This is a genomic window from Nitrosomonas ureae, assembly GCF_001455205.1.
Taxonomy (GTDB): domain Bacteria; phylum Pseudomonadota; class Gammaproteobacteria; order Burkholderiales; family Nitrosomonadaceae; genus Nitrosomonas; species Nitrosomonas ureae.
The window spans coordinates 1,901,462-2,362,834 of the sequence record NZ_CP013341.1 but is presented as its reverse complement, the minus strand read 5'-3'; the positions used below and the strand labels follow the sequence as shown (position 1 = coordinate 2,362,834).

Annotated in this window: 405 protein-coding genes, 6 tRNA genes, 1 other RNA gene, 16 pseudogenes and 2 riboswitches (2 of these 430 only partly in view); of the genes and pseudogenes, 167 read left to right on the top strand and 261 right to left on the bottom strand. The window is 44.2% G+C overall.

Going from position 1 to position 461,373, the window contains the following annotated elements; genetic code table 11:
- Positions 1–771, bottom strand: partial view of a 3-deoxy-7-phosphoheptulonate synthase AroG gene (gene aroG / locus ATY38_RS10800; RefSeq protein ID WP_062559307.1) — the 5' portion only. The gene continues 288 nt to the left of window position 1, outside the view; 771 of the gene's 1,059 nt are visible here — the first part of the coding sequence; it begins with the start codon at positions 769–771; the stop codon falls past the left edge of the window.
- A gap of 391 nt (positions 772–1,162) precedes the next feature.
- Between aroG and ATY38_RS10795 the strand changes: the two genes are divergently transcribed.
- Positions 1,163–2,617, top strand: coding sequence for a mannose-1-phosphate guanylyltransferase/mannose-6-phosphate isomerase (locus ATY38_RS10795; RefSeq protein WP_062559306.1), 1,455 nt, complete (start codon positions 1,163–1,165; stop codon positions 2,615–2,617).
- Between the two features lie 33 nt (positions 2,618–2,650).
- Here ATY38_RS10795 and ATY38_RS10790 read toward each other — a convergent pair whose 3' ends face one another.
- Positions 2,651–4,084: a TM0106 family RecB-like putative nuclease gene (locus tag ATY38_RS10790; RefSeq protein ID WP_062559305.1), complete on the bottom strand. Its 1,434-nt coding sequence runs from the start codon at positions 4,082–4,084 to the stop codon at positions 2,651–2,653.
- Between the two features lie 298 nt (positions 4,085–4,382).
- Here ATY38_RS10790 and ffs point away from each other — a divergent pair.
- The 6 genes and pseudogenes from ffs (at position 4,383) to ATY38_RS10755 (ending at position 9,600) form a co-directional block, all read left to right on the top strand.
- Positions 4,383–4,481, top strand: an RNA gene (gene ffs, locus ATY38_RS10785) — signal recognition particle sRNA small type.
- Positions 4,482–4,557: 76 nt separating this feature from the next.
- Positions 4,558–6,174: a DNA polymerase III subunit gamma/tau gene (gene dnaX / locus ATY38_RS10780; protein WP_062559304.1), complete on the top strand. Its 1,617-nt coding sequence runs from the start codon at positions 4,558–4,560 to the stop codon at positions 6,172–6,174.
- Entirely contained in the window at positions 6,164–6,487 is a 324-nt protein-coding gene (locus ATY38_RS10775; RefSeq protein WP_201011928.1) for a YbaB/EbfC family nucleoid-associated protein, read from the top strand. The genes dnaX and ATY38_RS10775 overlap by 11 nt, the downstream gene beginning before the upstream one ends.
- Positions 6,488–7,066: 579 nt before the next feature.
- Positions 7,067–7,300 carry a hypothetical protein gene (locus ATY38_RS10770; protein ID WP_062559302.1) on the top strand — a complete coding sequence of 78 codons (234 nt, stop codon included), beginning with the start codon at positions 7,067–7,069 and terminating at the stop codon, positions 7,298–7,300.
- A 46-nt stretch (positions 7,301–7,346) separates the two neighbouring features.
- Positions 7,347–8,221: pseudogene (locus ATY38_RS15535) on the top strand (IS3 family transposase); the annotation flags it as partial.
- A 296-nt stretch (positions 8,222–8,517) separates the two neighbouring features.
- A complete protein-coding gene (locus tag ATY38_RS10755) occupies positions 8,518–9,600 on the top strand; it encodes an IS110 family RNA-guided transposase (protein ID WP_062557725.1) in 1,083 nt (360 codons plus the stop codon).
- Between the two features lie 562 nt (positions 9,601–10,162).
- Here the strand turns inward: ATY38_RS10755 and ATY38_RS10745 are convergent.
- Genes ATY38_RS10745 through ATY38_RS10735 form a run of 3 tightly spaced genes read right to left on the bottom strand, consistent with a single transcriptional unit; the run spans position 10,163 to position 14,611 of the window.
- Positions 10,163–13,582: a hypothetical protein gene (locus tag ATY38_RS10745; protein WP_144429459.1), complete on the bottom strand. Its 3,420-nt coding sequence runs from the start codon at positions 13,580–13,582 to the stop codon at positions 10,163–10,165.
- Positions 13,518–13,937, bottom strand: coding sequence for a hypothetical protein (locus ATY38_RS15865; protein ID WP_144429458.1), 420 nt, complete (start codon positions 13,935–13,937; stop codon positions 13,518–13,520). Before ATY38_RS15865 ends, ATY38_RS10745 begins: the two co-directional genes overlap by 65 nt.
- Entirely contained in the window at positions 13,934–14,611 is a 678-nt protein-coding gene (locus ATY38_RS10735) for a hypothetical protein (protein ID WP_062559031.1), read from the bottom strand. The genes ATY38_RS15865 and ATY38_RS10735 overlap by 4 nt, the downstream gene beginning before the upstream one ends.
- Before the next feature lie 332 nt (positions 14,612–14,943).
- On the opposite strand from ATY38_RS10735, the gene ATY38_RS10730 reads away from it, so the two are divergent.
- From ATY38_RS10730 to rluB, 7 genes are all read left to right on the top strand, one after another.
- Entirely contained in the window at positions 14,944–15,582 is a 639-nt protein-coding gene (locus ATY38_RS10730; protein WP_143023516.1) for a hypothetical protein, read from the top strand.
- An 11-nt stretch (positions 15,583–15,593) separates the two neighbouring features.
- Positions 15,594–17,096: a CRISPR-associated endonuclease Cas1 gene (gene cas1, locus ATY38_RS10725; protein ID WP_082633029.1), complete on the top strand. Its 1,503-nt coding sequence runs from the start codon at positions 15,594–15,596 to the stop codon at positions 17,094–17,096.
- Positions 17,097–17,436: 340 nt separating this feature from the next.
- Complete coding sequence (locus ATY38_RS10720) at positions 17,437–18,549, top strand: GmrSD restriction endonuclease domain-containing protein (protein WP_062559297.1); 1,113 nt, start codon at positions 17,437–17,439, stop codon at positions 18,547–18,549.
- Complete coding sequence (locus ATY38_RS10715) at positions 18,546–19,196, top strand: MAE_28990/MAE_18760 family HEPN-like nuclease (protein WP_062559296.1); 651 nt, start codon at positions 18,546–18,548, stop codon at positions 19,194–19,196. The genes ATY38_RS10720 and ATY38_RS10715 overlap by 4 nt, the downstream gene beginning before the upstream one ends.
- Before the next feature lie 287 nt (positions 19,197–19,483).
- The gene (locus tag ATY38_RS10710; protein WP_082632988.1) at positions 19,484–20,233 is read left to right on the top strand and encodes an IS5 family transposase; all 750 of its coding nucleotides are present in this window, start codon (positions 19,484–19,486) and stop codon (positions 20,231–20,233) included.
- A gap of 275 nt (positions 20,234–20,508) precedes the next feature.
- A complete protein-coding gene (locus tag ATY38_RS10705) occupies positions 20,509–20,724 on the top strand; it encodes a hypothetical protein (RefSeq protein ID WP_062559295.1) in 216 nt (71 codons plus the stop codon).
- 203 nt (positions 20,725–20,927) lie between these two features.
- The gene (gene rluB, locus ATY38_RS10700; protein ID WP_062559294.1) at positions 20,928–21,758 is read left to right on the top strand and encodes a 23S rRNA pseudouridine(2605) synthase RluB; all 831 of its coding nucleotides are present in this window, start codon (positions 20,928–20,930) and stop codon (positions 21,756–21,758) included.
- Between the two features lie 49 nt (positions 21,759–21,807).
- Here the strand turns inward: rluB and chrA are convergent, their stop codons facing one another.
- From chrA to metE, 7 genes are all read right to left on the bottom strand, one after another.
- Positions 21,808–23,166: a chromate efflux transporter gene (gene chrA, locus ATY38_RS10695; protein ID WP_062559293.1), complete on the bottom strand. Its 1,359-nt coding sequence runs from the start codon at positions 23,164–23,166 to the stop codon at positions 21,808–21,810.
- A gap of 40 nt (positions 23,167–23,206) precedes the next feature.
- Entirely contained in the window at positions 23,207–24,295 is a 1,089-nt protein-coding gene (locus tag ATY38_RS10690; RefSeq protein ID WP_062559292.1) for an aminopeptidase, read from the bottom strand.
- 364 nt (positions 24,296–24,659) lie between these two features.
- Positions 24,660–26,078, bottom strand: coding sequence for a threonine synthase (gene thrC / locus ATY38_RS10685; RefSeq protein WP_062559291.1), 1,419 nt, complete (start codon positions 26,076–26,078; stop codon positions 24,660–24,662).
- 88 nt (positions 26,079–26,166) lie between these two features.
- Positions 26,167–27,480, bottom strand: coding sequence for a homoserine dehydrogenase (locus ATY38_RS10680; RefSeq protein ID WP_062559290.1), 1,314 nt, complete (start codon positions 27,478–27,480; stop codon positions 26,167–26,169).
- A gap of 80 nt (positions 27,481–27,560) precedes the next feature.
- On the bottom strand, positions 27,561–28,790 hold the full coding sequence (locus tag ATY38_RS10675) for a pyridoxal phosphate-dependent aminotransferase (RefSeq protein WP_062559289.1): 1,230 nt from the start codon (positions 28,788–28,790) through the stop codon (positions 27,561–27,563).
- A gap of 367 nt (positions 28,791–29,157) precedes the next feature.
- Complete coding sequence (locus ATY38_RS10670) at positions 29,158–29,901, bottom strand: 4-aminobenzoate synthase (protein WP_062559288.1); 744 nt, start codon at positions 29,899–29,901, stop codon at positions 29,158–29,160.
- A 70-nt stretch (positions 29,902–29,971) separates the two neighbouring features.
- Entirely contained in the window at positions 29,972–32,272 is a 2,301-nt protein-coding gene (gene metE / locus ATY38_RS10665; RefSeq protein ID WP_062559287.1) for a 5-methyltetrahydropteroyltriglutamate--homocysteine S-methyltransferase, read from the bottom strand.
- Between the two features lie 101 nt (positions 32,273–32,373).
- On the opposite strand from metE, the gene ATY38_RS10660 reads away from it, so the two are divergent.
- The 3 genes from ATY38_RS10660 to ATY38_RS10650 all read left to right on the top strand — a co-directional run bounded on the left by ATY38_RS10660 (position 32,374) and on the right by ATY38_RS10650 (position 34,889).
- Complete coding sequence (locus ATY38_RS10660) at positions 32,374–33,273, top strand: LysR family transcriptional regulator (RefSeq protein ID WP_062559286.1); 900 nt, start codon at positions 32,374–32,376, stop codon at positions 33,271–33,273.
- 198 nt (positions 33,274–33,471) lie between these two features.
- On the top strand, positions 33,472–34,005 hold the full coding sequence (locus tag ATY38_RS10655) for a methylated-DNA--[protein]-cysteine S-methyltransferase (RefSeq protein WP_062559285.1): 534 nt from the start codon (positions 33,472–33,474) through the stop codon (positions 34,003–34,005).
- Positions 34,002–34,889, top strand: coding sequence for a DNA-3-methyladenine glycosylase family protein (locus tag ATY38_RS10650; RefSeq protein ID WP_062559284.1), 888 nt, complete (start codon positions 34,002–34,004; stop codon positions 34,887–34,889). The genes ATY38_RS10655 and ATY38_RS10650 overlap by 4 nt, the downstream gene beginning before the upstream one ends.
- A gap of 124 nt (positions 34,890–35,013) precedes the next feature.
- Here the strand turns inward: ATY38_RS10650 and ATY38_RS10645 are convergent, their stop codons facing one another.
- The 3 genes from ATY38_RS10645 to ATY38_RS15530 form a co-directional block, all read right to left on the bottom strand.
- On the bottom strand, positions 35,014–37,215 hold the full coding sequence (locus ATY38_RS10645; protein ID WP_235590258.1) for a hypothetical protein: 2,202 nt from the start codon (positions 37,213–37,215) through the stop codon (positions 35,014–35,016).
- 166 nt (positions 37,216–37,381) lie between these two features.
- Positions 37,382–39,628, bottom strand: a complete 2,247-nt coding sequence (locus tag ATY38_RS10640) for a TonB-dependent siderophore receptor (protein WP_235590256.1) — start codon at positions 39,626–39,628, stop codon at positions 37,382–37,384.
- A gap of 517 nt (positions 39,629–40,145) precedes the next feature.
- Positions 40,146–40,385 carry a (2Fe-2S)-binding protein gene (locus ATY38_RS15530; protein ID WP_074702162.1) on the bottom strand — a complete coding sequence of 80 codons (240 nt, stop codon included), beginning with the start codon at positions 40,383–40,385 and terminating at the stop codon, positions 40,146–40,148.
- Between the two features lie 309 nt (positions 40,386–40,694).
- Here ATY38_RS15530 and ATY38_RS10635 point away from each other — a divergent pair, with 309 nt between their 5' ends.
- On the top strand, positions 40,695–42,074 hold the full coding sequence (locus ATY38_RS10635) for an L-serine ammonia-lyase (RefSeq protein WP_062559281.1): 1,380 nt from the start codon (positions 40,695–40,697) through the stop codon (positions 42,072–42,074).
- A gap of 19 nt (positions 42,075–42,093) precedes the next feature.
- Here the strand turns inward: ATY38_RS10635 and ATY38_RS10630 are convergent, their stop codons facing one another.
- Entirely contained in the window at positions 42,094–43,434 is a 1,341-nt protein-coding gene (locus tag ATY38_RS10630) for a DUF3422 family protein (RefSeq protein WP_062559280.1), read from the bottom strand.
- A 416-nt stretch (positions 43,435–43,850) separates the two neighbouring features.
- Between ATY38_RS10630 and ATY38_RS10625 the strand changes: the two genes are divergently transcribed.
- The gene (locus tag ATY38_RS10625; RefSeq protein WP_062559279.1) at positions 43,851–44,279 is read left to right on the top strand and encodes a hypothetical protein; all 429 of its coding nucleotides are present in this window, start codon (positions 43,851–43,853) and stop codon (positions 44,277–44,279) included.
- A gap of 105 nt (positions 44,280–44,384) precedes the next feature.
- Here ATY38_RS10625 and ATY38_RS10620 read toward each other — a convergent pair whose 3' ends face one another.
- The 4 genes from ATY38_RS10620 to ATY38_RS16590 all read right to left on the bottom strand — a co-directional run bounded on the left by ATY38_RS10620 (position 44,385) and on the right by ATY38_RS16590 (position 49,162).
- Positions 44,385–44,867, bottom strand: coding sequence for a hotdog fold thioesterase (locus ATY38_RS10620; RefSeq protein ID WP_062559278.1), 483 nt, complete (start codon positions 44,865–44,867; stop codon positions 44,385–44,387).
- A gap of 243 nt (positions 44,868–45,110) precedes the next feature.
- On the bottom strand, positions 45,111–46,751 hold the full coding sequence (locus ATY38_RS10615; protein ID WP_062559277.1) for a putative bifunctional diguanylate cyclase/phosphodiesterase: 1,641 nt from the start codon (positions 46,749–46,751) through the stop codon (positions 45,111–45,113).
- Between the two features lie 530 nt (positions 46,752–47,281).
- A complete protein-coding gene (locus ATY38_RS10610) occupies positions 47,282–48,448 on the bottom strand; it encodes an IS4 family transposase (RefSeq protein ID WP_062558265.1) in 1,167 nt (388 codons plus the stop codon).
- A gap of 396 nt (positions 48,449–48,844) precedes the next feature.
- Positions 48,845–49,162, bottom strand: coding sequence for a hypothetical protein (locus ATY38_RS16590; protein ID WP_235590255.1), 318 nt, complete (start codon positions 49,160–49,162; stop codon positions 48,845–48,847).
- Positions 49,163–49,410: 248 nt separating this feature from the next.
- On the opposite strand from ATY38_RS16590, the gene ATY38_RS10600 reads away from it, so the two are divergent.
- Positions 49,411–50,487, top strand: coding sequence for an IS5 family transposase (locus ATY38_RS10600; protein ID WP_062559276.1), 1,077 nt, complete (start codon positions 49,411–49,413; stop codon positions 50,485–50,487).
- Positions 50,488–50,959: 472 nt separating this feature from the next.
- Here the strand turns inward: ATY38_RS10600 and ATY38_RS10590 are convergent, their stop codons facing one another.
- From ATY38_RS10590 to ATY38_RS10545, 10 genes are all read right to left on the bottom strand, one after another.
- Positions 50,960–51,895 carry a carbohydrate kinase family protein gene (locus ATY38_RS10590; RefSeq protein WP_062559274.1) on the bottom strand — a complete coding sequence of 312 codons (936 nt, stop codon included), beginning with the start codon at positions 51,893–51,895 and terminating at the stop codon, positions 50,960–50,962.
- Between the two features lie 42 nt (positions 51,896–51,937).
- Entirely contained in the window at positions 51,938–53,389 is a 1,452-nt protein-coding gene (gcvPB, locus tag ATY38_RS10585) for an aminomethyl-transferring glycine dehydrogenase subunit GcvPB (RefSeq protein ID WP_062559273.1), read from the bottom strand.
- Between the two features lie 22 nt (positions 53,390–53,411).
- A complete protein-coding gene (gene tpx, locus ATY38_RS10580; RefSeq protein ID WP_176767923.1) occupies positions 53,412–53,909 on the bottom strand; it encodes a thiol peroxidase in 498 nt (165 codons plus the stop codon).
- A gap of 55 nt (positions 53,910–53,964) precedes the next feature.
- Positions 53,965–55,317, bottom strand: coding sequence for an aminomethyl-transferring glycine dehydrogenase subunit GcvPA (gene gcvPA / locus ATY38_RS10575; protein ID WP_062559271.1), 1,353 nt, complete (start codon positions 55,315–55,317; stop codon positions 53,965–53,967).
- A gap of 74 nt (positions 55,318–55,391) precedes the next feature.
- The gene (gcvH, locus tag ATY38_RS10570) at positions 55,392–55,781 is read right to left on the bottom strand and encodes a glycine cleavage system protein GcvH (RefSeq protein WP_013647778.1); all 390 of its coding nucleotides are present in this window, start codon (positions 55,779–55,781) and stop codon (positions 55,392–55,394) included.
- A 46-nt stretch (positions 55,782–55,827) separates the two neighbouring features.
- On the bottom strand, positions 55,828–56,919 hold the full coding sequence (gene gcvT / locus ATY38_RS10565) for a glycine cleavage system aminomethyltransferase GcvT (RefSeq protein WP_062559270.1): 1,092 nt from the start codon (positions 56,917–56,919) through the stop codon (positions 55,828–55,830).
- Positions 56,920–56,960: 41 nt separating this feature from the next.
- Positions 56,961–57,062: riboswitch (glycine riboswitch) on the bottom strand.
- Positions 57,063–57,338: 276 nt separating this feature from the next.
- Positions 57,339–57,932 (bottom strand): hypothetical protein, encoded by a 594-nt coding sequence (locus ATY38_RS10560; protein ID WP_062559269.1) that lies wholly within the window; start codon positions 57,930–57,932, stop codon positions 57,339–57,341.
- A gap of 21 nt (positions 57,933–57,953) precedes the next feature.
- On the bottom strand, positions 57,954–59,975 hold the full coding sequence (locus ATY38_RS10555) for a CopD family protein (protein WP_062559268.1): 2,022 nt from the start codon (positions 59,973–59,975) through the stop codon (positions 57,954–57,956).
- 600 nt (positions 59,976–60,575) lie between these two features.
- Complete coding sequence (locus ATY38_RS10550) at positions 60,576–60,890, bottom strand: BON domain-containing protein (protein ID WP_062559267.1); 315 nt, start codon at positions 60,888–60,890, stop codon at positions 60,576–60,578.
- Positions 60,891–61,003: 113 nt separating this feature from the next.
- Positions 61,004–61,354 carry a four-helix bundle copper-binding protein gene (locus ATY38_RS10545; protein ID WP_062559266.1) on the bottom strand — a complete coding sequence of 117 codons (351 nt, stop codon included), beginning with the start codon at positions 61,352–61,354 and terminating at the stop codon, positions 61,004–61,006.
- A 534-nt stretch (positions 61,355–61,888) separates the two neighbouring features.
- On the opposite strand from ATY38_RS10545, the gene ATY38_RS10540 reads away from it, so the two are divergent.
- The 4 genes from ATY38_RS10540 (at position 61,889) to ATY38_RS10525 (ending at position 65,738) form a co-directional block, all read left to right on the top strand.
- The gene (locus ATY38_RS10540; protein WP_062559265.1) at positions 61,889–63,088 is read left to right on the top strand and encodes an ABC transporter permease; all 1,200 of its coding nucleotides are present in this window, start codon (positions 61,889–61,891) and stop codon (positions 63,086–63,088) included.
- 138 nt (positions 63,089–63,226) lie between these two features.
- The gene (locus ATY38_RS10535; protein ID WP_062559264.1) at positions 63,227–64,519 is read left to right on the top strand and encodes an OprO/OprP family phosphate-selective porin; all 1,293 of its coding nucleotides are present in this window, start codon (positions 63,227–63,229) and stop codon (positions 64,517–64,519) included.
- 66 nt (positions 64,520–64,585) lie between these two features.
- Positions 64,586–65,125, top strand: a complete 540-nt coding sequence (locus ATY38_RS10530) for a glutathione peroxidase (protein ID WP_062559263.1) — start codon at positions 64,586–64,588, stop codon at positions 65,123–65,125.
- A 4-nt stretch (positions 65,126–65,129) separates the two neighbouring features.
- A complete protein-coding gene (locus ATY38_RS10525) occupies positions 65,130–65,738 on the top strand; it encodes a hypothetical protein (RefSeq protein WP_062559262.1) in 609 nt (202 codons plus the stop codon).
- Positions 65,739–65,889: 151 nt separating this feature from the next.
- Here the strand turns inward: ATY38_RS10525 and ATY38_RS10520 are convergent, their stop codons facing one another.
- Positions 65,890–67,308 carry a C13 family peptidase gene (locus ATY38_RS10520; protein ID WP_062559261.1) on the bottom strand — a complete coding sequence of 473 codons (1,419 nt, stop codon included), beginning with the start codon at positions 67,306–67,308 and terminating at the stop codon, positions 65,890–65,892.
- A gap of 422 nt (positions 67,309–67,730) precedes the next feature.
- Here ATY38_RS10520 and ATY38_RS10510 point away from each other — a divergent pair, with 422 nt between their 5' ends.
- Complete coding sequence (locus tag ATY38_RS10510) at positions 67,731–68,681, top strand: chemotaxis protein (RefSeq protein WP_062559259.1); 951 nt, start codon at positions 67,731–67,733, stop codon at positions 68,679–68,681.
- 53 nt (positions 68,682–68,734) lie between these two features.
- Here the strand turns inward: ATY38_RS10510 and ATY38_RS10505 are convergent, their stop codons facing one another.
- From ATY38_RS10505 to ATY38_RS10480, 6 genes are all read right to left on the bottom strand, one after another.
- On the bottom strand, positions 68,735–69,166 hold the full coding sequence (locus ATY38_RS10505) for a glycine zipper family protein (protein ID WP_062559258.1): 432 nt from the start codon (positions 69,164–69,166) through the stop codon (positions 68,735–68,737).
- A 109-nt stretch (positions 69,167–69,275) separates the two neighbouring features.
- Positions 69,276–71,024 carry a tetratricopeptide repeat protein gene (locus ATY38_RS10500; RefSeq protein ID WP_062559257.1) on the bottom strand — a complete coding sequence of 583 codons (1,749 nt, stop codon included), beginning with the start codon at positions 71,022–71,024 and terminating at the stop codon, positions 69,276–69,278.
- 155 nt (positions 71,025–71,179) lie between these two features.
- On the bottom strand, positions 71,180–71,452 hold the full coding sequence (locus ATY38_RS10495; RefSeq protein WP_062559256.1) for a DUF4242 domain-containing protein: 273 nt from the start codon (positions 71,450–71,452) through the stop codon (positions 71,180–71,182).
- Positions 71,453–71,512: 60 nt separating this feature from the next.
- The gene (locus ATY38_RS10490; RefSeq protein WP_062559255.1) at positions 71,513–72,109 is read right to left on the bottom strand and encodes a TetR/AcrR family transcriptional regulator; all 597 of its coding nucleotides are present in this window, start codon (positions 72,107–72,109) and stop codon (positions 71,513–71,515) included.
- A 260-nt stretch (positions 72,110–72,369) separates the two neighbouring features.
- Complete coding sequence (locus ATY38_RS10485; RefSeq protein ID WP_235590253.1) at positions 72,370–72,657, bottom strand: hypothetical protein; 288 nt, start codon at positions 72,655–72,657, stop codon at positions 72,370–72,372.
- Positions 72,658–72,663: 6 nt separating this feature from the next.
- The gene (locus ATY38_RS10480; RefSeq protein WP_062559253.1) at positions 72,664–73,323 is read right to left on the bottom strand and encodes a hypothetical protein; all 660 of its coding nucleotides are present in this window, start codon (positions 73,321–73,323) and stop codon (positions 72,664–72,666) included.
- Positions 73,324–73,538: 215 nt separating this feature from the next.
- Here ATY38_RS10480 and ATY38_RS10475 point away from each other — a divergent pair, with 215 nt between their 5' ends.
- Positions 73,539–73,994, top strand: a complete 456-nt coding sequence (locus ATY38_RS10475) for a hypothetical protein (protein ID WP_062559252.1) — start codon at positions 73,539–73,541, stop codon at positions 73,992–73,994.
- Positions 73,995–74,155: 161 nt separating this feature from the next.
- The gene (locus tag ATY38_RS10470) at positions 74,156–75,382 is read left to right on the top strand and encodes an EAL domain-containing response regulator (RefSeq protein WP_062559251.1); all 1,227 of its coding nucleotides are present in this window, start codon (positions 74,156–74,158) and stop codon (positions 75,380–75,382) included.
- Positions 75,383–75,561: 179 nt separating this feature from the next.
- Here the strand turns inward: ATY38_RS10470 and ATY38_RS10465 are convergent, their stop codons facing one another.
- From ATY38_RS10465 to ATY38_RS10425, 8 genes are all read right to left on the bottom strand, one after another.
- Positions 75,562–76,746, bottom strand: coding sequence for a DUF3466 family protein (locus ATY38_RS10465; protein ID WP_062559250.1), 1,185 nt, complete (start codon positions 76,744–76,746; stop codon positions 75,562–75,564).
- A gap of 351 nt (positions 76,747–77,097) precedes the next feature.
- Positions 77,098–78,078, bottom strand: coding sequence for a Kelch repeat-containing protein (locus ATY38_RS10455; RefSeq protein ID WP_062559248.1), 981 nt, complete (start codon positions 78,076–78,078; stop codon positions 77,098–77,100).
- A gap of 53 nt (positions 78,079–78,131) precedes the next feature.
- The gene (locus tag ATY38_RS10450; protein ID WP_062559247.1) at positions 78,132–78,644 is read right to left on the bottom strand and encodes a GNAT family N-acetyltransferase; all 513 of its coding nucleotides are present in this window, start codon (positions 78,642–78,644) and stop codon (positions 78,132–78,134) included.
- A gap of 43 nt (positions 78,645–78,687) precedes the next feature.
- Positions 78,688–79,071 (bottom strand): SirB2 family protein, encoded by a 384-nt coding sequence (locus ATY38_RS10445; RefSeq protein ID WP_062559246.1) that lies wholly within the window; start codon positions 79,069–79,071, stop codon positions 78,688–78,690.
- Complete coding sequence (locus tag ATY38_RS10440; RefSeq protein WP_062559245.1) at positions 79,071–79,556, bottom strand: hypothetical protein; 486 nt, start codon at positions 79,554–79,556, stop codon at positions 79,071–79,073. Before ATY38_RS10440 ends, ATY38_RS10445 begins: the two co-directional genes overlap by 1 nt.
- 135 nt (positions 79,557–79,691) lie before the next feature.
- Positions 79,692–80,042, bottom strand: coding sequence for a SpoIIAA family protein (locus tag ATY38_RS10435; RefSeq protein ID WP_062559244.1), 351 nt, complete (start codon positions 80,040–80,042; stop codon positions 79,692–79,694).
- Between the two features lie 85 nt (positions 80,043–80,127).
- On the bottom strand, positions 80,128–80,988 hold the full coding sequence (locus ATY38_RS10430; RefSeq protein WP_062559243.1) for a DMT family transporter: 861 nt from the start codon (positions 80,986–80,988) through the stop codon (positions 80,128–80,130).
- A 43-nt stretch (positions 80,989–81,031) separates the two neighbouring features.
- On the bottom strand, positions 81,032–82,144 hold the full coding sequence (locus ATY38_RS10425; RefSeq protein ID WP_062559242.1) for an aromatic ring-hydroxylating oxygenase subunit alpha: 1,113 nt from the start codon (positions 82,142–82,144) through the stop codon (positions 81,032–81,034).
- 223 nt (positions 82,145–82,367) lie between these two features.
- Here ATY38_RS10425 and ATY38_RS10420 point away from each other — a divergent pair, with 223 nt between their 5' ends.
- The 6 genes from ATY38_RS10420 to ATY38_RS10395 all read left to right on the top strand — a co-directional run bounded on the left by ATY38_RS10420 (position 82,368) and on the right by ATY38_RS10395 (position 91,662).
- Entirely contained in the window at positions 82,368–83,783 is a 1,416-nt protein-coding gene (locus tag ATY38_RS10420) for a hypothetical protein (RefSeq protein WP_062559241.1), read from the top strand.
- An 88-nt stretch (positions 83,784–83,871) separates the two neighbouring features.
- Positions 83,872–86,055, top strand: coding sequence for a primosomal protein N' (locus ATY38_RS10415; RefSeq protein ID WP_062559240.1), 2,184 nt, complete (start codon positions 83,872–83,874; stop codon positions 86,053–86,055).
- A gap of 411 nt (positions 86,056–86,466) precedes the next feature.
- A complete protein-coding gene (locus ATY38_RS10410; RefSeq protein WP_062559239.1) occupies positions 86,467–88,908 on the top strand; it encodes a sensor histidine kinase in 2,442 nt (813 codons plus the stop codon).
- Position 88,909: 1 nt separating this feature from the next.
- Complete coding sequence (locus ATY38_RS10405) at positions 88,910–89,566, top strand: response regulator (protein ID WP_062559238.1); 657 nt, start codon at positions 88,910–88,912, stop codon at positions 89,564–89,566.
- A gap of 125 nt (positions 89,567–89,691) precedes the next feature.
- Positions 89,692–90,156: a hypothetical protein gene (locus tag ATY38_RS10400; protein WP_062559237.1), complete on the top strand. Its 465-nt coding sequence runs from the start codon at positions 89,692–89,694 to the stop codon at positions 90,154–90,156.
- A gap of 129 nt (positions 90,157–90,285) precedes the next feature.
- A complete protein-coding gene (locus ATY38_RS10395) occupies positions 90,286–91,662 on the top strand; it encodes a porin (protein ID WP_062559236.1) in 1,377 nt (458 codons plus the stop codon).
- A gap of 50 nt (positions 91,663–91,712) precedes the next feature.
- Here ATY38_RS10395 and ATY38_RS10390 read toward each other — a convergent pair whose 3' ends face one another.
- A complete protein-coding gene (locus ATY38_RS10390; RefSeq protein WP_062559235.1) occupies positions 91,713–92,114 on the bottom strand; it encodes a hypothetical protein in 402 nt (133 codons plus the stop codon).
- A gap of 191 nt (positions 92,115–92,305) precedes the next feature.
- Between ATY38_RS10390 and ATY38_RS10385 the strand changes: the two genes are divergently transcribed.
- The gene (locus ATY38_RS10385) at positions 92,306–93,649 is read left to right on the top strand and encodes a porin (RefSeq protein ID WP_235590252.1); all 1,344 of its coding nucleotides are present in this window, start codon (positions 92,306–92,308) and stop codon (positions 93,647–93,649) included.
- Positions 93,650–93,804: 155 nt separating this feature from the next.
- Here the strand turns inward: ATY38_RS10385 and ATY38_RS10380 are convergent, their stop codons facing one another.
- Together ATY38_RS10380 and ATY38_RS10375 are read right to left on the bottom strand one after the other, a co-directional pair.
- Complete coding sequence (locus ATY38_RS10380) at positions 93,805–94,494, bottom strand: hypothetical protein (protein WP_143023485.1); 690 nt, start codon at positions 94,492–94,494, stop codon at positions 93,805–93,807.
- 53 nt (positions 94,495–94,547) lie between these two features.
- On the bottom strand, positions 94,548–96,182 hold the full coding sequence (locus tag ATY38_RS10375; protein WP_062559232.1) for a MutS-related protein: 1,635 nt from the start codon (positions 96,180–96,182) through the stop codon (positions 94,548–94,550).
- 138 nt (positions 96,183–96,320) lie between these two features.
- On the opposite strand from ATY38_RS10375, the gene ATY38_RS10370 reads away from it, so the two are divergent.
- From ATY38_RS10370 to ATY38_RS10360, 3 genes are read left to right on the top strand one after another with little or no spacing between them, the layout of a single operon-like run.
- Positions 96,321–97,469 (top strand): efflux RND transporter periplasmic adaptor subunit, encoded by a 1,149-nt coding sequence (locus tag ATY38_RS10370; protein ID WP_062559231.1) that lies wholly within the window; start codon positions 96,321–96,323, stop codon positions 97,467–97,469.
- 2 nt (positions 97,470–97,471) lie between these two features.
- A complete protein-coding gene (locus ATY38_RS10365) occupies positions 97,472–98,155 on the top strand; it encodes an ABC transporter ATP-binding protein (protein WP_062559230.1) in 684 nt (227 codons plus the stop codon).
- On the top strand, positions 98,142–99,344 hold the full coding sequence (locus ATY38_RS10360; protein WP_062559229.1) for an ABC transporter permease: 1,203 nt from the start codon (positions 98,142–98,144) through the stop codon (positions 99,342–99,344). Before ATY38_RS10365 ends, ATY38_RS10360 begins: the two co-directional genes overlap by 14 nt.
- Before the next feature lie 145 nt (positions 99,345–99,489).
- Here the strand turns inward: ATY38_RS10360 and ATY38_RS10355 are convergent, their stop codons facing one another.
- Positions 99,490–99,684 carry a hypothetical protein gene (locus ATY38_RS10355; RefSeq protein WP_062559228.1) on the bottom strand — a complete coding sequence of 65 codons (195 nt, stop codon included), beginning with the start codon at positions 99,682–99,684 and terminating at the stop codon, positions 99,490–99,492.
- Positions 99,685–100,246: 562 nt separating this feature from the next.
- Here ATY38_RS10355 and ATY38_RS10350 point away from each other — a divergent pair.
- Entirely contained in the window at positions 100,247–101,035 is a 789-nt protein-coding gene (locus tag ATY38_RS10350) for an IS110 family transposase (RefSeq protein WP_082633027.1), read from the top strand.
- A gap of 55 nt (positions 101,036–101,090) precedes the next feature.
- Here ATY38_RS10350 and ATY38_RS10345 read toward each other — a convergent pair whose 3' ends face one another.
- From ATY38_RS10345 to ATY38_RS10310, 7 genes are all read right to left on the bottom strand, one after another.
- A complete protein-coding gene (locus tag ATY38_RS10345; RefSeq protein ID WP_418006909.1) occupies positions 101,091–101,849 on the bottom strand; it encodes an IS30 family transposase in 759 nt (252 codons plus the stop codon).
- A 64-nt stretch (positions 101,850–101,913) separates the two neighbouring features.
- The gene (locus ATY38_RS10340) at positions 101,914–102,990 is read right to left on the bottom strand and encodes an IS5 family transposase (RefSeq protein ID WP_062559225.1); all 1,077 of its coding nucleotides are present in this window, start codon (positions 102,988–102,990) and stop codon (positions 101,914–101,916) included.
- An 895-nt stretch (positions 102,991–103,885) separates the two neighbouring features.
- Positions 103,886–104,509 carry a DUF3465 domain-containing protein gene (locus tag ATY38_RS15525; RefSeq protein WP_082633026.1) on the bottom strand — a complete coding sequence of 208 codons (624 nt, stop codon included), beginning with the start codon at positions 104,507–104,509 and terminating at the stop codon, positions 103,886–103,888.
- A gap of 667 nt (positions 104,510–105,176) precedes the next feature.
- Complete coding sequence (locus ATY38_RS10325) at positions 105,177–106,343, bottom strand: IS4 family transposase (protein WP_062559223.1); 1,167 nt, start codon at positions 106,341–106,343, stop codon at positions 105,177–105,179.
- Positions 106,344–107,331: 988 nt separating this feature from the next.
- Positions 107,332–107,874: a YMGG-like glycine zipper-containing protein gene (locus ATY38_RS10320; protein ID WP_062559222.1), complete on the bottom strand. Its 543-nt coding sequence runs from the start codon at positions 107,872–107,874 to the stop codon at positions 107,332–107,334.
- Between the two features lie 196 nt (positions 107,875–108,070).
- Entirely contained in the window at positions 108,071–108,445 is a 375-nt protein-coding gene (locus ATY38_RS10315) for an ElaB/YgaM/YqjD family protein (protein WP_062559221.1), read from the bottom strand.
- A 45-nt stretch (positions 108,446–108,490) separates the two neighbouring features.
- The gene (locus ATY38_RS10310; protein WP_062559220.1) at positions 108,491–108,754 is read right to left on the bottom strand and encodes an ElaB/YgaM/YqjD family protein; all 264 of its coding nucleotides are present in this window, start codon (positions 108,752–108,754) and stop codon (positions 108,491–108,493) included.
- Positions 108,755–109,655: 901 nt separating this feature from the next.
- On the opposite strand from ATY38_RS10310, the gene ATY38_RS10305 reads away from it, so the two are divergent.
- Genes ATY38_RS10305 through ATY38_RS10295 form a run of 3 tightly spaced genes read left to right on the top strand, consistent with a single transcriptional unit; the run spans position 109,656 to position 111,123 of the window.
- Complete coding sequence (locus ATY38_RS10305) at positions 109,656–109,853, top strand: hypothetical protein (RefSeq protein ID WP_062559219.1); 198 nt, start codon at positions 109,656–109,658, stop codon at positions 109,851–109,853.
- On the top strand, positions 109,850–110,479 hold the full coding sequence (locus ATY38_RS10300; protein WP_062559218.1) for a DUF2971 domain-containing protein: 630 nt from the start codon (positions 109,850–109,852) through the stop codon (positions 110,477–110,479). The genes ATY38_RS10305 and ATY38_RS10300 overlap by 4 nt, the downstream gene beginning before the upstream one ends.
- Positions 110,480–110,529: 50 nt before the next feature.
- Complete coding sequence (locus ATY38_RS10295) at positions 110,530–111,123, top strand: potassium channel family protein (RefSeq protein ID WP_062559217.1); 594 nt, start codon at positions 110,530–110,532, stop codon at positions 111,121–111,123.
- A 548-nt stretch (positions 111,124–111,671) separates the two neighbouring features.
- On the opposite strand, the gene ypfJ is transcribed toward ATY38_RS10295, so the two are convergent.
- The 4 genes from ypfJ to tnpA all read right to left on the bottom strand — a co-directional run bounded on the left by ypfJ (position 111,672) and on the right by tnpA (position 114,946).
- Entirely contained in the window at positions 111,672–112,532 is an 861-nt protein-coding gene (gene ypfJ, locus ATY38_RS10285; RefSeq protein WP_062559215.1) for a KPN_02809 family neutral zinc metallopeptidase, read from the bottom strand.
- 283 nt (positions 112,533–112,815) lie between these two features.
- Positions 112,816–113,892 carry an IS5 family transposase gene (locus tag ATY38_RS10280; protein WP_062559214.1) on the bottom strand — a complete coding sequence of 359 codons (1,077 nt, stop codon included), beginning with the start codon at positions 113,890–113,892 and terminating at the stop codon, positions 112,816–112,818.
- Between the two features lie 105 nt (positions 113,893–113,997).
- On the bottom strand, positions 113,998–114,183 hold the full coding sequence (locus tag ATY38_RS10275; RefSeq protein ID WP_062559213.1) for a hypothetical protein: 186 nt from the start codon (positions 114,181–114,183) through the stop codon (positions 113,998–114,000).
- A 325-nt stretch (positions 114,184–114,508) separates the two neighbouring features.
- Positions 114,509–114,946: an IS200/IS605 family transposase gene (gene tnpA, locus ATY38_RS10270; RefSeq protein WP_062559212.1), complete on the bottom strand. Its 438-nt coding sequence runs from the start codon at positions 114,944–114,946 to the stop codon at positions 114,509–114,511.
- 563 nt (positions 114,947–115,509) lie between these two features.
- Here tnpA and ATY38_RS10260 point away from each other — a divergent pair.
- From ATY38_RS10260 to ATY38_RS10250, 5 genes and pseudogenes are all read left to right on the top strand, one after another.
- Positions 115,510–116,231: pseudogene (locus tag ATY38_RS10260) on the top strand (Crp/Fnr family transcriptional regulator).
- Between the two features lie 318 nt (positions 116,232–116,549).
- On the top strand, positions 116,550–116,828 hold the full coding sequence (locus ATY38_RS10255) for a hypothetical protein (protein ID WP_062559210.1): 279 nt from the start codon (positions 116,550–116,552) through the stop codon (positions 116,826–116,828).
- Positions 116,829–117,119: 291 nt separating this feature from the next.
- Positions 117,120–117,287, top strand: coding sequence for a DUF1328 domain-containing protein (locus ATY38_RS15520; RefSeq protein WP_074701960.1), 168 nt, complete (start codon positions 117,120–117,122; stop codon positions 117,285–117,287).
- Between the two features lie 293 nt (positions 117,288–117,580).
- Positions 117,581–117,688, top strand: coding sequence for an entericidin A/B family lipoprotein (locus ATY38_RS15515; protein ID WP_418006997.1), 108 nt, complete (start codon positions 117,581–117,583; stop codon positions 117,686–117,688).
- Between the two features lie 158 nt (positions 117,689–117,846).
- Positions 117,847–118,554 carry a Crp/Fnr family transcriptional regulator gene (locus tag ATY38_RS10250; protein ID WP_062559209.1) on the top strand — a complete coding sequence of 236 codons (708 nt, stop codon included), beginning with the start codon at positions 117,847–117,849 and terminating at the stop codon, positions 118,552–118,554.
- A 92-nt stretch (positions 118,555–118,646) separates the two neighbouring features.
- Here the strand turns inward: ATY38_RS10250 and ATY38_RS10245 are convergent, their stop codons facing one another.
- Complete coding sequence (locus ATY38_RS10245) at positions 118,647–119,825, bottom strand: DesA family fatty acid desaturase (protein ID WP_062560178.1); 1,179 nt, start codon at positions 119,823–119,825, stop codon at positions 118,647–118,649.
- A 433-nt stretch (positions 119,826–120,258) separates the two neighbouring features.
- A riboswitch (cyclic di-GMP riboswitch) is annotated at positions 120,259–120,338 on the top strand.
- 161 nt (positions 120,339–120,499) lie between these two features.
- Between ATY38_RS10245 and ATY38_RS10240 the strand changes: the two genes are divergently transcribed.
- Both ATY38_RS10240 and ATY38_RS10235 read left to right on the top strand, forming a co-directional pair.
- Positions 120,500–121,324: a PEP-CTERM sorting domain-containing protein gene (locus ATY38_RS10240; protein ID WP_062559208.1), complete on the top strand. Its 825-nt coding sequence runs from the start codon at positions 120,500–120,502 to the stop codon at positions 121,322–121,324.
- Positions 121,325–121,470: 146 nt separating this feature from the next.
- The gene (locus tag ATY38_RS10235) at positions 121,471–123,672 is read left to right on the top strand and encodes a cytochrome-c peroxidase (protein ID WP_062559207.1); all 2,202 of its coding nucleotides are present in this window, start codon (positions 121,471–121,473) and stop codon (positions 123,670–123,672) included.
- Positions 123,673–123,896: 224 nt separating this feature from the next.
- Here ATY38_RS10235 and ATY38_RS10230 read toward each other — a convergent pair whose 3' ends face one another.
- Positions 123,897–124,217, bottom strand: coding sequence for a winged helix-turn-helix transcriptional regulator (locus ATY38_RS10230; protein WP_062559206.1), 321 nt, complete (start codon positions 124,215–124,217; stop codon positions 123,897–123,899).
- 107 nt (positions 124,218–124,324) lie between these two features.
- Between ATY38_RS10230 and ATY38_RS10225 the strand changes: the two genes are divergently transcribed.
- The 8 genes from ATY38_RS10225 (at position 124,325) to ATY38_RS10190 (ending at position 132,268) form a co-directional block, all read left to right on the top strand.
- Positions 124,325–125,212 carry a pirin family protein gene (locus ATY38_RS10225; protein ID WP_201011889.1) on the top strand — a complete coding sequence of 296 codons (888 nt, stop codon included), beginning with the start codon at positions 124,325–124,327 and terminating at the stop codon, positions 125,210–125,212.
- Between the two features lie 62 nt (positions 125,213–125,274).
- Entirely contained in the window at positions 125,275–125,625 is a 351-nt protein-coding gene (locus ATY38_RS10220) for a SnoaL-like domain-containing protein (RefSeq protein ID WP_062559205.1), read from the top strand.
- 39 nt (positions 125,626–125,664) lie between these two features.
- Positions 125,665–126,294 carry an isochorismate family cysteine hydrolase YcaC gene (gene ycaC / locus ATY38_RS10215; protein ID WP_062559204.1) on the top strand — a complete coding sequence of 210 codons (630 nt, stop codon included), beginning with the start codon at positions 125,665–125,667 and terminating at the stop codon, positions 126,292–126,294.
- 32 nt (positions 126,295–126,326) lie between these two features.
- Positions 126,327–128,309, top strand: a complete 1,983-nt coding sequence (locus ATY38_RS10210; protein ID WP_201011888.1) for an amidohydrolase — start codon at positions 126,327–126,329, stop codon at positions 128,307–128,309.
- A gap of 182 nt (positions 128,310–128,491) precedes the next feature.
- The gene (locus ATY38_RS10205) at positions 128,492–130,123 is read left to right on the top strand and encodes a L,D-transpeptidase family protein (protein WP_062559203.1); all 1,632 of its coding nucleotides are present in this window, start codon (positions 128,492–128,494) and stop codon (positions 130,121–130,123) included.
- Between the two features lie 46 nt (positions 130,124–130,169).
- Complete coding sequence (gene mepK, locus ATY38_RS10200) at positions 130,170–130,763, top strand: peptidoglycan L,D-endopeptidase MepK (RefSeq protein ID WP_062559202.1); 594 nt, start codon at positions 130,170–130,172, stop codon at positions 130,761–130,763.
- A gap of 711 nt (positions 130,764–131,474) precedes the next feature.
- Positions 131,475–131,912: a host attachment protein gene (locus ATY38_RS10195; RefSeq protein ID WP_062559201.1), complete on the top strand. Its 438-nt coding sequence runs from the start codon at positions 131,475–131,477 to the stop codon at positions 131,910–131,912.
- 41 nt (positions 131,913–131,953) lie between these two features.
- The gene (locus tag ATY38_RS10190) at positions 131,954–132,268 is read left to right on the top strand and encodes an HPF/RaiA family ribosome-associated protein (protein ID WP_062559200.1); all 315 of its coding nucleotides are present in this window, start codon (positions 131,954–131,956) and stop codon (positions 132,266–132,268) included.
- A 233-nt stretch (positions 132,269–132,501) separates the two neighbouring features.
- Here the strand turns inward: ATY38_RS10190 and ATY38_RS10185 are convergent, their stop codons facing one another.
- Together ATY38_RS10185 and pyrE are read right to left on the bottom strand one after the other, a co-directional pair.
- Positions 132,502–134,136 carry a hypothetical protein gene (locus tag ATY38_RS10185; RefSeq protein WP_062559199.1) on the bottom strand — a complete coding sequence of 545 codons (1,635 nt, stop codon included), beginning with the start codon at positions 134,134–134,136 and terminating at the stop codon, positions 132,502–132,504.
- Between the two features lie 441 nt (positions 134,137–134,577).
- Complete coding sequence (gene pyrE, locus ATY38_RS10180; protein ID WP_062559198.1) at positions 134,578–135,222, bottom strand: orotate phosphoribosyltransferase; 645 nt, start codon at positions 135,220–135,222, stop codon at positions 134,578–134,580.
- Positions 135,223–135,248: 26 nt separating this feature from the next.
- Here pyrE and ATY38_RS10175 point away from each other — a divergent pair, with 26 nt between their 5' ends.
- Genes ATY38_RS10175 through zapE form a run of 3 tightly spaced genes read left to right on the top strand, consistent with a single transcriptional unit; the run spans position 135,249 to position 138,583 of the window.
- A complete protein-coding gene (locus ATY38_RS10175; protein ID WP_062559197.1) occupies positions 135,249–136,022 on the top strand; it encodes an exodeoxyribonuclease III in 774 nt (257 codons plus the stop codon).
- Positions 136,019–137,395, top strand: coding sequence for an AmpG family muropeptide MFS transporter (locus ATY38_RS10170; RefSeq protein WP_062559196.1), 1,377 nt, complete (start codon positions 136,019–136,021; stop codon positions 137,393–137,395). The genes ATY38_RS10175 and ATY38_RS10170 overlap by 4 nt, the downstream gene beginning before the upstream one ends.
- Positions 137,396–137,401: 6 nt before the next feature.
- Complete coding sequence (gene zapE / locus ATY38_RS10165; protein ID WP_062559195.1) at positions 137,402–138,583, top strand: cell division protein ZapE; 1,182 nt, start codon at positions 137,402–137,404, stop codon at positions 138,581–138,583.
- Between the two features lie 217 nt (positions 138,584–138,800).
- Here zapE and smbP read toward each other — a convergent pair whose 3' ends face one another.
- On the bottom strand, positions 138,801–139,187 hold the full coding sequence (smbP, locus tag ATY38_RS10160) for a small metal-binding protein SmbP (RefSeq protein WP_062559194.1): 387 nt from the start codon (positions 139,185–139,187) through the stop codon (positions 138,801–138,803).
- 397 nt (positions 139,188–139,584) lie between these two features.
- On the opposite strand from smbP, the gene ATY38_RS10155 reads away from it, so the two are divergent.
- Entirely contained in the window at positions 139,585–140,493 is a 909-nt protein-coding gene (locus ATY38_RS10155) for a TIGR01777 family oxidoreductase (protein ID WP_062559193.1), read from the top strand.
- Positions 140,494–140,520: 27 nt separating this feature from the next.
- Positions 140,521–141,825, top strand: a complete 1,305-nt coding sequence (locus ATY38_RS10150; RefSeq protein WP_062559192.1) for a cryptochrome/photolyase family protein — start codon at positions 140,521–140,523, stop codon at positions 141,823–141,825.
- 18 nt (positions 141,826–141,843) lie between these two features.
- On the opposite strand, the gene ATY38_RS10145 is transcribed toward ATY38_RS10150, so the two are convergent.
- Positions 141,844–142,527, bottom strand: a complete 684-nt coding sequence (locus ATY38_RS10145; RefSeq protein ID WP_062559191.1) for a hypothetical protein — start codon at positions 142,525–142,527, stop codon at positions 141,844–141,846.
- 866 nt (positions 142,528–143,393) lie between these two features.
- On the opposite strand from ATY38_RS10145, the gene ATY38_RS16830 reads away from it, so the two are divergent.
- From ATY38_RS16830 to ATY38_RS10125, 5 genes are all read left to right on the top strand, one after another.
- Positions 143,394–143,525, top strand: a complete 132-nt coding sequence (locus ATY38_RS16830) for a hypothetical protein (RefSeq protein WP_013647209.1) — start codon at positions 143,394–143,396, stop codon at positions 143,523–143,525.
- A 359-nt stretch (positions 143,526–143,884) separates the two neighbouring features.
- Positions 143,885–144,208, top strand: coding sequence for a hypothetical protein (locus ATY38_RS10140; protein WP_062559190.1), 324 nt, complete (start codon positions 143,885–143,887; stop codon positions 144,206–144,208).
- A gap of 80 nt (positions 144,209–144,288) precedes the next feature.
- Positions 144,289–144,588 carry a PepSY domain-containing protein gene (locus ATY38_RS10135; RefSeq protein WP_062560175.1) on the top strand — a complete coding sequence of 100 codons (300 nt, stop codon included), beginning with the start codon at positions 144,289–144,291 and terminating at the stop codon, positions 144,586–144,588.
- Between the two features lie 71 nt (positions 144,589–144,659).
- Complete coding sequence (locus tag ATY38_RS10130) at positions 144,660–145,346, top strand: response regulator transcription factor (RefSeq protein ID WP_062559189.1); 687 nt, start codon at positions 144,660–144,662, stop codon at positions 145,344–145,346.
- Positions 145,343–146,689, top strand: coding sequence for an ATP-binding protein (locus tag ATY38_RS10125; RefSeq protein ID WP_062559188.1), 1,347 nt, complete (start codon positions 145,343–145,345; stop codon positions 146,687–146,689). Before ATY38_RS10130 ends, ATY38_RS10125 begins: the two co-directional genes overlap by 4 nt.
- 55 nt (positions 146,690–146,744) lie before the next feature.
- On the opposite strand, the gene ATY38_RS10120 is transcribed toward ATY38_RS10125, so the two are convergent.
- On the bottom strand, positions 146,745–147,017 hold the full coding sequence (locus ATY38_RS10120; RefSeq protein WP_062559187.1) for a TMEM165/GDT1 family protein: 273 nt from the start codon (positions 147,015–147,017) through the stop codon (positions 146,745–146,747).
- Between the two features lie 189 nt (positions 147,018–147,206).
- Between ATY38_RS10120 and ahr the strand changes: the two genes are divergently transcribed.
- Positions 147,207–148,214, top strand: a complete 1,008-nt coding sequence (gene ahr / locus ATY38_RS10115) for an NADPH-dependent aldehyde reductase Ahr (RefSeq protein ID WP_062559186.1) — start codon at positions 147,207–147,209, stop codon at positions 148,212–148,214.
- A gap of 150 nt (positions 148,215–148,364) precedes the next feature.
- Positions 148,365–148,462 (top strand): annotated as a pseudogene (locus ATY38_RS17060) (IS5/IS1182 family transposase); the annotation flags it as partial.
- A 28-nt stretch (positions 148,463–148,490) separates the two neighbouring features.
- On the opposite strand, the gene ATY38_RS10110 reads toward ATY38_RS17060, so the two are convergent.
- The 20 genes from ATY38_RS10110 to ATY38_RS10015 all read right to left on the bottom strand — a co-directional run bounded on the left by ATY38_RS10110 (position 148,491) and on the right by ATY38_RS10015 (position 171,756).
- Positions 148,491–149,906 carry a DEAD/DEAH box helicase gene (locus ATY38_RS10110; protein ID WP_062559185.1) on the bottom strand — a complete coding sequence of 472 codons (1,416 nt, stop codon included), beginning with the start codon at positions 149,904–149,906 and terminating at the stop codon, positions 148,491–148,493.
- Between the two features lie 226 nt (positions 149,907–150,132).
- Complete coding sequence (locus tag ATY38_RS10105; RefSeq protein ID WP_062558620.1) at positions 150,133–150,816, bottom strand: NapC/NirT family cytochrome c; 684 nt, start codon at positions 150,814–150,816, stop codon at positions 150,133–150,135.
- Entirely contained in the window at positions 150,816–151,538 is a 723-nt protein-coding gene (gene cycA, locus ATY38_RS10100; protein WP_062557487.1) for a cytochrome c-550 CycA, read from the bottom strand. The genes ATY38_RS10105 and cycA overlap by 1 nt, the downstream gene beginning before the upstream one ends.
- A 129-nt stretch (positions 151,539–151,667) precedes the next feature.
- Positions 151,668–152,699 (bottom strand): hydroxylamine oxidation protein HaoB, encoded by a 1,032-nt coding sequence (gene haoB, locus ATY38_RS10095; protein ID WP_235590251.1) that lies wholly within the window; start codon positions 152,697–152,699, stop codon positions 151,668–151,670.
- On the bottom strand, positions 152,696–154,408 hold the full coding sequence (locus ATY38_RS10090; RefSeq protein ID WP_062557488.1) for a multiheme c-type cytochrome: 1,713 nt from the start codon (positions 154,406–154,408) through the stop codon (positions 152,696–152,698). The genes haoB and ATY38_RS10090 overlap by 4 nt, the downstream gene beginning before the upstream one ends.
- Positions 154,409–154,611: 203 nt before the next feature.
- Entirely contained in the window at positions 154,612–158,814 is a 4,203-nt protein-coding gene (gene rpoC, locus ATY38_RS10085; RefSeq protein WP_062559184.1) for a DNA-directed RNA polymerase subunit beta', read from the bottom strand.
- A gap of 102 nt (positions 158,815–158,916) precedes the next feature.
- Entirely contained in the window at positions 158,917–162,990 is a 4,074-nt protein-coding gene (gene rpoB, locus ATY38_RS10080; RefSeq protein ID WP_062559183.1) for a DNA-directed RNA polymerase subunit beta, read from the bottom strand.
- A 160-nt stretch (positions 162,991–163,150) separates the two neighbouring features.
- Entirely contained in the window at positions 163,151–163,531 is a 381-nt protein-coding gene (rplL, locus tag ATY38_RS10075; RefSeq protein WP_062559182.1) for a 50S ribosomal protein L7/L12, read from the bottom strand.
- 56 nt (positions 163,532–163,587) lie between these two features.
- Positions 163,588–164,103, bottom strand: coding sequence for a 50S ribosomal protein L10 (gene rplJ, locus ATY38_RS10070; protein ID WP_062559181.1), 516 nt, complete (start codon positions 164,101–164,103; stop codon positions 163,588–163,590).
- A 298-nt stretch (positions 164,104–164,401) separates the two neighbouring features.
- Positions 164,402–165,100 (bottom strand): 50S ribosomal protein L1, encoded by a 699-nt coding sequence (gene rplA / locus ATY38_RS10065; protein ID WP_062559180.1) that lies wholly within the window; start codon positions 165,098–165,100, stop codon positions 164,402–164,404.
- Position 165,101: 1 nt separating this feature from the next.
- Positions 165,102–165,533 (bottom strand): 50S ribosomal protein L11, encoded by a 432-nt coding sequence (gene rplK / locus ATY38_RS10060; protein WP_062559179.1) that lies wholly within the window; start codon positions 165,531–165,533, stop codon positions 165,102–165,104.
- Between the two features lie 115 nt (positions 165,534–165,648).
- Positions 165,649–166,182 carry a transcription termination/antitermination protein NusG gene (gene nusG / locus ATY38_RS10055; protein ID WP_062559178.1) on the bottom strand — a complete coding sequence of 178 codons (534 nt, stop codon included), beginning with the start codon at positions 166,180–166,182 and terminating at the stop codon, positions 165,649–165,651.
- Positions 166,183–166,199: 17 nt separating this feature from the next.
- Positions 166,200–166,544 carry a preprotein translocase subunit SecE gene (secE, locus tag ATY38_RS10050; protein WP_062559177.1) on the bottom strand — a complete coding sequence of 115 codons (345 nt, stop codon included), beginning with the start codon at positions 166,542–166,544 and terminating at the stop codon, positions 166,200–166,202.
- A 123-nt stretch (positions 166,545–166,667) separates the two neighbouring features.
- Positions 166,668–166,743, bottom strand: a tRNA-Trp gene (locus ATY38_RS10045).
- A gap of 74 nt (positions 166,744–166,817) precedes the next feature.
- Positions 166,818–168,008 carry an elongation factor Tu gene (gene tuf / locus ATY38_RS10040; protein ID WP_013647103.1) on the bottom strand — a complete coding sequence of 397 codons (1,191 nt, stop codon included), beginning with the start codon at positions 168,006–168,008 and terminating at the stop codon, positions 166,818–166,820.
- Between the two features lie 48 nt (positions 168,009–168,056).
- Positions 168,057–168,131, bottom strand: a tRNA-Thr gene (locus ATY38_RS10035).
- Between the two features lie 46 nt (positions 168,132–168,177).
- Positions 168,178–168,251 (bottom strand) — tRNA-Gly (locus ATY38_RS10030).
- 87 nt (positions 168,252–168,338) lie between these two features.
- Positions 168,339–168,423 (bottom strand) — tRNA-Tyr (locus tag ATY38_RS10025).
- Between the two features lie 147 nt (positions 168,424–168,570).
- Complete coding sequence (locus tag ATY38_RS10020; protein ID WP_062559176.1) at positions 168,571–169,548, bottom strand: ABC transporter permease; 978 nt, start codon at positions 169,546–169,548, stop codon at positions 168,571–168,573.
- Between the two features lie 21 nt (positions 169,549–169,569).
- Complete coding sequence (locus ATY38_RS10015; RefSeq protein ID WP_062560174.1) at positions 169,570–171,756, bottom strand: ABC transporter substrate-binding protein; 2,187 nt, start codon at positions 171,754–171,756, stop codon at positions 169,570–169,572.
- 137 nt (positions 171,757–171,893) lie between these two features.
- Here ATY38_RS10015 and ATY38_RS10010 point away from each other — a divergent pair, with 137 nt between their 5' ends.
- Positions 171,894–172,679, top strand: coding sequence for an enoyl-ACP reductase FabI (locus ATY38_RS10010; protein ID WP_062559175.1), 786 nt, complete (start codon positions 171,894–171,896; stop codon positions 172,677–172,679).
- Between the two features lie 6 nt (positions 172,680–172,685).
- On the opposite strand, the gene ATY38_RS10005 is transcribed toward ATY38_RS10010, so the two are convergent.
- The 13 genes from ATY38_RS10005 to ATY38_RS09945 form a co-directional block, all read right to left on the bottom strand.
- Positions 172,686–174,569, bottom strand: coding sequence for a SurA N-terminal domain-containing protein (locus tag ATY38_RS10005; protein ID WP_062559174.1), 1,884 nt, complete (start codon positions 174,567–174,569; stop codon positions 172,686–172,688).
- Positions 174,570–174,641: 72 nt separating this feature from the next.
- Positions 174,642–174,718, bottom strand: a tRNA-Asp gene (locus ATY38_RS10000).
- A gap of 16 nt (positions 174,719–174,734) precedes the next feature.
- Positions 174,735–174,810 (bottom strand) — tRNA-Val (locus ATY38_RS09995).
- 15 nt (positions 174,811–174,825) lie between these two features.
- Positions 174,826–175,098, bottom strand: a complete 273-nt coding sequence (locus tag ATY38_RS09990; protein WP_013648000.1) for an HU family DNA-binding protein — start codon at positions 175,096–175,098, stop codon at positions 174,826–174,828.
- Between the two features lie 235 nt (positions 175,099–175,333).
- Positions 175,334–176,326: an NAD(P)H-dependent glycerol-3-phosphate dehydrogenase gene (locus ATY38_RS09985; protein WP_062559173.1), complete on the bottom strand. Its 993-nt coding sequence runs from the start codon at positions 176,324–176,326 to the stop codon at positions 175,334–175,336.
- Positions 176,323–176,805, bottom strand: a complete 483-nt coding sequence (locus ATY38_RS09980) for an SH3 domain-containing protein (RefSeq protein WP_062559172.1) — start codon at positions 176,803–176,805, stop codon at positions 176,323–176,325. The genes ATY38_RS09985 and ATY38_RS09980 overlap by 4 nt, the downstream gene beginning before the upstream one ends.
- Positions 176,806–176,833: 28 nt before the next feature.
- On the bottom strand, positions 176,834–177,271 hold the full coding sequence (gene secB / locus ATY38_RS09975) for a protein-export chaperone SecB (protein WP_062559171.1): 438 nt from the start codon (positions 177,269–177,271) through the stop codon (positions 176,834–176,836).
- 66 nt (positions 177,272–177,337) lie between these two features.
- Positions 177,338–177,595 (bottom strand): glutaredoxin 3, encoded by a 258-nt coding sequence (gene grxC / locus ATY38_RS09970; protein WP_062560173.1) that lies wholly within the window; start codon positions 177,593–177,595, stop codon positions 177,338–177,340.
- An 8-nt stretch (positions 177,596–177,603) separates the two neighbouring features.
- Entirely contained in the window at positions 177,604–178,038 is a 435-nt protein-coding gene (locus tag ATY38_RS09965) for a rhodanese-like domain-containing protein (RefSeq protein WP_062559170.1), read from the bottom strand.
- A 204-nt stretch (positions 178,039–178,242) separates the two neighbouring features.
- Positions 178,243–179,493 (bottom strand): glycolate oxidase subunit GlcF, encoded by a 1,251-nt coding sequence (glcF, locus tag ATY38_RS09960; RefSeq protein ID WP_062559169.1) that lies wholly within the window; start codon positions 179,491–179,493, stop codon positions 178,243–178,245.
- A complete protein-coding gene (gene glcE / locus ATY38_RS09955) occupies positions 179,494–180,570 on the bottom strand; it encodes a glycolate oxidase subunit GlcE (protein ID WP_062559168.1) in 1,077 nt (358 codons plus the stop codon). It abuts the gene before it with no gap.
- 5 nt (positions 180,571–180,575) lie between these two features.
- Positions 180,576–182,030: an FAD-linked oxidase C-terminal domain-containing protein gene (locus ATY38_RS09950; protein WP_062559167.1), complete on the bottom strand. Its 1,455-nt coding sequence runs from the start codon at positions 182,028–182,030 to the stop codon at positions 180,576–180,578.
- A gap of 8 nt (positions 182,031–182,038) precedes the next feature.
- On the bottom strand, positions 182,039–182,944 hold the full coding sequence (locus tag ATY38_RS09945; protein ID WP_062559166.1) for a 2-hydroxy-3-oxopropionate reductase: 906 nt from the start codon (positions 182,942–182,944) through the stop codon (positions 182,039–182,041).
- 128 nt (positions 182,945–183,072) lie between these two features.
- Here ATY38_RS09945 and ATY38_RS16580 point away from each other — a divergent pair.
- From ATY38_RS16580 to ATY38_RS09930, 3 genes and pseudogenes are all read left to right on the top strand, one after another.
- Positions 183,073–183,311 (top strand): annotated as a pseudogene (locus ATY38_RS16580) (transposase); the annotation flags it as partial.
- A 505-nt stretch (positions 183,312–183,816) separates the two neighbouring features.
- Positions 183,817–184,194: a BAR domain-containing protein gene (locus ATY38_RS09935; protein ID WP_062559165.1), complete on the top strand. Its 378-nt coding sequence runs from the start codon at positions 183,817–183,819 to the stop codon at positions 184,192–184,194.
- A 171-nt stretch (positions 184,195–184,365) separates the two neighbouring features.
- A pseudogene (locus ATY38_RS09930) lies at positions 184,366–185,309 on the top strand (helix-turn-helix domain-containing protein).
- Between the two features lie 64 nt (positions 185,310–185,373).
- Here the strand turns inward: ATY38_RS09930 and ATY38_RS09925 are convergent.
- The 10 genes from ATY38_RS09925 to ATY38_RS09880 form a co-directional block, all read right to left on the bottom strand.
- Positions 185,374–185,841, bottom strand: coding sequence for a GNAT family N-acetyltransferase (locus ATY38_RS09925; protein ID WP_235590248.1), 468 nt, complete (start codon positions 185,839–185,841; stop codon positions 185,374–185,376).
- Complete coding sequence (locus ATY38_RS09920) at positions 185,825–187,129, bottom strand: adenylosuccinate synthase (RefSeq protein ID WP_062559164.1); 1,305 nt, start codon at positions 187,127–187,129, stop codon at positions 185,825–185,827. The genes ATY38_RS09925 and ATY38_RS09920 overlap by 17 nt, the downstream gene beginning before the upstream one ends.
- A 42-nt stretch (positions 187,130–187,171) precedes the next feature.
- The gene (locus ATY38_RS09915) at positions 187,172–188,323 is read right to left on the bottom strand and encodes an ATP phosphoribosyltransferase regulatory subunit (RefSeq protein WP_062559163.1); all 1,152 of its coding nucleotides are present in this window, start codon (positions 188,321–188,323) and stop codon (positions 187,172–187,174) included.
- 40 nt (positions 188,324–188,363) lie between these two features.
- Positions 188,364–188,549, bottom strand: coding sequence for a DUF2065 domain-containing protein (locus tag ATY38_RS09910; protein WP_062559162.1), 186 nt, complete (start codon positions 188,547–188,549; stop codon positions 188,364–188,366).
- Between the two features lie 231 nt (positions 188,550–188,780).
- On the bottom strand, positions 188,781–189,656 hold the full coding sequence (hflC, locus tag ATY38_RS09905) for a protease modulator HflC (protein ID WP_062559161.1): 876 nt from the start codon (positions 189,654–189,656) through the stop codon (positions 188,781–188,783).
- On the bottom strand, positions 189,657–190,838 hold the full coding sequence (hflK, locus tag ATY38_RS09900; protein ID WP_062560171.1) for an FtsH protease activity modulator HflK: 1,182 nt from the start codon (positions 190,836–190,838) through the stop codon (positions 189,657–189,659). It abuts the gene before it with no gap.
- Positions 190,839–190,858: 20 nt separating this feature from the next.
- Positions 190,859–192,031, bottom strand: a complete 1,173-nt coding sequence (gene hflX / locus ATY38_RS09895) for a GTPase HflX (RefSeq protein ID WP_062559160.1) — start codon at positions 192,029–192,031, stop codon at positions 190,859–190,861.
- Positions 192,032–192,045: 14 nt separating this feature from the next.
- On the bottom strand, positions 192,046–192,291 hold the full coding sequence (hfq, locus tag ATY38_RS09890) for an RNA chaperone Hfq (protein ID WP_062559159.1): 246 nt from the start codon (positions 192,289–192,291) through the stop codon (positions 192,046–192,048).
- 213 nt (positions 192,292–192,504) lie between these two features.
- Entirely contained in the window at positions 192,505–193,497 is a 993-nt protein-coding gene (locus tag ATY38_RS09885) for a cytochrome-c peroxidase (protein ID WP_062559158.1), read from the bottom strand.
- Between the two features lie 171 nt (positions 193,498–193,668).
- Positions 193,669–194,232 carry an RNA pyrophosphohydrolase gene (locus ATY38_RS09880; protein ID WP_062559157.1) on the bottom strand — a complete coding sequence of 188 codons (564 nt, stop codon included), beginning with the start codon at positions 194,230–194,232 and terminating at the stop codon, positions 193,669–193,671.
- A 208-nt stretch (positions 194,233–194,440) separates the two neighbouring features.
- On the opposite strand from ATY38_RS09880, the gene ATY38_RS09875 reads away from it, so the two are divergent.
- A complete protein-coding gene (locus ATY38_RS09875; protein ID WP_062559156.1) occupies positions 194,441–196,150 on the top strand; it encodes a proline--tRNA ligase in 1,710 nt (569 codons plus the stop codon).
- Positions 196,138–196,716 (top strand): lytic transglycosylase domain-containing protein, encoded by a 579-nt coding sequence (locus ATY38_RS09870; RefSeq protein WP_062559155.1) that lies wholly within the window; start codon positions 196,138–196,140, stop codon positions 196,714–196,716. Before ATY38_RS09875 ends, ATY38_RS09870 begins: the two co-directional genes overlap by 13 nt.
- A gap of 81 nt (positions 196,717–196,797) precedes the next feature.
- Here ATY38_RS09870 and ATY38_RS09865 read toward each other — a convergent pair whose 3' ends face one another.
- The 9 genes from ATY38_RS09865 to ATY38_RS09825 all read right to left on the bottom strand — a co-directional run bounded on the left by ATY38_RS09865 (position 196,798) and on the right by ATY38_RS09825 (position 206,502).
- A complete protein-coding gene (locus ATY38_RS09865; RefSeq protein ID WP_062559154.1) occupies positions 196,798–197,262 on the bottom strand; it encodes a TlpA family protein disulfide reductase in 465 nt (154 codons plus the stop codon).
- A gap of 45 nt (positions 197,263–197,307) precedes the next feature.
- Positions 197,308–198,840, bottom strand: a complete 1,533-nt coding sequence (locus ATY38_RS09860) for a 2-isopropylmalate synthase (RefSeq protein ID WP_062559153.1) — start codon at positions 198,838–198,840, stop codon at positions 197,308–197,310.
- A 230-nt stretch (positions 198,841–199,070) separates the two neighbouring features.
- Positions 199,071–199,844: a CDP-diacylglycerol--serine O-phosphatidyltransferase gene (gene pssA, locus ATY38_RS09855; RefSeq protein ID WP_062559152.1), complete on the bottom strand. Its 774-nt coding sequence runs from the start codon at positions 199,842–199,844 to the stop codon at positions 199,071–199,073.
- A gap of 153 nt (positions 199,845–199,997) precedes the next feature.
- Complete coding sequence (locus ATY38_RS09850; protein ID WP_062559151.1) at positions 199,998–200,648, bottom strand: phosphatidylserine decarboxylase; 651 nt, start codon at positions 200,646–200,648, stop codon at positions 199,998–200,000.
- 65 nt (positions 200,649–200,713) lie between these two features.
- On the bottom strand, positions 200,714–201,730 hold the full coding sequence (gene ilvC / locus ATY38_RS09845; RefSeq protein WP_062559150.1) for a ketol-acid reductoisomerase: 1,017 nt from the start codon (positions 201,728–201,730) through the stop codon (positions 200,714–200,716).
- A 118-nt stretch (positions 201,731–201,848) separates the two neighbouring features.
- Positions 201,849–202,340: an acetolactate synthase small subunit gene (ilvN, locus tag ATY38_RS09840; protein WP_062559149.1), complete on the bottom strand. Its 492-nt coding sequence runs from the start codon at positions 202,338–202,340 to the stop codon at positions 201,849–201,851.
- A 7-nt stretch (positions 202,341–202,347) separates the two neighbouring features.
- Complete coding sequence (locus ATY38_RS09835) at positions 202,348–204,051, bottom strand: acetolactate synthase 3 catalytic subunit (RefSeq protein WP_062559148.1); 1,704 nt, start codon at positions 204,049–204,051, stop codon at positions 202,348–202,350.
- A gap of 69 nt (positions 204,052–204,120) precedes the next feature.
- Entirely contained in the window at positions 204,121–205,596 is a 1,476-nt protein-coding gene (gene tldD, locus ATY38_RS09830; RefSeq protein ID WP_062559147.1) for a metalloprotease TldD, read from the bottom strand.
- 75 nt (positions 205,597–205,671) lie between these two features.
- The gene (locus tag ATY38_RS09825; protein WP_013648030.1) at positions 205,672–206,502 is read right to left on the bottom strand and encodes a carbon-nitrogen hydrolase family protein; all 831 of its coding nucleotides are present in this window, start codon (positions 206,500–206,502) and stop codon (positions 205,672–205,674) included.
- Between the two features lie 267 nt (positions 206,503–206,769).
- On the opposite strand from ATY38_RS09825, the gene glnE reads away from it, so the two are divergent.
- The 3 genes from glnE to ATY38_RS15850 all read left to right on the top strand — a co-directional run bounded on the left by glnE (position 206,770) and on the right by ATY38_RS15850 (position 210,667).
- Positions 206,770–209,562, top strand: a complete 2,793-nt coding sequence (glnE, locus tag ATY38_RS09820; protein WP_062559146.1) for a bifunctional [glutamate--ammonia ligase]-adenylyl-L-tyrosine phosphorylase/[glutamate--ammonia-ligase] adenylyltransferase — start codon at positions 206,770–206,772, stop codon at positions 209,560–209,562.
- A gap of 183 nt (positions 209,563–209,745) precedes the next feature.
- Positions 209,746–210,231 carry a pilin gene (locus tag ATY38_RS09815; protein WP_062559145.1) on the top strand — a complete coding sequence of 162 codons (486 nt, stop codon included), beginning with the start codon at positions 209,746–209,748 and terminating at the stop codon, positions 210,229–210,231.
- A gap of 259 nt (positions 210,232–210,490) precedes the next feature.
- The gene (locus ATY38_RS15850; protein WP_201011887.1) at positions 210,491–210,667 is read left to right on the top strand and encodes a DUF2442 domain-containing protein; all 177 of its coding nucleotides are present in this window, start codon (positions 210,491–210,493) and stop codon (positions 210,665–210,667) included.
- Between the two features lie 88 nt (positions 210,668–210,755).
- Here the strand turns inward: ATY38_RS15850 and ATY38_RS09810 are convergent, their stop codons facing one another.
- The 6 genes from ATY38_RS09810 to ATY38_RS09785 are packed head-to-tail and all read right to left on the bottom strand — an operon-like array spanning position 210,756 to position 216,591.
- Positions 210,756–213,137: a GspE/PulE family protein gene (locus tag ATY38_RS09810; protein ID WP_062559144.1), complete on the bottom strand. Its 2,382-nt coding sequence runs from the start codon at positions 213,135–213,137 to the stop codon at positions 210,756–210,758.
- Between the two features lie 11 nt (positions 213,138–213,148).
- Positions 213,149–213,913: a 3',5'-cyclic-nucleotide phosphodiesterase gene (locus ATY38_RS09805; protein WP_062559143.1), complete on the bottom strand. Its 765-nt coding sequence runs from the start codon at positions 213,911–213,913 to the stop codon at positions 213,149–213,151.
- 21 nt (positions 213,914–213,934) lie between these two features.
- Positions 213,935–214,360: a universal stress protein gene (locus tag ATY38_RS09800; RefSeq protein ID WP_062559142.1), complete on the bottom strand. Its 426-nt coding sequence runs from the start codon at positions 214,358–214,360 to the stop codon at positions 213,935–213,937.
- Positions 214,361–214,393: 33 nt separating this feature from the next.
- A complete protein-coding gene (locus tag ATY38_RS09795) occupies positions 214,394–215,113 on the bottom strand; it encodes a TerC family protein (protein ID WP_062559141.1) in 720 nt (239 codons plus the stop codon).
- 43 nt (positions 215,114–215,156) lie between these two features.
- Complete coding sequence (locus tag ATY38_RS09790) at positions 215,157–216,341, bottom strand: patatin-like phospholipase family protein (RefSeq protein ID WP_062559140.1); 1,185 nt, start codon at positions 216,339–216,341, stop codon at positions 215,157–215,159.
- Positions 216,334–216,591, bottom strand: a complete 258-nt coding sequence (locus ATY38_RS09785) for a hypothetical protein (protein ID WP_013648039.1) — start codon at positions 216,589–216,591, stop codon at positions 216,334–216,336. The genes ATY38_RS09790 and ATY38_RS09785 overlap by 8 nt, the downstream gene beginning before the upstream one ends.
- 161 nt (positions 216,592–216,752) lie before the next feature.
- On the opposite strand from ATY38_RS09785, the gene pip reads away from it, so the two are divergent.
- Entirely contained in the window at positions 216,753–217,715 is a 963-nt protein-coding gene (gene pip, locus ATY38_RS09780) for a prolyl aminopeptidase (protein ID WP_062559139.1), read from the top strand.
- 46 nt (positions 217,716–217,761) lie between these two features.
- Here pip and ATY38_RS09775 read toward each other — a convergent pair whose 3' ends face one another.
- Positions 217,762–218,478: a phosphoadenylyl-sulfate reductase gene (locus ATY38_RS09775; protein ID WP_062559138.1), complete on the bottom strand. Its 717-nt coding sequence runs from the start codon at positions 218,476–218,478 to the stop codon at positions 217,762–217,764.
- A gap of 412 nt (positions 218,479–218,890) precedes the next feature.
- Here ATY38_RS09775 and ATY38_RS09770 point away from each other — a divergent pair, with 412 nt between their 5' ends.
- The 3 genes from ATY38_RS09770 to greB all read left to right on the top strand — a co-directional run bounded on the left by ATY38_RS09770 (position 218,891) and on the right by greB (position 221,025).
- Positions 218,891–219,406, top strand: coding sequence for a hypothetical protein (locus tag ATY38_RS09770; RefSeq protein WP_062559137.1), 516 nt, complete (start codon positions 218,891–218,893; stop codon positions 219,404–219,406).
- Positions 219,407–219,746: 340 nt separating this feature from the next.
- Complete coding sequence (locus tag ATY38_RS09765) at positions 219,747–220,307, top strand: ATP-dependent zinc protease family protein (protein WP_062559136.1); 561 nt, start codon at positions 219,747–219,749, stop codon at positions 220,305–220,307.
- A gap of 169 nt (positions 220,308–220,476) precedes the next feature.
- Entirely contained in the window at positions 220,477–221,025 is a 549-nt protein-coding gene (gene greB, locus ATY38_RS09760) for a transcription elongation factor GreB (protein ID WP_062559135.1), read from the top strand.
- A 198-nt stretch (positions 221,026–221,223) separates the two neighbouring features.
- Here greB and pstB read toward each other — a convergent pair whose 3' ends face one another.
- The 9 genes from pstB to ATY38_RS09715 form a co-directional block, all read right to left on the bottom strand.
- Entirely contained in the window at positions 221,224–222,096 is an 873-nt protein-coding gene (pstB, locus tag ATY38_RS09755; protein ID WP_074701727.1) for a phosphate ABC transporter ATP-binding protein PstB, read from the bottom strand.
- A gap of 68 nt (positions 222,097–222,164) precedes the next feature.
- Complete coding sequence (gene pstA, locus ATY38_RS09750) at positions 222,165–223,010, bottom strand: phosphate ABC transporter permease PstA (protein WP_062559134.1); 846 nt, start codon at positions 223,008–223,010, stop codon at positions 222,165–222,167.
- An 8-nt stretch (positions 223,011–223,018) separates the two neighbouring features.
- Positions 223,019–223,981 carry a phosphate ABC transporter permease subunit PstC gene (gene pstC, locus ATY38_RS09745; protein ID WP_062559133.1) on the bottom strand — a complete coding sequence of 321 codons (963 nt, stop codon included), beginning with the start codon at positions 223,979–223,981 and terminating at the stop codon, positions 223,019–223,021.
- Between the two features lie 49 nt (positions 223,982–224,030).
- On the bottom strand, positions 224,031–225,080 hold the full coding sequence (gene pstS, locus ATY38_RS09740) for a phosphate ABC transporter substrate-binding protein PstS (protein WP_062559132.1): 1,050 nt from the start codon (positions 225,078–225,080) through the stop codon (positions 224,031–224,033).
- Between the two features lie 314 nt (positions 225,081–225,394).
- A complete protein-coding gene (locus ATY38_RS09735) occupies positions 225,395–225,658 on the bottom strand; it encodes a hypothetical protein (RefSeq protein WP_062559131.1) in 264 nt (87 codons plus the stop codon).
- 31 nt (positions 225,659–225,689) lie between these two features.
- Positions 225,690–227,015 carry an alkaline phosphatase PhoX gene (locus tag ATY38_RS09730; RefSeq protein ID WP_062559130.1) on the bottom strand — a complete coding sequence of 442 codons (1,326 nt, stop codon included), beginning with the start codon at positions 227,013–227,015 and terminating at the stop codon, positions 225,690–225,692.
- Positions 227,016–227,435: 420 nt separating this feature from the next.
- On the bottom strand, positions 227,436–229,034 hold the full coding sequence (locus ATY38_RS09725; RefSeq protein WP_062559129.1) for a hypothetical protein: 1,599 nt from the start codon (positions 229,032–229,034) through the stop codon (positions 227,436–227,438).
- 170 nt (positions 229,035–229,204) lie between these two features.
- Positions 229,205–230,182 (bottom strand): bile acid:sodium symporter family protein, encoded by a 978-nt coding sequence (locus ATY38_RS09720; RefSeq protein ID WP_235590247.1) that lies wholly within the window; start codon positions 230,180–230,182, stop codon positions 229,205–229,207.
- A gap of 314 nt (positions 230,183–230,496) precedes the next feature.
- A complete protein-coding gene (locus tag ATY38_RS09715) occupies positions 230,497–232,476 on the bottom strand; it encodes an integrin alpha (RefSeq protein WP_062559127.1) in 1,980 nt (659 codons plus the stop codon).
- 585 nt (positions 232,477–233,061) lie between these two features.
- On the opposite strand from ATY38_RS09715, the gene ATY38_RS09710 reads away from it, so the two are divergent.
- Entirely contained in the window at positions 233,062–233,442 is a 381-nt protein-coding gene (locus tag ATY38_RS09710) for a hypothetical protein (RefSeq protein WP_062559126.1), read from the top strand.
- 167 nt (positions 233,443–233,609) lie between these two features.
- Here ATY38_RS09710 and ATY38_RS09705 read toward each other — a convergent pair whose 3' ends face one another.
- From ATY38_RS09705 to ATY38_RS09660, 11 genes are all read right to left on the bottom strand, one after another.
- The gene (locus tag ATY38_RS09705) at positions 233,610–235,487 is read right to left on the bottom strand and encodes an FG-GAP repeat protein (RefSeq protein ID WP_062559125.1); all 1,878 of its coding nucleotides are present in this window, start codon (positions 235,485–235,487) and stop codon (positions 233,610–233,612) included.
- The gene (locus ATY38_RS16825; protein WP_255252037.1) at positions 235,487–235,612 is read right to left on the bottom strand and encodes a hypothetical protein; all 126 of its coding nucleotides are present in this window, start codon (positions 235,610–235,612) and stop codon (positions 235,487–235,489) included. Before ATY38_RS16825 ends, ATY38_RS09705 begins: the two co-directional genes overlap by 1 nt.
- Positions 235,613–235,879: 267 nt before the next feature.
- Positions 235,880–241,123, bottom strand: a complete 5,244-nt coding sequence (locus ATY38_RS09700; RefSeq protein ID WP_062559124.1) for a beta strand repeat-containing protein — start codon at positions 241,121–241,123, stop codon at positions 235,880–235,882.
- Positions 241,124–241,954: 831 nt separating this feature from the next.
- Positions 241,955–242,845, bottom strand: a complete 891-nt coding sequence (locus tag ATY38_RS16575; protein ID WP_062559123.1) for a PEP-CTERM sorting domain-containing protein — start codon at positions 242,843–242,845, stop codon at positions 241,955–241,957.
- Between the two features lie 217 nt (positions 242,846–243,062).
- A complete protein-coding gene (locus ATY38_RS09690; protein WP_062559122.1) occupies positions 243,063–246,245 on the bottom strand; it encodes a TonB-dependent receptor in 3,183 nt (1,060 codons plus the stop codon).
- A 122-nt stretch (positions 246,246–246,367) separates the two neighbouring features.
- Positions 246,368–247,543 carry a tetratricopeptide repeat protein gene (locus ATY38_RS09685; RefSeq protein ID WP_062559121.1) on the bottom strand — a complete coding sequence of 392 codons (1,176 nt, stop codon included), beginning with the start codon at positions 247,541–247,543 and terminating at the stop codon, positions 246,368–246,370.
- A gap of 8 nt (positions 247,544–247,551) precedes the next feature.
- Complete coding sequence (locus tag ATY38_RS09680) at positions 247,552–248,187, bottom strand: energy transducer TonB (RefSeq protein WP_235590246.1); 636 nt, start codon at positions 248,185–248,187, stop codon at positions 247,552–247,554.
- A gap of 5 nt (positions 248,188–248,192) precedes the next feature.
- Entirely contained in the window at positions 248,193–248,597 is a 405-nt protein-coding gene (locus ATY38_RS09675; protein ID WP_062559119.1) for an ExbD/TolR family protein, read from the bottom strand.
- On the bottom strand, positions 248,594–249,220 hold the full coding sequence (locus ATY38_RS09670) for a MotA/TolQ/ExbB proton channel family protein (protein WP_062559118.1): 627 nt from the start codon (positions 249,218–249,220) through the stop codon (positions 248,594–248,596). Before ATY38_RS09670 ends, ATY38_RS09675 begins: the two co-directional genes overlap by 4 nt.
- Before the next feature lies 1 nt (position 249,221).
- On the bottom strand, positions 249,222–250,715 hold the full coding sequence (locus ATY38_RS09665) for a MotA/TolQ/ExbB proton channel family protein (RefSeq protein ID WP_062559117.1): 1,494 nt from the start codon (positions 250,713–250,715) through the stop codon (positions 249,222–249,224).
- Positions 250,712–251,482: a DUF3450 domain-containing protein gene (locus ATY38_RS09660; protein ID WP_235590245.1), complete on the bottom strand. Its 771-nt coding sequence runs from the start codon at positions 251,480–251,482 to the stop codon at positions 250,712–250,714. The genes ATY38_RS09665 and ATY38_RS09660 overlap by 4 nt, the downstream gene beginning before the upstream one ends.
- Before the next feature lie 626 nt (positions 251,483–252,108).
- On the opposite strand from ATY38_RS09660, the gene ATY38_RS09655 reads away from it, so the two are divergent.
- Both ATY38_RS09655 and ATY38_RS09650 read left to right on the top strand, forming a co-directional pair.
- Positions 252,109–252,696: a hypothetical protein gene (locus ATY38_RS09655; protein WP_062559115.1), complete on the top strand. Its 588-nt coding sequence runs from the start codon at positions 252,109–252,111 to the stop codon at positions 252,694–252,696.
- 57 nt (positions 252,697–252,753) lie between these two features.
- Complete coding sequence (locus tag ATY38_RS09650) at positions 252,754–253,563, top strand: hypothetical protein (RefSeq protein ID WP_062559114.1); 810 nt, start codon at positions 252,754–252,756, stop codon at positions 253,561–253,563.
- A 179-nt stretch (positions 253,564–253,742) separates the two neighbouring features.
- Here ATY38_RS09650 and ATY38_RS09645 read toward each other — a convergent pair whose 3' ends face one another.
- Positions 253,743–255,257, bottom strand: coding sequence for a SulP family inorganic anion transporter (locus ATY38_RS09645; protein ID WP_062559113.1), 1,515 nt, complete (start codon positions 255,255–255,257; stop codon positions 253,743–253,745).
- A gap of 227 nt (positions 255,258–255,484) precedes the next feature.
- Between ATY38_RS09645 and ATY38_RS09640 the strand changes: the two genes are divergently transcribed.
- A complete protein-coding gene (locus ATY38_RS09640) occupies positions 255,485–256,822 on the top strand; it encodes a DUF2254 domain-containing protein (RefSeq protein ID WP_062559112.1) in 1,338 nt (445 codons plus the stop codon).
- A gap of 83 nt (positions 256,823–256,905) precedes the next feature.
- Here the strand turns inward: ATY38_RS09640 and ATY38_RS09635 are convergent, their stop codons facing one another.
- A complete protein-coding gene (locus tag ATY38_RS09635; RefSeq protein WP_062559111.1) occupies positions 256,906–257,379 on the bottom strand; it encodes a hypothetical protein in 474 nt (157 codons plus the stop codon).
- 329 nt (positions 257,380–257,708) lie between these two features.
- On the opposite strand from ATY38_RS09635, the gene ATY38_RS09630 reads away from it, so the two are divergent.
- Positions 257,709–258,500, top strand: a complete 792-nt coding sequence (locus tag ATY38_RS09630; RefSeq protein WP_235590244.1) for an SH3 domain-containing protein — start codon at positions 257,709–257,711, stop codon at positions 258,498–258,500.
- Positions 258,501–258,502: 2 nt separating this feature from the next.
- On the opposite strand, the gene ATY38_RS09625 is transcribed toward ATY38_RS09630, so the two are convergent.
- Both ATY38_RS09625 and ATY38_RS09620 read right to left on the bottom strand, forming a co-directional pair.
- Positions 258,503–260,179 (bottom strand): sensor domain-containing diguanylate cyclase, encoded by a 1,677-nt coding sequence (locus ATY38_RS09625; protein WP_062559109.1) that lies wholly within the window; start codon positions 260,177–260,179, stop codon positions 258,503–258,505.
- 27 nt (positions 260,180–260,206) lie between these two features.
- The gene (locus tag ATY38_RS09620; RefSeq protein WP_013648069.1) at positions 260,207–260,632 is read right to left on the bottom strand and encodes a group III truncated hemoglobin; all 426 of its coding nucleotides are present in this window, start codon (positions 260,630–260,632) and stop codon (positions 260,207–260,209) included.
- Positions 260,633–261,027: 395 nt separating this feature from the next.
- Between ATY38_RS09620 and ATY38_RS09615 the strand changes: the two genes are divergently transcribed.
- Positions 261,028–262,638, top strand: a complete 1,611-nt coding sequence (locus ATY38_RS09615; protein WP_062559108.1) for an NAD-dependent malic enzyme — start codon at positions 261,028–261,030, stop codon at positions 262,636–262,638.
- A 30-nt stretch (positions 262,639–262,668) separates the two neighbouring features.
- Here ATY38_RS09615 and serB read toward each other — a convergent pair whose 3' ends face one another.
- Complete coding sequence (serB, locus tag ATY38_RS09610; RefSeq protein ID WP_062559107.1) at positions 262,669–263,499, bottom strand: phosphoserine phosphatase SerB; 831 nt, start codon at positions 263,497–263,499, stop codon at positions 262,669–262,671.
- A 12-nt stretch (positions 263,500–263,511) separates the two neighbouring features.
- Entirely contained in the window at positions 263,512–264,975 is a 1,464-nt protein-coding gene (locus ATY38_RS09605; protein WP_062559106.1) for a sensor domain-containing diguanylate cyclase, read from the bottom strand.
- A 306-nt stretch (positions 264,976–265,281) separates the two neighbouring features.
- Between ATY38_RS09605 and ATY38_RS09600 the strand changes: the two genes are divergently transcribed.
- The 4 genes from ATY38_RS09600 to ATY38_RS09585 all read left to right on the top strand — a co-directional run bounded on the left by ATY38_RS09600 (position 265,282) and on the right by ATY38_RS09585 (position 270,547).
- A complete protein-coding gene (locus ATY38_RS09600; protein WP_062559105.1) occupies positions 265,282–266,778 on the top strand; it encodes a leucyl aminopeptidase in 1,497 nt (498 codons plus the stop codon).
- 35 nt (positions 266,779–266,813) lie between these two features.
- Complete coding sequence (locus tag ATY38_RS09595) at positions 266,814–267,254, top strand: DNA polymerase III subunit chi (RefSeq protein WP_062559104.1); 441 nt, start codon at positions 266,814–266,816, stop codon at positions 267,252–267,254.
- A gap of 17 nt (positions 267,255–267,271) precedes the next feature.
- Complete coding sequence (locus ATY38_RS09590; protein WP_062559103.1) at positions 267,272–267,634, top strand: hypothetical protein; 363 nt, start codon at positions 267,272–267,274, stop codon at positions 267,632–267,634.
- Between the two features lie 150 nt (positions 267,635–267,784).
- Positions 267,785–270,547 (top strand): valine--tRNA ligase, encoded by a 2,763-nt coding sequence (locus ATY38_RS09585; RefSeq protein WP_062559102.1) that lies wholly within the window; start codon positions 267,785–267,787, stop codon positions 270,545–270,547.
- A gap of 288 nt (positions 270,548–270,835) precedes the next feature.
- Here ATY38_RS09585 and ATY38_RS09580 read toward each other — a convergent pair whose 3' ends face one another.
- The gene (locus tag ATY38_RS09580; RefSeq protein ID WP_062559101.1) at positions 270,836–271,468 is read right to left on the bottom strand and encodes a response regulator; all 633 of its coding nucleotides are present in this window, start codon (positions 271,466–271,468) and stop codon (positions 270,836–270,838) included.
- A 63-nt stretch (positions 271,469–271,531) separates the two neighbouring features.
- Positions 271,532–273,103: a hybrid sensor histidine kinase/response regulator gene (locus ATY38_RS09575; protein WP_062559100.1), complete on the bottom strand. Its 1,572-nt coding sequence runs from the start codon at positions 273,101–273,103 to the stop codon at positions 271,532–271,534.
- Positions 273,104–273,455: 352 nt separating this feature from the next.
- On the opposite strand from ATY38_RS09575, the gene ATY38_RS16880 reads away from it, so the two are divergent.
- The 9 genes from ATY38_RS16880 (at position 273,456) to ATY38_RS09530 (ending at position 280,120) form a co-directional block, all read left to right on the top strand.
- The gene (locus ATY38_RS16880) at positions 273,456–275,165 is read left to right on the top strand and encodes a flagellin N-terminal helical domain-containing protein (protein WP_062559098.1); all 1,710 of its coding nucleotides are present in this window, start codon (positions 273,456–273,458) and stop codon (positions 275,163–275,165) included.
- 85 nt (positions 275,166–275,250) lie between these two features.
- Positions 275,251–275,619: a flagellar protein FlaG gene (locus tag ATY38_RS09560; protein ID WP_235590242.1), complete on the top strand. Its 369-nt coding sequence runs from the start codon at positions 275,251–275,253 to the stop codon at positions 275,617–275,619.
- Positions 275,620–275,656: 37 nt separating this feature from the next.
- Positions 275,657–276,571 (top strand): flagellar filament capping protein FliD, encoded by a 915-nt coding sequence (gene fliD, locus ATY38_RS16785; RefSeq protein WP_250635666.1) that lies wholly within the window; start codon positions 275,657–275,659, stop codon positions 276,569–276,571.
- Positions 276,537–277,088, top strand: coding sequence for a flagellar filament capping protein FliD (fliD, locus tag ATY38_RS16780; protein WP_250635665.1), 552 nt, complete (start codon positions 276,537–276,539; stop codon positions 277,086–277,088). Before fliD (ATY38_RS16785) ends, fliD (ATY38_RS16780) begins: the two co-directional genes overlap by 35 nt.
- Positions 277,089–277,121: 33 nt before the next feature.
- Complete coding sequence (fliS, locus tag ATY38_RS09550) at positions 277,122–277,547, top strand: flagellar export chaperone FliS (RefSeq protein ID WP_062559097.1); 426 nt, start codon at positions 277,122–277,124, stop codon at positions 277,545–277,547.
- 36 nt (positions 277,548–277,583) lie between these two features.
- Entirely contained in the window at positions 277,584–277,919 is a 336-nt protein-coding gene (locus ATY38_RS09545) for a flagellar protein FliT (RefSeq protein WP_062559096.1), read from the top strand.
- Between the two features lie 68 nt (positions 277,920–277,987).
- Complete coding sequence (gene fliK / locus ATY38_RS09540) at positions 277,988–279,016, top strand: flagellar hook-length control protein FliK (RefSeq protein ID WP_062559095.1); 1,029 nt, start codon at positions 277,988–277,990, stop codon at positions 279,014–279,016.
- Positions 279,003–279,332: an EscU/YscU/HrcU family type III secretion system export apparatus switch protein gene (locus tag ATY38_RS09535; RefSeq protein ID WP_062559094.1), complete on the top strand. Its 330-nt coding sequence runs from the start codon at positions 279,003–279,005 to the stop codon at positions 279,330–279,332. The genes fliK and ATY38_RS09535 overlap by 14 nt, the downstream gene beginning before the upstream one ends.
- A 2-nt stretch (positions 279,333–279,334) precedes the next feature.
- Positions 279,335–280,120: a flagellar brake protein gene (locus ATY38_RS09530; protein ID WP_013648086.1), complete on the top strand. Its 786-nt coding sequence runs from the start codon at positions 279,335–279,337 to the stop codon at positions 280,118–280,120.
- 573 nt (positions 280,121–280,693) lie between these two features.
- On the opposite strand, the gene ATY38_RS09520 is transcribed toward ATY38_RS09530, so the two are convergent.
- The 6 genes from ATY38_RS09520 to ATY38_RS09495 all read right to left on the bottom strand — a co-directional run bounded on the left by ATY38_RS09520 (position 280,694) and on the right by ATY38_RS09495 (position 284,591).
- On the bottom strand, positions 280,694–281,290 hold the full coding sequence (locus tag ATY38_RS09520) for a DUF1579 domain-containing protein (RefSeq protein ID WP_062559092.1): 597 nt from the start codon (positions 281,288–281,290) through the stop codon (positions 280,694–280,696).
- A 51-nt stretch (positions 281,291–281,341) separates the two neighbouring features.
- A complete protein-coding gene (locus tag ATY38_RS09515; RefSeq protein WP_062559091.1) occupies positions 281,342–281,704 on the bottom strand; it encodes a DUF1428 domain-containing protein in 363 nt (120 codons plus the stop codon).
- 212 nt (positions 281,705–281,916) lie between these two features.
- Complete coding sequence (locus ATY38_RS09510; protein WP_062559090.1) at positions 281,917–282,333, bottom strand: YciI family protein; 417 nt, start codon at positions 282,331–282,333, stop codon at positions 281,917–281,919.
- A 168-nt stretch (positions 282,334–282,501) separates the two neighbouring features.
- Entirely contained in the window at positions 282,502–282,837 is a 336-nt protein-coding gene (locus tag ATY38_RS09505; RefSeq protein WP_062559089.1) for a YciI family protein, read from the bottom strand.
- Between the two features lie 47 nt (positions 282,838–282,884).
- Complete coding sequence (locus ATY38_RS09500; RefSeq protein ID WP_062559088.1) at positions 282,885–283,259, bottom strand: YciI family protein; 375 nt, start codon at positions 283,257–283,259, stop codon at positions 282,885–282,887.
- Between the two features lie 78 nt (positions 283,260–283,337).
- Positions 283,338–284,591 (bottom strand): RNA polymerase sigma factor, encoded by a 1,254-nt coding sequence (locus ATY38_RS09495; RefSeq protein WP_062559087.1) that lies wholly within the window; start codon positions 284,589–284,591, stop codon positions 283,338–283,340.
- Between the two features lie 1,434 nt (positions 284,592–286,025).
- Between ATY38_RS09495 and ATY38_RS09490 the strand changes: the two genes are divergently transcribed.
- The 3 genes from ATY38_RS09490 (at position 286,026) to ATY38_RS09480 (ending at position 290,819) form a co-directional block, all read left to right on the top strand.
- Positions 286,026–287,180: an alpha-amylase family protein gene (locus tag ATY38_RS09490; RefSeq protein ID WP_062559086.1), complete on the top strand. Its 1,155-nt coding sequence runs from the start codon at positions 286,026–286,028 to the stop codon at positions 287,178–287,180.
- Positions 287,181–287,816: 636 nt separating this feature from the next.
- Positions 287,817–288,983 carry a hypothetical protein gene (locus tag ATY38_RS09485; RefSeq protein ID WP_062559085.1) on the top strand — a complete coding sequence of 389 codons (1,167 nt, stop codon included), beginning with the start codon at positions 287,817–287,819 and terminating at the stop codon, positions 288,981–288,983.
- Positions 288,984–289,655: 672 nt separating this feature from the next.
- Positions 289,656–290,819, top strand: a complete 1,164-nt coding sequence (locus ATY38_RS09480) for a hypothetical protein (RefSeq protein ID WP_062559084.1) — start codon at positions 289,656–289,658, stop codon at positions 290,817–290,819.
- A 194-nt stretch (positions 290,820–291,013) separates the two neighbouring features.
- Here ATY38_RS09480 and ATY38_RS09475 read toward each other — a convergent pair whose 3' ends face one another.
- On the bottom strand, positions 291,014–292,756 hold the full coding sequence (locus tag ATY38_RS09475) for a sensor domain-containing protein (RefSeq protein WP_062559083.1): 1,743 nt from the start codon (positions 292,754–292,756) through the stop codon (positions 291,014–291,016).
- 283 nt (positions 292,757–293,039) lie between these two features.
- On the bottom strand, positions 293,040–293,459 hold the full coding sequence (arfB, locus tag ATY38_RS09470; protein WP_062559082.1) for an alternative ribosome rescue aminoacyl-tRNA hydrolase ArfB: 420 nt from the start codon (positions 293,457–293,459) through the stop codon (positions 293,040–293,042).
- Positions 293,460–293,755: 296 nt separating this feature from the next.
- Here arfB and ATY38_RS09465 point away from each other — a divergent pair, with 296 nt between their 5' ends.
- From ATY38_RS09465 to ATY38_RS09435, 7 genes are all read left to right on the top strand, one after another.
- Positions 293,756–295,405: a type I restriction-modification system subunit M gene (locus tag ATY38_RS09465; protein WP_062559081.1), complete on the top strand. Its 1,650-nt coding sequence runs from the start codon at positions 293,756–293,758 to the stop codon at positions 295,403–295,405.
- A complete protein-coding gene (locus tag ATY38_RS09460) occupies positions 295,402–296,622 on the top strand; it encodes a restriction endonuclease subunit S (RefSeq protein WP_062559080.1) in 1,221 nt (406 codons plus the stop codon). Before ATY38_RS09465 ends, ATY38_RS09460 begins: the two co-directional genes overlap by 4 nt.
- Before the next feature lie 39 nt (positions 296,623–296,661).
- The gene (gene rhuM / locus ATY38_RS09455; protein ID WP_062559079.1) at positions 296,662–297,660 is read left to right on the top strand and encodes a virulence RhuM family protein/type II toxin-antitoxin system death-on-curing family toxin; all 999 of its coding nucleotides are present in this window, start codon (positions 296,662–296,664) and stop codon (positions 297,658–297,660) included.
- A 98-nt stretch (positions 297,661–297,758) separates the two neighbouring features.
- Positions 297,759–298,193 (top strand): transposase, encoded by a 435-nt coding sequence (locus ATY38_RS09450; protein WP_235590241.1) that lies wholly within the window; start codon positions 297,759–297,761, stop codon positions 298,191–298,193.
- A gap of 78 nt (positions 298,194–298,271) precedes the next feature.
- Positions 298,272–298,466, top strand: a complete 195-nt coding sequence (locus tag ATY38_RS09445; RefSeq protein ID WP_062559078.1) for a type II toxin-antitoxin system VapB family antitoxin — start codon at positions 298,272–298,274, stop codon at positions 298,464–298,466.
- Positions 298,467–298,474: 8 nt separating this feature from the next.
- Positions 298,475–298,849, top strand: a complete 375-nt coding sequence (locus ATY38_RS09440) for a type II toxin-antitoxin system VapC family toxin (protein WP_062559077.1) — start codon at positions 298,475–298,477, stop codon at positions 298,847–298,849.
- On the top strand, positions 298,842–302,102 hold the full coding sequence (locus tag ATY38_RS09435; RefSeq protein ID WP_062559076.1) for a type I restriction endonuclease subunit R: 3,261 nt from the start codon (positions 298,842–298,844) through the stop codon (positions 302,100–302,102). The genes ATY38_RS09440 and ATY38_RS09435 overlap by 8 nt, the downstream gene beginning before the upstream one ends.
- Before the next feature lie 15 nt (positions 302,103–302,117).
- On the opposite strand, the gene ATY38_RS09430 is transcribed toward ATY38_RS09435, so the two are convergent.
- Positions 302,118–302,927 carry an NYN domain-containing protein gene (locus ATY38_RS09430; protein WP_062559075.1) on the bottom strand — a complete coding sequence of 270 codons (810 nt, stop codon included), beginning with the start codon at positions 302,925–302,927 and terminating at the stop codon, positions 302,118–302,120.
- A gap of 231 nt (positions 302,928–303,158) precedes the next feature.
- Between ATY38_RS09430 and ATY38_RS09425 the strand changes: the two genes are divergently transcribed.
- The 5 genes from ATY38_RS09425 (at position 303,159) to ATY38_RS09405 (ending at position 307,631) form a co-directional block, all read left to right on the top strand.
- Positions 303,159–304,445 (top strand): flavin-containing monooxygenase, encoded by a 1,287-nt coding sequence (locus ATY38_RS09425; RefSeq protein ID WP_062559074.1) that lies wholly within the window; start codon positions 303,159–303,161, stop codon positions 304,443–304,445.
- 94 nt (positions 304,446–304,539) lie between these two features.
- Positions 304,540–306,021 (top strand): protein adenylyltransferase SelO, encoded by a 1,482-nt coding sequence (locus tag ATY38_RS09420; protein ID WP_062559073.1) that lies wholly within the window; start codon positions 304,540–304,542, stop codon positions 306,019–306,021.
- Positions 306,022–306,057: 36 nt separating this feature from the next.
- A complete protein-coding gene (locus tag ATY38_RS09415; RefSeq protein ID WP_062559072.1) occupies positions 306,058–306,441 on the top strand; it encodes a VOC family protein in 384 nt (127 codons plus the stop codon).
- Between the two features lie 46 nt (positions 306,442–306,487).
- Positions 306,488–307,126 carry a LolA family protein gene (locus tag ATY38_RS09410; protein WP_062559071.1) on the top strand — a complete coding sequence of 213 codons (639 nt, stop codon included), beginning with the start codon at positions 306,488–306,490 and terminating at the stop codon, positions 307,124–307,126.
- Positions 307,127–307,130: 4 nt separating this feature from the next.
- Positions 307,131–307,631, top strand: a complete 501-nt coding sequence (locus tag ATY38_RS09405; RefSeq protein WP_062559070.1) for an SRPBCC family protein — start codon at positions 307,131–307,133, stop codon at positions 307,629–307,631.
- 27 nt (positions 307,632–307,658) lie between these two features.
- Here ATY38_RS09405 and ATY38_RS09400 read toward each other — a convergent pair whose 3' ends face one another.
- The 5 genes from ATY38_RS09400 to ATY38_RS09380 all read right to left on the bottom strand — a co-directional run bounded on the left by ATY38_RS09400 (position 307,659) and on the right by ATY38_RS09380 (position 311,192).
- Positions 307,659–307,844: a DUF3330 domain-containing protein gene (locus ATY38_RS09400; RefSeq protein ID WP_062560168.1), complete on the bottom strand. Its 186-nt coding sequence runs from the start codon at positions 307,842–307,844 to the stop codon at positions 307,659–307,661.
- Between the two features lie 76 nt (positions 307,845–307,920).
- A complete protein-coding gene (locus ATY38_RS09395) occupies positions 307,921–308,466 on the bottom strand; it encodes a YMGG-like glycine zipper-containing protein (RefSeq protein ID WP_062559069.1) in 546 nt (181 codons plus the stop codon).
- Between the two features lie 15 nt (positions 308,467–308,481).
- Positions 308,482–308,928: a hypothetical protein gene (locus tag ATY38_RS09390; RefSeq protein WP_062559068.1), complete on the bottom strand. Its 447-nt coding sequence runs from the start codon at positions 308,926–308,928 to the stop codon at positions 308,482–308,484.
- A 153-nt stretch (positions 308,929–309,081) separates the two neighbouring features.
- Positions 309,082–309,693, bottom strand: coding sequence for a response regulator transcription factor (locus ATY38_RS09385; RefSeq protein WP_235590240.1), 612 nt, complete (start codon positions 309,691–309,693; stop codon positions 309,082–309,084).
- 2 nt (positions 309,694–309,695) lie between these two features.
- Positions 309,696–311,192: a PAS domain-containing sensor histidine kinase gene (locus ATY38_RS09380; protein ID WP_335337898.1), complete on the bottom strand. Its 1,497-nt coding sequence runs from the start codon at positions 311,190–311,192 to the stop codon at positions 309,696–309,698.
- Positions 311,193–311,511: 319 nt separating this feature from the next.
- On the opposite strand from ATY38_RS09380, the gene ATY38_RS09375 reads away from it, so the two are divergent.
- The 3 genes from ATY38_RS09375 to ATY38_RS09365 all read left to right on the top strand — a co-directional run bounded on the left by ATY38_RS09375 (position 311,512) and on the right by ATY38_RS09365 (position 313,309).
- On the top strand, positions 311,512–311,754 hold the full coding sequence (locus ATY38_RS09375) for a hypothetical protein (RefSeq protein ID WP_062559065.1): 243 nt from the start codon (positions 311,512–311,514) through the stop codon (positions 311,752–311,754).
- A gap of 2 nt (positions 311,755–311,756) precedes the next feature.
- Positions 311,757–312,749 (top strand): sodium-dependent bicarbonate transport family permease, encoded by a 993-nt coding sequence (locus ATY38_RS09370; protein WP_062559064.1) that lies wholly within the window; start codon positions 311,757–311,759, stop codon positions 312,747–312,749.
- Between the two features lie 242 nt (positions 312,750–312,991).
- Complete coding sequence (locus tag ATY38_RS09365) at positions 312,992–313,309, top strand: P-II family nitrogen regulator (RefSeq protein WP_062559063.1); 318 nt, start codon at positions 312,992–312,994, stop codon at positions 313,307–313,309.
- A gap of 95 nt (positions 313,310–313,404) precedes the next feature.
- Here the strand turns inward: ATY38_RS09365 and ATY38_RS16090 are convergent, their stop codons facing one another.
- The gene (locus tag ATY38_RS16090) at positions 313,405–313,548 is read right to left on the bottom strand and encodes a hypothetical protein (RefSeq protein WP_158441769.1); all 144 of its coding nucleotides are present in this window, start codon (positions 313,546–313,548) and stop codon (positions 313,405–313,407) included.
- A 77-nt stretch (positions 313,549–313,625) separates the two neighbouring features.
- Between ATY38_RS16090 and ATY38_RS16230 the strand changes: the two genes are divergently transcribed.
- Positions 313,626–313,799: a hypothetical protein gene (locus ATY38_RS16230; RefSeq protein ID WP_176492768.1), complete on the top strand. Its 174-nt coding sequence runs from the start codon at positions 313,626–313,628 to the stop codon at positions 313,797–313,799.
- A 6-nt stretch (positions 313,800–313,805) separates the two neighbouring features.
- Here the strand turns inward: ATY38_RS16230 and lspA are convergent, their stop codons facing one another.
- From lspA to ATY38_RS09350, 3 genes are read right to left on the bottom strand one after another with little or no spacing between them, the layout of a single operon-like run.
- Positions 313,806–314,294 (bottom strand): signal peptidase II, encoded by a 489-nt coding sequence (gene lspA / locus ATY38_RS09360; protein ID WP_062559062.1) that lies wholly within the window; start codon positions 314,292–314,294, stop codon positions 313,806–313,808.
- A gap of 33 nt (positions 314,295–314,327) precedes the next feature.
- On the bottom strand, positions 314,328–317,126 hold the full coding sequence (gene ileS, locus ATY38_RS09355; protein ID WP_062559061.1) for an isoleucine--tRNA ligase: 2,799 nt from the start codon (positions 317,124–317,126) through the stop codon (positions 314,328–314,330).
- Positions 317,127–317,145: 19 nt separating this feature from the next.
- The gene (locus ATY38_RS09350; protein WP_062559060.1) at positions 317,146–318,114 is read right to left on the bottom strand and encodes a bifunctional riboflavin kinase/FAD synthetase; all 969 of its coding nucleotides are present in this window, start codon (positions 318,112–318,114) and stop codon (positions 317,146–317,148) included.
- 403 nt (positions 318,115–318,517) lie between these two features.
- Here ATY38_RS09350 and ATY38_RS16865 point away from each other — a divergent pair, with 403 nt between their 5' ends.
- From ATY38_RS16865 to dapE, 4 genes are all read left to right on the top strand, one after another.
- Positions 318,518–319,465, top strand: coding sequence for a calcium-binding protein (locus ATY38_RS16865; RefSeq protein WP_062559059.1), 948 nt, complete (start codon positions 318,518–318,520; stop codon positions 319,463–319,465).
- Positions 319,466–319,763: 298 nt separating this feature from the next.
- On the top strand, positions 319,764–321,878 hold the full coding sequence (ovoA, locus tag ATY38_RS09340; protein WP_062559058.1) for a 5-histidylcysteine sulfoxide synthase: 2,115 nt from the start codon (positions 319,764–319,766) through the stop codon (positions 321,876–321,878).
- Entirely contained in the window at positions 321,875–323,056 is a 1,182-nt protein-coding gene (locus ATY38_RS09335; protein ID WP_062559057.1) for a MalY/PatB family protein, read from the top strand. The genes ovoA and ATY38_RS09335 overlap by 4 nt, the downstream gene beginning before the upstream one ends.
- A gap of 172 nt (positions 323,057–323,228) precedes the next feature.
- Positions 323,229–324,431 carry a succinyl-diaminopimelate desuccinylase gene (gene dapE / locus ATY38_RS09330; protein WP_062559056.1) on the top strand — a complete coding sequence of 401 codons (1,203 nt, stop codon included), beginning with the start codon at positions 323,229–323,231 and terminating at the stop codon, positions 324,429–324,431.
- Between the two features lie 82 nt (positions 324,432–324,513).
- Here dapE and hslU read toward each other — a convergent pair whose 3' ends face one another.
- From hslU to ATY38_RS09275, 11 genes are all read right to left on the bottom strand, one after another.
- On the bottom strand, positions 324,514–325,845 hold the full coding sequence (gene hslU, locus ATY38_RS09325) for an ATP-dependent protease ATPase subunit HslU (protein WP_062559055.1): 1,332 nt from the start codon (positions 325,843–325,845) through the stop codon (positions 324,514–324,516).
- A 112-nt stretch (positions 325,846–325,957) separates the two neighbouring features.
- A complete protein-coding gene (gene hslV / locus ATY38_RS09320) occupies positions 325,958–326,479 on the bottom strand; it encodes an ATP-dependent protease subunit HslV (RefSeq protein WP_062559054.1) in 522 nt (173 codons plus the stop codon).
- Between the two features lie 79 nt (positions 326,480–326,558).
- Positions 326,559–327,452 (bottom strand): tyrosine recombinase XerC, encoded by an 894-nt coding sequence (gene xerC / locus ATY38_RS09315; protein ID WP_062559053.1) that lies wholly within the window; start codon positions 327,450–327,452, stop codon positions 326,559–326,561.
- Positions 327,436–328,146, bottom strand: a complete 711-nt coding sequence (locus tag ATY38_RS09310) for a DUF484 family protein (RefSeq protein ID WP_335337897.1) — start codon at positions 328,144–328,146, stop codon at positions 327,436–327,438. Before ATY38_RS09310 ends, xerC begins: the two co-directional genes overlap by 17 nt.
- 14 nt (positions 328,147–328,160) lie before the next feature.
- Positions 328,161–328,988, bottom strand: coding sequence for a diaminopimelate epimerase (gene dapF / locus ATY38_RS09305; RefSeq protein WP_062559051.1), 828 nt, complete (start codon positions 328,986–328,988; stop codon positions 328,161–328,163).
- 3 nt (positions 328,989–328,991) lie between these two features.
- Positions 328,992–329,522, bottom strand: a complete 531-nt coding sequence (locus ATY38_RS09300; protein ID WP_235590239.1) for a GNAT family N-acetyltransferase — start codon at positions 329,520–329,522, stop codon at positions 328,992–328,994.
- Positions 329,523–329,701: 179 nt separating this feature from the next.
- Complete coding sequence (locus ATY38_RS09295) at positions 329,702–330,394, bottom strand: SCO family protein (protein WP_082633024.1); 693 nt, start codon at positions 330,392–330,394, stop codon at positions 329,702–329,704.
- A 21-nt stretch (positions 330,395–330,415) separates the two neighbouring features.
- Positions 330,416–332,257 carry a multicopper oxidase family protein gene (locus ATY38_RS09290; RefSeq protein ID WP_062559050.1) on the bottom strand — a complete coding sequence of 614 codons (1,842 nt, stop codon included), beginning with the start codon at positions 332,255–332,257 and terminating at the stop codon, positions 330,416–330,418.
- 140 nt (positions 332,258–332,397) lie between these two features.
- A complete protein-coding gene (locus ATY38_RS09285; RefSeq protein ID WP_062559049.1) occupies positions 332,398–337,227 on the bottom strand; it encodes a peroxidase family protein in 4,830 nt (1,609 codons plus the stop codon).
- 550 nt (positions 337,228–337,777) lie between these two features.
- Positions 337,778–338,230: a PGPGW domain-containing protein gene (locus ATY38_RS09280; protein ID WP_062559048.1), complete on the bottom strand. Its 453-nt coding sequence runs from the start codon at positions 338,228–338,230 to the stop codon at positions 337,778–337,780.
- Positions 338,231–338,370: 140 nt separating this feature from the next.
- Positions 338,371–339,180, bottom strand: a complete 810-nt coding sequence (locus tag ATY38_RS09275) for a methane monooxygenase/ammonia monooxygenase subunit C (RefSeq protein ID WP_062558566.1) — start codon at positions 339,178–339,180, stop codon at positions 338,371–338,373.
- Positions 339,181–339,540: 360 nt separating this feature from the next.
- On the opposite strand from ATY38_RS09275, the gene ATY38_RS09270 reads away from it, so the two are divergent.
- The 11 genes and pseudogenes from ATY38_RS09270 to ATY38_RS09225 all read left to right on the top strand — a co-directional run bounded on the left by ATY38_RS09270 (position 339,541) and on the right by ATY38_RS09225 (position 353,420).
- The gene (locus tag ATY38_RS09270; RefSeq protein WP_062559047.1) at positions 339,541–341,262 is read left to right on the top strand and encodes an OprO/OprP family phosphate-selective porin; all 1,722 of its coding nucleotides are present in this window, start codon (positions 339,541–339,543) and stop codon (positions 341,260–341,262) included.
- A gap of 193 nt (positions 341,263–341,455) precedes the next feature.
- Positions 341,456–342,472, top strand: a complete 1,017-nt coding sequence (locus ATY38_RS09265) for a PstS family phosphate ABC transporter substrate-binding protein (protein ID WP_062559046.1) — start codon at positions 341,456–341,458, stop codon at positions 342,470–342,472.
- Between the two features lie 291 nt (positions 342,473–342,763).
- Entirely contained in the window at positions 342,764–344,275 is a 1,512-nt protein-coding gene (locus ATY38_RS09260) for an ABC transporter permease (protein WP_062559045.1), read from the top strand.
- Positions 344,272–346,332, top strand: coding sequence for an ABC transporter ATP-binding protein (locus ATY38_RS09255; RefSeq protein ID WP_062559044.1), 2,061 nt, complete (start codon positions 344,272–344,274; stop codon positions 346,330–346,332). Before ATY38_RS09260 ends, ATY38_RS09255 begins: the two co-directional genes overlap by 4 nt.
- A 4-nt stretch (positions 346,333–346,336) precedes the next feature.
- Entirely contained in the window at positions 346,337–347,947 is a 1,611-nt protein-coding gene (locus tag ATY38_RS09250) for a peptide chain release factor 3 (RefSeq protein WP_062559043.1), read from the top strand.
- 125 nt (positions 347,948–348,072) lie between these two features.
- Positions 348,073–349,020 (top strand): metallophosphoesterase, encoded by a 948-nt coding sequence (locus ATY38_RS09245; RefSeq protein WP_235590238.1) that lies wholly within the window; start codon positions 348,073–348,075, stop codon positions 349,018–349,020.
- Positions 349,017–349,883, top strand: a complete 867-nt coding sequence (locus tag ATY38_RS09240; protein ID WP_062559041.1) for a YicC/YloC family endoribonuclease — start codon at positions 349,017–349,019, stop codon at positions 349,881–349,883. The genes ATY38_RS09245 and ATY38_RS09240 overlap by 4 nt, the downstream gene beginning before the upstream one ends.
- Before the next feature lie 218 nt (positions 349,884–350,101).
- A complete protein-coding gene (locus ATY38_RS16820; protein WP_074702192.1) occupies positions 350,102–350,329 on the top strand; it encodes a PP0621 family protein in 228 nt (75 codons plus the stop codon).
- A 10-nt stretch (positions 350,330–350,339) separates the two neighbouring features.
- Positions 350,340–350,612: pseudogene (locus tag ATY38_RS17175) on the top strand (ATP-binding protein); the annotation flags it as partial.
- A 94-nt stretch (positions 350,613–350,706) separates the two neighbouring features.
- Positions 350,707–351,993 carry a two-component system sensor histidine kinase NtrB gene (locus ATY38_RS09230; protein WP_235590237.1) on the top strand — a complete coding sequence of 429 codons (1,287 nt, stop codon included), beginning with the start codon at positions 350,707–350,709 and terminating at the stop codon, positions 351,991–351,993.
- Positions 351,984–353,420, top strand: a complete 1,437-nt coding sequence (locus ATY38_RS09225; RefSeq protein ID WP_062559039.1) for a sigma-54-dependent transcriptional regulator — start codon at positions 351,984–351,986, stop codon at positions 353,418–353,420. Before ATY38_RS09230 ends, ATY38_RS09225 begins: the two co-directional genes overlap by 10 nt.
- Before the next feature lie 126 nt (positions 353,421–353,546).
- Here the strand turns inward: ATY38_RS09225 and ATY38_RS09220 are convergent, their stop codons facing one another.
- Complete coding sequence (locus ATY38_RS09220; protein ID WP_062559038.1) at positions 353,547–354,125, bottom strand: DUF2780 domain-containing protein; 579 nt, start codon at positions 354,123–354,125, stop codon at positions 353,547–353,549.
- Between the two features lie 182 nt (positions 354,126–354,307).
- On the opposite strand from ATY38_RS09220, the gene ATY38_RS09215 reads away from it, so the two are divergent.
- Entirely contained in the window at positions 354,308–354,511 is a 204-nt protein-coding gene (locus tag ATY38_RS09215; protein ID WP_062559037.1) for a hypothetical protein, read from the top strand.
- 157 nt (positions 354,512–354,668) lie between these two features.
- Entirely contained in the window at positions 354,669–355,808 is a 1,140-nt protein-coding gene (corA, locus tag ATY38_RS09210) for a magnesium/cobalt transporter CorA (RefSeq protein WP_062559036.1), read from the top strand.
- Here corA and ATY38_RS09205 read toward each other — a convergent pair.
- A pseudogene (locus ATY38_RS09205) lies at positions 355,773–356,458 on the bottom strand (transposase); the annotation flags it as partial. The gene corA and the pseudogene ATY38_RS09205 overlap by 36 nt on opposite strands.
- Positions 356,459–356,540: 82 nt before the next feature.
- Here ATY38_RS09205 and ATY38_RS09200 point away from each other — a divergent pair.
- Positions 356,541–357,617, top strand: a complete 1,077-nt coding sequence (locus tag ATY38_RS09200; protein ID WP_062559453.1) for an IS5 family transposase — start codon at positions 356,541–356,543, stop codon at positions 357,615–357,617.
- Between the two features lie 89 nt (positions 357,618–357,706).
- Here the strand turns inward: ATY38_RS09200 and ATY38_RS16550 are convergent, their stop codons facing one another.
- The 5 genes from ATY38_RS16550 to ATY38_RS09180 form a co-directional block, all read right to left on the bottom strand.
- Positions 357,707–358,027, bottom strand: coding sequence for a hypothetical protein (locus ATY38_RS16550; RefSeq protein WP_235590236.1), 321 nt, complete (start codon positions 358,025–358,027; stop codon positions 357,707–357,709).
- A 189-nt stretch (positions 358,028–358,216) separates the two neighbouring features.
- Positions 358,217–359,974, bottom strand: coding sequence for a zinc ribbon domain-containing protein (locus ATY38_RS09195; protein ID WP_062559035.1), 1,758 nt, complete (start codon positions 359,972–359,974; stop codon positions 358,217–358,219).
- A 5-nt stretch (positions 359,975–359,979) separates the two neighbouring features.
- The gene (locus tag ATY38_RS09190) at positions 359,980–360,693 is read right to left on the bottom strand and encodes a hypothetical protein (RefSeq protein ID WP_062559034.1); all 714 of its coding nucleotides are present in this window, start codon (positions 360,691–360,693) and stop codon (positions 359,980–359,982) included.
- A gap of 217 nt (positions 360,694–360,910) precedes the next feature.
- A complete protein-coding gene (gene cas1, locus ATY38_RS09185; protein WP_082633023.1) occupies positions 360,911–362,413 on the bottom strand; it encodes a CRISPR-associated endonuclease Cas1 in 1,503 nt (500 codons plus the stop codon).
- Between the two features lie 11 nt (positions 362,414–362,424).
- The gene (locus ATY38_RS09180; protein ID WP_143023516.1) at positions 362,425–363,063 is read right to left on the bottom strand and encodes a hypothetical protein; all 639 of its coding nucleotides are present in this window, start codon (positions 363,061–363,063) and stop codon (positions 362,425–362,427) included.
- Positions 363,064–363,395: 332 nt separating this feature from the next.
- Here ATY38_RS09180 and ATY38_RS09175 point away from each other — a divergent pair, with 332 nt between their 5' ends.
- The 6 genes from ATY38_RS09175 (at position 363,396) to ATY38_RS09150 (ending at position 371,776) form a co-directional block, all read left to right on the top strand.
- The gene (locus ATY38_RS09175; RefSeq protein ID WP_062559031.1) at positions 363,396–364,073 is read left to right on the top strand and encodes a hypothetical protein; all 678 of its coding nucleotides are present in this window, start codon (positions 363,396–363,398) and stop codon (positions 364,071–364,073) included.
- Positions 364,070–364,489 carry a hypothetical protein gene (locus ATY38_RS16085; RefSeq protein WP_144429458.1) on the top strand — a complete coding sequence of 140 codons (420 nt, stop codon included), beginning with the start codon at positions 364,070–364,072 and terminating at the stop codon, positions 364,487–364,489. The genes ATY38_RS09175 and ATY38_RS16085 overlap by 4 nt, the downstream gene beginning before the upstream one ends.
- Entirely contained in the window at positions 364,425–367,877 is a 3,453-nt protein-coding gene (locus ATY38_RS09165; protein ID WP_158441768.1) for a hypothetical protein, read from the top strand. The genes ATY38_RS16085 and ATY38_RS09165 overlap by 65 nt, the downstream gene beginning before the upstream one ends.
- A 217-nt stretch (positions 367,878–368,094) precedes the next feature.
- Entirely contained in the window at positions 368,095–369,783 is a 1,689-nt protein-coding gene (locus ATY38_RS09160) for a nucleotidyltransferase family protein (RefSeq protein WP_062559028.1), read from the top strand.
- Positions 369,784–369,867: 84 nt separating this feature from the next.
- Entirely contained in the window at positions 369,868–370,740 is an 873-nt protein-coding gene (locus ATY38_RS09155) for a hypothetical protein (protein WP_062559027.1), read from the top strand.
- Positions 370,741–370,909: 169 nt separating this feature from the next.
- Positions 370,910–371,776 (top strand): NUDIX hydrolase, encoded by an 867-nt coding sequence (locus ATY38_RS09150; RefSeq protein ID WP_062559026.1) that lies wholly within the window; start codon positions 370,910–370,912, stop codon positions 371,774–371,776.
- Positions 371,777–372,000: 224 nt separating this feature from the next.
- Here ATY38_RS09150 and ATY38_RS09145 read toward each other — a convergent pair whose 3' ends face one another.
- The 5 genes from ATY38_RS09145 to ATY38_RS09120 all read right to left on the bottom strand — a co-directional run bounded on the left by ATY38_RS09145 (position 372,001) and on the right by ATY38_RS09120 (position 376,376).
- Entirely contained in the window at positions 372,001–372,774 is a 774-nt protein-coding gene (locus ATY38_RS09145; RefSeq protein WP_235590235.1) for a transposase, read from the bottom strand.
- 313 nt (positions 372,775–373,087) lie between these two features.
- Positions 373,088–373,711, bottom strand: a complete 624-nt coding sequence (locus tag ATY38_RS09140; RefSeq protein ID WP_062559025.1) for a PEP-CTERM sorting domain-containing protein — start codon at positions 373,709–373,711, stop codon at positions 373,088–373,090.
- 388 nt (positions 373,712–374,099) lie between these two features.
- Positions 374,100–375,173 carry an IS110 family RNA-guided transposase gene (locus tag ATY38_RS09130; protein WP_062558876.1) on the bottom strand — a complete coding sequence of 358 codons (1,074 nt, stop codon included), beginning with the start codon at positions 375,171–375,173 and terminating at the stop codon, positions 374,100–374,102.
- 268 nt (positions 375,174–375,441) lie between these two features.
- Positions 375,442–376,056, bottom strand: coding sequence for an IS3 family transposase (locus tag ATY38_RS09125; protein ID WP_062558875.1), 615 nt, complete (start codon positions 376,054–376,056; stop codon positions 375,442–375,444).
- Positions 376,056–376,376, bottom strand: a complete 321-nt coding sequence (locus ATY38_RS09120) for a transposase (RefSeq protein WP_062558874.1) — start codon at positions 376,374–376,376, stop codon at positions 376,056–376,058. Before ATY38_RS09120 ends, ATY38_RS09125 begins: the two co-directional genes overlap by 1 nt.
- Before the next feature lie 157 nt (positions 376,377–376,533).
- Here ATY38_RS09120 and ATY38_RS09115 point away from each other — a divergent pair.
- Together ATY38_RS09115 and ATY38_RS09110 are read left to right on the top strand one after the other, a co-directional pair.
- Positions 376,534–376,875 (top strand): annotated as a pseudogene (locus ATY38_RS09115) (IS3 family transposase); the annotation flags it as partial.
- Positions 376,876–376,970: 95 nt separating this feature from the next.
- Positions 376,971–377,513, top strand: a pseudogene (locus ATY38_RS09110) (IS110 family RNA-guided transposase); the annotation flags it as partial.
- Positions 377,514–377,525: 12 nt separating this feature from the next.
- On the opposite strand, the gene ATY38_RS09105 reads toward ATY38_RS09110, so the two are convergent.
- Both ATY38_RS09105 and ATY38_RS16545 read right to left on the bottom strand, forming a co-directional pair.
- The gene (locus ATY38_RS09105; RefSeq protein ID WP_062557725.1) at positions 377,526–378,608 is read right to left on the bottom strand and encodes an IS110 family RNA-guided transposase; all 1,083 of its coding nucleotides are present in this window, start codon (positions 378,606–378,608) and stop codon (positions 377,526–377,528) included.
- Between the two features lie 296 nt (positions 378,609–378,904).
- A pseudogene (locus ATY38_RS16545) lies at positions 378,905–379,790 on the bottom strand (IS3 family transposase); the annotation flags it as partial.
- Between the two features lie 73 nt (positions 379,791–379,863).
- Here ATY38_RS16545 and ATY38_RS09090 point away from each other — a divergent pair.
- Positions 379,864–380,385, top strand: a pseudogene (locus ATY38_RS09090) (IS3 family transposase); the annotation flags it as partial.
- Between the two features lie 149 nt (positions 380,386–380,534).
- Here the strand turns inward: ATY38_RS09090 and ATY38_RS09085 are convergent.
- The 4 genes and pseudogenes from ATY38_RS09085 to ATY38_RS17055 form a co-directional block, all read right to left on the bottom strand.
- Positions 380,535–381,710, bottom strand: coding sequence for a response regulator transcription factor (locus ATY38_RS09085; protein WP_062559023.1), 1,176 nt, complete (start codon positions 381,708–381,710; stop codon positions 380,535–380,537).
- Between the two features lie 625 nt (positions 381,711–382,335).
- Positions 382,336–383,097 (bottom strand): annotated as a pseudogene (locus ATY38_RS15500) (IS3 family transposase).
- Positions 383,098–383,325: 228 nt separating this feature from the next.
- Positions 383,326–383,986: pseudogene (locus ATY38_RS15495) on the bottom strand (IS110 family RNA-guided transposase); the annotation flags it as partial.
- Between the two features lie 128 nt (positions 383,987–384,114).
- Positions 384,115–385,417: pseudogene (locus ATY38_RS17055) on the bottom strand (IS5 family transposase).
- A 122-nt stretch (positions 385,418–385,539) separates the two neighbouring features.
- On the opposite strand from ATY38_RS17055, the pseudogene ATY38_RS15835 reads away from it, so the two are divergent.
- Positions 385,540–385,712: pseudogene (locus tag ATY38_RS15835) on the top strand (IS3 family transposase); the annotation flags it as partial.
- 205 nt (positions 385,713–385,917) lie between these two features.
- Here the strand turns inward: ATY38_RS15835 and der are convergent.
- From der to ATY38_RS09000, 12 genes are all read right to left on the bottom strand, one after another.
- On the bottom strand, positions 385,918–387,312 hold the full coding sequence (der, locus tag ATY38_RS09055; protein WP_062559022.1) for a ribosome biogenesis GTPase Der: 1,395 nt from the start codon (positions 387,310–387,312) through the stop codon (positions 385,918–385,920).
- An 85-nt stretch (positions 387,313–387,397) separates the two neighbouring features.
- Positions 387,398–388,654, bottom strand: coding sequence for an outer membrane protein assembly factor BamB (bamB, locus tag ATY38_RS09050; protein WP_062559021.1), 1,257 nt, complete (start codon positions 388,652–388,654; stop codon positions 387,398–387,400).
- Positions 388,632–389,270, bottom strand: coding sequence for a tetratricopeptide repeat protein (locus ATY38_RS09045; protein WP_062559020.1), 639 nt, complete (start codon positions 389,268–389,270; stop codon positions 388,632–388,634). The genes bamB and ATY38_RS09045 overlap by 23 nt, the downstream gene beginning before the upstream one ends.
- Positions 389,271–389,300: 30 nt before the next feature.
- Positions 389,301–390,575 (bottom strand): histidine--tRNA ligase, encoded by a 1,275-nt coding sequence (hisS, locus tag ATY38_RS09040; protein WP_062559019.1) that lies wholly within the window; start codon positions 390,573–390,575, stop codon positions 389,301–389,303.
- A complete protein-coding gene (gene ispG / locus ATY38_RS09035; protein WP_062559018.1) occupies positions 390,575–391,813 on the bottom strand; it encodes a flavodoxin-dependent (E)-4-hydroxy-3-methylbut-2-enyl-diphosphate synthase in 1,239 nt (412 codons plus the stop codon). The genes hisS and ispG overlap by 1 nt, the downstream gene beginning before the upstream one ends.
- A gap of 36 nt (positions 391,814–391,849) precedes the next feature.
- The gene (locus ATY38_RS09030) at positions 391,850–393,073 is read right to left on the bottom strand and encodes a RodZ domain-containing protein (protein WP_062559017.1); all 1,224 of its coding nucleotides are present in this window, start codon (positions 393,071–393,073) and stop codon (positions 391,850–391,852) included.
- A complete protein-coding gene (gene pilW / locus ATY38_RS09025; RefSeq protein WP_062559016.1) occupies positions 393,070–393,849 on the bottom strand; it encodes a type IV pilus biogenesis/stability protein PilW in 780 nt (259 codons plus the stop codon). The genes ATY38_RS09030 and pilW overlap by 4 nt, the downstream gene beginning before the upstream one ends.
- Positions 393,846–394,946: a dual-specificity RNA methyltransferase RlmN gene (gene rlmN, locus ATY38_RS09020; RefSeq protein WP_062559015.1), complete on the bottom strand. Its 1,101-nt coding sequence runs from the start codon at positions 394,944–394,946 to the stop codon at positions 393,846–393,848. The genes pilW and rlmN overlap by 4 nt, the downstream gene beginning before the upstream one ends.
- A 20-nt stretch (positions 394,947–394,966) precedes the next feature.
- Positions 394,967–395,392: a nucleoside-diphosphate kinase gene (gene ndk / locus ATY38_RS09015; RefSeq protein WP_062559014.1), complete on the bottom strand. Its 426-nt coding sequence runs from the start codon at positions 395,390–395,392 to the stop codon at positions 394,967–394,969.
- A gap of 143 nt (positions 395,393–395,535) precedes the next feature.
- Positions 395,536–395,958 carry a rhodanese-like domain-containing protein gene (locus ATY38_RS09010; RefSeq protein ID WP_062559013.1) on the bottom strand — a complete coding sequence of 141 codons (423 nt, stop codon included), beginning with the start codon at positions 395,956–395,958 and terminating at the stop codon, positions 395,536–395,538.
- Positions 395,959–396,002: 44 nt separating this feature from the next.
- Positions 396,003–396,827 (bottom strand): DUF3025 domain-containing protein, encoded by an 825-nt coding sequence (locus ATY38_RS09005; protein ID WP_235590230.1) that lies wholly within the window; start codon positions 396,825–396,827, stop codon positions 396,003–396,005.
- Between the two features lie 64 nt (positions 396,828–396,891).
- On the bottom strand, positions 396,892–397,632 hold the full coding sequence (locus tag ATY38_RS09000) for an EI24 domain-containing protein (RefSeq protein WP_062559012.1): 741 nt from the start codon (positions 397,630–397,632) through the stop codon (positions 396,892–396,894).
- Between the two features lie 249 nt (positions 397,633–397,881).
- On the opposite strand from ATY38_RS09000, the gene flgM reads away from it, so the two are divergent.
- Positions 397,882–398,187: a flagellar biosynthesis anti-sigma factor FlgM gene (gene flgM, locus ATY38_RS08995; RefSeq protein ID WP_062559011.1), complete on the top strand. Its 306-nt coding sequence runs from the start codon at positions 397,882–397,884 to the stop codon at positions 398,185–398,187.
- Positions 398,184–398,651 carry a flagella synthesis protein FlgN gene (locus ATY38_RS08990; protein WP_338086272.1) on the top strand — a complete coding sequence of 156 codons (468 nt, stop codon included), beginning with the start codon at positions 398,184–398,186 and terminating at the stop codon, positions 398,649–398,651. Before flgM ends, ATY38_RS08990 begins: the two co-directional genes overlap by 4 nt.
- An 81-nt stretch (positions 398,652–398,732) precedes the next feature.
- Here the strand turns inward: ATY38_RS08990 and motD are convergent, their stop codons facing one another.
- The 7 genes from motD to flhB form a co-directional block, all read right to left on the bottom strand.
- Complete coding sequence (gene motD / locus ATY38_RS08985; RefSeq protein WP_062559009.1) at positions 398,733–399,524, bottom strand: flagellar motor protein MotD; 792 nt, start codon at positions 399,522–399,524, stop codon at positions 398,733–398,735.
- A 38-nt stretch (positions 399,525–399,562) separates the two neighbouring features.
- Positions 399,563–400,303 carry a flagellar motor protein gene (locus tag ATY38_RS08980; RefSeq protein WP_062560164.1) on the bottom strand — a complete coding sequence of 247 codons (741 nt, stop codon included), beginning with the start codon at positions 400,301–400,303 and terminating at the stop codon, positions 399,563–399,565.
- A 63-nt stretch (positions 400,304–400,366) separates the two neighbouring features.
- Entirely contained in the window at positions 400,367–401,083 is a 717-nt protein-coding gene (locus ATY38_RS08975; RefSeq protein WP_062559008.1) for an RNA polymerase sigma factor FliA, read from the bottom strand.
- Positions 401,084–401,088: 5 nt separating this feature from the next.
- The gene (locus tag ATY38_RS08970) at positions 401,089–401,985 is read right to left on the bottom strand and encodes a MinD/ParA family ATP-binding protein (RefSeq protein ID WP_062559007.1); all 897 of its coding nucleotides are present in this window, start codon (positions 401,983–401,985) and stop codon (positions 401,089–401,091) included.
- Complete coding sequence (flhF, locus tag ATY38_RS08965; protein ID WP_062559006.1) at positions 401,978–403,279, bottom strand: flagellar biosynthesis protein FlhF; 1,302 nt, start codon at positions 403,277–403,279, stop codon at positions 401,978–401,980. Before flhF ends, ATY38_RS08970 begins: the two co-directional genes overlap by 8 nt.
- The gene (gene flhA, locus ATY38_RS08960; protein WP_062559005.1) at positions 403,276–405,357 is read right to left on the bottom strand and encodes a flagellar biosynthesis protein FlhA; all 2,082 of its coding nucleotides are present in this window, start codon (positions 405,355–405,357) and stop codon (positions 403,276–403,278) included. The genes flhF and flhA overlap by 4 nt, the downstream gene beginning before the upstream one ends.
- A gap of 52 nt (positions 405,358–405,409) precedes the next feature.
- Positions 405,410–406,549 (bottom strand): flagellar biosynthesis protein FlhB, encoded by a 1,140-nt coding sequence (gene flhB, locus ATY38_RS08955; protein ID WP_062559004.1) that lies wholly within the window; start codon positions 406,547–406,549, stop codon positions 405,410–405,412.
- Positions 406,550–406,764: 215 nt separating this feature from the next.
- Between flhB and ATY38_RS08950 the strand changes: the two genes are divergently transcribed.
- Positions 406,765–409,155: a penicillin acylase family protein gene (locus ATY38_RS08950; protein ID WP_062559003.1), complete on the top strand. Its 2,391-nt coding sequence runs from the start codon at positions 406,765–406,767 to the stop codon at positions 409,153–409,155.
- An 89-nt stretch (positions 409,156–409,244) separates the two neighbouring features.
- Here ATY38_RS08950 and ATY38_RS08945 read toward each other — a convergent pair whose 3' ends face one another.
- From ATY38_RS08945 to ATY38_RS08930, 4 genes and pseudogenes are all read right to left on the bottom strand, one after another.
- A complete protein-coding gene (locus ATY38_RS08945; protein WP_062559002.1) occupies positions 409,245–409,610 on the bottom strand; it encodes a hypothetical protein in 366 nt (121 codons plus the stop codon).
- Positions 409,607–410,914 (bottom strand): Xaa-Pro aminopeptidase, encoded by a 1,308-nt coding sequence (gene pepP / locus ATY38_RS08940; RefSeq protein WP_062559001.1) that lies wholly within the window; start codon positions 410,912–410,914, stop codon positions 409,607–409,609. The genes ATY38_RS08945 and pepP overlap by 4 nt, the downstream gene beginning before the upstream one ends.
- A gap of 31 nt (positions 410,915–410,945) precedes the next feature.
- Positions 410,946–411,589 (bottom strand): annotated as a pseudogene (murU, locus tag ATY38_RS08935) (N-acetylmuramate alpha-1-phosphate uridylyltransferase MurU); the annotation flags it as partial.
- A 76-nt stretch (positions 411,590–411,665) separates the two neighbouring features.
- Positions 411,666–412,670 carry an aminoglycoside phosphotransferase family protein gene (locus ATY38_RS08930; protein WP_062559000.1) on the bottom strand — a complete coding sequence of 335 codons (1,005 nt, stop codon included), beginning with the start codon at positions 412,668–412,670 and terminating at the stop codon, positions 411,666–411,668.
- A gap of 216 nt (positions 412,671–412,886) precedes the next feature.
- Here ATY38_RS08930 and ATY38_RS08925 point away from each other — a divergent pair, with 216 nt between their 5' ends.
- The 3 genes from ATY38_RS08925 to ATY38_RS08915 all read left to right on the top strand — a co-directional run bounded on the left by ATY38_RS08925 (position 412,887) and on the right by ATY38_RS08915 (position 415,662).
- On the top strand, positions 412,887–413,153 hold the full coding sequence (locus ATY38_RS08925) for an accessory factor UbiK family protein (protein ID WP_062558999.1): 267 nt from the start codon (positions 412,887–412,889) through the stop codon (positions 413,151–413,153).
- A gap of 79 nt (positions 413,154–413,232) precedes the next feature.
- On the top strand, positions 413,233–414,738 hold the full coding sequence (locus tag ATY38_RS08920) for a YifB family Mg chelatase-like AAA ATPase (RefSeq protein WP_062558998.1): 1,506 nt from the start codon (positions 413,233–413,235) through the stop codon (positions 414,736–414,738).
- Positions 414,739–415,131: 393 nt separating this feature from the next.
- Positions 415,132–415,662: a hypothetical protein gene (locus tag ATY38_RS08915; RefSeq protein WP_062558997.1), complete on the top strand. Its 531-nt coding sequence runs from the start codon at positions 415,132–415,134 to the stop codon at positions 415,660–415,662.
- A gap of 80 nt (positions 415,663–415,742) precedes the next feature.
- On the opposite strand, the gene ATY38_RS08910 is transcribed toward ATY38_RS08915, so the two are convergent.
- Positions 415,743–416,546: a sulfite exporter TauE/SafE family protein gene (locus tag ATY38_RS08910; protein WP_062558996.1), complete on the bottom strand. Its 804-nt coding sequence runs from the start codon at positions 416,544–416,546 to the stop codon at positions 415,743–415,745.
- Between the two features lie 10 nt (positions 416,547–416,556).
- Positions 416,557–417,201, bottom strand: coding sequence for a thiopurine S-methyltransferase (tmpT, locus tag ATY38_RS08905; protein ID WP_062558995.1), 645 nt, complete (start codon positions 417,199–417,201; stop codon positions 416,557–416,559).
- Between the two features lie 138 nt (positions 417,202–417,339).
- On the opposite strand from tmpT, the gene ATY38_RS08900 reads away from it, so the two are divergent.
- The 5 genes from ATY38_RS08900 to ATY38_RS08880 are packed head-to-tail and all read left to right on the top strand — an operon-like array spanning position 417,340 to position 420,757.
- Complete coding sequence (locus ATY38_RS08900) at positions 417,340–417,780, top strand: helix-turn-helix domain-containing protein (protein ID WP_062558994.1); 441 nt, start codon at positions 417,340–417,342, stop codon at positions 417,778–417,780.
- Between the two features lie 32 nt (positions 417,781–417,812).
- The gene (gene crcB, locus ATY38_RS08895; protein WP_062558993.1) at positions 417,813–418,196 is read left to right on the top strand and encodes a fluoride efflux transporter CrcB; all 384 of its coding nucleotides are present in this window, start codon (positions 417,813–417,815) and stop codon (positions 418,194–418,196) included.
- A gap of 16 nt (positions 418,197–418,212) precedes the next feature.
- Positions 418,213–418,530 carry a DUF190 domain-containing protein gene (locus ATY38_RS08890; protein ID WP_062558992.1) on the top strand — a complete coding sequence of 106 codons (318 nt, stop codon included), beginning with the start codon at positions 418,213–418,215 and terminating at the stop codon, positions 418,528–418,530.
- On the top strand, positions 418,530–419,768 hold the full coding sequence (locus ATY38_RS08885) for an MFS transporter (protein ID WP_062558991.1): 1,239 nt from the start codon (positions 418,530–418,532) through the stop codon (positions 419,766–419,768). The genes ATY38_RS08890 and ATY38_RS08885 overlap by 1 nt, the downstream gene beginning before the upstream one ends.
- Entirely contained in the window at positions 419,768–420,757 is a 990-nt protein-coding gene (locus ATY38_RS08880) for an arsenic resistance protein (protein ID WP_062558990.1), read from the top strand. Before ATY38_RS08885 ends, ATY38_RS08880 begins: the two co-directional genes overlap by 1 nt.
- 587 nt (positions 420,758–421,344) lie before the next feature.
- On the opposite strand, the gene ATY38_RS08875 is transcribed toward ATY38_RS08880, so the two are convergent.
- The 3 genes from ATY38_RS08875 to ATY38_RS08865 form a co-directional block, all read right to left on the bottom strand.
- Positions 421,345–423,690, bottom strand: coding sequence for an SLC13 family permease (locus ATY38_RS08875; RefSeq protein ID WP_062558989.1), 2,346 nt, complete (start codon positions 423,688–423,690; stop codon positions 421,345–421,347).
- Between the two features lie 36 nt (positions 423,691–423,726).
- A complete protein-coding gene (locus ATY38_RS08870) occupies positions 423,727–425,613 on the bottom strand; it encodes an SLC13 family permease (protein WP_062558988.1) in 1,887 nt (628 codons plus the stop codon).
- 732 nt (positions 425,614–426,345) lie between these two features.
- The gene (locus ATY38_RS08865) at positions 426,346–426,837 is read right to left on the bottom strand and encodes a hypothetical protein (RefSeq protein ID WP_062558987.1); all 492 of its coding nucleotides are present in this window, start codon (positions 426,835–426,837) and stop codon (positions 426,346–426,348) included.
- Positions 426,838–427,221: 384 nt separating this feature from the next.
- On the opposite strand from ATY38_RS08865, the gene ATY38_RS08860 reads away from it, so the two are divergent.
- The 3 genes from ATY38_RS08860 (at position 427,222) to ATY38_RS08855 (ending at position 429,086) form a co-directional block, all read left to right on the top strand.
- A complete protein-coding gene (locus ATY38_RS08860; protein ID WP_062558986.1) occupies positions 427,222–427,434 on the top strand; it encodes a hypothetical protein in 213 nt (70 codons plus the stop codon).
- 63 nt (positions 427,435–427,497) lie between these two features.
- A complete protein-coding gene (locus tag ATY38_RS16080; RefSeq protein ID WP_158441766.1) occupies positions 427,498–427,653 on the top strand; it encodes a hypothetical protein in 156 nt (51 codons plus the stop codon).
- 173 nt (positions 427,654–427,826) lie between these two features.
- Entirely contained in the window at positions 427,827–429,086 is a 1,260-nt protein-coding gene (locus ATY38_RS08855) for an NADH:flavin oxidoreductase/NADH oxidase (RefSeq protein ID WP_082633069.1), read from the top strand.
- An 81-nt stretch (positions 429,087–429,167) separates the two neighbouring features.
- Here the strand turns inward: ATY38_RS08855 and ATY38_RS08850 are convergent, their stop codons facing one another.
- The 4 genes from ATY38_RS08850 to ATY38_RS08835 all read right to left on the bottom strand — a co-directional run bounded on the left by ATY38_RS08850 (position 429,168) and on the right by ATY38_RS08835 (position 431,840).
- A complete protein-coding gene (locus ATY38_RS08850; RefSeq protein WP_062558985.1) occupies positions 429,168–429,374 on the bottom strand; it encodes a hypothetical protein in 207 nt (68 codons plus the stop codon).
- Between the two features lie 56 nt (positions 429,375–429,430).
- Complete coding sequence (locus ATY38_RS08845) at positions 429,431–429,802, bottom strand: thiol-disulfide oxidoreductase DCC family protein (protein ID WP_062558984.1); 372 nt, start codon at positions 429,800–429,802, stop codon at positions 429,431–429,433.
- Positions 429,803–430,097: 295 nt separating this feature from the next.
- Positions 430,098–430,646 (bottom strand): CHRD domain-containing protein, encoded by a 549-nt coding sequence (locus ATY38_RS08840; RefSeq protein WP_062558983.1) that lies wholly within the window; start codon positions 430,644–430,646, stop codon positions 430,098–430,100.
- Positions 430,647–430,997: 351 nt separating this feature from the next.
- Positions 430,998–431,840, bottom strand: coding sequence for a CPBP family intramembrane glutamic endopeptidase (locus ATY38_RS08835; RefSeq protein WP_235590440.1), 843 nt, complete (start codon positions 431,838–431,840; stop codon positions 430,998–431,000).
- Positions 431,841–432,149: 309 nt separating this feature from the next.
- On the opposite strand from ATY38_RS08835, the gene ATY38_RS08830 reads away from it, so the two are divergent.
- A complete protein-coding gene (locus ATY38_RS08830) occupies positions 432,150–433,400 on the top strand; it encodes an EAL and HDOD domain-containing protein (protein WP_062558981.1) in 1,251 nt (416 codons plus the stop codon).
- Positions 433,401–433,455: 55 nt separating this feature from the next.
- Here ATY38_RS08830 and ATY38_RS08825 read toward each other — a convergent pair whose 3' ends face one another.
- The 6 genes from ATY38_RS08825 to ATY38_RS08800 form a co-directional block, all read right to left on the bottom strand.
- Positions 433,456–433,839 carry a TM2 domain-containing protein gene (locus ATY38_RS08825; protein WP_062558980.1) on the bottom strand — a complete coding sequence of 128 codons (384 nt, stop codon included), beginning with the start codon at positions 433,837–433,839 and terminating at the stop codon, positions 433,456–433,458.
- 3 nt (positions 433,840–433,842) lie between these two features.
- Complete coding sequence (locus ATY38_RS08820; protein ID WP_176492769.1) at positions 433,843–434,058, bottom strand: DUF4177 domain-containing protein; 216 nt, start codon at positions 434,056–434,058, stop codon at positions 433,843–433,845.
- Between the two features lie 31 nt (positions 434,059–434,089).
- On the bottom strand, positions 434,090–435,049 hold the full coding sequence (locus ATY38_RS08815) for a hypothetical protein (protein ID WP_062558979.1): 960 nt from the start codon (positions 435,047–435,049) through the stop codon (positions 434,090–434,092).
- A 107-nt stretch (positions 435,050–435,156) separates the two neighbouring features.
- Positions 435,157–435,756, bottom strand: coding sequence for a hypothetical protein (locus ATY38_RS08810; RefSeq protein ID WP_062558978.1), 600 nt, complete (start codon positions 435,754–435,756; stop codon positions 435,157–435,159).
- A gap of 82 nt (positions 435,757–435,838) precedes the next feature.
- Positions 435,839–436,534, bottom strand: coding sequence for a type 1 glutamine amidotransferase domain-containing protein (locus ATY38_RS08805; protein ID WP_176767920.1), 696 nt, complete (start codon positions 436,532–436,534; stop codon positions 435,839–435,841).
- 23 nt (positions 436,535–436,557) lie between these two features.
- Positions 436,558–437,817: a glycosyltransferase gene (locus tag ATY38_RS08800; protein ID WP_062558977.1), complete on the bottom strand. Its 1,260-nt coding sequence runs from the start codon at positions 437,815–437,817 to the stop codon at positions 436,558–436,560.
- A gap of 191 nt (positions 437,818–438,008) precedes the next feature.
- Here ATY38_RS08800 and ATY38_RS08795 point away from each other — a divergent pair, with 191 nt between their 5' ends.
- Positions 438,009–438,764, top strand: coding sequence for a carbonic anhydrase (locus tag ATY38_RS08795; RefSeq protein WP_062558976.1), 756 nt, complete (start codon positions 438,009–438,011; stop codon positions 438,762–438,764).
- Positions 438,765–438,862: 98 nt separating this feature from the next.
- Here the strand turns inward: ATY38_RS08795 and ATY38_RS08790 are convergent, their stop codons facing one another.
- Genes ATY38_RS08790 through ATY38_RS08780 form a run of 3 tightly spaced genes read right to left on the bottom strand, consistent with a single transcriptional unit; the run spans position 438,863 to position 440,276 of the window.
- The gene (locus tag ATY38_RS08790) at positions 438,863–439,501 is read right to left on the bottom strand and encodes a hypothetical protein (RefSeq protein ID WP_062558975.1); all 639 of its coding nucleotides are present in this window, start codon (positions 439,499–439,501) and stop codon (positions 438,863–438,865) included.
- 58 nt (positions 439,502–439,559) lie between these two features.
- Positions 439,560–439,841, bottom strand: coding sequence for a DUF3175 domain-containing protein (locus tag ATY38_RS08785; RefSeq protein ID WP_062558974.1), 282 nt, complete (start codon positions 439,839–439,841; stop codon positions 439,560–439,562).
- Between the two features lie 24 nt (positions 439,842–439,865).
- Entirely contained in the window at positions 439,866–440,276 is a 411-nt protein-coding gene (locus ATY38_RS08780) for a hypothetical protein (protein WP_143023479.1), read from the bottom strand.
- A gap of 253 nt (positions 440,277–440,529) precedes the next feature.
- Here ATY38_RS08780 and ATY38_RS08775 point away from each other — a divergent pair, with 253 nt between their 5' ends.
- Positions 440,530–441,612: an IS110 family RNA-guided transposase gene (locus ATY38_RS08775; protein WP_062558972.1), complete on the top strand. Its 1,083-nt coding sequence runs from the start codon at positions 440,530–440,532 to the stop codon at positions 441,610–441,612.
- Here ATY38_RS08775 and ATY38_RS08770 read toward each other — a convergent pair.
- The 6 genes from ATY38_RS08770 to bioB all read right to left on the bottom strand — a co-directional run bounded on the left by ATY38_RS08770 (position 441,558) and on the right by bioB (position 446,522).
- Positions 441,558–441,968 (bottom strand): hypothetical protein, encoded by a 411-nt coding sequence (locus ATY38_RS08770; RefSeq protein ID WP_062558971.1) that lies wholly within the window; start codon positions 441,966–441,968, stop codon positions 441,558–441,560. The genes ATY38_RS08775 and ATY38_RS08770 overlap by 55 nt on opposite strands.
- 77 nt (positions 441,969–442,045) lie before the next feature.
- The gene (gene bioD, locus ATY38_RS08765) at positions 442,046–442,717 is read right to left on the bottom strand and encodes a dethiobiotin synthase (protein WP_062558970.1); all 672 of its coding nucleotides are present in this window, start codon (positions 442,715–442,717) and stop codon (positions 442,046–442,048) included.
- A 1-nt stretch (position 442,718) separates the two neighbouring features.
- Positions 442,719–443,600, bottom strand: coding sequence for a malonyl-ACP O-methyltransferase BioC (gene bioC / locus ATY38_RS08760; protein WP_062558969.1), 882 nt, complete (start codon positions 443,598–443,600; stop codon positions 442,719–442,721).
- Complete coding sequence (gene bioH / locus ATY38_RS08755) at positions 443,578–444,348, bottom strand: pimeloyl-ACP methyl ester esterase BioH (RefSeq protein WP_062558968.1); 771 nt, start codon at positions 444,346–444,348, stop codon at positions 443,578–443,580. The genes bioC and bioH overlap by 23 nt, the downstream gene beginning before the upstream one ends.
- Positions 444,345–445,511, bottom strand: coding sequence for an 8-amino-7-oxononanoate synthase (gene bioF / locus ATY38_RS08750; protein WP_062558967.1), 1,167 nt, complete (start codon positions 445,509–445,511; stop codon positions 444,345–444,347). The genes bioH and bioF overlap by 4 nt, the downstream gene beginning before the upstream one ends.
- Positions 445,512–446,522, bottom strand: a complete 1,011-nt coding sequence (gene bioB, locus ATY38_RS08745; protein ID WP_074702143.1) for a biotin synthase BioB — start codon at positions 446,520–446,522, stop codon at positions 445,512–445,514.
- A 132-nt stretch (positions 446,523–446,654) separates the two neighbouring features.
- Between bioB and ATY38_RS08740 the strand changes: the two genes are divergently transcribed.
- Both ATY38_RS08740 and trmL read left to right on the top strand, forming a co-directional pair.
- Entirely contained in the window at positions 446,655–447,341 is a 687-nt protein-coding gene (locus ATY38_RS08740) for a ComF family protein (RefSeq protein WP_062558966.1), read from the top strand.
- 21 nt (positions 447,342–447,362) lie between these two features.
- Positions 447,363–447,827: a tRNA (uridine(34)/cytosine(34)/5-carboxymethylaminomethyluridine(34)-2'-O)-methyltransferase TrmL gene (gene trmL, locus ATY38_RS08735; RefSeq protein ID WP_062558965.1), complete on the top strand. Its 465-nt coding sequence runs from the start codon at positions 447,363–447,365 to the stop codon at positions 447,825–447,827.
- Positions 447,828–447,833: 6 nt separating this feature from the next.
- Here the strand turns inward: trmL and pilQ are convergent, their stop codons facing one another.
- The 5 genes from pilQ to ATY38_RS08710 are packed head-to-tail and all read right to left on the bottom strand — an operon-like array spanning position 447,834 to position 452,800.
- Positions 447,834–449,930 (bottom strand): type IV pilus secretin PilQ, encoded by a 2,097-nt coding sequence (gene pilQ, locus ATY38_RS08730; protein ID WP_062558964.1) that lies wholly within the window; start codon positions 449,928–449,930, stop codon positions 447,834–447,836.
- 31 nt (positions 449,931–449,961) lie between these two features.
- Positions 449,962–450,432, bottom strand: a complete 471-nt coding sequence (locus tag ATY38_RS08725; protein WP_256325590.1) for a pilus assembly protein PilP — start codon at positions 450,430–450,432, stop codon at positions 449,962–449,964.
- Positions 450,433–450,483: 51 nt separating this feature from the next.
- Entirely contained in the window at positions 450,484–451,098 is a 615-nt protein-coding gene (locus tag ATY38_RS08720) for a type IV pilus inner membrane component PilO (RefSeq protein WP_062558962.1), read from the bottom strand.
- A gap of 17 nt (positions 451,099–451,115) precedes the next feature.
- On the bottom strand, positions 451,116–451,700 hold the full coding sequence (locus tag ATY38_RS08715; protein ID WP_062558961.1) for a PilN domain-containing protein: 585 nt from the start codon (positions 451,698–451,700) through the stop codon (positions 451,116–451,118).
- On the bottom strand, positions 451,697–452,800 hold the full coding sequence (locus tag ATY38_RS08710; RefSeq protein ID WP_062558960.1) for a pilus assembly protein PilM: 1,104 nt from the start codon (positions 452,798–452,800) through the stop codon (positions 451,697–451,699). The genes ATY38_RS08715 and ATY38_RS08710 overlap by 4 nt, the downstream gene beginning before the upstream one ends.
- 231 nt (positions 452,801–453,031) lie before the next feature.
- Here ATY38_RS08710 and ATY38_RS08705 point away from each other — a divergent pair, with 231 nt between their 5' ends.
- A complete protein-coding gene (locus tag ATY38_RS08705) occupies positions 453,032–455,350 on the top strand; it encodes a penicillin-binding protein 1A (protein WP_062558959.1) in 2,319 nt (772 codons plus the stop codon).
- Here the strand turns inward: ATY38_RS08705 and hemB are convergent.
- The 8 genes from hemB to rpsK all read right to left on the bottom strand — a co-directional run.
- A complete protein-coding gene (gene hemB / locus ATY38_RS08700) occupies positions 455,342–456,349 on the bottom strand; it encodes a porphobilinogen synthase (RefSeq protein ID WP_062558958.1) in 1,008 nt (335 codons plus the stop codon). The genes ATY38_RS08705 and hemB overlap by 9 nt on opposite strands.
- Before the next feature lie 206 nt (positions 456,350–456,555).
- On the bottom strand, positions 456,556–457,152 hold the full coding sequence (yihA, locus tag ATY38_RS08695; RefSeq protein ID WP_062558957.1) for a ribosome biogenesis GTP-binding protein YihA/YsxC: 597 nt from the start codon (positions 457,150–457,152) through the stop codon (positions 456,556–456,558).
- A 2-nt stretch (positions 457,153–457,154) separates the two neighbouring features.
- Positions 457,155–457,919 carry a type III pantothenate kinase gene (locus ATY38_RS08690; RefSeq protein WP_062558956.1) on the bottom strand — a complete coding sequence of 255 codons (765 nt, stop codon included), beginning with the start codon at positions 457,917–457,919 and terminating at the stop codon, positions 457,155–457,157.
- A 6-nt stretch (positions 457,920–457,925) separates the two neighbouring features.
- The gene (locus ATY38_RS08685; RefSeq protein WP_235590226.1) at positions 457,926–458,894 is read right to left on the bottom strand and encodes a biotin--[acetyl-CoA-carboxylase] ligase; all 969 of its coding nucleotides are present in this window, start codon (positions 458,892–458,894) and stop codon (positions 457,926–457,928) included.
- Positions 458,895–458,985: 91 nt separating this feature from the next.
- Positions 458,986–459,387: a 50S ribosomal protein L17 gene (gene rplQ, locus ATY38_RS08680; protein ID WP_062558954.1), complete on the bottom strand. Its 402-nt coding sequence runs from the start codon at positions 459,385–459,387 to the stop codon at positions 458,986–458,988.
- The gene (locus ATY38_RS08675; RefSeq protein ID WP_062558953.1) at positions 459,374–460,381 is read right to left on the bottom strand and encodes a DNA-directed RNA polymerase subunit alpha; all 1,008 of its coding nucleotides are present in this window, start codon (positions 460,379–460,381) and stop codon (positions 459,374–459,376) included. Before ATY38_RS08675 ends, rplQ begins: the two co-directional genes overlap by 14 nt.
- 46 nt (positions 460,382–460,427) lie before the next feature.
- Complete coding sequence (gene rpsD / locus ATY38_RS08670) at positions 460,428–461,054, bottom strand: 30S ribosomal protein S4 (protein WP_062558952.1); 627 nt, start codon at positions 461,052–461,054, stop codon at positions 460,428–460,430.
- Between the two features lie 12 nt (positions 461,055–461,066).
- Positions 461,067–461,373, bottom strand: the 3' portion of a protein-coding gene (gene rpsK, locus ATY38_RS08665) for a 30S ribosomal protein S11 (protein ID WP_062558951.1). Its footprint extends 83 nt past the window's final position; the window shows 307 of its 390 coding nt (coding positions 84–390); its start codon lies off the right edge, out of view; the stop codon is at positions 461,067–461,069.

Genomic DNA, 461,373 nt, shown 5'->3' with positions numbered 1-461,373 from the left:
CTTGGCTTTTTTTAACGCTTCAACTGCAGAAGCGAGGCTATCGGCATCATAGTTCGGCTTACTTCCGCCGCGCAAAATGATATGACAATCCTCATTGCCTTTGGTAGCAAAAATAGCGGTGTGCCCTTCTTTGGTAACCGAAAGAAAATGATGCGGACGCGAAGCTGCGCTGATCGCATCAATCGCAATATTTAAATTGCCGTATGTGCCATTTTTAAAGCCTATCGGACACGATACGCCGGAAGCCAATTCGCGATGACCCTGGCTTTCGGTGGTGCGTGCACCGATGGCCCCCCAGCTGATGAGATCCGATAAGTATTGCGGGCTAATCAGATCAAGATACTCGGTTGCAGAGGGCATGCCAATGGTGTTTAAATCCAGCAACAAACGACGCGCCATTCTGAGTCCTTTATTGATGTGAAAACTATTATCCAAATCAGGATCATTGATTAACCCTTTCCAACCGATGGTTGTGCGCGGTTTTTCGAAATACACACGCATCACGATATGCAACTGTTGCTTAAGCACCTCGCGCAAATGCTTCAAACGTGCTGCATACTCCAACGCTGCATCGACATCGTGAATGGAACAGGGTCCAACCACGACCAGCAATCGATCGTCTTCACCGTGCAAAATCTGATGAGTCGCTTGCCGCGCTGCGTAAACGGTTTCAGTTGCGATTTCCGTCATGGGATATTCGCGATGGAGATCTACTGGCGGAGTAAGCTCGTGAACACCGATAATGCGCAAATCATCGGTTTGGTATTTCATAGAAAAATCCTTTTTGAGTGATCTATACAAGTATTGAAAAGCAAAGATTCATGTTGTTACAAACAGCGCAACGCAAGAAAATAGCGCGTATTTTAACCTAAGCATGCACTATTTTATTTAAAGGATTTCAAGATATTTCAACTCGCTCGAAATAACACTTGTTAAGCACTTTCTTAGGTAAAAGCTTTTCTCCAGCAAATTCATCACAGATCATTAAAGTATGTCATGCTTGTTAGCATCGTTAAGATCCAAAGGTTGCTTGTCAAAAATGTCCTGCTTAGACGTAATCGTGTTACGCTTTTTATTTGTAACAGACTTGACAGGCCACTGAATAAGTTAGTGGCCTAGTTTGTATTGCATCATAAACTCCAACACTGAAAATTCCTGAAAAATGAACCTGAATATTCATCCCATCATCCTCTCCGGAGGTAGCGGCACCCGATTGTGGCCATTGTCCCGGGCCAATTATCCCAAACAGTTGCTCCCGCTTGTGGGTAAAGAAACCATGTTACAAGTCACCCTTGGTCGGGCTGCAGGATTGGAGAATGTGCAAGCGCCGATATTGGTGTGTAATTCCGAGCATCGATTTCTGATCCAGGAGCAATGTGAAGCAATCAATATTAAACCGGAAGCAATTTATCTCGAATCAATCGGACGCAACACTGCGCCGGCTATTGCACTTGCGGCTTTTCATTTGACCCAAATCGACGAAAATGCCCTGATGCTCATTCTCCCTGCCGATCATGTCATCGATGATCAGGATGCGTTTGCGCAAGCTGTAGAAACAGCGAAGATCGCCGCTCAGGAAGAATATCTGGTGACTTTCGGCATCACCCCCTCTTCGCCGGAGACCGGCTACGGTTATATTAAAACCGGTGATGCGATTAAATTTAAAGCACCACCCGTGCTCACCGCTTACCGCATTCAATCCTTTTTTGAGAAACCCAACCTGGAAACCGCAACCGCTTATCTACAGGAAGGGGGTTATATGTGGAATAGCGGGATGTTTGTTTTCACAGCCAAGAATTATTTGCAAGAACTGCAACGGCATCAACCGCACATTTTCACTGCCGTTCATCAAGCCTGGCTGGAAAGAACCACGGATCTTGGTTTTATTTTGCCGGATAAAGATGCATTTACTGCTTCCCCATCGGATTCGATTGACTACGCGATCATGCAGGTAACCAGTCGTGCCGCTGTGGTACCCGCACAGTTCGGCTGGAACGATGTCGGATCCTGGGATTCTCTGTGGAAAATTGCACCCAAGAATAGCGATGGCAATTTTATCAGCGGCGATACCCTGGTACTGAATACTCAAAAAAGTTATATTCGCGCAGAAAATCGCTTGGTTACTGTCATCGGACTGGATGACATCATTGTGATCGAAACAGCCGACGCCGTGCTGGTCATGCACAAGAGCAAAACGCAGCAATTGAAGGATGCAATACAACATCTTGAGCTCAATCAACGCAAGGAGCATCTCGAGCATCTACGAATCCATCGCCCGTGGGGCTGGTATGAAGGGATCGATAAAGGCGAGCGTTTTCAGGTTAAGCGTATCATGGTCAAGCCCGGCGAAAAACTATCCCTGCAAATGCATCACCATCGTGCCGAACACTGGGTTGTGGTCAGTGGCACCGCTAAAGTCATCGTGGAAAATAAAGAAACTTTATTTACCGAAAATCAATCGACGTATATTCCCTTGGGTAAAATGCACCGCTTGGAAAATCCCGGTAAGATTCCGCTGCATTTGATCGAAGTGCAATCCGGCAGTTATCTCGGGGAGGATGACATTTTAAGATTTGAAGACTCTTACGGTCGAATTATCTCGTCAGAACAAGAATAGAACTTAGGAGTGGGTTAATGATGCAATCCGCTTTCAATCAAAAAAGTTTCTCAACCATAATTCCAGATGGCGCGTCGCGACCACATCGTCACGATTATAGCCAAGAATTTCGGTTTTCAATTTTTGCCTTTCACGCGGATTGGTTTCTGAGAGAAAACGATTAAATTGCACCACTGACCACTGCGATCCGGATTCTTGATTCTCCCATTGAAAGTTAACCAAGTCCGGATGTTTACAAATATCCTTCAGACCATATCCCTGCAATGGCAAAACCAGACAATTCAGAACCGGATTCTGTATATCAAACAAAGGACTATCTTGACCCAGCAACCATGTAACTGTAGCATGACTTTCCATTGCATAGCGCTCGGCATACTTCCGGATAGTCGCTTTCTCGTGATTCGAATAATGTGCAAGCACTATTGACGGATATAAGGAACGATACGCTTCAACCTTCTGCAAGAAGCCTAACCAACCTTCATAGTCACTTGTTTCATCGTCAGTCCAGACATAATCAAAATTATCCTTGGCATATGCCGGCAACAGAAAACCCCATAGATACACATGACGCTCACGGGTTCTTGTTAACGGATTGTCTTCAATGTCAAAATGAATCCAGGTTCCCTCCGGCAAAGCTACCTTATCCAGCGGAAATACTTTACCGCTCAGAAAAGATTGGGCTTGCAGGATAGCACGGTATTTTCTTTTACTGCCCTTGAGATAAGGCACATCGGGTACAGTGTCGATTGTACTTGCGGCCAGCTTGGAGATGGTTGAAATACCAGCCTCCGTTAAAGCATCAGCGGCTTTGCCATGAACGCCATAGAGCAACGAGATATCTTCACGCGCCTCAAATTCCGGGCGGCAATGCGCTTCATAAGGACAAATACGGCATTTACTGTGGCTATAACGTACCGGCGGTTGCTGCTCCAGTTCAAGCAAGGCTCTCATGCTGGTAATAAATTCATCGACCAGTAATTCAACCTCATCGCCCAGCAATGCAGTACGGCCATCTCCAAGAAAAACCATGGCAGGCAATCCATTTCCCATTAATCGTCGATAAATTCCTAATTGAATCTGAATTGCTTTTTTGTTTTCACTCAGTGAAAGTTTCGCATCTGCAGATTGGTATTGACCATTTTCCTGTCGAATCAGGAAATCAGGATAACCCACCAATCCTTGATGCTCATCCACAAGCCGTCCTTGATATATAACTGGAACACCTTGTTGGATCAAAGCTTGCGTATGCTCGAAGGATGTTGCTTGCGCTACTGGGAATTGATTTTCCAGCTTAGCCAGCATGGCCGCTTCATGCGCCAAACCACGATCACTTAGCAGCTGATTAAACGCATCGGGTTCATACGCAGTAGGTTGATGCTTATCCAGCCATGCACGACGGGGACACGAGATCCACGCGGCGGCATCGCTCGGTTTGATTAGCATTCGAGTAGATTGGTGGATAGTCATGGCTTTATTCAAAAGCCCCGAAATAAAACCATCTATTCTATCGGGTTTAGCCGATGTGCATTGAGTTACTATCTAGGGCATTTGCATTTACAATGTTTTGAACCGGATGGATACGCCCGTCGCAACGATGCCATGGACTTCAAGGGAGTTTATATTATTCATCTTGTCAGCTGAGTAACCATTTTCATTCATCGCTTCATGATGAAATTCCACAATACGGGGCGAATACTTCGGCAATCAAATTGGAGTAATCCATCATCTGCTGGTATACTGCCCACACTGTTTTAATAAGTTTTATGGCGGGCCTCCCCGCATTGCAAAGTAGTGAATCGGGTCAGGTCCGGAAGGAAGCAGCCACAGCTATTCATTGCGAGTGCCGGGGGTCTGGCTCGCCACCCAGTGCAAACTGAGATTGTCATTTGCGCATTGCGGGTTGGTTTAATCGGATGTCATTCGCTTTTCAAATCTAAAAAGTGTCCCAAACACAAGTCCTTGCGCGAAAATGGCGCCCAAGAAATTTCACAGAACTGACTGGACAGGAACATGTAGTCAGAGCCTTGACTAATGCGCTTGAACAAAACAGACTGCATCACGCCTACTTACTGACCGGAACACGTGGTGTCGGCAAAACAACGATCGCCCGTATCCTGGCCAAATCGCTCAACTGTGAAATCGGTATAACCGCAGCACCGTGTGGCACTTGCCCGACATGCATGCAAATTGATTCCGGAAGTTTTATTGATTTGATTGAATTGGATGCAGCCTCAAATACCCAAGTCGATAACATGCGCGAACTGCTGGAAAATGCGCTGTATGCCCCTACCTGCGGACGTTACAAGATTTATATCATTGACGAGGTGCACATGCTCTCCAAGTCGGCGTTCAATGCCATGCTAAAAACGCTGGAAGAGCCACCGACGCATGTCAAATTCATACTCGCAACCACCGATCAGCAGAAAATTCCGATCACGGTCTTATCGCGTTGTTTGCAATTTAATCTGAAGCAAATTCCGCAACCCCAAATTACCGATCACCTGAAGAAAATATTGGCACAAGAAAAAATCCCGTGCGACATCCTATCACTGCAGCTTGTTGCCCGCGCGGCACAAGGCAGCATGCGGGACGCATTAAGCTTACTGGATCAAGCCATTGCTTTTGGGGCAGGTAAAATTGAAGAAGCCAGCGTACGGGATATGCTGGGTATCATTGACCATAGCTACCTGTTTGATTTATTGGATGCCTTGATCCGGAAGAATGGTGTGAAATTATTATCATTGGCCGATGAAATGGACGCACAATGCCTTTCATTCGATTGCGCATTGCAGGATATGGCAGTGATCCTGCATCGTATCGCACTGGCGCAAGCCGTCCCTCAAGCCATTGGCGAGGATATTCCTGAATATGTTCGCATTAATGCGCTGGCGAAAATACTGATGCCCGATGATATTCAATTATTTTATCAAATCGCACTGCACGGACGCGGTGATCTAAGTCTGGCACCCGATGAATATGCCGGTTTTACCATGACATTACTTCGCATGCTCACCTTCATGCCGGAGGGTTTTGCAGCCAATCAGCAACCGCCGCAAGTTCCACCCATAAACACTCAGCACTTGGTAAAAGCCGGGCACAAACCGCAGCCCATCCCGGAGCATACAACTCAGCACGTACTGGCTGACAATCCCGATCTTACCTGGCCGCAACTGACTCAGCGATTAAAGCTTGCAGGAATGGCTAAAATGCTGGCGCAACATAGTGAAGCCAAAATTCTTTCAGCTGATAAAATAGAACTCTGCGTGCCGGAGGCGCATAAGCACCTGCTGGAAAAGAAATATCAGGATAAAATCCAGTCTGCCCTGAATACTTTTTTTGGCAAGCCTATCGCACTTGATTTTTTCGTGGGCAGTATTACAGGATTGACACCTGCAGCAATACAACAGCGCGCAGAAGAAGAAAAACAGGCAGAAGCCATTGCAGCAATTGAAAAAGATCCGGTTGTGCAAGAGCTGATTGAACAATTTGATGCCAAATTAATTATTCCTTCAATTAAACCCATTCAAAACAAAGGAGACAGCAATGATGAAAGGTAATCTGGGAAATATGATGAAACAAGCTCAAATGGTGCAGGAAAACATGCGTCAAATGCAGGAAAAACTTGCCACTATTGAAGTGGAAGGGCAATCCGGAGCGGGCATGGTCAAGGTCATTATGACCTGTCGTCATGATGTCAAAAGAGTCAGCATTGATGACAGTCTTGTCGGGGACGATAAAGAAATGCTCGAAGATCTCGTTGCAGCAGCCTTTAATGATGCCGTGCGGCGCGTAGAAGCAACAACTCAGGAAAAAATGGCGGAACTGAGTAGCGGGTTAGGCTTACCACCTGGTATTAAATTGCCTTTCTAAAGCAACTTCTCTCATTCTGATAATATAAGGTAATTTTTTTACCTTATTAAAGAATTACTTTACCCATTTATTGAGTAGAATCTAATTATTATACTCAGCTCTCAAGTGCTGCCAGTAAAAATTTGAGGAAAGCCATGAGTGACAGGCAACTGGAAATCGTGCAAACAGTTGTAGCAATATTCAATGCAGCGCCGATGCACACTATTTAAACGAATTTGTTTCGTTTCTTGGCAACACTGGCAGTTCGGTAAAAGAACTGGCCAGCATCCTTGCATAGACCGATGTATTTAAACAATCACTCTATTCCGACAATTATCCCATTCCGAGTTTGCGCATCAATTTGTAAATAATACCGTTGGCTTACTGGTTAACAATAGGGATAAGCTATGGGCCGCATCAGAAATAGAGAAAATGCTGGAAGCAGGTGCAAGCCGAGAGGATGTTCTGCATTAAGCAGCGGCAGTACTTGCTTCGGTTGATTTCAACAATATCCATTGGGGTACAGCGGCTCAACGATTTAATCATAAAATCAAGGCCACCGCTTTTTACTCGATTGAGCAAGGTGGATCAGCCGCAAGCTTGTCAGCTTTACAGCGGGTAATCGAAGAAATCATCGGCGACGTAGCCAACTTGGACGCAACTAAAGCCCTGTTAGCTGCCGGAGCTCCAGGCAAAGTCATTGATGGTTATATCAAAGAAGCGTTCGTTTTTGTAGATCTTGATGACAATCGGTTGCATGATTCCAGAGAAAAAAATGCAATAACCGATGCACTGGTCAATTTTTCCATATCTCATACTGACGTGGTTTACTGAAACCGGACACTCCAGTTAAGAGAAAATAGCTTAAGTGGAGGAAGAAATGGTAACGAGAAAGCAATATACGAAAGAATTTAAATTAGATGCGATCAGCCTAGTATTGGATCAGGGCCACACGACGTCAGAAGTATCTCGAAACCTTGAGATCACGCCCAATATGTTGAGGAGGTGGATCAGGGAATACCAGGCAGATGATGCTGATCAGTCATTCCGGGGTAATGGGAAACTGACGCCAGAACAGGAAGAAATCCGGCAGTTGAAAACACAAATCAAGCAGCTCAAGCTGGAGAGGGAAATACTAAAGGAAGCGACGGTCTTTTTCGCGAAAGAAACGAAGTGAAGTATTCGTTCATTACCCAAAGGAAAAAGACCTATCCTGTTGGCTTGATGTGCCAACTTATGGGTGTAAGTCGTAGTGCCTACTATGGTTACGTTCGGTGCGTTGATAATTGTTCTGAAAGCCAGCTTCACGAGGAAATACTTGAAGCAGTTCGGAATATAGCAAAATCCAGCAATTATAGTTATGGTAGCCGCAGAATCGGAAAAGCGCTGAATGCGTTGGGTTATCCGGTTGGTCGCTGGAAAGCCCGAAGCCTGATGCGGGAAGCCGGTGTGCAAGTCAAGCATCGCAGGAAATACAAAGTGACAACCAATAGCGATCACAAACAGCCGGTATTCGAGAACAAGTTAAATCGGCAGTTTGATGTCGCAGCCCCCAATCAAGTCTACGTCGGCGACATAACCTACATTTGGACTCGGGAAGGCTGGCTGTATCTGGCTGTGGTCATTGATTTATTTTCCAGGAAAGTGGTTGGCTGGAGCATGAGTTCAAGAATGAAGGCGAGACTGGTTTGTGATGCATTAAGAATGGCTATCTGGCAGCGCCAACCACAAGCAGGACTGATAGTACACTCGGACAGTAAGAATACATGCACCAGATTTCAATAATGAGTTGACTCAATTATTGAATGAGTAATTATTGGAGCTCTGGTGCCGTAAGGGTTGCCAAGTTTCCTGACCCCCACTCTGATCGACCACAATTTGTGTCATTCCTCGGATCTGTCGGTTACTTGGCAACATCTGACGGTGAGGTTTCACCTCGCCTTTGTCTGTGACCCAAGAAGGGCCTGATCGCTTATCTCTTTACTGTCTTGTCCTGACAATCGGTTTCGGTGAATCCCTATCAATAACTGTATTCAAAATGGGGAACGAAAATGAATAATCAATCATTATCCAATCATCAAACCATTGTTGGGGGAGTCGATACACACAAAGATCTTCATTTCGTCGCTATAGTCGATGCCTATGATCGAGTACTTTCCAGTAATTCTTTCCCAACGACGCGACAGGGTTATAAATCAATGTTGGATTGGATGCAATCTTTTGGTGAGGTCAAGCGCATTGGAATAGAATGCACAGGGACTTATGGTGTAGGCTTGTTAAGATATTTACAACAATTTGATATCGAAATTTTAGAGGTTACTGCACCAGATAAAACAATTCGGCGCAAACGTGGTAAAGACGACACAATTGATGCGGAAAATGCGGCGCATGCAGCATTTGCTGGTATACGCACCGTCACACCTAAAACGCGTGATGGCATGGTCGAATCGCTACGGGTTCTCAAGATGTGTAGGAAGACCGCCATTGCAGCTCGCCGTATCGCACTACAAATGATCCAAATGAATATTATCTCTGCGCCAGAAGCGATTCGTGAATCACTACGCACAATGACTCGAATGCAATTAATCCGTACCCTTGCTGCCTGGCGACCAGATCTGAGTGGGTATCGTGATATATCAACTGCATACAAAATTGCATTGAAATCGCTTGCACGACGATATTTGGAGTTACATGACGAAATTGCAGATTTGGATGTGATGATTTCCGTCATTGTTGATGAATTAGCCCCCGAACTGATTACAGGCAAAGCCATTGGATATGAATCTGCGGCACAGCTACTCATTACCATAGGAGACAATCCGGAACGCTTAAAGTCTGAAGCTAGCTTTGCGGCGTTGTGTGGTGTCAATCCAATTCCTGCCTCATCAGGCAAGGTCAATAGGCACAGGTTAAATCGTGGGGGTGATAGAGCGGCTAACAGCGCGCTGCATATTATTGCTATAGGACGATTGCGGATAGACGCCAGAACTAAAGAGTATGTTGAAAAGCGTTTAACTCAGGGTCACACTAAACTTGAAGCACTTCGTTGCCTTAAACGTTATATCGCAAGAGAGGTATATTACACTTTGAGAAAGAGAAATAATTTAATCAATAGCGCACAAATTGCAGCTTGACATTTAGAAGGGCATCAGTTAAAAAAGTTTGAATGGACCCTTTGAAGTGAAGGATTAATACACATGGGTTTTCATACGGTTCATCCTCGTATCTTTCTAACCAGGTTGTAAATCCACTGTCATACCATAGTTCATGTTTCTTGGCCAAACCTTCAATAATATCTTTAAAACTTTTTATTTGACTTTTCAAAACATTGTCAGACAAATTTGATGTCATGATTATTTTTACTTGCCCAACCTGAAATTATAATAAGTCCTTTTTTCATATATATAGCATGAACTATTATCATTTGGTTACTTATGCCTATTAGGTTTGCTGACTATGACTAATCTTGATGAAACGATTCACATACCTGAACATCTTGAAAGCATTGAATATAGATTTTGATTTTGTCAGATTTTCCTAAGAATTATTGAATGTAATTTACAAACAATAATTAATTGGCCGAGCCAGCTTAAATGAAGTTCAACATTAAATTAATTTCATTTGCGAGTGCTACGTTTGGTTTATATAGTCAAAACCCAATGAAAGCTTTATATTATTTAATTTGGTTAGCACATATTATAATGTTGTCATTTCTATAATTTTCCACCGAATTGTCTGTTTGCACTTAGCTCCTTGCAGCCAACGATACACCTGCCTAACACTTTTCCCGAGTTCATGCGCAAGTTTAGGAGTCGTCCATCCTTGATCTAATAATACTTGCAATTCATCAGCAACGGAACCAGTTTGCATAATTGACGGCATAAAATTTTCTAAAGTAAGTTTTCTTTTCTTATAAACATTTTGAAACAATTGCTTATAACGCTCCACCACAGAAAAACTCACAGGCTGGCCTAATAAAATATTACTTAAAGTTTTATCGCTAATATTAAGCTCCCTGCATATTTCATTTCGAGCTACTCCTAGGGCTAATAGTGTTTTTAAAGGTCGATCTAACCAAGTTGTCAATCCATCTGGCGCTTCGATTTGAAAAATCTGTGACTCTTTCTCTCCCATTAACATAGTACCGTTTGATTCTCCATCTTCAGAATAACTATAAAGCGTTTGTGATTCTTTTCCGCAATAAGCAAGATCTTTTACCATTACCGGTTGCTTTTGAAGTTGCCCGATGCCATTAGACGGATAAGCTTTATTTTCTGCATGAGCAAAATAATGTAGTACCTTTTCCGCTAACGTTGCAGTTAGCGCATGCGGGACTGGCTTATGCGTATCTTTCTGCGTGAGACTTTCCATAATGGAATCAATCTCATTTGAAAACGATGCGTAATATCCAATTTCTAATAATTCGGGCTTTACTTGAATCATTTGTCCGGTCTGCCTTATTCGCTCATCAATCATCCATTGCTCAATACCAGGCAATGTAACGAAGAATGAGAATGGCCGGATATTTGGAATGTCATCGACTTTCTTAAACACTTCCCAAGTGGATACTGTTTCTTTTGAGATAGCAGGCGTTTCACCCAGTAAATTGTATATTTCCTCCTCAAGAATCATTTCATTATCAGCTTGTAATGGGCTTGCTTCCGCTCGGCGAATCGCCAATGTCCATAAATCATCGATCCAGCGAGCGGTGCAGATCGGATCATTATCCTTTGCATAAGGCACCGGAAGCTTGGAATGATATTCTGGTGGATTGATATAACTGCCAAGCCCGTGATTGGTGCATTTGCGAAGTCTAATGCCTACGTGCCATTGCCCAGTATCATCTTTCCAGCGCTTGTTATATAAGGCATAACGCTTGCTGGATACAGCCAAAACATACAAAGGTTCAAGTTCATCATCGACATAATTAACGTCTTCAATTTTTAGCAGTGGAATGCCTTCTCGATAAGGTGATAAACGATTAACAACCTCAGTTATATCTTGAATATGTTGATTAAACACATCTCTATCCATGCCTTCCGGTTTCACAAATACCATTGAATCCGTATCGCCTAATGCATGAGCGATACCCCGATCTTTTCCTAAGCGTTCGATCAAGGCAAACAATAGTCTTCCGCCCCCCGTAATGAAACTTGCAACTTCACCGGCATAATGTTTTCCAGGTGTTTCAAATTGCTTAGTTTTACACGGACGTGATAACCCTTGGCCGATATGTAGATTTATTGAACGCGGCGTTATATAAGGATCTTCCTCAATAAATTCAGCCAGTACGCCATAGCTGGTGGAATTTGCAAGAAATTTTAATCCCTGTTCCATTGATTCCAGTTTTTCAATTTCTTGTTTACTGGGATTTAATTCTGTAACTTGTTTCTTTAGAGATTTTATTTTGGCTTTAATATCCTGCCGCATTTCTATGATTGTTTTAAATAAATCATCTTTCTGCAAATCAATAGAATAATTTTCATTACCAAATATACTTTTAGGTTGAGTTAGTACAGTTCCATGCGGTATAAGCTCATAAGCCTCTTCTATTTCAAGAATATTGTTGGGATTCATAACTACCGCAGTACATACATCAGCCAGCGTGTACCAAACGGCTTCATTACCAAAGACAGGTGTAACAGATATATTGCTCGATTCAGCCTGTCCTGCAAAGCATGCCCTTACCGGTAAAATATCACCTCGCGGAATCAATTTCACCATTGAGCGAAGCTTCGGCCAAGTGGTAGGAGATAGTAAAGTTTCTGGTGAAAGGTTATTTAAAAACTCCTTAACCCAGGCAGTATTATTGCGTCGTTCTATTTTTTCCGCTAACAATAAAGATTGATTCTTCATCAGCGCATTGACTGATGGATATTGAGAAGTAAAATCCACTATCAGGCATTCCAATGGTTGTAAGCGAATCATTACTTCCGAACGTCCACCGTAATAAGCTTGACTGGCTATGCCATAGAAGCAAGGATCCGTATCCGGATGTTGTTTTTGGAAATAAGGTACTCCCATGGCTTTAAAATAAGCCTTGCCTAATGATGCTTCGGAATATATACGCGACATTGGAGTGCTTAAATCATGTTGCCGGTAAAGATCACGTAATCGCCGATATAAACTGAATGTTGCACGGATATCTTGAAAAGCATAGCCGATATATTGATCGCACAGTATTTTGCCGTGTCGGTTCTGTGCATCAAATTTGCTTTCAGACTCAGGTACACCCGAACGACGGCAAAGTCCTTTTAAAGAAAGCTCACCGGGCCCCAGTAAGGCACGGCCTAACGTTGCTGTATCAAGGAATTCACCTGCATAAGGCTTGGCGGCTTTTTCGATATTCTGGCGCACGATGCGAAAAGCAAACTTAGCTTTTTTCGGGCCTAATTTACGTACTCGTAGATAAGGATGAAACTTGCAATCAAAGGATTTCAAATCTGTTTGAACATTGGGACGACTTGTTTTCCAATGTTCAATACAGTCGCACAGCACCAGTTTGAAGCCATTTGCATAATCTTTACCACCTGGCCCCCAATCTGTCGCAAGTCTTGAAAGATCAAATGGAAGATTATGACCGACACACAACGCGCGCTTATCATGAACCCAGAAATAAAATTGCTGCTTGACGAAAGATTGAAGCGTCAACAAAACCATATTAGGGTGACCTTCATCCTTTTCGCTATTAAATCTTTCCACCCAAGATTTAAGAAGGATAAGCTCCTCAGGAAGTAAACGCTTGGGATTATAAAAACAAAAATGCCGATGGGGTTTGTCCAACGCTTCACGTGTAAGTTGGCCCGACTCCCAAGAATTAACTTGCTCTGATTTTTCTATCCCAAATACGCTTGCGAAGCCAAAACGCAATTCATTCTTGACGTCAGCGGTTGTTTCGCAATCGAATACAAAAACAAAATCTGAATGCGGTTTAAATTTCTCAGCGATTGCAGAGTGCATTTCTCGCAAATATTGTGCACGTGGCGACAGAGATTTGGATGGCTTTTTCTCTTCAGGTTTTGCCTTTGATTTTTTATGATTGCCTATCTGCTCAGGATAAGCTCTCAAGATTTGTGTTAATACTTTTGGTTCTAAAGTCAGTTTGGTTTTGTTCACGCCATTTTCTCCTTCGCTCACCAATTTCATGCATATCCTTCAACCCAAGCTCGCGGCTTGATCCATTTCGTGTATTCCACCTCAATTGCCGCTCTGTCAGCTCAGCATGGCAATTCAAACAAACATCAACAATCCAATAAGGATTATTGCAACGCTTCTCCACATGATGACCTTCGAGAGGTAAATGATCACCTTCGCATGCTCCACATTTTCCTCGCTTATGCCTAATATCTTCACAGTTGTGGCATCGAAAGTAATCCTTGGAAATCCTTTGCAATACAGACCAAAAGTATTCTCCACAGTCTTCACAACACGCTGTTTCCGGCCAGCCCAGTTTGACTTTATTGCGACTCATGCAGAAAACTCCAAATTGCCACCAATTTCCACGCGCTCGGAAATTCTATGTTGCCGTCCTGCTTCTTTCTGACTTTCAACAATTCGGCGCTTGCGCTCCCGTTCAAGCACTATCAAGGTATCTAAATCGGTTACCAAGCGGTAAGAATGGCCTCGCACATCGAGAACTACTATGCGTGTGTATTTATCAAGTAATTTTCCATCATTGTTCTTGATGGCTTTCATCACAGTATTCAAATATCCTGCTAATTGGGAAGCCGTGGATTTATCCACTATTAAACGTTTTATAGCATCCGGTTTGACATAAACTTCTAGAGATGCAAGCGTATCAAGCGCAAGATAACGTTTGGTATCTGAACTATATTTGATAAATCCCAAATCATTCATCCAACGTTTAAGGGTAGATACACCTATTCTTTCCATTCTTGCAGCATGCGTGAGGGATTCTCCCTGCCTCATGCGCTCGGCTACACGATAGCTTTTTATCAAAGTTGATGATTTTGGTGATAGGGGCGTGGATGTGCGTATTATTTGCGCAGAAATCTCCTTTTGTCGTGGATGGCCGTAGGATTGTGATCGCGACAATCCTTTTGCTTTTCCTGCCTTCAGGCGTTTACGATACCCTGCCGAGAGCTGTGATAGTAATTTACGAGGGCGACCTATTTTTTTAGTCATGGCAAACCCCCTTTTGTAATTGAGGCATTGGGTCATTGATATTCACGATTGTATTTTTAACTATTATTAATATTAAAGCGCTCACGTTGTACCTCCGATTATTTATACATTTTATGTTAATCACAATAGTAAACTTAAACTTCTGGGTGTGACAAGCATTGATAATCAATTACTTACATTAAAGCATAAGTAATCTGTTTGACTAAGCTTATGCACGATTGTAAAATTCTAAAATGAGTGAATTAACCACCTCGGAATTGCTTAAGGCCCTTAATAAGTCCGACAGGAAGGTATCCCAGGATCAATTGAAATATTGGCGTAGGAATTATCTTTTGCCAAAACCTCGCATTCTAGGAAAAGGGCGAGGATTGGGAGTTGAACAGCTTTGGGATGAGGCTTGTATAGAAAACGTGCGCTTGATTTTTGAAAGTAGCAAAAATAAACGTATTAATCTGGTGAATGCCGGGCGATATCTTTTTGCTCGTAATAAGTTTGTTGGAGAAATATTGTTGCGTCGATATTTATTGGAAATTCCACGTGAGATGCAAGAAACAGAGAAACTAAGAGCAGAAAAAATGCGCGACAATTCTGAACTTACAGAGTTAATGAATTTTTTAACTCACGAGAAGGTAAGAGAAACTATAAATAAAACGCAAGAAAACGAATTGACAAAGCTCTACTACGATATAAACAAGTTTGAACCTATACTGAGTGCTCAAGTAGGATGGATCGCTAACAGCCACCTAGTTTTTGATGTATTGGTTGATACCGAGTTTCCAGACTTAACGGGAATGTTTTCTTTATCAGAAGAAGCACTATATCGTCGACAACGATCAACGTTAGCTTGGAATGTCTTGATTCATCACTATGGAGACAGGTTATATAAATTAGCATATTCTGCCACGCAGCAATTGATCTCGAAGAGCATGTCCAATTTATCCATGCAACCCATTGTTTGGCCCAAAACTTAAGAGGGTTAAATATGGCTTATACATCTTTACCTATAGAAAAAGTTCGAGAATTACTTCGGATGAAATTCGAGGAAAATTTGCCTCACCGAGCTATTGGACGACAATTGGGAATCGGGCATGTATCGGTATGTTATCTCTCAAAGAAATTTATAGCATCGGGTCAGATTTGGCCGACTCAGTTAACCAATGACGAACTTCAATTACTATTCTATCGAGAAAAAATAATCTCGAAGCCAGTTCGGGCATTGCCTGATTTTGATGAAGTAAAGCTTAAGTTAGATAATGGCATTTCGTTGCGCAAAATCTGGAAGTCATATCATTTACAGTATCCCGAAGGATATGGTCGCAGCCGATTCCACGAACTGTATCGGTTGTGGCTAGTAAATAGACTTGATTTGAGTACTCAATTACAAGTGGTCTCGAATCCAAATACTTCTACAGAATTCAAGCATGCATTAAAGAATCAAACAGTAAATTCAAAAAACAGTGATATGACAGAAAACATAGGCGAAGCATTAAGAAATGCTGAAGGCGATTGGTATAGTCAAGTACACGAAAAAACCGTAATTACTTTAGCGGGACATGGTGCTCGTTTAACAGTGGAGAGAGATGAGCTTGCAATAAATCCAGGCACATCCGCATCCACAGTTAAAGATAAGGCAAAAACACTTGCTCGAGGAGTGCATGGGATAAAAGCAATTGTGATTGTTGGTTACGCAGGCTATATCACATTAGATGCCATTGAATGGTTAGCTCAACAAAATGTAGCTCTTTATACAATAGATTTGGTTGGGGATCTATGTTTGAATTTAGTCCCTGCCATTTCTCCACACCGGCCATTCCAGCGCAGAGCACAATATACTGCTAATTCGTTTTTAATCGCTCGCAGCATAGTCATCGAAAAACTAAACGAAGCTTCACGAGTAAAGCCAGAAGTAACACTCCTTTACCGACGCATTCAGAATGATATTTCTAGAATGAATAGCTTGGAAATGCTTCGCTTGGCTGAAGGGCGAGCAGCTCAGTTGTATTGGAATCAATGGAATTTTGAATTGGCACATTATAAAGATTTGCCGGAGCATTGGAGGAAATATTCGAATCGAACTTCACCGCTCACCGGATCAGGGCGCAAGGCCGTTCATCCTGTTAATGCAATGCTCAATTATGGCTACACAATACTGGCTGGACGTTTAGAGCGTGCATTAGTATATGAAGGCTACGATCCGGCAGCGGGTGCCTTGCATGCATACTTGGATGGACGGCCAAGTTTGGCTTGGGATTTGATTGAATTGTTGCGCCCAACCGTAGATGAGCAATTAATCGGTTGGATACAAACGCAGAAATGGAGAAAACGAGATTTTGAAGTAAATGACGAGGGAAAAGTTTATCTTAGGCAGCAGCTTGCACGAGTTGTCATTCAGAAAAGCTGGATTCCGGATGTTAAGATTAAGAAGGTTATTCGGTGGTATGCGGGGCAGTTGGTGGGAAGGAAGGAAGGTAAAGTGGAGATCTGATAATTATAAAATATCACAATTCATCAATCCTATTGTATATATTTATTTTTTTTTAAATATACCTCTTATATAAAAATTAACTGAATTACAATTGTTTACCCCCCTGAAATACAGTGCCTGAACCTAGAATAAAATGAAAATAAATTGAAATTGTTGCCAATCATTGCGAAATTTTGACAGATGTAAAAAATGATAAAGGCAGAACCAGATACTCACGAAAGTGAAATTTGATATTCACGCAAACTAATAAATTAAACCTGCCTAATACCATAAAATTTTTTAACAAAACCTTCTTTCAAGTCTGCTTTCTATAATCTAGTAACTATACATCAAGCTTATTATGACAAATTTAGATCATCAAGTAGAAGGAAAACGCAAGGAAATTCATACAGATGCTTATCCTATGTCAATAGGAGAAATCATTAATCTCTATTTAGATGGTGAGTTGGATATTCATCCTGAATTCCAGCGCATATATCGTTGGAATCTAATACAAAAAAGTCGTCTGATCGAATCATTATTGCTGGGGATACCTCTACCTTCATTTTTCGTTGCTCAAAGAGAGGATGGGGTATGGGATGTAGTAGATGGTCTACAAAGGCTCTCAACAATATTTTCGTTTTTAGGCATTTATAAAAATGATGCAGGAGATATAGAATCTCCATTAAGACTAACAGGCACCGAATATCTCCCTAGCTTAGAGGGTAAATGTTGGAGTGAAGATTTCGATGACAGTAATCATTTGTCTAAAGAACTTCAGCGAGCGTTTAAAAGAGAAAAGATAGATTTAAAGATAATTAAAAAAGAAAGTGATGAATATACAAAGTACGAATTATTTCAAAGGTTAAATACATTTGGAAGTTCATTGTCTGACCAGGAAGTAAGGAATTGTTTATTAATTATGATCAACAAGGAAATGTACAGCTGGCTCTCAGATTTGGCAAATAATGATCATTTTATAAATGTTTTTCCTTTAACAACAAAACAAATAGATGAACAATACCATTTAGAATTAGTACTAAGATTTTTAGCGCTTAAAGATGTTGATGTCGCTCGTGTAAAAGGCGGAATTGATATAGGAGAATTTCTAACAAAAAGAATGAAAGAGTTAGCAACAGATACTTCTTATAATATGCCAACCGAAGGACGTAAATTACTAAAAACATTCAAAATACTAGATCTAACACTTGGTGAAAATGCTTTCAAGAAATTTCAAGATGGAAAATATACAGGCGCGTTTTCATTATCGATTTTTGAAGTAATAGGATTAGGTCTGGGATTCAATATTGATAGTTATGACGAGAATAATACAATACATTTAGATAAAATACGTGAAGTTTCCAAAAGTTTACTTTCAAATAGTAATTTTGAAAAAAATAGCGGCTCGGGTGCTAGAGCTTCTTCAAGATTGCCTCATATCTTACCCATGGGTAGAGATTTACTAAGAATATGAAAATAAGGTCAATTGATGAGCTAGAGAATGTAATTTCAAAGGAATTTGCTTGGAGAAGGAAAGAGCTATCAAATATTCGAAATTTAAGCTTGTCAGCAAGGAAACAAACACAATTAATTCTTTTGAAATCTGGTGTAGGGCTTTTATATTCTCATTGGGAGGGCTTTGTAAAAAAATCCTCAATCGCATATTGCGATTATATAAATTTTCAAGGACTAAAATATAAACAACTGAAAAAGAACTTTCATGTATGCGCATTATTAGATGTTTTTGAAGGACAATACCCTCATAGAAACTTTAAGTCCACACTAAGTGTTGTAGATGGAAGCGCTCTACAGCTCGAAAAAACATGCAAGATCAACTCTCAAAAATATATTGACACAGAGTCAAATCTAAATTCTAGTATCTTAAAGGAAATAACATTAAAGGTTGGAATTGATTACGATTATTATGAATTAAAAGAAAACTTAATCGATGAAAGTTTTTTAGGTTTAAGGAATGCAATTTCCCATGGGGAATATAGAGATATAGATGAAAAGGATTTCATCCAATTATTTGAAGAAGTAACAGGGCTAATCGAAATTTTTAAAACCCAAATACTAAATTCTGCAATTCAAAAATCCTATTTAAATAAAATAAGTATATAACCTAATGTGATAGGTTATAGACAAATAATGGACATTGCCATTTCATTAATAACCTAGATATACCTTATTTTTAAACACCTTGTTCAAGATAAACGCATGTTTTATTCTATTCGATCCGATTTCTTAGCTCATCAATAAGATCATCCGAGATATAAAGGCTTATCAATTAATTTCTCTGAGGATCTGCACATTGCTAGGGTCTGTTGACGTTTTGAGATAAGTATTTAATAGATAGAAACAAACTCGTAATATTGGGGTTCCCATAGCACCAACAAAACGAGTTTGCGATGCCCCGATTGATGCTCAGTGATGAGTTCTGGTCGAAGCTGGAGAAGATTCTGCTTCAAGAAGCGATATATAACAAGCGCAATCTGCGCATGACAGTAGAAGGTATGCTGTATCGAATGCGGGTTGGCTGCCCGTGGCGAGACTTGCCTGAGGCATTTGGAAGCTGGAATTCCATCTACAAAAGATTCAATGCGTGGTCATTAAGCAGCAAATGGTTAAGGATTTTCAAGGCGTTGTCTATTGATCCGGATTGTGAATGGGAATTTATTGATGGCAGCTATGTTAAAGCGCACCAGCATAGTGCAGGCGCAGCGGACAAGGAACCACAGGCGATCGGGAAAAGCCGCGCAGGCAATACCACAAAGATTCACCTGGCGGTTGATAGTTATGGTTTACCAGCCGATTTTGAAATCACCGGTGGAGAAGTCAATGACTGTTCTATAGCACCTGATTTGATTGCCAAACTGCCTGACGCGAAAGCGATTGTTGCGGACAAAGGCTATGACAGCGAATGTATACGAGAACAGATAACGAAGAAAGGGGCTCGAGCTGTGATACCGAGAAAGCGCAACTCGTTGAAGGGCAACGCAGATATGGATTGGGGTTTGTATGGATACCGACATTTGGTGGAAAATGCTTTTGCCCGGCTAAAGCAGTATCGGGCAGTAGCGACACGATACGACAAACTGAAGAGAAATTTTGAGAGTATGGTAGCCATGGCATGTGGATATCTGTGGCTACCTATGTGAAATGTCAACAGACCCTAGGATTTTTTTTTAAATTTGTGACATTATTTCCTGGCGACCCCACCCTTGGGTATATCTACCCCTTACTTGACCAGGTCATATTGATGCTTTTGGTGAGCTAATTGGGGGAAATCGATATTGCCACAGGCAGGCCTTTTGAAGGGATCAGACTGCACCAGCCGGTGCAACCCTCATCAATCCATTCACTACGCTATTGCACGATGCCAAATTAGAAGTTGTATTGGCGGATTTCATCACATCCGGACTAGCCAACCTGATTGCTGAATTGGGCGAAGAATTCGACTTTACCACGATTGCGACCGGGGGAAGAATCCTTGTTCCTTGTGAATTTCTCCACCACACAAACTGCATTGACGCTCTATACCGCCAGATCAGGGGGAGATGATGTTATTAACACAGCGGAGATTGTGATTCTGGGCATCGTTACGCATAATGATGGCACGAGACTAGCAGTAAATAATCTGATGTTCTAGAAAGCAAATCTTGCCCCGAGTTTTGGAAATTTCGGTGGTAAACGTTTGACAAACAAATACTCAATCATTGCATTGAGCTATAACAACTTTACAAGAATAGTAATGGATAGTTCATGATTGAACTCTGAATGGTTTAAAATCGGTTATTTAACGATTCATTTAATGACCGTTTCAGTCAGCACATTTCCCGGATTCAAACACTCATGAAAGTAAACAAGCCCATCAGGCCAGCCAAGAAAAAAACAGCTGCCCGAAAGAAAGATGCAGCAGAACCATTAGCGGCCTCCTCCGCTGTATCGACAGCACTCACTTTCAAGCTGCAAAAACTGTTAGCGCAAAAAGGTTTGGGCTCGAGACGGGAAATGGAAGTACTGATTGCTTCCGGACAAGTCAAACTGAATGACCAAACCGCCGTGATCGGAGACCGCGCCGGGCCGGGCGACATAATTCGTATCGGCAGGCGCGTAATTCGCATACATGAGGAAGAAGAGTTACCTAAAGTACTGCTCTATCACAAACCGGAAGGTGAAATTGTCAGCCGCAGTGATCCGCAAGACCGCCCTTCCGTCTTTGACAAACTGCCGTATTTGCGATCTTCCAAATGGATTGCTATCGGCCGCCTGGATTTTAATACCAGTGGCCTGTTGATTTTCACCAACGACGGTGCTTTGGCCAATCGTATGATGCACCCGCGTTTTGAAATGGAGCGGGAATATGCAGTGCGAATACTGGGTGAGCTCACCGAAGAACAAATGCAACAATTAACCACCGGTATAACATTAGAAGACGGTGAAGCAGCATTCTCCTATCTGGCGGATCAAGGCGGAGAAGGCGCAAATCACTGGTATCGCGTGATCTTGAAAGAAGGTAAAAATCGCGAAGTGCGACGCATGTTTGAAGCCATAGGATTAACGGTAAGCCGCCTCATGCGTGTGCGCTTCGGCCCGATCAATCTGCCGCCCAGAATCAAGCGCGGGCAATGGTTGGAATTGGATGAGAAGGAAACCCGACGATTATTGAGCTTGATCAAGTAGCTTGTGTTTTTTACCTCACTGACTGACAAGCCTTATCAATTCGGATTCGCTAGAAATGACCCAGCAGTAAAGTATAACTCAATCCAACAACGGCACACAAAATGATGACGGTTACAATTCCAGCTTTATATTTGAACAACGCAATATAGGCAGCAATTCCGATCAAAGCCGAGAACCATTCAAATGCAGCATCAAAGCCATTTGGCCACAGCACGTGGTAGGCAAAGAAAACTGCCAGATTGACTATTACTCCGACTACAGCAGCGGTAATTCCGGTTAAAGGTGCAGTAAATTTAATATCATGCCGGGTTGCTTCAACAAAAGGCCCTCCCAGCAAAATAAAAAGAAAAGAGGGTAAAAATGTAAATAATGTAGCGATGCCGGATCCGGCAGCACCAGCTAGAAAAAGCATCTCCGGGCCGAAAACCGCTTTACTCCAACCACCGACAAAACCGACAAAAGCGACAATCATAATCAGAGGCCCCGGCGTCGTTTCGCCCAGCGCCAAGCCATCGATCATTTGCACGGCATTTAACCACATATAATGTTCGACCCCACCTTGATAGACATACGGTAAAACGGCATAAGCTCCGCCAAATGTCATGAACGCCGCCTTGGTAAAAAACCAGCCCATTTGTGTGAGCACGCCACTCCAGCCATACTGCATGGCAAGCATAACCATCACACTACCCCAGATTAAAAGCCCGATGACGGCAAATGCAATAAACCGGCTCCACTGAAAACGGGCATGTTCCGGAATTGGCGTATCGTCATCGATCAAAGCTGGTCCATAAGTATCTTTTGATTTCGCGTGATGATTACCGCTGCGGAATTTATCCGGCATATAATGCGAGCCAATGTAACCAATCAAACCCGCCATCAGCACGATATAAGGAAATGGCAAATTGAATACAAAGATAGCAATGAATGCTGCCACAGAAATCGCACGCAACAGGTTGTTCTTCAACGCTCGAGAGCCAATGCGGTAAGCTGCAAACAGTACAATGGCCGTTACCGCAGGTTTTATGCCATATAAAATTCCGGCAATCGCAGGCACTTCACTATATATCAGATAGATCCATGTTAGTGCCACCAGAATAAAGAAAGAAGGCAGCACAAAAAGCGCGCCCGCCATTATGCCGCCCCAAGTGCCATGCATCAGCCAACCGATATAAGTCGCCAGCTGCTGGGCCTCCGGCCCCGGCAGCACCATCGTGTAATTGAGTGCATGCAGGAAACGCTGCTCAGAAATCCAGCGCCGTCTTTCGACCAGTTCCTGATGCATCATGCTGATTTGCCCCGCCGGCCCCCCAAAACTGATAAATCCAAGCTTCAACCAATAAATGAAAGCTTCCATGAAAGAGACCGCGTCAGGTCGGTTCTTATTCTGATCAGCTGTTGCTGGCATATACTCGTTCTCTCAGAGGGTTTTTATGAGTGATTTGAAATTACCGTTCGACGACATTCCACTGCGGATTGTTTTCGGCAGCTTTCAGTAGTATTGCATTCCGCTCATGTTTTGGTAACTTACTGATTCTTATTACTGCATCAAAGAAATGTTGCATATCCTGACCTTGCTGTTTGAGTATTCCCTTAAATGCCGGTAATAATTGGGTATAAATCGAAACAGTCGCCAGCAATGCATTATTCAAAGTTTGTCCAAACCACCAGTCATAGCTGGCCAGCTCACTTTTTTCAGCTTTCAGGTGCAAAAATTCAGTGCGTAATTCATCAAAAATATGAGCTTTCCGGATACGCTTCTCGGAGTCGCTCACATTCGAATGAAAGAGTTCCTGCAATTTTTTTCGATGCTTGAATATTAAATTGGTAAAAATTGCTTCCCTTTCCTGCCGGATACTTAATGCTGTTTGTTCGAAAGTTGTGCCATTGCTTGCAAACCAACGCCTTACACCCTCATGTTCGACCGCCGTGGCAAAAGATTCATTGAAAGCAGTGTCACCCGGCACATAAACAACCTGGTGCGCCAACTCATGAAAGATTAACCGGGCAAGATCCATTTCGGAGTAACCGATAAAAGTATTCAGCACCGGGTCACTGAACCAGCCGAGCGTGGAATAGGCACGAATTCCACCGACATGAACATCGTACCCGTCCTGCCGCAGTTCTTCCGCATAACGCTCGGCTTTTGCTTGAGAAAAAAAACCGCGATAATTGACACATCCTACCTGCACAAAACACCATTTTTTGAGTTTAAGTGAAAGCTCGGGGGAAGCAAAAACATTCCAAACCACAAAAGGACGCTCTAAATCTGCATAACGGGTATAGCTCAGATTATCCGGCAGCTTTAACTCCTGGCTGGCAAATTCACGCATCTGCACCACTTTGCTCAAGGTCTGTTTTAATTTGGGATCAACCGCCGGGTTTGCAATTACCGTGCTAATCGGTCGCGAACGATGTATCACTTTAAAATGCCCATCGACAGCCTGCGCATAATACGAAAGGTTGGCGCAAGCACTGAGCCAACCCACCTGAATCACAACTATGCTGATTTTTAAGATATATGAAATCCGTAACATCGCTTAGGTTGATGAAACAATAGTCTCGCAGAAATAAAAGTTAATTTTAATAGCTGAAAGTGTAAAAATTACTCGAATTGTTTACAAGGGGAAGCAAAAATTCGTTAATTTCTCATGCCGCGTCATATCATTGATAGCGCTATAAGCATATAGTTTAACAGTATTATAAAATTAATCGTGGAATGAACGTGGCGGAACAAAGTAACCGGTTAAAGTCACGGTCACCATTGATAGTAAAAGTAATTGGCACTGCCGTATATCTTATGCGACCGAAAATTGATGTGATTGCAATCTCGTCAGCTTAGCAAAAGGGAAACACCAAAGAGATACTGGGTATATTATTCCTTCCCGGAACCGGAACAACCTACGCAGATATCTCACATTGCTGATCAATATAATCCTTGATCGCTTGCACATCCGCATCTTTAACCACATACCGCTGCGGAAGGCCTTCCAGGTTCTCGAAACCGACCGGACGTTCCGGTTCGCAACCAATGGCTTCCGTGATGCTTTCAGAAAATTTGGCAGGCAAAGCGGTTTCGAGACAAATCAATGGCACACCCGCCTCACGATGTGCTTGTCCGACTTTCAAACCATCTGCGGTATGGGTATCCACCAGCACGTGATAACGCTGGTAAATATCGCGAATAGTTGCAATCCGCGCGGCATGACTGCTGCTTCCAGATACAAAACCGTAATCCTTGACTCTGGAAAATAATGGTGTGGTGGATAGATCAAAGGCGTTGCCTTTGTCGACCTTTGACCAGAATTCAGTCACCTGCTCCGCATTTCTGCCAGTCAAGTCAAAAATGAAACGTTCGAAGTTGGAGGCCTTGGAAATATCCATCGATGGGCTGCTGGTATGCCGGGTTTCCGCAGTGGTACGCGGACGATACACGCCGGTTCGAAAAAATTCATCCAGTACGTCGTTCTCATTGGTTGCCAGAATTAAATGCTTGATAGGTAACCCCATCATACGCGCCACATGGCCAGCACAAATGTTACCGAAATTCCCGGATGGAACTGCAAAAGAAACCTGTTCGTCATTATTTCCGGTGGCAGCAAAATACCCTTTGAAATAATACACTACTTGCGCCACGATGCGGGCCCAGTTAATTGAATTGACCGTGCCGATACGGTGCGCCAGTTTGAAGACATGATCGTTGCTGACGGCCTTGACGATATCCTGGCAGTCGTCGAACACGCCGCGAATCGCGATGTTGAAAATATTCTTATCCTGCAGCGAAAACATTTGCGCGGTTTGGAAGCGGCTCATTTTTCCCAACGGGGATAGCATAAAAACGCGAATGCCGTGCTTGCCGCGCATAGCATATTCGGCACTGGAACCGGTATCCCCCGATGTCGCACCGAGAATATTCAATTCATCTCCGGTTTTGGTCAATTGATATTGAAACAAATTACCGAGCAATTGCATCGCGATATCCTTGAACGCCAGAGTCGGTCCATTGGATAATCCCAAAATATGTAAACCCGGCTCCAAGGTCCTTAGTGGCGTAATATCCACGCTGCCGAAAACCTCGGGAGTATACGTCTGGTTGATCAAATTGCGCAGGTCATCAGCCGGAATATCATCAGCAAACCGTGACAAAATTTCGAATGCGAGTGACGGATAACTCAAGCTTCGCCAAGTATCCAGTTCTGCCCTTGTAACTTTGGGATAGATTTCCGGCATCGCCAATCCACCATCGGGCGATAAACCGCTCAAAAGAATTTCAGAAAAAGATTTCTGCGACATTCCGCCGCGAGTAGAAATATAACGCATGCTTAATTATGTTGGTTCAAATAACCTATGGTCTTGCCTGCCGAAAAATATCCGTCAAGCTCTTGAATAATTGTGGCTTGTTTTAGTATTAATTGTTTAGCTCTTCAATGCGGATGCGGATCACCTTGCTCATCACCACGGATAACGATTCGATCTGCACAATCGCCGCATTGATATTCCTTTCGACCGTCAAGTGGGTCAGCATGATAATGCTGACCCTGTCAGAATCGCTACTGGCTTCTTTCTGAATCAGGGCACTGATAGAAATATTGTGGTCTGCCACGATGTGAGTAATTTCAGCCATGACGCCCGGTTTATCGATCACTTGCATGCGAAGATAATACGAAGTTTCGACTTCTTCCATCGAAATAATCGGTGTATCGGATAATAAATCCGGCTGGAAGGATAAGATTGGAACGCGATGCATCGGATCAGCGTTTTGCATGCGCGTCACATCGACCAGATCTGCAATCACCGAGCTGGCAGTGGGTTCAGCACCGGCCCCAGCACCGTAGTAAAGTGTGGCCCCAACCGCATCACCCCTAACCACAACCGCATTCATCACGCCTTCGACATTGGCAATCAAACGTCGCATGGGAATTAACGTAGGATGCACACGCAATTCAATGCCTTTTTCCACACGTTTGGTAATTCCCAGCAACTTGATACGATAACCCAGCTCTTCCGCATAACGGATATCTTCTCCGGTTAATTGGGTAATTCCTTCGGTATAAACTTTGCTGAATTGTACCGGTATACCAAATGCAATCGCTGACATCAAAGTAATTTTATGCGCAGCATCAATGCCTTCAATGTCATAGGTAGGATCGGCTTCGGCATAACCAAGTTTTTGTGCTTGCGCCAGAACTTGCTCAAACGATAATCCCTTTTCACGCATTTCCGACAAAATAAAATTTGCGGTGCCATTGATGATTCCGGCAATCCAGGTAATGCGATTTGCTGTCAAGCCTTCGCGTAAGGCTTTAATGATCGGGATACCACCTGCCACCGCAGCCTCAAAAGCAACAATTACGCCTTTGGCACGCGCAGCAGCAAAAATTTCGGTGCCGTGATTTGCCAGCAGCGCTTTATTGGCTGTAACAACATGCTTGCCATGAGCGATTGCTTCCAGGATCAAATCCCTGGCAATGGTTTGACCACCGATCAGTTCCACTACGATATCAATATCAGAATTCTTAGTAATTTCATGCGCATCGGTGGTTATCGTCACGTCGGAATCCGCCAAACTCAGGGCTTTATCCATATCCTTATCGGCGATCATCTTGACGATAATCTTCCGCCCCGCACGACGCGCGATCTCTTCCTGGTTACGTTTGAGAACCGTGTATGTGCCACCGCCAACGGTGCCAACTCCTAACAAACCAATGTGAATGGGTTTCATAAATTCAATAAAAAATTAATAATCAAGTTGATGCGTGATTATAGGGTTCAGTCGACAAGAAATAAAGTCAAAGCTCTTGATCAGTATGTACCGTGACGCTTGCGATAATGTTGCAGAAAATGTGCGATACGTCCCACAGCCTCAGTCAAATCGTCCACATTAGGTAAAAACACAACACGAAAGTGATCCGGGTTCATCCAGTTAAAACCGGTACCCTGCACAAGCAGAACCTTTTCTTCAAGCAAAAGTTGCAAGGCAAATTCCTGATCATCTTCAATCGGATAAATTTCGGGATCCAAGCGGGGAAACAAATACAATGCCGATTGCGGTTTAAAGCAGGTTACACCGGGAATATCGGTCAACAATTTCCACGCCACATCACGTTGGCGCATCAATCGACCGGTAGGCAGGGTTAAATCATAAATACTTTGATACCCACCCAATGCGGTTTGAATCCCAAATTGCGACGGCACATTCGCACACAATCGCATGGATGCCAACATATTCAAACCCGCAATGTAATCCCGTGCATGGCTTTTTTCTCCCGAAACCACCGCCCAACCGGAGCGGAAACCAGCCGCACGGTAATTTTTGGATAATCCATTGAACGTCACAAACAAAACATCTTCTGCCAGCGACGCAATGGAGGTATGCGTTGCCTGCTCGTACAATATCTTGTCGTAGATTTCATCCGCATAAATAATCAATTGATGCTGCCGGGCAATTTCAATGATCTCAAGCAACAATTCATCAGGATACAGTGCACCGGTGGGATTGTTGGGATTGATAAGGACAATCGCACGTGTCTTGGGTGTGATTTTGGCACGAATATCATCCAGATTGGGCAGCCATCCGGATTCTTCATTACACAGATAATGCTTGGCTATCCCTCCTGAAAGCACAACTGCAGCGGTCCACAATGGGTAATCCGGCATCGGAATCAACACTTCATCGCCATTATCCAACAGCGCCTGCATCGCCAGAACAACCAGTTCGGATACGCCATTACCGATAAAGATATCATCCAGTTGCACATTCTTTATCTGCTTTTCCTGCGTGTAATGCATGATCGCCTTGCGCGCAGCAAACAAGCCCTTAGAATCGCAATAACCGGAAGCGTCCGATAAATTACGAATCACGTCCTGCAAAATTTCTTCCGGCACATCAAAACCAAATGTCGCTGGGTTACCAATATTCAGTTTGATAATGTGATGGCCTTCCTCCTCCATTTGACGGGCGCGCTCAAGCACCGGTCCACGAATGTCATAACAAACATTTGTCAGTTTTCTGGATTTTAAAATTGGGCGCATGGTAATGAAAATGTTTTGCGAAGATTGAATAACAATCTATTCTGATAATGCAAAATTTTCTTGGAACAATCAAACGTAGCATTATATACGCTAAACACGTTCCCATACGGCAAACTTTTGGCTGTGGATTAAAGCGAATTATCGAGTAGTACGGACCTGTTGATAATTGAAATGGGTAATCGCTTCAAGTTATCAGTAAATAAACTAATCCCCGGTCATGCCGGGGATTAGTTTATTTTCAATCTCTTGCTATTATTTCCAGAGCAACTTTAAAAAGGCTCAGATTATATCGACAATAATGACAATATAATCATGAAATTAACTTTCACACGAAACCTGTCAGAAAATTAAGTAAACTTCCAAATGTCTAATGTAAGGTTGCCGCTTCTTTTTGCTCGCACATCAGGTTAGCGCAATAGGTTTCATGAATTCCATCCAGAAAGCCCCATAGTGCATCACAAGCCTCTTGAGTTGCAGCCAAAACTTCCGCTTGTTTTTCCGGGTTATCGGCAAATCGCTCAATGATTGCCCATTCTGCTTGAGAATGATAAATATCGGCTTTCTGATGTACTGAGAAGAATTCATAATCTTCAGGATTCTTCATGCCATAAAACTTAGCCAAGCCATCAATTTTTACCGCAGCAATGTCGGGCACTTGCGATTCAAACGCATGCAGCGCAGCAAGCCCCGCGTAGAAAGGCCGATTTAAACAAATATCGCGAAATGTGGAAACAAGCTTCTCGGTAGTCGGCAAGGCAGAGGCACTCGCTAATATCTTGTCATTTGCACCCAAAGCAAAAGCGAAATTTTTCCATAATGCCGGATGATTTTTTTCGCCATGTTCCTCATCAATGAGATTTTTCAATACTTCCTGGCGTACGCTGATATCACCACTATTCGATTCCGAATGGATATGTGGCGTATTGAAATGTACAGCGCTTAGGTAGGTGGGCTCAGCCAGTACATTATAGAAATATTGTTCAGCATAATGGCGTAATTGCTCCTTGGTCAGTTTACCTTCAGTCCAGGCAATATAGAACGGATGTTTTAGCAGATGCTTTTCGCTGATAATGGCAGTGATTTTTTGCTTGAGTATGGTATTGGTCGTCATGATTACTCCTTATAAACCGTGATGGATAAAGTGTTGCATATCATCGCTAAATAACACCGGCAAGTCAAATTTAGCTGACCTGCTTCGCGTTTAAATGACGGGCTAAATGCCGACTGGCGGCGATCATATTATGCAATGCCGGCTTTACTTCTTCCCAAGTGCGTGTTTTTAGACCGCAATCGGGATTCACCCACAAACGTTCAACCGGTATTCGTTGCGCAGCCTTCTCCATTAATTCAATGATGGAATCAACAGACGGTATATTGGGCGAATGGATATCGTATACGCCCGGACCGATTTCATTCGGATATCGAAATTGATCAAAGGCATCCAGCAATTCCATATCCGAGCGTGACGTCTCAATCGTAATCACATCAGCATCCATACGTGCTATCGCCTCCATAATGTCATTGAATTCTGAATAGCACATATGCGTATGAATTTGCGTTGCGTCTTTTACGCCATTTGCGGTGACACGAAATGCCCGAATTGCCCAGTCCAAATAATCATTCCATTGCGATTTTCTGAGCGGCAAACCTTCTCTCATTGCAGCTTCATCAATTTGAATAATTTTGATGCCCGCTCGTTCCAAAGCCAGAACTTCATCGCGTATCGCAAGCGCCAACTGCATACATGTTTGCGCGCGCGGTTGATCGTCACGAACAAAGGACCAATTCAACATCGTGACAGGCCCCGTAAGCATTCCCTTCATCGGCTTGCGGGTAAGTGATTGGGCATATTCGATCCATTCCGTAGTCATGGCGTGTGAATGCGAAACATCGCCATAAATGATCGGCGGCTTGACACACCGTGACCCATAGGATTGTACCCAGCCAAATTGAGTAAAGGCAAATCCGCCGAGTTGCTCACCGAAATACTCCACCATATCGTTACGCTCCGGCTCACCATGCACTAAAACATCCAATCCCAATGCCTCCTGCTCCCGTACGCAAAATTCAATTTCTTTGCGCATTGCTTGCCGATATTCCGCTTCCGGCAACTTACCTTCACGGAAATCACGGCGCGTTTGTCTGATTTCCAGTGTTTGCGGAAAAGAACCAATGGTTGTGGTAGGGAACAGGGGCAAGCGGAATTGCTTGCGTTGCAGAACTGATCGCTGATCATAGGACGATTGGCGTATACCCATCGATTCGTTAATTTCCTGCGTACGCGCTTTTATGTCCACGTGATGAACACGTTTGGATTGTTTACGGCTAGTAACCGCCGCACTATTTTCCCGCAGTATCTCAGCAACGCTTTCTCTGCCATGATTCAAAGCGTTAGCCAATATTTCGATTTCATTTAATTTCTGCGCAGCGAATGCCAGCCACGACCGAATATCCGTATCGAGTTTATGCTCACTATCCAGATCAACAGGCACATGCAATAGTGAACAGGAAGGCGCAAGCCAGAGTCGATCTTGCAGGCGGGAATATACTGGTTCCAGCCAATTCAGTGTCTGAGTTAAATCGGTTTTCCAAATATTACGTCCGTTGACAACGCCCAATGAAAGTACTTTATGCCCGGGTAACCAGTCAATCACCTTGTCAATTTCATCATAAGCCGTAACAGCGTCCAGATGCAAACCCTGAACCGGCAGTTCACAAGCAAGCTGAAGATTGTCTTGTAGCTGTCCAAAGTACGTCGTCAACATCAAATTTACGGAAGCAGCCTGTAATTGATAATACGTCTTGCGCACCGCATATTTCCATTCCTGCGCCAATTCCATGACCAAAATCGGCTCGTCGATTTGCACCCATTGAATACCTGCATGTTTTAGTTGATCTAACAATTGCGCATAAACACCAAGTAAATCATCCAATCGGTCAAGCTTGTCGCTGCCATCCTTAGATTTTCCAAGCCATAAATAGGTGACCGGCCCTAGTATGACGGGTTTAATTTGTTGATGGATTTTCCGAGCGTGTTGAATTTGCTCAAGTAGGCCACTGACATCTAATGAGAATTTTGTATTCCGGTTAAACTCGGGTACGATATAGTGGTAATTGGTATCAAACCATTTGGTCATCTCACCTGCATTAACGCACGAATGAGCAGCAATATCGCTGGCCGAACGACCTCTTGCCACACGAAAATAGTTATCGATTGTGCCGCTAGTAGAAAATGTACTGACGCGCTCCGGAATATTACCCAGCATAAAGCTCATATCCAGTACATGATCGTATAATGAAAAATCACCGACTGGAATCCAATCAAGTATGGATTGATCCTGCCAATGGCGGACTCTTAAGTCTGCCGCGATGTCCGATAAGGCTGATTCAGAAATGCCACCTTTCCAGTATTTTTCCAGAGCAAACTTTAATTCCCGGTTTCTGCCAATGCGTGGAAACCCGAGATTGTGTGTCGTTACCATAAATCACCACTCATAAATTAATAATCGTGGCGCTATTGTATAAAGGTTGAGCAATGAATAATAATGATGAATTTTAACATTCCAATTAGGTTACCTTATAAATGATCGAACACAGTCACCTCAAAATCATCCAAGCACTCCATACCAATGGCACGCTCACAGAAGCCGCCAATGCGCTATGTTTAAGTCAACCCGCCTTATCGCATCAGATTGGTTATCTGGAAAAAAAACTAAACATTCCATTATGGGAACGTGATGGTCGTAGCTTGCGTTTGACCCAAGCGGGTAAACTCCTTCTGGAGGTAGCCAATCAAGTGTTGCCAGTTCTATCGCAGGCAGAGAAAACTCTCGAAGCCTACAGTGAGGGTCGGCAAGGTATTTTACGTATCGGTGTGGAATGCTATCCCTGTTTTGAATGGCTCACGGGAATGATCGGCCAGTTCATGCGGGAAATGCCCGAGATTGATATCGATATTGTGCAAAAATTCCAATTTACCGGATTGGAAGGTTTGCTCAACCATCATATTGACGTCCTGATCACACCTGATATAGTCAAAAAAGAAAGCATCATTTATGAAATTTTGGCAGAGTATCAGCTGGTACTGCTGATATCTGCTGATCATCCATTAGCAGGTATACAGTATTTAACACCTGAGCACTTGAGCAAGGAAAACTTGTTAACCTTCCCAGTGCCTCTGGAAAGATTGGATATTCTGACGCATTTTATGGCGCCTGCACAACTTGAACCAAAGAAATTAAAACCGATTGAATCACTGGAGATCATGCTGCAAATGACCGCATTAAACCGCGGCGTCTGCGTACTGCCGGAATGGCTGGCTGATATTAAAACCCAAAATCTTGGCTTAAGAAAAATCCGTATTAGCAAACAAGGGTTGTATCAGAAATTGTTATTGGCAATGCGGGAACCGGATAAGATCATTCCTTATATCCGGAAATTTATTGCAGTCGGGCAAAAAATTGCACAAAATTCGCCTCTATAAAATCTTATTCTGAACCGCTATCCCAAAATACTCTGAAAAATATTGATAGTTCAATGAATTATTTGAAAGCAAAATTCGGCGTACATAATCACAAAATGATGAGATTAGCTACCCACTTAATTTACATGAACAATATGTTGATAAGGTTGCTGAAATTTGCCGCTTCTAGACTATGAACAATCATCACGACTTTCAAGCATGACACAATCCGATAATCGTACGGGCGATCCCAATAGTCAGATTTGTTTTGCATTGAAAGAGTGTTCTCTCGGTTCTATTCTGGTCGCCGCCAATAAGATCGGTGTTTGTACAATTGCATTAGGAAACGATGCGTATACATTAACCCATGATTTGCAAGACCATTTTCCACATGCTGAGCTTGTCAATGACAACAACGAATTCGGGCAACGGGTTGCTAAAGTGGTTGATTTTATCGAAGCCCCAGTCATTGGATTAGCCTTACCATTGGATATACGCGGCACTGCATTTCAGCAAAAAGTCTGGCAGACCTTACAAAAAATTCCCATCGGAAAACAGATGAGTTATACGGAAATTGCACAATGCATTGGCACGCCAAAGGCAATGCGTGCAGTAGCTAACGCTTGCGCAGCCAATATCTTGGCAGTGGCTATTCCCTGCCATCGCGTGGTCAGATCGGACGAAAGTTTATCCGGGTACCGCTGGGGTGTAGAACGCAAAGCTGAATTATTACGGCGGGAAAGTTCGTCATGAGCACCTCTGCCTACCAATGTAGATTACCATTGCCGGAAAATTACCGGCTATCGGATATATTGTCATTTCATGGTCGAGACAAATGGGATGTAGCTGAAACCGTACATGATAACTATTTTTCCAAGGGCATCATATGGTACGACACGCCGGCTTGTTTGAGCATCCGCTTTCAGCCGCTATACGCCGAAATTGAATTGTGTATCGATAAACAGTTAAAAACTTTTTGCCCAGATACATTTCACAGTATGGCAATACGCATGTTGGGTTTAAATCAATCGGTTAATATATTCGAGGATGAATTTAGAGAACATGCTCAGCTGGGAAGTCTAATAGCAAAGCAATCCGGGTTGCGAGTTCCCGTTTCGGCAACGGCATTTGAAGCTTTGATTTGGGCTATCACCGGTCAGAAAATCAGTGTTTCCGCCGCTCTGGCAATCCGCAGGAAATTGATACAGTTAATTGGATTACGTCATTCTGGCGGGTTGTATTGCCATCCGAATGCCCAACATTTATCGGATTTAAGTATCAGTGATCTGCGTCAGGTTGGTTTTTCTCAAAGCAAAGCACAAACCATACTCACTGTTAGTCAGCAAGTGATATGCAACGAATTAGAACTAAGTTCGACATATGCAGAACCACCCATTGAGCACATTCGTCAGCAATTACTGCAAATACGTGGTATCGGTCCTTGGACTGTCGACTATACACTATTACGCGGTTACGGCTGGCTCGACGGCTCGTTACACGGCGATGTCGCAGTACGACGGGGCTTGCAAATATTATTGAATAATGAATCGATAAACGAAAACCAAACCCGGCAATGGCTGGAAAACTTCTCACCGTGGCGGGCTTTAGTAGCCGCACATTTATGGAATATGGAATAAAGCGAGCAGCTTTGGAAATATCACAAGGCGCGCTACTGAGACATCCATTAACCCTGCTTCCTGAATAATAAATTAGCCCATCACTGAAAATTTCAGCGATGGGCTACGCAACTCACTCCAACTACTAGATTAGTTCGTTTTCATACGCTGCGATGATTCCGGTTAGCGTCGATCCCGCAGTTAATGCTTTGGAAACATCATCGGTTTCACTGGCTTCTCTCAGATCTTGCAATGCATTTTGTACTTTTACACGCTCCAGAGTACCTAAGCGCAACTCCAGATCCGGTAGAAAGATATTGATATACAAAGAAACTCGCTCAGAGGCCACCAGAGCCTGATTCCTATCAATTCCAAAAGTCGATTCAATGATGCTGATATTTCTATTGACCTGACCAATAATTCCTTTGCTGATCTCAATGACGATTTCATTTGCGACCACATTAGCCAAGTCGCCCGTCAATTGAGTCTTAATCAAATTGTTACCAGCAGGATTATCCGGGGCAATAAAGCTCTCGACAATACGGTAGAAGAATTCACCTTCGATCTGTTTTTCTCTTGCTTCTGTTGCATCCGTATCCCGGCTCGCAATAATTCCTTCGATTTCGCGCAATACGCCGATTAAGAAGCTTCTCGCCAATGGAACGACGATGTTTTCACGCGCAATCGCAACATTGAGGCGATCATCCTCATTTAAATTGCTTAATGCCTCTCTTCCTTGCACAAACGCCAAAGTGATCTGATCATCCAAGTCGGGATTACTGCCATCCTGGAGTGTTTGTTTATCCTCCGTAAGTACCTTGTTGACCCTGCCGGCAGTGCCAGCAATCGCACTATAAGCTGAATTGGCTCTATCCCACTCGAGCGCCAGCTCATCAGTTGATAAACCATCAAAATTTTCAATCACGAGCGTCGTTCGGTTATAAACAACAAGAGCAAATACGCGTTGCAATGATTTATCGATGATCTGCAACGAAAAGGGAATTTCATTTCCCGCTTTGACCGACTCAATTGCAGCCGAAACATCTGCATCAATCGATGTAGCGTACGTTTGATCAACCAGTTGGGTCAGTTGTTGCAATTCCCCTGCATAGGCAGCTTCGATTGCTGCTCCATTAATCGTAGTTTCTGCACGTAATTCACCAATAGTTTTGAAACTTGCGACTGCGTTATCAATCAGCGCTGTTTCAGTGGTAGCGCTATATTTAACCAAGTTCAGTTCAGCTTCATAGCTATCCAGAATCCCTGTTATCGCATCTCGTGCCACTGCCGAATTAGGCACACTGTTTTCACTGCTTGCAGTTTGCAGATCGCTTAATGCAGTTTCTAGATTACCACGTACTTCCGCACCCAATCTTAATTCCAGATCCGGTAAAAGAATTTTGGCAAATGCCGCTGTTCCCGAAGCTTCCGCCATCGCTTGAACACGGTCTACGCCAATACTCTCTGCCTGACCATTCATTTCACCTTTCACTCGACCAATGAATCCTTTACTCAATTCACTGACAATCTCGTCGGCCACAACATCTGCAACATTTCCTGCCAATTGAGTTTTGATCAATGCATTGCCGGTCGGATTATCGCGCGAAACCAGCGATTCGATAATGCGATAAAAAATCTCCCCTTCTTTTAATTGTATTCGTGCTGTAATTAAATCTGAATTTCTATTTTCAATAAGACCTCTCACCTCGCGCAACACGCCTATGTAGTACGCACGTGCTAATGACATCCTCGTAACATAACGTTCAACAGCGACAGTGGCGAAATCTTCGTCAGGATTGGTTTTATTCAGTGCAGTCCTGATGCGTCCCAATGACTCAGTAATTTGAATATCCAAGCCGGGGTTGCTACCTTCTTCGATAGACTGTCTATCTGCACTCAGCACCTCGTTGGCTCTGGCAGCCGTACCTGAAACTGCTTGAAATACTGCTTCGGTTTCATCCAGTATCCGAATTAATTCTTCAGATGTTGAGGAATCAAATAGATCTCGTATCGTTGTGATACGGTTAAAAAAGCTTTGATAAAAAACACGCTGTAAAGTCTTATCGATTACCTGTCCTGCCAAACTAGGTTCATTATTGCTTTTAATTTCTTCAATTGCCGCCAGGATATCGCTATCCAGCTTTAATGAATTAATGGTATCAATTTCTTGTGTCAGCGTTTGCAGATCGCCTGCATAGGCTGCAGCGATAGCGTCGCCATTAATCGGCGTTTCTCTACGCAATGTTCCAATGGTCTGAAAAGCCGTTACAGCCGATTGAATAGTTTGAATATCAGCCGCAACAACGCTTGCACTGCCTATCACGAGCGCAAGAATAGTTGAGCTCATGATCAATAATTTCCTTATTGAAATCATGAGGTTTTTAGATAGAAACATTATTAGGAGCCCTTTCATAAAATTAAACAATATAAATACGAACATCAATGATAATTATTATTATTTATAAAATCAATTTATATCTTATCAACAGTCTTTTGATATTACTGTTTACTCGTTAGAAATTTGCAATCAAGGTCGCGCGAATGGCTATTGGTGAACCCGGTGTAATGTTATTGTTGTTGTGTACCGAAGCAAAATAATTGGCATCAAATAAATTCTCAATATTTAACTGACCGCGAAACCGTTTGGTAAACTGTGCAAACAATGCCGCATCAACTCTTGTAAAATCAGGAATTCTGACCGTATTATCGGCCGAAGCAAACATTTCACCACGATAAATCACGCCAACCGCCGCTCCCACTTTAGGAGTAATATCGTATCGATTCCAGGCGGAGAATGTATGCCGAGGAAGCTCCCCTACCGTAGCTCCTTTTTTTGCCACTCCGGGTACTTCACTGGTAAATTCACCGGTTTGATAGGCATAACCGCCCATTACACTCCAATCTGAAGTCAATTGACCATTGAGACTGATTTCTACACCTTCTGTACGCTGCCCCTTAGCTAAAAAGGTTCGTGTCGGATCATTCGGGTCAGCCGTGATCACATTGGTCCGATCCAGTTGATAAACAGCGCCTGTTAATGCCAAATCGGGACGGATATCCCATTTAACTCCGGTCTCCAGTGTCGTGAATTTCTCCGGCCTAAGCGTATCGACTGTCACGTTCAAGGATGTCAATTGATCGCCAGCACGCGGCACATAAGCCTGACTGTAACTGGCATAAAAAGAAACCGGCTCAATAGGTTTATAAATAACCCCAAAGCGCGGAGCGATCAAATCATCCCTTGTTTTCAAGTGGTCTCTACCCGCATTCCTCTGCCGGAAATCCACCTCAAACATGTCATAGCGCACGCCTGCAATTAATTGCAGCTGCGGCAGCAACTCAATCTGATCCTGGATATATAAGGATGTAACGTTGACAATACTACGATTATGCGCATCCGTATCTCGGGTTAAAAAATCCACAGGTGCGTTCGTAATTGGATTATTCAGGGGCACCCGCAAATTGACTTGCGACACATCGTTATTAAAAAAACCGTTCTTTCTCTGATTGTGAGTTTCCTGACGCCCCACCTCGATACCTGCCATCAATGTATGTGAAATCGGCCCGGTGTTGAGTGAATAGAGCAGATTTGTCTGATTAAAAACATTCTCACGCGTTGTTTCGTTGTTATATGCTCCAAGCGATATCAATCCGGCAAACACCTGACTATTGGCAAAGATATTTTGGTAGAACTTATCATACGTTGTATAGTTCGTACGATTCTGCAACGTAACTCCGGAATCAAATTTGTGCTCGATGAGAGAATTGAACGAAAGCACATTAATATTCGCATTACTGCGTTTCGGGTCGCCAAAAAACTGAGATTCATGCACATTGACAGGCCGTCCTAAGAATGAAGGAATGCCTCGATCAGCAGTACGATCATCGTGAAATCGCTCCATGCCTGCAACTATCTTGGTGCGATGTGTTGGTTTGATCGTAATGGTCGGAGATATTCCAAGACGCTCCATATTGACTCCATCACGAAAACTGCCAGCATCTTCGTACAGAGCATTCAAACGAACGGTAGCCACATCATTAATAACATAGCCGACATCAGCAGTCATTCGTTTCTGATTGAATGAGCCTCCTTGAAAAGTAAACTCCCGAACTGGATCCCAGTTGGCCTGCTTCGACACACGGTTTACCACACCACCCGAACCGCCACGGCCAAAAATCATTCCGTTAGCGCCTTTGAGTACTTCAACACGCTCAATATTGTATAAATCGCGATAAAATTCGGCATCATCCCGTATACCATCAATAAAAAAATCTCCGGTCGAACGATTACCGCGAAAAACCAACGCATCACGATTGCCTTCTCCCTGTGACACACCAACACCGGGTACATAGCGAACTGCATCGCCCAGACTACGAATTGATTGATCTTTAATCAACTCATTGGTTATTACTGAAATGGCTTGTGGAACATCGCGCAATAAAGTATTGGTTTTTGTCGCTGTAGTGGTGCTCATCGCCGTATAACGACTCGTACTATCGGCAGTGATTTTAATTAAGGGCAAAGTAACGATCGATTCAGCACTTGAACCTGAACCTGATTCGACTGGTTGTACTGCAATAATATAACCCTCAGCTTGCTTATTTATTTGTAATCCAGAATTCTCAAGCAATTGATTCAAAGCCGACTGAATTTCAAAATTGCCATCGAGTCCAAAAGTCACTTTTCCCTGGAGCAAAACAGGATCGGCAATCAGCTTAATTCCCGACTGTTCCACAAACTGATTGACAGCATCTTGCAAAGAGCCGGCTGGAATACTGAAGGTACGTATAGTTAAAGGAGTATTTATTGATTCTGCAAAACTTGATTTTGGAGGAAAAGTTAGCGTCAAACCGAAATTTAACAATACTGCATAGAAACAGACACACTTAACAATCCTGCGGATAATCATAATGAATTAAGACACAAATATTTTGCTATTTTAGCAAGCACTTTGAGGTATTTTATGTAATATAGCAGCGCTATTTAATGAAGGATGAGTATTACACAAGGAAAATAAGCACGCAAATATAGATAATCGTTTGACCGAACCTGGATCTAATTTCTACGGATTCAATTTCTACTCTTTAGGGCAAAAATTGATTGAAATATGCAGGCGCATATTTGCTGCTCATAGCGGTGCGCTTTTTCAATACAAATCAAGATATTCTTGGCACAAAAAAGATTTAAAATATACTGAAAACGGTCTGATAAGATAACAATGCTATTGTAGCATCTTTCAGCCACGCCACTTTGAAGCTACCCGACACTCATTCCTACTATGCAGCATTTTCACACATGCAAGTCGATTGAGTAGAAAAAGATTGAGATACCAGATCTTGCGTCTGGGATTTTTGCTCCAGCGTTTGATCCAAGACCTGTTTGACATGGCACGCACATAAACCACACTGCTCCGTAACACCGAGGCAAGCCTTTAAATCTCTCATCCGGTCCGCACCCTGATAAATTGCTTCCCGCAATGCTCTTTCTGTAACTCCTTTGCAAATACATACGTACATATCGAATACCCTGTAATCTAAAGTTCAGTTAAATTTATTATCAAACAAAACAAAGATCAAAGAATTATTAATAATGAGAATGATTCTTAATTATACCGAATTAATTGTAAAAAGCAACTTATTTCGATAACTACTACTCAGCAATATATGGTTGAACAGTCTTGTGTTTAGACTTTGCAACCAATAAAAACTATTGAGTCAATACAAGACATATAGGATACTAGCTAACTTCTGATTTAAGCGCGTAAACACCACCACTCAGCGCATAACTTTCTATGGTAAATAATCCTAATTTTCACGGGTAATTTAATGTTCATTAGCGTTCTTGATCTTTTCAAAATAGGTATCGGGCCATCGAGCTCGCATACTATGGGTCCTATGGTCGCAGCCAAAGATTTTCGTGACCGTATCCAGATTTACGTTTCCGATCACAAGATTCCATCCTTTCTGCAAGTTCGTTGTACTTTGCGAGGTTCTCTGGCTTTTACCGGCAAAGGTCATGCTACCGATCGAGCTGTAACTTTAGGCATGCATGAATACACACCGCAAGGATTAGCCAAACTGAATGTTAATGAGTTATTTGAACAACTTTGGCAACAAACAACGATTCAGATCCAAGAGTCCATCACAATTCACTTCAATCCGGCAGAAGATATTATCTTCGATCGTGGAGAACCTTTGCCAGAACATCCCAATGGCATGATTTTTCAACTGTTGGACGAAACTGGCAAGACGTTGTTAACCGAAACCTATTTTTCTATTGGCGGGGGGTTCATCACCACATTACCGGAAATTGGCAAACTTGTAGCACCAATTAAAATAGAAGCAACCAGCTCCTGTGGTTTTCCTTTTGATTCAGCTAATCTGATGATGAAAATGTCAGCCGATAGCAATTTATCAATTTCCGCCATGAAGCGCAGCAATGAGGTAGAGCGCATTAATGAGAAAGAACTCAATGCAGGACTGGATGCAATCTGGAACGCAATGCAAACTTGCCTGGAAAATGGATTGATCGCGGAAGGCCGGTTACCCGGCGGTTTAAATATTAAACGGCGCGCGCATGCATTGTTTGAACAATTAAAGAGCAATCCTCAAAAGGCCAACTTAAATGACTGGCTATGCGCCTATGCCATGGCGGTTAATGAAGAAAATGCAGCCGGACATATGGTGGTTACCGCACCGACCAACGGTGCAGCGGGCGTAATACCAGCCGTTATTTACTATGCAGTAAAACATGAAGGTGCAACGCTGGAACAAGTACGGGATTTTTTGCTGGTAGCTGGGGCGATCGGAGGGTTAATCAAACATAATAGTTCAATCTCCGGGGCGGAAGTTGGGTGTCAAGGAGAAGTAGGCTCAGCTTCGGCCATGGCGGCGGCAGGTTTGTGTGCTATAAAAGGTGGTACTACACAACAAATTGAGAATGCTGCTGAAATTGCATTAGAACATCACTTAGGCATGACTTGTGATCCTGTGGGCAGCCTGGTTCAAGTACCATGCATAGAACGCAACGGATTCGGAGCCATTAAAGCATACACAGCAGCATCCCTGGCAATTCGCGGCGATGGCCAACATTTTATGTCATTGGACAACTGCATCACCGCGATGAAACAAACCGGATTGGAAATGTCAGTAAAATATAAGGAAACCTCACTGGGCGGTTTAGCTGTCAGTATTACGGAATGCTAATCAACCTTTATTGCTACCGTTACAATTTGCTGATCATATTACGCACCCTTCTAACAACTAAGAAAACTCCAAGCACTACGACCGGAATCGCAAACCCGGTCAGCAATTCTACATTGATATCATGCTCTGCTGCCTTAAACGCTTTTAATCCGTAACCGATGATACCCAGCAGATAATAACTCAATACAACTACGGACAAGCCTTCAACCGTTTCCTGCATACGCAGTTGTACGCGCGCCCGATTATCCATGGATTTAAGTAAATCACGAATCTGCGCTTCCATGGATAAATCTACCCGTGTGCGTAATAACGCCGATGCGCGCCCCAATCGCATCGATAGCGTTTCCAGCTTAGTATGAACTAGCTCACAAGTCCCCATTGCCGATGACAAACGCTGGATCATAAACTCCTGCAACATTTGCAAACCTTCAATCCGCTCCTTGCGTAACTCTGCAATGCGCAATTTTACAATATCATAATAAGCCCGAGACGCATTAAAACGATGACTGGTTTGTGCAGATAGGCGCTCTGTCTCTGCTGCCAAAAGAGTTAATTCATTAAGTAAATGTTGTTCGTCTTCAATACTGGTCAATATCACATTATTAGCAGTTAATTCGGCCAAACGCTGATCTGCACGAGCCAATTGCGGAATAATTTTGCGGGTAACGGGTAATGGCAACATCGCCAACATGCGATAAGTTTCAATTTCAAGAAGACGCTGTACCAAGCGTCCAATTTGACGACTGCGCAAATTCTCATCATGAATCAAGATACGACCGAAATTATCAGAATGAATCTGATTATCACTCCATACACTTGCGGCACCTCCTGCCACTCTGGAACCAATTACAGTCCCAGAAGCGAATAGCGCTGATAATTCATGCAAGCTGCGCTTGGGTCGTGATCGATCCTCCAGGGCAATATGCGTCGCAACTAGAAGTTCACCGGGTAAGCTGGCCAACCACTCCTGTGGTACATATGTAATCGCGGGATGCTCAAATGGAATATCAAACACTCTCACACGATAAACTGTATACGTCGAATATTCGGTATGACGTTCCCACCTAAGGCGAAACTCACCAAAATCCGCACTAAAATCATTCTCATTCGAATTGGGTGGGTTTATATTATAACGCCCACATAACTGGCAGATCAGCTTTCGCTCCTGCTCGATCCATTCTCGTTCAGACATCAGTACCAGATGTGAAAGCTCAAAAGGCGGCGCCAATAATTCGTATGCCACCGCATTCAATTCAGCATGCAGCTCTTGTCTTTCAGGATATTCGGGAATATTCAACGGCTTTTCTATTGCAGGCAGATTTGATTCAGTTAATGAGGACTGGAAAGTAAATAGATTCATAAATCACTTAGCTAGGTTTACCAACATGCAGCATACCTAATTTATTAAAAAAAGAATAAATCTTTTACGCAAGAATAATTTTCTCAAACCTAAGCTGTTACAGGATGCTTTTGCAGGCCAATATTGAAAATCTAATGAAGAGAATTATGTGATAAAAAGATCAACGTTCAAGTGAACGTTGATCGACTAACTATCAGGAAGGCAAACAAAGTCTAACACGGCAAATGTGAAGTATTTGTGATAAAAGCATAGACGACTTAAAGTTACATGACAACGGATTCCCATTATCGCTTAGTATTCAAAATACCAATGGGTACATTTTTTATGATGATCTGTGTATCATAAGCTGCATTATCTTAGATTCTTTTTGGAAACGCTCTCTAATCACTGACAAACCAGATTAAACAGGAAAACTTATGGGTGCCATTTTCTTTTATATTTTTATTTATTTCGTTGGATATTATGCATCTAATGTACTGAATATGTTGACAGTTCGACCATTTATCACAAACCGCTATATAGCTGCATTACTACCCGTATATGGCGTTGCGCTAACACACGCTTATGTAATCGTTAGTAGCCCACCTCCTCAAAGTGCAGACATGACTGTCGAATACGCATTGCTGGTGTTCATCACTTTACCGGTTGTTATAGTGACACTGGGTGCTGTATATTTCATGTGGAATAGTAAAGGTAAGCAAGATGATAGCTCGGATGAAAATGCATTTGATAATGCAAGCAAACCATCTGAAGCTGCCCACAATGAATTCACTAACCAGAAAGAAGAAATACAATCTGAAGTTGATTCAGTGACAAAGGAAAAAGAAACTAATCACAAAATGTAGAACAGCACTAATAACAATAAAAAAATCTAATGCGAGTATCCCACTGATACTATAAAACTTCCGCATAGTCTAAACATACAACAAGCCAAAGCTGAAAAATTGATACTAGGGATACGATGGCCGGTCGACAATGACGTGTTCTTTTTGTGCACTCAGTGTGCCCTGTTCAATAATCGCCAGTGTCAATCGCGAAATTGCCACACGCTTATTTGTATCTTCTTCGATAATATCTGTTTGCCAGACTTGTGTACGCCGACCAGTATGCAAGGGTGTGCAGATACCGATAACATGGCCTTTGGTAATCGCTCGGATATGATTAATATTTAATTCCAGCCCAACCGCACGGTATTGCTCCGGATTTATTGTCATCCAGCCAGATACACTGCCTAAAGTCTCAGATAACACACAACTTGCACCTCCATGCAATATACCAAATGGCTGTGTCGTACGTTTATCGACTGGCATGCGTGCTTTCAAAAAATCCATGCCCAATTCAATAAACTGAATGCCAATATGTTCTCCCATATTGGCATTCCGCAAACCTTCCAGATACTCAATAGTGTAATCTTTAAACCAAATCTTAGTCATTGAACACTCCTTTTTAATCTTTTGATAACGGATAAGCTCAATGATACAGAATCGTATCAGTATTGGAACTTTCCAAGTATATTCACACTCTCCACTTAGCAAGCCAACAGCTAATAACTTTCCCGGGCTGAAAATTATATAATTTATTGATAAGTCTCAGCATACTCTGATGAGAGTAAAAAACGTAACCAGGATAGTTTTCGATATGAAAAAGGATTGTTGATTTGTTTCTTTGACTTTAAATTATGCTAAATATTTATCTTTAAAGTCTTCTGAATGCACGGGCCTACCGGTAAGGTATCCTTGAACTAAATTACAACCTTCTTGCTTCAAAAATCCTAATTGCGCATCATTTTCTACGCCTTCTGCAACAACCATCAGATTTAAGCCTTCTGCCAAGCTCAGAATGGTACCAATGATTGCCATGTCTTTAGCACAATTTATCACATCATCCACAAATGATTTGTCAATTTTCAATACTGATAAGGGAAATTTCTTTAAATAAGCCAATGATGAATAACCAGTGCCAAAATCATCAATAGCAATTTTTACTCCCGCCACATGCAGTTGAGTAAGAATCTCACCGGATCGCTGTGGATTCTCCATCAGCACACCCTCCGTGATCTCTAGCATAAGGTTCTGTGGTAATAAACCGGATTCACTCAGCACCCCATTGATCATTTCCAGAAAATCTTCCTGAACAAACTGACGTGGAGATACATTAACAGAAATATAAAAATCTTTAAGGCCTGCATTTTGCCATTGTTTCGCTTGATAACATGCACTTCGCAAAGCCCATGCACCAAGAATTTTAATTAAACCGCTATTTTCTGCCAATGGAATAAATTTTATCGGTGGAATAAAACCTTGATTAGGATTTTTCCAACGCATCAAGGCTTCTGCACCTCTTAATTGACCAGTTTGTGCACAGAAAATCGGTTGATAGTGCAACATAAATTCACCATTCTCAATCCCTTGATACATAGCGGACTCCAATGATAAATCGCTTCTCTCACTATCATCAACTTGATCGCTATAAATTTTCCAGTGATTCTTGCCCAGTGTTTTCGCTCTATACATCGCGACCTCGGCGTGCCGATATAAATGTGAAGCACTGCTTCCATGCTCTGGATATAAGGATATACCTAAGCTTGCGCTAATATGAAGGGTGTGTTCACTAATACGAAATGATTGCTGTAATGCCGTCAATATTTTTCTTACGATCATCTCAATATTATTCTGCCCTACTCCTATCATTATCATAGAAAATTCGTCATCACTGACACGTGCCACAGTATCACTACGTCTGACGCAATTTTGTAGACGCTCTGCAACACCCCTGATTAGCTCATCACCAATACTATGTCCCAGCAAATCATTAATTTTTCTATATCCGTCCAAACTTATTACCACCAATGACAAAAAGCTTTTCTCTCGCTGCGCAGTTTGAATATTCATACCAATACGGTCATCGAGTAATACCTTTCCAGGTAATCCTGTCAAGGTATCGTGTGTTGAGAAATAAGCCAGGCGAGTCTCACTTTCCTTCCAATGTGTAGCATCGAATGCAATAACAATATATTGATCGTCCACTAATCGATGAATGTAGCAGTCAACCCATATCGGCAGCATGAGCTGGCGTAGAACGCGACAAATAAGAGTCTGTTTCTCGCCAGTCTTCCTTGCCTTTTCCTGAGCATCCCAAAATAATGCTATATCTTCAGGTTGAATGTATAACCCAATCGACTCATGAAGCAAACCCTTAGATAATTGTAAAAATTCCTGTGACGATTTGGATGCTTGTTGAATAATTCCTTGTGCATTAATGCACACGGCAAAATCACATATATCTGATAGTAAATTGAAAGAAACGCGTGAATTCACTAAAAGAGCTCCATATATGTCGAAATGTTGATTTTCTTAGAAACTATACTTCGTAATTATTCTTGACTAACAAGCATACTTCTTCACACCTAGGCTTTTACTTTTTCAAATTAAATTAAAAAGCTAAGTAGTAAATTGAACATTACGGCTTAACAAGTTGATTTCTTGAGATCAAGTTATACTGATTGCAAGTACAAGAAGTAAAAAGTTAGTGGTGTAACCTTGTATACATAAGTTGATGTTGCTTGCCACCAAAGAAATGGAGAGATGCACTTTTTGAGCAGAAGCGGAGCCTTATGTACCGATGAGAGGAAGCAGAATTAGCGAGAAATGGTCCTTATATAAGGACTTGATTTATAAGTATCTAATGAAGAATTATCAGCTCTAGTTCGGCAGAAACAATGTGTTAATGCCTGGCAATTTCCTAATCTGGATGGTATTCGCTAGTGAAAGAACTAGCGAATAATGTTCTAATCGGCTTAATGCAGTGACTACACGTTTAATGTGTGAGATCAGTAGTGTCCGGCAATTTAGTTGAATAGATTCAGTTGGTTGTTGTTATGGTGAGTGATCATTTGCATCTCAGTATTTTTAAGTAATTGATCTAGGTTAGTTTTCTCGAAAAGAGTTAGGCTCAGGATTTGTAGGATTGTGTAAAGTGAAGTCTCGGTATTGAGTCGCTTTTTTACGATGGCAACCAAGACATAAACCGAGATGGCAATCCATATCTGTGTCTTGACTGCGTTTTCAGTGGTTCCGTAGAATTGCTTGATACGAAGATGTTGTTTGATCCACTTGAAGAATAGTTCGATCTGCCAGCGACAACGATAAAGCTGAGCGATGGTCAGTGCAGGTAAATCGAAGTTGTTGGTTAGAAATACCAGATGCTTGTCGTGTTCGGCATCATAGAACTTAATACGTCGTAGGTGCTGCGGGTAATCCTTGCTGGCCTTCGTAGCGGTCAATGCAATGGTCTGATCGCATCGCAGTCCCGTGGATTTGTCCACTGAGTGAGAGTAGACACGGCGAAAAAGGAGACTGGATTTAGCGCGCGTTACAAAAAATGCTTGTGCTTGATGCATAGTGAACCAGCGAGCAAAGTCGGTAAAGCCCCGATCCATGATGTAAAAGCTGCCAGCTTCGGGGATCAGGAAATCGAGCACATTGACTTCGTGCATCTTGCCGTCGCTGATATGGATGAACGTTGGAATGTTGCCGCGTAGATCAAGCAGTGTATGCATCTTGACGGCAGCTTTGGTCTGACGAAAGCGCGCCCATGGAAAGACGCTCAAACACAGATCGATGGTCGTGGTATCGAGTGCATAGACTGTCTGTTCCAACTCCACCGCTAAGCTATCGCTGGAGTAAAGCTTTCTGGCGATCTGGATCAAGCTCATCGCGAAATCCATGTAGATGCGACAATCGCGCTGCTCGTTGGCATCGGCCAACGTACTCTTGGCGATGTTGCCTCGTATGCCCAAGTGATAAAGCTTAGCTTGGTGAGCGCGCAGACAGGTTTCGATGTTGCGCAGACTCTCGCGGTAAGTCAGCTGCGCGAAAGCCATGCAAAGAAATTGATCGAGATGCGAAAGAGTCTTGGTGGGATATTTGGAAGGGTAACGCTGTACACAGCGGCGGAATGTGTGAAGGGGCAAGTAATCCATGAGTTGTGCGAATACCAATTTGCCTGAATGCATGATAAGAAGCCACGTAGGGAAACCTCCAGTTTCGCAAAAAATTCACTTTCAAATCGGTGACACCCCCAAACATACCATTTCATTCTACAGATCAATCTGTTATACAATCATCTTGGGTAAATTGCCGGACACTACTGGTGTGAGATCTTAAAAAACAGTGCTTCTAGGCTAATTAGACTAACTAAGCATCTTTTATTCTAATCATCTTCACTGTCTTGCCTATGATCTTTGCCAGGCCTGGATGATTCATACTCATAGTTCATTGAATTGCCCCGACGTCCCAGTACAACCGAGATGATACCATCACCGTATTTAAGGCATGGTATGATTAATTTATCACCTTGTACCGCTGCATAACATTCACTGAGATCAGTAGTATAGCTAATTGGACAGTTTTTAACTGTCTACCAGCTTAACATCAATTATCTGACTAACAGTATTTAAAGTTGTAACTACAGCGGTAGCTTTTTTGATAATGACGTCAGTTGCAGTTGTGTCTATATTCAAACCGAGAAGATTCAAACCTGAATCGGCAAGACACGAATTCAAAGTACCGTCACTAAGGTTTCTCACAACCAATTGAGAACCTGGCACACTGTTATCAAGAATAAAAATGGAATTGCCTTCCACCGCAATAGTTTCAGCCATAATAGACTGTATATTTGCAATAAGCAGTGATATTGCACAAGACATTGTTAAAATAATTTTTTTCATAAAATCTCCTGCAATATTAGTTTATTGGAAAACTTAGCTGTCGATTCTTTATTCATCGTATTATCATCAAGATATCTGACAGCCTTAGAAGTTTCGTTAGGCAGATAAAATATAATCATAATTTCGGTAAATATTGCGAAAATACAACAATAGTCAGAAACTCACTCAAAAAGATTCCTGCACAACCTCGCCTGGCAGTGCAATAACCAACTAAAATAGAGGGGGTTAAAAGACAGCTGGAGCAAAAGATGCAGATGAGTTTTGGAACACTGGAATTAGCAGAGCGATTGAAGCGAGAAAATGTTCTGGTGAAGATTGATGCCCTAATTGAGTGGGAGGACTTACGTCCGAAACTTACGGGTTTATACAAGCGCGAGTTATCGCATGGTGGAGGCCAAGAGCCGTTTGATGGGTTGTTGATGTTCAAAGCGATCCTGCTAGGTCAGTGGCATAGTTTATCGGACGCTGCGTTGGAGCAAGCACTGTGTGTATGCATTGATTTTCTGCAATTTTGCGGACTGTCCTTGTCGGATGCGATACCGGACGAAACCACTTTGTGCCGGTTCCGTAACCGACTAATAACCAACGACCGGCTAGATGATCTGCTGGCCACTATTAATGAACAGCTTCAATCCCACGGATTGATGATCAAGGGTGCGACAGGAGCGGTCATTGATGCCACGCTGATTGAGTCAGCGGCACGCCCTAAAAAGACCATCACACTGGAAGTGGATGCCGAAGAAGGTAAGGTTGTTCAGTTTGAAGATGGTAGTCAGCCTGGAATCAACTGTATCGAAGAACAAAGCGCGGATCCGGATGCGACCTGGCTAAAGAAAGGCAGGAAGTCGCAGTTTGGCTACCGCAGTTACCTGGTGGTGGACGCACAAGACGGCTATGTGCGCGGGGTTCACACCGCCCCTGCCAACCAGAGCGAAATGATGCATTTCGAAGCCGCTATCGATGGTGCGCATATCGAGGCGAATCGGGTGTATGCCGACAAGGGATCCGCCAGCAATGCCAATCGGCAATTTCTAAGAAAGCAAAAGATCAAGAGCGCAATCATGCATCGCGCGTACAAGAATAAACCCCTCTCGTCACGCCAGAAGCTGGCGAATCAATTGATCAGTAAAAAACGCTATATTGTCGAACAGTGTTTCGGCACAATCAAACGCTTATTCAGAATGGAACGCGCCAGCTACTTCGGTACGACGAAAGTCAACGCCCAAGTCATACTGAAAAGTATCTGCATGAATCTAAAGAAAGCAGCCAACAAAATCTTCGTAGACCAACCATTAAGGGGAGCGATCCGTCCAAATATTACATAAGGGGGAAAAATTCACCTAAAAAAAGGAAAAAACTTCACTTTCTATTAAAGTGACGTGCAACAAGTGTCACTTGGAAAATTTTCTCTGTCGCTACAGCAAAATTCTTGCGGTTGTGCAGAGGTCTTTCAAATCAATTGCCCTAAACCAAAGACTGAGCTAAATATGTTATTCGCACCCTCATGCAGATGTGGCATTGCCAAACCAACTTCGAGAATTGCTTCGAAGGGCGGATTCATATGGTAGTTACCCAGCAATAGCGGTATTAAGAAAGTGTAATTGCTTTCATGAGGGGCAAGGCTTACCGGATCTGATTCTTTGCAGCATTCACTTCCGGATCCACCAAGAAAATCAACAGTAGATTGAGTACCGTGATCGATCACTAATATATATGAGCTAGTATCGACAAGCAAAAAAGATCATAGCCTCGATTTAAGAAAATTAAAATTCCAATCCAGAAACGTAACGCTTTATTTTAGAAAATACGAGTACCAAAGCTCTCAAAATAATATTGATCAATTTCATCACGAGAGAACTGGTGATTTTGTCCGCCGCGCTGGACGATTTTTAAGGAACCCATCAACGAACCCAACTGCCCTGTAGTTTGCCAATCCAGATTATTGACGATACCGTATAGCAATCCGGCACGATAGGCATCGCCGCAACCGGTGGGATCGATGATTTCTTTAGGCTTAACACTAGAGATCTCAAATTTCTTGCCATCGGCGTAAATGAGGGAGCCTTGCGCACCCAGTGTGATGATCAGGGCTTTGGCTTTGTTCGCCAGGGATTCCAGATTGATTCCTGTACGGTCTTGCAGCATCTGACCTTCATAGTCATTGACGGCGATGTAATCGGCCTTGTCGATAAAATCGAGTAGCTCCTCTCCGTTATACATCGGTAGCCCCTGTCCCGGATCAAAAACAAACGGAATGCCGGCTTTGTAAAATTCGCGCGCATGCTGCATCATGCCATCGCGTCCGTCCGGCGCAATAATGCCCAACTGAATATCGCGGGTTTCCTGCACGGAATTAAGATGTGAGAAGTTCATCGCTCCCGGATGAAACGCGGTGATTTGATTATCATCCAGATCAGTGGTAATGAAGGCTTGCGCAGTGAAAGTATCGGCTACGTGCAGTACATGTTCCTGGGTCAGGCTTAATCGCTCAAAGCGTGCGGCATAAGGCGCATAATCATCGCCGACGGTCGCCATCATGACAGGCTCACCACCCAGCATTTTTAGATTGTATGCAATATTACCGGCACAACCGCCGAATTCGCGGCGCATTTCAGGAACCAGAAATGCGACATTCAATACGTGAATTTTCTCAGGCAAAATGTGATTCTTAAATTGATCCTGGAAAACCATAATATTATCGTAAGCGATAGAACCACATATCAATGTGCGCATTATTCGGTTTTCACCTCGATTAATAGAGCTGACTTTATTGGGTCAGGCACCCTGCTTCCAGGCCAAATCCGGTTCACGCGCAGCCTTGACATCATCCAGCTTACGCACCGGCATAGCATGCGGCGCGCCTTTCACCATATCCGGTTGTGTTTCGATTTCCTGCAGGATTTCTTTCATTGATGTAACAAAGGCATCCAGCGTCTCTTTGGATTCCGTTTCGGCTGGTTCGATCAACAAGCATTCGGGAACCAACAGCGGGAAATATGTCGTGGGGGCATGATAACCTTTATCGAGCAGGCGTTTGGCGAGATTCATCGCGGTTACGCCGGTTTTATCCTTAATATCTTTCAGCGTTACGATGAATTCATGGCTGGCACGGCGATTAGGATAAGCAATTTCAAATCCTGCTTTGCGCAATTCAGCCATCAAATAGTTGGCATTCAGTGTAGCAAACTCGGAAATACGATGCATACCATCCAATCCCAGCAAGCGTACATAGATATATGCGCGTAGCAGCACACCGGCATTACCCATGTGTGCGGATAATCGGCCAATGGATTGCGGTTTGTCTTTTTCAGTAATCCAGCGATAGGTCTCGCCATCCTTGGCAACAATCGGAATCGGCATAAAAGGTAACAAGCGCTCCGCCACGCCTACCGGCGCAGAACCCGGACCTCCACCGCCATGTGGAGTCGAAAAGGTTTTGTGCAAATTGATATGTATCACATCAAACCCCATATCGCCCGGTTTCACTTTACCCAATACCGCATTCAGATTGGCACCGTCGTAATACAGCAAACCACCCGCCTGATGCACCACACGACTCATTTCAGCAACATTTTTTTCAAACACGCCTAATGTCGATGGGTTAGTCAGCATCAACCCGGCGGTTTTTGGCCCAACGGCGGCTTTCAATGCGCCCAGATCCACATTACCATCTTTGTCAGTAGCAATCTCCACCACTTTGAAACCGCACATCACGGCAGTAGCCGGATTTGTACCGTGCGCAGCATCGGGCACAATGATTTCAGTGCGTTCAAAATCGCCGCGCGATTCGTGATAGGCACGAATCATCATGACGCCGATCAATTCGCCCTGAGCACCGGCCATCGGTGTCAAGCTGACACCGGCCATGCCGGTAACCGATTTCAGGATTTCCTGCAACTCATACATGCAAGCAAGATAACCTTGCCCGGTGTCTTCCGGTGCCAGTGGATGCCGGGACAGAAATTGCGGCAACATCGCTAAAGAATTACACGCACGCGGATTATATTTCATCGTGCATGAACCTAGAGGATAAAACTCGGTATCTATTGAAAAATTCTTTTGTGATAAGCGAGTGAAATGACGCACCGTATCCATCTCGGAAACTTCCGGCAGCAGCACTTTCGATTTGCGCTGCAGATTCTGCGGAATTGCAGACTTGCTTGCCGGTTTTGCCGGTGATTGGGAATAATTAAAACGCCCTGGGCGCGAGTGTTCAAATATCAACATGATCTATAGATTCAATCTCAATTTATTGCTTCAAGGCAGCCATGGCTGCGTCATAATTAGGTTCATCCGCAATTTCCGGAACCAGTTCAGCATGAATGATTGTGTCTGATTCATCCAACACAATTACCGCGCGCGCTGTAATTCCACCAAATGGGCTATCGGCGATTAAGACCCCGTAATCCTTCATAAAATTGGCACCACGCATGGTCGATAATGTAATCACCTTATCCAAACCTTCAGCGTCGGTAAATCGGCTCATGGCGAAAGGCAAATCCGCGGCAATAATCAATACTACGGTATTATCCATATTACTTGCCTGCTGGTTGAATTTACGGGTTGAAATGGCACATACCGGCGTATCCAGACTGGGGACAATATTCAATACTTTCTTTTTTCCTGCATATTTGGCCAATGTAACATCCTGCAGATCTCGATTGACCAAAGAAAATGCCGGTGCCTTTTGACCGACTTTGGGAAAAGCACCTTCAATTTGGATGGGATTTCCTTTGAGAGTAACCATGATTTTTCCTTAACGATATAGTTGAAAGTAATAGGTTTAAGTAAAGCGAGGTTAATTAACCAAGCACTTGCTGCATGGCGGTTGCATAATTTCGCAAATCAGATTCAGTCTTGGTTTCCGTTGCACAAACCAACAAGGTATTACCCAATTCGGGATATTGCCCTTGCAAATTATATCCCCCCAGAATGCCTTTCTGCTTCAGCTTATTCAACACATCCGCAACAGGTTGAGACAGGGTTAATGGGGCTTCATGGAATACAGGTCCGCTGAATGTTCTTTCCACTCCCTTGATCTTCACCAGCTGTTCGATCAATTCCAGCGTATTGGCGTGAGATTGTGCCGCAACCCGGCGCAATCCTTCCGCTCCCACTAACGACATAAAAATAGTGGCTGCGGTCACCATCAACCCTTGATTGGTACAAATATTGGATGTTGCTTTTGAACGACGGATATGTTGTTCGCGCGCCTGCAGGGTCAGCACAAATCCTTCTTTGTCATCCAAATCCGTAGTACGGCCAATAATACGTCCAGGCATCTGACGCACCAGCTCGTTTTTACACGCCATAAAACCAAAGTATGGACCACCACTGGATAGAGGTATTCCAAGTGGCTGACCTTCACCGACAGCAATATCGGCGCCTTTGCTACCCCACTCTCCAGGAGGAGTTAATACTGCCAACGTGGTTGGATTAACGACACCGATAGCAAAAGCATTCTTGCTATGCGCCCAATCGGTCAATGCATCGACTTGTTCCAACACTCCAAAGAAATTAGGCTGTGGAATCACCAGAGCGGCAAAATCTTCATGATTCGAATTGGCTAATGACTCCGGTAGAATTTGCCCGCATTCAGTGCAGTAAGGCAATTCCACCACTTCAATTTTTTGATTGCTGACAATAGCACGAACCACTTGACGATAAACAGGATGAACTGTTTGCGGAATCAAAATGCGCCGCGACGATTTGTGCGAACGCACTGCCATCAAAGCAGCTTCAGCAAGAGCCGTAGCGCCATCATACATGCTGGCATTGGATACATCCATACCGGTTAGAGAAGCCATCATGGATTGATATTCATACAATAACTGCAAAGTCCCTTGACTGGCTTCCGCTTGATAAGGTGTATAGGAAGAATAAAACTCTCCGCGCGTGGTAATTTGCCAGACCGCCGCAGGTATATGATGCTCATAAGCACCTGCACCAATGAAGTTTTGATAAAACCCATCTTGAGTAGCACGTGCCATCATCAGTCGAGTTATTTCCATTTCGCTCAGTCCGGGAGGAACGCCTGTTAATTCATCGCTGATCAATTCTTTTGGAATTTCATCAAAAAGCTCTTCAATTGTTTTTGCGCCAATGCTGGCAAGCATTTCGGCAACATCTTCTTTGGTATGTGGAATAAACGGCATGATTTATCTAGAAAACTTTTAGAAATAAGACATTAAAATAGTAAAACAAAATACATTTCAATCCTGGATGGATATTAGTGATCCTCGTTCTCGACCAACTCGTTATAAGCAGTTGCATCCATTAATCCATCCAGCTCGGCTGTATTGCTGGGTTTTAATTTAAATAACCAGGCGGAATAAGCATCTTCATTTATTTTTCCCGGTTCGTCGACCAGCGGAGAATTCACCGCGGTAACTTCACCAGAGATAGGAGAGTATACATCTGCAGCTGCCTTGACTGATTCCGCAACTGCGCATTCCTCTTTTTGTTTAAGTACACGTCCAACTTCCGGTAATTCGATAAACACCATATCACCGAGTAATTCCTGTGCATGATGGGTAATACCAACAGTTACTGTGCCGTCCGCTTCGGATTTTACCCATTCATGAGATTTGCTATATTTTAAATGTGTTGGAATACTCATTTTTCACTCCGGATTAAAGTAATCTAATATTTTTAATTAATTGTTATTAAACCAATACCTTGCCATTTCGCACGAATGGATATTTTACCACCTTTACGCGCAGCTTTTTATCGCGGACGATGACATCGACTTCATCTCCAATGGTTATTTGCGTGGGGATACGTGCCAAAGCAATCGATTGGTTCATGGTTGGCGAGAATCCGCCACTGGTAATCTCACCCGAATACTCAACGCCATCTTTTTGTCCGACAACTTGTTGATGGCTTCTCAGTACACCACGATCAACCAGTACCAATCCTACCAATTGATGCGTAACCACGGTACCTAAAAGTACCTGTTTACCAATGAAATCACGCTCGCTTTTCAGATCAACGGTCCAAGCCAATCCGGATTCCAACGGGTTTTTCGTCTCATCCATATCTTGACCGTATAAATTCATACCTGCTTCCAAACGCAGCGTATCACGCGCGCCCAATCCGGCAGGAGCAACGCCGACATCATATAACGACTTCCAGAATGCAGGCGCATCGGCAGCGGGCAAAATGATCTCAAAACCATCTTCGCCGGTATAGCCCGTACGTGCAATGAAGTATTGCCCGACAACTGCGGATTGAAATTGTTTCAGATCTTCTGTCGCTGACTGAGAATTTGAAATGACTTGCCAGACCTTAGCGCGAGCATTGGGCCCTTGCACGGCAACCATGGCAAGATCGCGTCTTGGTGTAATTTCGAGATTAGGTGCCCATTCATCACGTTTTTTGAGCATCCAGGCGACATCCTTATCCGCTGTACCGGCATTGACCACGATGCGGAACCAGGTTTCAGACAGGAAATAGATGATCAGATCATCGATAATGCCTGCTTGCGGAGTCAGCATGCAGGAATATAGCGCTTTGCCGGGAAGCGTCAATTTATCAACATTATTTGCCACCAGTCGACGTAGGAAATCACGCACATTGTCGCCTTTAATATCCACTGGCAACATATGTGAGACATCAAACATGCCTGCATCCTGACGGACTTTATGGTGTTCGTCTAACTGTGAGCCGTAATGTAACGGCATATCCCAGCCACCAAAATCCACCATCTTGGCATTCATATCACGGTGGGTTTGATTAAGGGGTGTCATTTTCAGCACGGAATTCTCCCGGAAATAAATAAAAGTCATCTCAGATGGCTTCGCACCCCTCTGTCCTTTTACCTGAGAGATTTACAGATTAGCATCCGCGTGCCCCTTCGGTGGCCAAAAACAATTCCTTGGCACTCTCCAGATTGCCCGTCACAAGCGGTTCTTAAGGAACAAGTCTGACTTGACCATGCCTGAGCGATTCCGGGGGGTTACGCCTTCGGCGGCGCTTCTTAATAATTAGCGCGCTCTCCTGCTTGGACTTCAAATGGCTGAGTGCGAACTATACTCTAGTAACAATGTTTTATACAAGCCATTCAAATAAATTTTCTGACAGATTACAAACAATGATGATCAAAAAAGCAAAGTGATAGGCAGATACAGAGAAAGTTCGAATGATCAACTTAAAATAATAAATAATTATTTTAATATCAGTCTCTTGAGAATCTTATCCCAATCGTTGCATGAGTATCTGATGCCGTTAATATGGCAGAAAAATGATCATCGATTTGAATCCACTGCGCACGACCAAATTTGATAGTGGCCGGAGTGAGCGGATCACATCCTCTTGCATTTTGCAATTCATCCGAAATATTCATACAAACTGAATGATATAGTTGCTGTGCCATGTCGATATCGGAATCAGGTATCGGGGCATCACGCGCAGTGGGACTTTTGTTCCGTCCGCCACTCATGCCCCGATAATAGGTGATTTGACGAAAAGCCGGATTATCATCGACCTCCACACGGGAAATCGTACTCCGGCCTTTATCTGCATACTCCTGCTTGGTATACAGGGATTCATTGATCTTCGTGTAATCTCGCGCCTGCAGAATTTCCCCAATCATTTCCAATGGTGTATTGATTGAAATACCCTCGATTTCAATCGTTTCTAAAGTTCTCTTTTCCAAACTACTAGTCCACCCTTGCGATGCAGCAATGCATAATATCGTGGTAATCCATAACAATATGGGCTTTCGGATAAAACAACCCTGCCATGAATTTTGCCATTTCATATTGTTCATCTCAACCTCCTTGTAAAAACATTAATGCGCATGTTCCCCAGGCGGTGGCATGATTTCGTCCTCCTGATTAAGTTGCCTCAATTGGAGTGTTAAGGCATCAAAATTTTGCCAACCGAATCCCTCGAATTGAGCCACCCATCGCGCACGTAAGTAACCGAAACGATCGGTAATAAATTCCATGTGTCCGGGAAACATTCCTTTGCCCGATAGATCAGGAACTGTTCTAACCCGCCGATAGAGCCAATAACTATCTTTGATTTCTGACCATCCCTCAATAACCACAGGAAAATTTGCAATTTCAGCGATTTGTTCTAACTCCCATGGCTCCAGGGCACGAATCGGTACCGCCAGAACCTCAGTATCTAGCGCCTTGATTCGGTCGGATGAAGCAGCTAACTGAAAAAAACGGTCTTTGGATTGTGGCCAGGAAAACAAAACCAGCAATACATTCTTGTGTAAACGAAAATCCCTTAAATTGCCACTGGAACCATCATTCGCTGCATAGTCAAACACTGGCGATGCGATGACAGGCATCTCGGGTAAAATCATGCTTCCCAACAAGCGTGAATCAAAACCACGCGATAATGCGTGAAGAAAATTGATCAAATCCCAGCGATCATCTTCGGACAAAGTTGCAGCAAAACCCGGCATCGGCGTCCCCGGGATACCATGCGTCAGCAGATGAAAAACATTACCTACGGTATATTGTGCCGTATGCTGTTGTGTGAGCAGATCGGTAGGATCCCGTACATCAGGATCGGCAACAGGCTGAGTACCCTTACCTTGCGGACCGTGACAGTTGATGCAATTTTCTGCGAACAGCCGGGAGCCATTGACAATGGAAATGGTATCAAAAGGTACCGTCGGCTTCAGATAAGTCTCAGGATAGGCTTCGATGGCCAAAGGCGGCAAAGCAATCGCCATGGAACTGATCCCCAGAATACCAGGCACTAAAATCTTTATCATCCTGCTCCAATGATACCTCTTACCCAACCAAACGGTGCACAATGCAATAAAGAACAAAACAACTCCAGACCACACCATTTCCTGCACATACGGTTCATCCCAAGTTGCATTGATCGAAAAACGGAATGGATAGGGCCAATTCTCAATCACCGTATGCTTGGCCGGCAACGTGTTGGCCAGGACGGTTGCAAGCAGCACCAGTAATAATGCCAACAAAAACTCAATGCCGACCCACTGCCTTAAATGTTTGGCACTGCGATGGGCCTGTTCAGTGCCATCCTCGAGCAGCATGGGAAGCCACCGGTAACGTGCTTGATAGGCGATCACCAAAATAACCGTCAAGACGCTGAGCTTCGCGATCAACAACCAGCCGTAAGGACTGGCAACCAGGGTATGATAAAAGGTTTCAACCAGGCGATCGGTGACAATCAAGCCGGTAATAGCCAGTAAAAGTATTACAGGCAACGCAACGGCCGAGAACTTCTTTAGATAATTTGCCGTTTTCAAATCTACTGCTTTACCGGATCCACTGTGGTTGCTGTATAAAATAAACAGAAAAGCCGGTAACGCACCAAACCAGGCACCTGCCAATAATATATGCACTGCATACGGGGCAACCGCTACAAACGACATTTCATCCGCACTGGAATGACTCATCAGCGTACCCGCTATCAACGGAAATGAAGCGGCAACCGCCCATAAAAGATAATGCCATCGTTCCCGCTTAACACGCTGAAAATAAAATATAACTATCAATAACATACTTGCCAGTATCGCACGCGCCACCCAAATATAACCAATCTGCGTCTTCTGCATGATTTCCAGCCAGGCAAATGGACTCCAAACGTTCGCAACAACTCCCGTTGCTTCCCCCGTGGTGACGGCCAGAATGCCCATCAATCCTAACAAGATGATACCTGCCATCCACGGAAACCATCTTTCCAGCCGGACAACCCAGGAGGCTCCAAACAATGCTTTCTGTTGGCCAATAATTACCAGAAAAATACAACTTCCGAACAAAATTAAATTGGCGGTCAATTGTGACCACCGTGCAATTGCAGCAATGATTTCAATCATGGTTTTACGATAGGAACATTTCTATTATTGTGATAATTCCCGCAAGACAAATTGTGATAGACAACAACTCGATCAGCAGGCAATTCAGAATTTTCTAGGCTCAGATAAAATTATTAAAACATTCTACCTTGAGTTGAAGGATATTCAAGCCTGCAAATTATACAAATTTGCAGATTGCCATGCCTGTTGCCTGAGGGTTGATTGCTACTATTTGTCGATTGAACCAATAGCCCCGCCTTTGCTGGATTCAGATGCATAAAACATATCAATCGCCAATCACCACGTCGATCATATATTTCGAGAACATGCGGAAAAGTTCTCACCTGCTGAACTCGGGGGTGCATCCGTATATCGTCTTGAATCTGCCGTGCTTTGATGGATGATATGCACCGCCGACGCAGAGTGATGCTGGAGGAATTACCGTGCAATGGCAAACTATGAATAAAATTGGTAAATTACGTCATCATAAAACAAACTGTAAAACCAAAGAAGAACGGAACGGGGTACTGAATAAACGCAGATGCGATTCCGATGGGTTGGGTAGCAAGCCATCTTTTACTGTTAAAGTAAACATGGCTTGCCGGATTGTTTCTCGACTATCTATTTGAGATGCATGCTATTTTTGACCGATTTTACTCCGGCGACACCGCTGGCCACTTCGATCGCTTTATTAATACTGGCGGAGGAGCTTACAAAGCCGCTGAGCTGCACTACCCCCTTGAATGTTTCGACATTAATTTCGGTAGCCTTCAGTGTCGGTTCATTCAGTATGGCGGCTTTTACCTTGGTGGTAATAACAGTATCGTCAAAATATTCTCCTGTCCCTTCCTGTTTATGCGTTGATCCGCATCCCACGATAGTGAGTAATGCCACAGTCAAAAAAGATAAAAGGAATAATCTCGTGAAGTACTTCATAATTCAATCTCCTGTCAATTGCTCATCTCAAACGATCAGCTTAATTAGATCAATAAAACCCGAACTGGTTATTCAACCAACCTTCTCATACTACACTTGCAATTATGATCAATCTAGTGACGCATGCTCGCCATTTGTTTGCATGTTTCGGCACAGTCTCTACAGGCTTCGACACATTGATCCATATCTCCGATTTTTTCGCAATCTATTGCGCATGCTTCGCAAATCTCGGCACAAATAGCGCAAACAGCGCTGGAATGGGCAGCACCGCTGAGCATAAAATTAGCTGACGTCTGACAGATTTCGGCACAACTCATCAGTAGTCGAAAGTGGGTGGATTCAACATGTTTCCCACCGGCTTCAAGGCAATGATTCATCCCCATGTGCAGGCAAATCTGATAACAACGGGTACAGGCTGCAATACAGGCTTGCATATCATGCTTGGTGTAGGTTGAATGATTCATAAAAGTCCCCTAAGGTAAGTAGTGAGTGAATAAAGATAAATGAACAATGAAACAATACAATTAATTAAGAAAATTCTGAGAGGCTCGCATTGATCATTCTTAGTAAGACGATAAGCCTTTAATAATTAATGCAATAATTTCTTATCTTGCTTGAACTGGCACCTGCTCGGAGCCTCCTTAAAACGATACCGCAATAAAATAATTTTGGATAACATCATGTTTTTATGATAGAAGCTGGATTTATGCGAGCAGCTGCAACTATAGCCCCAATGCTAATCGTGGTCTGTGCGGTATCATACATATCCAAAAAATGATCAGACGAAACAATTATCGGGTTGATTTCTGACTTGACTCTGGGACCAGGACTTAACATATTTACCCATTGAATTCTTCGATATATTGCATCACGCTTACTGCACAAAAATGCATAAGAAGATATTCATTGCAACGACGAATAAACGGGTTAAACGCAAGGCTTTGCCCTTTGCGATTGACCCATGATTTACCAAGAATCTATCATTTCTTATAGCGAATATGAATGCGATTGATACTTTTCAGTTTGCCTTACGGTCATTATTGGCTCATCGGCTGCGCACCGTATTGTCGGCATCGGGAATTGCCATCGGAATTGCTGCGGTTATTCTCCTGACCGCTATTGGCGATGGCGTGCAACGCTTTGTATTATCGGAATTCACTCAGTTTGGCACCAATATCGTCACGATCACGCCGGGAAAAATCAATACTCATGGCGGTTCCTTAGGCGCTATCGGCAGCGCACGATTATTGACGATAGAAGATGCGATGGCACTGCGACAGAGTCGCCACGCCGAATATATCAATGCCAGCGTAGTCGGCAATGCGGAAATCCGCGCACAAGGCCGTAGCCGGCGCGTGACGGCGTATGGTCAAGGAGCCGATTTCGCCAAGGCTTTTAACATGCAAGTCGAAATCGGACAATTTTTGCCTGATGATGATCCGCGTAATCCACGAGCATATGCAGTACTGGGTGCAAAAGTACGCGCTGAGATATTCGGCGACACTAACCCTCTCGGTGCAATCCTGCAGGTTGGCGGTTCGCGCTTCCGTGTGATCGGTGTCATGGCATCCAAGGGCCAAGTACTCGGGTTTGATCTGGATGACACCGTTTTCATACCCACAACCCGAGCATTGGAAGTGTTCAACCGGCAAGGTGTGATGGAAATTCAGCTGGCATACTTTCCCGATGTTCCGGTGTACGCTGTTGTCGAAGATATCCGGCGCATCCTGATTGCACGTCACGGACGTGAGGATTTCAGCATCAAACCACAACAGCAAATGCTCAGCACTTTATCCACTGTGCTGAGCGTATTAAAGTTTGCGGTTGCTGCACTAGGCGGTATTTCCTTGATAGTAGGCGCAGTCGGCATGGTCACGTTAATGCATATTGCGGTTTCTGAGCGGGTATCGGAAATCGGCTTGCTTACTGCTTTAGGTGCGACACGTACGCGCATCCGCATTTTATTCTTGTTAGAGTCCATTGCACTTTCCACACTGGGCGGGTTAGCAGGACTACTTATCGGCTCAGGTATCGCCTGGCTGCTCAAATTATTGATCAGCGATTTGCCGGTGAATATTCCATGGGATTATGTACTTGGCGCCTTAGGCATATCGATGGTGATCGGCCTCGCCGCCGGTGTAATCCCAGCCATGCAGGCGGCAAAACTAAACCCAGTGGATGCCTTACGTATGGATTAGTCGATAGATAACTCATTGTTATTTTCATCTTTATTGTCCTGAGCACTACTTCATTAATGCGACTTAAGCTGATATATAATCTGGCATACTTGATTCTTTCCAAACCACCATGAACAGCCAGGAATCCAAATGTGATATATGAAGCATACTGTAAAGCTCTGTAGTCTTATAATACTGACAAACGTGAGCATTGCCTCATGTCATGCAGTTAATTTCACCTACAAAGGCGGCCCTAGGATCAAGACCGATGATGGCAATTTTGAAATTGGGTTAAACGGCCGCGGACACTTCGATGTGCATTCGTTATATCCTGATCAGGCAAATCCGGGTTACCCTGCATTGGGCAGTCAATTTTTGCATGGCGATGATCGTGATGGCTTTAATTGGCGCAGAACCTATGCCACCATTACGGGAAGAATTTATGGTGTTAATTTTAAATTCGAAGATGATTTCGCAATCAATACGACTACCGGCTTTCCACATAGCCTTCGAGAAGCCTGGATAGCAACGGGACTGGGAACGGGCCAGTTAACTATCGGGCAATTCAAACCGTATCGGGGATTGGAAGAAATAACCAGCTCTAATGAAATCACCTTGATGGAACGACCATCAACATCCTCTACCGGAATATATAGCGGACGTCAATTTCTGACTGGCATTGGCTACCGGGGAATGGTCAAGGACAATCTGGGTTTTGGCATTCATGTGATGAGCCTGTCGCACTTTGGCTTGCCGTTTGCAGGAATCAACTATGGCGGTCGCGCTGTCTGGCTGCCGATCGACAAAGCGGGCCACATCCTGCATCTTGGGCTTTCAGCCAGTCGGGATACCACCAGTAAGGATTCCCTATCAGCCGGAGTGGTCGACGTTTACGGTGGACGTCAAGGCATCACCCAATCCTTGGGAATCGCCGGAACCAGCTTGAACGCGCCTAGCCACAATAGTCAATCCACTTTTGCTGCAGAAACCGCGTATTCCTTCGGACCACTTACACTACAAGGGGAATATGCCGTCACAAGGCTCGATAATACCCATCAAACAGCTGGAAATAGCAGGGATTCCACCATTCATGCTTTTTATGTGCAAGCCAGCTGGTTTGTGACCGGAGAAACTGCTGTGTATAGGAAAGATCGCGGTGCTTTTGGTAAACCTCAGCCAAACGGTCGATGGGGCGCAGTGGAATTTGCCGGACGTTATGATCTGGCCGAAAATTCCAATCAAAGCCTCACCGCCAATCCATGTAGAACCGGTACCTCAAAATGCCAGATTCAAGTCGTCACATTAGGTGTAAATTGGTATCCCTATACGAACATCCGGTTTATGCTGAATTATTACTTGACCGATGCAGTATTTGGAAATACCGGCTTGGATACGCCAATGCGCACCGATCATTTTTCAGTGCTTTCTTTCCGAACTCAGGTCAGCTTCTAATACACTAATAAGATAGCCGCCAGAATTTCCAGTTTGCTGTCAATCCGTTAATCAAGGAGATCTTTCATGCGCATTTTACTCGCCTTAATCATGTTTTCTCTCGTGAAATCCGCTCTTGCCTGCAACAGCACGCTTTTGGATCAGAATTTTCGTAAACTTGCAGTATCGGAGATGGTGAATTTATGCGAAACCTACGCCGACAAAGTGCTACTCGTTGTGAATACCGCCAGCAAATGCGGCTATACACCGCAGTATGAAGAGTTGGAACAACTGTATGATAAATATCAATCGAAAGGATTGGTCGTACTGGGTTTCCCATCCAATGATTTTATGGGACAAGAACCTGGAACCGAAGCTGAAATTCAGGATTTCTGCCGCTTGACTTATGATGTAAAATTCCCGATGCTTGAGAAAATCACAGTAAAAAAAGGCCATGCACATCCATTTTATGTTCAGTTGGCAGAATTATCCGGCACCTATCCAACCTGGAATTTCCAAAAATATTTAATCGGCCGCGACGGTCAATTCATCGCCCAATTCAGTCCGCATACCAAGCCTTCCGATCCAGCTGTGGTAACAGCAATAGAACAAGCGCTAAAACAATAAATTAATGAACAAACAACGGCGGGATTCATCAGAAAATCAGAAGTCGGAAATAAGTATCCTTGCGCTCTTGATCATGTCCTTGTTTATCGGATTGATTGCCGGGGCCGGCCTCGATAAGTCTTATATACTTCCAATAGCGCTCATCTCTGCAGTGATACTTATTTCCAATCGAAACAAAATTGCTAACGCAGTTCAACCGGGAAAAACCCCACGGCAGCATATAAAGTCGGTAGAAAACTATTATACCTGGCCTAAATCGGGACAGTTTTCCTGCATAATTGCAACGGTTCCGTATCAGCAAGTGCTTCAACAATTAGCACAGGAAAATGCCAACAATCCGGATGAAAACCCAATTACGAAGACGCATGTTCTGAAAGCCCATCTGATAATCGACAATAGCAACCCTTTTGACAGTGACGTGACCCATATCAACATTGACGGGCGAACCGTCTACTATCTAAGTCATGAAGAAGCCAGAAGTTTCCGCCGCAGACTCCATGAAAAAGGGGTCTCTAATCAGATTATTATTTGTGATGCAATTATTTCAGGAAACAGCGAAGTAAATAAAGAACCTTTTCGCTATACAGTAAAGCTCGACATAGAACCATTCTGAAAAATAATAACTCATAGAAACTACCAGTACTAATCAATTCCGATTGAATTCACTTTCAGCATTCTTCCACCGACTGGTTAAATCAAATTGTAATAAACCGGCTATTCTGCTCAACTTAAAACAAGGTAATCGGAATTTAATCACTACCCGCTTAAAAGCTCCCAAATCTTTCAGGAGCATATCGAACCATATCATGTTCCAGAGACTGTAATTTTTCCCTCATCAAATTGCCCACAAACAATTGAGAGTTTGAAGGAATCAGATTTTCTGATATTTCTCGTTGTTTGATTTTTTCTATCGCTTGATTAAAACCATCAATGAATTGGTATGACTTGCCTTCTACATTCTTGAATAGCGCTTCACCAAAATAAGTAAATTCATTCTCACTGGAACATCCAAAAGAAGCCTTGTCTGCAGCTGCAGCAGTCAGAATCAGACTGGTTTCATTTTTCAGTGCATCAATAAAAGCACCGGAGTAACACGCAGAAACCAGAATAATGCGCCATTGTATGCCTGCATCATCCAGATAAGCTCTAACATCATTCGGACCTATATCGTTGAGTTCAAGCGGCCACATACTAACTGAAAGCTCATGATCGAAAGAACCGTGGCTGGTTAAATATAACAGCACAATATCTTCCTCAGGATTTATTTTACCGCCTAAGTGATTTAATGCAATTTTCAGATTTGTGGATGAAGCAAGCGGTGTTGTATCGATTGTTTTCAAGTTATTAATCAATGCAATTGATCGACCTGCTGCGCCAAGATTCTGATTCATGACATTCTGTACATTAATAACTTCTTTCATGAACACATCTTGCGAAGAATCAGCGCCAAATCCGATAAAAAATAGATCGGTTATGCCCTTTACGCCGGGCTCGATAGCATTAAGCGCATTATTCAGCAATTGATATTGGTTATAGTAAACTTGTTCCTGATTGACGTAGCTTAACTCATCATCATTATAAGCGGTCAACGCTTCTGAATAATCAAAATCCTCATGCCAGAAACTTAACGAAACATTAATCAGTGGATACGAAACACTTACCCAGAGCATGACAATCAACAATGCCTTAATTTTTTGCCCATTTAATAACTGCAATGCAACATAAAAACAGACACTCAGAATCCATAAGGTATAAACCATATACCCAGCTTCAAAGTAAGCATCCGGTAAGAAAGGTATAACCACAATAGAAAGGAGATAAAAGAAAGGCAATATGCTGTATATAGCAGTCAGGAACCGCAATAAATGGCCTTGCTCATCACAGAGTTTTGCCAGTACAAACCCCACCAAAAGAACTCCCAACAGCTCCACGCCTATATATCCCAAACCGAACCACCCAAAAATCGGATTGGGCGTCATTACATACGAAGTAACAAGTGCCGTTAGGCTATAAAAACCCAAGAGTAAAATGAACTGGTCATGCGAAACCGTTACCTGATCAATGATATTACGACGGAACATTAACAGTTTTATGCCGCAGGCAAGATTCAAAAATAATGTTTGAAGTTCTTTAATTGCCCCAGATTGCTTCAGCTCTTTAGGAATGCTTGCATATAAATCCATATTTATCTCCAGGGTTAATATCGGCCACTACAACAAACCCAACTAAGTACGGCATTAACTCATTCTAAGTGAAGATGCCATCAGCGCTCCCACAATCTTTTTTTGATACTTTTGCTATCAATGCTCAAGTTAAGACGCTTCTTCAGAAACCAACGAAAAAGCAACAAAAATAGACCTTATTCAACCAATCAAAAAATATTCACTGCAGTGATAATAAAGCGGCCTGGAATTTTTCTAAAGCAGGCATCTTTGCTCCTTAATTTGACAAGAAAGTATCCGACTAGTTGATTGCATTTACAACTTACGCCCATTAGCGCCTGGAAAACAACCGTTTCGTCATATTTTTCAAGATCCCGTAACTTTAGCCGATACCGCACACGATTATTCATTCTAACTTGCTTAACAAATTTGGAGAGCACACTATGAGCACAGCCTTACATGAGATTGATGAACGCACCAATCTGACGGCCAATAACAAATTCGAATTGTTGCTGTTCAGATTAGGCGAAGCTCCAGGTACCAATCATCGGGAGCTATTTGGCATTAACGTTTTTAAGGTGCGTGAAATTCTGGTCATGCCAGACATCACGGAAATAGCAAACGCCCCCCCTCATGTAATGGGTATCGCCAATATTCGCGGTCAAGTCATTACGGTCATAAATTTGCCAAAAGTTGTAGGTTGCAATCCAAGCAAAGGAACTTCCATACTCTTAGTCACCGAGTATGCGCGTTCGACTCAAGCTTTTGCAGTCGAGGAAGTCAACGAAATTGCGCGCCTGGATTGGAATCAAGTAATCGCTGCAGAAGGCAAGGGTGGTAACTTGATCACCAGTATCGCGCGACTTGATGGCGATAAAGAAGGCTCCCGCTTAGCCCAGGTACTGGATGTTGAGCAGATTCTGCGCGATGTACTTCCCAACCCTGCTGGCGAGATGGTATCCCAAAATATCGGTAGCAAAATAACCCTCCCTGCTGGAAAAGTAATCTTAGCCGCTGATGATTCGCCATTGGCGCGCAGCTTAATTGAAAATGCACTGAAAGCACTGGAAGTACCGTATGTCATGACCAAGACCGGACTCGAAGCTTGGTCCAAAATTCAGTCCATGTCAGATATTGCCGCGACTGAAGGTAAAACCATTCATGATAAAGTTGCTTTAATCTTGACCGACCTGGAAATGCCGGAAATGGATGGATTCACACTTACCCGCTACATCAAGAGCGATCAGCGATATAAATCCATTCCCGTGATAATTCATTCCTCACTCACGGGTGAAGCAAACGAAAACCACGTTAAATCGGTAGGTGCAGATGCTTATGTTGCTAAATTTGTCGCGGAGGAATTAGCCGATGCAATGAGAAAGGTATTGGCATAGCAGAGTCTGTTTTTACAATACTCCATCAATTCGCGAACGAGCAAAGTTACCGTTTATTGCCAACCGGTAACTTCATAGCCTTTCTCCTCCAAACAACGTGACACAAAGTTTGCATATGCCTGATTCGGTTGCGAGGGTCTTGCCGAGAACAGAATTCCTCGCAACAATCCGGCAACAGCTCCGCTGGCAGCACCAATCAAAGAGCCTTGACCCACCGATCCATATATGGCTCCTCCGGCAGCACCACTCGCGGCACCAACACCGGCACCCATAGCCGTACTAGTTGCCATATCTCCCATCTTTCCCCTGCCTTCCCGGGCACCTGCCGATTCAGCCAGCCGTTCACAAGCTTCAACATCCCGCTCCGCAGAATCTTTACCTACTGATAAAAAATGTGTGTTGGGATATAAAACCGGCCCGGTACTGGAGCAAGCCGATAGACTAATAAAAATCAATCCGGTCATCAATATTATTGCGAATTTCATCGTTCATCCTCTTCTCGTAAACATTTTTACCTGGTTAATCAGTATATAGCCGGAATGTCTATAGTATCCCTAAAAAACATATCAATCCAATTGACAGCACACTAGTTCATTAGCGCCCAAAGCGCGATCCCTGCAGTTTTGTGTCAGCGCGAGCCCACGCGTGCTCAAAACGTGCCGTGATAACCGCCGCTTCATCGATTTTGTTTTGCGCCTGTAATGCCTGCGCTAAACCGTAAAGCGCCCAGCCGTTGTTGCGATTCCGGCGCAAATCTTCCCAATAGACTGTTTCTGCTTCGTTCGGTCGTCCTGATTCCAAGAGAACAGCACCCAATGCCAGACGTGGCGGCAAATGAAATTCTGCTGGCTCGGTATACACCAAAGCATCATCCAGACGCACCGCTTTTTCAAGATGTGCAATGGCTTGATCAAATTTTCCATGAGCAGCGGCAATTTCTCCGGCGAGAACTTCAGGCGCAGCGCTCAGTACGGTCTTAGTCGTATTTTTCGAAAGCAACGGACTATCCAACGAAGGATCTTTCATAATCTTGCGCAATGCCTCCAGTTCTTTCTCGGCTTGCTGTAATTGTTCTGTCGCAACAAATGCGAGCCCACGCACATAATGCCAGCTTCCGGTTAAAAACAGATTGGTTGCGGGAGGTACGGGCGCAGCGAGAATTTCCTGCCAGTATCCAAACCGTGCAAGTGCCCAATAAGGCGTCACGCGGAATATTGCTGTCAGTGGTATCGTTTCCAACACTTCATCGCTAATCTTACTGGCTGTTTCCTGCGCCGCGCTGATAGCAAGCTTGCTTTGGCCATCCAATGTCGCCGCAAACCAGAGAAAATGAATGTTATGCGGATAGTACACCATCGGATATAAACCTTGCGCCTGACATTGCGCAATGTAATTCTCATCTGCCGCAATTGCAAGTTGGTTGCTCTTTATTGAGTCGGCGTAACGGCCAACGCGCTGATAAATATGCGATGACATGTGTATCAGATGTCCCGCTGCGGGCATCAGCGTCAGCAATGTGTCGGCTGCTTGCTCTGCGCGCTCGGGAGTGCTGGTCGGTTCTATCAGGTGAATATACATATGCAGCGCACCGGGATGTTTCGGATTGCGCCGCAACACTTCTTCGGTCAACGCAACGATCTCGGCTGTTCCTTCATACGGCTGGCCATCAAGCATCCAATAGCCCCAAGGCCGCAAGTCCATCATGGATTCCACATAAAGCATCGCAACATCCTCATCATGTGGAAAACGCTGAAGCACTTCCCTCATGGCCTGCGCGTAAGCCCTATCATTTGCCTCTCGATGCTCGGTTTGCCCCGAATAACGTTTTTCAAGGGCATTGATAAGCGCTTGTTCCTTCGGCGATGCATTCGCCATCAGCGATTTAGCCTTTTGCACGATCTCTAACGCTTGAGGCTCTTCATTCGGCTCCATCATTGCGTTGATGTTAGGGCCAAGCACCAGCGCTTGGCCCCAGTAAGCCATTGCAAGATCTGGCTCGAGTCGTGCCGACTCGCGAAATGCCCGGCGTGCCTCGGCATGATTGAATGCATAGGCAAGATTAAGCCCCTGGTTGATATATTGCTGTGCTAGCGGGTTGCGTGTGCTGACCGGAAAAGTATGCGAACCCAGATTAAGCAACCTGGGGGCAAGCTGACCATCCGGACCTGGCTTATGCGCCAACTCGGATGCCACATAATGCTGATGCCTGCCTTCCGATTCTGCGGCAGCTATATGTTTTGGCGTTATCCTTGACGCTCCAGTTTCAGCAGATAACTCACAGACGCTTGCTAAAACCAGCATCGAAATGAACAACGTGGAACGAGCAGCAGCATAAAATTGCATGGGATATTCCTCCTAAAATAAATTGGCATTGTTAAATGACTATGGTCACTTACTTTTCACGTACCGAAATATAGAATTTATAGAGTTAATTTCTATACGGCATTAACAATGCCATGGAAACACTCGATCTTACAAACCATCCTCATTTACTTATTCTACTCGGCAGTAGTAGGATCGATCACAGTTTTGATTCGAGAAACACGGTTGGCTGGAAACTCGCCTTGCTCAGCATGTGCTCTGACGGCAGCTTCATCAGGCGCAATGTAGATGCAATAGACCTTATCATCCGTCACATAGCTTTCCAGCCATTGAACCCGTGGCCCCATATTACTCAATACACCGCATGATTTCTGAGAAATAGCTTGCAAATCCTGAGGTGTTAATGCACCTGCTCCAGGAATTTCACGTTCTATTATATATTTTGGCATAACGCCTCCAATAAAATTGATTAAAAATATGACCAGTCGTATTTAATATTGATAAAAAAATTAAGGCATAAAATAATCTCCTAGTAAATTATGACAACATTGCTTAACCGGGGCAGATGATTTTTCTATTTTCATTCGCAATAAAGCACCCTGCCAGGCATTTATCAGCAAGTCAGCCATTTCTTCAGCCGATTTATCCGATCTTACCGTTCCTTGCTGTTGCGCTTTCTCTAATCCAAGCTGCAGCAATTGCCGATAACGTCTGACTGCTGCTTGAAGAGATTTCTGACACACTTGGCTGGTATCCCCCAATTCGCCCATCAGATTGCCTAAAAGACACCCCCCCTTAAACTCATTTTTCTCAAGCTCTACAATGAGTTCATCGAAATAACCTCGAATTGCGCCGAGCGCATCCGTATCAGAATTATCCAAATGTCCGGCTAATTGCGTAATAAATGGACCGATATAATGCTGGATAACATCAGCCCCGAAATCTTCTTTGCTGTCAAAATAATTATAAAAGGAACCCTTAGGAACGCGCACTGCATCGAGAATTTCCTGTAATCCGGTACCATGATAACCTTGCCCCATAAATAGGGTTACTCCCTGATTCAGCAGGCTCTCGCGATTAAATTCTTTTTTGGTTGATTTTGACATCTGGATATAATACGACCAGTTGTCTCATATGTCAATTAATAAAGCTATCCCGATAGCTTTATTAACGGGATACATTCACTACCTTAGTAACTCATTGAGAAAAAGCTTTGTTTTTATCCGACATTCTTCTGATGCAAGCAATATCCGTCGTAAGTCGGTTTGCAAATCAGCAGCGACAAAGAATAACTTTCATAAAGCAAGGTGAATCGTTATAGCCAGCGCTGCACAACCCAATACGTACCGGATATAGAATATTGCTGCTACACAAACTTGGTAAGCAACTTGAGAATAATCCCGCCAAACTCATCGGCATTATTAACAATTTTATTGATTTTTTCGTTCTGATCACCAGAACGCTTAATGATTTCCATCAACGCCGCAAGCTTCTTGACTTCAGCCGGGTCTGGAAAAAGTTTCTCAATTTCATCGTCCGATAAGCGCGTAATTACTGAAATCTTTCCCGCAAGCTTATTATCCGTTCTATTTCCCGCTTCATAAATGACCTGATCCAATTCCGCTTGAAATTTATCCCAATCAATTGTCATCATTACACCTCATCTACGCAGTTTATCAAGAATAATTTTGATCTTTTCGCGATATTTCTCCGCATCTTGCACACGATCTTCGATACTACGTGCAGCAACAACCAACTCAGATACGGCTTGATCGGTTTGGTTGACGAATTTATCGACATCCGTGCTTGTCACACCGATCATATCGAGGTAACGTTTTCTGTTTTCCTCGACTTTTGATGCGGATTGCAGAAAAGCAGTCAGAGAATTATTAATCGCTCGCGCCTGATCATACTCCGATTTAAGTTTGCTTCGTATCGCCGCTTCAAGCTCATCCAGCGGTTGAATTAGTTCAACACGCTTTTGATTAATTTTCACTTGAAGTTTAGGTCCGACGAGCGTAATAAAGGTTAGGCGATCCCTTGCATCTTGCGACTGAACAACTTGCTTCCAAGTTGCATCGACTTTGGGGTCACTGAAAAATTCCTGGGCAAATATCGGCACCCATACTTCTTGTACAAAATCATCGACGCGCAGCCTTTTATCACGAAAAAACTCTTGCAGAAGCCTAACGTGTGCTGCTTCCAACGAAGAAATCCGGGTACCGAGCTGCGCCGAAAGTTCCGGAGCCTCAGAAGGTATCGATGCACACCCCGCCAATAAAGACACTACCAGCATGATCGAGAGTATTTTCTGATTCATGAACGCCTCCAGAATGAATGGATTAAAACTTCAATAAATATTTTGAAGCATCTGATTATCCGGCACCCAGAAATATTCATTTTTTTAAGATGCACAGACATTAATTTTTATATGAATTCGATCAGCTAACTACCTCTTGGCCAATAAAAATATGTTCATTGATTTATAATCCCTCTCAGATACTATTTAAACTGCTTCTCTGTTAAGGATATTGAATGACTAATCTATCACAATCAATGGGACTTCTTCTATTGATTATAATGTTAATGATTGTTTCGCCCCCTGCATTGACTAACGAATCTCTTACTGCTTCAGATTGCTGCCAACAATCCGATGCGCAATACCCAAATCTGATCGAATTACCCGCTGAAGCGATTCAACAACTCAAAATTGACGCAGGATTCGGTTGGGGAATTTTTAGCGGCACCATCTACAATGGCAATGATCATTATCATGTGACACAACTGGTTGTCAGCATGATTCCGATCCATGATCATCACCAGATGCACATGCATGCAAATATGTCTCACGAAGCGAAGCAACATCAAATCAATCTGGAGTTACCGCCAATGACGAAAGGCGCCCTTTCCATGCCGCTTACAGGTGATGATGTTCATGTGCATGATTTCAAGTGGGAAATCATCAGAGTTATGGGATATCAAGTACGTTAAACAATCAACATGATGCAGCTGATATAAGGAGTTTCTCAATTTATGGCATATCGGTAAAAGTGATTATTATCATTTTTTTTATGACACAGTGTATGATCGTACATTAATGTAGTAAGTAATTTTGCACCTCTTTCAACTTTATAAAATAATAAAGGCAAGTCATGGTTAGCGCATCCAACGTCAAAATAATGATCCTCGATGACGACACCTTCATGCTCAAACTTCTGACACGCATGCTTGCCAAGCTAGGTTATACTTCCGTCATCACTTGCGATAACGGTTCGGATGCTCTGAGAAAAATCGATCACATCGACACCCGTCCGGATTTGATTTTACTCGATTTGAACATGCCTGATATGGATGGTATCGAGTTTGTGCGTTATCTGGTAGATCGACAGTATCATGGTAAGTTGATTCTAGTAAGCGGCGAAGACGAACGCATGCTGAAAACCGCCGAGAGGCTGGTTCATGCACACAAGATATCCATGCTGGGTTACCTCCTCAAGCCTGTAAATCCTGAAAAATTATCTGAAATATTGCAACAATGGGAACCTGATTCTTCGGACGGGCAGCTCCCCATCCAGAAAATTTATACTGCCGCGGATATTCAATCTGCTCTTGCTCATCATGAATTAGTCAATTATTACCAACCGAAGGTATCGGTAGCAACGGGCGATGTTATCGGCGCGGAAACATTAGTCCGCTGGCATCATCCGAAAGAGGGGATCATTTTGCCTGATCGGTTCATCCACATCGCAGAAGAAAATAATTTAATAGATGATTTGACGCACCAGGTTTTGCAACAAGCCATAGCTCAAGCCAAGCAGTGGGATCAAAACGGACTGTCATTACGGATTGGAATTAATGTTTCGATGGATAACCTGGCCTCACTGGATTTCCAGGATTTCGTTGTTAATCTGGTGAATGACAACGGACTCCCGCCACAAAAAATCGTACTCGAAGTGACAGAGAGTCAGCTAATGGGAACCGATACGCGCATACCGCTGGAAATCCTGACACGGCTACGTCTAAAAAGATTTCATTTGTCGATTGACGATTTTGGTACCGGACATTCATCATTAGCGCAATTACGCGACATTCCTTTCAATGAACTTAAAATCGACCAGGGCTTTGTGCACCGAGCCCGTGAAGATGATACATTGCGCGCCATTTACGACGCTAGTTTGTCAATGGGCAAGCAACTGGGCATGGATATTGTAGCGGAAGGCGTCGAAGATCGTAACGATTGGGAATTGTTGAGAGAGACAGGCTGTGATATGGCTCAAGGTAATTTTATTTCCGGACCGTTGTTGCCTGATGACTTCCTCCTCTGGATGAACGAATGGCAAAACAAGGTACATACCGAATTGATCGTCGCACCGGAATAGTTGAACCCATTGGTAATTCAAGATTATTCTCAAGACAATTAGATTAGCAGTATAACCTTGGAATAAATTAAATCCTGCATAATGTCTCAGCAGCAATTCTCCGATTCATAGTTGAGCGGGCGTCTTCAGAAAATGAAACGGGAGCCCAAGCTCCCGTTTCAAATTCACATCATGCAAATCTACACGCCAGCCGCTCTTCGCCGCATCATGAATCCGATTAGGCCCAAACCAGCCAAAAGCATGGTATAGACTTCAGGTTCGGGTACTGGGGATAGCAGAAATGCTTCAGAACTGGACGGTACGAATACATTATATACACCCGTTCCAACAATTTGCCCATTATTATTGATATCGGTAAAGCCGACAGTTTTAAATCCCGATGTAACAACAGCATCTAATAAATTAAGATCTATCATCGTCCCATCTCTATAAAGAAAACTATGAAAAACATTGGTCTCGATTTCGACACTTACCAACACGTCTCCAGCATCGTTAATACTCAAGGCACTGCTTTCCCTTCCATCAAAAAAAGTAGTACTTAGATCGATCATTCCCACACCATCGGGTCCTGTAACAAAACCATGTGTATTTTGGGGTGAAACATCAAACGATCCAACCACCTGCCCGGAATTGTTGATATCGAAGGCGACACTATTCGATTCCGATTCTAATCCAAGGGATGATGCCAGATCGGTCATACCCACGCCATTTGCGCCCGTAATAAAAGCATGAAAATAACCCTCATCGGTATGAGACCTCCCCACTACCCGCCCGGAATTATTAATAGCATTAGCTTCACTAAACCGGCCGGTTAGTGTACTTAGAGTGCCCAAATCAGTCATTCCGGCACCATTAGGACCGGTAATGAAAGCATGTGACGTATTACTTCCTAGCGTAATTTCTGATCTTCCCACTACCTGTCCTGAATCGTTGATGCCAAAAGCACGGCTATTACCACCCCCTAAAGTACCCAAGTCAATCAAGCCGACACCATTTAAACCGGTAATAAAAGCATGTTGAAATCCAGAAATTCTGTCAACAGTAGTAGCTCCCACCACCTGCCCCAATTCATTAATATCTTCAGCAAAAGAAAATCTTCTTATTGCCCCCAAATCAGCCATCCCGATCCCATCGGGACCGGTTATAAAAGCATGAGCCGCACGATCTTTACCTCCAGGCACAAATTCTGAAGATCCCGCCACTTGCCCGAGATCATTGAGCGCATCTGCATAGCTGCTTACACCACCCAGTGTACCTAATTTAGTTAATGACCAATCCGCATAGCCCAGTGCGGGCACTGAGATTGCATAAACTGCGGCAAAAACAATTGCTGTACGTTTGAATTTCAAATATTTCATGTTCATGATATCGCTCTAGAGTTATTTTATAGTTGTAATATGAATGATAGCGGGTGCTATGGACACTTACCGATACACCGCCATAGTGCAGCAATCATTCTGTGCTGCAAAAGCACTCATTCGGAAGGAAGGAAGGAAGGAAGGAAGGAAGGAAGTCAATAATTATGAAAACTTACCGCTTTCCACTTCCCTAAAAATCAGCACCTTTACAATAAAATACCATACTGGCAATCCAATGTTCTGTCAAGCACTTCCTATTTACAATAAAATTGTCATTAATCAATAGGTTAAATTATTTATAACAGAGCTATAGTCATACGCTTGCCAATGAGAATTTTATTACAGAGATAACCGGGATTAACGAGTGGGTGTAAATACTTCGTGTACTTGACTGAACGATGCCCCAGGCGTCAAACCGCCGCTGATGACATGTAACCGGCCATTGACTACAGCTGCGCCTAAACCATGGCGGGCTGTCGGCATGGGTGGCAATACAACCCAACGATCCTCGTCCGGCAAGTACATTTCATGCGTATTGAACGTGCCTTCACCGGATTCACCCCCCACCACGTAAATGCGTCCGTCTATCACCCCAGCAGCAATGCCGCTTCGTGCGGTCGGTAACTTGGCGCGCGAGTGCCATTGATTCGTAGCGGAATCATAGGCTTCGACTACATCCATATTCTTGCGATAATTCAGGCTTGGGCGTCCACCAATGGCATAAATTTTATCGCTCGCAGTCACAACCGCCAAATGATCACGTGCTGTCGGCATGGCTGCGACAGAAGTCCAAATGTTGGTTTGCGGATCAAACACTTCTACAGCCGCGGAGTTGTTATCGCCGTCGTACCCGCCAATGGCATAGAGGTGACCTTGATATACCGTCACACCTAATGCGCCACGCGCAGTAGGCATTGGTTTCAGTTCGCGCCAGGTTTGATTAACCGGATTAAATTGATATAGGGTGGCAGCTGCGCGCCACACCGATAAACCGCCTTTAGTAAAGCCGCCAATCACATATAAATAGCCATCTAGAGCGGCAATTCCGGCATGATGCCGGCCCTCTGGCAGCGGCGTTGTTTCAGTCCAGGTATCTGTAGCGGGATCATAGACTTCCACCATGCGACTGACGGCGAAATCCAGTACATTGCTCAGGCTTGGCTGACTGAATCCACCCACCGCGTAAATTTTTCCGTCCAATGCAGCGGCTGCAATTTCCGTGCGTTTTTCCAATGTCGACGCTGCATTATGCCAAACTCCATAACTAGCGGATTCCGCATGTGCCAGTATAGTGTTGGAAAGAACCAATAAGGTAATCAGAAATTTTAATTTTGACATGGCATGTTTCCTTATGATTGGCTGAATAATAACCGCAAGGATCGGGTTCTACCTTACAAAACCTTTTCCAGATAATCAATTGTCAGGTTAGAAGCTTTCGGTATGCCCAAATGAAACGGGAAAGCTTTCACTTGGCCAGTCAAACGGTAGCCTCTACGTTGGTAAAATGCGATCAATTCCCGGCGCTGTGACACTACGAACATGCTAAAGTTGCGCACTTGCATTATGTTATAAGCAAAAGCCTCTGCATATTCAAGCATATATTTGCCAACCCCCTGTTGCTGCAGGCTGGGATGAACTGAGAAAAAACCGATGTATGCCTGCTCTTTTTCTTTTGCCACATAAATACATGACACCAACATGAATGCTTGGTAAGCAACGAAGAAACAGGCATCAGAGTGCCTCATGGCAGTTTCTATTTCCAGCCGATCGGTTCTGTCACCCTGAATAATCGCAGCTTCCGTAGTCCATCCAATCTCTCCGCGATAGGTCTGATTGATTAGATCGCTAATGGCTTGCGCCTGGTGATAACCTGCTTTCTCAAGACGAAAAGTAGAAAAATCCATTCGACCGCGTACTTAATGCTCTGAAATATAGTGCTGGAGAAGGCTAGCCAATACCCAAGACGGGATTTTTGGTCAATGCGACCAGGACAATATACACAAACACGCAGAGCGCGGCTATCCACGAGGTGATTCTGACTTTGCGGGTTTTGCCAAAACGCATTGCTACCATGCCCAAGCCAATATACACCAGTAAACCGGATACCTTTGCAGCCAGCCAAGCGTGTTCCTGCGGATTTTGCTGAATCGCGATCGCCAACAGGATGGCGCTGATAAGTAATACCGTATCATTGATGTGCGGCAGAATCTTGACCCAGCGCTGGTGTAGGTTTTGGGAATCCTGAATCAACCAGATACCGCGAAAGAAGAATAATGAGAAACTTAAAATCACACTGCCGACATGAATCATTTTCAATAACGCATAATCCATTATCGATTCCCAGGAATTAACCATCCATGGCTACCCGCCACGGCACCGGCTATGGTGATCAAGCTAAGTATCAATAAGGCCATATGTTTACGCTGAATTTTAACAAACATTCCAGGAGGGATATTTTTCTGTGCGGGTACTGCAGCTTGGCGACGGGAACGTGGCTCCATAGCAAACAGCATTACGCTAAACAACAACCAAATTAACACCATCGTATGCATCCACCAATATTGCCATTGTACAAAGCGTTGCCAGACATCCAACGCATATACCATGTAAAAACCCGTTAAGCCAACGATCAATGTAGAAATGCGTGCTTGCGCGGCAAAACGCTGCCGGAAACGAGCAAAAATTTCCATCGCTTCCGTAGCCGATGGCATACCCGCGAGCATCGGCAACAACACTAGCGTTACCATCGCGACGCCACCAATCCACAAAACCACACCCAATACATGTAATACCCGGGCAAGTATCAATTCATCCATAATGATTATTATCGTTCACAAACAATATCATAGAGCAGCACTAAAGATCACTCTATTCCATCGGACTGCACACCCATCTCGACGCAATATATACCTCTCCACATATAATCAAAGCCATTGAAATGGATTTGCCAGTCATTCATTCTCCGAGACCCATTCTTCGGCTTCTTCATAATTATGAAATACTGCTACGTTGGCACTCACAAATAAATTAAAAACCCAGGTACCCCAAGTTTGCCATTCGTCATTCGTGACAACCGCCACCCGGTTAAACTCGCTGCCATGATCGCGCATGAACTTGATTTCTTCCCAGGCAACATCAACGGTGTAATCGAGCATATCACGCCAATCAAACAAAAGATTTGCCTTGCCATCAAAATGCGACTTGTAGAGTACCTGTTGCTCAAACTCGTGATAATCCGCCAAAGTGAACTCACCAATGATCGCAACAATTACCAGATTGCCCTTTTTCTGAATAGTAATCATAATCCCATCCTAAATGATAACGAGCTCATCATAGGCAATTAAACGGATTGGTGCAAATTTTGCCTGCTGGCAGACAACTATAGAGTCATTTTAAGGTAACAGTCGGCGCCAATCTAAAACCTACGATGCCGCTGAATAACCCCCCTGCAACAATCAACCCCATACCCACCCAAGCAATTGGCGATAAAATTTCATTCCAGTACCAAACTCCCCAAAGGCTGGAAAACAACACTGTACTATAGCCCAATGACGATACCACCAAGGTAACACCTTGATGATAAGCGCGCGTCATCGCCAATTGCGCCAGGGTTGCAACCAGGCCGATCCCGAGTAACAACAGCAATCCATGGCCGGTGATAGGGCTAAATGAGGTAAATAGCAGCCATACACCCGTTAATACAGTGCTGATCAAGGTAAAATAAAATACTACATGCCATTCCGTTTCACCCAGATTACCTAACTGCTTGACATTGATATATGCAATCGCCGCAAAAAAACCTGAAGCAATACCCATCACACCCGAGAACCACTGATCATCAGGCACGGTAGGGCGCAACAACAACATAACCCCCATAAAACCCAGTATCACTGTCACGACCAGCGGCCAATGAATGTGTTCCTTCAGAATCAGGGTGGAAAATAATGCAGCAAAAAGAGGCCAAGTATAATTCAGTGAAACGGCAGTGGCTAACGGCAATTGCGTTAAGCAGTAAAAGAACATCAACAGGCTGACCAGACCCGTTACTCCGCGCCAACAATGAATCCGCCAATGTGGCGTGCGTATCGACAAACGATAAAAACGAAGGATCAGGTAGGTGATCCAGACACCAAACAACGATCGATAAAATACCAGTTCGGTGCTGGAAAAATAAGCAGCCCCGAGTTTAACCAGCACACCCATACAAGCAAACATAAATGCAGCAACCAGCATCCACATCGAGCGCATTAATCCGTCTTCCTTAAATAGTGTAATTACGAGTGAACGACCATCAAAGATGGGGTTCGATCTCACGTCGCAGGAATTGATGAAAATGCTCCATTCCAGCTTCCATTGGCATTTGATAAGGCCCGGTTTCACTAAGATTCTGAGCATATAATGCACGCCGACCTGCGGTTATTGAGCGACAGATTTCTTCATCCTCACGTGCGGTTTCTCTATAGGCGGCCTGTTCAGCCTCCACAAAATCCCGCTCGAATAGGGCAATTTCTTCCGGGTAATAGAACTCAACAACATTCATGCAACTTTCAATCCCGGTTGGCAATATCGTGCTAATGACCAGTGTATAGGGATACCACTCCAACATGATATTAGGAAAATACAACAACCATATGGCGCCATGTGACGGGATCTTTCCTTCAGTTTGCTGCAGCACTTGCTCATGCCATTTGGCATATACAGGACTGCCTGGTTTCTGTAAACGTGCGCTATTGATGGCTACGGTTTGTGCGCTGTACCAATTGTCAAACTCCCAATTGAGTTTCTCGGTATTGACGAAATGACCCAGACCCGGATGAAACGAATCAACATGGTAATCCTCCAAATAAACTTCTATAAAGGTCTTCCAGTTGCATTCATAATGTTCGACCTGCGCGCGATCCATCAAGTACCCGGAAAAATCAAAGCCCTGAAGGACATCGGTACTTAGGTTTGCCAAATCATCCGACACATTGCGCTTACCGGAAAACAGCAAGCCATTCCAATTTTGCAGTGCCGTTTTTGCGAGATTGAGGCAAGGATTCGGATCAAAATGCGGTGCGCCTAACAGTTTTCCATCCAGCGCATACGTCCAGCGATGAATAGGGCACACAATATTTTTGATATTACTTCTACCATTCAATAGCAGGGCTTGCCGATGCCGACAAACATTGGAAAGCAATTCAATCCCTTGTTCATTACGCACCAACACTCTAGCTTTCTCCATCCGCTCCGGCACATAATAATCCCCTAAATTTGGCACCATTACTTCATGACCCACGTATCCCGGCCCTTGATCAAAAAGGATATGTTTCTCAATTTCAAGAATTTTTGGATCCAGGTACCAGTCAATGGGGAGTTGCGCTGACATTTCAGTCAGTTGTGAGATCTCAGCCATATTTGACATATTAATACCTTATATTCTCCCTAGTAAAAAATTAGCGGCGAAAATACACGAAAAGACAAAAATTTGAAACCCGATTATGCAAGTAAGAAACGAAAAAACGATTGCTTGGCTATAATAGCAATCTTAATAGTAGAATATCAGCATCCGCTTTTTGCTGTGACAATCACAAAGTGTAAATTGTACAAGATTGAATTTTTTAATTAATCAAAAAGAGAGCATCTTAATGAAATCCACACACCCGTTTAAAAAGAATTCATGGGTAATCTTATTATCCACAGTGTTTATTGTTGGGCTTGCCGCTTGTGACAGCAGTGGCGAGAATACTGCTACAACATCGGCATCTTCATCCTCCGCATCCACTACCAAAAAAAATATGCCCACTGGCCCAGCAGTCGGTATTCTAGTTGATTCTCCAGTCTCCGGAGTTACCTACAACGCTTCTTCAGGAAAATCGGGGACAACCGATGAGAAAGGTAATTTTAACTTCAACCATGGCGACAAAATCGAATTCAAATTGGGCGGTTTGACACTGGGAAATATCCCGGGTTCACAAATTGTAACGCCAATTGAACTAGCAGGAGAGAGCACCAACAAATTACAAAATTTATTGATTCTATTGCAATCCCTTGATTCAGATAGTGATCTGTCGAACGGAATTTCCATTTCACGCGAAACAGCCGCTGCTGTGAATGGATCCATTAATCTCGACAGCAATCCCCAGACATTTGCTGAAGCTGCTAATTTAAAAAGTATCATGGAAGCTGGAAACATCGAAGGAGAAGCCAGAACTCCCGAGGAAGCTCGCGATCACTTTATGTCACAAGGTGTCGCGCTGCTCAGCGCACAAATCTGGGTAAGCTATACCAATCAAACTGCCAGCGTATTGCGAGTGGCCGCCGATAACAGCGGGGAATATTTGCACGCCGAAGCCAGGCCGGATGATTCTTGTGATGAAAATCGCGTCTGCGGTGGACGTACCATATTTCAGGCAGGCGTTGAAGCAGGCATTGCCAATGCTATTGATTTTGATAATCGTGGATTCAAGCTGGTGGGAAAGCCCACTATCGATACCAATATCAAAGCCGGTTTATCTGATCCGGGACCAACTCGCAGGGTACGTACCGACGGTTTTGAATTGATCTATTCTGACATCGTGACAGTACAAAGAGAACGGGAAAAAACCAGCGTATTTGGCGAACTCTTTCATATCGCCAAGCCAATCGAACTCAGCAACGAAAATGAAGTTGCAGAAAAAGAAGTTAAGGAGACACGTTTCGCAAAAATTGATAACGATGCAACCGGAATTATCGGAGCCTGGGCTTATGATGAAAATGCCATCAAAACTCAAACGCTAGTATTTTTTCCAAACGGTAAATTCCTGATGCTCGATCCAACGGGCGAAGCACAGCGCGAAGATCAAGCGAAATGTGGAAAACCTGGTATCGAATTTTCATCCTATACCTACAACAAGGGAAGCAGCAAACTCAGTTTGTCGAGCTATACTTATAATACAAATGGTTGCGTCGGCTTCTCCGACGTGGAAGGCAGCACAAGCTTCGCAATCAGCTCCGACGGAACGACGGCAAAATTAGAGAAACCCGGCGAAAGACCCATTACACTGTATCGCGTTTCAAAATAATTTTTTACTTCATTCTGGACAGTTACGCATCGGAATTAATTCAGAATCCGGTGGGTAACGTCCCTCAGTTGCGATAATCCCGGCGCTTATGGTCATTATTCGCATCGCTCTTAGCGTTCCTGTAGACATTCTGTTTGATTATCAAGCCGAAGATGCCAGCTCGCACGATATTGGTCTGCGTGCCTGCGTACCCTTTGGTAAAAAAAAGCTCACGGGCATTATTATGGCAATCGGTACGGAAACTCAGGTTCCGATCGAGAAGCTTAAATCCGTTTATTGCATTTTCCGGGAAATTAATCCGCTTCCGCCAGCATTGCTGGATTTGTTCCAATTCTGCAGCCAATATTATCATCACCCGCTCGGCATGGTCATCATGAACAGTTTGCCCGTACTGTTGCGCAATAATAAGCCGGTTAAACTAAAAGATTCCGCACAACACCCCTTGCGTCTCACGGATTCAGGCAGGCGGATCGATATCACCACGATTCCTGCGCGCAACCGCGTGGCGCGACGCCTGCTGACGGAATTTCAAAATGCAACCATACTGACTGCCCAACAAATCAAACAAATTTCGCCGCGCACCAGTAAATTACTGATTGAATGGAAGCGACTCGGTTGGGTAACCGAAAAACCAACAATCGAGACATCTCCATCCAAAACTACCCCCATTCCCACCTTGACAGCCGACCAGGCCAATGCAGTAACAACCGTGACTGCGGAGCTTGAACGATTCAACACTTGGTTGCTGCATGGGGTAACCGGCAGCGGCAAGACCGAAATATATTTGCGCCTTATCGAATCGGCTTTGTCCCATGATAAGCAAACGCTGGTACTGATTCCGGAAATCAATTTAACCCCTCAGCTGGAAGCGGTTTTTCGTGCACGCTTTCGTACCGTTTTATTGATCAATCTGCACAGCGGGCTCAACGACACGCAACGGTTAACCGGCTGGCTGCAAGCCCAGCGCGGTGAAGCTAAAATTATTCTAGGCACGCGTCTGGCTGTTTTTACACCACTGTCCAGGCTGGGTCTGATCATCGTCGATGAAGAACATGACAGCTCATTCAAACAACAAGATGGATTACGTTATTCTGCGCGTGACCTGGCGATTTTTCGCGCACGGAAAACAAATATTCCTGTAGTGCTGGGCTCCGCTACACCATCCCTGGAAAGTTATTTCAATGCCATCAATGGCCGCTACCGATACATCCGCCTAGCTTCCCGCGCAATGCAAAGCGCCAGGCTACCTTCGATTCAGTATATTGATACACGTATTCATAAGTCACAGGCTGGATTATCCGAACCATTACTCAAAGCATTGGAAAAATGTTTAGCCAACAAATACCAAAGCCTGATTTTCATCAACCGGCGCGGTTATGCGCCAGTGCTGCTATGCAAATCCTGCACTTGGAGTGCACTCTGTCAGCGCTGCTCCAGTCGCCTTGTGGTACATTTGCGCGATAAAAAATTATGCTGCCATCATTGCGGTCATGAAGAGAATTTTCCGCGTGCTTGTCCACAATGCGGCAATCAAGATATCGCACCATTCGGTCAAGGCACGCAACGTGTGGAAGAAACGCTGCGCGCACATTTTCCAGCAGCGCGAATTTTGCGCATCGACCGCGACAGCACACGCCGCAAGAATGCCTGGAAAGAAATTTTGCACGCCATTCATACCCATCAAGTAGATATTCTGATCGGTACCCAACTATTAGCTAAAGGGCATGATTTCCCTAATTTATCATTGGTTGGTATTCTGAATGCCGACACCTCGCTCTACAGTACGGATTTTCGTGCCAGTGAACGTTTATTTGCGCAACTCATGCAAGTTTCCGGGCGCGCAGGCCGGGCAAATGTTGCAGGGCATGTGTTAATTCAAACTGAATTTCCCGATCATCCTCTGTATCATGCGTTGCAACAACACGATTATGATACCCTGGCGCAGGCTCTGCTCACGGAAAGAAAAATAGCCGGATTTCCACCCTATGTATATCAAGCACTTTTGCGTGCCGAAGCCCATAGCATTAAAATAGTGCTTAATTTTCTAAAACAAGCTGCACACTTGGCCGAGCCAACTCAAGCGATAGAACTTTATGACCCGGTGCCTGCCCAGCTGCTGCGTTTAAAAGGAATGGAGCGCGCATACTTACTCATACAATCGACTTCACGCAAACAATTACAGACATTTCTCGCTGAATGGTATAGGCAAATAAATACATTACCTACCCGCCAAGTGCGCTGGGTACTGGATGTCGATCCAATTGAATTTTGATTTATAACAAGGCCATCTTTAGCAAGTGCCCGATGAAATAGCCTGGCACTTATGCGCTCAGACTCCGGCAATAGTTAATAACAGAATATCAGACAGCACCGGGTTCTGCTTAGGAATGGCAACCATCATTGTGCAACTTCACAAGACGACGACTTGCGAAGGTGAATGGGATTTCAGTAAACTTCGCATCGCATTCGAGAAATTTGACTGGCACTGAAAAAACGATCTCACGAACTTGAGAATACACTATGAAGGTCCGGCAAATATTATTTATCTCTATTAATCCAGAATCTGTACTTTTATCCGCCTCAATTAAGTATGGCATACTGACCCCGGGTTGGTTGCAGGAGTATTCTGCATAATTTTAATCAGCATAAGCCATAGATCGATAACCCTATCGAGGAGGATAAATTGCTTTTTACACGTGATGATCACAAGATTAGTATTATTGGCGGCCTACTCCTGCTGGGATTAACATTATCAACCGGTATCGCTGTTTACAGTGCAATGCGGCAACAGATTGAATCCGTACTGGGCATAGGCTTACGTGTTGCGTTGCAAGGCAAGGCGCTTCTCGTGGAAAATCAAATTCAAAAAGGTATGGGAGATACACGCGCTTTAGCTCTCCGTCCGTTCTTGATTCAATCGATGCAGGAACTCAATGCGCAACCAGAAAATAAAGGCGCATCACGCGATCTTGAGCGAAATGTTAATTCACTTCTAGAAGCGGGCTTTTCAGCCGCAGTTGTTTATGACGCAAAGGGCAATAAGTTATCCCAAATTGGCCATTTCTCTGAAAATATAGCTCAGTCAATACCATTGCCGGAATATCATGACACATTCCTCATATGGGATAAGCAATTTATTTTGCGCACTCAAGTCGATATTACAGATCAAGAAAAACACCATATCGGCAGAATTGTGACAGAAACCAAACTACCACAAGTAACACGCAGATTCAGCGAGATCAGATCCATTGGCAAAACCGGCGAATTCATATTGTGCGCTCCTCCGGCCATCGATACACAAGCGATGGCTTGTTTGATCAGTCAAATTGACGGCGTAAAATTTACCCATCTGCGATATGCAAGAGAAGGGGGAATATTGCCAATAAATCTTGCGCTCAATGGCACAAGCGGTGTCATCGCTGTAAAAGATTATCGCCACATACCGGTAATTGAAGCATATGCACCACTCCATGGTATTGGTCTAGGCATGGTTCTGAAGTTGGACCAGGAGGAATTATTCAATCCGGTTAATGATCAATTAATAACCATCGTCCTTTATCTCGTTGGATTGATTATTGCTGAAATATTGCTATTGAATTGGTTTGTTCGCAAGCTGATCAAATCCGAAAGAGAATCACGCGATGCTAAAGAAACCGCAGAACAGATTTCCATCGAACTGAGCCATAAGGAAATTGAGCTGCGCGAACGCCTAAAAGAAATTACCTGCCTATATGAGATTCGCCGCAGCATTGGATCGGATTTATCCGTCGACAAAGCTTGTCAACAGATAATTGCACATCTGATACCCGCCATGCAATATCCGGAACACGCTTCGGTAATCATCGAACTCGATGGAGAGCGCATTTCTTCAATGCCTTCACCTCAGGATATGACACACGGGTTAAGCTCAAAGATCAGTGTCAATGGCAGGATACGAGGCCAATTAAGCGTTTTCTATCCTCAGGACAAGCCTTTTCTGGTTCTGGAAGAGCAAAAGCTTATCGATGCGATTACCAGTGATCTGGCACGATGGTTGGAACGTAAGCAAGTCGATGAGCTTTTGCATGAGCGCCTTAAGGAGATCACTTGTCTTTATGAAATTCGCCGTGGCATCGGCATGGAATCATCGATAGACAACGTTTGTCAGAATATTTTTGAACATCTGATACCGGCTATGCAATTTCCCGAAATTGCAAGTGCAGTAATCGAACTCAACGGTTGGAGATTTACCATCGGAAAATTTGACCCGGAAGCTGGACATCGATTACAGTCAAAAGCCAAAATCACTCACAGAAAAACCAGTTATTGGCGCACAGAACGAGACCCTGCGTGTACCTGCTGTTCCATGATTCGTGTTAATGGCAAAGTGTGCGGTCAAATACGAGTTTATTACCCGGCCGATCACCCTCATATGGTGGTGGAAGAGCAGAAACTTGTTAGCGCGATCGCCAGCGACTTGGAAAGCTGGCTGGAGCGCAAACGATTGGAACAAGCTCTGGTATTCGTAGCTGAAGAACAGGCGCATACCATCGGACAAGAGTTGCACGATAATCTGGGACAGCAAATAGCCGCTATCGGCTATCAAGCCAGGGCGCTGGAAAAGCAAATCATTGCCGCAGGAAACATCAGCATGGCGACAGTTGCCGCCTCCATTGCTTCACAAGCACAAATCTCAGTAATACACATCAAGCAACTGGCGCAAGGACTGCTTCCGTTTGAAATAGAAGCCAATGGCGTAATTGCCGCATTACAAGCGCTAGCAAATAGAGTAGCAACGACTTACAGCATATCTTGTGTATTTTCATGCAAAAACAATATTATTATTCATGATGATACTTTGGCGCTTAATCTGTATCGAATTGCCCAGGAAGCCGCCAACAATGCAATTCGCCATGGTAAAGCGCAACACATCACTATATCTTTATCTTCAAATGAAGAACTACTGTGTTTGTCAATTTCCGATGACGGCAGCGGATTTATTGAAACAAGTGGAACCTCACAAACAACCTCCGGAATGGGTATAAAAATAATGCAATATCGTGCCAAGCAATTAGGTGCAAAATTGGATTTTCTCCCGCGCTCCGAAGGTGGCACGGAAGTTCGTTTAGAAATGCGGATGGCCTAAAATGTCTACAAATAAAATAAAAGTAATGTTAGTGGATGACCATGCCATGTTAAGGCATGGCATGGCGATGATGATCAACATGGAATCCGATATGGAAGTAATTGCCGAAGCCGGTGATGGCAACGAGGCATTGGCAATACTGAAGAAAAATGAACCTGTTGATATTGTTTTATTGGATGTCACGCTTAAAACCGTATCCGGTTTTGAAGTGATTAAAAGTATGCATGCACTGATACCTACACTTCCCGTCCTATTTGTCTCCATGCATGATGAATCAGTGTATGCAGAGCGCGCTTTACGCGCCGGCGCGCGTGGCTATGTGATGAAACAAGAACCGGGCGAAATATTGCTGGCGGCGATTCATGAAGTACTTAAGGGTAACGTTTATTTGAGCCAGCAAATGCATGAGAAATTGTTGAAACGTATCGCCTCTGGTCACTCCGAGCCCGAGCAGCTGATCAATACACTTACTCCCAGCGAATTTGAAGTACTCCACTTGATTGGACAGGGGCACAGCAGTCAAGAAATTGCAAAATTGCTGTGCCGCAGCATTAAAACCATTGAAACGCATCGTTTCAATATCCGGGTCAAACTGCATTTAAAAGATGGCGCCGACTTAATCCGCTACGCCACACGTTGGATTTCCGAAGAACACTGAACCACATCACTTGATTCAATCTAGGGGTTTCCCTTACCTCAAAACAATGGATTCCCCAATATCATTTCAATATTGATTCTCGTAGGATACGCACATGTGTCAATCCATTTGGGAGTTTTAATATCATGAATATCAAATTTGGAAAATATCTTGTAGTTTTACCGATGCTTTCTATATTAGTTGCCTGTGCGCAGTTAAGCCCAATGGAAGCACAGAATACGGAAAGCGGAAAAATTATATCGGAAGCCAAAACAGTCAATGATCACGAAAATCTGATTAATTACTACGATAAGCTGGCCAATGAAATGACCGTAAAAGCTGAAGAAAAAAGAAAATTACTGGAAGAATATGAAAATCATAGTCAACACTATGGCAGGCGTGGGCAGGATTATAGGTCACACACACTGGCAAATATCCGTTACTATGAGCAGGAAGCATCAGAAGCCATTAATCATGCAGGTTATCATCGCAAGATCGTTGCAGAACTTCAAAGAAATGAATATGCAAAATCTGTTGACAGACCGGAACTAGTAAACAACCCTAAAATTAAGGCCAGACTCAGTGAGACTGAAAACTTAAAAAGAAATTAACACATCGTTGCTATCGAGCGGGCATATTTATAATTAGATTTATGAACTAATATCGCCTTTAAGAATGCCAAAGGCACGGAGAATGTACAGTAACATTCTCCGTGCCTTTGGCAATTTATATTTGTATGTATGAATGAATCGTACCATCACTCTAAAAAGAAATTCCTGAAAAGGTTATTAATTGTTTTCACATTAGGAAGTACGTTTCTTTTCTTTACATATGCAACTACTCCTTACGCAAATAATTTAAAGAAACATTTTAAAGATAGCCGTATAGAGCTCGGTGGTTGGATTCATGGCGGCGCGACTTTAAACCCCAGTCAAGCAGGGGGTTATAATGGCCCTGTTGCTTTTGCTGACCAGGCTAATCGATTCCAATTAAATCAATTCAATTTGTTTCTGCAACGCCCGGTAATATCCGAAACCAGAAAATGGGATTTTGGCGGACGTTTTGACTTTTTATTTGGAACCGATGCGATCTTCACGCAAGCCTTTGGTGTACCAACTTTCGATGTGAATTCTGGAGAGCCTCTCAATCGCAATAACTGGGATCTCAATCTATGCTGTTCTTCAACGCGCACTTATGGCATTGCACTTCCCCAAGCTTACTTGGAAGTGCATGTACCCATAGGAAAAAACGGAATCAATCTAAAAGCAGGGCATTTTTACTCACCGACCGGTTTTGAAACCATCCCAGCACCGGATAATTTCTTCTATACCCGTGCCTACTCCTTTAATGCCGGAGAACCCTTCACACATACCGGCCTCCAAGCCAACTATATCGTCAACAATAATTGGTCCGTCTCAGGGAGTGCGGTCACCGGCAGTGCAACAGGTGGTTGGGATAGCGGATGGGATAAACAATTAGGTAATTGGGGAGGTGTTGCGGGTATTACCTGGACTAGCGATAATCAGGCCACCTCGCTCAACGTTACCGGCACTTATGGCAAAATTTCAACACGCAGTGACGAGTCATGGGGAATGTACAATATTGTATTTCAACACAAAATAAATCCAAAAACGCTGCTGGTACTGCATCATGTTCATGGTTATGCCGGTGACGTTTTATTAAATAATTTGAAATACACGAATGTAGTAAAAAATGCTGAATGGATTGGTTTTGTAACACACCTATACCATGATCTTACTGACAATTTATCGATTGGTGTACGTGGAGAATGGTTCCGTGACCGGGATGGATTCCGCAATCCCTCCCCTTTCCGGGTTGCTGCGGCAACCAATATCGTAAACGGTGTGGCCACCAGCTATGCCGGCAATATCAGCAGTGTCACTATTACCCCGGCCGACTACTATGCTGCTACCATCGGTTTAAACTGGAAAGCTGCAAAAACATTGAAACTTCAATCGGAGGCGTTAAAAAAGCTCAACATCCGCCCCAATATCCGCTATGACAGGGTCGATGCTTTGCATACAACCGCTTATCGACCCTTTGCCGGCAATAAAGATCAAATTCTATTCTCACTCGATTTCGTAATCCCATTTTAGGGACACACATCTTAAAAAGGATAAAATGCAAATATCATTCGAAAAATTAATTATTCCAGATCATCCAGCGCAAGCTTTGGGCCCGACCTAACCTTGGCTTTATTAATTGAATCATCGTGTTGTTTCGTCGCCATTCTTTTATGAAATTCGGCAAATCTCAGACTCTCTTGCAATGTCTTTTCATGGGCGCGAATATTCGCAGAAGTATGTGACTGCAAATCCAAGCCTCTTCTTCCATAATAGTAGGGACGCGCTTCGTATGCCGCAAGAATCCTTTTATTTTTCTGCAGATTTGACCTCGCCTCTTCAGCTACTGTTTCATAATAATGGGCCAAGGCCTCGTGATCATTATTTGCAATACCTGTTGGCGCAATCAGCGATGCATTCATTTGGGCACAAGCGCTCAGAATAATCAGTGTTAATATTCCTACTGATAATTTTAATGTTTTCATAATGAATACCTCCTCTAACTTATGGCACCATCTTAGTTTGATCAGCACTCCGTGTATATTGGGAAAACCCTTGTTTTTCATTAATGGAAACCATTAACCTTAATGAAAACAATATCTTTCCGAAACTCACGGCAAATTTAATCTCATCTCTAATAAGCTAATTTAAAAGATATCTTGAAATGAAACATGGCATGAAATACTCAGGATGGCTGATATGTGCCCTGACAAGTGCCATCCTTTTCTGTTCCATATATTCGGATAATCTTTGTGCCAATAGCTTTAAAAAGTTTCTCACCCATCACAAATTGGAATTTGGCGGCTGGATTCATGGCGGCGCAACACTCAATCCCAGCCAATCAGGGGGATTTAATGGCCCGGTTATTTTTGCCGACCAGGCCAATCGGTTCCAGTTGAATCAATTTAACCTGTTTATGCGGCGTTCGGTTGTTTCCGAAGGAAAAACATGGGATTTTGGCGGGCGTTTCGATTTTATGTTCGGAACCGATGCCATTTTCACTCAGGCATTTGGCGTGCCGTCCTTCGATGTCAATGACGGAACACCACTCAAAAGAAATGAGTGGGATCTCAATCTATGCTGCGATTCTACGCGTACCTACGGCATCGCTCTGCCGCAAACCTATCTGGAAGCCTATGTCCCTGCCGGTAATGGGCTCAACATAAAATTAGGTCACTTCTATACGCCTACCGGCTTCGAAACTGTTCCAGCGCCCGATAATTTTTTCTACACGCGAGCATATACTTTGAACGTCGGCGAGCCTTTCACGCATACGGGAATGCTCGCCACGTATTATGTCAATCCAAACTGGCAAATTATGGGGGGACCGCTGACAGGCAGCGCAACAGGTGGGTGGGATGCAGGCTGGGATAGGCACCTCAGTAATTGGAGCGGATTAGGAGGATTCACCTGGACCAGCGATAATCAAACCACTTCATTCCATCTTTCCGGAACCTATGGCGAAACCTCCGCGCGCAGCAGTGAGATTTGGGGGTTCTACAATATCGTGTTCAAGCACAGAATCACCCCCAAAACCTTGCTGGTTTTACACCAGGTTTATGGCCATGCCGGCGGCGTATTGCTGAACAATCTAAAATACACCAACGTCATCAAGGATGCCGAATGGTTTAGCGCGCTCATGCATCTATACTATGATCTGACCGATAATGTATCCATTGGCGCCCGGGGCGAATGGTATCGTGACGAAGACGGCTTTCGTAACCCCTCCCCGTTCCGTATCGCCGCCGCCACCAATGTCGTAAATGGCATCCCTGTCAGTTATGCCGGAAACCTCAGTACCGTCACCATCACCCCGGCCGATTATTATTCCATGACGCTCGGTTTAAATTGGAAAGCCGCCAAAACGCTTAAGCTGACCTGGAATGCGCTAAAAAAACTCACTATCCGCCCGAACATCCGCTATGACAGGGTCGATGCGTATAAAACCAGCGCATACCGGCCGTTCGACGGAAACAAAGACCAGATCCTGTTTTCACTCGACTTTTTGCTGCCTTTTTAGGCATTGAGGATAACTGACATTTTTGCATGTGCGACAGGAGGTATTTATACTGATAACTCACAATCTAGGCTTGCTCAGCACATCACGTCATTGAATCCTTCGTGATCTTCTGACCAGTAGAAATATGCACTTAGCAAGCTAGAATAGTAGTCTTGTCAATTTTCATCTATAATTCTCTTATGATGATCAAAAAGCTCTCCAATAATATGAGCTATTTGATTAAGTAGATTCCAGTAATCTATAAGTTTTAATTGATCCATAGTTTCTAATTCTGTCCAAACAAACGAAGATTTTCGCAAAAAACCTGTTCCGTGCGCTTCAGCTGTACGAAACATATCATCGAATTTTTGTATTGCAGATTGAATCTGCTCGACAATTTCGTATGAAAGCATGGCACCATTCCTAGCAATCTTCGCAAAAAATCTTTTCTTACTATTAGCACTACAAAATTTCTCATATTCAGTTGGCGCTAAAACTAAAACAAATAACCCCATGATCTTATCCCATAAGCTACGATATCGAAATATATATGCATTAGAGTAATGATGTAGTTTCATTCTCAGCTCAAATGATTTCTGAGTTGCCTCCGATTCACTAAGATCTGCAAAATCCACTTGAATTACTTGATTGATACATCGCCCCATTTCCGCTGTATCACACCAAATCAAACCTAGATTTATCGAAATACCTAATATAGCAGAGAAAATACGGCCACCATCAGGAGTGTTCTGAAGTGCATCATAAGTTCGTAGCAATGAAATATGTTGAATAGCGTATCCTCCATGATTCTCAAGATAAGAAAGAAAACAACGCTCAAAGCGTACGATATCTTCACGTGTATTCAAGGGAAATACTTTAAACTCCGACATTGTCTATAACCAACAATACTTAGCTTTCATCATCTTACGCTCTCCTGCTTTTGCAAATGCGCTTCCACATCTTTCTGACTAAACCCAATTGCACTCGCAACACGATCGGCATGACTTACTTTGGAAATGCCTTCAATCAGGCGATGTGTCGGACCTTGCGACATGAATTCTACTTGCAGATAGCGGCCAATACCGTCTTTCTGCAACAATTCGCACAGTTCGTGATTGTGCGTGACCAGCAAAGTGCTGGCACCGAGTTTATGGAATCCTTTCAGGATATATTCCGAGATCGTCATTTTTTCTTCAAACGTCGTGCCTTCGGATAATTCATCCAATATCACCAGACTGAGTGGTGTGGCATTAAAGAAAATCTCCTTGGTACGCTGCAGTTCATGACCGAAACGTCCCATTGCGGCGCTGAGCTGGCCTGGGTCAGGCACTTGATAATAGAGACGTTCGGCCGGAACCAGTTGTCCTTGCGTGGCGGGGATATAGCAGCCGATTTGCCCGAGCAGTTGAATTTGCACCACGGCCTTGCAATACGCCGTTTTTCCGCCACTATTCGGGCCGGTGATGATCAGCACGCGACCTGCCTGATCGAGGTGGATATCGTTCGGTACATAATCAGGAATGGTTCGTACCAGCAACGGATTCCGGGCCTGACTGACGGTTAGGCGGTGCTGCTTCTCATCAAGAATTTGCGGCAATACTTTGTCGCCAGTAAGCGACTGACCATAGCGGCAAAAAGACAATAATTCATCCAGCATGCCAAGGGCCTCAATAGCTTTGGGCAGATCGGGGCTTTCGCGGAATTGCTTGCGCAAGGGGTAAATGATCGAATCGCGATCGGATACGCCCATCGCCAGCAGCAGGATCGGAAACACCGGCACCGTGAGCGCCAAAATGCCATAACCGATGTAAGACACATTGAACTGCGGCATGAAGTTTTCAAAGAAAAACAGAATACCGTACGACGCGGCAAAGAAAATCGCTATCGGGATAAGTTTAAACAATGAAGGCCTGAAGCGTGAAAATAGATCAAAGACCGATTTTTCTTTTTTGCTTTTAAACTTGCTGCCGGAAACATAAACCGGGCCTTTCATTAATGCATAGGTGCGCGATCGGCCGAAATCACGGAAGGCATCCAGCAGCGCGCGCAAATAAGCAGACTGTGGCTGCGGAATTTGTGCAGCGCCTTCAACCAGATCCACGGCAAATTCGGTTCCATCCACGTATTGCCGATAGCCATAGCCGCCGAATTCCAGTTTATCGGTACGGCTGCTCGGCTCCTCGGTCGTCAGCCCACCAACAAATTCGCCATATAACAGATATTTCAATGATTTTTCTCCGGAAGTCGCTTTGCTCACAAATTTCGTGATTGCATCATACAATTGCGGATCCGACTCCATCTCAAGTAATGCCATCTGTTTCTGCTGCAATATTTCCGCATTCTGATTCGGGCGGGCAATGGAGCGATACAGCGTCAGTCGGCCGGATTCAGTTTGGGTTTGATTGATCGTATGAAACAAGGTCTCTGCTTCAATCGCTTCAAAGGTTTTCGCATCCAGTACTTCGTAATTGCTTTCGGTAGGACGGATAGCTTCCACCGTCGTGGGTTGCTCGGAATCGGATAAGATAAATTTTTTGCGCCAAATATCAATCATACGGAAAGTCTGTTTAAGGTTTTTTCGGTTTTTATGGGTTGCCAGCAAGCAAGGCTGCCTGAACGTGTAAAATACGCATATTTGCAATGAAACACAACACAATGACATTTCCTGCTCACTCGCACAGTATTTCTTACGATGCGACCCGTTAACAAAGCGCTACGCCTGATCGTATTTATCGCCGTGGCAAGCGCGATTGCGCTTGCAAGCTGGCATTACACCCGGCCAAAACCATTGGAAGTGGAGTTGGCCGTCATCACTTCAGGCGATGTGGAAGCAACGATAGTCAACACGCGTGCAGGGACGGTCAAATCCTGCCAGCGATCCAATCTAGCACCCATAACCGGTGGGAAGATTGTAAAAATCCGGGTAAAAGAAGGCGATCATGTGCAAAAGGGTCAGGTTCTGCTGGAGTTATGGAATCAGGATTTAAAGGCGCAGCGCGAACTGGCGCAACGTCAACTCACCATGGCGCAGGATCGCCGTCGCGAAACCTGTATCCTGGCGGAGAACGCTCAGCGTGAATCAATCCGTACGCAACAGTTGGTCGAACAGGGCTTTGTCAGTTCGCAGCGGTTCGACGATGCTCATGCCAACGCACGTTCCCGTCAGGCCAGTTGCGAAGCGGCCATATCCGACATCAAGCGCGCCAAAGCGCAGATCCACGTATCCCAGGCCGGGATTGACCGCACCATCATCACTGCCCCATTCTCCGGTGTAATTGGAAAAATTTCCGGTGAACTGGGCGAATTCACTACGCCCTCACCACCTGGCATCCCTACCCCGCCGACAATTGATCTGATTGACGACAATTGCCTGTATGTCACCGCGCCAATGGATGAAGTCGATGCGCCCAAAATTAAGGTGGGACAGGAAGCACGTATCACGCTTGATGCCATGCCTGAGAAAGTATTTCCCGGAAGAATCCGGCGCATTGCACCGTATGTCACTGAAATCGAGAAACAAGCACGCACCGTGGATATCAAAGTGGATTTTCTGCATACCCCTGCAGATGCTTTGCTGGTGGGTTACAGTGCCGATGTTGAAGTGATTCTTAAACGCAAGGAAAATGTAGTGCGTATACCCACGCAGGCCATCCGGCAAAATAATAAAGTCTGGAAGGTGGATGACAATCATCGGTTAACCGAGCTGTCACTGGAAACCGGTTTGAGCAATTGGAGTTTTACCGAAGTGCGCGGCGGCTTGAAAGCAGGCGATCAAATTCTGATGTCTTTTGATCAGGACAACATCAAAGCGGGTGTTGCCGTGCAACCCAAGCCGCAATAATCATGATTCGCCTGACTGCTATAACACGTACATTTTATATGGGTGATCAAACGGTTTATGCATTGAATGACATCAATCTGCAGATCGCTTCAGGAGAGTACGTTTCGATTATGGGGCCTTCCGGCTCGGGAAAATCCACGTTGCTGAACATTCTCGGCTTGCTCGACAAGCCCGATAGCGGATGTTATGAACTGGATGAAAAACAGGTCACCGATTTATCAGAAACTGAGCAGGCACAAATCCGCCGTGAAAGAATCGGCTTTGTTTTTCAATCGTTCCATCTTGTTCCGCGCTTGACCGCCGCAGAAAATATCGAACTGCCGTTAACGCTCAGCGGCATACCCTCTGAGCAACGGCAAATACGCGTCAATGAGGCGTTGCAGGCTTTCGAATTGAAACAGCGCGCGCAACACCGACCGGCAGAGCTTTCCGGTGGCCAGCGCCAGCGCGTGGCGATTGCGCGTGCAACCATCATGCAACCCAGCGTCATCCTGGCGGATGAGCCTACCGGGAACCTGGACCATCAGATCGGTGCGGAAGTAATGACCTTGTTGGAGAATTTGCATCATCAGGGGACCACGTTGATTGTCGTCACACACGACCGGGAATTAGGCGCACGTGCGCATCGTCAGATCGGCATGCGAGATGGAAAAATTTTAACGGATCAAACCGATGACGCTGGTTGACACATTACAAACCTCGTTTAAAACAGTATTGAGCTATCGTCTCCGCTCATTTCTGATCGTATTCGCGATGGCTTTGGGGGTAGCTGCGGTAGTAATATTGACAGCCTTGGGTGATGGCGCAAGAAATTATGTAATCAATCAGTTCTCTTCCATCGGCACCAATCTGCTGGTGGTGTTACCCGGACGGGCGGAAACATCGGGTTCGTTCCTGGGTGCAGTGTTAGGTCAAACACCGCGCGACCTTACCCTAAAGGATGCGCAATTGATCGGCCGTTTGCCGCAAGTACGGCGTTATGCACCGCTCAATGTTGGTGAAGCAGAGCTATCTGCTGCCAATCGCTTACGCGCTGTGACCGTACTCGGCAGTAACGCCAATCTGATACCCATCCGGCATATGAAACTAGCGCAAGGAAGTTTCATGGTACAGGGCACTGAGAGTAATGCCCAAATTGTTCTGGGTGCAAAAATAGCCAAGGAATTTTTTCCTCGCACGCAAGCTGTCGGACAGCGCATTCGATTAGGTGACAGTCGATTTCTGGTCTCCGGTGTTCTGATGTCGCAAGGTGAAACTATGGGATTCAATACCGATGAAATTGTCATTATTCCAATTGACTATGCACAAACCATGTTCAATACGACTTCACTATTCCGTATCCTGATTGAAGCCAAGAGCCATAGTGAAATCGAACCCGCAAAACAAGCAATACTAGCGACCATGAAACAGAGTCATGACGGAGAAGAAGATATTACCGTAATTACGCAAGATGCCATTCTCTCGACCTTTGACCGCATTTTGCAAGCATTGACTATGGCGGTAGCGGGGATCGCCGCGATTAGTCTGGTTGTTGCCGGTATTTTAGTGATGAATGTCATGCTGGTCGCGGTCAGCCAACGCACTGCAGAGATCGGCCTGCTGAAAGCCATCGGGGCAACATCCGCCGATATCCGCCGCCTGTTCTTTGCCGAAGCGATTTTGTTGTCGGTGGTAGGCGCTATTTTAGGGTTTCTGTTAGGCCAATTCGGCAGCTTGATGCTACGTCTGGCATTGCCGCAGCTTCCCGCCTGGCCGCCGGCATGGGCAACTATCGCAGGGATTATGGTCGCATTAACAACCGGAGTTCTAGCCAGTATAGCGCCTGCCAGTAAAGCAGCTAAATTGGATGCAGTTAATGCACTGGGGAAGAAATAACTTTAATGAACACGTTCTATTTTATCTTTTGTTCGCTGGCGAACCATCATCCCAAGCTTGCTATCAACCCACCCACCATTCCGACTTACCCGCCAGCGAAATTGAATCTGACTTAATTCGATCCAGTTGTTAATTATTCTAAAAATCACGGTTTGTCTTTAGCTGATTTACCATCCGTATCAGAAGCATCTGTATCATGTTTTGTAACATCATCCGGTCCATAAGCCGACATTTTCGGTCTATCCATCAGATGCCCGTCGGGCGTTCTTTTAGGTTCATTACATGCAGCCAGCATCGAAATCGAAAATAGTCCGGCTAGAAATAAATATTTTGTCGTCATATTTTTACTCTCCTATACACAATACGTTAGCTTAATCCAATTAAGTCACAGATATGAAATTATTATTCAACATATGGCAGAGTAAATTAATCTGCCGATTCAAATATGAAGTGCAACGCCTGATTTGAAGAATACCTGATTAGGTGTTTGGTATCCAAGCCGTTTTCTAGGTCGATTGTTCAATCTTTCCATTGCTGTATCCATTTCCTGTTGTGTAATAGTGGTGAAGTCCCTGTTTTTGGGGAAGTACTGCCGAATCAGTCCATTAGTATTCTCGTTCGTCCCTCGTTCTCATGAAGCGTAAGGGTGGGCGAAATAGAAGTCCGCATCCAGTTGTTTGCTGATCTCATCAAATCCGGCGAATTCCCGCCCGTAGTACATTCGGAGTAATGAAAGAGTCAGCGCTATACCTCAGAATATTTGATACCTATCAACAAACTGTGAGGACATCAATATGACTGACTCTACTCATATCAATCCGGATTCTATTCTCGTGGGTATCGATATTGCTAAACAAAACCATGATGCACTGATTTTATGGCCTTCAGGACATTAAAAAGTCATCAGAATCCCGAACACGTTAGAGGGCTATCAACAATCATTGAAAGCAACCCATGCGTTGCCAGCGGAAATTACAATTGGTTTTGAACCTACTGCCGATTACCACCGCAATGTTGCTTTCTGGTTTAAACATCAGGGAGCTCAGTGCATGTTAGCTTCTTCATTGTCTGTGGCACGGGCTCGAGAGATGCTATTCAAAACCTGGGATAAACACGATCGCAAAGATGCACGGTTAATTTTATATCTAATGCAACAAGGCATGGTTCGCCCGTTTTATGATCCATTGGTTGAAAGCACAATGGATATACAAGAACTATCAAATATCTATCATCAGATTTCCCTCAGCAGAACCCGGATACAACATAGCTTGCTCAATCATTATCTCACGTTGTATTTTCCTGAGATGGAGCGCTATCTGCACAGTACGCGTGCCGAGTGGTTTTGCAGGTTATTACTAAAGTTTCCCACTCCGACTTCTATCCTACGTTATAAAAAAGCGACTTTTGTAAAGCGAGCATGGGATATCGTTGGACGGAAGGTCTGCAAACAACGATTTCTTGAAGAAGTTTACGAGATCGCAGCTCATTCAATAGGTTTGCCCGTTGCTTTAAAAGGATTGGGTATCACGACTTTTAAGTTGCAATTGCCACGTTACCTTGAGCTTTCAATTCAGCGTAATGAACTAGAAAAAATGGCAGAGTCTATGCTATCTCAGCGGACTGATTATCAGCGATTACGCACGCTTCCCGGGGTTGGACCGATTATCTCGCTGATTAAACTGCTGTGTTAAGTCTTGTCGGGCCAATACAATGGACCCTTGTATACTATGGTGAGCACCCTTTAATTTAGGTACAAGCAGCGCTTGGTCGAGATTTATTGTTAGGCACGGTACAGGTGCCAGGGATATTTTTGAGGTAAATATCAGTTGACTCCGCAGGTAGTCCGTTGTCGGAAGTAATCGTATGCACCCGTCTTCGGTGTGGCTTGAGCAGGCGAGTGGTTGCTTTTATCACTGCCTCGGTGGTCTTCCGCTCCACCTTGCGAATCAGCGTGTATCCCGTCTTTCGCTCGACCAGGCTGACGATGGCCTGCCGGTGGTTCTTGCCGATGATGGTATCTGCCTCCCAGCCGCCGACACGACTTCTAGCATCGACAATAGCCGGACGTTGCTCAATGGATTGGCGGTTGGGGATGATGCCGCGCCGATCTGTCTTGCCATAACGCTTCCGGCGCTGCTTCTGACAGCGCAGATTCTTCCAAAGAATGCCGCCGTTTCGTTTGTCGGCATAAACCCTCTGGTACACCGTCTCAATGCTGATGCCCGCATAGTTGCTGATCTGGTCTGGGCTCCATTGCAGCATGAGTTTCTCTTGCGCAAACTGCCAGGTTACATCGTCTATCGCCCGCGCATTGATGGCTTTCCGCTCGATTGCTTTGTTATGCGCTTGTTTGGGGCGATAGCCACGCGCCCCGCAGTTACGGACCAACTCCCGGCTGATAGTTGATACGCTTCGGTCGATGACGGTGGCGATCTCGCTTTGTAAGACCTCTGCACAACCGCAAGAATTTTGCTGTAGCGACAGAGAAAATTTTCCAAGTGACACTTGTTGCACGTCACTTTAATAGAAAGTGAAGTTTTTTCCTTTTTTTAGGTGAATTTTTCCCCTTTTATGTAATATTTGGACGGATCGCTCCCCTTAATGGTTGGTCTACGAAGATTTTGTTGGCTGCTTTCTTTAGATTCATGCAGATACTTTTCAGTATGACTTGGGCGTTGACTTTCGTCGTACCGAAGTAGCTGGCGCGTCCCATTCTGAATAAGCGTTTGATTGTGCCGAAACACTGTTCGACAATATAGCGTTTTTTACTGATCAATTGATTCGCCAGCTTCTGGCGTGACGAGAGGGGTTTATTCTTGTACGCGCGATGCATGATTGCGCTCTTGATCTTTTGCTTTCTTAGAAATTGCCGATTGGCATTGCTGGCGGATCCCTTGTCGGCATACACCCGATTCGCCTCGATATGCGCACCATCGATAGCGGCTTCGAAATGCATCATTTCGCTCTGGTTGGCAGGGGCGGTGTGAACCCCGCGCACATAGCCGTCTTGTGCGTCCACCACCAGGTAACTGCGGTAGCCAAACTGCGACTTCCTGCCTTTCTTCAGCCAGGTCGCATCCGGATCCGCGCTTTGTTCTTCGATACAGTTGATTCCAGGTTGACTGCCATCTTCAAACTGAACAACCTTACCTTCTTCGGCATCCACCTCCAGTGTGATGGTCTTTTTAGGGCGTGCCGCTGACTCAATCAGCGTGGCATCAATGACCGCTCCTGTCGCACCCTTGATCATCAATCCGTGGGATTGAAGCTGTTCATTAATAGTGGCCAGCAGATCATCTAGCCGGTCGTTGGTTATTAGCCGGTTACGGAACCGGCACAAAGTGGTTTCGTCCGGTATCGCATCCGATAAGGACAGTCCGCAAAATTGCATAAAATCAATGCGTACACACAGTGCTTGCTCCAACGCAGCGTCCGATAAACTATGCCACTGACCTAGCAGGATCGCTTTGAACATCAACAACCCATCAAACGGCTCTTGGCCTCCACCATGCGATAACTCGCGCTTGTATAAACCCGTAAGTTTCGGACGTAAGTCCTCCCACTCAATTAGGGCATCAATCTTCACCAGAACATTTTCTCGCTTCAATCGCTCTGCTAATTCCAGTGTTCCAAAACTCATCTGCATCTTTTGCTCCAGCTGTCTTTTAACCCCCTCTATTTTAGTTGGTTATTGCACTGCCAGGCGAGGTTGTGCAGGAATCTTATAAATGAATTTAAAGACTCTGAAGAAATTTCTATACTTGCACACGTTGCCAATGCACTGTTCAGTAAAGGTTTCATACTCGACCAGATGGGAAATTACCCAGACGCGATTAAATCGCTATGACAATCTTGTAAAACGATTCGGGAATAGTCAAGAATTAGCACAGCAAATAATGATTGCAAAAGCGCTTTTCAACCAAAGTTGCGCGAACCATTGGCTAAAAGATTATGAAGATGAAATTAAATGCTATGACAATCTTATACAAAGATTTAGCACTAGCAGTTAATTAGGGTTGAAGATACAGGTTGCTCAAGCGCTTTTTAATAAAAATAACTGCCTCTAAATACTAGGAAAACCTGAAGATGCACAAATATGCTTAGATGCAACGACACGATGTTTCGTACAAACAAAAGAATAAGGCTCTAAAAAATAGGGAGTGACAGAAGTTTACAGATGCATCTATATTTTATATGCCTCTGCACAGTTTTCAGTACCCTGATAATAAATGGCTTTTAAATTGCCTGAAAACCACATAATCAATTGGTTATCAATAAATAATGAATTCTATAAGTCATTTTCAATAATGCTTTTAGTTTCGATTTATAGTCAAGAAATCAAAAGACAACACAAAATTAAATTGTATCAAATTTGTGCCAATCTACGATGTAAGTGATACTATTTATATTTGTTTGAGACTGTTTTTGTGCTTGGCAAGCATTGCAAGTTATTGGTTTTTATATATTAAAAATTTCAAGTAACGTTTCGTAATCAGTAGGTCAATACAAATCAAAATTCAAGAGTATCTTACGATACGAAATCACTGATAAATAACATTATTATGAAATATCCAGCCATTTACATGAATTTCTTCAGGATCATCATGTGTCCAATGAATGACTCCACCTTTATCATTCCATTCATATTCCCCAAAAAATTCAATTTGATCATTTAAAGATAATCCATCAACTCTTGGTGCTAAATCTATATTGTGAGCGATCAGTAGCGTTTGCTTTGATTTTAACTCAATGATAAATCTTTGATGACGGCTACCGTCAAGATCATCCGATAAAATGGAAGTCACAACACCTGATCCATAAACTTGTACATTACTCTGCCCACCTCCAAATAATTGAGCTAATAATTCATCGCTATCAGGCTCTAATTCTATAAAATTCGAAATTACTCCGGCTTTTAAAAGGCCATTGAAAACATCACCATAAACATAGATATCTTCCCCAAGAGTTCCAAGATAGTTGCCTGTATTGGGATAGTACCGCACCAAATAATTATCTAAATTAAAAGTTGCTGTGCTAGCAGGACTAAAAAGCTCTGGATAAGATTTTTCGGCAAAATTAAATAACTTATTGCTATTCACCAATAAGTTTTCAGCAAATGCGATTCTCGGAACTAATAACAAAAACAACAAAATAGTAAATCTCATAGCTATGTGTTAATCCTCAACATGATTAATTCATAAGCAATCAAGGGCATATCTCTCCAAGATTTTTTTCAAAAAGAAACATTCATAAAAAAATGAATCAGCATGTTCATTACGGCAGGATTTTATGGTTCCTGTACTACTCACACAGACACAACAGCTTCGCTATTGTGTAGTACTGATGACAGACTGGCTATGCCAGACTGTTAAGGCAGGTTAATTCAAACCAGAGCATGATTTTCTATCTAATCTCAAATATAAAATGACAAATCTGACGATTATTGGCGAGCACAAGCAAGTGCAATATTAATAAAAACAGTTAGTTACAATACATTACAATCCGTTGGTCGCGCGTTCGAATCGCGCACGGCCTACCAAATAAATCAGAGGGTTAGTTCAAAAGACTAATCTCTTTTTTATTTATGGGGTTACGCCGGGGTTACAATAGACAGATATAAGACGCAGTAAAAAAACCCGCCACTAGGTGCAACCAATCGCACAATTTTGCACTATTTTTCGCTTTATTTGGCACTGCGGATTTGAGGATTTAACGCTCTAATCCCAAAATTTTAGATTATTAATTCGATTCGTCGCGCAGATCGACCTCATCCCCTACGATATAGGTAATTTTGAATGCTTTTTTTATCTCGGATCAGTAGTGTCCGGCAATTTAGTTGAATAGATTCAGTTGGTTGTTGTTATGGTGAGTGATCATTTGCATCTCAGTATTTTTAAGTAATTGATCTAGGTTAGTTTTCTCGAAAAGAGTTAGGCTCAGGATTTGTAGGATTGTGTAAAGTGAAGTCTCGGTATTGAGTCGCTTTTTTACGATGGCAACCAAGACATAAACCGAGATGGCAATCCATATCTGTGTCTTGACTGCGTTTTCAGTGGTTCCGTAGAATTGCTTGATACGAAGATGTTGTTTGATCCACTTGAAGAATAGTTCGATCTGCCAGCGACAACGATAAAGCTGAGCGATGGTCAGTGCAGGTAAATCGAAGTTGTTGGTTAGAAATACCAGATGCTTGTCGTGTTCGGCATCATAGAACTTAATACGTCGTAGGTGCTGCGGGTAATCCTTGCTGGCCTTCGTAGCGGTCAATGCAATGGTCTGATCGCATCGCAGTCCCGTGGATTTGTCCACTGAGTGAGAGTAGACACGGCGAAAAAGGAGACTGGATTTAGCGCGCGTTACAAAAAATGCTTGTGCTTGATGCATAGTGAACCAGCGAGCAAAGTCGGTAAAGCCCCGATCCATGATGTAAAAGCTGCCAGCTTCGGGGATCAGGAAATCGAGCACATTGACTTCGTGCATCTTGCCGTCGCTGATATGGATGAACGTTGGAATGTTGCCGCGTAGATCAAGCAGTGTATGCATCTTGACGGCAGCTTTGGTCTGACGAAAGCGCGCCCATGGAAAGACGCTCAAACACAGATCGATGGTCGTGGTATCGAGTGCATAGACTGTCTGTTCCAACTCCACCGCTAAGCTATCGCTGGAGTAAAGCTTTCTGGCGATCTGGATCAAGCTCATCGCGAAATCCATGTAGATGCGACAATCGCGCTGCTCGTTGGCATCGGCCAACGTACTCTTGGCGATGTTGCCTCGTATGCCCAAGTGATAAAGCTTAGCTTGGTGAGCGCGCAGACAGGTTTCGATGTCGCGCAGACTCTCGCGGTAAGTCAGCTGCGCGAAAGCCATGCAAAGAAATTGATCGAGATGCGAAAGAGTCTTGGTGGGATATTTGGAAGGGTAACGCTGTACACAGCGGCGGAATGTGTGAAGGGGCAAGTAATCCATGAGTTGTGCGAATACCAATTTGCCTGAATGCATGATAAGAAGCCACGTAGGGAAACCTCCAGTTTCGCAAAAAATTCACTTTCAAATCGGTGACACCCCCAAACATACCATTTCATTCTACAGATCAATCTGTTATACAATCATCTTGGGTAAATTGCCGGACACTACTGATCTCGGATATACCTATTAACCGAGACTATTATCTTATTGCCCTTGATCGATCAATCCCAGGCATAGCCGGGGATTGCTTTATTTAGATAAAAGATTTTTATAGCTTGTTGAGAAGGCCAAACAATCAATCGTTCAGTATGGCTTTTAAGGTACAACTTTTACTTTTTTCTCATTATCGTCAGGCACTACGATGATTCTTTCAGTTTCTGGCGCTCGTTCAGAATTAATCGATAGGCACCCACTTAGCCCAAAAATGCTTATACCTATCATCACTACAATTAAGTTTCTCATTAGATTCTCCTTTTTAAGTATTTTATTATGAGAATAATTAATAAGTTAAATCTGTTCGCTATCTAACATAAACAAATTTTAAAAATTCTTAATGATCAATTCAGATCGACTAGCACTACGTTGATCGCAGTAAAATAAGGTGTGTACGGGCCTGTCGTATTTTTTGATGCAATCCTCTGCCAGCTCAGGTGTTCAATATAGGTTCGCGATAACCGCAGATGCGCCTGGCTCAAATCCTCTTCCATCCACAACAAATTCTGTCGCGGTGCACTGGTGCTTGCGGTACCAAAGTTCTGACCCGATACCTTGCCACGAATACAAGCTTTTGCAGATAGTAAAGTTGGGCTGCACGCTGGATATCGGTCAGCGTTTCTTCTGAAGTAATTTGCTGCTATTTATAGATTTCACGGCTGATTAACGCCCCTCTGAATTGCCTGACGAACTCATCCAGGTAGTGCTTGACCATGCAATACATATTTAACCTAATATAATATTTTTGTTTTATCCAGCTTATATATATTTCCTTATTTCTTTTGCAAAAAATAAAATATAAGGATTTTTATCTAATTGATGGAGGAGGTGGAGGATTATCTGACGGAGGCAAAGGTGGATTAATATTTGGGGACAAGGTAGGAGTTGTTCGATTAGCGCCATTGTAAGTGGATGATGGATTCTTAGTGACATTCCCCGCAACAGGTACACTATGACCTTTGGCATACATGCAGGGAATATAATTATTATCAAATGTTTGTTGATGTATATTCCCTGATGTAGAAGCATTACTTCTGCCGAATATCGCTCCCATTAAAAGTCCTAATCCCGCACCTATAGCAGCGCCTTCCCCTCCACCTATAGCACCACCCGCAGCAGCTCCTAGTCCTGTTCCAACAACTGCACTTTGTACACCACTACTATTTGACGCATGCTGAGGTGTATTTCCCTCAAGTTGTTGAAAAGCATATTCTCTACATTCATTATCGTCAGAACGAAACTGTTCAAAGCTTTTACCAGATCCGGGTAATGCCATGATGCTAGGGCCTTTTGGAAGATTTGCACAAGCGCTTATTAAGCAAAAAATTACAAATATGAATAATCTTTTCATTAATATCTTTAGAAGTTAAAGGGCTATCAAAATAAATGATATCTAACAAAAAATTTTAATTTGCTTATCCATTATGGCTAGTTTAAAAAGTATCCCTTTCATTAGGATTATGAGGCGGGCATTTTTATTTCCCTCCCAGCAACTTTAAACCACATTAAACGCATTTTTATGATATTAAAAATACGAATTATAGAATTTAACGATTTAAGAACTTGCTGACAAGAAAACCCACCCCTACCGCAATTCCTAATGCCCTAACAGGATTCTCTCGAACATAAGTAGAATATTTCGCAATAACTTCCTGCTCAGCATTAATCAGTTGATCTTTTTTCTCTTGGAGGTTATCTATAGCTTCATGAGTTGCGGTTGTAGCCTTATCAATAGTTTCATGCGCTAAATTATTTAGCTCATCTCCTTTATCCACAATTTTATTCGCAACTTGATTAAGCTCATCCCCTTTATCGACAATTTTAGTTGCAACTTTGTAGGTTGCATTTGTAGCCTTGTCTATAGCTTCATGTGCGAATTGAGATGTTTTGTCTATGTTTGATAATTTTTCAGACTTTTCCACGGTAACTTCCTTAAAGGTTCTTTAACTAATAATTATTTTCAAATATCAACGATCATTGAACCATTTACTCAACAGAAACCCTACTCCAACTGCTATACCAACCGATCTCAGTGGATTATCACGAATATATGAAGTAGTTTCTTTGACTAATCTTTGTTCCACACTCCTAATTTGATCCCCTTTCTCACCAATAGTATCTGCAACTTCTTTGGTCACTTTACTAACCTTATCAATAGTATTATTAGTTGCGTTCATAGTGTTATCAATTGTTTTGCTTGCAAAATCCACTACCGTATCTATATTTTTCATAGAAATCCTTTTATTAATTAAACGTTGGTTATCAGTTTATAAAATAACATCCTTATATAATTGGATCAGTTAGGAAGCTAACTTACATTCGATTTAATAAAATAGTTAGACCGATAATATTTATTTTTACCTTATAATTCATTATCTTGATAGGAATAAATACTTATATCAGGAAAATAAAATTAATAATTCGAGAAAGAATAATTAGCACTTAAGATGAAACTACAAGATCGATTAAGAAAGTTGGAAGCATTTGCAAAAGTTGAGCCTGATGGGGCTATTTCGGATGCTTTGCAGCGAAATGCAGATGGTGAACGAGTTTTTATTTCGATTTAGGAGAACTCAAAATTGAATTAACTTAAGAGTTAAATTTTTATCACGTAAAATTATAAATATAATATCATTAATATTCATATACTTATAAAATATATCTTCTGTATTGTGAAAATCTTCTCTCGGCGTGTAAATTTAGTCGGTTACTAAGCTATCTACAAAGCAAACGCAATTCTTCCTTATCAACGCCTGATTCAATCAGGCGCTTCTTTTCCTTCGTAACATACCGGTAAAATCCGCGCTTTCTGATTTGTTACGGGTGTAACGAATGCGCCAATAATAATTATTACGTTTTGGAAATATTATCAAATTAAGCACTCCTAACAAAAGTACTTTGTAGCATTGCGGAAAATTCCAATAAAAATATACCCGTCGATTAGTAGGGATAAAGTATGGATCTAAAGATTAAAGAAGAAAACACTCGATTATTTTTTTAAGATAGGGAAAAACAATTACTAATATAATAAAAGCTTCTAAAACTTAAAAAGATGTATTTTTTCAGATGCCCTACCGAATTCATCCAGCATGTACAGCCCCAACAGATGTTAATTGTTTAATCTGGCGGTATATGGATTTTGAAAAGTTTTTATCCTTAATTGATAAATCAGCCCTTTACTTCCCCAGGCTTGATAAATTAAGTAAAGTAGATCCATATGAAGGACATTTTACTCATGTTAACGCGATGATCGGAAACGAGGAAATTACTTTATTTGATCAACTAAAGCACCAAGTCATTGCACATATTGATAAAGAAAAAAAAGGATGATTGAAGTTGATAATAAAAGTTTTGAAGATGCAGAAGACTGGGGAAAGAAAAAATATGAGGGCGATAAAATAAATATAGATCTTATAGCTTTGGCACACCGAGAAATTCCCCGAGCTGTTTTAAATGATCGTAATAAAATATTTGTTCATTCATGGCACATGCAAGAATATGAATCTGCAGCCATGTGGAGTTTATACGCTAAATATTCAAATGGCATAGCAATTGTAAGTACATACAATGATCTTGTTCAATCGGTATTAGATAATCAGGATTATATTGTTTATATAGGAATCGTTAATTACATTGATTATCGAAAAGATCACATTCCAGTAAAAAATATGCTCTCTCCTTTTTTATATAAAAGGAAAAGTTTCGAACATGAAAAAGAGTTAAGAGCGCTAATTCATGTTAGGAAATATGATGAATATGATCGTCCAATTGATACCGATCAAAATATAAATGGGATTTATGTAAATGTGAATCTGAATGAATTAATCAAAATTATATATATTTCACCCACCGCGGAAGAGTGGATAGTAGATTTAATAAAATCTATCTTAAAAAAATATAATCTTAATCTCCTTGTATTCCATTCCGACCTTCAATCTTCAGCACCCATTTATTAAAATAATTATTCTCTACTTAATTCTAAATTTAAAGGCACAAAAGGATAAAAATGTTAAATCATAGAGTTCCATGGCAATATGTTGTGACAGTTGTATTTATAGGAACTGTATTTTTTATTATTGCGTTATTAGGTAGTCTGATTAGCGGTTATTTAAATTGGAATTCAATCATTACAGTAATTTTCTTGATATTAGGATTTATTATAATAATATGGATAATCCCAACCCTTTTAAATTTAAGTAGATCTTTTTACGCATTTTTATTTATTCTTTTACTGCTACAAATTGGTACTACAATACTAGCTTTTGCACTTCACTATAAATCGTCAGGGTTAATAGGTGAATGCGGTGAATTCATACCAGATTTATCAGATGCTATTTATTTTAGCATTACTACTTTTACTACTTTAGGATATGGGGATTTACAACCACTTGAAAGCCATAGACTAACAACATCTTATGAAGCACTTGCAGGTATGGCATCAATGGCAATTGGAGCATCATTAATATGGTTATGGTGTCAGGAAAATCTAATTCCGAAAGAAATGGCCCTATTTGACGGCGACAGAACAAACAAAAAAACTTTCATAGAAGGAAGAATTCGCGTAAGAACTCTTACAGGAAAAGAAAAGGAGCTTTATTGACTGGATGCTCCCACCCGAACCAGGGGAATCATTTTATTACAATACCAAGAGAAAAGAATGGATTCCAATTACTAAAAATACTATTGTTCCAGAGAATGTATCTAAGATAGTGATTGGTTATGAAAAAGATTTTAAATGGTATATCGAAATTTTGAATATATTCAAAATATTCAAAATATTTGGAAACAATAATAAATCAGAATGAAATTTATAAGTGCGAGAAATTGTGATCAACAATTAAATTTCAAATTGATATCTTTCTCGTAAATCAGCGACACGATGCTTGCGTGTAATGTTTTGCAAAGTTGGCAAGAATATGTGTGTCCACAGCTTCAGCAGGAACATACCCGTTTACGCAAACTTGATAACTACCACATTTAGCCCTTGGCAAAGCCTCGGAGCCTCCTTTCATCAAGATTTGAAGCTATCCGTAAAACTACCAATATTTTGAAATGTACCCATTCAAAATGGGATTTATAGTTAGTAATAGAAAACCATATAAATGTGTGGTTTAGATTGCAATAGCAAAAAGAATTTTTACGGAAAATTTATAATTTATCCGCAGTGAAGGTATCACAATCGCCAATTTTTCCTGATTTTAACCCTTTTCTAAACCAGCGTACTCTTTGCTCTGAACTACCATGTGTAAAAGATTCGGGAACAATATAACCTTGTGATTGTTTTTGTAAACGATCATCCCCAATGGCCGATGCAGCGTTTAAACCCTCTTCTATATCTCCACTTTCCAGAATATTACGAGCTCGATGTGCATTATTTGCCCACACGCCTGCAAAACAATCAGCTTGTAACTCTTGTCGAACTGATAAGGCGTTTTTGTGATATTTATTCATATTTTTACCCTCAGCAATGACCTTGTCAGAAATGCCTAATAAAATTTGAATATGGTGGCCAATTTCATGCGCAATAACATAAGCTTGAGCAAAATCACCGGAAGCGCCCAATTTTTTCATGTCATCAAAAAAGGTAAGATCTATATAGACTTTCTGGTCATAAGGGCAGTAAAATGGGCCTACTGCGGCTTGTGCAAAACCACATGCTGACTGAACAGCACCACTAAATAAAACAAGAGTAGGTTCTTTATATTTTTTATTTAATTGTTCGGAAAATAATGTTCTCCATGTGTCTTCCGTATCCGCCAGAATTACTGAAGTAAATTCCTTTGCCTCCTCTTGACCACTGGGGATTGGTTGAGTTTGGGTATGCAAGGACGCACTTCCACCACTTAAAATTTCAGTTCCTTGCATGACAATACGTGGATCAATATCGAAAAATAGGGCTGCGAGTACTAATAGGAGAATACCTATGCCTCCGCCACCGACACCTCGAGAAACGCTCAATCCGCGCCTATCTTCTATATTTTGACTACGACGACCAGTTTTCCAAAGCATACATTACTCCAACTATAAGAAGTAGAGATATCGTATCGTTTGCTTCTTGATACTTTATTTCTCAAGGAATTATCAATTATAAAAAACACAGATTAAATTCTTTCTTAGAATCTTTTTTCTAAAGCAATTTCTTCCAGAATGTTTTTAATGCTATGTTAAAGACCTCTGCACAACCGCAAGAATTTTGCTGTAGCGACAGAGAAAATTTTCCAAGTGACACTTGTTGCACGTCACTTTAATAGAAAGTGGAGTTTTTTCCTTTTTTTAGGTGAATTTTTCCCCCTTATGTAATATTTGGACGGATCGCTCCCCTTAATGGTTGGTCTACGAAGATTTTGTTGGCTGCTTTCTTTAGATTCATGCAGATACTTTTCAGTATGACTTGGGCGTTGACTTTCGTCGTACCGAAGTAGCTGGCGCGTCCCATTCTGAATAAGCGTTTGATTGTGCCGAAACACTGTTCGACAATATAGCGTTTTTTACTGATCAATTGATTCGCCAGCTTCTGGCGTGACGAGAGGGGTTTATTCTTGTACGCGCGATGCATGATTGCGCTCTTGATCTTTTGCTTTCTTAGAAATTGCCGATTGGCATTGCTGGCGGATCCCTTGTCGGCATACACCCGATTCGCCTCGATATGCGCACCATCGATAGCGGCTTCGAAATGCATCATTTCGCTCTGGTTGGCAGGGGCGGTGTGAACCCCGCGCACATAGCCGTCTTGTGCGTCCACCACCAGGTAACTGCGGTAGCCAAACTGTGACTTCTTGCCTTTCTTTAGCCAGGTCGCATCCGGATCCGCGCTTTGTTCTTCGATACAGTTGATTCCAGGTTGACTGCCATCTTCAAACTGAACAACCTTACCTTCTTCGGCATCCACCTCCAGTGTGATGGTCTTTTTAGGGCGTGCCGCTGACTCAATCAGCGTGGCATCAATGACCGCTCCTGTCGCACCCTTGATCATCAATCCGTGGGATTGAAGCTGTTCATTAATAGAGGCCAGCAGATCATCTAGCCGATCGTTGGTTATTAGCCGGTTACGGAACCGGCACAAAGTGGTTTCGTCCGGGATCGCATCCGACAAGGACAGTCCGCAAAATTGCAGAAAATCAATGCGTACACACAGTGCTTGCTCCAACGCAGCGTCCGATAAACTATGCCACTGACCTAGCAGGATCGCTTTGAACATCAACAACCCATCAAACGGCTCTTGGCCTCCACCATGCGATAACTCGCGCTTGTACAAACCCGTAAGTTTCGGACGTAATTCCTCCCACTCAATTAGGCCTTCAATCTTCACCAGAACATTTTCTCGCTTCAATCGCTCTGCTAATTCCAGTGTTCCAAAACTCATCTGCATCTTTTGCTCCAACTGTCTTTTAACCCCCTCTATTTTAGTTGGTTATTGCACTGGCAGGCAAGGTTGTGCAGGAATCTTTGTTATTTAATAACCATAGAGTTCCAGTTATTTTTTAGCTTTTTCTTTTCCTTTTACTTCCGCTTCTTGAATTTCTTTTTTTTCTTCGTCGGTTAAATTTATATGTTTATTCATATTTTTCTCGACTTTGCCACTTTCCACAAAATCTTTGGTTGCCTCATTATATTCTTTAGCGGCTTCTCGATTTCCTTCACCTTGATTCTTTTGATTCATGATACGTCTCCTAAAAGATATTTTTCAAATATTATTTCAGTATGGAATAAAAATATTTGAGGCTAATAGTTAATTCAATCTTGAACTTGACTAAATGGAATTAAAAATGAAGTTATATCCTACAGGCGTATGAAACAAAGTAATGTACGAAAAACCACATAGAGGAAAGTATTAGCAGAGATGATTTTTGATCTTGCAAAGCTTTAGAAAATGTTTTCTGACAACTCCTCAATGCTCTCAAAAAATTTGAAAAATCCAAATTAACCAGAGCTTGTTGACGTTTTGATATAAGTAATAAACGACCCCGTGGCAAGACCACGGGGTATTAGAAAAGCTCAAGTTGACGCAGTTCTTCTTTTGGTTTGCCTTGATTCTTTACATACCGCTCAACCACACCCCAATCCGCTCTTTCCCCTACAGTTGCAACATAATAGCCATCCGTCCAAAACTCACCACCCCACAGATCTCGTTTCAAATCCGGCTTCCACTTAAACAATTCCCGCGCTGTTATGCTTTTGAACACCCTAACAATCTGACCCGGTGCAATTTTCGGATGTGCCGTACAAAGTATATGTACGTGGTCTTCGTCGCAACCTATCTGCTCAAACTCAATGTCGTATCGATCTTCTATCGCTTTCGCAGTCATCATAATGATTTTTACAACTGCGTCATCTAACAGTCCCCGTCTGTATTTCACAGGAAATACAATGTGATAATGTATCTGCCACCCACAGTGGCTCGCCTTCTCTACGACATCTCGCATCCCATCATTCTAAAGCCTAATTAGATCCCCGTGGCAAGACCACGGGGAATCGCAAGTTTAATTCGTTTCAGTAGCAATATAAAAAGCAGTGGGTGAATCCCCACTGCTTTTACATTTTGGACTCAAGCATAAGAATACATTAATCTTTGGGAAAAGAAATTTAAGGCTTTAGAAACTAAACAACAGATACCGCGGGAATATTTATCGCTATATTTATTTCTAATAAAATCAGAGTTAGCAGAATAAGAATCCACTCCATTACTCGCTTCATGCCTCTCCTCGATACCATGTGGTCCGATTGGTAAACTTCCAAACAAGCATAGAATAATAATTGAAAATGAAATGTGCTAACTGACATAGAAATGCTCCTGTCAAACGGGTATTAACTGTATCTGAATAGAGTATCAGCGGCTTTATAATAAAATGCCGGATAAGATTTGTGCGCTAACATACATTGGATACGTATAATAGAAATTTACTGGATAGTTTGAAAGCATAGTGTCGCTCATTCTTCTTTATTCTTTATTCTTTATTCTTTATTCTTTATTCTTTATTCATACAGTATGGAGACTGACGTGACCGAAAAACATATCAACCCTCAAAAAAATCACCTCCTGGCTTCATTACCTGAGACAGAATACGATCGTATTTTTCCTCATCTTGAGCTTATCCAGATGCCTCTGGGCAATGTTATTTACGAATCCGGAGAAAAACTCCATTACGTCTATTTCCCCACGGATTGCATCATATCGCTACTTTATGTGATGGAGAATGGTGCTTCAGCGGAAATTGCAGTGGTCGGCTTTGAAGGGGTTGTCGGCGTTGCTCTCTTTATGGGCGGACAAACGATGCCAAATCGTGCTGTAGTACAGAGTGCAGGGTATTGTTACCGGATACGACAGAAACAATTTATGGAAGAATTTAACCGTCACGGGCCGTGCTTCACAATTTGCTGAAGTACACCCAAGCCCTTATCACCCAAATGGCACAAACGGCGGTTTGTAACCGGCATCATTCGATTGATCAACAACTTTGCCGCTGGCTGCTGCTCAGTCTCGATCGACTACCTTCCAATGAACTAGCCATGACACAAGAATTGATCGGCAATATGTTAGGCGTACGCCGCGAAGGTGTTACTGAAGCTGCGGGGAAATTGCAGCAAGCCGGATTGATTCAATACATCCGAGGCCATATCACCGTGATAGATCGGAAGGGATTGGAAGCGCGGGTATGTGAATGTTACGAAGTAGTTCGAAAAGAATCCGAGCGTATACTTCATTCCTGATTTCATTCTTTCCAATTGCATAACTTGTTATTAATTCATTCAATAAACTAATTGTCTCTCCATTTTTCGCAGACAGAATAAGCGAAAAATATTGATTATCGTGCAAATATCTTAAAGTAAATTGATAGTTTTGCATGAAAAGGTTAATTACAAAAAACCGACATTTTCACCTCATCTATCTTCGAAATTTACCTATTTTCTTCAAATGTTCGGTAACGAACAGACCGATCGGACGCTCAAGAGGATTATCTAGGTTCTAAGCCCAGTACTTGTTAATCCCAGGAACTTAGGATTCTATTTAATAAAAGGAGCAATATCATGATTCAAGTTAAAACAAATACAGTGATACCATTTGTTATCAGTACAGCATTTTTGCTAGCGAGTACATCCGCAATTGCCGAATATTCTCAGACGCAGAATAAAATAGATGACAGGCAAGACAAAGTACAGCAATCGCAATCCAATGCGTCTAAAAAGAAAAGTGAAGAAGAAAAAAGCGGCTCAAGTTCTTCTGAGAACCGTGATCGCGATACAAGCAGCTCGACCGGAACGGATAAGAAAAAAAATTCCCCCACAGATAAAAAAGGAAATTATTAATTTAGTTTCTACATGTTCAATAACTACTACTGAAAGATTTTGGCTGTAATTTCATTGTAGATAGTGACCACCAATCAAATATTTATTGTTTACAGGTTTACTGGGCATGCTTGGTTACAAAAATAAAAACTGAGCTTGTGCGGTGTTCTTAAATAAATCGTGTGTGTCACTCCTAAATGATTATTTGTCAGCAACTAATTTTTGTAACGGGTTGCCAACTATAGGTATAGGGGTTGCTATCAATTCGATGAAGTTTGAACTATGTATCATTTAGAAATAAGGAGAAAACACATGATTAGCTGGGCAGTTACATTTCTGATTATCGCTATTATCGCAGGCCTACTCGGGTTTTCCGGCATTGCGGGAACGGCCACTCAAATAGCATGGATTGCGTTTGTGGTCGGTATTATTATGGCTATCGTCTTCTTTCTGACTGGAAAACGACCTCCTGCCATTTGAAGTAGAAATTTATGCGCCATTCTGAAAAACTGATGAATTAAGCGCATGAGTCTTTGCTACGTTTAATTATGGATCTTCTGGAAACTGCTAAACATTGATCCCCAGTCTATAAGAGCCTAGCTGGTTTTATACACAAGCGTAATCTTCAGTATAACGCATTCCATTTCTCAGAAATCTCAGAAAATTACGCCAAAACTTTACTAAGCATTCTTGCTAAGTAGTTCACTATATCAAAGAAAATTTAATTTTTTATTTAAATAAAAAGAGAGCCTATTATGAAAGCATTAATTCTAATGATTACACTAATTACTATTACCTTATTGTCTGCATGTAATACTCTGAGTGGAATAGGAAAGGATGTTAAGAAGGGTGGTCAGGCAATTGAAAAATCGGCAAACTAAAACTTAGTTGCAGAAGTTTTTCCTGTATGAATCACGTTTCCTATCGCATAGATAGCAAAGATTTTTGCAGTATTAACAGTGAGCACCGCCACCTCAGCCGCCCAGTGATATGGATATCAAGAGTTCACTGATTATTTTTTTACATACAGAGTACTCTTATGTCGTCTGCTCAAGTAATTATAAGAACTAATCATTTGTTAGCTGCTTTACCTGGTAATGACTACAAAAAATTACTTGCAAGTGGTGTAGAAACCGAACTGGTCTTTGCAGAAGTGTTATATCACGCTGGCAATCCGATTTCCCATGTTTATTTTCCTACCACGAGCATTATTTCCTTAATCACACCAATTGATAATGACCGCAATCTGGAAATAGGGTTGGTTGGTCGTGAAGGTATGTTTGGCCTTCCCCTCATCTTGGCAGTTGATGTTGCTTCATGTAACGCTGTGGTTCAAGGGGCAGGTCAGGCATTACGCATATCGACACCTATATTTTTGCTACAACTTCAGAAAAGCGCCGCATTTAATCAGAAATTAAAACGCTATCTTTTTGTGGTGATGAGCCAAATTGCTCAAACGGCAGGATGTAATTTCTTCCATGTTATTGAGGCTCGACTTGCCCGCTGGCTTTTGATGACCCAGGACCGGGCACAATCCGATCATTTTTATGCCACACACGCATCCTTGGCTAATATGCTGGGTGTAAGGCGTGTTGGCATCACCAAAGCAGCAATTTCTCTCCAAAAAAGCGAATTAATTATCTACAAACGTGGAAATATCAAGATTCTCGATCGCGCTGGACTCGAAGCGGCCTCATGTGCATGCTATCGCATAGAGAAAGAAATTTACGAAAAGATTTTAGGCTAAAACAAAAAGCTTAGAATCAATCCAATATGGATTAAGATAAAGCTGATTCTAAGCATTAATGAGGACACACTTATGCGTTCTCATCATACCAGCTAGTTGTAACAACGTAATTTCCTGGAAAATTCCTGCAATGCGCCGATGCCACTCTCCTCGGCCAGCACACACCAGTTTTCTAGATCCTTTACCAGTTGCTCCGTGGAGGTGGTAGAACTACTCCACAAGGCAACAAGATTTTGTCGCATTGAGTAGATAGTGCTCAACAATTGACTCGAATGAAGCGCCTGATCCAACGCCACCTGATCTTTCTCCGCCATCCGACCGACATCCGTTTGCAACCAATGTCTAACTGCTTCCAGCGCACGGGCATCTTGCAAACCTGGAATAGCTCGCGTGCTTAAGTTATGAATTTCAGTGATTGTAGGTTGATTCAGGTAGCTAGCGAACCTCGCTAGCACATCATAACGGTGGGCGATTACGGCTTTCAAAGTATCTACATCACAAGGAAATTTAGTCAGTTTAAAACGAATCTCGGGTGTCACTTTACATACGGTTGCTAAACCCAGCATCTCCAGAACGCGAATGTACATCCACCCAATGTCGAATTCCCACCACTTGTTGGAGAACCTGGCGGAAGTCACATAGGCATGATGATTGTTGTGCAGCTCCTCTCCTCCGATGATAACCCCCCATGGCAGTATGTTGGTGGAAGTGTTGTTCGTCGAAAAATTGCGATAACCATAATAGTGTCCAACACCGTTAATGACCCCGGCGGCGAAGAACGGAATCCACAACATCTGTATCCCCCATACAAGGAATCCGATTGGACCGAATAAAACAAGATCAAGTGTCAGCATAATGCCGATACCCAACACGACATGCTGCGAATATAAATTACGTTCGATCCAGTCATCGGGCGTGCCATGACCGTATTTGACAAGCGTTGCGGTATTCTTAGCTTCTATACGATATAGCTTGGTACCATCAAACAACACTTTGTTGAGGCCATGTACCTGCGGGCTGTGTGGATCTTCGTCAGATTCGCATTTGGCATGGTGTTTACGGTGTATAGCCACCCATTCTTTGGTGACCATTCCGGTGGTAAGCCATAGCCAAAAACGGAAGCAGTGGCTGACCATGGAGTGCAGCTTCAGCGCGTGATGTGACTGATAGCGATGGAGAAAAATCGTTACAGCTACAGTGGTCATGTGGGTCATGATTAGCGCAACTAACACATAGCCCCACCACGGAAGCTCAATCAGGCCAAGCTGCATAAATTGTTGCATAATAAATTAGATCCTTTACTCAAATTAAATAAAACTTCCCTGCTGTTCTTTATGCGTGGTTTTCATATTTTGAAGCCATGGCGAAGTAGTGCAATATGAAAAATCTATTCATCAAGAGAAGGCAAAACGCTGATGGGTTTCAATCTAACATAGCAGCGTTCCGCCGCTACCGACTTCCTCGCACAAATTAAACAATATGCTCAATCCGGGATCATTTCTGTGCGCTATCGAACATATTGATTTTTTTATATTTATTGAGAATCTTACGCGCTTTAAAATCAAAGTTATATGTTTGCAATATTAGAAGGTCCATATACAAGTAACTTCCACCAAATTGTCCAGTTACACGTCAGTTTGTTCTAAAAAGGTGCGGCAATTTGCCACATTGTAATTTTGTCAATATACAATAAAATTAATCATAAATTGATAAAGCCACCCTTGTCGCAAGATAAGCTCGGAAAGCCTACAGATCTCCATCACTGAGACCGCTGGGTTGCCTCCCTTGAATGATGGGAGTCACTGAATCGAGAAGCATCAAATCTATCGACTTCAGATCATCATTCACCCATGAAAGCCGGAAGCTACTGTTTATTAACTCAATATATAGTCAACGGCACACTGTAATTGGTTTAGAAGTATTCAATTATTATTGGAGATTCCAAATGAAAAAACAATTTGCAAGAATAACAAGTATGCTTATTTCAGCAGCTATCATTTCTATCACCGTGCTAAGTGCAAGCGCGCATGCTGCTGATGCCGTAGGATTTAAACCTTGGACTGGTGATAATAATGAGCTTAACTTGGGCAGCAGCATTTCTGCCACGGAAACCGGTCTACAAAGCGCATACTCGGACAATCCCGCTCTAAATAATTCTGCCTGGGCTCATACTGGAGATTGGTATACCTTTAAGAATAACAGTCTCGCAGATGTTGCCGTAACTGTTTCCGGAGATTCCGGTTTTGCTCCCGGGTTTACGGTTTGGGCCACTGGCGGTACCGAATTCGATGGTGGAACCACCGGCTTTGGCGGCGAACTCAGTGCGGCAGGATTTGGCACGCCACATTCCTTTAATGCAACTGGCGCGATGGGCGATGCGGGAACATTATGGATGGCGAGCGGTAATGGAGGCAACGTACTCGAAACTTTGGGTTATGCAGTTTCCGGCCCTTCGCACACCATTGGAAACGGGTGGGGCGAAACCATTCACACAGGGGCAAATGACATAAGTTTAACGAACACTTTCGAGAATGGCATTAGTGGCAGCACTGGAGCCAATTCCGCATCGCTTGTGTTCAATGACTTAGCGCCAGGGTGGTATGCCATGTACATCGGAGGTACTAACAACGCCACTGCAGGCGGAGCCTTTGAACTGCATATCAGTGCAGTGCCGGAACCTGAAACTTACGCGATGTTGCTCGTTGGTCTGGGTCTTGTGGCTTGGCGCCTGAAAAACCGCGGAAAAGCTTTGAATAACGTTGCAGCCTAAAATAGTAATAAAACAATAGCGGAAACGGAGCATTTTCCAGAATCGCTCCGTTTCTTACCGTGAAGAATAAATTCTTCCGCACGTACTCAAAACAAAACACGCAAGCAACTTGAAATTCCTTGAAATGCATGCTTAGGAGTAAGAATATGCCCAACATTATAAAAAAAATTATAAGCGCACTAACCAAGATAGGTTGCCTTACTTTTTTTACTGGGTCACTCCTGCTAGCGGATGGCTTTGGTCCTATCCCCATGTCCTTGAAAGGAGCACCGGTTCCCAATGTACCTGGCTTAGTAGGTGGCTCTGATCCCATTATTATCAATAAAAATAAAGCTCTAATACTTGGGAAGGCCTTATTTTGGGATATTAATGTCGGAAGTGATGGGATCGCGTGCGCTACCTGTCATTTTCATGCAGGTGCGGATCGACGCATTAAAAATCAAATTGCGCCGGCAGGTAAAAATAGTGAATTGCCAAAGGAATTTGAGCTTGCACGCGACGGCACACTACGTGGACCTAATGCGATCCTGAAGAGAAATGACTTTCCTTTTTATCAAACCGATGATCCGCTCAGCCCCACAGGCTCCGTTATTTTTAACAGCGATGATGTAGTATCTTCGTCGGGAACCTTTGGCGGTGATTATCGAGATGTCAAATCAATTGCGACAACAAATGATCAATGTAATCGCAGTTCTGATCCGGTTTTCCATGTAGGTACAAAAGGGACGCGCAAAGTTGAGCCGCGAAATACACCAACTGTCATTAATGCCGTTTTCAATTTTCGTAGCTTCTGGGATGGCCGTGCCAATAATATTTTTAACGGTAGCAGTCCTTGGGGAGATCGCGATCCTGATGCCGGTGTCTGGATTAGAAATGGCGATGGCACGGTTGCCAAAGAGCGTTTGAGACTCATCAATTCCTCACTCGCCTCCCTGGCCATCTCTCCACCATTGGATGACTCCGAAATGAGTTGTCACGGACGGACCTTTGCCGATCTTGGCCGTAAGTTACTGAATCGCAAACCACTCGAGCATCAGCGTGTGCACTGGAATGATAGCGTACTGGGTGGATTGGCGCACAGCACACCCAATAATTTACAAAAAGGATTAAATACGAGCTACCATCAATTGATCATGGAAGCATTTAATCCCAAGTATTGGGATTATATTCACACTGGCCCATTTGGCGTGCCACCGCTTAGCTCTGCAACGCATAGCACACCCTATCGTCAGGTAGAGGCTAACTTTGCCATGTTCTTTGCGCTTGCGCTCCAAATATATCAATCAACCTTGATATCCGATGACTCACCCTTTGATCGCAGCGCTGTGGATGAGCATGGCATACCCGTAAATTTAAGTGCATCAGCACAACGTGGCATGGATATTTTCCGTGATTCGCACTGCGCACTTTGTCATATCGGCCCTAACTTTACTTCGTCAGCTGTGGTAACCAATGGTATTTTGCAAAAATTAAATCCGCATGCTTTCGGTAATTCCACATTCCGTGTCAGTACTACAACTGTGGTAACCAGTCTATCGTTGACCGGCGGCATGATGTTTCAAGATACGGGTTTCTCTGGCACCGGTGTCACTCCGGTAGAAAATGATATTGGCTTGGGGGGCACTGATCCTTTCGGTAATCCTTTATCGTTCTCTGATCAATATTTACAGCTTCTGGGAGGCAACGTATCCGGGGTTGTAGATCCTTATGTTGCAAATGTAAGGCCTTGTGATCTGGATACGTCGATTGCTATCGAGAGTAACAATCCCCATCCTTTATTTTTCACACGTGTGGATGGAATACAAAGACAAAAGCAAAACACTGTCAATTGTTTCAATCCGGCAGGTATATTTATACCAACAATAAATGCCGCATTGACAGAATTGAGCAAACCCAAACGAAAAAGATTCTTAAGCGCCGCGAATGGCTCGTTCAAAATTCCTACTTTAAGAAATATCGAATTAACCGGGCCCTACATGCATAACGGCGGCATGGCAACATTGGATGAAGTATTGGCGTTTTATACGCGAGGCGGTAACTTTGCAACGCCTCCGAAAGAATTTGCCAAGATTTTTGCGCTGGTTGACTTGCGCCTCGCGCCACAGAAACGTACCGACTTACTCAATTTTCTAAAAAGCTTAACCGATGACCGGGTGCGCTATGAAAAAGCACCATTTGACCACCCGGAAATACGAGTGCCGCACGGTCATATTGGAGACAACTCATCAATCACCAAGCAAAACCCCATGAATGCGAGCCTTGCAGCTGATCAGTTTCTGGTTATTCCCGCTGTCGGAGCTGCTGGAAGAATACAACCATTGCAATCTTTTGATCGCTTCTTACAATAACACCATAAAAAGCGGATTATGCTGGGGTCTGTAAAGATTTCACATCGATAACCACAGATCTCGCATATAAAGGTTATCATGCTTTCGTAATTTCTCTTCAGTTTGGCGTATCGTGTTTACCCTTGTTTGCTCATGCTTTAGCCGCGCAAAAGCATTTTCTACCCAATGCCGATCTATACAAATCCCAACCCATAACAGACTCCGGAATAAAACATCGGTTTCTTTTATTTGGCTACAGCACTATATTTCCTTCCCCATTCATCCATCGACAGCAGGATGGTTTTAAGGGAATGCCCCAGCGGCGATAACGAATATTCAACGCGTGGAGGAATTTCATTGAAATTATTTCTGACAATGAGTTGATGTATCTCCATTTCGCGTAGTTGTCGGCTTAAAGTGCGGTGGGTAATTCCTGTTAAGCTCCTTTGCAGCTCGTTAAATCGCATCGTACCGTTTAACAGGTGGTGAATAATCAAAACCTTCCAGCGTCCCCCAATTATTTTTAACGTAACCTCAACGGGGCAACACACTTCTTTAGTTGGCATTTTTGAATCTCCCTGTTTTCTGACAGTATCCTTTTTGTGCGTACTTGTAATTTAATCCGAGGGTATTATTCTATTGCACATATAAAAAACTTTTTAGGATAACAATTATGCCAACAGAACCTGGAGTATCCATCAAAAAACTGTTGTCTATTCAGAAAAATGCAAATCAACACTGGGTCGGTGATGGGTTTCCGGTGCGCACGTTGTTTTCTTACTCAGCGCTGGGATCCGTGATCAGCCCTTTCTTATTGTTTGATTACGCAGGGCCAATGGAATTTTCACCCACTGAACAGCGTCATGGTGTTAGAGAACACCCGCACCGCGGTTTTGAGACAGTTACTATTGTTTATAGTGGCGAGGTGGAGCATCGTGACAGTTCCGGTGCTGGCGGTAAGATCGGTCCGGGTGATGTGCAATGGATGACAGCGGCTTCCGGTCTGGTTCATGAAGAATTCCACGGGCGCGATTTCGCGCGGCACGGCGGCATCCTTGAAATGGTGCAACTGTGGGTAAACTTACCCGCCAGGGATAAGATGTCGCCTCCCCGTTATCAAAGTATTCTGAATTGCCAGATTCCCGCCATCGATCTCCCCAATCATCAAGGGAAATTGCGCGTCATTGCCGGTGAATTCGACGGCATTGCAGGACCCGCGCACACCTTTACACCGATCAACGTCTGGGATTTGCGCTTAACCGGCAATCAGCCGATCGAACTTGCCGTGCCTGACGGCTACAACACATTGCTGGCAGTACTCAAAGGCTCAGTACGCGTCAATGGATCTGAAATCATTGATACAGCGGAAGTGGGCCTGTTTGAGCGGCCGGGCGATTATATCTCTATCGACAGCGCGCCCGATACAATAGCGCTGTTGCTGTGCGGTGAACCAATCGATGAGCCCATCGTAGGCAGTGGCCCGTTTGTCATGAATACAGCGGAAGAAATACGCCAGGCCATGACAGATTACCAGAGTGGCAAAATGGGAAAGATAGCATGAACTCATACAATTCAAGCAATAACATCTACCGAACCGATCACCATTCAATATAGAGGAACAAAATGACTTTGGAAGAAAAACTCAACGATTTAAATCAGATGATTCTGCAGGGCGAGATATTGGAATCGATGGATAAGTATTACCACCCCGATTGTACCGTGATCGAAAAAAATGATGTGGTGGCACAAGGGCTAAAACAAGCCAAAGATCGGGAGTCAGAGCTATTCGAAGGCGTTGAGGCATGGCTTAAATCGGAAATTGTATCGACCGCCGTGGGTGAAAACGTGACCATGACCGAGTGGCATTATGAATATCAACATAAAGATTTCGGGCACAAGAAGTTTGATCAAGTAGCGGTACAGCACTGGAAGGATGACAAGATCATCAGTGACCGCTTCTATGCGTTGTACTGAACTATCATTTCCTCATTAATAACCTAAAGGAGTATAACAATGAACAAAACCTTCAAATACAACAAGCTATCCAAAGATGATGCCGTTTTACTGCTGGTTGATCATCAAGCGGGGCTGATCTCCCTCGTGCAGGATTTTTCACCGAATGAGTTTAAAAATAATGTATTGGCACTGACCGCGTGCGGCAAGTATTTCAAGTTGCCAACCATTCTGACCACCAGCTTCGAGGAAGGCCCGAACGGACCGCTGGTTCCGGAAATCAAGGCCATGTTTCCCGATGCACCTTATGTAGCGCGCCCCGGCAACATCAATGCCTGGGACAACGAAGATTTTGTTAACGCAGTCAAAAAAACCGGCCGCAAGCAACTGATCATTGCCGGCGTGGTTACCGAAGTCTGCGTCGCTTTCCCCGCGCTATCCGCCATCGAGGAAGGTTATGAAGTATTCGTAGTCACCGATGCTTCCGGCACTTTTAATGAAGTAACCCGCGATGCAGCCTGGATGCGCATGCAGGCAGCGGGGGTGCAGCTGATGAGCTGGTTTGGCGTAGCGTGCGAATTACACCGCGACTGGCGCAACGATATTGAAGGCCTAGGCACCTTGTTCTCTAATCATTTGCCTAATTATCGCAATTTGATGACAAGCTATTTTGCTATCACCAAAAAGTAAATCCGCAAGCTCGCAGTGAACGACGAATCATCATGAGTGAGAATGAGATAAATGTGCGCCGCCGCCGTGTGTTGCAAGCGGCCGGAGCCACGTTACTGCTTTCTAAAACCGGCGCATTTGCAGATCTCTCAAAAGGACCCTCAATGAATAGCATTTCAGCGCAACTGATACTGCGTAACGGTCAATTTACCACGCTTGATCGTCAAAATCCGCAAGCGACAGCTGTTGCCATTGCGGATGGTCATTTCAGCGCCGTAGGAAGCGACGACGAAGTCATGCGTCATGCCGATAGCGCTACGCAAATAATTGATCTTAATCGTCGCCGCGTCATTCCGGGGTTGATCGATTCACACTTGCACCTTATCCGCGGTGGGCTCAATTACAATCTGGAGTTACGCTGGGATGGCATTCCTTCTCTGGCAGACGCCATGCGCCGTTTGAAGGAGCAAGTGGCGCGCACCCCTGCACCGCAGTGGGTACGCGTTGTGGGCGGTTTTACTGAAATGCAGTTCGCCGAGAGGCGCCTGCCGACATTGGATGAAATCAACGCCGTAGCGCCGGATACCCCGGTTTTTATTTTGCATCTCTACGATCGCGCCCTGCTGAATCGCGCAGCATTACGTGCTTGCGGCTACGATCGTGATACGCCTAATCCACCGGGTGGTCTGATTGCCAAGAATGCCAACGGGGAACCGACCGGTCTGCTGCTGGCGGAACCCAATGCATTGATTCTGTATTCAGCCCTCGCCAGAGGGCCCAAGCTGCCGTATGACTATCAAATCAACTCCACGCGCCATTTCATGCGGGAAATGAATCGTCTGGGAGTAACCAGCGTAATTGATGCCGGCGGTGGCTATCAGAATTATCCCGATGACTACAGAATCATCGAGGAACTGCACCATGCGAAGGAATTGACCTTGCGCATTGCCTACAATTTGTTTACTCAGAAGGCTGGGGAAGAAATTGCGGATTTCACCCAATGGACCAAAATGCTGAAACCTGGCGACGGAGATGGTTATTACCGCCACAACGGTGCGGGCGAAATGCTGGTATTTTCTGCTGCGGATTTCGAGGACTTCCGCATGTCGCGCCCGGATATGCCACCAAACATGGAAAATGACCTGGAAGCCGTGGTGCGTATTCTTGTTAGCAATCGCTGGCCGTTCCGCTTGCATGCCACATACAATGAAACCATTTCGCGTGCACTGGATGTATTCGAGAAAGTGAATCGAGACATTCCCTTCGATGGCATTCACTGGTTCTTTGATCACGCCGAAACCGTGACCGATATTAATTTAGAACGTATCGCCAAGCTGAGTGGCGGCATCGCCATTCAGCACCGCATGGCCTACCAAGGTGAATTTTTCGTTCAACGTTACGGCAGCAAAGCTGCAGAGCGCACACCACCTTATCAGCGCATGCTGGCGATGGGCGTGAAAGTCGGCGCAGGTACTGACGCCACCCGCGTAGCCAGCTACGATCCCTGGAATGCATTGTACTGGCTTACTACCGGCAGGACATTGGGCGGTCTCCCGCTTTATCCATCGGCCAATCTGGTGGATCGCGAAACGGCATTGCGGCTTTATACACAGGCCAATACTTGGTTCTCCAACGAAGAAGGTATCAAAGGCCAGATCAAAACCGGCCAGTATGCCGATCTCGCCGTGCTGTCAGCGGATTATTTTACGGTTCCCGAAAACGAGATCAGGCAGCTTGTCTCAGTACTTACAATAGTTGGCGGACGAATTGTTTATGGAGACGATGAATTCAACGCGCTTTCTCCACCCTTGCCACCCGCCATGCCGGATTGGTCACCGGTAAATCATTTCGGTGGTTATTTTAAACCGGTAGCAAGCGACGCAGCTTCACACCAATTTGCTCAAACAGCCTGTGGCTGCGGAAGCCGTTGTTCCGTGCATGGCCATGCGCATGGTCGTGCATATCAGGCTGCTGTCAGTGCCGATGATCAGCGCGGATTCTGGGGTACACTCGGCTGCTCATGCTGGGCGGTATAATGTTCATAGCCGAATATCTATCGCAATCCGGCGTCGACAATCTACAGCCATCCTGTCTGAAAGAGTAATAAAAATCGATAAAAGAGAGGAAATTATCCCTCTCAAGCACATATTTGAGCATCTATCATTGATGTTAAAATCGTAGAATCTCATAATACATTGGCTTAACAAAGGAAATTTGCGTGATCCGCTATCAACTCAAAACCTCTTTACTGACACTCCGGTATTTTTGCTGTCTTTTCCTCTTATTCAACCCCATCCATTCAATCGCACTGTTCATTGATTCAAAGGAAATTGAACGGCAACTATCCAACTCCGCCATCGAGTTAAACAAGGCCGGGCATTCTGATTTACAGCGGTTTTATGCTGCCAGGAATTATCAACCGCTATGGCTCTCGGGAGAATCAGAATCACCGCAACTGAAAATAGCATTGGCATTCATTGCCAGTGCAGAAGCTGAAGGATTGAATAGCCAGGATTACCAATTACAGCAATTGGCACAACTGCTGCAGCATAGTGATCAATCTTCATCAACAGCAACCGAGCTGGAGATACGTACAACGCACGCCGTATTAAAGCTCGCCACGGATTTATCCCGCGGCCGTTTTTCCGCGACTGCAACCGACCCGGATTGGCATATTCCACGGGCCGACTTTGATGCAGCCGCATTCTTGCAAACAGCCATACATGCTGGTCATTTGAAAGATTCACTACAGAAATTGTCTCCGCAAACGCTCAATTATCAATTGCTCAAACGCACCCTGGCGCACTATCAAATACTCCTTAAAAACACCCCGGAATGGATTCGTATTCCGAGTTCGCCATCCCTCCGGCCGGGTGACACCTATCCCAGCATTCCTTTGATTCGCCAGCGCATAGCACAAGCTTATACCGCCGATGGCTTGCCTGAATTCAATCTTATTCCCAGTGTAAGCCAACTCTATGATACCGAGCTGGTTGCTGCCATCAAAGCCTTTCAGGCGCAACACGGTTTAAATACCGACGGCATTATCGGGAAAAACACCATTAACGCGTTGAATATTCCACTCGAATGGAAAATACGCCAACTGCGCATCAATATGGAACGCCTGCGCTGGCTCCCCAGGAATCTGGGGCAGCGCCATCTGCTGGTGAACACCGCAGGCTTTTATCTCACTGCTATTGAAAATGACGAGCCAGTTCTGAATATGCGTATCATTGTCGGGCGGGATTATCGCTCAACTCCCAGTTTTAATGGCACGCTGTCGCATATGGTGTTGAATCCTTATTGGAATGTTCCGGCGAGCATCGCACGCAAGGATTTATTACCCAAGCAGCAGCAAGATCCGACTTATTTCACCACGGCCGGATTCAAGGTCTACCCCGCCCAGGAACGCGGTGCGCAGGCGATCGATCCGGGTATGATCGATTGGCATGAACTCAATAAAAGATTTCCCTATTTCCTGCGCCAAGACCCGGGCAGTCACAATGCGCTGGGTAAAATCAAATTCATGTTTTCCAATCCGTTCAGTATTTATTTGCACGACACGCCATCCAAGTCACTGTTTAAGAAGGATATCAGAACTTTCAGCTCAGGCTGCATACGTCTGGAAAAACCCTTTGAACTAGCGACTTTTGCTCTGAATCAACCCAGCTTGCCGGAAAAATTTAGCGCGGATTTGGAAAGCGATAAGACCATTACTACGCATTTACCTAAACCATTACCGATTTACTTGGTGTATATTACGGCCTGGGCGGATGAGCACGAGAAAGTGTACTTCTACCCGGATATCTATGACCGTGATTTACGTGCGTTGCGTCATGCTCGCTGGTAAATTATTTTTCGCACACAATCGCAGCATTTTCAGGAGAAAATAGTCGATGATACGAAAATTTCTGGATCAAGCGTATTTATCAGAAACAGAACCCAGCCGTCGCCATTTTTTAAAAACCGGCTTGAGCACATGTACTTTGTTGGCACTGCCCATGGCAGCCACATCCGTGCATGCGGCCATCAAAAAACCTTTAGAAAAAAAACTGAGCTTTCTTAATTTGCATACCGGTGAACGTACTAGGACGACTTTCTGGGCCAATGGCCGTTACATTCCGGAAGGCATGCGCGCTATTAACCAAGTGTTGCGTGACCATCGCACCGGTGATCGATATAAGATCGATCCCACGCTATTTGATTTTTTGCATCTGCTACAACACAAATTAAGAACCAACCAAGAATTCCATGTGATCTCAGCCTACCGCTCTCCTGCCACCAACGCCAGACTGGCGGCACAAAGCGGGGGGGTCGCCAAAAACAGCCTGCATACACATGGAAAAGCTATCGATATCCGCCTGCCGGGACGTAAATTATCCGATTTGCGCAGCGCCGCGTTGTCATTGCAAATTGGCGGTGTCGGTTATTATCCCTCATCCAATTTTGTTCATTTGGATACCGGGAATTACCGTTTTTGGGGTGGTTAGAAGAATTTAGCTTGCTAGTCGCGCGTATCTTAGACTCTCAAAGAGAATACAAGTCAGTGCTGATGTGTCCGGCACTGAGAGAATCAGTTTCGGCACAATGGTGGGCAAAAAATCCAGTCACACCAAGCCGTTATATTTAAAATCTTTACGTTCTCTTTTGTTTACGGCGCGCAACAGCAGTGCATCGACTTTAAGGTTTTGGAACTGCCGTAAGGATAACATTGCCCACCGCAAACATGGTCGTCAGATAGACGTCCGATTTCATTAATGATCGAGTGTTAAGTTCATCAAAACCAATCGGCATTGCGTTGTAGAAAAACGTTGTAAAATAATCTGCAGTACCTTCTCTTCAGTCAATTGTCAGAAAACTTCCTTGTTATCTCCTAATATCCGGTCAAATTAACAGCCTTAAGGTAAACCCACAGAGAATCGCAAGTTCAGCATTTTGCAAAACATGGACGTTCTTGTAAGACCTTTGTTATGTGTTGATGCGCACGGACAATGGGATAATTCTGCGGTATAAAATCACTCTAGTAGTGGGAATTCTGATTAAGGGAATGAAATATAGGTCATCTAGGTCAACAAAGAGTCACCAATAAATTTCTTTGTGACGAGAAATTAATAGCCTGCATTCACTCAGTTAATTGTGACAACTGATTTCATATCGATTCTTTGCAAAAAATATATCTAAAATTTAACAGGATAAACATTATGATTAAGATCTGGGTTCTCGTCGCGAACAGCGGCAATGCTACACTTTTTACCGCAGACTCACCGACAACATCGTTGACCGAGCTAATGAACTTTGATAACCCCAGCGCGCGCATAAAGCAGATGGAACTCAGCAGTGATCGCCCGGGACGCAGTTTCGATAGCCATGGTGAAGGTCGCCATGCGATGGCGGTCGAGGTAGAGCCCAAGGAACAGGAACAGATACGCTTCGCTAAGTTGATTGTTGATCGGCTCGAACACGGGCGCTTGGAGAATGCATTTGAACGGCTCGTAGTAGTAGCGGCGCCCACGTTTCTTGGCCTACTGCGCGCCCACTTCAACGCCCCACTCAGCTCTCTGCTGTCCCTGGAGATAGACAAAGACTACACGGCACTCCGACCTGAAGAGTTGCGCACCCGCCTGCCCGAACGACTTTAAGTCGTTGACCTATCAGATCATCACAATTACAGGAGAAAATCATGCAGATACAAGTCAATACCGATCGTAACGTTGAAGGCCACGAGGAATTTTCCGCACAAGTCAAAGCCAAGATAGAGGATGTGTTGAATCGTTTCAACAAACATGTCACCCGGGTTGAAGTACATATCAGCGACGAAAACAGCGACAAGGGTGGCATGAATGACAAACGTTGCTTGATGGAAGCCCGTTTGGAAGGTCGCCAACCTGTCGCGGTCACACACCAGGCAGCAAACCTGAATCTAGCCATCCAAGGCGCTGTCGATAAGTTGAAAAACGTAATCGAAAGCACGCTTGGCCGGCTGGATAATCATTGATGATTCCAGAATAACAGTGAATATTGATGCCGGAACACTCTAATCAATTCACTAAAAAAGTTTCAAGCTCAACGGGCCATTTCTGCTGAGATCCTGATCCAACGGATTGTATTTATACGTATGCGTCTTGAAGTTATGAACAGTGGTTGAAAGCTTGCCGGCGGCACCTTCGTTTAATTTATAAGGGACCTCCTGACCAAGCCAGAGGCCCCCCACCAAACCATTTCAATAGGCTAATGTGTGCGTGCAGGAGTATATGCACCTCGCATACCGCTTTCCAATTTACGTGCCTGACCGGTAGCTTCTTCCAACGTTGGCAATATGGCCTGCAGTTTCTCGGATTTCTCGGCTTGTGTATCAGGTGCTTGCACAATTTTTTGAATCTGATCACGCATCGCATCAACATTCTTATAAACTTCATGCTCACGTGCTTTCTTCACAGACGAGGATTCAACACTTCTTGCAGCAGGAATGACCCCAGGACATTCTGCGGCTTTCTGTTGAAAAGGAGCGCGATTTTCTTTAAATTGCTGAGCAATTTGGACACGTTTGGGAATAAAAACATCCGTGAGCAGCGGCGACAATTTTCCAGTTTCATCAACATGGACAAAACGAAGGCTATTGGGCCATACAGCACCACTACCAAGATCCTTACCCGCAGAGAATTGATGGCAACCGCCGCAAGTCATGGTGCCAGCACGATTCATCAACTGGACTGAAGATATTCCGGTCAAATCCTTCAGTTCTGCAAGGCGTGACTGTACTTGATCAAGCAATAATGGATCAATCCTATCGGCAGGATTATCCTCGTCATCTTGCGAAATCGATTCAAAATCATTAAATCGGGTATCGAATCCTGCACTAATACCATTGATGATATCCTTAGCCGATGCAGTATTGTTGATTCGATCCGGATTAACCAGATTACATAGTGGTTGACCGAGGAAAGAATTACGGAAATCATGTTGGTCCGTTTCGTCAAATCCATCCGGTAATTCCGCAGCTGCGCGAAACAGGAAAGCCATTGGCGAATCATCTACCGGTTCGGGTTTGAAGATTGCCTGCCCGCTTTGATCAAAATTGACCAGAAATTCCCGTAACGACCAGAGAATTTCCTGCGGATCCGGCGTCTTGAACAAATTAACACGCAACTGCCCCAATGGCATACCATAATTTTCCGCCTTAATTACTGGTGCCACGCCCGGAATACCTTGATAGTAGAATTTCTCAAGCTCTGCTACTGTTTGTGTTGCATCGGTATCACTTGAACGCTGCACCCAAAAATCAGTGATTGCGGCACAGCCTGCCAAACCTTTGCCAGGATCCGGATTGGGGATCCTTGCTTCGAAAATCATGGTTAAGCGATCAGTTGGCCCGCTCGATTTTTTTGTGTAAACAATTCGATATTCACCGCAATTGCTGCCATCCGCAGGCGCCAAATCAAAACGGTTAAATAGTCCTACCGGAATCATCCCATCGGGCGAATCCGGATTCAACAAATCCTTTGGAAGGATTGATGATTCGCCGGGTCGGGCTTTCACCGCAATGGTTTTACCTGAAACAGGATGAACAAATGCAGTTTGTGCAAATGAATCGATGATGCTTTGTAACATCGAAACGGAATTCGTTGGTATCCCTCCTGCAGTGGCAACAATTTGATCCATTGTTTTGGAAAATGAAAATGGCGTTGCGAGTTTTGCAGGATCATTGAATACAACAGATTTATCGGTGATAAGTTTTGTATCCGGTTTAGGATATGTAGGACCTTTATTTTCTTCACAGCCGTTTAATAAACTGAAAATGGCAGCAATCAATAGAAAACCCAAAGATCTCTTAAACGCAGTGGATTGGAAACATTTATAGGTCATGGTAACTCTCCATAAAGTGTGAGAAAAATCCCTAGAATCACGAAAAACAAAACGATTCTAGGATATCCAATAAGTTTCTCTATGTGATTTTTGTCACTTCAAGTGAAAGAAGTTGATGTATGACTTGATTTATATCATGGGAAAATCGATCAATACCTACCATAGTCCATTAGATGCAAAAACTTGCCGAAATTTTCAAATTTCCATTTACGAATAATCTGCGACATCCCGGTTACACTCTGCTCGGCCGATATCAAACCGTTAGGACTAGGACTACTACTATGTCAGTCCTGGCCTGAATTGGGACCAAGCTCTAAGCTCACAGCTATGAACAATCATCGCTACATACAGTAACCGCGATACTTTGCGGTATCCTATTTGTTGGTGTCATCCTTGCTTACAATCTTCACTGATCGTAATTCAAGACTTCGGAAACAGCGATTACTTGATCCCGTACTGTGCGCGATAACGTTCGACAGCAGGAAGATACTGTACGAATTCTCGATGATTCTGCAAAAATTCCACCAGATCGTCCAGATTGATAATTGCAGTCACCGAGAAACCATGCATCTGCTGCACCTCCTGAACTGCAGAAAGTTCTCCCATTCCCCGTTCCATGCGATCGAGCGCGATTACGACGCCGGAAGGTATTGCGCCTGAATTTTTAATCAGCTCGACCGATTCACGCACTGAAGTGCCTGCGGAAATGACATCATCGACAATCAGCACACGACCGTTCATCGGTGCACCGACCAGCACCCCGCCTTCGCCATGATCTTTGGCCTCCTTGCGGTTAAAGCAGAACGGATAGTTATACTCCATCTCAGCCAGCGCAATGACAATAGCACTGACCAGCGGAATGCCTTTATACGCCGGGCCGAACAGCATGTCGAACGGAAGCGCTGCAGCAACAATCGCTTTGGCGTAAAATTGCCCGAGTTTGCGCAATGCATCACCATCGTTAAATAACCCCGCATTGAAAAAATACGGTGACATGCGCCCTGCTTTGGTTTTAAATTCACCAAAGCATAATACCTTGCGCGCAATGGCAAATTGAATGAAGGCTTGCCGGAAATCATCAGACATAACTTGATCAACCCATAAATTGATAGATGCAAATTATAACGCTTAACTTAAATGGTATTCGCGCAGCCGTGAAAAAAGGCTTTCTTCAATGGCTTGCATTACAATCGGCAGATATCGTTTGCGTGCAGGAATTAAAAGCGCAGCTGCCCGATCTTTCCGCCGAAATGCAAATGCCGGATAATTATCACGGCTATTTCCATTGTGCCGAACAAAGAGGCTATAGCGGTGTCGGCATATATACTCGCAAAAAACCGGATCAAGTCATCGAAGGCATCGGTATTGCCGACATTGATGCCGAAGGCCGCTTTCTTCAAGTGGATTTTGGTAATTTGAGCATCATTTCGATCTATCTGCCGTCCGGCTCCAGCGGTGAACACCGGCAAGCCGCAAAATTTTATTTCATGGAAAAATTTTTTCCGGTATTGCAAAACCTGAAGATTAGCAACCGGGAAATCATTTTATGCGGTGATTGGAACATTGCACACAAGGAAATCGACCTTAGGAATTGGCGCTCCAATCAGAAAAATTCCGGCTTTCTACCTGAAGAGCGCGAGTGGTTATCCAACGTATTTGAGAATTCCGGCTTTGTCGATGTGTTTCGCCGTCTGAACGCAGAACCGGATCAATACACCTGGTGGTCGAACCGTGGACAAGCCTGGGCCAAGAACGTAGGTTGGCGCATCGACTACCAAATCGCCACACCGGCTATCGCACAACTCGCACAAAGGGTTTCCATTTATAAAGATGAGCGTTTTTCCGATCATGCACCACTGATTATCGACTACGATCACGAATTATGACATTTGCAGGATTTTCCGGTTGGTTGCAGGCGATGCGGGTATACACCCACCCTCGCGTACTGGGCATGCTGTCGCTGGGATTTTCCGCTGGATTACCCTTGCTGTTAATCATGGGTACATTGTCTTTCTGGTTGCGCGAGGCAGGTATCGATCGCACCACCATCGGCCATCTAAGCTGGATCGGCTTGGCCTACAGTTTTAAATGGTTATGGTCGCCATTGGTTGATCGAATGCCGCTGCCGCTGTTGACGCGATGGCTGGGCCGCCGCCGCGCTTGGTTGTTACTGTCGCAGATTACCATTGTCATGGCGCTAACAGGCATGGCATTCACCGATCCTGTCATGAATCTGGCCCATTTGGTGTTTTTTGCACTTGCCGTAGCGTTTGCTTCCGCCACGCAAGATATCGCACTCGATGCTTATCGCATCGAAGCCGTTGCAGTGGAATTGCAGGGCGCAATGGCCGCCACCTATCAGGCCGGTTATCGCGTCGCGATGATCCTGGCTTCTGCGGGCGTATTGTGGATTGCTGCGGCGGTTGACGTCACTGTCGATACTTATGATCACGCGCCGTGGCGTTTCGCTTATCTGATCATGGCGATGAGCATGGTTGCCGGCATTATCACCACGCTGATCATTCGCGAGCCGGATGTTCCCTATAGCCGCTTAATCTCGGAAAACGAAAAAATCGCACAACAGGCCATCGCAACCTGGCATCTTCATCCCCGCATCGGCAACCTGATGATCTGGCTTTACGGCGCATTAATTGCACCATTCCGCGACTTTATCATGCGTCATGGCCGGCAAGCATTGCTGATCCTGGGCCTGATTGCCATCTACCGCATCTCCGATGTTGTAATGGGCGTAATGAGCAATCCTTTCTATGTCGACATGGGATATAGCAAAGAAGAAGTTGCCACGATTTCAAAAGTATATGGCGTGATCATGACTATCATAGGCGCGGCGATCGGCGGTGTGCTGACGGTCAAAATCGGCATCATGCGCACCCTGTTTCTAGGCGCCGTACTGTCTGCCGCAACCAATTTACTGTTTGTCTGGCTCGCGGGACGCGGTCATGATGTGAGTGGATTAATTTTCACCATCTCGGCGGATAATCTTTCTGCCGGCATCGCTTCCTGCGCTTTTATCGCTTATTTATCCGGCCTGACCAATTCGGCTTATTCAGCCACGCAATATGCATTATTCAGTTCGGTAATGCTGCTGCTACCCAAATTCATCGCCGGTTTCAGCGGGCAATTTGTTGATGCGTATGGTTATGAAAATTTCTTCATTGCTACCACTATACTGGGCCTTCCAGTTTTGATTCTGGTCTGGCTCGCCGGACAAGCCAAATTTGCCCATTCCTCCCAATAATCAAACATGTTACATGCCACCGTGCAGAAAAGCCCTGAAACTGAATATCATGCATTGATAAGCGCCGGAGAGCTGCAACCCGATGCCGATCAAGCCAAAGCTGTTGCCGCCCTGGAGCGATTACATGGTGAATTGATTAACTCGCGCACAATCGGGAAAAAATGGCCTATTCGATTGCTTCGTTGGTTTGGAAATAATAAATCGGCGCCCAAAGGCATTTATCTTCATGGAGGCGTGGGACGTGGCAAATCCATGCTGATGGATCTGTTTTATATGACGATTCCCATCACTTCCAAGAAACGCGTTCACTTTCATGAATTCATGCTGGATATTCATGCCCAACTTAAAAGCTGGCATGAATTTTCAGTACGGGAACGTGCACAACAGGGCTTCCGTGCCAGTGACGCTGACCCTATTCCTTCGATCGCGAGAAAAATAGCCGATACTTCAATGCTATTATGTTTTGACGAATTCCAGGTAACCGATATCGCCGATGCAATGGTTCTGACCCGGCTTTTCACCGAACTGTTTGCACAAGGTGTAGTGGTCGTCACAACTTCGAATAGGCCTCCCGACGATCTCTATAAAAACGGTTTGAATCGTCAGCGTTTTGTGCCATTCATTCAACAGATACGGGATAAATTTGAGATCATTTCACTGGAAGGCCCGATCGATTATCGCTATAACCGCCTGAAAGGTGCGCAAACTTACTACTTTCCAGTTAACCAAGCTACTACGGACGAGCTGTCGGCCACGTTCTTCCGTCTCACCGACCGCCGTGTGGAAGACCGGGACAAAGTTCCCAGCGAAGAATTAACGGTACAGGGTCGAACACTGTTCGTTCCCAAAGCGGCGCGAGGCGTTGCCGTTTTTTCGTTTAAGCGCCTGTGCGCAAATCCTCTCGGTACCGCAGATTATCTCGCCATTGCCAGAACCTACCATACCGTCATCCTGGTTGCGATCCCACAATTCGACCAGGAGAACAACAACGAAGCCAGGCGCTTCATTCATTTGATCGATGCGCTATATGAGCATGGTGTCAAACTGTTGTGTTCAGCCGCTGTTCCCCTGCAATCGCTATATGCCGGAGGGGAAATCAGTTTTGAATTTGAACGCACGATTTCACGCCTGATGGAGATGCAATCGGAAAGTTACCTGGCAAGAGGTCACGGCAAAAATTTGCATTAGATAAGAAATTTGATCGTTTGCAGTCGAGTTTCTTATCGGAGCTTCTGGAACTAAAAAGATAAACAGGTGAGAGCTCGCAAAAAAACTTGGCTCTGAATCTGAAGAGCGTACTTAACGCCCCTGTTAAAAGCCGGACACTGAGGAAGACTATTCGAGTGATGTCCTTCGCGCGAATCAGCGGCGCAAACTTTGGGGCATTGCAGATTAACTTAGTGGATTATTTCTTAATCTCTTTGAAATGAGCTATAGCAACACGCGCGGCATTCCTTGCTGAATCATCCTCATCGTAATTTCCATTTGCAATCGCTTGCTCCAGACTGACAATGGCCATGGCTAAATGAATGCGTCCGGCTGACGAGATATATTCTTGGTCTTGCACCGAAAGTGCATGAATTATTGCAGTCGTTGAGTGCTTTGCGATTGTAGCTCCGTCATCAGCGGTTATCGACGCCTCAGAGAATCTAATTGCCTGATGTAAATGACTTTCTGTCAAACATGCAGATAAAGTTAAGGTTAAAATAATTAAGATACTGGAAAACAGCATATCTTGTTCATTCCTGAAGTAAGCTTTGGATTTACTACTTATTACATTGTTCTCAAACATAATTATAAGTTCCGATATGATTGTATAACAAAATACAAATAAGTATAGAACTCTAAAATTATCTCAATGCTTTTAAGTAAACGGGTTTTAGTGCCCATTTATGTTTAACTCCCTTCTTCAACGATTTTCAGAAGCAATTCAGCTCGCAATTGCGAGCAGTATTACAGGTATCCGCAACAATATTCAAACGTTGCGTCTGGTGCGCCATAAACAGATACAATTTGATTGGATGGAAACATAAAAATAGCAACCTGCGACACGTCAACTGTGTCAGATAGCAATGCTATGACAGTTTTTGCGCACAGAAAATCGAATATCTACTCCTCGCCTGTCTGAAAAAAATCAGTAATAGGTGTATCCTGCATGTATCTTCATATCTGTCCATGAGCATACCAAAATGATCATACTCATAACGGGCGCAACGGGATTTATTGGTCGTCACCTGGTGCAACGGCTGCAGCGGGAACATCACACGGTCAGGATATTGAGCCGTGACGGCAAACACGCAAGCCAAACTCTCAATGCACCGGCATTTGATTGGGACTATGCCACGCAAGACGTCCCTGCAGAGGCACTGCACGACTGCCAGATCATCATCAATCTGATGGGCGAGAATCTGGGAAATGGCCGTTGGACCGAAGCACGCAAGCACGAGATTTATGCTTCACGTATCCTCAGCACCCGCAAATTAGTAGCTGCTGCACCAGAAAGCCTGCGCACCTTCGTCTGCGGCTCGGCAATCGGTATTTATCCAGGTGCAGGCGATGATCTGTATGACGAATCCTATGCTGTTCCGGAGCGGCTCAGTTTTATGCAGACCCTTTGCCACGACTGGGAACAGGAAGCCTCCAGGATTGAGCACAGCAAAGTGCGCCGGGTCAGTATTCGAACCGGCGTTGTATTGGGCGATGGCGGCATGCTGAAAAAGCTACTGCCGATATTCAGGATGGGATTGGGTGGACCTGTCGGCAATGGTCGGCAATGGCTGCCGTGGATACATATCGATGACCTGGTTTCGGTCTTTTGCGAAGCTGCACTGGATACACGCTATCATGGACCGGTGAATGCCGTGTCACCCAATCCTGTACGCTATCGCGAATTTGCAACAGCCCTTGGCAAGGCACTGCATCGTTCCGCCTTCTTCCCCACCCCGGCATTTATCCTGAAACTGGCATTAGGCGAAGCAGCTGCGTTGGCTTTAAACAGCTATCACATTACACCCAAACGACTTCTTGAAGATTATGGCTTCAAATTCAAATTTGTTCATTTATCGGATGCACTGGCAGATTTATTTGTCGAAAGCTAAGTCTTCACGTTAAAACCCGTCATATCAATGAGTGCAACACTGGTTGTTTTTTGGTTCCGGCGCGATCTGCGTCTGGATGACAATGTCGGGTTGTCACATGCGTTAGCATCCGGACAACCGGTGTTGCCGGTTTTTATTTTTGATCCATCAATTTTGACAGGATTATCCGAAAATGATGCGCGCGTTACCTTCATTTACGACACTCTGCAAACGCTGCGTACGCAGCTCGAGAAAAAACATTCGAGTTCAATCGCGCTCTATTATGGCAGCCCCATAGAAGTTTTCGATCAAATCCTGCATTTATACTCTGTCACTGCGGTATATACCAATCACGACTACGAACCCTACACGCGCGAACGCGACGAAACCGTACGTCAATGGTTAAAAGCACGATCGGTGGCTTTTAATACCTATAAAGACCATGTGTTATTTGAGAAAAATGAAATCGCCAAGAACTCGGGCGGTCCTTATATCGTGTATACCCCCTATATGCACAAATGGAGAAAGATTCAGAGTGAGACAATACTTAGGACTTACTCAACTTCGGCAAAACTGGGAAACATCATTAAACATTTGCATTCGCCTAATCTTTCTCTAACTGACATTGGTTTTGTGCGATCTGCCGTAACCATTCCAGCGTATCGATTGGACACGAAACTGCTGCAACATTACGCACACGATAGGGATTATCCTGCATTAACCGCCACATCACTTTTGGGTGCCCATTTACGATTCGGCACGATTAGTATTCGGCAAGTATTTCAGCAAGCATTGAACGCCAGTAACGATATCTTCGGTAATGAGCTGATCTGGCGCGAATTCTTCAGTCAAATCCTATGGCATTTCCCGCATACACAAAATAGTAGTTTCAAACCGCGCTACGATCGCATTCAATGGCGCAATAACGCAGCAGATTTCGAGCGCTGGAGCAAAGGAATGACTGGTTATCCCCTGGTTGATGCTGGCATGCGCCAGCTCAATGCTACCGGCATGATGCACAACCGGGTACGCATGATCACTGCCAGTTTTTTATGCAAACACTTATTGATCGATTGGCGCTGGGGCGAAGCTTATTTTGCAAAAAAATTACTGGATTACGAAATGGCCAGCAATGTCGGAAACTGGCAATGGGTAGCAGGTTGCGGTGTGGATGCCGCGCCTTATTTCAGAATCTTCAATCCTGAAACACAAATCAAAAAATTCGATAAAAACTTCAACTATATTCAGACTTGGGTAAACGATTGGCGCACGCCAACTTATCCAGCACCGATAATTGAACACAAAGACGCGCGAAGGCGTTGCTTAAAAGCATATCAACAAGCTATCGACTAACCGGCAAGCAGCTGAAAGTTAATCCCTTTCAACTCCCGCTCCAAGTTGGCTTGATTGTTTGAGTAATATCACTGTCTGTTGATAACAGGTACGAGAGAAGTAAATCAACCATGTGACGATGCCAAACAACTTGAAACCATCTTCGATCAAAACTGCAATACCTGTTTGTCGCAATACCAGATCAGACACGATGGATAATGCCAGGAAAGCACACGCTATTAATAGAATGATGTAATCTGTCTGTAAAATAATCTTGGCAAAGATGGTAAAAAAGAACAGCATTGCCAAAATATACGCCACATAAAAAATCTTCTCCGATACATTTAAATATTGCGGAAAAATATGCTCATGCAGCAAGCAAAAATCATCCACCAGTAGCACAAAAGTCAGCAGTCCTGAATATAACAAATATGCTCCGATCTTCCTGCTGCCTTTTTTTATCAAGAGCACGGCTACAAACAGACAAATAGCTGCCGAGAATGTCCAGAGCAACACACCCAGATTAGACATGACTCCGAGAAACGGATTAAATTTAAGTATTGCTGCAGGTTCCCGGAAAAAATTATCGATCAATATATCGTAGTGTCGACTGATCAGCCAAACCGAAAAAAGAGCAACAGACACAATCAAATAAGGAATGACCAGCAAACGCAGTGAAGCTTTCAGCTGATCAAGTGTTTTGTTAATAAAATCTCTGGACATTAATTCGGCCAATCTCATAAAAATAAACTTATATTAAAAATTGATACATACAGCTGTAACACGTATATGCTTGAGTTTGCTTGCGCCATTAACAAGTGTCAAGCTTATTTCTGATAAGGTCATGAATGCCATGACTAACTGGCTCGTTCAGTATCATCTACAAAATCCTGAAGTCCGGCGAAGTATTCATGTTCAGAGCACGATCAATCTACTACCCCGAGTTAAGCTATTACATCACTGAAAACATAATAAACCAACAGATATTCCTGTTCTTCTCATCTGACTTATGAGTAGAAATAATACATACGCACCCACTAGTCATTTTTCTCAATATCCGTCCTCACTCCAATAACATAAGGAAGAAAGACCATACTTTTGTCTCCATGCAAGCGTTAAAACTTTCCTCGCTGCTTCTTTTCTCATTCAAAATTAAAAATTCTGTTATGTGTAAAAAATCCTGACAGTAGATATCAAAAACTTATTCTCATTTAACGGCACTAGGAAATATAATAAATACCTAATAATTACAATAACAAAGATCAAATACTTTGCTGCCAACGCTAAATAAGGCACTCAATCATATCTACTACGATACAGTCATCTGATGCATTTCCATTCCATACTTGTTTTTTTAGTGTTATCCTAAATGTGAGTAAGTGCTTTTCTTATTCGAATAAAGCCGTATTTTGGTATTTTAGAAGGTTCTTGAATCAAGAAATTATTTGGTCTTCTAATAATAAGGATCTTTTTCTGAAAGCTTAATTCTGGACAAAGATTTTAGATATGGTTTGTAATTGATAAAGTTTCAACGTGACATTAAATTTGTTTATAAACATTTTTTAATTTTAATAACAAAGGAGATTCTCATGAAATATTTACTATTAGCAGCAGTTCTCTTAGCGTTCACACTCCCTTTAACCGCATGTGGGGGCGAAGGTAAGCCTGGCCAATACCCACCAAGCCTTTATAAAGATAGTAAAGAGGGAGATTCTCAATAAAATTTTCTGGCTGCTGATTTTCTGGCAAAACCAAGAAAAACAAATAATTAAATTGCAGTCATAGCAATAAATCAGAAAACAAGTAATTAGCTGTTTCTTTTTGATAAAAAGATTGCAATCAGAAATTTAGAAACCTGTTTTCAACTGGGCTCTGGAAAAAATCCAGAGCCCTTATTCGGAGCTCCCTCCGAAAATTGATCATATCTCCAGATTCTGACCGGTAACTCTTAATCGGTTATTTATATCATGAACTGATTCTTACGCTCTTTCATTTCTCATTCAGTTCCCATTCATGGTGCCATATGTAAATTGACATCATCAGGAATACACCTGAAACGAATAACTGAAGGAGAAATATCATGGATGCTCAAAAAACAAAACTAATCAGTCTGTTAGTTAGCATACTATTAGCAATTACTTTAGCTGTCCCTACATTAGCACAAGCAGGCAGAGGACATCATAGACACCATCACGGACATAGTCATGGGCATCACCATCATCACAATCATCACAATCATGGTGGATATAGTTATATATATAGCCAGCCTCGTGGTTATTACCAGCCTTACTATCCGCAACCGCGGTATAGTTATAATTACTATCCTGCTCCGGTGTACATCCCCCTTCCTCAAGCGGTAATGGGCTTTGGTGCCGGGAATATGGATTTTATGATACGCTTCTGACAAGCACGACCAGCAACGGGTATTAAAACAATATACCTGTTGCATCGTGATTACTACCTCCAGAAAATGGAATGGTCGATATGAATAGAGAGTGGAAAGTTTTAGTAATTATGATGGCACTGACTGTCCCGAGCACACTAACCTTAGCAGGCTGGCAAGAGAGCACTGCAAATTATCATCGCACCAACAGTGGAAACAGCACGGCAACCGGAATCTCCGAACAAAAGGCGATTATTATCGCGCAGCAACATTTCAAAGGTCGGGTGTTGGCAATTAATCAGATCGGCCATACTTACCGCATTAAAATACTCAGTGATCAAGGCGCAGTCCAAACGATCCTTATCAATGCGCGAGATGGTTCTGTGATAGTAGCTCCCTAATTCAATAGGGGATGGAATTCACTGTTTCAAACAAGTTTAACTTTTCTCACCCGAGATTTGAGGAGTAAACGATGCGCATTCTGGTCATTGAAGATGAATTCAAATTACAAAACCAGATTCGCCAGCAACTGGAAACCGCGGGCTATATGATCGATACATGCAGCGATGGCGATGAAGGCTTATTTCTTGCTTCAGAATACCCTCTGGATGCCGCCATCATTGATATCGGCTTGCCTGGAAAATCCGGCCTGGAAATTATCAAAGTGCTACGTGAACGAGGTAATCTGCTGCCCATTCTTATCCTGACCGCCCGCAGCAGCTGGCAAGACAAGGTACAAGGCCTGGAAATGGGTGCGGATGATTACCTGACTAAGCCATTTCAAATGGAAGAATTGCTGGCCCGAGTGAAAGCACTGCTGCGTCGCGCGACCGGTATACCACAGACATTTTTAAAATGCGGCCCCATTACGTTGGATGTCACTGCTCAATCCGTTGCCATTAACGGTCAAGAAATCGAGCTTACTTCGTTTGAGTATCGCCTGCTGGAAGAATTGGTACGTCATCACGGCGAAGTTCTCTCCAAGCACACCTTATCCGACTATCTCTACCCGCACGACGAAGATAGGGACAGCAATGTGCTTGAAGTCATGATCGGCCGGTTGCGCCGCAAACTCGACCCCGAAGGCACTCTGAATCCAATCGAAACCATGCGTGGTCGCGGTTATCGCTTTACCTTGGAATGCAATAAATTGTCATGATGTCATTAAACCGGCGCATTCTATTCAGCGCAACCTTGGTTCTGCTGGTTTTTATCATGGGAATTGCGCTGACTCTGGATCGTGCTTTTTATGATAGTGCACGCTTGGGTGTGAAAGATAGGCTATTTGCCAAGCTGCTCATGCTCATGGGAGACGCAGAAGTAGAAGATTCCGGCGAGCTGGATGTACCGACCAATTTGCTCGATGCCGAGCTCGGCCATGTCAATTCAGACACCTATGCTTATATTGTCGCCCCAACCAATACTATTTCCTGGCGCTCCAATTCATCATTCAATAAACCCATACCGACTATCTCTTTATTGGAGAAAGGTAAAAAAGAATTTAGTCAAATTACGCTCAATGATGAGCCTTATTTTATTTATCGCTACGGTGTTGCTTGGAAAACTCCTGCCGGGGATTACCCGCTGACTTTCATTGTTATCACTGATAGCGTGCTGTTTGAGGCGCAAGTGGAACGCTATCGGGAAGATTTGTGGGGCTGGCTAAGTATCATGGCTATTTTCCTATTAGCAACGCAAATGCTGGTCCTGCATTGGGGCTTACAACCACTTCGCAAAGTATCGACTGAGCTTGCCGCAATAGAGTCCGGGCAACAGGAGAAACTGAAAGGTAATTATCCTCGTGAAATACAAGTATTAACCGACAGCATCAACTCTTTGATCAACCACGAACACAAACAACAGAAACGTTATCGTAACGGTCTTGCAGACTTGGCGCACAGCCTCAAAACACCACTCGCCGTTTTGCAGGGTACAATCCAAAGCGAAGGAGATGAAACCATCCGGCAAAAAACGATTCAGGAACAAATTGACCGCATGGATAACACCATCCAGTATCAATTGCGCCGTGCCGCAACTGCCGGTAGCTCCCCGGGTATGGGATTGATCATGCTGCGGCCGATGGTCGACCGAATTGTCAACACCGTGACGAAAGCCTATCGTGACAAGAACCCTTGCATCATCATTGAGATTGATGAGAGCATTAGTTTGCAGATCGACGAAGGAGATTTAATGGAATTACTCGGCAATCTGATCGACAATGCTTTTAAATGGTGCCGTCAGAATATTTGTTTATCCGCGAGTTATCAGGAAAATCAGGTAATTATTCAGGTCAAAGATGACGGCCCCGGCATTCGATCTCCTGAAATTACCAGAATTCTTGAACGCGGCGTGCGCGCCGATCAGTCCACGCCTGGTCACGGCATCGGTTTGGCCATTGTGCGCGATATCATCCAGGTTTATGGTGGGGAGTTATCGATTGAGAATAACTCAACCGGCGGCCTGTGTGTCGTTCTGCGCCTAAAGAAAAACAAGCAGCACTAATTCTTTTCACGGCGAGTTCTGCGAAACACACTTTAATTACTATTCTGAATTTGAATTAGGCCTTTATCAATGTCCATCCACCAATCAGGATAAACCCCACTCCTGCAATATAGTGCAGATGTTTTGCGCTGATGTGATCTGAAATAAAACTACCCGCCAGCACACCGATCGCGGAAGTTGCAATCAGTGCAAGTGATGCACCGACAAACACCGTCCATTTATTGACCTCCTTATCAGCAGCAAACAGCAGAGTCGCCAGTTGCGTTTTGTCGCCCAATTCCGCGATAAATACCGTGGCAAAAATCATTAGTAGTATTTTGTAGTCCATGTTTAAGCCCGAAATGAGGTTGGGTTATCTGCAATACGATTCCAGTCCAGTACCAACGATAAAATCGCGCACCCTTTTACCCAAAAAGAAGTAATAATAAACGATAGTCAGCATGTTTTTTCAAATAACCTTTCAAGGTTTTTACAAAACATTCGGCTTCAAGGATTAATCACTATTAGAGGAATAATCATGATCAAAGCTTACGCTGCATCCGAACCGGGTGGAAAACTTCAACCTTATGAATATGATCCCGGACCGTTGGGTGATCATGATGTTGAGATCGCGGTTGAATTTTGCGGTTTATGTCACAGCGACCTCAGCATGCTGCATAACAATTGGGGAATTACTCAGTATCCCTTTGTGCCAGGACATGAAATCATTGGGACAATTTCAGCTAAAGGTACACATGTAAAAAATTTCTCACTTAAGCAGCGCGTTGGCCTAGGATGGCACGCTGGTTATTGCATGACCTGCCATAGTTGCCTGTCCGGCGACCATAACCTCTGCGCTCAACCAGAGTCCACCATTGTCGGTCGACACGGCGGCTTTGCCGACTACGTACGCGCCAGCGCTGCCAGCATCGTGGCACTGCCGCATGGTCTCAACGCGCAGAGCGCAGGACCGCTTTTCTGTGGAGGAATCACTGTTTTTAACCCTCTTCTGCAATTCAATATCCCGCCCACTGCTGCCGTCGCCGTCATCGGTATCGGCGGATTGGGCCATATTGCATTACAATTTCTAAAGGCATGGGGTTGCCGGGTAACTGCCTTTACATCCAGTGAAGAAAAAAGGAAAGAAGCGCTAATACTGGGCGCGCATGACGTGCTGGATACGAGAAATCCAGTTGAACTTGCAACTGCAGCAAACCGCTTTGATTTAATTCTAGCAACGGTCAATGTAAAACTCGACTGGAATGCCTATATCGCGACCCTGCGTCCCAAAGGTCGCTTGCATCTTCTGGGCGTACCGCTTGAGCCACTGGAAATCAATGTGTTTCCAGTAATCTCCAACCAATATACGATTTCAGGCTCCCCTGTCGGCAGCCCCGCCAGCATTGCCACCATGCTGCAATTCGCAGAACAACACAAGATCGAACCTATCGTGGAAATTTTCCGCATGGATCAAATTAATGAAGCTCTCGCCAGATTGGCTAGCGGTGATGCCAAATACCGCGTGGTTTTGAGTGGTCAACAATGATCATCTTGTGAAGAGAGATTTCATATGCTCCAAGTACATCGTAGGCACGCCACGCAAAGGATGTATGGGATGATAAACGCTGCATTGAATAACCGAATTTGATCTAACAGGCACATCGTCAAATCGGGTAACCGCCAGATCAGGTCGCGACTACTACACCTTAAGAGATGGCGTGTATCGCCACAAAATATCCCAAAAACACCGCATCTTTCGTTGCTGCTGTACAGATCAGATGTATTGTTCTTTGAACTAATGCCCGTGACTACCCTATCTAGTTTATTTTTGTTTGCTGGTTACAGGTGGAATAAACAGAGCGGGTAATGTTTTACTAGGATATTGCTTATTAGACTTACCAGTTCCTACTTGAATTGATATCAAATCTGAACATTTTGATATATAGGGCTGTGAAAACAACGGGTCTTCTATTTTCTCAATCCTTTTTGACCTCTTCGATAGGGGCTCTTTCTTAAAGGAAAAAGCTCTCGATTTCTTTTGCTCTTCAATTGAGTTTGTTTTATTTGAAAGCTCAGTTTGCTGACTCTTTAATCCAAAATTACTTTCCTCTACTTGAATCTTAATCCCTAATAATCTTTCTATACCACCCAATAGAATAGTCTCTTCTCTGCTAACAAAAGAAATTGCAAATCCTTTCGCTCCCGCACGCCCTGTTCTTCCAATGCGATGTACGTAATCTTCAGGATTATTAGGTAGTTCAAAATTAATCACATGAGTTAATTCTTCAATATCAAGACCACGTGCTGCAACATCAGTCGCAACAAGGATTCGGATTAAACCACATTTAAAATTATCCAAAGCTTGAGTTCGTTGCAGTTGATTTCTATCGCCGTGTATTACGGAACTCAGGATCTCCCGACTATTTAATTTTTGTGTCAAATGATCTGCTCCATGTTTAGTACGTGTAAAAATCAATACTTGTTGCAAGTTTTTTTTCTTGATCATATCGATTAGAAATTCTTGCTTATTTTTTGATTCTACAGAATAAACTATATGTGAAATCAAATCACTGACTGAGTTTTGCTTGGCCACTTCAATCAGTATCGGGCTCTTCAAAATTTTTCCTGCAAGTTTCTTGATTTCTTCTGAGAACGTTGCGGAAAACATTAAATTCTGTCGTTGATCGGGTAACATCTGAATGATTTGCTTTATATCTGGCAAAAAACCCATATCCAGCATTCGATCGGCTTCATCAAGAATTAATATTTCAATTTTTGAAAGTATCAAATTTTTTTGTTGAAGATGATCCAATAAACGCCCTGGCGTTGCTACCAGGATTTCTACGCCAGAACGTATAGCTGCAATCTGCACATCGATATTTACACCGCCATAAATCACAGCTGATTTTAGTGCCACATATTTTCCATACGCTCTAACGCTCTCGTAAACTTGTATCGCAAGCTCCCTGGTTGGCACTAAAATCAATGCGCGTGTTGGATGTTTTGCAGGTGATGTACTACTATTCGCATGACTCTCTAATTTTTGCAACATAGGAAGAGTAAAACCCGCTGTTTTACCTGTGCCAGTCTGAGCTCCACCCATAACGTCAAAACCTTTCAGGATTATAGGTATAGCCTGTTGTTGAATTGGAGTGGGATTTGTATACCCTTGTTCAGATATAGCTCGCAACAAATCAGTTGATAAACCGAGTTGTTCAAATGAGATATTACTACTCATATATTACAAAAATTACCTCTTTAATTTTATTTAACAATAAAGCACTACGCGATAAGAAGGAAGAATCAAATCAAATAATTAAACCCTGAAGATCTTAATATTAAATCAAGTACAAATCCATAATTTAGTTCTCAAAAATACAAAAAGAATCTGCACGGAATATATGCAGATTCTTTGTTAAGATTGCTCTATTAACTTTATTGAAGTTCATTAAGCGTGAAGGGAATTATTCGTCATCGTCATCCTCTTCATCATCATCCTCTTCGCTTGCGGTTACCTCACTAGCACTATCCTCGTCTTCTTCCTCATCTTCTTCGTCGTCTTCATCTTCTTCATCTTCGTCCGGCTTCAACACCATCTTGCCCGCAGCCAAACTCGCATTCAGATCCGTCATCGGCGCTTCCTCATGCACCAGATTCTGATGACAGTCTATACACGTCGCTCCTTCCGTTTTCATCTTCTTATGCGCTTCCTGGGCATCCGCTCCAGGCGGATTCGGATCTCTATGACAGTCACGGCATGTTACACTGTCCCATTTCTTCAAATTCATCCGCGCATCATGCGCCATAATCAGCCGACGCTCATTAAACTTCTCCAACGTCGAATAATCATTAACCAATTCCAAATAAAGCTCTCTCGCACCATCTACCGCATGCGTATATAACGCTAAATGAAAATTCTTGAATCCTTGCGGTATATGACAGTCCTTACAGCCAGGATTCACCCCTAGTGCCCCATAATGAGTCGATTCCTTGAGTTCCGTCTGCGTATATGTCATCGAGTGACAGCTGGTGCAGAATTCTTCGGTAGATAGCGCCGCTTCTCCTCCAAATACCACCGCTACCAGCAATATCCCCAATAACCCGCCTGTCAGTAGTGTCCCTATCGCACCTTTCTGTAAGCCGCTCATCAGTCTTTTCCTTTTTTATCTTTTTTATCTGCCACTTTCTCTTTGGCATTCGCTTGAAATTCATCATGAAACTTGAACTTGGGTTCCCCTACGAATGTACCATCAAGCTTGTAATGCTCATGCATCGCTTTGACATCCTTCACCATCTTGTCAAAATCAAATGTGTATTTCGCGTCAACTTCCGGAGTAAATGGCGTATAGGGAGCTTTCGCACCTTTCCATGGCGAACCTTCGTAGTTTAAATGACAAGCACTGCAAGCTTCTTCAAAATGAAAGTCTTGCCCTTTGTCTGCCAATACTTTGCGTTGCATGGTAGTGCCTTTGCTTTCAAAGGCCTGACCTCCCTTACGGTGATCTCCCCGATAGCTCTTCCCAGGTCCATGACAGGATTCACAACCAACTGCCGCTAGCGGCTTCTTCGGTGTTTCTACCGTATAGCCACCTTTCTTGCCCCATCCATCAACATGACAGCCTACACAGTCCTTGTCTTGCGTGTAGTCCTTATCCGGATCCAGCTTCGCTTTTATCTTAGCTTCCTTGCGTGTGCCCGGTTTTAACGATTCCATCGCTTTGGCATGCGCCGTGTCATTCCATGATTTAGCTTGCGATTTGTGACATGAACTACATTTCGTACGACCTTCAAAATCCGCCGCCAACACTGTGCCCGAGAAAAATGCAGTCATCGCCAGTATGGCCAATATATGGGTTATCGCGTGTTTCATCTCTCCTCCTTTATACTTTTTTAATTCAAATTTTATGGGTTCGTATTGTACGCTATCATCGTTTTGTGTAAATGATTATGTGTCCGCTTTTTTGGGAGTTTTATTGTCGCTCAAGGCTATTTTTTATTTCTAAGGTAGCTTATATACCCAATAGCCTCCTTGTTGGTAGATCAGTTGCGCCAGATCTTGTTCCGTCGGCGCAGTCTTATCTACAAATGGCAGCATCCTTGCCAACAACGTCTGACTACTTTCTTCATCACTCAGGAAAAATACTCTGATCTCATTGTCTGAAACAGATTGCAGTGTATAGGTGTCAAAATTATTTTCCTTAACTTGCACTTTCATTTGATTGATCATGCCATGCATATTCCCTGTCATCGGAAAATTCTGGTAGGCAACGCCTATACTTTCCGGGTACATGAGCCCTAGTTTATAGACATCGGTCACGTGTACAATCAGGTAGGTCTCACGATCAGAACCAATCAGTTGCCGCAGTTGCTTAATACCGTCTTCCGCTGGTGCCGCCAGTGCCCGACTGAAGTGTTTAAATCGTTCCAATTCCACCGAATCCGCTTTGCTTTGCCAGAATTGTTTTTCATACGCCTGGATCTCTTTGCTGTGCTCCAGCCAAGGAGCCGGTATCATGAGGGGTTCGTTCAGGTGATGAGTAAAAAACGTGTCGTGCCCTGTAAGCAGTTTGATTTGCCGGGAGGTGTCCCACCAGGATAGTATCAGCGCATCTTTCGGAGCGTACTTGCTGATCGCCTCGGCCAGAACAGTAAGCTCCGATGGCTTTCTGTCAAAATTGTAGAGCACTTCATTGGTGCTATTCTTCCAGTAGATCAGTACCGGCGCTCCATCATTTTGCCTTGCAACAATGAATTCAGCGATCGGCTTGCCTACTCCGTCAGCTTGTACTTTGTACTGACCAAGCTTTAAATCCGGCCAACCTGTCAAATCTATTTTACTAAACTTGCTGCTGTCGCTTTCTTCTACCAATTGATATTGATAGGGAGCCGGTATCGGTTTAAACCAAAGATACACAAACCAGCCCAATAAAAGCAATCCTCCCGTCACCAGAAAAATTCCTAATGACGGGAGCAGCCTGTCTCCTGACCGCACCACCGGAGCGGCGCGGTCTGTCGTGTCAGCGCCTATCAAGCTTCACTTTGCTTACGTTTGCGCCAACCCGCCAAGGCCAGTGTTCCGGCGAGCAGCATGCCGCCACCTAAACCACCCAGTGAGATCTTCTCAGCTGTGCCGTCCAAGTCAAGTAAACTGGTGCGTTTCGATTCAAGATTCTTCACCCGTTCCTGCAGTGCAATCATCTCGCGGATACGAGTATTTTCGTCTTGAATTTCAACATACGCACGGTTAATCGGACCCCAGCCTTCCGTATAAGTCCATCCACCCGGATTTACGTGCGCCAAGCCTACATGCATCTTCGCCAGGTCATTTTCGTGCATTTCCAGCACCTTGAGCTCAATCGCCGCAGGGCTGTTGCCTTTCGACCAGAACAACTGTGCAAAATATGCATAGCCTTCTTTCTCCGGTGGCGGTGGAGCAGGACGATTAGTTTTTTGGCCTGTCAACAAACCTTCCTTGTACAGTGTATGCACAATTTCATTAGCTTCCTGATACTTAGCCAACCCTTCCAGCGTGCCTTTGTCCATCAATTCCAAATATGAACGTGCAAAACGCTCCGAGTGACATTGGGTACAGGTAACCACCCACGAGTCTAAACGAGCTTCCGACCATTCGCTATTAATGTTTTCCGCTATACCTGGAACAAATGGATAGTTCGCCCACCGAATCTTCCTTACCATGTTATGGCTATATTCACCTTCGTATTCCATGTGACAACCCGCACAGGTCGGTGCATTTTGACCGCCCAGTTCATAGGCGTCTTTCAACTGTACTTCCCAGTTCCATTTGTCTCCCAGCATCGACACCATCTTGCCGTGCTTGGACATGGAGTAAGCTTCCCAGTTGTTGTGATCCACACCACTATGGCAAGTGGCACACGCTTCCGGCTTACGCGACTCCGCAGCTGAAAATTCATGGCGCGTATGGCATGAGTCGCATTTGTTCTGATTCGTATGACACATCGAGCAGCCTTCAGCTACTTCGCGTTGCGGCATCGCTGCCCAAACAGTGGTTTCTACGTTGGCTTTATAGTCCAGCGCGTGCGAAGGGCGTCCATCGGGCCATTGGCCGTGCGGCCAAATCATCGTGTCACGTTCCGATTCCCGTTCCACAAATTCCTGCAAGTGACATTTACCGCATACATCCGCTGTCGGCATAATGATGTCTTTGGTGTGATCCGCTTTCTTCTTCGCATTAACATCCACGTGACAGTCAATACACCCCACTTCCTTCAGGTTCTCGCCTTCCGCCAATTTACCCAAAGAGCGCAAATTCTTCTCTACGTCCTCAAGCTTGCCTTTCTTATAAAAGGTAGGGTCATCCGGCTTAAGATTACGAATCTTGTCTAAATTCGCATGGCTACTACGCTTCCATGCCTGAACCCATACCGGCGATTCATCCGTGTGACATTCTACACATTCCTTCCGGCTCGCTATCTCTTTATTCGAAGTCGGCGATTTGTAAAATGTCGCAGGATCCAAATATATTCCATACGGTATCGGTTCCCAATACTGCGCCATCGTTCCAGGCCCCGCTCCTTGCTCAGGATCCTTGTAGCGCTTCACCACCGCTTCGTATACTTCCTTCGGCGTCGCCTTCTCACGATCCAACTTCAATGCTTCATACAATTCGTCCGGAACGCTCGGTATGTTCGCATGCGCCGTCCCTATCAGCATAGCTCCTAACAGCCCCGCTATTACCCCAGCCCATCGCTTGGCTTTCATCTTTCTCTCCTTTGGTTTTCCATAATTTTTTTCCCTTCTTATCTTCCCGGCCTCTCAAAAGACCACCTTCCTTCGCTTCATAGCCCCCAACCATCCATCCAACTTCAACAGATAGCCCCTCCCTTAGACTACTTAGTCAGCCTTGTACTGTCAAGCTATTTGAACGATTAATGTTACGCGAACACTACATCAGTTTTTCCATACTAAACAGCACTATCAATTGAGGTACCTGATTCAGTAATTATCTCAGGTATCTTTTCTTGCTTTTTCCTCTTACTATGAAAGGACAACCCTGTACCCGCGGGGACTAATCTGCCAACGATAACATTCTCTTTTAATCCGCGCAAATCGTCTTTTTTGCCCATAATTGCCGCTTCCGTCAATACTCGAGTCGTTTCTTGGAATGAGGCTGCAGAAATGAAGGAATCTGTCGATAATGATGCTTTTGTAATACCTAACAACATAAATTCATAAGTAGCTGGCATTTTCTTTTCGGCAATTAATCGTTCATTCTCAACGAGTAAATCAGCGCGCTCTACTTGCTCCCCCGGAATAAATGTAGAATCACCAGCATTGGCAATTTGCACTCGCCTTAGCATTTGACGAACGATAACTTCAATATGTTTGTCATTAATCCTAACGCCCTGCAATCGATATACATCTTGGACTTCATCAGTAATATATCGCGCTAATGCTTCAACACCTTGTAAACGCAAGATATCACGGGGATCTGCCGGTCCATCAACAATATTTTCACCCTTGTTCACTACTTGCCCGTCATGCGCCATTACGTGTTTATCTTTTGGAATTAAATATTCATGCACAATTTCTTCAAGATCAGTGATAATTAGTCTTTGCTTACCTTTAGTGTCCTTACCAAAAGAAACAATACCCGTAACCTCAGCTAACATACCCGCATCTTTTGGCGCTCTTGCTTCAAATAGCTCTGCCACGCGCGGCAAGCCTCCTGTAATATCACGTGTTTTAGAAGTCTCTTGTGGAATCCTTGCCAATACCTCGCCGACACTCACTTCCTGCCCATCCCTCACCGTGATAATACAACCGATCTGGAACGTTATGCTCACAGATTGATTACTACCCAACATCTTTATTTCATTCCCATCATCATCCAAGAACTTCACTAGTGGACGCAAACCTTTCGATTGTATAACTCCTCGACGTTTTGGATCAATAACTACTAAGGTCGATAATCCAGTAACCTCATCGATTTGTTTCGCTACAGTAACACCTTCCTCAACATTTTCGAATCGCACCTTCCCAGTATATTCAGTTATTATAGGACGAGTATGCGGATCCCAAGTGGTTAATACCTGACCCGCTTTAACCATCTCACCATCCCGCACCAACAATGTTGCACCGTAAGAGGCTTTATGTCTTTCACGCTCTCGTCCATTCTCATCTTGAATAATGATTTCACCGCTTCGTGAAATAGCGATCAATTCATTCTGAGCATTAGTCACATACCTCATTGTGGAAGAATAATGTACGGTGCCACTTGATTTGCTCTCAACCTGACTTACCACCGCAGTTCTGGATGCTGCACCACCAATATGAAATGTACGCATTGTCAATTGCGTACCTGGTTCACCAATTGATTGAGCGGCAATAACTCCTATTGCTTCGCCCACATTGACCGGAGTGCCACGCCCCAAATCCCGTCCATAGCACTTCGCACATAAACCATATCGAGTTTCACAAGTAAGTGGCGTACGGACTTTTACTTCATCAATACCCAAGGATTCAATCAAATCTACAGCATCTTCATCCAGCAATACCCCCGAAGCAAAAACCACTTCTTGAGTCTCAGGATTAATTACGTCGTTAACTACAACCCTACCTAAAATTCGCTCGCGTAATGCTTCAATAATTTCACCACCTTCCACTAAAGCTTTCATAACTACGCCACTACCGGTATTACAATCTTCCTCCGTAACTACAAGATCTTGAGTAACATCAACTAATCGTCGAGTCAAATAACCTGAATTAGCAGTCTTTAAGGCCGTATCTGCTAGTCCCTTCCTGGCACCGTGTGTTGAAATAAAATACTGTAGGACATTTAAACCTTCGCGGAAGTTAGCTGTAATTGGTGTTTCAATAATCGAGCCATCTGGTTTTGCCATCAATCCACGCATACCTGATAACTGACGTATCTGTGCCGCTGAGCCACGAGCACCAGAATCCGCCATCATATAGATTGAATTAAATGATTCTTGCGTTAACTGCGTGCCTGTCTCGCCAAGTTGTATCTTTCCGCTAGACGGATCAAGTACTGGTTCTACGCCAAGCTGATTCATCATAGCTTTGGCCACTTGATCGCCTGCTCTACCCCAAATATCCACGACTTTGTTATAACGCTCGCCTTGAGTCACCAAACCTGATGTATATTGCCCTTCAATTTCTTTTACCTCTTGTTCCGCCTCAGCAATAATGTCGCTTTTCTGAGTTGGTATCAACATGTCATCAGCACAAATAGAAATACCGGCACGCGTTGCATAACTAAATCCCGCATACATGAGTTTATCAGCAAAAATCACTGTTTCTCGCAATCCACAACGTCTAAAACTTGCATTAATAAGTTTTGATATCTCTTTCTTTTTCAATGTTTTATTAAGTAATGAAAACGGAAGTGCCGGAGGAAAAATTTCAAATAATAATGTCCTTCCTACCGTTGTTTCATAACGAGTAATTTTTTCATAGCGTTCGCCATCTGCATTAATGTCATATTCCCTGATTCTCACCTTAATTCTTGCATTTAATTCTACATTCCTACTTTCATAAGCACGTGAAACCTCACTGACATCCTGAAATAGCATACCTTCACCACGAGCCCCCACTTTCTCCCTAGTAGTATAATAAAGTCCGAGTACGATATCTTGAGAAGGTACAATAATAGGTTCTCCATTAGCTGGGGATAAAACATTATTGGTAGACATCATTAATGTTCTGCACTCCATTTGTGCTTCTAATGAAAGCGGTACGTGAACAGCCATTTGGTCACCGTCAAAATCAGCATTAAATGCAGCACAAACTAATGGATGCAATTGAATTGCTTTACCCTCGACCAGAACTGGCTCAAACGCTTGAATACCCAATCGATGCAAAGTCGGCGCACGATTTAACATAACCGGATGCTCACGAATTACATCTTCCAGAATATCCCATACCACTGCAGTTTCATTCTCAACCTCGCGCTTGGCAGCCTTGATGGTACTGGCAATTCCCATTAACTCCAGTTTATTGAAAATAAAAGGCTTAAATAACTCGAGTGCCATTTTCTTTGGCAATCCACACTGGTGAAGCTTAAGTTGAGGTCCGACAACGATAACTGAGCGACCAGAATAATCCACACGCTTACCCAGCAAGTTCTGGCGGAAACGCCCGCCTTTACCTTTAATCATATCCGCCAATGACTTAAGTGCTCGCTTGTTAGCACCCGTCATTGCCTTGCCTCGACGACCATTATCTAATAATGAATCAACCGCTTCTTGCAGCATGCGCTTTTCATTCCGAACAATAATTTCCGGCGCTTTTAGTTCCAGTAATCGTTTTAACCGATTGTTACGATTGATAACCCGGCGATATAAATCATTCAAATCCGAAGTCGCAAAACGACCACCATCGAGCGGCACCAGAGGACGAAGATCTGGTGGTAAAACTGGTAATACGGTCAAAACCATCCATTGTGGTTTTATCCCTGACTTATTAAATGCCTCTAGCAGTTTAAGTCTCTTAGAAATTTTCTTAATCTTTGTTTCCGACCCCGTACTATCCATCTCACGCCGCAAGTTCTCGATCTCGGCTTTAATATCCAGATTACTTAATAGATCGCGAATGCCTTCTGCACCCATACTGGCATTGAAATCATCTCCATATTCTTCTGTTTTTATTAAATAATCCTCTTCAGTCAGCAACTGACAACGCGTTAATGGCGTCAAGCCAGGATCAGTAACTACATAAGCTTCAAAATATAGAATTCGTTCAATATCACGTAAAGTCATATCCAATACCATACCCAAGCGCGATGGCAAGGATTTTAAAAACCAGATATGTGAAACGGGTGAAGCCAGTTCGATATGTCCCATGCGTTCACGGCGTACTTTCGACAAAGTTACTTCAACACCGCATTTCTCGCAAATGACACCACGATGCTTTAGCCGCTTATATTTTCCGCACAAGCATTCATAATCTTTAACGGGGCCAAAGATCTTGGCACAAAACAGACCATCTCGCTCCGGTTTGAAGGTACGATAATTAATCGTCTCAGGTTTTTTTACTTCACCATAAGACCAAGAGCGAATTTTCTCTGGAGAAGCAAGGCCAATTTTGATGGCATCAAACTCTTCTTTGTGAGTAACTTGTTTAAATAGATCTAGCAGTGCTTTCATTTGTCACTCCTGTCAATCAGAGGGCAATAAAATTTTGATGGAATTTATGTGATATTCATAATGGGATGGGTTTAAATTAACCATCCACAATCCTTGAAACGATTAATGTTGTTCCAAATCAATATCCATACCCAGTGAACGTATTTCTTTTACCAATACATTGAATGACTCCGGCATTCCAGCATCAATTTTATGATCACCCTTAACAATACTTTCATAAACTTTAGTGCGCCCTGTGACATCATCCGATTTGACAGTTAACATTTCCTGCAAGGTATATGCAGCTCCATATGCTTCCAATGCCCAGACCTCCATCTCACCAAAGCGTTGTCCGCCAAACTGCGCTTTACCGCCTAATGGTTGTTGCGTTACTAAACTATAAGGACCTGTTGAACGCGCATGCATTTTATCGTCTACCAAATGATGAAGCTTCAGAACATGCATATACCCAACAGTAACTGATCGATCAAAAGCTTCCCCTGTTCGACCATCGTACAATGTAATTTGGCCCGATCTTGGTAATCCTGCTAGCTCCAACATGTCTTTGATTTCTCTCTCGGTTGCGCCATCAAATACTGGCGTAGCAAAAGGAACTCCAGCTATCAGATTTTCAGCCAATGATAAAATTTCTTTGTCTGATAAAGAGGAAATATTTTCTTTCTTACCACTTTCATTATAAATCTTATCGAGAAAATCCCTAATTTCAATTATGTTTCTTTGTTTTTTCAACATTTCATCAATTTTTTTACCGAGACCTTTTGCTGCCCACCCTAAATGCACTTCAAGAATTTGACCTACATTCATTCGAGAAGGAACACCTAAGGGATTTAATACCACATCAACAGGCGTTCCGTCAGCCATATAGGGCATATCCTCCAAAGGTACAATTTTGGAAATAACACCTTTATTACCATGCCGCCCTGCCATTTTATCACCCGGTTGCAAACGCCTTTTGACTGCGATATAAATCTTGACCATTTTTTGAACGCCAGGTGCTAGTTCATCACCTTGAGTAAGCTTTTTCTTTTTTTCTTCAAACGCAACATCAAATGCCTTACGTTTTTGCACCATACTCTCACGTACTTGCTCTAATTGTATGCTCGAGTCTTCATCCATCAAACGGATATCAAACCAGTAATGTGGATCAAAGCTTTGTAGGTATTCGGCGGTAATTTCTTTCCCCTTTGCCAGCTTATTTGGCCCACCAGTAGCCACTTTACCTATCAATAAGCGCTCAAGACGAGAAAATGCATCTTCTTCCACAATGCGCATCTGATCTGCCAAATCTTTTTTGTAGCGATCAAGTTCATCATCAATAATATTTTGAGCTCTCTTATCCCGCTCAATACCTTCGCGGGTAAATACTTGCACGTCAATTACAGTCCCCGAGATACCTGATGGAACCCGCAGCGAAGTATCTTTTACATCTGATGCTTTCTCACCAAAAATAGCGCGCAATAATTTCTCTTCCGGTGTTAATTGCGTTTCACCTTTTGGTGTAACCTTGCCAACCAGAACGTCACCCGCTTCAACTTCTGCACCAATATAAACAATACCTGATTCATCGAGACGTCCTAACTGATACTCAGATAAATTTGGAATATCAGCTGTTATCTCTTCAGTACCTAACTTGGTATCCCGACTCACAACCGATAATTCTTCTATATGAATGGAAGTAAAACGATCCTCGGCTACGATCCGCTCTGAAATCAGGATGGAATCCTCAAAGTTATATCCATTCCACGGCATAAATGCCACTAACATATTTTGCCCTAACGCAAGTTCACCCATATCAGTAGATGCACCATCCGCAATAACATCATCTTTACTGATACTATCACCAACCCTAACTAAAGGACGCTGATTAATATTTGTATTCTGATTGGAACGTGTATATTTTATAAGGTTATATATATCAACCCCAACCTCTCCCATGTGCGTCTCAATATCATGCACACGCACCACAATTCGACCTGCATCCACATAATCAACGATTCCTCCTCGTTTAGCCCGAACAGTAGTACCGGAATGCACTGCCACAACCCGCTCAATTCCTGTGCCTACGAGCGGCTTCTCCGCGCGTAAACAGGGAACTGCTTGACGTTGCATATTTGAACCCATCAATGCACGATTTGCATCATCATGCTCTAAAAACGGTATCAGTGATGCCGCCACCGACACAATTTGTGCCGGTGCCACATCCACGTATTCAATACGATCAGGTGAAGACAATGCAAATTCGTTTTTGTGACGGCAAGACACAATCTCGCTGATCAATCGATGATTATGATCAAGCTCGGCATTAGCCTGAGCAATCATAAAATTCCCTTCCTCAATTGCCGATAAATAATCAATTTCATCAGTTACCTGACTATTCTTTACTCTGCTATAGGGTGTTTCTATAAACCCATACTCATTGGTTCGCGCATATAGCGCCAATGAATTAATAAGGCCAATATTAGGCCCTTCTGGTGTCTCAATTGGGCACACGCGACCATAGTGAGTTGGATGCACATCACGCACTTCAAAACCAGCTCTTTCCCGTGTCAATCCTCCGGGTCCCAATGCCGAAATGCGACGCTTATGCGTTATTTCAGATAATGGATTAGTTTGATCCATAAATTGTGACAGCTGACTGGATCCAAAGAATTCCCGAGCAGCTGCAGACACCGGTTTTGCATTAATTAAATCATGAGGCATCAAATTTTCTGATTCTGCCTGACTCAAACGTTCTTTGACTGCGCGCTCTACACGCACCAAACCGGATCTGAACTGATTTTCCGCCAACTCACCAACTGAACGTACGCGTCGATTTCCAAGATGATCAATATCATCTATTTCTCCGCGCCCATTTCTCAGCTCTACCAGAATTTTGATCACCGCAATAATATCTTCATTCGATAGTGTTGGTGAGCCTGTCAGCTCGGTTCTTCCTACTCTACGATTAAATTTCATCCTGCCTACTACGGATAAATCATATCGCTCTGGCGAGTAGAACAACCCGGCAAATAAAGCTTTAACCGCATCTTCTGTCGGTGGTTCCCCAGGTCGCATCATACGGTAGATTGCAATCTGCGCATTCATTTCGTCGGTTGTTTCATCAATTTTTAACGTCTGAGAAATATATGCGCCATGATTAAGATCATTAATATACAACGTATTAATTTTCTTTACATTTCCAATGCGAAACTTTGCTATCGTTTCTTCACTGATTTCATCATTAGCAAGCGCTATAATTTCACCGGTATCTGGGTCGACTATATTTTGTGCTAATATTCTTCCCAATAAAAAATCTTCGGGAACTTCTAATTGATCAATTTTAGCTTCTTGCATTTCTCGAATATGCTTAGCTGTAATCCTCTTATCTTTCTGAACAATTATTTTTTTGCCTTTGGCAAAAATATCGAAACTTGCCACTTCTCCACGCAAGCGATCCGGCACGAGCTCAAACCGTATTCCTTTGTCTGAAAAATGGAAGCAATCGAAAATAAAGAACTCCTTCAATATTTGCTCAGAAGTACAACTAATTGCCTTCAATAACGTAGTTACAGGCATCTTACGGCGACGATCTATCCTGAAAAATAAACAATCCTTTGGATCAAACTCAAAATCTAACCATGATCCACGATATGGAATAATCCGTGCAGAAAATAGCAATTTTCCCGAAGAATGAGTTTTACCACGATCATGTTCAAAAAATACCCCGGGAGAACGATGCAATTGAGAAACAACCACACGTTCAGTCCCATTGATAACAAAAGATCCTGTCTCCGTCATCAAAGGAATTTCACCCATGTAAACTTCCTGCTCTTTGACTTCCTTAACAGTTGGCTTGGATATTTCTTTATCCATAATTGTCAATCTTACCCTTGCACGCAAGGGTGATGCATAAGTTAATCCTCGTTGCTGACACTCTTTTACATCAAATACTGGCGAACCAAGCTCATAGCTTATAAAATCCAGACGCGCATTTTTGGTATGGCTTTCAATTGGAAAAATTGAATTAAAAGCGGCCTGTAATCCTTGGGTCCGGCGTTTACTAGGTGCAATATTTTCCTGTAGAAAAGCCGCGTAGGATTCTATCTGGGTTGCAAGTAGAAAAGGAATTGGTAAAACGCTTGCACGTTTGGCAAAACTTTTTCGAATACGTTTTTTCTCTGTGAACGAATAGCTCATGAGTTTTCTCCGGGAGAAGAAGACTGAGGGTTGAATAGTTGAAGTCAAATAACTATCAATTGCTGAAATGCCCAAAAAACGACACTTCAGATGGTAAAAATATCAAAGGCTGGCAGCGTTAATCTCTTCTCCACCAGCCCTATAAAATTTATTACCTTTCCTACTTAATTTCGCAAGTAGCGCCAGCCTCTACCAACTGCTTCTGAACTGAATCTGCCTCATCTTTGGATACACCTTCCTTAACAGGTTTTGGTGCTCCATCAACTAAATCTTTTGCCTCTTTCAAACCTAGACCAGTCACCGCTCTTACTACTTTAATAACATTCACTTTGCTTTCACCAGCGGATGACAAAATCACAGCAAACTCAGTTTGCTCTGCCTCGGCCGCCGCTCCACCGCCGCTAGGGGCAGCAGCAACTGCAACAGCCGCTGCCGCTGCAGACACTCCGAATTTTTCCTCCATTTCTTTAATCAACTTTGATAATTCAAGCACTGTCATATTTGCAACTGCTTCCAATATTTCGTCTTTCGTTACGGCCATAATTATCTCCTGGTAATTTCCTGTATTAAGCTATTGTAAAAATAAAAGCTGATAAGCTATTTGCTATCGCGCACCATTGCTAAACCGCGCACAAATCTAGTCGGTACTTCATTAAGCGTTTGAACAAATTTGGCTATAGGTGCTTGCATTGTTCCTAGTAATTTAGATAACAATTCATCACGACTCGGCAGTGCAGCTAGTGCAGTAATTTCATCACGTGATATTACCTGCTCTCCTATTGCACCCACTTTGATCACGAATTTGTCATTCCCCTTGGAAAATTCATGCAATACTTTTGCAGCTGCTACTGGATCGGTACCTATGCCATAAGCAAGAGGCCCCACCATATGCTTGGCTAATTCAGCATAAGGTGTGTCAGCAACAGCACGACGAACCAATGAATTTTTTATGACACGAAAATAAATTCCTGATTCACGAGTTTTTGCTCTTAGCTGAGTCAATTGGCCAACTTCTAATCCTCGATACTCCGCAATGATAATAGCTTGAGCATTAGTTATCTGAGTGCTCACTTCAGCTACTATAGCTTTTTTCTCTTCAAGATTTAGACTCAAGGTTCACTCTCCATCTGTAAAAAAACACTTGGAATAATTAAACTAATCACTTCCAAGTACTACAAATTGGCAACCTTATACCAGGAAAACAAGACTCCTGTTTTGGGTTCACCATCTACGCTGGGTCTTCACTTGAATTGAGAGATATATAAAACCTTTTATTTCTCACTCAGCAAACAAATTTTAAGTATTCTAAATAAAACCACAATCAGATTATTATTTACATACCCCAGCGGTCTTTGACAACCTACTAAATCATATACCTTTATATTTATTAGTAGCCCACAAAGTTCTGTTTTTATTGTTGCATTATACTTGTTTGGTCTATTCTGACACCGACGCCCATAGTGCTAGAAACAGACACTCTTCTTAAATAAACACCCTTTGATGAGATTGGCTTGGATTTATTAAGCGCATCAACCAACGCCTTAAGATTCCGTTTTAATGCATCTATTTCGAATGATGCTCGTCCAATCGTACAATGAATAATACCCGTTTTGTCAGCTCTAAATTGTATTTGCCCAGCTTTAGCATTCTTAACAGCACTCGCAATATCCGAAGTCACAGTTCCTACTTTTGGATTTGGCATCAGACTGCGTGGCCCTAGAATCTGTCCTAATTGACCAACTACACGCATAGCATCTGGACTTGCAATTGCGACATCAAAATTAATATTTCCCGCCTTGATATCAGCTGCTAAATCTTCAAATCCTACGATATCTGCTCCCGCTTCCTGCGCTTCTTTAGCTTTATCTCCCTGTGCAAATACTGCAACACGAACTATTTTTCCAGTTCCTGCGGGCAAAACTACCGATCCACGCACTGCTTGATCGGATTTTTTCGCATCTATCCCTAAATTTACTGCAACATCAATCGATTCATCAAATCTGGCCGTAGCTGCTTCCTTAACTAATCCAAGCGCTTCATCGATTTGATATATTTTATTGCGGTTAACTTTTTCTGCTATGGTTATATAGCGCTTTGATGAACGTGCCATTTTATATACCCTCTACTTCTATGCCCATACTGCGTGCACTTCCTGCTATAGTGCGCACTGCAGCATCCAAGTCCGCTGCAGTTAAATCCGGCATTTTTGTTTTTGCTATTTCTTCTGCCTGATTACGATTTAATTTCCCAACTTTATCTACATGTGGCCTAGCACTTCCTTTACTTATTCCAGCAGCTTTCTTTATTAATACCGATGCGGGCGTAGTTTTCATCACAAATGTAAAACTTTTGTCAGCATAAGCAGTAATTACTACCGGCACTGGCAACCCCGGCTCAATTTTCTGCGTAGCCGCATTAAATGCTTTACAAAATTCCATAATATTTAACTGCCGCTGCCCTAATGCAGGACCAATTGGCGGGCTTGGATTAGCCTTACCTGCTGGCACCTGTAATTTAATATAACCAATTATTTTTTTTGCCACTATGCTCTCCTTATGGGTTAAACGAGTGATAAATCACTCTCCCCAGTTATCTATAACACCAATCAACACTCACATAGCTTTTCTTCAGTTTATTAATTTCAAGAAGAGACACTATTTAGGATTTTTCAACTTGATTGAAATCCAATTCTACTGGTGTGGGTCGACCAAAAATTGATACCGATACTCTGAGTTTGCTTTTGTCGTAATTAACATCCTCTACATTGCCATGAAAATCAGTGAATGGACCATCCTTAACACGAATAGCTTCTCCTATTTCAAATAGGATTTTTGGTTTTGGTTTCTCCACACCTTCTTGGATTTGGTGAAGTATATTATCCACTTCCTTTTGACTTATTGGTGTTGGCTTCATAGCTGATCCACCGACAAAACCCGTCACCTTGTCTATATTCTTAACCAAATGCCAGGTATCATCAGACATTTCCATTTCCACCAAAACATACCCTGGAAAGAATTTTCGTTCACTAATATTCTTTTGCCCGCTTTTCATCTCAACTACTTCCTCCACTGGCACCAAAATTTGACCAAATTTATCTTGCATGCCAGCCCGATCAATACGATCTCTCAATGCTCTTTGCACACTTTTCTCATATCCTGAATAAGCGTGAACTACATACCATTTCATACTCATTCTTTCCTCAGAGAAATTTAAGCATCTTGATTCATCATAAGTTTCACAAGAGACATCAAAGCCGCATCGATGAGCCATAAAAACAAAGCCATCACAACAACAAAAGCAAACACTACACCAGATGTCTGAAGGGATTCCTTACGACTTGGCCATACGACCTTTTTTATCTCTTCAGAGGATTCTTTACAAAAAGCGTAAAAGTCTTGCCCTTGAGTCGTAAATTTAGCAATAATGGCTGCTGACAATATCCCTATCAATATTGATAAAACACGAATAACCATAGCGCTTTCATTCAAATAAAAGAATCCAGCGACACCTGCCAAAACAAAAACAACCGCAAGCAAAAGCTTTAATTTATTCACTTTTTGAATCCCTTATGCCTTACAAAAACAAAAACACTCAACAAAATATCTATGGCCATTTGAATTTTTACTTGAATTATTTTTATAACTGCTTTCTAGTTAAAAATCGACTACTTACCTATATGGCAGGCCAGGAGGGCATCGAACCCCCAACCTTCGGTTTTGGAGACCGACGCTCTGCCAATTGAGCTACTGGCCTATTATCTGAAACATTACTGGAGTTATAACGATGTAAAAACAATTATTATTTCAGCCTTTCGTGAATCAATATACTTACTCAATAATTTTAGCAACAACGCCCGCACCAACGGTTCTTCCACCTTCACGTATCGCAAAACGCAATCCGTCTTCCATTGCAATTGGTGCTATTAAGTTTACCGTTACCGAAACATTATCCCCAGGCATCACCATCTCTGTTCCCGCCGGCAACTCTATCGCTCCCGTCACATCTGTCGTTCTAAAATAAAACTGTGGGCGATAGCCAGGAAAAAACGGAGTGTGCCTTCCACCTTCTTCCTTGCTTAATACATAAATCTCCGCCGTGAATTTAGTATGGGGCGATATACTGCCCGGTTTCGCCAATACTTGACCCCGCTCCACCTCTTCACGCTTCGTGCCACGCAGAAGTATCCCCACGTTATCTCCTGCCTGCCCCTGGTCCAGAAGCTTACGAAACATTTCAACTCCTGTGCATACTGTCTTTAGTGTCGGCTTGAGACCTACTATCTCGATCTCTTCACCCACTTTGATTATGCCTCTCTCTACGCGACCCGTTACAACCGTTCCGCGACCAGATATTGAAAACACATCTTCAACCGGCATAATAAAGGCACCATCAATAGCACGCTCCGGTTGTGGAATATAGCTATCCAGCGCATCTGCTAATTTCAGAATGGAAGCCTCACCAATATCACTTTGGTCCCCCTCAAGCGCTTTCAACGCTGATCCAACTATAATCGGCGTATCATCACCAGGAAAATCGTATTTCGATAACAGTTCACGTATCTCCATCTCCACCAATTCAATCAGCTCCGCATCATCAACCATGTCTGCTTTATTCATGTACACAATAATGTAAGGAACACCCACTTGGCGCGCCAACAAAATATGTTCCCGCGTCTGCGGCATCGGACCATCGGCTGCAGATACCACCAATATCGCCCCATCCATTTGGGCCGCACCAGTAATCATATTTTTTACGTAATCCGCATGGCCCGGGCAATCCACATGAGCATAATGACGCTTATCCGTCTCATATTCAACATGAGCTGTATTTATGGTTATTCCGCGTGCACGTTCTTCCGGTGCAGAGTCAATTTGATCATAACTCTTAGCTTCTCCACCAAACTTCTTCGTCAATATCGTCGTAATTGCCGCTGTAAGCGTAGTCTTACCATGATCCACGTGCCCTATCGTTCCAACATTCACATGTGGCTTCGACCGCTCAAATTTACTCTTTGCCATGTCTTGTTTCCCCTTTACGTGCTTTAACCATAAAATTCATTTAACCTATGGAGCCCATGGCCAGAATTGAACTGGCGACCTCTCCCTTACCAAGGGAGTGCTCTACCACTGAGCTACATGGGCAAGCATACATAAACAACCATTAATTACAATTGATACCACTCAGACCTGGAGCGGGTGAAGGGAATCGAACCCTCGTCGTAAGCTTGGAAGGCTTCTGCTCTACCATTGAGCTACACCCGCATTACAAACTCTGTAAGAAAGCGCAAAATCTACCCATCAAAGCAGGGCTCCCACTCCCTAAAACTATTATTACTACTCTTCTTAATTTGGTGGAGGGGGAAGGATTCGAACCTTCGAAGGCAGAGCCGTCAGATTTACAGTCTGATCCCTTTGACCGCTCGGGAACCCCTCCGAACGAAACGGGAGATTATGAATATATTGCCTTCATAAGTCAATCTTGTTTTATATTAAGCAATATAAAAAACCAATAATATTTCAGAAATCATTAATACAAACTAGAAACACATGGCTTGACAAATTCTGTCGTAGAAAATCAAACCTAAGTAAGTCGAATCCTAGGATCAACAAACGTATAAGAAATATCGGTTAGAATCAGGCCCAGGATATAAAGCATTGAGCCCAAAAAAACCATCGCTCTGACAATTGCAAAATCCTGTGAATTAATTGCATCAATCGTGTAACTGCCAAGCCCGGGGATGCCGAAAAAAGACTCGACTAGCAAACTGCCCAAAAACAATAGAGGCACCACAACAACCGCACCAGTTAGGATTGGAATTAATGCATTCTTAAGCACATGCCTGAATAAAACGATACGCTCCGATAGCCCTTTCGCTCTAGCTGTACGCACATATTCTTTATTCATCTCCTCTAAAAATATTGTACGATACCAACGAATATGCGATCCAGCACTACTAATGACTCCAATTAACACCGGCAGCACCAAAAATTTGGTTGCATCTAATCCAGTTCCATAACCCGATATGGGCACCCAATGCCATAACTTGCTTACTAAAAACTGTCCAACGATAATATAAAATAAGCTTGAAATAGACATCAACGCCACACATAGAACTACGCCCCAGAAATCGATATAGGTAGCACGAAAAAAAACCATCAACAATGCAAAAGTGACATACACAAGCAACCCCAGTATAAATACAGGTAACGCAATGGCAAGACTTGGCATCATGCGCGATTTAATTTCTCGTGCGATATCCCGACCATCATCGGAACGCCCAAACTCAAAGATAAACATTGAAACTGATTTCTCGAAGAAAATGGTATTCGTCAGCTTTTCCAGTTTCTCAGCTTCGGAATTGAACAATAGAGGTTTATTGTAACCTCGCTCAACTTTCCATTTTTCAATTGCTTCGGGCGTAACATACTTGATACCCAACTGCATGCGCGCCATATCGTCAGGTGTATTCACTACAAAAAACAAAGTGAATGTAAGTAAATTAACCCCGATTAAAATCGGTACCGCATAAAACAAACGTCTAACAATATAACTCAACATTCTCAGTAGCTTATTGTAAATTCAGGCTGCACGTAGCGCAGCACTACTTTCATGACGACGGAAAGCCCTTACGGCAGGGATAATACTGATCACCAGAATAAATGATATTAATGCAATAGGCCAAAACACCGGCTGATTCCATTCCCGACGCTTAGTCTCTCGCAAATTGGCATCAATTTTGAAATATTTGAGATTATTATTCGATATTCTATTAGGTTTAACATTCTGATACCACGAATGATACAAACCATAGTCTTTGGGATGATATCCCCACAACCAAGGCGCATCATAACGCAATATCTCTACCATACGATCTATGATCAGCTGACGTTCCGGTCCGTCCTCCATATTCTTCATCTTCTCAAAGAACTGATTATATTCTTCATTATCATAATTTACAGCATTCTCACCGCTATTTCCGACCTTACGTTGAGGACCATATAATAAAAACAAGAAATTCTCCGGATCAGGGTAATCTGCATTCCACCCCCATTCGAAGATTTGTGCATTACCTTTTCGAATTTTATCCTGGAAACGATTGTAATCTGTACTTCTGACTACCAATTGTATATTTAATTTTTGAAATTGCTTACGCATCCAATCAAGCTTGGATCTATCCTCAGAACTACGCGCTGTCACATCGAAATACAAAATTAATGGCGCCCCCGTTTTCCGATCAATTCCATTTGGATATCCCGCCTCTGCAAGCAAAATCTTGGCAGTTTTTATTGATTTTCGCTGTGGCTGATCACCAATCCAGTCATATACTATGGGATTAATACCTGCTCGGCCATCACGATAACCCACAATTCCAGGCGAAATCGGGCTTTGTGCAGGTATCCCACGACCATTTGCAAAAATTGAAATAAATTCTTCATAATCTACCGCAATCGAAATTGCTTGCCGAAGCTTTCTAGCTGATTCACGTTCACGTTTATTTCTCCCACCCACCACAGGATCCAACATGTTAAAACCCATGTAATAAGTTGACACCGCCACGGTTGTTTCCAATCTGATCCCTTGCTCTTCCATTTCTTGAGTTACTGTAGCCTCTCCTTGTCCCACTAGCTGAACCGCTTGATCAAAACTATCTGAGCCTATGCCAGTGACATCATAATAGCCTTGTAAAAATTTATTCCACCTTGGAATGCTTTCTTTTTCGCGGGTATAAACAACTTTGTCAATAAATGGCAGTTTTTTTCCTGCATCCTTGAGCAACCCATTTTTCTCATCCTCAGCCATACCAATTGACGGATAGTATTCCTCACGAAAGTTCGGATTTTTTTCTAACACCATGCGCAGGTTGGGATCGTTTTCAGTGAGCATATAGGGACCTGTACCAACCGGATACCAATCTAGTGTTATGTTTTTCTGCACTAATCCCGGCTGAGCATAAAAGCGATCTGCTTCCCAAGGAATCGGTGCAAAAAAAGGCATAGCCAACCAATATAGAAATTGAGGGTACTTACCATGTATCTTTATGCTATAAGTATATTTGTCAATTAGTTTAATCCCTTCTAACTGATACTTCCTCAGATCCAAGTATGTTTCTCCCTCAGCTCGATTTTGTTCAGCGTGCTTCAATTTAACAGCGTAGTCCTTCAACCCTACTATGTAATCCGCCATGAGTCCGTATATTGGAGAATGCAATCTTGGATGAGCCAGACGCTTAACCTGATATACATAATCTTCGGCTTCCAACTCTCTAGTATCCGTATATAAAAAATCGGACAGCTTAAATATCGATGTTAATGCATCCTCGCTTAGTGCATGATATAACCAATCACCTTGCTCATTCATTACAAAAGCCGGATGTGGTTGAAAGGAAATTCCTGGTTTAATCGAGATCTCATAAACACTATAAACAATATCGTCGGAATGCGCTTCATCCGGCAGTTGATTACCTTCGGCGTCAAAATATTTCACAACCGGAATTTCTTCCGCAGTCGCCGGAATTAAAACAAAAGGTCGTTTCAAATAATGATACTGCAGTGGAGGCTCGTAAATCTGGGCAGTAAACTGGATTTCGTTTGAACTGTAAGATTGTACTGGATCAAGATGCTTAGGGCGTTCACTAAATACGCTATAAAGAATATTTTTCCCTGCATCCGATGCAGCATAAGGATTATTCCAACCATACTCGCCACATGCAGCTAATTGCACAATAATAACAATCAATAGCCAAAATTTAATTAATAAAATTTTCATTGCGAACGCGACTTGCCCAAATCTGTTTAAAGTCAATAATGATACTCGCATCTTCAACTTATTCTTGTGTTTAACGCCACCTTATTCAACCCTTCGGCTATAATTTGCCAAAATGCTCAACTTTACAAGGAAAATTTATGGGATTTCTCGCAAATAAACGCGTGCTCATCACTGGATTACTCAGTAATCGCTCAATTGCTTATGGTATCGCCAAGGCCATGAAACGCGAAGATGCATCATTAGCGTTCACTTATCAAAGTGAAGAACTTCGTGGACGGGTTGAGAAGCTGGCCGCTGAATTTGACAGCAACTTACTTTTTCCCTGCAATGTAGCTAGCGACGATGAAATATCGATGTGCTTTGAGCAACTGCAGAAACATTGGGATGGGTTGGATTGTATTATCCATTCGATTGCCTTTGCACCCCGAGAAGCCCTAAGTGGAGATTACCTGGAAAGTGTTAATAGAGAGGTTTTTCAAATTGCGCACGACATCAGTGCTTATAGTTTCTCAGCTCTTGCTAAAGCTGCTCTGCCATTAATGCAAGATAGAAATGGCGCACTTTTAACATTAAGCTATTTAGGCGCCGTTCGCGTCATGCCCAACTACAATGTAATGGGGTTAGCCAAAGCCAGTCTTGAAGCAAATGTTCGCTTCATGGCTTCCAGCTTGGGTCAGAAAGGAATACGCGTTAATGCTATCTCTGCCGGGCCAATTAAAACTCTGGCAGCTTCCGGTATTGGAAACTTTGGAAAATTGTTAGGTTATACCGAGAAGGTCTCCCCGCTACGGCGAAATGTCACCATCGAAGAAGTCGGCAATGTCGCCGCCTTTTTATGCAGCGACCTGGCTAGTGGAATTACCGGTGAGATAACTTATGTAGACGCAGGCTTCAATACAGTTGCATTTAATCTCAGTGATTAACCCAAATCAGAAATTATTCTGTTTAATTTTGACATCATACCGTTGTCTGATTGCAGCCAGATAAGACGATATTTCTTCCTGCGTTATCATCTGCTGCAATTGTTTAGCGAAGTTTTCAGGCGTTGTTGTTTCATCTGACCCAGGTTCTACGACTTTGCTAATTCGTATCAAATTGAATCCGCCTTCCGGCTTAACCGCACCGACATAAGCCGGAAGTTCATCAACTTCTGCTCGAAAAATAGCCCGTAAAGCCTCATGATCTAATCCTTGTGGCTGCATATAAGAAATCAACTGCGCATCATCCCAGGCAACATCATCAAGAACCTCCCCCGCCTGCAATCGGGCAAGCCTTTCTTGTCCCTCTGCTACAGCCATTGATACAGCCATCTCTTTCTTGAGTTTCTCCACAATCTCATCCTTCACAACTGCTAGCGATTGCGAAGTAGCCGGTTTATATTCAATAATTCGAGCAGAAACAAATGTATCAGGGTTAACCTCGATAGCTTCCGTGTTGCGGTTATTTGAAATAACATCATCTGAGAAAATTGCTGATAACAAATTTTCATTGGCAAGGATCGCAGGCTCTTTTGAATCTCTTGTAATCCAATCACTCTTCTCGATGATTAGTTCAAATTTTTCCGCTGCTGCGTGCAGGCTTTCACCCTGTTCATAAACAACATTGCTAAAGTCTTCAACAATCTCACCAAAAACACTTTTTACCATTTCAACTTTGAGCGTATTCTCAATTTGTTCACGAACCTCTTCCAGATCTGGATGCCGCTCTTCCTTAATTGCCGTTAATTTGATTATATGCAGACCAAAATCTGTCTCCACTATGTCGCTGATTTCATCCAATTGCATCGAAAAAATCTTATCTTCAAAAGATTTAACCATAACACCATGGCCAAAGAAACCAAGATCGCCTCCTCGCATGGCTGAACCGGGATCATCTGAATGCTCCTTGGCTATTTCTGCGAATTGATCAGGGTCTTGTTTAACCTGCTCCAAAATCCTCTCAACCTTATCTCGCGCTATCCGCTTTTCTTCCTCTGGCGCATCTGTGGATACACTGATTAATATGTGACTAGCCTTACGCTCCTCAGATTGACCAAACTCCGATTGATGTTCTGAAAAATATGTATTGATCGCCTCGTCACTCACAAACTCATTTTTTGCTACCTTATCCAAGGACAAAACCAGATATTCAACTTTGGCACGTTCCGGCAAATCAAAATCTATTTTATGCTGCTCATAATAAGCCGCAATATCTGCTTCTTCAGGTATGACCTGAGATAGGAACTGATCCGGTGCAATTTTCGATTGACTGATTTCACGCCGTACCTCACTAAGATACTGTACTCTCTCAGTAGTACTTCTTGGCGTAATGGCATTTTCACTATATCCATCAAGTAATTGTTGCAGCAATAATTCATTACGTACACGCAACTCAAATATTGCAGGCGTAAGATCTTGATTAAGCAACAATTTTTCATACTGCTGTTTGGAGAACTTATTATTCTTTTGGAATGCCTGGACATCTTGAATTGTCTTGATTAGCTGTGAATCCAAAACAACGAAGCCATTTTTAACAGCTTCTTGGTACAATAACCGCTGCTGAATCAGTCTTTCAAGTACAGAATTTTTCACTTCAAAATTATCAAGCATTGCGCTATCAAAATTTGCACCAAGCATAGCCCGTACTCTTTCATGATGATCACGTAATGCTTGTTCATATTCTCGCCGAGAGATTTCCTCACCTTCGACGACCGCAACATAACCTTCGCTACCATCATTCCTATAGGATTCCACACCCCAAAACATAAAGGGTAACACTGCTAAGCCCAGAATTACTTGAACAACACGCTTTTTTCGATTGACTAGATCAAACACAATTAGAATCTGCAAAAACTATTTTAGTGGAAAAAACTCGGGGAATTAAAATTCTATACTCATTTTTGTTTTTGGCGGAGTGGACGGGACTCGAACCCGCGACCCCCGGCGTGACAGGCCGGTATTCTAACCAACTGAACTACCACTCCAAAACTGGCTATTGATTGGTGGGTGCTGACGGGATCGAACCGCCGACATTCGCCTTGTAAGGGCGACGCTCTACCAGCTGAGCTAAGCACCCCAATCAGAAAGTGCGCTAGTTTACTGCATCTTTGAGCGCTTTACCAGCACTGAATTTAGGAACCTTAGCCGCTTTGATTTTAATAGCTGCGCCGGTACGAGGATTACGACCCGTACGCGCAGCTCGTGTACCTACTTTAAAAGTCCCAAATCCGACCAAAGTTACACTCTCATTCTTTTTAAGCGCTCCCTTTATTGCAGTTAATGCTCCATCCAATGCACTTCCTGCCGAGGCTTTGGAAATTTTAGCCGATTTTGCGATAGCTTCAATAAGTTCGGATTTGTTCATATAATTCCCCTTCTAAGTTTAATGGTAATTAAATCACAAGCAAATACTGCAGTCGCACTTATATCAAGCCGTTAACGCACGGTCAAGCAAATTAAGGCATTTCGTCAGCATCATTTATTTGATTGATCAACGCCACGAAAAAACATATTTTATGTTACACGAATAAAAACATATAAAAACAACATTCTATAAAATAGAGTAAAAGTTACCCACGCTCTCACGCATCCATTGAATATCAATAAATTTCTGATTTCTGCTCACGATTTAACAACACCTCGACAGCACGCCGTGCTGACACACCTTCATGTAAAATACTGCAAATTGCCTGTGTGATGGGCATTTCAATATTTAATCTTTTACCTAACTGCAGCACTGATAGCGCTGCATGCACACCTTCAGCAACATGCCCAAGCTCATTTAAAATATCGTGTAATGTTTTCCCTGCGGCTAACATCAATCCTACTTGCCTATTCCGTGATAAATCGCCAGTACTTGTCAGAATCAAATCACCTACCCCCGCCAACCCGATAAAAGTCTCCATCTTTCCACCCAGGCTAAGTCCCAGTCTAGTGATTTCCATTAATCCACGTGTGATTAATGCGGCACGCGCATTGTGACCAAACCCAATGCCGTCAGAAATACCTGCGGCGATAGTAATTACATTCTTTATCGCACCTCCAGTTTCCACACCAATAATGTCTTCGCTCGTATAGATTCTCAGTCTTGAGCTATGTAATTCTACTGATATTCTGCTTGAAAATTCATGATCGGTAGAAGCAAATGTTAAAGCTGTCGGTAACCCTCGTGCAACTTCTTCTGCAAAACTAGGGCCCGATAAAACCCCGCAGCGAGAAAGCGTTACGTCATATTCTTCCGCAACGATCTGATGGGGCAGATAAGCGGTTCCTGTCTCTAAGCCCTTACATCCCCATATAAGCGGCACTCTGATATTGCTCGCAGCGATAGTTCGTAAAGTTTCGCGTAAACCTACAATGGGAACAACAAGCAAAGCAAGATCAACATTATCAAGCGCTTCAGTGAGTTGCGAGGTAATATTTAGCGCCTCAGGTAACGAATGCTCTGGCAAAAAGGATTGGTTAATGCGCCTGCTATCCATGTCACTCGCATGGTCTGGATCCTTTGTCCACAAATTTATTTGATGACGTGCAGAAAAACTAATTGCTAATGCGGAACCCCATGCACCTGCGCCCAGTACAGCAATCTTCATGAACCCCAAACCTGATTGACTTTGATGTAGCCTGCCTGACCGTCTCTATGCCGCACTTTTACCCACCCTTGAATATCCGACTGCATCCACTCCATAACGATATTCTCTTCAACTTGAAATATTAATTCCGATTTAACATCAGCAGACTGGTGAACATCAGCCAATGGCACTGTCACAATGACATAGCGTTGCTGGCTCAAATCTTTCTTTTGAACCCACGCAAGACTCCCGCTACTATCACGGATTTTTGCCCATCCATCGACATCCACTACGACTTCAACTGGCAGATGACGACCCGCAACAAATAATTTATCAGCTTGTAGCGACGGAGCGTCATACATAATGATTGCATTCTCAGCTATTGAAAAAAATTCCATGTCAGCTGTGACATACCCAGGATATAAAAACATTATGCTCATCATTGCAGCCAGCATTTTATATTCCAATCTAAGTGTCAGATCTTGGAATTCTTTTTTCATTGTCAAATTACTTCTATTTTTCAATTTTTTAGTGTGTACTGGGTTCTGCTTTTTTTTGTTGATAGATCGCTTCAAAATTTACCGGATTAAGAATCACTGGCGGAAAACCGGCTCTAGTCACAATATCCGATACTACCTCACGCAAATATGGAAAAAGAATATTAGGACATCCAATACCCAGAACCGGATCTATTTCCTCATTCGAAATATTTTGAATACGAAAAATACCGGCCTGTTGAGCCTCAACCAAAAACATTATTTTATCTTTAATCTTTGCGGTAACCGTTACCGTTAACTGCACTTCGTATAATCCATTATCAATACTCTGATTTCTAGTTCCAAGTTGCAGATTAATCTCAGGTGTATCCCTTTCCAAAAAGATATTGGGTGCATTGGGAATCTCCAAAGACAAATCCTTTACATAAATTTTTTCTATGGCAAAAACTGGTTGTAGTTGCTCACTCATAATTAATATCCAGGTGAATAAAAAGTTAACTTATATTTAAATCGCTTAAATGTACTGATTATGTGATTACATTGCCAGTAATGCCACCAACTCCCCCTTACGATCAAGTTGTGTTAAATCGTCATAACCTCCCACATAGTGCCCACCGATATAAATCTGCGGAACAGTGCGGCGACCGGTTTTATCCATCATCTCAACACGCTGATCAGGCTCCAGGTCAATACGAATTTTCTCAATTACCTCAACGTCTTTTGAACGCAATAGGCTTTCCGCCATTTTACAATAAGGGCAGAAGCCTGTCGTATACATAATCACTTTGGACATAGGATTCTTTAGCGCTTGGCAATAGGCAAACCAGCGCGCTTCCATGCGTCAATGCCGCCCATGAGATTAATTACCTGAGCAAAGCCATTTTTCCTCAAAACCAAACTGGGATTATTCGATCGAATACCACCGCGATATATTACGATAATGGGTTTCTCTTTAAACTTCTGAATCTCTGTCCAGCGTTCCGCAATTTTTTCAGCCGGAATATGCTTGGAGTTCGGTAAATGACCCGCGGTATACTCACTATCATCACGAACATCAAGCACTAGTGCATCCTGATAGTTGATCAATTGCACAGCGGCGCGCGTATCAACTTCTTTTATGCCACGCTGTGTAAACATTGGCCATAGCAACAACGATCCACTGACTACTGCAGTAATAACAAAGAGTAAATTTTCTAATCTGAGCAAAAAATGATCTTGAAATAGTGATAATTCCATATAAATTTTATTCTGTTTTTAAACGGTGATTTTATCAGAAACTAAAAAACTGCGGGGTTCCTTTATCTTCCCACAAAGAAAAGAACAAATACTTCATTCCGATAAAGCGCTGACTGAGTTCGGAAAATTAAATCTATCTCAGTTTGTGCTTATGCGCATCTTTGCTGCCCGAATCAAGCTCATTCACTGATAGATAATGAAACTTTAACCGTTGTGGCAGGTTAACCGTTCGTCCAATAATTCAATCCAGTGTTTAACAGGTACTGATGTGCCGTTTTGCAGATGCATCAAACACCCGATATTCGCAGTAGCAACCTTAGCCGGTTTTCCGGATTCAAGAGCAATGACTTTGTTTTTCAATAATTGCTGCGAAAGCTCAGGCTGTAAAATTGAATAAGTACCTGCTGAACCGCAACACAGGTGTGCATTGGGCACAACGGTTAAATCAAAACCAGCAAGAGTCAGAATTTGCTCCACTACTCCACGAATTTTCATGCCATGCTGCAGGGTACAGGGAGAATGAAAAGATAATTTCGTGTGATTCGGCTCTAATCTCAATTTGATCAATTTTTGCAGATTCCCGGTTTCAGCTAGTAACACTTCACTAATATCTTTGGTCAAAGCTGAAATATTTGCAGCTTTCTCCGCATAATCCGGATCATGACTTAATAAATGTCCATATTCTTTAACCGTTACACCACATCCACTGGCCGTCATCACAATCGCTTCGATCTCTTTTTGCTCAACTATAGGCCACCAAGCATCAATATTACGCCGCATATAATTAAGCCCATCTTGCTGAGCATTCAAATGAAAAGTAACCGCACCGCAACATCCTGCATTTTCAGCCTTGATCAGTGATATGCCCAAGCTGTTGAGTACCCGTGCAGTAGCGATATTAATATTAGGCGCCAATGAGGGTTGCACGCAACCAGCAAGAATCAGCATCTTGCGCGCGTGCCGCTCTGCAGGCCATGCATTGATAGAGCCAGACTTAACCGGAATTTTTCTTTTGAGACTTCGTGATAAGAATGGGCGAACGATCTGACCCATTCTAAATAATATATTGAACAACAATGGATTAGGTAATATTTTTCGCAATGTATAACGAAAAACTGCTGATCCAAGATTACGTTTTACCTGTTTCTCGATAATACCACGGCTGATATCCACCAAGGCACCGTAACGTACTCCTGATGGGCAAGTTGTTTCACAGGCACGGCAAGTGAGACAGCGATCCAGATGCAATTGCGTTTTTTGCGTTACCGATTGCCCTTCCAGCATCTGCTTCATCAGATAAATACGACCGCGCGGACTATCCAGCTCATCCCCCAGAATCTGATAAGTGGGACAAGTAGCCAGACAAAAACCACAATGTACACAACTGCGTAGAATGGCATCCGCTTCCTGTTCCTGCGGCGAATTCTTTATAAAATCAGCAAGCTTAGTTTGCATTTAAAATTCTGGATAAAGTCGGCCGGGATTAAAGATTTTTAAGGGGTCAAACTGCTTTTTCAGCAAACGATGAATTTTCATCATAACCGGATCCAATGGATGAAATACAGCATTGCGAAACTCATGACTACGAAACAAAGTAGCATGACCACCCGCATCTTTAGCTATTTTACGAATAATCTCCTGATCTACGCTTGCGTCGCAAAGCAACCACCGTAAACTGCCATTCCATTCCAGCAATTGTTTCCCAGGCAGTAAAATCGGTACTGTTGTTGATTTAATCGATAAACGCCATAGAAACTTATCTGATTGAAAAAAATCATGCCACTGCTCACGCACCGATTGCCAGAAGTCCATGCCTCCAACCAGCTCTTCACCCCCCAATTTTGCCTGCGCTGCACGCACTGCTGATTCAGCACCGGACAACCTGAGAAATAACATACCTTCCACATAACAAGTTGCCGAAATCGGCAGCGGCTTGCCGGCCCATTGATTCATTTTCTCAATTGCTGCAGCTTCAGCCATAGACATTTGCAATGTTATTTCAACCATTGGTTTTGGCAAAACCTTCAATGAAACTTCCAGCAACATACCTAAAGTACCCATGGCTCCCACCATTAATCGGGAAACATCATAACCAGCAACATTTTTCATCACTCGCCCACCAAACTGTAAATCTCTACCTTTCCCGTCGAGTAACCGCATGCCCAATACATAATCACGTGCCGCACCCGCAGCTGCACGCCGCGGACCCGATAAACCAGTCGCCATACAACCGCCCAAAGTCGCATTAGCGCCGAAATGGGATGGCTCGAATGCTAGCATTTGCCCATGCTGCTCCAACAAAGACTCCAGATCCGTTAAGCGTGTTCCCGCGCATGCTGTAATCACTAACTCTGTCGGCTCGTAATCAATAATGCCATGATACGTCGTCGTATCCAACACTATATCCCCCTGCCCAAATGAGGAATTACCATAAAAATGCTTGGTGCCGCCGCCACGTATTTGCAATGGGGATTTGTTCTCAGATGCAGTATGAATGACTGCTTTATACTGATCGATAATAACTTGTTGCATAGATTCTAAAATCGCGGTAATTCCGCAAATCTTTCCTCACCTCGATGCACATGCATAGCACCCAATTCCGCACAACGATGTAAAGTGGGAACTGCCTTACCGGGATTCAGCAATCCCATCGGATCAAATGCCGCCTTTACTGCATGAAACATTTCCAACTCACCTTTACCGAATTGGACGCACATCTGATTGATTTTTTCCATTCCCACGCCATGTTCCCCGGTTATCGTACCACCTGCATGAATGCACATCTCCAGTATCTTTCCACCAAACTCTTCTGTTCTTTCCAGTTCACCAGCCTGATTAGCATCATATAAAATCAGAGGATGTAAATTACCATCTCCGGCATGAAACACATTCATACACCGTAACCCATATTCCTGGGATAACTTCTCAATGCCGCGCAGTACATCGGCTAATCGTTTGCGCGGAATCGTCCCATCCATGCAATAGTAATCCGGCGACACCCTGCCCGCGGCTGGGAATGCCGCTTTCCGCCCGGCCCAAAACCTCAGGCGCTCGGCTTCATCGCGCGAGGTACTGATTTTGGTTGCGCCGCTTTGCTGCATAATGGCATAAATTCGCTTGATTTCATCGGTCACTTCTTCTGCGCTGCCATCGGATTCGCATAGTAAAATTGCCGCCGCATTCAGGTCATACCCCGCATGTAAAAACTTTTCCACTGCATGAATAGTAATTTTATCCATCATTTCCATCCCTGCCGGGATGATACCTGCGCCAATCACATTCGCCACTGCGTTGCCTGCCTTGATCACATCATCAAATGCCGCCATCACCAACTGCGCTTTTTCCGGCATTGGGATTAGTTTCACGGTAATTTCCGTGACTATACCGAGCATGCCTTCACTTCCAGTCATTAGCGCGAGCAAATCATATCCCGCACTATCCAGACCCTCACCCCCTATTTCCAGTTGCTCTCCGTCAATCATCACAATCTGCAATTTAACAATATTGTGCACAGTAAGACCATATTTCAGGCAATGCACGCCACCGGAATTTTCCGCCACGTTGCCGCCAATCGAGCAAGCAATCTGCGACGAAGGATCTGGTGCATAATATAAACCATACACCGCCACTGCTTCACTAATCGCCAGATTTCTGACCCCCGGCTGTACACGCGCCGTACACGCCAGTGGATCTATCGCAACGATTTGATTTAACTTCGCCAATGACAGTAGAACACCTTGTGTATGCGGAAGTGCGCCTCCCGATAAACCAGTACCAGCGCCTCGTGCCACTACAGGAGTTCTCATTGCATGGCAAAGCTGCAAAATTTTGATGATCTGCTCTTCCGTGTACGGCAACACAACCACCAGCGGCAAAGCCCGATACGCTGATAAACCATCGCATTCATAAGGTTTCAAATCTTCGACTTCGTATAGCACCGCCTCATGCGGCAATATCATACGCAGTTTGTTAACAAGTTCTTGTAGAGCCATGTGGTTAATTATTCCAGGTGTTTTCGGATTTCGTGATCAGCAAGTTTTTCCAGTATTTTTACAATAGCAGAATTATCCCATTTTGCACCGCCATGTGCGAGGCAAGCAGAAAATAATTCACGCACCGTTGCAGTATTCGGCAAGCTTACACCCAAGGCGGATGCGCTATCCAACGCAATATTCAAATCTTTCTGATGTAATTCAATACGAAAACCGGGTTCAAAACATCGATTAATCATGCGTTCCCCATGTACCTCCAGTACCCGAGAAGCCGCAAAACCACCCAACAATGCTCGCCGAACTTTATCCGGATCTACTCCTGCCTTGGATACAAACAAAAGCGCTTCGGCCACTGCTTCGATCGCTGAAGACACAATAATTTGATTGGCAATCTTACAAACCTGGCCCGCACCGTTTTCCCCTACATGAACTACATTTTTTCCTAACAATCCAAGAATAGGTCTTACTTTTTCGAACACTGTCGCATTCGCACCCACCATGATCGTCAGCATTGCATTTTGCGCTCCGACATCACCACCAGATACGGGCGCATCCACATAATCATGACCCAGCGCATTAATACGCGCTGCAAATTTTCGCGTTTCCAGTGGCGAAATCGAACTCATATCCACAATCGTTTTAACCTGCCCCGAACCAAGCCTCAATTCCTCGATAATACCATTCTCGCCAAACAAGACTTTCTCAACATCTGGCGTATCCGGCAACATAGTTATAATAATATCTGCGTGCTGTGCTACTTCCTTAGGTGAAAAAAATTCCCTTCCACCCAGTGCAACTAAATCTCCGGGGACCCTGCTGCGCGAGTGCAGAAAAAGACTATGTCCACCCTTGATCAAATGCCCTGCCATAGGCTTCCCCATAATACCCAGACCGATAAAACCAATATTTGTCATAATTAAAATACACTCTGGATTTAAGAAAGATTGAATAAAAGAAGTTAATTACACCATACTGACATGGTTTAATAAACCCGGATAGCGCGGTTAAGAGAAAATAGCTTTAACTGGTGGAAGAATTAGTAATGGGAAAGCAATATACAAAGGAATTCAAATTGAATGCATTTAGCTTGGCACTGGATCAGGGCCATACGACATCGACAGTATCTCGAAGCCTAGCAATCAATGCCAATATGCGGAGGAAGCGGATCAAGGAAAACCAGGCGGATGATGCTGATGATGCATTTCGAGCAATGGGAAACTGACACCGGAGCAGGAAGAAATCCGGCAGTTGAAGACGAGAATCAAGCAACTCAAGTTTGAGACGGTTCAGGACATAGCGCAATCCAGCAATAGCTACGGCAGCCGCAAAATCGGAAAAGCACTGAATGCGCTGAGCGAGGTATGCTGATTTTCAAGAAGTCCGAAGTTTCATAAAATGAAGAGATGAAATGAAGGATGAGGATGGAGTTGCCGCATAGACAATATAGTCAGGAAATTCGGTAACAATCAATTAAGTTTTTTTAAAGAAAACGGATTAACTCTGGTTAAAGCAGAGAAACGGCTGCCATTACACAATGAGAACATTAAAGAAATGGATTTATGCTGACAAACGAGGTGAACTCACGACGATAGGTAAACATCATCTAAAGCCTAATCTATTTCTGAGAATCTCAATAAGATAACTTTACAGCCATTTATACGGGAACAATTCGATAATGACGGTGGTTATAAAAAAAGAATTGTCACTTCCTGATATACTTCAATAAAAAGCACTACTCCGCAAGTAGCGAGAAATTAAATTCACACGAATACTCATCTTCAATCCCATGAAAATTAACTCAAATCTAAAACCATTTAACTCATTGCGCGAGCTTATTTTCTTTCTCATACTTATTCTTTACACCTCGGCTTCGCCACCGTATGCTAAAGCAGAAGATATTGAAAACCTGCAGAAAAATGCAAGCATTACCTATGAAAAAATGATGCAAGCCAAGCAGAATGCTGAAACTTTCACTAAAGATTTAACTTTTGCTGAAAAAAAACTGGCTACAGCAAAACAAAAACTAGCAGAAGCAGAAAAAGCAGTCGAAACGGCGAAGAAAAAGTCAGAGCAAGCTAGAATCTCGATGGAGAAAGCAACCAAGCAATGGAAGCAAGCTTCGGATGCGTTAGCAAACGAATGGGGTAAAACCGAAGTAAAATAATCAGAGGTAATATTATTTGTAGAAGTACAGACTTGATTTGACAGCAGAGTCTTGCCAAAAGGTGGGATTACCCGGGTGGGATTACCCGGTTTGATAGAGATGTGAAACTTTATCCACCCAGCGCGAAAGCCCAAAGGAGTAATCCCATGAGTAGTGTTCAACAGAAAGTCATTGAAAGTCATCAAATACAAGATTGGTTTGCTTAATCTGGCAGCCGAGCTTGGCAATGTATCGCGTGCTTGCAAGGTGATGGGTTTTTCTCGCGATACTTTCTATCGCTATCAGGCTGCCGTGGAAACAGGTGGCGTTGATGCCCTGATTGATGCTAACCGACGCAAGCCCTCCAACATCAAGAACCACATCAAAGAGGCGACGGAGGCAGCTGTTACAGCTTTTGCCCTGGAGCAGCCTGCTTTTAGTCAAGTTCGGGTTTCCAACGAACTGCGCAAATGCGGAATCTTCGTTTCTCCATTCGGTGTCCGTTCGGTGTGGCTGCACCAGAATTTGGAGCCGTTCAAAAAACGTCTATCCGCCTTGGAAAAGCATATCGCTGAGACTGGGGTGGTACTGACCGAGGCGCAGGTGCAGGCGCTGGAGAAGAAACAAGAAGATGATGTTGCCCATGGTAAAATCGAGACCGCTCATCCCGGATATCTCGGTAGTCAGGATATCTTCTACGTCGGTACTATCAAGAGCGTGGGGCGGATTTATCAGCAGACTTTCGTCGACACCTATTCCAAGTGGGCTGCCACCAAGCTCTATACCGCCAAGACACCGATCACAGCGGCTGATTTGCTCAATAAACCGGGCAGCTACCGTTCTTCGCCGAGCAGAGCATGGGGGCATCCGCATCCTTGGTACCGAATATTGTGGCAAGTCGGGGAATCACAATTACCGGCTCTATCTGGCACTGAAAGGAGTTCTACCACGTGGCATTTCAGCGCAAGATTTACCAGTCCATTGAGGAGTTACAATATGATCTGGATGAATGGATAGTGTATTACAACAGCACGCGTACTCATCAGGACAAGATGTACTGTGGGCGCACGCCAATGCAAACTTTAATTGACGCAAAAGAGGTATGGGACGATAAAATCACTGCATTGAATAACTGAATTTGATCTAACAGGCACATCGTCAAACCGGGTAACTGTCAGATCGGGTCGCGATTATTACAAGTTATTTTAAAAAAATCATCATCTTGATATGGAGAATTCCTGCTTCAAAAAATTTTTCTTCAGAAACTTTCTGAAATCCAAATTTTTCATAGAACGCTACTGCATCAATTTGCGCATTAAGCATTGCTTTTTGCATATGACGCTGCCTTAATTCCTCTAATATTTTTTTCAGCATCGCACTGCCATACCCTTTACCTCGCCATTCTTTCAATACAGCCATTCTCCCGATATGTCCATCTGGCAATAATCTTGCAGTTCCTACTGCCTCTCCGTGATGATTAAATACCAGAAAATGCGTACTGATAATATCAAACTCATCCCATTCTAAATCTACTGGAACCTGCTGTTCAAAAATAAAAACTGTTGTTCGAATATTTCGTAGAGTTAGAGTTTCCGTTTCCCAATCTACAACACTTACGAGATGATCGCATCGCATTTTTATAACAACTTTATTAAGAAATCGATTCAAATGGATGATGCAATAAAATGGTATCCTCTCTGTCAGGTCCAGTAGAAATCATATCAATAGGTATTTCACACACTTCTTCTAATCTTTTCAAATAATTCTGTGCGGCCTTGGGTAGTTGATGGAATTTTTTAATACCCGCTGTATTTTCTACCCAGCCGGGTATTTCCTCATAAATCGGCTCACAGCAATCCAAATCATCCGCACCAACCGGAAGAATATTACTTTTGTTACCATCAATCAATCGATACCCGATACCCAAACTAAGGCTCTCCACCCCATCTAGAACGTCCAGCTTAGTAATGCATAATCCTGTTACGCCATTTATTTGAATGGAGCGCTTTAGCGCAACTGCATCAAACCAACCGCAACGACGCGGACGACCTGTTGTTGATCCAAATTCATGTCCACGCGAAGCCAAATGCCTACCGATATCGTCGTCCAACTCAGTCGGAAATGGACCGGATCCAACCCTAGTTGTATACGCCTTGGTAATACCCAATACATACTGCAGCATTTGTGGCCCAACTCCGCTACCAGGTCCTGCTGCACCTGCCACACAGTTACTCGAGGTTACAAATGGATATGTACCATGATCAACATCCAATAATGCTCCTTGCGCGCCCTCAAATAATAGATTGTTGCCAGCTTTATGCGCCTCAAACAAAAGCTGCGGAACATCCGCTATCATTGGCTTAATACGTTCAGATTGTATTAAGGCATCATCCATCGTTTTTTGAAAATCGATCACCTTTACATGAAAGTAATTTTTCAACACAAAATTATGATAATCCAGCATTTCACCCAATTTGGCTGCAAAGCGATCTCGATGAAACAAATCTTGTAATCGAATTGCACGACGAGCAACCTTATCTTCGTACGCAGGCCCGATACCACGCCCTGTAGTGCCAATTTTTCCTACGCCTCTGGCCGCTTCACGGGCATTATCCAGCGCAATGTGACAAGGTAAAATAAGTGGACAAGCCGCGCTAATACGCAAACGCCCAGTAACATCAATACCATTCTGTTCCAGCATATCAATTTCACTTAGCAAGGCTTCTGGTGAAATTACCACACCATTTCCGATGTAACAAATAACACCGTCTCGCAGGATACCGGATGGAATTAAATGTAATACTGTTTTAGTATTACCTATGACCAATGTATGACCTGCATTATGTCCGCCCTGAAAGCGTACAACACCTTGTGCATGATCCGTTAACCAGTCAACAATCTTGCCCTTTCCTTCATCGCCCCATTGTGTACCAATGACGACTACATTTTTAGTCATAGTCCTATTCTCTAAAAAAACCGTAGATTTAAATCAGAGAAATTAAATCTCTTCAATTATCCATTTTCCATCAAGCAACACTAATTGCCTGTCGCAGACCATAAATTCATCCTTTTGTTCTGGCAATTCCATGATTACAATATGCCCTGCTTTACGTAATTGCTGAATCATATCTTCCAATCTCTTATCTTTTTTCTCAAAAGGCGCTCGTATTCCTTTGGGATATTTTTTAGGTTTTACTAATCTGGATAGTTCTCTTAAATCCATACTGAAACCAGTTGCTGGCCGTGCCCGCCCGAAGGTTTTCCCTATTTCATCATAGCGTCCGCCGAGGGCGATAGCATTTGAACACCCTTTCGCGTATGCAGCAAATACCATTCCTGTATGATAGTGATATCCTCGCAAATCAGCTAAATCGAATGCAACGCTACCCACTATTGGCTTTAGCTCTTTTTCAACCAGACCAAGCTCATTCAATGCAGTTCTAATTACTGGATAGTCCGGCAGTAGCGCTATCGCATCGGCCAAAATCTTTTTATCACCATAAAGCTCAGGCAATAAGAGCAATGCCTCACGAATACTTTTTTTCAACTTTAAACACAATTCCTGTAAAGTTGAAATATCTTTTGCTTGTAGAACCGAAAATAATTCTGCTTCAAGTTCCCGTGATATCCCCGCACCTTTTATTAATCCACGAAAAACTGCTACATGACCGAGATCCAGATGAATTTCATTTATATGGGAGGTCGACAGGCACTGCAGCATAAGACGTTGCACTTCTAAATCACTTTCCAATCCTGAGTGACCGTATAGCTCAGCACCAATTTGCAAGGGTTCACGCGTTTGTGTTATTCCAGATGGAATCGTATGCAGTACACTGTTGACATAGCATAGTCGTGTTATGCCGCTAAAATTCAATAAATGTGCATCAATTCTTGCCACTTGAGGTGTCATATCAGCGCGCAATCCCATCATTCTTCCACTTAGCTGATCGATAACTTTAAATGTTTGCAGATCCATATCACTGCCACTGCCCGACAATAATGATTCTACGTATTCTAATAAAGGCGGTATGACTTGTTGGTAACCATGCGTTAGCAGTAGATCAAGAATTTGCCGGCGCGTTACTTCAATATGCAATGCTTCTGCTGGCAATATATCTTCAACATATTCTGGGAGCAACCAATTATGCATGCTAAGACTGACAAAGCGTCAGAGGGAAGTGAAAAATGATTTAGGTTATGATGACAAGCAATATTAATCCGATTAACATTAAAGTTAATCCTATGAAACGTAACTGATTATCATTGATCTCAATTAGTTTTCTGAATGCTTCTCTCCAAGTATTCGGAGACAAAAATGGCAGCATTCCCTCCAGAATTAACATTAATGCAATTGCATTTAAAAAATTTTCCCACATGTACGATAACTCCTGCTTAATCACGCATTCATAATATCTTCAAGGAGAAGCATAAAAAAATTGATAGGCTCTGTCACAAAGCCGAGCAAACAATAGCTTCGATTCTCAGAACTTCTGCATAAGCATCCACCATTAAATCACACACCGTCTCAGTGGAAATACAACGGGACGCTAAATTGCATCTATTTTAATAAAACAGAGCCTTAACTGATTCTACAAGAACATGTATTATTATTTACTAACTGCAGGATTTTTTAAATATTTAAAGAAATCAGAGGTAGGTTCAAGAACCATCATATCTCCCTTATTCTTGAATGATTGCTTATAAGCATCAATACTGCGCCAAAACGCATAAAATTCAGAATCTTTCTGAAATGCCGCTGCATAGATTGCAGCTGCCTGGCTATCACCATCACCCATTGTTTTTTGGGCTTCCCGATAGGCCTCAGCTAATATAATTTCTCGTTGCTTATCCGCGTCAGCACGAATTTTTTCCGATTCAGCAGCACCGGTTGAACGTAATTCATTTGCTACTCGTTTTCGTTCTGCTTCCATACGCCTATATACCGATTCACTAACCTCTTGCGGAAGATCCACACGTTTTAGACGTACATCAACAACTTCTACTCCAATGGATCGAGCATCGTTGTCTGCCTTCTGACGCATAATTTCCATAATCACATCACGCTCACCTGAGACCACATCATGAACCGTGCGATTACCAAATTCATCACGTATACTTGCGTTGATGGTTTGAGCCAATCGTGTTTGGGCTAAACCTTCATCTCCTCGTACGCTGATATAATATTGTTTTACATCCACGATACGCCATTTCACAAATAAATCTACTAAAACATTCTTTTTCTCAGAAGTAATAAATCGTTCCGGTTCTTCGGTATCCATCGTCAGGATACGCTTCTCAAAAAAACGCACATTCTGTGCGATTGGAATTTTAAAATATAAACCTGGGTCGATTTTAACATCGATCACTTCCCCAAGTTGAAATAAAATTGCCTGCTGGCGCTCATCAACAATATAAATTGCCGAACTACCCAGAAAAAAAATTGCAATAATGATTCCTGAAAATACTGATGTAAAACTTTTCATCTATCTTATCTCCCGTTCGCGACTACGAAAAGATTCTCGTGCTCGTAAACTGCTATCAGGTGTTGTTTCCTGTACCGCAGGTGATGTTGTAGCTGGTGAGACCGACGTTGATCCACTTATATTAATGAGTTTATCAAGCGGCAAATATAAAAGATTGTTCCCGTTCTTTTGATCAACAACAATTTTACTCGTATTCGAAAGTACTTGCTGCATCATATCCAAATATAAACGCTCGCGTGTAACGTTCGGTGCCTTACTATATTCAGTAAGAATTTGTTCAAAACGACTGGCATCACCCTCAGCACTTACAATAACACGTTGCTTATACCCTTCAGATTCTTGAATTAATCGAGCCGCATTACCAGCTGCTCTTGGAATAACATCATTCGCATATGCTTGCCCCTCGTTTTTTTGCCGTTCTCTATCTTGGCCTGCTTTTACTGCATCATCAAATGCAGCTTGAACTTGTTCGGGGGGCTGTGCATTCTGCATCGTCACTCTGCTAATCAAAATACCAATTTCATATCGATCAAGAATTTTTTGCATCAACTGTGTTGCATTGGCTGCCACTTGCTCACGTCCTTCATAAAGGACAAAATCCATTTTACTTTTACCTATTACCTGTCTGATTGCAGTCTCAGCTGCCTGGAGTACAGCTTCATCTGGGTTTCTGTTTTTGAATAGAAAATTCTCTGGATCATTCAATATATACTGTACCGCAAACTGAATATCGATAATGTTTTCATCATCTGTTAACATTAATGCTTCGCGCAACACTTTGCTTCTTACATTATTCCGGTAGCCAATTTCAACTGTCCGAACCTGACTGACATTCACCACTTCCACTCTCTCAACTGGATAGGGAAAATGCCAACGTAACCCCGCCGATGATGTATCGACGTATTGACCAAATCGTAATACCACACCTCTATGGCCCTCATCTACAATATAAAAACCACTTCCCAACCACACCACAACCAACAAGCCAAGGATTAATATAATGCTTCCATTACTCTGCGGCTTGGATCCTTGAGTACGCGGCCCATCATCACCTCCTCCCCCGCTTTTTTTTTGCCCAAACATATCATTGATTTTTTTATTGAAATTACGCAACACGTCATCTAAGTCTGGTGGACCAGAATCGCCTTTATTTTTTCCCCATTGTGGATCATTTAATCCCATAATCATTCCTGTTTGTTCGTTCAAAAAAAGTCTTGCACTGAAGCACAATCTCGAAACCCATTAGTTATTTCCGTTGATTCTTTATTCAGTTTTTTAGAGTTTTCTAAGATTGTTTCTGCCAACGCCTGCCTTACAAACTCAATTCCCTCGCCTGTTTCTGCGCTTAAACGAATACGTGATATTCTACCATATTCATCACGTACGCAACCTGTACTACATATAGTCTGGTCGATTAAATCAATTTTGTTGAAAATCAAGATCTGTGGAATAACATCAGCACCAATTTCTTTTAGTATTTTATTAACTTCATTAATTTGCTCATCACAATTGGAGCTACTGGCATCTATCACATGAAGTAATAAATCAGCCTGTACAGTTTCTTCAAGTGTTGCACGAAACGCGGCTACCAATGTATGGGGCAATTCCCGGATAAATCCTACTGTATCCGAAATAACCACTGTACTACCTTCTTCGATAAATAATTTACGCGTTGTTGTATCTAATGTAGCAAATAGCTGATCAGCAGCATACGATTGTGCGCGCGTTAATTTGTTAAAGAAAGTTGATTTACCTGCATTGGTATAACCAACAATAGATACCGCCAACGAGTTTGCTCGCTGCCTAGAGCGTCTTTGAACATTTCGTTGGCACTGTAGATCCGAAAGTTTTCCCTTAAGTAATTTTACTCGCTTTTTAATTAATCTCCGATCCGTCTCCAGTTGAGTTTCCCCTGGCCCACGCAAACCTATACCGCCCTTCTGTCTTTCAAGATGAGTCCATCCGCGTACAAGACGTGTTAAAAGATATTCCAACTGAGCCAATTCAACTTGTAGCTTTCCTTCGTGACTGTGAGCTCGACGGGCAAAAATGTCAAGAATCAGATTAGTGCGATCAATAACATTACAATTTAAACGCAAAGATAGGTTTCGCTGCTGCGCTGGGGACAAATCATGATTAAATATAACCAATCCAGCCCCAGTCTGCTGCCTCACTCGCACGATTTCCTCAACTTTACCCCTTCCAATATATGTTGCGGAATCAGGGCGCGATCGCTTTCCTGTCACAATAGCAATAACTTCAAGCTTATCGCTGGAAGCTAATAACTGCAACTCCAACAAACTGTCTTGATGAGTACCACCGCCGAAATCGACACCAACCAAAATTGCTGTATCGGATGCTATTGTTTTATTCATGCCCTACAGGCATATCAAGCATCGCGTGTTTCCACCGCTTCAACGGGAATAGTAACAGCTCTTGCAGGCACCACTGCAGAAATCGCATGTTTGTATACCATTTGCGTAACCGAGTTTTTCAGCAGCACTACATATTGATCGAATGAATCAATTTGTCCTTGTAGTTTAATACCGTTCACTAAATAAATGGACACTGGGATATGTTCTTTTCGCAATATATTTAGAAACGGATCCTGTAGCAACTGTCCCTTGTTACCCATAGGTAATTCCCTATTTTAATTATTCGTTATCGGAATAGTAACTCTACTTTATTTTTAAATGTAAATCTATATCAAATTAAATTGCCAACCAAATAATTCTATTCCATATTCGAGCCACCCGGACTATGGTCATAGTCCGGGTGGCTCGAGACTTGCCCTTAACACCATAATCGTAACACCGAAATTTAGCAGCCTTCTGTTCGATTTCAACAATTAAAATGGTACTGGCTTAGGCGTATTATTATTTGATGGTGGAAGAATGGGCAACTTAATTTCAGGCTGCACACCCGTTAGCGTTTTCAAAAAAGCAACAATACTATCAATTTCTTTCTTATTGAAGTCGCGATCTAATTGCACTTTACCCATTATTCTTACCGCATCTTCTAATGAGGTTACAGCGCCATCATGAAAGTAGGGATAAGTTAATTCTATATTACGCAAAGTTGGCACTTTAAAGACATTCAAATCAGTATCTTTTCCAGTAACCGCTTTTCGACCTTCCACCTTACTTTTTGTTTCATAAGGGTGATGAACACCAAACTTCTGATACAGTGCACCTCCTACAGCTTTCCCATTATGGCAACCAGTACACCCACTATTTTTGAATAACGCATACCCTTCAAGCTCTTGCTGATTTAAAGCCTTTTTGTCTCCTTCCAGCCATTTATCAAAACGGGATCCAGGAGTAACCAACGTATCTTCAAAAGCTGCAATTGCGGTGGTTATTCGATCAATATCAACTTGGTCTGATCCAAATGCTTTCTCAAAATAAGTACGATATTGAGGAATAGATTGTATTACATCAACGGCAATTTTATGCGTCGAGCCCATTTCTCCTGGATTTGCAATTGGACCACCAGCTTGCTCTTTTAAATCTTTAGCACGCCCATCCCAGAATTGTGCCAAATTCATACTAGAATTTAATACAGTTGGAGCATTAATTGGCCCTTGATGCCATTTATGACCGATAGAACTCGGAAGATTATCTGTTCCACCCATGCTCAAATTATGGCAAGAGTTGCAAGAAATAAATCCAGACATAGATAAACGTGGATCAAAAAATAACATTTTCCCTAATTCAACCATATCAGCATTATCAACTTTTGCAGGTTTAATAGGTTGGATAGGCTCATTGGCTAAAGTATTAACCGAAATGGCAAGCATGCCAATCGATAAAAGTGATGCAACCAGTATATGCATCTTCATCGGTACTCTCCCTAATTTAATAATAAGCGGCTGTAATGGCGCAGCCGATTACGCCTGATGAAAAGCTCGCAGATGGGAAATTTATTAAAAATAAAATAAACCATCTACTTCTATTTCTCTTAAATTTATAACAAAAGAATGTTCTAAGATAGACTTATGATAGATCTGCTTTTATTCGTTCACTTCCAGCTGATCAGTCAAAGCCTTCCTGCCAACCCCCGCCGAAGTATCCACATCATAATAATCAGTACATTGACAAGGATCTGTTTTTAACAGGCGTGACAACTCTGTCAATGCTTGTTTATAAACTTTGCGTTTAAATTCCACAACCGAGTCTAACTCCACCCAATATTGATTCCAACGCCACGCATCAAATTCTGGATGGGTGCTTTGACGCAACGAAACATCGCTATCGCGCCCAACCAATCGCAGCAGATACCAGATCTGCTTCTGCCCTTTATAATTGCCACGCCATTCACGTCTAATCCATCGATCAGGCACTTCATATCTCAGCCAATCACGTGTACGCCCAACAATTTCAACATGATTCGGGCGTAACCCTATTTCTTCGCTCAGCTCTTTATACATAGCTTGCTCTGGACTTTCTCCAGACTTAATGCCTCCCTGTGGAAATTGCCAAGAATTCTGTCTAATACGCTTACCCCAAAAAACTTCGTTTCTTGAATTCAAGAGAATAATACCAACGTTGGGACGATATCCATTACGGTCAATCATATGAATTGTTCATTTGACCTATCAAATAGATGGATTTTTTCACACTTTACGATAGATTGAAAGCATTCATAACCCAAAAACAAAAACTCATGTCCTTTCATATCCGATTACCTAAATAAATCACAAGCGCATAATCCATAGGCTACTGCGCACTATAAACAAGCATTTCACGGTAAAATCATTATTTCTTATCATAATGGAATAGCTCATGCGCGTCTCACAATTTTTTGTTTCAACACTCAAAGAAGCACCCGCGGAAGCAGAGCTGATCAGCCACAAGCTTATGTTACGTGCCGGGCTCATCAAACGCCTTGGGAGTGGGCTATATACATGGATGCCACTGGGTTTGAGAGTTTTAAGAAAAATCGAAAACATTATACGTGAAGAAATGAACAACAGTGGCGCCATGGAGGTTTTAATGCCCGCTATACAACCTGCAGAATTATGGCAAGAAACTGGAAGATGGGATGTATTCGGACTGCAAATGCTAAAAATCAAAGATCGCCATAAACATGATTTCTGTTTTGGTCCCACTCACGAAGAAATCATTACCGATATTGTGCGCAAGGAAATCAAAAGCTATCGCCAGCTGCCACTCAATTTCTATCAAATACAAACTAAATTTCGTGATGAAATCAGACCCCGCTTTGGGGTAATGCGCGCACGCGAGTTTGTCATGAAAGATGCATACTCATTTCATACGAATGAAGATAGTTTAATGCAGACCTATCAGCTCATGTACGAGACCTACAGCCGTATTTTTACTCGCCTCGGATTGCAATTTCGTGCAGTCTCAGCTGATACGGGTGCTATAGGGGGTAGCGGCTCACATGAGTTTCACGTTTTAGCGGATTCTGGCGAGGATGCAATTGCATTCTGTCCTGATTCAGATTATGCGGCCAATATTGAATTGGCCAGTTCACCAACACCTCCTCAAAGCCCCAGCATTCCCGATGGCAACATGCAAAAAATTGCCACTCCGGGTAAAAGAACTTGTGCCGAGGTTGCAGAATTTTTAAAAATTCCACTGAACAAAACCTTAAAAACACTCGCTGTAAAAACTAATGATCGAATATTCTTATTATTATTACGTGGCGATCACCAATTGAACGAATTAAAAGTAAGAAAAATACCCTTTTTATCTGAATTTCAGTTAGCAAATGAAGAAGATATCCTAGATGAAACTGGAACGGTACCAGGATTTATCGGTCCGGTCGGGTTAAATACCTGCGTAATTGCAGATCAAGCAGTTATGAATATGAGCAATTTTGTTTGTGGTGCAAATGAAGAAGGTTTTCACTTGATGCATGTCAATTTTGATCGTGATCTCAAACTACCGGAATATATCTTTGATATAAGAAATGTGGTTACAGGTGATGCATCTCCTGATGGGAAGGGCACTTTAGAAATTTGCCGAGGAATAGAAGTAGGACATATTTTCCAATTACGCACGAAGTATTCTAAAATTATGAAAGCCACTTTTTTAGATGAATCCGGATGCACTCAACATATGGAAATGGGCTGTTACGGTATTGGTGTCTCACGTATTGTTGCTGCAGCCATTGAGCAAAACCATGATGAGCATGGTATTATTTTTCCTGCTGCAATAGCTCCATTTCAGCTAGCAATAATTCCGATCGGATTGCAGAAAAACCCTCAAGTAAGAGATATTGTTGAAAAACTTTATCAACAATTCTTGGATGCACGCATAGAAGTACTTTTAGACGATCGAGATGAACGTCCCGGCGTCATGTTTGCTGATATGGAACTAATAGGTATTCCACACCGAATCGTGATTGGAGAACGCGGACTCAAACAATCAATTATTGAATATCAAGGCCGGAAAGATCACTCTCCTCAAGCGATCTTTATTGATGAAATTTTTCCATTTATATCCACCAAACTATGCATAGATTAACCTTCGCAATACTCTTATTACTCATTCCCGGTCTCACTTATGCCAATAATCCGAGTTATGAACAGCTCGCTGCCAGTACGCAAACAATTATTCTGCATGAAACAAGTGATCAAGCTGCCTCATATATAGAATATGCAGCTATTGCAGATAATGTTACCTGGCTCATCAGCATGAGTCATCGTTTAGAAAGATACATTCCTGATCTAATCGAACGAGAGGATTTTTTAAGAACGGTTTATTATGAGGCAACACGAGCAGGGTTAGATCCCCAACTGGTACTAAGCGTCATTCAAGTTGAAAGTGGTTTTAAAAAATATGCCGTTTCTCATGCAGGCGCGCGCGGCTATATGCAAATCATGCCATTCTGGGTAGATGTCATCGGTCATCAGGATCACAATCTCTTTCACTTGCGCATGAATTTGCGTTATGGATGTACCATTCTTCGGCATTATCTCGATAAGGAAAATGGGGATTATTTCCGTGCGCTCGGAAGATATAACGGTAGCTTAGGGGAAGCTTTTTATCCACAACTTGTATTCAATAAATGGCGAACCACCTGGCGCTAAGCATCATTGCAATGGAATAAGCTTATAATCAAAAAATTTAACAATAAGAAACAGCTCCTGCAGAGCCAGTACGGGTATGTATTATTTCTTTTCCATTGATTTTGACTCAATAAATTTTTCGATATTCTCACGTGAAATAATGCCTAGCTGCCGTGCAGCTGGATGACCATCAGGATCGTAAAAATAAGTGCTGGGCAATAATGAAATCTCATCTAATTGCGAAGCAATTTTGCGATCACCTAATACGATAGGATAGTTGATTGATAGAGAACGCACAAAGCTCATAATTTCTTGTGGATCACTATAATCCATCGCAACGCCAATAATCATAATATCTTTACGATCTTGATACAGAGAAATCAAATCAGGAATTTCTTTAAGACAGGGAGCGCACCAGGTCGCCCAGAAATTAATCAATACCCAGCGCCCTTTATAGTCCTCAAGCTTATGAAGCTCACCTGTTGCATCTTTAAATTGAAATGCCTGCACTTGAAAGGTTAGGAATAAAACTAATGTACAAACCGATAGGTTGAATTTATTTTTCATCGCATCAAGATAAGCATCTAATATTTATAAAAAACTTAAGTATAACTACACCTGAGGATGTGCCCGTTCCAGTTTACTGCATAGCTTATTTAATGCGCTCAGATATGCTTTTGCAGAAGCCACGACAATATCGGTATCTGCGCCATGCCCATTAACAATACGATCAGATTTTTGCAATCGCACAGTTACTTCGCCTTGCGCATCAGTACCACTGGTGATATTGTTCACGGAATACAGTTGCAGCTTCGCCTCGCTCGAAAGCAATTTCTCAATCGCACGGAAAGTGGCATCTACGGGACCGCTTCCTTCTGCATCAGCACTCATTTCATTTCCGTTATCCGAAATCACCACACGTGCGTAAGGGATCTCACCCGTTTCACTATGCACAATCAACGAGATTAGCCGGAAGCATTCATGCAACACTAACTCCTCATCCGAAACCAGTGCATGAAGATCTTCATCGAATATTTCATGTTTCTTATCGGCCAATTCCTTGAAGCGCATGAAAGTATTATTAAGCATCTCTTCGGATTCCAACTCGATGCCAAGTTCCATTAGACGATTCCGAAAAGCGTTACGCCCCGAATGCTTTCCCAGCAATAATTTGTTTGCACCCCAACCCACATCTTCTGCACGCATGATTTCATACGTCTCACGGTGTTTCAATACGCCATCTTGATGAATACCCGATTCATGGGCAAAAGCATTCGCACCGACTATCGCTTTATTGGGTTGTACTGGAAAACCGGTGATACCTGAAACCAGTTTACTTGCCGAAACAATATGTGTTGTATCAATCCTCGTATCACAAGGGAAATAATCCTGGCGGGTACGAACAGCCATCACGATTTCTTCCAATGCCGCATTACCCGCTCTTTCCCCCAAGCCATTGATGGTACATTCAACTTGCCGCGCGCCATTCATCACCGCAGTCAATGAATTAGCCACAGCCAGTCCTAAATCATTGTGGCAATGAACCGAGAAAATTGCCTTATCTGAATTCGGAACGCGCTCACGTAAATTCCGAATAAGCGTCCCGAACTGATCCGGCATGGTATAACCAACGGTATCAGGAATGTTAACCGTGGTTGCCCCCGCATCAATCACAGCCTCAAGTATCTGACACAAGAAATCTAATTCTGATCGGCCAGCATCTTCGGGAGAAAACTCAACATTATCGGTATATTGACGTGCCCATTTCACAGCTTTCACAGCTTGAGTTATTACCTGATCAGGTGACATTCGCAATTTTTTCTTCATATGAACCGGTGATGTGGCGATAAAAGTATGAATACGCGCTGATTGCGCACCCTTTAACGCCTCACCCGTACGTTGAATATCAGTTTCAATCGCACGCGCTAACCCACACACCATGCTATCCTTGACTGAGTCAGCAACTGCTTTCACAGCCTCAAAATCTCCATTTGATGCTGCTGGAAAACCTGCTTCGATAACATCCACACCCATGCGCTCCAGTTGCCAAGCAATACGCACCTTTTCTTCTTTAGTCATGGATGCACCCGGACTTTGCTCACCATCACGCAACGTTGTGTCAAAAATAATCAAATGCTCTTGCATTTTGCTCTCCACATGAAGAAGAAATCTTAAAGTAAGATAAAATTCGCTATTCGAATTTTATAGGGAAGAAAGAAAATTAGGGAGGGAAAATTTAGCGCGCAAGGCGCAATAACAGACACGCTAGTGCCGTAATCGAAACTGCAAACAGGGAGAAAAAGCGTTTATCATTTTTTTCAAACATCATGATTGAAAATATAATTAGTTTTTCCTTCGAATGCAAGAGGCAAACTTCAGGAGTTAATTGTTTCACTACTTCTTTTGCTTCTACCAAAGCGCCATAATTTAATGAAATATCCCGAAAATGCATATGCTGCGAATAAAAAAAACAAAACCAAAGGCGGATGACTGGGTATCAATACAAAGAAAAACAAAACCAATAATAGTACTGTAAAGAAGGGGACTCTTCGACGTAGATTTATCTCTTTCCCGCTGTAATACGGGATATTACTCACCATAGTAAATGCAGCAAACAGTGTAACGATACTTGCCAGCCATTTAACATCACTACCTTGTATCTGAAAATTAATCGTCACCCAAACAAGCCCCGCTATCAGCGCAGCAGCAGCAGGGCTGGGCAGACCCTGGAAAAAGCGTTTATCAACCACTTCGATATTAGTATTGAATCGTGCAAGCCGTAAGGCTGCACATGCACAGTATATAAATGCGACAATCCAGCCCCACTGATCCATTTCTTTCAAGGCCCATTCGTATACTATCAACGCAGGTGCAACACCAAATGAAACCATATCCGACATGCTATCGTATTCGGCACCGAACTCACTTTGAGTTCCAGTAAGGCGTGCCACTCGACCATCTAGTCCGTCAAGAACCATCGCAATAAAGACAGCAATTGCCGAATACTCAAAATTCCCATTCATGGCTTGCACAATGGCATAAAATCCAGCAAACAATGCTGCTGTCGTGAATAAATTCGGTAATAGATAGATACCACGCCTGCGTAATCTAGACTTGAGTACAGTGCGTTCTGATATGGAATCGGGCATTATTAGTTAATTAAAGAAAAGCAGATAGTGATAAGAACAATCAATGGATCATTGATTCAAAAACACCGTAGAGAAACAACATAAAAAGAGCCTTTGACAATAAAATTCTACTTGAATGTAGAAAGAATCCACTTATTAACTTACCATTTTGAATTATTCTTCTCGAAACTCAGCCAGAATTGTCAATGTTGCTGACACTTTATCGCCTATATTGACATTAATTTTAGTATTCAATGGTAAATATACATCCACTCTCGAACCAAAACGTATAAACCCAAAACGTTGCCCTCGCGTCATATGATCACCCGGCGATACTTGACAAAGAATCCGTTTCGCAATGAGTCCAGCTACCTGAACACAAGTCACATCGGCACCATTATCAGCTTTAATCCATAATGCATTGCGCTCATTCTCCAACGATGCTTTGGGTAAATCCGCATTCACGAATTTACCCGGGAAATACCATTTATCACGTATTTCACCATCAATAGGGCTACGATTGGAATGCACATTAAATACATTCATAAATACGCTGATTTTGACAGCTTCCCGCTCCAAATAAGGATCCTGAGTTTTCTCAACTGCAACAATTCTGCCATCTGCCGGTGCCAATATGGCATTGCGATTAGATGGCACTTCTCTCGGTGGATCACGAAAAAACTGCAAAACGAAAAAAGCAATCACCCAGAAAGGTATTGACCAGAGCCAACCAACCAGAAACAGTGCACCGAGTGCGGCAGAAAATGCAATCGCGATATGCAACCAGCCTTCGCGAGCAATAATAGGATGAGGATAATAAGCCATAAATAAATTACTACGATAGCTCCGTAAATAAAAAAGAAATTGGAATTCTAATATGAAATAATTAGTTAATTTTTACCTTGATCAACAAGTTTATTCTTCTTGATCCATGGCATCATATCACGCAACTTAGCACCCACTTGTTCAATGGGATGCTCGGATGCAATACGACGACTTGATTTAAGTACCGGTGCACCTGCCTGATTCTCGAGAATAAATTCCTTTGCATACTCACCGGTTTGAATCTGATGCAAGATTTTCCGCATTTCGGCACGCGTTTCGTCAGTAATAATACGTGGCCCACGGGACACGTCGCCATATTCAGCATTGTTGGAAATGGAATAACGCATATTTGCGATACCACCTTCATAAATCAGATCAACAATTAGCTTAACTTCATGTAAACATTCGAAATAAGCCATCTCCGGAGCATACCCGGCTTCCACCAGTGTTTCAAAACCGGCCTGAATCAGCGCAGTTAAACCACCGCATAATACAACTTGCTCCCCGAACAAATCCGTTTCAGTTTCTTCTCGGAAATTAGTTTCTATCACACCCCCACGAGTACCTCCATTGGCAGCCGCATAAGATAATGCCAGATCGCGTGCTTTACCTGATTTATTCTGATGCACCGCTATCAATGTCGGTACGCCACCTCCCTGCAAATAAGTTGAACGCACTAAATGACCTGGCCCCTTGGGTGCGATCATAATGACATCCAGATCTTCACGTGGCGTTACCTGCCCATAATGAACATTAAAGCCATGGGCAAAAGCCAATGTTGCATTTTTTTTCAACCCCGGCTCAATTTCCTTTTTATATACCGAACCAATTTCCTCATCGGGTAATAAGACCATCACAACATCTGCATTTTTAACCGCATCAGCAACTTCCTTAACTTTTAAGCCTGCTTTTTCCGCCTTACTCCAGGAGCCTCCGCCCTTGCGCAAACCTACGGTAACCTTAACACCTGATTCACTCAGATTATTGGCATGGGCATGTCCTTGTGAACCATAGCCCAATATAGTTACTTTTTTTCCTTTTATGAGAGATAAATCGGCGTCTTTATCGTAATAAACTTTCATTATTTTCCTTTTAAACAAAATTAGGGTAAAACAGGGGAGCAATAAAGAGAAAACTTCTTAACGAATTGAATACTCTGGATTACTAACCTTGAGATCCGCGTAAATTGGCAATTGCGGATTATACCTTTAAAATCCATTCTCCGCGCCCTATACCGGAAGCGCCGGTTCGCACGGTTTCGAGTACTGCACTGGATTCAATAGCTTCAAGAAATGCATCCAATTTCTCGCTGGTACCTGTTAGTTCAATAGTATAAGATTTATCCGTAACATCGATGATAGAGCCACGAAAAATTTCAGCTAATCGCTTAATCTCCTCACGTTGCGCATCAACCGCACGCACTTTCACCAGCATTAATTCACGCTCGATATGATTTCCATCGCTCAAATCTATAATTTTTACCACTTCGATCAGTTTATTCAATTGCTTGGTCACTTGCTCCACGACTTCATCCGATCCGACGGTTACCAGTGTCATTCGTGATAAAGTTGGATCTTCAGTGGGTGCAACTGAAAGCGATTCAATATTATAACCACGCGCTGAAAAAAGGCCTGCTACACGAGACAAAGCGCCCGCCTCGTTTTCCATTAATAACGAAATAATATGTCGCATTTATTTTCTATACCAGAATCATTTCAGAGAGCCCCTTACCGCCTGGCACCATGGGAAAAACATTTTCAGACTGATCCGTAATAAAATCCATAAAAACCAACTGATCTTTAAGCTTAAATGATTCTTTTAAAGCATCTCCGATATCTTCCGGTTTTTCGATTTTCATTCCGATATGTCCATAACTTTCGGCCAGTTTTACAAAATCAGGCAGCGCATTCATATACGATTCTGCATAGCGATTCCCGTGAAAAAATTCTTGCCACTGCCTAACCATCCCCATGTAACGATTATTCAGGTTAATAATTTTCAGCGGCAATTTATACTGCTTGCAGGTTGATAACTCCTGAATGCACATCTGGATACTCGCTTCACCAGTAACACAAGCCACTTTCCCATTCGGATTTGCCAATTGCACTCCCATTGCGGCAGGCATGCCAAATCCCATCGTCCCCAATCCACCGGAATTGATCCAACGCCGAGGCTTGTCAAACTTATAAAACTGCGCTGCCCACATTTGATGCTGACCGACATCTGAAGTTATAAACGCATCGCCTTTAGTAATCTCGAATAATTTCTCGATCACCATCTGCGGTTTGATGATCTTGCTCTTGCGATCAAATTTCAGGCAATCCCGCTCACGCCATAAATCAATCTGTTTCCACCATTCTTTCAATGCAACATGATCCGGTTTATCTTTCTCAGTTTTAAGTAACTTGATTAATTCCTTGAGTACATCCAAAACATCGCCAACAATTGGTATATCTACTCTTACGCGTTTTGAAATTGATGATGGATCAATATCAATATGAATAATTTTCCTGTTTTCATTAAAAAAGTGCTTGGGATTACCAATGACGCGATCATCAAATCGGGCACCCACAGCTATCAGGACATCACAATATTGCATCGCCATGTTCGCTTCATAAGTACCATGCATCCCTAACATACCCAATGATTGCTTATCAGTTGCTGGATATCCTCCCAATCCCATCAGCGTATTGGTGCAAGGAAAATTCAGCATTTGCGTCATCTCGGTCAATTGTGGCGCAGCATCACTTAATATCACCCCTCCACCCGCATAAACCACTGGACGCTTAGCACTGAGGATCAATTCGACGGCTTTTTTAATCTGCTTGGCATGACCTTTCGTCACAGGATTATAAGAACGCATTGATACTTTGTCAGGATATACAAATTTGGTTTTTTGCTGCGATACATCTTTCGGAATATCTACTAGCACGGGACCCGGGCGGCCTGTCGATGCAATGTAAAAGGCTTTCTTAATCGTATGCGCCAGTTCTGTGATATCTTTCACCAGAAAATTGTGTTTGACACAAGGCCGTGTAATCCCAACAGTATCCACTTCCTGAAATGCATCCAAACCAATAGCGTTAGTAGGTACCTGACCGCTGATTACCACCATCGGTATCGAATCCATATAAGCCGTGGCAATACCAGTCACTGCATTGGTTACACCGGGACCGGAAGTCACCAGCGCTACCCCCACTTTATTGCTGGAACGTGCATAACCATCCGCCGCATGTATCGCTGCCTGTTCGTGGCGCACCAGAATATGCCGCACCTTATCCTGCTTAAACAATTCATCATAAATAAATAATACAGCCCCGCCAGGATAACCGAAAATACACTTTACACCTTCTTCCTGCAAACACCGTATGGTAATTTCAGCACCGGTCAATTCCGCGCTCATGCTTTTTGCATCCCAATGTTAATTCAACAAGTTAAAAATATTTCAACAGCAAAGTTTCATATCGTGCCGTCAAACACCTGTACCACCCACTGTCAGCCCATCAATCCGTAGTGTTGGCTGTCCAACGCCCACCGGAACGCTCTGGCCTTCTTTACCACAGGTACCCACCCCTGGATCCAATAGCATATCATTACCAATCATCGACACTCTTGTCAGCACATCAGGTCCATTACCAATCAGAGTTGCCCCCTTAACCGGATAGGTAATTTTTCCGTCTTCAATCATATAAGCCTCCGCAGCGGAAAAAACAAATTTTCCGCTGGTAATATCGACTTGTCCACCGCCAAAATTCGCAGCATATAGACCGTGTTTCACTGAAGCTATTATTTCTGCCGGATCCTTATCGCCATTTAGCATATACGTATTGGTCATGCGTGGCATGGGGATATGTGCGAAAGATTCACGCCGACCATTGCCGGTCACCGGAGAATCCATCAATCGGGCATTCAAACTATCCTGCAGATAGCCTTTAAGTATGCCATCCTCTATCAATACAGTACATTGGGTCGGGTTACCCTCATCATCAATATTTAACGATCCTCGCCTGCGTGGAATTGTTCCATCATCGACTACCGTTACACCGGGTGCTGCGACACGCTCACCAATTCGCCCTGAGAAAGCGGAGCTACCTTTGCGATTAAAATCTCCTTCCAGACCATGGCCAATCGCTTCATGCAGTAATATCCCAGGCCAACCACTGCCCAAGACGACCGTCATAGTGCCGGCAGGCGCCGGACGAGCATCAAGATTGATGATTGCCTGATGCACAGCTTTTTGAGCATAGTCCTGCAAAATTTCATCGGTAAAATAAGCGTAATTGAAGCGCCCGCCACCGCCAGCAACGCCTTGCTCACGACGACCATTTTCCTCGGCAATCACCTGCAAAGACAATCTCACCAGCGGTCTCACATCAGCTGCAAGCAATCCATCGCTTCGGGTTACCAATATAACCTCATATTCACCGGCGAGCGATGCCACTACTTGAGTAACCCTGCGATCAAGTTGTCGCGTATAGCGTTCAATTTTTTCCAACAACGCTACTTTTTCCGCATCCCTAAGACTTACTATCGGATCTTCAGGCAAATACAATTGAGTTTGCCGATCCATTACGCCATTACGTTTTGCTATTTGCACGGAATGCATGGCGCCCTGATTAGCAATGGCTCGTGTTGCCTGTGCCGCCGAAACCAGTGCAGGCATACTGATATCATCGGAATAAGCAAAGCCGGTTTTTTCTCCGCTGATCGCACGAACTCCAACACCTTGTTCAATATTGAAGCTGCCTGACTTGACGATACCTTCTTCCAGCATCCAACCTTCCGAGCGGCTATATTGAAAGTACAAATCCGCATAATCAATCTTATGCGTGAGTATTTGGCCCAACACGCGCTGCAATCCTGCAGTATCAATATCGTAGGGCGTCAATAAGCAACGATCTGCAATTGCAATAAACTCTCTGGATTCTGTCATGGATTCAATGGTCATTATATTCCGTTTATGTTGCTCAATAGAGCATGCGCCAGCCGAATAAGGCTGATTCAGTGCACAAAGCACTTTAATTTAACAAGGCTGTAAAGTTCGATGATCCAGCGCTGGCAAATTTGCCCGCAAACTGGTCTGGTAATCCGGGTCAATGGTTGCCACCACTGCACCGGAACCGCGTGGCAGACGCTCCATTACCACCCCCCAGGGGTCAACGATCATGCTATCTCCATTGGTTTCGCGCCCACTCACGTGATATCCCCCCTGTCCGGGCGCAATCACATAGGCCATATTTTCAACCGCACGTGCACGCACCAATACTTCCCAATGCGCTTTTCCGGTAATTGCGGTAAACGCCGCAGGCGCAAGGATAATATCGACATTCCTCATGAGGCGAAACAGCTCCGGAAACCGCAAATCGTAGCATATCGATAAACCGATACGTCCAAAAGGCGACTCCACAGTCACTACTTTGTCTCCCGCTTTAATGGTTTTTTCCTCGGCATAATGTTCTTGCCCCAATTGCAATCCGAACAAATGAATTTTGTCGTAACGCGCAACTTGCTCTCCACTATCCGCATAAACCAGGCAGCTATTATAAACTTTGTCCGGATCCGGTGATGCCAATGGCACTGACCCTCCCACCAACCATATTCCTAAACGTTTTGCCGTATCACTGAGAAATTTCTGGATCTGTCCATCTCCTGGCTGCTCTCGAATCGCCAACTTATCCGTATCTTTCATCCCCATGATACAAAAATACTCGGGCAAGACGACCAGCTTGGCCTGTTGTGAAACAGCATCTTCTATCAGACGCGCTGCTTCTTCCAAATTCGCAGTCACGCTTGGGCCCGAGGCCATTTGAATCGCAGCTACACGAAACCCCTGGTGTTTCTCATTTTCCTTCATAGATCGTTGTTAAGCCATGTACTTTTCTGTGGTAAAACGCTTTGATTATTTGAATCCGCAGCAATATACGAAGTATCGGTAAATTGCGCTATTGAACTCTCATTTTTATCAAGCACCTTTTTCTTTTTTGTTAATTATTCCATATAAAATCATGGATTCATATTATTATGCAGAATTCTAGCATTTACTCTGATAACGTTGTATTTTGATTTTGCTTAACCTTGTCTTAGCAAGGTTGGATTACAATAAAAAATTAACCGTTCAACAATGGACACCACCGATCACTCCCCAGACGCAGCACTGGCTGCGGCCCTACCCTTCAGTCGCTACGCGCAACGCCTGTTGGAAAGCGAACCTGCACAAAAAAATGTATTGCTGAAAACCCTTCAGTTTCCTCTCCAAAAAGTTGAGATGCAAACATTCCTTGCCTCTTACGCCAAACATATCACGGATGAGAAAACTTTACACAGCGTACTACGCAATTTACGCAAACAAACCCTACTTCGTTTATTTATCCGCGACATTAATGGTCAGGCCGATTTATATGAAGTCATGCGCTGCATGACCGAGCTTGCCGAAGTCACGATCAATTTCGCGCTTCAGTACCATGAAAACTGGATGACACAACCTGATCGCTTCGGGTTACCGCGAGGCGAGCATAGCCATAACATTCAACACCTGTTGGTTGTCGCCATGGGCAAACTGGGCGGCGGCGAGCTCAACGTATCATCCGATGTGGATTTAATCTTTATCTATCCGGAAGAGGGTGAAACCGATGGCGCCAAACCAATTTCGAACCATGAATTCTTCGCCCGCCTGGGACGTAAACTGATCGCCAGTCTTAATGATTTTACCGTAGACGGGTATGTATTCCGAGTCGACATGCGCTTGCGCCCACATGGTGAGAACAGTCCGTTAGCCATCAGTTTCCCCATGCTGGAAGAATATTTCATTAAACAAGGCAGGGAATGGGAACGTCACGCCTGGATCAAAGGCCGAATCATCGCCAGCCACGCTGATGCCGAAACCCAATCGATCCTGATGGAAAAAATAGTCAGGCCTTTTGTATTCCGGAAATATCTGGATTTCAACGCGTACGCATCGATGCGCAGCCTGCATGCGCAATTGCGCAAGGAAGTCGAGCGCCGCGAAATGCACGACAATATCAAACTGGGTCCTGGCGGCATTCGTGAAATAGAATTTATCACACAGGTTTTTCAATTAATCCGCGGCGGCCGCGACGTTGATCTGTGCATTCGCCCCACACTCAGTGTCTTGCAACGCCTGAGAAATAAGCAACAACTGCCGGAACATGCGATCACACAACTCATAGATGCTTATCACTTCCTGCGCAAACTGGAACACCGCCTGCAATACCTGGATGATCAGCAAACGCAAACATTGCCCTTGAATCCGGACGATCAGCAGTTGATCGCAAGCAGCATGGGTTTCCGGAGCTATGCCGACTTTATGCATCAATTAAATATTCATCGAAGAGACGTAACGCGTCACTTTGAGCTCATTTTTGCCGCTCCCAAGAAATCGCACACGCACGACACGCTGGCTTATCTGTGGCAGACCAAGGCACAGGATACCTCCAAAACCGAAGCTGCCGCCTCACAATTGAGCACAATGGGATTCACCGAGCCGGAAAAAGTGTCCGAACGGCTCCGGCTGTTTTATCAGAGTACTTTTTATCATCAATTGCCTGAATTTAACCGGCAACAGATCAATACCCTGGTTCCTTTGTTAATTGAAGCAGTCGCCAAGCTCCCACCGATTGAAACCACGCTTGAGCGCATGCTGCAGCTGCTCGAGAAGATCAGCGCGCAAACTTCTTATCTGGCGCTGCTACTGGAGCATCCTCATACCCTGCAGCGGGCCGCGGAACTGGCCAGTATCAGCCAGTGGGCCAGCGACTATCTGGGACGTCACCCCATTCTAATGGATGAGTTACTGCGTCGCGATGTACCGCACCCGGAGCCGGATTGGGCAGCACTCAATCACGATCTTATGTATCAATTGAATCATGTCAATAATCCCAAAAATGACGTAATCGAATGGCAAATGGATGTCTTGCGGCATTTTCAGCATGCGCAAGTGTTCCGGCTATTGGTCACCGATCTGGAAGGCTCGCTATTGCTTGAAACGCTGAGCGATCATCTGACCGCCCTGGCCGATTTGATTCTGGACAATGTATTGAAGCTGGCCTGGGTAGGTTTAAAAAAACGCCACCGGGAGACACCGGCATTTGCGATTATCGGCTATGGTAAATTGGGCGGGAAAGAACTGGGCTATGCCTCCGATCTTGATATGATATTTTTGTATCAGGATGATCATCCCGATGCGGCGGAAATTTATACCAAACTGGGGCAAAGCATCAATGCCTGGCTCACTCGCCACACATCGGCCGGCTTACTGTATGAAACCGATCTGCGCTTGCGCCCGAATGGCGCAACCGGTTTGCTGGTCAACTCGATGGATGCTTTCGCGCAATACCAGCATGAACAAGCCTGGGTATGGGAACATCAGGCATTGACCCGGGCACGTTTCGTAGTGGGCGACCCACACGCCGGGAAAGTGTTTGAAAACACCCGCAAAGAAATTCTATGTAACACACGCGATGTAATCCAACTCAAGCAAGAAATTCTGAAAATGCGCGAGAAAATGCTGGACGTTCATCCCAACCCAACTGCTTTGTTCGATATCAAGCATGATCGCGGCGGTATCATCGATGTTGAATTCATCGTGCAATACCTGGTTCTGGGTTATGCCTGCCAATATCCGCAACTTACTGGAAATATCGGCAACATTGCGCTATTAAAACTGGCCGGGGAACTCGGGCTGATCTCGACCAACACCGCGGAGCAAGTACGCTCGGCGTACCGGGAATTCCGTCGTATCCAGCATCGCCTGAGATTAAATGATGACGCGGACATGACCGGTAACGCACCGAACGATGGACAAACACAGAAATTTGCCCGGGTCGACGGCAGCCATTTGAAAAACGATCGCACGGCCGTGCTGGCGCTATGGGAAGAAGTCTTTGGTCAGAAATAAAGCCCATCCGGCTTAAATCGATCACACTCCTATGTGCGATCCATGCAACGAATAACAATGGCAAGTCGATAAACGGATATTTATTTTGCTAGAATATTCTTAAAATGAAAATTCTGGCACGATTTCTGCTTATGAAGCATCACACACACTGTGTGCCCTAATCAACCAAAAGGAGAACAACAAATGCAACATGCACAAAAAGGTTTCACATTGATTGAATTGATGATCGTTGTCGCTATTATCGGTATTCTGGCTGCAGTGGCAGTGCCTGCTTATCAAAGCTACACTCTAAAAGCACGATTTTCTGAAGTTATCGTAGCAAGCTCTCCTATTAAGTTAGCAGTGGAAATATGTGCACAGAATGGAAGTTGTTCAGCGGGTGCTAACTTTACAGCAATCTCAGTAGCTGCTGGTGTACCCGATGCTGCGGCAATTGCTGCTGGCATTCCCGGTATCGCAACATCTGCAGCAAACTCTCCGTTTGATCCAGCTGGAGTTGCGCTTACAGTTGCAGGTGGCGTAGCAACATTAGTACTCACTCCCAGGGCTGTAAATGGAATTGCTGCAACAGATACCTATCAAATGACTGGCACCCTCGGAGCAGATGGAAAAATAGCTTGGGTCAAAGGCGGAGGCTGTTTAACTCGTGCAGCTGGTGCCATTTGCTAATACAGATTTAGTTTGTAAGGCGCAATGCTTGATGGACATTGCGCCTTTTTCATTTCTCCTTCAGAATATCGAGCACCCCTAAAAACCCAAATAAATCGAATAGTTCTCGCCGAGAGCTTTTGATTTAAGTGACATCTCAAGCTTAATAAAAAGTCCGTAGTATTGATCAACGAGGATTACTCACACTATTCGGGATAATCCATGCGGGATATCTAAGACATCATCAGTAAACATCAACTGCAATTAAGAGAAACATGTAATGCATACTTCCATGATGTTAAATGGTAATTCCTTCGGCAGAAAAGGACACGAAACACACTGGGAAGACCTTGATGAAGCTATCCGTGTTGAAGGATTACTGGCGGGCAAACCTTCGGGTGAAAGTCAAATATCCTTCAAGAAATGGCTGAAAAACCGATCGTCCCGCCCGGTATAAAATAGCAATTCATTGTTGGCTTACTTACGGCTCTGAACACTGCAGCTCATTACGTCAAAATGTGACCATTTTTGTCACATTTGATCGGTTACTTGATACATACCACCCGCACTTGATGAATATCCGTCACGCCCTGCAAAACCTTTTCGATGCCATCCTGTTTCAGCGTGCGCATGCCCTCGCTTAAAGCCGTCACCAGCATTTCCGCCACACGCGCGCGCTCCTGGACATTTTTCTTCAGCGCGTCGCTGGCGGTCATCAGTTCATGCAATCCCACTCGGCCGGAAAAACCGGTGTTATTACACTGATCGCAACCGACCGGTTTATGCAGCACGATCTGCCCGCTTTCATCGCCGTACCGTTCGATCCACTGCTGACGGATTTCTTGCATGGCTGCTTCGGGATCGGCTTTAAAATGATCGATATTCCTAAGTTCCTCGCAGTATTCGTTTAACAGCGCGTTGATCTCCCGTTCGTCGGCCACATATGATTCCTTGCATTTGCACAAGCGCTTGGTCAACCGCTGCGCCAGCACGCCCAGCAACGCATCGGAAAAATTGAACGGGTCCATCCCCATATCCAGCAAACGGATCACCGATTCCGGCGCGCTGTTGGTATGCAGTGTAGCTAAAACCAAGTGCCCCGTGAGCGAGGCCTCAATACCGATGCTGGTGGTTTCCTTGTCGCGCATCTCACCCACCATGATGATATCGGGGTCCGCACGCAGGAACGAGCGCATGATCGCCGGAAAGGTCAGCCCGGCTTTGACGTTAATCTGCACTTGTCGCAATCCCTTTTGGGTGATCTCCACCGGATCCTCCGCGGTCCAGATTTTGGTATCGTCGCGATTGAGATATTTCAGCACCGAGTGCAGCGTGGTTGTTTTACCCGAACCGGTGGGGCCGCAGACAAAAAATAGCCCATAAGGCTTACTGACAATTTTTTTCAGCTCCTCCAGGTTACGCGCGGTGAATCCCATTTTATCCAGCGGAATCGGTTCACCGGCCGCCAGAATACGCATCACGACATCTTCCACCCCACCTGCCGAAGGAATGGTCGCAACCCGCAATTCAATATCCAGTGGCGAAAACTTTCTGAATTTAATCTTGCCATCCTGAGGCCTGCGCTTCTCCGAAATATCCAGATCGCACATGATCTTGATCCGCGTCACCAGCGGATTGCGATAACTGGCCGGAATCTCGATATAGGGCATCAATGAACCATCCTTGCGGAAGCGGATTTTGGTTTTTTCCTTGCCGGAAAAAGGCTCGATATGAATATCCGATACCCCCATCTTATAGGCATCGGTGATGATTTTATTCACCAATTTAACCAGCTCATTGTCCGATGCGGCTGAAGATTCCTCTATGTCGTTGGAGCCCTCTTCAACTTGCTCGTCTCCAAGATTGAAAAGCATTTCATTAATATCACTGGCACCCGCCTCGTCCTGGCTGCTGCCATAAAACTGCTCTACCGTCGCGGTGAATTCACGCTTGGTAGTGACTGCATAAATAATCTTGTGCTTGGGGAAAATCGTGTTTGCAATGCGTTGCGATTTGATCTGTTCCGGATCGAGCGTTAAAACCACCACGCCCTCTTTGGTTTCATCAATCGGTAGCAATGCATTACTTTCAACATAATCTTTTTTAATATTCTTTAGTAAATCCATCGGCTTGATCCGATCGTTCCTAAAAGACTCGTACTTGGCTCCAAAAAATAAAGCCAGTGCCTTGCCGATGAGCGGCAAGGCAATCTGAAACTCATCCGCCAGCACATCTTCCAAATCGCAGCCTTTTTTTCGTGCTGAACGCGTTGCCAGATCAAGTTCCGCAGCGGAAATTACCGCATCGGAAATCAGATAATCATATTTTGATTTAAGCAACCGCACCGGTTGTTGCTGCTGATTAAACGCAGCCGCCAGCGCTTGGCAAATTTCTATGCCCTTCTTCACTGTCGCGGCTGAGAAAGGCTCGTCATTATTGCTGTTAATGACCTGAACCACGCCTGTCAGGTCTTGGTTATTCGGATGCAAGATCGGTACCACCAGCATTTGTTTAGTACGATAACCGGTACGCTTGTCGACATCGTTAGAGAACGTTAGCGAGGGGCTAATTTTTTTTAACTCGGATTTATTGTAAACATCCTCAATATTGATTACTTTCTTCTGCAATCCGGCAAAACCAATAACACTCTTCTCTGATACCGGCATTTGCAAATCCTGAAACGAATCCAGTCCTGTTTTAACCCGTGACACAAAACATGATTTATCTGCACTCAATGAATAAATCGTCAATCGTTCAGCATTAAATAGCGCACAGATATCTTTACTGACTTCCGCCATGATTTCGTCTAAATTATTGGCAGCATTTATCTTGTCGATAACTTTACGGAAATTCGCAATCGCATTCGATCCCTCAGGGGTATTAGAGGTATCTTTTGCCTGATGAGGCGTTAATACAGTTGCATTCATGGCATCACATCCTAAAATTCAAGTAATTGATTATTCTCAAGCTGGCGAGGATGATAACTTTCCATGCACTGGTTGATTTCCTGCATCGTTATTTCAGCTTCGCCGGGTTTTAAATGCGTGATAAATATCTCCGCTGTCCGTTCCAGTTTCTTCAGGTCTTCTGCCAGCAAGCTGGGACAATAATGCCGGGATCTTTGAGCGATGTCCCGCTTCCGATTACAGAAAGCCGATTCAATAATTAAATATTTCAGATTTTCAATTTTATTAACGGCTATCCATAATGCATCATTAGTCGTAGTATCACCGGTGAATACCAGACTGGCTTGACCGGAATCGAGCTGATAACCCACGGCCGGGATGGTATGATTTGCAGGCAATGGCGTGATTCTTCGCTGGTTGAGGCAGATGGTTTGATCCAATGCCAGAGCTTCATAGCGCATATAAGGCATGGTGGCTAGTGGGATTTTTGTAAAATCCGGCCAGAGATACCAGTTGAATAAGTGTTTTTGCAGTATATCCAGTGTCGCCGGTATGGCATGAATGATTATCGGCTTGGCGCGCATGGAACCAACGGTATCCACCAGAAAAGGAATAAAAGCCACATGATCCAGATGTGCGTGCGTCACTAAAACATGGTCAATCTTGATCATTTCTTCGATGGTCAAATTTCCCACTCCGGTTCCTGCATCAATGAGAACATCATCATCCAATAACATGGCCGTGGTGTGCGCCCCGCTTCCCACTCCCCCGCTACATCCGAGAACCCTGAGTTTCAATGTATTGGCCTCAGGAAAACATTATCTAACCAGCAACACGGGAAGGTTTGACAGTTGCATCACTTTGTTCGTTACCGACCCCAGCAGCATACCTTGTATACCACCTTTACCACGCGGTCCCATAACAATCTGATCGTATTGCTTTTCGACCGCAAAACGAACAATCATTTCAGCCGGATTTCCGACAGTAATGTGGTGTTGGTAGGAAATTCCCGCTTGATCCAGTAAATCACGAGCGGATTGCAGGCTTTTTAAGCCTTCTTCCTGATGATATTGTGTGATATCCGATTGATTAATAAATAGCGAGACATTGCCATCGAGAGGATATTGCACGTTCAATAAATGCAATTCCGGTTTTTCCTTATACCAATCCAGTAATTGAATAAACTCACTGACTGTCTTGTCGGAATTATCAGAGCCATCAACAGGTAACAGGATTTTTAGCATGATCAGTCCCTTTATTTTTAATTGCAGCAATCATCAGTTGGATTTTTCTTCATCAACCAAATCAATGACAGGGCCAATCTTGGTCTGCTGTCGGGCAGCCAGCATTTTACCCAGCATAATCACCAGCAAAGCCATTGCCGGCGGCGCAATCCAATGTAGATATTTTGCCTGGGTACTGACCCAATCTTTGGTCGCCACATCGGTGATCGCCATATCGCCCGCAATCCATCCCAGCAGTCCGGCGCCTATCAGAATCGTCACCGGATATCGATCCATGACTCGCATCACCAGCTGACTTCCCCACACAATAATCGGCACACTGATGACCAAGCCAAAAATTACCAGACCCATACTATCCTTAGCCGCACCCGCAATAGCGATTACATTGTCGAGACTCATCACGGCATCGGCCACAATAATCGTTTTAATTGCGCCCACTAAGGTCGTACTGGCATCAACCTCATGCACCTCTGCCGGTTCCGGTTGCAGCAACTTGATACCGATCCATAGCAACAGAACCGCACCAACAATTTTCAAGTAGGGAATAGCAAGCAAACTTAGCGCAAAAAAGATCAACACCACACGTAACCCAATAGCACCGACAACACCCCACATAATGCCCAGTCTGCGTTGATGTTCCGGCAAGCGCCTGCAAGCAAGTGCAATGACAACCGCATTATCGCCTCCCAGCACAATATCAATTGCGATAATTTGCATAACAGCAATCCAGAATTGCGGACTATCAAAAGCCATTTAATCTTTCCCGATTAAAATTCAAATCAAAATCACAAAAAATTTAACCGCCATTTTTCCCTGCCTGATCCTCAACACCAATAAACTTCAGCAGCTCGTTTTTCTGCTGCAAGGTATCGTTATAGCCTAATTCAATCAAATGCCGACAAAAAGGCGCTTCAAATAGCACATAGCTCAGCAAGGTCGATCCATTGGGCCCCATGGCACCAATAGCGCGATATAGAGAACGCATGATCCACGGCAGGGTATGAGCATAGTTCTGTGCAATCTCGTTGATACCCTCGCTGGGCGCAATCATCATTGCTTCAACCGGACGCAGTGAAACACTGTTTTGTTTGAATACTTCAGAGGGAATCAACTTCAGCGTTTCATTAATGCGCAACAAGCGCTCCAGATCAACATCCAGACTGTCGACAAAAATACTGTTCAACGCATGTCCTGCAATCTGCGCAAAAGGTGGGTAACTCGTAGCGCTGGTACGTTTGGGTTCATCGGTTACAGGTTTACGTACACCAATAATCAACACCTTATCGGCGCCCAGATGAAGCGCCGGGCTTATCGGTGCCATCTGACGCATCGAGCCGTCACCGAAATACTCACGATTCAATTTTACGGCCGGAAAAATGAAAGGTATTGACGAAGAAGCCATTAAATGCTCAACCCCGATTTCAACCGGAACGCCCAGCCGCTGCGCCCTTTTCCAAGGCAAGACTTCTCTTGCAGCCTGATAGAACGTAACCGACTGTCCCGAGGTATAGCCCCATGCGGTCAATCCCAAGGCATGTAATGAACCGGAACGGATGCAGTGCTGGATGGTGCGAAAAGAAAAACGGTTTCTTAACAACGCTTCCAAGGGCGCATTATCCAATAAGGAAATGGGATTATGCTGGCCATATTCAGTCGAAATTAACGACAGCAAGCAGCGCAAAGTATTATGAACCACACCGACCAGATCAGAGCGATAAATCTGATCTACGTGAAAATTTGACCAAACATCCTCTAACTGCGCTACACCTTCAGAAAAATTGTTGGCCGCAACGGCTATACTGGCAGCATTGATAGCCCCTGCTGATGTTCCACAAATAACAGGAAACGGATTACGCGACTTATCCGGCAATAATTCCGCAATAGCGCGCAATACGCCTACTTGATAAGCTGCGCGTGCCCCCCCTCCGGTCAGTACAAGCCCAACCTTTGGCGTGCCTAGATCATGCTTTTTTTCATGCACGGACTGCAGATACTAACTTCACTCTTTCCAATGCATCCTGCAAGGTTTCTTCCGGTAAGTTATTAAGCGAACTGGATAAAATTTTCGCTGCCTGGCAAGCCGATGCGGGCAACACAGCACTATCCAATTTGGCTACAAACATGGCCGCGGCCCCTGTGGTATCCAGCAAGCATTGACGCTCATTCATTAAAATCTCCATCTCTTCACGTAACATGGAAACTTCCCGTCCTTTCAGTATAGTATTGGGCATATATTATTCCTTAAAACATTGATACAGTATGCAACCTATGCAATCTTTCAAGCAATATATCAGAACTATAATTCATTTAAGCTTTAAACTCTGTGCGGTTTGTCACGCTATTCCTTCAATTTCATGACTCATTAATCAGAAATCATTTTTCGTTACATACTATGGACAAACATTTAGCTGCTGAACTATACCCCGAAATCGAGCCTCATGGTCAAGGAAGATTACCCTTGGATGAAATTCACACCATGTATTGGGAAGAATCCGGAAACCCTGCCGGAATTCCCGTTATCTTTCTGCACGGTGGCCCCGGAGCCGGATCAACCCCAGCGCACCGGCGTTTCTTTGATCCGACCTATTATCGCATTGTAATTTATGATCAAAGAGGTGCAGGACGCTCTACCCCCCTCGGTGAAATTCGCGAAAATACGACCCCTCACCTGATTAACGATCTGGAATTACTCAGACAACATCTGGAAATTGATCGATGGTTGGTATTTGGAGGTTCCTGGGGCAGCACATTAGCGATTGCCTACGGCGAAGCACATCCGGAACGCTGCCTGGGGTTTATTCTGCGGGGAATTTTTCTTTGTCGCAAACAGGAGATCGACTGGTTTCTTTACGGACTTCGCAATTTATTTCCCGAAGCCTGGCGTGTTTTGGTTGCACCGCTATCAACAGAGGAACGCAACGATATTCTTGCGGCTTACTATCAGCGCCTGATGAGTCCTGATCCAGCCATACATTTGCCCGCCGCGCGCACTTGGAGCACTTACGAAGGTTCGTGCTCCACACTGTTGCCCAATCCCGCCACGATCAGTTATTTTGCCAGCGATACTGTCGCATTGGGTTTGGCACGCATGGAAGCACACTACTTTAGCCATAACATTTTTTTGCCGGAAAACGCTTTGCTGAGAAACGTACATAAACTGCACAACATTCCCGCCACCATTGTGCAAGGGCGCTATGATGCGGTCTGCCCAATCGTCAGTGCGGATGATCTACATCAGGCCTGGCCACAAGCTGAATATATCATTATTGATGACGCCGGCCATTCGGCATGGGAACCCGGCATACAATCGGCTCTGGTCAGGGCCGCCGATCAATTTAAAATCAAAATCAAGTAACGCAAATACTTACTTTACAAGACATAACTGTATATCAGTTAGAGAATTAAAGATGCAAGCCACACTCGGTCTTGGGCTTCCCAGCCCAACGACCGCAGCGACCTTCACCTTTCACAGTGCAATGCGTGCAACCTATCGAGGAATACCCCTCAGCCACAAGCGGGTGGAAAGGTAATTTATGCTCAAGGATATAGGCGTCGCGTTCTTCACGAGTCACATCAATCATCGGATTAAATTTAATAATTCCCCGCCGTTCTTCAAAAATGCTCAAACTTGCACGATGATCCGTCTGCCAGTTCATCAAACTTGACACCCAAACATCATAGTTGGGCTTGATTTCTTCCAATGGGCTAATTTTATTTATCGTACAGCAGAAATCAGGATCCACTTCATACAGTTTTTCTTTCTTGCTGTACCAGTGCTGATAGGCATCCGCTCTCAGGTCTTTGACTTTAAGATGATATAACCCGATCAAATAATCGCGATATAACAAGGTTTCCGTAAAATGAAAACCCGTATCTACAAAAAAAATAACCTGTTCCGGACGGATACGGGAAATAATGTGCAAAAAATAAGCAGAGGTTGCTGCAAAAGAGGATGTCACCATCACTTTCTCAGGATGAAAATCAACATAGAGATTGCGCAAGCGCTCCTCAAAATTGAGCGAGCGGTAACGATCATTTAATTCGCTAATAGCTTGCACGCTTAGCCCGGCACTATTGGTGTTATCACTTTTTTGCATTACAGCAGCTACTTCAGACATAAAATTCTCTCCAATATCACGAACTCAGACTCCCTCACCCTGGCATCACGACACCCATCGCAAATATTCTTCGCGTAAACGCATATAAGTATGAAGTATCTCCCTACCTAGCTGCAAAATACCGAGTATCCACTAGGCTGTCAAACACATTACTCCTGTGTCCGGAAAATGGTTTTCCGATTCAGATCACCCCACTTCTTATTTAATGCCTCATTTCCACTCATTCTCACAAACTTAATGCTACTGCAATCTTGCTGACATCGGCATGTCATGGTCGCTTGCTAGCATACCCCTCGCATACATCACACTCGTCACATACGTGATGTGTGCGAATACGAATGATGCATTATTGAGCACATTCGGTACTTGTAATGTGCTTGGTAATACTTTAAAAACACATCGGAGATTTCACATGAAAATGCAAAAAATGTCTTTATTGTCTCTAGTTGCTGCCTTGTTGTTGGTTAGTTTCAATGCAATGGCTGCATGCGGGGATCAAGTTCTAACCAAATTAACCGCACCTGCCTATGCAAATCTGAATGCCCTATTGACACCGGCACAAGTAACAAAATTCAAAAACAAACTGAATGGGGTTACAGGGGCACCTACTTACAACTCATTACTCAATGAAGCTAACACAGTCGCCGCACTGATAGCGAATGGCCGTGTTCTGATCACGCTCCCCGATGGAACTGTCGTTGTTGATACCTCTAAAGGAGCAAACAATACCTATGCCAATTTTCAAGCTAAAACAATTAATGAAAACCACAATTCCCGCATCGCGATCTTAGATGCACAGTTATGGGCTTGTGGCGTGGGCTTGGAAACCAAAACCAGCACATCAACAGGCGACGTGGAAGTTTACTTGGCCAAACGCCTCGGTGCTTATTTGAACAGTGCAGGAACCGTAAGACTTTCCCATAAATAATCACAGTTCTTCATTGAGCATTCAGCTCGCAAGAGTGGATTGCAATCGATAATCCACTCTTTTCGCGACTGCACCAGCTTTTCCCTATGCAGTTAATCTGATAATATAAATAGAACCAACGACTTACATCTATTCCGGATCAAGCAGATACAAATTTCCAGAATTTCTGATTGCTAGTCTGCATGTTTGACACTTCATCCAGTTTTAGGTATTTTTAAAAAGGCGTCTGTTTTTCCTGCGCGCTGCTTCATTACAATCCGCATCAATGTAGTAGCATAATTATTAAATATCGTTGTTCAAAATATGAGTTCACATTGTGCTCAAATAACAATGAATCTTTATGAAAAATATACTTGTTATGAAATCACAAAAAACCTATCCGTTTTATTTTAATTTTCTGCTGCTGATAAGCGCAGTTCTTTTTCTGACCGCAACGCCTGTTACAGCAAATAAATCCGTTTATGGCTATCTTGAACCGGTAACGCTGGCACCTGACGAGGTTACGCTGACGGCAAAGCTGGATACAGGTGCGGAAACTGCTTCAATATCCGCAACAGATATTCATTTATACGAAAAAGAAGGTGAAGCGTATGTGAAGTTTAAAGTCTCTCATCCCGAATTGGAACAGACACTCCACTACAATTTACCGATTGTTCGCTATTCAAAAATAAAAAGACGTGCCATTGATGGTACTCAAGCTCAAAAATATCATTCACGTCCTGTCGTAAAGATACAAATTCATTTTGATGGCAAACCCTATAACATCATGGTCAATCTGATTGATCGTTCCCGTTTCTCAACACCATTGCTGTTGGGCAGAAAGGCATTAGAGAAAGTTGACGCCATTGTTGACAGTACTGTGGCCAATACGCTCTTAGTCAAGAATAGAGGCTATTACTAATACCTATATAACACCGACCTCCGGCAGGTGGTTAATGACTAAGGAACAACCGGGAGTATTTAGCACGAATACGCATCATTGGCGGCATGGCATTCAAATCATTCAGTAGCTGAATCGGTTTTATTAAAGAATAAGTTCCACGCAAAATTTCTCGTGAAGACTTTTAAGTATGAGTAAGGCATTTACCAAGGAAAACGAAGACGACGATGACCTGGACGACACACCGAAATTACCGCAGAGTATAAAGAATTACATTACGCCAGGCGGGTATCAACGATTGAGGGATGAATTCGATCAGTTGTGGAAAGTGGAACGCCCGGAATTGGTAAAAACTATTACCTGGGCGGCTTCCAACGGGGATCGTTCAGAAAATGGTGATTACATTTACGGTAAAAAGCGCTTGCGTGAAATTGATCGCCGCTTGCGTTTCTTATCCAGACGTCTGGATAGTGCAGAGATAGTTGATCCCTCACAGCGTGGCGAATGCGATCAGGTTTTTTTTGGCGCTACTGTAACAGTCTGTAATGCCCAAAACGAGAAACAAACTTACAGTATTGTTGGCATGGACGAAGCGGAGCCCGGGTGTGGTCGCATCAGTTGGATTTCACCGTTGGCCAAGGCGTTGCTCAAGGCTCATGAAGGTGATGTGGTGACGTTGCATACTCCGGGTGGGGTGGAAGAACTGGAGGTGATTGAGGTTCATTATCAAGCGTTATGAGATATAAATGCACCCGGTTATAAATGGTACGTATCGAAAGAATTGACCGCAAGCAATAAGTAAAAAACCAAAGCAAGCAGCCATACGTGCAACTGACACTACCATAGAGACTGCTGCACATCCGTGTATAGAAACCAAGACGCACCGCGAGTTAACAAAAGTCTGTTTTGGTTATACATTCATTCTCTACGCCGCAAATCAACCAAACTTACCCGTAATGTAATCCTCGGTAGCTTTCTCTTTGGGCGTGGTGAAAATCGTATCTGTTTCACCGAATTCGACTAATTTCCCTAAATACATATAAGCAGTAAAATCGGAAACGCGTGCTGCCTGCTGCATATTATGTGTGACAATAACGATGGTGTAATCTTGTTTAAGTTGAAAAATAAGCTCTTCAATATGCGCGGTGGAAATCGGATCCAGCGCTGAAGTTGGTTCGTCGAGCAACACCACTTCGGGTTTCACGGCAATGGTGCGGGCAATACACAAGCGTTGTTGCTGCCCGCCGGAAAGACTCATGCCACTTTGATTCAGCTTATCCTTAACTTCCTCCCATAGCGCGGCTTTGCGTAATGCCCATTCGACTCGTTCCATTAATTCGCTACGGTTTAAGCTTTCATATAACTTCACGCCAAATATCACATTATCAAAAATGGACATAGGAAAAGGCGTCGGTTTCTGAAATACCATACCCATCTTAGCGCGCAGGATATTGATATCGTGATTCTTATCAAGAATATTGACGCCATCCACCATAATCTCGCCCCGAGCCACCTGGCTGGGGTAAAGTTGATACATGCGGTTGAGCGTACGCAATAATGTCGATTTTCCGCAGCCGGAGGGGCCAATAAATGCGGTAATCTTTTTCTCCAGAATATTCATACTGACTGACTTGAGTGCATGGTGCCTGCCATAGTAAAAGTTTAAATCGTTGATGGTCACTTTGGCATCATCTCGTTTTGCTTGATTGGTATTCATCGTAGCCTTAAATTCAGACACTTCTTCCGTAATTTGCGGATGCTCGTGCGATCCCAATAATTTACTGTAGAACAATATTTGCTGGTTTCTCATATTCATTACCTGTTGTTTTATGTATCTGTCTTTTCATCAGTAATCCGGTAATTGGCGGTAAAAAATCTTCAGACCGGCAATTTATTCTTGCGCAAGAAAAAGCGCGCAATGATATTGAGCCCCAAAACGCTCAATGTAATCAACAATGCTCCAGCCCATGCCAATTCCTGCCATGATTCATACGGACTCATGGCAAACTGGAATATCACTACCGGCAAATTTGCCATCGGTTGATTCATGTCCACAGTCCAGAACTGATTATTCAGCGCCGTGAAAAGCAACGGCGCAGTTTCTCCACTGATACGCGCAATTGCCAGCAGCACACCGGTCAATATGCCTACTTCGGAAGCACGCCAGGTCACCAGCGTAACCACTTTCCATGGTGGCGCGCCTAAAGCTGCTGCTGCTTCACGAAGGCTGTCCGGAACAAGTCGCAACATATCCTCCGTGGTACGCACGACAACCGGAATGACAATGATTGACAGCGCCAGAGCGCCCGCCCAGCCGGAAAAATGGCCAACCCTGGCCACATAGACGGTATAAACAAACAATCCGATAACGATAGACGGTGCAGATAGCAAAATATCGTTAATAAAACGGGTCACTAAGGCTAACCAGCCGTGCTGACCAAACTCAGCCAAATAGGTGCCCGCCAGGATACCCATCGGGGTACCGATCAAAGTGGCCAGTGTTACCATCATCAAGCTGCCAATAATCGCGTTGAGCAATCCACCCGCACCGCCCGGCGCTGGTGTCATTTCGGTAAAAAGCGCGACACTGATGCCATCCAGTCCCTTTCCGATCAGGACAAACAATATCCAGAACAACCAGAACAGGCCAAAGATCATAGCCAAGACAGAGAAAGTCAGATGAAGAATATTGATCATGCGTCTTCGAGTATAGATCGGAATCATACAAACCTCTACGTAGCAACACCTTCTCGTTTTTTCAACTGTATTAACAACAGCTTGGAACAAGCCAACACTACAAAGGTGATAAAGAACAGAATCAAACCCAACTCAATCAAAGCCGAGGTATACAATTCCCCGTCAGCTTCGGTGAATTCATTGGCCAACGCCGAAGCAATGCTGTTTCCGGGCATAAAAAGGGAAGCGTGTAACTGATGTGCGTTACCAATCACAAACGTAACCGCCATGGTTTCACCTAATGCTCGTCCAAGCCCGAGCATAATCCCGCCGATAACACCGCTTTTGGTATAGGGCAAGACCACATTCCAGATCACTTCCCAGGTCGTGGCACCAAAAGCATAGGCTGATTCCTTTAGCATGGAAGGCACAATCTCGAACACATCACGCATGACGGCAGCGATAAAAGGAATCACCATGATTGCCAGTATAATGCCGGCAGCTAACATGCCTATTCCCATAAAAGCGCCTTCAAACAAAAATCCAATGCCCGGTAAATCTCCTAAAGTATTCTGCAACCAAGGTTGCACTGTGGCGGCAAAAAACGGGGCAAATACAAACAAACCCCACATGCCGTAAATAATGCTGGGAATTCCGGCCAGGAGTTCTATCGCCGTTCCAAGCGGGCGGCGCAACCACGGGGGGGATAGTTCCGTCAGGAACAGTGCGATACCGAAGCTCACGGGAATACCGATCGACAGTGCAATGATTGCGGTAACCAAAGTGCCCACAATCGGCACCAACGCGCCGAATTGCTCTGTAACCGGATTCCACTCCGAACTAATAAGAAAGTTAAAACCAAAAGTCTTAATGGTAGGCAGGCTGCCCACGACAAGCGAACCTATCAGCGCAACCAGCAGAACTAAAACGATCACGGTAAAAAACCACGTTGTTTTTTGAAATAACTGATCCAGTAGCTGTTGCCTTTTTAGCTTTGCTATGGAAATAATTTTTGGCATTGATCGTTGTATATAACTGTAATGGCTAGACACATGTTATTTTCATGAGCTACTCGCTAACCGTGTATATCGCGCGACCATCTTTACCTTTGATATTGGCTTCCCACGAGGTTTTAATCAAAGCAACCAGATTGTCGGGCAGCGGAATATAATCCAATTCCAGCGCCGTAAGATTGCCATGCGCATAGGCCCACTCAAAAAACTTTAATACTTGCATTGCTTGCGCCGGTTTACTCTGAGATTTGTGCATTAGAATAAAAGTAGCGCCGGTAATCGGCCAACTGCCTGAGCCTGGTTTATCAGTAAGAATTTCGTAAAATCCGGAATCTTTATCCCATTCAGCATTAGCAGCGGAAGCCCTAAAACTCTCTTCGGTAGGCAATACATAATGACCTGCCAAATTTTGCAGCTGCACATAATGCAGTTTGTTTTGTTTTACGTAAGCCGCCTCGACATAACCAATCGAATTCTTGATTCGCTTCACGAAATTGGCCACGCCTTCATTGCCTTTCCCACCAGTACCTGTTGGCCAGGCCACTGAAGTCGCTGCACCTACTTTAGTTTTCCATTCCGGGCTCACTTTACTTAAATAATCAGTAAATAGGAAAGTAGTACCGGAGCCATCCGCGCGATGAACGATCGCGATATTGCTGGCGGGTAAAACAATGCCCTCATTTAGTGCAGCAATGGATGCATCATTCCAACGCTTGATTTTTCCCAGGAAGATATCGGCCAAAACTTTTCCGGTTAATTTAACCTGACCCTCCTCGATTCCTTCAAGATTGGTAATGGGCACAACGCCACCCAGCACCGTCGGAAATTGTGTCAAGCCATCCTTCTCCAGCTCTTCCCGTGTCAGAGGCTTGTCAGATGCCCCGAAATCCACAGTCCTGGCCTTGATTTGCTTGATACCGCCACCGGAACCAATGGATTGATAATTCAGTCGGATGCCTGTCTCTTTATGATACTTATCCGCCCACTTGGCATAAATCGGATAAGGAAAGGTGGCGCCCGCACCGGTAATATCAGCGGCGGTAGCAATCGCTGTACACAATAGCGCTGTAGTAGCTGCCAATACATGAAAAAAGTGCAATCTCATTTGAATGCTCCTATCGCGAACCTAGATCTGGAATAAGATGAAATCTTAATCACTTGATGTGACAGAGTGATGACAAATAGATTGCTTTTGAGAATCCTCTCAGTAACTGCAGGCAAATAGCAGGCTGAGAGGAAAAGCAGTTAGAAGATAGTAAAACATAGAACCCAATTCAACACGCCCACGATCTCCAGGATTGTTGTGACACTTTAAACCATCCAAGTGCTTGGGTTAAGCGGTTATTTTCCAATGCATCGAGAGGGAAGCATAGAAATTTTCTTGAGAAGAAATTACGGCAGCACGATGAATACACAATTTTAATATTCATAAATTTTATTACGTGATACCGAGGGTTTATTTTTCGACGAAGGTTTCGTATTAAAGCGATGTATTTTATTTCCAGGCTTATTGCAAATAATGCCAAACAATAAATAGGCAGAATAAAGATAAAGCCCCATAAACAAGCCTGAAATACTTCCCCAATCCACGGTCAGCTCATAAAATGCAATGCTGGTGATGATACTCAACAACACGAAACCCATGGATGCAGCTACTCGCACCAGTAAATTATCAATTTTCATGCATGGCTCCTAATGTAAGCGTGTTAAGTGATTATTCCCCGACCGGATCCAACCGTTTATTGGTAATGATCATGGTCTTGTCATTTCCGGTACCGGAATGCTGGATGTTTACAAACAACGTATGCGGATCCTTACCAAAATAGATACCGGTACCTTCCGCAGCAGCATCTTTCAATGAAGCAAATAAATACACACCATCACTGAAACCATCCCCATCTTCATCCGGCAACGCAACCCAGATATCACTGTTGGGGTTATCCTCAACAATCCATAACTTACCGTCCGGGCTGCGCGCCAGATTGTCGGGTCGCATGAACCCGGTTACACCAATGGCTGTACTTGTGGGCTTAACTTCATAGGGTACATTCACGCCAGGCTGGACGAAATAGCTCACTATCGGAATGGCTGCCAGTTTAATAGCCAATATTGCACCAGGGCCATTAGTGTTGATCGGATCGTTAGCATCCTCACAGGTCAATGCTGCAAACAAAGTATGCTCGATACGCTCCAAATCCTCCGGGCGGCAAAAAGGTGTAGCGCCTACAGCTTGAGCAGCAACCCTGGCATTGACCTGCACTTGATTCATATCCAGCGCAATCCATTCAGCCTCGCCGGTTTTGACACCGTTTTTCACGCGTAAAACATATAGCTGACCCCTGCTCAAATCACCATAGGTGTGCGGTACAAATTTGTAAATGGAACCCGTTTTAGTTTCATCGATAACGTAGACGTTGCCTTCATCGTCAATTTCAATACCTTCATGAGAGAGTGATCCCAACATGGGCCGAACTTTGATTTCTGCTGCGGTGGTCGGATCGTTCTTGGCGAATATTATTTCGTATAACATGCCGCTTTCTGCATCAGGTGCCTCAGGATCAGGCAGGGCGGCTGATATGGTTTCCTCCGCGAAAAGAAGTGTCTGCCAGGGCGTCCACACCAAACCATCCAGCCCTTCCCAATCATGACGTTGCGCCAGAATATCAGCCTTGCCGGTTTGCAAATCCACAATGGAAACGGCGCCCCCGGCATAAGGCGCAAGATCGGGTCGCACTTCATGGGTACGATATAAATAGCGGCCCGCATGTTTTCCCGTTTCATTGACGGTATTCATGTCGGGTAAATCATTCGATCCAGGATAAATATCCAGATGACGCTCGTCTGCAATAATATGTTGCGTAAAACCTTTGGGAATAACCCACGGCTCGCTATCGAGAATGCGTGGATCGGTTGTTGTTTGCTCATAAGCAGAAGCTGCGATTGGTTTGAAACTCATGGGACCATCTACCAGCACCGCTTCAGCATAAACCCATGTAGTCAACACGGCACAAACCGGTAGTGCCCAAGTTGATTTATTCATGAATTTCTCCTGAAAATTAAATTACATTTGATTTATCGCCGGACAATCAGTTTACTGTCGTCACTGCCGCAACTATATCGACCTAATATGAAGCGCTGATGTCAACTAAATGAATTTTTCATGAATGCTTGATGTCGTTGAGACTCGCTAGTACCAACCGGTTCAGCCTCTCCGAATTATTCTTAAGGTTGCCTCTAATCATTCAGAGTTCTAAACAAGACGAGACGGGGTAAGCTGGGGATCCGCAGAACGAATGCTCGCAAATTTGCGATTTCTAGAGATGCCCTTAAATAAAAAAATCGCTGGTACCCCGAAAGGCAAATCCAGCGATTTCTTCTCCACGAACAAGTTGGTGCTACTGATCGAAAACTTCAATGCATGCGTAACAGCAACAAAGTATTCAAGACAAACGCATATTAATTAATTAAAATTAAATGTCCATTCTCTGGTCCAATCGTCGTTCTCATCCTTGAATGCACCTACATAATCGACTGCGGTGAAGAAAGGATCATTCACTGCGACTCCACCCAAGGTTAGCGGTGAGCCGGAGGCTGGCAAATAACCGCTCAGCAAAGGATCGCCCTGTTGATTCTCGGATTGAGACAAGAACCAATCCGCTGTTGCAAACGTAGCACCTTCGCCATCCGCAAAGTTGCCGGTGCAATTAACAAATGAATTTTGTATGGTCAAAGTGCCGCTTAAGCTGCCAGGAGTACCTGCATGGGCAAAAGTTGCCGGACCATCAATCGTTAAACATGACGAGAATCCACCCACAATCACAGAATTCCAGATATTGACACCGGTTCCACGACGCAACAATACACCTTCCACAGCACTACCTGTTCGACCGAGAATGGTCATGTTGGACAAAATTGGCTGAGCGCGGGGAGTACTGCCATTGTCGACTTCGTTGTTATCAGCTTCAATCCCGCGATCACCTGAATCCGCCGCTTGCTTGATTAAAATAAACTGCGCACGACCTTGCCAGCCATTGGTCCAATCGAGAGAATCGTCACGGATGTTCGTCAACACCAGATGCTTCATTTGCACCGTGCCACCGAAAACTTCGATACCGTCATCCAAACCTGCGTGCACCTGCACGTAATCAACAATCGTTCCTGAACCCACGCCATTAAACGTCAAGCCGTTAAGCTCCTCATCCTGACGAACCGCATCACCGGCAAAAAGAATTTGTACATATTTAAGCACCCCGCTGTTATCCGCAGGATTATTACCGCCATAAATCTCGGTGGTAACCGCCTCGAAAGGAACTTCGCACACGGGTACACCTGCATTACATCCGTTAACCGGTGCATTACCTGCCAGGACCAGGCCGGCCCACTCGCCTGCATCCTGACCCACTGCGCCCGTCATGACGATGGGATTGTCCGGTGTACCTTCAGCCAGAATTCTTGAACCCCGTCTGATCCACAGATAAGCCTTATCCAGACCGATGATATTGGTCCCCGGATTAACTGTTAAGGTAGCACTTTGGGTATTATCACCGCCCACATAGACCGGTCCCTCGAGTACCCACACAATGTTTTTTGTCAAAGTGACATTGGTTGTAATCGTGCCGCTCAAGATGCAGGAATTCGCTGTCGGGCCGGGTAGCGCAAAGCTAGGACAACCCGTAAATGCATTATTAACCAGTTGATCGATCGTAAAACTCATCGGATTCGACCCAGGCACCAATTTCAACTTGGCATAAAAACTGTCGGCCCCGACCGTCACCGTAGCAACATGCACTGAACTCGTATCAGAGTCAAACACGTTACGCTGTCCTGTTGTGGGTGCAATAGGATTGGCCGCAATCAACTGCAATCCGTCTCCCACAAGTTGTAGTTGAGCGCTGTAGAATGCCGACGATCCGCCACTCAAAACTTCAACCACGGGAAGGTCAACAATGCCCGATGCCGGATCGTATGTGGCCGTTGCCTGTACATTGAGTGCAGCAGCACTCAACAACACTGCTGACACAGTCATTAATTTTTCTTTTATATGTTTTAATTTGAACATGATTTACCCACCTCCAAGTTTTAAATAGGTAAGCAAATCTAACAGGCCAACATGACAGGGATATTACATTCCCATGTAAATTAAAAATTCGGTTAACTGAGAAAAGGAAAGGATTTTCGGCCGGATTTATTCCCTGTAATCGCAAGCCGTCCCGATTGGAATGTGTGCAACTAAGATGGGCCTCGGATACGCCATAAGACAGCCAGCAAGCTGCCGATCAACGAATGCATGAGCGCCGAAACCGCACCTGCAACGGGCGTCAACAGCAGCACTGGAAATGCCTGTTTAGCCAGTACAATGGCCAAACCGGAATTTTGCATGCCCACTTCAACCGCAATCGTGCGCGCGGTTTGCAACTGGCAACCGAGTAGTTTTGCCAAGTGATAACCAATGAAAAAGCCACTCCCATGCAGCAAGGCTGTCGCAAGAAGCAATTCAGCGCCATGATTGAGAATGGACTCCGCATGAGCTGCAAACACTATGGCACAGATTACGCATACCCCCAGCACTGACAGCAAAGGTGCAACTGGCATTACGCTTTGCACCAATCGAGGCACCCAACGATTGAGCAGAACACCCAGAACAACCGGTAGTATTACCACTTGCAGCGTCTGCTTGAATAGCAACCAACTATCCACCGGAACAAGCGCGCCGGCAAACAATTGCGTGAGTAACGGCGTCAGCACGACTGCAGCCAAAGTGGAGCAGACCGTCATGACAACGGAAAGCGCAACATCCGCCTTGGCAATATAAGTCACCAGATTTGAAGCCGTGCCGCCAGGGCAACAACCCACCAGAATCAGACCGACCGCAAAATAATCGGGCAAACTGAGCGTATACGCTATGCCGTAAGCTAACGGCGGCATGATGGAATATTGTGCCGCAAAACCAATGGCTACAGTTTTGGGCATGCGAGCAATGCGGCGGAAATCATCGAACGTGAGCGTCAGGCCCATACACAGCATGACAAACGCCAGAATTAACACTACGACGGAGCCTTGATTCAGAAAAATCAGCCACTCCGGCCAAATTAATGCGGCCGCGCACAGCACAATCATCCATAGCGGAAATAACAGCGTTAGTTTTTGCAACATGCTTACCGGATACTGTTCATAGTGGCTGTAGAGCCGGGTTCGCAAGCCAATCAATAAGCATTCGCAAAAGAGATAATCGATTCATCAGATACATCAGTAACCCGGTAAAGTGAAAGGAATTATGATCCGGCGACACTCTACATGAAGTTGGCGCTTAACAACTAATTAAAATCTTATTATTTTCTGCCATCAATAAACGGGGTGATGATACGCACCGAGGCGATCAAGCACAGTCAATCAAGGGCCATCACAAATCAACTCTAACGTGAAGCCAAAATAGTAAAGGTCGCTTCACGATTCAAGCGACCTTTTATAGATCACCACAGATCAGCACCACATACCAATCCGATAGTTTTTTGAGCGATTTGTCAGGCTACCGGGAAATCCGTCGTCACATTTACCCCGACCAACAACACCGCATCACCTTGCGTGTAGGTGTGGAAATTTCCGTGAACGCCGCCATCGGTCCAACCGCTGCTCAACCCAACCACGCTATCTCCTGCGTTACCTTTGATCTTCAAAGTATCCGTCTCTTGCGACAGATCGATAACATCCTGCGCCGTCAAGGTCAGCATGTTATCTCCGACTCCATATAAACTAATGGTTTCAATTCCATGAATGTTATCGATCACGCTGGACAGATCGAGATTGTATCCGCTGCCGGCCAATCCCAGGATATCAGTACCCAACCCACCATCAACAAATTGAAAATCATCGCCCAAGATGCGGATGTAATCATTACCCGCTCCGCTATTAAACGAATCCGCACCACCGCGGCCGATCATGCGGTCGTTGCCATCTCCACCCTCAAAACTCTCCGCAACTGAAGTGCCGGTAAAATTATCGTCTCCTGGTGTACCGGGAAAATCCACGTCATTACCGGTAAAATCGCTGCGACCGAAGATCACGTAACTGGAACCATATGAATCAGCACCTGGAGCACCGATCATTAAATCATCAAAGCCATCGCCATTGACGTCCCCCGCACCACTAACCCATGTACCAGATTCATCATCTTCTTCCGCTCCGTCCAGACGAATACTGTTACTATTGTCAAGATCGGACAACGTTATCTCAGCGTCAAATCCCGAAGCTTTGCCAAATAACACATAACTAGAACCAGAGTCACTGCCGTTTGGATCAGCATTAGGAACACCAATAATCAAATCATCAAAGCCATCGCCATTGACATCCCCTGCACCACTGATTACATTGATAAAAACAAATCCATTATCTATCCCCTTCAGACGAAAACCATTACTACCGTCAATCTCGGATAAGTTCATCGTGGCTTCAAAACCGGACGCTTTACCAAAAACCACATAATTATTTGGATTGCCGCTGAATGAACTATCGCTGACAATCACGTCATCAAAACCATCGCCATTGACATCTCCCGCAGTGCTAACACTGCTACCCAACCGATCACCTAGCGCTATACCATCAAAACGAAAACCATTGCTGCCGTCCAAATCAGACAGATTCATTGCGGCTTGAAACCCCGAAGCTTTGCCAAACACCACGTAACTGGAACCGGAGTTACGCCCGTTTAGATCGTCGCTAGGCATACCAATAATGAAATCATTAAAACCATCGCCATTGATATCCCCTGCATCGCTGGCCGATCCTCCAGATGCAAAACTCCCTGGAACTTCATTTATACGAAAACCGTTACTGCCATCCAGATCGGACACATTCGTAAGCGCATCAAAACCTGATGATTTACCAAACACCACGTAACTAGCCCCCGAATATCCATCGTAGGGATCATAACCCAGAGAGGTTATAATCAAATCATCAAAGCCATCGCCATTGATATCTCCTATACCGCTGAATGATTTAGCTGAGAAATCAGAGCCTTTTACCCCATCTATGCGGAAACCCGTATCCTCATCAAGGTCAGATAATTTCAATTTGGGGTTGAAATCTTCAGGTTTTCCAAATATCACATAGGCTGAGCTATTTAAGGAATATGAATATGAACTCACAAATCCCGTAATAAGCGCTACGTCCTCAAAACCATCTCCATTAATATCACCGACTCCTTCGACAAAACTTTGACTCTTACCTCCGTAAATCTCAAAACCATTTTCACCGTTCAGAGTATCCAAGTCCATTGTGGCACTGAAACCCGATTCCTTGCCAAACACAACGAAGCTTCCATGATAGTTTTTCTGAAAAATATGCCCAATTCCCACATCGTCAAAACCATCCCCGTTAATATCACCTGCACTGCTAACAGAGAGACCATCAAGATAATGAGAGCTGACAGCACCATTTGTACCCCCATTCAAACGAAATCCATTGCTGCCATCAAGGCTTGATAAATTAATACTATTTATTGTCATTTTTTGCCCCCAGATTAAGAAAATATTTGCCGGTAATCTATCATTAATGAAATGTTCATCATCATCTTTGTCTTAAACTGAATTAACTGATGATTGGATTGCTTATCAACAGAATATTCCATCGCATACCGCAAATCGTTAATTTAAATTATTTTTATAAGAATATTTTGACGAGATCAGGCACTGTGGCACAAAAATACTTTAATGACAATTCAGATAATTCTGACTGTATGCGTAGGTTTTAAAGAAGCTTGAGGAATGCTTGGAAAACAGCGGAAAATTTGCTGAAAAACGCATTCTCTGCAGAAGTTGTCGTATCAAGGCAGATCAGATATTGCACACTTATATTTGTAAAGACTGAAAGCAAAGCAATTAAATAAATTTTGATGAATGGTTTGCTCAACTGACCTTAACGCTCTTGTTAAAATCTAAACACACCCTTCATTTTCATGGATTCTAATGATTTCCCTTAGAGATCAACAAGGGTTTCCCCAGTATAAGAATCAAGGGTTTCCCGATTTATTTCCGATGCCGGAGTCATTAATATGTACTCAATCGTTGAAATTTATTTCGGAGGCAAAAATCATGAAAACTCAAAAAACTATTACAGCAATATCATTAATCGCTGCTTTATTTTTTGTCGGCCTGCCCTTCGGTTCTGCAAGTGCTGAAGAAATTTTAACTGCACAAGAACATCTGCAATTGGCAAAACATCATGAACTTTTATTAAAAGAAGCTGAAGATAAGTTGGTACAACATAAAGCTGCGTTGGAAGATTATGAAGACAGGCCTTATTACTATGGTCGTAGAGGTCAGGATTTTCAATCACATGAGAAAGCCAATATTCGTGAATATGAAAAAATTGTAGCTGAGAATAAAGCTCAAGTAGCGATACATTACAAATTAGCGGGTGAGAGTCAAACACCGCAATTTGTAAGCGGCAGCAGCAATACTCAAGTTAATTAATAAAATCCCCTTGTTAATAAAAAAGCCACTTAATATTAAGTGGCTTTTTTATTGCCTGAAATAAAATCATAAAAACAAGTTAACTGATTTTTTTATCCTATCCTATCCTATCCTATTCGTTTAATTAGTTATTCTAAATAGTAATACAGAAAGTTCTTAAAAACTCGTTAGATTATCGGGAAATCCGTCGTCACATCCACCCCGATCAGCAGCACCGCCTCACCTTGCGTGTAGGTGTGGAAATTTCCGTGAACGCCGCCATCGGTCCAACCGCTGCTCAACCCAACCACGCTATCTCCGGCGTTGCCTTTGACCTTCAAGGTATCCGTCTCACCCGACAGATCGATAACATCCTGCGCCGTCAGGGTCAGCGTATTGTCGCCAACCCCATATAAAGCGATCGTCTCAATGCCGTGAATGTTATCGATCACGCTGGACAGGTCGAGATTAAAACCGCTGCCAGCGAATCCCAAGGTATCGGTACCCGTACCGCCGTCGACATGCTGGAAGTCATCGCCTAGTATGCGAATATAATCATTTCCGGCACCGCCATCGAACGAATCCGCACCACCACGGCCAATCATACGATCGTTGCCATCTCCACCCTCAAAACTCTCCGCAACTGAAGTGCCAGTGAAAATATCATCTCCGGGCGTGCCGGGGAAATCTACGTCATCAACAAAGCTGCTGCGACCAAAAATCACATAAACAGAACCGGAGTTATAGGTCTTCCAATCAGTTCCTATCGCAGCAACCATGAGATCATCAAAACCGTCTCCATTGACATCCCCCGCACTGCTCACAGAATGGCCTGATCGATCGCCCGCTGCTACCCCATTCAGACGAATGCTGTTAGTGCTATCAAGATCAGACAACTTTATCTCGGCATCAAACCCCGATGCCTTGCCGAACATCACGTAACTGGAGCCGGAGTCCTCTCCATTCGAATCGCCTTTGGAATTGCCAATAATCACGTCATCAAAACCATCACCGTTCACATCCCCGGCAGAATTCGCCGAGATAACCTGACCTTCTCCATCCAGATGAAAGCCGTTGCTGCCATCAAGATCGGATAAATCCATCGTCGCATCAAAACCCGCAGCTTTGCCAAATACCACATAGCTACTAGAAGAGCGCCCACTGACAAGCACATCACTATAACCATCACCGTTGATATCTCCGGCAGCTCTGACAACGCTGCGATCCATCACCGCGCCATCCAAACGAAAACCGTTACTGCCGTCAAGAGCGAATAAACTCATGGCGGCACTGAATCCCGAAGCTTTGCCAAACACGACATAGCCGGAGCCGAGGCTGGAACCGTTTGAATCTACGCCAGAAGCGCCAATAATCACATCATCAAAACCATCTCCGTTGACATCCCCAGCACCGTCGACTGAATAACCTGAAAGATTAAGCTCCGTTATGCCATCCAGCCGAAAACCATTGGTTCCATCCAGCCCTGATATATCCATCGTCGCATCAAAACCTGAAGAATTGCCAAATACCACGTAGCTGGAACCAGAATAGCTGTCATTCAGCGGTGCGCCAATAATAAGATCACCCAGACCGTCCCCGTTAACATCTCCTGCTCCACTAGCTTGAACGTCCAGTCCTGCTTCCAGACTAAATCCATTGCTGCGATCAAGATCAGAAGCCTTTCCAAATATCACGTAAGTGTCGTTAACAACGGTATCGCCATAAAAATTATCGGTTTCTGTAACCACAATCACGTCATCAAAACCATCACCGTTAACATCACCCACGCCATCGACAGTATTTTTCGACCAACCGTTACTACCTGCACGAAAACCACCCAAATTACTGCTGGCGCTAAAGCCCGATTCCATTCCAAGCACTATATAACTACGCCCTGAATACTCCCGAGAATATGTAGTGCCAATGGCCATATCGTCAAAACCATCGCCATTCATATCACCTGCGCTACTAAGCCAAAAACCCGACAGGTAATATGAAAGGCCATCTATACGAAAACCGTTACTGCCATCAAGACTGGATAAATTGATACTGGTCGTTGTTGTCATTATTTTTGCCTCCAAAATAAGAAGTGATTTGCGGGCAGTTCATCAACGTTGAAGTCATCCACCATCATCACTGCCATCCACCGGGCGACTTGATGATCGGGATGCTGATCAGCAGAATATTCCATCACATACCGCAAATCTTTCATTTAAATTATTTTTATTAGAATATATTGACGAGATCAGGCACTGTGGCACAAAAAACCTTCAATAACAATTCAGATAATTCTGATAATAGGTGTAGGTTTTAGAGAAGCCTCAGCGGCTATTGAAATACAACGGGAAGATTGTCGATAAATGCATCATTCAATACTGGCAACTGCCTTACAAAAACGGGTCAGAAATTGCAATTTTTCTGACCTGTTTTTGTAAGTAATACAGATATTTCTTGAAGGTTAGCCTATCGGGAAATCCGTCGTGACATCGACTCCGACCAACAGCACCGCATCACCTTGCGTGTAGGTGTGGAAATTTCCGTGAATGCCGCCATCGGTCCAACCGCTGCTCAACCCAACCACGCTATCGCCGACGTTGCCTTTGATCTTCGGCGTATTCGTCTCACCCGATAGATCGATGACACCCTGCGCGGTCAACGTCAACGAATTATCCCCGACACCGTATAAAGCGATGGTCTCAATGCCGTCAATTTTATCGATCACGCTGGACAGGTCAAGATTAAAGCCACTGCCAGCGAATCCCAAGGTATCGGTACCCGTACCGCCGTCGACATGCTGGAAGTCATCGCCTAGTATGCGAATATAATCATTTCCGGCACCGCCATCGAATGAATCCGCGCCACCGCGGCCGATCATGCGGTCGTTGCCATCGCCGCCTTCAAAGTTCTCCGCCGCTTTGGTGCCGGTGAAAATGTCGTCTCCGGGCGTACCGGGGAAATCCACCTCATCACTAAAGCTGCTGCGGCCAAATATGATATAGCTAGAGCCAGATTCGTCACCATTCGCAGCAGCATCAGGCGCACCGACAATCAAATCATCAAAACCATCACCATTCACATCACCCGCGCTGCTGACTGACAAACCCGATCGATCACCTTCTGCTTCGCCATCCAGGCGAAAACCATTGTTGCCATCAATACTGGATAAATCCATCGTGGAATCAAATCCGGATACTTTGCCAAATACTACATAGCTGGAACCTGAACCGAGAGCACCATTCGGGCTGGCGTTGGCTGCACTAATAATTAAATCGTCAAAGCCATCACCATTTACGTCCCCCGCTCCGTCCACAGAAATACCTGAATGATCAAACACTGCTTCACCATCCAGGCGGAAACCGTTGATACCATCCAGGCCAGATAGATTCATCGTCGCATCAAATCCGGATGCCTTGCCAAATATCACATAACTGGAGCCGGATTCATTGCCATTCGGATCAGCACGAAAAGCACCAATAATCACATCATCAAAGCCATCGCCATTAACGTCTCCCGCTCCGGCCACAGAGGAGCCCGAAGAATCAAAGATTGCTTCACCATCCAGTCGGAAACCGTTGGTACCATCCAGGCCGGATAGATTCATCGTCGCATCAAAACCTGAAGCTTTACCGAACACCACATAATTAGAGGAAATATAATTCGAAGCGACACCAAAGACACCACCAATAATCACATCACCGAACCCATCGCCATTGACATCTCCCGCTCTACTGACCGAGCTTGCCGCTTGATTTAGGCGAAACCCGTCACTGCCATCCAATCCGGATAGTTTCATCGTGGCACTGAATCCTGAAGCCTTGCCGAATACCACGTAACTGGAATCAGTGGTACCGGCCGTAACAATCACGTCGTCAAAACCATCACTGTTAACGTCACCCACACTGCTCACAGAGGCACCCGATCGACCACCTACTTCACCATCCATGCGAAAACCATTCTTCCCATCAAGATCGGATAAATTCATCACCGCAGAAAAACCTGACGATTTACCAAACACAACATAACTGTAACCCGAGAAATTTCCAGCTCTGTAGGCACCTATAATCAAATCATCAAAACCATCACCATTCACGTCTCCCGCATCGCTAAAGGAATCACCTGACCAATCACTATTTTTTACTCCATCTAGGCGAAAACCATTACTGCCGTCAAGACTGGATAAATCCATCTTGGCATCAAATTCAGAAGCCTTGCCAAACACTACATAGGTGGAGCCGGAAAATAAACCGTTCGGATCAGCATATGGCGTGCCAACCATCAAATCATCAAAACCATCACCATTGACATCTCCAGCGCTACTTACCAGCCTACCCAAATCGTCACGCGCGTCCACTCCATCCAGGCGAAAACCATTTTTACCATTGAGACCGGACAAATTGATGATACCAATATCCGAGAATTCAACCCGCACTGCCTCATCCACCTTCAATACCGCTCCGTTCTGCTTGTACGTATGAAAACCACCTTGGATTCCTCCATCCACCCAATGATTACCGCGTACAGTAATTTCATCGCCGAAATCACCCTTGACGATCAAGGTGCCTGAAGTATCGCTGGGCAGAGCAAGCAATTCCGTTGTGGTTAATTTCAACGTATTATTTCCGTTACCGCTCAGATCTATTGTTTCAATGCCATTGATTTTTCCCCGGACATCAGCCAGATCCAGATGTATTCCATTTCCATCCAAAGCCAGCGTATCGTGCCCTTTGCCACCGTCAACCAACTCGAAATCCAGATCGGGCACCCGGATAGTGTCATCGTCGAGCCCTCCATACATCACATCCGCCCCGCCGCCTCCGATCAATAAATCATTGCCGTCGCCCGCATCAAAACGCTCCGCCGCCTCGGTGCCTGTAAAAACATCATTATTTTCAGGAATGCCCACATAGGTTACGGTACCGGCAAACTGACTTTTGCCAAAGATCACATAAGCCGCGTCATCACCAGGATCAGAACCCGGATCGGCGACCATTAAATCATCAAATCCATCTCCATTGACGTCTCCTGCCCCGCTAACCCAACGTGACGCTCCATCGAAACGAACACTATTAGTGCGGTCAAGTTCCAACACTTTTACCGTGGCATCAAACCCGGATGCCTTACCGAACATCACGTAACTAAAACCGGAACTGCTAAAAATCAAATCGTCAAAGCCGTCGCCGTTGACGTCTCCAGCTCCGCTGATTGCATTGTCGAAAAATCCACTACCACTTCCAATTCTATCCAGAAGAAAGCCATTATTTCCATCCAGATCGGATAAGTTCAACGTGGCTTCAAATCCTGATGATCTACCGAATACAATACCCCGTCCAATAATGATGTCATCAATCCCATCGCCGTTGATATCTCCCGCACTGCTGACTCCTCCGAAAGTACCATCAATGTGAAAACCATTACTGCCATCAAGATCGGACAAGTTCATCGTGGCATCAAAACCTGAAGATTTTCCGAATACAATATTGCCGTCAACAATGACGTCATCAAACCCATCGCCATTCACATCCCCGGCATTGCTAACCAATTCAACCGAACCATTGATGCGAAAACCATTGCTCCCATTCAGTCCGGCAACATCTACCACCGCATCAAAACCGGATGATTTACCAAACACCACGTAACTGGCGTCGTCATCGTTATTTTGATATGAAGTGTATTCGGAGCCTATGATCACGTCATCAAAACCATCGCCATTGATGTCTCCCGCGCCACTAAATGATCGACCGGTAAAATCATCATCGGGCACTCCAACGATGCGAAATCCGGTATTCCCATCAAGATTGGATAAATTCCCAGGATTAATATCACCCGACTTGCCAAATATGATGTACGCGGAGCTGTAAAAACTATAGCTATAAGGACCCGTTGAGCCTGCAACAAGAGCTACATCATCAAACCCATCGCCATTGATATCTCCAACGCCTTCGACAAAATTTTGATTGGCGCCGCCCAACGCGAAACCATCTTCACCCTCAAGTCCAGTCAAATCTAGTGTGGCATCAAAACCTGAATCTTTACCAAATACGACGTAACTTCCTCCATAGTACTTCTCAAAGACAAGCCCGATTCCCATATCGTCAAAACCATCACCGTTCATATCGCCCACGCTGTTGAGTGATATGGCATCCAGATAATATCTATCAAGCACATTCAGACGAAAACCGTTACCGCCATCCAGACTGGATAAATTGATACTGATCATTGGCTCCCTCACTTCTGGCAGAGGCGGGAAATCCACCCCGCCATCGGTGAATTCGCTACGACCGAATATGACGTAACCGGGGCCGGAATCATCGCTGTTTGAACTCGAATTGGGCGCATTCACGATCAAATCATCAAAACCATCGCCATTCATGTCCCCGGCTCCGCTAACCGAACCGCCAAAAGGACGATCATATACCGCTCCATCAAACGCTGTTAATTTCGGACCATCAATACGAAAACCATTATCATCACCGTCCAGATCGGATAGATTCATTGCCGCGTCAAATCCCGAAGCGCGTCCAAACACCACGTAACTGGAACCGGTCAATACCCCTTGCGGATTAGCCAAAGGCGCACCAATAATCAAATCATCAAAACCATCGTCATTGACATCCCCCGCACTGCTTACAGAACGGCCCGAGAGATCATTAATCGTCGCTCCATCCAGCCGGAAACCATTACTGCCATCGAGAGCAGACAGATTCATCACTGCATCAAAACCCGATGACTTGCCAAACACCACGTAACTGGAGCCGGAATTGCGTCCATTCAGGTCAGCTGCAGAATCTCCAATGATCAAATCAGCAAAACCATCGCCATTGACATCCCCCGCATTGCTGATCGAACCCACTCCTCCATCCAGACGAAAACCATTGCTGCCATCGAGAACAGACAAATTCATCGTTGCCTCGAAACCAGATGACTTGCCAAACACAATATAACCGGTACCGGAACGGTCACCATTTGCATCGATCCTGGAACCTCCAATCATTACATCATCAAAACCGTCTCCGTTGACGTCCCCTGCATTGGTAACCACGCTACCTCCATCCAGACGAAAACCATTACTGCCATCGAGAATGGAGAGATTCATCGTCGCATCGAATCCCGATGCCTTGCCAAACACCACGTAGCTGGAGCCGGAACTATTACCATTCGGATCAGCTCCGTAAGCGCCAATGATCACATCATCAAAACCGTCTCCATTGATATCACCCGCATTACTAACTGAAAAACCTGAATAATCATACGCCGCCGCGCCATCCAGACGAAAACCATTGCTGCCATCAAGATCGGATAAATTTACCTCCGCATCAAATCCCGATGACTTGCCGAATACCACATAGCTATTACCGTAGTAGTAATGCGTATTACCAAAATGTTTACCAACAATTAAATCATCCAACCCATCGCCATTGACATCCCCCGCGCTGCTGACCGAGCTTGCTCCGCTATCCAGTCGAAAACCATTGCTGCCATCGAGATTGGACAGATTCAACGTAGCATCAAATCCATCGGCCTTGCCAAACACCACATAGCTGATCAAATTAAAGCCACTAACAATCACATCATCAAAACCATCTCCGTTGACGTCTCCTACATTGCTCACCCAGGTGCCTGAAAAACCAGACCCCTGCGCGCCAACCAGCCGAAAACCATTCTCTCCATCCAGATCTAACACATTAATACTTTGCGTTGCCATTTTTTGTCTCCGAATAAGAAGAGATTTGCAGCTTATCCATCAATCCTGAGGTCATCCACCGTCATCTTAGCCTTGAACCAAGTGGTTAGATGATTGGGATGCTGATCAACAGAATATTCCATCGCATACCGCAAATCGTTAATTTAAATTATTTTTATATGAATATTTTGACGAGATCAGGCACTGTGGCACAAAAAACCTTCAATAACAATTCAGATAATTCTGACTGTAAATGTAGGAAGTTTATTGGAAATTTTTGTATGCGCTTGTCAAACACGTACCAAAAACTACTTCCTGGCTGGATTAATAACGATCGGTAAAGCTAAGAGATATGATAGATCTTACCGGAATCTTCCGGCGGCACGATGGAACCTTGATTCAGGAAAATTAACCACTCCGGCCAGATTAATTCGATTGTGCACAGCACAATCATCCATAGCGGGAATAACAGGGTTATTTTTTTAGCATACTCTTATTAACACCAGATCAGAGTTACTGTAGATTGGGGTATAAAAGCAACAACAGACAGCCAAGCATTTGCAGAAATGATAATGGATGCCATAAGTCATCCAACAAAATACAGTGAAAAATATTCGAGCAATACTTTACCTGAAGTTGGAGCCTAATAGATAGTCAAAATCTTTTATCAAATCGATTTTGATCTTAGTCAGTACTTGGGGAAGTTGAGAAGGTATCGCCTGAGAAGTGACATTTAAGTTAGTAGTAATGCAAACGACGAAAGACAGTAGCGAGAGGACAAATTTCGATTTGTAAAAACAAACCCCGCTACTCCAGCGGGGTGGGCCAAGCTTTATTCCTGCCGGAATCAGGTTAAGTATTCTGTTTCCTGCGATGTACTGCGAAACCTAACAACCCCAATCCGGCCAGCAACATGGCATAACTGGAGGGTTCTGGAATAGGAGGTGGAGTAAAAGGATCAGAGATAGCCATAATGTATTCGTAACCAAAGCTGACCGTCTGGTTATTATTGATGGTACCAAAATCATAGGCTAGGTTGATTAACAAGTCGGTGAAACCGTAATTACCAGGCAATTGCCCTGCAATTAGCATGTTGTGGGGATCTAGGTCGCAACAATTAATATTAGCCGCTATAGTACTGGTCGCCCCACCCGTCAGATTAGCCAGAGTGATCGCCCAGCCATCCGGACTCGTAGCAGTTACAGAGGCATTTTCTCCTACTGCATCAATTACATTGCGTGTTTCGAACCCCAAGCTAGCCGGTATCCCTTGATCCGGGTCCAGACCGACCCCCCATTCAACATCGGTAGCTGTGGCTCCGGTATGATTCGTCAGCTGAATCTCGACAGCGACATGACCACTTTCAGGAATGCTCACCTTCTGGATAATCGACCAATCGCTGCCGGGACCGCTCATAACAAGCACCGAACCATCAACATTAGCGATAGCTGTAGAACCAAATGGGTTGGATCCATCGTCTTCATTCGCTATTCCAGCCGACAGACCATTTGCATTGAGTGAATAAAAAGACCAAAAATTACCGTGATTAACGAATTCTCTTCCCATAAAGCTTAAGCCGAGGGAACTGGTGGCGGAAAAATAGCCTGCATCATCAATCGTAGCCGAGGTATCAACGCCATTCGTAATTACAGTAGGTGCAGCGTGTGCGGTAATTACAAATGTGCCGCACAAAACTGTCGCGACTAATTGCGCGAGATCATTTCCTTTCAACCTGGTTTTCATTCTGAACGCTCCTTTAAAATTAAAATGACGACACCGCTTCCAAGTACACCAACACGATCCCCAACACACCACAATTCATTAATATCATTAGGTTTCAGTATGTATAAACTAAAAATATCAATCCGGCATGAAGAAATTTTCTGCATTAAGCAGGGTTGCCCGCAAAATTATCTTCCCTTTTTCTTCAATTGGCCACATTCACTGGTATCACGTTTCCTTAGTAAGCCAGGCGAACACTAAAATTAAAAAAGCGCCCACGGCGGAATTGCCTGCTGATTTCATCGCCTTGCATGATAAGCACATCGTCATCCAATAGATTTTGTGCTGATGCCTGCATCGATATTCCTCGATACAAATTCTGGCTGAGCACAAAGTCGACTTGGTGAAAAGGCTGCTCGTATTTATCGGGCGTTCCCAGTAGTCCTGCGGCTACGATACGTTTGCTGGAGACGTTGTACAATAAGGTCGCTTGGGTCTTCCAGGCCGGATTATCATAACCGATCTGAAAATTAACGATGTGCGATGAATGGCCTTGCAGAGGCCTCGAAACGGTCGTCAGCGATGCCAGATTCTCGGCACTTAATTGAACCTTCGATGTAGACCATGTGTAATTGCCACCCACATAAAAATTTTGCAACTGCGGATGCACAAAATCCAATTTTTTTAGCAACTCAAATTCAAACCCATAAATATTCGCTTTATCCGTATTCTGATAAGTATTCAACACGCCGGAGCCGACTTGGGTGACCAGTTCAATGGGATTGGTCAAATCTTTCCAGAAAAAACCGGCAAAGATATTTTCACTGGGCGATAAGTAATATTCCCAACGCACATCCCAGTTGGTGATCGCGGTTTGTTTGAGATTCGGATTACCGATGGTTTCCTGGTTGGTATTGATATCCGTAAAGGGGGCGATGGATAATTCCCTGAAATCCGGCCGTGATAATGTTTGGCTAAAACCCGCCCGCAGTTGTTGTTTGTCCGTAAGAAACATCGTGGCCGTTGCTGCCGGCAACATATCAACTCTGTTCAGTCTTGCGGTTGTGGGCAAATTGTCCTTGAATGTATTGACCTTCTGATCATTATCTTCCCATCGCAATCCACCGGTGATATTGACTCTATCATGCAACAACCAATCCATTTTTCCATAGTAAGAAAAGAGGTTTTGAGAAGCGGTATAGCTTTCGCTGGCCCGGGTGACATCACGCAGTTGAAATCCATTCCTGCCGATGAAGGCGGGCTGCAGGATATTTTCCACCGAAGGTTGAGCTAAAACGGAATTATCGAAGGATGTTGTAAAATAATTAAAGCGCTGAATATTCGAATCACGGGTTTTATCCTGAGTGATAAAACCGCCTTGCATCGTTATCTTATGATCACGCAAAACCTGTAACGGTAATTTTCCATCGACACGCCAGCTTCGATCCCGGTCAATCAGATCGGAATACATGATCTGATTGCTATCAACCTGGCGCGAAAAAGAGAAATTTCCGTTTCTTGAAACATCATCGTAGCGATAATCCCGCGTTTTAGGCTCAACCCGATCGGCGGTCGCATCGGTAAACAACCAGTTAATGGTAAAATCCTTCAATTGATCGAACCGGTGCTCACCCCCTACCTGATGCATAAGCAATTGATTCGAGAAAAACTTAAGCCGGGTTCTGCGAATATCGAAAGTTTCGGCATCGGTAAATCCCTGAGCAACCCTGGTTTCGTCGAAAGATTGGCGCAAGAACATGGTTTTCGCAAAAAGCTTATGCGTATCCTTGTATTGCAGTTCTGTTCCGCCATAACCCGTCAGATGCGCTTCACGTAGCGACCGTTGCGTATCGAAATCCATTTTCTTGATCAACTCGCCATCATCTGTAGCAAATTCGCGATTGATTTCGTTCTGCCTTCTAAATTCCTGTTTCCAGCCAGCGGCTGCAATGTAGCCCCAGGTAAAATCACCTTTAGAAAAACGATCGCCAACGGAAGCTTGTATTCCTGTATCGGGACCGATTGTCTTCCTGTTAACATCCCATACGCCTGATAAATCCTCGCCAAGTTTTTCCAGTTGTACAGGCGTAACGCCATTCGGATTAAAGGGGGATTGCGGGCGCAGATTTCCTTCTTGGATTGCAGCATCCAGTGAATCGGGTAAGACGCGTGCGCCATCGTCATAACTGGTAAAATCAATGCCGCCCCCCTTGTACGTTAGGCCTTCCTGAAAGGTGGTATTGTCATTAACACCCGCTTGTAAATTGAGATTGAAAAAGAACTCATCCGGAATGCCGCGCGTGCGCATTTCCAGTGTGCCACCGGCAAACTCTGCCGGGCGATCCGGCGAGTAGGTTTTTTGCACCTGCACACTCTCAAGAATGTTGGTCGGAAAAAGATCCAATGGCACCACGCGCCGGGTCGGATCCGGGCTGGGAATCGCTGCACCGTTCACCAATGTGGTTGAGAATCGCTCCCCCAATCCACGGATAAAAATGAACTGGCCGCCGACCAGAGTGAGTCCGGATGCCCTTCGTAATGCACTGGCGGCATCGCTATCGCCCGCACGGCTAAATTGCTCGGCGCCCAATACGGTAGAAACAGATGTGGCGGTGCGTTGCTCTTCAATCACCGAAGCCACCGTCCCTGCCAGATGGGGCTCCAGAACCACATACTCAGCCAATTCAACACCTGCAGGCGTAAGCTTGAAGCTGAGATCGGTGGTTTGCGTGTCAGTGATCCTGACATCATCCTGCGTTTGACTGCTGTAGGCACTATGTAACAAAGAAACGCTGTAATTGCCTGCCGCAACCGTTGCGCTTACCAGGCCCTGTTCATCGGTTCTTAGCTTTTGCTGGGATCCGCTCAGAAAAACTTGTACATCCTTGATCGGTTTCTGCGTTTCTGCGGATATCACTTGCACGGAAATAACACCTTCCCCTTGATCTTGCGCTTCGCTCGCGGTTGCATCCATACCGGCTATCGTTCCCGCGACCGAGCTTTCAATATTGAGCAGTGGTTGCTTTTTTCCGGGGTAGAAGGTTATGAGTATTTGCGCGTTTTCAGCAGGACGCAAAGGTAAGTCGAAAGTAAATTCTTGATCCCGAGTTTTGAGCGTAAATTGATACGATCCGGGTGGCAATTTCCCGGCAATGCTCCCGTTAGCATTGGTTTTCAATACTGAATCACCTTCCGTGCGCCAATGATACGTCGAGGGCGTGGCTTCAAAAATTAATGCTGCATTGGATTTGTCATACAATTCACTGGTAATGGATAGTTCAGCATTCTCAATCGGCAACCCATTCTGAAATAAATAAATCGCAAACTCGGCTTGCTCAGTTTCAGCTCGAGCAAAAGTGCTGATTAGCGCAATCGCGATTACACTGCAAAACCAGAAAATTTTTTTTAATTTTGTATTCATTTGGCGTATCAAGCCCCCTCTCCACTTACAGCACACTGGTTCATGGAGATAAATTCTAATTATGGATGGGCGGAAAGATCCGTCCCGGGCGGATGGTTAAGGCGGCATGGTGAACGTATGCATCAGGTGCACTGCCAGGGTTCGTTTTTGCATACCTCCATCAAGCGACGAAGTTCAGTGGCTTTACGAAACAGCTCGGCGTTCGTGAGATGTTGCAGGTGCTTATCGACTGCGGAAAAACGGCGGCTCGAAAATAGCGCATAAGCCAATGCATAGCGAATATCCTGGTCTTCCAATAAACCGGTGCGGTACAGGCTGGATTCCATGTTGGCAGCGTGCTCGAATTGCTTTAATGCCAGCAGAATCGATAATCGCTGTTTCAACTTCACTTTCTGATCACTGATGCTTTCATTGAGCGTCAATGCTTTGTGAAACCGGCCTGCGCGCCGGTAGATTTCGGCAGCTTCCGCCTGTAATACGGGATTCAATAACGCAGCCTGTTCCAGGATAAATGCTGCGGAATTCAGCTGCCCTTGATCCAGATAAGTATGCGCAAGCAGTTTTGCCACCATTTCCTCATGCGGGTATTGCAGGCGCGCAACTTCAAGAATGTTGATGGCTTCCTGATATTCCCGGCTCAAACGCAACGCATTGCCGAAGGCGACATAATCCGCAGCGGTTGCATCAGCGCGCTTGAAATATTCCCGGCCTAATCGGATAGCTTCCTGATAGAGTCCCAATTCAACAAAATAGAACACCTTGCGTTTGAGAAAACGAGAATCCGATGGGAAAGCCCGCTGTCCTTCATTCAAGGTATCGATCGCCGCTGTGGTTCGTTGCAAGTGCCAGTAGGATTCCGCTTTCAAACTGATCAAGACTGCATCCTTGTTAACCAATGAACCCGCCTTTTCAAGGGCATCAAGGGTATTTTTGTAATCTTTCACTCCGAAGTAAGCTTGCGCCAAATAGATAAAGATGGATGGATCTTTTTGCCCATTCTTGACTGCCAGTCGCAAGCTGTCTTTGGCTGCTTCAAGGTCGTTCAATCCCAAATACGCTAAACCTTGCAGCGTATAAAATCTGGCCAGATCGGTCTTTTTATTGCCGAGGTCGACACTTTGCAATGCCAGCAAAGCGCGATCATGATGACCGTCTTTGAGCATGACCGCAGCCAATTCAATAAAATCGGTGGGTTGCTGCGTCTTATTATCGTTTGCTCCCGCAGGATAAGCGTAACAACTCAAGGCGATAGCCACATAAATCAGGTAATGAAATTGCCAAGCCCCGTGGTTTTTCATATCAACGATCAAGATAAATCAAAGCGAATTTTTTGCTTGGCCCAGACACGAACCGTGTCACCTTTGTACTTCGCCGGCTCAAAATGCCAAGCGCGAATGCCTTGCAGTGCTGCCGCATCGAAAATTCCGGAGGGGCTGGATTCCAGCACTTGTACCTGATTGACGGAACCATCGGCTTCGACCAATACCGACAAGACAACATAACCCTTGATGCCATTCCTTTTGGCAGTCGGAGGGTATTTGAACGATCCGCGCGCAATCGGTTTAGGTGGAATATCCACCAGATCGGCGGTCATGACGGCGTTACCGGTTTTACCGAGCAAACCATCGTCAATATCGCGTTGGCCGTTATCCAAACCCAGCGCACCCAAATCAATGCCGGAGAGCGCAGTATCCAATCCTTTGAAAGGTGCGGGCGCTTGCGGACGGGATACCTGCTTTTTAGGCTCCACTTTCTTGATCTCTTTTTTGGGTTCTTGTTTGATCTCCCGCGTCATGGAGATTTCCGTCACGTCCTGGGGAGGTGTTCTTTCAATCTTTCCCATGTAGTGATTTAATATCACGATCAACCCAAACACAAATACCAACCCGAATAACATCGACACGGCTCCAGCCAAATGCTGTTTCATATTGATAGTTCTCATTTTCTTTACCCCGCTTCTTTTTTAGTTGCAACACCCACGCTTTCGGCGCCTGCCAAACGCGCCTGATCCACCACTTCGACTAATCTTCCTGCCGGCACACCTTCATCCGTCACGATCAGAACAATTTTGTTGGAGGCCGTGCTCAACGCATCGCGTAACTTGCTTTGTATCAACCACAACCGCACCGGTTCGCCATCCATGTAAGTATCGCCGTTGCGATCGATAAACAAACGAATCGCCTTGCTCGATGCCGCTATGGCGCTATTCGCCTTAGGGCGCTCCAGTTCCAGCTTCATATCCTTGACAAAAGTCGTTGTCACCATAAAAAAGATCAGCAAGATAAAAACGATATCGATTAAGGGTGCCATATCGATGGTGGTTTCCACTTCGGCGGATTCTTTGTGTCTCATGATGAAAAGCTCTTGGTTGGGTGATGGTTAGGGATCTGATGGCACAGCAAGTCCTTGACTTGCGCAAGATCCAACTCTATTTGCTGCTGCTTGCGATTTAGCATGCTGTGCGCCAGCAAACCGGGAATGGCGACCGTAAGGCCCATCTGGGTGGTAAACAAAGCTTGTGAAATACCGCCTGCGATTCCCCCGGATTGCGAATGCAAAGTCATCGTTGCCAATGAATCAAAGGTTTCGATCATCCCGATCACCGTTCCCAATAAACCCAACAAAGGGGAAATGATGATGACGATGCGAACCAGAACGGAAAATTTACCGATTTCCCTTTCATATTCGTAAAAAGCGGCATCCAAATGGCGCCGCAGATTTTTCACCCCTTTCTTTTGCAATCGAACGCCTTGCTTAATGGCCTGAGCGACGATACTTGCAGCGGGCTTGTCATCGTGTTGCTGGTAATATTTCAATAAGTCGCGCACACTCATGCTTTTGGGTGATTTCATTACCCAGAATCGATAACCCAGGCCATACCATAGCAACAGGATGCATAGCACTAAAGGTGGCATTACAATTCCGCCTGCCGCCAGCAACTGTTTTATGATCAGAATGAATTCCGGGAAATCCATTTCAAGCATTCCCTAAGGCCAAGGCAGCTTCGTCCACAGTGGGTACATTCAGTTCATCGATATCCAGTCCGCCACCCAAAAAAACATTGATGATTTTGAGCGCTGAATGCTCCATGTCACGTTTAATATTTTTCGCCCAGGAAGACAGCAATGAACCGAGCATCAAGGCGGGAATGGCCACGATCAAGCCGAGTTGCGTGGTTACCAGAGCAATCGAGATACCATCCGACAAGAGCTTAGGATCTCCGGTGCCAAATTCGGTAATCATGTCAAAGGTTTCGATCATGCCCGTTACCGTACCCAGCAAACCGAGCAGCGGCGCCACGGAGGCAATCACCAATATCGCCGTGCCAAAACGATCTAATGGGTTGGATTCTTGCAGAATGGCTTCGTACACGATGCCTTCCATGTGATCCCGATCATCTTTCAAATGACGCAGGGTATAGTGCAACACGCGCCCGATCGCGGAAGAGTTGTCTTCACAGCTTTTCTTGGCCACATCCAGATCGCCGGAAGCCAATTCACCGAGAATTTGCTCCGTCAATTGCTGGGTGTTAGCGCTATTCGTCCGCAGCAAATGGGCGCGGATCAGAACCAGCAAGACTGCAAGGCCGCCCAGTATCACAATGATCCAACCAATGGGACCTCCGGAATCGATAATGCCTATGAGGGTTTTTTCAGGAGATTCATCGATGGAACTGGTGCGTGATTCAAATAGATACAACTGCAAAACATCCGGCTGTTCGTTATTGCTCAATACAGTGGCGTTTTCTGCACCCGCATTTTTCCAAACCTTGAAATCTCCTCCCCCGGCAGGAACCAGACTCCCGCTGCCACCGTCGCTGATGCCATAAGCTGCAATATTGCCCAGATGAATCAACGATCCTTCAACCTGTTTACCGTTGGCCAGGAAAAAATGACCTGGCTTGGTCTGGATTGCGCCGAGATTCCGCAGTAAAGACAATGCTTGCTTAAACAAAAAATCAACTTTGACCGGATCGTTATCCTTGGCTTCCTTCATTGCCTCCGGCATTTCTATGCCATGATTTTTCAAAGTCCCTTCAGCTTGCAAATAGGTGGTTTCCAGAGCATCGCTACGTTCTATCACAGCGGCTTCCTTATGTTCCGATTCGCTAAGCTGTGCGCTTAACTGATCAATTCGGGCTGATCGTTCGACCGAGCTGCGTTCAAGCGCGTTGACTTTACCGCTCAGCGCCTGCTCTTCCCGATTGGCGCTGGCCTGATAATTTCTCAAGCGTTCGGCCAATTCACGTTTCTGCGCTTCCAGAAAAGCATATTCACGCTTATAAGCCGTTTCCAGATTAACGGTATCCTGCTTGATTGAATTTGTTTTTTTGGCGGGTGCAGATTCAGGCTTTCTTTCAGGTGCTGAAACCGATACATTCTCAGTGGCTTCAGCGCCCTTCCGATCCTGCGCAAAAACCAAATGCGGCAGAATCATTGACAATGTCAGGATTAATAATTTTATTTTCATTTTTTTAACGGATTCGGTAATTCAAAATAACCCTGGCGAATTTGTTTCTTCAATGAATCAAACAAATTCCTGATTCGCTCCCTATCGCCTGCGTTATCCACCATCTCAAACTTCCAGCCGCCTTGCGCCAGCTTCCTGGCCATGCCGCTTTGGTTATCCTTGGTTTGAAAGAAAAGAAATACCGTGCCCAGTTTGGCGATATCCACCAGCACTTTTTCCCCGTCGAGCATTATCGTTTGCTGATAAATGCCATTTTCCTTGCTCAGACGAATTTCATCCTCTATCAATGACCACGCCTGGTTGACTGCCTTGTTGGGATCTATCTGCTGATTGATCAGATTGTTTTCCAGATCATTAATCGCCTTGACGCGATCTTCCATTTTGAATGGGAAGCCGGTTTGAATATGCCGCCGGTATTCACCCAATGCCGCCAGCAGAACCGGCTTCAAACTTTCACCCGATTGCTCCGCCTGTTTCGCAGTAACGCCCAGCTTCTCAATGGAATGCTGCAACTTCTCGATACTCAGTTTTTGCCGCCGCTCTTCAACACTCAAATCCGCCAATTGCGAATTCAATGCTGATATTCTGCTGCCGTGCTTTTCCTTCTCGAGATCCAGCTGCATTTGTAGCGTTTCCACTTCACCGCGGATTTTGGCCAATGACTTGGCCAGGTTCTCCAGGCTACTCCCCATCGCTACAGGCGTAGATAACAGCAAGATCATCACGCTGGAAAATAAAGCTGTTTTTTTAAAAAAATGGTTAGGCATAAATTCCTCATCAACAATGCCCATGCATACTACAAGTTGAATATTTCACTTTCATGACAGTTCGATGTCATTTCATCAATCCCTTCCGAGATCAATCAAAGTCTTTGCAATCGAACAGCTACGGGGATACTGGGGTAATGCGGTCTTTTGAAGAGTTATCAATCTTTTGATGCAGGAGAGGTATCTGTCAGTCTGAAAAGATATTAAGAAATAGCAGATTGATTGTTACATTAAAAAAATGTAATTGGATGCATTTGTACTGATATTTCTAGCAGTTCCATATATCTCGGGATAGCAATGAGTTTGTTGGAATAGATAGCGATATTGAATCGTATTGGGTTATGGGATCAAAGGATCAGGTCGAAAATAGAGAATATAGCCGATGAATTAGGCACAATTTGTCTATTGGTCTTGCGATGTGCATATCACTTGTTTCAGATTCGTAATTCGGCACTTGACCTTGGTTATGCGTTATCAATTGCATCCAACAACGATTGAGGTTATTCTGCGCAAGAATAAAAAGCAAGAACTCTTGATTCTAAACCTGATAGCTCTTTCTGACTCGACATCACCTACCAGATTATTGGACAAAATATCTTATATATTACGCTAGGGTTTAGAAGCACGTGGAAACACATACACAGAATAAGAAGCAAATAGCTCTCGGATTATTCCTACTTGGCTTATTGCTATTTGGCGGGTATTTACTACTCGCCAAGATTTGGGATGTATTCTCATCAATAGATCCAAAACTAGGTGCTGGCCTCGTTGCTGCATCTGCAACAATATTGGTTTCGGTATTTACTGTTCTTGTTTCAAAGCACCTTGAAAGAAAAGCGGAAATATTGGCTCATCTTAGAGAAAAGAAAATACCAACATATGAAAAAATTATTAATTTTATCTTTAGCTTAACTTTCGCAGAGAAATTAGGAAAGAAACAGCCCTCTGAAAATGAAATGATCAAGTTCATGGCAGAAATCACTCAAGAATTAGTCATTTGGGGTTCTGACGAAATGCTGGAAGCGTTCTATAAATTTAGAATGATGAGCATTGAAAATGCGGATGGTAATTCAAACAATCCATATGCTGTTTTGTTCATGGTAGAGGATTTGCTTTTGGCTATCAGGAAGGATTTAGGCCATAAGAATAAAAACATTTCACGAGGTAAAATACTTGGGTTATTTGTAAATGATCTCCCAAATGAACTTAAATAAACTAACAAAGCAAATCCACGCGGACTACCAAAAGCGGCATTAAGCATCGCAAAAAGCATGACTACTACCCCTGACCGCATTCGTCACGTATCGCTAAAGATCGATCGAGCCAAGGCCCATGCGGCCGCTCTGCGTGACGCCGTTCGGCAGTTCTTCGACACGAAGCCCTATACGATTGGCGCAAAGCAGCACCCGGCCACGCGCAAGGTCGTATACTACATCGAGCAGGCGCCAGCTGCGCCGGATGACCTTCCACTTCTAGCAGGCGACACCATTCAGAATCTCACCACGGCGCTCGATCATTTGGCCTACCAGCTTGTGTGCAAGGACACGGGCGACGCTCCACCAAATCCGCGAGGAATCTACTTTCCCATCGCCGACGATCAAGCTAAGTACGATGCCTCCAAGGCTAACAGGCTCCCAGGTGCCTCGCCCAACACTATCGCCTGCATTGATGCAGTTCGACCCTATCGCGGTGGAAACGACGCGCTTTGGCGACTCGGTCGACTGAACAACGTTGAAAAGCACCGGTTGCTCTTCACGGTTGGTTCTCAAGCGGCGGGAATTCACCTAGGCCAACTGATGTCCAACCTCGCCGCCGGATCGATGCCTCCGGATACAGTGGCGGCCTTCGCGAAAATGGACATCTACATTAATCCAGCAGACAAGGGCTTTCCACTGCAGCCTGGGTTCGAGCTCTACATAGGTCAAGTAAACGAAGTAGCGGATCTCAAGCAACAGTTTCGTTTTCAGCTTGTACTGCATGAACCCGGCATCGCCGAAGGCCTTCCACTCATTGAGACTATCGACGAAATGATCGCAGCTGTTGACTCTGTCACTACGGATCTCGTGTCTTTACTCGAGTAGTCTTCGAAACATCGCGGGGTCTACCACCGTATTTTGCAGGATGACAGCATTCTAATGGGGTCAAGTCGCAAATCAAGAGAAATAAACGTCCCCAAAATAAAGCGCACTGTTGGTTACAGAATCACGAATATAGATTACAAAACAAAAAATCATGCAACCCATCGACAATGTTCTCAATTCTACTCCTGTCCCCATTTTCCTCCAAGTAACCTGTTTTCCAACGTCTTCCAATCGAAAGACACTGTTCCATTTCTGGCTTCATAAAATCTCTTCCATGAGACCAACAAGTTAAGGCATGCGTGATCAATATAGCGTAGATCATCGAAATCGAGATGTACATTTCTCTTCAATGGAATGTCGTCCAGGATATTGGCCATCTTGGGAAGACTTACGAACGTGGCGGCACCGGAGAATTTGATGGAAATCGGTTTGTCGTTCATCCCTGGGTCGACGGAAACCTTAAGGGTGTTGGTTGAATAAATCAGCTTCGCAAGTGCCACACCGAGCCCTGCAAGCACGCCTATCAAGAGGTTAGTTGTCACAATGGTCACCAGGGTCACCGCATATACGGCGACTTCTCCCCGGCCGAACATTGAAAGTGTTCGGATAGCCTGCACATTGATGAGGGTATAGCCGGTATACACGAGAAGGGCGGCCAAGCTCGCGATGGGAACCCGTTCGAGTATTTGCGGGAAAAGTCCGGCAAAAAGCAGTAACCATCCACCATGCAAAATGGCTGAAACACGGGTTCGGCCTCCACTCTGAATATTGGCTTTGCTGCGGACAATCACCCCGGTCATGGGTAAAGCGCCAAGGAATCCACACAAAAGATTGCCCATTCCCTGAGCGGACATTTCCCGGTTATATCGGGTTCGCGAACCCAAATGCATTTGGTCGACGGCAGTGGCGCATAAGAGGGTTTCCGCGCTGGCGATAAAGGCAATGGCGATTGCCATGGACAATAGGGACGGATCGAGAAGGGAGGAAAAATCCTCCATTCTCAGAAAATCGATCGAGCTGCCGAGGCTATCTTGGAATTCAATATAATCGATAGAGAGATTTTGCACATAGGCTACTCCACTGGCGACCAATACCCCCACCAAGGGAGCCGGGATAAATTGAAATCTTTTGGGCACCAGGAATTGCCAAAGAATAATGACTGCGATCGTGAGAATTCCAATGTGGGCCGACACCCAATGGCTCGGGTCATCCCCCTCATGAGGAATCAACCCTTTCCTCATCGCTTCGGGAATGGTCAAAATATTCTCAAGCCCGCTTTCCTTGGGCGTGTCCCCAATCATGATGTGAAATTGGCTTGCCAGGATGAGCACGCCGATTCCCGCTAACATCCCTTGAATAACTGCCGGGGAAACGGCCCGGAACCATTGGCCCAACTGGAGAAATCCCGCCAGGATTTGAATGGCGCCTGCCGCCAGAACCACTATCCCTAGTTTGTCTACGCCAAAACGCTGGATCATATCGAAGACAAGTACGGTCAAACCGGCAGCCGGGCCGCTGATCTGCAGCGGACAACCGGCAAGAAATCCGACCACCAGGCCACCGACAATACCGGTGATAATGCCCTTCACGGGAGGGACACCGGAAGCAATGGCAATGCCCATGCACAACGGCAATGCCACCAGAAATACCACAACGGACGCCAAAAAATCACGTTGCACATCTTTCCGCGTCATCGTGCAAAACCCCTTCCATTGTAGTTTCTTAATCATCAATCATCCGACAGGGTCAATGAGGAAGAGTTTCTTCACCCAGGCATTCTTGCCCGTCTTGACCTCTTTTGGAAATACGCGGAAGCCACAAGACTATCCGGCGTTATAATGAATTCTATTTATTTGCATGCCAATACCAGTCAAAATCCGACTTATCCCTAACGCTATGTGGCAGCGCAAAGGAGCACAAGATGCCCTCTATAATCTCAACCGACCAATTAAGATTTTATATCAATCGACTACGCGAACGCCTCTGGGTAAAACCCTTGGTGGCTTGCCTGCTGTCGATCGCTGCGGCGCTCGCAGCCAAACTCGCAGATGGCACCGAGTTGGGATTAATTCTTCCCACAATTAAACCCGAGCCTGTTGAAACCATACTTTCCATCATGGCTGCCAGCATGCTGGTGATTGCCACCTTTGCAGTAACCTCCATGGTTTCGGCCTATGCTTCGGCAAGCAGCACAGCAACACCGCGATCATTTTCATTGGTGATCGGCGATGATCGATCACAGAATGCGCTATCGACATTCATTGGCGCTTTCATATACAGCATTGTGGCTTTGACGGCCATGAAGAACGGTTATTTCGAAGCAGCAGGACGTTTTACACTTTTCATCCTCACGGCCATTGTATTCGGCGTGGTGATCATAACGTTTGTGCGTTGGGTGGACAGCATTGCTCGTCTGGGCCGCATCGGGACCACCATCGCCAAGGTTGAGCACGCAACTGCCCAAGCGTTGATGCTCCGGCAGAAGGCGCCCACCCTCGATGGTATACCGGTAGTATCACAGGTTCACGGATGGGCAGTATTCGCGTCACATGTAGGCTATGTACAGCATATCGATATTGCAGCCCTTGAGACATGGGCGAGAAAGAATGAAGGTCGAGTAGTGATTGCGGCTTTGCCCGGGACATTTGCAGCTCCCGGCCGAGAATTGGCCTACATCAGCACTTGTTCGGGAGAAATAACAGAGAACGACAAACAACAAGTCATCCAATCGTTTCAAATCGGAAACAACCGGCTTTTCGATGATGATCCGCGATTCGGTCTGGTGGTTTTATCGGAGATTGCCTGCCGCGCATTGTCTCCCGCGGTCAATGATCCCGGCACGGCTATCAATATTATTGGCACATTGGTGCGGCTTTTTGTTCTGTGGAATAACCCTCCCTCCAAAACTGAAGATGAGCATGCCGCGAGGTATGGTCGCGTGGAAGTCCCCGAGATTTCAATTCACGACATGTTCGATGATGCTTTCACCGGTATCGCTCGTGACGGTGCCGGCACGGTGGAGGTGATGATCAGGTTGCAGAAAGCGCTTCAATCCCTCGTCTTGATTGGAGATGCATCGATGCAGGAAGCCGCCAAGCATCATGCACGGCTGGCGTTGAAACGCGCACAACTCGCTCTGAATCTGACAGAAGATTTGGCAACCGTATGCAATGCCGCTGCATTTGCAAGCACGGATGTATCACCCAGGAATCTGCAAGGTTTATCCGGTGATGGCGTTCAGAATCATCGAGCGCCATGAATCTATTTCCCAAGATACGCAAGAATCTAATCTGGGAAACCATTGCATCTAATTTGCGACTGACGGGATGCAACAAAATTTACTTATTTCGATTCTGCGTATTCAATCGAATAATCCCATACTAACTTATTCTCCAGATTCTGATCTGAGTATAAATTTATTTCTTTTTTAAAATCCCTGGCTTGCCCGGGAGGAATCGTTATATAGATATATTCTTTTTTTTCCGCGAAAACGATGCAATGCGGATCATCATCATTTGCGCAATCTTTAGCATTGATTCTTAGCTGGAGACCGTTCAGTGTATATTTCTCTGAGTTATTAACGATGCGCCCCGTCAATTCATATTCATTATTGTTCATAGTTTCAAAAGATATGTTTCTCAAGATCACTTCTGCAGAAGAAATTTTACTCTTGGATTTATTTTTCTCGTATTCTTGGAATCCCCAAATCAAAGAACCGCCCACGATGCCAATCACAATGAAGTAACCTGCAAACTTTCTAAAGCGTTCCGACACCACGAGCAAAATTAAAATAATAATTCCGAAGAGCCATTTCATAAGAAATTCCTCATATAAAGATTGATTTTGATTCCATGATAAAGAAAGTTGATAAGCGGGTTTGAATTACTCGGCAATAAAAGAGCAGTTTCAATCACGCTCAAACATCGACATTCCTTCTTAGGCCTGTAAAATCAATCGATTGTACAACATGCGTTATTTTATCAATTTCCTGGGCTAGCAATTAATTTACGGGATTGTTGCTAATGAATAATAAAAATTTTTCGCTTTCATACTACAATTGGAATCAGTTCGATCCCAAAACGCATGAATATGAATCAATTAATAAATGTCATACTGATCAATCCAAAATTATCGGAAGCAAAAATATGAATTATTTATTCCCCTTTATATCATCTTTTCCCATTAAATTTTTGGGCTCATTATTAACTCAGGTTACTTTATGCCTTTTGGCCTTAAATTTGATCGGGTGCGCGTCTCAGGAATCCGTTCCAACCCCGGTTATTGAACCCCTACCGGTAGCCACCGTCGAGGATGAAAGCTTAAAAAAAGAAATTGACCGTTTGGAAAAAATAATTGCAGAGAAGGACAAAATAATACGAGATCAGCAGGTTAAACAAAATACTCAAGCGCAAACATTGCAGGAGGTCAATAAAGAGGCGGTCCGTACTCAGGTTAAATTACATCGGTTAGCTACCAAATCCAGCACCGCTTCTGCCATAGCGGAAACTGAAGTAAGCCTAGAGCGCCTGAAACAAGCTCAAATTCCAGCAGCCGATCAAATCCTGCGAGTACAAGCACATCATCTCGTTGAAACGGCCTCGGTCCTTTTTACCCAGGATCAATTTGCTGCAGCCATGAATTACATCGCACAAGCAAAACAGTTGATCGATTTGATCACTCATCCCAGTCGCAAGAAAACAGTCGATGATAACAATTCGTTTTTTGAATTTAATACACCGATACAATTGCACACAAAAACGAATGTCAATATACGCACGGCTCCCAATGCCAATGCCAAAATAATCACCCTGCTGAAAAAAGATACCAAAGTATCAGCAAATGCTAGCCTGGGTTCCTGGTTAAGAGTGCAGCATGACCAGAATCAAGGATGGGTTTTTAACACAGGGCTAGAAGCAAGAGGAAACAACACGCCGTAGCGTCAACTGTGTTGCTGCTTTACTTTCGGTATAGGCGCTACACAGTGGACTTGATTACGCCCGGAGCGCTTGGCTTGGTACAACGCGCTATCCACCCGGGCTAGTAGCGTAGTCAAAGATATATCTTCCGGTTCACTTTGAATAATCCCGATACTCAGCGTAACTCTGAGCGTTTTATTGAGCGAACTGCAATGCACATTCGCAACTTGTGCACGTATCCGCTCCGCGGTTTTCATCGCTTCATTTACAGCGGTTTCAGTCAGAATGATGATGAACTCATCACCCCCATAACGGGCGGCGAAATCAACGTTGCGAATTGATTGTGAGATTTTTTTCGCTACCGCAGCGATAACCTCATCACCTGCTACGTGTCCGAGGTTATCATTAAAAGTCTTAAAATGATCAACGTCGATCATCAGTACAGCGAAAGGACGTTTATTCCGTTCATATCGAGCCAGCTGATCGCTAATGATCACATTCAGTTTATTACGGTTATAAAGCCCCGTTAAACTATCGGTAACCGATAGCGTTTCCAATAAGTGATTTTTCTTCTGCATGGCATCACTGGCAGCAGTAATTTCTATCTGATTCTGCCGCAGCTTATCAGTCATCTGATTAAATCTTTGGGTAAGTTGGCCTACTTCATCACGTTGCGAATTGATTAATTCGACGTTAAGATCACCTTCCACAATCTTCTCTGTGGCGTTAATCAGTTTTTGCAAAGGAGCCACAATGGCATGGCTCATCCGTAATGCAATGGCTGTCACCAGAAAAATAATGATACTGATCAGGCCAGCAAACAAATTACGTTGCTGTTCCCAAGCCGAATAAACAGATTCATAGCTTCTGAATGCAATTATCGTGACAGAAAGTTTCTCTGATTCGTACGCCAGACCGACCACTTTTTCTTGCTGTGGCCCAAGAAAAATCTCATATTCTCCCGGGTTGTCTTTTAAGAGTTTCATTACATCGGGATCAAGCAGCCTGGACTCATTTGTCTTCAGAATCCCTATATCACTGGCTAACATTATATTTCCGGCTTTATCTAACAACAGAACTTCACCGAGAGGCGATTTAACTTTATCTTTTAAGCCTGACTGAATGCCGCGCATATCAAACGTTACAATCAACGCCCCCAGGATATAATCATCAATCGATAATATGGGTACCGACACGCTTAAGATTGCAGTTGCATAATTTTCATTCCACTCCGGGGAAATGACGACATCGCCCTGAATAGAAGCATCTTCCGGCCAGTTCTGTGATAATGTCACTGATAAAGGTGATGCTACATTACTTGCAACTATTCCACCTTCCACATCAACCACCGTCAATTCCAATACATCCTCCAGCCGCCTATGCACTGATTTCAGATAAAGCTCCAGGGCTCCTTGCTGAGCCTTGGATGTATTTTTCTGCGGCTGATTTTCTAAAGATAATCCCTCAATAAGAATTTTAGAAGTGGAAATAGATGTTGCAAGATCACGCGCAACCAGAGCCTGCTCCTTAATCCATAGATCCGACTCCCGGCCGGCATAGTTAGCCAGGGCACGTAGCTCACGCGTAACATTCTCGTTGATCATCGCGTCATTTTGCTGAAACGACAATATACCCAACCCTACAGCAGGAATCAGTGTAGCCAGAATAGAGAAAACAATAATTTTGCTTTTAATCTTCAAATTAAACCTTGATCAGGTCATCATAAGTTATAGAGTACGAAGCGCTATCGGTTGCTTATCAGGATAATTACTGATTTGATAACCCTGCCATAATCGACCTGCGATAAAAGATGCGATGGCGTTGGCATGCTGCTGTAAATTCGGATTGCCCAACTCCTCGGTGGTTTGCCGAAAAATTTGCAACCAACGCTCAAATAACTCGGCAGTAAGTTCAGGCAGTGCAATATGCTTAGGCATCGGTGCTCCACGAAATCTGCTAGTCCCGCGTAATTGTGCTGACCAGAAATTAGTCATTTGTACAAAATGTGCATCCCAATCAATCACATGCGCTTCAAAAATAGGGCCTAGTGAAGGATCTTTTCTGGCTTTCGCATAAAAAGTATGCACTAATTGTGCTACATCTTCCTCAGTATATAAGCTTGGATTAGGCATGGAAAAAGGCGTTTGATTCATAATTTTATTGATTACCTCATTAAAGTTATTAATTAAGATTGTTAACTAAGAGTGTCTAACAAAAAGATCTTTTAAACTTGCATCAAATCTATTGTTATGGGAAATTTTCATATTGACTCAACTTTTCTTTGCATGAGCTTGTTATACAAAGAAAGTATCAAAAATGCGTTGTCGCAATTTCATTGAAGTAATATTGCAATGACTCAAATCCGACTAATTTTTTCCGACAAAAAATTCCAGAATTATTGGGAACAAGAATCCTCAGGTATTTCTTACCGAAACGGAGAAGTCTATCTTTCGTTATCTCGATTGTCCAATTTGGAATCACTTAGAATTATCCTGAATAGCAAGACAAGTAGTATGATTCCCTAATCTTTCAGGAAATCCCAATCACTATGAAAAATTTACATGGAAGAACGCTACTGACAAATCCGGCTTATACGAAATCAACCGGATTTACACATGCAGAACGTGAACTTTACGGCCTGCGGGGATTGCTTCCTTACAATGTCGCAAGCCTGGACAAGCAAATAGAACGCGTACTCGGCAGCTTGCGCCGCAAAAATAGCGCCATAGAAAAATATATATTCTTAAATGCCCTGCTGGAGCGCAATCAACGGCTTTTTTATCGCACCATGATTAATCATATCGAAGAGATTATGCCATTAGTCTATACTCCTACCGTTGGGGAAGCTTGCAGGGAATTTGCACATATTTTCAGGAATGCACAAGGATTCTATATTTCCCCTGAAGACCGCGGAGAAATTACCACCATCCTAAAAAACTGGCCCGAAGAAGATATCCGGGTCATTGTTGTGACCGATGGAGAACGGATTTTAGGCTTGGGAGATTTAGGCGCCAATGGCATGGGTATCTCCATCGGAAAAGTCGCTTTGTATGTTGCATGCGCCGGAATTCATCCGGCACAATGCATGCCGGTCATGCTCGACGTAGGCACCAATAATGCCCCCTTGCGCGAAGACCCATTATATCTGGGTTACCCCTACCCGCGTATTAACGCTGATGCTTACCGCTCGCTGGTGGATGAATTTGTAAAAGCAGTGCAATCACGCTACCCGAATGCATTGATACAGTTTGAAGATTTCTCGTCGCCGCATGCATTTGAATTTTTAGATCGCTACGCCCCGGAAGTACGGTGTTTTAACGACGATATACAAGGGACTGCTGCAGTTACTTTAGCGGGTATTTATACCTCATGCCGTATTACCAAGAAAAAATTCACCGACCTGAATATCATGTTCTTGGGCACAGGATCTGCTGCAAGCGGAACTGCAGAACTGGCCGTGAATGCATTCATTGCCGCTGGGTTAAACCAATCGCAAGCACAGAAAAGACTTTGGTTCATCGATAGAAAAGGTCTTGTAACTGCGCACAACGAAAATATTAAACCCCGCATCAAACCTTTTGCACATGAGCACCCTGCTTGCAGTTTCGTAGATGCCATCAGCACGATCAAACCGGATGTACTGATTGGTGCCACGGGCGTAGCAGGAACATTCACCGAAGCTATTGTACGAGAAATGTCTGCAGTTAATGAACGTCCGGTTATTATCGCTTTATCGAATCCAACCTCGCATACCGAGTGCACGGCTGAGCAAGCTTATGATTGGAGTAATGGACAAGCCATTTTTGCCAGCGGGAGCCCGTTTGATCCCGTAAGATACAAGAATCAATTACTTAAGCCTGCACAAGGCAATAACGCTTATATTTTTCCAGGCATAGGCCTCGGTATTTATGCCAGTGCCGCCCGACTGGTAACACAAAGCATGTTTTTGGCCGCCGCAGATGTTTTAGCAAGCATTGTTTCGGAACAAGAAATTCACAGCGGCGCAGTTTACCCTTCACTGACCCGCGTACGTGAAGTCTCTCATGCTATCGCTGTCGCCGTCTGCCAAGTGGCTATCCAAGAAAAACTGACAAGTTTGAGTATGCCGGAAGATCTTGGCAACTATGTCAGATCATTGATGTATGAACCCAATTATTAGATCATTTATTGCGCTGAAGAATCTGGAGATTCATGCGAATAGATTGATCACGCCATCCAAACCCACATAATTAATCGAATACGTTGCATGTTGTTGAACAATGGGTTTGGCATGATAGGCAATGCTGATCCCGGACTCAGCCATCATACCCAGATCATTTGCGCCATCTCCAATCGCAATGATCTGTTCACGTTTCAGTCCAAGGTTATCGCGCACCTGTTTTAATACCTGCGCCTTTCCTTCCCTACCAATAATTTCTCCCACTACTTTTCCGGTCAGCTTATTATTTTCAATCTCCAATACATTGGCAGCCGCAAAATCAAGTCCCAATTTTTCCTTAATCCGTTCGGTGAAAAATGTAAAACCACCAGAAAGCACCATTGTCTTTATCCCGCACCTCTTCGCTTGTTGCAGCATTTTCTCGGCACCGGGACTAAGCCTGACTCGCTCATCATAGACTTTCTGCAATGCATCTTGATGCAAACCTCGCAATAACCAGGTCCGGCGCGTCAGGCTTTCTTCAAAGCTTATTTCCCCCCGCATCGTTTGCAGTGTAATCGCTGAAACCTCAGGCCTGAAATTTTGCATATCAGCAATCTCATCAATGGATTCAATTGCTAGCAACGTAGAATCCATGTCCATTACAATTAATTTAATATCCGACAATTTTTGTTCGGGTTTTACAAACGCAAAATCCAATTCCGAGTGCAAACAATACTCAGGAATATCATTGGAATATGTCGCATTTGTCAAACGAAAGGCTTGACCGGTAATCCGCTCAATTCCATCCGCATGGGCTAGTTTTGCAACAGACCGTAAGTCGCTGTTATTAACTTCCAGTCCTTGAAGGATTAGATTCATAAAATAGTGATCCTAGCTGGGGCTCCATTCAATAATTTGATTACGCCCCGCATGCTTAGCCGCATAAAGTGCAGAATCCGCAGCTTTAATTAAGTCTTTTGCATCATGGAAAGATGCGGCATTTTCATAATATGAGGCAACTCCAATTGAAGCAGTGATATGGATAATGCTGTTGCTATCAAATTTATACGAGATTGCGGCAACCGAATCTTTTAGCCTGGCAATGAGATTCCTTGCAGCAGAGAGCGGCGTTCCGGGAAGAATTAAAGCAAATTCCTCACCACCATAACGACTCAACGTATCATCCTGGCGGATTTGGTCAAAAATCGTTTTCACTACAGTGGCCAAAAGATAATCCCCTGCCACATGGCCGTATGTATCGTTAACATGCTTAAAATGGTCAAGATCAATGATTGCAACTGTCAACGGCAAATTATATTGTGTTGACAGATTAAACTCTCGCCGTAATGTTTCATCAAAATACGTGCGATTATAAGCACCTGTCAATCCATCGCGCTGCGACTTATCTTCCAGGTCTTTGATTCTTGATAGACTATGGATCATCAACAATTCTTTCGCTTCAGCCAGAATCCCGTTGACTTCTGAAGAATCATGCAGCGTCATTTCAAACAAATCTTCAACAGCATTCAGTTCCACTTCCATGATCTTGATAACCTCAATGAGTACGTCTGTATCAAATCCAAGCCAGTTTTGTGCTGCTTGATTTAAAGCGGTTATTTTGTCAGCATCATGGGGATACAAAAAATAATCCGCTAAGTAACGAGAAACCGCTAAACATGCCTGCAAGGTTGGGCCTAAGTTTTTCGGTTCCGGTTGACTGTGACTATTAATGCAAGATAACGCAATGTAATCAGGGATGTGCCATTTTTTGAGCAAAGCATAACCTAATTCATCGTGCCCGGCACCAAACGCCTCGCGCTCGTTATTGAGCAATGTATCATGATCAGTAGTCGAGGCAAAAACCGCTCCATATTCTTCTGGCATAATGATCCAAAATGCAAGGATACCGATCTCTTGAATCAAACCTGCTAGAAATAAATCATCCAGAAAATTCAATTCAAGCTTTTCTCCAAGTGCACGACTCGCTAGCGCTGAAGCTATCGACCTGCGCCAAAAAATATTGCTATCAAAAATGGAACTCTGGCTCGATAATGGACTTTTGATTAGGGAATTCGTTAAGGAAAAAGATAGAGCAATAACAAGCACGGTATGCGTACCCAGTATGCTGACAGCTTGCCGGATATTTGTTGCGATCCGGCGGGATTTATATAATGGTGTATTGGCAGTTCGAAGTAATTTTGCAGAAAGCACCGGATCCAATGAAATATATTGACAAACCGCTCCGATATCGGCATCAGGATCATTCGCCAGTTCAATTATTTTGACAGCGACCGCAGGCAAACTCGGCAACGTTGTACAAAAATTTAATCTTCTTTTCAATACATCATCAATCACTTACCACCCTTATTATTATACAATACTTATATACTATTGAATAACATACTGATTATATTTTCATTATAATATATAACATAGCATATTTGCTTATTTCTACAAGGATTATCTATTATAACTTATCAAATTATTCACCATACTTCTTGGTTCTCATCAGGCGCTCATTTTCCAATCAAGTTGTATGCTGTTAGATTATCGTAGAAATTATTTTGATTATTTGGAACAAAGCGGTTATAAGACAATTAACCGAATAAAAGCCAAGCTAATTAATTGTTCAAAAGAACATTCTTGATAAAGGAGTCAAACGTGGATTTTGGAATTAAAGTTGGAACCCCGGAGAAGCAGCGAGGTGCCTGTGCAGTAATCGGAATTTTCGAATCAAGAAAGATGACTGAATCGGCAAAAGTATTGGACAAAATTACACAAGGGTATATTAAAAGCATACTTACGTCAGGTGATATGGATGGAAAAGTAAATACCTCACTGCTGCTTCATAATGTTCCGGGCACACACTTTAAAAGAATCTTACTGATTGGATTAGGAAAGGAACAGGAATTTAAGGAAAAAACATTTTTAGGAGCGATCAATTCCATTTTCAGTACTTTGCAAAAAACAGCGGTAACTGATGTCATGCTGTTTTTATCTGATTTCCCCATTAAAGAACGTGCAAATGAGTGGAAGATCTCCCAAACCGTTATTGCTGCAATCAATAGCTTGTATCAGTTTGATCAGCTAAAAAGCAAACCGGAAAACAATCCGGGAAAATTACGCAAGATATTATTATGTATCGATAACCGGTCAGAGTTGATCGCATGTGAACAGGCCATGCAACAAGGTCTGGCTATTGCTCATGGTATGAATCTCACTAAAGATTTGGGTAATCTGGCACCGAATATCTGCACCCCTACTTATCTTGCCACGCAAGCCAAGAATCTCGCCAAAACGCATAAGCTCAAAGCATCCATATTAGAGGAAAAGGATATGGAAAAACTGGGTATGGGCTCTTTCCTCGCTGTTGCTCGCGGTAGCGAACAACCGGCAAAATTAATTGTGCTGGAATATCAAGGACTGAGTAAAAAAGAAGACCCCATTGTTTTAGTCGGCAAAGGAGTAACTTTTGATACTGGTGGCATTTCGCTCAAGCCTGCTGCCGAAATGGATGAAATGAAATTCGACATGAGCGGAGCCGGTAGCGTACTCGGCACAATGCTTGCAGTTGCCGAAATGAAATTGTCGGTCAATCTGGTCGGTATCATTCCTGCAACCGAGAATATGCCTAGCGGTAAAGCCACAAAGCCTGGAGACGTAGTAACCAGCATGTCCGGGCAAACTATTGAAATTCTGAATACCGACGCAGAAGGGCGTTTGATTTTGTGCGATGCATTAACCTACGCCGAACGCTATAACCCCAAAATGGTGATTGACATCGCCACTTTGACGGGTGCTTGCGTGATTGCATTAGGTAATCTCACCACTGGCTTGATGAGTAATGATGACAAGCTTGCGCAAGAACTATTGGCTGCCGGGGAACAAGTCGCTGACCGCGCCTGGCAACTGCCTTTATGGGATGAATATCAGGATCTGCTGAAAAGCAATTTTGCAGATATCGCCAATATCGGCGGAAGAACTGCAGGAACCATCACAGCGGCTTGCTTCTTATCCCGATTTACTAAGAAATACCGCTGGGCGCATCTGGATATTGCAGGAACGGCCTGGAAATCAGGTAAAGATAAAGGATCAAGCGGCCGACCGGTACCGTTATTAACGCAATTCCTAATTACGCAATCAAAGATCTCTAACTAAGATTCTTTCCATATAAATTCAATGCATTGATTGCTATGACACAGATTCTTTTCTACTCGGGATCAAACAATAAATTGCAAACAACGTGTCGGCTTTGTGCCAAAGCAATACAGCAACATATGAGAGTATTGATTTACGTGCCTGCATCAACATTGTTGGACCAGCTAGATCAGTTACTATGGACATTCTCATCCACCAGCTTTATTCCACATTGTAATATTCTGGACGATGCTAAATTAGTTAGCGTAACGCCGGTGATTCTGAGTGAGCAAATTCAAGTTAACCCCCGGTTTGACGTGTTAATCAATCTGCATGACCGATCTCCGCATTTATTCGATCAATTCGACCGCTTAATCGAGATCGCAGGCACTTCTCATGAGGATAAGCTGGCAGCGCGCGAACGTTACCGCTTCTATAAGAATGCCGGTTACGAGATACAGCATTATCATTTAAACGATCAATCCGAACCACACTAACAGCTGTTTCTTCTATCATGGATGAAAATAAACCTGTCATCGATTTTGATGATGCCGCAATACTGGAGAAATTTCGCAGCTTACTCAACAAATATCAGAGTCAAGGTAAAATTACACCGGCAATAAGTAACGTAACGCTCACCGCAAGCGCGCAGCATGCCGACAAAACAGGATCATCCATGGATGCAAGTGCAATACCGTTATTAAGCGACGTAGTGGTACTGCATCCATCCGTAATTCAACCACAGCCAGCACGCCTCACACCGATCCAACTAATACTCGATGCCGCACTAAGAGATGCGAATATTGAAATGGATACGCTGAATAAAAAAGCATTGGCAAACGCTTTGGAAGTCCGTTTGACTAATCAAATCAAATAATCGTTATAAATAATATAAGGCACGCCCGCACCTGTATAGCAATAGAGATTGTCGACTGGTCCTAAATAACCCGTGTTTCTTGTCATACGCACGGTATGCCATCCGCTATAATGGCGATTTTACTAGTCACATTTACACCCTTTAAATTTCATGGATCTCGAAAAAAGCTTTAACCCCAAGCATATTGAAAATCGTTGGTATTCCCAATGGGAGTCAGCTGGATATTTCAAGCCTGCTACCGATGAAAATCGGTCCGCATATTGCATCATGCTGCCACCTCCTAATGTTACGGGCACATTGCATATGGGGCATGCATTTCAGCATACCTTGATGGATGCGTTAACGCGCTATCATCGCATGCGGGGGTACAATACTTTATGGCAGCCAGGTACTGATCATGCCGGCATTGCCACGCAGATTGTAGTTGAGCGTCAACTGGATCAGCAGAACATCAAGCGTCAGCAAATGGGTCGGGAAGCATTTTTAGAACGGGTATGGCAATGGAAAGAAGAATCCGGTTCTACCATCACCCGGCAAATGCGGCGCATGGGTACTTCTTGTGATTGGACACGCGAGCGTTTTACCATGGATGATGGGCTATCACGCGCAGTTACCGAAGTATTTGTTCGCTTGTATCGTGAAGGACTGATTTATCGCGGTAAGCGATTGGTGAATTGGGATCCTGTCTTGCAAACCGCCGTTTCCGATTTGGAAGTCGTAGCAACAGAAGAAAATGGCTCGTTGTGGCATATTCGCTACCCATTGGAACAAGCGGATGATTCCGACGCAGAACAAGCGAACGCTTTAATCGTCGCCACCACCCGCCCAGAAACCATGCTGGGTGATGTGGCCGTCGCCGTGCATCCCGATGATCCGCGTTATCAACACCTGATCGGACGGCATCTCAGACTACCGCTGTGTGAGCGCACTATTCCAATTATTGCAGATTCTTATGTCGATCTGGAATTTGGTACCGGTTGTGTAAAAATTACTCCGGCTCACGATTTTAATGACTATTTGGTTGCACAACGGCATCATCTGGTTCCGATCAACATTTTTACCCTGGATGCAAAAATCAATGATCTGGCTCCGGTAGAATATCAAGGTATGGATCGTTTTGATGCTAGAAAAAAAATCATTGCCGATCTGGACGCCCAAGGCTTTCTGGTTGAGACCAAACCTCACAAACTGATGGCTCCCCGAGGAGATCGCACCCATACCATCATCGAGCCGATACTGACTGATCAATGGTATGTCGCTATGGATAGTCTGGCTAAACGTGGATTAGAAGCCGTTGCCGAGGGCGAAATCAAGTTCACGCCGGACAATTGGACGCATGTTTACAATCAATGGCTGGAAAATATTCAAGACTGGTGCATCTCGCGCCAATTGTGGTGGGGCCACCGTATTCCGGCATGGTATGACGAAGATGGTAACGTCACCGTTGCGCATAATCTGGAAGAAGCGCAAAAACTTTCCGGCAGCAGCAATCTAAAACAAGATGACGATGTGCTGGATACGTGGTTCTCATCGGCGCTCTGGCCATTTTCCACCTTGGGTTGGCCGGATGAAGCCCCGGAACTCAAAACGTTTCTGCCAACTTCGGTACTGATTACGGGATTCGATATCATCTTCTTCTGGGTAGCACGCATGGTGATGATGTCATTACATTTCACCAACAAAATACCTTTTAAGGAAGTATATATTACTGGCCTGATCCGAGATGCCGAAGGTCAGAAAATGAGCAAATCCAAAGGGAACGTACTGGATCCTCTGGATCTGATCGATGGCATTACCCTACCTGATTTGATCGCCAAGCGCACAACCGGATTGATGAATCCAAAGCAAGCCGAGTCGATTGAGAAAAATACCCGCAAACACTTCCCCGAAGGCATTCAGGCTTTTGGAACCGACGCCTTGCGTTTCACATTTGCCAGCCTGGCTTCACACGGACGTGATATCAAATTCGACTTGCAGCGCTGTGAAGGATACCGGAATTTCTGCAACAAACTGTGGAATGCGACACGCTTTGTACTAATGAATTGTGAAAGCAAAGATACCGGGTTGGATGAATCATTACCGCTATCCTATTCTGCAGCCGATCAATGGATCATCAGTCGCTTGCAACAAACGGAACAAAGGATCGAACTGGCATTTACCCAGTATCGTTTTGATCTCTTGGCACGCGAAATCTACGAATTGGTTTGGGACGAATACTGTGACTGGTATGTTGAACTGGCAAAAACGCAATTAAACAGTCAACAGGATTCGATTCATCGCGCAACGCGCCGAACTTTAGTCCGCGTATTGGAAGCCATACTACGGCTCGCACATCCGATCATTCCATTTATTACCGAGGAACTATGGCAAAAAATCGCACCGCTTGCAGGAAAACAAGGTGCGAGTATTATGTGCCAGCCCTACCCGATTGCAAATACAACAAAAATCAATCAACAATCCATTGAAGATATTTTGTTGCTCAAAGAAATAATCAATGCTTGCCGCAACCTGCGCGGTGAAATGAAACTATCACCCGCACTCAAGGTACCACTTCTTGCCGTGGGTGATTCGCAAATATTGACAGAATACTCACCCTACTTGCTTGCATTAGCTAAATTATCCAATATAGAAATTCAAGCGGGTGGATTACCTGCTGCAGATGCTCCTGTGGCAATTGTCAGAGATTTCAAATTAATGCTGAGAATCGAGATAAATGTGGAAGCGGAACGCGAACGTTTATCCAAGGAAATTACCCGCATTCAGGCAGAAGTATCCAAAGCACAAACTAAACTTTCCAATCCCAGCTTTGTAAAACAAGCACCAGCCACAGTTGTTACACAGGAAAAAGAACGCCTAGTTACATTTAACAAAAAACTCGATGACTTAACCATACAGTTAAAGAAGCTGAATTAATCGCTTCTGAAAAAGTATCTATTAATAGTTTTTATTGACAAACCACAAAACGGGTCAAAAGTAGAGTTCCATCCAAACAATTGTTAGCAACTGCTGCATAATCTTTGCTGTTAGACACAACTAAAAGTGAAGCGATTACCATTACCTGGTAGCAGATTCTGGCGTGTACTCCAGGAAAGAATTGATCAATAAAGAAATATCCCGACTCGGAAGCAAGCCTTGAGATTTTCGCTGCTCGATTAGAACTAACTTAATATTCAGCTGATTGTAGTCACACCCTTAACTATGTCAATCAACTAATTTATTTTTTATTGCATAGCGAATTATCTCGGAGTTGTTTGTCAGTTTGAGTTTCTCGAGTAATCGTGCACGATAAACACTCACTGTTTTGGGACTCAGAAACATCTCGGATGATATTTCAGACAAAGTTTTACCTGCTGCAATAAAGCACAACGTTTGATATTCACGATCAGATAAAGTGGCATAAAGGGGCTTATCGGTATCGGAGTTAATAATATTAGCAAGTTCTTGCGCGACAACAGGACTAACATACTTATCTCCCGTAGCAACCTGCCGAATAGCCACTACTAACTGCGCGGGCGCGCTTTGTTTATTCAGATAACCTGATGCACCCGCCTTTAATGCACGAACAGCAAACTCGTGCTCATTATGCATACTAAGCATTAGTACTGCCAGACTTGGTCTATCTTTCTTTACCTGCTTCAAAATCTCAATACCATTCCTATCTGGCAGTGATATATCCAATAACATCACATTAAAATCCTGCTGCCGCGCAATTTTGATCGCTTGGAAACCCGTTTCCGCCTCTCCAGTCACTTTAATATCATCGGTCTCACTGAGTATTTGTTTCAAACCTTGACGAACGATTGCATGATCATCGGCAATCATCACACTAATCATGTGCATACCTCCAGCTAATAAAGAACCCTACCGCAAGTGGCGGGGAATGTAACCTGATGAGATTTAAAGCAGAGAAATTTGCTTTCTCTTCCTAACAGACTCTGATTGGGAGAACTCTTTAAATTTATTATTTAAATCATATGATTGCTCAGAATGACATTCCGAATCCCCAGTCGGTATCAAAATAGTCACCCTAGTTCCTTTTTCTGATTCTCCAGAAATATGGAAATTTCCCTTTAATTGCAGACATCGTTCACGCATTCCTCGTATTCCAAACGAATCTTGCTTCTTCATATCAATTTCAGTAATTCCGCATCCGTTATCTATCACTTCAAGTAAAACCAAGCCTTCCAATTCAACAAGCTTCACCTGAATGCGTGAAGCATTGGCATGTTTGGAAATATTTGTCAGCGTTTCCTGAAATACCCGAAAAATTGCTATCGCCAAGTCCGCATCTAAAGATATTTCATCATTGTCGCAGGATACTCTGCAAACAATACCGGTACGATCACTAAATTCTTTTGCCTGCCATTGCACAGCGGCAACAATCCCACAATCAAGAATTCCCGGGCGCAAATCAAGTGAAATTCGTCTAGTACTGTCGATTACCCGGTCCACTAGTAATTCAATAGATTTTGCTTTCTGTTGATAAAATTCTAGCTTTCTTGCTGTTTTATCCATACAAGGGAATAACTCACATTTAATGGCAGTTAATGTTCCACCAATGTCATCATGAATTTCACGCGCGATTCGAGCCCGCTCCTGCTCTTTAACTTTTTGTAAATATGAAGATAGCTCGGCCAACTGTTCACGCGAACGTGTAATTTCTCGCTCCGCCAATTTATTGCGAGTAATATTTATCATAATGCCATCCCACAACATGACTCCATCAAGCATTCTTCTGGGTGTTGCGCGTAAACTAATCCATTTAATATCGCTATCTCCTTTAACTTGAATGCAGCCCTCCCAATTCCAGGTTGAAAGTTGCTCGGCAGATGTCATCATTAGTTGACAATAGGATTCTTTGTCTTCAGCTAAAATTAATTCCGGGAAAAGCTCCGGATTACTCATTAACTTCTGGGGAGATAGCCCCAGTAGTGTCTCGCTTGCATCGCTGACATATGGAAAACTAGCTTGATCATTACTGCTCAACTGAAACTGAAACACTACTCCGGGAAGATTAGATGTAATTGCTTGGAAAAGTGCCTCACTTTTTTGCAATGCAGTTTGAGCAGTAATAAACCGCTGGTAATTATTTGCCTCACGCAAACTACGTCTAATTACCGGTACTAATCTAGCAAGATTGGTCTTCATCATAAAATCATATGCGCCCAAAGCCATGATGGATGCAGCCGCCTCTTCACCGACATTACTCGAAATAATAATTAATGGAGTATCCAATCCTTGATTTTTTATCAATTTGATCACATCGCATGCATTAAATCGTGGCAACGCATAATCGGATAGAATTACATTCCAGTCCTGTATCTTCAGCGCTTCCTGCAAATCCTCGGTCGTAGTGACACACTGATAGTTTATTCGAAAACCGCTTTGTGAAAGTATTTTCAAAACCACATCAGCATCCTCTGCAGAATGTTCAATCAGCAATATTTTTAATTTTTCTTCATTGACCATCTCAGCACCTCATTGAATGAAGCCGATATAACCCAAAGAGTTAAGTTACAAAACTAATTATCTGAATTTTTTTATGAATTCTACTTCACTCGATAATTTTATAAAAAACATTTATAACACGAATAGCTGATATTAACCAAACGATTAGGTAAAGAATACAAAAGTAAAATCCTAAACTTTTCAGAATGATCTCCGATAACTGCAATCAACGGTGCTTGCCTTTCTTGTTGGATTGCGAGGAAGTCACCACCGTAATTTAAATTAAAGATTAATCCGCCCAAGGTTTTTATTCCTTCCAGGATCGCGGAAAAACCAACTGGCAATAATGCCAAATGTAAATAGGAGAACCCAAATGTCTCAGGTTATAAATTCAAATATTGCTTCACTGACTGCACAACGTAACCTTAATTCATCACAGTCATCATTGAACACTTCTTTAGAACGTTTATCTTCTGGATTGAGAATCAATAGTGCTAAAGATGATGCCGCTGGTTTGGCGATTTCTGAAAGAATGTCGACACAAATTCGCGGATTGAATCAAGCTAACCGTAATGCCAATGACGGTATTTCACTCACGCAAACAGCTGAAGGAGCATTGACTGAAATCGGTAACAACTTACAGCGCATTCGTGAATTATCGGTACAGGCATCAAATGCAACAAACACCGCGAGTGATCGTGCAGCGCTTCAAGCTGAAGTCACGCAACTAACCTCTGAGATTCAACGTGTCGCTACTCAAACTCAATTTAACGGAATGAATTTGCTCGATGGCTCTTTCGGCACCTTCAACCTTCAAGTAGGCGCCAACGCCAATCAAACTATCTCTGCTTCATCGGGTAATTTTCAAACCAATTCATTCGGCAACTATCGTATCGGTGGCCTAGCTGCCTTTACTTCAGGAGGTGTTGGTGACCTCGTCGCGGGAACAATCGGCGCCAATAGCGACGCAGTCGGTAATGCGGTGCTGGTTAGCGGAACAACTGGCGACACATCCGGTATCAACGGTGCTGCGGCCGCAGGTGACTTCAGAATTTCCACTTCCTCTGGAAATTTCGATGTGTATTACCGTGCAGGTGCTAGTGCAGCAGAAATTGCCAGTTCGATCAACAAGACTGGCAGCGGCGTAAATGCTTCTGCTACCACTGAAGTGGTACTTGGCGCAGATACCGGAAGTGGTGCTGGTTTCCAGCAAAACACCACTTATTCTTTTGCAATCTCAACCGATTATTCAGACCCGACCAATGCAAATACGGTTGATCCAAAATATACGACGATCTCATTTAAAACTGGTGGATCAGATGATGCATCGGATGTCGATTCCGGAAGCTACTTGAGTACAGCAGTTAAGGCATTTAATGATGCTTCTGCTAAAACAGGATTCACCGCTGAGGCTGTGCAAACAGAAGATGGTTACTGGGCAATTAAGCTGAGCAATGCAAACGGCAATGACCTTCGCATCTTGAACAATTCCTATGACAACACTGGAACTGCAATTGATATCACCGTCTCCGACATAGCAGTTCTCGACGGTGATACAAATACAGCTGACTCTCTAGCAGATACACTTGCCGGTGGCGGACTCGATGCAACCACAGGTGTATGGACTAATGGCAACGGTGCTTGGTACACTGGTAAAGTGACGCTTGATTCCGCTCAGTCCTTTAGTGTTACAACAGCCGTTGCCGATGTCTTTCAAGATGCTTCAGCTCCTGGCACAGCGGCAGCTGGTACTTACGGCGCACAGTTGCAAGCTACCAATGCAGTAGATGTCACTTCGTATGATGCAGCACAACGCACCCTATCGATTGTCGATGCTGCTCTGAGCACAGTCAATAGTCAACGCGCTAACTTCGGTGCTCTGCAGAACCGCCTTGAAAGCACGATGTCGAATTTGCAGTCTACTTCGGAAAACTTATCAGCCTCGCGCTCTCGGATTAGAGACGCAGACTTTGCTGCTGAGTCGGCAAATCTAACAAAATCTCAGATTCTTCAGCAGGCTGGTGTAGCGATGTTGGCACAGGCCAATCAATTACCCAACAATGTCTTATCGTTATTGAGATAAGCGAGCATCTGAAAATGACTTTGGGGTAGCTTACGGATTGTATAGTAACTACCCCATACTCATCTGTTATAGAAGGAGATTTAGCATGATCACCAATTCAACAGGAAGCATGAACAATATTGCTTCTCTATCTACAACTTTTCACCCTGTCTCGATTACGAACAAATCCTCGACAAATCTGGTCAGCAATGAAAATATTCCTAGCCAAATAGCAGAATCTATCACAGCAGATACTGATCAATTGCATGAAGCTGTTGGTAAGATAGAAAAATTTTCGCTAGCCGTGCAACAAAATTTGAAATTCTCTATAGACGAAGATTCTGGCAAGACAGTAATTAGAGTTATGGACGCCACAACCGATGAAATAGTCCGTCAAATTCCAACTGAAGAAGTGATTGACATAGCACGCGCCCTCAGCAAGATCCATGGCGCTTTATTTAACGACCATGCCTGATGTAATTTTGTTGCAGAATTAAATAGAGGAATACAACATGATCTCATCACCAGGTCTTGGTTCAGGACTAGATATCAACGGAATTATTAGTCAGCTCATGGCAATCGAGCAACGGCCACTCCTGCAGCTAAGCACGAAAGAAGCAAGACAGCAAGCTGAACTCTCCGCCTATGGTAACTTAAAAAGTGCACTATCCACTTTCCAGGGTACTGTTAAAACATTAACCAATTCGTCTTTGTTCACAGGTGTTAAAGCATCGATTGTTGATTCTACGATCGCTTCTGTTAGCGCAACATCCAGTGCAGAAATAGGTGCGCATCAAATCGAAGTACAAACCCTCGCACAAGCGCAGAAAATAAAATCAGAATCTTTTACATCACCCAGTGATATTATCGGCAGTGGTACGCTAACCATTGAGTTTGGTACCTATAACGTAGATGGTACATTCACTGAGAATTTAAAAAAAGCGTCTGCGTCAATCACTATTGAACCAGATCAGACATCTCTTGCAAATATACGGGATACAATAAATAAAGCCAGTATCGGCGTTACTGCAAGTATCGTCAACGACGGCAACGGCAATCGACTGGTTTTATCCTCCAATGATTCTGGTTTGAGTAACGCCTTAAAAATCACAGTCGGTGACGATGATTTAAACAATATTGATAACAATGGCTTATCAAAACTTGCTTATGATGCCTCAACCGGTGGTACAGCAAACATGTCTGAAACCGTCACAGCACGGGATGCTACCTTAGTAATAGATGGAATTACCATTACCAAGCCATCCAACACCATCACCGATGCATTGCAAGGGATGACAATCAATTTATTCAGAGAAAATCCTGGGACAACTACCAGCTTATCAATTACGAAGGATACAACAAGTGTACAGACTGCAGTTAGTACGTTTGTGAATGCATATAACGAGCTGCAAAAAAACCATCGCTAGCCTGTCTAATTACGACCAAGTCAACCAACAAGCATCTATTCTGACTGGAGACTCAACAGTACGAGCAGTGCAAACCCAGTTGCGAGGTATATTGAATTCAAGCTTACAAAGTAGTGTTGCAGGAGAATTAAATACACTATCGCAAGTCGGCATCAGCTTCCAAAAAGACGGCACACTATTGTTAGATAACGGCAAGCTAAATGCTTCATTGAATGATCCTGCCAAGGATGTCTCATCGTTATTTGCAACAGATGGCTTTGCTGTAAGACTGGATCAAATGATTGATGGAATGCTTGAAAACAATGGCTTAATTGACGGCCGCATGGATGGCATTAACACATCTATCAAGGATATAAATAAACAACGCGAAGCGCTGGGCAGTCGTCTGGAAATTGTAGAAAAACGATTTCGCACCCAATTTACAGCTTTAGATACAACAATTGCGAGTATGAAGCAAACCAGTGAGTTCTTGGCACAGCAACTATCTAGTTTACCCGGTGCTAATGCTAATAACTAAAAATCACTAATATTTATGAGGTAGGAATACAAAATGTTTTTCACAACAAATGCAATATCCACCTATCAACGCGTTGGAGTTGAAACGGGTGTTGAATCAGCTGATGCACACAAGCTTATTTTAATGTTATTTGAAGGCACACAAGAAGCTCTAGCAAAAACTAGAATGCATATGCAGCGTAACGAAATAGCTGAAAAGGGGCAAATGATTTCGAAAGCCATAACCATAATTGACGAGGGTCTAAGTGCTTGCCTCGATATGAAAGCGGGTGGTGATTTAGCAATCAAGCTTCAAGCACTTTATAATTACATGACACATCGATTATTGGTAGCTAACATTCAAAATAACATTGAAATATTAGATGAAGTAAATAAGCTCTTATCTGAACTATATACCGCCTGGAAAGAAATCGGAGAATCCAATGAGGCGAAAATTATAGTAAAAGCAATCGCTCTCTAATCAAAGACTCTGTAACAAAAAAGGATATGTAAAAGAATGGACAATGCACATACGATTATAATCTACAATACCATTTTAGCAAAAACCGAGAAAATGCTGACTGCTGCACAAAATAGCGAATGGGATCAATTAGTATCATTAGAACAAGAATGCAGAAAACTAACCGATAGTCTCAAAAGATATGATACAGAGCCTCCACTAGATAAGGAACTACAACAACAAAAAATAAAAATTATTCACCAAATATTGGATAACGATGCTCAAATTCGGGCAATTATTGAACCATGGATGGCAAGATTACAGGAAATGCTCAGCATCAATAAGCGTACACGCAATCTCCAGCAAACATATCAGCCTATTAACAATATATAAAAATTCAAGTCAAGAATAAAAATATGTTGCTCTTATCGGATAAATACGGCCAACAAACATAAGCTGTCGTGAATCCAATCATAATCAAAGCTGATTTAATCACGCCTCTAACTCAGATAAAATCTGTATCACCGGTAACACCCGTAACAACATTTCTTGATTCACAAGACTCTTCTAGCAAATTTGAACAAGGTCAAAAATATCAGGCATTCATTGAAGCGCGTTTACCTAACGGAAACTCCAGAGTATTGGTTAATAACAAACTACTTCAAATAGATTTACCAGTAAAATTTCAACCCGGCAATAAAATAGAACTAGTTTTTATTTCTCACCAACCAAACCTAAAATTCCTCATTCTCGATGAAGCCATTATAAAATCAAAGGAAAATATCACTTCAATAAGCGCCACTGGGCGATTTATCGATCTTCTAATGCATCATACTTTAAAACATGCCTCAACAAATGCCATCCAATCCTTAACAAGCTCTTCTCCAATTCTGAATGGAGCACCAACAAATAGCACTGAATTACCCGGTTTATTGCAAAAAGCAATTATCCAAAGTGGTTTATTCTATGAATCGCATCAGGCTCAATGGATTAATGGAGAAAATACACTGGAAAATTTACAACAAGAACCACAAGGTAAATTACTAGTAGCGATAACTGAGTTATCTATGACTAAAACAGCAATTTCAGCTTCGCTAAATCCTGAAATACCAACGCATGCTCAGACTATGTCATTAGTGCAACAACAGCTAAATACACTGGAAACCGGGCATCTCTTCTGGCAAGGCGAAGTTTGGCATGGACAATCGATGGAGTGGGAAATTTATGAACACTCTAAAGATAAAAGTAAGAGTAGTGAATCCGATCATGCAGTACAGTGGCGTACACAGCTTCACTTATCACTGCCACAATTAGGAGATATTACTGCCACTCTGTTAGTTAACGCTCAAGGTATTAATATTAAAATAGAAACATCGCAAGTAGACGCGACTAGTTTATTAAAAAATAATCGATCTCTGCTTACGACAGATATGCAATCTGCAGGATTAACTATCAAAACAGTAGAAGTTCAATACAATGACAACAAATGATTCTTACTCCACTGCTGTAGCGCTTGCTTATCGGGAAGGACAAATCGCACCTAAAGTAATTGCTAAAGGCCGTGGTCTCATTGCTCAAGAAATTATACGGCGTGCTAAAGAAGCAAATATCTATGTTCATGAATCAAGTGAACTAGTTGCATTATTGATGCAAGTAAATCTTGATGACCGCATTCCGCCACAGCTTTATGTCGCAGTCGCTGAATTACTTGCGTGGCTTTATCGCCTGGAAAAAGCAGAAACAACCCTTGTGACTGCTAACAGTCTTAGCAGCGAGACCGCACAACAAACTTTGGAGGGAAATTGACAATGCTTGCACCTAATCAGGAAACTGAAACATATGAGGTATTAGAACCGACTACACTATTCTCTGATGAAAAAAATGAGAAATTCCGCATCCGCTCGGAAATTGATATTCTCTTTATACTTCGCGGAATCATGCAAGCGGATTCACTAATTACACTTTATCCCGATTATGAAAGTGATTTTATACTGACATCGATTCTAGCCATAAACTCTGACAGGAAAGAAATGGTCATTGATTATGGCATCAATGAGAAGCATTGCCAAAAAGCTCTCAATTCCAAAGAATTAGTTTTTGTCACCACGCAAAATAGAGTAAAAATAGAGTTCGTCTGTAATCAAATCAAGAAAATTTACTTCAATAATAAAGATGCATTCGTAGTTAATATCCCAGAAACTCTCCTACGCATACAAAGAAGAAATCATTTTCGTATATCCACCCCTATCGTAAAGCCACTTAAATGTGCTATTCCAATACCCGGTAAAAACACAACGACTTCTAAAGCTGAGGTCGCACTCCTGGATATAAGTTGTGGCGGTACTGCGGTCATTGATCAACATCCAATTATCAATTTTGACCCAGGAATAATTTATGACAATTGCCAAATCATGCTTCCAGAGATTGGTACTATTAACGTTACTATCCAAGTAAAAAACACCTACGAAATCACTTTACGTAATGGGCAAAATTGTATGCGCGCAGGGTGTCAATTTATTAATCTAGCAGCAAACATGGAAGCTATGATACAGCGCTATATTATTAAACAAGAGCAAATGAGAAAAATGAAATAAACTGAACTGCTCTGACCAAATAAAACCGGACACTTTCCTAAGTTCATTTCCAAATTCAATTAATAACATATTGATTTAAAATCAAATTAACGATTTTCACCCTCCTTCAGCAACCTGGTCGGCATTGAAGATTCCTGACCTGCTGCTGTGCTTGTCCATGGGGCTTGAGTGCAGAAGCAGTAGAGTTAAATCACCTGCGACAAAACTGGAGGCTTATTAAGTGAGCGCCTCAGAGGTACCTCACAAGCCACGAGCTGCCCAGAAATAGCAGCTAAACATTCAATTTATTCGATTGTAGCCTTTGGCCCTCAATCTCGCCCAGATGCTTGCGTAACACCCCAAATATCCGCTTTCTACACTTCCTCGGAATGAATACCATCTGGAACTTACAATCCATTTTATGTGGGTCAAACCCTGATACTCTTTCATCTTGAATCTCCTTCTCTTGGCCAAGACAAAAGATTCTCAATGACCGTCGCATAGGTCAAACCTCGGCGAGTCCTCCGGCAAAACCGAGGACTTACCTTACTGAGGTATCGCAAGCAAATTTTCCGAGCCATACGATGCAAGCTGTTATTTTCTAGTATAAATAACCTCAAGCATTTTCATTTCATCACCGCCATGATGAGTTCCATACATGATAAATTCTTGTGCATTACCATCCACAATTTTCCAAATGGCACGATGTGCCATGTATCCCCCACCTACTTCAGCATGCTGCCCTGTCAAGGTAATGGTCTTGCCATCCGCATTCGCCGTACCGTTCATAATGAAGATTTGCGTACTCATGGTATCGATCCATGTCGAAACATACTGTTTGAGCAGATTATCGTACGCAACAGTCCAGATACCCGAATATGGCTTTCCATGCATACTACCCGTGATTTCCTGCTGAAGAAAACGGCCGCCTAACAGTAGCTTGATATCCACAGATCCGGTTGATTCTACAGCCGGTTTCTGTGGATCCATCCATTCTTTCGTCTTGGTTGTCCAACTGCCTGTAAGACTTGCAAACAATTTGTGTGGTTCTCCAGGTGTGGCTAACTTAGTATAAACTTCCATCATCTCTTCATGACTCATGGGTTTATCATTCTTTGGGTCATTCGCAAGAACACCCATTGTCATCAACAAAGAAAACACAATAAATAGAGTAAATTGCAAATACCGCATAGTCTTCCCCTCAATAAAAAATTGTCAATAAATCTGGATTAATAAAACTAACTAGAAACTAACAATTGTCTTGAAACCACCATAGGCCATCCGCTTGCAATCAAAGGGATGAGAATCAGGGTTCATCGAAGACGCCAAACGTGGATCAGCCATAACCGCCTGATTAACCCGGTCACGATGTTCTTTCGATTCGAACACGATCCATGCAAAAATGACCGTTTCATTTTCGCCGGCATCAGTTAATTTTTTGAATGACACCAACTCTTTCTGCTCGAGATCATCTCCCGCACACTCGATATATTCCAGGGCGCCGTGCTCTTTCCAAACCGAGCCAGCCAATTCAGCCATTTTTTGATATTCCTCCAGTTTATCCTGAACAATTGGAATCACATAACCATCAACATACTTTCCCATAGTTTTCTCCTGTAAGACATTTAATAAAGTTAAACTTAACGAACTTTCAATCTGCACACGCAACTAATGCGGCTTAAATCACAAGTCAATCAACACTTCGTATGCACGCATAAATCATCTTGCCGCCAGAAGCGGGTTTGACTGAGACATAACACTTCCCCCTTCTACAAAAATTAAAAACAAGATTTTTTGATTGGGCAAATAGTAATGCATTAATCATTTTTACTGAGTTCCAACTCACGAAATCGCTCCACAGCTTCACTGGGTTCAAAATCGTCCAGCTCAAATAATTGCCGCACTTCTATTTCACAATCCCTTCCTTCACCTGCAGGATTAGGGAAACGCTTACTCCATTCAAGAGCCTCGGCCTTTGATGCAACCTGAATCAAGGTATAACCAGCGATAAGCTCTTTGGTTTCGGTAAATGGACCATCGACCAACATACGTTTACTTCCGCTGTATTGGATGCGCCAACCTTTTGAACTGGCTTGTAAGCCGGATGCATCCAACAACACGCCTGCTGCCGCAAGTTCTTCATGAAATTTCGCCATCTCTGCGATGAGTTGCTCTTCAGGCATAACGCCCGCTTCCGAATCCAGGCTTGCTTTGACTATGATCATGTAGCGCAATTGATTACTCCTTAGGTTAAGTCATATGGTCAATCAAGTTGTAAATAGCTTGATTTCGTCGTTTAGTCGAATGAAGTCTGTAGAAATCGACAAACCGGAAAAATTTTTTTACCTTACTAATTTTCACAGGCACAAGCGAAATATTTTAATTTCCGTTTTTTTCCAACGTTACCGCTTTTCGAATTGATGTATCGGCCTGACTTCAATGCTGCCGACCTGCGCGGGTGGAATTTGGGCAGCCAGTTGGATAGCTTCATCCAAATGCCGGGCTTCAATCAAATAAAAACCAGCCAGCTGTTCTTTGGTTTCGGCAAACGGTCCATCAGTAATGCTGATTTTACCCTCGCGCACTCTGATTGTAGTGGCTGTGTGTACCGGTTGCAGGGCTTCCGATGCCAAGCAATGACCTGATTTACGAATCCGTTCATCGTAGTCAAGACAATCACTGTCTGGTATAGCACCAAGCAGGCCCTCCACACCATAAACTAAGCACAAATATTTCATAGGTTTCTCCATTTAAAAAGATCTTTCAAGTATGACAAAAGTTAACTTTACCCCAGGCCGAGCACATCCCGCGTTTGTAAGTCATTGGCAATCGGCCGGATTTCCACGCATCCCAACGCGGCTCCGGGTATTTTAGCTGCCACCTGAATGGCTTCATTCAGATCACGAGCCTCAATCACGTAATAGCCACCGAGCTGTTCTTTGGTTTCAATAAAGGGGCCATCTGTGCTTGAAATCTTACCCTTGCGTACTCTAATCGTAATGGCCGCTGATGGCGGTAATAAACGGTTGCAATCGACAAAATGCCCGCTCTTGCGAATATCAGTGGTAAATTCACGGTATTCTTCGTAATGCTTATCGGCATCGACGTTTGACATTTGCTCCATGACTTTTTCGGCACAAATCAAACAAAGATATTTCATAGTTAATTCCTTATATTGAATTGAGAAAAATGACCGCGTTCAATGGTCGATTGACAGTGGACAAAATCGACAATCAGTTTATTGATTTTGCAGCTCAGTCAATCTTTTTTGCAGAAACCGCCGTTCAGGTGCTTGTTGGGCAAGTTGTAAAGCGTGTTGATAGGCTTCAATTGCTTCATTAGGCTGCCCTAATTTGCGATGAAAATCAGCCTTGGCGGCATACATGAAATGATAATCCGCCAATTGTCCCTGAGAAATGAGCGCTTCAATCAGTTCTAATCCTATTGCCGGTCCATCGCGCATTGCCACTGCAACCGCACGATTTAATTCGACAATAGGTGAAGGATAAATCTGCTTGAGTACGTTATACAATCCTACAATTTCACGCCAGTCGGTTTCTCCTGCACTCGGTGCTTCAGCATGCACGGCGGCAATAGCGGCTTGCAATGTATAAGCGCCAACCCCTGACAAACCAAGTGCGTGTTTCACCAGAATCACACCTTCACTGATCTGATCACGATTCCAGAGCGAACGGTCTTGCTCATCAAGTAAAATTAGATCGCCTTGCGCATTAATTCGGGCTGCCCGGCGCGAGTCTTGCAGAAGCATGAGAGCCAGAAGCCCGAAAACTTCCGGCTCTGACGGCATCAATTCCAGGAGCAACCTGCCAAGACGTATTGCTTCAGCTGAGACATCAGGCCGCATCAGTTCAATACCGGATGATGTTGAATAACTCTCATTAAATACCAAATAGATAACTTTTAGAGCTGAATCCAGACGATCTGGCAAATGTTCCCGTTCCGGAACCTCATAGGGAATCCGCGCATCACGGATTTTTGCTTTGGCGCGCACAATTCGCTGTGCGACTGTTTTGGGTGTTATCAGAAAAGCATGAGCAATTTCTTCAGTACTCAACCCGCAGATTTCTCGTAAAGTCAAGGCGATCTGAGCTTCTGGGGATAAACTCGGATGGCAACAGGTAAAAATCAAGCGTAATTGATCATCTTCCAGACTCTCATTCGAATTGTCATGAGCCGGAGAAATTAAAGTAGCGAGATATGCGGGTGTTTCATCAATACTATCAAAACGCGCGTTCCGCCGGAATTTATCAATGGCTTTAAAACGTCCGACAGACACCAGCCAAGCTCTCGGGTTGTCTGGTATACCCTGTTGCGGCCATTGCTCCAGTGCAATTTTGAATGCATCGTGGAGTGCCTCCTCTGCTTGATCGATGTCCCCAAGTAAGCGTATTAACGTAGCAAGTACACGTCGGGATTCATTGCGATAAATCTGTTCTAATGTTTCTGGATAATTTTGTACCGATTTCGTCAATTGGATTACCTTTTATCTTTGGGCAACCTTTTCAAGTTACACCCTATAACCGTTGGAATGTGCCCGGTATGTCCAAGACTTTGCCCTTGTCCTGCTTTAGTGGTCGCGCGTTTGTATGCTGCTATGAAGCTTATAAAACTATTAACATAATCAAACTTCTCAGAGCATATCTTGATCCATTACTTAAAATACTGAGACATAAACAAATCGACGATAAGCCTTCAGTAAGCTGAATCTAATCACACTTGTTCCGGATACTGCTGATTAAAATATTTATCATAATTGTTGACGTGGTTAATATTCCCACGTATAGTCCTGCCGTGCGGGAAAATATCTCGCACCATTTGATGTCACTCATTAGAAAAAATTGAACTGATGAGAACTTAATTTTCAAAGGAAAACTACAATGAAATTAATGACTAAAAGGACCTCAACAACTACAGCTGAAGTGCTGGCAATATTCGTAACATCGTTGCTTCTTCATGAAAAAAATTCAGTAACATAGCAGTTGATCTATCAAGCTAATTGGCGGTGACTGTGTCTGTTGTGAGCATGAGGGCTGTATTGATTTTTGTCGATAAAGTAACAGCAAATGATTCAAACAAGAAATCTATAATGATTCTTAAAACGCTCTTTTAATGATGAAAGCTACTATACCTTGAGTAACTGTAGTGGTCGATTTGAAATAGCTCATGCATAAATTAAAAATAAGATTTATTACTCATTCACACAACTGAAATTCCATTCGCCTCGAATAGATTTCTCAGCTTCAGCAAACTGTCTATTACCAAGCAAAGATTAATGCTGCTAATTTATACAGCAGCTTAGTAAATAGACTTTTACATCTAACAATTTATTAATTGAAAATCTGATAAGTCGTTGGTTAATCGGCTTTGTAATGTCAAGCCCGAAAATAAACTTCCAACATCTTATCTAATAAATTACCGGATCTACTAAGGTTCTAGTAGCTTTAAGCGGATACTTTTTGTGGAATTAATTGGCAGTATTCAGGGGAGTACTGTCAGCAATGCAAGTGATCATTGCGCAAGACCTTGAAAAGATAGGTTTTCGCACTACGCTTTCCACAAAGATTATCAACCTTATGACAAATAAGATAATTCTATTTAAATTTTAAAGATCAAATTCTATTTATTTCGGCATTCAAAAATTTCTTTGGCTCTGAAGAACAGGCATTATCATTTTTAATGATGTATTTCTGAAAGACGCTCGCGAATTTTACAATCAGAAATAGAGTAATACTCGGGAAAAAATAGATTACGCAAGGAAAACCCAATGGAGGGCATTATTTACACAAATCTAGACGTAAATAGTTTTCATTTACGAACTGTATTAAGTGAACTAGAACAAGCTTTTAAAACATTTTTTAAATTTTGAAAACACATAACTTCTTCAAACTCGTCAAAGGAACCTTACATGAGAATTAATAACTTCATGATATCAAATATCCTTTCCAAGGATATAACCCAGCGGCTAAATGCGATAACTACTGCTGCGTTATTCTTCATAGGCATGCTTGTTGCACCTGTTGGAATAGTTAGTGCAGCCTCACTACCTGCCGGAACCACCGGAGTGAAATGGAATCCGGGGCACTATTACACCATTCAAAACTGGGCCAATGATGACCCGATCTACATGGCAAAAGTCTACAAAGAACTAAAAGCAACCCCTGCATTACGCGGAATGCAAATGCGTTTCTTATGGGGTTGGATCGAAAAATCACCGGGTGTATATGATTTCTCGATTATCGATAAGCATCTGGAAAAACTCGCCCCCATGGGCAAGCGCCTGGTTATTCAGGTACAAACCAAATCATTCGAAGCCGACTGGAAGCTCATACCTGAATATCTGAAGGCTCCAAAATATGAGGGCGGGGCTTTTGCATTCAGGGACTGGGGGTCCAATACCATAGACGGCCGTAACATTAAATTATGGAATCCTTACGTGCGTGACCGTCTGATCGCCTTATTCAAGGCATTGGGTCAGCGCTACAACTCACATCCCCATGTTGAAGGTATCGGCATGATAGAAACAGCTCTGGGACAATCAGTAACACCGCTGACAACGGCTCAAACTGATAAATGGTTTGACAATTTAATTGTCGTGCACCAGAAAATGCGTACCTTTTTCCCTAATACCATGACGATTCAGGAAATAAACTACCCACGCGATTATCTTAAACAAATCGCTACCGCGATAGTAAAAATGGGCGGAGCGCTTGGCTGCCCGGATGTCTATCCGGATGAACCAGGTTTAAATTATTCCGGGACTCCCAAAGGCGCTTACCACTATTTTTCTCAGCTTTCAGGAACTGTACCGATAGCGCCAACAGTGGAAAAGGTCAATTATTTAAACACTCGCGGGGATAAAAAAGGCCATGTACCCACCGTTCAGGAGCTTCTTGTATTTGCACGTGACGAATTAAAATCCAATTATATTTTCTGGCAACGACTTCCTGAATATGTCGATAATGTCTTAGAGGTCATGAATTTTACTAACCAAAAAAGTACTCCGTCCGGTGGTCTGAAAGCGGCCTGCCCGACTGCTTACCCTTCCTGTATCAAGAATTAGTAATTTTTCTGATTTGTAGTAATCGCAAGCGGATCTGATGGATTGCCTTACCAAAATGGACATTTGTCAGATCAAAGCTGCGGCTATTACAGATGACTTGTTGGACTACTGGCTGTTGATTGTTATGGCGGAAAACAGCCTTCCAACATCTTATCCGAAGGATCACCCGAGCAACGGGTGATCCAGTAATATTCAGCAAGTACTTTTGTGGCATTCATAAGCAGTATTTCATGAATACTGCCAGCAACTCAAGTCATTGCAGAACAAACTCTCGATGGTTAACTGTGTACACCACATTTTCCATGCCAATTGGCAAATTGATGATAAATGAATCAATTTGCCACGTATTAAAAAGAGCGGGCAGTTCTTATTCAGAAGTTTCCTGCTCTAAATAGCGCTCATTATCTCTTTTTTGATAATGTGTTTTTGATCAATATCCGCGATTCTTTGCAATCGCGAATATAACGGCGCTCAAATTAAGGGATTGTATTAGGAAGAAAAGATTATTTATGAACATCAGAGATGTAAATAGTTTTCATTTGCAGATTGATTGCAATAAATCGGTCAATCTTCCGAAGCATTTATCCAAACTTTGAGCAATACACCACTTCTTCAAACTCATCAAAGGAATCTTAAATGAAAGTTGAGAATTTCATGAAACCAAACATTATCTTACCGACTGTACGCAAACGGATGAACGCTATATTCATTACAGCGTTATTCGTCATAGGCATGGCTATTGCATTCACTGGAATAGTGCATGCGGCTCCACTGCCTGCCGGTACTACGGGAATAAAATGGAACCCTGGCCATTATTACACCATTCAAAACTGGGCTAATGATGACCCGATCTACATGGCAAAAGTTTATAAGGAATTAAAAGAAACCCCTGCTCTGCGGGGCATGCAACTGCGTTACTTATGGGGTTGGATCGAGAAATCACCGGGTGTCTATGATTTCTCTTCCATCGATAAGCATCTTGCCAAGCTTACTAAAATGAACAAACGTCTGGTCATTCAAGTGCAGACCAAATCATTTGAAGCTGACTGGAAGCTCATACCGAATTATTTAAAAGCCCCTAAATATGAGGGTGGCGCATTTGCATTTAATGACTGGGGAGGATCTAAAACGATAGACGGTTATAACATCAAATTATGGAACCCTCATGTACGTGACCGTCTGATCGCCTTATTCAAGGCACTGGGCAAACGCTACAACTCGCATCCGAATTTTGAAGGTATCGGCATGATCGAAACGGCTATGGGTCAAGCGGTGAAACCGCTGACAACGGCTCAGGCTGATAAATGGTTTAACAATTTAATCATTGTGCAGCAAAAAGCACGGACATTCTTCCCCAACACCATGACCATTCAGGAAATCAATTATCCGCGCGAATATCTCAAGCAAATCACTACCGCGATGGTAAAAATGGGGGGGACACTCGGTTGCCCGGATGTTTATCCGGATGAGCCCGGCCTGAATTATCCTCCCAGTCCCTATTCCCCTCCAGGCGCATATCACTATTTCTCTAAGCTCTCAGGCACTGTACCGATCGCGCCGACCGTGGAGAAGGTCAATTATTTAAATACTCGTGGCGATAAAAAAGGCCATGTGCCTACCGTTCAGGAGCTTCTTGTATTCGCACGCGACGAATTAAAATCCAACTACATATTCTGGCAGCGCATCCCTAAATATGTCGATGATGTTCTTGAGGTTATGAACTATAATAATCAAAAAAGCACTCCGTCAGGCGGTCTCAAAACAGCCTGCCCAAAAACTTATCCTTCCTGCATTGGAAAGTAATATTTTTTGATCATTAGCAATCGTGATTTCATCTGGCAATTACCCGGCTTCATGAAGTAATTGGTAATTGTCAGATCAGCATTCCGGTTTGTTGAAAAAAACCATCAGAATTATTCACGATAAACTGTAAATCGACCCTGTACTATTTCACCGGAAATTTCATCCGGTCTCTTATCCAAAAATTCCCAATTTTGCGGCCATTCAGTAGCGCTGAACGGATCCTTTTGTGGATAGTTATAAGCGCATTCTCTCCATCCTTGTCAGTTCCATCAATCATTTTCCCGCAAACCTGCTGGTGCAAGCTTTATGCACCTTATTTCCGGCAATAATTGCCAAGTCAATAATAAATAAAGAAATTCTATTGCCACCAAAAAGAGCCCGCATTCTATATTTATTTCAGAATTCGAAAATTCTCCGCTTCGGTATAGTGATCATCATCTTTTTCTAACGTTGTTTTTCTGAAAGACACTCACGAATTTCTCCCATCAGAAATAAAACGTTCTTAAAAAGAGATTGCATTAGGAAGCACTCAACGGGGATATTTAAAAGCCCAAAACGTAAATAACTTCCATTTACAAGCTGTATTAAGTGAACAAGAGAAAGTTTTCAAAAACAACTCTTAGAATTCCGGGCAATACAATAACCTCTTCAAACTCACTATAGGAATCTTATATGAAACCAGATAATTTAATGAAATTGAACATTATTTTACCAATCGCATTCAAGCGGATAAATGCTATATTCATTGCAGCTTTATTCGTCATAAGCATGATTATCGCTTCTTCAGCATCCGTGCATGCGGCCCCGATACCTCCTGGAACCACTGGGGTAAAATGGCATCCAGGCCATTATTACACCATTCAAAACTGGGCCAATGATGACCCGATCTACATGGCGCAAGTCTACAAAGAACTCGAAGCAACCCCTGCACTACGTGGCATGCAAATGCGTTACTTGTGGGGTTGGATAGAGAAATCACCGGGCGTCTATGATTTCTCATCTATCGATAAGCATCTTGAGAAACTCACTGCGATAGGAAAACGCTTGGTCATTCAGGTACAAACCAAATCATTCGAGGCTGATTGGAAGCTCATACCGGATTATTTAAAAGCACCTAAATTTGAAGGCGGCGCATTTCCATTTAAAGATTGGGGATCGACCACTATAGACGGCTATAACATTAAATTATGGAATCCTTACGTGCGTAATCGGCTGGTCGCCCTGTTTAAGGCATTGGGCGAGCGCTACAACTCCCATCCGAATTTTGAAGGCATCGGCATGATCGAAACGGCTATGGGACAAGCAGTAACACCATTGACGACTGCTCAAACAGACGGTTGGTTTAATAATTTAATCATTGTGCAGCAAAAAGCGCGTACGTTTTTCCCCAATACCATGACAATCCAAGAGATCAACTACCCACGGGAATATCTCAAACAACTCACTACTGCAATGGTCGATATGGGCGGAGCGCTCGGTTGCCCGGATATTTATCCCGATGAACCAGGTCTGAATTTTCCTCCCAATCCACATTCTCCTCAAGGTGCATATCATTATTTCACTCAACTTTCAGGCATTGTACCCATCGCTCCGACAGTGGAAAAGGTCAACTATCTGAACACTCGCGGCGATAAACTAGGCCATGTTCCGACTATCCAGGAGCTCCTTATATTCGGACGCGATGAGTTGAAATCCAATTATATATTCTGGCAACGCCTGCCCGAATATGTCGATCAAGTCTTAGAGGTGATGAGCTGGAAAAGACAAACAGGCACTCCTTCAGGTGGCTTGAGAGCAGCCTGCCCGAGCGTCTACCCTTCCTGTATCACTGATTAATATTTCTGTAATACGCAGGCATCTGAAATAAAGTATCCATAACTCATCTGCAATCATCATCTTGACCGGAAAACATATCAATGCATTTATATTTTCGGTCGAAATGATGGTTAAGGATGCTAAAACACGGCGGCATCATTCCATCGCTCCAACTCGCGTGTGTGCAGTTCAAATCGTAGCGTAAGTTCGATTACTTACTCATCAACCTGTTGATTCCCCATCTGATTAAAGTAATTAGGGAATGTCCGCTGATTTTCCATCTTTTTTTCAATCTCAGTAGTCGGCAACGGCTCGGAGAAATAAAACCCCTGAAATCGAGTACATCCATGCAACACAAGATAAGTCAGCTGCTGCTCATTTTCCACCCCTTCAGCGATCACTTCCAAATCCAGAGCATGCGCCATGGCGAGAATAGCATCGATGATCGCCGTATCATCCGGATCGCCGGGAATGTCACGCACGAATGAACGATCGATCTTCAACGTATTGATTTGGTAGCGTTTGAGAAAGCTCAGATTGGAGTAACCGGTACCAAAATCATCGATCGAAATTTCAATCCCAAGCTCACTTAATTGCTGCAACGTCCTGATGGCTTCTTCAACATTCTCAATCAATTCGCTTTCAGTGATTTCCAGCGTCAAGTAATGTCCTTTTACTCCGGTTTCGTCCAATATGCGGACAATATTTTCCACGAGGGTTTTCTGCCGGAATTGAATGGCGGAAAGATTGATCGCTAACCTGGGGACCTCATAGCCTTGCTTTTGCCATGCTTTTATCTGCAGACACGACTGTCGCATCAGCCATTCTCCGATCGGTATGATCATGCCGGTCTCTTCAGCCAATCGAATAAATTTGATCGGATAAATAAGACCATCGCCGGGGTGCTGCCAGCGTAACAACACCTCGAAACCATCAGTCTTGCCGCCATTGACGTTAACAATCGGTTGATAGTGAAGCAGCAGTTCATCGTGCTTGAGCGCATTGCGCAAAGCGACTTCCATGGAATGCCGCTCTTTTGCCTGCCTGTTCATTTCCGGTTTAAAAAATTCACAGTTATTGCGGCCATTCTTCTTGGCATGATACATCGCAATATCGCTGTTCCTCAGCAGCGTCCATATATCTTCGCCATCATCCGGAAACAAGGAAATACCGATACTGCCGCTGATATGAAGTTCCTTCCCATCGATCAGAAAATGCAATTGCAATGCATCCAATATCTTTTGCGCTACCGCCTCGGCATCAAAAGCACTTTCAAGGTTGGACAGCAACACGATAAACTCATCTCCACCTTGGCGGGCTACCGTATCTTCACCCCGCACCACGGATACAAATCTGGCCGCCACCGCTTGCAACAGTTTATCCCCCACATCATGGCCTAATGAGTCATTGATAACCTTGAAGTTATCCAGATCAATGAACAATACCGCCACGCGTTCCCGGTGACGATTCCCATGCTCTAACGCGCGCTCGATGCGATCCTTCAGCAAGGCTCTGTTGGGTAACCCGGTTAAAATATCGTAGGTTGCCATCTCCAAAATACGCTGTTCAGCCTTATAACGTTCCGTGATGTCAACAAACATACCGATCAAATACAGGGGTTTTCCTGATGTGTCACAGATCGGTTTTTTAAAGGTATGAACCATCCGGTTTTGCTTAAGCATCGAATTCCACATGGTTTCTTCGAAATCAATTTGACACCCGCTCTCAAATACCTCCTGATCTTTGGCGAGAAAGTGCTCCATCTGAGCGGGCGGAAAAAGTTGACTGGCATCCGTTCCTTGCAGATCCTTAAAACTCAGTCCCCATTGCAATTCGCAGGCTTTGTTTATCGCCAATAATTTACTCTCGGTATCCTTGATGAAAATGGCGATAGGCAATAGATCTATTAATTCTTGAAATTTTGATACGTCGCTGGAAAATAAATAGTTTGTAATCATGCGTATTGATTCATCATTTTCATGAAAGTGACCTCATATGTGAGCTATTCCAGTTCAAGTAACATGGGCTACCAACACACACCCGGCAAGCTAACAGAAAACTGATGCTTTTGCCACGAATAAGCCTCTCTATTAATGGATTTACACCTTTGTATGTATGATTTTATCAACCCCGTGACAATTCACCGGCATGACACACAGGCAAGGGATCGTTAACTCAATGATATATCAGTCAGTTCGCAATATTGTATTTCCTGACGGCAAACATGCGCGATTCAAACGATTATTCCGCCTCCTCTATCTTGCCGCGTAACGACTTTTTCCTGCTCTGAAGCGTTTTCCCCTCCAGACGCTTGATCCTGGAAGCCTTTGTGGGTTGCGTGGGTCTACGCGGCTTGGTCTCGACAATGACGCTGTTGATCAGCGCCTGCAAACGATTCAGCGCATCCTCCCTATTCTTGATCTGGCTGCGGGACCGCTGCGCCTTGATGATCACGACACCTTCGCTGGAGATCCGGCTGTCTTTCAAATTCAATAGCTTCTCTTTGTAATATTCCGGCAAGGATGACGCGTTGATATCGAAGCGCAAATGAATCGCGGTCGATACTTTATTCACATTCTGCCCGCCGGCGCCTTGCGAGCGTACCGCCTGGATCTCGATCTCAGTCAAGGGTATGGTGATGTTGTTCAATAATATCAACATGATGAATCGTTCTAATATTTCCCGTCACTAATTAAACGCTGAATGATGTATTTGCTTTGAGGTTTGCGCAATGGCCTATGATACCAATACCGGCTGTCATTCGTTATCGCGCGATGATCTCTACTCAAGGATACACACCTTAAATTGCAGACAGAATCCTTTCTAACAATCAAACATCGATACCGAATCCAATTGCAGAAAGTTTGAAGTCCTCGGGTTTTTATGTCATAAACCTCCTGATCAATAATCCAACCCTGCACTGTTTATCGCGATGCTAAAAAGTAAAGAATGACGCCATGGCTAAAACCAAAGAAATCAAAACAGAGCCATTGGAAAAACAACTGTGGAAAGCCGCCGACAAATTGCGCAAAAACATCGACGCGGCGGAATACAAGCATGTCGTGCTCGGATTGATGTTCCTCAAATACATCTCTGATGCGTTTGAGGAACTGCACGCCCGGCTTGAAAAAGGCGAAGGCGATTTGGCCGGCGCCGATCCCGAAGACAAGGATGAATACCAGGCGGAGAATGTCTTCTTTGTTCCCGCCGAAGCACGCTGGCCACATCTGGTGGCACAAGCCAGGCAACCCGATATCGGCACGCATGTCGATGCCGCAATGGATGCGATTGAAAAGGAAAATCCATCGCTCAAAGGCGTATTGCCCAAAGTCTACGCACGGCAAAACCTCGATCCCACCTCACTGGGTGAATTGATCGACCTGATCGGCAATATTGCGCTCGGCGATGCCAAAGCGCGCAGTCAGGATGTGCTCGGCCATGTGTTCGAATATTTCCTCGGGGAATTCGCACTGGCCGAAGGCAAGCAAGGCGGCCAGTTCTATACCCCGCGCAGCATCGTCGAACTGCTGGTGAATATGCTCGAACCGTACCAAGGGCGCGTCTTCGATCCGTGCTGCGGTTCCGGCGGCATGTTCGTGCAATCGGAAAAGTTTGTCGAAGAACACCAAGGCCGCATCAACGATATTTCCATCTACGGGCAGGAAAGCAACCAAACCACCTGGCGGCTGGCGAAAATGAACCTGGCCATCCGTGGCATCGACAGCTCGCAAGTCAAATGGAACAACGAAGGCTCGTTCCTGAACGACGCGCACAAAGACCTGAAAGCCGATTTCATCATCGCCAATCCGCCGTTCAACGTCAGCGACTGGAGCGGCGAACAACTGCGCGGCGACGCGCGCTGGCAATACGGCACACCGCCGCCCGGTAACGCCAACTTCGCCTGGTTGCAGCATTTCGTCTATCACCTGTCGCCCACCGGCATCGCCGGGGTGGTGTTGGCCAAAGGCGCCCTCACCTCCAAAACCTCCGGCGAAGGCGACATCCGCAAGCACCTCATTACCGACGGCAACCTGATCGACTGTATCGTCAACCTGCCCGCCAAATTGTTCCTGAATACGCAGATTCCGGCGGCATTGTGGTTTTTGAATCGGAATCGCGCGGGAATGGATATTGGGGGGCATACGGGGATAACCGTAGGGGCAAATGATGTACGGGCAAATAATCATTTGCCCCAACAAAATCCGCCCCAACACCATCACCCACACCCCCACGAAATTCTGTTCATCGACGCCCGCAACCTCGGCCATTTAATCAACCGCCGCACGCGCGAATTGTCGCATGACGACATCCAACAAATCGCCAGCACCTACCACGCCTGGCGCAACCCCGCCGTCATTCCCGCGCAGGCGGGAATCCAGCCGTATCAAGACATCAAAGGCTTCTGTGCCTCAGTGCCGGTGGAACGCGTCGCCGAACTGGATTATGTGCTGACACCGGGACGGTATGTCGGCCTGCCGGACGAAGAGGATGATTTTAATTTCCCCGAACGGTTTGCTGCGTTGAAAGCGGAATTTGAGGCACAATTGCAGGAAGAAGCGGCACTGAATAAAGCAATTCAGGAGAGTTTGGCTCGGGTGAAGGTATGAGCAATGTGGTAAGAAAGATGCATTCGATACAACAAGAAATTCCTTTATCAAAAACAACAAAATTTGTTGTAGATAATAGAGGACGGACAGCACCAACAGAGAAAACTGGAATACCACTTATAGCAACTAACTGCATAAACAATAACAATCTTTATCCTGTGTACGAAAACCTTCGATATGTCTCGCAAGAAACATATGACAATTGGTTCAGATCTCACCCTGAGCCAGGAGACCTGTTGCTTACGCTAAAAGGGAGTCAAAATGGAGCAGTTTGTTTAATCCCTGACCCAGTTAATTTTGTAATTGCACAAGATATGGTGGCGTTGAGGGTCGATGAAAAGGTTATTGATCCATTGTTCTTGTTTGCAGCTTTGCGCTCCGATGAGGTTCAAGCTCAAATAAAAAATTTGGATGTTAGTGGAGTAATACCACATTTAAAAAAGTCTGATTTTGATAAATTGATGTTGCCATATCCAGAACGGGACGCGCAGCGATCAATAGGTCAGTTTTATTTTTATACCTCAAAGAAAATAGACCTGTTGCACCGCCAGAACAAAACCCTCGAAGCCATGGCTGAAACGTTGTTCAGGCAGTGGTTTGTGGAGGAAGTACAGGATAATTGGAATGAAAAAGAGTTAAAAGATATTCTTGAATTTGTTGTAGACAATAGAGGCAAAACAGCACCAACAAGTGAAACTGGAATACCGCTAATTGCGACAAACTGCATTAAGAACAACAATATTTTCCCAACATACGAAAAGATTAGATATATAAGTGAAGAAACATATAGCAATTGGTTCCGCTCTCACCCTGAACCGGGGGATTTGATTTTTGTAAATAAAGGCACTCCCGGATGTATAAATTTAGCTCCCAATCCAGTTGATTTCTGTATTGCTCAAGACATGATTGCCTTACGAGTAAATAAAAACCATCTGAGCAACTACTACCTATTTTTATTTTTACGAAGTGAAGACGTACAGAATCAGATTATCAATTCAAGTGTCGGCACAACAATTCCTCATTTAAAAAAAACTGATTTATTAAGCTTCAAAATAATAATCCCGGATAATTACAAGACTAATGAATTCAATAAAATAGTTGAGTCATTTTTTCTGAAAATAAATTCTAATTCAAAACAAATCCGCACCCTCGGAACCCTCCGCGACACCCTGCTCCCCAAACTAATGAACGGCGAGGTGCGGGTTGATTATCCGTAGGGGCAAATAATCATTTGCCCCAACAAACCGCATAAAAATATGAATACGCGAGACCAAATTACTATTTATCAATCCGCCGATGGCAGCGTACGGCTTGAGGTTACGCTGGATCAAGACACGGTTTGGCTGACTCAGCGCCAACTGTCGTCTTTGTTTGGCAAGGATGTACGCACCATCAATGAGCATATTCGCAATGTGCTTGCGGAACAGGAACTCGCGGCTGAGGCAACCATCCGGAAATTCCGGATAGTTCAACAGGAAGGCGAACGCAAGGTCAGCCGCGAGATTGAACATTACAATCTGGATATGATCATTTCCGTCGGTTACCGCGTCAATTCCAAAAAAGGTACGCAATTCCGTATCTGGGCCAGTCACGTGCTCAAACAATTTCTGGTGCAAGGTTATGCACTGAATGAGCAGAAACTTCAGGAACAACAACAAAAACTCGCGGATTTAAAACAGGCGATTGCGTTGTCATCCCGTTTGTTCCAGCAGCAAAACCTGACCGCATCCGAATCGCAAGGCATCTTGTCGATCCTGGAGCAATACAGCCACGCATTGACAGTGCTGGACGATTACGATCACCAGCGTTTACAAGTGATCGGAATCCAGCAAACCGGGCCGCGCAGAATTTCCTATGATGAAGCGATCCAGCAAATCCGGCTGTGGCGTGAACAGGAGAAACTGAGCGGATTGTTCGGCAATGAAAAAGATGATTCCTTCAAAAGCTCGTTGGAAACCATTTACCAAACGTTTGGCGGCACAGAACTCTATCCCAGCATCGAGGAAAAAGCGGCCAATCTGCTGTATTTCATCGTCAAGAATCATTCCTTTTCCGATGGCAACAAACGCATTGCCGCCGCGCTGTTTGTCTGGTTTCTGGCGCGTCATGATTATTTATTTAACACTGATGGAGAAAAGCGCATTGCCGATAATGCCTTGGTTGCGTTTACGTTATTGATTGCCGAAAGCAAACCGGAGGAAAAAGATACGATGGTGAAAGTCATCATCAATTTGATCAATGGCAATAATCCGTAGGGGCAAATGATTATTCCCAGGATGGGGCCTATTTTATTACCGTTTGTACACATAACCGGATGCCGTTGTTTGGGGAAATTGTTGATGGGGTTATGGTGTTGAATACAGCGGGACAGATCGTAGAAAAATGCTGGGGTGCGATACCCGAGCATTTTCCGCAGGTCACATTGGATGAATTCGTGATCATGCCTAATCATGTGCATGGGATTATCATCATCAATGGCACGAATCCCGTAGGGGCAAATAATTATTTGCCCCTACATTATTTGCCCCTACCATCCAACGAAACACCCACACAATTTAACGAAACACCCCGGCCATTGCAACATGGCACATCCCGCACGATTGGATCTATGGTGCGGGGATTCAGAATTGGCATTACCCGATGGTTTCGCGCCAATACCGATATTCATACGGTTTGGCAGCGCAATTATTACGAGCACATTATCCGCAATGAGGATGCTTACCTGAAAATCGCGGAATATATTCAAACCAATCCGCAACGTTGGGAAACCGATACCTACCATGTCTAGAGGCCAATGATTATTGGCCCCTACTTGTCTTCGTGCACAAGAAAGCGCATCATTCGATGATCTATTTGGAGGAGAACCATGAGAACCACCATCGTATTGGATGACGAATTACTGGAAAAAGCGCAAGCCTTGACCCATGTGCAAGAGAAATCCGCATTGGTCAAAGAAGCCTTGAAAGCGCTGATCGAACGGGAAAGCGCCAAAAGGCTGGCCAATTTGGGCGGCTCTGAGCCACAGCTGAATGCTATCCCTCGCCGACAAACCAGCGAATAACCGCCGCAATGATTCTGGTCGACACCTCGGTTTGGATTAACCATCTGCGCAATAACGATCCGCATTTAGTCCGCCTGCTGACCGGGAACAGCGTATTAGGTCACCCCTTTGTTCGTGGCGAACTGGCGCTGGGCCATTTGCGCCAGCGTGAAGCCATTCTGGCCGCACTGGATAACCTGCCCCAAGCCCCCATTGCGTTTGCCGATGAAGTGAATGTTTTCATCGAGCAACATGCGCTATTTGGTTTAGGCATCGGATTGATCGACGCGCATTTGTTGGCTTCCACACGGTTATCCGGCAATACCCGGCTGTGGACACAGGATGAGCGGCTTCTGGCAGCCGCGTTACGTCTTAATTTGGCAGCATCAGTTCACCATGACTAAACTCAACGAATCGGCGATTGAAGCGTTGGCGATCGAACTGTTTGAGCAGCTCGGTTACAGTCATATCTACGCGCCTGACATTTCCCCCGATAGCGATCACCCGGAACGCAGCCGCTATGACGAGGTGCTGCTCACCGGCCGGTTGGGCAAAGCGCTCCAGCGCATCAATCCGGGTATGACGGCTACGGTATTACAGGCTACGTTGAAAGAAGTTGCGCGCATTCATTCCCCCGAATTACTGACTAACAATGAAACCTTTCATCGCCTGCTGACCGAAGGCGTCAAAGTCAGCACCCAGCATGAAGGCCACGAACGCGGCGAGATCGTGTGGTTGATTGATTTTGACAATCCCGGCAATAACGAATTTGTCGTCGCCGATCAGTTCACCGTAATTGAAAACAGCCAAAACAAGCGCCCGGATCTGGTGCTGTTTGTGAATGGGATCCCGCTGGTCGTGATTGAGCTTAAAAATGCAGCCGATGAGAACGCCAGCACCCAATCCGCATTCCGGCAACTGGAAACCTATAAACGCAGCATCCCCGGTTTGTTTACCTACAATGCCTTGCTGGTGATTTCGGATGGACTGGAAGCCAAAGCCGGTTCGCTGTCGGCGGGCTTCAGCCGTTTTATGACGTGGAAAATTCCCGATGATGTTGGGGCCATGCATGGTGTAGGGGCAAATGATTATTTGCCCCTACGGTTCGAATTGGAAACGTTGATCAACGGGATGCTGAACAAAAAAACCTTGCTCGATCTGGTGCGGCATTTTGTGGTATTCGAGCAATCCAAGAAAGAAGACCCCAAAACCGGCGTGATCAGCATTCATACGGTGAAAAAGATTGCCGCCTATCACCAATATTACGCGGTGAATGCTGCGGTGGCTTCTACCTTGCGTGCGGCGGCTGTAGGGGCGAATGATGTAGGGGCAAATAATCATTTGCCCCTACAAGTAAACGAACCTCCTGCCAGCTATGGCCTAGCCAGTGTCACGCAGCAACCCAATGGCGACAAAAAGGCCGGTGTCGTATGGCACACGCAAGGCAGCGGCAAATCGCTGTCGATGGTGTTTTATACCGGCAAAATCGTGCTGGCGCTGAATAATCCGACGATTGTGATGATTACCGACCGCAACGATCTGGACGATCAACTGTTCGATACTTTTGCCGCCTGCAAACAATTACTGCGGCAAGAACCCAGGCAAGTGGAAAACCGCCAGCAACTCAAAGAATTATTGCGCGTGGCATCCGGGGGCGTGATCTTCACCACCATCCAGAAATTCCAGCCGGAGGAAGGCAATGTGTACGAAACACTTTCGGATCGCCACAATATCGTGGTGATCGCCGACGAAGCGCATCGCACGCAATATGGATTCTCAGCCAAAACAGTGGATGACAAGAATGCCAGCGGCGAAGTGATCGGCAAGAAAATAGTATACGGTTTTGCCAAGTATCTGCGCGATGCGCTGCCCAATGCGACCTATTTAGGCTTTACCGGCACGCCGATTGAAAAAACCGACGTGAACACACCCGCGGTGTTCGGTAACTATGTGGATATTTACGATATTGCGCAGGCGGTGGAAGACGGTGCCACGGTGCGCATTTTTTATGAGAGCCGTCTGGCCAAGGTGGCGTTGAGCGAGGAAGGCCGGAAACTGATCAAAGCGCTGGATGATGACCTGGATCAGGATGAGCTGACCGATACGCAAAAAGCCAAGGCCAAGTGGACACAGATGGAAGCGCTGATCGGCAGCGAACGGCGCATTCAAAACATCGCGCAGGATCTGATCAATCATTTTGAAGCGCGCCAGGAAGTCTTTGCCGGTAAAGGCATGATTGTGTGCATGTCGCGCCGCATCGCAGCGGAACTTTATGCCGAGATTGTCAAGCTGCGGCCAGTATGGCATTCCGATGATTTGAATAAAGGCATGATCAAGGTGGTGATGACCGCAGCATCGTCCGATGGCCCAAACATGGCGCAACACCACACGAGCAAGCAGCAGCGCAAATTATTGGCTGAGCGCATGAAGGATGATAGCGATGAACTTAAACTGGTGATCGTGCGCGATATGTGGCTGACCGGTTTTGATGCGCCGTGCATGCATACGCTGTATATCGATAAGCCGATGAAAGGCCATAACCTGATGCAAGCCATCGCGCGGGTCAATCGCGTGCATGGCGACAAACCCGGCGGACTGGTGGTGGATTACCTCGGCATTGCATCGGATTTGAAAGAAGCATTGTCGTTTTATTCCGAGGCTGGCGGCAAGGGCGATCCGACCTTGATGCAGGAACAGGCGGTACAGCTGATGCTGGAAAAACTCAAGGTCGTTTTCGCCATGTATCACGGTTTTAGGTATGAAGATTATTTTGCGGCGGATACCTCGAAGAAGCTGGCGCTGATTCTGGCGGCTGAGGATCATATTCTCGGGCTGGACGATGGCAAGAAGCGCTATATCAATGAAGTCACCGCATTGTCTCTGGCGTTTGCCATCGCCATTCCGCATGAGCAGGCACTGGTTGTGAAGGATGAAGTGGCGTTCTTCCAGGCGGTCAAAGCGCGTTTGTCCAAATTCGACAGTACCGGCGGCGGAAAAACCGATGAAGCCATTGAAACCACCATCCGGCAAGTCATCGACCGGGCGCTGGTATCGGAACAGGTGATCGACGTTTTCGATGCCGCCGGGATCAAGAAGCCGGATATTTCAATCCTGTCCGAAGATTTTCTGGCAGAGCTTAAAAATTACCGGCACAAAAATGTCGCGTTGGAAGTATTGAAGAAATTGCTCAACGATGAGCTGAAAGTACGTGCCAAGGTCAATCTGATGCAAAGCCGATCATTGATGGAGATGCTGGAAAACGCCATCAAGAAATATCATAACAAAATCCTGACCGCTGCCGAAGTCATCGAGGAATTGATCAAGATCAGCAAAGAAATTGTCGCCTCGGACAGAGAAGCCGAGAAGCTGCAATTATCGACATTCGAATACGCTTTTTACACTGCCGTGGCCAGTAATGACAGCGCCCGTGAGTTGATGCAGAATGATCAGTTGCGTGAACTGGCGGTCGTACTGACGCAGCGCGTGCGTCAAAACGCTTCGATCGACTGGACTATCAAGGAAAGTGTCAGAGCCAAGCTGAAAGTCATTGTCAAAAGAACGCTCAAGCAATATGGCTACCCACCGGATATGCAATTACTGGCGACTGAAATGGTGTTAAAGCAGGCGGAATTGATCGCCAATGAATTGGCTGCCTGATTACCGGCAAAATGATTATGTTTTAGCACGAAGATAAAGAGTTTTTCTGTCGGATCCCGACAGTTGCCGTTCTTCAATCTCAAACAGAGCTTTTTTGTCTTTGACAAGATCCGAGAGCTTTTTGTAGCCATACAATCTTGAATCAAAGTCGGGCTGCAGTTTAATCAGGTAACTCCCGAAAACACTCAGATTGGCCCAACCCGTATCATCAACGGATTGTTCCAATGCGGTCAGAACAAATTCTTCCGGAAATTCAGGCTTTTGTTCCACTGCTTTCGTAGCAGCTTTGGTTCTTGTGGATTTCTTTTTAGTCTTGGCCTCGGGTAGCGGTTCGGTCGATTCGCTAGTCGAGCTTGAACGAAGAATTTCGGTAAACACAAATTTGTGGCATGCATTGCGAAAAGCATCCGGGGTTTTCTTCTCACCAAACCCAAGAACCATCAATCCTTCTTCACGAAGTCGCATAGCCAGACCCGTAAAATCACTATCACTGGTAATCAGACAAAACCCATCAAACTTGCGCGTATAGAGCAAATCCATCGCATCAATAATCAATGCGCTATCTGTCGCATTTTTTCCGGTGGTATAGGCAAACTGCTGCACCGGCTTGATCGCATATTTTTGCAGCACCTTCTTCCAGGAAGCGCTCGCTGGGGCTGTAAAATCCCCATAAATACGCTTTACCGTCGCTTCCCCGAAGCGCGCAATTTCAGCGAGCAGGCTCTCAATGACGGCCGCCCGGGCATTATCGGCATCAATCAACACCGCCAATCGCAAGGTGGGTTCTTCGGGTTCATTTTTTGCAACTAATCGTGGAGAGGCCAAGATAATCCCAACCGTTGAAAGTGAAAATGAAGATTAGTGTATACGCTTAATAGTGAGACTACCAAGCACAATATTTCTGGGATCACCCCATGTAAAACCATGGCGTTATGGGATGATCACATTTCCTGCGAGCTGCTTGTTTTATACTGTATCTATCCGGCAGCTTAGCCATAACCTTATCAAGGTAAGATAGAATAAGCCATTGCGATACTCACTGAGCTAGAAATAAAAATGCGCATTGCAATCATCGGCGCCGGTTGTTCCGGCCTCACCGCTATCAAGCATCTGGTGCAAGCAGGCCTGAACGACATCGTTTGCTATGAGAAAAGCGATCAGATTGGCGGCAACTGGGTGTATACCGCGACACCAGGCCATAGCAGCATCTGCAAGGCGACGCATACGATTTCCAGCAAATCCATGTCGCAGTTCAGTGATTTTCCGATGCCGGATGACTATCCGGATTATCCCAGCCACCAGCAGATACTGGCTTATTTTCAGGCGTATACCGAGCATTTTCAGCTGCAAAAATATATCCGCTTCAATGTCGCCGTTCAGCAAGTCAGGAAAATAGCAAAGGAACGGTGGCATTTGTCTTTGAGTGATGGCACCGAAGCGGAATTTGATTATCTCTTTATTGCCAATGGACACCTATCCATTCCGCGCCACCCGGACTGGAAAGACGATTTTTCCGGACACTACCTGCATGCCCACGATTATAAAACCAATCAAGGATTGGAAAACCAGCGGGTACTCGTAGTCGGTGCCGGAAATTCCGCCTGCGATTGCGCGGTTGATGCAAGTCGTGACACCGCTCGCGTCGATATCAGCTTGCGCTCTGCGCAATACATTATTCCCAAGCTCATTATGGGTAAACCCACCGATACTTTTGCCGCTACATTGCAGTGGCTGCCGCAGCGCCTACAAAACCGGCTGCAAAAAATTTCCCTGCGCATTCAGATCGGGCGTTATCGTGATTATGGATTACCCGAGCCTGATTTTTCACCCACGCAAGCGCATCCCACCATCAATTCGCAGATCTTCGATAGAATCCGGCATGGCAAAATACACCCACGCTCAGCCATACAAGGGATTTCAGGGCAAACAGTGTATTTTACCGATGATTCATCGCAGGAATACGATGTCATCATTGCCGCAACCGGTTATACCATCAGCTTTCCATTTTTCGATGCGAACTTCATCAACTGGAAGGATGCCGCCCACATCCCGCTTTACTTGCGCGTCTTTCATCCCGACCATCCCAGCTTGTTTTTCATCGGGTTGATACAGCCACAAGGCTGTATTTGGACACTCGCAGAAGCGCAATCCCAACTCATCGCACAGTTGTTGACGGACAAAATCCGGTTACCCGGCAATTGGCGTGAATCAGCCATGACTGAAGGAAAGAACTGGGCACAGCAATTCATTGCCCGTCCCCGTCATTCATTGGAAGTACATTACTATCCCTATCTAAAATCTCTGCGCCAGATAATCAAGAGCACAAACCAATCATCTAAATAGCGGTCATAAATGGATCCTGTGATTGCACGCTATACGCCTTACAATATCGTGTATGGTGTAGCAATATCCGATTCAAATACTATGAAAATGAACTATGAAACCTAAAAAACAACCTACCGGTGACCGCGTGGGCTGGCGCTTCGACAATAGTTATGCGCGCTTGCCCGATTATTTTTATGCGCAACAGTCTCCGGTTGCGGTTCGTGCGCCACAGATCGTTATAGTGAATCATGCCCTCGCAGCATCGTTGGGATTAAATATTGATGCTCTGACCGCCGAAGAAGCTGCCTTGCTGCTTTCCGGAAATGTGTTACCGCAAGGTGCACAGCCTATCGCGCAAGCCTATGCCGGCCATCAGTTCGGCCATTTCGCGATGCTGGGCGATGGGCGGGCGATTTTACTGGGTGAACATCTTACGCCGACCGGCGAGCGATTCGATATTCAACTCAAAGGTTCGGGTCAGACGCCATTTTCGCGCCGCGGTGATGGTCGCGCGGCTTTAGCGCCGATGCTGCGCGAATATATCATCAGTGAAGCGATGCATGCGCTGGGTATTCCATCGACGCGCAGTCTTGCCGTAGTCACCACCGGAGAGCAGGTAATGCGCGAGACTCCACTCTCCGGTGCGATTCTGACCCGCGTAGCCGCCAGCCACCTTCGCGTCGGCACGTTTGAATATGCCGCCGGGCAAGGAGGTGCTGATGCGATTAGAATCCTGGCGGATTATACGATTCAACGTCATTATCCCGATCTGAATGATGCCGCAAATCCTTATCTGTCGCTGCTAAACCGGGTGATCGAGCGGCAAGCTGCATTGATCGCCCAATGGGTGCTGTTGGGCTTCATACACGGCGTAATGAATACGGATAACATGAGCATCAGCGGCGAAACCATCGACTATGGCCCGTGCGCATTCATGGATGCGTATAACCCCAATACGGTATTCAGTTCGATCGATCAGAACGGGCGCTATCGCTATAGCAATCAGCCGCTGATGGCACAGTGGAATCTGGCGCGCTTGGCTGAGACCCTATTGCCACTGATTGATCCGGTATCAGAAAAAGCCGTGGCGCTGGCGGAAGAAGCCATCCATGCTTTCCCTGCAATCTATCAGACCGAATGGACAACGGGGATGCGCAAGAAATTAGGATTGTTGACGGAACAAGCCGATGATCCAGAATTGATCGCCGACTTACTCACCTGGATGTATCAACATCAGGCGGATTACACCAATACTTTCCGCGCGCTGTCGGCAGAAACTTTGCCTGCGGATAGCCTGTTTCAGGACGATACGTTTGAAGCATGGCAGGCCCGCTGGCAAGCCCGGCTGGCACGCCAATCCGGAATTAAAGAACATTCGGTGCATTTGATGCAGGCCAATAATCCCGCAATTATTCCACGCAACCACCGCGTCGAGGAAGCACTCACCGCAGCTTCCGAACGAGGCGATTATACATTGACACAGCAATTGCTTGCAGCAGTGGCTCATCCCTATGCCGATGTATCGGAATACTATGATTACCGCACACCGCCCGCGCCGTCGGAACGTGTGTATCAAACATTCTGCGGGACGTAAACTACTGAATGAATAATCCTTGCAAGGAGAACAGATATGGCAATTACCCTTAATCACACCATTGTGCCCTGCTTTGATAAAGTCGCATCGGCGAAATTTTATAGCCGCGTATTCGGTTTTGAATACGTGGGCGTATTTTCACATTTTATTGTCGTGCGCGTTAACGACACATTAAGTCTTGATTTCGATAACCAGGAACGGTTTATGCCGCTTCACTATGCATTCAAAGTATCCGAAGCGGAATTTGACACCCTATTTATGCGGCTGCAGGCTGAGCACATTCCCTACGGCAGTAGCCCGGGCACTCCGGACGACATGACAATCAATCATAATTATGGTGGCCGTGGCGTTTATTTTCGCGATCCTAACGGGCATCTGCTGGAAATGCTGACAGCGGATTACGTTATTCCATCACCGTGATTGTTGCGCAGACAATTATTCAGTATCTTCCTAAGATGCGATATTCATGTTGCCCGGTATAATACTCATCATGGCGCTATTTATACCGGATAGTACCAACCCGATTCAAAGTGCTGCAGACCATTATCAGCACGTAGACGCCTATCAGGCAACGATCAAATCCACACACAGCAAGCAGCCTGACAATCCGGATATGATTCGCTATTACTTCAAGAAGCCGGGTCATGTTCGCATAGAAATAATTGCACCCGTATTCAAAGGCGCAGTATTGATTTATAGCCCGAGCTCCGGGAAGGTCAAATTATGGGTATTAGGGCACAGCAAATTCCCTTCTTTCAGTTTAAGCCCGGAAAATAAAGTGATTCAGAATCCATCCGGTCAACGGATCGATCGTTCGGATCTCGGCGCCTTGTATAAAAACATCATGGCGCTGCAAGATCATGGCAGAACCACAGTGATCGGCCAGGAGTCAATTGCCGGAGAAACCGCTTTACATCTCACTGTCGAGGCGGAACGCGGTTTCAGCGTGAATGACATAGCCCGGTTTCAGCTGTGGTTGGACATCACCACCGGCTTTCCTCTTAAAGTGATAAGTTACAAAGCGGACGGCAGTTGGATTGAACAAGTGGAAATGTCAGATTATCGAATTAATCCGGTATTCCCTCCCGATCTCTTTGAGCAATAGTGACATGACAACAGAATTTAAATTTGTCACAGAATGGCGGATTGATGCACCGTTAGTAGAAGTATGCGATGCGATTAGTCACTGTCTGGATTGGCCACTGTGGTGGAAAGGTGTTGAAGCAGTGAAAATGCTTGAAAGCGGCGATGCGAATGGTATCGGCAGCGTGCATCGCTTTACGTGGAAAGGGCGAATTCCCTATCGCTTTACATTTGACCTACGCGTCACCGGCTGGATCCCGCTTACGCTGCTGGAAGGTCGAGCACAGGGTGACATTATTGGAACTGGCCAATGGATTTTTTTCCGTGAAAATGAACTAACCGTGGTGCGATATCACTGGCACGTCTACCCTAACCGGCGTTGGATAAATCTGATTGCTCCAATCGCATCCCCGCTATTTAGATGGAATCACCATCAAGTCATGCGGCAAGGCGCAGAAGGCATGGCTCGCCTGTTAAATGCCCGAATAAAAAGCTTTCAAGCTTCAACCGAAACGACTCAAAAATAACTTGAACGATCTCCGCAGCTTGCTGGATCAGTTATCCGTTGGAGATTCAGCACCCGCATCCTGTTTCTTCCATTTGTCGTAACACTCAAGCCCACAATAATATACGATGTAATCCGTCGCCTTGACACTCGTCGCTTCAGATAACGGTATCTCTTTAAAACACACTTCGCAAGACACTATCTCCGGCGCTACGATTTTCTCCTGTTCAATCATTTCAAAACCTCCTATCACTGAAAATCGATTTTGCTTCATTAATCTTATCGCGTTGCACAACACCATCACCCTGCCTTTATTGCGATGGCGGGGGCGGCGGATTTCCGGATGGTGGTGGTGGTGGCGTAAAATTTTCTGACGGGTTTGTAATCCTTGGGCTGGCATTGCTGTTCACCGGCGGGTTACCCGTAATTCTTCCCGAAACCGGCACACGATGGCCTTTTGCATACATACATTGAATATAGCTCATGTCGTATTGCCGTTGACTCATATACCCGGAAGTCTCAGCCGTGCCCGAACCAACGACACCGCCCGCTAGAAGCCCGGTTCCTGCGCCAATTGCAGCGCCCTGCCCGCCACCTATGGCAGCACCTGCAGCGGCACCAAGCCCTGCCCCAATCGCCGCGCTTTCTATACCGCTGACTTGAGAAGCTTGGCGCGGCGTTTTACCGCCAACTTGCTCATAGGCATAAGTCCTGCACTCAAAATCATCCATACGAAACTGCTCAAAGCTCTTTCCAGTGCCTGGCAACGTCATGACGCTCGGGCCAGTCGGCAGATTCACGCAGGCGGTTATTAAACCTGTCACCAACAGGATGGATAATCTTCTAAAAATTAACATACTCGGCCTCTCACATTATTGTCCGGGCGGTTGCGGCGCCACTTGCAGCCAGCCGCCAGGGCAGTTCCTGACATAGGGATAATAACCATCCGGATCTTTACAATAATACCAGTAATTGGTGCGTGGTTGCGCGGGCTGGACCGATTGTACGGGCTGCTGGATTTGCTGCTCGATATATACATGCGGCGTAGCCGGAACAATCACCGTCGGAGGATAAGCATAGGCAGGAGGAAAGTAATAGGAAGGATAGCCATAGCCATACCCGCCAAATCCATAACGACCGAAGCCATAGCCTCCATAGCCTCCATAGCCTCCATAGCCGTAACCGCCATAATATCCTGGCCCGTAATAACCCAGGCCAATACTTAAATGACTATGTCGATGTCCATGCGCCCAAACAGAGCTGCTTGCCACGATTGAAAGTAGCGCAATTGCCAGAAATATCCGCTTCGCATCTCGCATAAAAAGATCCATTGAATATGTGTAGTATCAAACCAAAAATTAGACTGACACATTACCTGAGAATTCCATTGGTTGAGGAACGACATTTTCCGCTTATAGAAATTTTAATAATCTAAAATTGATACGGATATTCTTTGAGCATGCGCCGCAGAATTATTCACCCGCATCACTTTCCCGGACAATACGTGCAAGATCCAACAAATTGCTTGCGCCGGTTTTTTGCATGATCTTGGATTTATGGATTTCAACAGTGCGATGACTGATACCCAGGCAAGATGCGATTTCTTTGTTAGTATGTCCTTGCACCGCCAGAGTCATCACTTCCCGCTCACGTCCTGTGAGCTTTATCAGACACGATATCATTTCTTTATTACGCGCAATGTCACTTATCCTTTTCTTCGCCTCTGCGAAAGCAGCACGCACGCAAACCAGCAGTTTCTCCCGAATCACCGGCTTTGTCAGAAAATCCACCGCCCCTCCCTTGATCGCTCTCACGCTCATCGGAATATCGCCATGTCCGGTAAGAAAAATTACAGGCAGTGCAATCTTGCGCCAAGTGAGCTCTTCCTGCAGACGCAGACCGTCCATCCCCGGCATTTTTACATCGATGATGATGCAACCAAAGAAATCAGGATGATAAGCACTTAGGAAAGTGTCCGCATTCGCGAAAGCTTGCACACGAATACCTGCCTGTTCAATCATCAGCATCAGTGAATCCCGCACGGCTGCATCGTCATCTACAATAAATACAGTCGGTTCATGCATGATCATGGGGCAAAAGGTAAAGTAAAAAGAAACTTGGCACCAGATTGTGTATCAGAATCCAGCCAGAGATGACCGCCATTGGTTTCAATCAATGCGCGACTGATGGCAAGCCCCATACCGATACCGGCTGGCTTGGTGGTAAAAAAAGGTTCAAATATGCGTTTTGTCATGACCGCATCAAGTCCTGGGCCATTATCCTGAACAATCACTAAAGCTTTATCAGTACCATTCATAGTATCTATTTGAGTAGTAATCGTTAGCGTAGGCAAATCCACAGCGCGCATGGCCTCATCAGCATTCCTGAATAGATTTACCAGAACTTTCTGCACTTGTATACGATTACATTGAACAACCGGAAGATTCTGCTGCAAACGCAGTGCGAGATAAAATTTTCCATGACCGTCATTGCTCACTATAGTTAACGCATCCCGTATCAAATCGTTCAGATTCAAACGCTCGGTTACCAATTCACCTTTCTGCAGAAAAGCTAACAGCTCATGCAAGCTGCGCCCGGCGCGTTGCGCTTGTTCCACGCAGCCCTCAAGCGCTCTTTTCAAGCTGTCTGAGGTAAAACCATCGTTATGTATCGCATGAAGCGCCACCTCACTATAAGCAGAAATTGCCGCCAGGGGTTGATTAAGTTCATGAGCTATGGCTGAGGCCGTTCGCGCCGCGATTTGTTGTTTAAGTATATTCTCAGTCTCGTCGCGCTGCATCTGAAGCTTTTTCTGAGTATTTTTCTGCTCCGTGACATCACGGGTGACGCCTATCAATCGATTCGCATAACCCGCTTCGAAATATACTCTTCCACTTGCGGATATCCAGCGCTCGCTACTGTTAATGGGATCAACAATGCGGTATTCCGCTTTAAATTCGCCGTTACCGGCGGGATTCATAGCATATTCAATAACGGTTTGCCTCGCCGCGCGGTCTTCCGGATGTATTCTCGCGACAAACTCTTCGTAACTTACGGTTGTTTCAGAAGGCTCACCCCAAAGCTTGCGCATCTGTTTATCCCAATAAATGATATTGCGTTTGATATCGTAGTCAAAAATACCCAGGCCCGCAGCTTGCTTGGCCAAACGCAGGCGCTCTTCACTAATTCGCAGCGCTTCCTCGACATCAAGACGTCGATTAATGGCGTTGAATGTAATGAGCACATAAAGTTGCTGCTGTACTCTGATGGGACTCAGGCTGATATCCAACAACATTTCTTTGCCATCGCGGCTTAACACCATGAGTTCATTCCCGGCACCCATGGAGCGCTTCGTCGGTTTGTTTAAAAAAAGCTCTTGATGATATCGATATTGTTTCCGGTACCGGGGCACGATAAGTATTTCAATCGCCAACCCGCTCAGCTCGTCTGCGGAATAACCGAACAGCTGTTGCGCAGCTGGATTGACCAGCACAATATGTCCTGATTCTTCAGCCAGCAGCATCGCATCTGCTGCGGCTTCAAACATCGTTACGAAACTGAGGTTTGTGGGTACGGTGATCAAAATAGTTTCCTGTTGGTAAATTCGCAGATGAGATCCTGTAAATCTTACGATAAAAAGTAACTATTTTATACATATTTGTTTATATATAAGGGTTTGCACCTACGTGTCGGCACGAATATTAGCGCGCGATATTCTCCGGTACGATTTGGACAGGGTAAAAAATAAACCCGACTTCACACCTAAGTTGCATGGATCAAAAGATAAGAATGATGACCCAGGAAAACAGAGCAATCACTCCGTCCTTATGAACGGATTATGGTTCCTGATGTGATGTTTTCACTACGCCAGGTTAAAACCTTTAACAGTTTGGAGAACTGAAATGTATAAAAATATATTAGCTTACGAACTTACTCTGTTCGCTCTACTCATGCTACCAAGCACAATAATCGCTACCAATGTATCCAAGAACCCGTCGGCTGAAAAAATTCCCCTTGAACTTCAGCGCGATCAATCCCAGCAGCCTACACCTCAAAGGATGAAACGCGTCAAGTTTGCTGAGGAACTCCCGGACGAGCTTAAGAAAATACGGCTTATCCATAGCGGAATAAGAGGAGGAGTGTAATCATGTCACTATCCAGTCTCCTCGTACCTGCGATACTTTTCTTCGCGCTCGGTATGTTTGCCTGCCTCATCAAATCGGATCTTAAGTTCCCGCCGGATATGCATCGGATGATCGTTATCTACTTACTGATTGGTATCGGGCTGCATGGCGGCAAGGAACTTGCCGCAGCGGACATGGGAGATGCTCTCTCCGCTGTATGGGCAGCACTTGGGTTTGGCATTGCACTGCCGATCGTCGCTTACATTATTTTGCGCGGACTCGGAAAAATCGATCCCCTGAATGCTGCAGCCATTTCCGCACACTATGGTTCGGTGAGCGCAGGCACTTATATGACGGCGGTTGCGTTCCTGGGCGGTATCGGCGTAACGTACGAGGCCTACCCCGTAATTATGCTGGCGATCATGGAATCACCCGCAATTATGATCGGCTTGGTACTTGCCGGTTATTCCCGCAGGGTTATGGGGGGAACATCCAAAGCTGACAAAGGAATGATGAAACATCTGTTAATCGATGCCTTTACCAACGGCAGTATCTTGTTGTTATTCGGTTCCATGGCGATCGGTGCGGCTGTTTCAGCACCCAGTTACCACAAAATCGAACCTTTCTTCGAGCTCATCTTTATGGGTGCGTTATGTATATTCTTATGTGATATGGGGATGGAAGCGGGGAAAAGGCTGTCCGAGTTCAAATCCGTAGGTGTTTTCCTGGTCGGCTTCGGCATCGCCATGCCCTTGTTCGGTGCGGCATGCGGGCTATTCGTAGGGCACTTCCTTTTGGGTTACTCGATCGGCGGCATTACATTGGTAGCAGTATTGGCTGCCAGTTGCTCCTACATCGCGGTTCCACCGGCAATGCGCCTTGCGATCCCCGAGGCGAATCCGTCGTTCTATCTGACTTTATCGCTCGGGGTTACTTTCCCATTTAACGTGGTTGTGGGCATTCCCATGTATTACGCAGCTGCTCAGTATTTACATGAAACCTATTATCCCTGGTGATTGGAATTACAGCTGCAATAAGAGTTGTTAGCATTTGTAGATTGTGCCGTGGTGGGGTATCAGGGCGGCGGCACCAAAAAGACCCCCGCCGCCCAGTGCCCTTGAAATAGCAGAAATCAAGGTAGTGATTTATTTGCTTGAATACAACTTATTGCTTTGAAGTTCTTCGGGAGATTGCTCGGCAATTAGCACAGAAAACGCTTAACTCCCGATTCTGATATTAACTTTTATGGAGAAAAATCATGTTTTCTACACCCGAATCCTTTGTATCAATGAAACGGATCGAGATTGTCATTCATGAAGAAAGACTGGATGATTTGATCCAGTTGTTTCATGAAGCCGAAGTGTATGGCTACACACTCATCAAAAAAGCAGGTGGTTTTGGTTCAACAGGCGAACGGGATCAAGACGACTTTATCCTGGAACAATATAACGCAGTATTAGTTCTTGTCTGCGATAAGAATCAGGCCGACAAGCTTCTCGCGGTGCTTCAGCCTAAGATAAAAGATTTCGGGGGCATGTGTCTGATTTCCGATTGCCAACGAATTTCTGTACTGTGAATTATCATTACTTAATTAGATTTCCCGACAAGCGTGGCGTAGACAGAAAATTTCATTAATTACGTTTACGATGAGCTTGTCGGGCTCGAATACAATCAAATTCTTAGAACCTGTATACAAAATAAATCAGTTATTTCAATTCGACCCGTATCGACAGCTTCAGCTGTTTTATCCGCTAACTCTTCCCGCACTGACGATCCTACAATCACATTCAACGCAATATATTCACTCTTTGGCACATCAGTGTTGATACAATAAACCAATCATTACACGGCGGTTATTATATTCAAACCACATGATTTGTTAGGAGTTTAAGATGAAAAACAGGTGGATGCTGAGAGTAATTTCTTTATTGATGGCGGTAACACTATTACCCGGTTGCTGGACATTGGCTGCTGTGGGCGCAGGTGCTTATGGTGGATATAAAATGAAAGAACATGGTTATACCTTGCAAAACCCTATTACCAAAGAGAAGAAATCGGGAAAGTAAAATGTGTTATTTGATTTTTCTTTGAATACCTTCTGTCTTATCTTTTCTGAAACTTTCGACAATCATCAACACTGCACCGATAAAAATCGCAGAATCGGCAACATTGAAAGCGGGCCAATGATAAGCGCCGATATAGAAATCCAGAAAATCGACCACATGGCCCAGTGTGATGCGGTCATACAAATTACCCAGCGCACCGCCTAAAATCAAACTCAATGACAAGCAAAACAACCGCTCATGTTTGTACCTATTGAGCAGGTAGACAATTAATAGTGCTGCACTGCTTGCAATACCACTGAGGAACCAGCGTTGCCAGCCGGATTGCTCGCTCAGAAAACTGAATGCAGCACCGGGATTATAAGTAAGCACCAGGTTAAAGAAGCTGGTCAGCGGAATGACCTGACCGAATTCCAGCGTAGACTCTATCCAGTATTTACTTGCAAGGTCCAGCACTAAAATAACGAAGGCTATACCAAAACTGATGTGAAGCTTCATAGCGTGAGGTTTCCAGTAAATGATCGTATGGTTTTAAGCATAGTTGCGTGCTTCCCCGTTGCCATAAAGATTGGAAACGCAACGCTCACATAAAGTTGGATGATCCGCGTGATGCCCGACATCCTGACGGTAATGCCAACAGCGTTCGCATTTTGTGTGGGTACTGGACGTCACAAAAATACTTTCCTGCTGCGAATCATTGACCTGTATCAGGTTGACTGCAGAGACAATGAGCACAAAACGTAAATCGTGATGCAATGAGCTAAGCAAAGTGAAATCCTCGGCGCAGACACGAATCTCCACCTTCGCCGCCAAAGAAGAACCTATTTCTCCCTGAATACGGGAATCTTCCAGTTTCTTCAATACTTGCGAGCGCAATGCACGTATTCTAGCCCAACGCTGTTGCAGATGTTCGGCATCAGGCTGCACCGGAAAGTTATGCCAATTGTGCAACAGTACGCTATCTTCGCTATCGCCCGTCAGATGTTCCCAGACTTCTTCCGCAGTGAAACTCAGAATCGGCGCAAACAAACGTACCAGGCAATGGGTAATATGATGCAGCGCAGTTTGTGCCGAACGGCGAGGCAAACCTGCCGCTGCTGCGGTATACAGACGATCCTTGAGAATATCCAGATAGAAACCGCCCAAGTCTTCAGAGCAGAAATTATGTAGCTTATGGACCACTTGATGAAATTCATAGCGGTCATAACCCTGTATTAAATCTTCCTGGAATGCCGCTGTTAACGCCAGCATATAACGATCAATTTCCAAACACTCCGCGATATCAATCGAATCCGTTTGCGGATCAAAATCCATCAGATTAGCCAGTAAAAAACGTAGCGTATTACGAATACGGCGGTAACTCTCAATGACCCGTTTTAGAATTTCTTCGGAAATGGAGAGCTCGCCGGAATAATCGGTGGACGCAACCCACAAGCGCAAAATATCGGCGCCGGAAGTATTTATCACTTTTTGCGGCGCGATCACGTTCCCTTTCGACTTGCTCATTTTATGACCATTCCCATCCACCACAAAGCCGTGCGTGAGCAGCGCTTTGTATGGCGCACGATCATCAATCGCACAGCCAGTCAGCAAAGAAGATTGGAACCATCCACGATGCTGATCGGAACCCTCCAAATACAAATCAACCGGGAATGTAAGCTGTGCATCTGCTTTAACAACCGTGTCGTGCGTGGTGCCGGAATCAAACCAGACATCCAGGGTGTCGGTTAGTTTTTTATAATCCTTGGCTTCCTCACCGAGCAATTCGGATGCTTCCAACGCAAACCACGCTTCGATACCTTGCTGTTCCACCTTTTGCGCTATCTGCTCGAGCAATTCAAGTGAGTGTGGATGCGGCGCATGCGTGTCCTTATGCACAAAAAAAGTCATCGGAACACCCCAATTACGTTGGCGTGATACGCACCAATCGGGGCGGTTCTTGATCATTGCTTCCAGACGTGCCCTGCCCCATGTCGGATAAAATGCCGTGGTGTCGACCGCCAGCATAGCCAGTTCACGCAGCGTTTTATCCTGCGTAGATGCAGCATCTGTCTTATGCAAATTCATGCCGATAAACCATTGCGGCGTGGCACGAAAAATAATGGGGGTTTTATGGCGCCAGCAATGAGGGTAACTATGCTCTATCTTTTTCAGGCAAATAAGATGCTCACTGCTTCTGAGCGTATCGATGATAATGTCGTTGGCCTTCCACACAGACAGCCCGCCTACCAGAGGGATGTGTGCAACAAATTGTCCATCGCCTCCAACCGGGCTATCACTCGGCAAATTGTAATTTTGTCCGACGAAATAGTCATCCAAACCGTGTGCGGGCGCCGTATGCACAAGTCCGGTACCGGCTTCCAACGTGACATGCTTGCCACAAATTATTTTTACCACTCGCGGTTCAAACGGATGCTGCAATAACACATGCTCCAGTGCCTGGCCTTTGCACGTGGCCAGTGTTTTACCGCTCAAGTCATAGCGCTCGAGACAGGCCTGCTTCAGTTCACTGGCCAGTATCAATAAGCCTTTTGTTGTTTGTACCAGTGCATAATCAAATTCGGGATGAACACAGACGGCCTGATTGGCAGGCAATGTCCACGGTGTAGTGGTCCAGATAATGGCATAAGTTTGGACATTTCCAGGAACAGAGACGCCAAATATTTTGTTAAGTAACGGATGCGAGGATGAAACTGCAAAACCCACATCAATGGCGGGTGAGGTTTTATCTTCATATTCCACTTCCGCTTCAGCCAGTGCGGAGCCGCAATCGATACACCAGTTAACAGGCTTCTGGCCTTGATACAGATAACCCTTTTGATAAATTTTTCCCAGGGCACGAATAATGCCGGCCTCTGTTTTAAAATTCATCGTAAGATAAGGATGTTCCCAATCACCCAGCACGCCCAGGCGGATGAAATCGCTTTTCTGGCGCTCCACCTGTTCTTGGGCGAAAGCACGGCAAAGTTCGCGCACTTTATCGGCTGGCAAATGCTTGCCATGTTTTTTCTCGATCTGGTGTTCTATCGGTAAGCCATGACAATCCCAGCCGGGAATATAGGGTGCATCAAAGCCGGACAAGGTTTTGCTTTTGATGATGATGTCCTTGAGGATCTTATTGACCGCATGACCAATATGAATATCACCATTGGCATAAGGCGGGCCATCGTGCAGTATGAACTTTGGGCGCCCTTTGCTGGCAGAACGAATTTTCTGGTACAAATTCTTTTCTTGCCACGCTTTCAACATACCGGGCTCGCGGCTGGCGAGATTGCCGCGCATCGGAAAAGGCGTATCAAGTAAGTTTAAGGTTTTCTTATAATCAATCATGAAAGTTACAATGAATAAGTTAAAAAACGCCGCACAGGCGATTAAAATGAGTAGGCGCCGTCATAAAAAATTCTTTGGCTTGCGCGACATCTTTTTCAATCTGCCGTACAAGCGTGCTGATATCCGCATATTTTTCTTCGTTACGTAATTTGTGCAAAAAATCAACCTGCAAGCGCTGTCCATAAATTTCATTGTTAAAGTCAAACAAATGTACTTCCAATACAGGCTTGCCATTTGCATGAATTGTTGGCCGTACCCCCAAACTGGCAACACCGGGTAGTGGAATCTCCGGTGACGAAGGATTGGCGCCATATACCGACACGACAAAAATGCCCCTAAGAGGCGGATTATGTCTCAGCTGGATATTTGCTGTGGGAAACCCAATCTGCCTGCCTAATTTGTCGCCATCTATAACGCGACCACTGATATTATAGGGCCTGCCCAATAATTTTCCGGCTTTATCCAAATTACCGGTAGCCAGTGCCTGACGAATCGCAGAACTGGAAACACGCTGATTATCAACCAGAACACTCGGCATGACTTCCACCGTAAAGCCATTCTCTGCAGAGCGTGCTTGTAGCATGGCAGAATCACCCGCGCGGCATGCCCCAAAACGAAAATCATCGCCTATCAGCAGCCAGCGGACATGTAATTTCTGATTCAGAATGTGCGTGATAAATCGTTCCGGGCTGAGTCTGGCAAAATCAGAATTAAAACGACAGATAGCAATACAATCGATCCCCGTCCGAATTAAGCCATTCATTTTTTCACGCAAACCGGTCAAGCGTACCGGCGCCTGATGGGGTGTAAAGAATTCTCGCGGATGCGGCTCAAAAGTCATCACACAAGCGTGAAGTCCAAGCTGATGGGCAGCATCCTTTAAACGGGCAAGCATCGCCTGATGGCCTACATGGACACCATCAAAATTACCTATGGTAAGCGCAATCGGCGTCTTAGCGTGTGCCGATATCCTGCGCCAAATATGCATGGGATAAGCAGGGACCAAAAATTAGCAATTCTAACGTGTTTAAGGCGATCAGGTCTAGTTCGCGTTAGATCAATTGTCGTCTTGATTTCGTTTAGCGGTTGAGGGTTCTGCCTATGAATTTGTCAATTTATATTGCGCTGTGATTTTTCGCACAAATAATCCAATCACACCTGATTATTATGCGAATGTAACTCGAATTATTTTTCCAGAGCCGTGTATTCTTATCCAAGAACATCGAGTTATGCAATAGTCACAATATCGTCATGGATTGTGGTTATACTTACTGAGTGGTACGGTCAAAAGAAATAAACATCTGCTGATTTTGACGTAGCACTTAACCAATAAAATACTTGCAGTATGGGGCTCTTTATTTAAATTTCTCAACAATTTGCGAGGTGAAAAAATGGCAATCGTTAACGGTACAAACTTTAATGACAACAACACAGTTCAATTCAATGGTGTTTTTTTTGAATTGTTTCCACAATTGGACGGGACCAATGGCAATGATACGATCTCCGGTTTCAATGGAACCGATATTCTTCGCGGCCTCAATGGAAATGATGTATTAAACGGCGGCGCAGGTGCTGATAATATGGACGGTGGCGATAACAACGACGTTTACTTTGTTGATAATCTTGGCGATGTGGTGGCAGAAGTTTTCAATGATGCATTAGGAGGCATCGATTTGGTAAATTCTTCTGTTACACACACTCTGGGGTTTGGCATCGAAGACCTCAATCTGACGGGTGCCGCCATCATTAACGGTACAGGTAATGAGAATGGAAATAAAATCAATGGCAACTCAGCCGCTAACATCATCAACGGACTAAACGGCAATGATCGCCTTTTCGGCCTGGGTGGCAATGATACTTTGAATGGGGGGTTAGGCAACGATAATTTGGCCGGCGGAGATGGCAATGATATTCTGCAAGGCGGATCCGGCAACGATATCTTGCGTGGCGACAACGGTGATGATATTTTGGCTGGGGGGCTGGGTAACGATACGCTTTTTGCGGGTCTCGGCGCTACCGATCACTATTTGTTCAATACCGCATTGAATAGCGCGACCAACGTGGATACCATCATGGGTTTTTTTGCACCTGTTGACACCATTCGATTGGACAACGATATATTTACCAGTCTTGGCGCGCCAGGAGGCATTGCTGCGGGTAATCTCAAAATCGGCCCGGGTGCAGTCGCAACAGATGCTAACGATTTCTTAATTTACGACACCACCACCGGCGCCTTGTCGTATGACGCCAATGGCAATGGCGTCGGTGCAGCAGTTCAATTCGCTACGATCGCCGGCGTTGCCCCGTTATCAGCAGCTGATTTCTTGGTTGTTCAATAAGAAATCAAGAGATTCATCTCTAGCAGTACTTTACAAGTCAGACTCTATTACACCAGGGTTCTGACTTGTATCATCAAAAGAAATACTCATGCGATAAGGATTCGCTCTAAGCGGGCAACCAATCTGTCGGATTGCTAATTTATTCCGCTCTACCACAACTTCTAGTCACACTGCACATCTCGTGCGCCGCTTCTAAAATTGTCGGTAAATTGACAATTATCCCGATTGAACATGATCTGAAATGCGTGAGGCGTTATAATACCCGCCAAAGAATTGAATAATCCGTTAAAAATACGTTATGTCACGACCCTTATTCCCAAGAACACCGCTGCTCGATGGTGATGATATCAGTCTAAAACGTGAGGAAATACGCCATTATTTTCACACCACGCTGGATCGCTACGAGCAACTATTCGAAACGCTGCGTAATGACGAAGCATATTATAAGAAACCAATTACACTGCGTCATCCCTTGATTTTTTATCTGGGCCATACTGCAACCTTTTTTGTTAACAAGCTGATTCTTGCCGGACTTATCACCGAACGTATCGATTCCCGCCTGGAATCCATCTTTGCCGTGGGTGTCGATGAAATGAGCTGGGACGATCTGAATAGCACACATTACGATTGGCCCAGTGTCGAAGAAGTCCGCACTTATCGAAAATCCATGCGCACTTTGGTCGATGAACTGATCAGCACCATGCCGCTGACTTTGCCTATCTCCTGGGAAAGCGACTGGTGGCCGATTCTGATGGGTATTGAACACGAACGCATCCATCTGGAAACTTCTTCGGTACTGATCCGCCAGCACGCGTTACATTTTGTGCAGCCGCATACGGATTGGCAACCCTGCCGCAAATCCGGCACGGCGCCGCAAAATGAATTGGTTCACGTTGCTGCCGGTAGCATAACAATCGGAAAAAATAGAACCGATCATCAACATTATGGCTGGGATAATGAATACGGCTTACATACAGCGGATGTCCCGGCATTTCAAGCGAGCAAGTTTCTGGTCAGCAACCAGGAATTCTTACCTTTCGTTGAAGCCAATGGCTATCAAACTGAAGGTTATTGGCAGGAGGAAGGCCGCTCCTGGCTAAAATTCACGCAAGCAGAACACCCGATATTCTGGATCAGAAAAGACGATTCATGGCACTTGCGCCTGATGACCGAAGAAATTCCGATGCCATGGGATTGGCCGGTTGAAATCAATTATCACGAAGCAAAGGCATTTTGTAACTGGAAAGCCGCTGAGACAAAACAGCCGGTGCGGCTGCCTACTGAAGATGAATGGTATCGGCTCTATGATACTGCACAATTATCCGAAGTACCGAGAGATACGAAATCCTGCGGCAATCTGCATCTGGATTATTATGCATCGAGTTGTCCGGTCACAGAATTTCCCTATGGTGAATTTTTCGATATTATCGGAAACGTCTGGCAATGGACAGAAACACCCACTTATCCTTTTTCCGGCTTTGACGTGCATCCGTTATATGACGACTTCACCACACCGACATTTGACGGTCAGCATAACTTGATCAAAGGCGGTTCGTGGATTGCCTGCGGCAACGAATCGCTGTACAGCGCACGTTATGCCTTCCGTCGCCATTTCTTCCAGCATGCGGGCTTCCGTTATGTGGTGTCGGATGCGCCGGCAACACTGCCGGCTTCCAATTACGAAACCGACAAACTGCTGTCGGAGTATGCAGAATTTCATTATGGCGACAGCTATTTCGAGGTACCCAATTTCTCCCAAGCATTAGCCGAAATTGCGCTCGCAGCCATGGGAAACAAGCCCATGCGCACCGCGCTGGACTTGGGTTGTGCATCCGGCCGCTCCACCTTTGAGTTAGCGCGTGGTTTTGATCATGTCACGGGTATCGATTTCTCCGCGCGATTCATCGGCCAGGGCGTACAACTGTCACAACAAGGTGTACTGCGTTACACCTTAACTGAAGAAGGCGATCTGGTTTCCTATAAGGAACGCACGCTATCCGATCTGGGGCTTGATCAGGTCAAAGGTCGCGTAGAATTTTATCAGGGCGATGCATGCAATTTGAAATCGATTTTTACCGGATATGACTTAATACTCGCGGCCAATCTGATCGACCGCCTGTATGATCCGGACAAGCTGCTCAGCAGCATTCATACGCGCATTAACACCGGCGGCATGTTGATGATTGCGTCGCCCTACACCTGGCTGACCGAACATACCAAGAAAGAATCCTGGGTAGGCGGTTTCAAGCGCGATGGCGAAAATTTCACCACATTGGATGGTTTGAAAGAAATTCTCGGCAAAAACTTCCGCCTGATACAAGGCCCGCAGTCCGTACCTTTTGTCATCCGTGAAACCAAGCGCAAATTCCAACATACCTTGTCGGAAGTCACCATCTGGGAGAAAATTTCTTGAATCGTGGTTTTGACTTTGACCACGAGATCAACCGCGCAGCAACTCACAGCGTCAAGTATGACGGTCGGCAAGCGATGTTCGGCAGCAACGCGGTCATCCCTGCGTGGGTGGCGGACATGGATTTCGCCGCACCGCCTGCAGTCACCCAGGCACTGGTAGCGCGTGCCAAGCACCCGATTTACGGTTATACGCTTTTTCCCGACAGTTTATACGATGCACTGATTCACTGGATGCAGCGACGACATGGCTGGAGCATTCAGCGCGACTGGATTATTCCGTGTCCCGGTGTGGTGCCCTCGATCAACGCCGCCATAATGGCATTCACCCAGCCCGGTGAATCGGTCATTATTCAACCACCGGTATATTTTCCTTTTTTCTCGGCTGTTACACAAACCGGACGGGTGTTGATCCAAAATCCGCTCATTCTGCACAATGGCCGCTACACCATTGATTTTGATCACCTGGAAGACTGTGCCCGCAAAGCAAAACTGCTGTTGCTATGCTCGCCCCATAATCCGGTGGGCCGGGTGTGGCAACCCGATGAGCTGGCACAGCTGTCACAAATTGCCGAAAAACATGATTTAATCATTTTTTCTGACGAAATTCACGCCGATCTGGTTTACCCTGGCAATCAACACCGTGTTCTCGCCGCAATCGCAGAAGGTGACACTGAAATCATCACGGCAGTAGCGCCCAGCAAAACCTTCAATATTCCCGGATTAAACCTGTCGGCATTGATTATTCCCGACGAATCCATCCGCCGTGCCATAACACAAACATTCAACAACTTTCACATCAGCGCATCCAATCCATTCAGCATCGCTGCGTTTGAAGCCGCCTACTGCGAAGGCGAAGAATGGCTGGAAGCGCTATTGATTTATTTGCGTGACACGCGCGATTGCGTTACAACGTTCTTGACCCAGCAGTTACCGAAAATCAAGGTAATCCAAGCTGAAGGTACTTATCTGTTATGGCTGGATTGCCGCGCAATGAACCTGACCGACGCGCAGCTAAAGCATTTTTTTATCCATGCAGCAGGCGTCGGCATGAACCCCGGTATACAATTCGGCAAGGAAGGCAGCGGGTTTATGCGGCTGAATATTGGTGCGCCGAGGAAAACGATTCTATCGATTATGCAAAGGATTAAGCAAGCCTGGCACACTGAAGGTTACCTTTGAAAATCCATATTTGCCAGCATCCGCTCCGCGGATGGCCTCTTACCTGCCGCATCACAATACGTTGTTGTTCACAAAAAAATGTTTACTTACCTATCAATTATAGGTAAAAGCATCAAAAACAGAAGCAATCCGGAACCTAAAAAACATCAACTCCCCAACTTAGGAAGAAATTATGCCCAACGACACACTGGAACTCGCACAAACACTGATTGCCCGCCGGTCATTTACTCCTGCCGATGATGGGTGTCAGCAAATTTTAATCGATCATCTGGAAAAACTCGGCTTCCATATTGAAAAAATGCGTTTCGGCAATGTCGACAATCTTTGGGCCCGACGCGGTAACACAACACCCCTGCTTTGCTTCGCCGGACATACTGATGTTGTGCCCACCGGACCACTGGAGCAATGGGACAGCGATCCATTCATACCCACCATTCGCGAGGGACGCTTATACGGGCGCGGTGCTGCTGATATGAAATCATCACTGGCAGCCTTTATTACCGCGATTGAAACCTTTCTGGCCCAACATGCCCAGCATCAAGGATCCATCGCATTATTGATCACTTCAGATGAGGAAGGTGTTGCGATCGATGGTACCGCCAAAGTAGTCGAAACGCTTAAAGCACGCGGTGAGTTACTCGATTATTGTATTGTGGGTGAACCGACGTGTACAGACAAGTTGGGCGATACGATCAAAAATGGCCGCCGCGGCTCCTTATCCGGAAATCTGACCATCAAAGGCATACAAGGACATATCGCCTATCCGCATTTAGCCAAAAATCCGATTCATCTGGTTGCTCCAGTGATTGCGGAGCTTGCGAATACGGAATGGGATCAGGGCAATGAATTTTTTCCACCGACAACCTGGCATATTTCCAATATCAATGCTGGAACAGGTGCCACCAATGTGATTCCCGGCACTCTCAATTTATTGTTTAATTTCCGTTTTTCCACCGCCAACACGGTCGAGGCGCTCACAACCAAAGTGCATGAAATCCTTGATAAACATGGATTGGATTATGAATTACAGTGGGAACTCTCAGGGAAACCGTATCTCACCCCCAAAGCCGAATTAGCCGATGCGATAAGCGCCGCCATTACCAAAGTCACTGCTGTCGAGCCGCAATTGTCCACCTCAGGTGGCACTTCGGATGGTCGGTTTATCGCAGATATCTGCTCCCAGGTGGTTGAATTCGGTCCGCGTAACGCAACCATTCACAAACTGAATGAGTATGTCGATGTCGATGACCTTGAACAACTCTCGCGAATTTATCTGTTGACCATGGAAAATTTACTGTCCTCGGAAAAGGAAACAAATCAAACCCATTCAGACAGCTTCTTAGATAAGCTGAAAAAATATTTTTCTTTTGAATAAAAGTTCGATTAAAAAAAAACCTGCGGTTTTACCGCAGGGTTTCCGGAAGGTTGAGACTACCACTGACAGCGGCAAGAAACGATCACAACACATATCTTGCCAAATCCTCGCTCTGCGACAAATCCTTAAGACGTTCATCAACATAAGCCGCATCAATGATCAAGGTTTCACCGCTATGTTTAGGTGCATTATAAGAAACCTCCTCAAGCAGCTTTTCGATCACGGTATGCAGGCGCCTGGCACCAATATTCTCAGTCTTACTGTTAACAGAATGGGCAATTTCCGCCAAGCGTTTGATCGCATCATCGCCAAATTGCAATGTAACACCCTCGGTCGCCAATAGTGCTTCATACTGACGCGTGAGGCAAGCATCGGTATTAGTCAGAATCTGCTCAAAATCACTCACACTCAAGCTGCCCAATTCAACACGGATAGGAAAACGCCCTTGCAGCTCCGGAATCAAATCGGAAGGTTTTGACATATGAAAGGCACCACTGGCAATAAACAGAATATGATCGGTATTGATCATTCCGTATTTAGTGGAAACGGTGGTACCTTCCACCAAAGGCAGCAGGTCGCGTTGCACGCCCTGGCGTGAAACATCCCCGCCGGCATTGTTTGCCCGGCTGGCAATTTTGTCTATTTCATCCAGAAACACGATACCATTCTGTTCTACATTCTGCAGGGCGGAAAGTTTCAGCTCCTCGTCATTGACCATTTTCGCAGCTTCTTCTTCCAGCAGTATCTTTTTTGCTTCGCGAATCGTCAATTTGCGGGTTTTCTTTCTCTCACCGGTCATATTCTGAAACATGCCTTGAATTTGTGAGGTCAGATCTTCCATTCCCGGCGGCGCAAAAATTTCCATGCTGGCGCGTGAAGCCGCTACTTCGATCTCAATTTCCTTATCATCCAACTCCCCTTCGCGCAGTTTTTTACGAAACTTTTGGCGCGTCAAATTATTGTGGTCTTCAGGATTCACTGGCGCTCCGAAATCCCTGGAACCCGGCAATAGCGCATCGAGAATACGATCTTCCGCATGATCTTCCGCAAGCGGTTGCTTCTTGCGGGTTTCTCTTTCACGTGACTCTTTCACTGCTGTTTCCGCCAGATCACGAATAATTGAATCAACATCACGCCCGACATAGCCAACTTCAGTAAATTTAGTGGCTTCGATCTTGATAAAAGGCGCATTTGCGAGCTTGGCCAGTCGGCGCGCAATTTCGGTCTTCCCTACACCGGTTGGCCCGATCATCAGAATATTCTTCGGTGTGATTTCCTGACGCAGAGGATCAGCGACCTGCTGGCGGCGCCAGCGATTTCTCAGCGCGATCGCAACAGCCCGTTTGGCTGAGTCCTGGCCAATAATATGTTTGTCCAGTTCGTGAACAATTTCCTGCGGGGTCATTTGTGACATGGTTTCAGATTTTGTAATAGATGTAATGTAAACACCGGTCTAAGCTATCGATCCAACAAGTTAATAGCCTAAACCTTCGCATGGATAAAAATTCTTTTGCTTAGCGAGAAATTCAATCGATCATTTCGATAATATGATCCTGATTGGTATAAATACAGATATCACCTGCAATGGTCAGCGCTTTTTTCACGATTTCTTGGGGGGGTAGATCCGTATTTTCCAATAAAGCACGCGCGGCGGCCAGTGCGTATGAACCACCGCTACCGATCGCGGCTATACCCAGCTCAGGTTCGATAATATCGCCAGCACCGGTAACAATCAGCGTTGCCTCTTCATTGGCCACCACCAGCATAGCCTCCAATCGGCGCAAAATACGATCGGTACGCCAGTCTTTGGCCAATTCAACCGCAGCACGCATGATATGCCCATGATGAGCTTCCAACTTCCCTTCAAACCTTTCGAACAAGGTAAAAGCATCGGCGGTTCCACCGGCAAATCCGGCCAGAATTTTGTCATGATAAAGCCTACGGACTTTACGGGCGCTGGATTTGGCCACTACGGCACCAAGCGTTACCTGGCCATCGCCACCCAATGCAACGTGATGGCCACGCCTTACTGAAACAATTGTTGTCATGAAATTTCTTATTGCGTTACAAAATTCGATTATAACGTATAAAGCCTAGCCAATTTTGTTAGAAAAACCCTATCGGGGTTTAATTTCTTTTCTTGGCTCGTGGATGTGCAGCATCGTAAATCTTTGCCAGATGTTGAAAATCAAGATGGGTATACACTTGAGTGGATGTTATATGGGCATGCCCAAGCATTTCCTGAACTGCACGTAAATCACCACTGGATTGCAACACATGGGAAGCAAACGAATGCCGCAAAACATGCGGATGTACATTTTGGTGCAGGCCCTGCTGTCTCGCCCTGCTTTTCAGTCGATAAGCAATAGCGCGCATACTGATCGCATCACCGCGTTGGGATAAAAAAAGTGCAGTAACATTCGGTTTGATAATCTGCAACCGTAACGCCAACCACGTTGTTATCGAGTGCAGCGCATATTCGCCTACCGGAACAATGCGGGCTTTGCCGCCTTTGCCCAGAACCCTGACTGTTCCTTCCGCAAAATGAACATCCTCAGGCCGAAGCTGCGTCAATTCCGCCAGCCTTAAGCCGGAGGAATAGAATAGCTCAAACATGGCGCTATCGCGGGCCAGCAAAATATTCTCAACGGGAAATTGCAACAGCCGTGTAGCCTCATCAGGTGATAGGGCATGTGGTAATTTCTGCGGGGATTTGGGAACACGCACCGCATGGCAAGGATTATGCTGAAAACCGTGTTTACGAATTAAAAAATTATAAAAACCACACCAAGCGGATAACATTCTAGCCAAACTTCTGCCGCCAAGCCCTTTACCGTGAAGTTGCGCAATCGCTTGACGGATATTGGGTGATTGCACCTGCGCTAAATCATCCGTACCCAGATGCTTCAACAAAGCGCGAATATCACGTGCATAGCTTTTACAAGTCAGCGGCGACAAGCGTCGCTCATAAGCCAGATGATCGATATAAGCAACAGCTCGCAGTTCAGGAGTGCTGGTCATCGATCACATTCTGCTGATCGGCCAAACCACCCACGGTTTCGGCCTGGTCGTAACGTGTCACGGTAGTGCACACCAATTCCCCTAACCGTTTCAGATGCAACGTTCCCATTTCAGTATAAAACCGCTCGGCATCAGGACTGCCCAGAACGACTAAACCAATGGTTCGCGCAGTATTCAAAGGAATCATCGCAAACGAGTTGAGATGCTCGGCACCCTCTCCGAACCATTGCTTGATTTCATCCGCGATATGATTACCGCAATAGGGTTGCGGCAGACTCTCGGCAATGGTACGCACATCCTCGCTGACAGAAGTGAATTCAGCATTGGATTTTGCGGCATTAGCAACATTCCAGAGCCGCATGGCCACTAGTGGAATAGCAAAATCCTCTTTCAAACTGAAGTACAGGGCATGGAACAATTCATCGATATTCGAAACAGAAAGCAAAGCGATTACCAAACGATGCATCTTCTCTCCGATCGCATCGTTTTCTTCACCAAAGCTGATCAGCTCCAGCAGCTTATCCTGCAGTACCCGGTTTCTTTCCCGTAATGCAATGATTTGTCTCTCATTGAGCGAGATTACTTTTTCATCCTGCGGGTGGGAGATTTGAAGATCCGCCAGCAAATCAGCATACTGATTGAAGAACTGCGGGTGTTCCTGCAAATACTGTGCAACTTCTTCCGGTTTCATCATAGTTCCTTGATTGATTACAAATTAATCTCACCTTCAAATACCGTGACTGCCGGTCCGGTCATCCAGACCGGCTCACCGTGACCTTGCCAGCTGATTGTCAACTCACCGCCTTGCGTACTCACGACTACCTGACGATCCAACAAACCCAGATTGACGCCCGCCACGACAGCAGCACACGCGCCTGTTCCACAAGCCAGCGTCTCACCTGCGCCACGCTCAAATACGCGTAACTTGATATGATTCCGATCAATCACTTGCAGATAACCCACATTGACCTTATTAGGAAAACGCCGGTGCTGTTCAATCAACGCACCTTCGGTTGCCACCGGTGCACGCGCGATATCTGTCACCACACGCACAGCATGCGGATTCCCCATCGACAATGCACATATTGTAACCGGGCTATCCGGTAATTCAAGTTGGTAAGTCAGTGCGCATTGGTCAGCAATAAACGGGATCCGCTCCGGTTCGAATATCGGTTTTCCCATATTCACCGTGATATTTCCATTATTTTCCAGCCTGGGTGATATCACACCGCTCAAAGTTTCGATATGGATCTCACTATTTTGCGTCAAACCATGATCATGTACATAGCGCACAAAACACCGTGCTCCATTGCCACACTGCTCAACCTCGCCGCCGTCGGCATTGAAAATACGATAGCGAAAATCTGCCTGGCCCTGCGCTTGTTCCACCAGCAAAAGCTGATCACAGCCAATTCCGAAATGCCGGTCCGCAAGCCGGCGAATTTGCTGCCGGTCAAGATTCACCGCTTGATTGATACCATCCAAGACCACAAAATCATTTCCCAAGCCCTGCATTTTGGTAAATTTTAATTTCATCGATCACGTATTCCAACGGCTCATATCTGTCAGCGTCATCAAAAAATCATTCATCACGAAACCTCCCCCGATATCGACAACACTATCCCCCGCAATTTCAAACCCATACTGCTGATAAGCTGCGATAGCGCTATGGTTGCGTTTATTGACTGTGAGTATCAGGGACTGCAAATCGTTACTTCGCATGAGGTTAACTGCATCCGCCACTAGCATCGCCCCATAGCCTTTGCGATGATGATCACAATGGACATACAGTTTATCAATTTTCAGCTCATTTGGCTGCCCGGTAAGCATACAGCAGGAAAAACCTATAATGGTCCGATCCAGAATCAGCTTCCTCCACCAAATAGTTGGATCCTTGAGCTGGTTCTCAATCAGTGTTGGCTCATATCGTTGCGTCAGCATATAGTCAATCTGAGCCGTTGAAATAATAGGCGCATAATGATGTTGCCAGATTGTTCGCGCCAATGCAGCAATCTCTGAGACATCCAATGATGTTAAAGGCAATACTTGACTGACTTGGGGCAATTTCAAATTAATTCAAAACTTGAAGAAACTATACCGCACATTATTCAGCGGCATTCATGAAAATCCATGACTAATGATAACCGAGTTATCGTGAAGCCTAATGATCGTAAAAACGGCAACGGGATAACTTTTGGAAACAGCCACTCCACCAAAATAGCGGAATGGCTGATGAATCGGCTTAAAACTTAAGAATGCATCGGCTCGTAGGTATGCACAACCTTTGGATCCAGATGATTGATGGTTGCCATGATTTGAATCGGATCAGACAACGCGGGCGCCATGCTCCAGCGTTTACGTTCATCATTGCCAATGCGCACCATGCCGGTATGATTTTCCTTGATGTTATCCACGTCTTCCTCGACATCATAAAAACCCAGCCGGTAGCGGATCAACTCGATATCTTCCGGCGCGCCCGTCAGAAATTTCCAGCCATCCCGAATGCCATAGCGCTCAGCATATTGCTTAAGCAATTCCGGCGTATCCCGCTTAGGATCCAACGTGATGGAATACATGAAAACATCACGCCCCGCACGCTCACCCAGCATATTTCGCACTTCTCTCAAATTCGCCGTCGATTTCGGGCAAATGCCGGAACATTGCGAATACATCATGTTGATCGCAACCACTTTGTCGCGGATCAGGTCGTCATAAAACTTTACCGCCTCGCCTTCATGCGTATACAACGTAACGTTCGGAAACGGCGTGGCGCTATCCGCCGGTTTGTATTTTCTGATATTGGGATTGAGCGCGGGTTGGTTCTCAGTGAAACTCAGCTTCTGCCAAGCCGAATTCAGTCCAATCAGACCCAACGCCGCCAATCCCATGCCGGCCAGTATTTCCCTGCGTGAACCCACGGGTTCATTATTTTCTTTATTCATGATATCCCCCTCTCTCTTTTCTTAGCCCAAGATATCCCAACGCACCATCATGGCGTTATCCTCATGGATCGTATTGTGGCAATGCATCACATACTTACCGGGGAAATCCCGGAACCGAATAAATACTCTTATTTTCTCATTAGGTCCCAGTACGTACACATCCTTGCGTCCTCTCTCATGTACAGGGACAGTCACTTCAATGCCATTCACATAACGTTTCAGGATATGCCCTTCTTCGAAATGGATATGCACCGGATGACTCCAGCCGCCGGACGGATTATCCAGTTCCCAGATTTCAAAGCTGCCCAAGGCCATATGCGCACCCGCGGAACGGGCGTTCATAAACTTGTCATTGATCGCCCACATGCCGTTTTTGCGCTCAAAGCGCCAGTACCTGACCGGTGCAGTCGCGATTTCCGTAGCGGTCGGTCTGCGGATCGGGCGCAGCTTGGCCGGAACCTGACTGACATCCGGCTCATCCGGCTCGCGATCAACGATAATCTTGAGCACCTTCATTCCCGGCCCTTTGACACCTTTGGGTCCGCGCGAACTGGTTTGCTCCCAGCGGTTTACCAGGTACAACTCGGTACCCAGTGGATATGCAGAAAAATCCACTACGATATCGGCACGCTCGGCCACGCCCAGACGGACATTCTTGCGGTTCAGCAACGGCTTAGGCAGTAAATTACCATCGTTGGCGATATAGGTGAAAGACTGTTGTACATTGTTGGCCGTAACCAAATGAAACTGATAAAAACGTGAAGGTCCGGCATTGAGTAACCGCAGGCGATACTTGCGGCTGGCTACTTTCAACACGGGCTCGATCTTGCCGTTGACCGTTACCTTATCGCCTAAGGTACCTTCCGAATCCAATTCATTGAAGACTTGTATCGTATTCGCATCAAAGCGCTTATCCTGGAATGCCAACGGATAATCATAAGCACCGCTGGGCAATCTTAAAGCTGCCGGATTCGGATCATGCTCGTCATTTGAATCCAGCTCATCGTAGATTAAATAAAAACCGGCCATACCACGGTTAGCGTTGGAAGCGGTAAAATCCAGGCAATGATCGTGGTACCACAACGTTCCCAGCGCTTCGCGCTTATCGCCGCCCACGGGATTGCTCGGACTTTTTGGGAACTCATCGTACCCCGCATAGACGTTGGGATAAAAATGATCCTTGAATTGACCCGGACCATTCAAAGTAGGTCCGGCTTTGGTTGCACTGAAATAATCACCGGGGAAACCATCGCTCTCCGAAGGCGTATGCAAGTTATGCAAATGCAAGCTGATTTCCGGCGTGCCAAAACCGCTATGATTCGCAGGTAAATCGTTGTACAAACGCAAAATAACGGGACGCCCGTAACGTGCACGAATCACCGGATTCGTATAACCATCTTTACCTACGTAATTCCACACCAGTTGTTTTTCGTAATCCGGATGAAACTCATGATCGGCAATTGGTGTAGCACGCAGCTCATAGGTATCCGCCTGCCCAGGCTGAAGCGGGTAATCTGCAATACCAAAGAACTCTTCCCAGCGTTGATGGCTGGCACGTCCGCATTCTCCATCCGCAGTGCGAGGATCGCATAGCGGCGGATAAGTGCCACTGGCCAGATCGGTTTGCTCCAGCGACTCAATCGCTTCCGGTAACTCTTTCTTCCAGGGCGTAGTGCGCGGGCTGGGTGGTAACGATTCATCTTCCGGAAGTAACTGCGCCGAACTTTTGCGAGAAGTTAAAATGGCCGGTGCGGCCAGAACCGCTGCGCCCGTTGTTTTAAAGAACGCACGCCGCGATTCATTGGAAGGAGAATCCGAATCAGCGGTGTTACCCCGATCGGATTCATACTCTCCATTTTTCATGATAATACCCTCCTACTCTAAAATTATTATTTAAATTCACACTTTGGGTGCGTCTTGATTATGTATAGGCCCTGTCAAACTTATATTGACATCCATCAAATAAAAGCAATTTTGATGGATGTCACTCCCTTCCCTGGTGCTTACAGCACCAAGTCTCCCCCAACCAGCGTTGGCGCTCCAAATAACTGAATTTCGAACTCAGCCGCAGCATTTGCATTTATGTTGGCTTGCAACAGCCCTGAGCCAGAGTCGTAACGTACCTGTCCGCCGCCACTGAACGCGGCATTTCCGATAAAGATAAATGCTTGATTACCGGGGAATGCAGCCAACACATTCGCATCGATCGCGCTCAGGTCGATGGTATCGATTCCCGTTTCAAAATCCATGATGGTATCTCTATTGGCCGGGTTGGAATGACCCACAGCTGCAAGATAATCAAAGATATCCGCATCTGCTCCGCCTATCAAAGTATCGGCACTCGGCCCGCCAATCAGCGTATCGTCACCATTACCACCATTGAGTATATCGATGCCCGCTGCGCCATTCAGCGTATCGTTGCCATCACCGCCATTCAACGTATCGAGACCGGCTCCGCCGTTAAGCGTATTGTTGTTACTGTTACCGATAATAATATTGGCTAAACCATTACCGGTACCATTGATTGCATCTCCTCCGGTCAATGTGAGGTTCTCTACGTTGGCAAGAAGCGTATAAGTCACCGAGCTTTCGACCGTATCGATACCTTGATTAAGCAACTCGGTAATCGTGACCGGTAAATTGCTAATTACATACGTGTCGTTATCCAAACCGCCCCGCAGTGTATCCGTACCGCCCCCGGCTATCAGCGTATCGTTACCTCCCAGACCGGTGAGTAAGTTGTTGCTGGCGTTGCCGGTGATCACGTTAGCCACGTTATTACCCGTGCCATTAGCTGCAGTACCGGTAAGCGTCAGGTTCTCCAGGTTGAGACCCAGTGTATAGGTCACCGAGCTTTCAACAGTATCGGTACCACCCGCAGCACCGGCAAGTTCTACAATCGTATCGGTCGTGGTATCAACGATATAGGTATCGTCATCCGCACCACCATTCAGGATATCCACACCATCCAAACCATCCAGCGTGTCGTTGCCAGCCAAGGCTATCAGTACATCATTGCCAGCCGTGCCGACCATGTTATCGTCGCCGTTAGTTCCGACAGTGACAATCCTGTCTGCAAACTGCAGCCGCTCAACGTTACGAACTCTGTCACTACCTTCGTCGTCCGTCGCAGGATTAGCATGATCGACGAATATAGTGCCCGTGGAATCAACATTCACAACATAGTTAGCAAATACATCCTGATACACTGCGGTATCGACGCCGGTACTGTTTGATAAAATCTCACGCACAATCACCAATTGATCGGGGCTGTACGTGCCGTTCTGCATCGCAGTACGCAGCGCAGGCGTCATATTGGGGAAGCTTGCAACTTGCGTTGCAGGGTTATTGGGATCGGTACGGACGCTGATGCGGACATTCAACCAGGCATCACCATCGATAATGTCGTCACCGCCGCGGCCTTCAATTGAATCACTACCGCCACCACCAATTAAGATGTTGCCGGAGCTGAAACTCGTAGCTCCATCCAGCAACGCACTCAACCCACTGATCATGCCAATCCGTTCAGCAGCCGTATGCGTTCCGTTGAGTTGATTGACGTTATCCAGCGCGTTGTTTTGCCCGGTGACTGGATCTACCAGCTCCAGTTCAACGTTGGTACGATCGTCACCTCGTATGATGTCGTTTTGATTCCATCCCGATGCAGCTTCAACCAGATCGAAACGATCAGCGGTATCTACAAAGGGACCTGGAACAAGGAGTCTGGCCAAATCAATATTTGCAGCCACTGTGCTGCCAACATTCCCAGTCCAGTCAAAGCCGCTGGCGCCATCGTTCCGATCGGCACCAGCCAAACCCATCATAATATCATCGCCGCCTTCGCCAATGAATTCGTCGAGACCGCCACTACCCACAAACATATCATTGCCGCGAATCGGATCACGATTGAACGGATCAAAATTGTCACCGGTAGAACCATCGGCTGTTCCGGTTTGAATCCAGTCATCGCCTTCATTTCCCTGCATGACTTCATTCGGCGCATTGCCGAAAATGAAATCGTTACCCGGACCGGCAAACACTTCCGAGATATCATTGCCCGTCACCACAAAATCGTCGCCGGAGCCACCTAAAATCAAATTAATACCGGCACCGCCGTTGATCACATCGTGACCATCGCCGCCTTTGATATTGTCGTCACCCGAGGTATCGGTGATGATGTCATTGCCATCGCCGCCATTGAGTGAATCGTTACCTGCATTGCCCTCAATACGATCATTACCGCCATCACCCCATACCGTGTCGTCACCAATACCCGCACGCAGCCTGTTCACACCATCCGTACCACCCATCACGATATGCTCTCCGCCGTTATAGCGAATGGTATTGGGGCCTAAAGAAGTGTCTCTTCTAAGAAGCGCAACTTCGTTATAGGGTGTATCAGGATCATTGATGATCGGTCCACTGGGGTTTTGCGCACCTGCTTCAAAGGTATAAGTCGGGGTCGAGAACACATCGAATGGCAGATGTTTCACATCCGGGAGATTGCGCATGATCATCTCAGCAAAGGAGTTTTCTTCCAGTTGCGTGAGGAAATCAAGTCCGGCGGTACGCGCCAGATAGTAAAAACGATCGCCGTTCTGCAGGTTTTCCATTTGGGTTTCGAACACAAAATTAAACGTTGAACCCAATAACCCGCCAAAAGGCGCTTGCGCCTCAGCCAAACCGCCAATCCAGAAATCGACAGAATCCAAGCCGGTATTGGCCGTGGTGAAGCCATTGTCGCTATTCATAAAATCACTATTGTTATCTATGAGATCCTGCGCTGCGGCACGTTTATCCGCGTTGGTAGTAGCAGCAGCGATGCTGGGATGATTGCCATACGCGGCAATAAAATTAACCAGCGATTCAGGGTGTCTGAGTTCCGCGCCAAAATCGTTCCAGCTGACGTAAGGCGCCACGGCACTCAGGCCACTATCATCAAAGAACATGCGGCGCGCATCGTTCAGCCCGGGAATACCGGTATCGCGAGCACGCGTCATGTTGATCGTCGGCAAATCGAGCGGCAATCCAACAAGATTATTGCGCAAAGCCTCGGTGACAAATTCATCGATTTCATTACCGACTTGTTTGGTCATGCCTCTCACCACCGCTGCGGCAGCATCAAGGTTATCCGCATAACCGTCGGCAAACTCCACCGGATTCAAGAATGCCTGAATCAATCCAATATCATCGGTATTACCATCTGCATCCGTTCTGGCTACGGTTTCAGTCAGCATCGAATGACCGAAGCGATACACCACATGGGCAAACTCGGCCATGATGGCAGGATCGATCGTGCTGTCATAACCGATGAAGACATCGACATTCGGTTGCACCTTGCGGGCAAATTCCTCGAATACCAAGTGTTGATACTGCATTTCAGTCGCAAACCGCGCGGCTTGGAACAATTTCTCGCCATCCCACTGATTACCGGGTAACTTCCATTGGTTAATGAATGCAGGGTCCCCGCTATCCGTAATCAAGTCTTTGATCTCTTGAATTTTCCGATTATGCTCAGCATGAAATACGGTGTGTACTGTGGTCAAACCGATATTTTCATTACCGCGGCCATCACCGGTAATAAAGTGCGCGTCGAGTAACTCACCATCGTATTCACCTGCTGCAGGCAGGCCAGGATTGATGACATTATCACCATCTTCTGTCTTCATGCTGCCATTGGAATTGCGTGGTGCTGCATTGTGCGCAATATCATCCAGGAAAGCATGGCCGGTGCGAACCACATTCGCTGGAATGTTTATCCCCAATCCACCATTAGCCGTCGGATCACCTTCAAGCAAATTATTTCCCGGCAGCACCAATTGCGCATAACCATTGGGACCAGGAATAAACTTGCCATACGTATCAGTTGCCAGTAGCGGCAGATTCGTTACATCAACATCGGTCAGATTCAGACCCAGCATGGTATGAGCTTGTGCTTTAATATCGGCCCAAGTTGCAAGACCACCCAAACCACCGGAACCTTCCAGCAAATTACCGGTTGAGACCGGATCACCGGTGTTTGGATTGATTGCATATTCACGCAAAAACACCTGATGGGAAGGATGCGAGGTATAGGTCTGATTCTGATCCACAAACGGCGTTGTCTGGTTAATGTGATTGCGGCCATCATCACTAGTACCTATGACACCATCGTTGCCGGGCAAATTGGTCGCCCTGGTCAGGGTCATGAAATTAGGCGCACCCGGCGTAGGATCAAATAGCGGATCGTCCGGTTGCAGTGGAACAAAAACGGTACCGCTTTGGCCCTTATTTACCAAATCCAATCCGTGATCAAAAAACTGGCCAAACAGCGTAAACCACGAATTGAACGGTGCTGATAGCCCTTCATCGGGTGTCGTATTAGGGATGAAGAAAGTTTCAAACGGTGTGCCATCGGCGCGAATCCCTTCGACTGGATCGGCACCGTCATTAGCGATCACGGCGGCAGGATTGGTGGCGGTCTGATCCACAATCAGATTACTGATCAAACGCGGTTGCGAATCAAATACCAAGCCTGATGTTTGACTATAGTTTGTCGAGCTGCCCACTGGCTGACCCGGGCTCCCAAAACCTGCAGGCACATTCTCTCCAGGTCTGAATTCAGGCGCCAATAAACGCGGAAACACCCTATCTGCCGCTCCGAACAAGCTCTGGCCATCTTCCAGATTGTTATAGGTGCCATCGACATTGCGCATACCAAAAGGCAGCAACGGATCACCCACAAGTCCTGGCAATGCGTTGAAAGTGCCTGATTGCTGCGCGGCGGAATCTGCATCAGCAATCGCTATTTGCTGAAGTAGAAAATCTAGATCGGTTCTGCTGAAATTTGCCATTTTATCTAACTCCCGTATTTATTTATAAATCGAGCAAGCTAAACACTTCCTGCACTGTGCTGACTTACTACACTTAAATTAATAATTCTTAATAACTCTCTCTTAAATTTGAGAGAAAAATATTATTACTGACGCCCTATCCCTCCAAATCAGATGTATTCTGTTACTTGACAGACTACCCAACATCAAATTGAACACTCTGATTTATTGCGAAATTCTTACCCTCTCGTAATGTTGTTTTTGTCTATCAACAGAATGAAGTGCCATACGTTAATAATCTTTATAACTCTTTCATCCCACTTCTCTTTTCTGGCAATAAGATAATATGCTCACAGAACTCAAAAAATAAGTGACAGGCCGCAGCAATTTCGTAGTATTCTTGTCCTAGTTTTTGTCCTGGTTTTTGTAGGATTATTCTTCCACAATAAGTTATTTTATTTCATTAAATCATGAATATATGATTATGAAAAACTTGTGAAGAAGCTATAAAGGAAGATGTGAAGAAATAATGAAGGAAAGCTCAGTTTCAGTCCATTTCAGAAACTAAAATTTAAAGTGAAGGCTGTTTTACTGAATGGGGCGATAACGTCAATGGAGGTTTATTGAATTTATGGCGCATCGCGTTAATAATATTCAAGAGTGCCGATTTTCCGATAATTCTGGCTTCCAGCTTACGCTTATTGGGAAAATCCAATAATGAAATTCCAATCAACATGGTCAGCAAACCTTGCCCCGGTAGAAAGAGCATCAGGAAGCCTGCAATCAGAAATACAAACCCGACAAGGTTTTTAACGACTAATCCAATCATGCGCAATATTGGATGACGATCTTTCATCCAGTAACGTGGAACGCGCACATCAAAATAATCACTCGGCAATCGAATCAGAATCCATGGAATCGCAATCAAAGAAGCAATGAAGCCAATAATCGATGCAACCGTCAAATTGATCAAAACATCGATGGATACCCACTGATGTATTGACGCGACGATATCTTCCAGCATGAGAAATTAGCCTGATAAATTGAAAATTACTCAGATCTCTCCGAATAATCTGATGGGAAAAACAGTCGTACTACAGAAGGATTCCTGCCGCGTGTGAAAGCGGCAGGAACAAGTTATATCTACAACATCAAAGTTGAGAGCTAAGGAACGATACGATTGTTCAGAATTTCTCTGTTTGCGTTGTTCCAGGTTACATCGGTCAGGTTAGAGTAACGGGTGATAATCTGTGCCGCTATACCACCTGAGAATAATCCCGCCCAGCCCAGAATCACAAAGCCCCAGTGCAACGGCGCGCTAAACAGCTCTTCCATGAACCAGAATGCATGTCCCCATTCGTTCAACCCTACGTTCGGCAGAATCATCAATGGGCCTGCAATCGCCATTACCAACGGGAAAGATGTGCCGCGGCTATACAATGGCAGACGTGTCATCGCGTACAGGTATGCCGCTACTCCACATACAATGTACATCGGGAATGAGCCATAAAACACCACTACGTGACTCGGTGTAAAGCTCGTGTCTCGTATAATCACCTGGTGCCAGCTTGCGTCTTGTTCGGTAAAGAAGCTGCCGCCCCAGTAAACACCAAACAAATATACACCCAGCCACATCATCCAGTAAAAATAACGTTTGATCTCAAGCTTGGTGTCCAGATTGTCCAGTTGTTCCTTGGTATCGCGGGTCTTCAGTATCCAGCCCCAGGTTACCAACGCAAACAAAGGCATCAGTGTCATGTGGACGCGCCACAGTCCCATCCATACCTTGTCAAATTCCGGCTCCATCGAGTCCATGCCATGTGAATACGCAAATGTCCTTTGGTACCAGATCCAAAATATCGCTACCAAGAGCATCGTTAACATGCCTATCTTGTAATATTTCGAGTCGTACCACAGCGACATGTCATAGTTGGCGCTCGCAGCGCCGCTAGTTGTGCCATAGGTTGTTGCCATTTTTGCCTCCTACTAATTTAACAGATTGTTTGTTAATAGAAAAATTTGTTTGATGTGGAGAATTATTTTCACCACTCAACGCAAATTAGACAGATTCTTTCATCATGAAAGTTCCCACCAATCTGTGAAAACTCCGCCGGGCATTTACAAAGTAGTTAGCGACTCTATAAATGCAGGGATATTTTATAAATTAATATCCGATCTTTCAACTAATTAACAAATTAATTCTAAGCTCGTGAGTAACAATATTGTCATAATTCTGTAAAAAAAATGATGTTGTCACAAAAATGTAACATTGCTGTTATATAAATATTGTCTCGTCTAGTAATTTATTTTTCAATCCTGGATTAACGACAGATAATGAAATTTCTCAGCTCTATTTTAGCAACTCTAGTGATATTCAATTTATGTGTCATCTCCAACGCTTATGCATTGGATTTGTATGTTGATACAAAAACCAAACAAGTTTTTGCGGAACCTGGACCGGGTAGAATTCATATGGGTACGTATGTAAAAGCCGATAATCCACCGATGCAGCCAGAATCCCCCAAAGTAGCTACAACACCATCCGCGGCACCTGCTAAATCAGAGAAAAAAGAAACAGTGGCCGGCTCGACTCCGATGCGTGAGGAAAAAACCGCAGAGGTGGCGGATAAAACCATACACGAACGCCTGGCTAGCCAAGTCTCAGTGCTGGAAGAACGCGTTAAGGATGTTGAAAAGATACATGGTACGTTTGATGATCGGGGTTTACATTGGGCCACTAAAGATGGAAATTTTTCAATGTCGCTCAATGGACGGATACAACCCGCTTCACAATATAATTTCGTCAATGATCCTGACCCTGCTTTCGGGTCCAATACCGCGAATGAGCTGAATAGTGGCATGAATATCCGCCGCGCTCGTCTGGGTGCTGAAGGCACTTTTTATAGAATATGGGATTATAAATTCGAGTTTGATTTTAGCCGTGGCAATGGTTCTGTCGGATCCGGAATTACGGATGCTTTCGTACGCCTGAATCATACGGATGCACTCTCTTATAAAATAGGTTCATTCAAAGAGCCATTCAGTCTGGAAGAAGCGGCCAGCAATCGATTTCTTACCTTTATCGAGCGTCACATGTCAGTCAATTCGTTTGTAGATAACCCCAATACTTACAAAACAGGTATCGGTGCCAATTATGCGGTAACACGCTTCCAAACCGGACTGGCCTTTCAAACCGAACCAATAGGGGCGTGGTCAGCTGCATCAACTTCGGTGAATGCAAACGGCAATCAGAGCCGCAACAACGGTTCGGGTGACACGGGTTGGCAAGGTATAGGCCGCGTCAGCGGCAGACCCTGGATGGAAGATGAGACCAAGTTCCTACACGTTGGCATCTCCGCAGGACACACCGCAGTCAATACCCAATATCGTGCTGATGGCACTATGGTTGGAGAAGGCTCCAACGGCGGCGGTGGCGGTATGTCATTTTTCGCATTCCCAGGAACCAACGTGGATCGCAGTAATATCCTGAACACCGGCAATTTAAGCACCGGTGCGCTCAACGATCCGAACCGGCGCGAGATAAGCAGTTATGATCGATATGGTGCGGAAGCATGGTTTGTCCATGGCCCCTTCTCAGCACAAGCAGAGTTTTTACGCACCAATATCAATGGGATTGGGTATGATGGAGAGCACTTGACGGGTTACTATGGTTTCGTGAGTTACTTCCTGACCGGGGAATCCAAAGCCTATCATGTCAGAAACGGTGCAGCAAACCGGATTAGACCAAACCGGCCGTTTCAATGGAATGGATCGGGATGGGGTGCATTCGAACTTGCTGCCGGCTATGATTACATTGATATGAATTCGGGAGTCATCAGAGGCGGACGGGCTGATATGGTCAGGTTCGGCTTCAATTGGTATCCTCACTCGAACGTTAAGTTTCAGGCAAACGTTATACATATGCTGGATATCAATACGGCTAGAACACCAATCACCAATACCGATGGATTCTCCGGTGGAGCTGGAGCACGGACTAATGGCTGGAATAATGGCGATTTGAGTGCATTCTTGACTCAATGGACTATTGATTTTTAAAAGTGTTTGCGTTGCACCCACAATGGGAACTCAGAAATCTCCGAGTTCCCACTACACGTTAAATTTATTTTCTGAGTCTTAATTCATATCACCCCAGAATACCTCCACAATTAAACTATAGGCTAACAATATGTGGATTATGATCTATATAGTAGACAGCCCAACACAATCCATTTCATACAAGGAGGACAAAATGCCGCAAATATACACCTTCAAGATAGTAAACATAATGTTCCTACTCTGTGTAGGTATGAGTATTGCAAATGCACAATCGGTTATCCAAACTGATGGCTCCAGCACCGTCTATCCCATTACCAAGGCAGTCGCCGATAAATTTCAAATCGTAAAAAAAAATACAGTGAATGTTACGGTCAATATTTCCGGCAGCGGTGGCGGTTTCAAGAAATTCTGCCGTGGTGAGATCGATATCGTGAATGCCTCGCGACCCATTCTGAAGAATGAAATGCAAGATTGTAAAAATTCCCGTATTCAATACATTGAGATCCCGGTAGCTTTCGATGCCTTAACCGTAGCAGTTAATCCGGAGAATCATTGGGGAACGGCCATGACATTGGCAGAATTGAAAAAAATATGGGAACCGGCTGCACAAGGCACGATTACCCGATGGAAGCAGGTCAACCCGACGTGGCCCGATGAAACTATTAAACTTTATGGCTCCGATCCGGAGTCCGGCACTTATGATTACTTCACGAAAGCTATTGTAGGCAAGGCAAAATCCAGCCGCAGCGACTACACTGAATCGGCAGATGACAACGTATTGGTTAACGGTGTGGCGAGCGATAAGAATGGCTTAGGATTTTTTGGATTTTCCTATTACATTGAGAATCAGAACAAGGTCACAGCTGTTGCCATAGATAATGGAAAAGGACAAGGCGCTATTCCTCCCGCGGTCGAAACTGTCGAAAATGGCAGCTATCAACCTTTATCTCGCCCGGTCTTTATCTATGTCAATGTGAAAGCCATTGAGAAGCCTGAGATTAAGGAATTTGTGGAATTTTATCTAAAAAATGCTCTCTTGCTGGTAAAAGAAGCGAAGTTTTTTCCATTACCGCCTCGAGCTTATACCACCATGCTGGAACACTTTAACAAAAAAAGAACAGGTTCGGTATTTAGTGGGATACCGGCAATAGGCCTTACCATCGACGAGCTGATCAGACGCGAGGAGCGACTTCAGTACGAAAATTTTTAAACCCATACCTACGAAATAAGTAATTATTTAAATTACTTATGGCTTTAAAGCAGCTTTGAAAAACTCGCACTGTCATTGCCGACGTAGTGAGGAATCTTTCACAATCAATGCGATAGATTTATCGCCCGACTCGACATGCGCTTATTCAGAGTTCCCTTAACAACACCAGTTAATAATTACTTAACGAAATTACTAACCGGTGTTATTTTTTCAAATTCAACATTCATTTATGATATAAGTCCCCCATTGCAATTAAATAACCTTATCCCCTCTGCAACAATCACCTAATTTATGCCTTTCAACCCCATTATCCTGTGGACAGATGCACTTATATATTTATTCGTCGGTATTGTATTTTTTTTGATTTGGTATGTAAGACAGAACGAACATCTATTGACCCCCTGGAGACGGGTAGGACATAGTGCCAGCGGCATGTCCGCACTGACAGTGCTACTTTTTTTCTTGATCGTAGGGTTACTCGATACTATCCATTTTCGCCCCGCTCTCGATCATAAAACCCCGGATGGAGAAAACGTTTACAGTGTGGAAGTCTTGAGCGTACTTGATCTCCTGGTAACACCATTGCGCACGAATATGGAAAAGACCTATTCCGCGCCATTGGCTACACACCTCTACGCAAAAGAAACGATTGAGCTTCCCGATGGCAAGCAGATTAGAACCTTCGCCCGGCTTAAATACGGCGGAGCTCACCTGCAAAATCCGGATACGGATCATGTCAATGATATTACATGGCGCAGCGTAAAAGGTTTGATGGCTGGTTTTCTGTTCTGGTGCTTGTTTACCGCAGGTTTAATCATGTTATTGTCACATCGACATCAGAAAAGTTTTACCCAAACCATCGCAACCATTTTGCGATGCAAAATGGAGATTCCCTGGCACGCTATTTTGATCACGTTATTAATCCTGCTGCTGATTATCGGTTGCGGAACAGCATTAGCCGGTCACTACCATGTCTTAGGCACTGACAAGGTTGGACAAGACATTCTGTATCAATCACTCAAGAGCATTCGTGTCGCTCTGGTCATTGGTACTCTGACCACGCTGATTATGCTGCCGTTTGCGCTATTGCTCGGCATTATGGCGGGTTATTTTAGCGGCTGGATCGATGATGTCATTCAATATATTTATACCACACTGAATTCCATACCCAGCGTTCTATTGATCGCAGCTGCAGTACTCATGATGCAAGTGTATATCGAAACCCATTCGGAATTATTCGAAACTGTCGCCTCACGCGCCGATCTGCGCTTGTTATTCCTCTGTATTATTCTTGGCGTAACCAGTTGGACCAGTTTATGCCGGTTGCTTCGCGGCGAAGCCATGAAGCTGCGCGAATTGGAGTATATCCAGGCAGCCCATGCCTTTGGCGTCTCGCATTGGCGCATCATCACGCGCCACATTTTACCGAATGTAATGCACATCGTTCTAATTGCGACGGTCATGGATTTTAGTGGCTTGGTTCTGGCCGAAGCGGTTTTATCTTATGTCGGCGTGGGTGTCGATCCTTCCACGATGAGCTTTGGCACTATGATTAACGCGGCACGTTTGGAAATGGCACGCGAACCGATAGTCTGGTGGGCATTACTGGCAGCATTTGGATTTATGTTCACTTTGGTATTGAGCGCCAATTTGTTTGCCGATGCAGTACAAAACGCTTTGGATCCGCGCACAAGAACGTTAAAACAAAGCAAGAAATTCTTTCAGGAATCAGAAAACAAACCACAAACATCAAGCAAAATATCCCAAGCTATTAAGTCAACCGGATCTTCTCATCAACCATGAAAAATCTGCTGGAAATAGAACATCTTGAAACCTTGCTGCATACCGGCAATGCGCCCGTGCGTGCAGTCGATGGATTGTCTCTGGCCATTTTACCGGGTGAAACATTTGCGTTACTCGGAGAATCCGGATGCGGCAAGTCAATGACAGCACTTTCCATTATGCGCTTGCTACCCGCAGTAGGTGAAATTGTTGCCGGGCAAATCAAACTCAACGACACAGATATTCTGCAACTCTCTGAAATGGATATGCGCACAATCCGTGGTAAACGCATCAGTATGATTTTTCAGGAACCGATGTTGAGCCTGAATCCAGTCCTAACCATCGCTGAGCAAATTGAAGAAGTATTGAACCAGCATTTGCAATTATCCAAAGACGCAACCCGGCAACGCATTCAGGAATTGCTGGAGCAGGTCGGCATTCCCGATGCAACGCAGCGCATGCATGAATATCCGTTCCAGTTTTCCGGTGGCATGAAACAGCGCGCCATGATCGCTATGGCGCTTGCGGGCGAACCTGAGTTACTTATTGCCGATGAACCCACGACAGCTCTGGATGTGACGATACAGGCACAAGTCCTGGATTTGATGCGACAAATCCAGCGACGCACGCACATGGCAATTTTACTGATCACGCATGATCTGGGCGTGGTTGCCGAAATGGCTGAACGCATCGCAGTAATGTACGCAGGAGAAATCGTCGAGCTGGCTTCCCGGGATGATTTCTTTCACCGCCCGGCTCATCCCTACTCACAGCAGTTATTTGCATCTTTACCCGGGAAACAAAAACGTGATCAGGCATTAACCGTTATTCAGGGCAGCGTACCCTCCCTCGCACAACAATTTAATGGCTGCCGTTTTGTTGATCGCTGTAATCAAGCACTGGCTATCTGTCACCATACCGTTCCCAAATGGTATCCGGCAACATCGGGAAGCCATCAGGTGCGCTGTCATTTGTATTTGGATCAGCAGAATGTCACAAAGAAACCACCAGCAAATAACGCCAAGCAGCGAATAATCGCTTTTGATGCAAAAACTAATACGACAGAAGAAATATTATTACAAGTTACCGAACTCAAAGTACACTTCCCAATTCGCAAAGGATTATTCAAGCGTGTAGTCGGTCACGTTAAAGCAGTCGATGGCGTATCATTAAAAATTGTTGCTGGACAAACTTTGGCATTAGTCGGTGAATCGGGATGCGGCAAAACAACGATCGGTAAAAGCATTCTGCAATTGATTGAACCAACCGCCGGAAGCGTGCGCTTCAGAAACCAGGAGCTGGTTTCTCTGAAACGCGATCAGCTACGGCAAATACGTTCCCAATTTCAAATTATATTCCAGGACCCTTACTCTTCACTGAATCCGCGCATGCGGATTATTGAGATTCTGCGGGAAGGCATGGATGCGCTGATCATCAGGAAAAAAAATGGCTCCAAAACTCACGCTGCATCATCAATTGATTCAAGAGAGAAAGAAATTGATGCATTATTACGTCAAGTGGGTTTGCCTGTTGAGGTAAAATGGCGGTATCCGCATGAGTTCTCCGGTGGTCAGCGACAGCGTATCGCCATTGCACGTGCTTTGGCGGTTAATCCGGAACTATTAATCTGCGATGAGCCGACTAGCGCATTGGATGTATCGGTTCAGGCGCAAATCCTGAATCTGCTCAAATCGCTGCAAAATAATTTAGGACTTGCATTTTTATTTATTACCCACAATATCGCTGTTGTGGAATATTTGGCTGATGAGGTTGCTGTCATGTATTTGGGACGAATTGTTGAATATGGACGTATTAATGAGGTGATGAATCACCCCAGGCATCCCTACACCCAGGCGTTACTATCCTCAGTTCCGCAAATTGAATTCAATCCCGACCGCCAAGTCATTGCGCTGAAAGGTGACCTGCCATCCCCAGTCACACCGCCTACCGGCTGTCACTTCCATCCACGCTGCGCCAGCGCTATGCCAATTTGCCGCGTAACCTATCCTCCGGTCAGCATATTCAGCGCAACGCATACAACCCATTGTTTTCTTTATCCACACCAACAAGTTTCTTGAAATTATGAGTATTCATAACGAAGTGGCGCGTCGCCGCACTTTCGCTATCATTTCCCATCCTGATGCAGGCAAAACAACGCTGACCGAAAAATTGTTGATGTATGCCGGTGCGATTCATATCGCCGGCAGCGTAAAAGCACGCAAAGCCAGCCGTCATGCTACTTCGGATTGGATGGAAATCGAAAAACAACGCGGTATCTCGGTCGCCAGTTCAGTCATGCAAATGGAATACCGTGATTGCGTAATTAACTTACTCGATACTCCCGGTCACCAGGATTTCTCGGAAGATACTTATCGTGTGCTCACTGCAGTCGATGCCGCATTAATGGTAATTGACGCCGCCAATGGCGTCGAAGCACAGACATTGCGTCTGCTGGAAGTCTGTCGCGCACGTAACACCCCGATCGTCACTTTTGTCAATAAAATGGACCGTGAAGTACGTGAGCCGTTGGATTTGATCGATGAAATCGAACGCACCCTCGGTATGACCACCATTCCTTTCACCTGGCCGGTCGGCATGGGAAAAAACTTTCAAGGTGTCTGCGATCTGCAAAATGATTGTATGCGCATATTTCAAGCTGGATCTGACCGGATCGACAATAAAAATGAAACGATCGCGCAGCTTGATGATCCACAGATCCAACAGCGTTTCGGCACGGATTTGTCCAGCGCTTTACAGGCGATCGAGTTGATTAAAGGGGCTTCACCGGCTTTTGATCATAAAGTGTTTCTTGCGGGCAAACAAACCCCTGTTTTCTTTGGTTCCGCGATCAACAATTTTGGTGTGCGGGAAATTCTCGATGCATTGGTCGATTTGGCCCCTCCTCCCGAGTCACGTAACGCTATTCAACGTGAAGTATTGCCGGATGAAAAAAAATTTTCCGGCATGGTATTTAAAATTCAGGCCAATATGAATCTGGCACACCGCGATCGCATTGCCTTTGTGCGTGTATGCTCCGGTCATTTCAGGCGTGGCATGAATTTGAAAGTCTCACGCAACGGCAAGGATATCCGCACCAGCACGGTAGTATCTTTTTTGTCGCAACGTCGTGACATTCTTGAAGAAGCTTACCCCGGAGATATCATTGGCATACCGAATCACGGCACGTTGCAACTTGGCGACACCCTAACCGAAGGTGAAGTATTGCAATTCACCGGACTGCCTTTTTTTGCTCCGGAAATTTTTCGTACCGTGGAAATTTCAGATCCGCTACGCAGCAAACAATTGAAGCTGGGATTGACGCAGCTCGGTGAAGAAGGTGCGATCCAGGTATTCCGTCCGCATTTGGGTAACATGCTGTTACTCGGTGCCGTTGGTACGTTACAGTTTGAAGTGGTTACTCATCGACTGCAATATGAATATGCGGTGGCTGCCCGGATAGCGCCAGCTAAATATCAACTGGCACGTTGGATTACTTGTGACGATGCACGCGAATTACAACGATTTGTTGAAGCCAACGCACATCGGATCGCCTACGATGCCGTAGATGCTCCCACCTTTCTGGCCGCTTTTGGCGCGGAATTAAGTGTCGCGGAAGAGAACTGGCCGGCGATTCGCTTTCATAAACTACGCGAACACGCCGGTTTGGTGTTTCAGGATCATATCAACGCATAGTGGCACATAAGATGATATGGATATCGATTATTTTATTATTCATCTTTTTTACAGTATCCACGTCGGCTAGTGATTTAATCTCCGCATCTGCTGACCCTCTCACCAGGTTTGTTGTTATTGGGGACATGCCTTACACCGATACCGAATATGCATTGCTGGAGCAACCTGATGGCGCCATCGCCAAAGCCATTCGCACACTCAATCCCCCTGTACTCATTCACCTGGGAGACTTCAAGCAGGGCCGGTTAAGCTGCAGCGACGAATTGTTCCTGGATCATTATCGTCAAATAGCACAGCTCAATCCCCATAGGGTTGTCTATACCCCCGGCGACAATGAATGGGTGGATTGTGATCGATTTACCTTTTCCGCACGCTATGACGAACTGGAACGGCTCAACTTTTTGCGTCAGCTCTTTTTCCACCGGGATCACCATCAATTGACTAAAGACATTCCCGGCCTTAAGCGGCAAGAAGGGTTTATCGAAAATGCACGATGGGAATCCAATCAAGTTGTTTTTGCCACACTGCATGTTCCCGGGACAAATAATGGTCGCATGGAAATTTTACGCAGCAACCTGCAGGACGCCTTGGACGAAGCCGATTATCGCGATCAATCCAACGAGCAATGGCTACGGCAATTATTCATCGCTGCGGAATCCGCGTCAGCGCTCGTCATTGCATTTCATGCCGATATTTTTAATTTTAATCATAAGAAACCTGCTTGTACGATCGAGAATCGCACGAATTGCGATGGCTATCGAAAGCTACGCGATTTGATTAAGAACCAAGTTGCGCAATTCGGCAAACCGGTTTTGGTAATTCATGGCGACTCTCAGGCATATTGCCTGCACCAACCGTATACGTCGATTCCTAATCTTTGGCGGCTCAATGCCCCCGGAGACTATAAGCACATCGATGCCAGTCAGGTTGTGTTTGACCCGAAAAACAAAAACACGCCCTTTACCGCTAGCGGCGTGCTTGACCGCAAACCTGCTCCGGCAATCTGCAGCTATAGTATTTTCGGTTCATCCCGACATTCTCCATCTTTATTTCCAAGAACACAGCTATCATGATATTCAGCATGACCGGTTACGCCGCCGTTAGCCAGGAAACACCTCACGGATCTTTCAGCATCGAAATACGCTCAGTCAATAACCGCTATTTGGATATTCTATTTCGTCTGCCGGATGAGTTCCGCAAGCAAGAAGCAGTTATGCGAGAACTGCTCACTGCGCAACTCAGTCGCGGCAAAGTCGAATGCCGCCTGAATTTTTCTCCATCAACCAGCACGGTAAATTTGCTACAACTGGATCACACGTTATTAGAGCAATTACTGCAACTGGAACAAATGATTAAAACACGGCATGCCGTAGCGGCATCGCTAACCGTCGCAGAAATTCTTAAATGGCCTGGCATATTGGGAAGTAATCATGCAAACATCGAAGAATTCGATGAAATTACGGTAATGCTACTGCAAACTGCACTGAACGATTTAAAAGCTGCACGGATACGTGAGGGTGATAAACTCAAATTAATTCTACTGAATCGCATCGAGCAAATGCGTCAACTCTTACAGATAGCATCACCGCGAATTCCCGCACTCATCGCGGCCTTTGAAGAAAAGCTGCGTACCCGCCTGGAAGAAATTTTAGGTAACTATGAAAATGAACGGATTCACCAGGAAATTACATTATTTGCCGGAAAAATCGATGTTGACGAAGAGCTTTCACGTCTGCAGGCACATCTAAACGAGGTGGAGCACATTCTAAATAAGGGCGGCTACGTCGGGAAACGGCTCGATTTCATGATGCAGGAATTACATCGCGAAGCCAATACCATCGGATCAAAGTCAGTTGATCTGGAAATCACGCGAATCTCTATGGAATTGAAGGTCATCATCGAGCAGATGCGAGAGCAAGTTCAGAATATTGAATAATGAAATTGCCCTGAGACCTCATCATCTCTATATATTTTATTGATAGGCAGTAAAACCACCATTGTTTCATCATTTGCCTGAACCCAAAATTGCTATGATTAACTCGTGCCGTGCTGGCAGAGCCAATTTAATTGGGAAGAAATTAATTCATTCTTTGGCAATTCAAAAAAATATGCTAATAATTGGATTGATGTCATTCCATAAAAAACTGAAGAAAAATGGGAAAATTATTTTTTTATATCCTAATCGCACTATTGATCTATTGGATAATTAAGAGCCGCCATTCTAAGAAAGACGCAGATATATCGAATCAGGATTCGGTTGAAGATACGGTCAATTGTGTGCAGTGCGGTGTTTATTTGCCTAAAAGTGAAGCGATCAGGCAGCAAGATAAATATTTTTGTTGTCAGGAGCATTGTGACCAATTTTTAAGCTCCTCGTCTTAAATTAATTTTTGTGTCGACACCTACTTATTCATCACAAACAAAACACTCAATATTCTGGCCCTTCCATTCCAAACTAGCGAGTGTTGATTACACCGGCCAGTATTGGTGTTCACTTTATTATTTCAATATTTACCGCATATTGCTGGGCAGCAGTCTGCTCATTAGTGTTTGGAAATTTGAACTCACGAATTTCGGCTCGCATCATTACACCCTATTTCTGTACGCAGGACTGTCACATGTAGTTTGCAGCTGTATATCCCTGTTGCTGGTTAATTTAAGAACCCTTGAGTTTAATTGGCAATTAACCATACAAGTAATTTGTGATATTGTTTTTTTTTACTATCATGCTATATGCCAGCGGGGGGTTGCAGAGCGGTTTGGGTGCCATACTGCTGATATCCCTCGCAGCAGCGGGATTAATCAGCCGCGGCCGTTTAGCATTATTTCTTGCATCTATTGCGACGATCAGCTTATTGCTGCAAGAAACATATTCCTTGCTTACAGTTAGCTATTATTCGGCTCAGTACTCACAAGCGGGTTTATTGAGCATGGCGTATTTTGCTGTAGCCTGGTTGGCACATCAATTAGCCAAACATACTTTAGCCAGTGAGCAGCTAGCAAAAGAACGGGGTATTGATCTGGCAAATATGTCGCAAGTCAATCAATTGGTCATTCAGGATCTGCAGGAAGGCGTACTGGTAGTCGATAAACATGGCGTTATCCGACAGCATAATAGCTACGCTGATAAGCTTCTCGATTTAAGATCATCTGCAAATAACCCAAAATCCCTTAAGCTATCCGATTATGCACCTGATATTGCTGACCGGCTTAAAAGTTGGCAAGGGGATAGCAAAATGAGTTTCGATCTATTGCGATTAACGCATAGTCATGCATTAGTGCGCACCCGCTTTCTACCTATACAAGCCGACTTCAGCAACGGAGTCGTAGTTTTTCTTGAGGATATGGGTCGTATACAAGCGCAGTTGCAGCAACTCAAACTGGCAGCAGTGGGACGCTTGACAGCCAATATTGCACATGAAATTCGTAACCCGCTGTCCGCTATCAATCACGCAGCTGAACTTCTGGAGGAAGAACAACAAGAAAATCATACCGATCCCCGCCTGGTGCGTATCATTTGTGATAATACCCGACGATTAAACAAGATCGTACAGGATGTATTGCAACTAAACCGACGTAACATTTCAAAACCGGATATTTTGGAACCTCAGGATTTTATCAAGAAATTTCTTGAAGAATTTTGTGATGTGGAAAAAATCGATGGCGATGTATTCATACTTCAAAACACCAATAAATATTTAGTTAGTTTTGATCGTGATCAGTTGACCCAAATACTCTGGAATTTGTGCCGGAATGCATGGCGACATTGTCGTAAGCAAGCTGGTAGTGTTCTTATTGAATTATCTACGACAACCAACGGGCATAATGTTTGTCTGAATATTATTGACGATGGTCCGGGTGTGAATCCGCAGCAAGTTAAGGAAATTTTTGAGCCTTTTTTTACAACTGCCGATGGTGGCACAGGATTGGGCTTATATGTGGCACGTGAACTGTGTGAAACTAATCAGTCATCGCTTGATTACATTGAAGATTCTTCAAGTGGGCATTTTAGAATAATATTTAATTGCAGTGAACCATGTCGATAGATAACGAACGAATTAATCTGCAAAAGAAGACTCTATCTCCCAGAATACTAGTTGTGGATGATGAGCCGGATATTATTGAATTGTTAGAACTCACACTTGCCCGAATGGGAATGGAAGTTTCTAGTGCAACGTGTATTCATGATGCCAAAGCGCTACTGCAATCACACTCCTTTCAATTATGCCTTACCGACATGCGGTTGCCAGATGGTAATGGATTGGAGCTGGTTAAATATATTTCACAGCACTTTGCTGATGTTCCCACTGCTGTTATTACTGCGTATGGCACCACAGAAAATGCAGTAGCTGCGCTGAAAGCAGGCGCTTTTGATTACTTACCCAAGCCGGTTTCCTTGAAGCAGTTACGTGATCTGGTTAAATCGGCTTTAAGCCTTCCACCGGTAAAGATCGAATCAGCAGGACAAGGTGAAATAAGTCAACAACGTACGCTACTTGGCGAGTCTGAATCCATGCGCCAGTTACGCGTAACCATCGACAAACTCTCGCGTAGCCAAGCTGCAGTATATATCAGTGGTGAATCGGGTAGCGGTAAGGAATTAGCCGCAAAAATGATTCATGAAAGAAGTGCGCGCCACAAGCAACCATTTGTTGCAGTCAACTGTGGCGCAATTCCAGAAAATTTAATGGAAAGTGAATTTTTTGGCTATAAGAAAGGTGCTTTTACTGGCGCGGAAAAAGATCATGATGGATTTTTTCTGACCGCTCACGGTGGTACCTTGTTTCTTGATGAAGTCGCCGATTTGCCATTAACGATGCAAGTTAAACTGCTCCGGGTCATTCAGGAAAAACAAGTGAGAAGGATCGGGGATGCACAAGAAAAAAGTATTGATGTGCGGATTATCAGTGCTACCCACAAAAAGCTAAATCATTGCGTCGCAATGGGTCAGTTTCGACAGGACTTGTACTACCGTTTGAATGTCATTGAATTGAATATGCCTGCATTACGTGAAATGCGCGAAGATATTCCGCTCATTGCAGAAGCCATTCTGGAAAAACATTGCCAGGAAACCAATCGGCCTATCTGTCACATCAAAAAAGATGCCATGATCATGCTCAAGAACTATGATTTTCCAGGTAATGTTCGTGAACTTGAAAATGTACTGGAACGCACGTTAGCGCTTTGTTCGGATGTGGACATTGGAATAGAAGAATTACAATTGCCGAATCAGAAGCTTGAAGCGACACCCAACAACGATGCGGCAGAAGTCACCCAAGTTTCCGCCACTGCCATTCAAGTGAGGATAGATCATAATCTGCCGCTACAGGATTATCTCGATAAACTGGAAAAAGACTCCATCATCAAAGCGTTGAATGAAAGCCGATACAATCGTACTAAGGCAGCTAAAACATTGGGAATCACCGTTCGTTCATTGCGTTATCGGATGGAAAGACTGGGATTAAACGACTAACCAATTACCAATCGAGCGATATTCATCTTGTACATCAATGAATGGCGATAAACTTGATGTACAAGATGCCTGCGTTACTTCGATAGATCCGACTCTTTTCCGTTTCAGTTACTCGTAAATTCTGCCTCAACGTCCGGTTAGAGCGGATTGCAACAGACTAGCACTGGCTTGTCCACTTGCCTTACTTACATAACTTGTAATAACAGGAATAAATTGACCGATCATATCCGGAGAAAGATTCAATTGCTGAAACGATGCCGCCAATGCAGCAGCATTCCCCAGCGAATTATTTTTATCGCCCATCAATGAAGATAAATTGCCAGATAAATTTGACATCGCAGGTGCAGCGCTCAACATGTTATCCATTCCAGGAATGGATCGGGATATTGTTGCAAATGCTTGCGGATCCATATTACTTTGAGCCATCTGGAATATGGCTCCAGCTCCCCCTAATGCTTGTTGCGACGACACACCCAAACGGTGAGATAAAATATCAACCAAGCCAATTTGCGCCATTCCAGCGGGATCATTTGCAGCCGTCGCTCCGGCATTCAGGATTTGCCGACTGCTTTGCGCCGCACTTTCCACAGAAGACAGGCCTTGATCGATCGCCCCCAGCGAACCAGTACCACCTGTATTAGTTGCACATCCGCTTATGGAAAAGGATACCGCGATAGCAATTAAATAATGATTGATCTTTCTCATGACAACTCCTTACAAAATAGAAAATTTAAGCATTCACCAAATATCTTAAAGACAGCATGCCATCAATAGACGTTCAATGCCACATAATACATGCATTGTCATAAATTCTTCATAATACAGTCATCAAATTTTCATACTTTTTGGTTATGCTCCTCCATATCATAAATAACAAGGAGAAAATAATGTACTGCTTAATCAAAGAATGGCCAAATAAAATGGCCACACTGATGACTGAAGATGGCGTCGTACTCTGGACATTCAGCGATGTGGAAGAAGCTCGCAAAGTATGGCAAGACTGGTGTTCCCTTCAAAATGACAAAAACTCAAGTCAACCCAGTAAAATCGGGCTCCCTTGTACAGCAGATTTATCCGAGCAAATTTTCTAAACATTCAGTCGCAATTTCCCCTCTTCTTGGGATTATTCCTAGTGATCAGATTTATCTTTTATTTTTCTGTTCAACATACTTCTTACCAATCATCTCCCCACACAATAATCAGAATGCTTAAAATAAACGCCTAACTCCTTTATCTTAGGCAAGCTTAATGCATACAAAATTTTATTCAGATTCTCAGCATCGGCAAACTGATCATGCTCTACAAAGCAGAGCGGCCGACAAAGTCGGCCTTCCCGCCGGAACATTGATACACATCGGAGCAAAACATCAATCAGAATGTAAAATCTCGGCAATACAATACAGTGTCGAGACACTTATTTATCATGAAATTTCATCAATTTCAGATCTGCAATCATTGCAAAATAACGAACTGATTACTTGGGTAAATTTAGACGGGCTAAGCAATATTGATATTGTTGAAAGGATCGGTCATCAATTGAACATTCATCCTTTAGTGCTAGAGGATATTTTAAGTACGCACCAAAGTCCCAAGCTAGAGGAATATGAAAATTTTCTGTATCTAGTCATCAAAGGCATCAGCCTTGATCAGAACAAAATTTTCAGCCTACAGTACGAGCAAATCAGTATTTTGTTATTAGCCAATTATGTTATTACTTTCAAAGAAAAGTCTGATACTACATTTGATCCCGTCTACCATTACCTGCAAAATCGCAGTGGTCGATTGCGGCTAAAAGGCAGTGATTATCTGGCATACGTTATTCTTGACACCATCGTTGATGAGTATTTTGTGGTAGAAGATAGCTTGGATGATGTCATTGATTCATTGGAAGACAATATCTTGCTTAATTCTAATAAAGAAATATTACAAACTATACAACAAATACGCCGCAGCCTGATTTCAATGAAACGTAATATCTCACCATTACGTGAATTATTGGCAGCAATTCAACATATTGATACCCCGTTATTGCAGGAAAAAACATTGCGTTATTTTGGTGATGTCTATGACCATGTGCTACGTGTTAATGATTCACTTGAATCCTATCGCGAAAGAATTTCAGCAATGCATGATATTTATCTCTCCAGCATTAGTAACAAAATGAATGAAACAATAAAAATCTTGACTATTTTCGCGACTATTTTCATACCATTGACTTTTATTGCGGGTATTTATGGCATGAATTTTGAGTATATGCCTGAACTGAAATGGCGCTGGGCCTATCCTGCACTATGGGTAATCTTTATTTTAGTTAGCATTGGCTTACTTAGAGCTTACTCAGAAATACAGCGATCAGATACGCGCTGCCAAGTAAGAATTCCGGTTTGAGCTGAATTGGCAGGCACGCGCAAACGGAATTTCTCTTGGCATGCTTTTTTTTGTCACCCAGGATGCTATTTTGGCAGCAAGATTCCTCAGGCAAATAAAAACCCGCATCAAGATGAGCAGATTCATGACCAGGAAGATGCTATTGATCCATGCGACAGAGGTGTCAGCCCGCTTGGCTCGGATATTGTTGAGTCGATATCCATACTTTCCTTGGCCAAACTTCCCTTCAATCGGAATGCGCTCGCGATATTCCGGTCGACGTTGTGCTTTCATGCGCATCAATTCATCTTTGTTTTCAGGCGTGATCTTTGGTGGACGTCCCAGTGGTTTGCCTGCGAAGCGGATATGATTGCGTGCCAGGTAGCTGCGATTATCACGTGAACCATATAGCGTGTCAGCAATGACGACTTCGGGATAATAGCCGTAACGTTTTTTGTAGGCCTCAACTTGCGCTTCAAGATCATGACCTTCGTGCTGTGCGTCCCAGTGCAGCTTGTCGACATGTGCCAACCCTTTGCCTGTCAAGCTCATGCTTATTTGGCGCCAAATTCCACTGTCTTGCCGGGCTTTCCCCTGATAATGGGTCGAATATACGGCTGACTGATACTGACGATGCGATCATCACAACGTCTGGTGTTGGTTTTGTACATCTCAAAGATTCCTGCACAACCTCGCCTGGCAGTGCAATAACCAACTAAAATAGAGGGGGTTAAAAGACAGTTGGAGCAAAAGATGCAGATGAGTTTTGGAACACTGGAATTAGCAGAGCGATTGAAGCGAGAAAATGTTCTGGTGAAGATTGATGCCCTAATTGAGTGGGAGGACTTACGTCCGAAACTTACGGGTTTATACAAGCGCGAGTTATCGCATGGTGGAGGCCAAGAGCCGTTTGATGGGTTGTTGATGTTCAAAGCGATCCTGCTAGGTCAGTGGCATAGTTTATCGGACGCTGCGTTGGAGCAAGCACTGTGTGTACGCATTGATTTTCTGCAATTTTGCGGACTGTCCTTGTCGGATGCGATACCGGACGAAACCACTTTGTGCCGGTTCCGTAACCGGCTAATAACCAACGACCGGCTAGATGATCTGCTGGCCTCTATTAATGAACAGCTTCAATGCCACGGATTGATGATCAAGGGTGCGACAGGAGCGGTCATTGATGCCACGCTGATTGAGTCAGCGGCACGCCCTAAAAAGACCATCACACTGGAAGTGGATGCCGAAGAAGGTAAGGTTGTTCAGTTTGAAGATGGCAGTCAACCTGGAATCAACTGTATCGAAGAACAAAGCGCGGATCCGGATGCGACCTGGCTAAAGAAAGGCAGGAAGTCGCAGTTTGGCTACCGCAGTTACCTGGTGGTGGACGCACAAGACGGCTATGTGCGCGGGGTTCACACCGCCCCTGCCAACCAGAGCGAAATGATGCATTTCGAAGCCGCTATCGATGGTGCGCATATCGAGGCGAATCGGGTGTATGCCGACAAGGGATCCGCCAGCAATGCCAATCGGCAATTTCTAAGAAAGCAAAAGATCAAGAGCGCAATCATGCATCGCGCGTACAAGAATAAACCCCTCTCGTCACGCCAGAAGCTGGCGAATCAATTGATCAGTAAAAAACGCTATATTGTCGAACAGTGTTTCGGCACAATCAAACGCTTATTCAGAATGGGACGCGCCAGCTACTTCGGTACGACGAAAGTCAACGCCCAAGTCATACTGAAAAGTATCTGCATGAATCTAAAGAAAGCAGCCAACAAAATCTTCGTAGACCAACCATTAAGGGGAGCGATCCGTCCAAATATTACATAAGGAGGAAAATTCACCTAAAAAAAGGAAAAAACTCCACTTTCTATTAAAATGACGTGCAACAAGTGTCACTTGGAAAATTTTCTCTGTCACTACAGCAAAATTCTTGCGGTTGTGCAGAGGTCTTTATATTGTTGTTGGTATAAATGGGGCAATACCCAGTAGCGGCGTAACAACCCATTGGGTATTGGTATGGGCGTGCCATGTGGATATTCCGTCAGCATTTCTTCAATATGCTTTAAATTCCGCTGCAGGAACTGCAATTGCTGCCTGATACCAGCACGCCGTTTTCTGCTGGATGGCCGTCTTAACTTGACCAGGCGGGGGTAGATATACCCGGGGTAGTATGTGGCAGGAAAAAATGTCACAGCTTTAAAGATAATAAGCTTGCGTGGAAAAGGATGAACTCTCAAGAAATTTCGTGTGAAAGAATTTTAGATAGATTTTTAGCTGGTAAAAATCGACTTGATAATTTGATGTGAAGCCAGCTCGGTCGCTTCCGCCCTCCCCATCGATCAATTTTTTATCTTTACGGCCATACGCGCTTCAATTCCGATTGTAACCTTTACAGAATGGCAGATCACCTGAAATGTCGCTCCCTCTCATCCAGAAATAAATTCATCCGCAGCATTTTTAATAATCCTTGAACGTACATCCTTAATGTACGGAATTACCATCAACTCGTTACGTTTAGCTTGCACTATAGAACCTACGGTCGGAAATCTCGGTCGGACGCGGTCCTTTAATCGGTCACTAACTGATAGACCACTTATAGATTCCTCCAGTAGTGTACTTACAATTGAAGTGGCTATAACTTTGTTGCCGCATTCACTACAGAATTTAGCATTCTGCGGTAGTGGAGCGGAGCAAACTGAGCATGTTTCGTTCGTAAGTAAAAGCGACGATAAATATGTCTGAATTTGGCTGTCCGATGAGGAGAATTCACGGTAATCCGTCACACTTAGTCGTGAGATTGCATCCGCGGTCTTAGAAGTGTCGAAAGCCTTCTCAGTTGCCATAAGAGCTAAATTTATCATGTAGCGCGGGCCAGTGCCGCTAGCAATCTTAACCGTTCCGAGTTGCGACACCATTCCTGAATAACAAAGGATATCAAGAGCGAGTTTAAGATTTGGAGACATATCTCGCTGCACTGTAAAAAACGCCGATTGATAGTTGCTTTTTGTCTTTCGATGATTCTTGGATCTGACTTCTGGGATTATGTAGCCTCTGAGTAAATCTAATCCAATGCGGATATGTGACGCGTACTTGGGAAGACGTTTTGACAAGCTTTGATGATATGGAATAAGTGCCTGATCAACATAGCTTTGAACTGCTAGGCCAACTGTCCTTTCGGATAGGGAGCTATTGCTGGCAAGCGCACTATTCAGGATATGGAGAAGTGCTCGAGGGTTCCCATTTGATAAATCAATGCATAAATCAAGCTCTCCACCCCTCGTAAAAATCTTTTTCCGCAAGGAACTGGTTTTGGGCAGCCGCTTTTCAAGGATCGAGCGAAAATGCACACGATTTTCACGGCGACCGGATTCACCTGGGTCAAATCTAACAACTGGCAACACTATGGCGTCTTGACCAATCTCAAAGTTACGGCCATAGTTGGTTACTGTAGGATATACGGCTGCTTTGCAAGCTACTTTTCCACCATGAAGTAGTTTGAATATTTCAAAGAAGATGTTCTGTTGAGTCGGGATAAATGTGTGTGCAGCTTCATCAAAAAAGAACAAAATCTTATTCAGCGAGAATAGCTCAGCAACCTCCTTAATAATATTTACAAGGAAACTGGTGTCCTGAGCTTTAGCAAGAAAATCGGTCCCAATCTGGTTGATGATATCCACCTGGCTCACTTTGCTGAAAGCGAGCTTTTGCAGCAGATGAATTTTTTCTTCCAGCATCACTTTAGTTTCAAGTACTGAAGAAATGCCAAAAACCCGATGATAAGGATCCGCTTCGCCACTCTTTGCAATAAGATTTAATGCTAACATCTTTTCATGCAAGGCTTCGAGAATTTTGATATTTACCCAAATCTGGAATGCATCCCTTTCATCAGCTTTCACACCCTCTAGCAATGTACTAGTTTTGAAATTGACATATACACCCAATTTTTTGTCTATTGAGAAAGAGTTATCCAATTCAATTTCAGCCATTCTGAGGAGCATGGATTTGCCCACCCCACGAGCTCCTTCAAGGAGATTCGCCCCGTTCCCCTTTAATGCATCTATAATACGTCGCTCAAAGTCACCAAGTACGGAGACTTGGGCAATCTGTTCGTATAGTAAATCCTCACACCGAGCAGTTTGCAAGAGATCTTCACCAGTGATATGAGGCTGTGTCAAGGTATTCATGTGTTTTAAGTTCTCTTAATTTGCGGGAAGGCAGCTTCTATCAGGGGTTCCATTTTTTGAAACCTACCAAACAATAGCCCAATAATAAATTTTTGCGCTTCTATTGTTTGTTTCAAGTGCTTCTCAATCTCGTTTTTGTCCGGTGTAAACCTTTCCGGCGAGAGAGGGGGGAGTCCAGATATTTTCCCATGAACCGTATTGCTAAGCTCCCGATAAAGGCTTTGAAATTTTGCTTGATTGCAAATCGAAGGTACCGATTCTATTCCTTGCAATTGCCCGATGTAATCAAGATATCCCAAAGAATTTAGATGGGTTACCATAGCTGAAAAACTCAAATCCTGATCTCGGTTGCGCCAGCCCCAATACTCATGCGGCAGGTCCCACATGTAAACTGTTGCCAAACCAAGCTCAAATGCGCGGCGCACAGACATTCGAGCAGGCACAATTAATCCAATAGCGCATAGATACATTGCTAAAGAAAAATCGCCAAAAACCTCTTCCAGAATTTCTTTGCAAATTCTTTTTTGACTTTCATTGTCGCAATAATCTTTAGATAAGATAGTTCTTATCTCGTAAATGATTCGAGAATTAAGATCAATCGTATCTAGCAAAGGTAATGTTTCAGCTTGTATAGAGTGAACATTATCGCTAAATTTTGCATGAAGCGTGCAAAGGAAATCTTTTACCGGCTGTCGCAGTGCGTGGCTTACAGTTGTCAAGTCAAATTCCAATAAAGACCATGCAAAAAGCTCTAAATATAATAATTATAATCTTATAGCCTGAAATTCTCACGCAAGTTTTACTATGCTTTTGCACAAATTAATTTATTACGGATCCCGAACGCAGTCTCTTACAATCAAAATTCGTCCGAATTAATGTAAACCTACTAAGCCACATAAATCTTTTTTTGCTACTATGTTTAATATTAAGAAAACTTTAACCCACCTTAAACTTTTCCTTTCGGCCTACTAACTTTCCCCCATACCATTTAATAGCCTGCTTAATCTTAACATCCGGAATCCAGCTTTTCTGAATGACAACTCGTGCAAGCTGCTGCCTAAGATAAACTTTTCCCTCGTCATTTACTTCAAAATCTCGTTTTCTCCATTTCTGCGTTTGTATCCAACCGATTAATTGCTCATCTACGGTTGGGCGCAACAATTCAATCAAATCCCAAGCCAAACTTGGCCGTCCATCCAAGTATGCATGCAAGGCACCCGCTGCCGGATCGTAGCCTTCATATACTAATGCACGCTCTAAACGTCCAGCCAGTATTGTGTAGCCATAATTGAGCATTGCATTAACAGGATGAACGGCCTTGCGCCCTGATCCGGTGAGCGGTGAAGTTCGATTCGAATATTTCCTCCAATGCTCCGGCAAATCTTTATAATGTGCCAATTCAAAATTCCATTGATTCCAATACAACTGAGCTGCTCGCCCTTCAGCCAAGCGAAGCATTTCCAAGCTATTCATTCTAGAAATATCATTCTGAATGCGTCGGTAAAGGAGTGTTACTTCTGGCTTTACTCGTGAAGCTTCGTTTAGTTTTTCGATGACTATGCTGCGAGCGATTAAAAACGAATTAGCAGTATATTGTGCTCTGCGCTGGAATGGCCGGTGTGGAGAAATGGCAGGGACTAAATTCAAACATAGATCCCCAACCAAATCTATTGTATAAAGAGCTACATTTTGTTGAGCTAACCATTCAATGGCATCTAATGTGATATAGCCTGCGTAACCAACAATCACAATTGCTTTTATCCCATGCACTCCTCGAGCAAGTGTTTTTGCCTTATCTTTAACTGTGGATGCGGATGTGCCTGGATTTATTGCAAGCTCATCTCTCTCCACTGTTAAACGAGCACCATGTCCCGCTAAAGTAATTACGGTTTTTTCGTGTACTTGACTATACCAATCGCCTTCAGCATTTCTTAATGCTTCGCCTATGTTTTCTGTCATATCACTGTTTTTTGAATTTACTGTTTGATTCTTTAATGCATGCTTGAATTCTGTAGAAGTATTTGGATTCGAGACCACTTGTAATTGAGTACTCAAATCAAGTCTATTTACTAGCCACAACCGATACAGTTCGTGGAATCGGCTGCGACCATATCCTTCGGGATACTGTAAATGATATGACTTCCAGATTTTGCGCAACGAAATGCCATTATCTAACTTAAGCTTTACTTCATCAAAATCAGGCAATGCCCGAACTGGCTTCGAGATTATTTTTTCTCGATAGAATAGTAATTGAAGTTCGTCATTGGTTAACTGAGTCGGCCAAATCTGACCCGATGCTATAAATTTCTTTGAGAGATAACATACCGATACATGCCCGATTCCCAATTGTCGTCCAATAGCTCGGTGAGGCAAATTTTCCTCGAATTTCATCCGAAGTAATTCTCGAACTTTTTCTATAGGTAAAGATGTATAAGCCATATTTAACCCTCTTAAGTTTTGGGCCAAACAATGGGTTGCATGGATAAATTGGACATGCTCTTCGAGATCAATTGCTGCGTGGCAGAATATGCTAATTTATATAACCTGTCTCCATAGTGATGAATCAAGACATTCCAAGCTAACGTTGATCGTTGTCGACGATATAGTGCTTCTTCTGATAAAGAAAACATTCCCGTTAAGTCTGGAAACTCGGTATCAACCAATACATCAAAAACTAGGTGGCTGTTAGCGATCCATCCTACTTGAGCACTCAGTATAGGTTCAAACTTGTTTATATCGTAGTAGAGCTTTGTCAATTCGTTTTCTTGCGTTTTATTTATAGTTTCTCTTACCTTCTCGTGAGTTAAAAAATTCATTAACTCTGTAAGTTCAGAATTGTCGCGCATTTTTTCTGCTCTTAGTTTCTCTGTTTCTTGCATCTCACGTGGAATTTCCAATAAATATCGACGCAACAATATTTCTCCAACAAACTTATTACGAGCAAAAAGATATCGCCCGGCATTCACCAGATTAATACGTTTATTTTTGCTACTTTCAAAAATCAAGCGCACGTTTTCTATACAAGCCTCATCCCAAAGCTGTTCAACTCCCAATCCTCGCCCTTTTCCTAGAATGCGAGGTTTTGGCAAAAGATAATTCCTACGCCAATATTTCAATTGATCCTGGGATACCTTCCTGTCGGACTTATTAAGGGCCTTAAGCAATTCCGAGGTGGTTAATTCACTCATTTTAGAATTTTACAATCGTGCATAAGCTTAGTCAAACAGATTACTTATGCTTTAATGTAAGTAATTGATTATCAATGCTTGTCACACCCAGAAGTTTAAGTTTACTATTGTGATTAACATAAAATGTATAAATAATCGGAGGTACAACGTGAGCGCTTTAATATTAATAATAGTTAAAAATACAATCGTGAATATCAATGACCCAATGCCTCAATTACAAAAGGGGGTTTGCCATGACTAAAAAAATAGGTCGCCCTCGTAAATTACTATCACAGCTCTCGGCAGGGTATCGTAAACGCCTGAAGGCAGGAAAAGCAAAAGGATTGTCGCGATCACAATCCTACGGCCATCCACGACAAAAGGAGATTTCTGCGCAAATAATACGCACATCCACGCCCCTATCACCAAAATCATCAACTTTGATAAAAAGCTATCGTGTAGCCGAGCGCATGAGGCAGGGAGAATCCCTCACGCATGCTGCAAGAATGGAAAGAATAGGTGTATCTACCCTTAAACGTTGGATGAATGATTTGGGATTTATCAAATATAGTTCAGATACCAAACGTTATCTTGCGCTTGATACGCTTGCATCTCTAGAAGTTTATGTCAAACCGGATGCTATAAAACGTTTAATAGTGGATAAATCCACGGCTTCCCAATTAGCAGGATATTTGAATACTGTGATGAAAGCCATCAAGAACAATGATGGAAAATTACTTGATAAATACACACGCATAGTAGTTCTCGATGTGCGAGGCCATTCTTACCGCTTGGTAACCGATTTAGATACCTTGATAGTGCTTGAACGGGAGCGCAAGCGCCGAATTGTTGAAAGTCAGAAAGAAGCAGGACGGCAACATAGAATTTCCGAGCGCGTGGAAATTGGTGGCAATTTGGAGTTTTCTGCATGAGTCGCAATAAAGTCAAACTGGGCTGGCCGGAAACAGCGTGTTGTGAAGACTGTGGAGAATACTTTTGGTCTGTATTGCAAAGGATTTCCAAGGATTACTTTCGATGCCACAACTGTGAAGATATTAGGCATAAGCGAGGAAAATGTGGAGCATGCGAAGGTGATCATTTACCTCTCGAAGGTCATCATGTGGAGAAGCGTTGCAATAATCCTTATTGGATTGTTGATGTTTGTTTGAATTGCCATGCTGAGCTGACAGAGCGGCAATTGAGGTGGAATACACGAAATGGATCAAGCCGCGAGCTTGGGTTGAAGGATATGCATGAAATTGGTGAGCGAAGGAGAAAATGGCGTGAACAAAACCAAACTGACTTTAGAACCAAAAGTATTAACACAAATCTTGAGAGCTTATCCTGAGCAGATAGGCAATCATAAAAAATCAAAGGCAAAACCTGAAGAGAAAAAGCCATCCAAATCTCTGTCGCCACGTGCACAATATTTGCGAGAAATGCACTCTGCAATCGCTGAGAAATTTAAACCGCATTCAGATTTTGTTTTTGTATTCGATTGCGAAACAACCGCTGACGTCAAGAATGAATTGCGTTTTGGCTTCGCAAGCGTATTTGGGATAGAAAAATCAGAGCAAGTTAATTCTTGGGAGTCGGGCCAACTTACACGTGAAGCGTTGGACAAACCCCATCGGCATTTTTGTTTTTATAATCCCAAGCGTTTACTTCCTGAGGAGCTTATCCTTCTTAAATCTTGGGTGGAAAGATTTAATAGCGAAAAGGATGAAGGTCACCCTAATATGGTTTTGTTGACGCTTCAATCTTTCGTCAAGCAGCAATTTTATTTCTGGGTTCATGATAAGCGCGCGTTGTGTGTCGGTCATAATCTTCCATTTGATCTTTCAAGACTTGCGACAGATTGGGGGCCAGGTGGTAAAGATTATGCAAATGGCTTCAAACTGGTGCTGTGCGACTGTATTGAACATTGGAAAACAAGTCGTCCCAATGTTCAAACAGATTTGAAATCCTTTGATTGCAAGTTTCATCCTTATCTACGAGTACGTAAATTAGGCCCGAAAAAAGCTAAGTTTGCTTTTCGCATTGTGAGTCAAAAAGTTGAGAACGCTGCCAAACCTTATGCAGGAGAATTTCTCGATACGGCAACATTAGGCCGTGCATTACTTGGGCCCGGTGAGCTTTCTTTAAAAGGACTCTGCCGTCGCGCTGGTGTGCAAGAATCTGAATGCAAATTTGATTCAGAGAATCGACATGGGCAACTGCTATGCGAGCAATACATCGATTATGCATTCCAAGATGTCCGTGCTACTTTCGCGTTGTACCAAAGACTTCGTGATTTATATCGGCAGCATGATTTAAGCACTTCAATGTCGCGTATATATTCGGAAGCATCATTGGGCAAGGCATATTTCAAAGAAATGGGTGTGCCGCGCTTTCAAGAACAACATCCCGATACAGATCCACGTTTTTACGGAATAGCAAGTCAAGCTTATTACGGCGGGCGATCTGAAGTGATCATGCGCTTACATTCTGCGGAATGCATGATGGTGGATTTTACTTCGCAATATCCTTCAGTCAATGCGCTGATGGATAATCAGTCATTATTGCTGGCAGAAAAAATTAAACGCTGTGATAACACGGAATGGGTTAAAGCATTTTTAAATTATTTGACGCCAGAAACATTATTGGATCCCGTGATATGGCCAAAACTTCGATCAATGGTAAAGTTGATTCCGCAAGGAGATATTTTACCAATAAGAGCTCGCTTTGCAGGACTAGCCAATCCCCCAAACATTGCAGTAACCCCAGTTTTTGGTACCGAACCTATCTGGTATACGTTAGCCGACGTATGTTCTGCAGTTTTGATGAATCCCAGCAAATTTCCATTTATTGAGCAAGCCTATGAGCTTATTCCTCATGGAGGAGTTAAAACCGAACCTAAATGCATATTTGGTGATAAGCGTTATTCTATTGACTTACAAAAAGATGACTTGTTTAAAACAATCATCGAAATGCGTCAGGAAATCAAAGCAGAAATAAAATCTCTCAAGAAACAAAGAACAGAAATAAATCCTGATACCCATAAAATTGAAAAACTTGAATCCATGGAACAAGGTCTGAAATTCCTTGCCAATTCGACAAGCTATGGGGTACTTGCAGAGTTTATAGAAGATGATCCTTTCGAAGTGCCAAGGTCTATTGAACTCCATATTGGTGAAGCTTTTCCGCGTCCTTCAAAGACTAAACAATTTGAAACCCCTGGGAAACATTATTCGGGAGAGATAGCTAGTTTTATCACGGGTGGGGGGCGGCTGTTGTTTGCCTTGATTGAGCGCATGGGCACGGATAGAGGGATTAGCCATGCCTTAGGTGATACTGATTCTATGGTATTTATCAAACCGGATGAAATGAGCAGTGAAGACTTTAAGCAACACGTTACTAATATTATCGACGTGGTCAATCCTCTGTCACCCTATAAAACGGGCATCCCACTGTTGAAAAGTGAAGATGTGAATTATGTTGATGATGAGTTTGAACCTTTGTATGTTTTGGCCGTTTCAAGTAAGCGTTATGCTTTATACAACAAGCGTTGGAAAGATGATCAACAACAATGGCATGATGGAATTAGGCTTCGCAAATGCACCAATCATGGGTTAGGAAGTTATGTCAATCCACCGGAATATAAATCCAAACTTCCCGTGCCATATGCCAAAGACGATGAACCGATATGTACTGCTCGTTGGATTGATGATTTGTGGACATTGGCTATTCGTCGTGTTGAATCGAGTATTATATATGATGATACAGAAATGATTCTTGAAGAGGAAATCTTTGACTTGCTTGGTAATATACCAGCCATATCCAAAGAAACAGTTTCTACATGGGAAGTATTTGAACAAATTAAAGACATTCCATTTATTCGCCCGTTCTCATTCTTTGTTACATTGCCTGGTATTGAGCAGTGGATGGTTGATGAAAGAATACGCCTAAGCGGTAAATCAATACTTGTGAATCCTGAACTATTGGATATAGGCTATTACGCATCTTTTTCAACTAATATCGACGGAATCATGGCAAATCTCACGCGCAAAGATAACCATAAGCGAGCACCTCAGGCACTAACAGCAACCTTAGCTGAAAAGGTGTTGCATTACTTTGCTCATGCAGAAAATAAAGCTTATCCGCCTAATGGCATTGGCCAGCTTCACAAGCAGCCGGTAATGGTTGAAAATCTTGCTTATTGTGGAAAAGAAACCCAAACGCTTTATAGTTCTATTGAGGATGGAGAATCAAACGGTATCACGTTTATAGGTGAGAGGGGGCCTCAAATTTTTAATATTGAGCCTCCTGAAGGTTTGTTAACTTGGTTGGATCGGCCTCTGAAAACGTTGTTACAACTGGGTTTATCACGGCAACAAATTTGTAAGGAGTTTGGTATCAGTGATAAAACATTGAGTAATTATATGGCAGGTCAACCAGTGGGTTTTGCTAAGGCGGAGCGTTATACCAAATTGTTTCAACGTATTTTGCAAGATCTGAATGTATCTACTCCCGATGATTTTATCCGATTAACTCAGCAAGTTAGTTCTGCTGCTGATGATCTAAAAGTGCTGATCGAGCAGGGGTGGACTGTTTCAAAGTTAGCACATGCGCTCGATAAAAGTTCTAGGCAGGTTTATCGGTTGTTAGAGGGTGCAAAATGTAAAACAAAGGTTCGATTGGAAATTAGGACATTATTTAAGAAACTAAACATACAATTTAACAAGCTCATGTTTTAATTTACTTTCTCAATAAGTTTGAAGATAAATAGATATTACCGACACAATATTAAGATATCTACAGATTACTTTATATGTAAATCATTCTTTAATTAAGAATGATAATTGGAAATAATGAAATGCTTTTTTGAGTAAATCTCGCAATGTTGATATATGAATATGAGAACTATGGCATTAAAATCACAGAAAATTAAAGAATATGTGCGGGGAGGGATAAATGGATTTTATGCAAATACAAACTTATCTGAATAAAAACTACGATCGATATGATTTTCTGGGAAAGGTTGTTAAAAATTATATGGCGTGGAAATTTCTTGATTTTATAGACCAGGGAAACATTCCAGTACTACAATCTGCAGAATATCGAGTTAAATCCTCACAAAGCATTGAAGTAAATCTTAATGCAAACAAATATGAGAACTTCATAACCCCTACTGATATTGAAGATTTAGTTGGTGCAAGAATCGTATGTTTTTATTCATCAGATGCACATACTTTCTGCGACTTAGAGAAAATTAAAAGATTATTCGGTAAGAATGCGCACGATACTTTAAAGGATTACGAGAAAGATGGTTATCGCTCTTTCCATTTTATTATGAAGGTTTGTCGTGATTCTGATTTTTTTAACAAGGCACTCAAAGAGAACGATAAGGAAAAGCTAGAAGGCTTGAAAATTGAGTTGCAGGTTAGAACAATACTTCAGCATGCATTTGCAGAATCTAATCATGAGCTTAATTATAAATATGAGTTGAGAGTAGGAAGAACTTTACCTGCGGTGATTACAAATCAGTGGTTAGATGCTGCTGAGAATCTAACTAAAATCGATAAAACAATTGATAAACTGCGCTCAGATTGGGAAACGGAATTGTTGAATATTCCCACTGAATCCTATAAAAAATCGTATAGTAAGCCAGAAATTGCGGATGGATGCTGGAATAGGCAAGGTGTGATCTATCCTTACATTCTTTTATGTGACTATTTAAAAAAACCAAAAATCAAGATTGTGAATGAGTTATTTAGTATTGACAATAAAATGATGCAATTTAATGCCGAAAAGTCTTATAAAAATAAAATGTGGAAAATATTGGAAAAAAGTCAAGCTGCTGAACTTGCTAGCATAACATTTGATTCGATGGTCACACGTGTTCTTGATTGGGATGCTAAAACCAAAACTATGACAGTTCAACCCGCATTTTACAGTGATCAAGTCGTCAGCAATCATAAGTTTGCCCTCAACAAAGTTGTACCTGGATTATCGATCACAATACGAGAAATAGGTCATGACAGCGAAGGGAATTTGTTTGATTTCAAAAAAAGCCCTTTGTCAAATACTTTAGGTACATCTGTAGTAGTGCGTACAAAAGATGAGAAATGGGTAGTAAGCCATAGAGCATCGTCAGTGGCCTTTGACCCATACCAAATGGGCACAAGTGCTTCGGGTGCTGTGGAATGGAATGAGCTTGGTTATTGGGGTGAAAAGAATTTTGAAAACTGGTTTGAATATTCTATGAAGCGTGAAATTGGTGAAGAATTAGGGGATTCATCATCTCAATACCAGAAAAACACCGATGAACTAGTCTTTCTAGGTTTTGCTAGAGAACTCGGTCGATGTGGAAAACCTCAGTTATTTTTTTTCTATGATTCTCATGAGAAAGACTTTATTGATCTCAAAGAATTGTGGAGGGTTTATGCAGATTCTTTATCAGGTAATTCAAACATCAAAGAATTTAATGATATATCTGAATTAACGATGGAAGAAGTCGAGGTATTAATTTCAGATGATGAAGATGCAATAACAAGATTATTGGCTAGTCATAAATTGATTGTAGGAGTAAGCCAAGAACTTCGCATGAATCTAGCACTGGCTATTTCTTATTTAGAAAATCACAATCAAACAGCGAATTAAGCTTTACTTTAAATCAGCTGTATAGAGTTTCGCTACTTTTCATGAAACAAAACCATAAATCAAGATACTTATAAATTCCATAATATGAGCAATATACCTAACACCATCAATATTAATGCTAGGAAAGTGGCTGGACTTCGTAAAAGGAAATGGAAATCACTTTGGTTTTACTCAGTATTTACCCGCATTTTTATTATGATATATGCAATTTATATAGGCTTATATTCAGCTGATATACTACAGGAGCTACATCTTGTTATTTTGGCATCTACGGGACTCCTCAGCTATATGCTTACAATTACTGGAAATGCAGTTCACTACAATGCAGAATTATTGAAGCAACAATATGAAATTTACGAAGCTTTTGGAGAAGAGATAAATACAGATTTACTATACTCAGAATATAACAAGCTTAATGATAATGACAAAAATAGCGCACTTAACGAAGATAAAGACAGTACCTATCATGTTATTCAAGCAGGAAATGGAATGGTAAAATTTTTAGAATTGATAAGGGAAAGCGCTTACTTTAGCTATAAATTGGCTGAATACACTGAGGCATACATCAAAAATTATTCGTTTTTATTGCTTATTCTTCTTATTGTTTTATTAGGTGGGTTTGCCGTGCTTTTACCGCCAACGACTTTATCTGTACCACTGAACAAAATACTAGCGATATCATGCTTACTTGTTTCTACGCTTATTACTTTAGGTTTTATTAATATATATATTTCCTATCAACGTTTTGCAGTTAATAGCAAATTCATATTTCAAGAGATAAAAGCACTCCTAAAAGAATTTAAAAACCAACCTGAAGCGATTCCTCTTGCAAAAGCCACAAAAATAATACAAGCATATCAAATGGCTAGATACTCTTCCCCACCGTTAGTTGATGCACTCTACAGAAAAAAAAGAGAGATATTGAACACACAGTACCAGGGAGCTCTAAAAGATTAGAAATAAAGAATAAATCCATTAGTTAATAATTCATTTAAGAAACAAGCTTCACATCTAACTAAAATATTTTCGACTCTATCAATAAAATAATTATTTTAATAAAATAGTAAATTCTATTACACTCTTGTTAACAAAATAATTTTAAATAGAAAACTATTTTACTTTAACTTTGTACAACCATAAGCACTGGAAAACTATATATCCCAATATTGAGCTGACTTTTGGAAGTCAATATCAACCTTTTATTAGCAAATGCCAGTTAGAAAAATTGCACTATGTTTTTTTTGATCAATTGGTAAATGAAAACTCAGTTAATAGATTTACGAATGACCTAATCAAACAAGTAAATCCGCCTCTTAACGATATAAAATACGAAAGCCTAAGTCACCTATCATTAGATAATATTTCCGGTAATCAATGCGTAATTCGGCCTCTTAGCTACACTTATTATGTTTCTTTTTTTCGTTCTCTGAATACTCTATATACATTCGATCGCGCGGCAGAACGTAGCACTACTCTGCGTCAATATCTAACAAGTAATGGTGCTCCTTTAGCTCCTGATTCTAGATTTTTTCCATCAAAATTTGGAGTCTCAGGACTTATTGTTCAGAAAGTGGGGTTTCAAAGATATAAAATTCTGGAAACGATTCGAACTGATAATCTTGTTTTATATCCTAGTTGTCGTCACACTAGTTTTTCAGGCGGAATTGAAGTTCAAGATATTTCAACTGAAAGTGGATTCCTCAGTAATTTGATTTGTAATGCAATAACTCGTGAAGCAAAGGAAGAGCTGGGTTTAATTCTTTCAGATGAAAAAATTGAAATACTAGGAATATGGAGGGATTTGGAAAGATTGGCAATGCAGGTTTTTGCTGTAGTTATCGTTGAATCGCTTTATGGTTTAACCATCACTCATAACATCAACGAGGTGAAAAGCTTTAATTTCATAGAACTTGATAATACCAAAAGAAAAATATCATCACATAAAGCCTCTCCTGAACTTCTTTTCATGGAAAAATTGCTCGCAATTTCTTAAAATAAAGCACTGCAAGCAGCGGGGTATTAACTTCGCTCTACAATCTGCTGGTTTTCAACCAGCTTTCGCCCCAAGGGGGCGTGGAATTAAACCCGCAGAGATTGAAGCGGTAAAAGGATAATTACATCTTTACCAATTATTTCATCAACATATACTGTTTTTGATTTTGCCTTATATAACTAAATTTTTTTATATTACCAAGTTTGTGACATTTTTTCCTGGCATTACCACCCCTGGGTATATCTACCCCCTAACTTGACCAGGCTGAGGTAGGCTTTTCTGGCAATCTCGCGATAAGTGCGCGGCTTCTTTTTCTGTGCCCGGTTACTTTTGGCATGCAGTTCATCAATGATACGCTCACTTAATTCACGCGCTTCGTTCAGCAGTCCAAGATCTGTCGGATAGCGTATGGCCTGTTCTGCAACGGTCGCATCCAGTATTAATTTGCCGTGATTGCGCGGAAGCTCATCGGCCAAAGATTGGTCTGCCTCCATTGCAGTACCCGCGTCATTGCTGCCCGTATCACCGCTATTTGACACATCATTGCCGTCGTTGTCATCATCACTTGCTTTGAATGACTTCTTTGTCCGTCGAGGTTCAACCGTTTCGATGATCGCCTCATGAAACTCATCAAATACTGTCTGACCCATGCGCTTGCGTATCTCAACCAGTAATGATGACGCAAAGGGTGCCTGCGCTTGAAAACCTTTCAGACCAATAAAATATTGCAGGTACGGATTTTCTCGAATCTGTTCAACAGTCTCTTCATCTGAGACCGATAATTTATGTTTAATAATCACCGCTCCAATCACAATTCTGGCATCTTTGGCTGGGCGGCCCAGATTTGAACATAACGTCTTATAGTAGCTCTCGGACAACTCATCCCACGGTATGCAATCTCTCAGTTTTACCCAGCGATTAGTGGGATCAAGTATCATGCCCGGCGGTGTATCAAATCCTTCGAGGGGCAGTTGCTTTTGACTGACATAACGAATCATAGTGCACGGCTTTTGGTGTTAATTCACATATTTACGTGCACTATTTTACCAAAAAATATACCATTACTCAATATAATCAGATATTTATACTTTTTGAGTAAGCTCTAATTATTTATTTCAAAAAGAAGAAATGGCTATAGCTGTATGCAGATGCAGCTTATCAACTCTGTACTCCATTCAAAACACAAGCTAATCGCCTAATCCTAGATATAAAAAAAGAGATTCAATTCCGAAGCTGAATTGAATCTCTACAAATCGCTTCTTCTTTTTAAGAGGCTCCTAAAAAAGAAACTTATTTACTATTTTTTTATTATTAAACTGATCTGCTATGATTGCGCAACGAAAATCCGATCAATCCTAATCCAACTAACAGCATGGCATAGGTTTCTGGCTCTGGAACTGCACTGACGCCGATAACAAAATCATCCCAATCACCCAGATACTTTTGGCCTGCGCTATCGTTGTATCCTATTACAAAATCATAAACCGTAGATCCCACCTGCATATTTGTCCCAATCAGTCCTATCGAGGTACCTTTGTCCCAAGGCCCGCCATTCACGGCAAACTTTTCAACATTACCCTCAAACTTAAAACTTAACGGACCTGATATATTAACCAAAGAGCTAACGGAAGTTCCAATTGGATCAGATTCAAACAATGCATTACCACTCGAGACATCATAAAACTTATTGTTATATCCGGATTCTTGACCTAAAAAAGTATAGGAAATCATCTGCGATCCTGGACCCGTGACATCAAGATGACCGACACTCAATGACGAGCCGATAGACAATGTAGCAAACCCTTCAATATTAAATGCTTCGGTTCGCGTCGCTGTATCGGTAACTACAAAAGACAATCCTGCACTCACAGAGCTACTTACGATCAACAATACAGTTGCCATAAATGTTCGTTGTATTAAATATATCTTATTCATTTGTATCTCTCTAAAAAATTAATAAAAGTAATTTGTGTCGATCAAATCGCATCTGCGAAAACTTTTCCAACGTACTTTCAATATTTGAATTTGCAGCAGTTTCATGTTAATCGTTGGAGAAATTTCTTTCCATAGTCTATTACTCCTTATTTTATAAGGCCTTAATGGTACATTCTGCCTAATAAATTAGGCAGAATGTCATGCGGCCCGAGCAAATGTATGAAAAAGATGAAGAAGGAATCACGCAGCGGAATTCAAGGTCAAGGTAGTACCACAGCATTCAAAAGATTCCTGCACACTGCCCATAGAGGGATGCACACCCATTTCCCTGCATCGCTTGCCGAACTCAACACTGGTATATTGACTGCCCTGGATGCCCTTCTAAATGTCAAGCAGCAATTTGGATACTATTGATAAGATTGTTGCGTTTTTTCAGAATGTAATAAACTTCTCGCGCAATATAGCGTTTAAGGCACCGCAGCGCCTCAAGTTTAGTGTGACCCTGAGTTAAACGCTTTTCAACATACTCTTTAGTTTTATTGTCCGTCCTTAGTCGTCCAATAGCGATAATATGCAGTGCACTATTAGCGGCTCTGTCACCGCCGCGATTCAATCTGTGTCTATTGACCTTGCCCGAGGAAGCAGGAATTGGATTTACACCGCATAATGCGGCAAAGCTAGCTTCGGATTTTAATCGATCCGGATTGTCTCCCGCGGTAATGAGTAATTGTGCAGCAGACTCATAACCAATGGCTTTACCTGCAATCAGATCGGGAGCAAGTTCATCAACTATGGCTGAGATCATGACATCCCGATCCGCAATCTCATCATGCAATTCCAGATATCGCCGTGCAAGAGATTTCAATGCGATTTTGTATGCAGTTGATATATTACGATACCCGCCCAGATCTGGCCGCCAAGTGACAAGAGTACGGATTAATTGCATGCGAGTCAGTGCACGGAGCGGTTCCCGAATCGACTCTGGTGCGGAAATAATATTCATTTGGATCATTTGGAGTGCGATACGTCTAGCTGCAATGGCAGTCTTCCTACATACCTTTAGAACTCGTAACGACTCCACCATGCCATCTCGTGTTTTAGGTGTGACGGTTCGTATTCCAGCAAATGCAGCATGGGCCGCATTTTCCGCATCGATTGTATCGTTCTTGCCGCGTCTGCGTCGATCCATTTTATCAGGTGAGGTAACTTCTAAAATTTCGACGTCAAACTGCTGCAGATACCTTAGCAAACCCGCACCATAAGTCCCAGTGCATTCTATTCCAATGCGCTTGACCTCACCAAAAGATTGCATCCAATTCATCAGCATTGATTTGTATCCTTGCCGTGTTGTGGAGAAAGAATTACTGGCAAGCACTCGATCGTAAGTATCGACTACGGCTGCGAAATGTATGTCTTTGTGGGTATCAACTCCTCCAACTATGCCATGATGATTGTCATCCATTCTCAGCTCCCTATTTTTGAATGATGTTATTGATAGGGATTCACCGAAACCGATTGCCGGGACAAGACAGTAATGAGATAAGCGATCAGGCCCTTCTTGGGTCACAGACAATGGCGAGGTGAAACCTCACCGATAGATATTGCCAAATAACCGACAGATCCAGGGAATGACACTATTGACGGTCTATCGCTCTGAGAGTCAGGAAACTTGGCAATTCTTACGGTACCAGAATTCCAATAATTACTCATTCAATAATTGAGTCAAATCATTATTGAAATCTGGTGCAAGTATTCTTACTATCGCTATGGTGAATCACTTTGCCCGGTTTACGAGTGATTAACGCCATGTTCAACGCACTGATCACCAGGCTTGCTGTCATGGTTTCACCGAAAGACCAGCCCACTACCTTACGGCTGAATACATCGATGACCACGGCCAGGTACAGGAACCCTGCCCAGGTAGGAATGTAAGTCATGTCCGCAACCCATAGTTGATTGATGCTAGCTGCCTTGAAATGGCGTTGCACTAAATCCGGTGCAGGGCGGTCACGCTTATTCCGATGAGTCGTGATCACAAAGCCTCGCCTGCGACTCACCCCTTTAATTCCAGCTTCACGCATCAACCTGCCTACGCGCTTATGATTGACCCTGACTCCACGATCGGCTAATTCAACGGTAATGCGGGGACGGCCATACGTACAATCGCTGGTACGGTATATGGCCATGATCTGCTCGATCAATCGACAGTTGGTAATGGCCCGTCGGCTGGGTGTGCGTTTTGCCCAGTCATAGTAACCGCTGTGCGATACACCGAGTGTCTCGCATAGAACACGAGCCGGAAATTGGGCCCGGTTTGCCTTGATTAATTGGTACACCTTCCCCATCAATCCTTGTTGTTTGCAAACCAGGCCGTAGCCTTTGCCAATATGTCACGCTCCATCTCCACACGCTTGAGCTTCTTACGCAATTCCAGCAGTTCCTGCCGTTCGTTGGCACTCAAGGAAGCAACACTCGATGTCGCAGCGAAAGCAATTGCCTGGCTTGATCTAATTGGTACACCTGCTGCTCGACACCAGGTTTGTATCGAAGTGTAGTGGCATCCAAATTCCTTGGATAATTGCTTGGGGCATTTGCCTAATGCTACCAATTCCACCATCTGCTGACGAAACTCCGGTGGGTAAGCAGGTTTGTAGTTTTGTGTCATCTTACTTCTCCTTTAAACAGAACATAATGTGTCCGTTCAAAGGGGGCAACTCCAATGTCCCATTTGAGAGTTATACGTCAACATCAGATGAAGGCGTCCATTCCATTGACCGCCGACCGAAATGATGGTGACATTTGTCGATAGCAACAAAGCGGAATCCGGGGTCGAGCCAATCTGCAATGAAATCTGGATTGCCCCGTCGAGCTACTACGAACACAAAGCGCGCGAGCGAGATCCCGATCGATTGCCTGACCGCATCAAGCGGGATATGAGACTAGAACTTGATATACAGCGGGTATGGAAAGACAATTTCCGAGTTTATGGTGCTCGCAAAGTATGGCGGCAGTTGCTGCGAGAAGGTATTGGTGTTGCTCGTTGTACGGTCGAGCGGTTAATGAAGAAGCTTGGAATACAAGGTGTTCGACGCGGCAAAAAGTGTTGGACAACCATTTCGGACGATTTGCTTGACCGGCCAACGGACAAGGTTAACCGGCAATTTGATGTAATGGAATGGACGCCCACTACCCTAAACGGCATCGAAGTGCCAAAGTAGTAGTGCAATAAAGCCCACTAAATAAGAGAGGAGCGTCCGACATGAAGATTACAACGATAGGCATTGATTTGGCAAAAGAAGTATTTCAGATTCATGGCGTGGATATGTATGGTAAGGCGTTGCTGCGCAAGCAGTTGCGCCGTAGCGAGATGTCAAAGTTTTTTGCCAATCTGGAGCCTTGCCTGATTGGGATGGAAGCCTGCGGTAGTTCACACCATTGGGCGAGAAAGCTGTGCGAATTTGGGCACACCGTCAAGCTCATGTCACCCCAATTTGTCAAACCCTACGTCAAGACCAACAAGCATGATATGGCAGATGCGGAAGCGATCTGCGAAGCGGTAAGCCGACCCAACATGCGTTTTGTATCGATCAAGAATATTGAGCAACAAGCCATTTTGTCAGTGCATCGTGCCAGGCAAGGTTTCGTCAAAGCCAGAACCGCACAGGCAAATCAGATACGCGGCCTGCTTTCTGAATTTGGTATTGTTATCCCACAAGGGATCCGTTCGATTATCAATCGGGTGCCGGATATTCTGGAAGATGCTGGAAACGATTTACCAGGATCAATGCGTCATTTACTGATGCCCTTCTAAATGTCAAGCTGCAATTTGTGCGCTATTGATTAAATTATTTCTCTTTCTCAAAGTGTAATATACCTCTCTTGCGATATAACGTTTAAGGCAACGAAGTGCTTCAAGTTTAGTGTGACCCTGAGTTAAACGCTTTTCAACATACTCTTTAGTTCTGGCGTCTATCCGCAATCGTCCTATAGCAATAATATGCAGCGCGCTGTTAGCCGCTCTATCACCCCCACGATTTAACCTGTGCCTATTGACCTTGCCTGATGAGGCAGGAATTGGATTGACACCACACAACGCCGCAAAGCTAGCTTCAGACTTTAAGCGTTCCGGATTGTCTCCTATGGTAATGAGTAGCTGTGCCGCAGATTCATATCCAATGGCTTTGCCTGTAATCAGTTCGGGGGCTAATTCATCAACAATGACGGAAATCATCACATCCAAATCTGCAATTTCGTCATGTAACTCCAAATATCGTCGTGCAAGCGATTTCAATGCAATTTTGTATGCAGTTGATATATCACGATACCCACTCAGATCTGGTCGCCAGGCAGCAAGGGTACGGATTAATTGCATTCGAGTCATTGTGCGTAGTGATTCACGAATCGCTTCTGGCGCAGAGATAATATTCATTTGGATCATTTGTAGTGCGATACGGCGAGCTGCAATGGCGGTCTTCCTACACATCTTGAGAACCCGTAGCGATTCGACCATGCCATCACGCGTTTTAGGTGTGACGGTGCGTATACCAGCAAATGCTGCATGCGCCGCATTTTCCGCATCAATTGTGTCGTCTTTACCACGTTTGCGCCGAATTGTTTTATCTGGTGCAGTAACCTCTAAAATTTCGATATCAAATTGTTGTAAATATCTTAACAAGCCTACACCATAAGTCCCTGTGCATTCTATTCCAATGCGCTTGACCTCACCAAAAGATTGCATCCAATCCAACATTGATTTATAACCCTGTCGCGTCGTTGGGAAAGAATTACTGGAAAGTACTCGATCATAGGCATCGACTATAGCGACGAAATGAAGATCTTTGTGTGTATCGACTCCCCCAACAATGGTTTGATGATTGGATAATGATTGATTATTCATTTTCGTTCCCCATTTTGAATACAGTTATTGATAGGGATTCACCGAAACCGATTGTCAGGACAAGACAGTAAAGAGATAAGCGATCAGGCCCTTCTTGGGTCACAGACAAAGGCGAGGTGAAACCTCACCGTCAGATGTTGCCAAGTAACCGACAGATCCGAGGAATGACACAAATTGTGGTCGATCAGAGTGGGGGTCAGGAAACTTGGCAACCCTTACGGCACCAGAGCTCCAATAATTACTCATTCAATAATTGAGTCAACTCATTATTGAAATCTGGTGCATGTATTCTTACTATCCGAGTGAGCAATGAGTCCTTTGTCCGGATGTTTTTTCGCTGTTGCACGAAATAATGCCTGTATAACCAGGCTCCTGGTCATTCTCTCATTCATGGCATAGCCTACCAGTTCTCCATTAAACAGATCCTTTACGCCAGCCAAATACAGCCAACCTTCGTCTGTAGGGATGTAAGTGATGTCACTGACCCACACTTTATCAGGTGCGTTAACAGCAAATTCCCGGTTCAGAATATTGGGCGCAACCGGTAAATGATGTTTAGAATCGGTGGTCGCCTTGAATTTCAGTTTTTGCTTACAACGCAAGTTCAATTTCTTGCGCAATGTTCTAACGCGGTATGGCGTGGTTTGTACTCCGTGATCCGCCAAGTCATAATGCAAGCGCTCGGCATTGTAGGTCTCTCGTGTACGTTGGTGTGCGGCCAGTATTTCTATTTCCAGTCTTGTATTCTCCTGCTTACGTTTACAGACCGGGCGAGTCCTTTGGGCATGAAAGCCGCTCTCGGAAACATCAAATGCCCGGCACATGAGCGCAATCGGATATTTTTGTCGCATCGATTCAATCAGACCCTCTTTCACCACCAAATGTAACAACTAAGCTTCGCGAAATACGTCACACATTTTTTATAAAATCACGCTCCATCTTGACTTCTGCTAATTCACGTTTAACTCTGGATAGCTCTAACTCAAGTTTAAACAGCGGCTTCTGATGCTTGCCTACCAATGCAAGTTCTCCTCGTTTGTCAGCATAAACCCAATTCTTTAATGTGCTTTCCGGTAAAGAAAGCCGTTTTGCTGCCTCAACCAAAGTTAATCCACTTTCTTTAAAAAACTTAACTGATTGCTCCCTAAATTCCTGGCTATATTGTGCGCGGGGTAATTCCATCTCCATCCTCCATTTCATGTTCTTATTTTATGAAACTTCGGACTCCTTGAAAATCAGAATACCTCAAGCGATAGCTGCCCGGCCCAATCAACTGTGGGTGGCGGATATTACATTTGTAGCGACATGGACAGGATTTGTTTATGTGGCTTTTATCACCGATGTTTTTGCCCGGTATATTGTTGGCTGGCGAGTGAGTCGTTCATTGCGAACGGAACTGATACTGGATGCATTGGAACAGGCGCTATGGGCACGGCGGGGAATCTCAGGATTGATTCATCACAGTGATCGAGGCAGCCAGTATTTATCGATTCGCTATACGGAACGTTTGGCGCAGGCAAATATTGACGCCTCTGTCGGAAGCATCGGAGATTCTTATGACAACGCGCTAGCCGAAACCATCAATGGTTTGTACAAGACCGAAGTCATACGGCATCGCGGTCCTTGGCGTAGTATCGAAGAAGTAGAATTTGCCACATTGGAATGGGTGGATTGGTTCAACAATCGAAGACTGCTGGACGCAATCGGATATGTCCCACCGGCAGAATTTGAAAAGGCGTATCATCGCCAACAGGAAGAGTCAGCTGATGCAGCTTGATTCAAGAAAACATGTCTCCGGAAAATCCGGGGCGATTCAACCCTCAGCTTGCTTCAATATCGGTATGATCCGGCTTTCCGTAAATCGCTGCTTCTTCATCAGTAAAATTCCTCTTCGTTTAAAATAGAAAATCCTACTGTATTGCACCTTTAATATTGGGGAGGATTACCCAACGACCTACCTACGGTTGATTCTATATATTGAAAATGTTGCTTAGCATAAGCAAATAAGCTGAATCTATTTTTAATTCCCAATTTGCTAAAAATAGAAGTTAGGTGATTACGCAAAGTATGTTCACTCATGCATAGTTTCGCAGCAATTTGCTTGTTTTGCTCCCCACCAGTTCCATCTGAAAATGCTCTAAGAATTGTGCACTCTTTACGAGTCAGCATCGTAATCTTATTAATACTACTATCAGGAGAAAATTTACTTCTCATGCGTGAATTATGTAGCAAAATGCGGCCTGTCGTTATTCGATCAAGCCATAATTCGCCATCATGAATTTTTTCTATAGCTCTAAGCATCGTTTGCGTCGATTCTTTTCTATGAACAATACCTCGAGCCCCACTTAGTACCGCACGATCAATTATCTCCTTATCCTGGGTATCGGTAAAAATCACCACTCGTGTATTTCCATTACTAGAAAAATCTGGAATATAATTCACACAATCAATATCATTCAGATATGTATTTAATATAAGAATATCAGGTCTCTTCTCAATCGCAAGCCGTTTAGCATCCGAAATATTTGATGCTGTACCAATAACCGCCATTCTTGGCTGTTTACTATTTATTAATTTCTCCAATCCCCAGAGTACTATTTGTTGATCATCAACCAGCAGAACTTTAATCGGCTGTACTGCAAATTGATTGGCCATACTATTAGCATCATTAATTTCAAAATGCTGGCAAAAACAAGACTCAAAATCAGAAGATCTCTTCTCTGCACCATACTTAGTGATACTACAGCCCATCGCAGTAGCAATCGTTTTTATGTGTTGTACAATGGAATCGCTAGCATAAGCCGTAAAATATATGCAAAGATTCACATTGTCCGATTGTAAATTTAAATTTTGTGCCAAATCTATTCCATCACAACTCTTTAATTCCATATCCGTTAAAATAAGATCTGGCTTATCTTTATTTATTCTAACTAAAGCTTCTTGACTCGAAGTACAAATGCCGATGATATTATATTCCCATTCTTCAGCTATATTCTTCAAAGTCTTACCGGAAACATATTTGTCAACGATTACCAACACGTTGATATCATCTTTATGTTTATGTGAAATTCTTACTAGTGCTTGCTCTGCTTTGTTGGCCATTATCTTTACCTTTAAACAGGTTTGCTACATATTTATTTTAACATATCTCTCTTCATCTTACTGCAAGCGAAGATTATTTAAGCTATTGATATAGGATTGATTATATAAAAAATTTTTAGACAAATCTTACAATTGTTAAAGTGTATTTTTTTAAAATAAAGCAACCTTTAATAAGCTTCTCTGCTTAGCATTTTTATTTTATTGATATGTAATTAATAATCAAAATACTATGGCTCAATATTAAAAGTAATCATTAGAAATTTCTTTCTCTTTACATACTAATTTAGTATTTTATTATCTAATTAAAAAATAAATACGGATTTTCTTCATATAACTTTAAATATTTTAATGTCATTTGTGAAAATTGTTACAGATAAGAAATATTATCCCTTTATTGATGGATTACTTAAGATAAAAATTAATCGTCAAGCTACTCTAGTTAACAAATTCCAAATTGTTCGTTAATTTTTAATTGATCTATTGAGCTACGTTTATATATTAACAAAGTCTATATAATTGGGATGTGACAAAACCCACATGATAAAACTGACATAAATGCTGACCTGGTCAAGTAAAAGCGGACAACCCAGTTAAGCGATTTTTTCAATATTTCTGTTTCCGCTTCCTATTGATTCGAGCTTTTGTACCCCAGGTATGAATGCGGTCGATGGTTGCTATAAAACATGGAAATATACTGCAGCACATCTTGCTGTGCTGCATGACGGGTTTGGTAATGCCGCCAGTGGATTCGCTCCTGTTTGAGGCTGCCAAAAAAGCTTTCAGCCGCTGAATTATCCCAACAATTTTCCAAACAACTCATGCTACCGGTAAAGCCATGTATTTTTAGGAGTCGTCGGTATTCTTTACTGGCATATGCGATCCGCGATCCGACTGTACTATCAATCCTGCTTGTGGCTGGTGTTGCCAGATAGCCATTCTCAATGCATCACAGACTAACCTCGCTTTCATTCTTGAGTTCATGCTCCAGCCAACTACTTTCCTGGAAAACAAATCAATGACGACAGGCAGACACAGCCAGCCTTCCCGGGTCCAAATGTAGGTTATGTCGCCAACGTAGACTTGATTCGGGGCTTTAACATCAAACTGTCGATTCAGCTTGTTCTCGAACACAGGTTGTTTGTGATTGCTGTTGGTTGTCACTTTGTATTTCTTCCTGCTCCGGTGTCAGTTTCCCATTACTCCGGAATGACTGATCAGCTTCATCTGCCTGGTATTCCCTGATCCACCTCCTCAGCATATTGGCACTGATTTCCAGGCTCCGAGATACTTCCGATGTCGTATGGCCCTGATCCAATACCAGACTGACTGCATCTAATTTGTATTCCTTTGTATATTGCTTTCTCTTAACTGGAATGTCCGGTTTCATTAAACCGCGTCAGTCCCTGATGGAATTCGCTGAGTAGCTCCTTATCAGGTCAACGTGCTCTCTATGCACTTGGTCAAATTTAGGTTTAGCCACTCACGGCCTGACCATTCTCGCCATCACGTCATAATTGCCTGTGCAATCAGTGAAAGTTTTTCTCCTTAAACTCGTTCTATTACAATATTACCAATACACCGGCCCGATCAGGCTGGGCAGCAGACAATGCCCAAGTGTGATCGGGCCAATACCGGGAATGGCCTCCAGTTTCTGACTAGCTTCATTCTCCTTATGCCATAGCTTCATCTGCAGCCCTAGTTCTTCCACTTGACGATCCAATTTCTTAAAATGGTCATTTAATCTTTCCAACAACTTGCGCAGGATGCCTGGCAAACCATTCTCGGCATCTTACAGAATATCCGGCATACGTTTGCTGATCGATCGGATTCCCAGGGGCAGCACGATACCAAATTTAGAGAGCAAGCCGCGTATCTGATTTGCCTGCGCGGTTCTGGCTTTGACGAATCCCTGTCTGACACGGTGCATCGACAGGAATGCTTGTTGTCCAACGTTTTTGATCGATACAAAACGCATGTTGGGTCGATTCACTGCTTCACAAATCGCTTCTGAATCCGCCAGGTCATGTTTGTTGGTCTTCACATAGGGCTTTACAAACCGGGAGTGACATGAGCTCGACTGTATGTCCCCAATTCGCCCAGCTTTCTTGCCCAATAGTGTGAACTACCACAAGCTTCCATGCCAATCAGGCAAGACTCAAGATTGACGACGAACCAACCATCTCGCTGCGGCGCAGTTGCTCGCGCAGCACAGCCTTGCCGTGCATATCTACCTCGTGAATCTGAAATACTTCTTTTGTTAAATCAATGCCTATCATTGTAATCTTCTTGTCGGGCGTGCCCTACTTAGTCGTCCCTGAAAAACCCCATCAATCGCTATATTTGTATCAGTGGTTTCAAAAGATGGTTTGTCAATAAAGTAAACGAACAGGCTAATTTTGATCTATCAAAGAATCTGTGAAACTTGTAATCTTCGCCACGGGAAGAAAAACAAAAAAATGGGCAACAGCCATTAGTTTGAGATTCCAGGCGGCAGCCATCAGCAGGTTAATGCGATCACCCACAGCACCCTTCAAATAGTTTCTCGTCATGCGATAATCCGATTTCAAATGGCCTATGATGGGTTCAATCGCGGCACGCCTCCTGCATTGTTTTCGCTTCTTGTCTTTCTGGTACCGGGTATCTTTCTTGAGTCCTTTTCCAGGCAAAATGATCTGGGTTCCATTGACTTCACGTTTGCCACGGTAGCCGCGATCGCATACGGCTTGCTTAGCGGCTCTCCCGCGCGATTGTTCCACATGACGCAATATTTCCGGTAACGTATGACTGTCATGTCGGTTTTGTTCATGACTGACAACACCGACGATCAAATTGCTTTTGCGGTACTGGCTATCGATGCTTTACTGCCGTATTCGTATTGTTTGTGATCTTTTCCCTTGGCCACACAGTACACTTGCGATTCATGCAGCGAGTAGATCTTGTTTTTATCCTTCGGCTGTTGCGCAAGAATCCGTTCATACAAGAGAAAATCCCTTTGGTAGCACTCGAACAAACAGTGTTGCGGTAATTGCCTCCCGAGCTCCCGCATCAAAATACCGGCAATGGTTCTAAGCCGCTTCAGGGCACGTTTGGCTTGCGCTCGTTTGGTAACGTGACGGAAATGCCGGATCGCCAGCCGCAATGATTTGACTTCCTTAACAAAGGTACGTCGTTGTGTAACACCATGCACTTTGCCAATCTTGTTCAGGCGATTGATGATCTTAATTGCAAGCTTGCTGTCGGTCGGGTATGTGATGTTCTTCTCTTGGACCGTCGTATCTACATGGATGACATCTTCCTGTGCCAAGTCTCCATGCAGACCAACGCTCATTTGAAAAATCCGGTCTACGCCTTCAGCGCCAATGCGCTTACGAAAGTGAACCAGTGCCGTGCTGTGGCAGGGCAATTTTCGCTGGAATTCTTTCAGACCACAAAATGCCTGGTAGTACGGATTGCGCTTCCATTGCAATACCACCGATTCGTCACTCAGATCCTCTAACTGTTTCAGTATCAATAGCCCACAACCATCAGTCGGATCGGTTTACTGGGCGCTCCTGTCAACGCCGTGTAATGAATCGAGAATGATTCTTCAAACGCTTGCCATGGTATCGCCGATGCAAGCTTCAGCAATGGGTCAGCAGGATCAAGCTGCATCAACAAATCTGTTCCAAACAAATTCGGTGATGAATCGTACTGCTACGTCTTAGCATTCTTAATCACCATTTCAACCAGAAAATAACCGTCATTTTAACATTTTCGGTCGTTACAATCATCGCAATTAATAGAATCTATCCCTAATATCAATAGCTTGGTGATATTTCAGGGGCGACTACTTAAAACCGAACTGGTGCACCATCGGAGATTCAAAACACGGCAACAAGCCATTCAGGAAATTACCGAATATATCGAAATATTCTATAACCGACAGCGCAAGCAAGAAAAATTAGGTTATTTATCGCCTGCACAATTTTCGCAGCAGTCTATGCAAATCTACTCGCTGCTTAAACCTATGGACTCTATTTTTGACAACATATCTCACTTTGATACTGTTGGAGTAGTAAGCATTCACTTCATCAAAAACTTCCCCCAATTCGGAACAAAAACTAATAAGCGCCCGTTTCTCATGGTTAAGTTGTCTTATTCGTATCTGTGTTTTCACTTGATAATCACTTTGATTTCACAATCAACTATCAAACACATATTTTATATGTTATCCATATTTTTTCCGATTCCGCCGTCTGCGGCTATGTGCGCGTCTCGCTTCTGCTTCGGTTGGAGGAGCAGGTTTTTTATCAGCGTATGGATTATGGCCAATTTTAAAATCAACCCGTAATGGAGTGCTCCACAGCTTAAAAATTTCACGAAATGTATTTTCTAAATATCGTCGATAGGTTTCCGGCACATGATTCAGCATGCTACCGTGTATAATAATCAATGGGGGATTAGATCCGCCTTGATGCGCATAACGCATTTTGGGACGCGACATACCACCACGTGGCGGTGGATGTTTTTCGACTGCAGCAATCAAAACACGCGTCAACTTTGGAGTCGGCAAATCAGCCATAGCTGCTGCATATGCTATATCTATCGATGGCAACAATTTTTTTATTCCGGTACCATGTAACGCAGAGATATAATGCAATTGTGCAAAACTCAGAAAAGCTAACTTGCGACTCAAATCACTTTTGATAGTAGCGCGCTGGTATTCATCCAAGCCATCCCATTTGTTGACTGCGATGACCAATGCACGCCCCATTTCCAGTATAAACCCGGCAATATGAGCATCTTGATCAGAGATCTCATTTTTAGCATCTAATATCAACACAACAACGTTGGCATCTTCGATAGCCTGCAATGTCTTGATAGCTGAGAATTTTTCTATGGTTTCATGCACTTGACCCCGACGCCGCAATCCAGCTGTATCAATCAACGTATACTGTTTGTCTTTATGCGTAAAATCAACGTAGATACTATCCCGCGTTGTGCCAGGTTGATCAAAGGCAATGACCCGCTCTTCTCCCAACAGCGTATTTATAAGCGTAGATTTTCCAACATTGGGACGACCAACAATGGCAATTTTAGGATGGTTACTTGAGAATTCTTCTACAACCTCTGGGAAATCCGCCAATGCTAAGTCTGCCAACTCATTGATGTTATCACCATGCATCGCTGATACCGCACAGGGATCACCCAGACCTAGCTCAAAAAATTCTGCCGTCACAACGGCAGTCGCCATACCTTCTGTTTTATTTACGACCAATAGAATTTTCTGTCCAGATTTGCGTAGTTGCTCAGCAATAATTTTGTCATGTGCAGTTAAGCCCTGGCGACCATCGACAATAAACAATACCCTATCTGCTTCATCAATTGCCTGAATCGTCTGCTTTGCCATGGCATGCAAAATACCCTCTTTAATTACAGGCTCAAAACCGCCGGTATCCATCACCAAATAAGGCTTATCTCCCACTCTACCGGCGCCATAATGTCGGTCTCGTGTCAAGCCTGGGATATCGGCAACGATAGCATCACGGGTACGAGTCAACCGGTTAAACAAAGTAGATTTACCGACATTAGGACGACCAACCAAAACAAGTGTAGGTTTCATGAATATTTACAGCTTTCTTCAGGGTAGTGACATTAATAAAGATATCGCTGAATCTTTAAGATTCTAGACGAATTTAGAAGAGTTACTAAAATTGTGTACTATAAGCGTACACTCCACCCTTTGCTGTTTGAACTACAAACCCATCAGGCAATGGAGAAGCAGGATTTTGAATCATGCTACCATCGGTAGCTGAGCGGGCGATTAAAACTCCATCATAGTTTCGTAGCAAATTAACATTTCCTTGATCATCCCCGACAACTATATACTGCCCTTTGATAACAGGCTTCGTTAATTTCTTACTACCAAGTCTGCTTTGCTTCCATACACTGGCTCCACTGAGCAAATCATATGCAGAAACAATACCCTTATCTTCAGTTACATAAACATAATCACTATCCATTACTAAGCCCGCACTACTGGAAGACTCACGAGTCCATATTTGGGTGCCGTCATTGATGGCAAAGCATGCAACACGTCCTTGATACGCAACCGCGCAAACTAATCTATCGCTAACTACAGGTACACTGGTAATATCCGTCATACGTTCGAGCTCCGTAACGCCCCGTGGGTGAGAAACGGCAACTTCCCATCCAATATTGCCATTAAACAAGCTCATTGCCACCATTTTTCCACCAGGGAAACCTGCAAATACGGCACCATGCGAAAGTGTTATTCCTGCAGTGCTTCGCACCGTCAATGGAGGAGTTGCGCCTTGATGAATCCATTTCCGTTTTCCATCAATGGCATCTAATCCAAATATTCTACCGTCAACAGTTCGCACAACTACAATATTATTTTGGACCTGCGGTGGGCTTAAGATTTCACTGGTGACTGATGCTTGCCATAGCATATGACCAGATTCGTTATAAGCGAGTACTTCGCCTTTAAAAGTCCCGAGCAGAACAAGTCCTTCTCCAACACCTACGCCCGCGGAAAACCTATGCTTCGTTTTGACTTGCCATAATTGCTTACCAGTTGTCGCTTCATATTTTGTAAGTTTTCCAGCCTCATCAGCTGAATATACTGCATCATTTTCATAAACAACATAGAATGAAGCAATTTCATTTTCACTGACTTTATTCTTCCATTTTAATGGAATCGGATCAACGGATTTTAAAGCATCGAGTTCTTCCTTTTCATAAACGATGACCTCGTCTGTTACAAACATATCCGATAGTTGCGTACTCATTGCTTCAACAATACGCATATCAAATGGATTCATCGTACTACCACAACCTGTCAGCAATAAAAAAAATACTATCCAAAACGTAAATAATCGCCTAGGTCTAGTAAAATTCGATTCAACAATTGTTAAATGCTTATTCAGAATTGCCCAGTCCATCCAATTTCATTTGTACAATGTTATAGTAATTATTACTCTTATCAAGCACATTTATAGCTTCCTGATAGCTTAAACGCGCTTCAGAAATTCTCTGTGTCGCCACCTGGATATCTCCCTTACGGTCCAAATATAATCCAGAAAAAGCTTCGCTATATCCAGTATCTAAAAGCCTTAATGCTTCATCATATTTCCCTTCATCGAGTAAAATCCCGGAAATTCTCAATCGCGCCAAATCACGCATCTCGATTTCTTTTGCATGATCAAGAATCCACTGTAAGTTTTGTATCGCCCGTTTATTATTCCCTGCATGAACATCGGCTTGTGCTGCAACCAAAGCAGCGCGTGGCGCATAGCCACTGGATGAATAACCTTGCATAAGCAACTGAGCCGTATCATTAATTTTTTCTGAATCATTGCCTGCTTGTACCTGCTTCAACAAAGCGTATAAATCCGCCGCCTGCTGCGCTTGCTTTTGCTGGTAATACTCCCAGGCCTTTATAGCTCCGATGGTTACTAACATTACTGTCATAATAATAACAATTGCAGTACCATAACTGTCCCACCAGCCTTTAAGTCCATCAACCCTTTCCTGATCTTCATGATTATAAGTTACCATGGCATTTCCCTGGTTAATTTTGAGTTATTGTTAATACAAGTCTTTTTTATTAATTATTTCAGCAACCTTGCTTAATTTCAGACTTACTTGTTCAATCAGTTCACGCAATGGCTTAATAGTTACCTCTTGCGCCCTGAATTCATCATTCCCGATAATCAATGCATAAACAGCACCCGATGAATCAGCCTTTTTCATCTGAGATTTAAAGCTGCCGCCGCCGCAATGCAAAATAACATCGAATCCCTCATCACGAAGAAATTCCGCGCATTTCCAAGCATAATCGACAACTTGCTCATCACCTTGATAAACAATATAAATATCAGGATCTGGCTGGTGAATCTTTTTCCCACATTCCTGCATCAACGACAACAACCGCTCTACTCCCATCGCAAAACCGCATGCCGGAGTGGATTTTCCGCCCATCTGCTCTACTAAGCCATCATAGCGCCCACCAGCACAAACTGTCCCTTGCGCACCTAATTTATCGGTGACCCATTCAAATACGGTACGATTGTAATAATCCAATCCCCTTACCAAACGTAAATTAATATCATAATTAATGCCTCTCTCACGTAATATTCTTTGCAAGGATTCAAAATGACTCCATGACTCAGAATCCAGATCATCAATCAACCTTGGTGCATTCTCAATAATTTGTTGCATTCCTGGATTTTTACTGTCAAGTATTCGTAAGGGATTGGTATACAGACGTCGTAATGAATCTTCATCCAATTTGTCGCGATGCCTCTCAAAGTATTTGAGAAGTCGCGAACGATGCAATGTGCGTGATTCAGTATTTCCCAGCGTACTTATTTCCAGACGCAAATTCGAGATTCCCAATAATTTCCATAATCGAACACACATCACTATTAGTTCTGCATCAATATCAGGGCCAGCATAACCTAATGCTTCTACGCCAACCTGATGAAATTGACGATAACGCCCTTTTTGTGGGCGCTCATGCCGAAACATCGGCCCTGCATAATACAATTTTTGTGGCCCAGCATACAAAAGATTATGCTCAATTGCTGCCCGCGCGCATGACGCAGTGCCTTCGGGTCGGAGCGTCAAGCTATCATTATTGAGATGATCGATGAAAGTATACATCTCTTTCTCAACAATATCAGTTACTTCACCAATAGAGCGAATAAACAAATCGGTTTGCTCGACAATCGGGGTACGAATATTCCGATACCCATAAGCAGCAAGCCACTGCCGCGCCGTTTGTTCGAAATATTCCCAGAAATAAGATTCTTCCGGGAGGATATCATTCATTCCGCGAATTGCTTTAACGCCACTAGCCATCAGACTACTTTTCTCGGGTACTTCTCACTTACATATTGATCAACAATTGCACGAAATTCATTGGCAATATTATCGCCTTTTAACGTTACGGTTTTCTGTCCGTCAACAAACACAGGTGCCACGGGGGTTTCACCAGAACCTGGCAGACTAATTCCGATGTTAGCGTGCTTGCTTTCTCCTGGACCATTTACTACGCACCCCATCACAGCCAGTGTCATATTTTCGACACCATCGTATTGTTTGCGCCAAACTACCATCTCATCACGCACATAAGTCTGGATACTTTCGGCTAATTCCTGGAAATAGGTACTGGTTGTACGCCCACACCCCGGGCAAGCAGCGACTAGTGGAACAAATGCACGCAGCCCCATAGTCTGCAGAATTTCCTGAGCTACAATCACCTCGCGTGAGCGTGTCCCCCCTGGTTCCGGAGTTAATGAAATGCGAATGGTGTCACCAATTCCTTCCTGCAAAAGGACAGCTAATGCCGCTGTAGACGCCACTATGCCTTTAGAGCCCATACCTGCCTCTGTCAATCCCAAATGTAACGCATAATCGCAACGCGCAGCCAAATCGCGGTATACTCTAATCAAATCTTGTACACCGCTTACTTTGCAGGATAATACAATCTTATTGCGATTAAGCCCGATTTCCTCTGCTTTTGCTGCGCTTTCCAATGCCGATGTAATTAATGCCTCCCGCATTACATACTTAGCGTCTTGCGGATCACTTGAAGTTGCATTTTCATCCATAATGCGCGCCAGCATTTCGGGATCGAGACTCCCCCAATTAACCCCAATACGCACAGGCTTATCATATTTACAAGCTGTCTCAATCAAGGTAGTAAATTGCTCGTCACGTTTCTTACCATGACCAACATTTCCCGGATTAATGCGGAATTTTGCTAAAGCTTTAGCGCATTCGGGGTAACTGGTGAGCAATTTATGCCCATTAAAATGAAAATCTCCAACCAAGGGAACATAGCATCCCATTTCATCGAGACGCGCACGAATTGACGCTACCGCTTTTGCGGCCTCCATTGAATTGACAGTGATTCGAACCAACTCGGACCCAGCACGCGCTAACTGTGCAACCTGTTCTACAGTAGCGACTTCATCAACTGTATCAGTGTTAGTCATTGATTGCACGACGACCGGCGCACCACCGCCCAACATTACAGAACCAACCCGAACACCCACACTAGATCGGCGATTTATCGAAAAACTATTTTCAGACATAATTAATTGTATAAGGTCTAGAGGTTGCAAGTACGCCTACTCAAGTGTAAAGCGCGCGGTCCCATCCTGCTTTTTATAAGAAGAAATATTAATTTCCTTGTCATTATAGGTGAGATTAACACCCGATGCATTGCCTATAACAATCGATAATGGTCTTTTACCTACGACAATTTGCTCGCTACCACCTTTCATAAGCTGCTCAAACAAAGCAATACCCTTAGCATCTACCACCTTCACCCATGAGTCCGCAATAAATTTAAAATATAAATTACCTGAATCACTGGATTTTGCGTTCTGCAAATCGGCAGATTGAGCAATAATATTTTCTTCAGTTGGAAGGATCTCAGTTTTTGCATTCAGTTCTGCTACTGCATTTCCGCGATCATTAGTTGTATTAGGGGCCACTGAAGTCATTATTGATAAGTTAGCAGTGCTATCTACAGCTGCCGGCATTGGCAATCGAATCTCCATGGAGGTAGTGCCAGATTCTGATTGAGTGGCGCTACTCACCGAACTGGTATTAGAATCTTTGTTCCATCCATTATTCTCAAAAATTAAATATATGCCTAAAACCATAACCGCTAAAATAACGGCGATCACCAATGGGTTATTACCAGAGTTCTCACGACTTGAAGAAAACGATAATTGTTTATTTCTAAAGGGAGTCCGCTCATAGGTTGATATTATTCGAGTTGACTCTGGAAGTAATTGTAATAATTGCATGGGGTTTAGTTGCACAAGATTGGCATAATTACGAATAAACCCGCGCAAAAATGTTTTTCCAGGCAGCTTCTCAAAATCCTCGTTTTCAATTGCCTCAATCTGTTGTATTGAAAGACGCAACTGCCTTGATACATCCTCAATACTCATATTTTTCCTAACTCTTGCTCTGCGCAGCAAATGCCCAACACTTTGTACAATACCCATAGAATCAATATCATTTAATTCATTCTGGGTTCTTATATGTTCAAGACTACTCACAACATCATTCTGGCCATTACTTACTTCAATATGTTCATGGTGATGAACGTTTAAATTTGAAGCAATTGAATCGAGATTGTTATACTTTTCTCCAATAACTGACTCGATACCCCTCGTTTCCGAATTTTGCATATTTTCGTGTATCGCTTGATTCAACTTTGAAGTATCGTGTCCAGGTGAATGATTCTCAGTTGCAATACTAGAATCAGATGTGATGGAGTCAATATTTTCAGTGTATTGATCTACATTTTTATTCATTTCATCATTAACATTCGTCATCTGATCTTTCCTTCTCGAATCGCCACGGCTTCCTTGGATTCAGGAAAATGCTTTTGCAGTTGATAGATATAACTGTCAACTGCCAATTGATTATCCAAGGCTCGCTCAATTTTTATTCCCACCAATAAACTTTCTGCTGTAGGTGCATAATTTTGCAAAAACTGAGAAAGTTTAGATCTTGCCTCAGTCAAATTTCCGCGTTCAAAATCAATATCAATCAATCCAATAATTGCAGGTGAATAATTGGGTTGTATTGATAATGCATTTTGAAAAAATAACTGCGCTTCAATGTATTTTTGACGTTTAGTTTCACAGACCCCTGCATTAGTGTAAGACATTTCGGATGTTGAATGGAGGGGATCTCTAGCAGCTACCATAAAATGATTAATGGCATCATCCATGCGTTGCGAAAAACGCTGACATAAAAACCACCCATAATTATTATTAATTTCTGGGTTTCTTGGTGCCATTCGAATAGCACGCTCAAAATTTTCTAGCGCTTTACTGTTTTCATTTAAGGTCATATTTATAAGCCCCAACACACTGTATGCAGGCGCATAATTCGATTGTGCCTTCAATGCCTCATTAATTTCTTCAATTGCCACATCCAATTGCCCCCGGTAAAAATATTCAGCTGCCAACTCCGTATGAATTTTTGCGCTTTGTAATGCACGATCTCCCTTATCCTGAATTGGCATCCCGGTTTCTGCGTTGTGCTGCACACAGCCACCCAATCCTATGAAACATAAAAATAATAAGGGCAAATATAATTTCACTGAACCGTTTCTATTTTTAATCGAGTCAAACGATGCGTTTTATCTTTCACCTGTCCAGCAAGCTGACCACAAGCAGCCGCAATATCATCGCCCCGTGTTTTTCTGACAGTTGCAATAAGCCCTGCATGCATTAACACATCACGAAACACTCTTATTGCTTCAGCTGATGAACGCTTATATCCAGAATCTGAAAAAGAATTGAATGGAATTAAATTAAACTTACAGGGAATGCCTTGTACTAATTTCACAAGCTCGCGCGCATGCGCCACACTATCATTAACATCATCGAGCATGACATACTCAAAAGTTATAAAATCTCTAGGCGCAACTGACAAATAACGCTGACAAGCGGCCAATAATTCTTTAATCGGATATTTCTTGTTGATTGGAACCAGTTGATCACGCAACATATCATTCGGAGCATGTAATGAAACAGCCAAAGCAACCGGACAACGCTCACGTAATCGATCGATAGCAGGTACTAGCCCGGAAGTACTGAGCGTTACACGACGCCGGGAAAGGCCATAAGCATGATCATCCAACATTAAATCTAACGCCGTTACAACATTCTCAAAGTTGGCCAGTGGCTCACCCATGCCCATCATAACAACATTAGTAACCGCTCTTTTGGTCTGTGATTTTGCATCATCACTGCAGGTTTCAAGCATCTTATTTGCGAGCCATAACTGCCCTATAATCTCCGCAACAGTTAAATTGCGATTAAATCCTTGCTTTCCCGTAGAACAAAAAGTGCAAGCCAATGCACATCCAACCTGACTTGAAATACATAGAGTGCCACGACTATTTTCCGGAATAAAAACAGTCTCTATACCATTTCCTGCACCAACTGATAACAACCATTTACGTGTGCCATCGGCTGCTGCATAATCCGACATAATCGATGGCAGCTCAATAACCGCCTGTTCGGCAAGCTTCTCGCGCAAGCCTTTTGCCAGATCGCTCATTAAATCAAAATCAGCTATGCCAAACTGGTGAATCCAGCGCAATAATTGCCTTGCACGAAAAGGCTTTTCACCAATTTCAGTGCAAAAATCAACTAGGCTTTTGCCATCATAATTTAACAAATTAACCGCCACGATTTAGATACTCATTACTTTTAACGAGAATAGATATTTAATGTGGGGAAAAAACAGGCAATTTCGGCCATTGCCGTTTCTAATGCATCTGAACCATGCACTGCATTTGCATCAATGCTATCAGCAAAATCAGCACGAATAGTCCCTTTTTCAGCTTTCTTGGGATCGGTTGCCCCCATTAAATCTCGATTTCTCTTAATCGCATCCTCCCCTTCCAATACTTGTACCATCACGGGCCCAGATATCATAAAGCTAACCAGATCGTTAAAAAACGGCCGCTCACGATGCACTGCGTAAAATTGCTCCGCATCAGATTGTGACAAATGTACCATCCGTGCAGCAATAATTTTTAAGCCACCTGATTCAAAACGAGAATAAATCTGTCCAATCACATTTTTTGCAACAGCGTCAGGCTTAATAATTGATAAAGTTCTTTCAATTGCCATTAAATACTCCAATAAATTAGTAAATTTAACATTACATTTTAACAAAATACCTACCCTGTTCGCAAAAACACATAGTCACTGTTCTAAGTAAAAGTATTTTCATCAGAATTTCTACAAGAAACTTATCCATGGATGGTAAAAAATTATGGCCTTATCGCAAAAATCGGGTATCCCTTCGAATTCCAATCTTTAATACCTTCACGATAATAAAAAATATTTGTCCATCCCCACCCAATTGCTTTCTCTATCGCAATTGAGCTACCCAAGCACGAAGTACCGTTACAATACATCACAACAGGTTGATCTTTTTTTACAATTACACTTAATTTTTGCTCATCAAAATCACTTTTTACAGAAAGATGATACGCACCAGGAACATGCCCCATTCTATAATCACTCAAGCCCCTAACATCCAGAAAAAAATATCCCTTATCGAAAAGTAACTTAGCAGTTTCTGTACTTACAGTACGCGCACCTTCAACACTTTCTGGCGATAAATTATCCGCCTTAGATATAGTGACGATAAAAAATAACGCAATTAATAGCGCTACTAAGAATTTTCTCATTTCAATTTTCTAGTAATAAGCTATTCAGAATAAAATGTAATTTTTTAAGTGCGCCCAGATTGACGACGCTCACGAAAATATTCCTTATTTTCATAATAGGATTCATGGCAATTATTTGCATCCCACCCTGGATAACCTAACAATGGAATTGGCGTCAGATCAGCACTGGATGACAGTGCACATAGCAAAAATTGTTCCAGCATTAAATCAACTGAATCGAGTTGACTAAATAAATCTTGCAAAAAAAAATCTTCCTTTACTTTGAAAATAATTGCTTTACCAGTCATACCTATATAAGGGTTTAGTGCTTTTTCGTATATTCCGTGGCCAAAAACAAAAAACCGCATTGATGATAATACGGTAGTACGCTGCCGCCAAAACAATTCTTTCCACTTGAAGCCTTTTATTAGCCGAATCAATAATTCGTGACTGCTGATGATAATGACGCCAGATTCATCGAAAAGCGTTGCTGCATCTCTTAATTTACACCTATTCCCTGTTTTAATCGCTAAATTAGATAATTGCGCTTGATAATGCAATTGATTAAGCGTTGATTTAGCACGCGGCAATATTTTCCATACTAAAGCATTAAAAAAATCATGCCAATTATTAGCTCTAGTTTGCACTTGACCGGTCAAATAAATTTTCGATTCATAATTTTGTTCATGGTGATGTTTCACAATTGCCTGAGGTATAAATAAAATAGATTTACCTGATCGAGTATATATTTGTTGATTTGACAAGGAACATAATTTATTCAGCTCATTAAATTCAGGCCAGCACTGTATATTTGAGAAATCCTTTCTCAAATATGAAAAAGGTTCAAATATAAGCGAAAGATCCATAAAGTTTGGATCCCAACTACGCATTTTCACAGTTGATAAGAAACTTGATCAAAAAAGAAATTTGTTTGAGTATCTGAAAGTTTATTTTTTATTGATTAATATTTTGTTTTGCCATTTCTTCCTCGCGCAAAAGTTTTAAATGTTCTAGTCCAAAATGAATAAACGCAAGTGCAGTAAAAATTGGAGCCAATAAATTAAGAAAAGGTATAAATTGCACCAAACCCGTCAACAGCCCGAGCCCCCATAATGAATATCTGTTCTCTGAACAAATTCTGTTAATTTCGTGCTTGGTAGCATGTTCCGATAACGCATCATAGCGAAATAATTGTTGATTCATAAAAGCTGCAGCGATGAAAGGGATAATAATTCCTGCTCCAACCGTCCACAATGGCAACGAAACTACCCAGATGAATATAAAAACAATACTGGCAATTACCGCATTGACAATACTGCCACTAATAGACCCGCCATACTCACGCTTCAAATCGGGATAAAAACGGCGCGCCACTAAACCAATTAATGCCGGCAATACAAATATGGCCGTAATAATCAGTGTCGAAACGATTACAAGAGGAATAAGCACTAAAACATCAAATAACCCTAGAACTATTGACGCAATCCAATCTGGTTCCAAATTTTGCAGCCACTCACCAACACCAATTTTGTCCAAAATCTGATAAATTATTTTAGAAAAATTATTTTGAAAAATAAATCCGACTATCAACCAAAACAGTAATGAAGCTACAATCGGCCAAACAGTAATCCATGCAATTCTTAAACGAAACAAATCACGAAATGCACTCATAATTGCTCTGAATATTATAGACATTTTACTGCTGATATAAAGTAATACATAGGCTCAACACAAGAGAGGACACTACCATGACTAACGAGAAACCAATTGAAAAATATATTTTCTTTAAAACTTCTAAATTTCCTACTAACTAACACCGTAGTCACCTAGACTATTGTAAATCATTTACCCTAATACTACAGAGCTACAGCAAACACTTTAGTTCTAAAGTTCTAAATAAAGATGCCGATAATATATTTAATGAATTTGCTATGAGGTATAAAAATGAAAATAGATAAATCTTTACAGCCCGTATCAATTGTATCTGTTAATGATGGAAAAAGGCGTGCTGATATTACGCCGAATCCGAATACGAGCCAAGAAAATAGCGTGCATTTAAGCCCTAATGCTACAAAACTACAAACAATCCACAGTACTACTGTAAGTGGCTCAAATGTAAATACAGCACGTATTATGGAAATAAAACAAGCTATAAGTGAAGGAAATTTTCAAATTAATCCGGAAGCTGTTGCCGACAGATTGCTTGAAACAGTAAAAGAGTTGATTCAATCCAAAAAAGGTGCTGCATGATGCCTTGCTGCACAGACGTTACGTACCTCATGAATGAATTGAAAGCTGAAAGCAATGCACTACGTATTTTTATAGAAATTCTTAAAAAAGAAGAAAGCGCTCTTATTGAAGGAAAACTAGAAGAAATAGATCACCTCGCTTCCAATAAAACAAAACTGATTCAAGAACTAATACAACATGATGATCATCGTAACGTTTTTTTCCTGAAAATAGGACTACCTACAGAAAGAAAGAGTATAGACTCTTGGCTAACTGAATTAGCTGAGCAAAACTCCAGTTTTTCCGAAATAAAAGCTTTATGGAAAGAATTATTAGATCTTGCCAAAACGGCCCGACAATTCACTTATTCTAACGGTTTGATTATTGCAAATCGACTGCAACACAATCTACGGTCTTTTGCTGCGCTACATGGAGCAGCAGGTAATGTTGCACTTTATGGACCTAAAGGCCAGCCCTATATTTAGGGTACACCCTCTGAACAATCTCATTTGCTATTCCGAGGATAGAGATGAAGATGAGTATCTTTAAATCAAAGATCCCTTCACCTAATTTTCAACGATAGGAATTTCCGTTATCTTATCAGGATCGGTCGATAAGATCATAACCGTCACGCGACGGTTTCTTTTTCTCCCTTCAAATGTCTCATTGCTTTCTATTGGTCTATTTTCACCGTAACCTATTGCAGTAAGCCGATGAGCTTCAACGCCCTTTTCAATGAATAACCTGATTACGCTGCTTGCACGTGCGGATGATAATTCCCAATTTGATGGAAAATTTTCTGTATTTATAGGTAAATTATCTGTATGGCCTTCTACATTAATTTCATGCTCGTGGCCTTTGATCACATTTGCAACCGCTTGAAGTGACAGGACTGAGTTTTCGGCAAGCCTAGCTTGCCCTGGCGAGAAAAGAACACTGGCATTAATTTCAACTGTGATTCCTAAAGAATTTTGGGTCACTCTTACTTGACCATCTTTAATTAATGGTTCCAGCGCATGGAGAATATTTTTAGCCATACCCTTCATCTTCTCTTGTTTTCTTACTTTTTGAGTATTGAAATTATCTGTGAGCTTGATCAAACTACCTTGATTTGAATGCTCATTTTGAAGAAGTGAAAATTCTGTTGTTTGTGGAGATTCAGAAGTAGATGAGCTATTGTTTTTAAATGCGTTAACCAATGAAGAGCTTAATACGCGATATTTACCATCATTTACCGATGAAACTGCATACATTACTACGAAAAAAGCAAATAATAAGGTTATAAAATCTGAATAAGATACAAGCCAGCGTTCTTGATTGTCAGGGGGCTCATCGTTCCTCTGCTTTCTTCTTATCATTCCATAGCCTAATAATGAAATTAACCCTTAACAGGGTATTAAATATAATATCCTCTCAGTCGACTTTCTATCAACCGAGGATTTTCACCGTTTGCAATAGCGACAAAACCATCCATCATCATTTCTTGCATAATGACATGCTCACTAATAATATTTTTTAGCTTATTTGAAATTGGCAAGAAAACCAGATTGGCCAAACCGACACCGTAAATGGTTGCTACAAAAGCCACTGCAATGCCATTACCCAACAAACCAGGGTCTGATAAATTTTCCATCACATGAATCAGACCCAACACAGCGCCCAAAATGCCAATGGTTGGAGCATAACCGCCAGCTGCTTCCCAAATTCGTGCAGACTGCCGTTGGTGTGTCTCTAAAGCCATGATATCAATTTCCAAGACTTCACGTAATTTCTCCGGAGTACTTCCATCAGCAAGTAGTTGTAGGCCTTTCTTTGAGAATGCGTCTTTAGCCGTAGATATATGCGATTCCAGCGCCAACAACCCTTCTTTGCGTGAAATGTTGGACCAATTAACGACTTGTTTAATCAGGCTCTGTGGAGAATTTTCAGGGGGATAAAATACCCAGCTGACCATTTTGACTCCATTGATAAAAACTTTGACTGGACTTTGTAACAATACAGCGCCAACAGTGCCTCCCATAACAATCAAAAAAGCTGCTACCTGTAATAAAGAACCAACATGTCCTCCTTCGAGAAACTGTCCGCCGATGATCGCAACAAAAGCCAATACAATACCGGCAACACTATTCACATCCATCTTTGATTTTTTATTCATCCCAAAATCCAATCAGATCACTGGATAATCAGCATTTCTTACTTCTCAAAGATTTCTCAAACGACTACGAAGCCTTGCAATGGCTTGAGTATGCAGTTGGCAAACTCTGGATTCACTGACTCCAAGCACTTCACCAATCTCTCTTAAATTCATTTCCTGCTCGTAATGCATCCCCATCATCTGTTTTTCCCGAGGAGGTAAATTATCAATCGCAGCAATCAATTGGTTGCGAAAATTCTCGTCTAACAACGTATTTAAAGGATCTCCCTCAGAGTCAATAAATAAACGATCCAAGAAAGGCTCTTCATCATCTTGTTGAAAATCTTCGTAATAAATTAATTGTGCGCCTCGTGCACTCTGCAAAGTTTCATGGTATTCCTCCAATGACATATCTAATTCTTTAGCCAAGTCCAGTTCATTAGGCGCGCAACCATTGCGCTGCTCTAATAAATTCACAGCTGCTTCAATACGGCGCATTTTTTTTCGTATACTGCGCGGCAACCAATCCGCCTCACGTAACTCATCCAATATTGAGCCCCGTATGCGCTGTGCCGCATAACTCTCAAACTGCCGCCCATATGAACCCTCGTAACGATTGATAGCATCTAGCAAACCAATCATGCCGACTTGAATCAGATCATCAACCTGAACGCTAGCGGGTAATCGAGTCATCATGTGGTACGCAATACGTTTCACCAGTGGCGTAAATTCAGCTATAAACTGATCTTTATCAATTGCTTTAGTTCCAGTTGCAGTATACATATCAATCACACCATAAAATTGGCCATACTCAGATGACTTGTTTGAATCAATCGTTGTATGAAATTATCGATTCCCCCGTGATACTTGTCTGGACAAGAGGAGCGTAAAATATTTTGCACCACCTGCCCAAAACAAATTGCAGCCTGTGAAGACGGGTATACTTCCAGCACAGGCTTGCATAATTGTGTTGAACTACGCAATTTCTCGTCATTTGGAATATAGCCAGCATATTCAAGCGTGACCGATAGATATTGACGAGCTACTCTGTAAAAATTTTGGTAAATTGCAAACGATTCAGCTTCCGATCCCACTTTATTCACCAATATGAGAAAATGCCTTCTCGTATACTCCTGACTCATGATCTTAATCAGTACGTACGCACCCGTAAGGGATGCGGCCGATCCCGAGATCACCATCATCACTTGTTCTGAAGCCAAACTTAGCGGCAATACATGTGTTGTACCTGCAATAGCCGTATCTATCAAAACAATGTCGACGGAATGAGTTAGTTCTGAGAAACTTCTAACGAGCCAGTCTTGTTCGAGCGGGTTCAACTTGTTTAATGCATGAATACCGCGCATGGCGGATAATATGGCGATATTCTCAGGACCCTGCAAAAGTACCTGGTTTAACTTCTTATCCTTATAAATCACATGGAGTAAATCAAAGCGTGACTGCAATCCCAGGCTGGTACAAATGTTATTATGACAAGGATTCTCATCAATCAGCAGTACACGCCGCCCTTTCCGAGCCAAAGCGACAGCCAGATTCACAACAATACTGGTTTTTCCAACCCTAGGCTTTCCTCCTGCGATAGTAAAAACACGCGCTGAATCAGGTGCCTGAAATGATGGCAGTTTGCGTAACCCCATCGCCTGATCGTGCAGCATCAATTTAGTCATGGAACAATCCTGCCGACGATTTTTTCCCGGATTGCGCTATTTCAGTATTATTCTTTGTCGCCATTACCAAAGCAAATTCGGCATCTTGCAGAGTAAAAGCCGAATCACCAGGGGAAGATTTAAAAATACGATGCAATAAATAACGCGGATTAGCTGCGTGAATATCTTCCGGCACTTTCTGTCCGTTGGCGACATAATGCAGCATCAACTTCCTGCGAATAACGGCATCCAGTGCCACACCCAAGCTCGCAGCTTCATCGACTTTTGTGATGACACAGCCGTAAATACCATTTTTATGATAGGCAGAAATCACCTCATCCAGTGTTTTCCCATTGGACGCAGCACTTAATATCAACATACGTTTGACATCGGTACCACAATTACTCAACATCGTAATCTGCTCGGCAAGCATTTGATCACGCTGACTCATCCCAACAGTATCAATCAACACCATATGCTTGTTTCTCAGTTCCGATAGCGTCATTTGCAAATCTTCAGTATCTTTAATCGTACGCACAGGAATACCTAGTAACCGTCCATAGATTCTCAACTGTTCATGACCTCCGATACGGTAGCTGTCAGTAGTGAGTAATGCCACCCTATCCGCACCATGCCGGATTACACAACGAGCCGCCAATTTTGCGGTCGTAGTCGTCTTACCAACACCTGTAGGACCGATCAATGCATAAATGCCGCCCTTTTCTATTATTTCGTCGCTGGCAACAGTGTGCAGATTAAAAGCTAATGCAGACATTGCCTGTTTCAAACTCAACTCGTAATCAAGCTCGGGGGGTAGTTTTTCTACTAACCGGCGTGATAATAGCGGGCTAAAACCTGAGTCCAACAAAGTGCGAAGCAGTTTCAACTTTTCCGGTTTACGTTGGATAAAATTTCCCCATGCAACAGCATTCAGCTGATCTTCCAGCGCATTCTTCATGGCTTGAATTTCAGCAATAATGTCGCGTGCAAATGAAGCTGTCATCACATCATTTGTGTTTTTTCTAATACCTTCCTGATCATCCGCTAACGCAAGCAGTTCCGAATATGATTCAGCAGAAGCGATTTCTTTACTCAGCTTTTTATTTTGTTCATAGTAAGCAGCACTCGCTGAAGGTGATGCAGGTAAGGGCTGTGATGGCACTAGATTAGACATTTCAGAGTCAGCCAATGCCATGATTTCCACACCATCTCTGGTTTTTCTGTTGGACAATATGACGGCATTGTCGCCAAGCTCTTCTTTAACCTGACGCATCGCTTCTCGGGATGTGGATGCAATATAACGCTTTACTTTCATTTGTTACCTCCAATGACGGAAGTGATCTTGATTCTTCTTGAGTCGGGAATTTCGGAGTGAGCCAATACCCTTAATTGAGGTAGTGCTCGGCGCAAAAATCTAGCCAGTAAGAAACGAATTGTCCCCGGAACAAGCAATACAATCGGCAATCCGAGCTTCTCTTGCTGCTGTGCTGCACTATGAGCTTCTTTTAACAACGTATCGGCAAGTCCGGGCTCAATCCCAGCGCCTTGCCCTGCACCAGTTTGCATCACCTGACTAAGAATATTTTCCAATTCGTGATGCAAGCTCATCACCTGCACTTCTGAGCCTGCAGGGTAGTATTGATCAAGAATAGCTCGTCCCAAGGCTGTTCTGACAATTGCAGTCAGCTCGATAGCATCCTGTGTTTGAACTGCATGCTCAGTCAAAACATCGATAATGGTACGCATATCCCGGATATGTACACTCTCCTGCAGCAAGTTATGTAAAACTTTCTGCACTGTTGAAAGCGGTAATAATTTTGGAACCAGATCTTCAATAAGTTTGGGAAATTGTGTATTAAGATGATCCAGTAGTTTTTGCAATTCCTGTCTACCTAATAATTCAGCAGCGTGCGAATGGATCAAGTGATTGATATGCGTCGTTACTACAGTGCTCGCATCAACCACGGTGTAGCCATGCAATTGCGCCTGCTCGCGTAGGGCAGCTTCGACCCACACCGCCGGCAATCCAAATGCCGGGTCATTGGTTGCCGCACCTGGTAACTGCATTGTGACCTGTCCTGGATTTATCGCCAGATACATACCGGAGTAGGACTCCCCCTGACCAATGACGGAACCTTTTAACGTAATACGATAAGCGTTAGGTCGTAACTCCAGGTTATCCCTGATATGTATCACAGGTGGGAGAAAGCCGATTTCCTGAGCAAATTTCCTGCGTATGCCATTAATTCTTTTGAGCAGATCCCCTTGCTGCGCTTTATCGACCAAAGGAATCAAACGATAGCCGACTTCTAGTCCTAATGTATCGATTGGAGTTACATCATTCCAACTAGCATCTGTCTTTTCAATCGTTGGTATTTCCGGAACAATAGATTCAACAGGTTGCATGATTGAACTTTTCTTCTTCCAATACGCTATTGCGCCCAGGGCGGAAGCGATAAAGAGAAATACAAAATTTGGCATGCCCGGGATGAGCCCCATCACGGCTAAAATTCCGGCAGTAATTACTAATATTTGCGGCTGATTGAATAACTGACTTAAAACTTGTTCGCCCAGATCTTGATCAGTAGTCACACGACTTACCACCAAACCCGCAGCAGTAGAAATAATCAACGCAGGAATTTGCCCAACCAAACCGTCGCCAATAGTTAGCAAAGTATAGTTCTTGGCTGCCGAGCTTAATTCCATATCATGCTGCATTACCCCCACCGCCAATCCACCGACAATGGTAATCAGCATGATCAATATGCCGGCAATCGCATCGCCGCGCACAAACTTACTGGCACCATCCATAGACCCATAAAAATCGGCCTCTTGAGAAATAACTTGTCTACGTTTACGCGCTTCTTCCTCTCCGATTAATCCGGCATTCAAATCAGCATCGATAGCCATTTGTTTGCCGGGCATGGCATCCAGTGTAAAACGTGCACTGACTTCAGCGATGCGTCCTGCACCTTTTGTAATCACGACGAAATTGATGACTACCAGAATAATAAACACCACCAAACCAACCGCATAATTTCCACCCACCAGAAAGTGTCCGAATGCCTCGATCACTTTACCGGCGGCATCGGGTCCGGTATGTCCATCAAGCAAAACAACCCGGGTTGAAGCGATATTTAACGATAATCGCAACAAAGTTGTGATCAACAGGATGGTCGGGAATACCGCAAAATCTAGAGGATTCTTAGTGTATAAACTCACCATGAGCACGATAATGGCAATAGCGATATTAAAGGTAAACAATAGATCCAGTATAAAAGGCGGCAATGGCAACACCATCATGGCCAGGATCATAATAATCAGGACTGGTCCAGCCAAGGTCCTGAAATTACCAATATTTGCTAAGGATGACAATGCAACCGCAGTATTCATAGTTTCCGAAAAAAAACTTAAAGAAAAATTAATTTAAAAGTTACTCACTCAACTAAACCGCAAGCTTTGCCTGATCCAGTTCATCCGGAACAGGCACATCAACCGGTGGCCTCGGTTCAGCACCGCCATATTCGTTATATCGCCGTAACTGAAAAACGTAAGCCAAAACTTCGGCCACTGCGGTATACAGTTTTTCCGGTATCTCACTTTCCAGTTCCGTGTGGTGATACAAAGCCCGTGCAAGCGGAGGGGCCTCAAGAATGGGTATGCGATGCTCCGTAGCAATCTCTCGAATACGCGCAGCCAGTAAATGCACTCCTTTCGCAACAACTTTAGGAGCGCGCATGTTACTCTGATAACGCAATGCCACAGCATAGTGTGTCGGATTGGTGACAATGACATCTGCTTTGGGAATTTCAGACATCATGCGACGACGTGCAGCCTCTCGTTGCAGGTTACGGATGCGGGCCTTGACGTACGGATCGCCTTCGCTTTCCTTGTATTCTTTACGAACTTCTTCTTGCGTCATGCGTAATTGCTTCGCGTGTTCCCAAATTTGAAATGGCACGTCAACCGCAACTATTATGATCATTGCGCTAATAATCAGCAGAAAACTCATTGCCAGGAAATCACCGGTGCGGCTAATTCCCAAGTCAATGGATACTGTTAGCAACGCCATCACGGAGTCTTTGTTATGCCAAATGACCAATGCCGCGACACCTCCGATGAGTATGGTTTTAAGGATGGCCTTAATCAGTTCTATCAGACTACGCATTGAGAAAATACGAACAAAACCTTTTATCGGGTCAATGCGTTTGAAATCGGGAATAACCGCCTTAGCACTGACAAGCCAGCCGCTCAGTAACATGGGAGCAAAAAATGCTACGATCAAAAGCAAAAACAGTAGTGGCCCAATCGAAATCAAACCTTCAATCGCAAATTCATAAAAGCGATTGATCATCAACTCAGACCGAAACGCCAACTCCCGATCCAATTGCATGCCGGATTGCATGATTTTCACCAGCTTCTCCATCAAAGCCGAACCCAGCATCAATATCCCGACAGCTGCAGCCATCAACAAAGTAAATGAAGTAAGTTCTTGAGAACGCACCACCTGGCCTTCTTCCCGCGCCTTCTCCAGGCGCCTGGGCGTGGCCTCTTCCGTACGTTCTAAATCACTTTCTTCAGACATGGCAAGCTCCAAATTTCTATGAATGAATTATCATTGGTATTATCTGAATCCAATATTGGGAATAAGGAAGGAATCATCCCCTTTATTGCTAAAACATGAATAGTCGTCATATATCGTTCCTATTACCAATGCGGCAGATAGTTTCTCAGCCAACTTTATGGCAGATCTGAAGTGGATTGAGATATGATTCACCCGTTTATTTTTGTGATGATTCGATGCAGTTTACTTTACGCCTTGCTCTATACATTTTTACAACAGGGCTGCTTATCGCAGGGTTATTGATTCTTATCAGCGGCTCGCTGCTGCGCGCAAGTTTGCCGCAGTATGATGGCGAAGCACCGCTTTTTGGATTATCCGCACCTGTACTCATCGACCGGGATACACTCGGCAGCGTAACCTTCAAAGGCGAAAATCGATTGGATCTGACGCTGGCGATGGGCTATGTACATGCACAGGAGCGCTTCTTTGAAATGGATTTGATGCGCCGGCAGGCTGCAGGTGAATTATCCGAATTATTTGGTACCGCATCGCTCGCGCATGATCGCAAAGCTCGTGCATTTCGGATGCGTGCCCGCGCTGCCGCAGTTTTACAACAATTGCCCGAGACTCAACTACATTTGCTCGATGCCTACCGGGATGGCATAAATCAGGGCATTACAGCGTTGACAGTACGTCCTTTTCCATACCTACTGACACAAACTCAACCTGTGGAGTGGCGCAATGAAGACAGCATCTTAGTGATTGCTGCAATGTTTTTTACTCTGAATGAATCCAATATTTATCGTGAACTGGCACTATCCAGCCTACACGCGGCGCTACCCGAGACGGTTTATCGATTTCTCAACGCTCCGGCAGGCAATTGGGATGCGCCGTTGATTGATGAGCCCATCGCATTGCCGGAACTTCCGTCAGAGGAACACATCAACCTGCAAACATTGAATAAAAAGCTATTCAATGATAATACACTAGCCACCGAACACTCACCAGGCAGCAACAGCTTTGCTGTTGCCGGCGGCCTAACCAACGGGCCTGCCATCGTCGCTAATGACATGCATTTGACGTTGCGTGTACCTAACCTTTGGTTCAGAACCCGCCTTATCTATCCTGATGCAACATCTACGGATCAGTTTCACGACATTACCGGCATCAGCTTACCAGGGGTGCCCTCAGTTGTGATCGGATCAAATCGGCACATCGCTTGGAGCTTCACCAATAGTCACGGCGATTTTTCCGACTGGGTACGAATAAAAACTGATGCTGACGATCAAACACGCTATCTTGGTTCTACCGGATGGCAACCGCTCCAGATTCACCATGAAACCATCCGTATCCGTAATGCCGCAGATGAAATTCTGCAAATCTCAGAAACCGAATGGGGCCCTATTCTGGCGCAACATCATGATAAAACCCCATTGGCGTTAGCTTGGACGGCATTGCACCCGGAAGCCATTAATCTTAAATTGATCGACCTGGAGCAGGTCAGATCGGCGCAACAGGCCGCAGAAATTGCGCCCACGTTTGGCATTCCGGTACAAAACTTTATTGTCGGTGATCGTCATGGCAATATCAGTTGGACGCTGGCAGGCCGCATCCCCATCCGGTCCGGCGCTTATGATCCTCACATACCGGCTGATTGGACTACTGCGGCAACCGGCTGGAGCGGATGGCTGGAACCTGGGCGCTATCCTCTCATCAATAACCCTCCCACGCAGCGACTATGGTCAGCGAATTCACGACCTGTTTCAGGTAATCTGCTGGATCTCCTGGGTAACGGTGGCTATGACTTGGGTGCAAGAGCTACGCAAATTCGCGACAGCTTATTTGCGCGTGACCGATTTTCGGTAGCAGACCTGCAAGCCATCCAGTTGGATCAGCGTGCGCTCTTGTTAACACGATGGTATCAATTACTGAGCACTGTACTGGAATCGGCGGACAGCAAGTTACCGTGGGTTGCAGCCATGAAGAGCGCATTAAATGATTGGGATGGGCAAGCTTCCACGAACTCGACCGCTTACCGGGTTGTGCGCACGTATCGCCATGAAGTAACAAAAATTGTACTGAACGGTCTTACCGCCCAAGTGCGACAGTACGATGCAGCTTTTATACTACCCCGACTGAGCCAGGCGGAAGTAATCGTGTGGCAGTTGATCGAACAGCAACCTCTACACCTTCTGCCGGCACTGTATAAAAATTGGGAAGAATTGCTCTATCTATGTGCGCAACAAAGCGCAGAACAAATGCAACAAGATGGCGGCATTACAGAAACAAACTGGGGAGAAGTCAATACAGCGCATATCCGGCATCCGCTCAGTCAGAAACTTCCACTCTGGGTTGCACGATGGCTCGATATGCCGGGTGACCCGCTACCCGGTGACCACAACATGCCACGTGTGCAATCCACCAATTTCGGCGCCTCGCAACGCTCCGTAGTGGCACCCAGCCAGGAAGAGCATGGCTATTTTGATATGCCGGGAGGTCAAAGTGGCCACCCGCTCTCGCCATACTACGGTCGCGGACATGCCAACTGGGTCAATGGGAATCTCACGCATTTTCTTCCGGGTGTCGCGGAAAAGCAACTGAAACTCATTGCAGCCCAATCTAAATGAATGAATTTCAGTAAAGCGGTTATCTTGACTAATTAATTAAATTGCTCGCACTACACAGCAATAGACCAGACTATCCGCTATTCAACAGATTATTTTCTCTGTCCATCCCGGTGTATTTCGGTCTCTTCAATAATTTGTGCGTCTTCGATGAATTCGGTTTGATCCGTTGCAGACTGCCGGTTTATATTATTGGATTGCTGCATGGCCTTTTCATATTTGTGGCGCAGCCACCAGAAGCGTATGCCGACGACCACGACCGCTAAAGCAACTAAAGCAAGAAAGGCGGCAAAAAAGAAAATACCGGCGAACACCATAACCACAACTACGGGTATCAGCATTGCATAAGTAAGCCAGCGATTTAAAGGCGAAACGGGCGTACGCTGAAATTCTCCCGATTCATTCTGACGATATTCAGAAATCCGGCTGATAATAATTTTTTTCTCTTCATCATTCATTGCATCAACTCCTCGATTGCAGCAATTGTTTTGGGCGCTGCCACGGTTAAAAGTTCATGGTCTGTTTGCGTAACCACCACGTCATCCTCAATGCGAATGCCAATATTCCAGAAATGCTCCGGAACATTATCCGCCGGACGAATATAACAACCCGGCTCGACTGTCAGCACCATGCCGGGCTGCAATAAACGCCATTCACCTTTTTGCTTGTACTCTCCGACATCATGCACATCCATACCCAGCCAATGCCCGGTCTTATGCATATAAAAGCGTTTATAGTCACCGGACTCCAGTACAGCCTCCATGCTACCCCGACATAATCCCAAATCGATAAAACCTTGTGCCAATACACACAACGCGGTTTGGTGCGGGTCATTCCAGCAATTTCCCGGTCTCACCTGTAATATAGCCGCCGTCTGTGCAGCCAGCACAAGTTGATACACATCTCTTTGGGCAGCAGTGAATTTTCCATTGATCGGGAATGTCCGCGTAATATCCGCAGCATAACCATCCAGCTCGCAACCTGCGTCAATCAACAATAAATCGCCCGATCTGAGTTCGGCATTATTCTGCACATAATGCAACACGCATGCATTAGCGCCTCCGGCAACAATCGAAGTATAAGCCGGTGCCTGCGCGCCATGCCGACGGAAGGTATAAAGCAATTCGGCTTCAATCTCGTTCTCACGCATTCCCGGAATGGTGGTCTGCATTGCACGTTGATGTGCCTGCGCCGAGATATCCGCTGCACGCTGCATGATTTGCAATTCGTCCGTACCTTTAATCAGGCGCATTTCATCCAGTATTGCGCGATAGTCACGAATCTCGTTCGGCGCTACAACGCCCGTACGCGCCAATTCACGCACCCGATTTAGCCAGCCAACAACACGCTGATCCCAGTTCTGATCCAAGCCCAAAGCAGTAAAAACTGCCGGCTGATCCGCAAGTAACCTGGGCAGCAATTCTTCCAGTCGGGTTATCGGATACGCTTCATCAAAACCGAAAACCTCCCTGGCTGCCTCAGGCCCATAGCGAAAACCATCCCAAATTTCACGATCAGCATCTTTTTCGCGGCAAAACAAAATATGCTTGGCCGGTGCATGATCAGTGGCAGTAACAATCAGCAACACTGCTTCCGGTTCACGAAAACCCGTCAAGTAATAAAAATAGCTATCAAACCGGTACGGATAATGCGCATCACGATTGCGCAACCGTTCCGGAGCGGTTGGAATAATCGCCACACCCGCTTGCATCTGAGCTGCCAGAAGCTTGCGGCGGGCAATAAAAGGTTGAATATATGTCATAGTTGCAGCTTCAAGTTATTACATTCACTGATTACTTGATCCCCAATTGCGATTTAAGTTGCGCATCCAACGCTTCCAATCGTAGCGGTGTTCCCACATCGATCCATTGTCCGGAAAAATATTCACCGCTCACTTTGTTTTCTTCTATCGCTTGTCGCAATAGCGGAGCCAGTTTTATCGCCAAACCTGGTTCTATTGCGCTGAATAGTTGCGGGTGATAAATACCGATGCCACTAAACGTTAATCGATTGTTACCTGCCAGCGAGATCTTATTCTGTTGCAACGCGAAATCTCCTGTGGCGTGGTGCGGCGGATTATCAACCAATACCAGATGCGCCGACTGTATCCTTTCCGCTTGCATTGCGTTCATAACCGGCAACAGCGATACATACTCCATTTCACAATATATATCCGCATTGACCGCCAGGAACGGTCGATTGCCGGACTGATCTGTCAACAGCGGCATAGCATTGGCTATTCCGCCCGCTGTTTCCAGCACCGCTCGTTCCGGCGAATAATGAATATTAACACCATAGCGCTCACCCGTGCCCAAAGCATTCTCGATCATTGCCCCCAGGTACGCATGGTTAATGACAATATCGACAAAACCAGCACGCGCCAGATTTTTTAGCTGATATTCAATCAATGTTATTCCCCAACCTTTAATAAAGGCTTGGGTAAATCGTCAGTCAGCGGGCGCATGCGCTCACCACGCCCCGCCGCGAGGATCATCGCCCTATAAGGAGTATTTCTAAAACGTGTAACCAATCTTCTGACCTGATTTAGCAGGGTGCAATTCATCCAGCAAGCTGAGCAACGCACGAAGCTCCCGGTAACGCTCACACGCTGCGCGCAGATAATCCATCACCAGCGGCATATCGTTCAGATACGCCGCTTTGCCATCACGATAATTAAGGCGGGCAAAAATCCCCAATACTTTTAAGTGACGCTGCACGCCCATCCATTCAAAATCCCGGTAAAAATCCGAAAAATCCGAAGCCACCGGTAATCCGGCCTGGCGTGCTTTTTCCCAATAGCGAATGGCCCAATCCAGAATCCGGTCCTCATCCCAACGAATATAAGCATCTTTGAATAAGGACACCAGGTCATACGTAATCGGCCCATATACCGCATCCTGAAAATCAAGAATGCCCGGATTCGGCGTGGACACCATCAGATTGCGTGAATGATAATCCCGATGCACCAGCACCTTGGCTTGTGCCAGATTATTTTGCAGGATATGCCCAAAAGCATTGCGTAAAACCGTTTGCTGTTTTTCTGAGAGCTCCAGTTGCAAATGCTTCGCAACGTACCAATCAGGAAACAAATCAAGCTCCTGTTGCAATAACGTTTGACCATAAAGTGGCAAGCCTTCGATCCGTTGCGACATTTGCATCTGCACCAGCGCATCGGTGGCATCGCGATAAAATTGATTGGCCAGGTCAGGCGTTTGTTCGAGCGCGCGCAAGAAAGTCGTGTGACCCAGGTCGGATAGCAACAAAAAGCCGCGCTCCGGATCCTGCCCCAGAATTTTGGGCACATGCACGCCGGTCGCCGCCAGAATTTTTGCCACGTGCAAGAAGGGCGCGCAATTTTCATATTGAGGCGGCGCATCCATCACAATCAGTGTCTGATTATCGAAACCAACCCGGAAATAACGCCGGAAGCTGGCATCCGCAGAAGCAGGCTCCAGCGTGAATAATTTTCCGGGAAATTGTACCCTTATCCAATTCTCAAGCTGTTGTATACGTTCCATTCCTATATCCGAATAATTTATCGTTCCCGGGATCTAAATACCCAAAATAATTGCTTTGGAAAAGCGTGACAAATTCACTTTGCAGAGTAAAACTGGAACCCTTCTCAATAACAGTGGATAATTCGATATTGCAAGAAATCTCGCAGCGTGAGATTTTATCACGTCGTCCACTAACCAGCCGATCAACTGGTAAATCAATCAACAAGGAGAACAACGATGCTTAATAAAAATGTAATTGATGAAATCAATGCCAAAGTCAGCGAGATCATGCAAAACAGCCCGGCCAAAGACATCGAGAAAAATATCCGGGTTTTATTATCGGGTGCATTCTCCAGGCTTGAATTAGTCACGCGTGATGAATTCGATGTGCAGCAGGAAGTTTTACAGCGCACCCGTGAGAAACTGATGATTCTTGAAGCCCAGGTTGCCGACCTTGAAGCGCGGCTGAATGCTAACGAAATACCCACAGAAGCGGATAAATAAACTTATATTTCTTGGGATGTTTGAGTAAATTACAATTCGCATCCGTGTAACTTAAACCTTTAAACCTGCGATTGCTCAGATGGCACTTGCCGTACTCTATAGCCGTGCGCTTTCAGGTATTCAAGCACCGTTGGTGACAGTGGAAACACACATCGCCAACGGCTTGCCCAGCTTTACTATCGTCGGTCTTCCCGATACCGAGGTTAAAGAAAGTAAAGATCGTGTCAGGGCCGCGCTGCAGAACGCGCAATTCAAAATCCCCGCGCAGCGTATCACCATCAACCTAGCTCCTGCCGACCTACCCAAAGAGAGCGGACGATTCGATTTACCCATTGCATTAGGGATACTGGCGGCAACCGGGCAAATTCCAAAAGATAAGCTGGATCAATATGAATGGGCAGGTGAACTGGCTTTAACCGGAGAATTGCGTCCGATTCATGGGGCCCTGGCAATGACCTACAACGCGTCGCAATCCGGCCGCAGTTTTGTGCTACCGCAACAAAATGCCGCTGAAGCCGCGCTGGTCAAGAAAGCCACGATCTACGCGGCAAAATCATTATTACAAATCTGCGCGCATTTAACCGGACAGGAAACTTTACCCCGTTTTTCCGCTATCGCCGAAAGTGAAAATGAAGACTCAGTTTATCCGGATCTCGATGAAGTCAAAGGGCAAACGCATGCCAAGCGTGCACTGGCCATAGCCGCGACCGGCGGGCACAGCCTGTTAATGATCGGCCCGCCGGGTACCGGAAAATCCATGCTGGCAGCACGCTTTCCGGGCATCCTGCCGCCCATGACCGAAGCGGAAGCACTCGAATCCGCAGCCATTCAGTCACTCAGTTATGGCAGCTTCAATATCCAGAATTGGAAAAAGCGACCGTTCCGCTCACCGCATCATACGGCATCCGGAGTCGCGCTAGTCGGCGGCGGCAGCCACCCACGCCCCGGCGAAATTTCACTCGCCATGCACGGCGTGCTGTTTCTCGACGAACTGGCCGAATTCAACCGCAAGGTCCTCGAAGTGCTGCGCGAACCGCTCGAATCCGGAAAAATCACCATTTCCCGTGCAGCCCGCCAAGCGGAATTTCCAGCGCAATTTCAATTGATTGCCGCGATGAACCCCTGCCCGTGCGGCTATTTGGGACACTCCAACGGCAAATGTCATTGCACCCCTGATCAGGTTTCCCGTTATCGTGGCCGAATCTCCGGCCCGTTACTCGATCGTATCGACATGCAGATCGAAGTTCCGGCAGTGCCGCAACAGGAATTGATGAAACAACAAGCTTCCGGAGAAAAAAGTAGTGCTATCCGTCAACACGTTGAGAAAGCGCATCAATTACAACTGAATCGGCAAGGCAAAACCAACAGCCGTTTGAGCGTTAAGGAAATCGATAAATATTGTGTTTTGGATGCTGCCAGTGAAAATCTACTGAAACAAGCCATCAACCGCTTGAATCTTTCCGCACGCGCGTATCATCGTATTCTCAAGGTAGCGCGAACCATTGCGGATTTAGCGGGTATCGAGAAAATCAATCATCAGCATGTTGCAGAAGCGATTCAGTATCGCAGACTAGACAAACAGTAGGTTTTTTAACCTCTTATTCAGGCTCAGGAGAATTAACAAATCTCCATGCGGCATTTTATAATGCGTTGATCTTTTATGGACATGTAAAAAACCTGATACTGGTCTTTAATTCTTTATTTTAATCCTGATACTTGATTGGTCGCTGCTTACCTGATAACTGCTTTGGAACTCTGCCCGAGAACCCCACAGCTAAACCGAAATACCGCTGAGCTTCTACCGAGAGTCTAAGGCGATTTGAATATCATTGCCCATGTTTTATATATTCAATATCAAAGGATGAATTTCGGGAGAAATTGGATAATCTCAAAAATGAAGCGTGACATAATAAAATTGAGCAGTTTCAATTGAAAACTTGAACATCAACTATTTCATGAGCTGAGTTACGGAGGAAAAATGAATAGAATAATGATTATGGTTTTCTTAGTGAGTTCATTTTTGTTATTGGCTTTACATGTTCATGCGACAGAAACAGTTGATGAGAAACGTTTAGATGCAGTCACCGAGCGTGGCTCGCATGTGATGCCGTTTGATCTGGAGAAAACCACCCATATTTTTTCCAAAACGGATACCGGCGGCATTCAGCAGGTAATTGCAAAGGATCAATCCGATACCGAACAACTTAGCCTGATACGGTTACATTTATCTCAAATTACCCAGGAATTCAAACTGGGTAATTACTCTAATCCGGAAAAGATTCACGGTACGTCGATGCCTGGGCTGGCGGAATTGAAAGCGGCCAAACCCGGCCAAGTAAAAATCGAATATAAGGAATTATCGGATGGCGCGGAAATTACTTACTCCACGTCTATCGAGAAACTCAAACTCGCCATTCACCGGTGGTTTGATGCGCAGTTAAGTGATCATGCCCGTCACGCCGCGCCAGATCATCACCATCACCATGATTCCGGCCATCTCCATCAGTAATTGACAAAGATGAGTCAATTTCGAAAGTTAATTTGCGCGGTGCTGATCGAAGATCTCACAACCTATGTTTCGGGTTAGAATTAAACAAACGAGGCCAGCATTTTTATACTCAGAAGCAGTGAAATAACGGCCAGTGTTTTTTTCAAGAAAACTTCAGGCAAACGATGCGAACAACGAGCGCCATAGTGCGCCGCAATGGCACTGGCTATCGATATCACCAAGAATGCCGGCATATAAATGAACCCCAAGGTATAGGGATTGCTTAATGTGATAGACCAGCCGCTTATCATATAACCGGCAGTTCCGGCGATGGCGATGGGAAATCCGATGGCGGCTGACGTGCCAATCGCTGTTTTTATGTCCGAATTCTTATAGCTCAGATAGGCAATGGCGAGAAAACCGCCGCCCACTGCGGTCAGTGCCGATACGGATCCGATCCCAACCCCGGCCGCAAGTAATCTGCGAAGCGTTACGGGTTGTTTGCTTGGTTTCGGTTGCCAATCAACAAGCATTTGCAAGGTTATCAGTGCCATGAACAGCGTAAAAAATACGGCAATGAAGGTTGAATTAAGATTTGTTGCGGCGTGAGCAGCCAGAAACGCACCGATGACGATTCCGGGCGCCATGCCGCTGGCGACCCGCCACATTATCGCTCCTCGAAAAGCATGTGCGCGGATGCTTGCCGTTGAAGAAATGATCATGCAAGCCAATGACGTTCCTAACGCCAAATGCACAACGTTATCTGCACTCATGCCTTGCATGGTAAAAATAGATGCCAGCAAAGGAACCAGTATCCCGCCGCCGCCAAGACCCAACAATCCGGCCATAAAACCGGCAATGGCTCCCAGCGCCATGTACAACACGATCCATTCGATGTCCGGCATATAAATTAGCCTATTGCTTGATTTTATGAAGTAGCCAGGCGGTCTCTGTCGACGGCACTTTCCCCTTCAATCCGCCTGCAATGATTTTGCTTTCAGCAGATTCCAATCGATACGCAACCGCGTAAAGCTGTTTGACTTCGTCCTCATTAACCGAAAATGGCGGACCGCCCATCTGTGATTGGTTGTATTCATAAGTGATCAGCAATTGCGGTGCTGCGTCGGTTATATGCATCAGGTGCGAGGAATATTGCTTGCGCATGCTTGCAGGCAGGGCAACCAAAGCTGCTCGATCGTATATCGCGCTGATGGGTCCAAGAGACTCTGCGGATATATCGAAAAAATTGCCCGCTAAAATGTTCAGATTTTCAGCGCGGTAGCGAGTCAATTTTCCATCGGTGGAGATTTCCGGTGTTATGCCAAGTTCTGTAAACAGCTCGTTTATGGCCAGTTTGCTTAGCTCTGCGCCGGCAACACGGTATCCATTGGCAAGGAACCATCCAATATCGCGCGTCTTGCCACACAGCGGCAGGAATATCCGGCCGCCCTTTGGCGGACTTAATGCTTTAAAATGCTTTATTAAAAAAGGATTTATCTCGTTTTCATGAAAACCTACCTCACCTCGTTCCCATTTCTGATGCCAAAAACTTGCTTCCATAGCAGCTCCTTAAATTTTTAAAAGACTAATCACAAGCCATCGGCTTAATGACTTAAGTGTTGTACTAAGTTGTGTACTGAGCTAGGATAAAAGTTCAAGTCGGCTTGAAGTCAAGTATTAATTACAATAGGTCAAATAGTGGATATCACTGAAGTCGCAAAAGTATCCGGACTGCCAGCTTCAACAATCAGATATTATGAAGAAAAAGGATTGATTCAATCATGCGGCCGGAATGGTTTGCGGCGTTTATTCAGCGCCCATGTGATTGAGCGGCTGGCTTTAATATCATTGGGGCGTAGCGCCGGTTTCTCGCTCGATGAGATCGCGGAAATGTTTACGCCCGAAGGACCTGACATTAATCGCGCATTGCTTTTAGCCAAGGCGAATGAATTGGATAGAACAATTGAAATGCTGACTGCTATGCGGGATGGGCTTCGTCACGCTGCGGTCTGCAAAGCGCCCAGTCATTTCGAATGCCCGAAATTTCTCCGACTTCTCCGGATTGCCGGTAAAAACCGGTTTAGACAGCCTAATAAGTTAAAGGAAAACAAGCTGAAGCGAGAAAAGCAAAAAACGTAAGACAGGCCAATTTAATTAACAAGGATAAATTTATTTTCAATTCCCTCTTAGCCATTTGCTTGGGAGCGTCTCTCGGGGCCGTACTGCGCTGGCTGCTGGGGTTGTCGCTCAACGCGCTGTTTCCATCGATTCCACTAGGCACATTGGTGGCAAACCTGATTGGCGGTTACCTGATCGGTGTAGCGCTTGCAATCTTTGCCCATCATCCCGGTTTAACGCCTGAGTGGCGCTTGTTTGTCATTACCGGATTCTTAGGTGGACTGACCACATTTTCGACGTTCTCCGCCGAAGTCACAGTACTGATCCAGGAAGGGCGCATGCTATGGGCCTTGGGCGCGATCAGCGCGCATGTGATAGGCTCTCTGGTAATGACGATGCTGGGCCTGGCGACCGTTTCTGCGTTCAAAACCATCTGATTCCAAGGAGAATGCCATGAAAGGCTATCAATTGACTTTCTTCACCCAACAAGACCGCAAACACGATCACTTCCCACTCGGGGAATGGCTGCTGCAATCGGCCATGAATCTGGGTATCGGCGGAGCAACGCTGATTGTCGCTGCCGAAGGCTTCGGTCATGACCGCAAACTGCATGCCGCGCATTTCTTCGAGCTGACCGATCAGCCGGTCGAAGTGACGATGGCTGTCAGCGAGCAGCAAGCGGAACGCATGTTCGAACATCTGGAACAGGAAGGCGTGAAGGTTTTTTACGTCAAAACGCCGATCGAGTTCGGCATGACCGGAGAAACCTGATGCCGGAAAATGATATTCAAGTAGCCGATGCGAAAGGCTGGTTTAACCGCACGGTCGCGGGTGCGGGCATTACCAGCGCGTTGGGCGATTTCTGCTACGAGACAACCACGGTTATTTTACCGGGTTTTCTCGCGGTACTCGGCATTCCGGCGGCGATGCTGGGTCTTATCGAAGGCATTGCCGATGCGGTGGCGAGTTTTACCAAAATGGTTTCGGGCTACATCGCCGACAAACTCGGGCACCGCAAGCTGCTGGTGCTGATCGGTTACGGATTGACGCCTGTTGGTCAGATATTGATTGCGCTATCCTCAGGGTGGTTGCTCATCCTGCTTGGGCGCATGGTGTCGTGGTTCGGCAAGGGCTTGCGCGGACCGTTGCGCGACGCCATTGTGATTCAGGCGGTAAGCCCGGCTACGCGCGGACGCGCCTTCGGCTTTCATCGCGCGGCAGACTCGGTGGGCGCGGTGCTCGGCCCTCTGCTGGGCGTGGCATTGCTGGGATTGGCACAAGATTGGCACTGGGAGGATGCTGCCGGGCCGTTCCGCTTCGTATTGTGGCTGTCGGTTATTCCCGGCGTGCTGGCGGTGCTGGCGTTTCTGTGGCTGGTCAAGGATCCGCAGCATTCGCCGAATCCGGCGCTGAAGTTTTTCAGCACGCTGCGCGGATTGCCGGTACGTTTCAAGCGCTATCTGGGCGCGGTGGGTGTCTTCGGCATCGGCGATTTTTCCCATGCGTTGTTGATCTTGGCGGCCACTACACTGCTCACCCCGTCGATGGGTGTGGTGCAAGCGGCGCAGGTGGCGGGATTGCTGTATGTATGGCGCAACGTCGTGCAGGTTACCGTTTCCTGGCCGGTGGGATGGCTGGCTGATCATGTCGGCCATTTGCCCATCCTTGTCGCCGGCTATTTTCTGGGTGTCGCCACGGCGGTGTCGGCTGCGCTGGCGTTCTGGTTCACGGTTGACAGCGTCGCGGTACTGGCCGGCATTTTCTTCCTCGCCGGTTTGTACGTTGCCGTGCAGGAAGCGCTGGAATCCACTGTAACTGCGGACATGGTGCGGGCGGAAACGATGACGATGAGCATCGGCGCGCTCGGTACCGTCAATGGAACGGCGAAGTTTGTGTCGAGCACAACCGTCGGCGTGGTCTGGACGGCGGTTTCTCCGGAATTTGCCTTTACCCTGGCGGCCGGATTCATGCTGATCGGTACACTACTGATCTCGCGGGTGCGCGACTGATGGATCGCCTGACACTTGAACGGCAGCAAGTCTGGATCTATCTCGCCGCAATCGCTGGCGGGTTGGCGCTGGGTGATGCCCGGCCCGATATCGGGCCGTATCTTGAAACGTTGCTGTGGCCGGTACTGGCCGTGCTGCTCTACGTCACTTTCGTGCAGGTGCCGCTGTTGCATGTCCGCGATGCCTTCCGTGACGGGCGCTTCGTGGTTGCCGCGATGATTGGAAACTTTGTGTTGATTCCCCTGGCGGTATGGCTCATTCTACAATGGCTGCCCGATGATCCGGTTTTGCATCTTGGCGTACTGCTGGTGTTGCTGGTTCCCTGTACCGACTGGTTTATCACCTTCGTGCAACTCGGGCGCGGCAACACGGCGCGGGCGGTTGCCGTTACGCCGCTGAATCTGCTCGCGCAGTTGCTGCTGCTGCCGGTTTATCTGTGGCTGATGTTGCCCGCTGCCGATTTCAGTGCCGCGTTGCGCACCGAAGATATGCTGCCCGCCGCGTTCACCCTGGTCGGTTTACCTCTGCTGGCCGCGGTATTTACCGAACAGTGGATTGAAACAAAACCCGGACGTGCAATCTGGCGCGATCGCCTTGGCTGGTGGCCCGTGCCTTTGCTGGCGGTAGTGGTGTTTCTGATCGCCGGTGCGCAGGTTGGCGCGGTACTTAACGCCGGGCCGGTATTGCTGACGGTGCTGCCTGTTTTTGCAGGCTTTTTACTGGCGGCAGCGCTGATTGCGCGTCTGCTTACCCGGGTGCTGCGGCTGCCGATGGATTCCGGGCGCACATTGGCTTTCAGTTTTGGCACGCGCAACTCCTTTGTCGTGCTGCCGTTCGCGTTAGCGCTGCCGGCAGGCTGGGAGACGGCCACGGTGATCATCGTATTCCAGTCACTGGTTGAACTTTTTGGAATGGTGTTCTATCTGTGGTGGTTACCGAAGCGCTTGTTTAATGAGACATCCATCGCCATTACCAAAAGAAATTCCTAATGAATGTTATCACTCCTGAGTCCAGCGCTGACTTGTACGTTATGCGATCACATCCAGACGGTAATCATGCCCACGGATACCTGTGCTAATGGCTCTATGACTGCATGAAGTACCACAATGCTCGAACACATCACCCTATTTTGGAACTGACACGAACCAATGACCATGACTCTCCTCTATTCCAATCTCCAAAAATTTCAACGGGTAGCGCTTCCCCACCTCAAGACACACATTTCTCAGCCTCTTATCTACAGTCTCCTCGAATAACAGCACGAAGATATTTCTCTGGAAATACGGGGTGTTAAAGCAATGTTGTTACGATATATCGCTTATATCCATATTCGCTCATGCGAATATTTTATGTCCCCCTGGGGCGAGGAATTAAACCCGGTAGAGATTAAAAAACCTGATATTGGTCTTTTAGTCTTTGATTCTGCATTCCGGAGCTAACACTGGATGTTATAATTTGAACATATTTCTTATAAATCAATTTAAAGCTGTGGATTCGATTCTTTACGTTGAATTATGAATTATTAGTTTCAATAACAGCACCATGCCAGGCTCTCAGAATAAATTTCTTAATGAATCTAGAGTGGCCAAAATATCGGTAACAGGAAAGCCGTAACCAGAGCCACAACTAAAGTCAGCGGGATGCCAAGCTTCAGGTAATCGATAAATCGATACCCACCCGGACCCATTACCAAGGTATTGGCTGGATGTGCCACCGGGCTCGCGAGACTGGTTGCGGCAATGGCAACCACCATCATTACCGCCTGTGCTGATATACCCAGCGTTGTACTGAGTGTCAAAGCGATCGGTGCCATGATAAGAACAAGGGCCACGGTCGGCATGATCAAGGCGCCCAGTGTGGTGATGACATATAGCCCGGAGATAACGACCCACGGCCCGCCTGGACCCAGCAGATCCAGCATGCTTTGAGCCAGCCAGGTGGCTGCTCCGGTATGTTGCATTGCAGTGCCTAATGGCAACATACCGGCAATCAGAAAGATCGATCGCCACTCAATTGCGCGGTGGGCCTGTTCCATGTTAAGGCAACCACTCAATACCATCAACGTTGCACCGGCAATAGCTGCAATCGAAATGGGCAGTAATTCCATAATAACCGCAACAACCACTAACAGCATCAATGCGGCGGCAAGCGGCGCCTTGCGCGTGTTAATCGGTTTGACTTGTACCGGATTAAGTATCAATAGATCCTCAATCTCGTTAAGCCCGGCCAAACGTGCTTTGGGTCCGACAAAGAGTAACCCGTCACCCGATTGCAAAGTCATGGTGCGCAGACTGGACCGATGCGGTTTTCCTGTACGCCAGATTGCGGCTAATTCCACCTGATAATGCTCATCGAATCGTAGATCTTCAACGCGGCGACCGACAAACTTGCTATGTGGATGTAGCGTTGCCTCGACAAGATCGAGCCCACCTTGCTCGAATACATCCAGATAAGGAGGCACATCATCCAACCGCTCCAGTTGCTGCAAACCACGCAGCATATCCAGATCGCTTTCGCGTCCCTGGATCAGCAATAGATCCCCTGCTTGAATAATCTCTTCAGAAACCGGTGATTCGAGTACTTCACCACCACGAAAAATACCGAGCAAACGGAAATCAAATGCATCTCCTAGCTGATTCTCGGCTAATGTGGAGTTGGATAATGGCGTATCGTTCGGTACGCGCAACACGAACAGGCGTGCATCAAGCTGATAGTTTTTCCGCATTTCATCAGGCGTAACCGGCGCTTCAGCAGAAAACTCCGACACATCATGTAACACCGCCAGCGCCTGCGGGGTACCCTGTACCAGCAAACGATCATCCTTAGCAATTATCATTTCAGCCAAGCGTGTACGGCGCACTAGCCCTGCGCGTCGAATTGCCAGTATATTGACTCCAAAATGCTCTCTAAATTCTCTATGATACAGATACTTACCAATCATGGAAGCATGCTCGGCCACCGTCAACTCGGCAAGCTTGTTGTCAATCAATAATCTCTCGTGCAAGATTGGCGCCTCGCGCTCAATTTTGAGCGTACTCCAACTGCGTAATCGCTCGAAGTGATCAAAACGACCCTGGGTAAGCAGAATGTCGCCCGCTTGCAACACGGTGTTTGCCCGGGGTAACACTTCGGTTCGCCCTGCGCGGGTGAGTGCGATAATTACTAGACCTGCAGCCCAGGTCATCCCGGATTCGGCAATCGTCTTGCCATTCAGTAAAGCATCAGCGGGCACCTGGAGCGCAAAAATACGTTCCTGCAACCCATACTCAGCATGCAAGTTCCGTTGCTTTTCCAGAAAGCGCGTGGTATCGGTTATCGGCAGCAGGTGGCGTCCCATCAGCGCGACAAAAGCGGTACCGATCAACAGGATGGGTACCCCGATAAAAGCAAAATCGAAGAAATTAAATTCCGTTTCCCCAGCCTCATGCAGTGCGATGCTCACTAACAGGTTCGGGGGAGTGCCAATAAGCGTGATGAGTCCGCCGAGGAGTGTAGCGTAGGCCAACGGCATCAGCACTCGAGAGGAGACAATTGCGGAACGTCGAGCAACTTCGATCACCACCGGCAGCATTAATGCCGCTACCGCTATATTGTTCATGAAAGCCGACAATATGCCTGCTGTGATCATGAAGATCGTGATTATGCGTATTTCGCTACGTCCACTGACTCGCATCACCATGTTACCAATTCGATCGGCGATACCAGCGCGAGTAAGTCCCTCGCTCATGATGTACATTGCCCATATCGTGATCACTGCCGGATTGCTAAAACCGCTAATTGCCTCAGCGGGTGAGACCAACCCAAAGATCGCCAAGCTTGACAGCACCATCAACGCCACCACATCCATGCGTACCCATTCAGTGACAAACAGGATAAAACAGGAAAAAAGAATTCCAAGCACCAACATGATTTCAAAGGTCATCTTCGCTCAGTCTCCGGTTTCGTTTATTGCCATCAATCAGAGTGGCCAAAAGATCAACAGCAAAGGAATACTGACAATAATAACTAGTATTTCGAGCGGCAACCCAAGCTGCCAGTAATCGCCGAAACGAAAACCGCCCGGACCCAGGATAAGAGTATTATTCTGGTGCCCAATCGGGGTCAAGAATGCGCAGGAAGCACCAATCGCCACCGCCATCAGAAAGGAATCGGCGTTCACGCCTAGCGCAGTCGCGGTACCAATCGCAATCGGGCACATCACGGCTGCAGTTGCGGCATTATTCATTAGATCGGACAAAAACATTGTAACAACCAGAATAAGTAAAAGCCCCATAATGGCATGGCCCTGCACAATATTATCAATCAAGAAACGCGCCACCAGATCTGCCATTCCGGTAGATTCCAGTACCCCGGCTACGGGAATGAGTGACCCGAGCAACACAATTACCGGCCAATCGATGGCTTCATAGACCGCTCGCGGCGGGACGATATGCAAAACCATCGAAGCCAGTACCCCGAGGGCGAACGAAATAGCTGCCGGCAACAAACCAAAAGCCGCACCACTGACTGCGGCAGCCATGATGCCACCGGCAATCAGTGCCTTGCGTTTATCGGGGATGTGTAGTTCACGATTAGCCAATGGCACACACCCGAAGTCAGCTGCAAATTCAGCCAGTACTTCTGCCGTACCTTGAAGCAACAGCAGGTCACCAGGCTGAATCTTGAGCGTTCTCAACCGGGTCTTAGCGCGTGAGCCTTCGCGAGATACCGCGAGCAGATTGAGTCCATAGCGGGTACGTAACCGTAAATCCGCAGCTGATCGGCCTGAGATCGTTGATTCCGGACGAACAACAAACTCCATCAAAATGACTTCATCGCTCTGCGAAGATTCTTCTTCTGCTTCATTGGGTTTCTCAGCGCCAGGGTCTTCGCTAATCGCCTTGATATCACTGTTTCGCTGAGAGTTCTTGGTCTCACTGCGATTCTTCTTACTATCGTTGTATTGAGTAAAAGCTGTATCCGCCTCTTCCAGACTTAGGCCGAGGCTGGACAGAATATCCGCCAGTGTTTCAACTTCAGCTTCAATAATCAGAATATCATCAGCTGCTATTTTGAATCTGATTCGTGGCACAGTTAAATGTTTTTCATTTCGCACCAAACCCACCACTTGCGCGCCATGTTCATCGAGTACAGTTTCAAGTTTGCGCAAGGTCATCCCGGCAGCTTTACTATCCGCCGCTACGCGCACCTCGGTGATGTAAGCACCGGTCTCAAATCCTTCTATGTCAGTTTGCTTGCGCATCGGTACCAGTCGCCAGCCGACAATCGCGATAAAAATTACTCCGCTTAAGGCTACAGCTAAACCGACAGGCGTAAAATCGAACATACCAAAGCTGCCTGCGCCGCTTTGAGCACGAAAGCCGGATACAATCAGGTTCGGCGGTGTTCCGATCATAGTCATCATCCCGCCCAAAATGGTGCCAAAAGCCAAGGGCATCAATATTCGTCCGGGTGGCAGATCAAGACGCTCAGCCAGCTGAATCGCCACCGGCATCAAAAGAGCCATTGCACCCACATTGTTCATGAAGCCGGAAAGCGCTGCGCCCAGCCCAACTAAAGCTACCAGATTTAGCGTCGGACCAGCATTCTTCGGTAAAGTATGACGAACTAATACATTGACTGCTCCGGATGTTTGTAATCCCCTGCTCAATATTAAAATACAGGCCACACTTATCACTGCGGGATGACCGAAACCAGTAAAGGCATCCGCTGTTGCAATCAATCCGGTAAGCACACAAGCCAGTAACGAGCCCACTGCAACCATGTCATGACGCCAACGCCCCCACAAGAACATAGTCATTGTGACCAGCAGAATGATAAGGATTACTGTTTGATTGTAAGTCATATTATCTTTCTCAGTAAAACTGGCCTAGACTAAGATCCAGTTGTCAATTCTAGATAACTATCTAATACTTAGTAATAAATTATCAATATCGAAGCTCCTGCATCATCGACAGAGGATGTTCAATGCATCACTGAGACCCAGCAATAAATTCTGAGCCAAGCTGGAGAAGATTCTGCTTCAAGAAATCACTTATAACAAGCGTAATTTGTGACTGATATGTGCTTCTGGCGAGAAAAGTAGTGTTATCCGCCAACTCGTTGATAAAGGGCATCAATTACAACTTAACCGGCAAGGAAAAACCAACAGCCACTTGAGCGTTAAGGAAATTGATAAATAGTGTGTTTTAGACGCTGCTAGCGAAAATCTGCTGTTACGGAGGCAATTCGGTACCCTAAGCTGGATAAGTATTAAGTTTCTTACAATACAAACCAGATGACCGAGGAATTATCAGCCTCAACGTACCACCTTCGAAACCTGCAAACTCATAACTAAGAAACTAACGTTATCCTTAAATCCTCTATTCTGGACCTGATACCGATTTTTCTATGTGGTGGTAGGAATCCTTCATGAATGCTGTCATCCCTAAATGCACGCTGACTTGTCCGGTTTGCGATCACATCAAGACGGAAATCATTCACGGAAAGAATTGCTTTAATACCTCAATGCTCAAACTGGCGAATGGATTGTACCGCTCCGAATCCCAGACACGGAACAGGTAGCGGCCTTTGCGCCTCAGCACCCGATGCACCTCCCGAAACGCCGTTGCTTGATCGAAAAACGTTCGGTACCATACTTGCATGGGGCCGGTGCCAAGTGCGCCAGTGCGCGACGCAGACTCTCGTCACTGATGATCTTGTTCATGCCGAGTATCCGGGGAGCAACTTCATCGCCGCGCAGCCCGGCAACATATGCATAGCGTCGCTGTCCATCCAAGATCGATAATAGCCAGGTGCCAAGCACATCAACTACCTTGGGTGCGTTGGGACTAGTGTAATCCATTGGACATCCATCCACCCAGCGGGCGAATAACCCAGAAACTTCCAAAAACTCAGCAAAAAACGGTAATTGCCCCAGTGCTGTGGCGCTTCCGCCTTCATCCCAGCGGACATGAAACCGGCCACCAGAGGTGGCTACGCTTTGTTCAGCCGCCGTTTGTTCCCTCTCCTGCAAAGTAGTATTGATCGCCTCGACCAGTGTCTTTTTCTCAAATTTAATTTCACCCATTGGGTGAGCCTCCTATTCTGTCGAAAACCCTTACCAGAAATACATTTGTGGCAATTTTACTGGAATTAACTGTGGAATTCAGAGTTTTAAACAAGACGAGGCGAGAACAAAAAATGTTGACGCAGCATATAATTGATATGTAAGGAAATATTTTTTGTGAACAACAATGTATTGTGACGAAATATGGATTTTTAGAGGTGCCCTTTAGAAAGTTATGTGAAAATCAATGACTTCACTTACGATACTTTGCATCGTGCATAACCATTTCAATTGCTGATTTTTGCACATCGTGTTCCATCAGCAAAAATTGGACAAAATAGCCTGATTGCGTAAGAGATAGTTTTGATTCATTGTTCTCCAACTAAGTAACGATGATGACAAAGAATGATCATATCAAACGCAATGTTGAGAAAACAGCAGGGGATTTTCGTCGCGCAGCCCGCCGTTATTATTCAGTCGAAGGAAAGATTCGCATCCGAATTGGAGGATCATCGAGGCGAAGACAAAATTGCTGAGCTATGTCGCCGGGAAAGCATCAATACAAATATTCATTACCGCTGGCCGAAGGAATTTCTGGAAGCTATGAAAATGTGGTGACTACGTGCCAAGATTGTAACTACTTGACGCTTAAGGCACAAGGAGCTATCTTTCTACCAATGGATGAAAAAATTTCGATCAGTATTCTTTGGTGAACTGGATCCAGAAAAGGATTCGTACGAAGCTTTCCCGGTAGGAGAAATGGATATGCCGCACGTGGTCAGGCTGATTAACGATGTCTCAGAGGTCACCGATGTTGCAGGTCGTGGGATAACCTAGCATCTACCGTGGGACGCTATCACCTTGAAGAAGATGTGTTTCACAAATACCAATCCTCAAGTAACAGCCTTGAGAGCATCAGAGCGGATATGCACCCAAAAAGCAAATGCTCCGCTACGAATATTTCAGGAAAATCAAAAGGCCACTGGCAATTTTTCAATGAGGAAAAAATCATGTCCCATTACGACGAGAACAAACACGACACAGCTGGAACTCCTGACCTTCTAAGCAGGGCAGGCCCTACCGCCAGTTCCACCACGGAAGTTGCAACAGCCGCTCCCATCAGCGATCGTCAGCTAAGCAATGCCGCCATCCAAACACAATGTCAGAGCGAGCACGACCGAGAAATTCCGGAAGTGGACCTGATGTCCCCACTTACCCTTCGCGACGTTACTTTCCGCAACCGGATCGCAATGTCGCCCATGTGCATGTATTCCGCCCACGATGGTTTTGCCAACGACTACCATCTCGTCCATCTGGGCAGCCGGGCAATCGGGGGCGTAGGGCTTGTGGTTGTTGAAGCCACTGCAGTTACGGCTGAAGGACGCATTTCACCGGGAGACATGGGAATCTGGAAAGATGAACATATCGAGCCGCTAGCTCGCATTGCGCGATTTGTGGAGATGCAAGGTGCGATTCCGGGCATCCAGCTCGCACATGCCGGGCGCAAAGCCAGTTGTGATGCCCCGTGGAATGGCGGCAGCAGCCTGAAAACGCCGGCGGAAGGAGGCTGGCCAGTGATTGGTCCCAGTTCTTCGCCGTTTTACGCTGACGACCCGGTTCCAACACCCATGTCGGAAACAGATATTGAGTATTGTGTTGATGCATGGGGAGCAGCCGCTCGACGTGCGCTGGATGCGGGCTTCAAAGTAATAGAACTTCACGCAGCACACGGCTACCTGATGCACGAGTTTCTATCGCCTTTAAGCAACCATCGCACTGATAATTATGGCGGCAACCTGGCAAATCGCATGCGACTTTTGCTAAGGGTTGCCAAGCGCCTCCGCGATGTTATCCCATCCAAACTGCCTTTCTTCGTGCGAATCTCTGCAACCGACTGGGTCGATGGGGGCTGGAATATAGAACAATCGATTATTCTGTGCAAAGAACTGAAGTTACTTGGGGTGGATCTGATCGATGTCTCATCCGGTGGTTCGACACCGGATGCAAGAATTCCGGTTGCCAGAGGCTACCAGGTTCCATTTGCCCGACAAATCCGTGATGAAGCACAAATCCACACAGGCGGGGTAGGACTGATTACCGATCCGCAATACGCAGATGAAATCATTACCAGCGGCCAGGCAGATCTCGTTTTTATCGGTCGAGAGTTACTGCGGGAGCCGTACTGGGCGCTCAAGGCGCAGCACACGTTAGGGATAGAACCCGAATGGCCTATCCAATATGGTTATGCTGTTAAGCGGCGGACAAAATAGATATTGTAGTGGTTTAATTTGCACACACACCTTGATGAGTGGATTATTCACTTTGCCGGAGGTTTTCAAGAAGCTATATGACTAAGCATACCGTTCCATAGAATGTTTGCGGATCTTTTCGGCATCACCGTATAAGCTCTTACTAGGATCTGTTGATATTTCACATGGGTAACCACAGATATCCACATACCATGCCAGCATTTCTTTTAGTTGCGTAGTGTTGGCTTCATGAAGCCGACGCAGCCAGACAAGAATGGCGTATTCCGCCTGCTTTGCACCGGCGTCCATCGCCGGTATGCGAGTTTCACACCGTCTTCACCTTGGAAATATCGTTTCTCATCCATCTACAAGCGCCCGCTCCTCTCCAGACGCCGGTTGACCATCCGGTGATAAAGTGACGAAAGCAATGGCCGAATCACTGGCAGGCCGATGAACCAAGCCAGCGGCTTTAATAAGAATACCCGGGACATCAACAATATATAAGCATCCAGTTCGGAAACTATTTTTTGATGTTCATCACGAACATGCAACTGAGTCAAGGCCAAGTGTGGATCGATACCGATGTCACGCAAATGTTTGTCTTGCCCGGTGATATCGAACCAGCATACGTCTTCCCCACTTTCCCCAGCTAACTTTTCATAGTTCTTCCGATCCTTGATACAACTGGGACATGCGCCATCATAATAGACGGTGATTTTTTCTTTACCTTCACGCATTATCAATCCCCTTGATTAAGCACCAAAACAGTAGGAACACGGGGTCAGACTTGCATTTTACATGCCTTCTTATTGCTGTGAGCCGGGCTGTAAAGCAAGCAGAAAAAAGAATTCGAATGCCAAATTCAAAACCTGCACGGGCACTTCATGTTGATTAATGTGCCTTACATAATGCGTTGTGCCGGGCAAAAAACACCCGGCACAACGATATCAGACTTGACTGAAGAATCAATTACCCCATGATCTTCTCAAACCATCTGACATCAGATCATGATAGTAGATTCACTCTACCCTACTACTGAAGCGAGTCAGAGTCATCAGACTTATCTTCCAGTAGTTGCCCCCGAATCACACCTGCCGGGAAAGTCGTGCTATGCACATTCGCGTAGATTTTTCCAGCACGCATTGCGAAAGCCAGAGAAGCGATGTTATTAAGCGGTACACCACAGGCTTCAATTGCCTCAGGCGTTGCAGGCGATAAGATATCGCTGTTATCCAGAGTAACCTCAACTGATCCCTCGCCCACATCCACTGGCGGATCTACCGGACCGAAGAGAAAGGCCACGATTGGTCCGTTCACACCTGCAGATGCACAGTGGAAATGTGCCTGTGTGATCCCGCTACCACTACGCACAGTGAGACGAAACTGTGCTTTGGTCAACGCCGCATCAAATTCAACTTCAATTGTGCCGGTAGCATCGGTAGCCACTCCGCCTGCGGGAGTGGTAACCTCTTGCGCGCCGCTTAAGTCCGCCTCGAATTTCAACTCATTTGCGGCATATACGGCACTTAACCCAAAAAACAACGCCACCAACAAAAACAGCTTAATATACAAGTTCTTCATGTTATATTCTCCTAATAAAGTTGCCACCTTTCATTAGTGATATTTTCTAATTTAAAAACTCAAGATGGTGTTGAAGTTCAAAATAAGAATCCTTGTGCTACGAAGAACAACACCAAACATCGTTGGGTGCATTCATAGTATGGTGAATTCAATCGCTAACCGCAACAGTTAATATTAGAGAATTACAAACTTGACTGGCTAACAAATTATCCGAGAAACGATATTCTTTCCACCCTGTACTCATGAGCACTGACATTCCTTGTAAGACACTGCCACAGAAGCCTGAGTGCTGCTTCCGGAATTTCCTTAACCCTTTTTCATTTCATAGTTACTCTCTTCATTTCCGAGTATTTATGCAATATTCCGCCCCAACCAGAGATTTCCCATATATCCTCCGATTTCCATCATCCAGGCAATTCCCAGATGCACTGCCAATCCTCCCACGATGGATTGGGTTCTATAGGCAATAACGCCCAATATCCATCCACCCAGGAAGGAGGAAATACACTCCAGCAGCGGTTTACCGAAGTGAATACTGCAATAGAACGTAGCCATCGGTAAAATTGCCGCTGCTCCGGCGTAGCGTACAAAAGCGAATAGCAGAAAACCGCGGAAGAATAATTCAATGGTCACAAAATCGATCCCGTAGCTGATCTCGTACAACAGTTGATACACCGGCAAGTTGTCCGTATGCGGCACAATAAAAGCAATTTGCTTTAATCGTGGGTAAGCATTCAGGAAATCCGGTTGCATACTGGCAAAAATGACCAGCGGTATCATCAGCATCAACATTATGCAGTAAGGTTTCCATCGAATATCTTTGACTGTTGCACCCCAGAAACTGGGTTGTGTGGGAAGTATTTGGTATAAAACTGCCAATGGGATCAGCACGACCAGAAATTTGAATGGCAATGTAGTCACCACCGTCAAATAATCACCCCAGACGCCTTGCAACATATTTTCCAGCGGATTGGCAATGCTCACTTTGAGCGCAAATAAAGCTGGCGCAAACAGCAACAACAACCAAAATGCAGGCGCAGGGGTGATCACATGTTTCCTGAATTGGATGGCAAATAAATAGGGAACGACAAAAGCGCAGCAGTAGACGGTAAAAAGCGCAATAAATTGATAATACCGAGAACTCATACCAACGATCATGACACGCTCAATATCCCACTGATAATTCAGAACCATCAAGAGACTAATCCATACACTGCAAAAAAATAACAACCACTTATCTACAGTCTTTACATATTCTTGCAAATACCAAAAAATAATCTTCATTGAAAAAGGTAATAAAAAAATAAGCGCATGATCAAATTTGCTATTTAGCCATCAAAAACCCGTTTTATTCTCACAAAGCAACCATCGGCTTTGCGATATGCTCCACTGCTTGAAAAAAGATTTTCATCTGCACGCACCGTTTAAGTTTCTTTCAGATCTTAGCAATAGCATCAAATAACATAAAGTTATGCGCCGCAATCGATTATTCTGGAGGAGTTTATGCAAAGCATCTGCCTTGGCCGCCAACCCATTCTAGATCGTAATCACAATCTGGTGGCATTTGAGTTACTGTTCAGACAGGAAGAAGCTGAAGAAACCGCTCATGTCACCAATGACCTGTCGGCATCCGCGAACGTTATTGTGAATGCTTACGGCAAGTTTGGAATCTACAACGTGTTAGGTCATCAGCGTGGTTTTATCAACGCAGATCCTGATCTCATCCTGAGTGACATCATTAGTTTACTGCCCAGCAAGCACATCGTGTTGGAAGTCAAGGAACCCGCATCCATTACACTAGAGTTCTTACAGCGCTGTAAAGAACTAAAACAAAAAGGATACCAGTTTGCACTCGACAATATCGTAGCTATCAACAGTCAGGTTGAATTGCTGTTACCCTTGGTCAGTGTCGTCAAAATAGATGTTCTGGCGCTGACCAGAACTCAACTCACCCAGCTGGTCAATCAGCTCAATCATTGGCCGGTATTACTTCTGGCACTAAAAGTTGAAAACCAGGAACAGGAAGCACATTGCAGGCAATTAGGTTTCCAAATGTTTCAAGGATATTATTTCGCAAAACCCGAAGTAATGTCTGTCAAACGGGCTGACCCTGGCAAGATACCCTTATTAAAGCTATTAGCCTTGGTGATGCAGAATAACGAGCAGGATAGTGATATTGACGAAATTGAGAAAGAATTTAAACATCAGCCTGGTTTGAGTTACAACCTGTTACGTATGGTAAATTCCGGTAGCGACGGTTTACCATTAAAAATTAATTCCATTAAACAAGCTGTTCAGTTAATGGGACGCAAACAGTTACAGAAATGGATACAACTTTTGCTGTATACCTCCAACCAGTCGGCGGATAGTCTGTCTGATGAAATCACACAAACCGCTGTAACCCGCGGGAAATTGATGGAATTAATTGCAAAAGCCGAACGCCCTCATGATAAGAATCATCATGAACGCGCCTATATGGTAGGTATTTTATCTCTTCTGGATCAATTATTGGGCATCGAAATGCGGCAAATCGTCAACAAATTAGGAATTTCTGATGACATGAATCAGGCCTTACTGAGCCGCCACGGACGCTTGGGCCAAGCATTGAAATTAATAGAAGCGAAAGAAAAAGGCGAAACAGAATTGATTCATTCCCTATTATCCGAACTGGATTTCCTGAGTCTGAATGAATTATCCGACATCGAATCACAAGTAAGTGGGTGGTCCGAGCGCACCCCTTCAACTATGAATTAGATTGTATTCTAGTGCGGCATACTGATTTCTGATCGGCGACAATCAACCGGACAGATTAACTTCTTATAAGCGCACGGTAAATTCTTTCCATTACGTCGTTATTATATTCTTGGACTACAATCTGTGAATTGAACAAGGCCTTGAGTTCGATTATCGTAACAGCAAGCAACAAAAACACGCCCAGAATAACCGCAGGCGTAAACAGCAAAATGACTCCCAGAAAAAAAATACTCAAATTGACTAAACCCCGGAACCATTTGCCTAGATAAAAATGATGCAATCCGGCAATGAATAAAAAATTGAGCGTCGCATAAGTATCCGGATCTTTCAGATCTGTCTCGACTTGCTGGAAAAATTGCAGTCGTTTGTCATCCGGCAATTCGCGCACCAGCTTGCGCAGACGCTCTTCCTCTTCCTGTACCGCCTCTTTCGATCTCATACACTAGCGTGCCAGCGTAATAATCACCGCTTCACGCTTCCAGAACAGCAAAAACCGCTTCTGCTCGACAAACTGAAACACCAGCGTCCAGCCATCGGCGGCCTCTTTATTCAGTGTTGTTTCCAATCGTTTGATCGGAATGCCGGATGCACCCAGGAAAATGGTTCCCACTCCCCCTTCTGTCACGTGCAGCACTTTGTATTCCTTGTAAGCCATCATTCAATCTCCTTTGATTTAAGTAAAATGTTTTTCAAAACCAACCTTCAAGCCGCCACCCACGCGTGACGAACAAAGGAACGAATGCAGGCGGAATAAACAACCGGTCTTCTGCATTAGGAATGCGGAAGTAATGCTGCGCTTGCAGGATGACATCATCATCACGACTCAAATCAATCACTGCGCGGCTAGGCAATTCGCGCCGTCCCAGATAGCGCACTTCAAATGCCTCGAGACGCAATGGATCGGCTGGATTGAACACACCCATCTCGTTCGCGCGTGCCTGACGCACAAAATTACGGGCACGACTTAAATCCGCGCTCGCCTCCGCGGTCTGTCTTGCCGTACCCGGCGCAAAAACAGATTCCAACAATGATTCTTTGCGGAATGGCGCAATATTCGGCCAGATAAAATACGGTAACGCCATACCTCTCTCCAACTGCCGTTCGTTGTAAGAAAACGGTCGTGGGCCAGGAATATGAGCCTCGGGTTGGTTGCGATTGATAAACGCCAGGAAACGTCCATAAGAATCAAATACCTCGAAGGAAAAAGACAGGAAATATCCAAACGTACCAGGATCTTGCCCCAATGCATCCATATCGGCTTGCACGTGCGCAATCAATGCCTGCTCGGCGTTGTTCCCGTGGAAACGATGATTGATGCCTGTACCTGGACCGATGCTGGCACGCAAGTGAGCGATAAGATCAGCATCAAGATTATAAGGGCCAAAGTGGGGCAAGAATGGATCCGTCAAATAAGTTTCCCATTCCTCAGAATCAAGACGGCGATGTGCTTGCGAATCCGGTAGTTGAAAATTTTTTTCCGGCGTATCCACGCCCAGAAAACGCAACGACCCGCTTCCGGCGCAATGAAAACCAATGGTATCGCCATCCGCAATGGACGCATCGAGGGATTGCGGATTGCCATCGGCGCCGCGGCGAATAGAACCCACCGCACGAATATTGCTGTTTACGTCAAAGAAAATATCAGCCATGATCACCTCCCTGCAAATAAGCGGAATTGGATAACGGAAACCATTTCCCCTCAACGGGTTTGCATTCCATCATAGCACGGCAATAGAGTATCTGAATCGCTTCCATATCAAACCGATTCTATTTTGAGCGTTGTAAGAACCCGCCTGCGATACGAAATTAAAACGATCAGAAAAACACACACCGCTGCCATGACGACGGGGAATAATAGCGTTGTAACCGAAAGATTTTCCAGTGCCAGTATCACCAGTGTGTTACGCACCGTGAATAGGGCAAAAAACAGCAATGATTCCGAATAAGGAAAATGATAAACTTTTCTGACGGTAGGACCGAATCCAATGACATCAATCGCTGTCAGCAACACGACCGCCCACAACGGATCTGACGTAAAATACCACAATGGCAACGCAGACAGCGCTGAGATAAAAAATAACCAATCCGTTCGGGTAATGCTTACGTCTGCACGTTTCAAATAAGCCAGATAAGCAATGAATATTGTAATACCCGCTGAAACACCAATCGGCCATGTGCCTGCGCCACCCTTGTCCTCAAGCTGCGCCAAAAAAATCAGCAACGTCGTTGCACCCCAAATAATCCAGGAAAACACATGCGGCTTGACCGTATCATTCAGAATCGCACGGATATAGGGAATAAAAGCTATCAATGTAAGCGCAATGGCGATGATGCTAAAAACAGGTTTGTAATACATGATTGTTTAATACTTTTTGCCGAACATCAAAGGCTCATGGGTATACTGCAAAATGATCTGATTAGAAAAACAAAATGCCCTATCAATCATCGCTTCTCTCCAAAGTCTTTATCAACAACTCGGCTACAGCAGCACCAGAAGCCGGATTCTGTCCGCTAATCAGTCTTTCATCCTGCACCGCAAACACCGCCCAGGGTTCAGTCGCCTTCTGATAAACCGCGCCACGATTGATCAATTCCGTTTCGGTGAGAAAGGGCACATATTGATCCAGTTCGGCAAGCTTTTCCTCTTCGTTTGAAAAACCGGTGACTTTCTTCCCTTTCACGAGCAAGCTGCCATCAGAAAGTTTGATATTCAACAAACCTGCGGCGCCATGGCAAACCGATGACACATAACCCCCATTCTCGTAAATTTTGCGACTGATGGATTGCAACGCCTCATTGTCCGGAAAATCCCAGATAACGCCATGACCGCCGGAAAAATAAATTGCAATATAATCATCCGGATTGATGTCGATTGGCTTCAGTGTTGCACCGAGGCGGTTCATGAACGCTTTATCGTGATACCAATTCCAATCGGTATCATCCGCCATCGCAAGGCTATGCGGATCAATCGGCGTATAACCCCCTGCCGGGCTGACATAATCAACTTCATAGCCCGCTTCTTCTACTTTTTTGACGAAATGAACTGCCTCAGCAAGCCACAAACCCGTAGCCCGTTTCAAATTAGGATATTTCTCAACGCTGGTAAGAACAACAAGAATCTTTTTACGCATCATTATTTTTTCCTGTAAATCATGATCTATCGAGAAGCCCTTGGAAATCCAAACACCTCAGTCATGTGTTTTTCAATATAATGTACCGCGCATGCAACACCATCTTCCTGCGCCATCGCTGCGCCCAACGCTTTCGCGCGCCCGGCTACTTCGGGCTTTGCGGCAAAGTCGATCATACTGGAAAGTTTCCGCGCATTAATCTTGGTATGGTGCACGTACTTTGGCGCAATCCCCGTCGAAGCCAATTTATCAGCCCAAAAGAATTGATCTCCGGCAAATGGAATAACGACTGACGGTACTCCGGCGCGGGATGCGGTATGCGATGTACCCGCACCACCATGATGAATCACCATCGAAGTTCTAGGAAACAGCCAATGATGCGGCGTATCACCAACCACATGGAAATTTCCCGGCAGCTCTACAGGATTAATGCCGCTCCAACCGGAATAGAACAATGCACGCCGTCCGGCTACCGCTTCTATAATTGCAGCCAGAAATTTCTCCCGATCGAACCCGGCCATGCTACCGAAGCCGACATAAATCGGCGGCTCGCCGGCGTCTAAAAACTCGGCCAAAGTCGCTGGCGGTTCCCAGGCTTCGGAATCGACAAACCATGCACCGCATATTTTCCACATCTCGGGCCAGTCGGCTGGTTGCTGTATGAGATAGCGCGAAACGCCATAAAGCACCGGGTAATCACGCCACATCTGCTGACGCGACATTTGCCCGCACACCTCGCGGCGCGCCTCATTTATTCGTTTGCGGAATGACCACCACATGAGCGCATTGACCGCATGATGACTCAACAGATTCAACCAGCCAGGCATCTGCCAGGGCGGCAACAACGGAGATGGAAATGCGCGGGTCGGTGACATCGGCCAAAGGCCCAGCCCAAAAGCAGGGATACGCAAATATTCCGCCACCGATAACCCGACATAACTCGCGATGCCTGAAAACAGAATCGCATCCGAAGCTTGGGTTTGAGTGGTGATTTCCCGCATCCATTCAACCGTATTCTCATCCGCAATAAGTGCAACCGCCTTGGCCAGCTGCGTAACATCGCCCCCTTTTCGCATCAGTTTCGACAATGCTCCCTCGGGGCCGACTGTTGCCTTCATATCGCCACTCAACGCATGGAAGGAAATTCCCTGCGCCTGAGCAACCGCCAATGTGGATCGATCAGCAAAAAACTGGACTTCATGACCTGCATTCAGCAAACCACGGCATAATCCGACCAGCGGACGAGAATCACCTTCGGTTCCGTATGTGACGACAGTGAATCGCATAAAATTCTTTCTAGAATAGCGGGTTGATGCTAAAGCTGAGCCTACTCCTCATGACGCAATGCTGAAGAAAAAGGGAAATGTATTTTACAGCTTCGTATGCTTATTATCGCCTCATTTATTCGCAAGCGTTGTATGTTCTTATACAATAGAAGCAATTCATACATTCATTATTTTAAGGAAAAGAACAAAAAGTGTGCAAACTATCCAACCTCCCGGAAAACAGTAATCCGCAACAAAATCAGCAACGGCGCTCATTTCTAAAACTCACCATGGCATCCGCGCTGGGGCTGGGAATCGCAGCAACTCATCAGGTCATGGCCGCATCAGGCGGTATTACGACGCCGCCTCAACCGGAAAATGTACTCACACCGGAAGCGGCTCTGGAAAGATTGATGGCGGGTAATGATCGTTATGTTGCCGGCCTCTCCACACCATTGAATTTTAAAGATGAACGCGCAGCTTTGGTCAACGGCCAGAATCCTTATGCCAGCATATTAAGCTGCGCTGATTCAAGAGTGAGCCCTGAATTCTGCTTTGACGAGCAACGAGGGGATCTGTTTGTCGCCCGGGTTGCCGGAAATTATTTGACGACAGATTTTGTTGCTACACTCGAATATGCAGCGGCTGTTTTGCATACTCCACTGATTATGGTATTGGGTCATGAAAGCTGCGGTGCGATCAAAGCTGCAATTGATGCCTCAGATAACAGCACGCAATTTCCAGGGCATATTCAATCGATCGCCAGTGCCTTAGCACCGGCGGTAAGAGCGATTGACAAGCAATCGAAGAACCGCATCGATGATGTCGTCAAAATGAACGTCATACAAAATGTAAAGGAATTGAAAAAACAAACACCCATCCTCAGTCGATTGGTAGCGGAGAAAAAGCTTCTTGTAGTCGGTGGTGTATACAACCTGAAGACAGGAAAGGTCGATATGGTGGCTTAAGGAAATGCTGATTAATTACCTGCGCAAATCATCTTAAAAAATTACCGCTGATACGATTGAGTCGTAAGTACCTGAGAATTCATTGATCCAGCGCTTTTTTACTCCCAAATCACCATCTTGAAGCGCTCTTTGACGATGCCAAAGTAATTGCATTTCCAATCGCTTTGCGCAAAAAAATCCAGATGATGCCATTGGTCTTTCAGTTTCAGAATACTGGCAGCGGCATCGTCCCAATCGATAGCGGCAAGCTTGGGCTCCAGCTGCTGTTTGCGTGTTTCCACTTCCTCAAAGTCAAAACCATCATATTCCCAGTGCAATACCTCAAATACATTGCCAGCGCGATCCACGTAGTCCATGCTGAAATCCAACCCCCACTTGGGACGCATCCGGATGATTTTATACACCAGCGGGTTCGCTTGCGCCCATTGCTCTAATTGCTCCAAAGCTTCACCGCTGTACCCTTTACGTTCAAACAACAAGCTGTGATTCAACACGGCACCTTCTACCCGCTCCGGTTGCGTGAACCAGGGTGACTTTAAAGCACGCCGATGCTCGCGATGTGCTTTCGCAAGCACGCAATTGACCTCGGCGTAGCGTTGCTCCAGATCGGTCAGGTCATAACCGTTCTGATCAAACAACGCAAGCTCCCGGGCTGTCGGTGGCTTCGAGCTTTCCAACGGTTGATTCCAATAACCGTTGGGAGTGAATTGATGGTCGCTTAAATCGATATAACTCATGAAACTAACAATATATTACGAAGAAACGGATTATAAAAAAACATCACATTTTGACGGGTCATTTTCCATACAATTCCCGCAACTCATCCTTGGCTTTTTCCAGTATTTCCCTTTGCTGCACGGACAAATGCTTTCCCGCCCGGTTAATATAAAAATTCAACATGGGCATCGCCGATGCAAACGGCACAGCCTTACGCCCCTGGCTACTGTCGGCAGAATGTTTCAACGACAACGCGATTTTACGCGGATCAATCCCGATGAACACGCCGGGCTCGAGATCCAATGCATGGCTGGATTTGGTGATTTGTTGTGACCCATGAGGGAAAGTCTCTGGATACATGAAATTTACGATTATGTTGATCTCTTATTTATATAAGTCAATAACTTGGGATGTTCCATCATAATTAACTACTATGATTCGCTCAAAGCATGAAGGCTTAGAGATATTTTTAACAATATCAACTTGATCTTCACTTTTCGTATAATTCATATGATCAACTAACAGTAACCACCAGCGGCCATATTTAGAAATATAAGGCATTATTTTTCTCTCTTTCTCTTCGATGCAATGTCTAATCGCATCTGAACATATATTTACTACCCAGCCTCCAGCATCGAGATCAGATTCAATCCCAAGTTCGTATCTATGCGTTGTTTTAGATCCTCTTTTAATGAATCTAATTAATACGTTCTCATTTATTTTATATTTGAAAGGAATAGCTTCATTCTGACAGTAAGAATACATGCACCAGATTTCAATAATGAGTTGACTCAATTATTGAATGAGTAATTATTGGAGCTCTGGTGCCGTAAGGGTTGCCAAGTTTCCTGACCCCCACTCTGATCGACCACAATTTGTGTCATTCCTCGGATCTGTCGGTTACTTGGCAACATCTGACGGTGAGGTTTCACCTCGCCTTTGTCTGTGACCCAAGAAGGGCCTGATCGCTTATCTCTTTACTGTCTTGTCCTGACAATCGGTTTCGGTGAATCCCTATCAATAACTGTATTCAAAATGGGGAACGAAAATGAATAATCAATCATTATCCAATCATCAAACCATTGTTGGGGGAGTCGATACACACAAAGATCTTCATTTCGTCGCTATAGTCGATGCCTATGATCGAGTACTTTCCAGTAATTCTTTCCCAACGACGCGACAGGGTTATAAATCAATGTTGGATTGGATGCAATCTTTTGGTGAGGTCAAGCGCATTGGAATAGAATGCACAGGGACTTATGGTGTAGGCTTGTTAAGATATTTACAACAATTTGATATCGAAATTTTAGAGGTTACTGCACCAGATAAAACAATTCGGCGCAAACGTGGTAAAGACGACACAATTGATGCGGAAAATGCGGCGCATGCAGCATTTGCTGGTATACGCACCGTCACACCTAAAACGCGTGATGGCATGGTCGAATCGCTACGGGTTCTCAAGATGTGTAGGAAGACCGCCATTGCAGATCGCCGTATCGCACTACAAATGATCCAAATGAATATTATCTCTGCGCCAGAAGCGATTCGTGAATCACTACGCACAATGACTCGAATGCAATTAATCCGTACCCTTGCTGCCTGGCGACCAGATCTGAGTGGGTATCGTGATATATCAACTGCATACAAAATTGCATTGAAATCGCTTGCACGACGATATTTGGAGTTACATGACGAAATTGCAGATTTGGATGTGATGATTTCCGTCATTGTTGATGAATTAGCCCCCGAACTGATTACAGGCAAAGCCATTGGATATGAATCTGCGGCACAGCTACTCATTACCATAGGAGACAATCCGGAACGCTTAAAGTCTGAAGCTAGCTTTGCGGCGTTGTGTGGTGTCAATCCAATTCCTGCCTCATCAGGCAAGGTCAATAGGCACAGGTTAAATCGTGGGGGTGATAGAGCGGCTAACAGCGCGCTGCATATTATTGCTATAGGACGATTGCGGATAGACGCCAGAACTAAAGAGTATGTTGAAAAGCGTTTAACTCAGGGTCACACTAAACTTGAAGCACTTCGTTGCCTTAAACGTTATATCGCAAGAGAGGTATATTACACTTTGAGAAAGAGAAATAATTTAATCAATAGCGCACAAATTGCAGCTTGACATTTAGAAGGGCATCTATGGAAAGCATCGATTGCTTCCTTAATCTTTTTCTCAGAGATATTTAATTTTCCTTTATCTCTCTTATAACGCAATCCTACCCAGAAATTATTACCTCCAGCTTTCGCATCATAATTTAATAATACTTTTTTCACTTTATCACGCAACGGTATTGCCGTTTCTTCTAACCCTTTTGCTTCTCCAGTATCAAAGTAATATAGCTGATTAAGCCTTCTTACTTCTACGCCAATAGAATTTTCTATCAAAAAATCAGGAGGAATATTACCGTCTGGTTCAAATTTGACATTATCGTAATATTTCTCCAAATAGTTTTTTGCGACAGATTCATCTCTATTCATCTCAATTTCTTACCCACGCGCAACCATCAGGGATTTCAACTATTTTCTCTTTCAGATTTGATGTATAGACCTATTATTCAATAGCTTTCCAATGTCCAAGAATCCAGAAGCCTAGCATTTTTTTGCAAACTCATTTCTAAATCAAACGGTAAAACTCCCAACAATGGGCAATCCAGCTGATGTTCCAACGTCGCAATGTTTTGCTGTAAAACCAGCATCTGCGGATCGATACAATTCGCCACCCATCCTGCCAAAGTCAAACCGTCAGCTCGTATAGCCTGCGCCGTCAGTAGCGCATGGCTCAAACAACCCAAACGCATGCCGACCACAAGGATCACTGGAAGATTCAACAGCTTTGCCAAATCCGCTCCAGTCTGCTGCTGATTGAGTGGCACCAGAAACCCACCGGCGCCTTCGACAATGACGATATCCGCTTTGCTGCTCAGTTCCAAGTAAGCATGATGAATAACCGTCAGATCAATTTCCATACCCGCCTGTTGCGCAGCGAGGTGCGGAGAAATGGGTGGATCGAATGCATAGGGGTTGATTTGCTGACGTGTAACGCTTATGTCGCTGGCGACGAGTAAGTGTTCGACATCCAGCCACTTTCCATTCTCACTACCTGCGGCAATCGGTTTCATGCCGACGACTTTCTTGCCTTGTGCGGCAAATGCGTGCAGCAGCGCACAACTGACGGTGGTTTTTCCGATACCGGTGTCGGTGCCGGTGATAAAGTAGCCTTGACTCATTTCAAGGCGGCAGACCCAATTGCCGGCGCGTTTCCGGCGTCAGAATCGAACGCGGATCGAATGGTTTCCAGGCATGGCCGTACACCACTTCAAAAGTGGCGGGGAGCTTGCCATCACGACGCAGTTTTTCGTATTCACTAATGGCTTGTTGCCACTTGTTTTTTCCCATCAATCCCTGCTGCCTGCCCTGCAACACGTTATGTGCGCCGATGGCTTTGAGGTCACGCATCACGCTGACCGCGTCGTCATACGTCAGGGTGATGTATTCCATGTCCATCACCGGCGTGGAGAAGCGTTTGTTGACCAGCATATCGCCGATGTCATGCATGTCGGCAAACCGATTGACGTGCTGGTAGCCATCGATGCGCGCAAACGCTTGGCGCAACTCTTTCAGCGTATCCGGACCGAAGGTGCTGAACATCAGCAGGCCATCCGTGCGCAGAATGCGATGCATCTCGGCGAACGTATGTTCCAGATCGTTACACCACTGAAATGCAAGATTCGACCACACCATGCCGACACTCTCATTTTTAATCGGTAGCTGCTCAATATCGGCACACACATAATCCGCGCGTTGCTGCTGCAACGGTAGCACGCGTTGCCACCAAGCCGTATTGGGGCGCGCATGTGACAGCATCGTCCAGGCAATATCGAGCGCGATCAATTGACTTTTCGGATAGCGTTTGGCCAATTGCTGGCTGCCGTAGCCGGTGCCGCTGCCTGCGTCGAGAATGATATCGGGCCGGTATTTGATGTATTCCAGGCGTGACAGCATGCGGTGGCTGATCTCACGTTGCAGCACTGCCGCCTGATCGTAACTATGGGCGGCACGCCCGAATGCAGTGCGCAATTGTTTTTTATCAAGCGTGTATTCGGAATTCATTGAGGCAAGTCACAAATTGTTCAGGATAGGATAAAAACGGCGCGTGCCCACAGTGCGCAAACATCACTCGCCGGGATTGAGGTAATTGTTCGTGCATCCAATCGGCAGCAGCAGGATGGGTTATCACGTCATTCTCGCCATGCAATAATAAAACCGGTTGTTGGATTGCGGCGATCCGATCACGCAAATCGCTTTGCTGCAAGATCTTCAATCCTTTCTCCAATGCGACTGGATTTGGCTCGTCACGCTGAAAAAAATGCTTGTGCAATTGCGACAGAATCTTGCTCGCACCGCGATCACCACTCATTTGCAGGGTCAGAAACCGGTTAATGGTCGTCGCATAATTAAGTTTCAAATTCTCCAGGAAAAGCTGCAGCAATTTGCGCTCCATGCCTGATTCCCAATCCTCGTTTTTGGCAAAGCACGGGGTGGTGGAAATCAGAATCAGTTTCTGCACCTGTCGCGGTTCACGCAGCGCCAATTCCATCGCGATCTGCCCACCCAATGACCAACCGCCTAGCATGCAACGCTCGGGTAGAATTTCCGTAATAATTTCGACCCAATGTTCCAATGTGCCGGGCTCGGACATAGGACTCAGCCCATGCCCCGGCAAATCCACCAGATGCAAGCGGAACTGTTGTGCCAGCTGATCCTGAACCCCGCTCCAGATCCCGCTGTGCATGGCCCAACCGTGCAATAACACCAGATCGGGGCCATGCCCCAAGGATTCAATATGCAGCTGCGTCATGCCTGCAATGCGATTTCTTGCAATGCTTCCGCCAAGCACAGGACATCGTGCGGTTGATGCGCCGCGGACAATGAAATACGCAATCGCGCCGTATTCGGCGGAACCGTCGGCGGACGAATGGCTGGCACCAGAATCCCGCGTTCGCGCAAACGCTGACTGATGCACACCGCCACAGCGCTTTCCCCTATCAGCAAAGGCTGGATCGGGGTACTGGACGGCAATAACTTCCAAGGCAACGATTGCAATGCTTCCCTCAATCGCACGATATTTTGCGTTAACGCATCCCGCCGCCATTCATCCTGTTGAATTAATTTCAGACTGGTGATTAGCGCTTGAGCTAACAAAGGTGGGGTTGCCGTGGTGTAAATATAACTGCGTGCGGATTGAATCAGCGTTTCGATAACTTCCGCTTGCGCTGCGACAAAGGCTCCGAATACGCCAGCAGCCTTTCCCAAGGTCGCCATATAAATGATATTTGGCGAATGGATAGGGGTACAATCCGGTAAAAACAAGCTGCCACGTCCCTGCCTGCCCAACACACCAAAGCCATGCGCATCGTCCAATAACAACATGGCTTGATGTTTCTCGCATACTGCTAGCAGTTCAGAAATTGGTGCGATATCACCTTCCATGCTGAATACTGCGTCTGAGATCACCAATTTGCGTCGCGCGTTGCTCGAAGACAATTGCTGTTCCAGTCGCGCAAGATCGTCATGCGGATAGCGGATAAACTCAGCGCGTGATAACAACGCTGCGTCATTCAGCGAGGCATGGTTCAGTTTATCGGCGAAAATAGCATCCTCGCGACCAACTAATGCTGTGACAACACCGATATTAGCCATGTAACCGGTAGAAAACAGCAATGCCCGCGGAAATCCGGTAAATTCCGCCAGTGCTTCTTCTAGAACATGATGCGCGGAAGAATGGCCATTGATCAAATGAGATGCGCTTGCACCAACACCATAACGCCGTGCGCCTTTACTGGCTGATTCAATCAAATCCAGGTGATTGGCCAGCCCCAGGTAGTCGTTGCTGCAGAAAGCCAGATAATCACGCCCATCCATAGTGACATGGGTTGATTGCGGGCTTTCGAGAATTTTTCTCTGTCGCAACAAGCCTTGCTGTTCACGCTGGCGTAATTGCTCGGACAGGTCAGGAAACATCTATGACAGTGCGTGAAGTCCCAATTTTTCCATCAGCGCTCGATCGCGGTCAGTTTCGGGATTTCCCGTCGTCAACAACTTATCGCCATAGAAAATGGAATTTGCCCCCGCCAGGAAACATAATGACTGAATGGCTTCGGACATTTCCTGCCGTCCTGCGGATAAGCGCACCATTGCTTTCGGCATAGTAATCCGCGCAGCGGCGATAGTACGAACGAATTCAAGTGGATCTAACGCTGCGGTACCATACAGCGGTGTGCCTTCAACTTGCACCAAATGGTTGATCGGAACCGATTCGGGATAAGGATTCATATTCGCCAACTGAGCGATTAATCCGGCCCGTGAACGGCGCGTTTCCCCCATGCCGACGATACCGCCACAACATACATTGATTCCGGCCTCGCGCACTTGTTGCAATGTATCCAGACGATCCTGATACTGCCGCGTGGTAATGATTTCTTCATAATATTCAGGCGCTGTGTCAAGGTTGTGATTATAATAATCCAACCCTGCTTCTCCCAGTTGCTGAGCTTGTCCGGGCTTTAATAAACCCAGTGTGGCACAGGTTTCCAGACCCAGTGACTTGACCGCACGCACCATTTCAGTCATCTTTTCGATATCGCGCTGCTTCGGACCACGCCAGGCGGCACCCATACAGAACCGCGATGCCCCTTTGTCTTTTGCTGCTGTCGCAGCGGATACCACTTCATCCAGCGACAGCATGTCCTGATTTTCAACACCGGTATGATAGCGTGCCGCTTGCGGACAATAGCCGCAATCTTCCGGACAACCGCCTGTCTTCACGGAAATCAGCGTGGATAATTGCACGCCATTCGGATCATGGTACTGACGATGCACCGTCTGCGCACGAAAAATCAAATCGTTAAAAGGCGCATTCAACAACGACTCAACCTCGGTCACATTCCAAAACTCGGAATTCTGCGATTCCCCGGTAATATTGCCTGGATTGCCTTGCGTTACGTTATTTGTGATAAGTGAATTCAAATTCATGCCGATTAATCTACCTTCTTTTTAAGTAAACACGATCTTCTACCATCAATACTTTGGATGATCAAGGATTCAAGTGGCCCTGTCAATTTTTCCGTTACCCTTTGTTCATAACAGATCGACGCTATCCTCATCATGACTCAAATAAATTGTGTGCTATGCGGCGCAACGACAAATCAGGATTTCTGCGAATCCTGCATGCTCGACTTGCCGCAACTGCCAGAAAATCATTGTCCTATTTGCCTGTGGCCAGTCCCAACCTCGGAAATATGTGGCACCTGTCTGAATAACCCCCCTGCATTCACACGCACCATCGCGGCCCTGCGTTACACATTTCCTATCGATGCGTTGATTCATGCATTAAAATATCGAACTAATCTTTTCTTGGCGTCGATTCTGGCAAATCTGCTCATAAAAAAATTAAAGACCACCGATATACTGCCGGATGTCATTATCCCGATGCCTTTGCATCCTCTCCGATTACGTGAACGCGGATTTAATCAGGCGATGGAAATCAGTCGTTATGTTTCAAAGTCCCTGGGCATTATTGTATTACCCGATAGCTGTACTCGCATCAAGCATACACTTCCGCAAACCGGATTACCCTGGAAAGACAGACAGAAAAATATTCGCAGCGCTTTTGATTGTACAATAGATCTTTCCGGCAAGCATGTTGCGCTGGTTGATGATGTTATGACAACGGGCGCTACATTGAATGAGTTGGCAAAAACACTACGTAAACGCGGTGTAATTGAAGTCAGCAACTGGATAATAGCCCGGGCTTTGTCCGAAAAAAATCAAATAGGTCCGCATTCATTATAACAGGCCAATAATCGCCTCCGTATGTACAACATTATCCTCTACCAACCTGAGATTCCACCCAATACAGGTAACATTATCCGTCTCTGCGCCAATACCGGCATGCAATTACATCTTGTCAAACCTTTAGGATTTCCACTCCAAGATAAGCAATTATTACGCGCAGGCCTGGATTATCATGAATTTGCTCAAATAAAAGTACATGATAGTTGGGCAGATTGTTGCCACAGCCTGCGGGATCATCGAATGTTTGCAATCACCACACGAGGGAAACAGGGCTATGACAAAGTAACCTACACCGCAGGAGATACTTTTCTGTTTGGCACAGAAACCCGAGGATTGCCCTCGCATATTATAGATACCTTCCCGGAACAGCAGCGCATTCGGGTACCAATGATGGCCAATAGTCGCAGTCTTAATTTATCCAATACTGTCGCCATCATCGCTTATGAAGCATGGCGACAGTCTGGTTTTTCCATGGGAATCTGAGCAACTCTATTGCAGATTCAAACTGTCATTTAAAATGCGGGGGGTCACAAAAATCAATAGTTCGCGTTTATTGTCGACTCTGGTTGTATTGCGAAAAACGTGACCGAGTACCGGAATATCACCCAGCATTGGTACTTTATTGACCACTCGATTCTCAGTTCGGTCAAAAATGCCACCAATCACCACGGTTCCGCCATTTTCCACCAATACTTTAGTGGTTACTTGCTTGGTATTAATCGCCGGCGGTAGAAATTGGTTAATAATCGCACCAATTCTGTCCTGATTGACATTCAATTCCATATCAATCTGACCATTATAGGTAATCAATGGTTTTACCCTTAATCGAAGTGTCGCATCCATAAAGCGAATACTCGTCGCTCCACTGCTCGTAGCTTGTTGGAAGGGAATCCGATCACCTTGTTCAATAATCGCTTCGACGCCATGGGCCGTAACTACACGCGGACTGGCTATCACTCTCCCTTTCTGATCCGTTTCCAATGCCGACAATTCAAGATTAATTAATCGGTTATTATTAATTTTCATTAAACTCAAACCCAGTGCCGCCGGTCCCCCCAATAAACCAGTAGCCGCGGCCGCGGGTAAATTCACATTCAGGTTGTTGGCCCCGCTTACCCCGCCTCCGGCAGCAAGAGCGCTTGAACCTGTTACATTACCCGAAACCCCCAAAGTTTGATCACCCAGACCACTTGCATTCTGTATACCAAAACGCGCGCCCAGATTGCGGCTAAAATTATCTGTCGCTTCGACAATACGCGCTTCAATCATGACTTGTCTTTCAAACACATCCAGCTTCTGTATGCGCTTCCTAACTTCATCTATTCGGGCAGGAATGTCGGTAACTGTCACTGTATTGCTAATCTCATCCATATTGATCGTACCTCGTCTGCTCAGCATGCCTTCAAACGAAATTGAATTAACTCTACGATGATTCAGATGATAAGTTTCTGAGCGCAACGGTTCCATATCGGCTATTTGCATTTGTGCTTCCACATCGAGCAATTCTCTGTCTGCCATCTCTTTTCGCGGCGCCACAAAAATAACGTTACCCACTTTACGCTTGTCCAATCCATGCGCCTGCAACACAATATCAAGCGCCTGGTCCCAAGGCACATCCTTTAATCTTAAGGTTAGATTTCCTCCCACCGAATCACTGGCGATAATATTCAAATTGGTGAAGTCAGCAATTACTTGCAACACCGCCCTAACCTCCACATCTTGGAAATTGAGCGACAATCTTTCACCGGTATACCCACCATTAGCACGTCTTTTTTTCGCTTGTTCCTCTTCATCTTCGGTCAGCGCCCGTATTTCAAGAATAAATCTTGTGCCTGATTGACGTGCGGAATGCTCCCAACGTCCACCGGATTTAACATGCATGCGGACATTATTTCCCTTCTTGGATGTTTCAATGATCTGCACAGGCGTAGCAAAATCCATCACGTCAAAGCGCCTTCTGAGACTACCTGGCAGTAACGTATCGACAAACTCGACAAAAACATCATCGCCTTGTTGCTTCACATCAACACTTGCGCCGGCTTTTGTCATATCAACCTCAATGCGGCCCTCACCATTCGCACCGCGGCGAAAATCGATATCCTGTAGCCTATTCATATGGGTGTTAGAAGTTTCCTCAGCGAATCGCACAACAGTAGTAGATGTTCGATTTTCCGGAACAGTGAGCAGTTTGATTAACAGTATATTTTCCTGTGCTATGATTTCATGTCGCATTAACCTAGCCAGGTTTAGTACCAACCGTGTTCTATCACCTACTTGAACGACATTTATGCTGCGCAAATCCCCTTCAGCAGCTTCCTGTTCATTCTTTCCTAATCCGTTGGAAACCTGATAAAAGTCAAAATAAATACGATTTGGATTGTCCAGAGCCACCCCTGTCGGAAGTGCCTGGAGCGGATAATCGAGAGTAATCTTTGCAATTACCTCGCTATTTTGGAAGGTAGAAATATCGATTGAACGGATACTATTATGAAGTGCCTCTGCTATTACCGTTTGCGGAGAAAAAATTACCACTGAGAAACAAATTAATATTGCAGCAAATACCATATTAAGGCCATACCCTTTCATAGCTATTGTTAGCTTAATGGTTGTTACGTTGCTAATTTTTCAGCGTAAGTACACTCGTCCTTTCAATCCATTCATTCACCCCATCTTGTACGATTTCTGATAGTTTAATTTCCGATTCCGAAATATGGTTAATTTTCCCGAAATTCGAACCTAAATAATTACCAACCTTTACACGGTATAGTGCTCCATCCGGTGATTTTATTACAGCAAATATCATATCTTTCTGTTGTAATGAGCCAACCATAGATAAATTCTCCAGCGGATAGGATTCCAGAAACTCCTTACGCCGATTCAAATCAGGTTGAATTTCACTTGTAAGCGCCTGTACCTGATTATTTTTGCGTGGCACAAAAGGGCTAGGTATATCAAATGCCTGATAAGTAAAAGATTTATATGGAATAACTTCAGGCAATGGATCGATCTTACCTTGCAAGCCCTCCCCCGAGCTATGTACAAACGCTTCCAGATCGCTGTAATCATTCTGACTGCACCCAGTTATCATGCTCAACCAAATTATAGATAATACTAGCAGATATATGTTTTTAATCATAATTTATTTGCTTCCCGTCTGCTTTAATATTTCTTCCTCGTCCAGATAACGAAATGTCTTTGCAACCGCATCCAATACCAGCTTCCCATCATTCGCAGGCAAAATGCTAACGTCATTTAGCGTGACAATTCGTGACAATTGCGCAACATCACTGGCAAATGCACCAATATCATGATAACTGCCGGTCACTCGGATTGACACTGGCAACTCGGCATAAAATGCATGAATCGTTTCCTGCGCATCGGGCTTAAATAATTCAAACTGCAAGCCACGACCTAAGCCAGCTTGATTAATATCCACCAATAGCGCTTCCATTTCCGATTTATCAGGAAGCTGTTTTAACAACGCACTAAGAGATTGCTCAATTTCTTTCAACTGCAAACGCAAAGCAGATAGATTGACAGCACTATTTTTCTTAACCAGGTAAGTGTTTTTTAGCGTTTCTTCTTCAGCATGTATATTTCTCAGCGTTTCGATCTGATCTTGCCAAACCAGAAAATGCCCTGCCACGATGATCGCAACAAATAATATTACCAATGCGGCAATCTTAAATACCGCCGGCCAATTCCCAGCTTGATTAATATCTAGCTGACGCAATTCTATGAGTAAATTATTCATCTCAGCTTGTATGTATTCTATCCGGCGGCATTAAAAGAAGAATTTTGCACATCATTGACTGATGCTTGCTTGAGTTTTATTTTCATATTGAATTCATTTTGACGCACATTATTGATCGTCATTGCTTTGATTTCTATCAATAATGGCGACTCAAGCCATGGTGAAGATTCAAGATTGCGCATCAGTGTCGATACCCATGCATTGGATTGCGCATATCCAACTAAAGTAATGTTATGCCCCTCTTGTTTGATACTTTGCAGATATACGCCATCGGGAAGCAGCCGTACCAATTGATCCAGTAAATAAACAACCTCGGATCGACTGTTTTGCAAGGTCTCCACGATTTGTTTACGTGTTAGCAGCTCTTGTGTCTGATTCTTAATTTCTCGGATCTCTGCAATCTCTTTATCCAAAATCGCAACCTGCTCATTTAAGTATTGATTACGGCTATTCTGAAATTCTATTTTTTCAGCAATCATGTCATGAACACCCCAAACTACAAGCAAACCTAAAAATCCGACCATTCCGGCCAGCACTGCGATTTGCTGCTGTCTTGCTTTACGTTTAAGTTCACGATGAGGCAGTAAGTTAATACGAATCATGATGGATCAAAATTTCTTAAAGCCAGACCGCAAGCAATCAAAAGGGAAGGTGCATCGAGGTTCAATTGCCGTGGGATAATACGACTCGACAATTCCATAGTTGCAAAAGGATTCAGAATCAGAGTGCTGACTTGCGTCCGTGCTGCAATAATCGCATCCAGTCCGGGAATGACTGCACTTCCCCCCGCTATGAAAATATAGTTCACTTCAGTATATTGCGTGGAGGTATAAAAAAACTGAATGGCGCGCATCACTTCGATGGCCAATGTCTCGCAGAATGGTTGCAAAACATCCACTTGATAGTTCTTAGGCAACTCTCCGCTACGCTTGGCTGCTTCAGATTCTTCCAGAGAGAGGTTAAATTGATTATGTATTTCTTGTGTTAGTTGATTGCCACCAAAGGATTGATCCCGGGAATATATTGATTCCCCATTGAGCAGCACATTAACTTTCATGACCGTTGCACCGATATCAACCAATGCGATTATCTGGTCTTTCCCCCCTCCTGGCAATTGATTCAGCGTTAACTCAAACGCTGCTTGCGCCGCATATGGTTCCACATCCATGACCGTGGCCTTTAAACCGGCAGATAGCGCTGCTGCCACACGATCTTCGACTTTCTCCTTACGTGATGCTGCAATTAGAACTTCAACTTCCTCTGAACTATCGGAAATTGATCTGGTGATTTGAAAATCCAGATCAACCTCATCTAATGGAAATGGAATATATTGGCTGGCCTCATTTTCCACTTGAAAAATTAAATCATCTTCCCGCTGCCCCGCCGGAACAATTATTTTTTTTGTAATTACATCTGTTGTAGGCAACGCCAATGCTACATTTTTATAGCGAGTTCCCATCCGCTTCCAGCCACGTAGTATGCCTTCACTCACTGCTTCCATATTGGCAATTCCACCATCCAGCATTGCATCTACCGGCAAAGACTCTATAACATAGCGATCTATCCGATAAGTTTGGCTTCCTTTACCAGTTAGTGATAACTCAACCATTTTTATCGATGAGGAGCTGATGTCCACACCGATCAATGGCGAAGACTTCATTTTTAAGAAGCCCAGATCAATAGTAAAATTTTCCTTGAACATTGTTTGATTAGCGGCGATACTCGCAAATTAAAAGTTGCCCTATCAGAGCCAGAATATGTAAAATCTTTATTGTCCTCATAAATTCGATGAAACTATTCACCAGATTGAAAAAACTGGCATTGATTCTGACAGAATCTGTAAAATCCTATTCAAAGAAAAGCGCTGGTTATACCCCCCCTTTCACTGGGTAAATCGACAATACCATTATATGATAAGCCCCTATCTATTTTCATGTTAGCTCGTTGGTTATATTATTTTTTCCTTGCATTCTCGGCACTAGGCCTGATTGGAATCCTATTAGCAGGCTTTGCTGCATTGGTTATCTATTCAAACTTACCATCGCTGGAAACGTTAACGGATTACCGTCCTAAAATTCCCTTACGGATATACAGTGATGAAGGTCTATTAATCGGAGAATTTGGTGCAGAGCGTAGAAACGTTGTAACCATTTCTCAAGTTCCAGAAAATCTAAAACAATCAATTCTGGCAGCAGAGGATGATCGTTTTTATGAACACGGTGGTGTCGACTATCTTGGCGTTCTACGAGCAGCCTATTCAAATTTTTCTGCAGGGAGTGTACGACAAGGTGCCAGCACGATAACAATGCAAGTGGCACGCAATTTTTTTCTGACAAGAGAAAAGACTTTTACCAGAAAGCTTAGTGAAACACTATTGGCTTTTAAGATTGAGCATAATCTTACTAAAGATAAAATTTTGGAGCTTTACATCAACCAAATCTATCTAGGACAGCGTAGCTATGGCTTTGCAGCTGCAGCGCAAACATATTTCGGAAAATCTTTACAGGAAATTAATATTGGAGAAGCCGCCATGCTGGCAGGTCTTCCTAAAGCACCCTCCAGTTATAATCCTATCAGTAATCCTAAGCGAGCTAAAAGTCGGCAACTTTACGTCTTAGGAAGATTATATAAACTTAATTACATTTCTAGTAAAGAACTAAGCGAATTAGAAAAACAATCCGTTGCAGTAAAAAAACGTTCAACAACCTCCGCAATGCCGGCAGAATATGTTGCCGAGATGGTTCGCCAAGTCATCTATGATCGATACCAGGAAGATGCATATAATAAAGGCATAAAGGTCTACACAACAATCCGTCAACTTGATCAAGAATCTGCTTATCAGGCTCTACGAAAAAATGTAATCGAATACGACCGGCGTTGGGGTTATCGAGGTCCTGAAGGATTTATTGATTTACTGAAGAATGGAACTAACCAAGAAAAGACACTGAATGATGCGTTGGATGAAATTAACGACAGTGACGATATTTATGCAGCAGTTGTATTGACTGCAAAACCAAATAAAGTACAAGCCTATCGTAGAGGAGGAGAAATCATCGAAATCACTGGTGATGGGCTTAATTTTGTACAAAAATTCCTTACTGAGAAAAAAGAGCCTGGGAAAAAATATATCATTCCTGGTGCATTGATCCGTATTCAGAAAAATCCTAACAATGTATGGCGTATTGTTCAACTGCCTGAAGTTGAATCAGCATTGGTTTCAATTGATTCCAACGATGGCGCAATACGTGCTTTGGTCGGTGGCTTTGATTTTTATAAGAATCAATTTAATCACGTCACTCAAGCATGGCGACAGCCTGGATCCAGCTTCAAGCCTTTCATTTACTCCGCGGCCTTGGAAAAAGACTTCACTCCGGCGACGATCATCAATGATGCACCACTCTCATTCAGTGCCACTCAGACTGGAAGCCAGTTATGGGAACCGAAAAATTTCGATGGTAAATTTGAGGGGCCCATACGTATGCGAACCGCCTTGACTAAATCAAAAAATCTTGCATCTATCCGAATATTACAAGCTATTGGCATACGCTACGCACAAGACTATATAACTCGATTTGGTTTTGATGCGGAACGCCACCCTCCTTATTTACCAATGGCGCTTGGAGCAGGTTCAGTCACACCGATGCAGATGGCCGTGGGTTATGCGGTATTTGCGAATGGCGGATTCCGTGTTGCTCCATACTTTATAAAAAGTATTGAAGATGAAAAAGGTAACGTCATTGAACAGTTTCATCCCATATCAGTATCAAGTGGCGCCAAACGAGTCATTGATCCACGTAATGCATTTATTATGACAAGTATGATGCAAGACGTGATTAACCGTGGCACAGCTGTTAAAGCTAAACAGTTGGGACGTAGCGACCTCGCAGGAAAAACGGGCACTACCAGTAATTTTATAGATGCTTGGTTTTGCGGTTATCAGAAAGATTTAGTTACTATCGCATGGATAGGATATGACGAACCCAAACCGTTAGGCAGCAATGAAACTGGCGGACGTGTTGCATTACCTCTCTGGATGGATTATATGGATCCAGTTTTAAAGGGCATTCCAATAACTGCGAATTCGCTACCTAATGGAGTTAAAGCAGCAAAAATAAACTCAGCCACAGGACTTAGAGATGAGTATGGAGACATTACAGAATATTTCTTTAGTGAATTGCTTCCTCCTATGATCGATAACTCTATTGAGTTTGCACCCAAAGTAACAAGAGATGTCAAAGATCAATTATTCTAAATTTCTAAGCCATTCAGCCGCTTCGACAGCATAATAAGTTAGAATTCCGTCCGCCCCCGCGCGCTTAAAAGCAAGCAATGACTCCAATACACAAGATTCTTCATTTAACCAACCGTTGATCACAGAGGCTTTGAGCATTGCATACTCACCACTAACTTGATAAACAAATGTTGGTGCTCCAAACTGATCTTTGACACGGCGAATGATATCTAAATAAGGCATACCCGGTTTAATCATTACCATATCAGCTCCTTCATCCAAATCTAATCCAACCTCCCATAACGCTTCATCGGAATTCGCAGGATCCATTTGATAAGTATATTTGTTACCAGTACCTAGATTCTTGGAGGATCCCACAGCATCGCGAAATGGACCATAAAAACTCGAAGCGTACTTAGCAGAATAGGCTAGAATGCGCGTATGAATAAGTTTATGATTGTCTAAACTATTTCTAATTGCGGAAATACGCCCATCCATCATGTCCGAGGGTGCGACGATATCTGCACCTGCCTGAGCATGGACCAATGCTTGCTGACAAAGAACCTGTACTGTTTCATCATTCATCACATAACCAGACTGATCGATCAAACCATCTTGACCGTGAATTGTATATGGATCCAAAGCAATATCGGTAATTATTCCCAACTCAGGAAAGCTAGTCTTTAGCTGTTTTATTGTTCGCGGCACAAGTCCGTCAGGATTATATGCCTCGCTAGCAGTTAGATTTTTCTGCTCAATATCTATAACTGGAAAAATAGCAAGAGCTGGAATACCAAGGCGCATACATCTCTCTGCCTGAACCATTAAAATATCAACACTCTGTCTCACTACCCCAGGCATTGATTCGATATTTTCACTACGTTTCTTTCCATCTAAAACAAAAACCGGATAAATAAAATCATTTGGCAGAAGATGGGCTTCTCGCATCAAATTACGAGAGAACTTATCGTGTCGCATTCGACGCATTCTTCTTTGAGGAAAATGACTATAGGGGAACATAATAGCAAATGTGATAAATTAAAAAGTCATCTGGGAACTGACTCGTAGATTGAGTGTCTCACAAGTGGACAATCTTGATCGTCCCCCTGTCTTTCCTCCCTGAGGCAGGGAAAGTGATATTAAGGCGGTTCCCCCGGTTTTACTCCCCTTTAACCGGGGTTTTTTATATCGACTCTGATAATTGTATCTAATTATCATATAGCATATTAATTTATGCGCAGCCATTCAGTTATAACAGTCATTGCATCATCAACACCAATATTTGTTATACTTGAAAATAGTTGCACACTACATTGCGGATAAAATTCCTTTAGAAATAGAGCTACTTTCTGTAAAGTAATATTTGCTCGCATTTTACTCAGTTTGTCAGCTTTGGTTAATAAAATATGAATTACTTTTCCTGTAGATGAGAACCAGTCAAGCATTTGAATATCATGAGGTTTCAGAGGATGACGAATATCCATTACTAATATCAACCCCCTTAGTGAGGTACGAGTTTGCAAATAGTTGCTTAATAAGCTTTTCCAGTGTTGCCGCACATGCTCTGGAACTTTAGCGTAACCATATCCAGGTAAGTCAACGAGAAATTGATTTGATGCTAATTGAAAAAAATTGATTAGTTGTGTGCGTCCTGGTGTCTTACTAACAAAAGCCAAGTGATTTCTATTAGTTAGTGTATTGATAACGCTTGATTTCCCGGCATTTGATCGTCCAGAAAACGCGATTTCAATGCCGGAATGCTTTGGTAAATCCCATCTCTCATGGGCAGAAGTATAAAAAGTCGCATTCAATAAGTGAGGCATATTTATAGCAAGAAATTAGATTCTGAATTTTTTAACGCGTCATTAGCAACTATTATCAAACCTTCTAACACTAAATTATTAATAACTTTAATTGGAAGTTTAAAAAAAGGGATTAATAATGAAGCATTTCCGCCACTTATGATACAATTGGCAGAAACAAGATTTGCATTTGATAACAAAAGATTGTACATCCGATCAATAGCGCCTAGTATGCAATGCAATATTCCGGTTTGTATCGCATTATCGGTATTGACAGGAAAATCTTCGTAGCTACCCAATTCAATACTAGCAAGGTGAGTGCCAGCCAGAAGACTTTTAGTCATTAAATGAAATCCAGGCAGTATAACCCCACCAAGAAATTTTCCAGATTTCGAAAGAACATCAATTGTCACTGCAGTCCCAGTGCTAATAACTAGGCAGGGCTTCTTCTCAATTTCCCAAGCAGCAATTAAAGCTGCCCAACGATCACTTCCTAACTGACTTGGATTAGTATAACCGTTAATCACACTACATCTAAACCTACTAGCACATAACCATTGTGGTTTCGTGGACCAGTGAGAAACTAAGTTATTTATTTGATTTTTAGTTTCATCACGAGCAACATGAGAAATAATAACGAAAGTCGGCTGCGAGAGTTTTATGAATTCGTTTTCCAGAATAGAAACATTCTTGTAAAATACATTACCTTGTTTTAGCCATTGATTATCACTATACAATCCCCATTTTATATTCGAATTTCCAGAATCAATGGCAAGTATAGAGGACATGAATTCTTAGTGAATCCTAGATCGGATCGCAATGTTACCTATATTAAATGATTTCTTTCCTTCAAGGGTTAACAAGCAGATGGCACCATCATCTGTTACTCCGTCAACTATACCTGTTATTGCTAAGCCATTTGGAAAGATCAAATCAACTTCACATCCTTCGTAAGAATGATAACTAATCCATTCTTTTTTAAAAGAAGAGAAACCATAGTATGCGAACTCGTCAAGAACATTATATAGTTCTGATAATAGCCTGCCTAATACCTGGTTTCGATTTATTAAATCACCAGTTACACTTGATAAATCAGTAGCTCTCTGATTTATCAAAGGTATGATTGATTTAGAAAGATTAAAATTTATTCCGATGCCTATTATCGCGTATGATGGCCCACACACTTCACCGCGAATTTCTATTAAAATTCCAGCTAATTTATGAAAATTGCACAGAATATCATTTGGCCATTTTATGTTGATATTTTGAATAGCATAAGATCTTAAAACTCTTAAAATTGCAATACCGACGACTAAACTCAAACCTGATAAATTAGATACTCCTTTTTCAAAACGCCAACATATTGAGAACAACAGTCCGTTACCAAAACCGCATCGCCAAACACGCCCTTCCCGGCCTCTTCCATTGGTTTGAAATTCTGCAACAGCGACCGAAGTTGAATCTTTAATTAATGCATTTCTTTTTAATTGACTAAGAAGGTAATTATTGGTTGAAACGATAATATCGAACAATCTTAACTCAAGCTTTTCTGACTCAATTGATATATACCGCGTAATTAGCTCAGCATCTAACCATACTATCGGCTTATTTAATCGTATTCCATACCCATCAATATTTACTACATCAACATTATATTTCTGTAATTGAATTACTAGGAAATATATTGAGGCTAACGAGCATCCAAAATATTTTGCTAAAGAATTTACTGAATGATACATCCCATCATTCAGTAGTATCAACAATCGTAATGCTCTTAAATTTACATACATGTGTATACGAAATTTATAGAGTCCAAGCTGTTGAATAGATTTTTTTACAATTTATGTTAATTTATTAATTATCATCAATATTAATTGATTTAGATTCAGCATTAAATATTGGTCTATCAACTAGCTCTACCAAAGCCATTGGAGCATTATCTCCTTTTCTATAACCAAACTTAAGAATACGAACATATCCTCCAAGGCGAGTAACATAACGTGGTCCCAATTCAGAAAATAATTTTGTCACACTATCGCGGTCACGAAGTCTATTAAAAGCTAATCTTCTATTTGCAAGTGAAGGTTCTTTTCCTAAAGTAATCATAGGTTCAACATATCTTCTTAGTTCTTTAGCCTTTGGTAATGTTGTTTTAATAATCTCATGACGTAGCAACGAATTGCTCATGTTCTGAAACATGGCCTTTCTATGACTACTCGTTCGGTTCAATTTTCTGAAGGCATTACTGTGTCGCATGATTATTTTCCTTTGAAACACTATCAAGATTAGCTGGTGGCCAATTATCTAATTTCATTCCTAATGTAAGTTCTCTTGATGCTAAAACTTCTTTAATTTCATTCAGTGATTTTCTTCCTAAATTTGGCGTTCTCAGCAATTCAGCTTCAGTTCTCTGAATTAAATCGCCTATATAGTATATATTTTCAACTTTTAAACAATTGGCTGATCTTACTGTTAGCTCTAGATCATCAACTGGCCGGAGTAGTATAGGATCTATCTGCGGGGCTTGTGGTTTTTCTTTTGGTATAGGGGTACTTTCAAGATCAGCAAAAACAGATAATTGCTGAACTAAAACTCGAGCAGCAAAACGGATTGCTTCCTCGGGCTCAACCGCACCATTTGTTTCAATATCTACAATCAGCTTATCTAAATCAGTCCGTTGTTCTACACGAGCACTCTCAACCGAATAACTTACACGTTTAATTGGGCTAAAAGAAGCATCTAACAATATAGTCCCTATACTATTTTTTTCATTAATACCAGTTTTTCTAATATTAGCAGGAGCATAACCTCTCCCTTTTTCCACTTTAAGCTGCACATCAATTTTTCCTTCTGATGTGAGATGTGCAATCACATGCTCTGGATTAATTATTTCTACATCATGGCTAAGTTCAATATCTGCAGCAGTAACAATTCCTTTACCGGATTTCTTTAATGAAAGTATTACTTCATCATTATTATATAGTTTTAAGACGATACCCTTTATATTCATTAGTATATCAACAACATCTTCTTGCACACCATCCAGTGCTGAATATTCATGTAACACACCAGCAATTTTAATTTCTGTAGGAGCATATCCTGTCATAGAAGACAATAGTATTCGGCGCAGAGCATTTCCTAATGTATGCCCATAACCTCGCTCAAAGGGCTCCATGACAACTTTTGCATGAAGAGGTGATATATTTTGAACATCAATAATTCTTGGCGTTAGCAAATCTGTGCCGTGCATAGTAATAAATGTGCCTTAAGATAAAGAAAATCAACAATATTATTGATCACTTAGAATACAATTCGACAACCAAAGACTCATTAATCGTCGCAGGTAAATCAGATCGCTCAGGTTTTGTCTTAAAAATACCTTTCATTGCCTTGGTATCAACTTCAATCCAAGTTGGAAAATTACGATTATTTGCTATTTCGAGCGCATTCTTGATTCTCAATTGCCCCTTTGCCTTTTCAGCAACTTCGACCGTATCTCCACCTTTAACCATATATGAAGGAATATTGACACGACTACCATTTACTAAAATACCATTATGCCTAACAATCTGCCTCGCTTCAGATCGAGATGATCCGAACCCCATATGAAAAGCAACGTTATCCAAACGACTCTCAAGCGATTGAAGAAGATTATCGCCAGTTATACCGCGTTGCTTATCGGCAATTTTATAAATATTGCGAAATTGTTTTTCTAAGATTCCATATATTCTTCTTATTTTCTGTTTTTCCCGCAACTGACCGCCATAGTCCGAGATTCTTCCTTTCTTCTGACCATGCTGTCCTGGCGGATAATTTCTCCGCTCTATCGCACATTTATCAGTAAAGCATTTTTCACCTTTTAAAAAAAGTTTTTCGCCTTCTCGTCTACATTGTTTACATTTTGGTTCAAGGTTTTTTGCCAAAGTTTAATCTCCTCAAATTCTCCGTTTTTTTGGAGGGCGACATCCATTATGCGGTACTGGTGTTACATCTGAAATACTAGTTATTTTAAAGCCAGCAGAATTCAATGCTCTTACAGCGGAATCTCTTCCCGGTCCAGGGCCTTTAATTCTAACTTCTAAATTTTTTACACCACAATCGATTGCGATCTTACTTGCATTCTCGGCTGCAATTTGTGCTGCAAAAGGTGTACTTTTACGAGATCCCTTAAACCCCGCACCCCCCGAAGTCGCCCACGATAGAGCATTACCTTGTCGGTCTGTAATTGTAACAATTGTATTG

Coding starts and splice junctions, on each gene's coding strand:
- ATY38_RS10795 (WP_062559306.1), top strand. CDS start 1,163: ATGAACCTGAATATTCATCCCATCATCCTCTCCGGAGGTAGCGGCACC.
- ATY38_RS10790 (WP_062559305.1), bottom strand. CDS start 4,084: ATGACTATCCACCAATCTACTCGAATGCTAATCAAACCGAGCGATGCC.
- ATY38_RS10775 (WP_201011928.1), top strand. CDS start 6,164: ATGAAAGGTAATCTGGGAAATATGATGAAACAAGCTCAAATGGTGCAG.
- ATY38_RS10755 (WP_062557725.1), top strand. CDS start 8,518: ATGAATAATCAATCATTATCCAATCATCAAACCATTGTTGGGGGAGTC.
- ATY38_RS15865 (WP_144429458.1), bottom strand. CDS start 13,937: ATGAGTCGCAATAAAGTCAAACTGGGCTGGCCGGAAACAGCGTGTTGT.
- ATY38_RS10735 (WP_062559031.1), bottom strand. CDS start 14,611: ATGACTAAAAAAATAGGTCGCCCTCGTAAATTACTATCACAGCTCTCG.
- cas1 (WP_082633029.1), top strand. CDS start 15,594: ATGGCTTATACATCTTTACCTATAGAAAAAGTTCGAGAATTACTTCGG.
- ATY38_RS10720 (WP_062559297.1), top strand. CDS start 17,437: ATGACAAATTTAGATCATCAAGTAGAAGGAAAACGCAAGGAAATTCAT.
- ATY38_RS10715 (WP_062559296.1), top strand. CDS start 18,546: ATGAAAATAAGGTCAATTGATGAGCTAGAGAATGTAATTTCAAAGGAA.
- ATY38_RS10710 (WP_082632988.1), top strand. CDS start 19,484: ATGCCCCGATTGATGCTCAGTGATGAGTTCTGGTCGAAGCTGGAGAAG.
- rluB (WP_062559294.1), top strand. CDS start 20,928: ATGAAAGTAAACAAGCCCATCAGGCCAGCCAAGAAAAAAACAGCTGCC.
- chrA (WP_062559293.1), bottom strand. CDS start 23,166: ATGCCAGCAACAGCTGATCAGAATAAGAACCGACCTGACGCGGTCTCT.
- ATY38_RS10690 (WP_062559292.1), bottom strand. CDS start 24,295: ATGTTACGGATTTCATATATCTTAAAAATCAGCATAGTTGTGATTCAG.
- thrC (WP_062559291.1), bottom strand. CDS start 26,078: ATGCGTTATATTTCTACTCGCGGCGGAATGTCGCAGAAATCTTTTTCT.
- ATY38_RS10680 (WP_062559290.1), bottom strand. CDS start 27,480: ATGAAACCCATTCACATTGGTTTGTTAGGAGTTGGCACCGTTGGCGGT.
- ATY38_RS10675 (WP_062559289.1), bottom strand. CDS start 28,790: ATGCGCCCAATTTTAAAATCCAGAAAACTGACAAATGTTTGTTATGAC.
- ATY38_RS10670 (WP_062559288.1), bottom strand. CDS start 29,901: ATGACGACCAATACCATACTCAAGCAAAAAATCACTGCCATTATCAGC.
- metE (WP_062559287.1), bottom strand. CDS start 32,272: ATGGTAACGACACACAATCTCGGGTTTCCACGCATTGGCAGAAACCGG.
- ATY38_RS10660 (WP_062559286.1), top strand. CDS start 32,374: ATGATCGAACACAGTCACCTCAAAATCATCCAAGCACTCCATACCAAT.
- ATY38_RS10655 (WP_062559285.1), top strand. CDS start 33,472: ATGACACAATCCGATAATCGTACGGGCGATCCCAATAGTCAGATTTGT.
- ATY38_RS10650 (WP_062559284.1), top strand. CDS start 34,002: ATGAGCACCTCTGCCTACCAATGTAGATTACCATTGCCGGAAAATTAC.
- ATY38_RS10645 (WP_235590258.1), bottom strand. CDS start 37,215: ATGAGCTCAACTATTCTTGCGCTCGTGATAGGCAGTGCAAGCGTTGTT.
- ATY38_RS15530 (WP_074702162.1), bottom strand. CDS start 40,385: ATGTACGTATGTATTTGCAAAGGAGTTACAGAAAGAGCATTGCGGGAA.
- ATY38_RS10635 (WP_062559281.1), top strand. CDS start 40,695: ATGTTCATTAGCGTTCTTGATCTTTTCAAAATAGGTATCGGGCCATCG.
- ATY38_RS10630 (WP_062559280.1), bottom strand. CDS start 43,434: ATGAATCTATTTACTTTCCAGTCCTCATTAACTGAATCAAATCTGCCT.
- ATY38_RS10625 (WP_062559279.1), top strand. CDS start 43,851: ATGGGTGCCATTTTCTTTTATATTTTTATTTATTTCGTTGGATATTAT.
- ATY38_RS10620 (WP_062559278.1), bottom strand. CDS start 44,867: ATGACTAAGATTTGGTTTAAAGATTACACTATTGAGTATCTGGAAGGT.
- ATY38_RS10610 (WP_062558265.1), bottom strand. CDS start 48,448: ATGCATTCAGGCAAATTGGTATTCGCACAACTCATGGATTACTTGCCC.
- ATY38_RS16590 (WP_235590255.1), bottom strand. CDS start 49,162: ATGAAAAAAATTATTTTAACAATGTCTTGTGCAATATCACTGCTTATT.
- ATY38_RS10600 (WP_062559276.1), top strand. CDS start 49,411: ATGCAGATGAGTTTTGGAACACTGGAATTAGCAGAGCGATTGAAGCGA.
- ATY38_RS10590 (WP_062559274.1), bottom strand. CDS start 51,895: ATGCGCACATTGATATGTGGTTCTATCGCTTACGATAATATTATGGTT.
- gcvPB (WP_062559273.1), bottom strand. CDS start 53,389: ATGTTGATATTTGAACACTCGCGCCCAGGGCGTTTTAATTATTCCCAA.
- tpx (WP_176767923.1), bottom strand. CDS start 53,909: ATGGTTACTCTCAAAGGAAATCCCATCCAAATTGAAGGTGCTTTTCCC.
- gcvPA (WP_062559271.1), bottom strand. CDS start 55,317: ATGCCGTTTATTCCACATACCAAAGAAGATGTTGCCGAAATGCTTGCC.
- gcvH (WP_013647778.1), bottom strand. CDS start 55,781: ATGAGTATTCCAACACATTTAAAATATAGCAAATCTCATGAATGGGTA.
- ATY38_RS10560 (WP_062559269.1), bottom strand. CDS start 57,932: ATGAACAATATGAAATGGCAAAATTCATGGCAGGGTTGTTTTATCCGA.
- ATY38_RS10555 (WP_062559268.1), bottom strand. CDS start 59,975: ATGATTGAAATCATTGCTGCAATTGCACGGTGGTCACAATTGACCGCC.
- ATY38_RS10550 (WP_062559267.1), bottom strand. CDS start 60,890: ATGAAGTACTTCACGAGATTATTCCTTTTATCTTTTTTGACTGTGGCA.
- ATY38_RS10545 (WP_062559266.1), bottom strand. CDS start 61,354: ATGAATCATTCAACCTACACCAAGCATGATATGCAAGCCTGTATTGCA.
- ATY38_RS10540 (WP_062559265.1), top strand. CDS start 61,889: ATGAATGCGATTGATACTTTTCAGTTTGCCTTACGGTCATTATTGGCT.
- ATY38_RS10535 (WP_062559264.1), top strand. CDS start 63,227: ATGAAGCATACTGTAAAGCTCTGTAGTCTTATAATACTGACAAACGTG.
- ATY38_RS10530 (WP_062559263.1), top strand. CDS start 64,586: ATGCGCATTTTACTCGCCTTAATCATGTTTTCTCTCGTGAAATCCGCT.
- ATY38_RS10525 (WP_062559262.1), top strand. CDS start 65,130: ATGAACAAACAACGGCGGGATTCATCAGAAAATCAGAAGTCGGAAATA.
- ATY38_RS10520 (WP_062559261.1), bottom strand. CDS start 67,308: ATGGATTTATATGCAAGCATTCCTAAAGAGCTGAAGCAATCTGGGGCA.
- ATY38_RS10510 (WP_062559259.1), top strand. CDS start 67,731: ATGAGCACAGCCTTACATGAGATTGATGAACGCACCAATCTGACGGCC.
- ATY38_RS10505 (WP_062559258.1), bottom strand. CDS start 69,166: ATGAAATTCGCAATAATATTGATGACCGGATTGATTTTTATTAGTCTA.
- ATY38_RS10500 (WP_062559257.1), bottom strand. CDS start 71,024: ATGCAATTTTATGCTGCTGCTCGTTCCACGTTGTTCATTTCGATGCTG.
- ATY38_RS10495 (WP_062559256.1), bottom strand. CDS start 71,452: ATGCCAAAATATATAATAGAACGTGAAATTCCTGGAGCAGGTGCATTA.
- ATY38_RS10490 (WP_062559255.1), bottom strand. CDS start 72,109: ATGTCAAAATCAACCAAAAAAGAATTTAATCGCGAGAGCCTGCTGAAT.
- ATY38_RS10485 (WP_235590253.1), bottom strand. CDS start 72,657: ATGATGACAATTGATTGGGATAAATTTCAAGCGGAATTGGATCAGGTC.
- ATY38_RS10480 (WP_062559253.1), bottom strand. CDS start 73,323: ATGAATCAGAAAATACTCTCGATCATGCTGGTAGTGTCTTTATTGGCG.
- ATY38_RS10475 (WP_062559252.1), top strand. CDS start 73,539: ATGACTAATCTATCACAATCAATGGGACTTCTTCTATTGATTATAATG.
- ATY38_RS10470 (WP_062559251.1), top strand. CDS start 74,156: ATGGTTAGCGCATCCAACGTCAAAATAATGATCCTCGATGACGACACC.
- ATY38_RS10465 (WP_062559250.1), bottom strand. CDS start 76,746: ATGAACATGAAATATTTGAAATTCAAACGTACAGCAATTGTTTTTGCC.
- ATY38_RS10455 (WP_062559248.1), bottom strand. CDS start 78,078: ATGTCAAAATTAAAATTTCTGATTACCTTATTGGTTCTTTCCAACACT.
- ATY38_RS10450 (WP_062559247.1), bottom strand. CDS start 78,644: ATGGATTTTTCTACTTTTCGTCTTGAGAAAGCAGGTTATCACCAGGCG.
- ATY38_RS10445 (WP_062559246.1), bottom strand. CDS start 79,071: ATGGATTATGCGTTATTGAAAATGATTCATGTCGGCAGTGTGATTTTA.
- ATY38_RS10440 (WP_062559245.1), bottom strand. CDS start 79,556: ATGGATGAATTGATACTTGCCCGGGTATTACATGTATTGGGTGTGGTT.
- ATY38_RS10435 (WP_062559244.1), bottom strand. CDS start 80,042: ATGATTACTATTCAGAAAAAGGGCAATCTGGTAATTGTTGCGATCATT.
- ATY38_RS10430 (WP_062559243.1), bottom strand. CDS start 80,988: ATGCGCTCGATGTGGATGCTGGTTGCTGCATTTATGTTTGCTTGTATG.
- ATY38_RS10425 (WP_062559242.1), bottom strand. CDS start 82,144: ATGTCAAATATGGCTGAGATCTCACAACTGACTGAAATGTCAGCGCAA.
- ATY38_RS10420 (WP_062559241.1), top strand. CDS start 82,368: ATGAAATCCACACACCCGTTTAAAAAGAATTCATGGGTAATCTTATTA.
- ATY38_RS10415 (WP_062559240.1), top strand. CDS start 83,872: ATGGTCATTATTCGCATCGCTCTTAGCGTTCCTGTAGACATTCTGTTT.
- ATY38_RS10405 (WP_062559238.1), top strand. CDS start 88,910: ATGTCTACAAATAAAATAAAAGTAATGTTAGTGGATGACCATGCCATG.
- ATY38_RS10400 (WP_062559237.1), top strand. CDS start 89,692: ATGAATATCAAATTTGGAAAATATCTTGTAGTTTTACCGATGCTTTCT.
- ATY38_RS10395 (WP_062559236.1), top strand. CDS start 90,286: ATGAATGAATCGTACCATCACTCTAAAAAGAAATTCCTGAAAAGGTTA.
- ATY38_RS10390 (WP_062559235.1), bottom strand. CDS start 92,114: ATGAAAACATTAAAATTATCAGTAGGAATATTAACACTGATTATTCTG.
- ATY38_RS10385 (WP_235590252.1), top strand. CDS start 92,306: ATGAAATACTCAGGATGGCTGATATGTGCCCTGACAAGTGCCATCCTT.
- ATY38_RS10375 (WP_062559232.1), bottom strand. CDS start 96,182: ATGATTGATATTTGGCGCAAAAAATTTATCTTATCCGATTCCGAGCAA.
- ATY38_RS10370 (WP_062559231.1), top strand. CDS start 96,321: ATGCGACCCGTTAACAAAGCGCTACGCCTGATCGTATTTATCGCCGTG.
- ATY38_RS10365 (WP_062559230.1), top strand. CDS start 97,472: ATGATTCGCCTGACTGCTATAACACGTACATTTTATATGGGTGATCAA.
- ATY38_RS10360 (WP_062559229.1), top strand. CDS start 98,142: ATGACGCTGGTTGACACATTACAAACCTCGTTTAAAACAGTATTGAGC.
- ATY38_RS10355 (WP_062559228.1), bottom strand. CDS start 99,684: ATGACGACAAAATATTTATTTCTAGCCGGACTATTTTCGATTTCGATG.
- ATY38_RS10340 (WP_062559225.1), bottom strand. CDS start 102,990: ATGCAGATGAGTTTTGGAACACTGGAATTAGCAGAGCGATTGAAGCGA.
- ATY38_RS15525 (WP_082633026.1), bottom strand. CDS start 104,509: ATGAGATTTACTATTTTGTTGTTTTTGTTATTAGTTCCGAGAATCGCA.
- ATY38_RS10325 (WP_062559223.1), bottom strand. CDS start 106,343: ATGCATTCAGGCAAATTGGTATTCGCACAACTCATGGATTACTTGCCC.
- ATY38_RS10320 (WP_062559222.1), bottom strand. CDS start 107,874: ATGAAAAGATTATTCATATTTGTAATTTTTTGCTTAATAAGCGCTTGT.
- ATY38_RS10310 (WP_062559220.1), bottom strand. CDS start 108,754: ATGAAAAATATAGATACGGTAGTGGATTTTGCAAGCAAAACAATTGAT.
- ATY38_RS10305 (WP_062559219.1), top strand. CDS start 109,656: ATGGATTTTGAAAAGTTTTTATCCTTAATTGATAAATCAGCCCTTTAC.
- ATY38_RS10300 (WP_062559218.1), top strand. CDS start 109,850: ATGATTGAAGTTGATAATAAAAGTTTTGAAGATGCAGAAGACTGGGGA.
- ATY38_RS10295 (WP_062559217.1), top strand. CDS start 110,530: ATGTTAAATCATAGAGTTCCATGGCAATATGTTGTGACAGTTGTATTT.
- ypfJ (WP_062559215.1), bottom strand. CDS start 112,532: ATGCTTTGGAAAACTGGTCGTCGTAGTCAAAATATAGAAGATAGGCGC.
- ATY38_RS10280 (WP_062559214.1), bottom strand. CDS start 113,892: ATGCAGATGAGTTTTGGAACACTGGAATTAGCAGAGCGATTGAAGCGA.
- ATY38_RS10275 (WP_062559213.1), bottom strand. CDS start 114,183: ATGAATCAAAAGAATCAAGGTGAAGGAAATCGAGAAGCCGCTAAAGAA.
- tnpA (WP_062559212.1), bottom strand. CDS start 114,946: ATGCGAGATGTCGTAGAGAAGGCGAGCCACTGTGGGTGGCAGATACAT.
- ATY38_RS10255 (WP_062559210.1), top strand. CDS start 116,550: ATGATTCAAGTTAAAACAAATACAGTGATACCATTTGTTATCAGTACA.
- ATY38_RS15520 (WP_074701960.1), top strand. CDS start 117,120: ATGATTAGCTGGGCAGTTACATTTCTGATTATCGCTATTATCGCAGGC.
- ATY38_RS15515 (WP_418006997.1), top strand. CDS start 117,581: ATGATTACACTAATTACTATTACCTTATTGTCTGCATGTAATACTCTG.
- ATY38_RS10250 (WP_062559209.1), top strand. CDS start 117,847: ATGTCGTCTGCTCAAGTAATTATAAGAACTAATCATTTGTTAGCTGCT.
- ATY38_RS10245 (WP_062560178.1), bottom strand. CDS start 119,825: ATGCAGCTTGGCCTGATTGAGCTTCCGTGGTGGGGCTATGTGTTAGTT.
- ATY38_RS10240 (WP_062559208.1), top strand. CDS start 120,500: ATGAAAAAACAATTTGCAAGAATAACAAGTATGCTTATTTCAGCAGCT.
- ATY38_RS10235 (WP_062559207.1), top strand. CDS start 121,471: ATGCCCAACATTATAAAAAAAATTATAAGCGCACTAACCAAGATAGGT.
- ATY38_RS10230 (WP_062559206.1), bottom strand. CDS start 124,217: ATGCCAACTAAAGAAGTGTGTTGCCCCGTTGAGGTTACGTTAAAAATA.
- ATY38_RS10225 (WP_201011889.1), top strand. CDS start 124,325: ATGCCAACAGAACCTGGAGTATCCATCAAAAAACTGTTGTCTATTCAG.
- ATY38_RS10220 (WP_062559205.1), top strand. CDS start 125,275: ATGACTTTGGAAGAAAAACTCAACGATTTAAATCAGATGATTCTGCAG.
- ycaC (WP_062559204.1), top strand. CDS start 125,665: ATGAACAAAACCTTCAAATACAACAAGCTATCCAAAGATGATGCCGTT.
- ATY38_RS10210 (WP_201011888.1), top strand. CDS start 126,327: ATGAGTGAGAATGAGATAAATGTGCGCCGCCGCCGTGTGTTGCAAGCG.
- mepK (WP_062559202.1), top strand. CDS start 130,170: ATGATACGAAAATTTCTGGATCAAGCGTATTTATCAGAAACAGAACCC.
- ATY38_RS10195 (WP_062559201.1), top strand. CDS start 131,475: ATGATTAAGATCTGGGTTCTCGTCGCGAACAGCGGCAATGCTACACTT.
- ATY38_RS10190 (WP_062559200.1), top strand. CDS start 131,954: ATGCAGATACAAGTCAATACCGATCGTAACGTTGAAGGCCACGAGGAA.
- ATY38_RS10185 (WP_062559199.1), bottom strand. CDS start 134,136: ATGACCTATAAATGTTTCCAATCCACTGCGTTTAAGAGATCTTTGGGT.
- pyrE (WP_062559198.1), bottom strand. CDS start 135,222: ATGTCTGATGATTTCCGGCAAGCCTTCATTCAATTTGCCATTGCGCGC.
- ATY38_RS10175 (WP_062559197.1), top strand. CDS start 135,249: ATGCAAATTATAACGCTTAACTTAAATGGTATTCGCGCAGCCGTGAAA.
- ATY38_RS10170 (WP_062559196.1), top strand. CDS start 136,019: ATGACATTTGCAGGATTTTCCGGTTGGTTGCAGGCGATGCGGGTATAC.
- zapE (WP_062559195.1), top strand. CDS start 137,402: ATGTTACATGCCACCGTGCAGAAAAGCCCTGAAACTGAATATCATGCA.
- smbP (WP_062559194.1), bottom strand. CDS start 139,187: ATGTTTGAGAACAATGTAATAAGTAGTAAATCCAAAGCTTACTTCAGG.
- ATY38_RS10155 (WP_062559193.1), top strand. CDS start 139,585: ATGATCATACTCATAACGGGCGCAACGGGATTTATTGGTCGTCACCTG.
- ATY38_RS10150 (WP_062559192.1), top strand. CDS start 140,521: ATGAGTGCAACACTGGTTGTTTTTTGGTTCCGGCGCGATCTGCGTCTG.
- ATY38_RS10145 (WP_062559191.1), bottom strand. CDS start 142,527: ATGTCCAGAGATTTTATTAACAAAACACTTGATCAGCTGAAAGCTTCA.
- ATY38_RS16830 (WP_013647209.1), top strand. CDS start 143,394: ATGAAATATTTACTATTAGCAGCAGTTCTCTTAGCGTTCACACTCCCT.
- ATY38_RS10140 (WP_062559190.1), top strand. CDS start 143,885: ATGGATGCTCAAAAAACAAAACTAATCAGTCTGTTAGTTAGCATACTA.
- ATY38_RS10135 (WP_062560175.1), top strand. CDS start 144,289: ATGAATAGAGAGTGGAAAGTTTTAGTAATTATGATGGCACTGACTGTC.
- ATY38_RS10130 (WP_062559189.1), top strand. CDS start 144,660: ATGCGCATTCTGGTCATTGAAGATGAATTCAAATTACAAAACCAGATT.
- ATY38_RS10125 (WP_062559188.1), top strand. CDS start 145,343: ATGATGTCATTAAACCGGCGCATTCTATTCAGCGCAACCTTGGTTCTG.
- ATY38_RS10120 (WP_062559187.1), bottom strand. CDS start 147,017: ATGGACTACAAAATACTACTAATGATTTTTGCCACGGTATTTATCGCG.
- ahr (WP_062559186.1), top strand. CDS start 147,207: ATGATCAAAGCTTACGCTGCATCCGAACCGGGTGGAAAACTTCAACCT.
- ATY38_RS10110 (WP_062559185.1), bottom strand. CDS start 149,906: ATGAGTAGTAATATCTCATTTGAACAACTCGGTTTATCAACTGATTTG.
- ATY38_RS10105 (WP_062558620.1), bottom strand. CDS start 150,816: ATGAGCGGCTTACAGAAAGGTGCGATAGGGACACTACTGACAGGCGGG.
- cycA (WP_062557487.1), bottom strand. CDS start 151,538: ATGAAACACGCGATAACCCATATATTGGCCATACTGGCGATGACTGCA.
- ATY38_RS10090 (WP_062557488.1), bottom strand. CDS start 154,408: ATGAAAGCCAAGCGATGGGCTGGGGTAATAGCGGGGCTGTTAGGAGCT.
- rpoC (WP_062559184.1), bottom strand. CDS start 158,814: ATGAAAGCACTGCTAGATCTATTTAAACAAGTTACTCACAAAGAAGAG.
- rpoB (WP_062559183.1), bottom strand. CDS start 162,990: ATGAGCTATTCGTTCACAGAGAAAAAACGTATTCGAAAAAGTTTTGCC.
- rplL (WP_062559182.1), bottom strand. CDS start 163,531: ATGGCCGTAACGAAAGACGAAATATTGGAAGCAGTTGCAAATATGACA.
- rplA (WP_062559180.1), bottom strand. CDS start 165,100: ATGGCACGTTCATCAAAGCGCTATATAACCATAGCAGAAAAAGTTAAC.
- nusG (WP_062559178.1), bottom strand. CDS start 166,182: ATGAGTATGAAATGGTATGTAGTTCACGCTTATTCAGGATATGAGAAA.
- tuf (WP_013647103.1), bottom strand. CDS start 168,008: ATGGCAAAGAGTAAATTTGAGCGGTCGAAGCCACATGTGAATGTTGGA.
- ATY38_RS10020 (WP_062559176.1), bottom strand. CDS start 169,548: ATGTTGAGTTATATTGTTAGACGTTTGTTTTATGCGGTACCGATTTTA.
- ATY38_RS10015 (WP_062560174.1), bottom strand. CDS start 171,756: ATGAAAATTTTATTAATTAAATTTTGGCTATTGATTGTTATTATTGTG.
- ATY38_RS10010 (WP_062559175.1), top strand. CDS start 171,894: ATGGGATTTCTCGCAAATAAACGCGTGCTCATCACTGGATTACTCAGT.
- ATY38_RS09990 (WP_013648000.1), bottom strand. CDS start 175,098: ATGAACAAATCCGAACTTATTGAAGCTATCGCAAAATCGGCTAAAATT.
- ATY38_RS09985 (WP_062559173.1), bottom strand. CDS start 176,326: ATGAAGATTGCTGTACTGGGCGCAGGTGCATGGGGTTCCGCATTAGCA.
- ATY38_RS09980 (WP_062559172.1), bottom strand. CDS start 176,805: ATGAAAAAAGAATTCCAAGATCTGACACTTAGATTGGAATATAAAATG.
- secB (WP_062559171.1), bottom strand. CDS start 177,271: ATGAGTGAGCAACTACAACCAGTTTTTGCCATAGAAAAAATTTATGTA.
- grxC (WP_062560173.1), bottom strand. CDS start 177,595: ATGTCCAAAGTGATTATGTATACGACAGGCTTCTGCCCTTATTGTAAA.
- ATY38_RS09965 (WP_062559170.1), bottom strand. CDS start 178,038: ATGGAATTATCACTATTTCAAGATCATTTTTTGCTCAGATTAGAAAAT.
- glcF (WP_062559169.1), bottom strand. CDS start 179,493: ATGCAAACTAAGCTTGCTGATTTTATAAAGAATTCGCCGCAGGAACAG.
- glcE (WP_062559168.1), bottom strand. CDS start 180,570: ATGCAACAAGTTATTATCGATCAGTATAAAGCAGTCATTCATACTGCA.
- ATY38_RS09950 (WP_062559167.1), bottom strand. CDS start 182,030: ATGGCTCTACAAGAACTTGTTAACAAACTGCGTATGATATTGCCGCAT.
- ATY38_RS09945 (WP_062559166.1), bottom strand. CDS start 182,944: ATGACAAATATTGGTTTTATCGGTCTGGGTATTATGGGGAAGCCTATG.
- ATY38_RS09935 (WP_062559165.1), top strand. CDS start 183,817: ATGAAAATTAACTCAAATCTAAAACCATTTAACTCATTGCGCGAGCTT.
- ATY38_RS09920 (WP_062559164.1), bottom strand. CDS start 187,129: ATGACTAAAAATGTAGTCGTCATTGGTACACAATGGGGCGATGAAGGA.
- ATY38_RS09915 (WP_062559163.1), bottom strand. CDS start 188,323: ATGCATAATTGGTTGCTCCCAGAATATGTTGAAGATATATTGCCAGCA.
- ATY38_RS09910 (WP_062559162.1), bottom strand. CDS start 188,549: ATGTGGGAAAATTTTTTAAATGCAATTGCATTAATGTTAATTCTGGAG.
- hflC (WP_062559161.1), bottom strand. CDS start 189,656: ATGAAAAGTTTTACATCAGTATTTTCAGGAATCATTATTGCAATTTTT.
- hflK (WP_062560171.1), bottom strand. CDS start 190,838: ATGGGATTAAATGATCCACAATGGGGAAAAAATAAAGGCGATTCTGGT.
- hflX (WP_062559160.1), bottom strand. CDS start 192,031: ATGAATAAAACAATAGCATCCGATACAGCAATTTTGGTTGGTGTCGAT.
- hfq (WP_062559159.1), bottom strand. CDS start 192,291: ATGGGTAACAAGGGACAGTTGCTACAGGATCCGTTTCTAAATATATTG.
- ATY38_RS09885 (WP_062559158.1), bottom strand. CDS start 193,497: ATGAAGATGCATATACTGGTTGCATCACTTTTATCGATTGGCATGCTT.
- ATY38_RS09880 (WP_062559157.1), bottom strand. CDS start 194,232: ATGATTGACCGTAATGGATATCGTCCCAACGTTGGTATTATTCTCTTG.
- ATY38_RS09875 (WP_062559156.1), top strand. CDS start 194,441: ATGCGCGTCTCACAATTTTTTGTTTCAACACTCAAAGAAGCACCCGCG.
- ATY38_RS09870 (WP_062559155.1), top strand. CDS start 196,138: ATGCATAGATTAACCTTCGCAATACTCTTATTACTCATTCCCGGTCTC.
- ATY38_RS09865 (WP_062559154.1), bottom strand. CDS start 197,262: ATGAAAAATAAATTCAACCTATCGGTTTGTACATTAGTTTTATTCCTA.
- ATY38_RS09860 (WP_062559153.1), bottom strand. CDS start 198,840: ATGCAAGAGCATTTGATTATTTTTGACACAACGTTGCGTGATGGTGAG.
- pssA (WP_062559152.1), bottom strand. CDS start 199,844: ATGCCCGATTCCATATCAGAACGCACTGTACTCAAGTCTAGATTACGC.
- ATY38_RS09850 (WP_062559151.1), bottom strand. CDS start 200,648: ATGGCTTATTATCCTCATCCTATTATTGCTCGCGAAGGCTGGTTGCAT.
- ilvC (WP_062559150.1), bottom strand. CDS start 201,730: ATGAAAGTTTATTACGATAAAGACGCCGATTTATCTCTCATAAAAGGA.
- ilvN (WP_062559149.1), bottom strand. CDS start 202,340: ATGCGACATATTATTTCGTTATTAATGGAAAACGAGGCGGGCGCTTTG.
- ATY38_RS09835 (WP_062559148.1), bottom strand. CDS start 204,051: ATGAGCGCGGAATTGACCGGTGCTGAAATTACCATACGGTGTTTGCAG.
- tldD (WP_062559147.1), bottom strand. CDS start 205,596: ATGACCATTGAATCCATGACAGAATCCAGAGAGTTTATTGCAATTGCA.
- ATY38_RS09825 (WP_013648030.1), bottom strand. CDS start 206,502: ATGAAGGAAAATGAGAAACACCAGGGGTTTCGTGTAGCTGCGATTCAA.
- glnE (WP_062559146.1), top strand. CDS start 206,770: ATGGACACCACCGATCACTCCCCAGACGCAGCACTGGCTGCGGCCCTA.
- ATY38_RS09815 (WP_062559145.1), top strand. CDS start 209,746: ATGCAACATGCACAAAAAGGTTTCACATTGATTGAATTGATGATCGTT.
- ATY38_RS15850 (WP_201011887.1), top strand. CDS start 210,491: ATGCATACTTCCATGATGTTAAATGGTAATTCCTTCGGCAGAAAAGGA.
- ATY38_RS09810 (WP_062559144.1), bottom strand. CDS start 213,137: ATGAATGCAACTGTATTAACGCCTCATCAGGCAAAAGATACCTCTAAT.
- ATY38_RS09800 (WP_062559142.1), bottom strand. CDS start 214,360: ATGCTAAAAATCCTGTTACCTGTTGATGGCTCTGATAATTCCGACAAG.
- ATY38_RS09795 (WP_062559141.1), bottom strand. CDS start 215,113: ATGGCTTTTGATAGTCCGCAATTCTGGATTGCTGTTATGCAAATTATC.
- ATY38_RS09785 (WP_013648039.1), bottom strand. CDS start 216,591: ATGCCCAATACTATACTGAAAGGACGGGAAGTTTCCATGTTACGTGAA.
- pip (WP_062559139.1), top strand. CDS start 216,753: ATGGACAAACATTTAGCTGCTGAACTATACCCCGAAATCGAGCCTCAT.
- ATY38_RS09775 (WP_062559138.1), bottom strand. CDS start 218,478: ATGTCTGAAGTAGCTGCTGTAATGCAAAAAAGTGATAACACCAATAGT.
- ATY38_RS09770 (WP_062559137.1), top strand. CDS start 218,891: ATGAAAATGCAAAAAATGTCTTTATTGTCTCTAGTTGCTGCCTTGTTG.
- ATY38_RS09765 (WP_062559136.1), top strand. CDS start 219,747: ATGAAAAATATACTTGTTATGAAATCACAAAAAACCTATCCGTTTTAT.
- greB (WP_062559135.1), top strand. CDS start 220,477: ATGAGTAAGGCATTTACCAAGGAAAACGAAGACGACGATGACCTGGAC.
- pstB (WP_074701727.1), bottom strand. CDS start 222,096: ATGAGAAACCAGCAAATATTGTTCTACAGTAAATTATTGGGATCGCAC.
- pstA (WP_062559134.1), bottom strand. CDS start 223,010: ATGATTCCGATCTATACTCGAAGACGCATGATCAATATTCTTCATCTG.
- pstC (WP_062559133.1), bottom strand. CDS start 223,981: ATGCCAAAAATTATTTCCATAGCAAAGCTAAAAAGGCAACAGCTACTG.
- pstS (WP_062559132.1), bottom strand. CDS start 225,080: ATGAGATTGCACTTTTTTCATGTATTGGCAGCTACTACAGCGCTATTG.
- ATY38_RS09735 (WP_062559131.1), bottom strand. CDS start 225,658: ATGAAAATTGATAATTTACTGGTGCGAGTAGCTGCATCCATGGGTTTC.
- ATY38_RS09730 (WP_062559130.1), bottom strand. CDS start 227,015: ATGAATAAATCAACTTGGGCACTACCGGTTTGTGCCGTGTTGACTACA.
- ATY38_RS09725 (WP_062559129.1), bottom strand. CDS start 229,034: ATGTTCAAATTAAAACATATAAAAGAAAAATTAATGACTGTGTCAGCA.
- ATY38_RS09715 (WP_062559127.1), bottom strand. CDS start 232,476: ATGACAATAAATAGTATTAATTTATCAAGCCTTGATGGCAGCAATGGA.
- ATY38_RS09710 (WP_062559126.1), top strand. CDS start 233,062: ATGAAAACTCAAAAAACTATTACAGCAATATCATTAATCGCTGCTTTA.
- ATY38_RS09705 (WP_062559125.1), bottom strand. CDS start 235,487: ATGACAACAACGACCAGTATCAATTTATCCAGTCTTGATGGCAGTAAC.
- ATY38_RS16825 (WP_255252037.1), bottom strand. CDS start 235,612: ATGGAATATTCTGCTGATCAGCATCCCGATCATCAAGTCGCCCGGTGG.
- ATY38_RS09700 (WP_062559124.1), bottom strand. CDS start 241,123: ATGGCAACGCAAAGTATTAATGTGTTAGATCTGGATGGAGAGAATGGT.
- ATY38_RS16575 (WP_062559123.1), bottom strand. CDS start 242,845: ATGAAAACCAGGTTGAAAGGAAATGATCTCGCGCAATTAGTCGCGACA.
- ATY38_RS09690 (WP_062559122.1), bottom strand. CDS start 246,245: ATGAATACAAAATTAAAAAAAATTTTCTGGTTTTGCAGTGTAATCGCG.
- ATY38_RS09685 (WP_062559121.1), bottom strand. CDS start 247,543: ATGAAAAACCACGGGGCTTGGCAATTTCATTACCTGATTTATGTGGCT.
- ATY38_RS09680 (WP_235590246.1), bottom strand. CDS start 248,187: ATGAGAACTATCAATATGAAACAGCATTTGGCTGGAGCCGTGTCGATG.
- ATY38_RS09675 (WP_062559119.1), bottom strand. CDS start 248,597: ATGAGACACAAAGAATCCGCCGAAGTGGAAACCACCATCGATATGGCA.
- ATY38_RS09670 (WP_062559118.1), bottom strand. CDS start 249,220: ATGGATTTCCCGGAATTCATTCTGATCATAAAACAGTTGCTGGCGGCA.
- ATY38_RS09665 (WP_062559117.1), bottom strand. CDS start 250,715: ATGAAAATAAAATTATTAATCCTGACATTGTCAATGATTCTGCCGCAT.
- ATY38_RS09660 (WP_235590245.1), bottom strand. CDS start 251,482: ATGCCTAACCATTTTTTTAAAAAAACAGCTTTATTTTCCAGCGTGATG.
- ATY38_RS09650 (WP_062559114.1), top strand. CDS start 252,754: ATGACTACTACCCCTGACCGCATTCGTCACGTATCGCTAAAGATCGAT.
- ATY38_RS09645 (WP_062559113.1), bottom strand. CDS start 255,257: ATGACGCGGAAAGATGTGCAACGTGATTTTTTGGCGTCCGTTGTGGTA.
- ATY38_RS09640 (WP_062559112.1), top strand. CDS start 255,485: ATGCCCTCTATAATCTCAACCGACCAATTAAGATTTTATATCAATCGA.
- ATY38_RS09635 (WP_062559111.1), bottom strand. CDS start 257,379: ATGAAATGGCTCTTCGGAATTATTATTTTAATTTTGCTCGTGGTGTCG.
- ATY38_RS09630 (WP_235590244.1), top strand. CDS start 257,709: ATGAATTATTTATTCCCCTTTATATCATCTTTTCCCATTAAATTTTTG.
- ATY38_RS09620 (WP_013648069.1), bottom strand. CDS start 260,632: ATGAATCAAACGCCTTTTTCCATGCCTAATCCAAGCTTATATACTGAG.
- ATY38_RS09615 (WP_062559108.1), top strand. CDS start 261,028: ATGAAAAATTTACATGGAAGAACGCTACTGACAAATCCGGCTTATACG.
- serB (WP_062559107.1), bottom strand. CDS start 263,499: ATGAATCTAATCCTTCAAGGACTGGAAGTTAATAACAGCGACTTACGG.
- ATY38_RS09595 (WP_062559104.1), top strand. CDS start 266,814: ATGACACAGATTCTTTTCTACTCGGGATCAAACAATAAATTGCAAACA.
- ATY38_RS09590 (WP_062559103.1), top strand. CDS start 267,272: ATGGATGAAAATAAACCTGTCATCGATTTTGATGATGCCGCAATACTG.
- ATY38_RS09585 (WP_062559102.1), top strand. CDS start 267,785: ATGGATCTCGAAAAAAGCTTTAACCCCAAGCATATTGAAAATCGTTGG.
- ATY38_RS09580 (WP_062559101.1), bottom strand. CDS start 271,468: ATGATTAGTGTGATGATTGCCGATGATCATGCAATCGTTCGTCAAGGT.
- ATY38_RS09575 (WP_062559100.1), bottom strand. CDS start 273,103: ATGGTCAATGAAGAAAAATTAAAAATATTGCTGATTGAACATTCTGCA.
- ATY38_RS16880 (WP_062559098.1), top strand. CDS start 273,456: ATGTCTCAGGTTATAAATTCAAATATTGCTTCACTGACTGCACAACGT.
- ATY38_RS09560 (WP_235590242.1), top strand. CDS start 275,251: ATGATCACCAATTCAACAGGAAGCATGAACAATATTGCTTCTCTATCT.
- fliD (WP_250635666.1), top strand. CDS start 275,657: ATGATCTCATCACCAGGTCTTGGTTCAGGACTAGATATCAACGGAATT.
- fliD (WP_250635665.1), top strand. CDS start 276,537: ATGCATATAACGAGCTGCAAAAAAACCATCGCTAGCCTGTCTAATTAC.
- fliS (WP_062559097.1), top strand. CDS start 277,122: ATGTTTTTCACAACAAATGCAATATCCACCTATCAACGCGTTGGAGTT.
- ATY38_RS09545 (WP_062559096.1), top strand. CDS start 277,584: ATGGACAATGCACATACGATTATAATCTACAATACCATTTTAGCAAAA.
- ATY38_RS09535 (WP_062559094.1), top strand. CDS start 279,003: ATGACAACAAATGATTCTTACTCCACTGCTGTAGCGCTTGCTTATCGG.
- ATY38_RS09530 (WP_013648086.1), top strand. CDS start 279,335: ATGCTTGCACCTAATCAGGAAACTGAAACATATGAGGTATTAGAACCG.
- ATY38_RS09520 (WP_062559092.1), bottom strand. CDS start 281,290: ATGCGGTATTTGCAATTTACTCTATTTATTGTGTTTTCTTTGTTGATG.
- ATY38_RS09515 (WP_062559091.1), bottom strand. CDS start 281,704: ATGGGAAAGTATGTTGATGGTTATGTGATTCCAATTGTTCAGGATAAA.
- ATY38_RS09505 (WP_062559089.1), bottom strand. CDS start 282,837: ATGAAATATTTGTGCTTAGTTTATGGTGTGGAGGGCCTGCTTGGTGCT.
- ATY38_RS09500 (WP_062559088.1), bottom strand. CDS start 283,259: ATGAAATATCTTTGTTTGATTTGTGCCGAAAAAGTCATGGAGCAAATG.
- ATY38_RS09490 (WP_062559086.1), top strand. CDS start 286,026: ATGAGAATTAATAACTTCATGATATCAAATATCCTTTCCAAGGATATA.
- ATY38_RS09485 (WP_062559085.1), top strand. CDS start 287,817: ATGAAAGTTGAGAATTTCATGAAACCAAACATTATCTTACCGACTGTA.
- ATY38_RS09480 (WP_062559084.1), top strand. CDS start 289,656: ATGAAACCAGATAATTTAATGAAATTGAACATTATTTTACCAATCGCA.
- ATY38_RS09475 (WP_062559083.1), bottom strand. CDS start 292,756: ATGATTACAAACTATTTATTTTCCAGCGACGTATCAAAATTTCAAGAA.
- arfB (WP_062559082.1), bottom strand. CDS start 293,459: ATGTTGATATTATTGAACAACATCACCATACCCTTGACTGAGATCGAG.
- ATY38_RS09465 (WP_062559081.1), top strand. CDS start 293,756: ATGGCTAAAACCAAAGAAATCAAAACAGAGCCATTGGAAAAACAACTG.
- ATY38_RS09460 (WP_062559080.1), top strand. CDS start 295,402: ATGAGCAATGTGGTAAGAAAGATGCATTCGATACAACAAGAAATTCCT.
- rhuM (WP_062559079.1), top strand. CDS start 296,662: ATGAATACGCGAGACCAAATTACTATTTATCAATCCGCCGATGGCAGC.
- ATY38_RS09445 (WP_062559078.1), top strand. CDS start 298,272: ATGAGAACCACCATCGTATTGGATGACGAATTACTGGAAAAAGCGCAA.
- ATY38_RS09440 (WP_062559077.1), top strand. CDS start 298,475: ATGATTCTGGTCGACACCTCGGTTTGGATTAACCATCTGCGCAATAAC.
- ATY38_RS09435 (WP_062559076.1), top strand. CDS start 298,842: ATGACTAAACTCAACGAATCGGCGATTGAAGCGTTGGCGATCGAACTG.
- ATY38_RS09425 (WP_062559074.1), top strand. CDS start 303,159: ATGCGCATTGCAATCATCGGCGCCGGTTGTTCCGGCCTCACCGCTATC.
- ATY38_RS09420 (WP_062559073.1), top strand. CDS start 304,540: ATGAAACCTAAAAAACAACCTACCGGTGACCGCGTGGGCTGGCGCTTC.
- ATY38_RS09415 (WP_062559072.1), top strand. CDS start 306,058: ATGGCAATTACCCTTAATCACACCATTGTGCCCTGCTTTGATAAAGTC.
- ATY38_RS09410 (WP_062559071.1), top strand. CDS start 306,488: ATGTTGCCCGGTATAATACTCATCATGGCGCTATTTATACCGGATAGT.
- ATY38_RS09405 (WP_062559070.1), top strand. CDS start 307,131: ATGACAACAGAATTTAAATTTGTCACAGAATGGCGGATTGATGCACCG.
- ATY38_RS09400 (WP_062560168.1), bottom strand. CDS start 307,844: ATGATTGAACAGGAGAAAATCGTAGCGCCGGAGATAGTGTCTTGCGAA.
- ATY38_RS09395 (WP_062559069.1), bottom strand. CDS start 308,466: ATGTTAATTTTTAGAAGATTATCCATCCTGTTGGTGACAGGTTTAATA.
- ATY38_RS09390 (WP_062559068.1), bottom strand. CDS start 308,928: ATGCGAGATGCGAAGCGGATATTTCTGGCAATTGCGCTACTTTCAATC.
- ATY38_RS09385 (WP_235590240.1), bottom strand. CDS start 309,693: ATGCATGAACCGACTGTATTTATTGTAGATGACGATGCAGCCGTGCGG.
- ATY38_RS09375 (WP_062559065.1), top strand. CDS start 311,512: ATGTATAAAAATATATTAGCTTACGAACTTACTCTGTTCGCTCTACTC.
- ATY38_RS09370 (WP_062559064.1), top strand. CDS start 311,757: ATGTCACTATCCAGTCTCCTCGTACCTGCGATACTTTTCTTCGCGCTC.
- ATY38_RS09365 (WP_062559063.1), top strand. CDS start 312,992: ATGTTTTCTACACCCGAATCCTTTGTATCAATGAAACGGATCGAGATT.
- ATY38_RS16230 (WP_176492768.1), top strand. CDS start 313,626: ATGAAAAACAGGTGGATGCTGAGAGTAATTTCTTTATTGATGGCGGTA.
- lspA (WP_062559062.1), bottom strand. CDS start 314,294: ATGAAGCTTCACATCAGTTTTGGTATAGCCTTCGTTATTTTAGTGCTG.
- ileS (WP_062559061.1), bottom strand. CDS start 317,126: ATGATTGATTATAAGAAAACCTTAAACTTACTTGATACGCCTTTTCCG.
- ATY38_RS09350 (WP_062559060.1), bottom strand. CDS start 318,114: ATGCATATTTGGCGCAGGATATCGGCACACGCTAAGACGCCGATTGCG.
- ATY38_RS16865 (WP_062559059.1), top strand. CDS start 318,518: ATGGCAATCGTTAACGGTACAAACTTTAATGACAACAACACAGTTCAA.
- ovoA (WP_062559058.1), top strand. CDS start 319,764: ATGTCACGACCCTTATTCCCAAGAACACCGCTGCTCGATGGTGATGAT.
- dapE (WP_062559056.1), top strand. CDS start 323,229: ATGCCCAACGACACACTGGAACTCGCACAAACACTGATTGCCCGCCGG.
- hslU (WP_062559055.1), bottom strand. CDS start 325,845: ATGTCACAAATGACCCCGCAGGAAATTGTTCACGAACTGGACAAACAT.
- hslV (WP_062559054.1), bottom strand. CDS start 326,479: ATGACAACAATTGTTTCAGTAAGGCGTGGCCATCACGTTGCATTGGGT.
- xerC (WP_062559053.1), bottom strand. CDS start 327,452: ATGACCAGCACTCCTGAACTGCGAGCTGTTGCTTATATCGATCATCTG.
- ATY38_RS09310 (WP_335337897.1), bottom strand. CDS start 328,146: ATGATGAAACCGGAAGAAGTTGCACAGTATTTGCAGGAACACCCGCAG.
- dapF (WP_062559051.1), bottom strand. CDS start 328,988: ATGAAATTAAAATTTACCAAAATGCAGGGCTTGGGAAATGATTTTGTG.
- ATY38_RS09295 (WP_082633024.1), bottom strand. CDS start 330,394: ATGAATAAAGAAAATAATGAACCCGTGGGTTCACGCAGGGAAATACTG.
- ATY38_RS09290 (WP_062559050.1), bottom strand. CDS start 332,257: ATGAAAAATGGAGAGTATGAATCCGATCGGGGTAACACCGCTGATTCG.
- ATY38_RS09285 (WP_062559049.1), bottom strand. CDS start 337,227: ATGGCAAATTTCAGCAGAACCGATCTAGATTTTCTACTTCAGCAAATA.
- ATY38_RS09280 (WP_062559048.1), bottom strand. CDS start 338,230: ATGCTGGAAGATATCGTCGCGTCAATACATCAGTGGGTATCCATCGAT.
- ATY38_RS09275 (WP_062558566.1), bottom strand. CDS start 339,180: ATGGCAACAACCTATGGCACAACTAGCGGCGCTGCGAGCGCCAACTAT.
- ATY38_RS09270 (WP_062559047.1), top strand. CDS start 339,541: ATGAAATTTCTCAGCTCTATTTTAGCAACTCTAGTGATATTCAATTTA.
- ATY38_RS09265 (WP_062559046.1), top strand. CDS start 341,456: ATGCCGCAAATATACACCTTCAAGATAGTAAACATAATGTTCCTACTC.
- ATY38_RS09260 (WP_062559045.1), top strand. CDS start 342,764: ATGCCTTTCAACCCCATTATCCTGTGGACAGATGCACTTATATATTTA.
- ATY38_RS09255 (WP_062559044.1), top strand. CDS start 344,272: ATGAAAAATCTGCTGGAAATAGAACATCTTGAAACCTTGCTGCATACC.
- ATY38_RS09250 (WP_062559043.1), top strand. CDS start 346,337: ATGAGTATTCATAACGAAGTGGCGCGTCGCCGCACTTTCGCTATCATT.
- ATY38_RS09245 (WP_235590238.1), top strand. CDS start 348,073: ATGCCTTACACCGATACCGAATATGCATTGCTGGAGCAACCTGATGGC.
- ATY38_RS09240 (WP_062559041.1), top strand. CDS start 349,017: ATGATATTCAGCATGACCGGTTACGCCGCCGTTAGCCAGGAAACACCT.
- ATY38_RS16820 (WP_074702192.1), top strand. CDS start 350,102: ATGGGAAAATTATTTTTTTATATCCTAATCGCACTATTGATCTATTGG.
- ATY38_RS09225 (WP_062559039.1), top strand. CDS start 351,984: ATGTCGATAGATAACGAACGAATTAATCTGCAAAAGAAGACTCTATCT.
- ATY38_RS09220 (WP_062559038.1), bottom strand. CDS start 354,125: ATGAGAAAGATCAATCATTATTTAATTGCTATCGCGGTATCCTTTTCC.
- ATY38_RS09215 (WP_062559037.1), top strand. CDS start 354,308: ATGTACTGCTTAATCAAAGAATGGCCAAATAAAATGGCCACACTGATG.
- corA (WP_062559036.1), top strand. CDS start 354,669: ATGCATACAAAATTTTATTCAGATTCTCAGCATCGGCAAACTGATCAT.
- ATY38_RS09200 (WP_062559453.1), top strand. CDS start 356,541: ATGCAGATGAGTTTTGGAACACTGGAATTAGCAGAGCGATTGAAGCGA.
- ATY38_RS09195 (WP_062559035.1), bottom strand. CDS start 359,974: ATGAATACCTTGACACAGCCTCATATCACTGGTGAAGATCTCTTGCAA.
- cas1 (WP_082633023.1), bottom strand. CDS start 362,413: ATGGCTTATACATCTTTACCTATAGAAAAAGTTCGAGAATTACTTCGG.
- ATY38_RS09175 (WP_062559031.1), top strand. CDS start 363,396: ATGACTAAAAAAATAGGTCGCCCTCGTAAATTACTATCACAGCTCTCG.
- ATY38_RS16085 (WP_144429458.1), top strand. CDS start 364,070: ATGAGTCGCAATAAAGTCAAACTGGGCTGGCCGGAAACAGCGTGTTGT.
- ATY38_RS09160 (WP_062559028.1), top strand. CDS start 368,095: ATGGATTTTATGCAAATACAAACTTATCTGAATAAAAACTACGATCGA.
- ATY38_RS09155 (WP_062559027.1), top strand. CDS start 369,868: ATGAGCAATATACCTAACACCATCAATATTAATGCTAGGAAAGTGGCT.
- ATY38_RS09145 (WP_235590235.1), bottom strand. CDS start 372,774: ATGATTCGTTATGTCAGTCAAAAGCAACTGCCCCTCGAAGGATTTGAT.
- ATY38_RS09140 (WP_062559025.1), bottom strand. CDS start 373,711: ATGAATAAGATATATTTAATACAACGAACATTTATGGCAACTGTATTG.
- ATY38_RS09130 (WP_062558876.1), bottom strand. CDS start 375,173: ATGGATGACAATCATCATGGCATAGTTGGAGGAGTTGATACCCACAAA.
- ATY38_RS09125 (WP_062558875.1), bottom strand. CDS start 376,056: ATGGGGAAGGTGTACCAATTAATCAAGGCAAACCGGGCCCAATTTCCG.
- ATY38_RS09120 (WP_062558874.1), bottom strand. CDS start 376,376: ATGACACAAAACTACAAACCTGCTTACCCACCGGAGTTTCGTCAGCAG.
- ATY38_RS09105 (WP_062557725.1), bottom strand. CDS start 378,608: ATGAATAATCAATCATTATCCAATCATCAAACCATTGTTGGGGGAGTC.
- ATY38_RS09085 (WP_062559023.1), bottom strand. CDS start 381,710: ATGGCCAACAAAGCAGAGCAAGCACTAGTAAGAATTTCACATAAACAT.
- der (WP_062559022.1), bottom strand. CDS start 387,312: ATGAAACCTACACTTGTTTTGGTTGGTCGTCCTAATGTCGGTAAATCT.
- bamB (WP_062559021.1), bottom strand. CDS start 388,654: ATGGACTGGGCAATTCTGAATAAGCATTTAACAATTGTTGAATCGAAT.
- ATY38_RS09045 (WP_062559020.1), bottom strand. CDS start 389,270: ATGGTAACTTATAATCATGAAGATCAGGAAAGGGTTGATGGACTTAAA.
- hisS (WP_062559019.1), bottom strand. CDS start 390,575: ATGGCTAGTGGCGTTAAAGCAATTCGCGGAATGAATGATATCCTCCCG.
- ispG (WP_062559018.1), bottom strand. CDS start 391,813: ATGTCTGAAAATAGTTTTTCGATAAATCGCCGATCTAGTGTGGGTGTT.
- ATY38_RS09030 (WP_062559017.1), bottom strand. CDS start 393,073: ATGACGAATGTTAATGATGAAATGAATAAAAATGTAGATCAATACACT.
- ndk (WP_062559014.1), bottom strand. CDS start 395,392: ATGGCAATTGAAAGAACTTTATCAATTATTAAGCCTGACGCTGTTGCA.
- ATY38_RS09010 (WP_062559013.1), bottom strand. CDS start 395,958: ATGAGAAAATTCTTAGTAGCGCTATTAATTGCGTTATTTTTTATCGTC.
- ATY38_RS09005 (WP_235590230.1), bottom strand. CDS start 396,827: ATGCGTAGTTGGGATCCAAACTTTATGGATCTTTCGCTTATATTTGAA.
- ATY38_RS09000 (WP_062559012.1), bottom strand. CDS start 397,632: ATGTCTATAATATTCAGAGCAATTATGAGTGCATTTCGTGATTTGTTT.
- flgM (WP_062559011.1), top strand. CDS start 397,882: ATGAAAATAGATAAATCTTTACAGCCCGTATCAATTGTATCTGTTAAT.
- ATY38_RS08990 (WP_338086272.1), top strand. CDS start 398,184: ATGATGCCTTGCTGCACAGACGTTACGTACCTCATGAATGAATTGAAA.
- motD (WP_062559009.1), bottom strand. CDS start 399,524: ATGATAAGAAGAAAGCAGAGGAACGATGAGCCCCCTGACAATCAAGAA.
- ATY38_RS08980 (WP_062560164.1), bottom strand. CDS start 400,303: ATGGATGTGAATAGTGTTGCCGGTATTGTATTGGCTTTTGTTGCGATC.
- ATY38_RS08975 (WP_062559008.1), bottom strand. CDS start 401,083: ATGTATACTGCAACTGGAACTAAAGCAATTGATAAAGATCAGTTTATA.
- ATY38_RS08970 (WP_062559007.1), bottom strand. CDS start 401,985: ATGACTAAATTGATGCTGCACGATCAGGCGATGGGGTTACGCAAACTG.
- flhF (WP_062559006.1), bottom strand. CDS start 403,279: ATGAAAGTAAAGCGTTATATTGCATCCACATCCCGAGAAGCGATGCGT.
- flhA (WP_062559005.1), bottom strand. CDS start 405,357: ATGAATACTGCGGTTGCATTGTCATCCTTAGCAAATATTGGTAATTTC.
- flhB (WP_062559004.1), bottom strand. CDS start 406,549: ATGTCTGAAGAAAGTGATTTAGAACGTACGGAAGAGGCCACGCCCAGG.
- ATY38_RS08950 (WP_062559003.1), top strand. CDS start 406,765: ATGCAGTTTACTTTACGCCTTGCTCTATACATTTTTACAACAGGGCTG.
- ATY38_RS08945 (WP_062559002.1), bottom strand. CDS start 409,610: ATGAATGATGAAGAGAAAAAAATTATTATCAGCCGGATTTCTGAATAT.
- pepP (WP_062559001.1), bottom strand. CDS start 410,914: ATGACATATATTCAACCTTTTATTGCCCGCCGCAAGCTTCTGGCAGCT.
- ATY38_RS08930 (WP_062559000.1), bottom strand. CDS start 412,670: ATGGAACGTATACAACAGCTTGAGAATTGGATAAGGGTACAATTTCCC.
- ATY38_RS08925 (WP_062558999.1), top strand. CDS start 412,887: ATGCTTAATAAAAATGTAATTGATGAAATCAATGCCAAAGTCAGCGAG.
- ATY38_RS08920 (WP_062558998.1), top strand. CDS start 413,233: ATGGCACTTGCCGTACTCTATAGCCGTGCGCTTTCAGGTATTCAAGCA.
- ATY38_RS08915 (WP_062558997.1), top strand. CDS start 415,132: ATGAATAGAATAATGATTATGGTTTTCTTAGTGAGTTCATTTTTGTTA.
- ATY38_RS08910 (WP_062558996.1), bottom strand. CDS start 416,546: ATGCCGGACATCGAATGGATCGTGTTGTACATGGCGCTGGGAGCCATT.
- tmpT (WP_062558995.1), bottom strand. CDS start 417,201: ATGGAAGCAAGTTTTTGGCATCAGAAATGGGAACGAGGTGAGGTAGGT.
- ATY38_RS08890 (WP_062558992.1), top strand. CDS start 418,213: ATGAAAGGCTATCAATTGACTTTCTTCACCCAACAAGACCGCAAACAC.
- ATY38_RS08885 (WP_062558991.1), top strand. CDS start 418,530: ATGCCGGAAAATGATATTCAAGTAGCCGATGCGAAAGGCTGGTTTAAC.
- ATY38_RS08880 (WP_062558990.1), top strand. CDS start 419,768: ATGGATCGCCTGACACTTGAACGGCAGCAAGTCTGGATCTATCTCGCC.
- ATY38_RS08875 (WP_062558989.1), bottom strand. CDS start 423,690: ATGACCTTTGAAATCATGTTGGTGCTTGGAATTCTTTTTTCCTGTTTT.
- ATY38_RS08870 (WP_062558988.1), bottom strand. CDS start 425,613: ATGACTTACAATCAAACAGTAATCCTTATCATTCTGCTGGTCACAATG.
- ATY38_RS08865 (WP_062558987.1), bottom strand. CDS start 426,837: ATGGGTGAAATTAAATTTGAGAAAAAGACACTGGTCGAGGCGATCAAT.
- ATY38_RS08860 (WP_062558986.1), top strand. CDS start 427,222: ATGATCATATCAAACGCAATGTTGAGAAAACAGCAGGGGATTTTCGTC.
- ATY38_RS16080 (WP_158441766.1), top strand. CDS start 427,498: ATGAAAAAATTTCGATCAGTATTCTTTGGTGAACTGGATCCAGAAAAG.
- ATY38_RS08855 (WP_082633069.1), top strand. CDS start 427,827: ATGTCCCATTACGACGAGAACAAACACGACACAGCTGGAACTCCTGAC.
- ATY38_RS08850 (WP_062558985.1), bottom strand. CDS start 429,374: ATGGACGCCGGTGCAAAGCAGGCGGAATACGCCATTCTTGTCTGGCTG.
- ATY38_RS08845 (WP_062558984.1), bottom strand. CDS start 429,802: ATGCGTGAAGGTAAAGAAAAAATCACCGTCTATTATGATGGCGCATGT.
- ATY38_RS08840 (WP_062558983.1), bottom strand. CDS start 430,646: ATGAAGAACTTGTATATTAAGCTGTTTTTGTTGGTGGCGTTGTTTTTT.
- ATY38_RS08835 (WP_235590440.1), bottom strand. CDS start 431,840: ATGGTTCTGAATTATCAGTGGGATATTGAGCGTGTCATGATCGTTGGT.
- ATY38_RS08830 (WP_062558981.1), top strand. CDS start 432,150: ATGCAAAGCATCTGCCTTGGCCGCCAACCCATTCTAGATCGTAATCAC.
- ATY38_RS08825 (WP_062558980.1), bottom strand. CDS start 433,839: ATGAGATCGAAAGAGGCGGTACAGGAAGAGGAAGAGCGTCTGCGCAAG.
- ATY38_RS08820 (WP_176492769.1), bottom strand. CDS start 434,058: ATGATGGCTTACAAGGAATACAAAGTGCTGCACGTGACAGAAGGGGGA.
- ATY38_RS08815 (WP_062558979.1), bottom strand. CDS start 435,049: ATGGCTGATATTTTCTTTGACGTAAACAGCAATATTCGTGCGGTGGGT.
- ATY38_RS08810 (WP_062558978.1), bottom strand. CDS start 435,756: ATGTATTACAAACCTGTTTTTAGCATCATCGCCATTGCGCTTACATTG.
- ATY38_RS08805 (WP_176767920.1), bottom strand. CDS start 436,534: ATGATGCGTAAAAAGATTCTTGTTGTTCTTACCAGCGTTGAGAAATAT.
- ATY38_RS08800 (WP_062558977.1), bottom strand. CDS start 437,817: ATGCGATTCACTGTCGTCACATACGGAACCGAAGGTGATTCTCGTCCG.
- ATY38_RS08790 (WP_062558975.1), bottom strand. CDS start 439,501: ATGAGTTATATCGATTTAAGCGACCATCAATTCACTCCCAACGGTTAT.
- ATY38_RS08785 (WP_062558974.1), bottom strand. CDS start 439,841: ATGTATCCAGAGACTTTCCCTCATGGGTCACAACAAATCACCAAATCC.
- ATY38_RS08775 (WP_062558972.1), top strand. CDS start 440,530: ATGAATAATCAATCATTATCCAATCATCAAACCATTGTTGGGGGAGTC.
- ATY38_RS08770 (WP_062558971.1), bottom strand. CDS start 441,968: ATGAATAGAGATGAATCTGTCGCAAAAAACTATTTGGAGAAATATTAC.
- bioD (WP_062558970.1), bottom strand. CDS start 442,717: ATGAGTCAAGGCTACTTTATCACCGGCACCGACACCGGTATCGGAAAA.
- bioC (WP_062558969.1), bottom strand. CDS start 443,600: ATGAATTCCGAATACACGCTTGATAAAAAACAATTGCGCACTGCATTC.
- bioH (WP_062558968.1), bottom strand. CDS start 444,348: ATGACGCAGCTGCATATTGAATCCTTGGGGCATGGCCCCGATCTGGTG.
- bioF (WP_062558967.1), bottom strand. CDS start 445,511: ATGTTTCCTGACCTGTCCGAGCAATTACGCCAGCGTGAACAGCAAGGC.
- bioB (WP_074702143.1), bottom strand. CDS start 446,522: ATGAATTTGAATTCACTTATCACAAATAACGTAACGCAAGGCAATCCA.
- ATY38_RS08740 (WP_062558966.1), top strand. CDS start 446,655: ATGACTCAAATAAATTGTGTGCTATGCGGCGCAACGACAAATCAGGAT.
- trmL (WP_062558965.1), top strand. CDS start 447,363: ATGTACAACATTATCCTCTACCAACCTGAGATTCCACCCAATACAGGT.
- pilQ (WP_062558964.1), bottom strand. CDS start 449,930: ATGAAAGGGTATGGCCTTAATATGGTATTTGCTGCAATATTAATTTGT.
- ATY38_RS08725 (WP_256325590.1), bottom strand. CDS start 450,432: ATGATAACTGGGTGCAGTCAGAATGATTACAGCGATCTGGAAGCGTTT.
- ATY38_RS08720 (WP_062558962.1), bottom strand. CDS start 451,098: ATGAATAATTTACTCATAGAATTGCGTCAGCTAGATATTAATCAAGCT.
- ATY38_RS08715 (WP_062558961.1), bottom strand. CDS start 451,700: ATGATTCGTATTAACTTACTGCCTCATCGTGAACTTAAACGTAAAGCA.
- ATY38_RS08710 (WP_062558960.1), bottom strand. CDS start 452,800: ATGTTCAAGGAAAATTTTACTATTGATCTGGGCTTCTTAAAAATGAAG.
- ATY38_RS08705 (WP_062558959.1), top strand. CDS start 453,032: ATGTTAGCTCGTTGGTTATATTATTTTTTCCTTGCATTCTCGGCACTA.
- hemB (WP_062558958.1), bottom strand. CDS start 456,349: ATGTTCCCCTATAGTCATTTTCCTCAAAGAAGAATGCGTCGAATGCGA.
- yihA (WP_062558957.1), bottom strand. CDS start 457,152: ATGCCTCACTTATTGAATGCGACTTTTTATACTTCTGCCCATGAGAGA.
- ATY38_RS08690 (WP_062558956.1), bottom strand. CDS start 457,919: ATGTCCTCTATACTTGCCATTGATTCTGGAAATTCGAATATAAAATGG.
- rplQ (WP_062558954.1), bottom strand. CDS start 459,387: ATGCGACACAGTAATGCCTTCAGAAAATTGAACCGAACGAGTAGTCAT.
- ATY38_RS08675 (WP_062558953.1), bottom strand. CDS start 460,381: ATGCACGGCACAGATTTGCTAACGCCAAGAATTATTGATGTTCAAAAT.